Here is a 459,535-nt window from a genome sequence, read left to right on the forward strand (position 1 = left end):
GCCGTGCCGTCCTGGCACGACGCCTACCCGTCGCTGCCGTTCGTCTTCGCCGGCAGCGCGCTCGCCGCCGCGTCCGGGGTGGGCCTGATCGCGGCACCGGCCGCGGAGACCGCCCCACTGCGACGACTCGCCCTGGCCGCCGCGGCCATCGAGTTGAGCGGAGGGCACCGGCTGGAGCGGCAGGGCCTCACCAGCGAGCCCTACACGCACGGACGTAGCGGCCGGCTGGTGAAGGCCGGACGCGCGCTGCTCGCCGTGGGCACCGCCACCGCGCTGGTCAGCCGACGCAGCCGGGTCCTGTCGGCGATTTCCGGCGCCGCCCTCGTGGCCTCGTCGGTCGCCACCCGGTTCGGCGTCTTCGAGGCGGGACGGGTGTCGGCCCGCGATCCGAAGTACACGGTCGTGCCACAACGGGAGCGGCTCAACGCGAAGCGGTCGGCGACCGCGCTCTGAGCGGATTGGCGAAACGGAAGGCGCCCCTCCAAGAGGGCGCCTTCCGTTGCGATGCAAGAGGTCTGGCCGCGACGGGCCGCCGCGCGTCAGCCGGTGAACAGCTTCGCGGCGGTGATGGCGGTCTGGACGATTCCGTACCCGAGGAGCACCGCTACCAGCAACCAGGACAACCAGAGCCGCCCGGTCTGGCTACCGACGCGCGGCGGGGCGGGCGGCCGGCTGTCCCGCCCGAGAGCGACCGGGTCGGTGACGGTGGCCTTCGCCACGGGCGAGGTCGGTCCTCGCTTCGGCTCGTGGAACCGCTCGGGCACGGAACGGACCAGCAGGTTCGCGATGAACCCGATGGCGAGGATGCCGACCATGGTGAACAGCGCGGGCCGGTACGCCGCCGCGGTGAGGGTGCCGGGCTTGCCCTGCGTGTCGAGGATCCCGTTGACGATCAGCGGGCCGGCGACACCCGCAGCGGACCAGGCGGTGAGGATCCGGCCGTGGATGGCCCCGACCTGGAAGGTGCCGAAAAGGTCCCGCAGGTAGGCGGGCATGGTGGCGAAGCCACCGCCGTAGAAGGAGATGATCGCGGCGGCGATCAGCACGAAGACCGCGGTCGCGGAGTGGCCGGCCACGGCGAGCAGCAGGTACAGCACCATGCCGACGCCGAGGTAGACCATGTAGATGGGCTTGCGGCCGATGAGGTCGGACGTTGTCGACCAGACGAACCGCCCAGCCATGTTGAACAGCGACAGCACTCCCACGAAACCGGCCGCCGCCGTCACCGAGATCGTGGTGGCGGTCCCGTTGTCCCGGAAGAAGTCCTGGATCATCGGGCTTGCCTGCTCCAGGATGCCGATGCCCGCCGTGACGTTGCAGAACAGCACGATCCACAGCAACCAGAACGACCGGGTACGCACCGCGTTCGACGCGGACACGCTCGCCGTTGTCACCAGAGGTCGGGCGGCGACGCTCGCGGGGTCGAACCCGGCGGGCCGCCAGTCCGGCGCCGGCACCCGGACGTTGAACGGACCGAACATCATGATCACGAAATAGCCGATGCCGAAGGTGACGAAGAGCGCCACGAGGGCATGTCCCGACGCGACGGCGGCGGGGTTGTTGGGGTTGTAGCCGGAGTCGTAGAGGGAGAGCAGTTGGCGCGCGAGCGGGCCGGCGACCAGGGCGCCGCCGCCGAACCCCATGATGGCCAGCCCGGTGGCGAGGCCGGGGCGGTCCGGGAACCACTTGATCAGTGTGGAGACGGGCGAGATGTAGCCGATGCCGAGCCCGATGCCGCCGATGACGCCGTATCCGAGGTAGAGCAGCCAGAGTTGCTGGGTCGCGATGCCGAGCGCGCCGACCAGGAACCCGACGGCCCAGAAGCACGCCGAGACGAACATCGCCCGGCGCGGCCCGTTCCGCTCCACCCAACGGCCACCCACCGCCGCCGACGAGCCCAGCATGACGATGGCGATACTGAAGATCGCCCCGATTGCCGTCTGGCTGACGTCGAAGTGCGCGATGAGGGAGTTCTTGTAGACACTTGTCGCGTAGACCTGGCCGATGCAGACGTGCACGGCCAGTGCCGCGGTCGGGATGAGCCAGCGGCTGTATCCCGGGGGAGCGACAGTGTGCCGGGGATCGAAGACCGACAGCATGGGCATCGTCCACACCTCCTGCGGCTGAGTAGGCCGCGACGTTGCCGAGCTGTCCGTCCCGGCAGTTGGCCGAGCGGCGCCGCCGCGATGGCGGCCCGGCGCACGTCTGGCGTCAGCCGTTGACCGGCTCAATCTCACGTTACGTGGCAGTGGGTTCACACCATGTCGTTACCGAGAAACGCGGAGCGGGGTACGTCGGCTCGTCAGCGGCGGCGGGGTCGGTGGGTCAGCTCGCACGCTTTGCTCTGCTTCAACCCACGCAATATTCATAGCCCGAAACCGTTGCGCGGGTTGAAGCAGAGCAAAGGTGGCGGCAGAGAGTGCCCTCGCCGATTCGCCGATTCGCCAGTTCGCTGGTCTGGGCGCAGAGCGGGGCGGGCCAACCGGCCCGCCCCCGCTCTGCTGTCGTACAGCTCAGTGAATCGCGACCTTTGCGGCCGCCTCCTCCTGGGCGCGCCGTTCGTCCCCGCTGAGGGTGTGCAGCGGCTTCTCCTTGATGAACAGCACGACGATCAGCGCGAGCAGCGCGATCGGCGCGCCGACCAGGAAGAGGTCCGCGGTGGCGATGCCGTACACGTCCTGCACGATGCGCAGCACCGGCTCGGGCAGGGTGGACAGGTCGGCCACCTCGGCAGAGCCACCGCCGGCGGTCGCCGCCGGGCCGAGCCGGTCGGTCGTCAGCGAGGTCACCCGACTTGCCAGGACCGCGCCGAGGGCGCTGACTCCGATCGCGTTCGGGGCACGGCGCCGGTGGTCTCCAGGATGAGCGCGGCGACCAGGTCCGGGTCGTCGCTCATCGGCACGTGCCCGCACCGGGGCAGCGTCACCACCCGTGCCGCAGGCAGACCCGCCCGGGCGCGCTCGGCCTGGTGGACGCCGAAGATCCGGTCGCAGTCCCCCCAGCCGATGGTCACCGGCACCGTCGCGTCGGACAGCCGAAGGCAGTCGAGGCGATAGTCGCGGGCGGCTCGGGCCACGGCGTTGAAGCCGAGCCCGCGTCGCAGGGCGAGCGCGTCGCCCAGCGCGCGCTCGACATCCAGCAGCGTCGGACGGGCCATCAGCGGTGCGAAGCACAAGGCCCGTAGGTACGCCGAGCGCAGCGCGACCCGCATGATCGTGGTGGGCAGGTACGAGTTGGCCCGCAGCATCCGGAGGATGGCCAGCGCCCGGCGGCGCTCCGCCGGGGTGAAGAATCCGGCGGGGGAGAAGGCGGTGGCCGAGGCGACCGTCCCGGCGGCGGCAAGCTCCAGGGCGATCGCCCCACCGAGGCTGTAGCCGGCGACGTGCGGACGCTCCAGCCCCCACTCGGTCAGCGCCGGAAGGACCCCGGCCACTGTGGCGGCCATGTCGGCGGGCATGCCGGTGCCGGGCACCGGCGAGTTCCCGAAGCCGGGCAGGTCGAGCGCGATCACCTCGTGGTGGGCGGTGAGCCGGTCGAACACCGGCTCCCACGCCTGATGACGGTGGCCGATGCCGTGAATGAGCACGAGCGGCTCTCCGCTGCCCGCACGTCGGAAATGAATGCTCACGACCGCTCTCCCACCGACGTCCTGCCGAAGGAACGCCCGAGCTGGCGTACCTCGTCCTCCATCTGGCCGACCATGGTCTGGCCGCCGAAGCGGGTGATCAACGCGTCCGAGAGGCCGCTGAGCACCACCGGCCGCAGCGCCTGCACCAGGGCGAGCGACCGTGGCACGTACACCTTGCGTTTGCGGCGCTCGATGCCGCGCAGCAGGGCCTCGACGCACTGCTCGACGGGTACGACTGTGGACAGCGGCCACGGCAACCGGCGCAGCGCGGTGCGGAACGACGCCAGGTCGTCACGGATGTCGCGGACCAGGTCGGTGTCGATCCAGATCGGGTGTGCCGTGCCGACGGTGACGCCGCGTGGGCGGGTCTCCAGGCGCAGCACGTTGGCGAACTGCTCCACACCCGCCTTGGACGCGCAGTAGGCGGCCATGCCGGGCATCGCCGTGAAGGCGGCGGCTGACGAAACGATCAGGACGTGACCACGGGCGGCGGTGACGTGAGGCAGCGCCGCGCTGACCGTGCGGATCGCGCCGCAGAGGTTCACCTCGACGGTACGGACCAGCGCGTCGACCGGTCCCACGGCGACGGTGCCGAGGTTCGCGATGCCAGCGTTGGCCACGACGACGTCGATGCCACCGAAGCGGTCCACTGTGGAGGACACTGCGGCATCCAACGACGCCTGGTCGGTGACGTCGCACTCGTACCAGTGCGCGTCGAGGCCGGCGCTGAGCTGCTTGAGCAACTCGCCTTCCAGGCCGACGAGGGCGACCCGGGCCCCACGGGCGACGGCCTCGCGGGCCAGCTGCGCCCCGATGCCGCGCGCCGCGCCGGTGATGAGCAGGACCCTGCCCGCCAGGTCATACCGCATCGGCGTGCTCCCGTTCCGCTTCGTTGGGGGTGCCGCCGGTCGAGGCGATCTGGTAGTCGGCCGGGCGGAACCGGCGCAGCCGCATGCGGAAGCTGGTGGCGAAGCCCGGCCAGATGGTGGTGTTCCGGCCGGTGGCGTCGAGGTACCAGCTCGAACAGCCGGTCTGCCAAACGGTGCCGGCCATCTTTCGGTCGACCCGCTCGGTCCAGCGTCGTTGCGCCTGCGCCGTGGGCTCGATGGCCTGGATGCCCCTGGCCCGCATGTGACGCAGGGCCGCGAGCACCAGATGCAGCTGCGCCTCGATCATCAGTACCACCGAGGTGTGCCCGAGCCCGGTGTTCGGGCCGAGCAGGAAGAACAGGTTGGGGAAGCCGGCGATGGTCGTGCCCTGGTACGCGCGCATGCTCGGGGTCCACGCGTCGCCCAGGCTGCGCCCGCCCCGGCCGTGGATGCGTCGTACGACGGGGGAGTCGGTGACGTGGAAGCCGGTCCCGAGGATGATCGTGTCCGCCCGATGGTGGACGTCGTCGTCGGTGACGAGGCCGTCCGGCACGATCCGGGCGATGCCGGCGGTGACCACGTCGACGTTCGGTCGGGTGAGCGACGGCCAGTAGTCGTTGGATATCAGCACCCGCTTGCAGCCCATCGCGTACCGGGGAGTGAGCTTGTCCCGCAGGTGCGGGTCGGGAACCTGACGCCGCAGCGTACGCACTGACAGGCGCGAGGCGAGGCGGTTGACCGCCGGGTGCAGGAAGCCCAGGCCCATGCCTTCGCGTACCAGATAGAGCCCTGCCCGGGCGGCCCGCTGCGCACCGGGCACGGTGCGGAACGCGGCCTGCTCGACAGCGCTGATCCGGCGCGACAACCTCGGCATGATCCAGGCGGGGGTGCGCTGAAAGAGCGTCAGCTTCGCGACCGTCGGCTGGATCTGGGGCACGAACTGGACGGCCGAGGCGCCGGTGCCGATCACCGCGACGCGCCGGCCGGTCAGGTCGTGGTCGTGCTGCCAACGGGCGGAGTGGAACACCGGGCCGGTGAACTCGTCGATCCCGGGCAGGTCGGGGATGGCCGGGTCACTGAGCGGGCCGGTGGCGCAGATCAGGACCCGGGCACTGTGGTCGCCGCCGGAGGTGCGCAGCAGCCAGCGTTGGCGCTGCTCGTCCCACCTCGCCTCCCGTACCTCGCGGCGCAACCGTAACCGCGGGCGTATCCCGAAGCGGTCGACGCAGCCGCGCAGGTAGTCCCAGATCTCCGGCTGGCTGGAGAACGTGTTCGACCAGCGGGGGTTGGGGGCGAAGGAGAACGAGTAGAGGTGCGACGGGACATCGCAGGCGCAGCCCGGGTAGCTGTTGTCACGCCAGGTGCCGCCGACGTCCTCACCCCTGTCGAAGACGAGAAAGTCGGTGAAGCCGGCCTGCTGTAGGCGGATGGCTGCGCCCAGACCACCGAAGCCGGCGCCGATGATGGCAATGTCTGTCTCCATTCACTCCTCCGTGGGCTCGGGGGCGGAAGTCGGGTCGGTCGGGGGCGGCCAGGGCGCGTCGCCCACGCCGGTGATCCGTACGCCGCCCCACGGATCTACCTCGGCCAGTCGGGCCGCCCGGACGCGGTCGGCGATGCGCAACTCGACGTCGCGTCGGCCGGAGCGCAGCAGGTGGGCCACCCGGGGCTCGGGCTCGATCCGTCCGCCCCAGTGGAAACGGCCGTCGACCGGCTCCCACCGCCCGCTGAGGTGCACCCGGACCGGGGTGCCCCCGACACCCGCCGGGCCGTGGTAGCTCACGGCACGATCCGCTCGTGGGCGCGGGTGAGCTCGTGCGGCAGGTCGGCGCTGGCCCGTACCCCCTCGATGCCGCTCCACAGTAGAGCCGTCAGGTAGTCGGTGAGGGCGGCCCGGCTGATCGGCTGGCCGTGCGTGGTCCACCAGTCGCCGACCGCCTGCACGAAGCCCACCAGGCCGTACGCCCAGGGCTCGGCGGGTCCGGCGTCCAGGCCCAGTGTGCGTAGCCGGTCGCCGATCACCCGGGCGAGCCCGGCGGCCACCTGCCGGCTGGTGCCGGCGATCACCTGGTGGATGCCGGGGTCGCCGGACTGGTGCATCAGGAACCGGTAGAGCCTCGGCTCCGACTCGATCACGCCCAGGTAGGCGTCGATCGTCGCTTCGACCAGGCCGCGTTCCTCGCGGACCTGTTCGATGGCGGGCGCGATGGTGTCGACCATCCGGGCCGCCACCACCTCGCTGACCGCGACCCAGAGCTGCGACTTGTCGGCGAAGTAGCGGTACAGAACCGGTTTGCTGACGCCCGCGGCGGCGGCCACCTGTTCCATGTCGACCTCCGGCCCGTGCCGCAGCAGCGCCTGTACGGCGGCACCGACCAACTCCTGCCGTCGTTGCTCACGATGGTCCGCCCAGCGGTCTCGGCGGCCGTTGCCCTTCGCCTTCGGGCTGCTGTCGGGGGGCGTGGCCGGCGGTTCGGACGCATTGACATCGGTGAGCGGCGATTGCATGCTACTACTCGTAACAGTTACTGGTCGTCACGTCAATATGGAGGAGCCATGGAGGCGGCGGAAACCGGGCGCGCGGCACTCGCCGAGCGACTGCTCACGTCCTCACTGCGGACCAGCTACGACCCCACCGTCGAGATCGACTGGGACGCCCCGCACACTCCCGGCGCCTACTGGCTCCCGCCACAGCGCAGCAGCCTCTACGGCACGCCCCTGTGGGAACAGCTCAGCGAGGAGCAGCGCGTCGAGCTGACCAAGCACGAGGTGGCCAGCGCGGCCAGCGCCGGGCTGTGGTTCGAGACGATCCTCATGCAGATGCTGATCCGGGAGTACTACCGCGCCGACCCGACCAGCCGGCAGGCCCAGTACGCGTTGACCGAGGTCGCCGACGAGTGCCGGCACTCCATCATGTTCGGCCGGCTGATCGAGGCGATGGGTTGTCCGGTCTACCGCGCGAGCACCGTCGACCACCACCTCGGGCGCTTTCTCAAGGCCACCGCCAGCGGCCCTCGGATGTATGCCGCGATCCTCATCGCGGAGGAGATCCTCGACGCGTTCCAGCGCGAGATCATGGCGGACGAGTCGCTCCAGCCGCTCATCCGGATGGTCTCCCGCATCCACGTGGTGGAGGAGGCGCGGCACGTCCGGTTCGCCCGCGAGGAACTGGCCGCCGCTGTCGCGGCCACCGGTCCGGTGGGCATGGCGTACGCCCGACTGCTGGTCGGTCGCGCCGCCTACACGATCGCCAACCGCCTGGTCCATCCCGACGTGTACGCGGCGGTGGGCATACCGCCGGCGGTCGGTAGTGCCGCTGCCCGCGCCAACCCACACTGGCGTGCCACCCTCCGCTGGTCGGCGGCGCGAGTGCGCGCCAACCTGGCGGACGTTGGCCTGGTGGCTGGGCCGGGGCGTCTGCTGTGGGCCCGGGCCGGGCTGCTCTGACCCGTTGCCCCTCAGCGGAGCGGCATGGGGCGAGCCGTCTCCGGCCGGGCCCCACGCCGCCCATCTGGGCTCACTCGCTGCGGGCGAAGCCACCCTTCGGCGCGATGATCTCCAGGTTCGTCCCGTCCGGGTCGTTGAAGTACGCGACCTCGGTGCCGACCGCCGCCGGCGGCTCCACCTCGCCGGACGCGAACGTGTACGGCTGCCCGAGGAACTCGAACCCGGCCTCGCTCATCCGGTCGTAGACGGCGCGCACGTCGTCCACGTGGAAGCACAGGTGCATCGAGCCCGGCCGGTTGGCCGCCACCTGGGCGGCGTCGCCGACCGGTTCCTGGAACTGGATCAGGTCGATCCCGAGGTTGTCGAGGTTGAACGTGGCGTACCGCAGCTTCGTCGTCGGCAAGCCCTGTGACTGCGCGAACCCGGCGCCGTGCATGCTTTCGTCCCGAACGACCGGTTCGCTGCCGAGCAGGGCCTGGTAGAACGCGACCGAGCGGTCGAGGTCACTCACCGCGATCCCGACGTGGGCGGCCTTCTTCAGCCCGATGGACACCGTCGAGGGATTGGGGAATGCCATCCTGACTCTCCTTACCAGCGCTCTTCGTCGCCTGTGTTGATGCTGATCTTCCTGGCGTACCCCGGGCGAGATCAGTTCATGCGACGTTGCTGTCAGGCCCGTTCGACCCGCGCCTGCTGGTGATCGGTCAGCCGCAGCCCCACACCGCGGACGACATCGATGGTGGCCCCGGTGCCCAGGTCGTGCAGCTTGCGGCGCAGCCGTTTGACCAGCGACTGCACGTCCGCCTTGCGTTCGCGCCCCTCGTCACCCCAGACCGACCGGTGCAGCTCGGCGTAGCTCCAGACTCGGGCCGGCTCGGTGATCAGGCAGGTCAGCAGGTCGTGTTCCAGGCGGGTCAGGTCGATCTCACGTTCGCCGCAGCGGGCGCTGGAGCGCGCCGAGTCGATCACGAGGGCGGCGGCCGGCGCCGGTTCGGTCGGGGCGGCCACCTGCTGCGGAGCGGCGATCAGTCGGCGCAGTTCGTCGAGGTCGGCGACCAGCAGCAGCGGTGCGATGCCGTCGAGAAGCTCCGCGAGCCGGATGCGCTCGGCCGGCGACGGGGTCACCGCGATCAGCAGTGGGAACGGCTCGTCGGCCGGATCACCCCTGTCCACCGTTGCCTCGTCCTCGGCCACCGCACCACCCGGGATCGATGGGCATCCCTGCCCAGCTCTCGTCACGGTACTGACAATGATTGGCAAGCGTGCCGCCAGCCAGGGCAACTCTTAGCGACAAGTTGCTCACGGCAAGTTCTTGATCGTCCGTTCTTCTCGATCATAGTGTCCACTCGGGCAACCGGCGTGACCCGCGCGGTGCATGGGGGAGGTCCACCATGGCCCACTACACCCCTGGGTCGTTCTGAGGGAGGCAGCACCGATGTTCAGACGTCCACAATGGCGGCGCGCGGCCAGATCACTGGTGAGCGCCGGCGCGGCGACGATCCTCGCCGCGACATGCTTGGCCACCATCAGCTCAGGCGCGCAGGCCGCGCCGGGCGGTGCGATGGGGGCGGGCGCCCCGAGCGGGGACAAGATCCGACCGGAGCTCGCCAAGCAGCTCCAGGCCAAGAGTGAAGGGGACTTCTGGATCCGGTTCAAGGACCGGGCGGACCTGAGCAAGGCCAGCGCCATCAAGGACTGGTCGAAGCGTGGCACGGCGGTGGCGGATGCGCTGCGCAAGACCGCCGCCGCGAGCCAGGGCAAGATCCGAGCCGACCTCGACAGCTCGGGCACCAAGTACCAGACCTTCTGGGCCACCAACGCCATCAAGGTGAACAGCGGTTCGCTGGCGATGGCCCAGAAGTTCGCCGGGCACTCGGAGGTCGAGGGCCTCTACGCGCCTGTTGCGTACAAGGTGCCGGAGACGACCAAGGGCACCGACGAGAAGACCGTGAACGCCCTGGAGTGGGGCATCGCCAACATCAACGCCGACGACGTCTGGTCCCAGTACGGCGTCAAGGGCGAGGGCATCACCATCGCGAACATCGACACCGGGGTGCAGTTCAACCACCCGGCGCTGGTGAACTCCTACCGGGGCAACAACGGCGACGGGACGTTCGACCACAACTACAACTGGTTCAACGCCGCCAACGCCACCGGGGCCTGCGCCACCGCCCCGTGCGACGGCGACGGCCACGGTACGCACACGATGGGCACCATGGCCGGCTCCGACGGCGCGAACCAGATCGGTGTCGCCCCCGGGGTCAAGTGGATCGCGGCGAACGGTTGCTGTCCCAGTGACGCCGCTCTGGTCGAATCCGGTCAGTGGATGCTCGAGCCGCTGGACCTCAACGGTCAGAACGCGGACGCGAGCAAGCGACCCAACATCATCAACAACTCGTGGGGCACCGAGAACCCGTCCAACGAGCCGTTCATGGAGGACGTGACGAACGCCTGGACCGCATCCGGGATCTTCGGCACCTGGTCCAACGGCAACAACGGGCCGGCCTGCCAGACCAGTGGCTCGCCGGGCAGCCTCGCCAGCAACTACTCGACCGGCGCGTACGACGTCAACAACAGCATCGCCGGTTTCTCCTCCCGCGGCGCCGGCCAGAACGGCGAGATCAAGCCCAACATCTCCGCGCCGGGCGTGAACGTCCGGTCCAGCCTTCCGGGCAGCGGGTACGGCAGTGCCAGCGGCACCTCGATGGCCGCACCGCACCTCGCGGGCGCGATCGCGCTGCTGTACTCGGCGGCGCCGTCGCTGGTCGGTGACGTCAACGCGACCCGCGCGCTGCTCAACGGCGCCGCGATCGACAAGGCAGACGACCAGTGCGGCGGCACCGCCGCCGACAACAACGTCTACGGCGAAGGCCGACTGGACGCCCTCGCGTTGCTCAACGCCGCCCCGACCGGCGACATCGGCACGCTGGCCGGCACTGTCACCGACGCGACCTCCGGCGCCCCCATCGCCGGCGCGACACTGACGCTCACCGGCGCGTCCGAGCGTGAGCTGACCACCGGTGCCAACGGCACGTTCTCCACCCAGCTCCCCGCCGGCGACTACCAGGTCGCCGTCGCGGCATTCGGCTACGCCAGCACCACCAGGACGGCAACGGTCGCCAAGGGCGCGACCACGACGCTCAACGTCGCCCTCACGGCGGTGCCGAGCGTCAACGTCACCGGAGCGGTCACCGACGGCTCCGGCCACGGCTGGCCGTTGTACGCGAAGGTGACAGTGACGGGCGTGTCCGGCGTCTACGACTACACCACCCCGTCGAACGGCCGCTACAGCATCAAGCTGCCGGCCGGGCAGACCTACACCCTGAAGTACGAGCCGCAGTACCCGGGCTACCAGACCGTCACCAAGGAGGTCGTGGTCGGCTCGGGCAACACCACCGCCAACGTCGCAGTGCCGGTGGACACCAGCGCCTGCACCACCGCGCCCGGATACACGACCGGCTCCGACGGCGAGTACGAGACCTTCGACGCCACCACCACGCCGGCCGGCTGGACCGTCGTGGACAACGCGGGCAGCGGTCAGGTCTGGAAGTTCACCGACGACGGTGACCGGGGCAACCTGACCGGCGGCACCGGCAACTTCGCGATGATCGACAGCGACGCCTACGGAGCGGGCACCAGCCAGGACACCTCCCTGGTCAGCCCGGTGGTCAACCTGACCAGCGTCACGGCCCCGGTCATCCGGTTCAACCAGGACTTCAACCAGCTCAACGACGACACCGCCGACGTGGACCTGAGCATCGACGGCGGTGCCACCTGGACCAACGTGCTCCGGCAGGAGACCGACGTCCGGGGACCGAAGCTGACCGAGATTCCGATCCCGCAGGCGGCCGGCCAGGCGCAGGTGCAGGTTCGGTTCCACTACTACGACGCCTCGTACGAGTGGTGGTGGGAGGTCGACAACGTCCTGATCGGCAGCCAGGTCACCTGCGTGCCTGTCGACGGCGGTCTGGTCGTCGGCAACGTCCGCGACAAGAACGACGACAGCTACGTCAACGGCGCGACAGTCACCAGCAAGGACCGGCCCGCCGAGAAGGCCGTCACCGTGGCGACCCCGGACGACCCGGGGCTGGCCGACGGCTTCTACTGGATCTACTCGTCGCTCACCGGCGAGCACCCGTTCACGGCGACCGCCGGCAACTACGTCAGCCAGACCAAGCCTGTCGACGTCGAAGCCGACTGGGCGACCACCGCGAACTTCCAGCTCGCGGCCGGTCGACTGGCGGTGACGCCGACGCAGCTGAGCGCGACGCTCCAGATGCCCAACGGCAAGACCAGCAAGTCGTTCACTGTGACCAACACCGGCGGCGCGCCGGTCGAGGTCAAGTTCGGTGAGCGGGACAACGGGTTCGAACTCCTGCGGGCGGACGGCTCCAAGGTCACCCGGCAGCAGGTGCTCGGGTCCGGCGGCGCGCCGGAGCAGCGGATCACCGCACCGACGTCGTTCGCCGCCAAGGCGTCCGGCAAGGAGGCCAAGGCGGCTGCCGCGGCGGCCGGCCCGCAGGCGGCGCCGTGGACCGACATCGCCAACTACCCGGCTGCGATCATGGACAACCGGGTGGTGAGCCTGGACGGCAAGGTGTATTCGCTCGGTGGCGGCAACGGTGAGGCCTCCACCACCAAGAACTACGCCTACGACCCGGCCGCGCAGACCTGGACGGCGATCGCCGACCTCCCCGGCGCGCGTAACGCGGTGACCGCGGGCGTGGTGAACGGCAAGATCATCGTCACCGGTGGCTGGGGCGACGCGGGCCCGGACTCCGCCACCTGGTCGTACGACCCGGGGGCCAACACCTGGACGGAGCTGGCCGACAACCCGGCGCCGCGGGCCGCGGCCGGTCAGGCCGTCGTCGACGGCAAGCTGTACGCGGTCGGTGGCTGCACGACGGCGGCCTGTCTGCCGATGTCGAACAGCGTCGTCCGGTACGACCCGACCGGTGACACGTGGGAGACGATGACCAACTACCCGAAGTCGGTGGCCTTCGCCTCCTGCGGCGGGATCGACGGCGTCCTCTACTGCACCGGCGGCAACGACGGAACCGCTGCGCAGAAGTCCAGCTACGCCTTCGACCCGGGTGCCAACACGTGGACCGCCATCGCCGACGCGCCGGCCGACAACTGGGCCAGCTCGTACGCCGTCGCCAGCGGCAAGCTCCTCGTCGTCGGTGGTTCGCAGGGTGGGGCCATCAGCAACGCCGGCTTCGCCTTCGACCCGGCCGCCGGTTCGTGGTCCAACCTGCCCAACGCCAACACCGCGCGGTACCGCGGCGGCGCGGCGTGCGGCTTCTACAAGATTGGCGGCTCGTCCGGCAGCTTCAACGCGGCTCCGGAGAGCGAGGTGCTCCCGGGCTTCGAGGGATGCTCCGAGTCGGCTGCCGACGTCAGCTGGATGACCATCGACAAGTCGGCGGTCACCCTCGCGCCGGGTGCGAAGGTCACGGTCACCGTCGGTCTGACGGCGAACGTGGACCAGCCGGGCACCTACTCCGGCGCGGTCGCGATCTCCGAGAACACCCCGTACTCGGTGCCGCCGGTCGCGGTGACCATGACCGCGAACCCCCCGAAGACCTGGGGCAAGCTCATGGGTACGGTCACCGGCACCAGCTGCCAGGGTGCTACCTCGCCGCTCACCGGCGCGGTCGTGCAGGTCGACTCGTGGGCGGCGTCGTACACCTTCGCCACTGACGCCGAGGGCAAGTACGCCTACTGGGTGGACCGCCGCAACAACCCGCTCACGATGATCGTGGCCAAGGACGGCTGGAAGCCGCAGACCCGTCAGACCAGGATCGACACCGCCACTCCGACGGTGGAGAACTTCGGGTTGGCGCCCATCAAGTGCTGACGCCTGAGCACTAGCCGAAGAAATCCGGCCCGCCTGGTCGCAGACCAGGCGGGCCGGACCACGTCCGGGGTGATCAGACGGGGGCGAGCCGGAAGCCGACGCCGCGTACCGAGTGGATCGTCGCCGCGGCGTTGAGCCTGGCGAGCTTGCCGCGCACCCGGCGGACCACCGAGTGCATGTCGGAGCCCCGGCCGAGGTGCCGGTTGCCCCACACCTCAAGGTGCAGGCGCTCGTAGGTCCAGACCTGCCCGGGCGCGTGCACCAGGCAGAGCAGGACGTCGTGCTCCAACCGGGTCAGGTCGATCTCCTGGTCGCGCCAGCGCAGCACCCGGCGGTCGGAGTCGACGGTGAGATCCGGTGGCGGCGGCTGAGGGTTCGGCGCCACCTCGGCGAGCGCCGCCCTGGTCGGGGGAGTCGGAACGGGAGGCGCCTCGACCACCCCGAGGAACTCTCGTGCCTGGTCGACGGTCGAGACGATCAGGAAGGCGTCACTGCCGCCGAGCAGCCGGGCCAGATGTCGCCGCTCGGCCGGCGAGGATGCGATGCCGATGACCAGGCTGGCGACTGGAATTCCCTGCATTTTCCAACACCTTCCGGTTCCCCAACTCACTCCGGATGGATTTTTCGCACCGCCGACCGAAACATCGATCGGCGTCCTGACCCTAGTGGTGGCTGATCTCGGCTGGGTAAAACATAGTTGCATGTAAGCATGTGAATCCCGCCGCGCCGTCCAGGTCCACCCGGCCCACCGCCGACGATCCGCTTTTCCGGAAGCGGTGGGGGTGGTTGTGACAGAACCAAGACAATTCGAGTACGGGGTACGGACCTGCCGGGGCGAGCATGGTCGCCATGTCCATCGGATCGTTGTACTCCGTCGGGCGGTCGACGCCCGGTCCGGCGCGACCGCTGCCCCACGCTCGCGCGGCGGTGCCGCTGGGGCTTCGACTGCTCGCGGCGGCGTTGTGCGGTCTGGTCGCCCTGGCCCTCACCGCCGCCGTCTTCGTGCGGACGTACCCGGGGCAGTGGCTGGACGGGGTGCTCCTGCCGCGCGCCGAGCGGGGCGGAGGGTACGAGCAGCAGACCGTGCTGGTGGGCCCGGCCAAGACCGTGCTGGCCACCTTCGGCAGCCCGAGCCTCATCGCGGCACTGCTCGGTGTGGTGCTGCTGGTGGGTGTGCTCCGCCGGCGGCTGGTGGCGGGGGTCGTCGGTGTGGGCGTGGTCGTCAGCGCGGTGCTGCTGGCCGGCGCCGTGAAATCGGAGCTGCCCCGCCCGGATCTGCAGATCGAGAGTTCCACCACCCACAACAGCTTCCCCAGCGGTCATGTCGCGGCGGCGACCGCCCTGCTGCTGGCGTTCATGCTGGTCCTGCCGGGGTGGGCCCGGCGCTGGCTGGCGGCGCCGGGCGCTGCGGGTGTCTCGGTGATCGCCTCCGCCACGATGATCGCGGGCTGGCACCGGTTCAGTGACGTGCTCGGCGGCGTACTGCTGGGGGTGACAGTGTTCTGCCTGGCCGCGGCCGCGTTGGCGGCCCGGCCCGACGAGCGCGACACGGCCGGCGGTTCGGACGGCGGAAGCCTCTGGCGCAGGCTGGCCGAGGCGGCAGTCGGGCTGGTCGTGCTGGTCTGGGCGCTGCTGGTGGTCGTGCCCGGCCTGGCCGCATCGGTGCAGCGCGGCCTGCTGATCGCCATCGTGGCCGCGGCTGCCTCGACGATGTTCCTGGTGGGAGCCGTGGTGTTCCTGGTGCGGTCGACGGATTTCGCGGTGTCGCTCTCTCCGCGAAGCCCCGCGCGGTCGCCGTCGACGAGCGAAACCCGAAAGATCTCATGATGGGATACTTGACGACATGTCCCAGGTCCTGTTGATCGAAGACCACCAGACGGTGCGCGACGGACTCCAGCTGGCGCTCACCCGACAGGGCCACACAGTGCATGCCGTGGGCACCGGCGAGCAGGGGTTGGAGCAGCTGCGCACAACCCCGTCCGATGTCGTGGTCCTCGATCTCATGCTGCCCGGGATGGACGGGTTCGAGGTCTGCCGCCGGATCCGGCAGCTCGGTGACCTGCCGATCATCATGCTCACCGCCCGCAACGACGACATGGACGTGGTGGCGGGCCTGGAGGCCGGCGCCGACGACTACGTGGTCAAGCCCGTGCAGGCCCGGGTGCTCGAGGCGCGCATCCGCGCGGTGCTGCGACGGACCGGTGGCGACTCGCGGCGCGGTGGCGACCGGGGAGGCCTGGAGCAGCACGGCGCCCTGACCATCGACCGGGCCGCGCTCGTGGTCAGCAAGGACGGGACGCCGGTCAGCCTCGCCCCGACGGAACTGCGGCTGCTGCTCGAACTCTCGCACACGCCGGGCCAGGTGCTCAGCCGCCAGCAGTTGCTGGAGGCCGTGTGGGAGCACGGCTATCTCGGCGACTCGCGACTCGTGGACGCGTGCGTCCAGCGGGTACGGGCCAAGATCGAGGTCGATTCGTCGGCGCCGGTCTTCATCCAGACGGTGCGTGGTTTCGGATACCGGTTCGGCCCGCTGTGACGTTCTGGCGCTCGGTCGCCGCCCAGGTCTCCGGCCTGCGGGTCCGGCTGCTGCTGGCGTTCGCGCTGCTGGGGATCACCACCACGGCCGTCGTGGCCAGCGGCAGCTACGTGCAGGCCCGGACCGTCATCCTCCAGCAGGCGCAGGACGCCGCGGTGATGTCGCTGACCGACCAGCTCACCAAGGTCTATCCGATCGCCCAGCTCCCGCCGACCCAGGACGAGCTCGAACTGTTGGCTCAGCGCCTCAGCGACCGGGAGAGCTTCGCGGTGGTCGTCTACCGGGACATGCGGGCACAGGGTGGCCCCGAACTCGCCGACCCGCTCACCCCCGAGCTTCGGCAGAAGGTCCGTGACGGTGACATCGCCTGGCAACGGGTCTCACTCGCCGGAGAGCCCGCGCTGCTCATCGGTACCCAGTTGGCGCTTGACCGCCCGGACGGCACGTCCCGCCCGTCCGGGGTGGAGGTCTACTCGGTGCGCAACCTCGTGCCCGAGCAGCAAAGCATCGACCAGCTCGCCACCAGGGCGTGGCTGACCGGCGGGTTGTCCCTGCTCCTCGCCGTCCTGCTGGCCCTGCTGTCCGCCCGCGGAGTCCTGCGACCGGTCCGCGACCTGGGCCGGGCGGCGCGCCGCCTCGGTGAGGGCGACCTGTCCACCCGGCTGACGGTCCGGGGCGTCGATGAGCTGGCCGACGTGGCACGGACCTTCAACGACACCGCGGGCACGCTGGAGCGGCAGGTCGGTGAGCTGCGGCGGATGGAATCCGACGCCCGCCGCTTCGTGGCCGACGTCTCGCACGAACTCCGTACGCCGCTGGCCGCGATGACGGCCGTCACCGACGTGCTCGACGAGGAGGCCGAGCACCTGCCCGGGGACGCCGGCCGGGCCGCGCGGCTGGTCAGCCAGGAGACTCAGAACCTCACTCAACTGGTCAACGACCTCATCGAGGTCAGCAGGTTCGACTCCGGCACGGCACGGCTCGCCCTCGACGACGTGGACGTGGCCGCGGCGGTGACCGCGACCCTGCGGATCCGCGGCTGGGCCGACCGGGTACGCGCCGATCTGCCGTCCGGGGTGGTGGCCCGGCTCGATCCCCGCCGGCTGGATGTCATCGTCGCCAACCTGGTCGCCAACGCCTTCCGGCACGGTGCCGAGCCGGTGTCGGTGCGCCTGAGCGCCGACCCGGACTGGGTCACCATCGAGGTGGCCGACCAGGGGCCAGGGCTGGACCCGGAGGTGTTGCCACACGTCTTCGACCGCCTCTACAAGGCCGACACCGCGCGTACCCGCTCCGAGGGCAGCGGCCTCGGCCTCGCCATCTCCTGGGAGAACGCGCGGTTGCACCGCCACGGCGAGCGACGCGGCGCCCTCGTCGCCGGCAACGGCCCCGGGGGCGGCGCGGTCTTCACACTTCGGCTGCCCAGGGAGACGACGGACCCCGGAGGTGCCCGGTGACCGGCCGGCGGACCGGCCGCGCGCTGCTCGCCGGCGGACTGCTGCTCGGCACGCTGCTGGCAGCGGGTTGCGGGGTACGGCCCAGCGCCGTCATCACTGGTCGCCCCGCGGTCAGCGGCCCGGCGCAGGGCGTCGGGCTCTACCTGCTCGCGCAGGGCGAACTCGTGCTGGTCCTCCGTCCGGCGACGGGGGACTCCGCACCCGCCAACAACCTCGCCCTGCTCGCGGCCGGTCCGGAGGTGAACGAACGCCGACAGGGCCTCACCAGTGAGGTGCCGGCCGGGCTCGACCCGGTCACTGTGACGTCCGCGGCCGATCAGTCCGGTGGCCTCACAGTGCGGACGGAGACCGCGGCGCGGACGTTGTCGGGCCACGCGGTCGACCAGATCGTCTGCACGGTCGCCGACGCCGCGGCGCAGACCGGATTCGCCAACAGCTCCGCCCCGGTCACCATCGTCGGGCCGGACGGCGCCCGGCCTCCACAGCGGTGCCCGATCAGCTGACTGGGCACCGCCCACCGCCTCAGACCAGGTCGACCGCTCGGGCCTGCCGGGGCAACCCGCTGTGGTGGCCGTGGTCCTGGTCGGCCAGCGCGCCGGCGATCAGGATGTCGATCAGGGCGGCGAACCCGATGCCGGCCTGCTGCCAGATCTGCGGGAACTGGGACGCGGCGGTGAAGCCGGGGAACGTGTTGACCTCGTTCACGATGGGCTCGGGCGACCCCTCGGTCGGCAGGAAGAAGTCGACCCGCAGCAGCCCACGGCAGTCGAGGGCCTGGAAGGCGCGGATCGCACGATCCTGGAGCACCTCGGTGGTCGCCGCGTCGAGCGGGGCGGGAATCTGGAAGATCGCCCCGCCGTCGTACTTCGCGTCGTAGTCGAAGAAGCCGGCGCCGGTCACCCGGATCTCCAGCGGCGGGCCGGCCTGCACCCGGCCGTCCGGGTGTTGGAGGACGGCCACGTCGATCTCGCGTCCCCGCGCCCCCTGCTCGACGAGCACCTTCGGGTCGACCTGCCGGGCCTGCTCCAGCGCGGCGGGGACCCCCGGCCAGTCGTCCACCCTGACGACGCCGAGGCTCGACCCGGCCCGGGCCGGCTTGACGAAGACCGGCAGCTCCAGCCGACGCCGGTCCTCGGGCGACAGGTCCTCACCGGGACGCAGGGTCACCCCCGGGCTGACCCGCAGGCCCTCCGCAGCGAGGAGCCGCTTGGTGACCCCCTTGTCCATGCCGGCGGCGCTGGCGAAGACGCCGTTGCCGACGTACGGCACGCCGAGCCATTCCAGCAGCGACGACACGGTGCCGTCCTCGCCGTACGGGCCGTGCAGGGCCGGGAACACCACGTCCTGGGCACGCAGGACGCGCAACGCCGCAGGCAGGGGCGTCGGTCGGCCACCGACGTGCCACCCGCCGTCGCGGTCGATGAGCACCTCGGTTACCTGGTACGAATCACGGTCCAGGTGGGCGAGGATGCTCGCCGCCGAGCGGCAGGACACGTCGTGCTCGCCGCTCTGCCCGCCGTACAGCACTGCCAGTCGGGTTGTCATGATTTCCGTGCCCTTCCGTGGAGGTGCTCGCGGGCCACCCGGGCCCCGATGCCGGTCAAGATCTCGTGTGGGTTGGTGTCGGCCCAACGGGCCCACTCGACGACCGTCGGAGGGCGCTGGTCGCCCTCGGCCGGGCCGAACACCACGACCGGGTCGCCGATCGTCACGGGAAGATCCCCGGCGTCGACCACGCACTGGTCCATGGCGATGCGCCCGACGATCGGGCACCGCCGACCGGCGAGCCACACCGAGGCGCGGCCACCCGCGGCCCGGGGCAGCCCGTCGGCGTAACCGAGCGGCAGCAGCGCCAGCGTGGTCGGTGTGCCGGTCACGTGCTCGGCCCCGTAGGAGACGCCAGTGCCGGCCGGCACCCGCTTGACGTTGACCACGCTCGTCCGCAGGGTCATCGCGGGGCGTAGCCCGAACTCGCCCGGACCGCTCACGCCGAACGGGTCCACGCCGTAGAGGGCGATCCCGATCCGGCAGAGGTCGAAACGGGTCCGCGGTGCGGAGAGCGCGGCCGCCGAGTTGGCCAGGTGGACGAGATCGGGGTCCAGGCCGGCCGACCGTGCGGTCCGCAGCGCCTCCTCGAAGATCGCCACCTGACTGGTGAGCGCGGGGGCACCAGGCAGGTCGGCGTCGGCGAGGTGGGACCACACCCCGCGCACCCGGATCCCGCCCTCCCGTTCGTACTTGCGGGCCCAACCGACCAACTCGGGCCAGTCGTCCCCGGCGGCCCCGTTGCGGGACAACCCGGTATCCGCCTTGAGCTGCACCATCGCCGGAACGCCGAGCAGCCGTGCCGCGTCGGCGACGGCGTGCAGGTGGGTCGTCGTGGACACGCCGACGTCGACACCACCCTTGATCAACATACCGAAGTCGTCATCCGCGCCGTGCAGCCAGCTCAACGTGGGCGCTGTCACACCCGCCTCGCGCAGGGTCAGCGCCTCGGCCGTCGAGGTCACCCCCAGCCAGGCGGCACCGGCGCGCAGCGCGGCCCGGGCCACCTGCACCGCGCCGTGGCCGAACCCGTCGGCCTTCACCACTGCCATCAGTCCGGTGCCGGTGACCGACGCGATCGCCCGTACGTTGCCGGCGATCGCGTCCAGGTCGACCAGGGCTTCGGCCAGGGCGCTCATCCGGCCGCCTCCACCCGTCGCGTGCCGGGCAGCGCGAACAGCCAGCCCGCGCGAACCGCCAGCAGCCCACTGTGAATCGCCAGGCTCAGACCGATCACCAGCCCGCTCAGCAGAATCGGATAACCGAGCACGATCAGGCCCTGAGCGGACCCACCCAACCCGGAGACCGGTACGAGCAACAGCCGGTGCAGCAGGGCCAGGACCGGCATGTGAATGACGTAGATCGGCAGGGTGATGCGGCCGAGCCTAGCCAGCGGTTTGCTGAGTGCCGACCAACGGGACAGCCGGGCAGCTGCGGTTATGCCGAAGATCACTGCCACCGCGGAGACCGCCGGCCACACCCCGAACCACTGCTGGGCGCCGGTCACCGCCATCGCGGCGAGCGCCAGGGCGTAGCCGCCCGAGGTGAGCAACAGCCGGTGGCGGCTGGCGGTGGCGGCCCACTGCTGGATCTGCGGCCGCAGGTACAGGCCGGCGAGGAAGAAGACCAGGTTCTGGTAGAGGCCGGCGCGGTTTCCCGGGGTGTCGAGCAGGCCGGCGGCGGCGACGGCGGACAGCGCGGCGGCGGGGACCAGGACCAGCGTCCGGGGCGCCCGACGGGTCGCCTTGGCGATGGTGAAGTACACCGCCAGGGCGTACAGGTACCAGAGGTTGGACGGTGTGATGGTGAGCTGCTCCAGCAGGCCGAGCGCCGAGGTGGCGCGGTCGGTCGGCAGTTCCGGCGCGGCGGCGAGGACCACCGTGTGGATCAGCAGCCAGACGGCGTACAGGTAGAGGAACCCGGCGATCCGGCTGCGGGCGACGACCCGCCACGGCCGCTGGGCGGCGTTCGCCGCGAAGACGCCCGAGATGGTGAAGAACAGCGGCATCCGCAGCGGAAGGAACTGCTCACCCAGCGTTCCCCAGAAGCCCGGCACCGGTACGCCGACGTGCCAGTCGATCTGGAGGTAGTCCTTTACGACGACGTGCCACAGGACGACGAGGATGATGCAGCAGCCCTTCGCGGCGTCGGCCCACTCGGCCCGCTGAGGGCGTCCCACAGCGGGGGTGGCCCTGGGTCGGTGACGGAACCTGACGCGCGTCGCGCCGGGCTCCAGCTCGGCGGACCGGGATTCGGTGGGCTGTTGGATCACTCACCGAAAGCTGCCAGCCGGATATCCGCACGTGATCCACGAATTGTCATGAACCGGTAATGGTCGCCGCCGGACCCGATTCGTAGGCAGTTCCGAGCCGCCCCCGGCGGACGCCGGACGGCACTAGGCTCGTTGCGGAGGTGCCGAACATGAAGCTCGGGCTGCACTACTGGAACTACTCGACCCCGGCCGACCCGGCCGCCATCGCACCGACCCTGGCGCAGACGGCGACCATCGCCGAGCAGGCCGGCGTCGCGTCGTTCACTGTGATGGACCACTTCTTCCAGATGGACGCGGTGTTCGCGGCCGAGGAGCCGATGCTGGAGGCGTACACCACGCTGGGCTACGTCGCGGCGACGACTCAGCGGATGACGCTGGGCGTGCTGGTCACCGGCGTGATGTACAGGTATCCGGGTCTGCTCGCCAAGACCGTGACGACCCTCGACGTGCTCTCCGGCGGCCGGGCCCGCCTCGGCATTGGCGCCTCCTGGTACGAGCGGGAGCAGCTCGGGCTGGGTGTTCCGGTCGTCCCGGTGGCCGAGCGGTTCGAGCGGTTGGAGGAGACGCTGCGCATCTGCCGGCAGATGTGGAGTGCCGACGACGGCCCGTTCAACGGCAAGCACTACCAGCTCGCCGAGACCATCAACTCGCCGCAGCCGTTGAGCCGGCCGCACCCGCCCATCATGATCGGTGGTGGCGGTGAGAAGAAGACACTGCTGCTGGTGGCCCGGTACGCGGACGCCTGCAACCTCTTCGGCCGCGGCGGCATCGACGACATCGCGCGCAAGCTGGATGTGCTGCGCGGGCACTGCGCCGCCGAGGGCCGCGACTACGACACCATCGAGAAGACGGTGGTCGCCTCCCAGGCGCCGCTGGACGACACCGACGCGTTCCTCGCCGAGGTGTCCGAGTACGCCGCGCTCGGGGTAGGCGAGGTGCAGGTGACGCCGGATCGACACCCGGTCGAGTTCGCCCAGCGGCTCGGTGACGAGGTGCTGCCCCGGTTGGCAGACGTTGGCTGATTCCGCCGCGACTGGTGCGGGCGCCATTGTGAACAAAAAGCCAATTCCTGGTGGCTCAACGGTGCGCCAGCACCGTCCTCGGCTCCACAAACGACGTTCTCGGCGGGGATGATCCGGATCACATACTGTGGTGCACTTCGACTGCCGGAAATTGTTCGGCGACGTGCCAGGTAGCCTCTCCGGGTGTCGCAGATGTTACCGCTTCTTGTTACCGATCGGTATGACGTCGTCGAGCTCATCGGCCAGGGCGGAATGGGTCGAGTGTGGAAAGCCCGCGACCGAATGCTGCAACGGGACGTCGCCATCAAGGAAATCGTTCCGCCCCCCGGCCTGACCATTGAGGCGCGACAGGAATTGCGGGTCCGGTCGCTTCGAGAGGCCCGGGCAATCGCGCAACTCGACCACGTCAACGTCGTTCGTGTCTTCGATGTGCTGTTGAGCGCGGACGGCGACCCACAGATCGTGATGGAGTACGTACCGTCCCGTTCGCTGCACGACACCATCACCACCGACGGCCCCGTTCCGCCGGTGCGGGCGGCCGAGATCGGGCTGGCCGTGCTCGGCGCGCTGCGCGCCGCCCACCGCGCCGGGATCATGCACCGCGACGTCAAGCCGGCCAACATCCTCGTCGGCGCGGACGGCCGGATCGTGCTCACCGACTTCGGCCTGGCCACCGCCGTCGAGGACGTGAACCTGACCCTCAGCGGTGTGGTGCTCGGCTCGCCCGCGTACGTCTCTCCCGAGCGGGCCATGCGGGGCATTGTGGGTCCGGAGGGGGATTTCTGGTCTCTCGGCGCGACCCTGTACGCCGCCGTCGAGGGCCAGTCGCCGTACGCCCGGCCGTCGAGTCTGATGAGTCTCACTGCGCTGGTCACCGAGCCACCGCCCGCGGCGCGGCGGGCGGGACCGCTCGCGGCGATGCTGGCCGGTCTGCTGCTCAAGGACCCGGCCGAGCGAATGGACGCCGACGCGGCCGAGCAGTTGCTCCGGGCGGTGCTGGACGGCGCACCGCGGCCGCCCATTGCGGTGACGTGGCGTACGGCGCCTGCAGCGCCCGCACCAGCGGCGATCACGTCCCATCCGGTCGGCGCATCCGACGTACCCCTGTCGTCGGCCGCGGCGACGGCGGACGGCGACCGTCCGGGATCGGCACGCCGACGGCGGACCTGGCTTCTCGGTGGCCTCGCGGCTCTGGTCGCGCTCGGCCTGGCGGTCGGGGTTCCGCTGGCCACGCGCCGTGCGTCGCGGCCGGCCGGGGGAGGAGCCGAGCTGGTGGACGCCGCCGTGCCGGGCGCGCCGTCGACGCCCGATGCCGCACCGACGACCGCTGCGCTCCGGCCGATCTCGTGGTCGGTCTACCGGGACAGCAGCGGCTTCTCCGTGCCGGCGCCGCGCGACTGGCAGATCGTCCGGCGCGGCCAGCAGGTCGAACTCCACGAGCCGGGCGGCGAACGGATGCTGGTCGTCAGCCAGACCGACTCGCCGCGCAGCGACCCGTTGGCCGAACTGGGCGGCCCGACCGTGAGCGAGCAGTACCGCGACTACCGCCGGGTCGAGCTGCTCGCCGTCAACTACCAGCTCAAGGCGGCCGACCTGGAGTGGGTCTACACCAGCGAGGCGGGTACCGCGATGCACGGGCGCCAGCGCGCCTTCACGACGGGTAAGCGTCAGGGTTACCGCATCGCCTGGTTGACACCCGAGTCCGCCTGGGCGGTGGCCGGGGCGGACGCGTTCCGGGAGATCACCACGGGCTTTCGGCCGGCGTCGACGGCGGGCGGGGTCACCCCGTCCACCACGCCGGACCGTCGAGTCTCGCCGACGCCGAGCGTGCCCCCGGCGCGCTCGGGCAGCCGGCTCGTCGGGGTGGCGAGCAACCGGTGCCTGGACGTCAACGCGCCGAACTCGCCCGACCCGGTCCGGCTCGGAATCTGGGACTGCCGGAACGACCGCGCCTCCCACCAGCTCTGGGCGATGCGATCGGACGGGAGCGTGCAGTTGGGTGGGCGTTGCCTGGACGTGCTCGGCGCGTCCAGCGACGCCGGGGCGGCGATCCAGCTCACCACCTGCAACACGACCCCGGCGCAACAGTTCACCCTGAACGAGGCCCGGCAGCTCGTCAACGCCCACAGCGGACTGTGTCTGGGCACTGTCGGCCAGAGCACCGCGAACGGCGCGGTGATCGAGCAGCGCAGCTGTAGCGCCGGCACGAGCCATCTCCAGTGGACCCGGCGATAGCGCCAGGACACCGACGAGGGCCGCCCTCCCGTGGTGCGGAGGACGGCCCTCGTCAATGGTTGGGTCAGGCGACCGCGGCGGGGAACCGTTCCCACACCCGGTGCGCGGCCATCAACTGCTGCACCGCCGTCAGCGCCTCGGCGCCCGAGCCCGCCGCCACGACGCCCGGGGTGCCGGCGACGCCGGCCTGCTCCAGCACTGTGACGCCGGCGCCCCAGGCGCCGATCGCCTTGGCGTGCCGCCAGGACTCCTCGACGAGCAGCAGCACGCGGGGGTCCACGGGTGCCGGGCCCGGCCGGCCCGCCTTCTCGTCGCGGGCGGGCAGGGCATCCGGTGCGGGTGCCGGCGCTCCCGCCAGCAGGACCGCGTCGAACTCGACCGACCGGCCGGTGGCGAAGGTGCGCTGCACCGGCAGGTCGCCCACCATGCCGCCGTGCGGGGCGATCAGCAGCGGCACCATGCCGGCGTCGAACACGGCCCCGCGGACCTCGTCGACGCCGTCCAGGTCGCCGTCGGGGTCGACGACGATCCCGACGATGCGGCCGTCACTCGGCCACTCCCGACCGACCTGCGACAGCGCCGGGCTGGGCGTGACGTCGGGGAGCGGCACTGTCGGCTGCGGCGCGGGCAGGCCCAGGCCGGTGGCGACCTGCTCACACAGCACCGGGTCGATGTTGGCGAGGCTCTGCAGCTGACGCTCCTTGATCGCCTGGTGGTAGCACTTGCCCAGCTCGAAGGTGTACGCCCGGATGATGTGCTCCTTCTCGACCGGCGACATGCTCAGCCAGAACAGGCGGACCTGGCTGTAGTGGTCGTCGAACGAGGCCGGGTTCGCGCGAACCTTCGGTGCCTGCGCGACGGTGACCGGCACGTCGACGAAGGCGTGCTCGGCGTCGCCTGCGGGGAACGGGTTGCCGCCGTCGAGCGAGTTCGGTCGGTACGGCGCGACGCCCGCGTGCACGGCGTGCTGGTGGAAGCCGTCGCGCAGCATGTCGTTCACGGCCGCGTGCGGGCGGTTGATCGGGATCTGCGTGAAGTTCGGCCCGCCCAGCCGGGTGAGCTGCGTGTCGAGGTACGAGAAGAGCCGGCCCTGCAACAGAGGGTCATTCGTGACGTCGATGCCCGGGGGCAGGTGACCGAGGTGGAAGGCGACCTGTTCGGTCTCGGCGAAGAAGTTCGTGGGCGTCCGGTTGAGCACCAGCTTCCCGATCGGCTGCACCTCGGCCAGCTCCTCCGGCACGATCTTCGTCGGGTCGAGCAGGTCGATCCCGTCGAAGGTCTCCTCCGGAGTGTCCGGAAAGACCTGGATGCCCAGCTCCCACTCGGGGTACGCGCCGGCCTCGATGGCGTCGTAGAGGTCGCGGCGGTGGAAGTCCGGGTCCATGCCGCCGAGCAACTGCGCCTCCTCCCAGGTCAGCGAGTGCACGCCCAGCTTCGGCTTCCAGTGGAACTTGGCCAGCACCGTCTCCCCGGCCTCGTTGACGAGGCGGAAGGTGTGCACGCCGAAGCCCTCCATCGTCCGGTAGGAACGCGGGATGCCCCGGTCGGACATGTTCCAGATGGTGTGGTGCTGCGCCTCGGTGTGCAGCGACACGAAGTCCCAGAAGGTGTCGTGGGCGCTCTGCGCCTGCGGGATCTCCCGGTCGGGGTGCGGCTTGCCGGCGTGGATGATGTCCGGGAACTTGATCGCGTCCTGGATGAAGAAGACCGGCATGTTGTTGCCGACCAGGTCGAAGGTGCCCTCATCGGTGTAGAACTTCGTGGCGAAGCCACGGGTGTCGCGGACCGTGTCGGCCGAACCCCGCGAACCGAGCACCGTGGAGAACCTGACGAAGACGTCGGTCTCGCGCCCCTTCTTGAGGAAGCCGGCCCTGGTGACCGCCTCCGCGGTGCCGTACGCGGTGAACACACCGTGCGCGCCGGCGCCCCGGGCGTGCACCACGCGCTCCGGAATGCGCTCGTGGTCGAAGTGCATGATCTTCTCGCGTAGGTGGTGGTCCTGCAGGAGGACCGGGCCGCGCGGGCCGGCCTTGAGCGAGTGGTCGGTGTCGCGCAGCCGTGCCCCGTTAGCGGTCGTCAGGTAGGCCCCCTGCTGACCGTTCGCGATCGTCGGCGCGCCGGTCTCCGCGCCGGTCGGCGTGCGCGTCTGCGGCGCACCCTGTTCCGGCTTCGGCGGCAGCGGGTCGTGCGGCGTCGTCGGCTCCTCGAGGGGCGGTGGCGCGCTCCCCGGCGCACCGGGGACATCCGGGGTGAGGGCGTCGGCGATCTTTCCTGAAGCGGTCTTCACGGCGTTCTTGACCGCCTCGGCGGGCTTGCTGGAATCCACTGAATGAACCTCTCCATGGCGCGTGTGCGTGCCGGCGCCTGCCCTGCTACCCCAGGTCAGAGGGTCGAAACACGACTCATCTCGGCATCTTGCGGCGGGACTGGTGATTTCGCCGATGCCGGGATCGGCGGAGCGGCCAAAACTGACACACGTCGATATCCCTCGACTTTAGGGAGTGCCCGACGTGTCCTCACCCACCACCACCCGTCCCCGTTCCGTCGCAGCCCGTGCCACCCGCCTCGCGCTGGCCGCCGTCCTGGCCGCCGGTGGCGTCCTGACCGGATCGTCCGGTGCCGCCCAGGCCGCCGGCCCGTACGAGCGGGGCCCCGCCCCGACCACCTCGATCCTGGAGGCCAGCCGCGGCCCGTTCGCGACGTCCTCGCAGAGCGTGTCCTCGCTGAGCGTCACCGGTTTCGGCGGCGGCGTCATCTACTACCCGACCAGCACCAGCGAGGGCACCTTCGGCGCCATCGCCATCTCGCCGGGCTTCACCGCCGCCTGGTCCAGCATCAGCTGGCTCGGACCACGCATCGCCTCGCACGGCTTCGTGGTGATCGGCATCGAGACCAACAGTCGGCTGGACCAGCCGGACAGCCGGGGCCGGCAGCTGCTCGCCGCGCTGGACTACCTCACCGAGCGCAGCTCGGTGCGTACCCGGATCGACAGCAGTCGACTCGCGGTGGCCGGGCACTCCATGGGTGGCGGGGGCAGCCTGGAGGCGGCCTCGTCGCGGCCGTCGTTGCAGGCCGCCGTGCCACTCGCACCCTGGAACTCGGACAAGAGTTGGTCCGAGCTGCGGGTGCCCACGCTGATCATCGGCGGGGAGAGCGACACCGTCGCGCCGGTCTCGTCGCACTCGGTGCCGTTCTACAACAGCATCCCGGCCTCCGCCGAGAAGGCGTACCTGGAGCTGAACGGGGCGAGCCACTTCTTCCCGCAGACCACCAACACGCCGACCGCGCGGCAGATGGTGGCCTGGTTGAAGCGGTTCGTCGACGACGACACCCGCTACGAGCAGTTCCTCTGCCCCGGCCCGAGCGGCTCGCAGATCGAGGAGTACCGCAACACCTGTCCCAGCGCCTGACGGCGGTCACGGGGCGGTCGCCGCTGGCGGCCGCCCCGTCCCCGTGTGTGCAGGGGGATTGAAGGTCTTGACGCCAAACCCGAGAAACGTACACTGCGAGTGTAAATAAACACCCGCCACGACAGAGGGATGGGTGATGGAGCGCGGCCTTGAACTGCACCACATCGGCGTCCGTTTCGGCGGCCTCACGGCCCTCGACGACGTGTCCCTGCGGGTGCCACCCAACCGGGTGGTGGGCGTCATCGGGCCCAACGGCGCCGGCAAGACCACGCTGTTCAACGTGATCTGCGGCTTCGTCGCACCGGAGACGGGTTCACTCACTCTCGACGGCCGGCCGCTGCGGCCACGGCCGCACCGGCTGACCCGGCTCGGCATCGCCCGGACCTTGCAGGGCACGGGGCTCTTCGCCGGGCTGAGCGTGCTGGAAAACGTGATGACCGGCGCTTCGCACACCGCCCGTGCCGGCTTCGTCCCGGCGCTGCTCGGCCTGCCGGCCAGCGACCGCGACGAGCGCCGGCTCCGGGCGGACGCCCTGGCCATCCTCGACGAGCTGGGCATCGCCGAGCACGCCGAGGCCGCACCGACCACCCTGCCCTTCGCCGTACGTCAGCGGGTCGCCCTGGCCCGCGCGCTCGCCGCCCGGCCCCGGCTGCTCCTGCTCGACGAGCCGGCCGGTGGCCTCGGCGCGGACGACATCGCCGAGCTGGCGGAGCTGGTCCGGCAACTGCCCCGGCGGGACACCGACCCCTGCGCCGTGCTCCTGGTCGAGCACCACATGGACCTGGTGATGGCCGTCTGCGACGAACTCGTGGTGCTTGACTTCGGCCGGGTCATCGCCGCCGGCACCCCGGACGAGATCCGCGACGACCCCGCTGTCACCGACGCGTACCTCGGTGCCACCGTCGAGGAAGAGGTGTCCTCATGAGCGGCACCGACCTGCTCGTCGTGCGGGGGCTGGTCGCCGGTTACGGCGCCGCGCCCGTGTTGCGGGCGATCGACCTCACCGTCCCGGCCGGCACCATCGCCGCCGTCGTCGGCGCCAACGGCGCCGGCAAGACCACTCTCCTGCGCGCGCTCTCCGGCATGATCCGCCCGGCCTCCGGCCAGGTCCTGCTGGCCGGGGAGGACCTTCGCGGTACGCCGGTGGAGCAACTCGTCCGACGCGGCATGGCGCACGTCCCGGAGGGCCGGGGCGTGATCAGCGAGCTGACCGTCGACGAGAACCTGCGGCTGGGCGGGTTGTGGCGGCGCGACCGGGCCGACGCGGGGCGGGCCCTCGACGAGGTCTACGAGCTCTTCGAGCCGCTGGCCCGACGGCGCCGGCACCTCGGTCACCAGCTCTCCGGCGGTGAGCGGCAGATGCTCGCGCTCGGTCGGGCCCTGGTCGGCCGACCCCGTTTGCTGCTGCTGGACGAGCCGTCGCTCGGCCTGGCGCCACGGGTGGTCGCCCGGACCATGGCCCTGCTCCGCCAACTGCGTGACCGCACCGGCCTGACCGTCCTGCTGGTCGAGCAGAACGTGCGTAGCGCGCTCGCCGTCGCCGACCAGGGCGTCGTGATGTCCCTCGGTCGGGTGGTGATCGCCGCCCCGGCGGTGCAGCTACGCGACGACGTCGACCTGCGCCACGCGTACCTCGGTTTCTGACCACCACCACCTCGTCCCCCGGAGGGAGGACTGTTGGACCGCTTCGTCTTCCTCACCGTCGACGGCCTGTCCCGGGGCGCTGTGTACGCCGCGTTCGCGCTGGCCCTGGTGCTCATCTGGCGGGCGGCGCGGGTCGTCAACTTCGCCCAGGGGGCGATGGCCGTCGCCGCCGCGTACGTCGCCTACACCGTCAGCACCGCGACCGGTTCCTACTGGCTGGGTTTCGTTGTCGCGATCGTCGCCGGCCTGCTGCTCGGTGCGCTGGTCGACCGGGTGGTGATGCGGCACGTCGATCACGCCTCACCGCTCAACCCGGTGATCGTCGCGCTCGGGCTGGTGCTGCTGATCCAGGCCGTGCTCGGCATGGTGTACGGCAGTGAGTTCCGCCCCGCCGAGGCGCCGTTCAGCCGGTCCGCCCTCACAGTGGGCGGGGTCGCCGTGCTGTCCCCGTACGACCTGTTCGTCTTCGCCACGATCGGCGTGGTGGTCAGCGGCCTGGCCTGGATGTTCGCCCGTACCCCGGTGGGGTTGCGGATGCGCGCGGCGGCCTTCGCTCCGGAGGTCTCCCGGCTGCTCGGGGTCAACGTCGGTGGAATGCTGACCCTCGGCTGGGCGCTCGCCTCCGGGGTGGGCGCGCTGGCCGCCATGCTGGTCCTGCCGACCGAGCTGGGCCTGCACCCGCACGCGATGGACCTGGTGTTCGTCTCGGCGTTCACCGCGGCGGTGGTCGGCGGGTTGGACAGTCCACCGGGGGCTGTGGTCGGTGGTCTGGTGGTGGGGCTGCTGCTCTCCTACGTGAGCGGCTACGCCGGCAGTGACCTCACCCCGCTCGCGGTGCTGGTCCTGCTGCTGGCGGTGCTGCTGGTCCGGCCCGGTGGGCTGTTCGCCCCGGTCGCGGCGAGGCGGGTGTGAGCGCCACGAGGGCGGCAGTGCCGCCGAAACAGCAGCTCGACCACCCGGGCAGCCGACCTGTCGACCGGCGACGCGGCTCCACCCTGCTGCGCCACCTCGCCGTGGTGCTGGCCGCCGGGTTGCTGCTGGTGGCGGTCAGCTACTCCGTCGAGCCGTTCCGCAACTTCCAGCTCGCCACAGTGGCCGCCTACCTCTGCGCGACCGCCGGGCTGACCGTCCTCACCGGGCTCAACGGTCAACTGTCGCTCGGTCACGGCGCGCTGATGGCCACCGGGGCGTACACCGCGGCGCTGTGCCAGACCGCGTTCGCCGACCGGGGGATGACCGGCGGCTGGCTGTTGCCGCTGTCGCTGGGCGCGGCGATCGTCAGCACTGTCGCGGTGGGCGCTGTGGTCGGTGTGGCCGCGGCCCGGCTGCGCGGCCCCTATCTGGCCGGGGTCACCCTCGCGGTGGCAGTGGTGGTGCCGGCGCTGGCGGTCACCTTCGACGGTGTGTTCAACGGCGAGCAGGGGCTGTCGGTGCCGGTGGAGCCGCCACCGTTGTCGCTCGGCCCGTACTTCCCGTACGAGCGTTGGCAGCTCTGGGTCACCGGCGCTGCCACCCTGCTCGCGTTGCTGCTGTTGGCGAACCTGATCCGCAGCCGGTACGGGCGTACCTTCCGGGCGGTCCGCGACGACGAGGTGGCGGCCCGCCTCGCCGGCATCCACGTGGCCCGCACCCAGGTCCTCGCGTTCGTGGTCAGCGCGGCCACCGCCGGGCTCGGCGGCGCGCTGCTGGCGGTGCTCGCGCAGAGCGTCTCACCCGGGGCGTTCTCGCTGACCCTGTCGCTGTTCCTGCTGATGGCCGTGGTGATCGGTGGCCTGGGTCGACTGACCGGCGCGTTGTGGGGGGCCGTCCTGCTGGTCGCCCTGCCCGATCTGACCCACTCGGTGACCGAGATGCTCACGCTCTCGCCCGCTGTGGCGCAGCGGCTGGAGGGCAACCTCCCCTTGGCGATCTTCGGACTCACCCTGATCGTCGTCATGATCGCCGCCCCCGGCGGTGTGCAGGGTCTGCTGTCGCGTCTCGGCCGGGCGTTGCTGGCCAGGCGGCCGACCCGGCGTTCCTGAGCTGTCCTCGGTCCGGCCTCGGCCGGGCGCCCCACCACCACACCGTTCCCACAGACAACCGGACCGAGAAAGGTCGGTGTTTCCCATGCACCGTAAAGCGCATCGCGGCCTCGCGATCGCCAGCACCCTTGCCCTGCTCATCACCGCAGCCGGCTGTAGCGGCGACGACGGCCCCGGCTCCGGCGGGGCGTCGGTGCCGGGGGTCACCGACACCGAGATCGTCGTCGGCACCCACATGCCGCTGACCGGTCCGGCCTCGGCCGGCTACTCGAAGATCGCTCCGGCGACGAAGGCGTACTTCGACTACGTCAACGCCAACGGCGGAGTGCACGGCCGCAAGATCACCTACAAGATCATGGACGACGGCTACAACCCGGCGAACACCCAGCAGGTGGTCCGTCAGCTCGTCCTGCAGGACAAGGTCTTCGCGATCCTCAATGGTCTGGGCACGCCGACGCACACCGGTGTGCTCGACTTCCTCAAGAGCAACCGGGTACCCGACCTCTTCGTCGCCTCCGGCAGCCGCAGCTGGGACCAACCGGACAAGTATCCGGGCACGTTCGGGTTCAACCCGGACTACACGGTCGAGGGCAAGATCCTCGCCAACTACGCGAAGCGGGACCTGGCCGGGCAGAAGGTCTGCTTCCTCGGTCAGGACGACGACTTCGGCCGGGACAGCCTGGCCGGCGTGGAGAAGGTGCTCGGCCCCGCGGCCGTCGCGGTCAAGCAGACCTACGTCACCAGCAACACCAACGTGGCGCCGCAGATCGGCGCGTTCAAGGCGGCCGGTTGCCAGGTCGTCGTGCTCGCCACAGTGCCCGGCTTCACAGCGCTCTCCGTCGGCACGGCGGCACGGCTGGGCTTCAAGCCGCAGTGGCTGGTCTCCAACGTCGGCGCCGACCACCCGACCCTGGCCAAGCAGCTCGGCGCCGCCGCGCCGCTGCTGGAGGGCATGGTCGGCACCAACTACCTGCCGATGCAGAACGACACCGCGAACCCGTGGATCCAGCTCTTCACGAAGGTCAACAAGGAGCACAACGGGGACGCGCCGTTCGACGGCAACACCGTCTACGGCATGTCGGTCGGCTACCTCTTCGTGCAGACGCTGCTCGCCGCCGGTAAGGACCTCACCCGGGAGAAGGTGCTGGAGGCCGTGCAGAAGGGCGGATTCCAGGGCCCCGGGCTGGTGCCGTTGCGCTTCTCCGCCAAGGACCACTCCGGGTACGGCGGCCAGCGGTTGAGCCGGGTGAGCGGGGGAGTGCAGACCTACTTCGGGCCGGCGTACGAGACGGATGAGGCGGACGGGTCGGTGGACGAGTACACCGCGACCCCGGCCGCGCCGCCGGCGAACGGGGTGCCGACCGTCTCCTAGGCCCTGTCCCCGACGTCCGACCGGGCGTGGTCCCCCTGACCACGCCCGGTCGGACTGCTGCGCGCGTGCTGCCCGAGCGGCCCGCCGACCGATTGTCGGAGGCGTTGACCGATACCGATCGACGCTCCTACTATCTGCACCGTGAATGCATATTCGGGCCGACTCGCGGGCCAAGTCGCCATCGTCACCGGCGCCAGTCGCGGGATCGGTCTGGCCATCGCCCAACGCCTCGTCGCCGAAGGCGCGCGGGTGGGCCTGACCGCCCGCCGCCCCGAAGGGCTGGCCGAGGCGGTCGCCACCCTCGGCGGTCCGGCACACGCCCTGGCGGTGCCAGGCCGGGCCGACGATCCCGAGCACCGGGCCGCCGCGGTGAGTCAGGTAAGCGCGGCGTTCGGGCCGGTGAACCTGCTGGTGAACAACACCGGCATCAACCCGGTGCACGGCCCGCTGGTCGAGCTGGACCTGGCCGCGGCCCGCAAGATCCTCGACGTGAACGTGGTCGCCGCGCTGGGCTGGGTGCAGGAGGTCTGCGCCGCCGGCATGAGCGAGCGCGGCGGCTGCGTCGTCAACGTATCGTCGATCGCCGGGCTCGGCCCGTCACCCGGCATCGCCTGCTACGGGGTCAGCAAGGCCGCGCTCAACCACCTCACCGCCAGCCTCGCCGTGGAGCTGGGGCCGACGGTCCGGGTCAACGCTGTCGCTCCCGGCGTGGTGAAGACCCGTTTCGCCGCCGCCCTCTACGACGGGCGGGAGGCCGAGGTCGCCGCGCGGTACCCGCTCGGACGCCTCGGTCTGCCGTCGGACGTGGCGGGTGCGGTCGCCTTCCTGGCCTCCGACGACGCCAGTTGGATCACCGGGCAGACCATCGTCTGTGACGGCGGCGTCTCGCTGACCGGCCAGGCCGGATGACGACGTCGGCGGCGCGTCCCGAGCCGCTGATCAACGGCTGTCTAGACTCGGCGGTGCGTCGGGGGACGCCATGGCGGTGAGGGGGCGAGGGCGGATGGACGGGGTCGATGTGGCGGGCCGGGTCGACGGGCGCACCGCTCGCGCCGAGCGGACCCGCGCGGCCATCGTCGAGGCGCACCTCGCGCTCATCTCCGAGGGCGACCTGCGCCCGACCGGGGAACGCATCGCCGAACGGGCCGGCATCTCGCTGCGCACCCTCTGGACCAACTTCAAGGACATGGAGACGCTCTTCGAGGCCAGCGGCGCGGAGGTGCTCCGCCAGCAGGACGCCGCCTACCGGCCGATCTCACCCGGGCTGCCGTTGGCGAAGCGGGTCGACGCGTACTGCCGGCAGCGGGCTCGGCTGCTCCAGCTCATCGCGCCGTCGGCGCGGGCCGCCCAGATGCGTGAGCCGGTCTCCGAACAGCTGCACCGCAACCGTCTCAAGCACATCGAACGGGTCCGCGACGAGGTCGAGGCGCTCTTCGCCGGCGAGCTGGCCGAGGCCGGGCCGGGGCGGGAGCAGTTGCTCAACGCCCTGGTGGCGGCGAGCACGTGGCAAGCCTGGTCGATGCTGCGCTACGGGCTCGGCCTGGGCGTGGACCAGGCCCGTGCGGTGATGGCCCGGACCGTGGGCGCCCTGCTGGCCGAGGTCGCGCCCGACTGATTCCGGCCCGGCCCGATATCGCCCCCTCTTTCCATTCGGTTTCCGATGGGTAACACTGGCAGGCATGGTTACTGCATCAAGAGTGCAACTAACCGTGCTGCGTGGCCGGGACGACGAGTGCCGGGCTGTCCGGAGCCTGCTCGACGGCATGACCAACGCCGGCGGTGCCCTGTTGTTGCGCGGAGAGCCCGGATCGGGCCGGACGGCGCTTCTCGGCTACGCCCATCGGCACGCCGAGGGTGGCTGCACAGTGCTCGCCGGCGGCGGGCTCGCCGAGGAGGCCGCCCTGCCGTACGCCGGCCTGCAACGTCTGGTCGACCCGGTGCTCGACCGGGCCGCCGCGCTCCCCGGTGAGCAGCGCCAACTGCTGCGGCGCGCACTGGCCGGGGAGAGCTGCCCGGCCGACCGGCAGTTGACCCTGTCGATGGCGGTGCTCGGGCTGCTCGCCGCCGCCGCCCGGGACCGGCCGTTGCTGGCCACCATGGACGACATCGACCGAGGTGACCCGCAGACCGCGCAGGTGCTGGCGTTCGTGGCCCGCCGACTGCGGCATCTGCCGCTCGCCGTCCTGCTCACCGCTGACGTCACCGCCAACCTCGACGGGATACCGGCACACCGACTGCGCGCGCTGACCGAGCACGAGAGCAGCGCCGTCCTCACCGATCGACTCGACCGGCTGAGCGGGCGCGAGGGCGTCGACCGGCTCCCCGACCGGCCAGCCGCGTCGGCCCTGACCGCGTTGGCCACGATCGGCGGCGGCAACCCGCAGGCCCTGGTGGACCTCGCCGAGGTGCTCACCGCAGGGCAGTGGCGGGGCGAGGAGTCGCTGCCCGCCGCGCCACCGGCGGACGGAGCGCTGGGTCGCGCGTACCGCGCCCGGCTGGACCGGCTGCCCCCGGAGACCCGACGGGTGCTGTTGCTCGCCGCGCTCGACGAGGACGGCGAGCCGGGCACGCTGATCCGGGCCGCGTCGGCCGCCGGCGCCGAGGTCGAGGCGCTCGCCCCGGCGGAGGTCGCCGGCCTGGTCCGCGTCGAGCAACGAGGCGTCACCTTTCCGCAGCCGCAGGTGCGCACGATGATCGCGGCCAGCGCGCCGCTCGCGGAGCGCCGCGCGGCGCACCGACTGCTCGCCGAGGTGCTGGTCGCGGACGGGCAGCGCCTGCGCCGGGCGATGCACCTCGCCGCCGCGACGGCGGGTGCCGATCCGGCCCTCGCCGCCGAGCTGGAGCAGGCGGCGGTGGGCGGATCCGACGGCTGGGCCGCCGCCTCGGCCGCTCTACGGTGGGCCGCCGAGCTGAGCGACCAGCCGAGGCTGACCGCCACCCGTCTGCTGACGGCCGCCCGGTACGCCTGGGCCGGGGGGCAGCCCGACGAGGCCCGGCTGCTGCTCGACCGCCTCCGCGCGGTCTGCGTGGACCCGGTCGTCCGGGGCCGCGCCGACCTGCTCCGCGGTGAGTTGGAGCTGCGCTGCGGCACCGCGTCGAATGCGTCGGCCACGCTGCTGGCCTCCGCCGCGGCGGTGGACGGCACCGACCGCGCCCTGGCGTTGACCGGGCTGGTGCGGGCCGGCGAGGCGGTCTGCTTCACCGGCGAGCAGTACCGGTATGCCGAGGTCGGCCGCCGGGCGCTGGCGTTGCGGCGGCCGAACGATCCGCCGGCACTGGAGGTGATGGACTGTCTGATCGCCGGGGTGGCGGCGACCCTGCGAGGCGACCACGAGCGCGCCGGGCCTGCGCTGCGCCGCGCCGTGGTGCTCGGCGGCCGGCTGACCGGTTGGGCGTTGACCCCCACAGCGCTCAGTTGCGCCGCGGCGGCCGGATTGCTGGTGGCCGTGGACGGCGCGGCCCACCGGCTCGCCGAACGCGCCGTCGAGCTGGCCCGGGAACGGGGCGAGCTGTCGATGCTGTCGCGGGCGTTGGAACTGCGGGCGGTCGCCGAGTACTGGCTGGGTCGACACGAGGCGGCGGCGGAGACCTCCCGCGACGGGCTGCGCGTCGCCCGGGCCACCGGGCAGGTCAACTGCGCCAACGTCCATCTGGGCATGCTCGCCGTCCTCGCCGCGATCCGGGCCGACCGGGACACCAGCCTGCGGCGGATCCGCGAGATCGGCGAGTCGCCGACGCCGGGCAGCCGCCCGCACGCGCTCGCCGCGTGGGCTCTGGCGGTGCTCGACCTGGTCGATGGCCGGCACGCCGAGGCCGCGGAGCGGCTGGCCTCGTTGGCCCGGATCGGCACGCGTCGAGGTCAGGTCCTCGTGCAGGTGATGGCCACCCCGTACCTGGTGGAGGCGGCGGCGCACCTGGCACACCGGCCGGCGGCGACGGCCGCGCTCGCCGCGTTCGACAGGTGGGCCAGCAGCACCGCGAGCCCACTGCGCCGGGCCCTGTCCGCGCGGTGCCACGCACTGCTCGCCCCTCGCGGCGGCGCCGAGGCGGAACGGGACTTCCAGACGGCGCTGCGCCTGCACCCGACGGAGGCCGGCACGTTCGAGCGGGCCCGCACCGAACTGCTCTTCGGCCAGGATTTGCGCCGCAGTCGACGCCCTCGCGACGCGCGGACGCACCTGCACCAGGCCCGCGAGATGTTCAGCCTGCTCGGAGTCGAGTGCTGGGCCGAGCAGGCCACCACGGAGCTGCGGGCGGCCGGGGAGTCGATCGGTCCGCCGGACCTGCCCGCGGCGCGGTTGTTGACCGGCCAGCAACTGCGGATCGCCGAGCTGGTCGCCGAGGGCGCCACCAACCGGGAGATCGCCGCCCGGATGTTCCTCTCCACCCGCACTGTCGATCACCACCTGCGCAACGTGTTCCATCGGCTGGGCATCCGTTCGCGGACGGAGCTGGCCCGCGCGTTCACCGCCGAACGGCACGTCGGTCTGGCCTCCGACCGCTGAGCCTCCGGTCTGGACGCGTTTAACTATCACCGCTAGTTTGAGCGTCATGGACCTCACCCTCTCCGCCGAGCAGGCGGCGGTCCGCCAGCTGGCCGCCGAGTTCGCCGACCGCGAGCTGCTACCGCACGCCGCCGCCTGGGATCGCCGCGAATCGGTCGACCCCGCCATCGTCGGCATGCTCGGTGACCTGGGATTCCTGGGGCTGACCATCGCCGAGGCCGACGGCGGCTCCGGCGGCGACCACCTCGCGTACTGCCTGGTCCTGGAGGAGTTGGGCCGGGGCGACTCGGCGGTGCGCGGCATCGTCTCGGTCTCCCTCGGCCTGGTGGCGAAGTCGATCGCCGCACACGGGAGCGCGGAACAGCGGGCCGAGTGGCTACCGAGGCTCTGCGCCGGCAGCGCACTCGGCTGCTTCGCGCTGACCGAGCCGGACAGCGGCTCGGACGCCGCGGCACTACGCACCCGTGCGGTCCGCGACGGCACCGACTGGCTGCTCACCGGCACGAAGACGTTCATCACCAACGGCACCACCGCCGACGTCGCGCTGGTCTTCGCTCGCACCGGCGGCCCCGGGCACCGAGGAATCAGCGCGTTCCTGGTGCCCACCGACAGCCCGGGGCTGACCCGGCGGGAAATCCACGGCAAGCTCGGTCTGCGCGGTCAGGCCACCGGCGAGCTGGGCTTCGACGAGGTGCGCGTGCCGGACACGGCCCGCCTCGGCGCCGAGGGCGCCGGATTCCGGCTGGCCCTGGCCACCCTCGCCAAGGGCCGGATGTCGGTGGCCGCCGGGTGTGTCGGCATCGCCCAGGGCTGCCTCGACGCGTCGGTCGGTTACGCCGGGCAGCGCACCCAGTTCGGCAAGCCGATCGCCGGGCACCAGCTCGTCCAACAACTGCTCGCCGCCATCGCGGTGGACACCGCCGCCGCCCGGCTGCTGGTGTGGCAGGTGGCCGACCTGATCGACCGCGACCAGCCGTTCGCCACCGAGGCGTCGACGGCCAAGCTCTTCGCCAGTGAGGCCGCCGTCCGCGCGGCCAACAACGCGGTCCAGGTGTTCGGCGGGTACGGCTACATCGACGAGTATCCGGTCGGCAAGTATCTACGCGATGCCCGGGTGGCCACGCTCTACGAGGGCACCAGTCAGATTCAGCAACTGCTCATCGGCCGCGCGCTCACCGGCGTCAACGCCTTCTAGTTGTAGGGAGATCCGGGATGAGAGTCTTCACCTCGTTCGAGGAGTTGGCCGCCGCGACCGGTGAGAGCCTCGGGCCCGGTCCGTGGCAGCGCATCGAGCAGAGCCGCGTCGACAGCTTCGCCGACGCCACCGACGACCATCAGTGGATCCATCTCGACCCGGTCCGCGCCGCGGCGGGCCCGTTCGGCGGGACGATCGCCCACGGGTACCTCACCCTGTCGCTGTTGCCGGCGTTGGCGGGCGGGCTGTACCGGGTCGAGGGGGTGGCGATGGGCGTCAACTACGGGCTGAACCGGGTGCGTTTCCCCGCGCCGCTGCGGGTCGGCGCAGCCGTACGCGCCACCGCCACCATCGCCGACGTCTCGCCGGTCAGCGGCGGTGTGCAGCTGGTCGTGACGGTCACAGTGGAGAGCGACAGCGGCGGCAAGCCCGTCTGCGTGGCCGAGACCGTGAGCCGGCTCTACCGCGCCGTGGAGCAGTGATCATCTAGCGGGAACGCGTAGCCGTCGCCGCCCCACCATCCGCTTGGACTCGCTGCTGCCTCGAAGCGTGCGGAACGAAGCCGAACAACCTCGAACAGGGCAACCACGGCGACGGAGTCAATCGACGTGCTTCTCTTCGAAGGGTCGAACCCGATCTCGAAGAGGGAGATTCCATGCATCTGCTCCTCCGACCCGCGGTGACCCTGATGGTGATCCTGGCGGGTGCCTTCGTGGTGGCCGAACCGGCCGCCGCCGCCCTACCGGCCACGGTTCGGACCATGACCTGGAACATCTGCGGCGCCTCGGCCGGCGCCTGCGCGGACACGGGCTCCGCCAGCGCGAAGATCAACTCGATCGTGCAGCAGGTCCGGTCGGATCCTGGAATCAGCGTGATCATGATCCAGGAGGTATGCGCTCACCTGCACAGCAACCCGCTGGCCAGCGCACTGAGCAACGCGACCGGTGCCACCTGGCACGTCTCGCACCGCACCGGACGGAGCATCACCAACGGCCAGGCGATCGAGTGCACCTTCGACGGCGCGGGCCAGAGGGACGCCGGCGTCGCGGTGCTGATGCGTGGCCGGTCCGATGAACAAATCGAAACCTTCACTCAGACCTTTTCGAGCTCCCCCAACCCGAGCGCGAGTCAGGGCTGGGCCTGCATCAAGGATCGTGGAAACAAGATCGTCGCCTGCTCGGTGCACCTGCTGCGCCCCGAGGACGACTCGGACTCCGCGATCAAGCGTGCCTCACTGCGCGACATGCTGACCGAGCTCCGGCAGTGGCAGGATTTCTACGGCTACCGCACCATCGTCGGCGGTGACTTCAACATCGACGACAGTGGGTCGGCGCTGGACCCGCTCCAGGCCTTCGCCCACGAGGTGGACGAGGACGACAACTGCAACACCACTGGCCTGACCTGCGACTATCTCGGCAACAAGTACGACCACATCTTCTATGGGCGGCGGGCCTGGTTGCAGTCGACGGGCGACGTCGGCTCCGACGGCGGCGGGCTCAGCGACCACCTGCGGTTAATCGGGCAAGCCGCCCCGCGCAACCAGAACGAGGTGAACACGGCCGTCGCCGGCACGCCGCCGGGCGGCCTGCCGTGTGTCTCCAACACCTATGTCACCGTCTGTTGGGAGAACTCCGGTGACCGCATCTGGGTCCGCGACGACGAGGCCGACGGGAAGCGAGCGGTGGCGGAGTGGTTCGCAGGCGCGAACAGAACCGACTACTGGCGCAACGGCATCTGCAACAACTCGCTGGGCTCCGGCGTCTGGGGGCAGTGCAACAAGGACATGGTGGAAGGCTCCGAGATAGGGCTGCGTGGCACCCGACTCGACGGCGGTGTCTTCGCCGACTCGACAAGCGTGCTCTACACCGTCGTCTGACCGTCACACGACCGGAACCGGCCGCCCCGACGTCCTCGGGGCGGCCGGGCCTGGCGCCGGATGGGCCCTCAGAGCACGCCGTCGCGCGGGTGGCTCGCGCCGCGACGGGTGGTGTCAGGCGACAGTGCAGGCGGTGCCGTTGAGGGTGAACGCGGACGGTCGGCCGGTGCCACCCGTGTGGGTTGCCTGGAAGCCGATGTCGACCGAGGTGTTCCGCGCGATCGTCGCGCCGTAGGAGACGTTGCGGGCGGTCACCGCTCCGCTGGACGGCGAGTAGGTGGCGTTCCACCCGCTGGTGATGCTCTGCCCCCCGGGGAGCGTGAATGCCAGGGCCCACCCGTTGACCGGCGTGCTGCTCGTGTTGGTCACCGAGACCGACGCGGTGAGACCGCTGTTCCAGGCGTTGACCGTGTACGCGACGCGGCAGTCACCGGCCGGCGGGGGCGTGGTCGGAGGTGTGTCGCCACCATAAGGCGTTATCGCTAACACCGGCTACGCATCAGCGTCCGACGATGCCGCAGGAGTGGCCCGGTCAGGCCTTCGCTGGATGGAGCACCGAGCCCAGCCAGCGCAGCTGACGCTTGACGTGGACGGCCTCGCCGCCCTCGTGGCCGTTGAACGGGTAGACGTGCATCTCCCGCTCGGGTGGGACCGGCCGCCCGTTCGCGGCGCCGTAGTGGTTGTAGGCGGCGAAGGCGGTGCGCGGTGGGCAGACAATGTCACGCCGGCCGACCCCGAAGTGTGCCGGTGCCGTCGCCCGACGCGCGAAGCTCACTCCGTCGACATAGGACAGCGTGCGCCACACCGCCTCCTCGGCCTCGCGGTGCACCGCCAGGTACCGGGCGATCTCGCCGTACGGCGCGAGGTCGGTGAGCGCGACGGCCCGGCGCATGTCGCACAGGAACGGTGCGGTGGTCAGCACCGCGCTGAGGTCGTCGACGAGACCGGCAACCGCCAGGGCGATGCCGCCGCCCTGGCTGTTACCGACCACTGTGACCCGGTCACCCTCGACCCCCGGCAGCGCGCGGACCGCCTCGACCGCCCGCACCGCGTCGGTGATCAGGCGGCGGTAGTGGTAGTTCCGCGGATCGAGGATCCCCCAGGTGACCGGCCAGGGCCCTCCGGCCGCACCGTGCGGGTCGGGGGTGTCCCCGGCGCCGTGCTGCCCCGCCTGGCCCCGGTTGTCCATCAGCAGGTGCGCGTACCCGGCCACCGCCCAGGTCGGCCGTTCGTGGGGCAGGCCTCGCCCGCGACCGTAGCCGGCGTACTCGACAACGACCGGCAGCGGTTCTCGAACCCCAGCCGGGCGGGTGTACCAGGCGCGGACCGGGTCACCGCCGAAGCCGGCGAACGTGACGTCCCACGAGTCGAGCAGCCGCAGGTCGGTGGGTTCGGGCCGGACGTCGACCAGTACCGGCACGGCGGCCGCCTCGGCGAGCGTGTCCCGCCAGAACTCGTCGAAGTCGTCGGGCTCGGCGACCTCGGGCGCGTACCGCTGAAGGTCGTCGAAGGTGAAGGCGGAGTGGGGCACGGGTCCTCGCAGGGGCCGGGGTCAGTGCGGATGGGCGGGGGGCGAGGTGCTCTCCCGGACGACCAGCTCGGTCACCAGGTCTATCCGGCTGGTCGCCGGCTCGTTTCCCCTGGTCAGGTCGAGCAACATCTGGGTGGCGATGCCGGCCATGTCGCGCAGCGGCTGGTTGATCGTGGTGAGGGCCGGGTCGGTCCAGGCGGAGACCGGCAGGTTGTCGTACCCGATCACCGAGAGGTCCTCGGGCACGCGCAGGCCGCACTGACGGGCGGCCCGGAGCACCCCCATGGCCTGAATGTCCGACCCGGCGAAGATCGCCGTGGGTCGGTCCGGCCGCTGGAGCAGTTGCAGCCCGTGGGCGTGCCCCGCCCCGGCGGAGAAACTGCCGTAGCGGATCAGCTCGCGGTCGACCACTATCCCGGCTTCGTCGTGGGCCGACTGGAAGCCGGCAGCCCGGGCGCGGCTGCACAGCACGTCGGGTGGCCCGGAGATGATGGCGATCCGTCGGTGCCCCAGCTCCAGCAGGTGCCGAGCGGCGAGCAGACCGCCGTTCCAGTTGTTCGACCCGACGGTGGGCACGGAGGCCGAGGTGGCGCTGTCGGTGTCGACGACGACGAACGGTATGCCCTGCCGACGCAGGTGCTGCTGTTGGGCCTCGGCCAGGTGGGAGAGGACGAACACCACGCCCAGGGGGCGGTCGGCGAGCAACGCCTCCAGCCATCGTGCCGGCGGGCGGTGCGCTCCGTCGAGCTGGGCGATCGACAGCCCGATGCCGGCCGCAGAGGTCACCGCCTCGACGCCGCGCAGGATCTCCATCGCCCAACCCGTGTCGAACTCGTGGAACACGAGGTCCACCCGGCCGCCGCTGGTCGCGTGTCGCCGGGCGCGGCGCTGGTACTGGTGGCGGTCGAGGCTCGCCTCCACCCGGGCTCGGGTGCCGGGGGCGACATCGCCGCGTCCGTTGAGGACCTTGGACACGGTCGCGACCGAGACGCCGACATCGTTGGCGATGGTGGCGATGGTGGTGGAGGCGGGTGGGTCGAGCGGGCGGTGCTCTGTCATCGCGGCCTCATACAACATCCGAAAGTTTCGGGCGACCTTAACATGATGAGACATTCACGCCAGTCGGTGCCGCAGTCGGGCCACGCATTCCAGGGTCATAGCGCGGCTCATCGGCGACGGAGCGCCGATCGTGGGGTCACCGTGTGCAGGAAACACCTCCTGGTAGTCCGATTGAGACTCTTGACAGGCATCGATGGGCCACTTAGGTTGCCGAAAAGGTTGCGCAGGTTTCCGGAAAGTTTCGGATCGTGAGAAACGTCCGCCACGGAGCTGGTTCCACCAGGGCACGGGATGTGGCCGGAGCTAAGGGGTCATGGCATGAGAAGTCAGTCGCTCGAGGATGGCGGCGCCGCGCCGTGGCGTGATCAGCGGCTGTCGCCGACCGAGCGGGCCGATGCGCTCCTGCCGAGGATGTCCCTCGAAGAGAAGATCGCCCAGCTGGTCGGGGTCTGGGTCGGCGCCGACGCCAGCGGTGAGGGCGTCGCACCGCACCAGTCGGACATGATCAGCGAGTTGCCGCAGTGGAGCACCGTCATCCAGTACGGGCTGGGCCAGCTGACCCGCCCGTTCGGCACCGCCCCGGTCGACCCGGTGTCCGGCGCCCGGTCGCTGGCGGCCTCGCAGGCGCAGATCGTGGCCGCCAGCCGGTTCGGTATTCCCGCGCAGGTGCACGAGGAGTGCCTCACCGGCTTCGCGGCGTGGCGGGCCACCGTCTACCCGACCCCACTCAGCTGGGGCGCGTCCTTCGACCCCGAACTGGTCGAGGCGATGGCCGACCGGATCGGGCGTTCGATGCGCGCGGCAGGTGTGCACCAGGGCCTCGCCCCGGTGCTGGACGTCACCCGGGACTACCGCTGGGGCCGCACCGAGGAGACGATCGGCGAGGACCCCTACCTGGTCGGGACGACAGGTGCCGCGTACGTGCGGGGTCTGGAGCGGGCCGGCGTGGTGGCCACGCTGAAGCACTTCGCCGGCTACTCCGCCTCCCGGGGCGGACGTAACCTCGCGCCGGTGCCGATGGGCCGCCGCGAGCTGGCCGACGTCATCCTGCCGCCGTTCGAGATGGCGCTGCGCCTCGGCGGCGCCCGCTCGGTGATGAACTCCTACGCCGAGATCGACGGCCTGCCCGTCGCGGCCGACAGTGGGCTGCTGACCGGGCTGTTGCGCGACGAGTGGGGCTTCACCGGCACAGTGGTGGCCGACTACTTCGCCGTACGGTTCCTCCAGACCCTGCACGGAGTCGCCGGGAATGCCGCCGATGCCGCCCGGCTCGCACTGCGGGCCGGGATCGACGTCGAGCTGCCCACTGTGGACGCCTTTGGCGAACCGCTGGTGGAGGCGGCTCGCCGCGGCGAGGTCGACGAGGCGCTGATTGACTGCGCGCTGCGTCGGGTGTTGATCCAGAAGATCGAGCTCGGTCTGCTCGACGAGGGCTGGCAGGAGCTGCCCGACGATGTGGCGTCCCTGCGCTTCGACGACGAGGCCAGCCAGGACGTCGCCGTACGCCTGGCCCGGGAGTCCGTCGTCCTGCTGCGCAACACCGGCGTCCTCCCGCTGCCCGTGGCCACCCGGGTCGCCCTGGTCGGTCCGGTCGCCGACGACCCGATGGCCATGCTCGGCTGCTATTCGTTTCCCAACCACGTGGGCGTCAATCACAGCGACTTCGGGCTCGGCCTGGACATCCCCACACTGCGCGGGGAGTTGGCCCGACGCGTCCCGATGCTCACCCACGAGCCGGGGTGCGCCATAACCGGCGAGGACACCTCGGGCATCCCGGCCGCGGTCGCCGCGGCAGCCGCCGCCGACGTGTGCGTGCTGGCCGTCGGTGACCGGGCGGGAATGTTCGGCCGGGGCACCTCCGGTGAGGGCTGCGACGCCGTCGACCTGCGACTGCCCGGCGTGCAGGCCGATCTCGTCCGCGCCGTCCTCGCCACCGGCACCCCGGTCGTCCTGGTATTGATGAGCGGCCGCCCCTACGCGCTCGGCCCGGAGTTCGACGGCGCGGCGGCAGTGGTACAGGGGTTCTTCCTCGGTCAGCTCGGCGGGCAGGCCCTCGCCGAGGTGCTCACCGGCGCGGTCAACCCCTCCGGGCGGTTGCCCGTGAGCGTTCCCCGCGACGCCGGCGGGCTGCCGAGCACCTACCTGGCGCCACCGCTGGGCCGGCGCAACAAGGTCTCCTCGATCGACCCGACCCCGGCGTACCCGTTCGGCCACGGGCTGAGCTACACCACCTTCGAGTGGTCCGAGGCGACGGTCGTCGAGCCGCGCGAAGATCCGGCTGCCTGGCCGGTCGACGGCGAGGTGCGGGTGCGGATCACCGTCGCCAACACCGGTGGGCGGGCCGGCACCGAGGTCGTGCAGCTCTACCTGCACGATCCGGTCGCGCAGACCACCCGCCCGGTGGTCCGGCTGATCGGCTACACCCGGCTGCCGTTGGCGCCGGGCGAGGTGGCGCACGTGACCTTCGGCGTACCGGCCGACGTGGCGTCGTTCACCGGGCTGGCCGGCCAACGGATCGTCGAGCCCGGCGACGTCGAGCTGCGGTTCGGCCGATCGAGCGGCGACGTGGCGGCGGCCCTGCCGCTGCGACTGGTCGGCACCGAGCGCCAGGTCGGTTTCGAGCGGGAACTGCTCACCTCGGTGCGGATCGAGCCCCTCGTGGCCGTTCCACAGTCGGCATAGGAGGCCAAGGATGACGTCCACCCTGCGGCCACCGCCGCCGGCGCCGCCGAGTTCTCCGCAGCAGGCGCAGAGCCCTGCCCCGCGCTCGCCCCGACGCCGTCGCAGTTGGCGGCAGGCACTGCGCCGGGACTGGCAGCTCTACTCCCTCGCCATCCTGCCGCTGCTGTTCTTCCTGGTCTTCCGGTACCTGCCGATGATCGGCAACATCATTGCCTTCCGTCGGTTCAAGCCGGGCGGCAGCATCTTCGGTGAGTACTGGGTCGGGCTGCGCTACTTCCGGATGTTCCTCACCGACCCGACGTTCTGGGAGGTGTTCACCAACACCCTGGTGCTCGGGACGCTGACCCTGCTGTTCTGTTTCCCGCTGCCGATCGTGCTGGCGCTGATGCTCAACGAGGTGCGCGCCCGCCGATTCAAGCGGTTCGTCCAGTCCGTGTCCTACCTGCCGCACTTCCTGTCGATCGTGATCGTGGCGGCGATGGTCATGCAGCTGACCTCGATCGAGGGCTCGGCCAACCAACTCGTCGGCCTGTTCGGTGGCGACCCGGTGGCGTTCCTGCAGAAACCGGAGTGGTTCCGCACCATCTACGTCTCGTCCGAGGTCTGGCAGACCGTCGGCTGGGGCACGATCCTCTACCTCGCCGCCCTCACCACCATCGACGAGGACCTGTACGAGGCCGCCCGGATCGACGGCGCCGGCCGGCTGCGGCAGACCTGGCACGTCACGTTGCCCGGCATCCGCCCGACGATGGTGACCTTGCTGATCCTCAACATCGGCAGCTTCCTGGCGGTCGGGTTCGAGAAGATCCTGCTGCTCTACAACCCGTTGACGTATCCGACCGCCGACGTGGTCTCCACCTATCTGTTCCGGATGGGCTTCCAGTCGAGCAACTTCAGCTACGCGGCCGCCATCGGCCTCTTCGAGGCGGTGATCGGGCTGATCCTCGTCCTGTCGGCGAACGTCATCTCCCGTCGCACGGTGGGGACGAGCCTGTGGTGACCCTCGGTACGAAGATCGACGCCCCGAAGACGCGGGGTCCGGTGGACAGCCGGGGTTACCGGATATTCCGGGTCGTCAACACTGTCGTCCTGCTCGGCGTCGTGATCGTCACGCTGTTCCCGTTCCTCAACATCGTGGCCCGCTCGCTCAGCGACGAGGCGTACATCCTCGCCGGCAAGGTGACCATCGTTCCGCGCGGGTTCGACCTGACCGCGTACAAGCTGCTGATGTCCGACGCGATGTTCTGGACGAACTACCGCAACACCGTGGTGTACACGGTGGTCGCCACGCTCATCTCGATCGTGCTGACCACGTGTTACGCGTACGTGCTGTCGAAGCCGCAGCTCAAGGGGCGCCCCTTCCTCATCGGTGTCGCGCTGTTCACCATGTTCTTCTCCGGTGGCCTGATCCCCAACTACGTGCTGGTCACCAGCCTGGGCATGAAGAACACCATCTGGGCCGTGGTGATCCCCAATGCCATCAGCGTGTTCAACCTGCTGGTCATGAAGGCGTTCTTCGAGAGTCTTCCGAGCGAGTTGGAGGAGGCCGCGGCCGTCGACGGGCTGAACACGTACGGCACCCTGCTGCGGATCGTGCTGCCGCTCTCGAAGGCGATCATCGCGACGATGGTGCTCTTCTACGCGGTCTCCTTCTGGAACTCGTGGTTCACCGCGTTCCTCTACATGGACCGGCAGGATCTGCTGCCGGTCACCGTGTACCTCCGCAACCTCATCGCGGGCGCCACCAGCGCCGAGTCCGCCGCCGCCGACGCCGACAAGGTCCAGGCCGCGGCCACCCTCCAGGCCGTGACGATCGTGCTCACCACACTGCCGATCCTGGCGATCTACCCCTTCGTTCAGCGGTACTTCGTCCGCGGCGTGATGCTCGGCGCGGTCAAGGGATGACGCCGGCGCCACACCGCTTCCCCACCGAAACCCCCACCACCGAAAGGACGAGCCATGCTCCACAAGACGTGGCGCCGCGTGGCATTGGCCACCGCGGGTCTGCTTGCGCTCTCCCTTGCCACCGCCTGTTCCGAGGATCCCGGCGAGTCGACTGACCTCTCCGAGAACAAGGTCGGCGCGATGGCCAACTACGGCGTCGGTGACCAGTTCAAGGCCACCGAGGCGCTCTCCTTCTCCACCCTCTACAACAACCACACGTTCTACCCGCTCAAGGAAGACTGGCTGTTCTGGTCGGAGCTCACCAAGCGGACCAACGTCAAGATCGACCCGGTCGCCGTGCCACTGAGCGACTATGAGCAGAAGCGCAGCCTGTTGATCGGCGCCGGGGACGCCCCGCTGATCATCCCGAAGACGTACCACCCGCAGGAGGACGCGTTCGTGTCCTCCGGGGCGATCCTCCCGGTGAGCGACTACCTGGATCTGATGCCCAACCTCAAGGAAAAGATCACCAAGTGGAACCTCAAGCCGGAGATCGACAACCTGCGGCAGTCCGACGGTAAGTTCTACCTGCTGCCCGGCGCCCACGAGAAGCCCACGCAGGACTACACGGTGCTGGTGCGCACCGACATCATGCAGGAGCTCAACCTCCCCATCCCGAAGACCTGGGACGACCTGTACACCGTCATGAAGGCGATGAAGGCGAAGTACCCGAACGTCTACCCGTACTCCGACCTCTTCAGCAAGCCCAACCCGACCGGCGCGCTGCTGAACATCCTCGGCTCGGCCCACGGCACCTACGCGGGCTGGGACTTCCAGCACGCCACCTGGGACCCGGCGGCGAAGAAGTTCGTCTACACCGGCTCGTCCGAGCAGTACAAGCAGATGGTCACGTTCCTGCACAAGCTCGTCGCCGAGGGTCTGCTCGACCCGGAGAGCTTCACCCAGACGGACGACCAGGCACGCCAGAAACTCGCCAACGGCAAGTCCTTCATGGTCACCGGCAACGCGCAGACGCTGGTCAACAACCACCGGCCCGACCTGGCCAAGACCCTGCCGAACGCGAAGATGGCGAAGATCCCGCTGCCGATCGGCCCGGCCGGCGAGATCAACCCGTTCCCCCGGCTGGAGAACGGCATCATGATCTCCTCGAAGGCCCGGGAGAGCAAGAACTTCGTGGCCATGATGCAGTTCATCGACTGGCTCTGGTATTCCGACGCCGGCATGGAGTTCGCCAAGTGGGGTGTCGAGGGCACCACCTTCACCAAGGACGCCTCGGGCAAGCGCTCGGTCACGCCCGACGTCGACTTCCTCGGGGTCAACCCGAAGGGCACCAAGCACCTGCAGAAGGAGTTCGGCTTCCAGAACGGCGTCTTCTCCTACGGTGGCACCCCGGACCTGGTCCGTGGATTCTTCTCGCCGGAGGAGTTGGAGTTCCAGAAGGTGATGGACGCCCGCAAGCCGAGGGAGGTCCCCCCGCCGCGCCCGTTGACCGACGAGGAACGCGAGCAGGTGTCGCTCTGGGAGACTCCGCTGAAGGACTTCGTCACCCAGAACACGCTGAAGTTCGCCCTGGGGCAGCGTCCGCTCAGCGAGTGGGACGCGTACGTGGCCGAGCTGAAGGCCAAGAACTCCGACCAGTACATCGACCTGGTCAACAAGGCGTACGAGCGGTTCCAGAAAAACAACGGCTGATCAGCGGAGTCCGGTCGGGCGGCCTGTCGCTGCCCGACCGGACCCCGGCGACCACGGATCAACCACGTCGACCGGAGGGAGCGAGCGTGACTGGCGCGACTCAGACCCGGCGACAGTTCGGCGACGGACCACTGTCGCGGATCACCTCGCGCGTCTACATCCTGCTCGTGGTCGAGCTGCTCCTGCTGCTCACCACAGTGCCCGCCCTGCTCCCGCTGCTGCTGCTGGGCCGCGACCCCAGCAACCTGCCACTGGCCGCGCTCCTCCTGGTGCCGGTCGGCCCGGCGATCTCCGCCGCCCTGTACGCCCTGCGCCACCAGCGAACCGACCTGACCGACCTGCACCCGGCCGCCCTGTTCTGGCGTGGTTACCGGGCCAACGTGTTCGGCGTGCTGCGTGTCTGGGTGCCGACGCTGCTGTGGTTGACAGTGCTCGCCGTGAACCTCGCCTACTCCGGCGCGGTCGGCCTGTCGAGCTGGTGGGCGGTGCCGCTGGTGCTGATCGGAGTGGGCGTGACGCTCTGCGCGGCCAACGCCCTGGTGATCACCTCGCTGTTCGACTTCCGCACCCGCGACGTGCTCCGGTTGGCCGTGCACTTCCTCCTGCGTACCCCCGGTGTCGCCGTCGGCAACGCCCTGCTGCTGGCCGCGGCGGCCGGGATCACCGCGGTCTTCTCCGAAGCGGTGCTGGTGCTGCTCGCGTCGATCGCGGTGCTGGCGTACCTGCGCGTCAGCGACCCGATGATCCACCTGATCCGGAAGGAGTTCACCGCATGAGCCTGCCCCTCAGCGCCAAGGTGCCCTTCGGGGGCGACTACAACCCGGAACAGTGGCCCGAGGACGTGTGGAAGCAGGACTACCGTCTCTTCGACACCGCACGGATCGACCTGGTCACCCTCGGGGTGTTCGACTGGGCACTCACCCAACCCGCCGAGGACACCTACGACTTCGCGCTGCTGGACAGGATCGTCGAGCGGGCCAGTGCCGAGGGTCGCGGGATCTGCCTGGCCACCGGCACCGGAGCCCACCCGCCGTGGTTGGCGAAGGCGTACCCCGAGGTGACCCGGACCGACTTCGAGGGCCGCAAGCACCGGTTCGGGCAGCGACACAACTCCTGCCCCAGCTCGCCGGTCTTCCGCCGGCTCTCGACCGAGCTGGCCCGCCAGGTCGCCCGCCGCTACGCCGACACCCCGGCGGTGCTGGCCTGGCACGTCGGCAACGAGTACGGCGGCGCCTGCTACTGCGCGCTGTGCGCGGCCGGCTTCCGCAACTGGCTGCGCCACCGCTACGGCACCCTCGACGAGCTGAACGAGGCCTGGTACACCACCTTCTGGTCGCACACCTTCACCGACTGGGACGAGATCGAGCCGCCGTCGGCGCTGACCGAGCACTGGCGCGGCCCGGACCACACAGCGTTCCCGGGCATCACAGTGGACTACCTGCGGTTCACCTCCGACGCGATGCTGACCAACTTCCGCGACGAGAAGGCCGCCATCCGGGAGTCCAGTCCGACGCTGCCGGTGACCACGAACTTCATGGGCATGTACCGGCCGATCGACTACCACCGCTGGGCCCCTCATCTGGACTTCGTGTCCTGGGACAACTACCCGCCCGACGACGAGTCGGCGGCCCGGATGGCACTGACCCACGACCTGATGCGCGGGCTCAAGGACGGCCAGCCGTTCTGGCTGATGGAACAGACCCCGAGCTTCACCGCGTGCCGCGACGTCAACCCGTTGAAGCGCCCCGGTCTCATGCGGCTGTGGAGTTGGCAGGCCGTGGCGCACGGCGCCGACGCGGTGCTCTTCTTCCAGCTGCGTGCCTCCCGCGGGGCCAGCGAGAAGTACCACGGTGCGGTCATCGGGCACGCCGGTCGCTCCGACACCCGGGTGTTCCGGGAGGTCGCCGAGCTGGGCGCCGAGCTGGAGCGGCTTGGCCCGGCGTCGCTGGGCGCGCGGACGCCGGCCCGGGTGGCGCTGCTGTTCGACTGGGACAGCTGGTGGGCGTTGGAGCTGTCCGACGGCCCGTCCCGGCTGGTCCGCTACCAGCAGGTCGTGCTCGCGTACCACCGGGCGCTCTGGGACGCCGGTGTCGACCTGGACGTCGTCGCGGTGACCGCTGACCTGTCCCGCTACGACGTGGTCGTGGCCCCGGCTCTGCACCTGCTCAAGGGTGACCTGCCGCAGCGGCTGGAGGCGGTGGCGACGCGCGGCGGGTCGGTGCTGACCACCTACCTGTCCGGCCGGGTGGACGAGAACGACCAGGCGTTCCTGATGGACGTGCCGGGGCCGCTCGGGCAGCTCATGGGCGTCCGGGTCGACGAGTGGGACGCCCGCGGCCCGGAGGTGGTCAACAGGGTCCGCCTCGGCGACGGCGCGGATCAGGTCGACGTCGACGCGCGGCTGCTGTTCGAGCTGGTGATTCCGCAGGGCGCTCAGGTCATCGGCACCTACCAGGCCGACTTCTACGCGGGCACCCCGGCGGTGACCCGCAACTCCTTCGGCGCGGGCGACGGCTGGTACGTGGCCGCCGGGCTGGACCAGGTTGGGGTGTCCTGGGTGGTGCGGCAGGTGCTCGCCAGGCACGACCTGCTCGGCCCCTACCCGGACGTGCCGGACCTGGAGTCCGCCGTGCGGGTCGCGGCGGACGGGTCGCGGCTGCTGTTTCTGCTCAACCACCGAGCCGAGCCGGTCGAGGTGACCGCCCGGACCGGCGGCGTCGACCTGCTCACCGGCGACCGTACGACGGCCGGCGCGGCCCTGCGGTTGCCGGCGTACGGGGTTGTCGTGCTGAAGGAGGACCGGTGAACGCCGAAGAGTCGGTGGAGTTGGAGCAGCTGATGTTCGTCGAGGAGCCGATGGATGGTGACGAGCCACGCGTCCACCCGGCCTGGCTGCCCCCGGAGGCGTTCCGGTCGCTCGGCGCGCGCCGCGTCCTCCTGCACGGCGAGGGATTGCTCGTCGACACCGTCCTCAACGAGGTCTCGCGTGCCTGCGCGCGTTACGGCGGACGGGTGTGGCACTCCCCGTCCTGGGACGTCGACGTCGACCTGGTGCTCGCCCTGCGCGGCGCCGGTGAGCTGCCCAACCCGGCGGTGGAGGCGGCGCGTGCCGCCGGCGAGGCGGCGCTGGTCGAGCTGGGCGACGGCGGGACGCTCGGCGACGAGGGTTTCGTGTTGGCGCGGGCCGGCGACGTGACAGCGGTGTTGGCCGACGCGCCCGCCGGCCTGCTGTACGGGCTCTTCCACGTGGTCCGGCTCTGCGCGGCGGCCTTCGACCCGGCCCGACCGCCGGAGCGGCACCGGCCGGCGCTGCGCCGACGCATGCTGAACCACTGGGACAACGTGGCCGTGCACCCGGTGATGGGCCAGGTCGAACGGGGGTACGCGGGCGGCTCGATCTTCTGGCACGACGGCCGTCCGCGCGGCGACCTGGCCCGGGTGCGGGAGTACGGGCGGCTGTTGGCCTCCTGCGGGGTCAACGCGATTTCGGTGAACAACGTCAACGTGTCCCGCACCGAGGCGCTGCTGCTCACCGAACGACTCGGCGACGTGGCCGAGATCGCCGACGTGCTGCGCCCGTACGGCATCCGGGTGCACCTGTCGGTCAGCTTCGCCGCGCCGGTGGTCCTCGGTGGCCTGCCGACCGCTGACCCTCTGGACGAGGCAGTGCGGGTCTGGTGGGCCGCTACCACCCGACGGGTGTACGACCGCATCCCGGACTTCGGCGGTTACCTGGTCAAGGCCGACTCGGAGGGGCAACCCGGCCCGTTCACGTACGGCCGTGACCACGCCGACGGGGCGAACCTGCTGGCCGAGGCGCTCGCCCCGCACGGGGGAGTGGCGCACTGGCGGGCGTTCGTCTACAACCACCAGCAGGACTGGCGGGACCGGTCCACCGACCGGGCTCGGGCGGCGTACGACCACTTCGCCCCGCTCGACGGGCGGTTCCGCACCAACGTGGTCGTCCAGGTGAAGTTCGGCCCGGTGGACTTCCAGACCCGCGAGCCGGTCTCACCGGTGCTCGCCGCGATGCCGGCGACCCGGCTGGCGGTGGAGTTGCAGGTCACTCAGGAGTACACGGGCCAACAGCGGCACGTCTGCCACCTCGGCCCGTGGTGGGGTGAGGTGCTTGGCTTCGCCCCCTGGGGGCCGGGCGGACGGACGATCGCCGACGTGGTCACGGGGGAGTCGGCGGCCGGCGGCGGGATGGTCGCCGTCGCCAACGTCGGCGACGACCTCTTCTGGACCGGGCATCCGTTGGCGCAGGCCAACCTGTACACGTTCGGCCGGCTGGCCTGGGACCCTCGGCGGGACCCGACGGCCATCCTCGACGAGTGGATCACGTTGACCTTTCCGCCGTCGGCGACCGCCGACGCGGAGCTGGTGCGGCGGACCCTGCACGAGATCATGGACGACTCGTGGCGCACGTACGAGCGCTACACCGCCCCGCTGGGCGTCGGCTTCATGGTCAACCCCGGCGGCCACTACGGCCCCGGCGTCGACGGGTACGAGTACACACGGTGGGGCACCTACCACTTCGCCGACCGCGACGGCGTCGGCGTGGACCGCAGCCGCGCGTCGGGCACCGGCTTCACCGGCCAGTACCCGCCGCACTGGGCCCAGGTGTACGAGTCACCCGAGACCTGCCCCGACGAGCTGCTGCTCTTCTTCCACCACGTGCCGTACGGGCATGTGCTGCACAGCGGCTCGACAGTCATCCAGCACATCTACGACACCCACTTCGCGGGGGTCGAGGAGGTGACGGCGATGCGACGGAAGTGGCAGACGTTGACCGGCATGATTGACCTGAGCGTGTACGAGCGGGTCGCCGAACGCCTCGACGAGCAGGTGCGCTGCGCCACCGAGTGGCGCGACCAGATCAACACGTATTTCTTCCGCAAGTCCGGGGTGCCGGACGAACGAGGGCGGGACATCTACTGAGCGGCGGTGAGGCGCGGCCCGGCCATCCGGTCGGGCCGCGCCTCGTGCCGTGCCCCCAGCGGCCTGGCAGGTTCCGAAAACGTCCCGATAATTTATCGCGACCCATCGCCGCTGATCATGCTCGTCGATGCCCCTTGCTGCGCTGGTGACCGCCGGAACCGTTGCGGCGAAAGGTTTCCGGAAGTCTTGACAATCGAGTGTCCTCGATCGAAGCTGACATGGTCACGCGAGCCGCGGTCAAGGTCGGGCGAAGGGCAGTCCTCGACTTAAGTCCCCTTCCACGCGCCTTTTTCGCAAGGGATCGCGACGATGACACTGAAGACGAGAATGCTTGGCGTCGTCATGGCGGCCGTGACACTGGCCGCCGCCGCGTTGACGTTCGCCACTCCCGCGTCGGCGGCGACGCTCACGCAGGTGACCAACTTCGGCACCAACCCCACCAATCTGCAAATGCACCTGTACGTCCCGGACCGGGTGGCGACCCGACCGGCGATCCTCCTGGCCATGCACTACTGCACCGGGACGGGCCCCGCGTTCCACTCGGGCACCCAGTACGCATCCCTTGCCGACCGGTACGGGTTCATCGTGATCTACCCGTCGGCCACCCGCAGCAGCAAGTGCTGGGACGTCTACTCGCCGCAGGCGTTACGCCGTGGCGGCGGCAGCGACCCGGTCGGGCTGATGTCGATGGTCGACCACGTGCGGCAGCGCTACTCCGCCGACCCCGCGCGGATCTTCGCTACCGGCACCTCCTCCGGGGCGATGATGACCAACGTCATGCTGGGCGTCTACCCGGACGTGTTCGCGGCGGGCGCCTCGTTCGCCGGGGTGCCGTTCGCCTGCTTCGCCACCGGCGGCACCTCGGAGTGGAACAGCCAGTGCGCCAACGGGCAACTCATCCGGACCGCGCAGCAGTGGGGTGACCTGGTCCGGGAGGCGTACCCCGGCTACACCGGCCAGCGGCCCCGGATGCAGATCTGGCACGGCACCAACGACGAGACGCTGCGCTACCCGAACTTCGGCGAGCAGGTCAAGCAGTGGACCAACGTGCACGGGCTGAGCCAGACCCCGACGTACACCGACTCCCCGCAGTCCGGCTACACCCGCACCCGGTACGGCAGCAGCGGCCCGATGGCGCCGGTCGAGGCGATCAGCATGCAGGGTGTCACGCACAACCTGCCTGTCGACGCCGCGCAGGTGATCCGCTTCTTCGGGCTGGACGGCACCCCACCGCCGACGACCCCACCGCCGACGACCCCACCGCCGACGACTCCGCCCCCGACGACGCCGCCCCCGACCACGCCGCCGCCGACCGAGGGCGCCTGCCGGGTCGGCTACACGATCAACGCCTGGAACAGCGGCCTCACCGCGAGCGTGGCCATCACCAACACCGGTGCCACCGCAGTGAACGGCTGGGCGCTGACCTTCACGCTGCCCACCGGGCAGCGCATCACCAGCGGCTGGAACGCCCAGTACGCCCCGGTGAGCGGTGCGGTGACCGCCCGCAACGTCTCCTACAACAACACCATCGCCCCGAACGCGTCGGTCGAGATCGGCTTCCAGGCCACGCACGAGGGCGGCACCGGCAAGCCCACCTCGTTCGCCCTCAACGGTGCCGCTTGTTCGGCGTCCTGATGTCCCTTCCCACCCCACCACCACCCGCAGAAGGAGTCACACGATGAGAAGTACGAGATGGAAGGCGGCATCGAGAGCCGCGCTCGCGCTGGCCGGCGCGGGTGCCCTCGCCGCCGGCATGGCGCTGTTCGCGACGGCGCCGGCGGCCGCCGGGACGACGCTCGGCGCGTCCGCAGCGGAGAAGGGCCGGTACTTCGGTACGGCGGTGGCCGGATTCAAGCTCTCCGACAGTGCCTACACCACGATCTTGAACCGTGAGTTCAACATGGTGACGGCCGAGAACGAAATGAAGATGAACGCCACCGAGCCGCAGCAGAATCAGTTCAGCTACGGGGCGGCGGACCAGATCGTCAACCACGCCCGCAGCCGCGGAATGAGCGTGCGGGGTCACACGCTGGCGTGGCACTCGCAGCAGCCCGGCTGGATGGAGAGCATGAGCGGCAGCGCGCTGCGGCAGGCCATGCTCAACCACGTGACGCAGGTGGCCACCCACTTCCGCGGTCAGGTGGTCGCGTGGGACGTGGTGAACGAGGCGTTCGCCGACGGCAGCTCCGGAGGCCGTCGCGACTCCAACCTCCAGCGCACCGGCAACGACTGGATCGAGGCGGCTTTCCGGGCGGCCCGTGCCGCGGACCCGGGCGCGAAGCTCTGCTACAACGACTACAACACCGACAACTGGACGCACGCCAAGACCCAGGGCGTCTACAACATGGTGCGCGACTTCAAGGCCCGTGGCGTGCCGATCGACTGCGTGGGCTTCCAGTCGCACTTCAACAACGAATCCCCGTACGTGAGCAACTACCGCACCACGCTGTCGAGCTTCGCCGCGCTCGGTGTGGACGTGCAGATCACCGAGTTGGACATCCAGGGCGCGTCGGCGAACACCTACCGCAGCGTCGTCGAGGACTGCCTGGCCGTGGCTCGCTGCAACGGCATCACGGTGTGGGGCATCCGCGACAGTGATTCGTGGCGGGCTTCGCAGACCCCGCTGCTGTTCAACAGCAACGGCTCGAAGAAGCCGGCGTACGACGCGGTGCTCGCCGCGTTGAACAACGGCACCACCCCCACGGATCCGCCGACCGATCCGCCGACCGATCCGCCGACCGATCCGCCCACGACTCCGCCTCCGGGCTCGGGTGGCTGCACGGCGACGGTGTCGGTGAACCAGTGGACGGGTGGTTTCGTGGCCACTGTGAAGGTGACGGCCGGTTCGTCGGCCATCAGCGGTTGGACGGTCGGCATCGGTCTGCCGTCCGGCGCGACGGTCACCAACGCGTGGAACGCCAACCGCAGCGGTAACAGCGGCACGACGAACTGGACGAACGTGGCGTACAACGGCCAGGTCGGCGCCGGACAGTCCACCGAGTACGGCTTCCAGGCCAACGGCACAGCCGGCAGCCTCAGCCCCACCTGCTCAGCCCGCTAACGCCCCACCGGCCGGTGCGGAGGCCCCGCCCCCGCACCGGCCCCACCCCAGCCCTCAGTGACCAAGAGGTTTGCGTCATCCCGCCTGGCCTGTCATGACGCAAACCTCTTGATCACCGGGGACGTGGGGGTGGGGGAGTGGGAGGGTCAGTCGCCGGAGTAGCCCCAGAAGTAGATGTCCTCCGGCTTGCCTTCGGCGTCGTGCAGGACCGCGCAGCGGCCGAACCATCTCTGCTCCGCCAGCCCTTCGATCGCGGCAAGGTGCTCGCGGGTGAGCCGCTCGGTGCCGGCATGGCGCAGTGCCTCGGCAGCGCTCACCGGCTCGACCGTGCCGAATTCGGGCCGTTCACCCTCGTCGAGGACTCGGTAGACGTCGAGGATGGAGTGGGTGCCCGACTCCTGCACCCATTCGTCGTTGAACAACTCTTTCATCGTTGCGGGACGGTTCGGATAGTCGCTCGCCGAGTTGGGGGTCTCACCGCGGGCCCACCAGTAGTCGCCCTCGGCGAAGACCCTGTCCCGCAGCGCGTCCAACGCCGCGTCCAGGTCTGGTTGGTACGCGACGAAGTAGCTCCACCCGGATGCGCCCACCACTGCCTCTTTTCTTAACGTGTCAACAGTGCCGGCACGGTAGCGGGCAGCACCGACATCGGTGGGGGAGCAGTTTCACCGAGTTCGACCCACGTTCCCGCTCAAGCCTGGGCGGCGACGAGGAACATCGGCACGACGACGAGGATCCGGTTCGTGCGGGCGCGCTCGGCCTGCTCGGCGAGCCAGGGCTCCTCATCGGTGATCCGCTTCAACAGGTCGAGCGCGGTGTCGTCGGTGAAGACACCGGTGTGCACCTCGACGATCGGGTCGGTGAACCCGGCGTCGAGCAGCAGGTTGCGATACCTACGGGCAACGCGCGGCGACGGAAGCGAGTCCGCCTTCGCGTGGACCAGCCGACGGGCGGTGTCCGGCTCGTCCGAGTCAACGGCGATCATGTCCCAGTCCTGGCCGAGCAGCACGGCCCGGCCGCCCGGTGCGAGCACCCGCCGAGCCTCGGCCACGGCTCGCGCCGGGTCGTCGAGCACGTGCAACACCTTCTCAGCCCGGTAGTAGGTGGCCGACCCGGTCTCCAGCGGCAGCTCGGTGGCGTCGCCGACATGGAACTCGCCGGCAGGCCAGCGCTTGCGGGCCACGGCGATCATCTCGGGATCGAGGTCGACACCGACCGCGTGAGCTCCGCGCTCGGCCAGCTCGGCGACGGCGCGGCCACTGCCACAGCCCGCGTCGACGACGGTCCGGCCAGTGAGGTCGCCGAGCAACTCGTAGGAGCGGGCGCGCAGTTCGACGGCCGCGGGTTGGCTCTCGATGGCATCGAGGACAGCTAGAAGACTGGACATGCCCGCCATGGTCGGCCTTAATGTCGACATGAAGTCAAGCCCGATGACGATCGGCGAGGTGGCCGACCACTTCGGCCTACCAGCGCACGTACTACGGCACTGGGAATCGGTGGGCCTGCTCCGCCCCGCCCGGGTCACCGGCGGCCGTCGCCGCTATACCCGCGACGACCTGTTCCGGGTGGCCTCGATCCTGCGCGCGAAGCAGGCCGGCCTGTCGCTGCCGGACATCCGGGCGTTCCTCGCCGCAGGCGACCCCGCCGTTCGCAAGGACGTGCTGCGCCGCAGCCACGGCGCGCTGCGAGCCAGGATGGCAGCGCTGCGGTCGGCGCTCGATCTGCTTGAGGCCGGGCTGAACTGCTCACACGAGGACGTCTCGACCTGCCCGAACTACCGCTCGCAGTTGGCGGAGGTGGTGGAGGTCGGGGGCAGTGGTTAGCCGTCGATGCGGGTGATGTTGCGGATCTTGTTGGACGCGTCCAGGGCGGCGACCTTGTACGCCTCGGCCAGCGTCGGGTAGTTGAACACCGTGTCGACCAGGTAGTCGATAGTGCCGCCGCAGCCCATCACCGCCTGACCGATGTGAACGATCTCGGTGGCGGCGGTGCCGAACACGTGCACCCCGAGCAGCCGGCCGTCGTCGGGGGAGACGAGCAGCTTCAGCATGCCGTACGAGTCGCCCACGATCTGGCCCCGGGCCAACTCGCGGTAGCGGGCGATGCCCACCTCGAACGGTGTGGAGCTCTCGGTGAGCTGCGCCTCGGTCTGCCCGACGAAGCTGATCTCCGGGATCGTGTAGATGCCGATCGGTTGCAGGCCGTGCATCTCCCGAATCGGTTCGCCGCAGGCGTGTTGTGCGGCCAGCCGGCCCTGCTCCATCGAGGTGGACGCGAGCGCGGGGAAGCCGATCACGTCGCCGACGGCATAGATGTTCTCCACCGAGGTGCGGTAGTTGGCGTCGACAGTGATCCGGCCGCGTCGATCCGCCTCCAGCCCGGCCGCCTCCAGTGCCAGGTCGTCGGTCTGGCCCTGCCGCCCGGCCGAGTACATCACCGTGTCCGCGACGATCTTCTTGCCGCTCTTGAGGATGCACAGCGCCGCCGTCTGGTGCTTTTCCACGGCGGCGACCTCCTCGCCGAAGCGGAACGCCACGGAGAGGTCGCGCAGGTGGTACTTGAGTGACTCGACGACCTCGTCGTCGCAGAAATCCAGCATCCGCTCGCGGCGTTCCACCACAGTCACCTTCGTGCCGAGCGCGGCGAACATCGAGGCGTACTCCATGCCGATCACGCCGGCGCCGACCACGACCATGCTGCGGGGTACGGCCTGCAGGTTGATGACGCCGTCGGAGTCCACGATCGTCCGGTCGTCGAAGTCGACGCTGTCCGGGCGGGCCGGGCGGGTACCCGCGGCGATGACGATCTTGTCGAAGGTCACCTTGGACTCGCGACCGGTGCCACCGTCGACCCAGATCGAGTGCGCGTCGGCGAAACGCCCGGTGCCGGTGATCATCGCGACCCGGTTGCGGGCCAGTTGATTGCGGATGACGTCGGTCTGTCGGGTGATGACGTGCTGGGTTCGGGCGGCCAGATCGCTGACCGTGATCTCCTCCTTGACCCGGTAGCTGCTGCCGTAGAGGTCCCGCTGGCTCAGGCCGGTCAGGTAGAGCACGGCCTCGCGCAGTGTCTTGGAGGGGATGGTGCCGGTGTTGATGCACACCCCACCGATCATGTCGCGGCGGTCCACGATGCCGACCCGCCTGCCGAGCTTGGCGGCAGCGATCGCGGCCTTCTGACCGCTGGGCCCGGAGCCCAGCACCAACAGGTCGTAGTCATACACAGGCGCTAGCGTCGCAAGTTGTCGCGGCGCGCGCCAGACCCCGGAGCCGAGCGTTATTCGTCTGCCACAGTGCAGAGGCCGCCGTTCAGCGTGACCTCCTCCGGCAGTTGCGTGCCAGTGGCGACGAGCCCCAGCGACACGGTGCCGCCGGGTGGGATCACCGCGTTGCGGCCGGTGTTGGCCACCCGGAGGTAGCTGTTGTTGAGGCGGTCGACGACCTTCGCGCCCCAGATGCCCCGCACCTGCTGGCTGGCCCAGAATCGCCACGTCATCGTCCACCCGTCGACAGTCGTCGAGCCGGTGTTCGTGACGACGAGGTGCGCCACGAAGCCGTCCGGCCACTGCCGCACGACGGATCGGACCGCGCAGCTCGGCGGTGGCGGCAGTGTGGTCACGGTGACCGGCGCGGACAGGGGGGACAGGTGCCCGGCCTCGTCGCGGGCCTGCACCACGAAGGTGTACGCGGTGTTCGGCGCCAACCCGCTGATCTGGGCACTGTTCATGGGCGGGTACTGGTACACCTCACGGACCCGGGTGAGAATGCCGCCGGCGTCGACCCGGAACACCTCGTACCGGTCGAGGGCGACGTTCTCCACCGAGTGCGCCCACCGCAGCCAGACCGCAGTGGCGGCGACGTCGTACGCCACCGGTTGACCCGGCGCGCTCGGCGGCTGGTCGTCCCCCGGTGGCATGGTCAGCCGCACTGTCGGGTTGGACACCGAGCTGTTGCCGGCCGCGTCCTCCGCCCGCACCGAGAAGGTGTAGGTGCGCGACGGCCGCAGGTTGGTGATCCGGATGCTGGTGGTGTCGGTCGAATACTGGGCGCCGGAATCCTCGAACTGCGCGCCGACCGGGTAGCGGATCACGCCCACGTTGTCGGTCGAGGCCGCCCAGGCCAGCTCGACCCAGGTGGTGTCGATGGCGACGACAGTGATCGGGCCGGGCGCGGTGGGGCGTTCGGTGTCGGCGGCGGCCTGCGCCGGGGTCGCGCCGGCGGCGACCAGAGTTGCCGTCAGTGCGCACGCGACCAGCGCGGCGGCCCTGGACCGGATTCCTCGGAACGGATGATGACGCACGACGAAGTCCTCGCTTCCGGGTGACCGCAGCGGACCAGGCATAGACTTTCCTGAATCTTAGGTCAGCTGTGGCCAGGTCGGTGTCCCGTCAGCCGACGAGGCGGCGTTCCCAGGCCCAGGCGGCGATCTCGACCCGGTTGCGGGCCTGGAGTTTCATCTGCACGCTCGCCAGGTGGGTCTTGACAGTGCCCACGGCGATGAAGAGCTGGGTGGCGATCTCGGCGTTGGTCAGGCCCCGGGCGACGAGCTTCACCACGTCGAGTTCCCGTGGTGACAGGCCGCCGTCGTCGCGCGCCGGGGCCGGTGAGCTGAGGTGCTCCAACAGCCGTACCGTGATCGAAGGGCTGATCAGCGCGTCGCCGGACACGGCCGCACGGACCGCCTCCACCAGCAGGGCCGGGCCGGAGTCCTTGAGCAGGAAGCCGCACGCGCCGTTGGAGAGCGCCGTGTGCACGTACTCGTCGAGGTCGAAGGTCGTCACGACGACCACCCGGATCGGGTCGGCGACGCCCGGCCCCGCGAGCAGCCGTAGTGCCTCGAGACCGTCGAGGCGGGGCATCCGGATGTCCAGCAGCACCACGTCCGGGCGCAGTCGTCGGGCCAGTTCGACGGCCTGGACGCCGTCGGCGGCCTCGCCGACCACCTCCATGTCCGGCTGGGCGCCAATGATCATGCCGAAGCCGGTCCGGACCATGGCCTGGTCATCGGCGATCAGCACCCGGATCACCGCGCCACCGCCACCTGGAGCGGGAACGCCGCGTCGAGCACCCAGCCACCGGCGACGCCGGGCCCGGCGGTGATCGTGCCGCCGAGGGCGCGTACCCGCTCGGTGAGGCCGATCAGGCCGAAGCCGTGCCCCCGGGCCGGCGCGGTGCGCGGCGACGCGCCGTCGTCGGCGACCCGGACCAGCAACCAGTCCGGGGTACGCCGAACGGCCACGTCCACCAACCGCGCGTCCGGCGCGTGCTGGCGGGTGTTGGTCAGCCCCTCCATCACCACCCGGTACGCCGACGTCGAGACCTCCACCGGCAGCCCGTTGAGGTCGCCGTCGACGTGCAGTCGTGCCGGCGCGTTCGCCGCGCCGTTGAACCCGCTGAGCAGCGGTTCCAGCTCGGTCACCCCGGCCAACGGAGCCAGCGGCGCGTCCGGCGGGGCGTCCGGGTTGCGCAGGATCCCGACCATCCGCCGCATCGAGGCCATCGTCTCCGCGCCGGCCCGCTCGATCTGTTCCAGGGCGACGATCACCCGTTGCGGGTCCTGCTCGGCGACGAACCGGGCGCCCTGCGCCTGCACCACGATGCCGGTGACGTGGTGGGCGATGAAGTCGTGCAGATCCCGAGCGAACTCGGCACGCTGCTCGGCCCGGACCAGCGCGATGGCCCGCTCCCGGCCGGCGGCCACGATGCGCAGGTAGAGCCCCACCCCGGCGGCGCCGGCCGCGGCGAGCACCTGGAGCAGGCCGAAGATCACCAACAAGCTCTCGGTGCCGACGCGCAGCGGCAACGCGGCCACGGCGAGCCCGGCGGCCACCGCCGCCCACGGGGCGAGCCGCGGCGCGCCCCAGCGGGCCACCACGAAGACCACGCCGATCAGCCCGGCCGACTCGGCGAGCCCCCAGCTGCTGCTGATCAGATAGCTGCCGTCGAAGACGACCAGGACAGCTGCCGTCACGGCCAGTGAGGCGCAGGCGAGCACCAGCGCGGCCAGCGGCAGCAGCCGCGAACCCAGCCGGTGCACCGGCAGCCAGAGCGGCACCGTTGCCACCGCCAGCCCCATCCGCACCAGCAGGAGAAGGAGAGCGGCCAGGCTCTCCGGTGCGCCGAACCGCAGGTCGAAGAGGGCGAGCAACCCCATGGCCACCAGCCCGGCGGCCTGGGCCAGGCGTACCCACCATCGTCGAAGATCCGGCGTGCTCATGGTGACCCAGCGTAGCCAGCCGGGTGGAGGTGGCGGATCGGCCAAAAGGCAGACCCGACGCCGGCGATACCCGGCCGAGGGCCGATGCGCCCACCCGCCGGTGGCGGCGACGCTTTCCGGGTCACCACGCAGCCACTGGAGGAACGATGACAACCCACGCCCCGCCGGAGACCAGCCACGCCGCGGTCGCCGCGGTCGACCTGGTGAAGGTGTACGGCAGCGGCGACACCGCCGTCCGTGCCCTGGACGGGGTCTCGGTCGGCTTCGGCCGGGCCGAGTTCACCGCGATCATGGGCTCGTCCGGGTCCGGCAAGTCGACACTGATGCACTGCCTCGCCGGCCTCGACACGGCCACCTCCGGTCGCGTCCTGCTCGGCGGCACGGAGCTGACCGGCCAGTCGGACCGGACGCTGACCCGGGTACGCCGGGAGCGGATCGGGTTCGTCTTCCAGTCCTTCAACCTGCTGCCGCAGCTCACCGCCGCGCAGAACATCACGCTGCCGCTGGACCTCGCCGGTCGGCAGCCCGACGCCGAACTCCTCGCGCACCTGGTGCGGGTGCTGGGCCTCGGCGACCGCCTGAACCACCGGCCCAGCGAGCTGTCCGGCGGCCAGCAGCAGCGAGTGGCGCTGGCCCGGGCGCTGGTGGCACGGCCCGAGGTGGTCTTCGCCGACGAGCCGACGGGCAACCTCGACTCCCGCTCCGGCGCGGAGGTGCTCACCATCCTGCGCGACTCGGTACGCGACCTCGGCCAGACCGTCGTCATGGTCACCCACGACCCGATCGCCGCCGCGTACGCCGACCGGGTGGTGCTGCTCGCCGACGGTCGGCTGGCCGGCGAGATCGACAAGCCGGACCAGGTGTCGGTCACCGACGCCCTGCGTGATCTGGCGGCCCGCCGATGAGGGCGACAGTGCTGCGTACCCAGACGATCGCCGCGGCCCGGCGGCCCGGCCGGCTGATTCTGACCGGCCTGGCGATCCTTGTCGCGTCGTTCGTCGTCTTCGGCACCGTGCTGGTGCAACAGATCACCGAAGGCACCGTGCGGGACAACCTCAGCGGCACCCCGGCCGTCACCGACCTGGTGATCGGCAGCGTCGACGTGCCGCCACCCACAGTGACGGACGTGCGGCAGGTCCGGGCCGTGCCCGGTGTGGCCGAGGCGGTCGCCCGGGTGGCGACCGGTGTCTCCATCGGCGAGGGGTACCTCAACCTCCAGTCCGACCCGGGCACCGGCCCGCTGAGCACGGTCCGGGTGATCGAGGGCAGCTACCCGGACCAGCCCGGCGAGATCGCGATCACGCCGCGCACCGCCGAACGGCTCGGGCTCTCGGTGGGCACCACCACCAGCGGTACCGGCGGTGAACTCACCACGCCCGCCCCACTCACAGTGACCGGCATGGTGGACGCCGGCGCCGACGCCGGCTACGACGCGTACGCCCCGGACAGTGCCGTGATCGCCTGGGCGCGCCTGACGACGGTGGAGCGCGTCGACGTGCGGGTCACTCCCGGCGCCTCGACCGACGCGGTCCGTCAAAGGGTGACCGCTGCGGTCGCCGGCCAGCCGATCCGCTCCGGCGCCGAGGTGCGCGAGGCCGAGGCCCAGGCGGCGGCGCAAGAGGTCGGGAGACTCTTCATCCTGGTCGGCATGTTCGTCTCCATCGCGGTCGTCGCGGCCGCGCTGGTGGTCACCTCGACCTTCCGCATCGTCTTCGCCCAGCGGATGCGGCAGCTTGCGCTGCTGCGGGCGGTCGGTGCGAGTCGGGCCACCCTGGTGGGGGCCCTGACCGCCGAGGGAGCCCTGACCGGGCTGGTCGCCGGCGTTGTCGGGGTCGTCGGCGCACTCACCCTCGGCTACGCGCTGCCGGCGATCCTGCGCGCCACCGGCCACGCGGTCTCCTCGCCGGGCCTGCCACTGACGGAGGCGGTCACCGTGGTGCTCGGCGCCGTCGTGATCACCGTGCTGGCCGTGCTGGCACCGGCGCTATCCGCCGCCCGGGTCTCCCCGCTGGAGGCACTGCGGGCGGCAAGCGTCACCGCCGGCCGCCGCGGCATCGGCGTGGCGCGTCTGGTCTTCGGGCTGCTCCTGGCCGTCGGCGCGATCCTGGCAGCGGTCGGGACGATCAGCCAGTTGCCGACGCCGGACCAGTCGGACTACGACCCGTCGATGCCGCTGCTCCTGCTGGTCGGGTCCGGCGCGCTGGCGTTCTTCGCGCTGGTGGCCCTCGGCCCGCTGCTGGTGCGCCCGGTGCTGGCCGTGGTGGGTTGGCCGCTGCGCCAGCTCGGGCCGCTTGGGCGGATGTCGGTCGGCGGGATCGGCGGGGCGCCGCGCCGGGCCGCCGCGGTCTCCGTCGTGGTCGCGCTCGGCGTGACCCTGATCTCCGGGGTGGTCATCGGCGGCGCGTCGCTGCAGATCCTCGCCGACCGCGAGATGGCGCTCTCAGCCCCGACCGACTTCGAGGTCACCAGCAACGGTGGGACGCTGCCGGCGGCTGTCGTGAGCCGGGCCGAGGCGGCGCGCGGTGCGCTGGCCAGGGTCGTGCCGTACCGGATGGTCGGCGACGCCACGCTGCTGCGCGGCGCCGACAAGCTCGGCGACGTCGAGGCCCGTTACCCGACCAGCGACCTGGACCTGGCGGCGTTGCCGAGCACCGCTGACCTGGACGTGGCCCAGGGCACCCTGACCGAACGTGGCCCCGGCCGGATCGTGCTCAACAGTTGGGTCGCGCGGGACGCGGGTCTGCGGGCCGGCGACACCGCCACGCTCGCCGTCGCCACCGGCACTGTCGACGTGCGGGTGGCAGCGGTCCTGCCCGGTGACGGGCCACTGCACGCGGGCATCCTCGCCGATCCGGCCGACCTGGACCGGATCGGCGTGCCGGCCGCGTACACCGGTCTGCTGGCCGACGCTTCGGGCGCCGGCGAGGACGGTCGCACCGCCGGCGTGCGGGCGCTGCGGCAGGCGATCGGGGGCAGCGACGGGGTGGGCCTCGCGGTGCTCGCCGACGAACGGGACCGCAACGACGCGTTGGTGCGCACCCTGGTCTGGATCGCTGTGGGTCTGGTCAGCCTGACCGTGCTGATCGCGGTCGTCGGCGTGGGCTCCACGACCGCCCTCTCGGTGGTGGAGCGGGTACGCGAGTCCGGGTTGCTCCGGGCGATCGGGCTGTCCCGGACCGGCCTGCGCACCATGCTGACCGTCGAGTCCGGCCTGTACGGGGTGATCGGCGCGACCATCGGCCTGGTGCTCGGCATCCCGTACGCCTGGTTGGCGGTCCAGACCCTCGGGATCGCGGCACCGCTGACCGCGCCGCTGCTGCCGCTGGCCGGGCTCTTCGTGGTGCTGGTCGGGCTGACCGCGCTGGCCGGGGTGCTGCCGGCCCGTCGGGCGTCGCGGGTCAGCCCGGTGGAGGCGCTGGGGGCCGACAACTGAGCACCGCCGTGGGGTGGCGCCGCGCGTCCGGCGCCGCCCCACGGCGGCCTGGTCAGTTGGGGTTGTTGGCGTGGGTCAGCGTCTCCCAGGCGACGAAGAGGTTGTTGGTCCCGGCCGGACGCTGTTGCACCGTGAGGGTCTGGGTGTTGGTCATGACGTTGCCCAACCGGGTGCTCATCGCGTTGAAGCCGACCTCGGTGATCGGCCCGAGGCCCCGGGTGAGGCTGCCGCCGCAGAGCCAGGAGGGCGGCGCCTCGCCGAGCTGGTAGCGCGAGTGGAAGCCGAGCGCCTGACGCAGCCGCTCACCGACCTGTGGGTACAGGTCGCGTCCCTGGATCCGGGAGGTCTCCGCGACGTGCGAGATGGCGGAGATCCCGTACCCGGTGTGGACGAAGTCGCGGCAGGTCTCCTGGGCGAGGCCGGCGACGAAGGTGGACTGGCCCTGCCAGTAGCCGATGATCTCCGCGCTGGTGTCCAGGCCGCTGCCGGGCATCGTGTACGGCAGTGCGCCATCGCTGGGCAGGTAGACGAAGGCCCGGGCGCGGTTGAGGAAGCGGGTGGTCGCCGCGTCGTACACGGCCCGGTCGTCCAGGAACACCGCGATGCCGACGGTGGCCTCCATCATGGTCAGTTCCCAGTTGCCGTTGCTGTTCGAGCCGTTGCGCACCATCGGCAGGTAGACGTTGCGCAGCATGGTGGCGAAGCGGTTGGCGTTGGGCCAACTCGTGTAGGTGTACTTGATGATCTCGGCTGCCCGGGGCCAGACCGAGGCGGCCCAGCCGGTCTGCAGTGGAGCGTTGCTGCCGGTGTGCGCGGTGATGGTGGCCGACCACGCGTCCATGATCTGGATCGACTTCTGCGCGTACCGGGCGTCCCCGGTGACGTACCAGGCGAGCGCGTCGGTGTACGCCGCGATCGCATCCTCCCGCTCGTCGGTGCAGCCGTTGTTCGGGTTGGAGTAGGAACCGCACTCGACCACCGAACGGGGAGCCGGGGTACGCGACAGGGAGGCGTACCGGCTGCTCATCATCTGGTTGTAGGCCGCCGCCCACGGCTGCGCGCCGGCCTGTACGCGGCCGCGGACGAAGTCGAGCTGGCCTCGGCTGACCAGCACGCCGGGGTGGGTGAAACCACCCGAGGGTGGCGGCGTGGTGCCGCCGGTGGGCAGCGCCCAGGTCTGGTTGGCGGTGCCGGTGCAGCTCCAGATCTGTAGCGGGGTACCGTCGGCCGAGCTGGGGCCGGTCGCGTCGAGGCACTTGCCCGAGGTGGGGTTGACCAGTTGCCCGGCGCTGGGCGACCACTGCTGGGCTCCGGTGCCGTTGCAGTCGTAGATCTGCACCCGGGCGCCGTTGGCGGTGCTGGCGGCGGCGATGTCCAGGCACTTGCCCAGCGCCCGGATCGTGCCGTCGTCGGCCACCGTCCACTGTTGCGCGGTGGAGCCGTTGCAGGTGAAGAGCTGCACCGGCGTGTTGTTGGCCGGGTTCGCGGCGGCCACGTCGACGCACTTGCCGCCGTACCCGGTGATGGCGCCCGTCGCGGCCGCCGTCGCGGGTGATGCGCCGACGACCAGGCCGGTCGGTACGGCGAGCAGGGCCGCGGCGAGCGCGGAGGTCAGTCTGATGCGGGGGCGGCGGGGCACGAGCCCGGCCAATCGTCGCGCCATGTGGGGGTCCTTCCGGGGCGGCGAAACAACTGTAAAGTGTGTTAATTATTACAGTCATACACATCGATATCAATGTCTCGTCGCCACGGATGCCGTTACGGGTGCATGGACGCACCCTTGAGCACCTTGTCCACCACATTGCGCGGCGCGTGCAGCGCCAGGCCCACCAGGTCGAGCTTCTCCCGTCCGACCGCCTGGACTGCGGCGCGGTTGTCCCGGTCGTTGCCGGTCGCGAACAGCTCGGAGGTGAAGATCGCCATCCGCAGGCCACGGGCGAGAGCGCGGGAGTGCGCGCCGACCAACGTCGCCCGATCCCCGGCGAAGACCAGCACCGGCTGGCCGAACATCGGCAGGTAGCTGGTGCCGTCCGCGTCGCGGTACTCCTCGCCGACCAGCTCCGGCAGCGTGCTCGCGATGCCGCTGACCAGGAAGGCGGTGACGTTCAGCCGTTGCCAGCTCGCCAGGTCGTTGCGGAGCAGTACGGCGATCTTGGTGGGAAAGCGGATCGGTTCGGTCATGGCGTCGAGCCTGCCCGCCCCGACGCCTACCGGTCTTGTACGTTCTTAGCGTGGCCACCCGCCCGGCGGGCTCGCACGTCAGCGCGTGGCGACCCGCGGTAGCCGGGGTCGCCGAGGTCTTCCACGCCCATTTCGTGGACCACGCCTACCCCCGGCACATCCACGAGGTGTGGACCCTGTTGATCGTCGACGACGGCGCCGTCCGCTTCGACCTGGACCGGCACCGGCACGGCGCGCTGCGCACGTCGGTCACCCTGCTGCCGCCGTACGTGCCGCACAACGGCAGCTCCGCCACACCGGACGGCTTCCGCAAGCGGGTCCTGTACCTCGACACCTCGGCGCTCGACGCCGAGCTGGTCGGCCGGGCCGTCGACGAGCCGGACCTGGCCGATCCGCAGCTGCGCGACCGGATCCACCACCTGCACCAGGCGCTCGCCGAACCCGGCGACGAGTTCGAGGCCGAGAGTCGACTCGCGTTCATCCTGGACCGGCTGCGCCGCCAGCTCCGCCAGCGCCCCCCGGCCGCTGGCCAGCCGGCCGGCCGCGGCCTCGCGGTGCGACTACGGGAGCTGCTGGACGCCCGGACCGTCGAGGGCGTCACGCTGGGGGAGGCCGCCCAGTTGCTGCACGCCCACCCGACCCACCTGGTCCGGACGTTCACCCAGGTGCACGGCGTGCCACCGCACTCGTACCTCACCGGCCGTCGGGTCGAGCTGGCGCGTCGCCTGCTCCTCGCCGGGCAGCGGCCCGTCGAGACCGCCGTCGCGGCCGGGTTCTTCGACCAGGCGCACCTGACCCGCCATTTCCGGCGCTACCTGGGCGTCAGCCCAGCCCGCTACCCCGCTCGGAGCTGATCGCGGTCAGACGACCTGGCCGCCGATGACGGCGAGCAGCCGCAGCTTCTCGTCGCTCGTCGACCCGGGCACGGCGGTGAAGACCAACAGTGTCTGTGACTGGTCGGGATCGACCAGCGTCTGGCAGTGCAGCTCCAATGCCCCGACCTCCGGGTGCACGAAATGCTTGGGCGGGCAGTAGCCGGCGGGCACCGGGTGCTCCCGCCACAGCTGCGCGAACTCCGGGCTCCTGGCCAGCAGGTCGTCGACGAGGGCAGCGGCCCGCGAGCCGCGCCCATCCCGGGTGTACGAGGCATGCAGGTGTGCCACGAGGAGTCGACTCTGCGTCTCGTGGTCCTTCACCGGGTGCAGCTGTCGCGCCTCCGGGTCGGTGAACCAGCGGTGGTGCGCGCTGCGCGCCAACCCGGTGTGCCGGGTCTCGTCACCGAGCAGGGCGATGGCCGGCGCGGTCTGCGCCAGGGTCTCGCCGAGGTGGTTCACCACCTGGGCGGGAGTGTCGTGCATCCGGTCGAGAATGCGCATCATCCCGGGGTTGACGTGGTCGGCCCGCATCGCGCGGCGCGGAACGGCGTGACCGGCGAGCTGGAACAGGTGGTCGCGTTCGGCGAAGGTGAGCCGCAGGCCCCGGGCCAGGGCGGCGAGCATCTGCTCCGAGGGGTGCGGCCCGCGCTGCTGCTCCAACCGGCTGTAGTAGTCGGTGGACATACCACTCAACGTGGCGACTTCCTCGCGCCGCAGCCCTCCGGTGCGCCGGCGCGGCCCCCGGGGCAACCCGACGTCCTCGGGCTGGAGCGCCTCGCGGCGGGTGCGCAGGAAGCTGGCGAGTTGGGCGCGGTCCACGGTGTCTCCGATCACGAGGTGCCGGCGGCGGCGCGGCACGTTCGGTGCAACAGACCAGCCCGGGAGCGGTGTTCCGCCCGCCCCCAAGATCGCACCGGATCCTGGTTGTAGTGGTGTGCCGGGCCTTCGAGGCCGCTACTTCCAGGATCCAGCACGATCTTGGGGCTGGTGGGGCTGGTGGGGCTGGCGCGGCTGGTGGGGCTGGTGGGGCTGGTGGGGCTGGCGCGGTCAGCGCTGGATGGACTTGGTTTCCAGGAACTCCTCAAGGCCAAAGCGGCCGAACTCGCGGCCGTTGCCGGAGTGCTTGTAGCCGCCGAACGGGGCGAGCGGGTTCCAGTGGCCGGCGTTCACGTCGACCTGGCCCACGCGCAGCCGCCGGGCGATCGCCAGCGCGTGCTCCGGCTCACCGAAGACGCCGCTGGTCAGGCCGTACAGCGTGCCGTTGGCGATGGCCACGGCCTCCTCCTCGTCGGCGTAGGGGATGATCGTCAGCACCGGGCCGAAGATCTCCTCCTGGGCGATCGCGGAGGCCGGGTCGACGTCGGCGAAGATCGTCGGCTGGACGTAGGCCCCGACGGTCAGCCCCTCGGGCCGCTGCGGGCCGCCGAACACGAGCCGGGCGCCGTCGGCGATGCCCCGCTCGATGTAGCCGACGACCTTCTGCCGGTGGGTCTCGGACGCCATCGGGCCGATCCGGGTGGCCTCGTCGACCGGGTCGCCGACTGTGTACTGCTTCGCGGCCTCGACGGCCAACGCCACGACCTCGTCCTGACGGGCGGCGGGCACCAGCATCCGCGGCCACGCGCCGCAGACCTGACCGCCGTTGCTGAATGCCATCATGAGACCCCGCTCGACCGCGGCGGGCAGGTCGGCGTCGTCGAGGATGATGTTCGCGCCCTTGCCGCCCAGCTCCAGCGCGACCCGCTTGACGGTCGCCGCGGCCACCGAGGAGATCCGCTGCCCCGCCCGGGTGGAGCCGGTGAAGGAGACCATGTCGATGTCCGGGTGGGCGGAGATCGCCTCGCCGACGGTCGCGCCGGTGCCGTAGACGACGTTGAAGACACCAGCCGGTACGCCGGCCTCGGCGGCGACCTCGGCGAGGATGCGCGCGGTCAGCGGGGCGTTCTCGGACGGCTTGAAGACCATCGTGTTGCCGGCGAGCAGGGCCGGCGCCAGCTTGGAGACGATCTGCTGGAGCGGGAAGTTCCACGGCGTGATCGCGCCAACCACGCCGATCGGCTCGCGGACGATCAGCGAGTTGCCGACCTCCTCGGACCAGGCGAAGCCGTCGGCCAGGCCGGCGATGGACTCGACCACAGCGGCCGGGAACGCGACCTGGGCGGTCCGGGACATACCGATCGGAGAGCCCATCTCAGCGGTGATCGCCTGGGCGATCTCCTCCGTGCGGGCGGCGAGGCCGGCACCGAGGCGGCGCAGCACGTCCGCCCGGTGCTGCGGGGTGGTCGCCGACCAGGCCGGGAAAGCCGCTCGGGCGGCGGCAACGGCGCTGTCGACGTCGGCGGCGGTGCCGGCCGGGGTCTCGGCGACGACCTCGCCGGTGGCCGGGTTCACGACGGGAAGGGCGCCGGCGGAGCCGGTGACGGTCTCGCCGCCGATCCAGTGGCCGGCGACGGTGTAGGTGGAAGGTGTCATGGACCGACCGTCGCACCGCTGCCGAACCCCAACCAGGTGCGGTTTATCCACGGTTCCGCGCTCCCTGGCTGGGGCCCGGCCCCCTCAGAGCGCGAGGACGATCCGGCCGGCTGCGGTGCCGGCGTCCTGCCGGGCCCAGGCGTCCGCGATGGCGTCGAACGGCACTATCTCGTGGTCGACGGTGAGCCGGCCGGCCGCCGCGTGCCCGGCCACCACTGTCAGCGCCGCGGCCCGCTCTGCGGCCGACAACCCGTTGTTGGTGTAGCCGATCATCCGCAGTGCGCCGCTGCGCAGCACGGCGGACTCGATGGGTGCTGTCGCGCCGGCCGCGCTGCCCAGGTTGACCAGCCGCCCACCCGGGCGCAGCACCCGCAGCGCCGCCGCGGCCGGGACACCGAAGACCGGGTCGAGGACGAGGTCGACCGGCCCTTCGGCGGCGTGACGCAGCCGGTCGGCCATCGCCGCGACGTCGTCGTCGGGGAGCAGCGGGACGGCGACGGCGGCACCGAGCTCCTCGGCGCGGGCCCGTGCCGCCGCCGACCGCGCCACGGCGATGACCCGGCGGGCGCCGCCGAGCAGGGCGAGCTGTACGGCGGCCTGACCGACCACACCCCCGGCGCCGAGCACGATGACCTGGTCGCCAGCCGCCAGGCCGCCGGCGTGGGTCAGCGCCTCGTGCGCGGCGACCGCGGACAGGCCGAGGGCCGCGAGCAGGGTCAGCGGTACGCCGGCCGGCAGCGCCACCACGTCGACGGTCGGCACGGTGACGGTGGTCGCCATGCTGCCGTCGACACCGGAGCGCATCCCGGCCGACGTGCCGAACCAGACAGCGGTGCCGTCGGCGAGCCGACCGACCCCCTGCACACCCGGAACGTACGGGGTGCTCGGTCGTCCGAAGTAGCTGGTGCCGCTGGCACAGAGCACGTCCAGCGGGGTGATCGGCACGGCCTCGACGGTGACAGCCACCGCACCGTCAGCCGGCGCGGGCGCCGGCCGCTCGGCGATCGTCGGTGCGGCGCCGCAGGTGGTGAGCACTGCCGCGCGGATCACGTCGCGATGTCCGGGTAGGGCATCGAGAAGTGGGCCAGCCGCGCGCCGTAGGACTTCTGGTATTCCAGCGGCTCGGTGTTGTCCCGCTCGAAGAGGGCGATGAAGAGGGTCAGCGTGAGGAACGGGTGCGCGCCCAGCTCGAAGAGCTTCACGTGGTCGTGGGCGGCCAACGCCTCGCGCTCCACGTCGTCGAAGCGCAGCCAGGTGCTCGCCTCGCCGGTGTGGCAGTTCAGCACCGTGTTGGCGCACTCGGCCTCCCACCAGGCGACCAGCTCGCGCGGCTCGCTGCGGTAGCGCTCGACCAGCTCCGGGTCCCGGTCGACCATGAAGAGGAACTTGTTCAGCAGATACTTGCTCATGCCGTCGGCGCTCCGTTCGGGTACCAGGTGAAGTACGCCTCCATGGTGTGGAACAGATCGAGGGTGTCGACGTAGTCAGCCTTCACGCCGGCACCGGCCACGCCCATCATCAGCATGAAGTCCATGAAGCCGTGGGTGGCGTTGCCCGGTGAGTGCAGGCTGTCCAGGGTGACCTCGCGCAGGCACTCGTCGAGGTCGCCGTTGGCGATCCACTCGACGGCCCGCTGGTCGAACTCCGGGTCGGGGCCGTGCGGGCCGAACTGCCGGGGGCCGCCCAACTCCAGCGAGAGGTGGCCGGTGCCGATGACGGCCACCCGCAGGTGCGACGGCCACGACTCGACGATGTCGCGGATGCTCTGGCCGAGCTGGACGAAGCGCTTCGGCTGCGGCAGTGGCGGCGCGAAGATGTTCGTGTAGATCGGCACGATCGGCAGGTCGGCCTCGGGCCGCAGCGTGATGATCGGGCAGGTGATGCTGTGGTCGATGCGCAGCTCGTTGCTGAACGCGAGGTCGAAGCCGGCGTCGAGCCCGGCCCGCAGGATGTGCCCGGACAGGTCCTCCTGGCCCTTGAGCAGCATCCGGGGCAGCCCGAACTCGCGCTCCTCGTTGTACCAGTTGGCGTCGTAGAAGGGCGCCTTGCCGACCAGGAACTGCGGCATGTTGTCCAGCCAGAGCTGGTGGAAGTGGTCGGAGCCGACCATCACCAGGACGTCGGGCCGGGCCCGGGTCAACGTCTCCCGGAACGCCAGGATCTTGCGGGTCCACTCGTCGGCGAACGGTGGCCGATCCTCGCCCGTGGCGGTGCTGGCCCGGTAGTAGAAGGGGTGGTGGGTGGAGGCGATGACAGCGACGATGAAGGCCATTCCCGCTCCTTTCGGGGGTGGTGGAGGAGGAGATCAGGGTTCGTAAACGGCGTTGCGGTCGACGGTGCGGTAGATCTCCATGCCGAGCGGTCGTCGTCGCTCCTCGGCGAGATGCCCGAGCAGCCCCGCCGCGCGGGCCAGCAGGGCGAAACCGCGCAGCATCTCGACCGGGAGCCCGAGGTCGGCGAGGGCCGCCCCGCAGACTCCGGCACCGTTGAGCGGCAGGGTACGGCCGAGCACCTGTGGGTGTACGCGTCCGATCGCCTCGAAAAGTCGCAGGTGCGGGCCGTGCAGACCCTCCTCGGTGGCGATCCGGATCAGCACGGGGGTGCGCGGGTCCTGCTCCTTGTGCACGGGGTGCCCGAGCCCGGGGACCAGTCGACGCTCCTGCTTGGCCCGGGTGACCGCGTCGAGCGCCACCGCGTCGTAGTCGGTCACCTCACCGGCCTGGGCGAGCGTGTCGGCGAGGAAGCGTCCACAGTCCTCGGTGACACCGAGGAAGCGGGAGCCGCCACCGAGCAGGCCGGCGGCGAGCGCGCCCTGCAACGACTCGGGCGCGGACAGGTACGTCAGCCGGGCGGCGATCGCCGTCGGGGTGAAGCCGTGGTCGGCGAGGGCCACCAGCACCGCCTCGAAGACCCGTACCTCACCCGGGGTGGGACGGCGGCCGGCGACCAGCCAGTACGCCAGCTCGCCGAAGCCCACAGTGCCCATCAGGTCGGCGGCCAGGTCCTGCCCGAGCAGGGAGATGGTGGTCGGGTCGGACGTGCCGATCCCGGTGGGGAAGCTCAGCTCTTCAGCCACGCGCGGATCTCCTCGCCGTGTTCGTCGAGCCCCGGCGGCGGCAGCTCGTACCGGGCCGGGGTGTCGGAGAAGGTGATGGGGTTGCGGACGCCGGGCACGTCGCCGACGGTGACGACCGGGTCGAGCCCCAGCTCCTCGGCGAGCGCCACACCGCCGTCGATGGTGTTGATCGGCGCGCACGGGACGCCGGCGGCGAGCAGGTCCCGGAACCACTCGTCCTTGGTCCGCTTGGCGAGGCGTTCGACAAGCAGGGGCCGCAGTTGCTCGCGGTTGGCCGTGCGGTCCTGGTTGCGGCCGAAACGGCTGTCGTCCGGCAGGCCGGGCAGGTCGAGCACCTGGCAGAGCTTGCGGAACTGCCCGTCGTTGCCGGCGATGACGATCAGCTCGCCGTCGGCGGTGGGCAATGGTTCGTACGGGAAGAGGCTGGGGTGCGCGTTGCCCATCCGGAACGGGACGGTCCCGCCGGCGACGTAGCCGCTGGAGTGGTTGACCAACCCGGACAGCGCCGAGCTGAGCAGGTTGACCTCGACGTGCTGCCCACGTCCGGTCTCGCCACGGTGGTGCAGCGCGGCGAGGATGCCGATGCTGGCGTGCAGCCCGGCCATCACGTCGAAGACGGAGATCCCGGCGCGGTACGGCGAGCCGTCCGGGTCGCCGGTGAGGCTCATCAGGCCCGAGATGGCCTGCACCATGAGGTCGTAGCCGGGGAAGTCCTTACCCGCGCCGGTGCCGAAGCCACTGATGCTCGCGTACACGATCTTGTCGTTGTTCGCGGTGACGGTGTCGTAGTCGAGGCCGAACCTGGCGAGGCCGCCGGGCCGGAAGTTCTCGATCAGCACGTCGGCGCGGCGGGCCAACTCCTGGGCGGCGGCCAGGTCGTCGGGTTTCTTGAGATCCAGGGCGACCGACCGCTTGTTGCGGTTGATGCCGAGGTAGTACGTCGAGACCCTGTCGCGGGTGGGCGGCATCCAGGTGCGGGTGTCGTCTCCACCAGGGCTCTCCACTTTGATCACCTGGGCGCCCAGGTCGGCCAGGAGCATCGTCGCGTACGGCCCGGCGAGGATCCGGGAGAAGTCCGCGACGAGCAGGCCGGCCAGTGGGCCTGTCGAATGCTGCACCATGTTTCCGCCCGTTCTGCGGACACCTGTCCGCCGGGACAGCTTGCGACACCGCGCGGGGCGTGTCAACGGTGCGGTTATCGCGCGGGACCACACTCTTGACACGAATCGTGACCGGGGCCACACTTGCGCCACTCGGGCTGGCCGCACAGCGGACAAGAGTCCGGATTCCCCTCGTACTCCGAAAGGAATGGGTGGCGAATGAGCGCAACCGACCGGCCGGTGGTCTTCCGAAACGGCCTGGTTCTCACCATGGACGACGCGCACACGGTGCTGCCCGGCGCCGACGTGCTGGTCATCGGCGGCCGGATCGCGCAGGTCGGCGTCGGCCTCACCGCACCCGACGACGCCCTGGAGATCGACGCCACCGACGGCATCCTCATGCCCGGCATGGTCGACACCCACCGGCACCTGTGGCAGACAGCGATGCGCGGGTACGGCGCCGACTGGACCCTGACCCAGTACTTCGTCTGGTACTACCTCGAGTCGGGCAAGCTGTTCCGGCCCGAGGACGTCTACGCCGGCAACCTGCTCGGCGCTATCGAGGCGATCGACGCTGGCGTCACCACCACTGTCGACTGGTCGCACGGGTTGCAGACACCCGAGCACGCCGACGCCGCCGTGGACGCCCTGGAGGCGATCGACGGACGGTTCGTGCTCGCCTACGGCAACATCCAGCAGGGGCCGTGGGAGTGGGCCACCTCGCCGGAGTTCCGCGACTTCCACCGCCGCCGCGTCGACGGTGGCAAGCTGGCCGGCTTCCAGCTGGCGTTCGACGTCACCGGCGACCCCGCCTTCCCGGAACGGGCCGCGTTCGAGGTGGCCCGGGAGCTGGGCGTCGCGGTGACCACCCACGCGGGCGTGTGGGGCGCCACCAACGACGACGGCATCCGGCTGATGCACGAGAACGGGTTCATGAACCCGTCGACCGTGTACGTGCACGCGGCGACGCTCACCCAGGACTCGTACAACCGGATCGCCGCGACCGGCGGCTCGGTCTCGGTCTCCACCGAGAGTGAGCAGAGCGCAGGCCAGGGTTACCCACCCACCTGGCAACTGCGCCACCACGACATCCCGGTGTCACTCTCGATGGACACCAGCGTCTGGTGGAGCGGCGACCTCTTCTCCGCGATGCGCAGCACGCTCGGCGCCGACCGCTCCCGAGAGCACTTGGAGGCGCACGCCAAGCAGGAGACCATCACCCACTGCCACCTGCGTGCCGAGCAGGTCGTCGAGTGGGCCACCCGAGGCGGCGCCCGCGCGCTCGGCATGGACGCCACGATCGGCGCGCTCACCCCCGGGCGTCAGGCCGACGTCGTCCTGATCAAGAACGACGCCTCGCCGGCGATGTTCCCGATCCTGAACCCGCACGGTCACGTCGTCTTCCAGGCCCAGCGTGCCGACGTGCACACAGTGCTGGTGGGTGGCCGGGTCGTGAAGCGGGACGGCCGCCTCGTCGGCGTCGACCTCGCCGCCGCGCGGGCCGCTGTGGCGTCGACAATCGATCACCTGCGCGAGACCATGGGGGAGGAGGCGTGGCAGCGGGGAATGAACCCGGACGTCCCCGAGACCGCGATCCTGGAGAACCCGTACCAGTACACCGAGTGGGACGCCGGGTCGGCGCAATGGAAGCATTAAGGACATGAGTGACAACGGAAGGGGCGCCGGGCCCGACTTCATCGAGGCTCTCGCCCGTGGCCTCGACGTCCTGCGCTCCTTCCGTCCCGCCTGCCCCTCGATGACGCTCAGCGAGCTCGCCGCCGCCACCGGCCTGGCCCGCCCCACCGTCCGGCGCATCCTCATCACGCTCGAATCGCTGGGCTACGTCCGCGCGGTCGGGCGCGGCCACACCCTCACCCCGCGCGTCCTGGAGCTGGGGATGGCGTACGTCAACGCGCTGAACATGTGGGACGTGGCCCGGCCGCACATGGAGAAGCTCGTCGCCCAGACCAACGAGTCGACCTCGATGGCCCAGCTCGACGGCAGCGACATCGTCTACGTCGCCCGGGTGGCCGTCCCCAAGATCGTCACTCTGGGCGTCACCATCGGCACCCGCTTCCCAGCGCCCGCGACGTCGATGGGCAAGGTGCTGCTCGCGGCCCTCCCGCCGGACACGCTGGAGACCGTCCTCGCCGAGCCCAGCCGCTCCGGCATCACGCCGCGCTGGCAGCCCGCTCCGGGCGACCTCGACGCCGTGCTGCGCGAGGTCCGGGCGAAGGGCTGGGCGCTCGCCGACCAGGATCTGGCACCGGGAATCCGGTCCGTCGCCACCGGCGTACGCGACGGCGACGGGCGGGTCGTCGCCGCCATCAACGTGACAGTGCACGCCGCCGAGACCTCGCTGGAGACCCTGCGCGAGGAGCACCTTCCGAGGTTGCTGCGCGCGGCCGCCGACATCGGGCACGACTGGGCGCTCACCGCCGCCGTGCCGGTCGTCACGGCCTAGCCGAGCTGGACCTCACGTCGGATCGTCCGGGGCAACGCCGACACCCGACCGGATGCCATAGTGGCGCGATGAAAGAAGACCTGCACAGCTACTTGAAGGGCGGCCGCGAGTCGCTGCTGTGGAAGCTTGATGGGCTCGGCGAATACGACATTCGGCGTCCGATGACCCCGACCGCTACCAACTTGCTCGGTCTGGTGAAGCACTCGGCAGCCATGGAGATCCTCTACTTCGGCATCGTGTTCGGCCGACCGTTCGAGCAGGACCTGCCGTATGTCGGCGAGGCCGCGGAGACCAATGCCGACATGTGGGCGAGCGCGGATGAGACCCGCGAGGGGATTGTCGCACTGTACCGTCGCGCGATCGCCCACGCCGACACCACCATCGAAGCCCTTGCACTGCATGAGGTGGGCCACGTGCCGTGGTGGGGCGATGCGCCGGTCACGTTGCACCACGTCCTGGTCCATGTCATCGCGGAAACCCAGCGGCACGCCGGCCACGCTGACATCGTGCGCGAACTCATCGACGGCACGGCCGGGCTGCTGCCCAGGAACGACAACCTGCCCCCCGTGAACCAGTCATGGTGGCTGGACCACCGCCAGCGAGTGGAGCAGGCTGCCCTCGACGCCAGCAAGCGCAGCAACTAGGTCTCCGCCGGTCTTGGCAGTCGGATCGATCATGATGGCTGAAAGTGTCGTACACCTGTTCTAGGTTCGGGTCGTGGTCGAAGAGTTGACGCAGGCAGAGGGCGCCGTTGCGGCCTGTGCCGATGCGGCCACCTGGGCGCAGTCCGAGGGCGATCTGATCGCCGCGCTCGACACCGCGTACCGCATCGAGCAGCGTCTCGCCGCGGTGAAGCTGGCCCTGATCCGTGAGCTTGACGGCCGAGGCACCGCTACCACGCACGGCGCCTCCTCCACCGCGGTCTGGCTCCGCGGACGGTTACGCCTCACCATCCCGGCCGCCCGCCGTCTCGTCGACCTCGCCGCCGTCCTGGACACCGGCAACCCTGGGGTACGTCACGCACTGGCCGATGGTCACATCACCGTGGACCAGGCCCGGGTCATCGCCGACACTGTCGACAGCGTGCAGACCGCCGCCGGTCCCGAGGCCGCCGACAAGGCCCTCGGAGTGCTCGTCGAGTGGGCCGGGCAGTTCGATCCCACCCTCTTACGCAAACTCAGCACCCGCATCCTCGACCACGTCGCACCCGACATCGCCGACGCCGCCGCCAAAGCCGCCTTGGAGGCCGAGGCCCGCCGCGCCACCCGCGACCGGCACCTCACCCTCTCCACCCTCACTGACGGCCGCCTGCGACTCACCGGCATCCTCGACAGCGAGACCGCCGGGCTGCTCCGCGCCGCCATCGATCCACTCAGCGCACCTACCGGCCCTGACGACCAACGCTGCGCCGGGCACCGCCGGCACGACGCTCTCAGGGACGTGTGCCGCCTCGCCCTGCGCACCGGCGAGTTGCCCGAGCACGGCGGTGATTCCGCCCAGATCGTCGTCACCACCAGCTACGACGGGTTGACCCGGCAACTGGGCAGCGGCACCCTCGACACCGGCCTGCACCTCACACCCGAGGCCGTGCGCCGTCTCGCCTGCGACGCCGCAATCCTTCCCGCCGTCCTCAGCGGAGCCGGCCAACCACTCGACCTCGGCCGACAACGCCGTCTCATCACCGGCCCCATCCGGCGAGCTCTGGTGCTCCGGGACGGGGGCTGCGCCTTCCCGGGCTGCGACCGACCACCGCGCTCGTGCGACGCCCATGGCTCGCGGCTCTGCCGGCTGATTGCCGCCCCGACGTCCGGCCACAGTCGCACGGCCGATCGGATACGCGGCCGGGCCGTCACAAAATCCGGCGGCGAATCGTCACAGCTGGCGGTTAGTCTTCCTGCGCGCGTCGTCGTCCTGGCACCTCGCGCCCCGCGCCCGGTTGGCGCGGCATCGCCGCCACCGCCCACCATCGGCCGGCTCAATCGACTTCAGGAGAGTTAGTGACACAGCAATCCCTCGCGACCTCGGACAAACTCGACGGCGCGGTGCTCAAGGTGGCCGGCGTCGTGGTCCTTGGCGCGATCATGTCGATCCTCGACGTGACGGTGGTCAGCGTGGCGCTGCCCAAATTCCAGAGCGAGTTCGACGCGTCCTACGCCCGCGTCGCCTGGACCATGACCGCCTACACCCTGGCTCTCGCCACAGTGATCCCGCTCAGCGGGTGGGCGGCGGACCGGTTCGGCACCAAACGGCTCTACATGGTGGCGCTGGCTCTGTTCACGATCGGGTCGGGGCTCTGCGCCATGGCCGACACGATCGGCGAACTGATCGGTTACCGGGTCCTTCAGGGCCTCGGTGGCGGCATGCTCATGCCGCTGGGCATGACCATCATGACGCGGGCGGCCGGGCCGCACCGGATCGGCCGGTTGATGGCCGTCCTCGGCATCCCGATGCTGCTGGGGCCGATCGGCGGCCCGATCCTCGGCGGCTGGCTGATCGACACGGCGAGCTGGCACTGGATCTTCCTGATCAACCTGCCGATCGGTGTTATCGCCCTGATCTACGCGCAGGTCGCGCTGCCGAAGGACGCGCCCGAGCCGTCCGAGTCGTTCGACTTCGTCGGCATGCTCATGCTCTCGCCGGGCCTCGCCCTCTTCCTCTACGGCGTCTCGTCCCTGCCGGAGACGGGCTCCTTCGCCGAGACCAAGGTCTGGGCCCCGATGCTGGTCGGCGGCGCGCTGGTGGTGGCGTTCGTGCTCTACTCGTTCAAGCCCCGGCACCCGCTGCTCGACCTGCGGCTGTTCCGCAACCGCAGCCTGACCATCGCGTCGGTGACGATGTTCGTGTTCATCATCGCGTTCATGGGCGCCGGGCTGCTGTTCCCGAGCTACTTCCTCCAGGTGCGCGGTGAGTCGACGCTGGCCGCCGGTCTGCTGATGGCCCCGCAGGGCATCGGCGCGATGATCACCATGCCGATCGCCGGCACGCTCGCCGACCGGGTGCCGATCGGGCGGACCGTCCCGTTCGCGCTGGGGCTCATCGTCATCGGGTTCTTCGGCTTCACCCAGGTCGACCCGCAGACCTCGTACTGGCTGCTCGGTGGGTCGCTGTTCGTCATGGGCCTGGGCATGGGCGGCACGATGATGCCGATCATGACGTCGGCACTGCGGACATTGTCGGCCAACGACGTGGCGCGCGGCTCGACGCTGGTCAACATCCTCCAGCAGATCGGCGGGTCGGTCGGTGCCGCCGTGATGTCGGTGATCCTCACCAACGAGCTGAACGGCTCCCGGCCGATCCCCGGCCTGGTGGACGAGAGCGGCAAGCCGATCACCGAGGCCGGGCTGGCCATCGCCTCCCAGCAGCGCCCAGAGTTGCTTCAGCAGATGCCGGTGGACCCGTCGCTCATCGAGCGCGGGCTCGACTTCGCCGCCAAGTCGTTCGCCAGCACGTTCTGGGTCGCCTTCGCGCTGGTAGTGCTCACGATCATCCCGGCGGCGTTCCTGCCGCGCCGACGTCAGCCGGCGCAGCTCGACGACCCGCAGGGCGAGCAGGTCAGGACGCCCGTCGTCATCCACTGACCGACACCACCGCGCTCGGCACCCGGTGAGGTGCCGAGCGCGGCGGGCACGGCGTCAGCGCAACGGACCGTCGCCGGGCCCGTCCGGGTCCTCGACCAGGTGGATCGCCGCTTCCTCCGCGCTGGCGGCACCCGCGTCGATGCCGGCGTCCCACGCCACCGACTCGGCCTCGTCGTCCTCTCGGACGCCCTCGTCGTAGGCGACGAGGCGGCCGGCGCGCGCCTCCGCCTCGTACCCCCGGCGGGTCAGCTCGTCCTCGTCGTCGCCACCCTCGGCGTACGGGTCGACATCCGGCACCTCCTGGGCGAGGTGTTGCTCCAGGGACTCGCCAGCCCGCTCCTCGGCCGGCGTGGTGCCAAACCGGTTTGCCGCCGTCCAGTGGTCCTCGGCGATGATGCCGGTGTCGAGGGGGTCGCCGACCCGGTCGTCGTCGAGGGTGTCGGAGGCGTCCAGGACGCCGTCGTCCTCGGCCACGTTCCACTCGTCGACGGAATCCATCCGTTCGGTCTGGCTCACGGCGGTCTCCTCTTCGTCACGGTGCAGCAAAGCGCTCAGCCTATGACCGTGCAACGCGTCTGCACCCCGAGGCCTGCCCGCTGTGACGAACGGACCTCGGGGCGGGCGGCGCCGCGGTGAATCAACGCTTCAGCAACTCCGCCACGGCGTCGGTGAACTCCACCGGCTGCTCGATGTGCGCGAAGTGTCCGCTTCGCTTCAACGTCACCAGCCGCGAGTTCGGAAGCCCCGCGTGCAACTGCTCGGCCCAGCGGGGGCCACAGATGAAGTCGTACGCCCCGACGATCACCACGACGGGCACGGTGATCTCAGCGAGGTTTCCCCGCACGTCGAAGGGCGTGGGGTCCTGCGCGCCGGCCGGCGTCGCCCAGATCCGGACGGCCGCCTGGAACGGGGCGAACTCGTCCTGTCGGCCCCAGAAGTCCGCGAAGTACACCGGCAGTGCGGCGCGCAGAGCGGCCCCCAACGACTCGTCGTCCGTCGCGCCGCCGATTTGCGCGAAGGCAGCCGGGACCGCCGCCGCCTCCGGCCGGTCCGGGTGCCGCTGCGGGTAGGCGGCGAGGCCGGCCATGGCCTCGCCCCAGAACTCGGCGCCGGTGACGGGCGAGGTGTCGTACAGGGCGAGGCCGGCGATTCGGTCCGGGTGGGCGAGCGCGTACCGCTGGACGACGAAACCGCCGTGCGAGTGCCCGAGGAGGTACACCCGGGGTTCGTCGAGGTGCTCGACGACGGCGTGCAGGAACCGGACATACGTGTCGAGACGGTAATCGTCGGCGTTGTCGAGCTGCCCCGACGCTCCAGTGCCCACGGGCTCGACGTAGACCATTGTGAAGTGCGTCTCAAGGCTGGGCGTCCGCAGGTACGCCCACTCGATGCCCGGGCCGCCGGAGTGCGCCACGCAGACCGGGCCGGTGCCGGCGACGTGGTAGACCTGCCGAACGCCATCCACTGTGAACGTGTGGGCACCGGGTGCGAGGGCGCTGACGTCGTGGCTGGTGGAACCCATGAACTATCTCCCGATCCGAGACCCGCGCGGCGTCCGCCGACACGGCAACTGGTGCATGACAGGGACCAGATGCGCGGGTCGAGGTAAAAGTTCGCTCGGTCGGGGGAGTTCTTTCAGGCCAGCGCCGGGACGGGGTGGAAAAGGGTGAGCTGGCGTACCCGGCCCTCGCGCAGCACCTGCAACCACAGCGCCGCGGGTGGGCAGTGCTCCGGGTCGTCGGGTGGGCTGATCAGGTCGGTCTCCCAGATCAGCACGTCGCCGCTGGCCGCCACGTTGCGCAACCGTTGACGTACCCCGGCGGCCAGGTCGCGGTTCATGCCACTGATCGCCAGGTCACGGCCACCGCGCGGGCCGCCGGGCACGATCATCTCGGCGTCCGGCCACCAGCTGTCGCGGACTACCCGCTCGAAGTCGCCGCCCATCGCCGTGGTGATCATGTCGCGGCCCTCCCGCCACCGCGAGTCGTTCGAGGCGGCGACGTCCGCGTGCGCCGCGTCCGCCGCCGTCCGCAGGCCACCGGCGAGCGTCCGGCGGGCGTGGCTGAGGCGGCTGCGGACGGTGCCGACCGGCACGCCGCACACGGCCGCGATCTGCTCGTACGAGGACGCGTCGCTGAAGTACCGCAGCAGGGTGACGAGCCGGTCAGGTTCGGACAGTTGCCCGATGGAGTGCCACACCCAGTCGCGCATCGCGGCCCGGTCCAGTGCCTCCTCCGGGGTGGGTGTGTCGGCGGGACGGGTGAACCATTCGGGTTCGGCGACCGGGACAGCTCTGGGCCCGCGCAACGCCATCCGGCTGTTGTTGCGGACGATGGCCCGCAACCAGGGGCCGACGGCGTTCGGGTCGCGGACCTCGCCGATGCGACGCAGGGCGACGACCATCGTGTCCTGCACCGCGTCCTCGGCGTCCGGCCCGTAACCGAGGACGCTCAGCGCGACGGCCCGCATCCCGGCTTCGTGCCGGGCCAGCAGCGCCCCCAGCGCGGCCGCGTCTCCCGCCTGCGCGAGCACGACCAGCTCCCCGTCGCTCTGCGTCACGCCCAGTTCCTCCCCGAAACGCCTGTTCTGAACGCTTGTGCTCCATCAAGCGTACGGCGATCCGGCGTGCCGATGCCCCGGGCCGGTTGGCCGTCCTACGCTGCGGACGAGCTGGCGGCGCGGGTCGCGCGGGTGCCGATCTGCCGCAGGTGCGCGATCAACTCCGGCGGCTCGTGCACCTCCATGTCGCAACCGAGGGTCAGCAGGCGCCATGCCAGCCACTCCAGAGTGTCGGCGTTGCTGCGTAGCCGGCACGAGGTCGCGTCGATCGGCTCCAGCTCGACGCCGGCGCCACCGAGCGGGCCCGCCATCCGCTCGATCGGCGCGTGCAGCGTCACCACCGCCCGGTAGACGGGCGTCAGCTCCAGCAGCTTCTCCGTCATGAACGAGGCGGCGTCGGACGCCGGCAGTTGCCGGGCCGCGACCCGGGTCCGGGTGGGCCGCAGGTCGGTGATCCGGTCGAGCCGGAAGATCCGCCAGTCGTCGCGGTCGTTGTCGTAGCTCACCAGATACCAGCGCCGGCCCGCCGACACCAGCTTGTACGGCTCGACGAGCCGTTCGGTGTCCACGCCGTCGCGACGGCGGTAGGTGAACCGCAGTTGCTCCCGGTTGTTGACGGCGGCGGCCAGCGCGCTCAGGTGTTCCGGGTCGACAGTCGGTCGGTCCCAGGTGAGCAGCGGCTCGGTGGCCGCGCCCAGCGTGCTGACGCGGTGGCGCAGCCGGGACGGCAGCACCTGTTCGAGCTTTGCCAGCGCCCGTACCGAGGCCTCCTCGATGCCGGCCACCGCGTGACGGGCGGCGGTGCGCAGACCGACAGCGATCGCCACCGCCTCGTCGTCGTCGAGCAGCAGCGGCGGCATCGCCTTGCCGGCGACCAGGCGGTATCCGCCGATCGCGCCCATCGTCGCCTGCACCGGGTAGCCGAGGTCGCGCAATCGCTCCACGTCGCGGCGGATGGTGCGCAGGCTGACGCCGAGCCGGGTGGCCAGCTCGCTGCCGGGCCACTCGCGGGGCGTCTGCAACAGCGACAGCAGGCCCAGCAGTCGGGCGGGGGTGTCGGACATGACTCCAGAATGCCAGCGATGTGTGCCAGAACCTGTCCTATATGGCCCGTAGCGTTCCCGGCATGACGCCATTTCGCATCGACATTCCGCAGGCGGACCTCGATGACCTGCGTGACCGGCTCTCCCGCACCCGGTGGCCACGCTCGTTGCCCGGCACCGGCTGGAGCCGCGGCGTGCCGGCGGAGTACCTGCGCGAGCTGACCGAGTACTGGGCGAATGGTTACGACTGGCGGGCCCACGAGGCGCGTCTGAACGACTTCCCCCAGCTCGTCACCGAGATCGACGGCTTGGACGTGCACGTGCTGCACGTCCGCTCGCCGGAGCCGGACGCGCTGCCGTTGTTGCTGACACACGGCTGGCCGAACTCCGTGGTCGAGTTCACTGAGCTGATCGGCCCGCTGTCCGATCCGCGCGCTCATGGCGGGGATCCCGCGCAGGCGTTTCACGTGGTGGTGCCGTCGGTGCCCGGCTACGGTCTCTCGCAGGCGCCGCCGGCCGGGTTCACGATCGACCGGCTCGCCCGGATGTGGGTCGAGCTGATGGCCCGCCTCGGCTACCACCGCTACGGCACCCAGGGCGGCGACCTCGGTGCGTACGTCGCGCCACGGGTGGCGGCGGTGGCGCCGGAGCAGGTGGTGGGCGTGCACATCGACGGCGGGTTCGGGTTTCCGACCGCCGCCGACGTGCCGAACATGAGCGCGGCGGAACGCGCCGAGTGGGAGCAGATGCAGCAGTGGATGAGCGGTGGCGTCGACCATCACGCGCTGCTGCGGGCAGCGCCGCAGACCTTCTCGTACGCCTGGAGCGACTCGCCGGTCGGGCTGCTGGCCTGGATGATGCAGAAGTTCAAGGAGTTCACCATGACGGTGCCGACGCCGGAGCAGGCCATCGACCGGGACCACCTGCTCACCAATGTGAGCCTCTACTGGTTCACCGGCACGTCGGGAACGTCATCGTGGCCCATGTACGAGCGACTCACCGTCGCCGACGACGGCGGCTTCGCCTGGCCCACCGGCCAGCGGCGGGTGCCGTCCGGCGTGTACGGCGGCGGCTCCGCGCTGATGCGCCGCCTCGCCGAGCGAGACAACACCATCGTCCACTGGCCGCAGGGCAACCCGGGCAGCCACTTCGTGGCGATGGATGAGCCGCTGGCGCACGCCGCGGACATTCGCGCGTTCTTCGAGGGCTTGCGATGACCGAGCTGAGCTGGGCGCCGGTGTCCGCCCGACGGCTTGCGCGACACCGGCTCCGCGCACCGGCACCGGACGCCGGTAGCGTCGCCGACGTGGTGTCGGCGATCTGCGGCGCGCATGCCCAGATCGCGTCGGCCGCCGAGCTGTCCATCGGGCTGCGGGTGCCGGGCACGACCCGCGCGTTGGTACGCCGGGCACTGTGGACGGATCGCACCCTGGTCAAGACCCGTGGGCCACGCGGGACGGTGCACCTGCTCGCCGCGGCGGACCTGCCGATGTGGGTCGGCGCCCTGACCGCGTTGCCGGCGCCGTCCTGGGAGCGGAGCGTGGTCCTGCTGACGCCCCGGCAGACCGAGCAGGTCCTCGCGGCCATCGCCGACGCGGTCGCCGAGGCCGACCTGACCACCGTCGAGCTGACCGAGGAGATCGTCGCCCGTACCGGCCCGTGGGCGGGCGACCTGGTGATGGAGGCGTTCCAGGACAAGTGGCCCCGGTGGATCGCCGCGATGACCGCCGCCACCCGGGGCGGAGTGGTCTGCTTCGGCCCAAATCGCGGTCGGGCCAGCACATACACCAGCCCGACCCGGTGGCTGCCCGACTTCGCGCCGATGCCCGGTCCCGACGCCCTGGCCGCCCTCGTCCGCAGCTATCTGTACGCGTACGGGCCGGCCACCCCGGCACAGTTCGCCCGGTGGCTGGCGGTGCCGCCGGGGTGGGCGACGTCGCTGTTCGACTCGCTCGACCTGACCGAGGTGACGGTGGAGGGCACCCGGGCCTGGGTGACCGCCGGCGACGCCGAATTCCCCGACGACCGGCCGTCCGGGTTGCGGCTCCTGCCGTACTTCGACGCGTACGCGGTCGGCTGCCACCCCCGCGAACGGCTCTTCCCCGGTGCCGCCGCCGAGCGGGCGCTCGCCGGTGGCCAGGCCGGCAACTATCCGGTGCTGCTGGTCGACGGGGTGGTCGCCGGCGTGTGGCATCAACGCCGCTCCGGCCGCTCGATCCGTGTCACAGTCGAGCCGCTGCGGACGCTCGGTGCCGCCCAGCAGCGGGCCTTGCAGGAGGAGGTCGAGCGGGTCGGCGAGATCCTGGAGGGCAGGGCGTCGCTGACCATCGGCACCGTCAGTGTCGGTCCGCACGCCTGAGGTTACGCCGGCCCACCGCTTGGGCCACGATGGGAGCGTGCACCCCGAACCGGTCGACCACGCGCCCCGGCAGGCGTTCCCCTGGGCGCTCCTGCGCCAGCGCTGGGAGGACCTCACCTTCCTGCACTGGGAGGTCGCTCCGGAAGTCGTCGCGCCGTTGCTGCCCGCCGGCACCCGCCCGGACACCGTGGACGGGGTCAGCTACGTGGGCCTGATCGGCTTCCGGATGGTCGGGCTGGGCTTCGGCCGTGGCCCGGGGGTGCCGTACTTCGGCACCTTCTGGGAAACGAACGTCCGGCTCTACTCGGTCGACGACGCCGGCCGCCGAGCGGTCGTGTTCCGGTCGCTCGACGCGTCCCGCCTTCTGCCGGTGCTGGTGGCGCGGGCGACGCTGCGCCTGCCGTACCTCTGGTCGTCGATGCGGTTGGATCGCGACGGCGACCGTCGCTCCTACCGCTGCCGGCGGCGCTGGCCGGGGCCGGCGGGCGCGACGAGCCGGATGGTGGTGCGGGTGGGGGAGCGGATCGTCGAGCCGACCCCGCTCGAACACTTCCTCACCGCCCGCTGGGGGCTGCACACCCGGGCGTACGGGCGCACGCTGCACCTGCCGAACTGGCATCCGAGCTGGCCGCTGCACCGGGCCGAGGTGCTGCACCTGGATGACGAGTTGGTCGCCGCCGCCGGGCTGCCGGCACCGGTCGGACCGCCGGTCAGCGTGCTCTACTCGCCAGGTGTCGGGGTCAGGTTCGGCCCGCCGGTGGCGGCCCGGCCGCCTGGTGCCGGGCCGCCGGAGTCTCAGTAGCGGCCACCCTCGGGTGCGGGCAGCGCGTCCAGGTCGGCCAGGTCCTCGGCGCTGAGCCGCACGTCAGCGGCCGCGCAGTTGTCCACCAGGTACTTCGGGGTCTTGGTGCCAGGGATCGGGATGACCTGGTCACCCTGGGCGACCACCCACGCGAGGGCGACCTGCGCGGGGCTGAAGCCGGCCCGGTCGGCGATCTCCCGGACCCGGGCCACGATGGCGAGGTTGGCGCGCAGCGCGTCCTGCTGGAAGCGCGGCAGGCCGCGCCGGAAGTCGTCGGCGGGCAGGTCGTCGAACGAGGTGAACCGCCCGGCGAGGAAGCCGCGACCGAGTGGGGAGAACGGCAGGAAGGCGACCCTCTGCTCGGCGCAGTACGGCAACACCTCGGTCAACGGGTCGCGCGTCCACAGCGACAGCTCGGACTGCACCGAGGCCACCGGGTGCACCGCCTGAGCCCGCACGATCTGCGCGACAGTCACCTCGGACAGCCCGATCTGCCGGGCCTTGCCCGCCGCAATGACCTCGGCCATCGCACCCCAGGACTCCTCGATGGGCACCTCCGGGTCGACCCGGTGCAGCTGGTAGAGGTCGACGTGGTCGGTGCCGAGCCGGCGCAGGCTCTCGTCGATCGCCGCGCGGATGTGCTCCGGGCGGCCGTTGTTGCCGATCTTCGGTGAGTTGCCGGGGCCGCCGGTGGGTGAGGTGGCCACCAGGCCGACCTTCGTGGCCAGCACGGCCCGTTCCCGGTGACCGCCGGCCAGCGCCCGCCCGACCAGCTCCTCGTTGGTGTACGGCCCGTACACGTCCGACGTGTCGATCAGCGTCGCGCCCAGGTCCAGTGCCTGTCGGATGACGGAGATCGACGTGTCGTCGTCGCGAGGGCCGGTGATGTCATAGCCGTGGCTCATGCCCATGCAGCCGAGGCCGATGACGCCGACCTCGGGTCCGGTGCTGCCCAGCGTGGTGGTTCGCATGCGCCCCACGCTACGACCGGCGCGGACGGACCGCACTCGCGGTGGCGGTTCAGTAGGGTCGGGTCGGTTGTGTTGACTGCTGTCTCTGTCCTGCGACTGGGAAGGAGCCGCGAGGTGGCAAGCAAGCTGGTGGTGGGGACGTTCCTGTCCCTGGACGGTGTGATGCAGGGCCCCGGCGGCCCCGGCGAGGACGACTCGAACGGATTCCCGCACGGCGGGTGGCTGCCGCCGCACGTGGACGAGGGGTTCGGCGAGATCATGGGCGACGTGTTCGAGCGGGCGGACGCGATGCTGCTGGGTCGCAAGTCCTATGACACCCTCTCCGCGCACTGGCCCAACGTCGCCGACGAGGACGGCGGCGCGAAGATCAACAGCATGCCGAAGTACGTGGCGACGCGCAGCCCGATGACCGCCGACTGGCGCAACACCGAGGTCCTGGTCGGTGAGGCCGCCGAGACCGTCGCCGCGCTCAAGCGGCGCACCGACGGCGAGCTGCTCGTGCAGGGCAGCAGCGACCTGCTGCGTACGCTGCAGACGGCGGGGCTGGTCGACGAGTACCGCCTGCTGATCTTCCCGGTCGTCCTCGGCCAGGGGAAGCGACTCTTCGCCGAGGGGGCCGCCCCGGCGGGGCTGCGGTTGACCGGCTCGCGCACCACTGAGGCCGGCGTCGTCTACGCCACGTACGCCGTGGCGGGCGAGCCCCCGTACGGCAGCGTCCTGCAAGCGCCATCGTGAACCATGTTCGTGACTTTGGGTGGCACGACCACGACCACGACTACGACGGCGTCGCAGCGCTGTGGATCGGGACGGACGGGATGTGCTGCCCTGCGCCGAGCTGACGGCGAAGCTGACGCGGGATCCGCAGCTGTTCCTGGTCGCCGAGGTCGACCAGGCTTCGCGTCGACCCCTCAGGACTTCAACTGGGTGAAGCGGACGCTGTTGCCGAAGGGGTCGCGCAGGGCGCAGTCGATCCCGTAGAAGCGATCCGTGGGTTCCTCGGTGAACTCGACGCCCCGACCCAGCAGCGTTTCATAGGTCTTGCGGCAGTCGTCGGTGGCGAAGATGAGCGAGCCGCCCATCGCGCCCTTGGTGACCAGGGCTCGGACCTGTTGGGCGGTCTCCTCGGACATCGCCGGTGGGCCGGGCTTCTCCAGCAGGATCTGGCGGCCCGGTTCCCCGGGGACGTTGACGGTCAGCCAGCGCATGAAGCCCATGTCGACGTCGGCGTTGACCTCCAGGCCGAGCTTGCCGACGTAGAAGTCGAGGGCCTCGTCCTGGTCGAGGACGTAGATCTGTGAGTGCGTGATCGCGGTGAACATGCAGTTCACGCTATGGGGGGCTCAGGCGGACCGCTTCTCCAAAACTGCTCACTGACCCGGGCGGTCCAGGTTTGACTTCGGTCGTGCGGCGGTGCAATAGTTAGGTATATGCCTAAGCATTTGGACGGGTCGGGCGGCGGTCTGGATGGTGTGTTCCACGCGCTCTCCGACCCCACGCGCCGCCAGGTCGTGGAGCGCCTCGCTCAGGGGCCGGCCACGACCAGCGACCTGGCTCGTCCGTTTGACATGGCACTCCCGTCGTTCACCCAGCACCTGCACGTCCTCGAGCGCGCCGGTCTGGTGACTTCGGAAAAAACGGGCCGGGTGCGCACCTACCGGCTCGTACCCCAGCCGTTGGACCACCTCGACACCTGGCTCGCCGCGCAGCGCACGCGATGGACCCGACGCCTGGACCAACTCGACGCACTTCTCTACGACCTCAAGGAGCAACAGCCATGACCGTCTACACGGTGAACCCCGAGCTCGACCTCGTCCTGGAGCGCACCGTCGACGTGGCGCCCGAGCTGGTCTGGCGGGCCTGGACCACGCCCGAGCTGCTCATGCAGTGGTTCACTCCGAAGCCGTGGTCGACCGTCGCCTGCGAAATCGACCTGCGGCCTGGCGGCAGGTTCGACAACACGATGCGCTCGCCCGAGGGCCAGGAGTTTCCGCACAGCGGGTGCATCCTGGTGGCTGAGGAGGGCAAGACGCTGGTCTTCACCTCCGCGCTCGGCCCTGGCTTCCGCCCGCAGATCGTCCAGGAGGGTTTCGCGTTCACCGCGGTGATTCGGATCGAGCCCGACGGCACTGGCACGAAGTACACCGCCATCGCCATCCACCCCGACGCGGCGGCGAAGAAGTCGCACGAGGAGATGGGCTTCCACGAGGGCTGGGGCGCGGCCCTGGACCAGCTGGTCGACCTGATGAAGTCCCACTGAGCTGTCGTCAAAAATTGGGCGGACGTGTCGAGGACGGGCCGCCGGCTTCGACCATGTGGTGAAGGGCCGGCCGCACCGGACGGCGCCACGCAGACCAGGGAGCAATTCGATGACGAAGGTGACGACCGGGGCGACGATGTCGTTGGACGGCTACATCGCGGACGCGTCCCACGGGGGCTTCGAGTATCTCTTCGAGTGGTACACCAATGGCGACGTCGAGACGCCGACGGCCAACCCCAAGATGACCTTTCGGACGTCCGCCGCGAGCGCCCGGCACCTGCGGGCGCTCACCGAGCGGACCGGCGCGCTCGTCGTCGGCCGGCGACTGTTCGACATGACCAAAGGGTGGGGTGGCCGGCATCCGATGGACCTGCCCGTCGTGGTGGTCACGCACAGCGTGCCGGAGGGTTGGGAGCCGGAGAGCGACTCCTTCGTCTTCGTCACCGACGGCATCGAGAGCGCCATCGCCCGAGCGAAGGCGATCGCCGGCGACAAGGAGGTCGGTGTCAACGGCGGCACCATCGCCGCCCAGGTCGTCGAGGCCGGCCTGCTCGACGAGGTGCACGTCGATCTCGTTCCGGTCCTGCTCGGCGCCGGCATCCCGCTCTTCGCCGACCTGAAGATCGCGCCGCTTCAGCTGGACGGCCCGTTCAGCGTCGTCGAGGGCGACGGCGTCACCCACCTGGCCTACCGGGTACGTCCAGCGGCCTGAACGCAGCGGGGACCGGCCCGAGCGGGGCCGGTCCCCGTTGCGGGGCGCTGGTGTCGACCCCCCCCGGGGCCAGTGCCGCCGCCTTGCCCCCATAGGCATCGATCGATATTGTGCGCTCAGGCGCCGCCCCGCCTCAGACCACCACCGTCGATCCGAAGCGGGTTCCGCATGCGCACACTGAGACTTGTCACGACCCTGGCCGTCGCCGGCCTGCTCGCCGGTGGGGTGGCAGTGGTCGCCGCCACACCGGCCAGCGCGGCCACCGCCGTGTTCTCCGTGACGAACAACTGGGGCAACGGCTACCAGGGGCAGGTCACCGTCACCAACGACACCTCCGCACCGATCACCAGCTGGCGGGTCGAGTTCGACCTGCCGTCCTCCTCGACCGTCAGCCAGTCGTGGAACACGCAGCAGACGACCTCGGGCAGCCACTACACCTTCGCCAACGTGTCCTGGAACGGCACCCTCGCCGCCGGCGCCTCCACCTCGTTCGGCTTCCTCGTCAACGGCACCGGCACCCCGCTCAACTGCACAGTGAACGGCGCGTCCTGCGCCGGCGGCCCGCCCCCGACCACGCCGCCCCCGACCACCCCGCCGCCCACCACCCCTCCGCCGACCACCGGCACGCCGGTCGAGCGGCACGGGCAACTGCGGGTCTGCGGCACCACGATGTGCGACAGGTCCGGCGCTCGGGTGCAGCTGCGGGGCATCAGCAGCATGTGGCTCAACTGGGAGACCGCCCCGTACGCCGAGAACCTCTCCGCGTTGACCTGGATGCGCGACAACTGGAACCTCCAGGTGATCCGCGCGGCCATGGGCGTGGAGCCGGCGGGGGCGTACCTCAGTGACCCGACCAGGGCGCGCGCCCAGGTGGAGACCATCATCAACAACGCGGTCACCGCCGGGGTCTACGTGATCGTCGACTGGCATGCGCACGAGGCGCAGAACAACCAGTCCCAGGCGGTGGCGTTCTTCGGTGACCTGGCCCGCCGGTACGGCCACCTGCCCAACGTCATCTGGGAGCCCTACAACGAGCCGCTCCAGGTCAGCTGGACCAACGTCATCAAGCCGTACCACCAGGCGGTGGTGTCCGCGATCCGCGCCGCCGACCCGGACAACATCGTCGTGCTCGGCACCCCGACCTGGTCACAGGACGTGGACATCGCGGCGGCCAGCCCGGTCACCGGCACCAACCTGATGTACACCCTGCACTTCTACTCCTGCACGCACGGGGCGTCGCTGCGCGCCAAGGGTGACGCGGCGATCCGCGCGGGTCTGGCGCTGTTCGTCACGGAGTGGGGCGCCAGTAACGCCGATGGCGGCCTCGACGGCCGGGCCTGCCTGCCCGAGGCGCAGTCCTGGATCGACTGGATGAAGGCGAACGGCATCTCCTGGACGGCCTGGAAGCTCGACGTCGGCACCGACACCACCAACCTGCTCAGCCCGGGAGCGCCGGTGACCGGCGGGTGGACCAACTACCTGCACGGCCACGCGCCGTTCGTGGTGGCGAACATGAGGTGATCCCGGCCGCTCCTTGACCGTGATTGATCGAATCGAGACTGCTGATGTCGGGGTGTCCAGGCCGGCGGGGCACCCCGACATCGCCGACCACCATCACGACCGCGCCACGGCCGCCGCCGAGGGGTCACTGTGTGAAAGCCCGCCGGTAGGCGGTAGGAGTGGTGGCGAAGGCCCGCTGGAAATGCGCACGGAGGTTCGTTGCCGTGCCCAGGCCGGTGCGCCGTGCGACCTCGTCGATGGTGATCCCGCCGTTCTCCAGCAGGGTGCAGGCGGCGCGCAGCCGTTGCTGGATCAGCCATGCTCGTGGGCTCATCCGGAACCGACTCTGAAAGGCGCGGTGCAGCGTACGGCTGGACATCACACCCTGCCGGGCAAGGTCCGCGACGGTGATCGGGCGGTGCAGGTTGCTGCTCGCCCAGGTGACGACGCCGGCCAACTCGTCGCCCTCACCCGGATCGGCGACCGGGATGAACTGGGCCTGGCCGCCGGCTCGGTGCAGCGGTGTGACCATGTGGCGGGCCCGTTGGATGGCGGCAGCCTGCCCGTGGTCGCGGCCGACGAGGTAGAGGCACATGTCCAGACCGGCGGCGAGTCCGGCGCTGGTGATCACCTCGCCTTCGTCGACGTACAGCGCACTCGCGTCCACCGATACCTGTGGGTGCTCATGGGCGAGCGCGTCGGCGTGCGCCCAGTGGGTCGTCGCGCGGCGGTCGTCGAGCAGACCGGCCTGGGCCAGCGCGAAGGCGCCGGTGCAGATCGACGCGATGCGGGCGCCACGACCGTGTGCCTGCCGCAGCGCATCGAGAGCACGCGGCGGTGCCGGACCACGGCGGAATCCGGGCACGATCACCGTGTCGGCGTCGTCGAGCGCGTCGAGCGTTGCGGCGACGGTCAGCTCCAGGCCCGCTGTGGTGGTGGAGACCGAACCACCGTCCAGTGCGCACACCGTCATCGCGTACCGGCCGTGGCCCTCGTGGCCGAAGACCTGCGTCGCGATTGTCAGATCGAAGGCGACGACCGTCGGCAGGGCGAGGACGGCGACCCGATGCGTGGCGGGTTTCTTACGCATGGTGGCAAGGATGCCACTCGCCGCAGCCCGGTCGGCCGGAGATCCTGGGCCGTATGCGAATCGAGATCGTGGTGTTCGACGGCTTCGACGAACTGGACGTCTTCGGGCCGTTCGAGGTGTTGTCGATGGCCGGCTTCGACGTGGCGCTGGTCGCCGTCGAACGATCGGGGCTGGTCACCAGCATGCGTGGTGTGCAACTCCAGGTGCCCGAGGTGCTGAGTCAGGCCGACGGCGTGATCGTCCCGGGTGGCGGATGGCTGAACCGGGCCCCCGAGGGTTCCTGGGCGCAGGCGCAGCGCGCTGTCCTCCCGGCGAAGCTGGCCGCACTGGCGCCATCGGCGCGGTGGATGGCGTCGGTGTGCACCGGAGCGCTGCTACTCGCCGCCGCCGGCCTGCTGACCGGTCGGCGGGCGACCACCAACCGCAACGCATACGACGAGTTGCGCGCCCACGACGTCACAGTCCTCGACGAGCGGGTCGTCGACGACGGTGACCGGGTAACCGCTGGCGCGCTCTCGGCCGGCCTCGATCTGGGGCTGTGGCTCACGGAACGGGAACTCGGCGCCGCCACCGCCGATCGGGTCGCCGCAACCATCGAATACCGGCCACACACCCGCACTCGCTGAGCAGCGCGGACAGAACGGGCGCGTCACCTTAACGCGTCGGAAACACCCCCGGTACCAACCCTGGGAACGCTCGTCGGACAGTCGAGACCACCGACACGCGAACCGGGGTGACCATGGCCGACAACACCACGAACGCGCCGACGTACGACGAGCCGGTGGGCCGGTCCGGCAACGGCCGGACGCTGCCCACCCCCCGTACGAACCCGGTCCTGTCGCTGGACGACGGCGACCCGGCGGACCTGGCCACGATCGGGGTGGAGGAGGAGTTCCACGTCGTCGACCTGCACACCCGGGAGTTGGTGCCCCGCGCCGGGGAGTTGCTCGACCGGCTGCCGGCGGCCTCGTTCACCGCCGAGCTGCACCGCAGCGTGGTGGAGACCAACACCGCGGTCTGCCGCACCCTGGACGAGATCCGCGCCGAGCTGACCCGGCTGCGTCAGGCGGCCGTCCAGGTCGCCGACCGGGCCGGTCTGGGCATCGTGGCGGCCGGTACGGTGCCGCTGCGCGCCGACGGCGACGCCAGCGTCACCCCCACCTCCCGCTACCGGCGGATGCTCGACGAGTACCAGTTGCTCGCCCGGGAGCAGTTGATCTGCGGCGCGCAGGTGCACGTCGGCGTCTCCGACCGGGACCTGGCGGTGGCGGTCACCCGTCGGGTCCAGCCGTGGCTGCCGGTGCTGCTCGCCCTCTCCACCAGCTCGCCGTACTGGATGGGCCAGGACAGCGGCTACGCCAGCGTCCGCTCGCTGGTCTGGCAGCGCTGGCCCACCGCCGGCGACCCGGGCGAGGTGACCAGCGCCGCGGACCACGAGGCGCTGGTCGCCGAGCTGATCTCTTCCGAGACCATCACCGACCCCGCCATGATCTATTTCGATGTCCGGCCGTCGGCGCACGTGCCCACAGTGGAGCTGCGGATCACCGACGCCAACGCCGACGTGGAGACCATCGTCCTGCTCACCGGCCTGTTCCGGGCGCTCGTCCGGCGGGAGGTCGCAGCCCTGCGCGCCGGGGTGGAACGCACGGCCGTACGACCACCGGTGCTGCGCGCCGCCGTGTGGCGGGCCGCCCGCTCCGGGTTGGAAGGTGACCTGCTGGACCTGCCCCGCTCGGCCCGACCGGTGCCGGCCGCCCAGGCGGTCCGCCGCCTGGTGACCGACCTGCGCCCACAGTTGGAGGCGACCGGGGACTGGGAGCAGGTCAGCGAGCTGACCCGGTACGCGCTGGAACGCGGCAGCTCCGCCGCCCGGCAGCGGCGGGCGTACGAGCGACGGGGCCGGTTGGCCGACGTGGTCGACCTGCTGCTCGACGAGACCCGGGGCCGGGTCCGGGGTCCGCTGCCGGGCGCGCCGACACCGCCGGCGTTGCCCACGTACGCCGACGCCGGCGACGAGGTCTTCGGCCCGGCCGGACCGCAACCGGCGTACGCCCCGATGCTCGCGGCCCTACGCCAGCTCGGCGCCGGCGCCCTACGTCAACGCGAACACGACCGGGACGAGGAGCAGCGGGCCCGGGGCGTGACGTTCAGCGTGGCCGGCGAGGCGAGCACCCGGCTCTTCCCGGTCGACCTGGTGCCCCGGGTCGTGCCCGCCGCCGACTGGCGGACCCTGCGTACCGGCCTGGTGCAACGCGCCCGCGCCCTCGACGCGTTCCTGCGCGACGTCTACTCCGACCGGGCCGTGGTGGCCGACGGCGTGGTGCCGGCGTGGGTGGTGGAGTCCTCACCCGGGCTGCGCCCGACCGGGGCGCTGATGGGCCGGCGGGGCACCCGCGCCCAGGTGTCCGGCACCGACCTCGTCCGGGACCCGGACGGCGGCTGGTACGTGCTGGAGGACAACCTGCGGGTGCCCTCCGGGATCGGCTATGCGGTGCAGAACCGTCGGCTGACCCAGGCGGTGCTGCCGGAGCTGCCGGTGCCGGAGGATCTGCTGCCCGCCGACGAGACGCCGGCAATGCTGTACCGGGCGCTGGTCGCCGCCGCGCCCGCCGCGGCCGACGACCCCGCCGTGGTGGTGCTCAGCAGCGGCCCCGGTGATCCGGCGTGGTTCGAGCATCGGTTGCTCGCCGACGAGATGGGTGTGCCGCTGACCGAGACCAGCGACCTGCTGGTGGAAGAGGGCCGGGTCCGGCTGGTCCGCGAGGGCTGCCGCCGCGAGGTCGACGTGATCTACCTGCGGATGGACGAGGAGGCGCTGCTGCACGCGCCGGGCGCGGACGGGGTGCCGCTGGGGTGGCCGCTGCTCGCCGCGGTACACGCCGGTCGGCTCACGCTGGCCAACGCGCTGGGCAACGGTGTCGGTGACGACAAGGCGCTGTACGCGTACGTGCCCCGGCTGATCGAGTACTACCTGGGCGAGAAACCGCTGCTCGGGGACGTGCCGACGTACCTGTGTGGGCTGCCCGAGCAGCGGGCCGAGGTGCTGGGCCGGCTCGACGAGTTGGTGCTCAAGCCGGTCGACGGGTACGGGGGTGACCGGGTGGTGATCGGCCCCCGCGCCGAGGCGGAGGAGCTGGACGCCGTCCGGGAGCAGATCCTCGCGGCCCCGCACCGGTGGATCGCCCAGGAGATGATCGCGCTGACCACCCACCCGGTCTTCGACGGCACGGCGCTGGCTCCCCGCCACGTCGACCTGCGGGCGTTCGTGTTCCTCGGTGACACCGCCGAGGTCGCGCCGGTGGCGCTGACCCGGGTGGCGCCGGCCGGCAGCATGATCGTCAACTCGTCGCGCGGCGGGGGGTCGAAGGACACCTGGCTGCTCGGTGGGGCCGACGAACCGTCGGCGTAACCGACGCTTGACCCACCCGTCATCGGGACGCAACCCGGTCCGCCAAGCCTGGACCGGTCAGCGGCCCCCAGCGGATCCAGCCGATGAGAGGTGTGTGCCATGTGCGGTATCGGAGGCGAGTTCCGCCTCGACGGGGCGCCACCGGACCTGGCCGCCGTCGAGCGGATGCTCCCCGCCCTGGCCTCCCGGGGCCCGGACGGGGAGGGTCGGTGGCAGCAGGGGCCGGTGGCCCTGGTGCACCGCCGGCTGCGCATCATCGACCTGTCCGACGCGGGCGCCCAGCCGATGGTCGACCCCGAGCTGGGTCTGGCCATGGTCTTCAACGGCTGCATCTACAACTACCGGGAGCTGCGCGACGAACTGACCGCCGCCGGTTACTCCTTCCGGTCCACCTCGGACACCGAGGTGATCCTCAAGGCGTACCACAGGTGGGGGACGGCGTGCGTCGAGCGGTTGTACGGGATGTTCGCGTTCGCCCTGATCGAGCTGGCCACGCACACCCTGATGCTGGCCCGGGACCGGCTCGGCATCAAACCGCTCTACCTGGCCGAGGGGCCGGGCCGGGTGCGTTTCGCCTCGACCCTGCCGGCGTTGCTCGCCGCCGGTGACGTGGACACCGACCTCGACCCGGTGGCGCTGCACCACTACATGAGCTTCCACTCGGTGGTGCCGCCGCCGCGCACGATCCTCGCCGGGGTCCGCAAGCTGCCACCGGCCACCGTGCGGGTGATCACCGCGGACGGCCGGAGCACCGACACCACCTACTGGCGGCCGGAGTTCAACAGGGCCGCCGCCCCCGCCATGTCCGCCGACGAGTGGCAGGAACGGCTCATGGCGGCGTTGCGCACCGCCGTACGACGACGGATGGTCGCCGACGTGCCGGTCGGCGTACTGCTCTCCGGCGGCCTTGACTCCAGCCTGATCGTCGCCCTGCTGGCCGAGCAGGGCCAGACCGGGCTGGCCACCTTCAGCATCGGCTTCGAGGCGGCGGCGGGGGAGAGCGGCGACGAGTTCCACTACTCCGACCTGATGGCCCGCCATTTCGACACCGACCACCAGCAGATCCGCATCGGCGCGAAGCGGTTCGTCCCCGCCGTGCACCAGGCCATCGCGGCCATGAGCGAGCCGATGGTCAGCCACGACTGCGTCGCGTTCCACCTGCTCTCCGAGGAGGTCTCGCAGCGGATCACAGTGGTGCAGTCCGGGCAGGGCGCCGACGAGATCCTGGCCGGCTACGACTGGTACCCGCCGCTGGCCAACGTTGCCCGCGCGGACGCCGTCGAGGCGTATGCCCGGGTGTTCTTCGATCGTCGCCACGACGCGCTCGGCGGGCACCTGGCGCCCGAGTGGATGCTCGACCACGACGCCAGTCTGGAGTTCGTCACCGCGCACTTCGGCGCGGTCGGCGCGGACACCGCGCTGGACGCGGCGCTGCGCCTCGACAGCCTGGTGATGCTCGTCGACGACCCGGTCAAGCGGGTCGACAACATGACGATGGCCTGGGGGCTGGAGGCCCGCGTGCCGTTCCTCGACCACGAGGTGGTCGAGCTGGCCGCCGCCTGCCCACCGTCAATGAAGCTGGCGCAGGGCGGCAAGGGGGTGCTGAAGGCGGCGAGCCGGGGCATCGTCCCGGACGAGGTGATCGACCGGCCGAAGGGCTACTTCCCGGTGCCCGCCATCCGGCACCTCTCCGGTCCACTGCTCGACGACGTGCGGGACGCGCTGACCGCCCGCCCGGCGCGCGAGCGGGGTCTGTTCCGCAAGGACTACCTGGAGGAGTTGCTGGACGCGCCGAACGCCCGGCGGACCACGCTGGGCTCCAACGCGCTCTGGCAGCTCGGGCTGCTGGAGCTCTGGTTGCAGCGGATCGGGGTTTAGATGAGCGTACGGATTGAGCCGCCGCGCACCACCCGGCGGCCCCGACCCGTGAGCCACCGGCCAGCGTCGCCGCCGGTGCCCACCAGCGAGGACTTCGCCCCCGCGCCGTCCCCCGACGGCCGCCGAGTGGCGTTCCTCTCCGACCGGGCCGGCACGCCCGGCGTCTGGGTTTGGGAGGTCGACGCGGGTGCACCCGTCGCGCTGCCCGTCGGTGACGAGCCGGTCCTCGCGCTGAGCTGGTCCCCGGACGGCCAGTGGCTGGCCTGTGTCGTCGCCCCCGGTGGCGCGCCCCGCACCGAGCTGTGGGTGCTGCGCCCGGACGGCACGCGACGCCACCAGATCGCCGGGTTCGGCCGCCGCAGCGCGGCGCTGGCCGGCTGGTTGCCCGACGGCGCGGTCCTGGCGGTCACCGAGACCGACGAGCACGGGCAGGCGCTCCTGGTCGACGCGGACACCGGGCACCGGCGGGTGCTCGCCCAGGGCGAGCTGCTCACTCTCCTGGACGTGACCCCGGACGCCGGTGTGGCGCTGCTGCGTCGAGGCCCGCGCAACGCCCGCTGGCTGGAGGTGCTCGACGTGGCCACAGGTGTTCGACGGCGGCTGTTCCCGGACACCGGGCGGGGCAGCACCGACCAGGGTTGGTTCGGCCCGGACGGCACGAGCGTGCTGGCCCGCACCGACGCGTACTCCGAACTCGCCGCGCTGGTGCGGGTCGACCTGACCCGCCCGGAGCAGCCGCCGACCCGGCTCGCCGGGCGACCGGACGCCGAGCTGGAACACGTCACGCCCAGCGCGGACGGGCAGCGCGGCGCGTTGCTGTGGAACACCTACGGCGGGCGCAGCGAGCTGAGCCTGCTCGACTTCGCCAGCGGTGTGCAGCGGGCCGTCACCGCCCCCGGCGAGGTGCTCGGCGACGCCGTCTTCGCCGCCGACGGCGGCTTGCTCTGCCTCACCGCGCAGGGGCCGGTGCAGCCCCGGGAGGTGTGGCTGGTCGACCCGTCGACCGGGGCGCCGCGCTCGCTGCGGCCGGACACCGGCGTCCCGCGCACTGACGATGCCGGTGTCGCGCCGCAGCTGGTCGACCTGCGGGCCCGCGACGGGCTGCCGCTCTCCGGCTGGCTGTACCGCCCGGCCGGGCCGGGGCCCTGGCCGACGGCGATCAGCCTGCACGGCGGCCCGGAGGCGCAGGAGCGTCCCGGCTACAACCCGCTGTTCCAGGCCCTCGTGGCGCAGGGCATCGCCGTCTTCGCGCCCAACGTCCGCGGGTCGTCCGGGTTCGGCCGCTCGTTCGTCGCCGCCGACAACCTCGCCGGCCGCTACGGTGCGATCGCCGACGTGGCGGCCTGCGCCGACCACCTCGTCGACGCTGGCGTCGCCCGGCCCGGCCAGCTCGGCGTTCTGGGCCGCTCCTACGGCGGTTACCTGGTCCTCGCCGTGTTGGTGAACTTCCCCGGTCTGTTCGCCGCCGGGGTCGCCGAGTGCGGCATCTCCGACTTCCGGACCTTCTTCGCCGGCACCGAGCCGTGGATCGCCGCCGCCGCCGTCAGCAAGTACGGCGACCCGCAGCGGGACGCCGACCTGCTGCGCGACCTCTCCCCGCTGACCCACATCGGCCGGCTGGACGTGCCGGTGCTGCTGATCCACGGCGCCAACGACACCAACGTCCCGGCGGGCGAGTCGGCGCAGGTCGCCCAGGCCCTCGCCGACCGGGGCGTGCCGCACGGGCACCTGGTGCTCGCCGGGGAGGGGCACGAATTCCTGGCGCGGACCAACGCCGAGGCGGCCCGTACGGCCACCACCGGTTGGCTGACCCGGCACCTCGCCGCGACCGCGACCGTCGTCGGCTGAGGCGTTATCCTGCGCCGGTGGAGGTCGCGACGCAGGGCGAGCGGTTGGCCGCGGACCTGGGTCGCTGGCTGGCCGATGTGACCTTCGTCGACCTGGACACCGACGAGGTCACCGCGCGGGTGATCGACTCGGTGGTGCGGTGGGCCGAGGCCCAGGGCTGGCGGGTCTACCGGCGCGCGCCCAGCGTGTTGCCGTTGCCACCGCCGCTGGAGCAGCGGCACTCGGTGCTCGACGTGGCGTGTGCCCGCCCGGACGGCCCGCCGGTGGTGGTGGAGGTCGACCACACCGACCGGGCCCGGACGGTGCAGAAGTTGCGGGCCGAGGCGGACGCCGGCCGGATCCCCATCTGGGTCCGCTGGGGCGTGGGCCGGTTCACCGCACCGCCACCGCCGGTGCGGATGGTGACCGTCGAGGTGACGCGCCGGGCAGGGCCGGCCGGACGCGGACGGCTGCACAGCCGGGTCGGTGACCGGCCCGCGCCGGCCCACTCGACCGGCGGCGGCACGGTGGCCCCGCAGGCGCTGCCGATCCCGTTGACCGACCCGCTTCCGGGCGCGCTCGACGGCCCGGGTAAGGGCACCTGAAGAGAATCGTAAGCGGCGACCGGCAGAGTTCTGGGTGTCACCGGAGAACACGACCGACACCCAGGAGATCCCGATGCGCAAGCTCATCAACTCGACCTACATCACCCTCGACGGCGTCATCGAGAACCCGATGTGGACCATGTCGTACTTCGACGAGGAGGCCATGAGCCTCGCCGGGGCGCAGACCACCGAGGCCGACGCGATGCTGATGGGCCGGGCCACCTACGACGGCATGTCGGTCGCCTGGTCGAGCAGGGACGAGAGCGACCCGACCACCGGCGCCGCGTACTTCAACAACGTCAAGAAGTACGTCGCCTCGACCACCCTGACCGACCCCACCTGGAACAACACGGAGGTGCTCCAGGGCGATCTGGTCGAGGCGGTCACCGCGCTCAAGGCCCAGCCGGGCAAGAACATCATTCAGTACGGCTTCGGCTCGGTCACCGCGCAGCTGATCCGGGCGGGCCTGGTGGACGAGGTCCGGTTCTGGATCCACCCGGTGCTGGAGGGCGGCCCCAGCCTCACCGCGCCGCTGGCCGACGTCAAGGCGTCGTTCGACCTGGTCGACACCCGGGTGCACAAGAGCGGCGTGATCGTCGCCTCGTACCAGCCGAAGGTGACCCCCTGAGCACCGGTCAGAGCTGGGCCCGGGCCTCGCCCGGGCTCAGCTGCGCGCCCTCGGCGAGCAGCGCGTCGAAGCGTTCCGGCCCGAGTTCGGCCCGCAGTCGTGCGGTCACCCGGTCGGTGTCGTCGCGTTCGGCCGGCGCGGCGGGGGACTGCGTGGCGAGCCGGGCGGCGGCCGCGGCGCCCAGCAGCCGGGCGGCGACCTCGGGGGAGCGCACCGCCGCCGCCATCCCCTCCAGTGGGTTGATGGCGTCCCGCATCGTCGCCATCGCCGTGGCGACCTCGAACGCCTCGATGTGCAGGGCCAAGGCGGCGTCCGGGTCGCCGCCCTGCTCGACCGCGTAGCCCAGCTCCACCAGCACCATCGGCAGGTAGAGCGCGGGTTGGCTCTCTCCTCGACCCAGGTCGGCGAGGTGGCTGAGGTGGGTGACGGCCAGGTCGAGCTTGCCGTCGCGGCGGGCGGCCAGCCCGAGGCTCATCTCCGCGAAGATCAGCGCACCGGGCGAGCCCTGCTCCACCGCCAGGTCATAGGCGCGTTCGGCCAGCTCCCGACCCTGGGCGTAGTCGCGGGTCTGCACGGCGAGCCAGGCCAGCCAGGACAGCTCCGCGCAGACCTGCGGCCACAGCGCCAACTCCTCGGCCCAGCGCAACCCCTCCCGGTGCAGCGCGGCGGCGCGCTCGTGCTCGCCGCGCATGTCGGCAAGCCCGCCCACCCACTCGGTCGCCCGGAGCCGACCCCACCGGTCGCCGAGGTCGGCGAAGAGCGCGGCGCTGCGGGTCGCGGTGCGCTCCAGGGTGCTCTGGTCACCGTTGGCGTGTGCGATGTGGGCCAGGGAGGTGAGCACCGCGGCCTCGGTCCACGGGTCGGCGGCGGCGGTGGGCAGCAGCTCCGACACCAGGGCCAAATCGCCGTGTTCGATCGTCGCGTTGGCCGCGAACCACGCGGCGTGGCTGTCCGGATCGACGGCCACTGCTGCGCGTACGTCGTCCGGTGCGATGACCTCGCCCTGCGACAGGGCGAAGCCGACCCGCCAGGGTGCTGCGCGGGCCTCCTGCTCCGGGTCGCCGGGCACGGCCAGCGCCCGCCGTGCCTCGGTGAGCCGGCCGCGCAGGAACCAGTACCAGCTCAGCGCGACCGCCAGGCGCAGCCCGCCACCGTGCGCCAGCGCCGACCGCAGGTTCGCCAGCTCGGTGTCGAGCAGCGTCAGCCAGCGTTGCTGTTCGGCCCCGCGCAGCCCGGGGTCGGCGCGCTCGGCCAGCTCGGTGTAGTAGGTGGCGTGCCGCCCGCGTACCTCGTCGGCGTCGGTGAGGCGTTCCAGGCAGAACGCGGCCACCGATTCGAGTAGCCGGTAGCGGGGGACCGCGCCGGTCTCGTCGAGTACCACCAGCGACCGGTCCACCAGCCGGGCGAGAGCGTCCAGGTCGGTTCGGCAGACCTGTTCGGCGGCCTCCGGCGTACAGCCGTCCGGGAACACCGCCAGTTGGGCGAGCACCACCCGGTCGGACTCGTCCAGGAGGTCCCAGCTCCAGCCGATCACCGCGGTGAGCGTCCGCTGCCGGGGTGGCACGTCCCGCTGCGCGGTGGTGAGCAGCCGGAAGCGGTCGTCGAGCCGGTCCACCACCCCGCGTACGCCCAGCGCGCGGACCCGGGTCGCGGCCAGCTCCAACGCCAGCGGCAGACCGTCGAGGCGGCGGCAGAGCTGGGCCACCGCGGTCGCGGTCTGCCCGTCGAGGCGGAAACCGCGCTGCTGCGCGGCGGCGCGGGCGACGAACAAGCGGGCCGCCGCCGAGCGCAGCACCGCGTCCAGGTCACCGTCGTCCGGCACCGGCAGCGGGGGTACCTCCCAGAGCAGCTCACCGGTCAGCCCGAGTGGCTCTCTGCTGGTGGCCAGCACGCTCACCCCGGGCACGTCACGCAGCAGCCGGGCGACCAGCTCGGCGACCGGTTCGATGACGTGTTCGCAGTTGTCCAGCACGAGCAGCAGCTGCCGGTGTCGCAGGGCCGTGACCACCCGGTCGGCGGGGGACACTGTCGTTCCGGCGGCTTCGTGGGCACCCAGAGCGCCGAGCACCTGTTCGGCGACCCGCGCGTCACCGGCCGGTAGTGGGGCCAGCTCGACCAGTCGAACACCGTCCAGATAGGACGCCGCGCGGGCCGTCTCGGTGGCCAGCCGTGTCTTGCCGACGCCACCGGGCCCGACCAGCGTGACCAGCCGCTGCCGGGGCAGCAGTGCCCCCAGCTCGGCCAGCGCCTCGGCCCGCCCGATCAACTCGTCGAGCGGGGCCGGCAAATTGTTCCGGCTGACCGCCGCCCTCGGCGGGGCATTCAGGCCGGTGTCCTGTTCGAGGATCCTGCGGTGCAGGGCGACCAGCTCCGGGCCGGGGTCGAGACCCAGCTCCTCGGCGAGCCGGGCCCGCAGCTCCGCGTAGCTCTCCAACGCCTCGGACTGGCGGCCGGCCGCGTACAACGCGCGCAACTGCACCGCCCGCAGGCCCTCGCGCAGCGGATGCTTGGCGACCAGCTCGGCCAGGTCCGCGGCCACCAGGTCATGCTCACCCCGGGCCAGCCGGGCCTGCGCCAGCCGCTCCTGAACGACGAGGCGCTGCTCGGCGAGGCGGGCCGCCTCGGCACGCACGAACTCGGCGTCGGCCACGTCGGCGTACGCCTCGCCGCGCCACAACGCGAGGGCCTCGGTCAGCCGCTCGACGTCGGCGCAGCGGGCCAACTCGTCGAAGCGGCCGACGTCGGCCACGTCGACCCGCAGCAGGTAGCCGGGTGGCCGAGACTCGACCAGCTCGCGGGCGCCGGGCTCGGCATCGTTGAGCGCCTTGCGTAGCTGCGACACCCGCACCTGGAGGGCGCCGGCCGGGTTGGCGGGGGCGTCGTCGCCCCACAGGTCGTCGATGAGGCGGTCCGCCGAGACCACCTGGTTGCGGTTGGCCAACAGGTCGGCCAGCAACGCCCGCACCTTCGTGCCGGGCACCACCACCGGCTCGCCGGCGTCCGTGGTCACGGCGAGCGGCCCGAGCACCCCGAACTGCACGGCGATCATCCTAGTGCCGCGGCGCCGAAGCGAGGTCGACAGCGAGCGCGTCCGCCGGACGCGGCGTTCAGCAGGCCGGCCGCAGCAGCGGCTCGGGCTCGGCCTCGCCGAGCAGCGCCCTGGCCTGCCGGGCCAGCAGGTGGTGCTGGGCCGCGCGAGCGAGCTGTTCGCCCATCCGGGCGTGGCTCGCCGCCTCCTGGTGCCGGCTGGCCGCCCGGTACGCGCCCGCTAGGCCGAGGTGCGCGTTGATCTCGGCCCGGCGGTAGCCGATCTCCCGGCTCAGCCGCAATGCCTGACGAAGGAGGTCGAGGGCCGGTGCCGGACCGTGCAGGCCGAGCGTGGCGGTGCCGAGGGTGGCCAGCGCCTCCGCCTCGACCCGGCGTCGACCGACCGCGCGGGCGATGCTCAGACACTCCTGGGCGAGGCCCTGCCCCTTGGCGTGGTAGCCGAGATCGACGTACGCGGCGGCCAACTGGTCGAGGTCTGTCGCGACGCCGTAGCGGTTGCCCACCTGTCGACGGAGCACCACGGCCCGGGTGAGGTGCAGCACCGCCAGGCTGGGCCGGCCGAGCGCGCGTACGCCGACGGCGAGGTTGTGCAGGACGTTGGCGATGTCGTTGAGCGGCTGCTCGGCGACGTCGAGGGACGTGTAGCCCTCCAGTGCCGCCTGCTGGGCCCGGACCGCGTCGTGCACCTGGCCCAGCTCCAACTGCACGACGCCGAGGTTGCCCAGGCAGCTCCACTCGGCGTACCTGTTGCCGACCTCGCGGTAGAGCCGCAGCGCCTGCGCATAGCACTCGCCCGCCTCGGTCAACTGGCCCTCCTCCCGGTGCACGATGCCGAGGTTGTTGAGGACGGACGCCTGCCCGGTGCGGTTGCCCAGGCGCAGGTGGATGGTCAGTGCCGTGTGGAACTGCCGCCGGGCCTCGGCGTAGTCGGCCCGGCTGGCGCTCAGTGTCGCCAGACTGGACTGCATCGCGGCCACCCCCGGGTCGTCGCCCTCGAGTTGGGCCTGAGCCAGGCCCAGCTCGACGACCTCGCGCCATTCACCGTGCGCCCCGGTCTCCTGGAGGTAGCCGCGCATCCGGTCGGCGAGGTGCCAGGCGATCTCACGTGGGCCGTGCTGCGCCACGTGCCGGATCGCGCTGAGCAGATTGGCGTACTCGGCGTGGAACCAGCTCGGCTGCTCGGGTTGCGCGGCCACCGCCGTGCGCCGGACCGAGCCGGCGGGTCGGGGGAGGAACGCCATCCGGGGGTAGTTGCGCCGTGCCAGCGCGTCGGCGATGGCCAGGTACCCGTGGAACAGCCGGCTTAGGGCTTCGGCGCGCTGGTCGACGGTGTCCTCGTGCTGGGACTGCTCCGCCGCGTACAGGCGAATGAGGTCGTGGGTCACGAAACGACCGCCCCGGGCGGCGGGGCGGACCAGGTGGCTGCTGGTCAGGGTGCGCAGCATGGCGTCCGCCGTGGACCAGTCGACGTCCGCCAGCGCCGCGAGGTCCTCGGTGGTGAAGCAGTCGGTGGGTGTCGACCCGAGCAGTCGCAGCGCCCGCCGCTCGGCGCCGCCGAGCCGTTGATAGGACGGTGTGATCGCGGCGCGCAGCGCCACTCGGGGGTCGCCGGGCACGGAGAGGCCGCCGAGCCGGTCCCCCTCCCGCAGTCGCCGCACGTACGCGCGGGCGTCGTCCGGGCCGGTCGTGGCCAGGTTGGCCGCCGCGATCCGCAACGCCAGCGGGAGGTTTCCGCAGAGCGCGGCGAGGTCGTGGACGACATCCGGCGCCACCGTGAACCCGTGATCCTGGAAAACCGCGATGAGCAGGTCGGCCGCGGCGTCCGGGCTGAGCGGGTCCAGACCGATGGCCCGCCCACCGTGAAGCGCCACCAGCGCGCCGAGCGTGCTGCGGCTGGTCACGATCACCGCGCATCCGCCGGCGCCCGGCAGCAGCGGCTCGACCTGCTCCGCCGAGGCGGCGTCGTCCAGGACGATGAGGACGCGGCGACCGGCGAGCGCCGCCCGTAACGCGGCGGCACGGGCGTCGGCGGTGGCGGGCTGGGCCGCTGGGGGCACGCCCGAGTGGGTGAGCAGCTCGGACAGGAGGTCGAAGGGGCGGGCCTGATTCCTGTGCTGGCCGCGCAGCCGCGCGTACCACTGGCCGTCGGGGAACTCGTCCGCGAGTTGGTGACCCAGGTGGACGGCGAGGGCGGTCTTGCCGATGCCCGGAGCGCCCGACACGGACACCAGGGGCAGGCGTCCCTCGCTGGTGGCGGCGACGATGGAGCGCCGGATGGCCTCGACTGTCGCGACACGACCGTGCAGCACGCCGATATCGGCCGGGAGCAACGACATCGGTGGCACCGCGGGCGTGGCCGTGGCCGCCGCCGGAGGTGGTCGCCAGCTCAGCGCGGGGTCGGCCCGGAGCACGCCGTCGCGCAGCTCCCGCAGCGCCGGCCCGGGATCGACGCCCAGCTCCTCGGCGAGGATCGTGGCGAGCCGGTGGAACGCGTCGAGGGCTTCGGCCTGCCGTCCGTCGCGATACAGCGCGAGCATCAGCTGCGCCCACAGCCCTTCGCGCAGCGGGCTGCGCCGGGTCGCCCGCCGTAACTCCGCGACGATTTCGGCGTGCCGGCCGAGGGTCAGCTCAGTGTCGAAGTAGACCTCGGCGGCGCGCGCCCATCGCTCGCTCAGCGCCGGCACGTCCTCGCGGTGCAGCATCTCGGAGTCGACGTCCGTCAACGGCTCGCCGCGCCACAGCGCCAGGGCCTCCCGGAGCAGGTCGGCTCGGCGTTGTGGGTCGGCGGTGAGGCCGGCCGCCACGAGCGCGTCGAAGCGGGAGAGGTCGAGGGCGGCCGGGGGCAGCTCCAGGAGGTAACCGCTGGCGCGCGTCGCGATCAGCTCGCCCGGGGGGCCCTCGATGGTCAGGGTGCTGCGTAGCCGCCGAACCAGCGAGTGCAGCGCGGCTCGCGCGTGGGCGGGCGCCCCGGTGCCCCAGACCCGATCGACGAGTGCGGGGACGCTCACCGTCTCGCCCCGGTTGAGCAGCAGCGTGGCCAGCAACGCCCGCTGCCGGTTGGCCGGGACGGGGATGGTTCGGCCGTGCCGGGAGACGCGCAGCGCGCCGAGCACGGCGAAATCCCACTCCACGACAGCCCCCAGCATCGGGCCGACCACACACCTCACGACGCCGACCGAGAGCGACGGTAACACGACCGTCCGACATGGCCGGCCGACCGCAACCCACGGTGACTGCCTCGGTACGAACCTCGTGACAGCGCGATGACAGCGCTTCGACGACGCCCGCTGCGACCGTTCCCTCGGCGACGAGGAGAAGCAGGTGACGCAGATGGAGTTCCGAATTCTGGGGCCGATCGAGGCCGTCCGTGCCGGTCAGTCGGTGCGCCTGGCCGGCCCGCAGCAGCGCTCGGTGCTGGCCGCGCTGCTGCTGGCACGCGGCCGGATGGTGCCGGTGGATCGGCTGGTACGCCTGCTCTGGGCCGAGCGGCCGCCGGCGACCGCGCGTACCCAACTGCGCAAGCGGGTCTCCGAGCTGCGCGCGGCGCTCGGTGCCGACCGCATCCGATCCTGGCGCGACGGTTACGCGGTCCGGTTGGAGGCGGGTGAGCTGGACCTCGACCGGTTCCTCGACGAGGTGCGGCGAGCCGGGGTGCTGCGCGACGCGGGCCGGCCGGCGGAGGCGTCAGCCGCGTTGAGCGCGGGTCTCGGCTGGTGGCGTGGGCCGGCGTTGGCCGACGGCACCGACGAGCTGACCGACGGGGAAGCGCCGCAACTGGAGGAGGCGCGGCTCGCCGCGATCGAGCTGCGAGTGGCCGTGCGGTTGGACCTGGGCCACCACCCGCAGGTGATCGGCGAGCTGATTACGTTGGTACGACGACACCCGTTCCGGGAGCGGCTGCGCGGGCAGCTGATGCTGGCCCTGCACCACAGTGGGCGTACCGCCGACGGCCTGGGTGTCTACCGGGACTGGCGGGCGGAGCTGTCGGCGCAGCTCGCCATCGAGCCGGGACGGGAGCTGCGCGACCTGCACCGCGCGCTCCTCGGCGGGGATGTTTCCTGCTGAGCGCGGTGGTGCCGGGCGGGGGCGCTGTGGCCCCCGCCCGGCTGGCCGTCATACGCAGGTGACCCACCAGTGGTGCGAGCTGATCTGGTTGTCGGCGGGAGTGCCGTCGCTGAATGCCTGGTAGCCGAGGGTGAAGTCGGCCCAGTAGTCGCCGCGCGACAGGCACATGCTGCCACCGGTGAGGAACGTCCCGGTGCGCATCCGTACCGAGTCGTACTCGTGCGGGATCCCGTTGTTCCAGACCGACGTGGCGATGTTGTCGAAGCTGTAGTCGCCGCCGCAGTCCCACCGGCCGGTCGTGGCGGCGCCGCCCGGGTTGACCCAGTTGTTCGCGTTGCCCGCCCAGGCGCACCAGCGACCACCCCAGTAGGCGTGCTCGTAGGCGTAGAAGTAGCCGTCGCCCGCTGCCGCGGTCCGCGCGCCGTCGAGCGGGGTTCTCCGGGGCAGGTCGACCCGCTCGGCCCGGCCGTCGCGGTCGGTCGGAGCGGCCTGGCTGGCCGATCCGACAGCGCCCGGTTGCGCGGGGGATGCGGCCGCCGGTGCGCCGGCCAGCAGCGTGGCGAGCATCGCGCCCCCCGCCAGGACCAGGTGGATACGTCTCATCTCATCCTCCCTCTCGCCGGGCGACCATCGCCTCGGCGTTCGTCATTGCTCGGCGGCGACCACGGCCCGGGCTCGGGGGACCGCCCCGTGCTCCAGCCGGTTCTTCGCCGCCACGTCCTGGTGGTACGCCGCCGTCAGTTCGTCGCCGTGGCGGGCGTCCAGCGCCCGTGTCGTCGCGGCGAGGCCGTCCTGGGCGCACCGCGCCTCGGCGACCGCCGCGGCGATCTCGCCCGCCCGCCCACGGGTGCCGACGATCTCCCGCAGCCGCTCGGGGGTTTCCGCGGTGTAGCCCTGCTGCCGCAGGCACCGCGCCCATGGCCGGAGCGCGGCCGTCCAGGCGGGATCGGCGAGGACCCGCCGCTGCCGCAGGTAGGTCAGATCGGCGACCACCTTGCTCGACCGGTACCACTCGGTCAGGTCGCCGTAGAGCCGGCGCTGCGCCTCGGACGTGCATCCCTCGGCGCTGCGCCGCATCACGCCGCCCGAGGGGAGCCGCGCCTCCAGCCCTGCCGGGCGGGCGCCATTGAGCGCGGCCAGGAACGCCTTCCGGCGCTCGGGTGACAGGTCGCTGACATAGCGCTGGTTGGGGTCGGAGCGCCGGCGGGTGTCGACCGCCTCCACCAGGTCCGAGCCGAAACCGTGTCTCCGCGCCCACGCGATGTCGTCGACGACGTACGGGAAGGAGAGCAGTTCGTCTGCCGGAGGCGACGTGCCCAGCCACATCTGGAATCCGGCGCGGGTCATGCAGTCCCGGGTGAGAAGTGACTCGGCGCGCACCAGGATCCGTCGATCCTCGGCCGTGACTGGCCCGGTCGACACCGGATCGGACGACGGCGTGACGGTCGGCGCCGCTGCGGCCGAGGTGGAGCCGGGACGGGCTCCGGCGATCGACGACGCGGCCAGCGGCAGTGCCACGGCGAGGGCGACGATGACGGCGATCGCCCGCCGTCCGGGCCGGGGTGTTCCGCGTACTCGCATGGGCCGAGCAGACCAGCACGATGTTCCCTTTTCGTACCGTCGCCGTACCGCGAGGGCCCGGCCCGCCAACATTCGCGGTGCGGCGCTCGTGGCGTGCGGGCGGATTAACGGGTAGAAACATGTCAACCCCTTCCGGCCCGGCCCAACCTCCGGCGGCAAGGGTCAGAGAGCGCTCTCACCGCCCCCAGCTGCGCCGGAAGTACGCCCGGCCAGCGGAGAGGACGAACACCATGACATCCCCGTCCCGAGGTGTACGCCGGAGATCCGGTAGTACCCTCCTGCTCGCTCTGGTGTTGATCACCGCCACCACGATGACCAGCACGGCGGCCAGCGCCGGCCGCCCGACGCACGGCGCACCCGACTTCGGCCCGAACGTGACGATCTTCGACCCGTCCATGTCGGTCGGTGAGATCCAGCAGACCCTCGACGCGGCGCACGCCCGGCAGGTCGACAACGAGATGGGCACCGAGCGGCACGCCTACCTGTTCAAGCCGGGCACGTACGGCACGGCCGCGCAGCCGTTGCAGGCCAAGGTCGGCTACTACACCGAGGTGTCCGGCCTGGGCGCCTCGCCCACCGACGTCACAGTCAACGGCAAGCTGGAGGTCTACAACCGCTGCCTCGCCGACGGCGGCACCGGCAACTGCCTCGCGCTGGTCAACTTCTGGCGCACCCTGTCCAACCTCTCGCTCACCATCAACGCGGCCGGCCAGGACGACTGCCGGTCGTCGGCGAACTTCTGGGCGGTCTCCCAGGCGGTGTCGATGCGCCGACTGAACATCGGCGGCGGCGGTCTGTCTCTGATGGACTACTGCACCGCCGGCCCGCAGTACGCCAGCGGCGGGTTCATCGCCGACTCACGGCTGCCGGCCACGACGAACGGTTCGCAGCAACAGTGGCTGACCCGCAACAGCGAGGTCGGCGGCTGGTCCAACGCGGTGTGGAACCAGGTGTTCGCCGGGGTCGAGGGCGCACCGGACGACGCCACGTTCCCCGACCCGCCCTACACCACACTGGAGACCACCCCGCTCAGCCGGGAGAAGCCCTACCTCTTCGTCGACGGCAAGGGTCGCTACCAGGTGCGGGTGCCCGCCGCGCAGCGCGACAGCCGGGGCGTCTCCTGGGCTGACGGCATCACTCCGGGGCGGACCATCGGCATCGGCGACTTCTTCATCGCCAAGCCGTCCGACTCGGTGCGCGTCATCAACAGCCAGTTGGCGCGCGGCAAGCACCTGCTGCTCACCCCCGGCACATACGACATCGCGCGCAGCATCGAGGTCCGGCGTGCGAACACAGTGGTGCTGGGGATCGGGCACGCCACGCTGACCGCCGTGAACGGCGCGATCCCGCTGGACGTGGCCGGTGTTCCAGGGGTGATCGTCGCCGGTGTCACGATCGACGCCGGCCTCGTCGAGTCGCCGGTCCTGCTGCGGGTCGGACGTGAGCACGGCCGCAACGCGAGCAGCCCGCACAACCCGACCACGCTCTCCGACGTGTACTTCCGGGTCGGCGGCCCACACATCGGGCGGACGAACACCGCGCTGGAGGTCAACAGCGACAACGTGCTCATCGATCACACCTGGGTGTGGCGCGGCGATCACGGCGTCGAGGGCTTCACCGAGGGCGTCAACGGTGACACCGACCGCTGGCGTACCAACACCGGTCGCTACGGGGCCGTCGTCAACGGCGACCACGTGACCGCGACAGGCCTCTTCGTCGAGCACTTCCAGCGCTACAACACGGTCTGGAACGGCGAGCACGGCACCACGATCCTCTACCAGAACGAGCTGCCGTACGACCCGCCGGCGCAGGCCGACTGGATGAACGGCGCGGTCGAGGGCTGGGCCGGGTACAAGGTCGGTGACCGGGTGCGTCACCACACCCTCTACGGGGGTGGGGTGTACGTGTTCAACCAGAACAACCCGTCGATCCACACCGAGAACGGCTTCGAGGTCCCGAACCGGCCCGGGGTGCGGCTGCACCACATCATGACCGTCAACCTCAGCGCCGGCACGATCGACCACGTGGTCAACGGCGTCGGGGACGCGGCCGACATGACCAAGGTCGGCGCTCCGGTCTACCTGACCCAGTACCCGACCCCGTAGCGGGGATCGGGCGTACCGACGGGGCCGGAGCCGGCGATGGCTCCGGCCCCGCCTTCCGTGGCGGGTGCGGCGCGGCAGAGCGAGAATCCGCGTCGACAGTCTTGAATTCCTATCGAGTCGGTAGGAAAATACGTGAATGCCGGTTGGTCCGCTCCTCACCTCGCGTCGGGTCGTCGACCTGATGCGGACCGCCAGCGAGCTCTGTCCGGGCGCACCGGGCACCGACTGAGCACCGCAGCACCGCACTCCTCTTCCGGCCGCACCGCCGGCTCGCGCGTCGAGGCGTGACCCGGCGCGGCTCCGCACCCTCGTCACCGCGCTTCTGACCGATCCGGCACGGCCGGATCGGTTCTCAACCATGGAGGTACGCCATGACATCTGACCAGCCACCGCCCACCCCACCGACGAGCGGCGAGTCCCGGCTCGCGTTCAACGAGGACTGGTTGGCCACCATCCTCGGCCTGGCCCTGCTCGCCCTGGTTCTGCTCGGTGCCATCCCCGCCGGGCTGGTGCCCTGATGACCGCCGACGCGACCCGCACGGGCAACGAGCCCGCCACCTCCGCCGACGCCACCCGCGTTGACGACGCCACCCGCGTTGACGCCCCGCCCGCCGACGACGTGGTCGAGCGCGACACCTCGTCGACCACCGCCGATCCCGTCGAGCCGACGAGCGTGGCGCGTGACGGGGCGTTCTGGGCCTGGACGGCGCTCGGCCTGCTGATCGTGGTCGGTCTCGCCGCGCTCACCCGCTACCTGGAGCAGAACGTCCCAGCCTGGGCCGAGGGCACGGCCGTCGAGGACATCGGAGCGGCGGTCGAGTACCCGGTCTACGCGATCCTGCTCGGCCTGCTCGGCAACGTCGCCGTCACACTGCTCGGCTGGCGGGACCGGATCGCCGCCGCGTTCCGGACCGAGTTCTTCATCAAGACCGGTCTGGTGCTGCTCGGGGCGTCGATCAACCTGGCCGTCATCGCCAGCGCCGCCGGTCCGGCGATCGCCCAGGCGATCCTGCTGATCAGCGGGGTGTTCTTCTTCACCTGGTGGTTGGCCGGCAGGTTCGGCCTCGACGACAAGCTGCGGGCGCTGCTCGCGTCGGCCGTATCGATCTGCGGGGTCAGCGCGGCGATCGCCGCCGCCGGGGCGGTGCGGGCGCGCCGCGAGCAGTTGGCCTACACGGCGAGTCTGGTCATCGTCTTCGCGCTGCCGTCAATCTTCATCCTGCCGTGGTTGGCCGACGTGTTCGGGCTCTCCGACGCGGTGGCCGGCGCCTGGATCGGTGGCAACATCGACACCACCGCAGCGGTCACCGCGGCGGGAGCGCTCGCTGGCGAGGAGGCGCTCCAGATCGCCAGCATCGTCAAGGTCACCCAGAATGCCCTGATGGGTGTGGTGGCGGTCGCGCTCACCGCGTACTTCACCCTGCGGGTGGAACGACGGCCCGGCGCGGCCCGACCGGGCCTGGGTGAGCTGTGGACGCGGTTCCCGAAGTTCGTCCTCGGCTTCATCGCGGCCTCGGTCATCGCCACCTGGTACCTCGACGCGGCTGGCGCGGACGGGAAGGCGAGCATCGCCATCGTCAATGACCTGCGCGTGTGGTTCCTGATCCTGGCCTTCGTCAGCATCGGCCTGGAGGTCCGGGTCGCGTCGCTGCGGGAGGCGGGTTGGCGACCGGTGGCGGTGTTCGCCAGTGCCACTGTGTTCAACCTGGCGTTGGCGCTCGCCCTGGCGTCCCTGCTGTTCCGCAACTTCTCGGCCTGAGGCGGGCGGTCGTTCGCACCCGCGCGGACGTGATGGGCCGGAGCCATGCTGGCTCCGGCCCATCGCCGTCAGCCGCCGATGATGCCGACCGGCAGGCACGGCCCCGGGCCAGAGCAGGAACGTACCGGCACACACCACGCCGATGGCGGCGGCCAGGCCGACCGGCCCGGGTAGCAGGGTGACCACTGTCAGCACTCCGCCCAGCCCGGTGCCGGCGAGCAGCACACCGGGCGCGACGACCGGCACTCTCATCGCGGCAACCCCACCAACAGGGAGCGCAGCTGGGCGCCTCGTGCCGACCAGCTGTTTCGGGTGGCTACCTCCCGGCGTAGGGCGGATTCGTCTGGTGCGCCGGCCCGGTCCAGCGCGTCGGCCAGCGCCTCGCCGAAGCTCGACGGGTCGGTGGCGAGGGCGATGGTGTCGGCCAGCGCCCGCAGCGCCGGCAGCGGCGTCGCGACGACGGGCTTGCCGAGGGCCAGGTACTCGTAGCACTTCTGCGGGTGCACGTAGTCGGCCAACCCGCCCACCCGGTAGGGGATGATGGTGACGTCGCAGGCCCGCAGGATGCCCGGGACGTCCGCGAAGCCGACGGCGTTGACCAGCTGCACATTGGACAGACCTTCCAGTGGGGCGCGGCCGCCCCGGGTGGACGGGCCGACCAGGACGAACGTCCACTCGGGGTGGGCCCGCGCCACGGCGGCGACCAGGTCCGCGTCGAAGTCCCGGGTGTCGACCGCGCCGCTGTAGCCGATGAGTGGCCGCCGCAGGCTGAGCAACCAGGGCGCGACCGGGCCGTCCGGTGAGAAGCGGTCCGGGTCGCATCCGTTGGCCAGCACCACCGGTGCCGGGTCGGAGGCGGGCATCCGGTCCGGTAGCGCGGTGGACGAGGCGAGGACGAGGTCGGCGGCGCCGACGGCGGAGCGCAGCGCGCGGCGCAGGTGCCGACGGTTCCAGGGTTGGGCGAGCGTCCAGTCCAGGTCGGTGGCGTCGTACACGACGGCGGACGCGTCCAGCTGGGAGGCGACCGGCGCGGCCAGATCCTCGTCCAGCCACAGCAGTCGGACTGATGCCGCTTGCCGCCGGAACCACCGGCGCAGCACGCGCGCGGCGAGCCAACGGTTGACCCGGTTGACCGGGGGCAGGTGCCGACCGAACGGCAGCAACGCCGGCCCGGCGCACTGCCACAGACCGTCGGCCACCTGCCGGATCTGAACCCGCCAGCGTGGGAGGTGCCCGGCCGGGTCGACGAAGAGCACCCGGTGGTCGACGGTCAGTTCGCGGGCCAGCGCGTGCTGCCGGTGGGCGCCGTTCGCCCACGGCGTGCCGCTGAAAATGACGACCCAGTCGCGGTCCTCGACGGGCGGCGTGACCGCCACGGCCGTCGGCTGCAGGGTGGTGATGTGCTCAGTCACGGCCCGACCGTTCCATCGGCCGTGGCGCGCCGGCTGGCAGCAACTCGTCCTCGCCGAGGCGGCCGAGCACCGGGCGGGCGCGCTCGTCGTCTAGTCGCAGCAGGCGGGCGCCGGCGTGCCGGTCCAGCCAGCCCCGCAGCGCGCCGGCCGCGATCCGCCGGTTGATCCAGTTGACCAGCGGCACCGAGTCGCCCAGCGGCAGGGCGGTCGGTGCGACGGCATGCCAGGCCGCCGAACCGATCGGGGTCACCTCGCACCGCCAGCGCGGCCGGCGTCCCGGCGGGTCGACGAAGAGCAACCGTTGCCCGGGCGCCAACTGCCCCTGCACCGTCGAATGCCCGTCGACGGACCATCGGGTCCGGCTGAACAGCACCACCCAGTCGCGGGTGTCACCGTCGGGCAGCGGGCCGACGTCGCCGCGCAGCGCGGCGAGCAGGTCGCCCAGGCCCAGTTGTACGGATCGACCGAAGAGCCGCTTGGCCAGGTGGTCAGCGAGCAGCGCGGCCCGGAACACCGGCAACCGGTACCGGGGCTGGGTCATCCGCAGATACGCGACCAGGCTGCCCAGCAGGTGTCGGAAGCGGATGGTCGGCCCGAGCGACCGACAGGACGCGCCCCGGCTGTGCGTCACCACCGCGTCCGGAAGCATCCACAGCTGGTGCCCGGCCTGGTCGAGCTGCCGCGCGAGGACCGTGTCGTTCCAATAGACGGGGAACGTCTCGTCGAAGATGGTCTGCTGCCCGAGCACCGCGCGGCGCAGCAGCACGCAGCTGCCCGAGGCGAGTTGCCGGGGACGGCTGAAGTCCTCGCCGCGCATCTGGAACCGATGCAGCGCCTGGCGGAACCCGGGCAGTCGGCGCAGTGCGGTCACCAGCGCGATGGTGGCGGCGAAGCTGGGCTGTTGGACGTAGTGCTGCTGGAAGGTGCCGTCCGGGTTGAGGTACAGCGGGCTGACCCCTGCGACGTCCGGCCGCTCCAGCAGGTGGTCGACCATCCGGGACAGCGCGCCCGGGTGGAACCGGATGTCGCTGTTGAGCAGCAGGATCAGCTGCCCGTTCGCTCGGCGGTACGCCTGGTTCGCGGCGGCGGCGAAACCGTTGTTGTGCTTGTTGCGGATCAGTCGGACCCGGGGTTGGTCGGCGAGCAGGTCGGCTGAGCCGTCGGACGAGTCGTTGTCGACGGCCACCACCTCGTAGTCCAGATCGGGATCGGCGGTCGACGCCAGCGACTCCAGGCACTGTCGGGTCTGCTCGCGGGTGTTCCAGCTGACCAGCAGTACCGACAGCAGCGGAGCGCTCATCACGCCACCGCCCGGTTGTCGCGGTGGCGGACCCGGAGTCTCTCTCAGCACGCCGTCCTCCCTCTCCGTCAGGTGCTCCCAGGCATGTCGGCGAACACGCCCGGGGAGGAAATTACTGGCGATAAAAGGTTGAATCGGGCCGAACGCCAAAAAAAGCGCTTTCCCTATTAAATTTCGCATATCCACACAAGGCATTAGGGCTAAGCATCCGTTTGGTGGCTCTTGGGTGGGTTACGGTCGTGTCTGGCCGTCCGGTTGCCGCAGCGGGCCGACCGTTCCGTCGTTCCGAGGAGTCCGAGATAGACCTGCCCGTTACCGCCGTCGGTGTCGACCCGCCGACGGACCTGGTGCCCCGGCGCGTTCTGGTGACCGGCGGCGCCGGCTTCATCGGCAGCCAGGTGGTCGCCCGGCTGATGCTGATGGGCAGCCAGGTCCGGGTGCTCGACAACTTCTCCAGCGGCCGGATCGAGAACCTGGCCGACGCCGCCTACGGCGGACTGACCGAGGCGGACGTCATCGCGGGTGACATCCGTACGTCGGAGGGTGTCGAGGTCATCCACCAGTGGCAGCCGGACGTGGTGGTGCACCTCGCCGCACAGTCGAGTGTTCCCGCCGCCCGTCGCTCGCACCTGTACGACGCCGACGTGAACGTGTTCGGCGCCGTCAACCTGCTGGACGCCTGTGCCCGCGGCGGCGTACGGCTGGTGGTCAGCGCGGCCAGCAGCGCCATCTTCGGCAGCGTCGCCGCCCACGAGTTGCCGGTCCGGGAGGACCATCCGATCGCACCGGTGAGCCCGTACGGCATCAGCAAGGCTGCCGGCGTGCACTACCTCGACTGGTACGGGCGTCAGCACGGCCTGCCGTACACCTCGATGGTGTTCGGCAATGTCTACGGGCCCCGGCAGGAGGGCAGCGACAGCGGCGTGGTGTCCCTGATGGTCGACGCGCTGCTCGGTGGTCGGCAGGTGGTGATTCACGGCGACGGCACGCAGACGCGGGATTTCATCTACGTCAGCGATGTCGCCGAGGCGATCGCCGTCGCCTGTCACCACAACGGTGTGGGTACGGTCAACATCGCCTCGGGTCGGCAGACGAGCGTCAACGAGGTGTACGACACGGTCCGGGAGGCGTCCGGCGTCGACAACGCGGCCCGTTACGAGCCGCTGCCCTGGCCGGGCGAGGTGCGCAACATGGCGCTGGACACCAGGAAGGCGCGCGAGTTGCTCGGGTGGTGCCCCAAGGTCGGCTTCACCGAGGGCGTGCGGATGACGGTGCGCGACGCCCGTCGCCGCCAAGCCCCAAGTCAGATCCTGTCCCCGGTGTGGGCGCTGGGGCGGGCCGTCAGCCACTGACGACCCAGCGGGTAATTCCCGTCATCTGATCGGGATTTTCATCGATCAGTCTAACTCTTGCGGGTCGGCATCCACTGCTGCCACGATGGCCGTCAATGCCTTCCGTCCCGAAGGAGTGGTCGTCATGGCGGTCTCCCGCCGCAGGTTCGTCACATCGGTGCTGGCCGGGTCCGCCCTCGCCACCGCCTCCACCACCGAGCTGCTCACCACCCTGGCCAGCCCCGCGCAGGCCGCCAGTCCCCCCGGGGACGTGGTCGGCAAGGTGACGGTCGGCTACCAGGGCTGGTTCAGCGCACCCGGAGACGGGGCGCCGATCGGCGGATGGTGGCACTGGGGCCGCGACCGGTTCCAGCCGCCCTCACCCGCCAACACCACAATCGTGTCCTGGCCGGACATGCGCGAGTACACCCGCACCTACCCCACCGCGTACCCCAACCTGGGCAACGGCCAACCGGCCACCCTCTTCTCCTCCTACGACCAGCAGACGGTGGACACCCACTTCCGCTGGATGCAGGAGAACGGCTGCGACACCGCCGCGCTGCAACGGTTCAACCCGATGGGCGACGAGGGCCCCACCCGCGACGCGATGACGCAGAAGGTCCGCTCCGCGGCCGAGCGCTACAGCCGCAAGTTCTACATCATGTACGACGTCACCGACTGGCTGACCTTCCAGTCGGAGATCAAGACCGACTGGACGACGAAGATGGCCGCGCACACAGCGTCCTCCGCGTACGCCCGACAGAACGGCAAACCGGTCGTCTGCATCTGGGGTTTCGGCTTCAGCGAGTCCAGCCGACCCTTCACCCCCGGGCCCTGCCTGGAGGTCATCAACTGGTTCAAGGCCCAGGGCTGCTACGTCATCGGTGGCGTGCCGACCTGGTGGCGGCAGGGCATCGAGGACTCCCGCCCCGGCTTCCTCGACGTCTACCACGCGTTCCACGCGATCTCGCCGTGGATGGTCTACCGGGCCAGGACCGTGGAGGAACTGGACTCGTACTACAACAACGTCAACGTCGGCGACATGGCCGACTGTGCGGCGCGCGGCATCGACTACCTGCCCTGCGTGATGCCCGGCGACCTCGCCGGGGGTCACCGCAAGCACGGCGACTTCTACTGGCGGCACATCTACAACATGGTCCGGCTCGGCTCCCAGGGCCTGTACGTGTCCATGTTCGACGAATACAACGAGGGCAACCAGATCGCCAAGACGTCCGAGACCCAGGCCACCACCCCGGCCGGCGCGAACATCCGGGCCCTGGACGAGGACGGCGTCGCCTGCTCCGCCGACTACTACCTGCGGATCACCGCCGACGGCGGCCGGATGCTCAAGGGGCAACTCGCGCTCACCGCCGTACGCCCCACGCCGCCGATGGTCGGCACCCCACCGCCGGTCAGCGGCAACCTGGCCGCCGGGCGGTCCACCTCGGCCAGCAGCCAGGGGGGCGGGTTCCCGGCGTCGAACGCTGTGGACTCCGACGCCGGTAGCTACTGGGAGAGCGGCGGCGGCTCCTTCCCGCACTGGTGGCAGGTCGACCTCGGCGCCAGCCACCAGGTCAACAAGCTCGTGGTGCGGCTGCCCGCCGGCTGGGGAGCGCGCACCCAGACCATCACCGTGCAGGGCAGCGTCAACGGCTCGTCCTTCACCACCATCGCCGGGGCCTCCGCGTTCGCCTTCGACCCGGCAACCGGCAACACCGTCACCCGCACGCTGACGGCCACCACGGCCCGCTACGTCCGCCTCAGCATCAGCGGCAACACCGGCTGGCCGGCCGCCCAACTCGCCCAGGTCGAGGTGTACGCCGGGAGCACCGTCCCGGACAACCCGCCGACCACTCCGAGCGGCCTCACCGTGACCGGCAAGACGTCGACGAGCGTGTCCCTGGCGTGGACGGCCTCCACCGACGACACCGGGGTGACCGGCTACCAGGTACGCCAGGGCGGCAATGTCGTCGCCACCGTCACGGGCACCACGGCGACCGTGAGTGGGCTCAGCCCGTCCACCGCGTACACCTTCACCGTCACCGCCCGCGACGCCGCCGGCAACACCTCGGCCGCGTCCAACGCGGTCACCGCCACCACGGACGCTGCGGCCAACGCGGACCTCGCTCGAGGTCGGTCCACCAGCGAGAGCAGCCACGTCCAGAGTTACGGGTCGGGCAACGTGGTCGACGGTGACGCGAACAGCTACTGGGAGAGCGCCAACAGCGCGTTCCCGCAGTGGGTGCAGGTCGACCTGGGCGCGACGCGCACTGTCGGCCGGGTGGTGCTGAAGCTGCCCCCGGCCACCGCCTGGGCCAGCCGGACGCAGACTCTCGCCGTGCAGGGCAGCACTGATGGGGGGAGCTTCGGCACGCTGGTCGGATCGGCGGGGCGGACCTTCAACCCGGCCACCGGAAACCAGGTGACGCTGACCTTCACCGCCGCCCAGACCCGGTACGTGCGCATCACCGTCACCGGCAACACCGGCTGGCCGGCCGGCCAACTGTCGACGCTGGAGGTTTACGCCAGCTGACCGAGGCGTGGGCGGCCGCCGGGGGAGCGGCGGCCGCCCACCTCATCGAACGGGCGCAAGCCGCACCTCGCCAACGGGACGCATCCACTCTGGGACGGCCGGGCCTGCGTCACCGGTATCCTTCGGCAGTGCAGGGAGAGTTTCGCCTTCGGCAGATCGTTGGCGGCATTGGGCATGCGGCGGACGTGGCTGTCGCGGTTGAGGCGGCAGACCGTGACGAGGTAGTCGTCTCCCCGGATGCCTTCGCCTGGTTACGAGATGTCTATGGGCCACGAGCGGTGATCGATCGACCGGTCAATGACCAGTTGGTGGCTGAGGCGGTTGAGGGCGTGCGGTACGCGCTCGCCCGCTTGGGGCGACCCGGTGGCTACAAGGTCACGGTAATGAAGATAGTAGATTTACCGGTGGACACCGGTGACGGTGACGTGAAGGTCGCGGCCGCCCATGCGGTGTGCATCGCATTGGGTATCAGGCTGGAACCACCGCCGCGCCTGACGGTGCCCTGACATGCCTCGATGAGGCTAGAGCGCGGCGGGCAGCTGAGGCCGTCGGATGAACTGGCGGTCTCGGGCGGTGACCGAAGCCGTTGGGCTGGCCGCTCGGAGGACGACGTCGAGGACCAGGTCTGGATCCGCTACATATGCGCCGCTGGCCCACGCGGCGTTTGCTTCGATCACGGCCCAGTAGCCGTCGACCAGTCCTACGTCCACGACGATGGCGGAGGGCAAGGTGTGCCCGTATCCGGCGATGAGATCGGTGCCGAAGGCTAGTGCGTCGGTCGACGGAGGGCCAAGGTGCAACCGGCCGTGCGCGGCGTACTGGCTGCCGGTCTGGACAACACCGTCGAGCAGGTGTAGCCGGTACTCGGCGGTGAAGTCGACGATGTCACTGACGAGCACTGGCGTCTGCCGGTCGACAGCGTCCGGGCCGGGCAGGCGGGAACCATCGGTGTAGATCATCGCCGGGATGTTCTTGTCGTTGGGCGACTTGATGAACGCCGGCCGACGGAGTTCGTACGCTTCACCGATGGTGACCAGGGTGATCTCGCGGCGGGTAAGGTCCCGCGGAAGACCAGTCAGCCAGCCAGGTTGCGCCTCCAGGGGCGCGATCCCGAGCAGTGGTGCGACGACGTCGGCGAAGCTCGGTCCTGCGTGAAGGTGATCAGCACACAACCCGACGGGTACTTCGAAGGTGTGCAACTGGACGGTGCGTAGACCACGCCGATGAGCGGCGTCGCGCAAGCTCTGAGCCGACGCTGTCAGGCGCGGCGGCAGGACAAGTGTCACGGCCGGTGATTCTGCCCCATACGTGCGGCACGATGCCGCGCCCCCGATATGATGTGCTACACCCGGCCAAATAGGGGCAAACGACCTCGTGCCGCTGGCGGCGGCACGCCGGCTGGAGCAAGCTCGAGGGCAGGCGAGAACAATTCTCGCCGTGGAGGCCTACAACCTTGGGCATTTCCCGATCGTCGCCGGCGTCGTCCTCACCGCCCTCGGCATCGAGGGCATCGCAGCCCACGCCAGCGACGCCGAACCCCTGGGTGTCTTCTACGCGGCGGCCCTGTTCGGTGGCCTCGCGACCTACCTGGCCGGGCAGTTGCTGTTCGTCCAGCGCATGCACATGGCGCTCAGCGTCGTGCGGCTGGTCGCCGTCGGCGTGCTGCTGGCCGGCATTCCGCTCGCGGCCCTGGTGCCGCCGTTGGCCGCACTCGCGCTGCTGGTGCTGATACTCACGGCACTGATCGTCGTGGACACGGTCCGACACACCGACCTGCGCCGGCAGCTACGGGGAAGAAGTTGAAGGGTCACGAGCCCTCACTCCGCCGGGCGGCGGGAGGAGCGCTCGTGCGGGGACCTGCCGTCCAGCTGGCCTACGGACGGTAGCCGTTCATGCGGCTGACCGAACCTGGCGCTAGATGACGGGGATTTCACCGCCGTCGACTGTCAGGGTTATTCCGGTGATCCACTGAGCCCGGTCCGAGGCGAGGTAGGCGACGGCCTCGGCGATGTCGCGCGGGTCTCCGGGGCGACCCATAGGGATGCTCGCTGTGGTGGCGGCGAGCTCGACGTTCATGGCGTCGGCGAAGTTCTGGCGGATCGCGTCGGCGCCCGGGGTGAGCACGTTGCCGGGGATGATCGTGTTGACGCGGATTCCGGCAGGCGCGAGCTCGGTAGCTAGCGCTTTGCCGTAGGTGTTGAGGGCGGCCTTGGCGGCGCCGTAGTGAGCCAGTGGCGGTGCCGGCGTGAGGGCCGCTCCCGATGAGATGTTGACGATCGCGGCGCCCGCCCCGGCCTCGCGCAGCGCCGGCAGCAGCGCGTTGTTGACCCGAACGGCGGACAGGTAGTTGAGGTAGAGGGCGTCGAGCCATTCCTCGTCGGGGATGGATGAGACACCCCCGAGGTGGGCGCGTGCCGCCGCCGCGTTGTTGACCACGATGTCGACGCCGCCGAGTTCGTTGAGCGCTGCCGCAGCGAATGCCTGCACGCCCGCGAGCGTGCCGATGTCGCCCTGAATGAAGGTGGCGGCCTTCGGTGTCTCGTCGGAGGCGTTACGTGCCGTGGTGACGACTGTCGCGCCGCCGTCGAGCAACCGCTGCACGATGGCCGCGCCGATCCCGCGAGAACCTCCCGTGACGACCGCCTGTTTGCCGGCGAACTCGGTGGGATCTGGTGGAGCAAGAGTTCTGAACATGAGGTTCAGAGTAGCGAGCGCCGAGGTCCTCGGCGGGCGGATCGTCAGCACGCATCACGGGCTCGACGCGCTGGTCAGGGCGGGGGTCGACACGAAGACGGCGCTGCGTCAGTGCTCCCAGAGGTCCTCGGTGCGGAAGTACCTGTCGGTGAACGTCTCTTCCAGAGCGCCGGTGTCTGTCTCATCTGTCCACCAGCCTGGCCAGACGTCAACACCGGAAGGCGCGCTGATGGCAGTCAGGACGGTGGAGCATCGGTGGCAGCGCCGAGGCGCCGCGTCCTGGAACCGCCCGCCGCAGTCGCATCGCCGTAGCCGCGCCTCGAGTGCCGCCATCAGCGTGGGGTAGGTCCTGTCCCCGGAAGGGAGCGCGTCCGCGATGCTCTTGAACGTCTTGTCGTAGTAACCGACATCTACCCGCATCGGGCAGCTGTCGCAGTAGAGGAAATAGCAGTCCAGCAGCGGCGAGTGGTCGAGGCGGTAGAGGCGTTCGTGGCACTCCGGACAGGCAACTTCCTCGCCATTCAGCCAGTTGTCGTCGATTTCGTCCGGTTGGCTCACCGGTTGATCATCTCACGGGTGTGACGCGGGAGGCGCGTCGGCGATTCGCGTTTCGGCCCGGATGGCGCCGGCCCGCTGTGAGACTGGTCGAGTGCCGGCGCTGTCGTTGCATCGGCACTGGCCGACTCGACTTGGCGAGGTGGGGAAGATGTCCAACGACAGCGAAATTCGTCCCTTCCGGCTCGACACGCCGGAGGACACGCTCGCCGACCTGCGTCGCCGGATCGCGGCTACCCGCTGGCCCACTCGCGAGTTGGTCGCCGATCGCACGCAGGGGGTGCAGCTGGCGACGATCCAGGAGTTGGCCCGCTACTGGATGACCGATTACGACTGGCGTGCGTGCGAGACGAGGCTGAATTCACTGCCGCAGTACACGACGAACATCGACGGCGTCGAGATTCACTTCATCCACGTACGGTCGCAGCACGAGACCGCCCTGCCGCTGATCATGACGCACGGCTGGCCGGGCTCGGTCGTCGAGCTGCTCGGGGCCGTCGGCCCGCTGACCGACCCGACGGCGCACGGCGGCACGCCCGAGGACGCGTTCCACCTGGTGCTGCCGTCCTTGCCCGGCTACGGCTTCTCCGGCGAGCCGACCGAGCCTGGCTGGAATTCGGCGCGGATGGCACAGGCGTGGGCGAAACTCATGGACCGCCTCGGATACCAGCGCTACGTCGCGCAGGGTGGCGACGTCGGCGCCGCCGTCACGGACGCCATGGGACGGCAAGCACCCAAGGGGTTGCTCGGCATCCACGTCAACCTGCTCGCCGGGGCGGTCGGCATCAAGGACACGTTGCCGGCGAAATCCGAGCAGGAGCGCGCCGCGCTCGACGCGCTCAAGCTGTTCTCGATGGATGGCTTCGGCTACTTCCTGGAGCAGTCCACCCGGCCGCAGACGATCGGCTATTCGCTGCTGGACTCGCCTGTCGGGATGGCGGCCTGGATGCTCGACCACGACACGGACAGCTACTACAAGATCTCCCGCGCGTTCCTCGACGGTGAGCCGACCGGCGGTCTCACCCGGGACAGCATCCTCGACAACATCACGCTGTACTGGTTGACGGGTACCGGCGCGTCGTCCGCCCGGTGGTACTGGGAGCAGGGGCGGTTTCAAGCGGCGGCCCAGGCTTCCGGTCAGGCTCCGCCGCCGGTCACGGTTCCGGTTGGCTTCACCACGTTCCCCGGCGAGATCTGGGCCGCTCCGCGTAGCTGGGCCGAGGCGGTCTACCCCGGCATCGCGTACTTCAACGAGGCCGACCGCGGCGGGCACTTCGCGGCGTGGGAGGAGCCGGAACTTTTCTCCGCCGAGGTGCGGGCCGCGTTCCGGCCGCTGCGGAAATCCTGACGGCTCATTCGCTGACGGACGAGCGCCCACGCCTGTCGTCGGCCGGGTTGATGGTGCGTACTGGGTCGGGTACCGGCCCTCGGGGCTGCCACTCGCGGGGATAGCCGAGGGAGACCTCCTCGAAGCGCACCCCGTCGTGGAACGTGGTGCGGGGGATGTGCAGGTGCCCGTAGACCACTGTGGCCGCGTCGAAGCGCAGGTGCCAGTCGCTGGTACGGACCGTGCCGCACCACTGGGCGAAGACCGGGTACCGCAGGACGTCGGTGGGTTCCCGCACCAGCGGGTAGTGGTTGACCAGCACCGTCGGCAGCGCCGGGTCGCGTTCGGCCAGCCGGCGTTCGGTCTCGGTGACCCGGGCCGCGCACCACGCCTCCCGGCTCGGGTACGGGTCGGGGTGCAGCAGCGCCTCGTCGGTGCACACCACACCGGCCGCGTACGCCAGGGCCAGCGACTCCTCCTGGGTGCGTGCCTCGGGCACCCGGAACGTGTAGTCGTAGAGCACGAAGAGCGGCGCGATGGTCGCTGGGCCGCCGTCGCCGTCCCACACCGGGTACGGGTCCTCCGGGGTGAGCACCCCCAACCGTCGGCACATCCGGACCAACTCGCGGTAGCGCTCCTCACCGCGCAACGTGACCGGGTCCCGCGGCGGCGTCCACAGTTCGTGGTTGCCCGGCGCCCAGATCACCCGCGCGAACCGGCTGCTCAGTAGCCCGAGCGCCCACTCGATGTCGGCGAACCGGTCGGCGACGTCCCCGGCGACGAGCAGCCAGTCGCCGTCGTCGTCCGGGTGCAGCTCCTGCACGAACGCGCGGTTCTGCGGGTGCCCGACGTGCAGGTCGCTGACGGCCCGCAGCCGGGGCGGAAGGCTCACACCCCGAGGCTAGGCCGTCACGGCCCGATCAGGACACCCCTGTCCCGCCAGTGGGCACGGTCAGCAGAACCAGCCGTCCTGCACCCAGCCGCGCCGGTTGATGTGCCCGTAGGCGAACCCGTAGACGTAGCCGCCGCTGCGGGGGCCCTCGACCAGGAACGTCTGACCCTGGTAGAGGGTGCCCATCCAGGCGCCGACGGGCTGGGTACGGACGAACAGGTCACTCGCGCACACCGTCTCCCGTTGACCGATCGTGCCGTTGGCGGCCTGCGCCGGGGTCGGCATGGCGAGTGTCGCGGCGACGACTCCGGCCAGCAGGCCGGCGGTCACCCGGGTGCCACGCCGGCTCACCATGAGTCGTACCCGCCGATGCACTCGGCGCGGAGGTAACCCCAGTCGTTCGGGCCGAAGTCGAAGGAAGCCGCCCACCCGTTGTAGACCGGGTGCGCCCCCGGGGTGTGGCCGATCTTGTTGCCGTACGCCAGGGTGCGCTTCAGGCCGGTCGGACCGCCGGCGGAGTCGTAGTTGGCGTAGAAGCTGGCGCTCTGGCAGACCACTATGGCGTGCCGTGGCACCACCGGGTCGGCGTGGGCCGGCGTGGCGCCCAGCGCGATCGTGGTCGCTCCGATGGCCAACGCGGCGGCCCTCGCGCGCTTTCGTAGGGGCATGCCCACCTCCCGTAGGCCGAAACTTTCTACCGGCGAGCGTACCGATGGCGTTGATAAATGTCGATGGGGAGGTGGGTGGCCGAGCGGGCTCCCCGGGTGCCTTCGGTGGCCCGCATATCCGGCGACCCGACGGGAAAGCGCGGGGGGTCCGACAGCCCGAGACCGGAGCAGGAGACAGACATGCCTTTCATTACCGTGGGTACGGAAAACTCCGCACCCATCGACCTGTACTACGAGGATCACGGTTCCGGTAAGCCGGTCGTGCTGATCGCAGGTTTCCCGTTCAACGGGGCGACCTTCGAGAAGGCGACCAACGCGCTACTCAACGCCGGATACCGGACGATCACCTACGATCGACGCGGATACGGCAACTCGGCCCAGCCGGCGTTCGGTTACGACTACAACACCTTCGCCGCGGACCTGGACGTGCTGATGACCGAGCTGGACCTGAAGGAAGCGACCCTGGTCGGTCACTCGATGGGCACCGGCGAGGTCGTTCGCTACCTGGCCAACTACGGCTCCCAGCGAGTGAGTCGCGGTGTTCTGCTCAGCCCGCTGCAACCCATGCTGGCCAAGGCGAAGGACAACCCGGAGGGCGTCGACACGAGCCTCTTCAAGGGCTTCCAGGACGCCATCATCAAGGACCGCTACGCGTACCTGACCCAGTTCTGCGACGCATTCTTCAACTACAGCGAGAACAAGGGCAAGCTGGTCAGTGAGGACGCGTATCGGGGGCACTGGCAGATCGGCGCGATGGCCTCGGCCAGGGCGACCCACGACAGCGTGACCGCCTGGCAGGAGGACTTCCGTCAGGACCTGCCGAAGATCGACGTACCGATCTTGATCATGCAGGGCGACAAGGACAACGTGCTGCCCTACCCGGTGACCGGTCAGCGGCTCGGGCCGATGATGCCGACCGCGCAGCTGATCACGATGAAGGGCGCGCCGCACGGCATTCCGTGGACCCACGCCGACGAGGTCAACAAGGCGATCATGGACTTCATGAAGCAGCCAGCCAAGGCTCGCGCCTGACCCGTACCGGTAGCCGATCGGACGCCCGCGCCCTGAGGCGCCGCGACACCCGGCCCACGGTTCGCACCGGGGCCGGGTGTCGTCGTCGGTCAGGGCCGGCGGGCCACCACAGCGCCGTTGGCGCCCGGCGCGTCGAACGGCACGGTACGCACGTCGACGAAGCCGGCGTCGGTGAGCCACGCTGCGTACTCGGCGCCCGAGTAGTTCCGGCCACCCTCGGTCTCGACCAGCATGTTCATCCCCATCAGGGCCGCCTCCGGCGGACCGGTGCGCTCGTCGTTGAGCAGCAGTTCGCAGACGACGATCGCCCCGCCGGGCGGCAACGCCGCGTGGCACCGGGCCAGCAATGCCCGGTTCGTCGGCTCGTCCCAGTCGTGAAGGATCATGCTGAGCAGGATGACGTCGTGCCCGTCCGGCAGCGCCGGGTCGGCGAGGAAGTCACCGCCCACCGCGTCGATCCGTCCGGTCAGGCCGGTCTCCGCGATCCGCTGCCGGGCCCGGACGCAGACGTGCGGCAGATCCAGCACGGTGGCCCGCAGCTCGGGCAGTCGTCGGCAGAACTCGATCGGGAACGCACCGGCACCGCCGCCCACGTCGAGCAGCCGACGATGCGCGGAGAAGTCGTAGGCGTCGGCCAACGCGCTGGCAGTGAAGCTGGACGTGGAGAACATCGCGTCCCAGAACTGGGCCAGCATCTCCGGATCCTCGGTGTCGAACATCGACTGCTGGGCCTCCGGGTCCCAGGTCAACGGTCGATCCGTGCGCAGGGCCTCGCCGATGCGGTGCCAGGGCAGGTAGGTGCGCAGGTCCGAGTAGCGGACCTGCGCCCCGAAGTAGTACGGGCGACCCTCAACCAGGAACTGCTCGGCCAACTCGGAGTTGCGGTAACCGTCGCCGGCCTTCTCCAACAGGCCGAGTGACGCACTGGCGGCCAGCAGCAGGTCCGCCGGCCGGTCGGGCAGCCCGAACTCGGCGGCGGCCTGCTCGACGGTCATCGTCCGCCCGCCGGCGAGCCGGGTGAACAAACCAAGTTCGACGCCGACAGCGAGGGTCTTGAACCCCCACACACCGGCCACCAGACGCATGAGGGGAGTCGGAGTGATCACCACGACATGAGATCACACATCACACGTTTCCACGATGGATGGTCACGCCCGGATCAGCGTCACCAACCCCGCGGCCACCAGCACCCCGGCCCAAAGCCGGTCCACGTTGAACCACGCCCGACGCAGCACACCGACCCCGAAGACCTGGTAGACCAGCAGCGCCACCGCCAGGGCGACGCCGAGCATGGCCACTGTGTGCACCCCGGCCGCCGCGAGGCCGGACAGCGCACCCACCGGTGCGGCGGCCAGGTGCCCGGAGTGACCCCCGGGCACCGGCTGGGCCACCAGCACCGGCAACAGCATCAGCCCCGCCCCGTGCGCCGACGACATCAGGAACGACCAGGCGGTGAGCTGCGCCGCCGACAGCCGCATTCCCGCCCAGCGGAAGTGCCGCTCGGAGAGCAGCCGCCACAGCCCGAAGGCCACGAGCACCACACCACCGACCACAGCGAGGGCACTGCTCGCCGTCACCGACCGGGTGGCGGCGACCAACGCGGCGACGATGGCCACCGAGGCGAGATGCCCCGCCGCGATCGGCGGCAGGGCGCCCAGCAACGCCAGCCGGCGGCGCTCCTGAAGGCCCCGGGCCACCGCGAACAACCAACCCATCGCCGGGTTCAGACCATGGAAGGCGCCGAGCGCGGCGAGCGTCGCCAGTGTGGTGACGGTCACGGATAGCAGTACGAGTCGGAGGAGGCGTCCCCGCCCTGCAACCGGGTCTGGTGCACCCGCAGGCCCCGGAACTCGTCCCCGTGCGGAAAGAACCGCTCATCCGGGGTGAGCCCGCCGGCGTCCACGTCGACGTCGAGCTTGGCCAGCCAGGCACCCACCCCGTCGGGGTAGAACTGGTCGTCCCACGCCCCGTAGAGCGAATTGCTGACGTAGACCCGCCGGCCGTCCCGGCTGACCTCCACCATCTGCGGGCCACCGGCCAACGCCTCGTCCGGCGCCGACGGGTGCGCCGTCCGGCGGACGATCCCGCCGAGGTGCACCGAGCCCGTCTGCACCGGGTGCAGCGGATCGCTGACGTCGTACTGACGCAGCTCGCCGGTGCCCCAGCAGGAGACGTAGAGGAACCTGTCGTCGACCGACAGGTCGATGTCGGTCACCAGCGGCGGCACCGCCCCGAACGGCTTGAGCAGGTCGGGCAGGGCCCCCGGATCGGCCGGCTCGGCCGGGATGTCGATCACCTTGGTGACCGCCCAGGCGTCCCCGTCACGGTGCCAGAGCCAGATCGAGGCGGACAGGTCCTCGACGCTGATCACCACCCCGACGAACCCGTACGACTTCGTCGGATCGTGCGCCGGCCGCAGCTCCAGCGGCATCTGATACTGGTCGCCGAGATCGACTCGTTGGACGTGCCGACGTTTCGCCAGGTCCCAGAAGTGGATGGCGTGCCCGTAGCGTCGACCCAGCAGCAACTCGCCGATGATGCCGTCCTCGATCATCGACGGCGTGCCCCACTCGCTGGTGACCAGCACGTCCTGGGTCAGGTGCCACCACACGTCGTACGCCAGGAACTGCGGCCCCCGGTCGGCCTCCCACGCCCCGCGTACCTCGAACGTGGTGTGGTCGAGGATGGCGATACCACCCGGGCCCTCCGCGCCGTCCGCGCCGCCGAGGGCGGAGAGGTAGATGCCGTCCGGGCCGCAGTGCACCGTGTGTGGCCGCGAGTAGCCGGCCCGCTTCGCCAGCTCCTCCGCCCCGATCACCTTGACGATCTGCGGCTGGCGCGGATCGGGCTGGGTGTCGAGCACGTGGATGCGCGACGACCGCAGGCCGGGCACGATCAGGTAGCGCCGCTCGACGTGCGGGTGCGGGGCGGTCGGGCAGAGCGCGCTGCTGCACGCGTTCCAGCCGAAGTGGTGCAGCTCGTCACCGACGTACGGCAGGTCGGTCCAGCCGACGACCCGGCCGTAGTCGGGGGAGTCGGGGTCGGTGTCCAGCACCACGATGGCGTCCGGACGGGTGGCCGTCCGGTCGAAGGCCGCCACGTAGGCGAGCTTCTCCGCCGGTGCGGTCACCGCCTCGCGGGGCGAGGGGTAGAACGTGGGGTCGGGGGTCCAGCGGGTCATCGCAGCTCCGCTCGTCAGGTGGTGGGAACGCCGAGTCGGTCGAGCAGGTGGCGGCGCAGCGCGCCGAAGGCCGGGTCGTCCGGCGTACGGGTGGGGCCGAGGTCGACGGGCAGTTCCGCGGCGATGCGGCCCTCGTCGAGGAGCAGGATCCGGTCGGCGAGCAGCAGCGCCTCCTCCACGTCATGGGTGACCAGCAGTGCGGCGAAGCCGTGCTCGGTGCGCAGCCGGCGCAGCAGGATCTGCATCCGCAGTCGGGTCAGCGCGTCCAGGGCGCCGAACGGCTCGTCGAGCAGCAGCAGGTCCGGTTCGCGGACCAGGGCCCGCGCCACTGCCACCCGCTGCGCCTGCCCACCGGACAACTCGGCCGGCCAGGCGCGATCCCGCTCGGCCAGACCGACCTCGGCCAGCGCCCGTCGGATCCGCCCCGGGCTGTCGGCGCCGGACAGCCCGAGCCCCACGTTCTCCGCCACGCGTTTCCACGGCAGCAACCGGTGCTCCTGAAAGACCACGGCGGCGGTGCCGTGCACGACGCTCGTCCCGCCTGCCTCGCCGTCCAACCCGGCGAGAATCCGCAGCAGCGTGCTCTTGCCGGAACCGCTGCCGCCCAGTAGGGCCACCACCTCACCGCGAGCGATGGTCAGGTCGACCCCGGCCAGCACGACCGTCGGCCCGAACGCTCGGCGCACCGCGTGGGCGGTGAGCACCGGCTCGGCGCCGTTCAGGTCGCCCGCAGTCCGCGACGCCATGTCAACATCCTCCTCTCCAGGACGCGCAGCGCAAGGTCGGATATCAGCCCGAGCAGGGCGTAGACGAGCAGGCCGAGCACCACCACGTCGGTCTGGCTGAACTCTCGCGCCTCCATCATCAGAAAGCCGATCCCGGTCTGGGCGTTGACCTGTTCGCCGACGACCAGGCTGAGCCAGGCCGCCCCGATCGCCAGCCGTAGGCCGAGAAAGAGGGACGGCAGCGCGCCGGGCAGCACCACGTGTCGCAGTCGGGCGGCCTGGCCCAGACCACACGTACGGGCGGCCTCCACCAGCCGCTCGTCGATGTCCCGGATGCCGGCGTAGGTGTTGAAGTAGATGGGGAAGAACGCGCCCAGAGCCACCAGGCTGATCTTGAGCGATTCGCCGATGCCGACCCAGATGATCAGCAACGGGACCAGCCCTAGGTGCGGCAGCATCCGGGCCATCTGCACCGGCGGGTCGACCAGGTCGTCACCGAGCCGCAGCAGCCCGGCAACGGTGCCCAGGACCAGGGCCAGGAGACCGCCGATCAGCAGGCCCGCCCCGGCCCGGGTGAGGGAGTCCAACAGGTGGATGCCGAGCGTCCCGTCCCGGCTCAGCCGCCAGCCGGTGGCCAGGACGTCGCTGGGCGCGGGCAGCTTCTCGGCCGCCAGCAGCCCGGTCCGTGCGGCCAACTCCCACCCGAGGACCAGCACCACCGGGCTCACCACCCGCCGCCAGCGCCGGGCCGGCCGCTGACGACGGGGTACGACCGGCACCGCCGCCGCTACCTCGTCGGGCGCCTCGACGAGGCTCGTACGACTCACTGGAACACCGCGCTGAACCGGTCGTCGACCCGGGATCGGAGGTCGACCGGCCCCGGGATGAGTTCCAGGGCGATGAAGCTGTCGGTGATCGCCTGAAGCTCGTCGCCGATGGCCGGGGTGACCGGGGCAAGGGGCCTGGCGCTGCGGGCCAGGGCGCGGCTGGTGACGTCCTGCGGGATCTTCAGCTCCGGCGCGAGGGTGCTGGCTCGCTCCTCGGGGTGGGCGATGCCCCAGTCGGTCACCTCGCGGTAGCGCTGCAGGAACGCCCGGATGTCGTCCGTCCGCTTGTCGAGCGCCCGGGGCGTGGCCAGGACGTACTCGCGGTTGCTGGCCAGGCCGGTCGCGTCGGCGAGCACCTGGACCCCCGGTTGCTCGGCCAGGGCGAAGTACGGGTCCCAGATCACCCAGGCGTCGATCTGCCCACCGTCGAACGCGGGCCGCCCCTCGGCGGGCTTGAGGTACTTGACCTGGATGTCCTTCAGCGTCATGTTGTTCGCCTCCAACAGCCGCACCAGCAGCCAGTGCACGTTGGACCCCTTGTTGAGGGCGACCGTCTTGCCCTTGAGGTCGGCGAAGCTGCGGTAGCCCCGGTCGGCCTTGACCAGCACGGCCTCACCCTGCGGGATCGGCGCCGAGGTGCCGATGACGGAGAACGGGATCCTCCCGGCGGCGGCGAAGACGGGCGGCGCCTCGCCGACCTGTCCGATGTCGATGGAGCCGGCCTTGAGCGCCTCGGTGAGCGCCGGGCCGCTCTCGAACAGCGACCACTCGACATCCGGTGCGGCGCCGCGCGCCTTGACCAGGCTCAGCCCGCCGAAGCGCTGGTAGCCGATCCGGAGCTTGTCCGCGCTGCCGCCCGCATCGGCGGACCCGCCGCACGCGCTCACCGCGACCGTGGCGAACAACGCCACGGTGGTGAGCACGGCCGTCAGGAGGCGGCGATGCGGGGGACGGCTCGTCGACGGGCTGGGCATGGCGGCTCCTCGGGTCGGGGCAGGCGGACAGTGACGCATCGACAGGTGTCGGCGCCGGCAGTAGCCTACTAACCCGGTAGGTTTTATGGGTAGGCTGTCGGCGGGATCGTCCCACCCCTCAGGAGGTGCCCGCCTAGCCGCGTGCGCCGACCGCCCCCGCTGGAGGAAAGAGCCCCGATGACCCTCACCTTCCACTGGTTCCTGCCCACCAACGGCGACAGCCGGGACATCGTCGGCGGCGGCCACGGCGTACCGACCGGCGCCGCCGGAGGCGCCCGCCCGGCCAGCGTGGCGTACCTCGGGCAGATCGCCCGCAGCGCCGAGCAACTCGGCTTCGTCGGCGCGCTCACCCCGACCGGCGCCTGGTGCGAGGACGCCTGGCTCAGCACCGCGATGCTCACCGAGGTGACCGAGCGTCTCAAGTTCCTGGTCGCCTTCCGGCCCGGGCTGCTGGCCCCCACGCTCGCCGCCCAGATGGCCTCGACCTTCCAGCGCCTGTCCCGAGGCCGGCTGCTGCTCAACGTGGTCACCGGTGGCGAGTCGCAGGAGCAGCGGGCCTACGGCGACTTCCTGGACAAGGACGCCCGGTACGCGCGGGCCGACGAATTCCTGCACGTGGTGCGTGCGCTGTGGCGCGGCGAGACCGTCGACCACGACGGCACCCACGTCCGCGTCGAACAGGCACGGCTGCACCGGCTGCCCGACCCGGTGCCGCCGGTCTACTTCGGTGGGTCCTCCGCCGCCGCCCTCCCGGTGGCGGTGCGGCACAGCGACGTCTACCTCACCTGGGGCGAGCCGCCGGCCCTGGTCGCCGACAAACTGGAGCGGGTCCGGGCGCTGGCCGCCGACGCCGGGCGGGAGCTGCGCTTCGGCATCCGGTTGCACGTCATCGCGCGCGACACCACCGAGCAGGCCTGGGCGCAGGCCCAGCGTCTCCTCGACGGGGTCTCCGAGGCCGACGTCCGGGCCGTGCAGGAGGGGCTGCGCCGCAGCGAGTCCGAGGGGCAGCGCCGCATGCTCGACCTGCACGGCGGCTCCCGCGACGGCCTGGAGATCGCCCCCAACCTGTGGGCGGGCGTCGGGCTGGTCCGCGGCGGGGCCGGCACCGCTCTGGTGGGCAGCCACGCCGAGGTCGCCGACCGGATCGCGGAATACCACGCGCTCGGCATCGACGAGTTCATCCTCTCCGGCTATCCGCACCTGGAGGAGGCGTACTGGTTCGGTGAGGGCGTGCTGCCGATCCTGCGCGACCGAGGGCTGTGGCGGCACCCCGACGGCCCGCAGGGCACGGCGGATCACGTCGATGTCCCGTTCGCCGGTACGCCCGCGCCGGAGCCCGCCGGGGCCCGCTGACCGGTCGACCCGCGGCAGCCGGCGCCACGGCCGCTTACAGGTCCATCGCGTAGACCCGGACCTGGCGGCCGGTGTCCGGCTGCACGGTCTCGCGCTCCAGCGACATGCCCAGCTTGACCATCACCCGAGCGGACGCCTCGTTGCCGACGACGTGGATGCTGACCAGCCGCCGAAGGGACAGCTCGGCACGAGTGTGGGTGACGACGGCCTGGGCCGCCTCGGTGGCCAGCCCCCGACCCCAGTACGCGCGGCCGAGCCGCCAGCCGATCTCCACGGCCGGCATGATTTCGGGCAGGAAGGTCGGCACCGCCAGTCCGGTGAAACCGGCCAGCTCACCGGTCTCTCTGATTTCCACCGCGTACAGGCCGAAGCCGTGCTCGTCCCACTGCCGCTGATAGGTGGCCAGGCGCTCCGCGGTCGCGGCCCGGTCCAAGGTGCGGCCGTCATGGATGTAGCGCATCACCTCGGGCTGCGCGTTGACCGCGGCGAACCCGTCCAGATCATCGCTTCGCATGGGGCGCAGCAGCAGCCGCGGAGTCTCGAGGGACGTGGCATCAAGGGAGCTTGTCGGGTCAGGCACGTCCCCTTCGTAGCATTTCGGTGCCACGGGGCGATGGGTTATCTCTGGGCGGGTCGGCCGGCCATCCGTCGGCCGATCCGCCGCCCGGCGAGGCTCACCACAGTGCTGCCGGCCGCCATCCCGATCAGCACCAGAATCCCCCCGACCACCCACAGCCCGCTGTCGTCGGTCCCGGCGGCCCGCCACGACCAGACCGCCGTGAACGCCACAGTCATCACCGGCGCCACCAGCCACGGGCTGAGCCGCGTCCCGGCGAGCGCGGCCAGCAATACGAGCGTCAACACGCAGCCGATCACCTGCCACGCCTGGTACGGGCCGCTGCTCGCGCCGGTCTGCGCATCGACCGTGTACCGGGTGTCCCAGCCCAGCCAGAGGATCCACGCCCCGACCGTGGCCACCGCCAGGAACAGAACACCGAGCAGTGCGCGGGTACCCCTCGTCGCTGTCATCCGGCGATCATCCCCTGCCTGCCGCCGTACCGGTAGCCAGCGGCAGCCGACACGATCCCCAATGGACTGTTGCCTCCGTCGGTGGCGATCCTCTACGGTCTGCTCAGCGGTGGGCGGTGCGGTCCGCATCCGACCCGACACCGCCGGTTGCCCGTCGTGCGGGCCGGGATGGTGGAGTCCCGGGTCGCCCCGTCGGCGGTGACCCGGCGGTCGTGTGACTCCCAGCTCGTCCCCAGGTCCTGTGGCCCAGGGTGGCTCCGCATGGAGCCGACAGCGAGCCGGGGCACGCCGACCCACCGGGAGAGCCCCGTGTTCCTCAGCCCGCACGAGCAGGACCGCCTGCTCGTCCACGTCGCGGCCGATGTCGCCCGCGCCCGCCGCGAACGCGGCCTGCGTCTCAACTACCCCGAAGCCGTCGCGGTGATCACCGCGTTCCTCCTCGAAGGGGCCCGCGACGGGCGGTCGGTGGTCGACCTGATGTCGGCCGGCCGGGCGGTGCTCGGCCGTGACGACGTCCAGGACGGCATCCCCGAGCTGCTGAGGGAGGTGCAGGTGGAGGCGACGTTCCCGGACGGCACCAAGCTGGTGACTGTTCACCACCCGATCCCGTGATCCCCGGGGAGATCCTCCCGGCGGCCGACCCGGTCGAGATCAACGTGGGTCGTCCGGTGACCACACTGCTCGTGGTCAACACCGCCGACCGCCCGGTACAGGTCGGCTCGCACTACCACTTCGCCGAAGCCAACCCGGCGCTGTCGTTCGACCGGGGCGCGGCCTGGGGGCAGCGGCTCGCCGTACCGGCCGGCACCTCCGTCCGGTTCGAGCCGGGCATCAACCGCAGCGTCGACCTCGTTCCGCTCGGCGGCGCACGCGTCGTGCCGGGCCTGCGCGCAGAGTGCGCGGGACCGTTGGACCCGTCGCCGCACGCGGTCACGGCCGACAGGTCGCCGCGGTGAGCGCCGTGCGGCGGGACCGCTACATCGACCTGTACGGGCCGACGACCGGTGACCGGATCCGACTGGCCGACACCAACCTGCTGATCGAGGTGGAGACCGACCACTGCGTGGGCGGTGACGAGGCGGTCTTCGGCGGCGGGAAGGTGATCCGTGAGTCGATGGGGCAGTCCCGTGCCACCCGCGCCGAGGGGGCACTCGACACCGTCATCACCGGTGCGGTGGTGCTCGACCACTGGGGCGTGGTCAAGGCCGACGTGGGGCTGCGCGACGGGCGCATCGTGGCGCTCGGCCGGGCCGGCAACCCGGACACCATGCCCGGTGTCCATCCCGACCTGGTCATCGGCCCGGCGACCGAGGTGATCGCTGGCAACGGGCGGATCCTCACCGCTGGCGCTGTCGACACCCACGTGCACTTCATCTGCCCGCAGATCGTCACCGAGGCACTGGCCAGTGGCATCACCACGATGGTCGGCGGCGGCACCGGGCCGGCCGAGGGGACCCGCGCCACAACCGTCACCCCGAACGCCTGGCACCTGGCCCGGATGCACGAGGCGCTGGACACCATGCCGGTCAACGTGCTGTTGCTCGGCAAGGGCAACACCGTCTCCAGCGAGGCGCTGTGGGAACAGTTGCGGGCCGGTGCGGGCGGTTTCAAGCTGCACGAGGACTGGGGCACCACACCGGCGGCGATCGACGCCTGCCTGCGGGTGGCTGACGCGTCCGGGGTCCAGGTGTCGATCCACACCGACACACTCAACGAGGCCGGGTTCGTCGCCGACACACTGCGGGCGATCGGCGGGCGCGCGATCCACTCGTACCACACCGAGGGAGCCGGTGGCGGGCACGCGCCGGACATCATCACAGTGGCCAGCGAACCGAACGTGCTGCCGTCGTCGACGAACCCGACCCGGCCGTACACCGCCAACACCCTGGCCGAGCACCTGGACATGCTGATGGTCTGTCACCATCTCAACCCGTCAGTGCCGGAGGACCTGGCCTTCGCCGAGAGCCGGATCCGACCGTCCACCATGGCCGCCGAGGACCTGCTGCACGACCTCGGCGCGATCTCGATCATCGGCTCCGACGCGCAGGCGATGGGCCGGGTCGGCGAGGTGATCATGCGGACCTGGCAGAGCGCCCACGTGATGAAGGACCGGGTCGGCGCGCTGCCGGGTGACGGGCCCGCCGACAACCACCGGGCCCGACGGTACGTGGCGAAGTACACCATCTGCGCGGCGATGGCCAACGGGCTGGAGCGGGAGGTCGGCTCGGTCGAACCGGGCAAGCTCGCCGACCTGGTGCTCTGGGACCCGGCGTTCTTCGGCGTCCGGCCGCACCTGGTCCTCAAGGGCGGCATGATCGCGTACGCCCAGATGGGCGACGCCAACGCCTCGATCCCGACACCGCAGCCGATGCTGCCGAGGCCGATGTTCGGGGCGTACGGCGCAGCGGCGGCCGCCACCAGCCTGGCCTTCGTGGCCCCGGCGGCCCTGGACGCCGGGCTCCGCCTGGACGTGCGTCGCCAGGTGGTGCCGGTGAGTGACGTGCGGTCGCGGGGCAAGGCCGACCTGCCGGAGAACAACGCGATGCCGCGTATCGAGGTGGACCCGGACACCTTCACAGTGCGGATCGACGGGCAGGTGGTGGAGCCGGACCCGGTGACCCGGCTACCGATGGCCCAGCGGTACTTCCTGTTCTGATGGCGACGCCGAGCCTGCTGTTGCTGTTGGCCGACGGGCGCTTCCCGGCCGGGGCGCACGCGCACTCCGGTGGTCTGGAGGCGGCCGTCGCCGCCGGTCGGGTCACCGACCTGGCCTCGTTAGAGGCGTTCCTGGCCGGCCGGTTGGCCACCGCCGGGCTGGTCGGCGCGGCGTTCGCGGCGGCCGCCCACCGAGCGGCGGTGCCGGTTGAGCCTGCCGCCCGGTCGGGCGCGCTGTCTCGGCTCGATGCGGAGCTGGACGCCCGTACCGCCGCCCCGGCGTTGCGGGCGGTCTCGCGCCGGCAGGGCCGGGCGCTGCTGCGTGCCGGCCGGTCCATCTGGCCGGACGCCCCGTTCGCCGACCTGCCCGCGACGCCCGGTGGCCCACACCAACCGCTGGTGCTCGGGCTGCTCTGCGCCGCGGCCGGGCTGTCCCGCGTCGAGACCGCCATGATCGCGGCGTACGGGACGCTGACCGGGGCGGCCAGCGCCGGCGTACGTCTGCTCGGTCTCGACCCGTACCAGGTGCAGGCCCTGCTGGTCGGCCTGGCCGACGCCTGCGACGGCACGGCCGCCGACGCGGCGCGGGCCGCCGATGATCCACCGGAGCGGCTGCCGGCGGCCGCCGCTCCACTCGCCGACATCCATGCCGAAATCCATGCCACCTGGGAGGTGCGTCTCTTTGCGTCCTGACACCGTTGTGCCGAGCGCTGTGCCCGCCATCGAACCGACCACGCCGCCGCCGGCCACCCCACCCCATGACGAGACCGTTCCGCACACCCACCCGGAGCCGGGGGTGGACCCTCATCCGCCGTTGGCGCGTGCCGGCCGTGCCCTGCGGGTCGGCATCGGCGGCCCGGTCGGTTCCGGCAAGACGGCCCTGGTGGCCGCGCTCTGCCGTGCCTTCGCCGACGAGCTGCGGCTCGGGGTGGTGACAAACGACATCTACACGACCGAGGACGCCGACTTCCTCCGGCGGGCCGGCGTGCTGGACCCGGCCCGGATCCGCGCGGTCGAGACCGGTTGCTGCCCGCACACCGCGATCCGCGACGACATCGGCGCCAACCTGGACGCCGTCGACGAACTGGCCGAGGCGGTCGGCCCTTTGGACCTGGTCCTGGTGGAGAGCGGTGGGGACAACCTGACGGCGACCTTCAGTCGAGGGCTGGTCGACCGGCAGATCTTCGTGGTCGACGTGGCGGGCGGGGACAAGGTGCCCCGCAAGGGCGGGCCGGGGGTCACCGCCGCCGACCTTCTCGTAATCAACAAGACCGACCTGGCGCCGATGGTGGGCGCCGACCTCGCCGTCATGGATCGTGACGCACGGGCCCGACGCGGCGACCTCCCGACCCTCTTCCTGTCCATCGTGGGAGACCCCACGGCAACGTTGGTAGCCGACTGGATCCGGCACGAGCTGGCCCACCACGCCGCCCTGCACCCACTGGCCGTGCCGGTCGGCCCGGCCTGATGCGAGCGCTCGCTCGGCTGGTCGCCAGGGCCGACGGTCGGGGCGGCACGGCCCTGGTCGAGTTGCACGGCGAAACGCCGTTGCTGCTGCGCCAGACCCCGACCGACGGCGGTGTCGCCACTGTGCACCTCATCGGCGGGGCGGCCGGACCGCTCGCCGGGGACGATCTGCGCCTGGAGATCGAGGTCGGGCCGGGCGCGGCCGTCCGGGTGCACAGCGTCGCCGCGTCGATCGCCCTACCGGGTCGCGCGGGTGCCGTCTCCCGGATGGCGGTGCGTGCGGTGGTGCACGCCGGTGCGACGCTGCACTGGCTTCCGGAGCAGTTGGTCGCTGCGGCCGGCTGCGCGCACCTCGCCGAGTCCCGGATCGCACTGGCCGCCGGTGCGAGCCTGCGGTGGCGCGACGAGCTGATCTGCGGCAGGTACGGCGAGGTGCCCGGCGGTGCCGTCGTACACACCCAGGTCGACTACGCGGGTCGGCCCCTGCTGCGCCAGTCCCTTGCGGTGGGCCCGAACGCGCCGGGCTGGGCCGGCCCGGCGGTGCTCGGCGGCGCCCCGGCAACCGGATCGCTGCTGGTGATCGACCCGTCGCGACCCGCCGAACCTCCAACGGCCGAGGGCAGCGTCGCCCGGCTACCGCTGGCCGGCGGTCCCGCGACACTGTGGACGGCCACCGCGCCCGACGCGCACACCCTGCGCGCCCACCTAACGGTCTAAGGAGCCGCCACCGGGCAGCGATGCCGTCTTGGCCCTGCGCGACGCCGTCTTGGCCCGTGTCACCCGCGGCGGCCAAGCGGGGATTGGCCTCGGAAGCCGATACCGTTCCCGAGGCCAGGTTGGTGCAGAGCACGACGGTGCCGGCCGGCGGAGGCTCTCTGCCGTGGGGGGTGGGAGGTCGGGCCGCGCTCAAGGCCGTGCCGAACGCCCCGCAAGCCCGAACGCCCGACCGCCCGGAAGCCCGGAGCCCGGAGCCCGGAGCAAGGAGCGGGAGAAGGTCAGCGGTGTGGGCCGGCCGCGTCGGCGTGCACTCGTTGCCGGGCCGGGTCGAGGCGGCCGATCAGGTCGTCGAGCTGGCGTACGAGGTTGGCGGCCGGGGGCGTGCCCGGCTCGCTGGTCTCCGCTACGCCCATCCCCGTGATGCCCAGTTCGGCGATGCTGGCTCGGACCCGCTCGTCCAGGCGCGCGTGCTCGCGGCGGCCCCGGGCGGTCAGGTACGCCCGGATCCGCCGGCGGTCGATCGGATCGATCCGGCGGAAGACGAGGTTGCGGTCGACGAGCTGGTCGATCAGCTTGGTGAGGGTGCCCGGCGGCAGCGACGCCTCGGCGGACACCTCGCTCATCGGGTGGCCCTGGCCGTCGGCGAGCAGGCAGAGCACCCGCCACGCCTCGATGCTGATCGCGTCGTCGGCCAGAACGGCGCCCAGCCGGCGAGAGAGCAGCCGTTCGGCGCGGGTGAGCGAGCGCAGCAGGTCGGCTGGCGCCCCGGGCACATTTGACATGAAACTCCCTGGTCCGGTGGCCCTGTCATGGTAGCGAGTCGTCCCGGTCAGTGGGGAGCGCTGGTCTTCCGTGGTGGGCCGGGCAATCATGTGCTCATGTCCGCGCCGGCACCGCCGTGGCTGACCGTCGACCGTGCCGTGGTCAGCATCGCGCTGGTCTACCCGATGCGCGGGCCGGCCGGCATGTTCGGCCCTACCTGTGAGCTCTGCGCGCAGCTCGCGGCGGAGGAGATCAATCGGTGTGGTGGCGTGCTGGGCCGGGAGGTGCGGCTGGTGCCGGTCGACGGTGGCGCACCGCCGGCCGAGGTGGCCGCCGAGGTCGAGGCGTTGGTGTCGGTGGGGGCCGTGCAGGGGGTGACGGGGTGGCACATCTCCTCGGTGCGCCAGGCGTTGGCGCCCCGCGTCGCGCACCGGGTGCCGTACGTCTACACCGCACTCTACGAGGGCGGCGAACGCACCGAAGGGGTCTTCCTGACCAGCGAGACACCTGATGCCCAGCTGTGGCCCGCGATGCGGCTGCTCGCCGCCGAGCAGGGCGTGCGCCGCTGGTTCGTGGTCGGCAACGACTACGTGTGGCCGCGCCGTACGTCGCGGGCCGCCCAGCGGTACGCGCTGCGCGGCGGTGGGCAGGTGGTGGGCCGGCACTTCCTGCCGTTGGACGCGCACGACTTCACCGAGGTGTTGCGCCGCATCGAGCACAGTGACGCGGACGCGGTGTTGATGCTGCTGGTCGGTGCGGACGCGGTGCGGTTCAACCGCGCGTTCGCCCGGTCGGGCCTGGATCAGCGCTGCCTTCGGCTGAGCACCCTGATGGACGAGAACATGCTGTTGGCCAGCGGCGCCGGCGCGACCCGGAGGCTGTACAGCACGGCGGGTTTCTTCGCCGGGCTGGTGACACAGGAGAATCTCGACTTCCACGGCGAGTTCGCGCGACGCTTCGGGGTGGAGGCCCCGCCGCTGGGCAGCCTGGGGGAGTCCTGCTACGAGGGTGTCATGCTGCTCGCCGCGCTGATCGGCCAGGCCCGCACCCTCGATGTGCGAGCCATCGAGACGGCCGCCGACACGGTCGCCTACCACGGGCCGCGTGGACGGTTGCGGCTGCGTCAGCGGCACGTCCGCCAGCGCATCTACCTGGCCGAGGCCGACGGGCTCGACTTCACAGTGCTCGCCCAACTCTGAACCGGGCAGTGCAGTCGGCCCACTCGACCCTTGACAGCGCCACCCGACCCCGTCCTAAGATGCTTCCTGCGTGAAGTATCTGGCCACGGGGTCAGATCTCGCCAATGTGTGCCCACCGTCGACGGATTCGTCCGTCGACCATTGTGCTGGCACTTATCCTGCGTCTTTCCGAACGGCCGACACCGTTTCCTCCCCAACGGTGTCGGCCGTTTTCCGTGCGCACCTCGACGGTCCCGCGGAAACAGTCAATTAAGGACTGGGAAACACCCGCGCAATCATGCCGGTCGACGCTTTCCCTGCCCATATCCGATCCGGTGCCCTGCGCGGCGTCCACCCGTCGACCTTGGCATCGCCCACGTCAGCTCCATCGGACCGCACCGACCGTCCTTTCGCCACTTGAGTGCACCGCAGGGAGAGTAGATGTCATTATTCCGGGGCCGCCGCATCCTGGCGGGTGCCATGACCCTGGTCGCCGCGGCCGCGATGACCGCGTGCGGCAGCAAGACCACCGACGAGGGCGGCGCGACCGGCGTCACCGCCGACGTCTCCGGCGACACCGTCAAGGTGGGCCTGCTCAACTCGCTCTCCGGGACCATGGCGATCAGCGAGGTCACCGTCCGCGACTCGATCATGCTCGCCGTCGAGGAAATCAACGCGGCCGGCGGTGTCCTCGGCAAGAAGATCCAGCCGGTCGGTGAGGACGGCGCCTCGGACTGGCCCACCTTCGCGGAGAAGGCCGAGAAGCTCATCTCCGAGGACCGGGTGGCCGCCGTCTTCGGCTGTTGGACGTCGGCCAGCCGCAAGGCGGTCAAGCCGGTGTTCGAGAAGAACAAGGCGTTGCTGTTCTACCCGGTGCAGTACGAGGGCCTGGAACAGTCGCCCTACATCTTCTACACCGGAGCGACGACCAACCAGCAGATCGTTCCCGGGCTCGACTACCTCAAGTCGCAGGGCGCGAAGTCGGTCTATCTGGTCGGTAGCGACTACGTCTTTCCGCGGACCGCCAACAAAATCATCAAGGCGTACGCGACCGCGAACGGGATGACAGTGTTGGGTGAGGATTACGCGCCCCTCGGCTCCACCGAGTTCGGCACCATCGTCAACAAGGTCAAATCGTCCGGCGCGGACGCGGTGTTCAACACGCTCAACGGTGACAGCAACGTGGCCTTCTTCAAGGAGTACAAGTCCGCGGGCCTGACCGCCGCCGCGATGCCGGTGGTGTCGGTGTCGATCGCCGAGGAAGAGGTCAAGGGCATCGGCACCCAGTACCTGGAGGGTCAGCTGACGGCCTGGAACTACTACCAGACCACTCCGGGTGCGGCGAACTCGAAGTTCGTGGCCGCGTACAAGGCGAAGTACGGCGCGGACAAGCCGACCAGCGACCCGATGGAGGCCGCGTACGTCGGCGTGCACCTGTGGAAGGCGATGGTCGAGAAGGCCGGCGCCTTTGACGTGGAGAAGGTCCGCTCCGCCTCGGACGGGATCACCTTCGACGCGCCGGAGGGTCTGGTCACCGTCGACGGCAAGACCCAGCACATCGCCAAGACGGCCCGGATCGGCAAGATCGGCGCGGACGGCCTGATCACCGAGGTGTGGAACTCCGGCAAGCCCGTACCGCCGGACCCGTACCTCAAGACCTACCCGTGGGCGAGCGGCCTGAGCTGACGACGCCGGCCCGGGCGGAGCGCGTTGCCGCGCACTCCGCCCGGGCCACCCGACCAGCAGTTCGGAGTACCCACCGTGACAGTCCTCTTCGGTCAACTCTTCACCGGCATCAGCATCGGCGCGGTGCTGCTGCTCATCGCGCTCGGTCTCGCGCTGACCTTCGGCCAGATGAACGTGATCAACATGGCGCACGGTGAGTTCATCATGGCCGGTGCGTACACCACCTACGTTCTGCAGCAGAGCATCACCGGGGCGGGCCTGTCGCTGGTGGTCGCGCTGCCGGTGGCGTTCGTGGTCGCCGGCACCATGGGTGTCCTGCTGGAGGTGCTGCTCATCCGCCGGCTCTACGCCCGGCCACTGGACACCCTGCTGGTCACCTGGGGTGTGTCACTGATGTTGCAGCAACTGGCCCGGGACGTCTTCGGCAGCCCGAACGTGCAGACCCGCGCGCCCGAGCTGCTCACCGGCAACGTGGCGCTGCCCGGCGGGCTGACCATCGCCAACAACCGGCTGTTCATCCTGGCCCTGGCGCTGGCCGCCGTCGCGGCGCTCACCCTGGCGCTGCGACTCACCCCGCTCGGGCGTCGTATCCGCGCTGTGGTGCAGAACCGCGACCTCGCCGCCGTGTCCGGCATCGCCACCTCCCGGGTCGACCGGACGACCTTCTTCCTCGGCTCCGGCCTGGCCGGGCTCGCCGGGGTGGCCCTCACCCTGCTCGGCCCGATCGGCCCGACCATGGGCACCAACCTGATCATCGACGCCTTCCTGGTCGTCGTGGTCGGCGGGATCGGCCAGCTCAAGGGCAGCGTGATCGTCGCCTTCGCCCTCGGCGTGCTCCAGGCCACCGGGGAGTACCTCACCACCCTCAGCGTCGCCAAGGTGATCGTGTTCGTGGCGATCGTCGCGTTCCTCCAGTGGCGGCCACAGGGCCTGTTCACCCTGCGGACCAGGAGCCTCGCATGACCGCCATCACCCCCGCGCCACCCAGCACCGCCGTCCGCCCGGCGCCCGCTGGCGCCGTACCACCGGGTCGGCCCGCCGGCCGATCGGGGCTGCGGACCCTGGCCGGCTTCGCCTTCGGCGCGGCGGTGCTGTTCGCTGTCGCCCCGCTGGTGCTGTCGGACTTCCGGCTGGCGTTGCTCGCCAAGTACCTCTGCGTCGCCATGGTCGCTGTCGGCATCGGGATCGCCTGGGGCCGGGGCGGCATGCTCACCCTGGGCCAGGGCGTCTTCTTCGGCCTCGGCGGCTACGCGATGGCCATGCACCTCAAGCTCGCCGACGCGGGCCCAGGTGGGATGCCCGACTTCATGCAGCTGTACGGGCAACTCGACGAACTGCCCGTGTGGTGGCGGCCGTTCGCCAGCCCGTGGTTCGCGCTGCCCGCCACGGTGCTGCTGCCGATGGCGGTCGCCTTCGGGCTCGGCTCGCTGGTCTTCCGTCGCCGGGTCCGCGGCGCGTACTTCGCCATCCTCAGTCAGGCGCTCGCCGCCGCGATGGTGATCCTGCTGATCGGCCAGCAGGGCACCACGGGCGGCACCAACGGGCTCACCGACATCAAGGGCTTCTTCGGCTACGACCTGGACGACCCGGTCAACCAGCGGATGGTGTACTTCATCATCGCCGGGACGCTGCTGGCGTTGCTCGCGCTGACCCGTCAGCTCATCCACAGCCGCTACGGCGAGTTGCTGGTGGCGGTCCGCGACGGTGAGGAACGGGTCCGCTTCCTGGGCTACGACCCGGCCTCGGTCAAGCTGGTGGCGTACGTGGTCGCGGCGGGCATGGCCGGGCTTGCCGGGGCGCTGTTCGTGCCGGCGGTGGGCATCATCTCGCCCGCGCTGATCGGCATCGTCCCGTCGATCGAGTTCGTCATCGGCGTCGCGGTGGGCGGCCGGGCGAGCCTGCTCGGGCCGGTGCTCGGCGCGGTGGCGGTGGCCTGGGCGCGTACCGCCCTCTCCGAGCGCTTCCCGGGCACCTGGACGTACCTGCAGGGGTTGCTCTTCGTGGTCGTGGTGGCGTTCCTTCCCGGCGGCCTGGGGTCGTTGTGGGCGTTGGCCCGCCGCCGCGACGTCGCCGCGCCGCCGTTCTGGCGCGGGCGGTTGTCCCTGGGCCGACGACGCGCTGAGCGGACGGAGGTGCCGGCGGCATGAGCGGCGAGCGGTTGGACGGGTTGTCCGTCCGTGACGTGCGGGTCAGTTTCGACGGTTTCACCGCCGTCGACGGCGTCTCGTTGGAGGTGCCCGCCGGCGACATCCGGTTCCTGATCGGGCCGAACGGCGCCGGCAAGACCACACTGGTCGACGCGATCACCGGCCTGGTCCGGGCCACCGGCTCCGTCCGGTTCGGCGACGAGGAACTGCTCGGCCGCCCGGTGCACCGGATCAGCCGGCTCGGCATCGGGCGGACCTTCCAGACCTCGACGGTCTTCGAGGAGCTGTCGGTGTTGCAGAACCTCGACATCGCGGCGGGCGCACGGCGCAGCTTGGCGACACTGGCCCGCCGCCGCCGCGGTGTCCCCGACGAGGTCGCCGCCGCGCTGGAGACCATCGGTCTGGCCGAGCGGGCCGCGCACCTCGCCGGGACGCTCGCGCACGGTCAGAAGCAGTGGCTGGAGATCGGCATGCTGCTGGTGCAGGACGCGCGGCTGCTGCTGCTGGACGAGCCGGTCGCCGGGATGAGCCACGAGGAACGCGACGCCACCGGCGTCCTGTTGGAGACGGTGAGCCGGGATCGCACTGTCGTCGTGATCGAGCACGACATGGACTTCCTGCGTCGGTTCGCGCGCAGCGTCACAGTGCTGCACGCCGGCCGGGTGCTCAGCGAGGGCACAGTGGCGCAGGTCCAGGCGGACCCGCGCGTGCAGGAGGTCTACCTTGGCCACCCGGTCGACGCCGGGTCGGCCCGCACCGGCCTGGAGGCATGATGCTGACGCTGCGCGGGGTGCACGCCGGGTACGGGCGTTCTCGGGTGCTGCACGGGGTCGATCTGGCGGTCCCGCCCGACGGGGTGGCCACCGTGCTCGGGCACAACGGCGCCGGCAAGAGCACAGTGCTGCGGGTCGCGGCCGGGCTGCTGCGCCCGAGCGCCGGCACCGTCGAGCTGGACGGCGAGGACGTCACCCGCGCCGGGCCGCACGAGCGGGTGGCGCGGGGGATGGCGTACGTCCCGCAGGGTCAGCAGTGCTTCCCGCACCTGACCGCGGCGGAGAATCTGCGGCTGGTCGCCGACGGCCGGCGCGACGGGGCGGTGGCCACGGCGGAGGTGCTGGATCTGTTTCCGGCGTTGCGCCCGCTGCTGCGGCGTCGGGCCGGGCTGCTCTCGGGCGGTCAGCGCCAACAGTTGGCCATCGCCCGCGCCCTGATCACCCGGCCGCGGCTGCTGATGCTCGACGAGCCGACCGAGGGCATCCAGCCGTCGGTGGTCGCGGAGATCCAGGAGCGGATCGTCGAGCTGACCCGGCAGTCCGGGTTCAGTGTGCTCCTCGTCGAGCAGCACCTGGGCTTCGCGCTGCGGGTGGCGGACCGCTACCACGTGCTGGAGTCCGGTCGGGTCACCTCGCACGGCGACGGGGGTGTCACGGCGGAGCGGGAGGTCCGGGCGGCTCTGGCGGTGTGACCGGCGCGGCGTCGGTCAGGTGCTGGGCGCGGGCCCTGTCGAGTCGCGGACGACCAGCAGGTGCCCGGTGGGGCGGCGGCGGGGGCGTGTCGTTCGCGGCTTGAGGGCGAGGGTGAGTGCCGTACGGCCCATCTCGGTCATTGGCAGGCGGACGGTGGTGAGGCTGGGTGCGAGGTCGGCCGCCACGGAGACGTCGTCGAAGCCGACCACGGACATCCGCGCGGGCACCGGCACGCGGCGGGACCGCAGCGTCGACAGCACGCCCATGGCCATCACGTCGTTGAGCGCGACGATCGCCGTCGTCTCCGGATGCTCGTTGAGGATCTGCTCGGCGGCGGCGCGCCCACCGCCGCGGGTGAAGTCGCTGTGCACGACGACGAGGTCGGCGGGGGACCGCCCGCGCTGCAGCAGGGCCGACGACACCCCGGCCAGCCGGTCGGCGACGGTGGTGAGGCCGGCGCTGCCCGCGGCGACCGCGATCCGCCGGTGGCCGAGATCCATCAGGTGCTGGGCGAGGGCGTGGCCGCCGGCCTCGTTGTCCGGCAGGACGGCGTCGACGCCGAGCGCGTGCCGTCCGATGGCGGCGGCCCGTCCGCCGTGGTCCTGGAACGCGGCCAGTTCGGCGCGGGCCGCGCTCTCCATCCGTGGGTCGTCGTAGCCGGAGCCGCTGATCAGGACGATGCCGACCCGCTGGGCGATCAGGTGCCGCAGCTGTTGCAGCTCGTAGCCGGGGTCTCGGCCGGACTGGCAGATCTGCACCAGCAGCCCCTGCTCGGCGGCGAGTTGGATGACACCGGCGGCGATCTCGGAGAAATACGGGTCGTCGACCTGATGGACGATCAAACCCACTGTGGAGGTGGCCCCGCTGGCCAGGGTGCGGGCGTACGGGTTGGCCACGTAGCCCAGCTCACGGGCGACCTGCCGGATCCGGTCGGCGACCTCGGTGCTGACCCCCTCGCGGCCGGCGAGGGCGCGGGAGGCGGTCGCCAGCGAGACGGCGGCGTGTTCGGCGACGTCCACGAGGCGCGGCCGGTGGCTGGCCCTGGGCATCGGCAACCCCCCGGAAACATTCATGTCACCCGATCTGTTGCGAGCGACATCGATCGAAGCCTAGGGTACGTAAGCGCTTTCGTAAGCGCATACGTGACCGGCATCCGGCATGCCGTGAAACGAGGTGACAGCCATGTCCAGGGCCCGACGAGCGGCCGTCTCCCTCCTGGCGATCGGCGCACTGACCGGCGCCAGCGCGCCACCGGCGCAGGCGGATCGCCGCCTCTCGCACGACGTCCACCCGGCGCTGCGCGCGCACCTGGTCGCCGCGTACGACTTCGACCACCCGGTGCCCGGTGACCCCGCCCTCGAACGCGACCAGGGGCGTTCCGGCACCGAGATCGAGCTGATCAACGGTGGCGCCGCCATGCGGGTGCCGGACCGCGCCTACCGGGGCAGCCGTAACGCGGTGCAGACCCGGCAGGTCGACCCCGCCGTCGCCGGCAACGACGACTGGAAGGCCGGCACCTGGTCGGCCAGCGGGGTGCGGACGTTGCGGCCCTTCAGCGCCACCGCGGGCACCACAGTCATGGGCTGGTTCAAGCTGAACATGGACAGCCCGTTGCCCAACTCCACCACCACCGACCCGGACGACAGGTACAACGCGATCGGGCTGGCCGGAGTGCTGACCGGCGACTCCGACGGCCACGGCGTCCGCGCCCTGCTGGAGCTGATCGACGTCGACGGGGAGTTGCGTCTCGTCGCGCTCGGTCGGCGCCTCGACGGCGGCAACTCGCAGACCTTCGCCGCCACCCGGGACTGGCGCGAGCTGCTGCCGGTGGGGGAGTGGGTGCACCTGGCCGCCACCTTCGACTTCGACACCGGCGCGCTCGCCCTCTACCGCAACGGCGAACCGGTGGACGGCTTCTACACCCGCGCCGACGACCCGTGGCTGGTGTCCGGGCCGGGCCCACACGTGACCACCACGTCCGACCCCCGGGGCATCAAGATCGGCGGCAGCTTCCCCCAGGACACCCTTGAGCGCAACCCGTGCGACTGCCGGATGGACGGCCTGATGTTCCTCGACAGTGTGGTCTCCGCGAACGACGTGCGGAGGCAGTACCGCCACCTTGCCCGCTGACCACCCTCGGCACCGTCCCACCGAGAAGGAGACACGCGTGCGCACCCTGCACCGCCGCGCCGGCACCGCCCACCGGCCCACAGTGAGGGCCGGCCTCACCGCCCTCGTGCTGATCCTGTCCACACTGGTCGCCACGCCCGCGCGGGCCGCTGACGCTGTCGACGACCCGATCCCCGAGATGCCGGTCCAGTCCCGAATCGGGCTGGTCCTCAGCGAGTACGCCAGCTTCCCGCAGTCGTACCCGACGCCGGCGCCGACCGACGCGCGGCTCATGCGTACCGCGCGGATCAACACCATCATGGAGGTGCCCGACGGCTCCGGCCGGCGGGCGGTGCCCGACCTCAACGGCAGCCTCTACCTGGTCGAGGACGGCGTGCCGCACGTCTACCTGGACGTGGCGGCGACGTTCGCGCCGCGGTTCTTCTCCGGTCGTGGGCTCGGCCAGGGCTTCGGGTACGTCGCGTTCCACCCGGAGTTCGGGGTGAATGGCCGGTTCTACACCATCCACACCGAGTTGGCGTCGACGACGACCGCCCTTCCGGACTACGCCCAGCCCAACACGCTCTTCCACGGCGTCATCACCGAATGGACGGCGACCGATCCGGCCGCCGCCACCTTCGCCGGTACGCACCGCGAGGTGCTGCGCATCGGCTTCGGCGGCCAGGTGCACGGCATCCAGGAGATCAACTTCAACCCCACGGCCAAGCGCCACGACCGCGACTACGGCCTGCTGTACCTCGCCGTCGGCGACGGTGGCCAGGGTGCGCGCAACACGGACCCGCAGAACCTGGCCCTGCCCCACGGCAAGCTGCTACGGATCGACCCCCGGGGCACCAACTCCGCGAACGGGCGCTACGGCATCCCGGCCGGGAACCCGTTCGTCGGCCGGGCCGGCGCGCTCGGCGAGCTCTACGCAGTGGGTTTCCGGGACCCGCACCGGTTCAGCTGGGATCGGGCCACCGGCCGGATGTACCTCGGGCACATCGGTGAACACGCCGTCGAGGCCATCTACGAGGTCCGCGCCGGGGACAACTTCGGCTGGAGCGAGCGCGAGGGCTCCTTCGTCTTCGACAAGGCGGCCACGAACCCCTGCGACCGGCTGCTCCCGCTGCCCGCCGACGACGACAGGTACGGCTACACCTACCCGGTCGCCGCGTACGACCACGACCCCGCCGCCGGCTGGAACTGCACCGACGACGTCGGTGTCGCGGTGGCCGGCGGCTTCGTCTACCGGGGGCGGGCGCTGCCCGCGCTGCGCGGCAAGTACGTCTTCGGCGACCTCGTCGACGGCCGGGTGCTCTACACCGAGGCCAACGAGATGCGCCGGGGCCGAGGGCTGGCCACGATCCACCAGCTCGCGCTCTTCGACGCGGCGGGCACCCCGGTCCGGATGCGCGACCTGTCCGCCCCGGGCGCGCCCGGTGACCCCAACCGGGTGGACCTGCGCTTCGGCACAGACGCCGCCGGCGAGCTCTACGTCGTCGCGAAGGCCAACGGAAAGGTGTGGAAGGTGACCGGCACCAGGGAGTTCGCCAGCGGTGACGTCGGGGACGTCACACTGCGCCGCACCGCCGGGGCCGCGAACTGGGCGCCGGTGACGCCGGCGAAGTGGCAGTTCACAGGCGACCAGGTCATCCTGGCCGAGGCCGGGGAGAGCCGGCCGGGGCCGCGCCGGCCCTTCGAGTACGCCGTGCTGACCAACGGCCCGGCCTGGTCGTCGGTGCAGGTCGACGCACAGGTACGACTCGACACGCCGGTGGAGGTCACCAACCGGGACGTGATCATCGTCTTCGGCTGGCGCTCGGACACCGAGTTCTACTACGCCCACCTCTCGACCGACAACACGATCTATCCGCACAACGGCATCTTCAAGGTGGACAACGCCGACCGGGAGCGCATCGACCACCAGTGGAACGGCCGGTCCCGGGGCGCCAACCCGGCGATCACCGATGCCAGGTGGCACCGCGTCCGGGTGGTGCACCTGCCGGCCACCGGCGAGATCGCCGTCTACGTCGACGGGCACCGCGACCCGCTGCTGACCGCGAAGGACTCCACCTTCGGCTCGGGACGGGTCGGCTTCGGCTCGTTCGACAACGTGGGCCGACTGCGCAACCTGACCGTCACCGGCACGCCGGCCTGAACCGGGGGCGCGGTGGGGACGGCGACGCTCGCGCCGCTGTCCCCACCGGCTCATCAGTCGACCTGCCCCGGCAAGCCCGGTCCGGTTCGTAGAATTCCTGCCATGCCGGAGATCGTCGAGTTGCTGGCCTCACCCGTGCACCGCTTCCTGGGCCGGCCCTCCGACGGCCCGGCCCCGGCCCCGCCCGGTGAGCTGGTCGACGCCGTCCGGATCCGGGCCGGCCTCGGCATCGTCGGCGACCGGTACTTCGGCCAGCAGGCACACCGCGACGCCAGCGTCACCGTCATCGCCCAGGAGTCGCTACCGGCCGGCATCGGCCTGGCCGAGGTACGACGCAACATCCTCACCACCGGAATCGCCGTGGACGAGCTGATCGGCAGAGTGCTGGTACTGGACTCCGGCGACGGCCCGGTCAGCCTGCGGGTCAACCGCGCGGCCCGGCCGTGCGCCTGGATGGACGTCACCGTCGGCCCGGGGACGTGGAAAGCGCTGCGCACCACCGGCGGCATCCGCTGTACGCCCCTCAACGACGGCACCCTGCGCGTCGGCGCCATCGACGCCGTCGTGAGCTGAGGAAAGGGCTCGACGTCAGCGCCGAGCAGCCGCCGTTGGTGTGAGCGCCGCGTTACCACCCGGTTGGCGGATTCGGCGAGGTGACGCCCCGGCGGGCCGGTGCGTGGTAGAACCAAACCGCGCATCGGCTCGCAGGTCTCCGGGCAGCCGGGGGCATTGCCGGACGGGACCTCATCCGAACAGAGGTGATGCAGTGAACCTCGAGCTGCGGCAGCTCATCGAGGAGCTGCGGGCTGAGCTGGCCGATCTGCCGGACAGCCTGGCCTACGCCGAGTTCGGCGAGGGGGCTGCCATCGACGCCGTACCGGCGGGGCTCCCTGCCGACCTGCGGGACCTTCTGCTGGTGGCCGACGGGCTGCGGGCGGGTCGGGTCGAGCTGGCGTCCTCGTCGACCCTCGCGGGAATCCAATACCACCTGGACTACGCCCCGGACTTCTCGTCCATCCCGCAGGACCGGCCGGGCTGGCTGGTGGTCGGCGTCCGCAGCGACGAGCCGATCTTCATGGATCGTGGCACGGGAGCGATCTGGTACTTCCCACCCACCGGCACCGAGTGGTTCATGTCCGACGCGTTCGAGGAGCTCGCCCCCGACGTGGAATCCTTCGTGGACTACTACCTGCTCGGGCCGGGCTACGCCGACCTGACCCCCGCCGACGACAGGTGGTTCGCGTTCCTCGACGAGCAGGGCCTGCTCGACGAGGACGACGAGGACGGGAGTTGAGTCAGACCGGGCTGATGTGTGCGGCCAGCACCCGCCAGCCGTGCCGGTCGTCGTGGACCCACGTCCGGGTGTAGCGCAGCCGCGCCGCGAACGGCGCCCCCTCGAAGACGCCGGACACCCGGCCCAGGAAGAACGTCACCCCCGTCGCCCCGACGACGAGCAGATCCAGCTCCTCCTCCACCAACTCCTCGATGACCGAGCGGCGGTCCCGGTGGGCGGCCAGGTCATCCTGCTTGGTCTGCGTACGCCCGTCCGGGCCGATCGCGATCAGCTGGTCGACCAGCAGCTGATCGAGGGCGGCGACGTCGCCGGCCCGCTGGGCGGCCTGGAGGGTGCGCTCGGCGTCGAGCAGCTCAGCCTCGCGTGCGCTGTCCGGCATTGTGGCGTCCTCCCGTTCGGGTCCGACCCGGTGCCTCCGTCGGCCCGGGCTGTCCGCATTGTGGCAGCGAACCTGGCCCGGGCGGGTAGGGATCGCCGCCGACGTTCACAGACTCAGGCGAATCCGTACGACGGTCTGCCCGGGGCCGGTGAGCACAGCTACCTCGTCACAGATCTGCTCCACGATAGCCAACCCGCGACCCCGTACCGAGTCGGCGGCCGGCATGCTCCGGCCGAACGACCGCGTCGGCCCCCGGTCGACCACGTCGCAGAGCAGTTGACCCGGCTCGGCCCAGAGCCGTACCCAGCCGCCGCCGGTGGTGTGCTGCAACGTGTTGGTGGCCAGCTCGCTGACCGCCAGCGTCAACAGCTCCACCCGATCGGCCGACAGACCGCGGGCCAGCGCCCCGGCGCTGACGAACGCGCGCAGCGCCCGTATGTCGGTAGCGACCTGATACGACATGGTGTCCGCGGCGTGGGTGGGGACACTCTGCTCGGCCACGGTTTCCCGTCGCTCGCCCGGCATCAGCCCGCCCGATGCGGCTGCCCGGCCAGCGGCACCGCGTTCCGCGCGGGTGTCGTGGGCGTGCGAGCCTCGAAATGCGCCATCGGGCAGCGGGAACCCTTCTCGTAGCGACAGCTGTTGTCGCCACATCATGTCACCCACTGGCCTCTTGCCTATCTCGTCCGTTCGGCGGTTGATCACCTGCGAGCCGACCCGACCAGCCTCGCCGCCCCGACGGCGGAGTCGGGTCAGGGAGTCGCGTCGAAGGCGATCGACTCGCTCAAGTCCCGCCACCGCGCGTCCGACGCGGCGAGGGCCTCGGCGGCCGCCTGTGCGGCCGCCACGGCGTCGGCGCCGAGCAGCAACCGGAGCGGCGGGTCGTCGACCCGGGTGATCCGGATGATCGCCTGGGCGGCGCGGACCGGATCGCCCGGCTGGGCGCCGCTGCCCTGCCGCAGCCGCTGCACCGCCGGGTCGATGACCGGCCGGTACGGCTCGCTGATCGGCAGGGCGCTCATCGACGAGCCGGCCCAGTCGGTGCGCAGCCCACCCGGCTCGACAGTGGTGATCCGGATCCCGAACGCCTCGACCTCCTTGGCGAGCACCCCGGAGAAGCCGCTGACCGCCCACTTGGCGGACTGGTACGCGCCCAGACCCGTGCTCGCGACCCGGCTGCCGACACTGGAGATCTGCACGATGTGCCCGCGCCCCTGCTCGCGCATCACCGGCAGGGCGGCCCGGGACAGGTTGACCACGCCGAAGAAGTTGGCCTCGATCTGCGCCCGGAAGTCGTCCTCCGACATGTCCTCGATGGCGGCGACGTCGGCGTACCCGGCGTTGTTGACCAGGATGTCCAGCCGTCCGAACGTGTCCACGGCGGTGCGGACGGCGGCACGGGCGGCGGCGGCGTCGTTGACGTCGAGGGCCACCGCGCGGACCTGGTCACCGTGCCGGTCGACCAGGTCGTCGAGCTGTGCCGGGTTGCGGGCGGTGGCCACCAGGTGGTCGCCGTCGGCCAGGACGGCCTCGGCGAGGGCGCGGCCGAGACCACGCGAACAGCCGGTGATGAGCCAGACTCGCGGCACGGCTTTCCCTTCGTGTCGGTGGACCAACGTGCCGTCAGGGGCGGATGTCCAGGGCGCCGATCAGCCCGTCGCGCAGCGTGAACCGGTACCGCAGCTCGATCGGGCTGCCGGGGAAGTCGCCGGACACCCGGGTGAGGGCCAAATACGAGTCGCCCGCCTGCGACGTGACCCGGACCGGCTCGGCCGTGTACGAGTAGGCGTCCATCGTCTTCTGCCGCCAGGCGCGGATCGAGGCCCGCCCGTCGTACAGCCGGTCCTCGTCGGCGACGCTCGCGGTGTCCGCGAAGCAGGCGACGAAGGCGTCCAGGTCCCGGTCGTTGACGGCCCGGAAGTACCTGTCGATCACGTCGGGCAGGTCGAGGGCCATCTGCTCCTCCTGCGGCACGGGCCGCCGTCGGGCAGCCGTCGTTTCCCGGTCCGACCTCACGGTACGAGAAGCGGAGGCCACCGCGCGGAGCAACCAGCAGAACCATCCCGCTGCGGCTGCCGGGTTTGCTACCGGTGGACCCGGGTAGCCACGCGTTTCCGAAAGCGAAGGGCGGGGGCATGGCCGAGCTGGCGTTCGTCGACAAGGTTGCGGCACGGGCGGGTCTCCCGCCGGAGCAGGCGCGCCCGCTCACCGAGGCGGTCCTGCGGACCCTCACCGAGCGGCTCAGCGGCGGTGAGGCGGGCGCGTTGGCCCCGCACCTGGCCGACGAGCTGAGCCCGCTACTGGTCAAGGCCGCCGAGCCGCCGGAGACGTTCGGCTACGACGAGTTCCTGCGCCGGGTGGCCGACCGTGCCGGGATCGACCGTCCGGCCGCCGAGCGGGGCACCCGCGCGGTGCTCCAGACGATGCACCGGGTGGTCGGGCACCGGGAGTTCGAGGACGCCCTGGCCCAACTCCCGGCGGACCTGCGGGCACTGGCGCAGCCGCTGCCGCACGGCCCCTGACCGACGCCTCCACCGCTGGACGCCGCAGGCGTCGGTGACCGTTCGGTCCCTGGCGCGCCGCCACGGCACCGGATCTACTGTGCGTTACCGATCGAACGCGCAGTGGTGGTGGTCCCGTGCCCGTCCGCCGGGTCGTCGCCGCTCCGATCCGAGGAGCGTCCCCCTTGGCGTCCATGGTGTCCCCGCGTCCCCTGCTGACCGCAGCGACGACAGTCGTCGCGCTGATCACCCTCGTTCCCGCTCCCGCCGCCGCGTCCCCGCACAGCTATCGGGTCGTCGACCTCGGCACCCTGGGCGGAGGCGACGGCGCTGCGACGGCGATGAACGACCGCGGCGACATCGTCGGTTGGAGCACCGTCGCCAGCGGCGCCCGGCACGCCGTGCTCTGGCGCCACGGCATCATCACCGACCTGGGCGTGCTGCCGGGCGACACGGATTCCAGCGCGGTGGACGTCAACGAGTTCGGTGACGTGGCGATCACCTCCTTCGGCTCGGACTACCTGACCCGCGCGGTGCTCTGGCGCGACGGTCAGCTCCACGACCTGGGCACCCTGGGCGGGGAGAACAGCGTGGCGATCGGCGTCAACGACCGGCGGCAGGTGCTCGGCACCAGTGAACCGGCCGGCGACATGCCGCACCGCTTCCTGTGGCGCAACGGCGTCTTCACCGACCTGGGTCGGGAGTACTTCTACGAGTTCACCACCGACTTCAACAACGCGGGCGACGTGGTGGGCGGGTTCAACGTGCCGCCGCAGGACTACCCGTGCACCTGCGTCGGCGGCAGGTTGCGCGACGGGGTGCTCACCCAGATCGGCAGCGAGGCCCTCGGGGTCAACAACCGGGGCCAGGTGGTGGGCGCGGCGAACGGGCGGGCGTTCCGTTGGCAGAACGGGACACTGACCGACCTCGGCACGCTCGGTGGCGACTGGAGCCGCGCCAGCGCGATCAACGACCGGGGCGAGGTGGTGGGCCAGAGCACCACCACCGCTGCGTGGCACCCGTTCCTCTGGCGTAACGGAGTGATGACCGACCTGACCACCCGGGGCGTGTGGGAGACCGACTCGATCGAGGACATCAACATCCGGGGCCAGCTCGTCGGCGCCCGGGGGAACCGGCCGGTGCTGTTCCGCTGAGCGTCGGTTCCCGCACGACGGACGGCTGGGGCGTGGCCTGACCCGCCGGTCAGACCACGCCCCTTCGTCCGAGGTCAGCCGGTTACCCCGCTACTGACCACCCACTTCTGGTGTGCGCCGCCCGCGTACGTACCGAGCTGGATCTGGGTGCGGTCGGCGCTGCTACCGCCGGCAGCCTCCAGTACCTTGCCCGACTGCGGGTTGCGGATCGACCCGTCGGCCTGCGGCTGCCAGACCTGCGCGCCGCTGCCGTTGCAGGTCCAGAGCTGAACCTTCGTCCCGTTGGCGGTGCCACCGTTGTCGACGTCCAGGCACTTGCCCAGCACCCGGTACGTGTCGCCGACCTTCGTCCACGACTGTGCTGTGGTGCCGTTGCAGGTCCAGAGCTGGATCTTCGTGCCGTCGGCGGTGCCCGCGTTGTCGACGTCCAGGCACTTGCCACCGACGCCGGTGATGGTGCCGCCGGTCGGCGGTGGGGGACTGCCCGGGATCGAGTTGAGCGTGTACCACGCCTCGGTGCTCCACAGCGACTGCCCGCTGGTGGAGGTGAACGGACGCGGTGACCGCAGGTGCACCACCCTGCCGGCCTTGCGGCCGGGCACCGTGAGGCTGACCTTCTTGCCGTCCGCCGAGAGGGTGGCCGAGGTGACGGTCAGGGTCTCCTCGTCGATCTTCGGTCCGCCGTAGTTCGACGTCGCCACGTACCGCCACTGCTTGAGCTTGTAGCGCGCGGCCAGCTCGGCGGCGGTCGCCGTCGACACCGGCTGGGTGTACTCCACCTCGAAGCCGGTCGTGGTGGCGCGCATCGCGAGCATCTCGAACGTGGTGGCGGTGTTCGGGGTGAGCTTCTGCAGGCCGTACGACAGCTTGCCGGTCTGGCCCCAGTTGCCGCCCGCGCCGAGCCCGCCGACGTAGATCGCGCCGTCCGGGCCGACGTTGACCTCGGAGACGCCCGCCTCGAGGCCCTGGGTGAGCCGGAACAGGGCGCCCTGGTACTCGCCGTTGACCTTCTCCACATTCGCCCGTTGCAGGCCGCCGTACGTCACATCGCCGATGACGAACTGGCCGGCGTAGCGACCGCTGGTCAGGTAGAGCGGCGTGCTGGGCGAGTTGGCGATCTCGTTCTGCGGCATCCAGAGCACCGGCTGCGTGACCTGTGCGGTGTCGAACGGGCCGGCCGGGTTCGTGAAGTGGTTGAAGAACCGGCCCTGCTTGACGTGCACCAGCTTCGACGAGGGCAGCCAGCCGCCCTGGTTGTCGGTGACGAAGATGCCGCCCTCCGGGCCCCAGCCGATGCCGTGTGGCGTACGCAGGCCGCCGGCGACGTAGCTGACCGCACCGGTGTCCTTGTTGACCTTGAGGGTGGTGCCCCGGTTGGTGGCGGGCTGCGGGTTGGTGGTGGCGCCGCCGGAGTTGATCGACACCGACAGGTTCAGATAGAAGAACCCGTCCTGGTAGAGCAGGCCAAACGCGAACTCGTGGAAGTTGCCGCCGTACGGCCAGGTGGCGACGGTTTCCAGGCGCTCGGCCGCCTCGTCACCGCCGGTGTTCACCAACCGGGTCAACCGCTGCTTCTCGGTCACGTAGACGACCCCGTCGACGACCTTGAGCCCCATCGGTTCCTTGAGGCCGCCGGCGATCTTCTTGGTGGTCACGTTGCCCGGGCTCGTCGATCCGCCGGTGTTGCCGAGGATCCAGACCTCGCCGTCCTGGGAGGTGCCGGACTGGTCGCTGCCGCCCCAGGTGCTGATGACCAGCCGGCCGTCGGCCAGCCAGTCCATGCCGGTGACCTTCGGCTGGAAGCCGCTGGGCCGCAGGTTGGTCACTGTGTAGCCGGGGTGCACGCCGGTGAGCGGCAGGCCGTCACCGGGGGTGTCGGAGACACCCTCGCACTCCTTGCGTCCGGGTGCGGTCACCCGGACCACGCCGGCGTCGGTGCTCAGCGCCGAGTTCGGTACGACCACGAAGGTCGACGAACCGGGCGTCTTCCACTCCAGGGTGATCTGCTGGCCACCCCCACGCTCGAAGTGGTCGATGCGCAGCGGGTGAAGGCCGGCGGTGAGGGTGACAGTGCCCTCCTTCGGCGGGGTCGCGCCGTGCAGGCCGTCATGGTTGATCACCACGGCATCGTCGATCGACAGCTTGGAGCCGTCGTCGCTGCTGAGCCGGAAGGTGTAGCTGCCGGCCTGGGTGGTGGTGATGTTGCCGAGCACCTGCGAGACGAAGTTGTCCTCGAAGCCGAAGTCGGCCGCCGAGGTCCAGTTGATGGTGGACATCAGCTTGTCCACGTTCGGGGTCTGGGCGGGCTTGAGGGTGCACAACTCGGACAGCGGCACCTGCACGTCGAAGACGCGCAGCGTGACGCCCGGTTCCTGCGCGGGGGCGGCGTTGGCGGGGACGGCCCAGAGACCGGCGGCGAGGACGAGTGTCAGCGCACCCAGGACGGGATGGCGGAGTCGGCGTAGCAGGCGTGTGCCCATCGTTCCTCCAGGAGGCAGTGGAGTGTCCGACGGCCGGCGTGGAGCAGCGGTGAGGATGACCGTCGGCCCGGGTCCGTAACGTCCTCGACGCCGACGAGTGACGTTGCGGAAACACCGGGTGGATGGCTCGGAACATTAAGGCGTTTCGATTGGACTGTCCATGGCTTCGCCTCGATACATCAAAAGTTTCCAATGTCCGTGCGAAAGTTCGCGGCGGTACGCGAAGAATGCCCGGGTGTCGCGACGGTCTACCGCCGTCCGCGCCGCGCCGGGCCACCCGTCCGATCGCCGCTCTTCCGAGTCGGGTTGGCGGACTTGCGGGTCGCGGCACCGCCCCGGCCCGCGCCGCCAGTGGGCCGGCGGTCCGCAGTGGACGCACCGTCCGCGGCGGGCCGTCGGCGGGCCGCCACCAGCACGAGCACCGCGACCACGACGACGATCAGGGCCGGGACCAACCAGGCCGGGAACCCACCGTCGCGTTGCTCCTTCGTGGCGCCGGCCGGCTCGCTGGCCGGAGCGCCGGTCGGGGCGACCGGGCTGCCGGTGGCCCCGGGGTTGGTCGAGCCCTCGCCCTCGGCCTGGGCGAGCAGCGCCGGATCCGGCCCCGCAGTAGGCGCCGACCAGCCAGCCGGAGCCGGCGTGCCCGGGCCCTGGTAGTCGAAGGTCACCTCGCCCCGCACCGCCTCACCGTCCGAGGCGACCGAGAGGTAACTCGCTGTGTAGCGACCCTTCGCCGGCCAGTGCGCGACGGTCACCATGGCCGGAAAGCCGGTGTGGTAGAGCCGTGGCTCGAACACGCCGTTGACCATGAAGTACTCGGTGACCGGCTTGTCCAGCCGCTTCGGCTCACCGTAGGACCAACCATTGTCCACTCGCGACCCGTCCGGACCACTGATGGCGAAGTGCGCGTTGGACGCGGGCTTCTCGGTGAAGTACAACGCCAACTGAGTCAGCGGCTCGCGTACGACAGTGCCCTTCAGCGGGGTGGAGGTCGCCAACTGGCCGTGCGCGGACGCCGGGGCGACCGGCAGCAGCAGCGACACCACCAGGGTCGCCGCCAGCGCCGCCACGACACGGCTCAGGACCTTACGCACAGTGACCAGCTTCGATCGCATTCGTTCATCATGGTCATTTCCCCGGCACCGAACAAGACGTAGAGTTCTCCTCCCCGACGATCAACCCGACACCCGCCCCCCTCGCGTCGTTCGGAGTCCGCCCGTGTTCGTCAGTACCCCCGCCGCCCGAGCCGCCGCCACCCTCGCCGCCGCCACCCTCGGCGCCCTGCTCCTCGCCGGTTGCGGGCAGGACGACGACCCCTCCGTGGCCACCCCCTCGACGGCGCCCACGTCCGTCGCCCCGTCGAGCGCCGCCCCCACCGCGCCGACCCCGACGGCCACCGGCACGCCCAGCGCCTCCGCCAGCACCGCCGCGGTCGACCAACAGATCACCGTCACGATCGCGAAGAAGCGGGTCGATCCGCCGACCGGACGGATCACCGTCAGTAAGGGCCAGCTGGTCCGGATCACCGTCACCTCCGACGTGGCCGACGAATTGCACGTGCACGGCTACGACCTCGGCGCCCGGCTGCCGGCCGGCACGCCCGGCTCGGTGGAGTTCCGCGCCGACAAGACCGGGCTGTTCGAGGTGGAGACGCACGAGTCCGAGCTGGTGCTCTTCCAGCTCGTCGTCCGCTGAACGACATGGCGGCCGCTCCCACGCTGCTGGCACACGGCGTCGGTGGCCGCCAGGACCTGCCGATCACGCTGCCGCAGCTCGTCGTCGCCGCCGCGCTGACCCTCGTCGTCACGTTCGTGGCGCTGGGCCTGCTCTGGCGCGAACCCCGGCTCGACCGGGACGCCACCGGCGGTCGACCGGTGCCGCGCCGGCTCGCCCAACTCGTCGACGCGCCCGCGTTCCGGTGGGCGCTGCGCGGGCTCGGCCTGGTAGCCGCCGCCTGGTTCTGCCTCGGTCTGCTGGGCGGGCCGGACACCGCGGACAACCCGACCGCCGGCGCGCTCTACGTGCTGCTCTGGGTCGGGCTGGCCCCTCTGTCGCTGCTGCTCGGCCCGATCTGGCGGGCGGTCAACCCGCTGCGCACGGTGCACCTCCTCGCGGCGCTGGCGGCGCGGCGCGACCCGAACCGTGGCCTCCGTGAGTTGCCCGACAACGTCGGCTGGTGGCCGGCAGCCGCCACACTGTTCGGGTTCGTCTGGCTGGAACTGGTCGCCCCCGACCGGGCCACCCTGCCGGTCATCACCGCCTGGCTGGCCGGGTACGCGGTGGTCCTGCTGGCCGGCGCGGTGCTGTTCGGCGCCGGCTGGTTCGACAACGCCGACCCGTTCGAGGCGTACAGCACCCTGATCGGTCAACTCGCCCCGCTCGGCCGGGCCGCCGACGGCGTCCTGGTCTGGCGCAACCCGCTCGACGGGATCGCCGGCCTGCGACCCCGCCCCGGGCTGGTCGCCGTGGTGATCGTGCTGCTCGGCTCGACCATGTACGACAGCCTCTCCAACGCGCCGGGCTGGTTGCGCTTCAGCCAGGAGAACGGCCTGCACCCGGCGGTCACCGGCAGCGCCGGTCTGAGCCTCGTCATCGCCGCCGTCGCTGTGGCGTACCTCGCCGCCACCGGCGCCGCGGCGCGCATCGGCCGCGCCGACGCGGCCGAGGCCCGTGGGGTGCCGGGCGAGATCGCCCACTCCATCGTGCCGATCGCTGTGGGGTACGTGGTGGCGCACTACTACTCGCTGCTGATCCTGGAGGGCCAGCGCACCGTCGCGTTGCTCTCCGACCCCCTGGGCACCGGCGCCAACTGGCTCGGCACCGCCGACTGGGAGCCGCAGACAGCGCTGATCACGCCCTCCGGGGTGGCGACCCTCCAGATCACCGTCATCATCCTCGGGCACCTGCTCGGCACGCTGCTCGCCCACGACCGCGCCCTGTACCTGTTCCCCCGGGCCCGGGCGGTGGCCGGCCAACTACCCCTGCTGGCGCTGATGGTCGCCTACACCGTCGCCGGTCTGCTGCTGCTCTACGCGGGGTAGCCCCGCCCGGTGCCGACCCGTGCGCCATGATGGCCCGTGGACTCCGATCTTCAGCGCTACCTCGACGACCTCGTCAGCACCGCCCGGTACGTGCTCGGCGCCGACCTGGTCGGCGCGTACGCGGCCGGCTCGGTGGGGCTCGGGGCGTACCAGCCCGGCCGCAGCGACGTGGACGTGGCGCTGCTCAGCGCCGGGCCGCTCACCGACGCCGCCAAGCAGACGTTGGTGGCCCGGCTGCGCCACGAGACGCTGCCCTGCCCCGCGCGCGGACTGGAGTTGGTCGTCTACGACCGGGCGGTGGCCGCCTCCGGCACCCCGGAGCCCGGCTTCGAGGTCGAACTGAACACCGGGGCCGGCATGCCGTTCCGGCGCACCCTCGACCCCGCCGACCGCCCGGTCGCCGATGGCCGATTCTGGTACGGCCTCGATCGCAGCATCCTGCACCAGAGTGGACTCCCACTGCTCGGCCCGCCGGCCGGGGAGGCCTTCGCCGACCTCCCCCCGGCCGACCTGCGCCGGCTGCTCATCGAGGCGCTGTCCTGGTGGCTCGCCCTGCCCACACCGCCGGCCGACCAACCAGCGCCCGGCACCGAAGACGCCGTACTCGGCGCCTGCCGGTCGCTGGTGCGCCACCGCGACGGCGTCTGGTTGGCGAAGGTGGCCGCCGGCCAGCGGCTGATCGACGCCGGCGAGCGGGCCGAGGTGATCGGTCAGGCGGTCGCCGCGCGGCACGGCGGGCCGCCACCCACCGGGGCGCACGCCCGCGCCTTCCAACATCGAGTACGCGACGAGATCGCCGGCTAGCCGTCGCGCTGTTCGCGGGGCCGGGCGGCGCTCAGCGGACCGGGCGGGACTCCAGCGAGGCGAAGAGCAGGTTGAGACCCTCCGTCATGGTCGGGTGGGTGATGACGGCGTCCCGCAGGGCGGTCCACGGCATTCCGGCGAGCATCGCCAGTTGCACCGCGGTGATCACCTCACCGGCCTCGGCGCCGAGCAACGCCGCGCCGAGGATCCGGTCGGTGCCGGTGTCGATGACCGCCTTCCACATGCCCTGGGTCTGGCGCAGGGTGCGTGCCCGGGGGATGGCGGCGACCGGCAGGTGGGCGACCTGGACGTCGTACCCGGCGCGGCGCGCCTCTGTCTCGGTCAGCCCGATCCGCGCCAGCTCCGGGGTGGTGAAGACGGTGTACGGGATCAGCCGGTCGGCGGTGCTGCGCTGGCCTCCAGCGAGGTTCGCCCGAATGATCCGGTAGTCGTCCAACGAGACGTGGGTGAACTGCGGGCTGCCGGCGACGTCCCCGGCCGCCCAGGTGCGTTCGGCGCTGGTGCGCAGGTGCTCGTCGACCTGCACGAAGCCCCGCTCGCTGAGCCGTACGCCGGCCACGTCCAGGCCGATTCCGTCGGTGACCGGTTCCCGGCCGGCCGCCACCAGCACGTCGTCCCCGACAACCACGCTGCCGTCGTCCAGCGTCACCCGGAGCGAGCCATCGGCCTCCCGGTCGACCCGCGCGACCGCCACACCCACCCGTACGTCGATGCCATCATCGAGGAAGACGCGCATCACCGCGTCGCTGATGTCGGGGTCCTCGCGGGTGAGCAGCCGTGGACCGCCCTCGACCAGCGTCACCGCGCTGCCGAACAACGCGAACATCTGCGCGAACTCCACCCCGACGGTGCCGCCGCCGAGCACCACCAGCCGGGCCGGCAGCCGGTCCAGGCGCAGCAACTCGTCGCTGGTGAGCACCCCGGCGTCGGCCATCCCCGGCACCGACGGCAGGTGAGGGCGGGTGCCCGTGTTGATCACCACGTCGCTGCCGCGCAGCAGCCGCTCGCCGCCGTCGGCGAGTGCCACCCGGACGGTCCGTGGGCCGACGAACTGGGCATCGCCGATCACCAGGTGCAGGCCGGAGTCGAGGAACTGCTGCCGGTTGGCGGCGACCATCCCCCCGACCACGTCCTGCTTGTGCGCGCGCAACAGGTCGATGTCGACCCGGCCGCCCTCCACCGCCAGGCCGAGCGCCGACGCGTCCCGCAGTTGGCGGGCGGCCCGCGCGCTGGTCACCAGCGCCTTCGTTGGGATGCACGCGACGTTGATGCAGCTGCCGCCGATCATGCCGCGCTCGACCATGGCGACCCGCTGACCGGATCGGGCGACGTCCATGCTCAGCGTCTTGCCGGCCTTGCCACCACCGACGACGAGCAGGTCGAACTCCTCCGGTTGGTCGCTCACCGGGCGCTCCTCTCGGTCACCGGCCGGGCCGGTGGCCACCGCTGGTGCGCGGCGGCCAGCCCAGCCTGCCAGCTCAGGCGGGCACGGCGACCCGGTTCCGCGCAGAATCCGCCCGGCCCGCCCTCATTCCGAGATCTTGCACTTACTGTCCCGACGTAGGGGGCATTCCGCGCATCTCGGCGACCGGAACTGCAAGATCGGCGCGAGCGGGGCGTTCCTTGAGCTGTCGTCAGTGTCGGGCGGCGCCGTTCTCGCTGACCGGCTGTCCGAAGGCCAGGAACGGCACGGGCGTCGGCGCGTCCGTGCCGATGTGCCGAGGGAAGGTCGGCTCGGTGTCGTCGGCGCTCACCTCCCGGGCTGCCGTACGCTCGGGCGCCGTCGACTCGTCCGCCGCCGCCGGTGCGTCGCCGTGCTCGCCGTTCGCCTGCTCGACCGGGACGCGGTCGGCAGGCGCGGGGCTGAGCGGGGTGCGGTCGGCGTCCGCATCGTCCACGGTGGGTCGCTCCGGTGAGTACCGGTCGACGCCGACGCGGTCGACGGTGAGCCGCTCGACGCCTACCCGCTCGGGGGCGGGTCGGTCGGCGCTGGAGCGGGAACCCACCATCGGGTACTCGGCGGTCTCCGTACCGCCGGCTGCCGCGGCCATGACGGCGGCGGCGGCGAGATCGGCCACCCGCTTCGCCTCCCGCTGTACGCGGGCGCGGACCTCCTTGGCGTGCCGCTCGGCGGAGTCCCCGGCCCGCCGGGCCTCGTCCAGCCGGGCGCTCTCGGCGGTCAGGTCCCGGCGGACCTCACCGAGTCGCTGCTGCATCCGGGACAGCTCGTTCTCCAGCGTCTCGCCCTCCTGGCGGATCTCGGCGAGTTGCTGGCGGCCGGTGTCCAGCTCGGCGTTCAGCTCGGCGGCCTCCTGCCGGCGCTCCTCAAGCTCCCTCTGCAGGGCGGCGAGCTGCTGCTGATGGCTGGCGGCCTGCTCGTCGGCGCGGTTGCGCAGCTCGGTCACGTGCTGCTGCGCCTCGGCCAGCAGCGCGGCGATCTGCTGCTCGGTCGCGCTGCGCTGCTCGGCCAGCTCCTGCTCGGCGGCGGCCTGCTGTTCGGCGATGTCCTGCTCGGCGGCGGTGCGCCGCTCGTTGACCTCTCGCTCCACGTTGGCCTGCCACTGGGCCATCTCCTGCTGGTTCTTGGAGCGGGCCGACTGGAGTTCCTGCTGGATCTGGGTACGGGCCGACTTCATCAGCGCGTCGGCGGCGACCCGGGTCTGGTTGAGCTGCTGCGCGCTCTGCTCGGTGATCCGCTTGGCCTCGTGCTGGGCGCGCTCGTGCGCGGCCTCACCGTCGGCCCGCAACTGCTCGGCGTGCTCGCGGATCGCTGTCAGCTCAGCTTCGGCGTGGGTGCGCCGTTCCTCGTGCGCCTGCTCCTGCTCGGTCCGCCGGGCGGCCAACTCCTCGGCCAGATCCTGACGTGCCTGCGCGGCCCGCTCACGGGTGTCGGCGAGGATCCGCTCGGACTCGCTGCGCAGCTCGTTCGCCCGGTCGGCAGCCGACTCGGTGATGATGCCAGCCTGTTTCTCGGCGAGCGCCATGATCTCGCCGACCATCGGGCCCAGATCGTGGAACGAGGCGCGGTCCACCTGCACGGGTTGCTCCTGAAGCTCGGCCAGTTCGGCGCGCAGTCGCTGCACCTCGGCGGTCAGTTCACGGACGCGGACGGCGGAACGCCCATGCTCCCCGCTCAGCATCGCGATCTGACCGTCGAGCTGCTCCAGGTGCCGATCCACCTGGCGTTTGTCGTATCCGCGCAGGGCGAGCTCGAAGCTCGGCCGGGAGGCCGCATCGTCGCGTGCTGCGTGCGGCTCAGCGCCGATGGACATGCACCATCCTCCGTACGATCGGGGCGTCAGGGTCGGCGGTCGCCTGCCCCACGGGCCGTCAGTGTGGCGCAACGCTACCGCCGAGCGGACCTCATGCGAAGTCCTGCCCCACCTCCGCTCACGTTGCCGCCCCGCGTTCCCCCGATCCCGCGCCGATCATGGACTCGTGGTGCCGGAAGTGTGGTGCTCCACCATTTTTGTCACCCACCACAACTCCATGATCGACGCAGGTCACCGTGGCGACCGCAGGTCACCGGCGACCGCAGGTCGACGTGGTCTCGCGAGGTCAGCGTCGGCGGGCGACCAGGACCGCATCGTGGAGGGTGATGTTCTCACCGTCCGGGGTGGTGGCGAGGCGGGAGCGTTCCTCCGCGGCCAGCACCTCCCACTGGGCCGGTTCCAGATCGGCGGCCACGTCCTGCGCGGTGTACATCATGTCCGGCATGTGCATCCGGTGCGCCGACCCCCACAGGTCCGACGGGTGGTGCCCGACGATCAGCAGGACACCGCCCGGTGCCACCGCCGCGGCCAGCCGGCCGAACAACTCCCGCCGATGCGCCGGGGGAAGGTGCATGAACTGCGCGGACACCAGGTCGTACGCCTCCTCGGTGGGCGGCTTGTCCCGCAGGTCGGCGTGGGTGAACTCGATCCGGTCACCCACGCCGGCGGCCTCGGCGTGCGCGGCGGCCCGGCTCAGCGCCGTGCTGGAGATGTCCACCGCCGTCACCTGCCAGCCGTGCTCGGCCAACCACACCGCGTCGGCGCCCTCGCCGCTGCCCACGTCCAGGGCCCGCCCCGGGGCCAGGTCGGTGACCTCGGCGACCAGCTGCGGATTCGGCCGGCCACTCCACACAGTGGGCCGGGACTGGTAGCGCTCCTCCCACGCCGGCTCCTCGAACGTCGTGGCCACCAGCTGTCGGTACGCGGCCACCGCGTCCCGGGTGTCCTCGGCGATGAGATCGGCGTTGATCGCCGCCGCCGCGGTCAGGCCGGCCCCGGCGGACGTGATCACCTGACCGCGGATGTCAGCCACGTTGCCGGCCACCCAGACACCCGGGACGGTCGTGGCGCCGGTGGCGTCGGCGGGGATCTGGGCACCGATGACGTGCTCACCCATCATCACCTCCTCCGGGGCCAGACCCAACCCCACCAGCACATCGGCGCGGGGAGTCAGCCGCGTCGCCACCACTATCGCGTCGAGCGCCACCACCCGGCCGTCGGCGAGCCGTACGCCGGTCAGCGCGTCGTCGGTCACCTCCACCGCGGCGACCGGGCCGGGCACCACAGCGATGCTGCGGGCGGCGAGCCGCTCGGCGGTCTCCGCGTCCGGTGCCGGGGCGTCGTGCAGCAGGAGCAGCACGCTGGGGCTCCACTGGCGCCACATCTCGGCCTGGTGCACGCTCAGCGGGCTGGTCGCCAGGACGCCGATCCGCCGATCCCGAACCTCCCACCCGTGGCAATACGGGCAGTGCAGCACGTCGCGACCCCACCGCTGGGCGAGGCCGGGCACGTCGGGCAGTTCGTCGGTCAGACCGGTGGTCACCAGCAGCCGCCGGGCCCGCACCGACTCCCCGCCGCCGTCGAGGCTGAGCCGGAACCCGTCGTCGTCCCGGGTCGCGGCCTGCACCCGCCCGGTGCGGAACTGCCCGCCGTACCCGGCCACCTCGGCCCGTCCGATCGCGAGCAGCTCGCCCGGCGGCGTGCCCTCCCGGCCGAGGTAGTTGTGTATCCGGTCGGCCGGCGCGTTGCGCGGCTCACCGGAGTCGATCACCAGCACCGACCGGCGGGCCCGGCTCAGCGCCAGGGCTCCGCTGAGCCCCGCCGCGCCGCCACCCACCACCACCACGTCGTATGTCTCGTCCACAGCTATCTCCCTCTTGCTCTGTCGGCTGCGCCCACCATCCGTCGGCACCGACAAGGTGGCAACTATCCTTGCCGTTATGGCAAACGAGGACAGTGCTGCGCTGGCGGCCGTCGGCCCCCGGCTGCGTGCCCTACGTCACCAACGCGGAACCACGCTGACCCAGCTCGCCGACCTGACCGGCATCTCGGTGAGCACCCTGTCCCGGCTGGAGTCCGGTAGCCGTCGCCCCACCCTGGAGCTGCTGCTCCCGCTGGCGAGGGCCTACCAGGTGGCGCTGGACGAACTGGTCGACGCCCCCGCCACCGGCGACCCCCGGGTACGCCCCAAGCCGATAGTCATCCACGGCGTGACGTACCTGCCGCTGACCCGCCGACCGGGCGGTGTCCAGGCGTTCAAGCAGATCTTCCCGCCGGACCCGTCCGCCGGGGGCCGAATCCCGCAGGCCCACGAGGGGTACGAGTGGCTCTACGTGCTCTCCGGCCGGCTACGGCTGCTGCTCGGCGACCGTGATCTGACGCTGACCTCGGGGGAGGTTGCCGAGTTCGACACCCGCACTCCGCACCTCTTCTTCAACCCCGGCCCCGGCACCGCCGAAGCCCTCAGTCTCTTCGGGCCGCAGGGGGAGCGGCTGCACGTCCGCGCCCGCCCCGCCGCGCCCGACAAGCAGCAGTGATCGCGCCCGACTGTGCCCGGTCCGCTGGTCGGCATGCCGGGCCCGTCGGTGCGAAGATGGCGCGATGATCGATGCGGCATCACGGCGCTGGGACGACCGGATCGAGCACCGCGACATCGTCGTCAACGAGGTGCCGGGTTACCGTCCACTCACATTGGATCTGGTGGTGCCGGTGGACGCTGCCCACCCGGTTCCGGTCCTGGTGTGGATTCACGGCGGCGCGTGGCTGTTCGGCTCGCCCAAGCACCCGGCGGACTGGCTCATGGAAGCGGACCCGTTCACCGCCGCCATCCGTGCCGGATTCGCTGTCGCCTCCGCGCAGTACCGGCTCAGCGGTGAGGCGCACTTCCCCGCCCAACTCGACGACGTCAAGGCGGCGGTGCGCTGGCTGCGCCGACAGGGCGACACTGTGGGCGTGGACCGCGAGCGGATCGTGGTGTGGGGCGAGTCGGCCGGTGGGCACCTGGCCTCGATGGTCGCGCTGACCGGAAACGACCAGGACGACACCCGTGTTCAGGCGGCGGCCTGCTGGTACGCGCCGTCGAACCTGTTGACCATGCAGTCGCAGGCGCATCCGTCCGGAACAATCGACCACGACGCGGCGGACTCGCCCGAGTCGCTGCTGATCGGCGGCGCAGTGGCCGAGAACCCGGGGTTGGGTCGGGCGGCCAGTCCGATCAGCTATGTCACCGAGCAGGCCCCACCCATGCTGCTGATCCACGGTGACCAGGACCTGCTCGTACCGGTGGGGCAGAGCGAAGAACTTGCCGCAGCATTGACCGCTGTGGGAGCCGAGGTCGAGTTGTCGGTGGTGCAGGGGGCCGAGCACTGCTTCGTCGGAGTGCCGCTGGACCCGTTGATCCGCGACACCCTGGCGTTCTTCACCCGAGTCCTCGCTCCATAGGCGCAGGAGCGCCGCGAGGGCCGGACCGGTTCCCCTCCGGTCCGACCCCCGCGATCAGGTCCGCGCTAGGCGCGGATCCTGCGCTGCCGGACGACCAGCAGCAGCGCCGCTCCGAGGAGCACCGCCAGGACGCCGGCACCCATCCAGAGCCCGGCCGGGAACGAGGTACCGGTCACCGGGAGCTTGCCCTTCACGGGGATGGTGATGGTGGACTCGGGTGAGACCGGCGCCGGGCCGTCCGGCGGAGTGCCGGTCGCCGTCGCGGTGTTGCGCAGCGATCCGTGGTGGTAGTCGGCCTTGCTGACCGTGTACGTCGCCGCGCAGGTCACGGCGGCGCCGGCCGCGAGGTTGACGCCGCCGTTCGGGGTCCCTTCCGGACCGCAGGTGATCGGGCCCAGGTTGGCCGCCGAGGCCGGCGCGGTCAGGGCGTCGGTGATCGTCACGCCGGTCAGCGGCACCTGACCGGTGTTGGTGACCACGAACTGGAACGGCACATGCTGCCCCGGTCGAACGATCTTGTCGGTGCTGCTCGACTTCACCACAGTGATCGCCGCGCCCCGGGTGGCTGTGACCTCGGCCGAGGCCGGCGCGGAGCGTACCGGTGCGGGCGGGTCCTGGCCGGGAATGGTCGGCGGCGTTCCGGCCGCGACGGCAGTGTTGGTGATCCGACCGGCCTCGATGTCCGCCGCGGTGACCGCGTAGGTCGACGTGCAGGTGGTGCTCTCCCCGACGGCCAGGGTGACCGCGCCGTTGGCGACCGGCGGGGTGCCGCAGGTGATCGCCCCGGGCGTCCCGGTGCCGGAGAAGTCGGTCTCGTCGACAGTCACCGCGCTGAGCGCTGTGGTGCCGGTGTTGCTCACCACGAACCGGTACGTGACCACGTCACCGGCCGCGGACACCACTGTAGGCGTCACCGACTTGGTGATGGCGATCGCCGGGTGTGGGATCGGGATGTCCACAGGCGACGGTGGTGAGACCGGCGGCGGACCGAACGGCGGTGTACCGGTGGCCGTGGCGACGTTGCGCAGCGAGGAGCCGGTGAAGTCCTCCGCGGTCACCGTGTAGGTCGTCCGGCACTGGATGGAGGCGCCCGGCGACAACGTCACCGCGCCGTTCGGGATGTTCTGCGGACCGCAGGTGATCGGCCCGAGCACACCGCGCTCGGACGGCGGCAGCACTGTGTCGTTGACTGTCACGTCGGTGAGGGTGAAGCCGCCGCTGTTGACGACCAGGAAGGTGTAGGGCACCTGCTGGCCCGGCGCGGCGATCGCCACTGTGGTCGTCGACTTGATCACCTCGATGTTGGCGACGAGGCCGGACTCCGGGATGGTCAGCGTCGACGGCGGCGAGTCGACCGGCGCACCCCCGCCCGGTGGTGTGCCGTGCGCGGTGGCGACGTCGGTGACCCCGTTGTTGTCGAGGTCGGCCTGCGTGACTGTGTAGGTCGCGGTGCAGGTGGTGTTCGCACCGGGCGCGAGGGTGGTGACCGCGCAGGTGATCGGGCCCAGGTTGGCGTTGGACGACGGCGGGGTCTGCACGTCGGTCACGTTGACGTTGGTCAGCGTGAGCCCACCGGTGTTGACCACGTGGAACCGGTACGTGACCTGCTGTCCGACCGTGTTGATCGCCACCGTCGTGGAAGTCTTCACGACCTGGATCGCGGCGACGATCCCCGCGTCCGGAATGGTGAGCGTCGCCGGTGTCGAATCGATCGGGTCGTCACTGCCGGCGGGTGTGCCGTGTGCGGTGGCGACGTCGGTGACGCCGTTGTTGTCGAGGTCGGCCTGGGTGACGGTGTAGGTGGCGGTGCAGGTGGTGTTCGCGCCGGGGGCGAGGGTGGTGGCGGCGCAGGTGATCGGGCCGAGGTTGGCGTTGGACGACGGCGGGGTCTGCACGTCGGTCACGTTCACGTCGTTGAGCGTCACGGTGCCGGTGTTGGCCACCAGGAACCGGTAGGGCACCTGCTGCCCGACCGTGTTGATCGAGACGGTGGTGGACGACTTCAGCAGCGAGATCGACTGGATCAGGTCGGCCGCCGGAATGGTCAGCGTCGAGGGTGCCGAGTCGATCGGGTCGTCACTGCCGGCGGGTGTGCCGTGTGCGGTGGCGACGTCGGTGACCTCGTCGTTGTCGAGGTCGCCCTGGGTGACGGTGTAGGTGGCGGTGCAGATGGTGCTCGCGCCCGGGGCGAGGGTGGTGGCGGCGCAGGTGATCGGGCCCAGGTTGGCGTTTGACGACGGCGGAGTCTGCACGTCGGTCACGTTCACGTCGTTCAGCGTCACGCCGCCGGTGTTGACCACCAGGAACCGGTACGGCACCTGCTGACCGACCGCCGTGATCGACGTGGTGGTCGACGACTTCACCAGGGAGATGCCGGGGACGACCACGTCGCTCGGAATCGTCAGGGTGGCTGGCGGCGACTGCACAGGCGGGCGACCGCCGGGTGGTGTGCCCTGCGCGGTCCCGCTGTCCCGGACCGAGCCGAAGTCCAGGTCGGCCTGGGTGACGGTGTAGGTGGCGGTGCAGGTGGTCTGCGCGCCGGGGGCGAGGGTGGTGGCGGCGCAGGTGATCGGGCCGAGGTTGGTGTTCGACGACGGTGGACTCTGCACGTCGGTGACGGTCACACCGGTGAGGGTGAACCCGCCGGTGTTGACGACGTGGAACTGGTACGGCACCTGCTGGCCAACAGTGGTGATGGACGTGGTGGTGGAGGTCTTCAGGATCGCGATGGAGGCGACCAGGCCGGTTTCCGGAATGGTCAGCGTCGCGGGCGTCGAGTCGACCGGGGTGCCGCCGGGCGGGGTGCCGTGCGCGGTGGCGACGTTGGTGACGCCGTCGTTGTCCAGGTCGGCCTGGGTGACCGTGTAGGTGGCTGTGCACAGAGTCTGCGCGCCGGGGGCGAGGGTGGTGGCGGCGCAGGTGATCGGCCCCAGGTTGGCGTTTGACGACGGCGGGGTCTGCACGTCTGTCACGTTCACGCCGGTGAGGGTGAACCCGCCGGTGTTCAGCACGTGGAACTGGTACGGCACCTGCTGGCCGACAGTGGTGATCGACGTGGTGGTCGAGGTCTTCATGACGGCGATCGACGCGATCAGGCCGGCTTCGGGGATGGTCAGCGTCGAGGGCGGCGAGGTGACCGGCGTACCGCCGCCGGGCGGGGTGCCCCGCGCGGTGGCGACGTTGGTGACGCCGTTGTTGTCCAGGTCGGCCTGGGTGACGGTGTAGGTGGCGGTGCAGGTGGTGCTCGCGCCGGGCGCCAGGGTGGTGGCGGCGCAGGTGATCGGGCCGAGGTTGGCGTTGGACGACGGCGGGGTCTGCACGTCGGTGACGGCCACGTTGCTGAGGGTCAGTCCGCCGGTGTTGGCGACCAGGAACCGGTACGGCACCTGCTGCCCGACCGACGTGATCGACGTGGTGGTGGACGACTTCACCACGGTGACGGCGGCGGTGAGCCCCTGCGCCGGGATGGTCAGGGTGTTCGGATCGGAGACGACCGGTGGACCGGTGGGTGGGCTGCCCTGTGCGGTGGCGACGTTGGTGACGCCGTTGTTGTCCAGGTCGGCCTGGGTGACGGTGTAGGTGGCCGTGCAGGCGGTCTGCGCCCCTGGCGCCAGTGTGGTGGCGGCGCAGGTGATCGGGCCGAGGTTGGCGTTTGACGACGGCGGGGTCTGCACGTCGGTGACGGAGATGTTGGTCAGTGGGACGCCGCCGGTGTTGACCACGTGGAACGAGTACGGCACCTGCTGACCGACGCTGTTGATCAACGTGGTGGTCGACGACTTGATCAGTGCGATGTCGGCCGGAGTGGCGCCCGCGCAGGACAGGGTGGTGCTGAACGGGAAGTAGTGGATCTCGCCGCCGCGGTGGTCCAGCGTACGGGTGATGACGCTGCCCTCGGTGTCACTGGAGGAGAGGTCGGTGAGGCTGGCGTTGGGGGCGTAGATGGTGCCCTCGACGGTGGCGGCGTTCGGGGTGAGGGTGAGCGCGGTGGCGGTCGGGAAGTTGAACAGGATGTAGCGCGCCTGCGGGCCACCGATCCCGGCGAAGTTCGGGGCGGTCCAGGCGAACGTGTTGCCCACGCCGCTGGTGTCCACGTTGACCAGCAGTGGCGTTGCGGCGCTCGGCTGGCTCGCGAAGGTCAGGATCTGAATGTTGGCCAGGTCGGCGGCGGTCAGGTTGAGCACGTTCGTCACGCCCGGGGTCAAGGTGACGACGGCGTTGCTGCCCGGTGGGATGGGTCGGGGCAGCACGTCACCGTTCGGCGTTCGCAGCACCACAGTGTTGTCGCAGGTGGCCAGGCCGGCGGTGGTGTCCCGGAAGGCGGCGAACGCGCCAGCGAAGTTGATCGGCGAGGTCGGCCCGACGCTGGCAACCGGCTGCCGGGTGACCAGTTCCACCCGGGGTGAGGCGTCGTAGTCGTTCACCGGCAGGATCCGGGTGTTGACCTGGGCGCCGTTGTTGTCGGTGTTGCGGACGAAGGTGCCGGTCAGGTTGCCGACCTTGGCGTAGCCGTTCGAGAGCACCTGGAGGCGGCTGCCGCCGACGCTGCCGGCGAAGTTGACCCGTCCACCGACGACCAGGGCGCTGGGGTTGGCGTCGCCGGGCACCACGAACGAACCGGCGCTCGCTCCGGCGAGCTGGTAGTTGCCGAAGGTGAGGTCGCCGCCGACGGCCAGGGTTCCCTCGTTCTCGTCGTTGTTCACAGTGGCGTTGCCCTCGGTCATCACGCCGAAGCTCAGCGCCTCGGCGACCGGGTCGACCGGGCCGATGGCCTGATCGGCGGCGGCCAGTACCGGGTTGATCGGGGTGGGCGCGGCGGGTGCCGGCACCAGCAGACCGTTGACCGCCAGCACGCCCGCGACGGCGGCCAGCGCCGTCGCCCGTGACCTGCGGCTACCCCACCACGAAATCCTCATCACGCCCCCGTTGGTTCGAATGTGCCAGGGGAGCTTATAGGGGTAAAAGCACCTGATGCCGGATTTGTCCGAATGGCAGTCCTGCCGGGCGGGCTTCGAACTGTGCGCCCCGTACTTCCGTGTTTATGATCGACAACCCCGAACGGGGGACCGACACGGCCGATCGGTTCGGCCCGCAGCAGAGGTGAGGTGCGCGACGGTGATCCGCGAGGCGTCCGCCTGCTGGGTGGTTGAACCCGGTGTGGCCGAGATCCAGCCGGTGTCGCTGACCGCCCCGGGCCCCGACGAGGTTCTGGTCCGGGCCCGCTACTCAGGCGTCAGCCGGGGCACCGAGACGCTGGTCTTCGCCGGCCGGGTTCCCGCCGACCAGTACGCCACGATGCGCGCGCCGTTTCAGGAGGGCGATTTCCCCGGGCCGGTGAAGTACGGCTACCTCAGCGTCGGCGTGGTCGAGCAGGGCCCGCCGGAGCTGCTCGGGCGGACGGTGTTCTGCCTGCACCCGCACCAGAGCGCGTACGTCGTGCCGGTGAGCGCTGTGGTGCCGGTGCCGGAGGGGGTGCCGGCTGCCCGAGCGGTGCTCGCCGGCACTGTGGAGACCGCCGTCAACGCGTTGTGGGACGCGGCGCCGCTGGTCGGCGACCGGGTCACAGTGATCGGCGCGGGCATGGTGGGCTGCTGCGTCGCGGCGCTGCTGGCCCGGTTCCCCGGCGTGCACGTCGAGTTGGTCGACACCGACGCGCGCCGGGCCGGCGTGGCCGGGGCCCTCGGTGTCAACTTCGCCAACCCGGCCGACGCCCGCGGTGACCGGGACCTCGTCGTACACGCCAGCGCCACCGCCGCCGGCCTGCAACAGTCGTTGGACCTGCTCGCCCCGGAGGGCACAGTCATCGAGCTGAGCTGGTACGGCGACCGCCCGGTGCAGGTGTCGCTGGGCGGCGCGTTCCACTCCGGTCGACTCAGCGTGCGCAGCAGCCAGGTCGGCATGGTGGCACCCGCCCGACGGGGACGGCGCAGTTACGCCGACCGACTGGCGCTCGCCCTGGACCTGCTCGACGACCCGGCCTTCGACGCGTTGATCACCGGCGCGTCGCGCTTCGCGGAGCTGCCCGACGTGCTCGCCAGACTGACCTCGGGCGATTTGCCCGCGCTCTGCCACCTCATCACCTACGAAGACGGAGAGTGACAGTGTTCAGCGTGACAGTTCGGGACCACATGATGATCGCCCACAGTTTCCGAGGCGAGGTGTTCGGGCCCGCCCAACGGCTGCACGGCGCGACGTTCGTGGTGGACGCGACGTTCCGCCGGCCCGACCTGGACGCCGACGGGATCGTGGTGGACATCGGCCTGGCCACCGAGCAGTTGCGCGCCGTACTGAGCGAGCTGACCTACCGCAACCTCGACGACGAGGCGGCCTTCGCCGGGGTGAACACCACCACTGAGGTGTTGGCCCGTACGGTCGCGGACCGGCTGGTCGAGCGGGTGCACGGCGGTGAGCTGGGCGCGGGCGCGCGCGACCTGACCGGCATCACTGTCACCCTGCACGAGTCGCACATCGCCTGGGCGAGCTACGAGCGGTCGTTGTGACCGATGCGGGCCGGGCGGTGCACGTCGTCCTGCCCGGTGACATCGACGATCCGGCCACGCCCAGCGGCGGCAACTCCTACGACCGGCGGATCTGCGCCGGGCTGGGCGAGCGCGGCTGGTCGGTGCACGAGCATCCGGTGCCCGGCACGTGGCCGCAGCCCGACCCGGCCGACCGGGCGACGCTGGGCGCTGTGCTCGCCGCCGCGCCCGACGACGCCGTGGTGCTCATCGACGGCCTGATCGCCTCGGCCGTGCCGGACCTGCTCGCCCCGCACGCCCGTCGGCTGCGCCTGGTGCTCCTGGTGCACCTGCCGTTGGACGACGAGCCGGAGGCCCGCGCGCTGGCCACCGCCCGGGCCGTCGTCACCACCAGCGAGTGGACCCGCAGCGCCCTGCTGGCCCGCCACCCGGCCCTCGCCGGCCGGGTCCGGGCCGCGCCGCCCGGGGTGCGGCCCGCGCCGCCGGCAGCCGGCTCGGCGGCCGGCGACCGGTTGCTCTGCGTCGCGGCGGTCACCCACCACAAGGGGTACGACGTGCTGGTCGACGCGTTGGCCACGCTGGTCGGTCGGCCCTGGACGATGGTCTGTGCGGGCACGCTGGCCCGGGAACCGGATCTCGTGCACCGGCTGCGCGACCGGTTGACCGGAGCGGGCCTCACCGAGCGGGTGCGGCTGGTCGGCCCGCTGACCGGCGCGGCGTTGGATGACGCGTACGCCGACGCCGACCTGCTGGTGCTGCCGTCGAGAGGCGAGACGTACGGCATGGTCGTCACCGAGGCTCTGGCCCGCGGCCTGCCGGTGTTGACCACCGAGGTGGGCGGGCTGCCGGAGTCGCTCGGTCACGCGCCCGGCGGTGAGCGCCCAGGACTGCTGGTCCCACCCGGTGACCCGGCGGCGCTGGCCGCCGCGCTGATCCGCTGGCTGGACGATGACGCGCTACGCGCCCGGCTGCGGCGTGCCGCTCTCGCCCGGCGCGACACCCTGACCGACTGGCCAGTGACCAGCGCGCTGCTGGCCGGCGTGCTGAAGGAGGTGGCGGAATGACCGCCGAGGAGACCCTGCCGTTCGCCGAATGGCTGCGGTTGCGTGAGCCGGCCGACGCGGCGGCACGCGCCGAGGACCTGCTGGATGCCGTCCGGGCCCGGTTGACCGGGGACGCCCCGACGGTGATCCACGACCTGGGCAGTGGCACCGGGTCGATGAGTCGTTGGCTGGCCGCCCGGCTACCCGGACCACAGCACTGGGTGCTGCACGACCGGGACGCCGACCTGCTTGCCCGTGCCGCCGAGGGCATGACCGGGGTGACCGCCGCCGACGGCGCCCCGGTGACCGTCCACACCCGCTGCGGTGACCTCACCCGGCTGACCGCCGCCGACCTGGCCGACGGTTCCCTGGTCACCGCATCCGCGCTGCTGGACATGCTCACCGCGGAGGAGATTGAACAGGTGGTGGCCGCCTGCGTCGGCCGGCCCGCACTGTTCGCCATCTCGGTGACCGGGCGGGTCCGGTTCACCCCGACCGACCCGTTCGACGAGGCGGTCGAAGCAGCGTTCAACGACCACCAGCGGCGTACCGTCGAGGGCCGGCGGTTGCTCGGCCCGGATGCCGTCGCCGCCACCGTCGCCGCGTTCACCCGGCGGGGCGTCGACGTGCGGGAACGGCCCAGCCCGTGGCGTCTCGGCCCGGAGCAGGCCGACCTGGCCGCCGAGTGGTTCCGAGGGTGGCTCGGGGCGGCCTGCGAGCAGCGCCCCGACCTGGCCGGCCCCGCCCAGGCGTACGCCCGCCGTCGGTTGGCCGACGCGGCGGCCGGCCGACTCACAGTGCTGGTCGAACATACTGACCTCCTCGCCGGTGGATGAACCGTTCACGCCCTGGGTACGTGCACTAGGGCAAGTGGACGATCTTCAAAGGGGAGGGCCGGCGCCGATGTTCTGGGCCTGGGCACGAGTGGTCGGCGGGGTGGGTCTGCTCGCCGTCCTGCTGTGGCAGGTGGGCAGCGGCCCGTTCCTCGCCGGAGTACGACTGATCGACGCGCCGGCGTTGGCAGCGGCGCTGGTCATCGGGGTGCTCACCACCGTCTGCGCGGCGTGGCGGTGGAGCCTGGTCGCCGGCGGCCTCGGCGTACGCCTGCCACTGGCGACCGCTGTGGCGCACTGCTACCGGGCCGTGTTCCTCAACGCCACCCTGCCCGGCGGGGTGCTCGGCGACGTGCACCGGGCGGTACGCCACGGCCGCGACGCCGGTGACGTCAGCCGGGGCATCCGCGCGGTGGTCTGGGAGCGGGCCGCCGGGCAGGTGGTTATGATCGGGGTCGCGCTGGTGGTGCTCGCCGCCTTCCCGTCCCCGGTACGGCCGTACCTGCCGGTCGCCGCCGCGCTGCTCGTCGCCGGCGGCCTGGTCGTCGTGCTGCTGGCCCGGCTCCTTCCGAACGGTGGCGGGTCGCGCTGGGCGACGGCACTGCGTACCGCAATGGCGGACGTGCGGTCGGGGCTGCTGGCGCGGCGCACCTGGTTCGGTGTGCTGGTCGCCTCGGCAGTGATGGTCGCCGGTCACCTGGCCACCTTCCTGGTGGCGGCGCGTACCGCCGGATCGGACGCCCCGCTGTCCCGACTGCTGCCGCTGACGTTGCTCGCCCTGCTCGCCATGGGCCTGCCGTTGAACGTGGCCGGGTTCGGGCCGCGCGAGGGGGTGGCGGCGTGGGTGTTCGGCGCGGCCGGCCTCAGCGCGGCCGAGGGCGTCGCCACCGCCACCGTCTACGGCGCACTGGTGTTGGTGGCCAGCCTGCCCGGGGCCGCCGTGCTGCTTGCCCGTCGGCGTCGAATTCCGGTCGCCGCCCGGGAAGCCGCCTCCGGCGGCGGATGTTGAGTCGGTTGTGAGACGGTACGCGTCGCCGGACGACGGTGGCGCCGGACAGAGGAGTCCCATGCCCGAAGCATTGCCGGTTGCCACGATCCGCACGCAGGTCACGGTGCCGCTGGCGTTTCCGGATGGCTACACCACGACCGCCCGGGTGTTCACCTTCAAGGGCCTGGTGGACGGTCGGGAGCACCTGGCCCTCGGCCTCGGCGACTGGGTGGGCGCCCTGGACCGGCTCGCCGCCGGGGGAACAGCCCCGCTGGTCCGGCCACACAGCGAGTGCCTGACCGGCGACGTGTTCGGCAGCCAGCGCTGCGACTGCGGGCCGCAACTGCGCGAGGCGGTGCAGCGGATCGCCGAGACCGGCGGGTTCCTGCTCTACCTGCGACAGGAGGGCCGTGGCATCGGCCTGTACGCCAAACTCGACGCGTACGCCTTGCAGGACGCCGGGTTGGACACCTACCAGGCCAACGTCGCGCTGGGCCGGGGCGAGGACGAGCGGGACTACACCGCCGCCGCGCAGATGCTGGCCACGTTGGGCGTGCCGCGGGTGCGACTGCTGAGCAGCAACCCGGACAAGGCCGAGCAGTTGACCCGGCTGGGCGTGGACGTGGCCGAACGGGTGCTCACCAGCGTCTTCCTCTCGCCGGCCAACGCCGAGTACCTGGCGGCCAAGGCGGCCAAGGCGGCGGAGGTCGAGGCGGCGGATGCGCTGGCGGGTCGTGCTCCCCATCGGCCCGTCTCCCGATGAGCTGGCGGCCGGGGCCGACGCGCCCGTACGTGCTGCTGAGTTGCGCCGCCTCCATCGACGGGTACATCGACGACGCCTCCGAGCAGCGGTTACTGCTGTCCAACGAGGAGGACCTGGACCGCGTCGACGCGGTCCGGGCCAGTTGCGATGCGATCCTGGTCGGCGCTGGCACCGTCCGACGAGACGACCCTCGGCTGCTGGTGCGCTCCCCGAGTCGCCGGGCCGAGCGGGTGGCGTCCGGTCGGCCGGCCTCGCCCACCAAGGTCACCCTGACCGCCCAGGGTGACCTCGACCCGACCGCCCGCTTCTTCACCGCCGGTGATTCGGCCCGGCTCGTCTACTGCGCCACTGGCGCGCTGGAGAAGACCGAGGAGCGCGTCGGCCGACTGGCCACCGTGGTCGACGCGGGTGAGCCGGTTGACCCGGGGTGGCTGCTGACCGACCTGGCCGCTCGGGGCGTAGAGCGGTTGATGGTGGAGGGCGGCGGAACGGTGCACGCCCAGTTCCTCGCCGCCGGTCTCGCCGACGAACTGCACCTGGTGGTGGCCCCGTTCTTCGTCGGTGACGGCCGGGCGCCCCGGTTCGTCGGCGAGGGTCGCTTCCCCTGGCACCCGGGTCGCCGCGCCCGCCTGGCCGAGGCCCGCCAGATCGGCGACGTGGTCCTGCTCCGCTACGCCCTCTCCGACCGGTGCCCCACCGACCCGCCCGCCGCCGACCCGCCCGCCCTAACGGTTGATCATGGGGTTGGCGGGTGATTCGATCTCCGCAGAGCCCGCCAACCTCATGATCACCCCGTGTGGGCGCGGGTTATTTTGTGGACGGCAGTGTTGGTGGCCCGACATCATCTGCGGATGTCCGTAGCGCCCCTGGCCCTCCTGCGCTGGCAGTTCGACCTGACGTGGTCGCTGTTCGAGTACCACCTTGAGCGACTCGAACCCGCGGACTTCCTCTGGGAGCCGGCCGACCACTGCTGGTCGGTGCGGCAGAGCACCGACGGCACCTGGACCCCGGACTGGGCCGACACCGAACCCGACCCGGTCCCGGTGCCGACGATCGGCTGGCTCACCTGGCACGTCGGCTGGTGGTGGACAGTGGCGATGGACCATCTCCGGGGTGGATCAGCGCGGCAGCGCACGGCAGTGGTCTGGCCGGGCGCGGGCGAGCCGAGTGTCGCCTGGCTACGGGGCCTGCGCACCGAGTGGCTGGGTCTGCTCGACCAGCTCGACGACAGTGACCTCGACCGGATCGCGACGTTTCCCTGGCCGGACGGGACCGACCACACCGTCACGCACACGATCGGTTGGGTCAACTCCGAGCTGATGAAGAACGTCGCGGAGATCGGTCAGCTCCGGCTGCTCCGCGCCGCACGGGCCGATCGGGACGGCCCAGCCGCCCGACCGTAGGCGACGGTGCCGGGTGCGGTCAGTGGCCGGGTGGTCGTACCGACAGGTCGTGGTGGAAGACATCACGGGGGTCCCAACGGGCCTTGACCTGTTGCAACCGCCGGTAGCTGGACCCGAAGTAGACCTCCGGCCACTGTCGGGTAGCGGTGGTGAGGTCGACGTCCGGATAGTTGATGTAGGCGCCGTCCGGTGGCACACCGCCGGTGTCGGCGTACATGTCCCGGTAGAACTCGCGGATCCAGGCCAGGTGCCGGGGGTCCGCGGCCGGGTCGGCCCAGCCGGCGAGGTAGAACAGCAGCATGGACGCGTCCCGCTGGACGGCGGCGGTGGCGGTCGATGCCACGGCGTTGATCGCCCCGCCGTAGGTGTTGAGGCTCAACGAGCCGGCCGGCAGGTCACTGTCGCGGGTGAGGTGGCGGTAGGCCACGTGCAACTGCCGCTCGGCCAGGGGCGCGCGGTGGAAGGCGGACTTGACCTTCAACCGCCAGCCCTTGCCGTCGTCGCTGTGGCCGCCGAGGGTAGCGGTCAGCCAGGGCAGCGTCTGCGCCGACACGGTCGGCGCGACACCGACGCCGTCGCCGAGCGCCCGGACGACTTCGTCGAGCAGGTGTCGGCTGCCGTGCGGGACCTGACCGGCGAGGGTGTGACCGCCGGCCTGCGGGCGGGACAGGACCAACTCGCCGTACAGGTGCCGGCCCCGGGAGTCGGGCGCGCTGTTGCGGGCGCACCAGCGGCCGAAGTTGCCGGCGAGTCGGTGGAAGCCCGCCTCGTCCATGCCGGTCCACGGCCAGGTGACGGTGAAGTCCAGCACCCGCGCGGGTGGGGTGGGAAGCGAGCGGAACCAGTAGCGGGTGACGACGCCGAAGGTGCCCCCGCCGCCACCGGTGTGCGCCCACCACAGGTCGCGGTGCGGGTCCGTCGGCTCCCGGGTGGCGACCACAGAGCGGGCGGTGCCGCCGCGGTCGACAACGACCACCTCCACCGCGTACAGGTGGTCCACCACGAGTCCGTGCAGGCGGGAGAGGCGACCGTAACCGCCACCGGTGATGTGACCGCCGACGCCGACTCCCGGGCACGAGCCGCCGGGAAGGGTCACCCCCCAGCCCAGAAAGAGCCTGCGGTACGCCTCGCCGAGCGTGGCGCCCGCCTCGACAGCGAAACCGAACAGTCGGGGGTCGTGGTAGACCTCGGTCAGTCCGGACAGGTCGATCACCATGCGGACCGCGGGGTCGTCCACGAACCCCTCGAAGCAGTGCCCGCCGCCGCGTACCGCCACCCGTCGGCCGGTGCGGACGGCATCCTGCACGGCCGCGACGACCTGCTCGGTCGAGCCGACCACGCGCACCTCGTCCGGCGTGCCCACGAACCGTCGGTTGCCGCGGCGGACCAGGTCCGCGTACCGGGGGTCGTCCGGCCGCACCCGGACCGGGCCGAGTGGGGGCACGCCGCCCGCCGGTGGTGCGGCGGCGGAGACCGGGGAGGGATAGAGGACGGCGGCGGAGGCGACTGCGCCGACGCGGAGCAGATCTCTGCGGCTGGGCGGATTCATGCCTCCGATCCTGTCGCCGCCCACTGGACGACGTGCAGTACTTTCGTCACACGGAGTGCCGTGACGAAACTGGAGGCGGCATGCTCGGTGTCCGGTGTGTCGAGTGCGAGGCGGACCTGCCCGTCGGTGCCGGCCGGGGGCGCCCGCGCCGCTACTGCTCCCGGCGCTGCCAGGCCCGCGCGTACCGCAGGCGTCGTGAGCACGGCCCCACCAGCGCCCCGCGTCGAGTGCGGGACCTGCCCGCGCCGACCGGCGGCGACCCGCGCCACCGGTTGGTCGCCCTCGCTGTCGAACTGGCGGACGCCGGCGGCCTGGACGCCGTCTCCATGCGGGTCCTCGCCCAACGCGCCGGCCTGCCCGCCCACGCCGTATACCGGCACGTCCGGAACCGGGCCGACCTTCTCGCCGCGATGGCCGAGCAGATCACCGCCACCCGCCGGCCCGGCGCCGCGCCACTACCGCCTGATCCGCGCCAACGGCTCGAACTGCTGGCCGGGGACGAGTGGGCGATGTACCGCCGCCATCCCTGGCTGCTGGCCGTCCTCGCCACCGACCGGCCGCCGACCGGGCCGGCGGTACTCGCCATGGTCGACCGGGTGGTGGCGGCGTTCAGCGGCGCCGGATACGACCCGGCCGAGGCGTTCCGCGCCTACCTGGCGCTCAGCGGCTACATCCAGGGCATGGCCCTGCTCATCCGGCGTGATCCCGTCGACACCACCGACCACGCCTGGTGGTCGGCGACCCTCACCCGGCTGGAGCGGACCGGTCGTACCCGGGACAGGCCCTGGCTGGCCGCAGCCGGGCAGACCAGACCCGACACCGACCTGGACACCTGGTTCCAGTTCGGCCTGCGCGGGCTGCTCGACGGCCTGTTGCACAGACCCGCTGGGTAGGGTGGCCGGCGTGCCGCGACTGGTTGAAGTAACCAAAGACAATGTGGAGGCCGCCTGCCGGGTGAGCGTGCGGCCCGACCAGGAGAAGTTCTCGTCCCCGGTCGCCTGGTCCCTCGCCGAGGCGTACGCGCAGCCCGAGATCGCGTGGCCGCGTCTGATCGTCGAGGATGACGAGATCGTCGGCTTCCTGATGGGCTTCTTCGACATCGTGTGGGATCCGGCCCAACCGGCCGACCTGCGTTCGGGGCTGTGGCGGCTGAACATCGCCGCCGAGCACCAGGGCCGGGGGTACGGCCGCTTCGCGGTACAGGCCGTCCGCGACGAGGCCCGCCGACGTGGCCACGACCGCGTCTACACGACGTGGGAGCCGGGGCCGGACGGCCCGGAGCAGTTCTACCTGAAACTCGGGTTCCAGCTGACCGGCGAGACCAGCGAGGACGAGGTGGTGGGCGTCCACTCCACCCACTGACCGGATGCCACCGACCACCCCGGACCGAGTGATCAGCGGTGCGGCGGGGCCTGCGTACGATGCGGGGTCGAGTTCCCCTCGTCGCGGCGGAGGTATCGGGCAATGGCAGGCCAGCACGAGGGTTTCGCTCTCGGCATCGACCTCGGTACGTCCAACACCGTCGCGGTGCTGCGCTGGCCCGACGGGCGTACCCGTCCGTTGCTGATGGACGGTCAACCGCTCAGTCCGTCCGCCGTCTACGCCGACCCGGACGGCACCCTGCACACCGGCTGGGACGCCCGCCGGTTGGCGCAGGCCGACCCGGCCCGGTTCGAGGCGAACCCGAAGCGTCGGGTGGACGAGCCGACAGTGCAGCTCGGCGACCGCGCGTACCCGCCGGCCGACCTGCTCGCCGCGGTGCTGGCGGCGGTTGCCCGGGCCGCTGTGGGCGCTGTGGGTTTCCTGCCGCCGGCCGTGGTGACCTGCCCGGCCGCCTGGGACGCGACGCGGCGGCAGGTCCTCGCTGACGCGCTGCTGCGGGCGGGCTGGCCGCAGGCGGCCGAGCACACCCTCGCCGGGCCGACACCGCCGGGAACCCGGCTGCTGCGGGAGCCGGTGGCCGCCGCCCGCTACTACACCCAGGTGCTGCACCGTCCGGTGCCGGTCGGCGGGGCGATCGCGGTGTTCGACTTCGGTGGCGGGACGCTCGACGTCGCGGTGCTGCGCAACGAGGGCGCGGACCCCTGGGGTGACTCCGGCTTCAGCGTGGTCGCCGACGGTGGCCTGCCCGACCTGGGCGGTCTGGACCTCGACGCCGCGCTGGTGCGGCGGGTCGGCGAGCTGGTCGGTGAGCGGCACGCCGCGAAGTGGGCCCGGCTCACCCGACCGGCGGATCCGGAGCAGCGCCGCGACCAGGTCCGGCTCACAGACGAGGTACGTGGTGCGAAGGAGACCCTGTCCCGCTCCGTAGTCGCCCCGGTAGCGGTGCCGGGAGTGGCCGAGACGATCCAGCTGACCCGGGCGGACGTCGAGCGGGTGGCCACGCCGCTGCTGCGTCGGGCGGTGCAGCGGGCCCGGGAGGTCATCGCCGCCGCCGGGCTGCGCCCCGATCAGCTCGACGGGCTGTTCCTCGTGGGCGGGTCGTCACGGATCCCGCTGGTGGCCCGCATGCTCCACGCCGAGCTAGGGATCGCGCCGACGGTGCTGGATCAGCCCGAGTTGCCGGTGGCCGAGGGCGCCCTGACCGACCTGCCGCTGCGCAAGCCGCTGCCCGCCCCGGCGTACGCGGGACCGCCGCTCGCACCACCCGCGCCGGCTCCGGTGAGCCCACCCGCCCCGGCCGGAGCCCCCGCGCCGGTCGTACCGTCGCAGCCCTGGCCGGGATCCACCTCGCCGGCGGGCCCGCCCCCCGGGCCGGGCCTGGCGGGCGCCACCCCGACCCCGCCAAGCGGCGCGACCCGCTGGCGGCGGGCGCGCTGGGTGGTGCTCGGCGCGGTGCTGGCCCTGGCCGGGGTGGCCACCGCGGCGACGCTCTACCTGACCCGCGACCGCTACCCGGATCTGGAGTTCACCTCGCTGAGCGAGCTGTCCCGGCTGTCGGCCGGCGCCGAACGGCCGGTCGACATGTGGACAGCGGTGCTCGACGACCGGGCCTACCTGGCGTTTCCGTTGCCGGACGACCGGCTGGAGGTGGTGGCCGTCGACGCGGGCAACGGCCGCGAGTTGTGGCGGAAGCAGACCGACGTGCGGGCCGACGACTGGGAGGCGATCATCGCCGTCCCCGGGGCGGTCGCGGTCCTCGCCGACGCACCGGGCGACAGCACCCCCCGACCGCTGGCCGTCCTCGACGGTCGTACCGGCGAGCAGCGCTGGCAGCGCGTTCTGCGTGGTGACGACGACGTCTACTTCGCCGACGACACGGCGGTGCTGGTGGACCGGGCCGCTGACGAACTTGTCGGCCTGCGTCTGACCAACGGCTCGGCGAAGTGGACCCAGCCCAACCCCCGCGGCCAGTACGCCGGTGGCCGTACCGTGGTCCGACCGGTCGGCACCGACGCGGCGGCGGGCGGGCCGGCCTTCCGCGACGGCACGCCCCGCAACCCGTGGACGAGCAAGGGACGGCGACTCGTCCAGGTGGGTGCGGACCGGTCGGTGCGGCTGCTCGACATGGCATCCGGCGCGGTGCTGCGCCAGTGGGGCAGCGTCGCCGACTTCGACGACCTGGTGGTCGCCCACGAGGACCGCCTGTACGTGGCCGCCAACGAGGGTGGTTACCAGTTGCTCGCGTACGACCTGGGTTCCGACGCCGAGCCGGTGGTGCTGCACCGCTCCGGCAACGACGAGTACCGCCCGAAGGAACTGGTGGCCTGCGGTGAGCGGCGGGCCTGCCTGTTGCAGGTGCCGAACAACGACGCCGCGCGCACCGAGGTGGTGGCGGCCACCGAGGGTGAGGGCATGATCAGTTGGTCGGCGCCGGGCGTGACCGGTCTGGTTCCGTTGGGTGAGCAGGTGCTCGCCCAGCGGGAGTTGCCGGAGCCGACAGTCACCGTCTTCGACGCCGCCGGCAAGCTGGTGCTGCGGGACCGGGGCGGGGTGGCGGTCCGCCTGGACGCGGGCAACCTGCTGGTCTTCGCCAAGGCGCCCAGCGGGGTCGCGGACAACCGGGTGCTGGCCGGGGTGTGGGCCGAGTCCGGGGAGGTCGACGAGTTGGGTGAGCTGAAGGACGTGCGCAGCTCGTCCTGCTCGTGGAACACCCGCGTGATCGCCTGTGGCGCGGAGGAGGACTTCGTGCTGTACCGCTTCACCGACGACTGACGTCAGCGGCCCACCGGTCGGCTCGTACGATGCTCCGGTGAATCTTCGAGGTACGGTCCGCGCCGATCGTCCGTTGGTGGTTCTTGCCGTGGGGGAGGAGGCCCGCTACCTGCCGCCCGAGCTGCCGGTCCTGCTCACCGGCATGGGCAAGGTGAACGCCGCCAGCGCGGTGGCCGCGGTGCTGGCCGCCGGGCCGCGCCCCGCCCTGCTGCTCAACCTGGGTACGGCGGGGGCGTTGCGCCCCGGCTGGGCCGGCATCCACGAGGTCGCGACGGTGCTCCAGCACGACCTGGACACCGACCTGCTGCGCACGCTCACCGGGGAGACCTACGGGGCGCCACTGTCGCTGGCCGCCGAGGGCGCGGTGCTCGCCACCGGTGACACCTTCGTGGCCGACGACGCGGAGCGGGACCGGTTGGCGCAGCGCGCCGATCTGGTCGACATGGAGGGGTACGCGGTGGCCTGGGCCGCCGCGCAGGCCGGCGTGCCGTGCCGGCTTGTCAAGCAGGTCAGCGACGAGGCGGGGGAGGGCGCGGCCCGGACCTGGCAGGAGTCGGTGGACGCGTGCGCCCGGGACCTGGCCGAGTGGGCGGCTCGACACGTCGCCTGAACAGGCTGGGTCAGTCGTCGGGTTGCCGCATCCGCAGGCCCGGTGTGGTCTCCCGGGCCGCTCCCGGAACCAGGATGTGCGCCGCCAGCGTGAGCGCCACGACCGCGGTGACCAGCAGCGGCGGCCAGCGGCCGGCCCACGGCAGGATCAGCAGCGGCAGGGGAAGGCAGAGCATTCGCCGCCACGGCACGAGCATGGACACCAGCAGGGTGAACAGGACACGGCCGATCACGAACAGCGCGGGGCCGCCCAGGATCAGTAACAGCCACCCCACCGGCGTGGTGCCGGTCGGCCGGGTGACGACCAGGTCGAACGAGGCCGCCGTGGCGACCACCCCGGCCAGCATCACCAGATGGGTGTACGGAGCCACCCGCGCTGGCCGGCCCGACTTCGGCCCGGCCCCAGCCTCCAGCAACTCGCCGGCCCGGAAGACGTAGACCTGCCAGAGCAGCAGCATGATGGCGAACGCGCAGAGCAGTGCGGCGACCCGGAGCCCGGCCAGCGGGCCCCGGCTGACCTGCAACGTGGGAACCAGGATGATGTCGCCGAGGGCCAGGATGATGAACTGCTGGTACCGCTCGCCCAGATGCGCGGTGGTCCGCTCGTACTGCTCAGAGGGCACCCGGCCCAGCCAGGGCGTGGGGTAGCGGGCCGCCGCGGAGAGCAGGTCGATCGTGATGGCGACGGTCCAGAGGGTCCAGTTCACGGTGCCGGACGCCCCGCCGGTGATCCAGAAGACGCCGGACACCACGAACCAGAAGAAGAACCGGGTGGCCCGGACCATGGCCGCCCAGTGTCGCTTCCGGTACAACGTCGTGACCAGGATGATGCCGCGGATCACGTGCGTGCCGACGTAGGAGATCGCGAAGACCATCGCATGCCCGTCGGAGACCATCGGCAACGACGCCGCCATCCCCACCGAACCGACCATGGCGACCATCAGGATGGCCTGGATGGGGCGCTGCTGAGGGTCGTAGAACTCGGTGGTGGTCGAGGTGACCGACCAGGTCCACCAGATCGCTGTCAGCATCAGCAGGACCATCGTGGCGCCGGACCAGTTGTGGCTTCCCGCGAGCAGGGTAGAGGTCAGCGCGAGCGAGGCCACGAAGACCACGTCGAAGAGCAACTCCAGCAGCGTGGCCCGGGTCGAACCGTCCGGCCGGCGTACCAGCGCCGCGGTGCCTCCGGTGGTCATGCCCGGCCTCCCGCCGTGTCTCCGAGGATTATCGGCGGTGCCGGCGCGGCCCGTCCCCGGATCGGCGATTCCCACCGGCCGGGGAGGGGCAGGGGTCAGTCGGCGGGTTGCCGCAGCCGCAGGCCCGGCGTGGTCTCCCGGGCTGCTCCGGGAAACAGGATGTGACCGGCCAACCCGAGCGCCACGATCGTGGCTACCAGCACCGGCGGCCAACCGCCGGCCCACGGCAGCACCAGCAGCGGTAGGAGCTGCCAGGCAACTCGCCGCCAGGGCACGACCCACGACACCGCCATGGTGAACAGGACGCGGCCGACCACGAACAGGGTCGGGCCGGTGATGATCAGCACGAGCCACGGCACCGGCGTCGTTCCGGTCGGCCTGGTGACGACCAGGTCGAAGGTGGCGGCGGTGGCGGCCACGCCGGCCAGCATGACCAGATGGGTGAACGGAGCCAGCCGCGTTGCCCGGCTCCCCTTGGACCCGGCCGCCACCAACAACTCGCCGGCGCGGAAGACGTAGATCTGCCAGAGCAGCAGCATGGTGGCAAAGGCGCAGAGCAGGGAGGTGAGCCGGAGGTGGTCGAGGTGGCCCCGGCTGACCTGCAACGTCGGCAGCAGGATGATGTCGCCGAGGGCCAGGATGATGAACTGTTGGTACCGCTCGCCCAGGTGCTCGGTGGTCCGCCCGTACTGGGCGAGCGGCACCCGGCCCAGGCGGGGTGTGGGGTAGCGGGCCGCCCCGGCGACCAGGTCGATCGCTATGGCGATCGTCCAGAGCCCCCAGTTCGGAGTCTCCGACAGCGCGCCGAGGACCCAGAAGACGCCGGACACCGTGAACCAGAAGAGAAACCGGGTGGCCCGCTCCCTGGCCGTCCGGTGCCCCTGCCGGTGCAAGGCGGTGACCAGGATGATGCAGCGAATCACGTGCGTGCCGACGTACGAGATCACGAAGAGCATCAGGTGCCCGATGCTGACCATCGGCAGCGATGCCGCCATGCCCACCGATCCGACCATGGCGATCATCAGGATGGCCTGGATGGGGCGTTGCTGCGGGTCGTAGAACTCGGTAGTGGTCGTGGTGACCGACCACGTCCACCAGACGGCGGTCAGCATCAGCAGGAGCTTGGCGCCGCCGGACCAGGAGAGCTCTTCGGACAACAGTTTCGATGTCAGTGCGAGCGCGGCCACGAAGACCACGTCGAAGAGCAGCTCCAGCAGCGTGGCCCGGGTCGACTGGTCCCGCCGGCGTACCAGCGCCGCATTCCCTTTGGTGGTCATGCCTGGCCTCCCGCCGCGTCTTCCGGGGAATTATCGGCGGCCCCGACACGGGCCGTCCCCGGATCGGCGATTCCCGCCGGTCGGGGAAGAGGGCGGCTTGAGGTTGCCACGGCGTCGGACGTCGGGCGATGCTTTACTGCATCCATCAATCTCGATCTCTTCGGAGGTTCGGATGCGCCGCTCCCCGCTGGCCGCCCTCGTCCTGACCATCCTGCTGCTCGTCGCGCCCGGCGCGGCGCAGGCCGCCGTCCCCGACCGGGCCGCCGCGCCCGCCGCCGACCCGGCGGCCCTGCTGACCGGGGTACGCACCCCGGGCGCCGCCTGGGGTCTCGACCCCGCCACCGGCCGGATGACACTCACCGTCGACGACACCGTGGACACCAGCGAACTGGCCGCGCTGCGGGCGGTGACCGACCGGGCCGGCGTGCTGCTGCGCCGCGAACCCGGAACGCTGCGCCCCCTGATCGCCGGCGGGCAGGGCATCTACGGCGGCGGTGGCGCGCGCTGCTCGCTCGGCGCGAACGCGCGCAGCGGCAGCACCTACTACGTGATCACCGCCGGGCACTGCACCACCACCGCCGCCACCTGGTACGCCGACAGCGCCCAGACCACAGTGCTCGGCACCCGCACCGCCACCAGTTACCCCACCAACGACTACGGGCTGATCCGCTACACCGGCCGGATCGCCCACCCGAGCGCTGTCTACACCTACCCCGGCCTGCTGACCATCAACGGCCCCGGCAACGCGTACATCGGTCAGGCGGTGTGCCGCAGCGGCAGCACCACAGGCGTGCGCTGCGGCACCGTCACCGGTCTCAACCAGACCGTCAACTACTCCACCGGCGTGATCTACGGCCTGATCCGTACCAACATCTGCGCCGAGCCGGGGGACAGCGGCGGGCCGCTCTACGTGGCCTCCACCGGCAGGATCCTCGGCATCCTCTCCGGCGGCACCGGCAACTGCACCGCCGGCGGCACCACCTACTACCAGCCGATCGCGGAGGTGCTGGCCGCGTACGGGCTGACGTTGCCCTGAGCGTCGAGGTGTGACGCGCGACAGGTTGCCCGTCCCGCGCGGTCCACCTAGGCTCGGCGACGCCCAGCACCCCCGCCGCGAGGACGTGTGCCCGATGCCGACCGCCCCACGACCTGACCAGGCGAGTGTCCCGGCCGGCCTCCCGTTGATCGAGGTGGCCGCGGTGGGGGAGACGATGGTGGTGCTCTGCCCCGCGCCGGGTGAGCCGCTGGAGCGCGCCGAGCGGGTCGCCGTCTCGGTCGGTGGGGCCGAGTCCAACGTGGCTGGTTACCTGGCCCGCCTGGGACATGTGACGACCTGGGTGAGCCGGGTCGGCGACGACCCCTTCGGTCGGGCCGTCGTCCGGCATGTCGCCGCGGCCGGCGTCCGCGTCGACCAGGTGTGCGTGGACCCGACCGCCCCCACCGGCCTGTACGTCAAGGACCCCGGCCCGGAGGGGACCGCGGTGCACTACTACCGGGCCGGTTCGGCGGCCGCCCGGATGGACCCCGCCACGGTGGCCGACCCGGCGCTGGCCGGTGCCCGGGTGCTGCACCTGTCCGGGATCACCCCGGCGCTCTCCGCGTCCTGCCGGGCGCTGGTCGAGCACGCGGTGACCGACCGGCCGCTGGCGGAGGCGCTGGTCAGTTTCGACGTCAACCACCGGGCCCGGCTGTGGCCCGCCGAGCAGGCCGCGCCGGTGCTGCGCGACCTCGCCAACCGCTGCGACCTCGTCTTCGTCGGACAGGACGAGGCGGAGACCCTCTGGGGCACCACCGACCCGACGGCCGTACGCGAGCTGTTGCCCGACCCGGAGACGGTGGTGGTCAAGGACGGGGCGGTGGGCGCCACCGCGCTGGTCCGCGACGCCGAACCGGTCTTCGTGCCCGCGCCCCGGGTGACGGTGGTCGAGCCGGTGGGCGCCGGAGACGCCTTCGCCGCCGGCTACCTGGCCGGGCTGCTACGCGGCCTCGACCCGGTACGGCGGTTGCGCCTCGGTCACCTCGTCGCGGCGCAGGCGTTGACCAGCAGCGGCGACAACGCCCCGGTCCCGCCGTGGGCCTGGTTCGAGAAACTCATCGACGCCCCCGCCGACGCCTGGTCGCCGCTCGACCTGACCGACCCGGGATCGACGACCTGAGTCGGGTCGGCGGGTTGCGACCCGACCAGCAGCAACAGTCCCACCGCGACCTCGGATGGAGTGCACCATGACCACACCGGACTTCGACCACATCTTCGGCGGCGCCCGGGTGATGGCGATCCTGCGCGGCCTGCCGGTCGCCGAGACCGTTCGGCTCGCCGAGCGTGCCTGGGACCTCGGTATCGACGTGGTGGAGGTTCCGGTGGCCACCGCCGACGCGGTGCCGGCGCTGCGGGCCGCCGTCGAGGCGGGAGCCGAGCGCGACCGGATCGTCGGTGCCGGCACCGTGCTCGACGTCGACCAGGTCACCGCGGCGGCCGACGCGGGCGCCCGGTTCACCGTCGCGCCCGGCCTGGACCTCGCGGTCGCCGCCGCCGCCGCCGCGCGTGGCCTGCCGCACCTGCCCGGCGTGGCCACCCCCACCGAGGCCCAGCAGGCACTGCGGCACGGCCTCACCTGGCTCAAGGCGTTCCCCGCGATCTCCCTCGGGCCGGCCTGGTTCAAGGCCGTCGCCGGCCCGCTGCCGCAGTTGCGCTTCGTCGCCACCGGTGGCCTGGACGCGGGCAACGCGGAGGCGTTTCTCCAGGCCGGAGTGAAGGTCGTGGCCGTCGGCTCCGCCCTCTCCGACCCCACCCAGCTAGACCGCCTAGCCACCCTAACCCGCCCCACCGCCTGACCCCCGCCCCCGCCCCCGCCCCCGCCCCCGCCCCCGCCCCCTCGCCCGTCCCCCATACCGTCGATCATGGAGTTGTGGTGGGGTGCGAAAGGTGTATTTCGCCTGTTGCCGGGCACCACGACTCCATGATCGACGGGGACAGGGCGGGACCGGTGACCCTCCCAGCGTCGATCTTGCACTTGCTGTCCCGACGAAAGTCGCGAATCGGGGTACATCGGCGACCTTAAGTGCAAGATCGACGCGGAGGGCGGGGACGGGTGGCGGGGGTGGGTGGCGGGGTTGCGCCATGGCGTAAGTGCGTCGGGGTGCGGTGCGCGGTTGGGGTGGGCTCTGCGTCGATGCTGTGGTGCGTACCACTTCTCGACACAAAGAGGTCATCGTGGCTCTGTCTCACCGGTGCCGCCGAACCGGGCTGATCGCCCTCGGCGCCGCCCTCACCCTGGCGGCCGGGTTCACCCCACCCGGCGCGGGAGCGGCCGCCGCCCCGCCGAAGAACCCCGACCGCCCGGCGGGTCAACCCCCGGCCGCCGCCGGACGCGCGTCCACCGTCACCCTGATCACCGGTGACACGGTCACCGTCACCACCGCGGCGGACGGCAGCACTGTGTCGACGGTGCGCCGGCCGGACGGCAGCACCCCGAGTTTCCACCGCACAGTGCGCGACGGCGACACCTACGTCTATCCGGACGCCGCGTTGTCCTATGTGACCGATGGTGTGCTGGACCGGCAACTGTTCAACGTCACCGACCTCATCGCCGACGGCTACGACGACGCGCACACCGACGCGCTTCCACTGATCGTCACGATGACCGACGCGGCGGCCCGCAGCCGCACCCGCCCCGCCGTGGACGGCGCCGAGCTGATCCGACAGTTGGACAGCGTGCAGGGCGCGGCGTTGACCCGCCAGCGTGCCACCGCCGAGCGGTTCTGGACCGCGCTGACCGCCGGTTCGACCCGGCGTACGGGTGGCGCCGCCCCGACCCTGGCCAACGGCATCGCCAAGGTCTGGTTGGACGGCCGGGTGCACGCCGACCTGGCCGAGTCCACCGCGCAGATCGGCGCGCCGAAGCTGTGGGCCGAGGGCAACACCGCCGCCGGTGTCGACGTCGCGGTGCTCGACTCGGGGGCGGACGCCGAACACCCCGACCTCGTCGGCCAGATCGCCGAGTCCAGCAGCTTCGTGCCCGAAGAGCCCGACATCCTCGACTACAAGGGCCACGGCACGCACGTCGCCTCGACGATCGCCGGCACCGGCGCCGCGTCCGGTGGCGCCGAGCGGGGCGTCGCCCCCGGCGCCCGGCTGCACATCGGCAAGGTGCTCAACAGCGAGGGCAGCGGGCAGAACTCGTGGATCATCGCCGGCATGGAGTGGGCGGCCCGGGAGCAGAAGGCCCGGGTGGTGAGCATGAGCCTGGGCGGTGAGGCCACCGACGGCAGCGACCCGATGAGCCAGGCGGTCGAGCGACTCAGCGCCGAGACCGGCGCCCTCTTCGTGATCGCCGCCGGCAACAGCGGCCCGGCCACCATCGGCAGCCCGGGTGCCGCCGACTCCGCGCTCACGGTGGGTGCTGTCGACAACACCGACCACCTCGCCGACTTCTCCAGCCAGGGCCCGCGCGCCGGCGACGGCGGGCTCAAGCCCGAGATCACCGCCCCCGGCGTGGACATCCTGGCGGCCCGCTCGCACCTGGTGCGGGGCGGCTCCGGCGACTACACGCTGATGAGCGGCACGTCGATGGCCACCCCGCACGTGGCCGGTACCGCCGCGCTGGTCGCCGCCGCGCACCCGGACTGGACCGGTCAGCGGATCAAGGAAGCGCTGGTCAGCACGGTCAAGGCCACCCCCGAGTACACCCCGTACGAGGCGGGTGCCGGTCGGGTCGACGCGGTCGCCGCCGCGCACGCCACAGTCTTCGCCACCCCGAGCGCCTACTCCGGCTTCCAGGCGTGGCCGCAGCAGCCGGGCATGTCCGTCGACCGTACTGTCACCTACACCAACGTCGGCAGCGCGCCGGTCGACCTGAAGCTGGCCCTCGACGCGGCCACCGCGCCGGCCGGCCTGTTCGCGCTCTCCGCCGACCGGGTCACAGTGCCCGCAGGCGGCACCGCCACCGTGACGGTGACCGCCGCATACGACAAGCTGCCGGTGGAGAAACAGGTCAGCGGCATGATCGTCGCCACCGACGACGCCGGTGCGGTGCGCGGCCGGACCCTGATCGGCGCCGGCAAGGAGGGTCAGCGGCAGAACCTGACGCTGGTCGCCAAGGACCGGGACGGCAAACCGCTCGTCGGCAAGGTCATCCTCACCACCGACACACTGTTCACCGCCGTGGACCTGCCCGAGAGCGGCACCGCCACGCTGCGGCTGCCGGTGGCGAGCTGGAACGGTTGGATCTCCGCGGACGTGCGCGGCGCGCACGGGCCGCACTCCAAGGGCATGGCGATGCTCAGCTTCACCGACGTGAACCTCGACCGGGACCGCACCGTCACACTGGACGCGCGCGCCGCCCGACAGGTGCAGGCCCGGGTGCCGCAGGAGGCCACCGCCAGCGCCCTGCGGATGGACATCCACCGGTCCACGAAGAACGGGCTCACCGAGAGTCAGGTGCTGCCCGACGACTCGTACGACAGCATGTGGGCGTTGCCGACGAGCCGTCCGGTGACCGACGGCGAGTTCGAGTTCGGCGCCCGGTGGCGGCTGGAGCAGCCGGCCCTGACCGTCTCGGCGGGCGGGCGCTCGTACGACGATCTGTTGGTGAAGCGGGCGACCCCGGCGCTGCCGGCCGGTCGTCGCCAGCTGGACGCGGTCTACGTCGCGGACGCGTCGGCGGCGGGGTTGGCCAAGCGCCCGGTCCGGGACCGGGCCGTGGTGGTGCGCCGCAGTGACAGCGTGGACATCGCCACCCAGGCGCAGGCCGCCGCGGCGGCCGGAGCGAAGCTGCTGCTCGTGGTCAACGACGGCGTCGGTCGACTCCAGCCCTGGGACGAGGCGGCGTGGAGCCCGGAGAGCCCGGCCCCGGTGACAGTGGCCACGCTCGGCGCCGACGAGGGCGGGCAGCTCATCGCCGCGCTGGAGCGCGGCGCGGTGCGGCTCACCGTCGAGTCGCACCCGGAGACCACCTACCTGTACGACGTGGCGCACCACTGGACCGGCACGGTGCCGGCCGACCCCACCTACCGGCCCACGAAGCGACAGCTGGCCCGGGTCGACGTGGAGTTCCGCAACTACCGGCAGGGCAAGGCGCTGGAGTTTCGCACCGACGTCTGGCGTGGTTGGGCGTCGAGCAACCAGGAACCGGCCCCCGCACAGGGTCGACGCACCGACTGGGTGAGCGCCGACCAGCGGTGGATCGACGACGCGTTCATCGCCGGCGAGACCGGTCAGCACCTGATGGCGGTGACCACGTACCCGGCCGGTAAGCCGAGCGCAGTCACCTGGTTCGGGCCGATCCAGCGACCCCGGATGGGCGGCAACTACGTGCCGGTCCGGTACCTGGACACCGTCTACCTGCCCGCGCCCGGGTGGGGCGACGGGGGCGGTCACATCGGTGAGGCGTACGCGAACTACGACATGGTCAACCGGACCACCCTCTACCAGGGTGACAAGGAGCTGAACTGGGGTAACGCCGAGTACCTCCAGGTCTCCGGGCTGGCACAGCAGCGACTGCCGTACCGGCTGGTGGTGGAGAACGACCGGGCCGCGTGGACCAACCCGTACTCCCGGCAGACCCGCACCGAGTGGGGCTTCCACTCGGCGGTCACCGGGGAGGAGTCGGCCGAGGTGCTGCCGATGATCCAGCTGGACTACCAGGTGGCCATCGACTCCGCCGGCAAGGCGTCGCGGCGGGCACCGCTGACAGTCGTCGCCTCTCATTTGCCCGACGTCACCGGCACGATCGGCGCGGTGACCGTCGAGGTGTCCTACGACGACGGGGCGACCTGGCAGAAGCAGCGGCTGACCCGGCACGGCGACGGCTGGCGTACCTCGTTGGCCGCACCGGCGAAGGCCGGCTTCGTGAGCCTGCGCACCACGGCGCGGGACACCGCCGGCAACACCGTGAGTCAGAGCATCAGCCGGGCGTTCGGCCTGCGCTGACTGTGCGGCCGGCCGCCGTCCGGGGTGCCTCGCGCACCCCGGCGGCGGCCGGTGCCGTCAGTCCCGTTCCTCGGCGAGCTGGTCCCAGTCCGTGATGACCGGTAGCAGCTCGCCGGCCAGCCAGGCGGGGCTCTGGTCGTCGTGGTGCGGGTCGCCGGGCACCCCGCAGGCGCCCAGCGGGACCACCCAGCGGCTGTCCGCGCGGCGGGCCAGGTCCCAGACGAAGCGCGCCGCCGGCCCCCGGAAGCACCAGTGGGTGACCCCGGGCACGCTCGAGGTGGCCAACACGCAGTCGTGGTCACCGCCGAGCCGGGGGCCGGGCCCGACGTCCGGGCCGGGCAGGGCCCGCCACGGCGCCAGCCGGTGCAGGTCCCCCCAGGGCACCTGCCCGGCCGCCGCTTCGGCGACCTCCTCGGCCGCCTCGCCTACCAGCGCGGTGATGTCCACACCGGGCAGCGGGGTCGCGCCGAGCAGGTGCTCCAGCGCGTGACCGACGCGCGGCGTCAGCGCCAGCCAGGGCGCGAACACCTCGGGGTACGCCGGCAGTTCGGCCAGCGCGGCCAGCGCCGGGTGGGCGGCGATCCGGCGTACGACAGCCGCCCGCAGGATGGCATAGGCCGCCGCGTCGGTGCTGTCGGCGGCCATCCGGCGGTCCCAGCGCAGCAGTCGTTCCCGCAGCGCGGCGGCGGAAGGACCGAGCCCCGTCGACTCGGCGAGGACCGCCAGCAGCGACCCGGCGGCACCCAGGTACGTGTCGGTGTGCACCGTGGCCATCTCGTCGGCCGTCCACGCGGAACGGGCGTCGAGCAACTCGGCGATGCGATGCGCCCGGTGCGGTGGGGCGAACTCCACCCCGAGCGGCGCGGCCAGCCCGCGTTCGTTGGCCATCACCGACCGACCGACCACCTCGGCGCGGGGCATCGGCGCGTGCCAGCCCCGCCAGGCGTACGCGGCGTCCCATCCGGGGACCACCCGTCGGCCGTTCTCCGGGTGCCGCACCGGCACCGCCCCGGCGACCCGGTACAACAGCCCTCCGGCGGTGTCCGCCGCCTGCACCACGTTGACCGGCTCCACCCAGTGCCGCAGCGCGTGGTCCACATCGGCCACGGTGCGGGCACGCAGCAGCTCCGGCAGTGTCGCGAAACCGAGGTCACCCCGGACCCGGGGCGGGTAGCGCAGGCTGACGGCGATGTCGTCGTCCGGCCCACCGGCGATCACCGGGCCACGGTCGGTCTCCACGACCTCGACCTCGACCGGTTCGGCGCCGGCCACCTCGATCGTCTCGACGTGGCGGTGCACCGGTCGCCAGCCGTCCGGGCCGAGCGCCTGCACCAGAGGGCCGTCGCGGCGCAGCCGCTCCGCGTACACGTCCTGGTAGTCGGCCATCGCGTTGGTGATCGCCCAGGCCACTGGACCGGCGTGCCCGAAGTGCGCGATGCCCGGCACACCCGGCACCGCCAACCCGACCACGTCGTACTCCGGGCAGGCCAGCCGGATCTGCTGGTAGACGCCGGGATCCTCGATGAACCGGTGCGGATCGCCGGCGAGCAGCGCGGCCCCGGTGCCGGTGCGCTCGGCGGCGAGCAGCCACCCGTTGCTGCCGGCCACAGCCGGCCCGTCGGTGGCGAACAGGTCGACAGCGTCCGGCCCGAGCCGCTGCGCCACGTGCTCGCGCCAGAGCTTGCCGGGGAACCCGGCGAACAGGATGTGGTGGCCCAGCCAGACCGCGAGCGGCGTCCACGGCTCCCACCGACCCGGGCGCAGCCCGGTGGCGGCGAACTCCGGTGACCGGGCCGCCCCGGCGGCGAGACCGGCGTTGACGCCGTCCACGTATGCGCCCACCCACTCGGCGGTCGCCGGGTCCAGTGCGGCGTGGCAGCGGCGTGCCGTGTCGTCGAGCCGGACCTGCCGGACGAACCGGTCCCAGCCGAGCGCGTCGGGGCCGAGGAACGCCGCGCTGGTGCCTTGGGCGCGGTGCCGTTCCACCTCGATCTGCCAGGCCCGGTCGTACGCGGTCACCCGGCCCTGCGCCGTCGCCAGCGCGATCGGGTCGTCGGCCCGCAGGTGCGGCACCCCCCACGGGTCGCGGAAACGCTCCGCGTTCGCGCCACCGCTTCGCGGCGGCGCGAACGCTTTGTTGTTGTGCTTGCTGGTTCGCTCGCTCCGCTCGCTCACGCCGGCTCCGGGGCCAGGGTGGTGGCGCGGCGTCGGGCCGCGGGGACGACCAGCGGGGTGCCCGTCTCCGGGTCGTCGATCACCCGGCAGGGCAGCCCGAACACCGCCGCCACCAGTTCGGCGGTGACCACCGACGCAGGCTCCCCGGCGGCCACCACGCGTCCGTCGCGCATGGCGATCAGGTGGGTGGCGTAGCGGGCCGCGTGGTTCAGGTCGTGCAGCACCGCGACAAGGGTGCGGCCCTGCTCCTCGTGCAGCCGGGCGCAGAGGTCCAGGATCTCGATCTGGTGGGCGATGTCGAGGTACGTGGTCGGCTCGTCGAGCAGCAGCAGGGGCGTCTGCTGGGCCAACGCCATGGCGATCCAGACCCGCTGCCGCTGCCCGCCGGACAGCTCGTCCACAGCCCGGTCGGCGAGGTCGTCGACCCCGGTCGCGGCCATCGACTCCTCGACCACCCGCTCGTCCTCGCGGGACCACTGCCGCAGCAGCCCCTGGTGGGGGTAGCGACCCCGGGCGACAAGCTCGGCGACGCTGATGCCGTCCGGTGCGATCGACGACTGCGGCAGCAGGCCGAGCGTACGGGCCACAGTGCGGGCCGGCAGGTCGTGAATGTCCCGCCCGTCCAGCAGCACCGCACCGGCGCTGGGGCGCAGCATCCGGGACAGTGCGCGCAGCAGCGTCGACTTGCCGCACGCGTTCGGGCCGATGATCACCGTGAAGGACCTGTCGGGCACCGCCACTGTCAGGTTCTCGGCGATGGTGCGCTGGTCGTAGGCGAGGGTCAGCGCGGTGCCGCCGAGCCGGGAATCGCCGGGTCGCATGGGTGCTCCTTCGAGGGCGTCACGGGTGTTCACAGCCGGCCCGCCCGACGTTCCATCGCCAGCAGCCAGACCAGGTAACCGCCGCCGATCACGCCGGTCACCACGCCGACCGGGAGTTGGTGCCCGGCGAACGCGCGCTGCGCCAGCAGGTCGGCCCCGACCAGCAGCGCCGCGCCGACGGCCATCGACGGCAGCAGGTTCGGGCCCGGGGCCCGGGTCAGTCGTTTCGCCACGTGCGGGGCGACGAGCGCCACGAAGGACACCGGCCCGGCGGCGGCCGCCGCGAACGAGACCAGCAGCACGGCGGCGGCGAGCAGCACCAGGCGCAGCCGGCGTACCGGCACGCCCAGGGCGCTGGCCGCGTCGTCGCCCAACTCCATCATCCGCAGCGCCGGGGCGCAGACGACGAGCACCAGCGGCGCCAACACGACCAGGACGACGAGCAACGGCCCGGCGTTGGCCCAGCCGCGTCCGTCCAGGCTGCCGGTGAGCCAGAGGACCGCGCGGGCGGCTTCCATCAGGGGCGCCCGGGTCAGCAGGTAGCCGTTGACGCCGGTCAGGATCGCGGCCACCCCGATGCCGACCAGGATGAGCCGGTAGCCGTGCACTCCGCGCCGCCAGGCGAGCGCGTAGATCACCACACCGGTGCCGAGGCCACCGACGACCGCAGCGGCGGCCAACGCCAGGCTGCTGCCACCGAGGACGACCACCACCAGCGCCCCGGTCGACGCGCCCTGGGTGAAGCCCAGGATGTCCGGGCTGCCCAACGGGTTCCGCACCAACGACTGGAAGACCGTGCCGGCGAGAGCCAACGCCGCACCGACCAACAGTGCGGTGACCAGCCGGGGCAGGCGCAGGTCGAACACGATGAACTGCTCCGCCACACTGCCGCCGCCGGTCAGCGTGCGTAGCACGTCCGCCGGCCCCATCGGGTAGTCACCACTGCCCAGGGCCACCAGGCCGAACCCGGCCGCCAGCACCGCCGCGCCGGCCCCGACGCCCAACGCGCGGGGCCGAAACCGCAGCGACAACCCACCAGGAGTACGAATGACAGTCACGGCTGCGCCACCGGTCGGCGGGTGACCAGCCACAGGAAGAGCGGGCCGCCCAGCACGGCGGTCACCATGCCGACCTGGAGTTCTCCGGGGCGGCCCAGCACCCGGCCGAGCACGTCGGCGCCGAGCAGCAACGCCGGCGAGAGCACCGCGCAGTACGGCAGCAGCCAGCGCAGGTCCGGGCCGGTCAGGGCGCGGACCAGGTGCGGCACCAGCAGCCCGACGAAGACGATCGGGCCGCACGCGGCGGTCGCCGCGCCGCAGAGCAGGGTGACAGCGACGATCACGGCGGCGCGGATCAGCGCCGGTCGGGCGCCGAGGGCTCGCGCGGCGTCATCGCCGAGCGCCAGCGCGTTCAGCGGACGGGCGGCACCGAGCGCGACCAGCAGCCCGATGAGGATGAACGGCAGCACCCGGGTCACCGTCGCGGAGTCCGCGCTGGCCAGTGAGCCGACCGTCCAGAAACGCAGCCGCTCCAGCGACGCGGCGTCCAGCAGCATCACCGCGCTCACGTAGGAGTAGAGGGTGGCGTTGAGTGCCGCCCCGGCCAGCGCGAGTCGGGCTGGGGTGGCACCGCGTCCGCCGCCGACGGCGTAGACGAGCGCGGTCACCGCCGCCGCGCCGAGCAGCGCGAACCAGACGTACCCGCCGACGGCGGTGACGCCTAGGAACGCGGCGGCGGTGGCGACGGCCGCGGACGCGCCGGCGTTGATGCCGAGCAGCCCGGGGTCGGCGAGTGGGTTGCGGGTGAGGGCCTGCATGACCGCGCCCGCCACACCGAGGGCGGTGCCGGCGAGCAGCCCGAGCAGGGTGCGGGGTAGACGCATCCGGTGCACCACTGCGTACTCGGTGGCGTCGCGGTGCAGCAACCCGGACCAGACGTCGGCGAGCGGCATGGCCTTCGCGCCGACCGCGATGCTGAGCACCACGATCACCGCGAGCAGTGCCACGGCGGTGACCAGGCCGGCGGCGCGGGCCGCCCGACGGCCACGCCGGCTCGGGGGTGCTGCCGTTTCCCTGGCCGGCACGGGTGGTGCCGCTCGGGTGACGGTGGGTGTGGCGTCCAGTGTGGGCTCCGGGGTGGTGGCGACACGGCGTACCGCTGTTGACAATGACCGAGGTTAGGCTAACCTAACCCCGCTGCCCTGGTCGACCCCGGCCAACCCTTGATCGAAAGACAACACCATGCCCGATGCCCTGTCCGCCCGCCGCCTCTCCCGCCGTGGCCTGCTGGCCGCCGGTGGCGCTGCCACGCTGGCCACCCTGCTCGCCGCCTGTGGCAAGGACGACGCCGCGAAACCCGCCGCCGGCAACGGAAGTGGCCCCTGGTCGTTCACCGACGATCGCGGCACGAGGGTCGAGGCGGCAGCCCGTCCGGCCCGCGTGGTGGCCTTCACCGGTGTGGCGGCGGCCCTGATCGATTTCGGTCTCGACAAGCAGCTCGTGGGTGTGTTCGGTGAGACCAAGCGTGCCGACGGCGCGGCCGACCCGCAGGCCGGCGACCTGAACGTCGAGGGCGTCGAGATTCTCGGCAACGTGTGGGGCGAGTTCAGCCTGGAGAAGTACGCGGCGCTGCGCCCCGAACTGCTGGTCACCCACATGTACGACCCGGACGCGCTCTGGTACGTGCCGGACGAGAGCAAGGCCAAGATCCTTCCGCTGGCGCCCAGTGTGGCGATCACCACCGCCCGGGTGCCGATGACCAAGCCCATCGAGCGGTACGCGGCACTGGCCGAGTCGCTCGGCGCGGACCTGTCCGCGAAGAAGGTCACCGACGGAAAGGCCCGCTTCGACGCCGCCGCCGAGGCGGTCCGGCAGGCGGTCAAGGCCAACCCCGGGATCAAGGTTATGGCCTGCTCCGGCAGCCCCGACCTCTTCTACGTCTCCAACCCGAAGGTCAGCACCGACCTGATGTACTTCGCCGAGTTGGGCGTCGACATCGTGGTCCCCACCAAGCTCGAAGCCGGCGACTACTTCGAGGCGCTGAGCTGGGAGAGCGCCGGCAAGTTCCCCGCCGACCTGATCCTGCTGGACAACCGCAGCACCGCCTTGCAGGCCAAGGACCTCACGGCCAAGCCGACCTGGCAGCAACTGCCGGCGGTCACTGCCAACCAGGTGAGCCCGTGGGACGCGGTTCCCCGCTTCTCGTACGCCGGCTCCGCGCCGCTGCTGGAGAACCTCGCCACCGCCATCCGGAACGCGAAGAAGGTCAGCTGACGAACACCACATCCCGAGGCGCGCCGCCGCGCCTGGGGTGGGTTTCGGCTGCCCTCGTCGAGAACGTGGAAGGACTACCAGTGACCGTGCCGACGTACCCCGTCGAGACCACCACGCCGCCACCGGCGTCAACCGCCGCGCGGGCCCAACTGCTGCATGGCGGCTCGGTCGAGCAGTACCGCCGGACGATCGCCGACGGCGTCGACCGGGTCGCCCGCCGAGTTGCCACAGTGGACCGTCCCGGCACCGGAATCACGCCGGCCGAGCTGGCCCCCCTGGTCGACCGGGTGGACCTGGACCGTCCGCTGGGCGACGCCGGCGCGGCCCTCGACGAGCTGGAGAACGTCTACCTGCGCGACGCCGTCTGGTTCCACCACCCCCGCTACCTGGCGCACCTCAACTGCCCGGTGGCCATCCCGGCGCTGCTCGGTGAGGCGGTGCTCACCGCAGTGAACTCCTCACTGGACACCTGGGACCAGAGCGCCGGGGCCACCCTCATCGAGCGCCGGCTGATCGACTGGACGGCCGAACGGATCGGCCTCGGCCCGCACGCGGATGGCATCTTCACCAGCGGCGGCAGCCAGTCCAACCTCCAGGCGCTGCTGCTGGCCCGGGAGGAGGCGTGTGCCGACGCCATCGACCCGGCGGCGCGCGCCGAGCTGCTGCCCCGGCTGCGGGTCATCACCTCTGCCGCCGGTCACTTCAGCGTGCAGAAGTCGGCCAAGCTGCTCGGTCTCGCCCCGGACGCGGTGATCGCGGTGGCCACCGACACCCGCCGGCGGATCAGCGCGGCGGCCGTCCGCGAGGAGATCGTGCGGTGCCGCCAGGCCGGGCTGGTGGTGATGGCCGTCGTCGGCACCGCCGGCACCACCGACTTCGGCTCGATCGACCCGCTCACCGAACTGGCCGGGATCTGCGCGGCAGCCGGTGTCTGGCTGCACGTGGACGCCGCGTACGGCTGCGGTCTGCTCGTCTCGCCGACCCGCCGGCACCTGCTCGACGGCATCGAGCGGGCCGACTCGGTCACCGTCGACTTCCACAAGTCGTTCTTCCAGCCGGTCAGCTCCAGCGCGCTGCTGGTCCGCGACCGGCGGACGCTGCGGCACGTCACCTACCACGCCGACTACCTCAACCCGGCCCGGATGGTGGAGCAGCGCATCCCCAACCAGGTCGACAAGAGCCTGCAGACCACCCGCCGTTTCGACGCGCTGAAGCTCTGGCTCACCCTGCGGGTGATGGGCCCGGACGCGCTCGGCGGGCTCTTCGACGAGGTCGTCGACCGGGCCGCCGACGCCTGGCAACTGGTCAGCGAGGACCCGCGCTTCGAGGTGGTGACGCGCTCGGAGCTGAGCACAGTGGTGTTCCGCTACCTGCCCACCGGCCCCGGCCGGGAGTTGGCCGACGCCGCCAACCTGCACGCCCGGGAGGCTCTCGCGGCGTCCGGTCTCGCCGTGGTCGCCGGGACCCGGGTGGACGGCCGGCACTTCCTGAAGTTCACACTGCTCAACCCGGAGACCACAGTCGATGACGTCGGGTACGTGCTCGACCTGATCGCCACCCACGCCGGCCAGTACGTGCACGACCACGTCGCCGTCGACCTGACCTGCCCCGTCGGCTGACGCCGATGAACCTGCCCCGTCGGCTGACGCCGTGACCACGAACCCGCGCCTGGAGACCCCGATGTCCACCCACGACTTCATCGCCATCGGGTTGGGCCCGTACAACCTGGGCCTGGCCTGCCTCACCGCGCCGATCGACGAACTCGACGGTGTGTTCCTGGAGGCCCGGCCGAGCCTCGCCTGGCACCCCGGCATGCTGCTGGAGTCGGCCCGGTTGCAGACCCCGTTCATCGCCGATCTGGTCAGCCTCGCCGACCCGACGTCGCCGTATTCTTTCCTGAACTACCTCAAGGAGATCGGCCGGCTCTACCCGTTCTACATCCGGGAGAGCTTCTACCCCCTGCGCAGTGAGTACGACGCGTACTGCCGGTGGGCGGCGGCGAAACTGCCGAACCTGCGCTTCGGTCAGACAGTGACCACTGTGGAGTACGACACCGCCGACGAGCGGTACGTGGTGCGGGCCAGCACCGGCACGGGGGAGAGCGTGGAGTACCGGGCCCGGCACCTGGTGCTCGGCACCGGCACCCCGCCGCACCTGCCCCCGGCAGTGGCCAACCTGCCCGGCGACGCCGTGCACAACTCCCACTACCTGGAGCACCGCACGGCGCTGCGTAAAAAGCGCAGCATCACAGTGGTGGGCAGCGGGCAGAGCGCCGCCGAGATCTACCACGACCTGCTCGGCGACATCGACCGGTACGGCTACCAGCTCAACTGGGTGACCCGGTCGCCGCGGTTCTTCCCGCTCGAATACACCAAGCTGACGCTGGAGATGACCTCACCGGACTACGTGGACTACTTCCACGCGCTGCCCGAGGCGACCCGCTACCGGCTGGAGTCCGAGCAGAAGGGCCTGTTCAAGGGAATCAACGCCGACCTGATCAACGACATCTTCGACCTGCTCTACGCGCACAGCGTGGACGGGCCGGTGAACACCCGACTGCTCACCAACACCGAGCTGGTCAGCGCCGACCACCAGGACGGGCAGTACACGCTGGGGTTGCGTCAGGTCGAGCAGGAGCGCGACTTCGCCCTGCGTACCGAGGGGTTGGTGCTGGCCACCGGCTACCACTACCGGGTGCCGGAGTTCCTCACGCCGGTGCGGGACCGGATTCGCTGGGACGCGCACGGCCGCTTCGACGTGGCCCGCAACTACAGCATCGACCACAGCGGCCGGGGCATCTTCCTGCAGAACGCGGGCACCCACACGCACAGCATCACCTCACCGGACCTGGGCATGGGCGCCTACCGCAACTCCTGGATCATCAGCGAGCTGCTCGGCCGGGAGCACTACCCGATCGAGAAGAGCATCACCTTTCAGGAGTTCGGGGCGTTGTCGTGACCGCCGTCTTCACCCGCGTCGACGAGGGGCTCGGTGAGTTCGCCCTGCGGCCGCTCGACCTGGACGCCGACGCGGCGCTGCTGCACACCTGGGTGACCCACCCGAAGGCGGCGTTCTGGATGATGCAGGACGCCGACCTGGCCCAGGTCACCGAGGAGTACCGGCGGATCGTCGAGCACCCGCACCACGACGCGTACCTCGGCCTGTGGCGGGGGAGTCCCGCGTTCCTGGCGGAGCGCTACGACCCGGCCCACGTCGAGCTGGTCGGCCTGTACGACCACCAGCCCGGTGACGTGGGCATGCACTTCCTCTGCGCGCCGGTCGGCGCGCCCGTGCACGGCTTCACCCGGGCGGTGATCGGCACCGTCATGGCGTGGCTCTTCGACGACCCGACGACCCGGCGGGTCGTTGTCGAACCGGACGTGCGCAACACCGCAGTGCACGCGCTGAACGCCGCCGTCGGCTTCACTGTCGTCGGCCCGATCGCCAAGCCCGAGAAGGACGCGCTGCTCAGCGTCTGCACCCGAGCCCAGTTCCAGGCCGCCGCCGACCGCGCCACCGCCGCTGCCACCCGAACCGAAGGAGCCCCGGCGTGACCACCACCGCCGTCCCCACCCACCCGCCCGTCGCCACCGCGCACAACGCCTCCGGCGACCCGGTCGGGCACCTCACCCCGCAGCGCTGGGCCCGGGCCAACCGGCTGCTGGTCCGCAAGGCGCTCGCCGAGTTCACCCACGAGCGGCTGCTCAGCCCGGAATCCGTGTCCGGCCCCGACGACCGGCAGTGGTACGAGATCCGCAGCGACGACGGCACCGTCACCTACCGGTTCGCGGCGCGGGTGCTCGCCCTGGCGCACTGGCAGATCGACGCGGACAGCATCACCCGACACCGCGACGGCACCTCCCTGGCCCCGGACGCGGTGGACCTCATCGTCGAACTGCGCGACACCCTCGGACTCTCCGCGCGGGTGCTCCCGGTCTACCTGGAGGAGATCACCTCAACGCTGGCGGGTACTGCGTACAAGCTGGCCCAGACCGCGCCGAGCGCCGCCGAGCTGGCCGAGGCGGACTTCCAGACCATCGAGACCTCGATGACCGAGGGCCACCCCTGCTTCGTGGCGAACAACGGCCGGCTCGGTTTCGGCGTCGACGAGTACCACCGGTACGCCCCGGAGGCCGCCGCGCCGGTGCGGCTGGAGTGGCTGGCCGCGCACCGGGACCACTCGACGTTCAGCAGCGCCGCCGACCTCGACTACGACACGCTCATCGAGAGCGAGTTGGACGCCGAGACCCGGGCCCGGTTCGCCGCCACGATGGCCGATCTCGGGCTGGACCTCGCCGACTACCACTTGATCCCGGCGCACCCGTGGCAGTGGTGGAACAAGCTGGCGGTCACCTTCGCCGGGGAGCTGGCCGAGCGGCGGCTGGTGCACCTTGGCCCCGGGCCCGACGTGTACCTCGCCCAGCAGTCCATCCGCACCTTCTTCAACGTCAGCGAGCCGGGACGCCACTACGTCAAGACGGCGCTGTCGGTGCTGAACATGGGCTTCATGCGGGGGTTGTCGGCCGCGTACATGGCGGCCACCCCGGCGATCAACGACTGGCTGGCCGACCTGATCGCCTCCGACGAGGTGCTGACCGGCACCGGCCTGACCGTCATCCGCGAGCGGGCCGCTGTGGGTTACCGGCACCGCCAGTACGAGGCGGCGACCGAGCGCACTTCCCCGTACCGCAAGATGTTGGCCGCCCTGTGGCGGGAGAGCCCGGTGCCCGATCTGGCGCCGGGGCAGCGACTGTCCACCATGGCCGCGCTGGTGCACGTCGACGACGAGGGCGGCTCACTGGCGGCGGCGCTGATCGCCCGGTCCGGCCTGGCGCCCGAGGTGTGGCTGCGCCGCTACCTGGACGCCTACCTGACCCCGCTGCTGCACAGCTTCTACGCCCACGACCTGGCCTTCATGCCGCACGGCGAGAACGTCATCCTGGTCCTCGACGAGCAGGACACCGTCCAGCGGGTGATCTTCAAGGACATCGCCGAGGAGATCGCGGTGATGAGCGACAGGGTCGAGCTGCCGGCGGCGGTGGAGCGGATCCGCGTCGAGGTGCCCGACGACACCAAGCTGCTGAGCATCTTCACCGACGTGGTGGACTGCTTCCTGCGGCACCTCAACGCGGTCCTGGTCGAGGCCGGTGTGCTCGCCGAGGACGACTTCTGGCGCACTGTCGCGGCCTGTGCCACCGACTACTTCGACCGGGTGCCGCACCTGGCCGAGCGGGTCCGCCACTACGACCTGTTCGCCCCGGAATTCACGTTGTCCTGCCTCAACCGGCTGCAACTGCGCAACAACCAGCAGATGATCGACCTGGCCGACCCGTCGGCGGCGCTCCAGTTCGTCGGCACCCTCACCAACCCGCTCGCCGCCCACGCTCCGGCCAGGTGACAGCTGTCGCGTTTGGTCAGCGCGCACACCAACGGGTGCAATAGGCGGATGGGAGTTCTGAGTACCGCTAGCCTGTTCGCCGCCACAGTGACCACCGGCCTGACCGCCGGGCTGTTCGCCGCCTTCGCGTACGCGGTCATGCCGGGTCTGGCCCGCACCGACGACCGGACGTTGGTGCTCGCCATGCGGCGGATCAACGAGTCGATCCTCAACGGTTGGTTCGCTGTGTGCTTCGGCGGCGCGCTGCTGTTCACGCTGCTGGCGGCGGCGCTGCACTTGGGGGACGGGCGTCGGGCGGTGCTGCCGTGGATCGTCGCCGGGCTTCTGCTGTACCTGGTGGTGCTCGGCGTCACCGCCGTGGTCAACGTGCCGCTCAACAACGTGCTGGCCCGAGCCGGCGACGTCGACGACGCCAGCGACCTCGCGGCGCTGCGGGCGCGCTTCGAGGTCACCTGGGTACGCGGCAACGTGGTCCGCGCCGTCGCGTCGACCGGCGCCTTCGGGTTGCTGGCGTGGGCGCTGGTGGCCGAGGGCCGGCTTCCCGGCTGAGGCCGGCGGATGACCGACTGGGCCTGCGTTGGCTCAGTCGGTCGGCTCTGCCGTGCCGGCCCGCTGGAACGCGCGGGCCAGCTGGGCGAGGTCGAAGCCCTCGAAGTGCTGGAGGAACCGGCGGCGTACGGCGGCCAGGTGACTGGGCCAGGACTCCTCCAGGCGGGCGAAGCCCGCGTCGGTGAGGACAGCGTTCCAGCCGCGCGCGTCCTCCTCGCACCGTTCCCGCCGGACCAGGCCCTGCGTCTCCAGCCGGATGATCGTGCGGGTCATGCCGCTGAGCGAGAGGTGGCAGAGCGCGGCGAGCTCGTTCATGCGCATCCGCCGGTCCGGTGTCTCGGAGAGGTTCATCAACGCGGTGTACTCGGTGAGCGGTAGCTGACGGTCACCGACCATGTCCGCGTCGATCGCCCGGGGCAGGACGTGCATCACCTGGCCCAGGGCGCGGACCAGTGCTTCCTCGTCCGGGGTGAGGGGTTGCGGAGTCGCTGCGGAGGGGTTGGGCATCCTCTTATCATACTTGTTTGACTGAGCAAATGCTTACCCTCCGTGTGACCACGCCCATAGGCCATATGCTTGCTTGACCAATCAAGCACCGGATAGCTTTCCCGTCGTCAGGCAAGGACCTCTGAAAGGCGCCACACATGACCAGGATCGGGATCATCCTCGGAAGCACCCGCCCGGGGCGTAACGGCGAGGCCGTCGCCCGCTGGGTGCTCGACATCGCCAAGCAGCGCACCGACGCGGAGTACGAGCTGATCGACCTGCTCGACTACCAGCTGCCGCACCTCGACGAGGCGTACCCGCCCTCGATGGGCCAGTACACCCAGCCGCACACCAAGCGGTGGGCCGAGACGATCGCGTCGTTCGACGGGTTCATCATGGTCACCCCCGAGTACAACCACTCGACCTCGGGTGCCCTGAAGAACGCGATCGACTTCCTCTACGCCGAGTGGAACAACAAGGCCGTCGGCTTCGTCAGCTACGGCTCGGTCGGCGGAACGCGCGCCGTGGAGCACCTGCGTCTGATCTCGGGTGAGCTCCAGATGGCCGACGTGCGTTCGCAGGTCGCGCTGTCGCTCTTCACCGACTTCGAGAACTTCAGCGTCTTCAAGCCCAACCAGTTCCACCAGGACTCGCTGACCGCCACGCTCGACCAGGTCGTCGCCTGGAGCACGGCGCTCGCTCCGCTGCGCAAGGGCTGAGCTCAGCGACTTCGGAAACGGCCGCGGGGGATCCCGCGGCCGTTTCCGGACGCTCAGGCACGCTCCGCGTCGGCGAACAGGTCCAGCGAGAGCTGCCACAGTCGCGCCGCCGCCGCCGGGTCGATCGCGTGGTCGGCGACGCCGCGCAGCGGGTCCGCCGGGTCGTGGCGCACCGCCTGCTCGCAGTCCTCGAAGTACCGGCCGCCGATGCCCTCCAGCTGCGGCCCGGCGGCGAGCAGCACGGAGGTCGCGGCCCCCTGCTGCGGGGTCTTGAAGTCGAACGCCGGAAGCTGCGCGTAGTCCTCCTCGGTGAGGTGCCGTCCCAGGTTGGTGGCGACCGCACCCGGGTTGGCCACGTTGACGGTGATGCCGTCGCCGGCCCAGCGCCGGTTCGCCTCCACCGCGAACAGCGCGGTGGCGGTCTTCGACTCGCCGTAGGCGAGGAGACGGTCATAGGGGCGTTCCCGGAAGTTCACGTCCTCGAAGACCATCGGGGCCTGAACGTGGGCGATGGAACTCAGCGACACCACGCGGGCCCGACCGGCCTCGGCGAGTGCCCGGTGCAGCCCGTTGGCGAGTGCGAAGTGGCCGAGGTGGTTGGTGGCCAACTGCAACTCCCAACCCTCCGCGGTGCGCATCTCCGGGGTCGCCGACACTCCGGCGTTGTTGACCAGGATGTGCAGGGGCCCGTCCCAGGCGGCCACGAACGCGGCGACCGACAGCTGGTCGGACAGGTCCAACGGCATGACCCGGAGCAGCCGGTTCGCGGCCCCGCCGCCGATCTCCCGTGCGGTCCGTTCTCCGGCCCGCGCGTCCCGTACCGCCAGTGTCACCTCGGCGCCCGCCATGGCGAGCGCCCGGGCGGTCTCCACCCCGATGCCCGACGAGGCGCCGGTGACGATGGCGCGCCGCCCGGTCAGGTCGACACCGGCCACGACGTCGGCGGCGGTGGACCGGGCGTCGAACGGCGTGCTGACGCGTGATTCCGACATGATCGACTTCCTTTGGTGGGTGTCCTAGCGTGGCCGTGCCGGCTCGCCGTACGGGCGTACTGTGTGCCGGCACCGCCCTTCGCACCGATCGTGCGCGGAGGTCTGCGCAGACGGCCAACACGCTCTTCCTGGCGTGGCTACAGTCTGTTCCTGTGGCCACGCCTGAGCTGCGACAACTGCGGTACTTCCTGGTCCTCGCAGAGGAGCTGAGCTTCACCCGGGCCGCCGCCCGCCTGATGATCGCCCAGCAGTCGCTGTCGCAGCAGATCACCGCCCTGGAACGCGCCCTCGGGGCGACACTGTTCGACCGCGACAGCCGCGGCACCACCCTCACCGCCGTCGGCGCCCTGTTCGTGCCCGAGGCGCGCGCCGTGACCGACCGCGCCGAGCAGGCCGTCGCCGTCGTGGGACGGGCCCTGCGGGGTGAGGTCGGCACCCTCCGGCTCGCCTTCCTGACCACCGTCGCCAACCACCTGCTTCCCCCGGTGGTCCGGGCAGTCCGCCACCACCTCCCCGACCTGCGCCTGACCACCGAGACCACCAGCATCGCGCCCCTGGTGCAGGGCGTCCTCGACGGGCGGTTCGACGTCGCCTTCACCCGGACCCCGCTCGTGCCCGGCCTGGAGTCCAGGAGGCTGACGACCGAACCGGTCTGCGCGGTGCTGCCCGAGGGCCACCCGCTCGCCGGGCGCGCCCAGCTGACGCTCGCCGACCTGGCGAACGAACCGTGGGTCATGACGCCGCGCAGCTCCTGGGAGCCCTGGCACCGCGCCTTCGACGACCAGTTCCGGGAAGCGGGCTTCGTACCGACAGTCGTTCAGGAGGAGGCCGGCGTGCAGAGCCTCCTCGGCCTGGTCGCCGCCGGACTCGGCGTCACCCGACTCGCCTGCTCGGCGGCGAGTCTTCGCCGCACCGGCGTGGTGTTCGTCCCGCTGGCCGGCGCCTCCGCGTACACCGAGATGGTGTGGTTGGCGGGCAACGCCGCGCCCGGGCTGCACCGGTTCCTGGAGGTGGTCACGGAGCTTGCGGCGACGACCGACCTCACCAGCACCGGCTGACGGTGAGCCGGCCGGCCTCAGCGCGTCGCGAGGTGGTGGGTGGTGCCGTCGGCGACGGCGCGGAGCTTGTCGGGGTTGGCGACGTTGTGGATGGTGGTGATGCGACTGTCGGCGTCGATGTCGAAGGAGACTGTGGCGATCACCCGGCCCGCACCGCTGAACACCAGCCCCGGCCCCCCGTTGATCTCGACCTGGGCGGCGTGCATGTCGTGCGGCGCAACGCCCTGGTAGGTGACGGTGCCGATGGCCGCGAACCACGCGGCGACAGTTTCCGCACCCCTGATGGGACGCAGCGCCTGGCGGACCTTACCGCCACCGTCGGTCCACAACGTGACGTCCGGGGACAGCAACTCCAGCAGAGTGTTGATGTCGCCGCCGGTCGACGCGGCGAGGAATCGCTCGGTGACTCCGCGCTGCTGCGACCGGTCCGCTGTGAAACGTGGCCGCTGGCCCCGCACGTGCTCGCGAGCACGGTGGGCGGTCTGACGGACCGCGGCCTCGGAGCGCTCCACCGCCGCCGCGATCTCCGCGTGGCTGAAGTCGAAGACCTCCCGCAGGACGAACACGGCACGCTCGAGCGGGCTGAGCGTCTCCAGCACCACCAGCATCGCCATCGACACCGACTCGGCGTCGGTGACGGCGTCGGCGGCGTCCCCATCGGTCAGGACGGGTTCGGGCAACCACGGCCCCGGATAGGTCTCGCGGTGGTGGCGGGCCGAGCGCAGGCGCTGCAACGCGAGGTTCGACACGATGCGGGCGAGGTACGCCTTGGGATCGACGACCTGGGAGCGGTCCGCCGAGGACCAACTGATCCAGGCGTCCTGCACCGCGTCCTCGGCATCTGCCGCGCTGCCGAGGATCCGGTAGGCCACCGAGAACAGCAGGTTGCGATAACTGTGGAACATCTGCTCGTCGGCGTCCGGCGGGTGCGTCACCGGGCGTCCCGCAGGCGGGTGAAGCGGCCGCCGCGCGGCCAGAACGCGCCGGAGGAGGGCAACCAGGACATGCGACGGTAAGTCGGCCAGGGCGAAGCGCTCACGGTCTCCTTGTACCAGACCGCCATCCGCCCGGTCAGACACCCGCGGCGAGGGCTGTCGTCGGGTCTGGTGAACTGCACTACCGCGTCGTTTCGGCCCAGGCTCACCGGCGTGTGGTAGTAACCGAACCGGAACGGCCGGGGCTGCCTGCCCCGCAGCGCGCGGGCGATCGACACCGCCGCGTGCACGCCGGTCGGCATGCCGCTCTGGCAGGTGCCGTGCAGCACCCCGTAACCCTGCCGGATCGCCGCCGCATCGCCGATCGCGTACACCTCGGGGTGCGACACCGACCGCAACGCGGCGTCGGTGACGACGCGACCGCGTTCGTCGACGGTCAGCCCGGCGGCGGCCGCCAGCGGCGCCACCCGGGTGCCACAGGTCCAGAGGACGACGTCAGCCGCCACGGTCCGCGCACCGGCCAGCTCGACCCCGTCGGGCCGGACCCTGGTGACCGCCGCCCCGGTGATCACCTGGACGCCGAGGCGGGTCAGCGCGGCCCGCAGATACGCCCGGGCCTTCGGGTTCATGCTCGCCCCCGGGTCCCGCTGGCCCACCAGCGTGACACCGACATGCGGGTGTCGTTCCGCGATCTCCGCGGCCGCCTCGACCCCGGTCAACCCGCTGCCGACCACGACGACAGTGCCGGCGCCGAGCCGTGCCAACCGGTCCGCCAGCGTGGTCGCGCCGCTCGGACCGTCCAGCGTGTACGCGTGCTCCTCGACGCCCGGGACCGCCGCTGTATCCGTCACACTGCCCAACGCGTAGACCAGGGTGTCGTAGCGCAGCACCCGGCTGTCGTCGACGCGGACGGTCTTCGCGTGGGCGTCCACCGCCGTCACCCAGCCGCGCACGAACTGCGCACCCGTCCCCGCCAGCAGGTGGGGGATGTTCAGCTCGGCGAGCCGCTGACCGGTCGCCGTCATGTGCAGCCGGAGGCGCTCGGTGAACCGCTCCTGCACGTTGACCACTGTCACCTGCACGCCGGCCCGCCTGGTCCGTGCCGCGACCTGGGTCGCCGTGGCCATGCCCGCGTAGCCCGCGCCGAGGATCAGCACGCGGTGCGTGCCCGACGGGACCTGTCGATGCGCTGTGCTCATTGTTTCGCCTCTCTGATCGGACTGACGACCACGAGATGCGTGTCGCTCATTGCTTCGTGACATCGCAGCGGTGTGACGCCCGCCACGGCCAGCGTCGCAGGGGCGCGTTCACTACCCTTGGCGCGATGAGCCGATCCGCCGCCGCTGGTCGGGCTCCGCTCTGGCGGGACCGCACCTTCGGCACGTACTGGGTCGCCCAGTCGCTCTCGGCGGCCGGCGACTCGTTCGCCTACCTGGCGGTGCCGCTGCTGGTGCTCCAGGCGACCGGGTCGGTGGCGCAGATGGGCCTGCTCACCGCCGTCGCGGGCGCGGCGTCCGTCGTCGCCGGGATCTTCGGTGGGGTGCTGGTCGACAGGTACGACCGCCGCACCCTGATGATCGTGGCGGATCTGACCCGACTGGTGCTCTACGCCCTCGTGCCACTGGCGTGGCTGGCCGGCCCGCAGGTCTGGCTGCTCTTCGTCGTGCTGCCCATCTGCGAGGCGGCCGGCATGCTGTTCCAGGTCGCCGCGGTGACAGCGGTCCGCAACCTCGTCGACTCCGACCGGATCACCGAGGCCAACGGCCGGTTGCAGGCGACGTACGCGGCGGCGGCCGTCCTCGGGCCGCTGCTCGCCGGTGTGGTGGCGGCCCGCTTCGGCCCGGCCACCGCCATCGCCGTCAACGCGGCGAGCTTCGCGCTCTCGGCGGCCGGCCTGTGGCTGATCCGACTACGCCCCGTCCAGGTGGACGAGGGGGTGGCCCGGCAGCGCCCGCTGACCGAGTTCCTGGCCGGGGCGCGGTTCCTCTGGCGACAGCCCGTGCTGCGCGCGCTGACCGTCCTGTTGTCGGTCTTCATTTTTCTCACCTACGGCTTCGTCGACGTGCTGATCTACCACGTCACGCACGACCTCGGCGGCTCCGAGGGCACCGTCGGCACGGTGCTCGGCCTGGCGGCGTTGGGCACGGTCGCCGGCGCGCTGCTGGTGGCGCCGCTGCGCCGCCGTCGCGGCTTCGGTGCCACCTGGATCGGCGCGCACGCGATCTGCGGTTTTGCCGTGGCCGGGGTCGGCATCGCCACCACAGTGCCCGCGGTCACCACGCTGACCGCTGTGTACCTGTGCTGTCTGAGCATCGGCGGGATCTGCTCGATGTCCCTGCGCCAGGAGATCACCCCCGATCACCTGCTGGGCCGGGTCACGTCGGCGTTCTGGAGCACGCACTACGCCCTCGGTCCGGCCGGCGCTGTTGTGCTGACCTGGGCCGCCGGCCGCTACGGTGCTGCGGCGGTCACGCTCGTGGCGGGCGCGGGGTGCCTGCTGGTCGCGGTCGGCGGCCTCTTCACCCCGATCCGCCGGGCCGGCGCGGAGCCGGCCGCCGGGCAGCCCGGACTGCGCCCGGCCCCCGCCGGCGGCTGACCCCTTCCTGGTCGATCATGGAGTTATGGTGGGCGCGTTGTGCAGTCATGCCCCTTTTGCGCGCCACCATAAGTCCATGATCGACGCGAGCGGGGGCGGGGAGTCCTAGAACTCCTGGTACATCACGTGCAGGCCGACCCGGCCCGCGGTGGGGTGACGGAACGCGCCCGGCACGGTGCCGACGACCTCGAAGCCCTCCCGCCGGTACAGCCGCACCGCCGAGTTGTTGCTCTCCACCACGGCGTTGAACTGCATGCCGGCGTACCCCTGCCGGCGGGCCCAGGCCAGGGCGTCACGACACAGCGCGGTGCCCACGCCCCGGCCCCGCGCCTCGGTGGCGACCATGAAGCTGGCGGTGGACACGTGCGCGCCCGGCCCGGGCCGGTTGGTGCCCATCTTCGCGGTGCCGAGCACCCGCTCGCCGTCGACCGCCACGACGGTCCGCCCCGGCGCCGCCTCGACCCACATGCCGTACGACTGCTCGGCGGTCATCGCCGGGTCGTAGGGGAACGTCTCCTGTGCCCGGATCACCTCCTCGATGATCGGCCACACCTGCGACCAGTCCCGGTCGACGAACTCCCGAATCAGCACCCGGGGAGGTTAGGCCCCGGCCGGAGCCCCGGACAATCGGTTATCCGCTGGTGCATCTGCGCGGCCTACCCGGTGCGAAGCATGGATCGTGACGAGACGTCACGGATCCGGTCGCTTCGACGAAAGGCCCGCTGATGAAGATCGCACGAATCGCCGCCCGGATGGCGGTGGGCGCCGTGGCCACCGCGCTGGCCACCACCGCAGTCGCCGTACCGGCAGCTCAGGCCACCAGCAAGCCCAAGCCGCTCGGCACGACGTCACTCGCCCAGGTGCTGACCCGCGACAGCAGCGGCTTCGACCGCAACTCGCGTGACTTCGACGTGCTGACGGCGGCCGTGCTGGCAGTGCTGGAGGCCAAGCCGAACTCTCCGGTCAAGGTGCTCACCGACGGCACCGTGGCGCTGACCGCGTTCATCCCCACCGACGCCGCCTTCCAGCAGTTGGTCCGCGAGATCACGCAGGCCCGGAAGCTGCCGAGTGAGAGCGCCGCCTTCACCGCCGTGGCCGGGCTGGGCATCGACACCGTCGAGTCGGTGCTGCTCTACCACGTGGTCCCGGGCGCCACCATCGATCGCAAGACGGCGGTCCGGGCCGACGGCACGGACCTGACCACCGCGCTCGGCTCGTCCGTCGAGGTCGACGTGCGCACCTACCTGTACTTCTTCCGCCAGGTGCGGCTGGTCGACGCCGACACCGACGACCGTGACGCGCGGGTCGTCTCCTACGACGTCAACAAGGGCAACCGGCAGATCGCGCACGCCGTGGACCGGGTGCTGCGCCCGATCGACCTGCCCTGACCGCGGGCGGGTGGCGTCCGACCACACGGCGGACGCCACCCGCGCCGGGCCGTCAACCCGAGGCGAGCGCGGCGAGTTCCTCGTCGAGCAGGGCCGCCAGCCGGGCGTACCGGCCGGGATGGCTGCGCGCGGTCATCCCACGGCTGGGCATCTCCACAGTCATCAGCAGGTACAGGTGCAACCGGTAGAGGCCGAGCCGGCGGCGTGCTGGAGCGTTCAGCACCAACGGTTCGGGTGCGCCGGCCTGGTAGCCGCGCAGCAGGGGGTGCTCCGGCTCGTCCTCGACGCGTCGGAAGAGCAGCGGCGAGACCAGGTCCAGCAGTGGGTCGCCGTAAAGGAACCGCTCGCCGTCCACCAGGCCACGCAGCCGCAACCGGCCGTCCCCGTCGGGTGCCGCCAGCACGTTGCCGTCCCAGCAGTCGAAGTGCAGCAGCGCCGGCCGGCGCACCTCGTCGAGCACGTCGGCGTGCCGCCCCACCAGCGCGCGCAGGCGCTCCGGGGTCACCGGCAGTCTGACGTCCCAGTCGATCGCGTCGGCCAGGAGCGCGTCGAGCATCGCCGTGAACGCCGCCCGCCAGGTCGGCCCGCCGGCCCGGTCGTCGTCGTACCCGAACCGCTCACCGGTCACCCGGTGCAACGCGGCGAGAGCCACCCCGAGGTCGTAGCGCGCCGGGCCGTCGTCGACCACGACACCGGCCTCCGCCAGGCCGGACAGTGACCGGCCGGGCAGCATCGCGGTGACCAACCACTCGCCGTACGCCGGGTCGGCGCCGCGCCAGAGCACCGGGGGGACGGGCACCTGCGGCGCCCGCTGCGCGACGAGCCGAAAGTATCGTTCCTCGGCAGCGCAGAGCCCGCGCTCGTAGCGCAGCAGCGGCGTTCCGGCCGGCGGAGCCAGCTTCAGCACCACCCGACGGTCGTCGTCGAGCAGCGCCCACCAGACCGTCGCGTACCCGCCGCCGGCCAGTGGACCGGCGTCCCGGACCCGGGTGTGTGGACCGAACGACGCACCGACCAGGAACGCCACATCGGCGCGCGTGAGGGGCCGCTGGGTCGGGCTGGCGCCGGTCACGACGTGGCGTCACCTCGCCGCGCGCGTGGCGCGGAACCCGCAGTAGCGCGGGTGGACAGTGGGACGGGACCGGCGGTGTCACGGCGGACCAGCTCGGCGGGGAGCACCTCGACCCGGGGCGTCGGGGCGCCGACGCCGAGCACCAGGGACATCGCCCGCACACCCATGTCGACCAGGGGCAGTCGCACGGTGGTCAGTGCCGGGGTCACGTCCCGGGCGATCGGCATGTCGTCGAAACCCAGCACCGAGATCTGCTGCGGCACGGCCAACCCACGCGCGCGCAGGGTGGCGAGCGCGCCGATGGCCATCGAGTCGTTGAGCGCCACGATCGCTGTCAGCTCCGGGTCGGCGTCGAGGAGTCGGGCGGTGGCCTCGGCGCCACCGTCGCGGTCGAACTCCGCGTACCGGATGCGCTGTTCGGGTAGCTCGCGGCCCTGCTCGGTGAGGGCCTGCCGGAGGCCGGCGAGCCGGTCGGTGGTGGTGGTCAGGATGCGCGGGCCGGCGACCACGCCGATCGCCCGGTGCCCCAGGCCGCACAGCTCCTGCCCGGCGAGATAGCCGCCGGTCCGGTTGTCCGGCATCACCGCGTCGCCGGAATGCTCGTGCCGGCCGATCACCGCCACCCGCCCGCCGGTGGCCTCGTACGCGGCGAGCTTCTCGTTGAGTTGCCGGGTGAACGCCTCGTCGTGGTAGCCCGAGCCGGCCAGGATCAGCGCCGCCACCTGGTGGCCGCGCAGCAGCTCCACGTACTCCAACTCGCGGTCCGGGTCCCGGTAGCTGTTGCAGATCATCAGCAGCCGGCCCTGGTCGGTGGCGACCCGCTGCAGCCCTCGGGTGATCTCGGCGAAGTACGGGTCGGAGACGTCGTGCACGATGACGCCGACCGCGCTGCGGTGCGAGCGGGCCAGCAGTTGGGCGTGCGCGTTCGGCACGTACTGCAACTCGGCGACGGCGGCGAGCACCCGTTCGCGCAGCTCGTCGGTGACCGGCTTGCTGCTGCCGTTGATGACGCGGGAGGCGGTGGCGGGCGAGACGCCCGCTCGGCGGGCCACATCGGACAGGGTCGCCATTGCCCGCCCCCTCGATCTGTTGACGGCGTTTCGTCGTGCCGGCTAGCGTCACCGTACCGCAGAGAAAGCCCTTTCCCGCAGGGAGGCCCGGCCGTGTCCGATCGCTTCGCGGTACTTCAACTTGACGACCTTCCCGCCCGCCGCTGCTCGTGTGGGACCACCCGCCGGGGTTTCATCGCCGAGAGCGAGGGCCAGGCCAGCGTGCACCTGCTCCAGGTGCAGGACGCGGTGACCCACCACCACCGGATCGCCACCGAGTACTACGTCGTACTCGCCGGCGAGGGCGAGATCGAGTTGGACGGCGTCCGTCACCCCGCCCGGCCGATGTCCGCGTTCCTGATCAAGCCGGGGTGCCGGCACCGGGCCATCGGCGACCTCACAGTGCTGCTGGTGTCCCTGCCGGCCGCGGACGACACCGACGAGTACTTCGATGCGTGATCGCCCGGCGCCGCTGCCCGGCGGGGTCGGGGTGTCCCGGCTGCGCGTCTACGACACAGTGGCCCCGGACGGCCTGGTCGGCGGCACCCCGCACGTGCACCTGTGCTGCACCGAGGGGTACGTGGTGACCGACGGCGAGGGCGTGGTGCAGACCCTGACCACGGCCGGCTACCGGGAGACGCCGCTGCGGCCGGGGGTGGTGGTCTGGTTCGAGCCGGGCACCGTGCACCGCCTGGTCAACGGGGGCGGGCTGAACATCGTGGTGCTCATGCAGAACAGCGGCCTGCCCGAGGCCGGCGACGCGGTGCTGACCTTCCCGCCCGAGGTGCTGGCCGACCCGGCCGCGTACGCCACGGCGGCGGCGTTGCCCGACGGGGGAGCGCCGGGCGCGGACGTGCTCGCCGCGTACCGCCGTCGGGATCTGGCGGTGACCGGCTTTTTGGCGCTGCGGTCCGGCGGTCCGGCGGCGCTGGCCGCCTTCCACGCCGCCGCGATCGTCCTGCGCCAACCGTTGCTGGCGCGGTGGCGGCAGCGGTGGGAGGCCGGCGCCGGCCGCGCCGCCGCCGACACCGCCGCCCAGCTCGACGCCCTGGAGCGGGGGGATCCCGGCCACCTGGGGGACGCCGGGGTGTACGCGGTGAACGAGCCGGTCGAGCGGGGCCGGCTGGGTATGTGCGGCCTCCTCGACACCTATCCGGCGGCCGGCTGACAGTCCCTTCGGGACAGCTGTCGGGCTGCCGGGGCATCGGCGGAAACAGATCGAGGAAAGGCCTTGCCCGGCGTGAGGGGGCCGCCTACGCTCCAGGAAAGCGTTTGCCTGATCCGCCGACCGGCCCGGTCCATGGGTGCCGTGCCGGGCCCCCGAGGAGGTTCCGCGTGACCGAGAACTCTTTGGACACGGCGGGCCGGCAGGCCGCTGCCGGGCCCGGCAGCGGTGGTGCGGCGGACGGCGTCGACGGCACGATTCCGTCCACTGTGGCAAAGCCGCCGCCCAGCGGCGGCCGTCCACCACGTCCCACGCTCGGTCGCCGGGCGGTGGTCTTCGCCGACTCGCTCTGGCGCCCGGCGCTGGTGCTCGCTGTCTTCTTCGCCGCCTGGTGGTTCGTGGCGGCCCGGGAGTACGTCCCGAACTACCTGGTGCCCACTCCCGGCCAGGTCTGGGAGACGATGACCACCCAGTGGTCCGAGCTGGCCCGGCACACACTGGTCACCCTCTACGAGACGGTGCTCGGCTTCGTGCTGGCCGCCGCGTTGGGTCTGGTCACCGCTGTCGCCATCGCCTACTCCCGCACCCTGGACAAGGCGCTCTACCCGATCGTCCTGTTCGCGCAGGTCATCCCGAAGATCGCCATCGCGCCGCTGCTGGTGGTCTGGTTCGGCCTCGGTCTCACCCCGAAGATCATCCTGGCGGTGCTCATCGCGTTCTTCCCGGTGGTCATCTCCGGCGTGGCCGGGCTGCGCTCCACCGACCCGGAACTGCTCGACCTCGCCGCCACGATGGGCGCCGGGCCGTGGCGCACCTTCCGCAAGATCCGCTTCCCGAACGCGTTGCCGCACCTGATGGCCGGCCTGAAGGTGGCCGTCACCCTCGCCGTGGTCGGTGCCGTGGTCGGCGAGTTCGTCGGCGCCAGCGAAGGGCTCGGCTACGTCCTGTTGCTGGCCAACGGCAACCTCGACGCCCCGCTGCTGTTCGCCGACCTGATCCTGATGTCCGCCATCGGCATCGTCCTGTTCGTCCTGGTCGAGATCGCCGAGGCACTGCTCATTCCGTGGCACGCCAGCCGCCGGGCCGGCGTGTCCCTCACCACCTCCTGACCGACCCCATCACGGAGGCACCGATGAAACGCACCGCCACCACCATCCTGGCCACCGCCGCCCTGCTCCTCGCCGCTACCGGCTGCGGTGGCGACGACAACGCCGGCAGCACCAACGCCGACGGCAGCAAGCAGGTCACCCTCACCCTCAACTGGGTGCCCTACGGCGAGCACGCGCCCTTCTACTACGGCCTGCAGAAGGGCTACTACTCCGCCGAGGGCATCGACCTGAAGATCCTGCCCGGCAACGGCTCGGGCAACACCGTCAAGCAGGTCGCCCAGAAGCAGACCGACTTCGGCTGGGCGGACAGCCCGGTGCTGCTGAAGTCGGTGGCCAGCGGCATGCCGGTGCGCAGCCTCGGCGCGTACCTGGAGAAGGGACCCTCCTCGGTGGAGTTCTTCACCGAGGAGAACATCAAGACCCCGGCCGACCTCAAGGGCAAGACCGTCGGCGGCACCCCCGGCGACGCCCTCTACGCCACCTTCCCGGCCTGGCTGGAGAAGAACGGCCTCAAGAAGGACGACGTCAAGGTGGTCAACGTCGACGCCGCCGGCAAGATCGCCGCCCTGGCCGAGGGCAAGGTCGACGCCATCATGGGCTTCTTCCACGACCAGGCGCCCACCATCGAGAGCAAGACCGGCAAGAAGGTCGACGTGCTGCTCTTCGCCGACTTCGGGATGAACCTGCTCGGCACCGGCCTGATCGCCAACACCCAGACCCTGCAGAAGGACCCGGAGCTGGTCCGCAAGTTCGTCCGGGCCACCCAGAAGTCCTGGGCCGACGCCGCCCGGGACCCGGCTGGCGCGGTGAGCGCGATGACCGCTCTGGCCGAGAACGAGCCGGCGCCCGAGGTGCTCACCAAGCAGCTCACACTCAACATGCCGCTGATCGGCGCGGACGGCCCGCCCGGGGTGAACACCGAGGCCCAGTGGACCGAGACCATCGACCTGATGTCCCGCTACGCCGAGCTGAAGGATCCGGGAGCGCCCAGCGCGTACTGGGACTCCTCGTACGCGGCGCAGGGGTGACCCGGTGACCGCCGCGCCGGCAGCCACCGGCACCGCCATCGGGATGTCCGGGCTGACCGTCCGGTTCACCACCCGGCGGTCGCAGACCACAGCGTTGGACGACGTGTCGCTGGACATCGAACCGGGCGAGTTCGTCTCGATCGTCGGCCCGTCCGGCTGCGGCAAGTCCACCCTCCTGAAGATCGTCGCGGGGTTGGTCAAGCCGACCAGCGGCGAGGTGTCGTTGCTGGAGCGCCCGGTGCGCGGCCCGCAAAAGGAGATCGGCTTCGTCTTCCAGAAGGCCGCGCTGCTGGAGTGGCGCGGTGCCCGAGCCAACATCCTGCTCCAAGCCGAGATGCGCGGCATGGACCGGGCGCAGGCCGCCCGCCGCGCCGACGAGCTGATCGAGATGACCGGCCTGACCGGCTTCGAGAAGGCGTTGCCACACGAGCTGTCCGGCGGCATGCAGCAGCGGGTGGCGCTCTGCCGCGCGCTGCTGCACTCTCCGCCGGTGCTGCTGATGGACGAACCGTTCGGCGCCCTGGACGCGTTGACCCGCGAGCAGATGAACGCCGAACTGCACCGGATCTGGCGGGAGACCGGGACCACTGTGGTGCTGGTCACCCACTCCATCGCCGAGGCGGTCTTCCTCGGCACCCGGGTCGTGGTGATGAGTCCCCGGCCCGGTCGCATCATCCGCACCTTCCCGGTCGAGTTGCCGGCGCACCGCGACTACGCGCAGGTGATGTCGGATCCCCGCTTCGACCGGCTCGCCACCGACCTGCGTGGGTTGCTCGGCAGCGCGGCCGCCAACCACTGAGCGCGGATCGGCACGACCAGCACGACGGAAGGAACACCATGACCCGCAGGTCGATCGGCATCATCGTCAACGGCGTGACCGGACGGATGGGCTACCGGCAGCATCTCGTCCGGTCGCTGCTGGCCATCCGCGAATCCGGTGGTGTGGCGTTGGCCGACGGCACCACCATCTGGCCGGAACCGGTCCTGGTCGGGCGTAACGAGACGAAGCTCCGGGAGCTCGCCGAGCGGCACGGGCTGACCGACTGGACCACCGACCTGACCTCGGCGCTGGCCCGCGACGACGTCGAGATCTACTTCGACGCGCAGGTCACCCAGCAGCGGGAGAAGGCGATCCGGCAGGCCATCGAGGCCGGCAAGCACATCTACACGGAGAAGCCCCTGGCCGAGGACACCGCGGCCGCGCTCGACCTGGCCCGGGCGGCGGACGCGGCCGGTGTCCGCACCGGTGTCGTGCAGGACAAGCTATTCCTGCCCGGTCTGCGCAAGCTCAAGCGCCTCATCGACGGTGGCTTCTTCGGCCGGATCCTCTCGGTGCGCGGCGAGTTCGGGTACTGGGTCTTCGAGGGCGACTGGCAGCCCGCTCAGCGGCCGTCGTGGAACTACCGGACCGAGGACGGCGGCGGCATCGTGGTCGACATGTTCCCGCACTGGCACTACGTGCTGGAGGAGCTGTTCGGCCGGGTCACGGCCGTCTCCTGCGTGACCGCCACCCACGTGCCCGATCGGGTCGACGAGGCCGGTCACGCGTATGCGGCCACTGCCGACGACGCCGCGTACGCCACCTTCGAACTCGATGGCGGCGTGATCGCGCAGATCAACTCGTCCTGGGCCGTGCGGGTGTACCGCGACGAACTGGTGGAGTTCCAGGTCGACGGCACGGAGGGCAGCGCGATCGCCGGCCTGCGCAACTGCCGGGTGCAGCACCGGGCGGTCACCCCGAAGCCGGTGTGGAACCCGGACCTGCCGGCCACCGAGGACTTCCGCGCCCAGTGGGCCGAGGTGCCCGACAACGAGGAGTTCGACAACGGCTTCAAGGTGCAGTGGGAGGCGTACCTGCGGCACGTGGTGGCCGGCGAGCCGTTCCGGTGGGACTTCCTGGCCGGCGCGCGCGGCGTGCAGCTCGCCGAGCTGGGGCTGCGCTCTGCCCGCGAGGGTGGCCGCATCGAGGTGCCGGAGCTTCACTCATGAGTGCCGAGGTGGTGTTGCCGGGTGGACGGCGGCACCGGCTCGCCGGGGGAGGCGGCTTCGCCCGACCGGACGCGCCGGCGACCAGCCGCATCGCGTACGCCGCCGCGCACGTGGTCGCCGACCCGGGCGCGGAGAACGTGCCGGGTGCCCCGGCGGCGGTGGACTGGGACACCACCCTCGCCTTCCGGCGGCACCTCTGGTCGTACGGGCTGGGGGTCGCCGAGGCGATGGACACCGCCCAGCGGGGGATGGGGCTGGACTACCCGGCCACCCGGGAGCTGATCCGGCGCAGCGCTGCCGAGGCCCGCGCGGTGGGCGGGCGGATCGTCGCCGGGATCGGCACCGACCAACTGCCGGTCGGCCCGGCCACACTGGCGGCGGTCACCGCCGCGTACGCCGAGCAGCTCGACGACGTCCGCGCCGCCGGGGCCCGACCGGTGCTGATGTGCAGCCGGCACCTGGCCGCCGCCGCGCGCGGCCCGGAGGACTACCTGCGGGTGTACGACGAGCTGCTGGGCGCCGCCGACGAACCGGTGGTGCTGCACTGGCTGGGCCCGATGTTCGACCCGGCGTTGACCGGTTACTGGGGTGCTGTCGACCTGGACCTGGCCGCCGACACTGTGATTGAGCTGATCAAGGCGCGTCAGTCCAAGGTGGACGGCATCAAGGTGTCGTTGCTGGACGCCGACCGGGAGGTCGCGTTGCGCCGCCGCCTGCCGGCCGGGGTGCGCCTCTACACCGGTGACGACTTCCACTACCCGGAGCTGATCCGGGGTGACGAGGTGGGTCATTCCGACGCGCTGCTCGGGGTGTTCGCGGCCATCGCGCCGGCCGCCGCCGCCGCGCTGGCCGCCCTGGACCGGGGGGACCTGACGGCGTACGACGAGATCTTCGGGCCCACAGTGCCGCTGGCCCGGCACCTGTTCGCGGCGCCGACCTGGCACTACAAGACGGGGATCGTGTTCCTGGCCTGGTTGGCTGGGCACCAGGACCATTTCACGATGGTCGGCGGCGCCCAGTCCGGCCGGTCCCCGGCGCACCTGGCCAGCCTGCTCACCCTGGCCGACGCGGCCGGGCTGCTGCCCGACGCCGACCTGGCCGCCGCCCGCGCCCGGGCCTTCTTCACTGTGGCGGGGGTGCAGCAATGAGCCTCGCGCGCTTCTCGTTCAACCAGGCAACCGCCCAGCGCTGGCCGCTGCCCGAGGTGGTGGCCGGGTGCGTGGCGGCCGGCGTGCCGGGCATCGGCCTGTGGCGCGAGCCGGTGGCCGCGTACGGGTTGGCCCGCTCGGCGAAACTGGTCCGCGACGCCGGCCTCACCGTCACGTCGCTGTGCCGGGGCGGGTTCTTCTCCGCCGACGACTGGCGCGCGGAGAACCTGCGGGCCATCGAGGAGGCCGCTGCCCTCGGGGCCCCGGAACTGGTGCTGGTCTCCGGTGGGTTGCCGGCCGGCAGCCGGGACGTCGACGGCGCGCGGCGTCAGGTCGCCGACGCGATCGGCGAGCTGGCCCCGCACGCCGAGGCCGCCGGCGTACGGCTGGCCATCGAGCCGCTGCACCCGATGTTCGCCGCCGACCGGTGCGTGATCGCCACCCTCGGCCAGGCGCTGGACATCGCCGAGCGGTTCGACCCGGCGGTGGTCGGTGTTGTCGTCGACGCGTACCACATCTGGTGGGACGACACCGTGTACGCGCAGATCGCGCGGGCTGCCACCCGGATCGCCGCGTTCCAGGTCTGCGACTGGGTGACCCCGCTGCCGGAGGGGGTGCTGCTCGGCCGGGCGCTGCCCGGCGACGGCTGCATCGAGCTGCGTCGGCTGCGCGAGGCGGTGGACGCGGCCGGCTACGTCGGCCCGATCGAGGTGGAGGTCTTCTCCGCCGAGGTGTGGGCGCGCCCGGGCGCGGAGGTGCTCGACGCGGCGATCGCCGGCTACCTGCGCCACGTTGTCTGACATCCCCGATCGGCGGTGGCCGGCGGCGGTCGGCGCCTGGCTGGGCATCGGCACCGCACCCGCCACGCTGGTGCTCGGCGCGGCGATGGCCGCCCGCCACGGCGGCGCGGTGCCGGTGGCCGGGCTGCTGGTCGGCGGGGCGCTGATGGCGGCCCTGCTCTGGGGGCAGGGTCGGATCGGGCTGCGCCGACCGCTCGGCGACGGCGGGACGCTGACAGCGGTGCTGCCCGCGTACCTGGGGGACACCTCGCGGCTACTGCTGGCGGCGGTGCTGGCCGTGTCGATGGTCGGCTGGAACGGGTTCAACGTCGGGCTCGGAGGGGCCTCGCTGGCCGCGCTGACCCACCTGCCGGGCTGGGCCGGGCCGGTGCTGCTGGAGATGGCGGTCCTCGCCGTCTCCTGGGCGCCGGCCCGGCTCGGCAACCGGGTCGCGGTGGTCACCACGCTCAGCGCGGTGGTGCTGGTCGGCTGGTGCCTGACGGTGCTGCCACCGCCCGGCGCGCCGGTCCGCCTCGCCGGCGGTGGGCTCGCCGATGCCGCCGCGCTGATCGGGTACGCGGCAGTGTTCGCGCTGCGGGCACCGGACTTCAGCGTGGGCCTTTCCCGAAGGCGTGACCTGGCCTGGTGCGTGGGGCTGCTGATCGGGCCGGCGCTGCTCGGGGTGCTCGCCGGGGCCGGCCTGTGGCTGCGCACCGGCTCGGCCGACGTGGTCGCGTTGCTCGCCGCCGGCTCGGGGCTGGCCGCGTACGCGAATCTGTTCGTCGCGGTGGCGGTCTTCGCGGCCGCGCTGACCACCACGTACTCCGGTTCGCTGGCGTTGCGCGGCCTGGCGCCGCGTCTGCCGGCGCGGGCGGCGATGCTGCTCGTCGCGGTGCTCGGCGGGATCCTGGCGGTGGCGCGGTTCGACCGTCTGGTGCTGCCCTGGCTGACCCTGCTGGCCGCCGCGTTGCCGGTGCTGGTGGTGCCGATGGCAGTGGAAGCCGCGGCCCGTCGGCGCGGTCGGGCCCCGCGTACCGTGCCCGCCTGGTGCTGGGTGCCGCCGGCGCTGCTCGCGGTGGCCTGCACGCTCGCCGGGGTGGGCGTCGCCCCGCTGCTCGGGTTGGCCGTCGCCGGAGTGCTCACCCTGCTGTGGCGGCGCCTGAATTCCACATGCCAATAACCCCGAATCAGTCGTGCGGTCTACCTCCACTCGCCTTCCCACGCGTACAAGTCTGCCGTCGTGGCGTACTCGCGCAGCGCCGCAATCTTCCCATCCCGTACGGTGGCGATCGTCAATCCCTCGAAGGACCGATCCTCGTTCTCCTCGCGGTGCTCGAAGCGCCACTCAGCCACGGTCGTGTCGCCAGCGGTGAACTCGTTCGTGATGACCCAGTTCAGAACACGGCTGCCCTGGCCGAACCACTTGTCCGCCCACTCTCGGATGCGCTCCTGCCCGTGGTACACGGGTCCGTAGCTTTCGGTCACGACGGCATCAGGTGTGACCGTTGCGACGATGCTCTCCGTATCGTTGCTGTTCCAGGCGTTGATGTAGTCGGTGAGGGCGCTCATGCCCTCGACCCTACTGGCGTTGGACATAAGAAAAACGCCATGGCGTTCAAAGACCGGTGTCCGGTATTGGTGCGCCCAAGCGGTCGGTTTCTACCCAACCGTTGTCGGCTACGTTCTTATCTTCCATCCGGTCCAGAGCAGTGGCCATCCTCGATGACGCGCGGGAAATTCTTCGATCAGACTACAGAGGTTGAAAGGCCGAGGTTCGACTTCGGCCGCTCGGTCGGATCAACGCTCCGGATGCCCTGATCCAGCCAAGAGGCGGTCGCCCAGCTCGGAGCGGCGGTAGAGCACCGAACGGCCGTGGCGGCCACTGACCAGGAGCCCGCCTGCGCGGAGAGCGCGTAGGTGCTGGTTCACCGCGGTGGTAGTGACGCCCAGACGGGTCGCGAGTTCGGTGGAAGACGCGGGGGTGTCCAGGCGGGCGAGCAGGCCGGCTCGGTGGGCGCCGAGCAGGGCTCCCAGGGCTCCCGGGGCGGGCAGGGGCTCGGGCTGCCACAGGGTGCCGGAACCCCGGGCCAGATAGATGATCATCGGAGGCTGGTCGGGGGAGATGGGGGCCGCCACTGCCGGGGTCCACATGGTGGGGACCAGGGTGAGGCCGCCCAGGGTCGGGCGGGTGTAGTGGACATTGGAGTGCAGGTGTACCTCCACGGTGTCACCGGTCATGGTGACCCGTTCGGACAGGCCGGCGAACATCGTGGCCAGGCCATGCTGGGCGATCTCGCGGCCGCGGTGCGTGACGTCGCCCTCCAGCAGGGCGCGCATCCGGGGCCAGTGGGCGGCGAAGCACCGGTCCCAGTAGCCGGCCAGGGCGGTGACCACGCGGGAGAGCGCGCCCGGCTCGCGTAGTGGTGGGGGGATGCGCTCGTCGGCGCGGTAGAGCAGGCGCAGGTCTCGGCGGACCACGTCGGGTGGGGTGGCCGCGATGGTGGCGAGTTCGTCCTCGATGCGGGTCAGCGGTGAGCGTGGTTGCGGGGTCAGGAAGTCGGGGGTCCACAGTCGCTCGTCGATGAGGGCCAGCAGCATTTCGGTGTCGAGGGCGTCGCGGGCTTGCTGCATGCGGCGGATCCACGGTAGGTGGATCGGGAAGCGGCCCGGATCGCGCCAGCTTCGCAGCGACAGAATCAGTTCGTTGAGGGGCGAGACAGCGAACCGGACGCTCGCCAAGTCAGGGCCGACGAGTCTGTATCGCACTGGCATGAAGTAGAACGCTACATCAATCGTGTCCTCCGGCCGGGGCGGGTGAACTCTGCCCGTGCCTTTGAAACGAGTTTTGATCTGGGCCACTGCGGCTACCTCGACAGCCAAGGGGGTGATGTTCAGCGTCAGCGTGCTGTTTTTCACCACGGTGGCCGGAATCAGCCCGGCAACCGTCGGGGTGGGCCTCACCATCGCCGGGGCCGTGGGAGTGGTGACGGCGTTCGCGTCGGGGCGGCTCTGCGACCGGTTCGGGCCGCGGCGGGTGCTGATCGTCGCGGCCACGGCACAAGGTGGTGCGCTCGCGGCGTACTGCCTGACCCGCGACGCCGGCACGTTCGTGCTGGTCGCCTGCGTGGCGGTCGGCGCCGAGAGCGTGGAGCGGACCGCCCACGTCGCGCTGCTGGCTCGAGCGTTCACTGGCCCGGCCCGGGTGGGGGTGCGGGCCTGGCTGCGGGTCGTGGACAACGTGTCCATCGCGGCTGGGTCCGGATTGGCCGCCGTGGCGCTGGTGGTGGGTAGCCGATCCGCCTATCTGGCGGCGGTGCTGGCGGCGGCCGTACTCACGTTGGTCGCTCTTGTGCCTCTGCGGGCTCTGCCCGTTCTCGTAGGGGGCGGTGGTGACCGGCTGGCGGAAGGCGGCCGGTCACCGCTGGGCGATCGCCGGTATCTGACCGCGACCGCGCTGCACGCCGTGGTAAGTGTGCAGGCCTTGCTGCTCACCGTCGGGATGCCGCTGTGGGTTACCGGCCATACCGCTGCGCCGGACGTGACTGTCGCGGTGCTGTTGTTGCTGAACACCGGCTTGGTCTCGGTCCTCCAGGTCTGGTCGACCCGGTTGGTCGGCGACGTGCCATCGGCCGGGCGGGCGGTCTTTCACGGTACGGCCCTGCTGCTGGCGGCTTGCCTCTGCTACGCGGCCGCCGGATACCCGAGCGGAGCCGGGTTCGCCGTCGCGTTGCTGGTGGCGGCGGTCGTGGCGCACAGTCTCGGCGAGATCTTCTCCGAGGCCGGCGGCTGGGAACTGGCCTTCGAGTGGGCCGATCCGGCCAACTCCGGCGCCTACCAGGGCGTCAGCCAGGCAGGAGTGGGCATCGGCCTGGCTGTGGCGCCGGTCGTCGTCACGTCGGCAGCGGTCGGACTCGGGCCACCGGGGTGGCTGCTGCTCGGCAGCATGTTCCTGGCTGCAGGCGCTGGAACCCGGGCGCTGAGCACTCGTCGGCGGGTGCCGCAACTCGCGCTGAGCGCGGAGGAAAGGTCAGCTCGCCCCGATGGTGAGGACAATCTTGCCGGTCACCCGGCCGGTCTCGCTTACGGAGCGGACCACTAACTACAGAGGTCGAAAGGCCGAGGTTCGAGCTATCTCGGTGGTTCGGGTTCGAGGGTCATGCCGGTGCTGGCGAGGAAGCCGGCGAGGAGATCGGTCTGTTGCTGACAAGCGCGTAGCCGGCGTTTGACCAGTTGCGCGAGGTGGTTGACGCCGCGGGCGGCGGTGTTGGTCAGGCCACGTTTCATCCAGCGCCAGACGCCTTCGGTGGGGTTGAGGCCTGGTGCGTAGGCGGGTAACCGGATCACGGTCAGCCACGGCCGGGCGGCGATCAGGGCGTGCATGCGGTGGCTGACGTGGGTGTTCAGCTTCCAAAGCCTGACCACACCTCCGCCGTCATCGGTGAAGCCCCTGTAGATGACCGTGGCGTCTGCCGCCCGGCGAAACGCCTCGGCCAAGATCGCGAACGGCGGCTGCCGTACTAGGCCGCAGCGGGGATGGTGGCGTCGATGAGGTGCGGGCCCGGCTGGTTCAATGCCGCGGAGAACTGCTCCGCGAGTTGCTCGGCGGTGGTGGCGCGGGTGGCGGGCATCCCGAACGCGTTCGCCAGCCCGACGAAGTCGATCTGAGGGTTGGTCAGGTCGAACAGGGGATTGCTGTCGGGGTTGGCCGAGCCCGGCTCCTTGCTGAAGTATCCCCACTCCTGGCGCAGGATCGCGTACCCGTGGTTGTTGAGGATCACGTTGGTGATGTTCAACCGCTCGCGTACCTGGGTCCAGAGCGCGGTGGCGGTGTACATGACGCAGCCGTCGGCCACCAGCGCCACCACCGGCCGGTCGGGTGCGGCGACCGCGGCGCCGACGGCCAGAGGCAGGCCGTCGCCCATGGCGCCACCGGTCTGCATCAGCACGTCGTGTCGGGGAGCCCCGGCGGCGGCGGCGGCGAGGGCGAGGCCGGAGCTCACGGACTCGTCGATGATGATGGCCCGTTCGGGTAGCAGCGCCGCGATGACGTCGGCCCAGTTCTGCACTGTGAGTGCGCCAGTGGGAAGTGCCGGTCGGTGCGGGTCGCTGACCTGGGCCGCCGCGTCCGGTGCCACCAGGTCGGCGAGTCGGACCAGCGCGGCGACCGCGTCCTGACCGACCTCGGCCAGGACGTGCGTCTGCGCGCCCTCAGGCACGAGGAGGCTCGGCTGGTCGGGGTAGGCGAAGAACGAGACCGGTGCCTTGGTGCCCGCGACGATGACGTGCCGCGCTCCGTGCAGTTGGTCGAGCACCTGGTCGGGATAGAAGCCGAGCCGGGGGAACGCGGGTAGGCCCGCCCCTCGTTCGACCCTGTTGGAGTAGAGCTCCTGGAAGACCCGTGCACCGGTCGCCGCGGCGATGCGGCCCGCTGCCAGCAGGCCCGCCTCCCGCAGGGCCGGTCCGCCGATCACCAGTGCTGTCGTCTCGCCGCTCCGAAGAGCCTCCGCGACCTGCGTGATCGTCTCCTGCTCGACGGTCGGCGCCGGCCGGGACCGCACGGGAGCGCCGGCCGCACCTCCGTCGGACCAGGACACGTCCGCCGGCATGATCACGGTGGCGATCTGTCCGGGTGGCTCCAGGACGGCGGCGAGTGCGGCTGCGGCGTCCGGGCCGGCGCCGGCTGCGTCCTCAGGGCGGCGGACGGGGCCGCGCAGCCATCCCGCCAGCGCGGCGATGTCGGAGTTCAACGGTGGGTCGAAGGCGGTGTGGAACGTCGCGTGGTCTCCGACGATGTTCACCACCGGCGAGTTGGCGCGGCGGCTGTTGTGCAGGTTCGTCAGGCCGTACGCGAGACCGGGCCCGAGATGCAGCAGCGTCGCGGCGGGCTTGCCAGCGATCCGGGCGTAACCGTCGGCCGCACCGCTGACCACGCCCTCGAAGAGAGCGAGTACGCCGTGCAGCTCGGGAACCGACTCCAGCGCTCCGACCAGGTGCAGCTCGGTGGTGCCGGGGTTCGTGAAGAGCACCTCGACCCCGCCGTCGACAAGCGTCCGCAGCAGTGCCTCAGCGCCGTTCACACACGTCACCCCATCACCGGTCAGATCAGCAGCGATTCGATACTAAACTCGCATTCCGGACTCGTGCTGCTAGGTTCAGCGAAGTAGCCCGGTAGGTGAAGAGGAGGGCCGATGGGACGGGGATGGGCCGAACGTCGCTACCAGGCCCGGTGCCTGGAGATCAGTATCGATCGCTCCTTCGAGGAATTTCGGCAGCAGTATGAGCAGGCCGTCCCGGCCTACGACGCGACGGCGTTCAATGCGCTGGTAGCCCGCAACGCCCCCTGGGACGACGTCCTCGCCCTCATGCGCCAGCGCGCGCCGCACGCCTTCCTCATCTACTGGAGCAGCGGCGACCTGCGACCGATGATGAACCTCGCGGGCGACCCCAGGCACTGCGTCGAATACCTGATGGGCAACCACACCACGGCTGAGCGGATGTTCCGCCACGACCCGGCGGTCATGCTGTACGCGCCGCTGCGCACGTTGATCAGCGACGGTCCCGAGGGTGGAGCACGGTTCATCATCGAGCAACCCAGCCACGCGTTCGGCTCGTTGGGAGTGGACGCCATCCACGAGGTGGGCCTGGAACTCGACAGTGAGGTCGCCGCCCTCCTGGCGTACCTCGAGGTGCCCGTGCCGGCGGGCCTGTCCGACTAGGGCATCGATTCGGTTCGAGGTCACCCTGACCACGCCTGAGCGGCCGTCAGGTGCTCGGGCTGGCCCTGGCCGGGGTTCTGGCATGGTCTGGAAAAAGTGATCTAGGCGCGGCCGGCAGAACGTGATCTTATACGCACCGGCGATCCGTAACACCGTGCAAACCATCGATTAACCATCGGCGGCTTAGGTGGGGGAGCGCTCCCATGAGCGGGTCGCGATCGATGCAAAGCTCCACAAGGGAGCAACCGAAAGGAGCCTCGTGGCTACAGGCACGAGCGGAAACAGGCTGCGAAGACTGGCGCTACCTACGCTGGTCATCGCCCTGATCACCGGTACCACCGGTGTCGCGGGAACGGCGTCGGCGGCACCTGCGGGGTCGTCGGGTAACGGCAGCGGCGCCGGCTACTTCACCGCGGGGTCCGACCGGAAGGTCACCCTGACCGACGGGGCCGACCGTCGACCCGGCGGCAACCGTGCGGCCACGCCGAAGGCAGCCGTCGACGAGACCGGCTCCGGCATGTACGTCGTCGAGTTGGCCGAGGACCCGTTGACCACGTACACCGGTGGGGTGTCCGGTCTGGCGCGGACCCGCCCGGCGGCGGGCGGCCGGCTGGACGTGACGTCGACGCCGGCGCAGGCGTACCGCCGGCACCTCGACGCGCAGCGCGGCGCCGTCACCGCCGCGGCCGGGGTCACTGTCAACGCCGTCTACACCGCAGCCTTCAACGGGTTCTCGGCGAAGCTGACCACCCAGCAGGCGAGCACGTTGCGGGCGGACAAGCGCGTCCGCGCCGTCACCGCCTCGCGGGCCCTCGGCACCCCCTCGGCGCCGCCCACCGCGACCACGGCGACCGCCGCCAACCCGACGCCCGCCACCCCGAGTGGCGCGGAGCAGTCGGCGCCGACGGACCGCACCGGCCGGCCGGCCAAGCCCGGCCCCGGCACGGGCGCGGGCATGGTGATCGGCGTCCTGGACACCGGCATCTGGCCGGAGAGCGCGTCGTTCGCCAAGAAGATGCCCGCTCCCGCGAGCTGGCACGGCACCTGCCAGACCGGCGTGGCCTTCGTGGCCGAGCACTGCAACGGCAAGATCGTCGGTGCCCGCTACTTCGCCGACTCGTGGCTCGCCGGCGGTGGTTCGGTGCCCGAGGGTGAGTTCCTGTCCCCCCGCGACGCGTCCGGGCACGGCACCCACACCGCCTCCACGGCGGCCGGCCTACCGATCTCGAACGTCACGATCGACGGTCGCGGCTTCGGTCCCGTCTCCGGGGTGGCGCCGGATGCTCAGATCGCCGTCTACAAGGTGCTCTGGGGTGGCATGGGCTACGACGCCGACATCATCGCCGGCATCGACGCGGCCGTCGCCGACGGCGTGCAGGTGCTGAACTTCTCGATCGGCTCGCAGCTCGGCGACTGGGAGGCCAACACCCCCATCGGCGTGGCGTTCCTCAACGCCTCGCTGGCCGGGGTCTTCGTGGCGGCGTCGGCCGGCAACACCGGCATCGTGAGTGGAGCGATCAGCAACGCCGCACCCTGGGTGACAACTGTCGGCGCGGCGGTGACCAAGCTCGACGAGGCCACCGCCAAGCTGGGCGACGGCACGAAGCTGGTCGGCGGCTCGCTGGACGCGCTGCCCGGCGGAGGCGCACGGCCGCTGGTGTTCGGTGAACAGGCCGGCTCGCCGGATCTGGGCGCTGTCTACTGCGAGCCCGGCAGCCTGGACCCTGCCAAGATCAAGGGCAAGGTGGTCGCCTGCGCGCTGTCCGACATGTTCGGCTCCGCCGCCGAGATCAAGGCCAAGGGCGGGGCGGCGATGGTGGTCTTCGACCCGGTCGGCAACTACCGGATCAACTCCATCTTCAACTTCCCGGTGGTCTACCTGCCGACCGAGAAGCAGGCCGGCACGCTGTTCAACTACCTGATGCGCCACCCCACCGACGCGACAGTGTCGTTGCGCACCGGCGGTGACGGCTCCAGTGTCCCGGGCATACCGAGCGTGGCGGACTTCTCCTCCACCGGCCCGGACAAGGTGACCCTCGGCGTCTTCAAGCCGGACCTGGTCGCGCCCGGTTCGAACATCATCGCCGCGGTCTCACCGGCGGGCAACTTCGGGCGACAGTACGACGCGTACTCCGGCACCTCGATGGCCTCGCCGTACGTGGCCGGAGCGGCGGCGATCCTGCGCGCCACGCACCCGGACTGGTCACCCGGCGCGGTCGCCTCGGCCCTGCGCACCACCGCCACCGACACCGTCGGCACCAGCAGTCCGCTCGACCAGGGCAGCGGATTCATCAATCTGCCCCGAGCCACCGACCCGGGACTGGTCATCGAACCCACGGCGGCGGAACTGATCGAGTTCAGCGAGACGGCCGAACCCGACGGCAAGGCACTCAACCTGCCGGCCATCTCCTTGCGTGAGTACGACGGCACCCGCCCGGTGACCCTCACCCGCACCCTGACCAATGTGGGCAAGGCGCGGGAGACCTACCGTTCGTCGGTGTCCGGTCTGCCCGGCATGAAGGTCACCGTGTCACCGACATCGGTGACCCTGGCGCCCGGCAAGTCCGCGACGGTCACCATCACGCTGCGTCGGGGCAGCGCGCCCTGGGACCGGTACGTGACCGGGTCGATCACCTGGCAGGGTAAGGCGCACAGCGCCCGGATCCCGGTCGCCGCCCGTCCGTGGGGCATCTCGGCCCGGCCGTACGCGGACGACGGCGAGGAGTTCGCCCGTATGACAAACGGCGCTTTCGGCATGGTCCAGCCGGGCTTCACCGGATCACTCGTCGGTCGCAGCACCGGTTACACCCCGATGCGGCGCACGTCGTACTCGATGCCGGCCGGCGTCTACGGCGGCGTGTTCGACCCGAGCGCCACTGGCGTGAAGAAGGTCGACTTCACGGTGCCGGCGAACACCGCCGGCATTGTCGTCGAGGCCAACACCGCCGATCCGAACACGAACCTCGATCTCTACCTGTACAAGGGCGACACCCTCATCTACAGCAGTGACAGGTTCTGGACCAGCGCCGAGCAGGCGTACAAGTTCCTGCCCGAGCCGGGGCGCTACACCGCGTACGTGTTCGCACAGTACCCCGGTGGTCCCGTCGTCGACTTCGAGCTGGGCCACGCCATCATCGGCCGCAACGCCACGTATTCGGGTGCCACCCTCACGCTGCCCTCCACCTCGGAGCGCGGTCAGGGCTTCAACTTCACGCTGAAGCCGAACAAACCGCTGGCCGAGGGCGACTTCTGGGCGTACACCGAGTACCGCACCAACGGCACTGTGGTCCCCGGCAACCTCGTCTACACCCAACAGAGTTCCTGGCAGTAACCGTTCAGCCGGGTGTGGGGCGGTGCCGACGTGCACCGCCCCACGCCGAGCACCACCGGTCAGGTTGTGACGCCGGCCGGCCGCGGAGGCGGTAGGGCAGGCGTCCACTGATGGGCCACGGTCGCAGGTCAATGAAACAAGTAGCCGATGTGAGTGCGTGGAGCCCTTGTCATGGCGCCGTTGCGCCGAGCCAATTGTCGATGAGTGGCATCGCATCGCCGAGGGTTTTGGTGATGTGATGTGCTCCGCTGAGCTGGGCTGCGGAATGGGTGGTGGTCAGTGCGACCACGGTCATCCGCGCCGCGCGAGCTGCTTCAATTCCGGCCGGGGCGTCTTCGATGACCAGGCAACGCTCTGGCGGGGTTCCCAGCAGGTCGGCTGCACGGAGGTAGCCTTCCGGGTCTGGTTTTCCGAAAGCGACCTGCGTGCTGTCCACAAGGACCAGGGGATCAGGTAGGCCGCCTGCTCGCAGTCGTTGCCGCACGGTAGGGGCTCGGCCGGAGGTCACCACGCCCCATCGCTGGTTCCGGATGACCTTCAGCACGCTCGGGGCGTCTGGGTACACCGGGAAGGCGTCGCCTTCGTCTGCCATGAAGTCGCGTACCAGTCGGTATTCGGCTTCAGCATCGAGTTGTGGAGCGACGACTGTGATTGTGTCGATAGGACGGCGGCCGTGGGTGTGAGCCCAGACGATCGCTGGCTCCAAGCTGTGGTGCAGCGCCCAGCGGCCCCAGATACGGCGATATGCGGCGTAGGAGTCGACCAGAACGCCGTCGACGTCGAACAGCACGGCAGTGCCGCTTTCGGCGTCTCCGCTGATGCGAGCGAGGGAAGGCACGGTTACGGAGCCCCGTCTGCCGTTTGGGTCGTGCGGTGCATCTGCTCGATGACGTTCACGGTCTGCGCCGTGAGTTCGTGGATGAGCTGGCCTGCTGGCCGGACGTCCCGGACGAGGTCGACCGATTGGCCGGCGTAGAGGGCCATCTCCTCCAGGTCGCCGGTCATGCCGGGTAAAGGCATCAGATCCTCGTACCGGTAATGGGCCTGGCCTGCGCTGTCGATGGCTACGACGTCGCCTTCGTCTGGGCGTCCTGGCGCTGGGGGCGAACCGGCTAGTTCCCAACGCTGCATGGTCGGATTCCGCAATGCGCGGTGCGCGGCGTCGGGCCATCCGCCATCGAAGCAGTGGGTGTGGACGGCGTCCTCGGCAGTGGCAGTGACGAGGCGTCGCCGATACAGCTGGTGGGTGAAAGCTTCAGTGGTCGCAAGGAAACGCGTGCCCAGCCACGCGCCCTGTGCGCCCAAGGTCAGAACGGCGGCGAGGCCGCGGCCGTCGCTGATGCCGCCGGCGGCCATGACCGGAATTGGGCCCACCGCGTCGACAACGGCCGGCACCAGAACCATGGTGGCGGTCGTGCCGCGAACATGGCCGCCGGCCTCCCAGCCCTGCGCCACGATGACGTCGACGCCGCAGCCGGCGGCGTGCACAGCCTCCCTCACGCTACCGACGGTGTGCATATGCAGCGCACCGGCATCACGGATCCGATGGCTGACGGGTTTTGGATCACCCCAGAAAGTGGATATGACCGGTACGGCCTCGTCCAGGCATACCGCCAGCGTGTCAATGACGGGAAAATCCAGCACCAGATTCACCCCGAACGGCCGTGAAGTCCGCCGCCGAACGTGGCGGATGCTGAGGCGCGCGCGTTCGGGACTCTGCCAGGTCGACGCCAGCATGCCGAGCCCACCGGCTCCGGCCACCGCCGCAGCCAGTTCGGGCGCCGCCGCGGAGCCTATCGGCGCCTGCACCACCGGCACGTCGATACCCAGTCGCTCGCAGAGTGCGTTCCGCAACTTGAACGTCATGTATGCCCGACCCTCCGCGCTTCGGAAACCGAATCGATGACGAGAGGTACTGTATCGAAAAAAGAAGCACCAGGAGAAGTGGGGCGAGCCGATGGCAGCGCCGAGGCCGGGAAGCCCGGTTCGCGGGTCGAGCACCGGGCGGCCCTTGATGGCGGCACTCGATCTTTTCGGACGTCGATGGAGCCTGCGCATCGTCTGGGAGTTGCAGGGCGGCGCCCTTGGCTTCCGCGCACTGCAGCAACACTGCGACAACATGTCGTCCAGCGTCTTGCGGCAGAGGTTGACCGAGCTGATGGAGGCACGCATCGTCATGCAGGAACCGGACGCCGCCTATGCCCTCACCCAGTTCGGACAGGGTGCCTACCGAGCCCTGCGCCCCCTCGTCAGGTGGTCGGATGACTGGGCTCGCGCCCTCACCGACGACGACCCGGCCACCGAGGCGGAAGCCCCGACATGACCGGGAGCAACGGGAACGACGTGACGATCGTCGACGCCTGCACTCGCCGCCGGGAAGGTGGCAGCCCTACCGCCGTGCTGATCGATGACATCACGCTCAGCGACAGCACTCGGCGCGCGATCGTCCGGCACGCCGGCACCTCGCACGCGGCGTTCGTCGACGCCGACGCGGGAACCACGCCCACAGTGCGGTTCTTCACCGCACACGGTGAGCTCACCAACTGCGGACACGGCACAATCGCCGCCCAGGCGGTCCTGTTGCACCGTCGCGGGATCAGGGAATATCGCTCACGTCAGCGGACCGGTGGCCGCACCTTCGACACCACCGCGATCCAGCGCGACGACGGCATCGAGGTCTGGTTCCACCAGGGCCCGGTGGAGCTTCAGGGCTGCACTGCCGCAGAACGAGACAACCTCCTCGCCGCCCTGGGCATCAGATCGAACGACATTGCCACCGGCGACGCCCCTTGTATCGCCTCACCGGGAACACCACGCCTGCTCGTACCGGTCAAAACGCTGTCGGCCCTGCTCTCGATACGGCCTGACCCACATCGACTCGCAGCCGAATGCCGTCGTCTCGGCTATCTCGGCTGCTTCGTCTACACGCTCTCCCCGACCCGCGACGCAGCCGCCGCGCGCATGTTCGCACCGGCGATCGGAGTCAGCGAGGACGTCGTCAACGCCAACAGCACAGGCTGCCTCGCCGCACACCTGTTCGCGACCCACGGACACAGCAACATCGAAGTCGAGCAGGGGCACACTGCAGGCCGCCCCTCGTCGGTCTTCGCCACCGCCACCGCCACCACCGAAGGAATTTCCACCAGGGTCGGCGGAATGGCCACAATCCGATCCAGTCCCACCGGCACGGCAAACGGAGAAGCACCGTAGGTCGCCGGTCGAGCGGCACCTGAGCTGTCACGCCATCAGGGGCGCTTCCAGGTCGCGGCGGGTGAGGGCGGCGCGGAGTTGTAGCGCCTCGGCCGCCAGATTCTCACGACCGCCCTGCTCCCGGTCGATGGCACAGACCACTGTCTCCACCTGAGCGCCGATGGATCGTAGCTGCGCACACGATGCCAGCAGTGCTCCTCCCGTGGTGACGACGTCCTCGACCAGTACGACACGCCGCCCGTCTACCGGACCGCCCTCGGCGGCCTTGTTGGTGCCGTACTCCTTGGCGTGCTTCCGCACGAAGACCGTGGGCAGCCCCGTGAGCTGTGACATCACCGTGGCGAGAGGGATGCCGCCCATCTCCATTCCCGCCAGCACATCGCACTCCGGCAGCATGGCCACCATCGCTTCGGCGACCTCGCGCAACAGATCCGGCTGCCCCTCGAACAGGTACTTGTCGAAGTACTCCTCGCTGACCTGCCCGGACCGCAGACGGAAACGTCCGGTGAGATGGCAGGTGTCGTAGACGCGGCGCGCGAGCGGGTGAGTCACCTGCTCAGCCTCGCATCTCGCCTGGATAAAGCAATCGATGTTCTCGACGGCAAACCCACCGTCCCTTGAGCGCGCGGCTGCGACGCGGCACGCCCTGACGAGCGGCGGCGGGCGGGGTGGACCCCCGCCCGCCGTCGCCCGACGGTCAGGTGACCGTGATGGTCAGGTTGAGCGAGCGGGTCTCCCCGCTGGTGTAGGTGACCGTCACCCGGGCGGTGAAGGTCCCCTTGCGGGGGTAGCTGTGGGTCGTCGACCGTAGTGTCGCTCCGTGCGTGATGGCGCTGTTGTCGCCGAAGTCCCACGCGTAGTCGGTGATGCTCTGCCCGGACGGCGCCGTCGCCGTGGCGGTGAGCGTGGTGGTCAGCGGTGCGGCGCCGCCGGTCGGGTTGGCGGCCAGGGACAACGTTCCGCCCGGCTCCTGTTTGACCCCGGCGCCGTTGAACCGTAGCCAGTCCAGGGCGAGCAGATCCGGCGTGCCGTTGACCTGGGCGGCGTTGACGAACTTCGCGTACAGGGTGGTCGTGCCGGTGGGCTTGTTGGTCAGCGTGACGGTGGGGGAGACCAGGTTGTCCCAGCCGCCGGTGGAGCCGATGGTGGCCGAGCCGATCAGCGTGCCGGTGGGCGAGCCGGTCCGCAATTCGATGGTGCCGCCGAGCCCGCCGTTGGTCACCCCGAGCGTCACCGAGCCGACGTTGCGCAGGTCGGCCGGCCCGAACGCCACCCAGTCGTTGTGGTCGACCTCGCCGAGCCGTTTGCCGGCGCGGGCGGTGGCCCGGTCGTTGACAGTGACGCCGGACTGGGCGCTGAAGTGCTCGGCCTCCTTGCTCTTGGGCTGCAACTGGACGCGGGTCGAGCCGGTCAGCGCCGGTACGCCACCGGCCGCGCCGCCGTCGGTGTACTGCGCGGTGATCAGGGTGTAGAGGTTCTGCCCCGGCCCGTGGCCGTCACCGGCGTCCGCCTCGGTGGCGAGCAGACCGGAGCAGCCGGTGTAGACGTCCAGCGGGTGGGCGTGCGAGTCGTGGCCGAGTTGCGTCTGCACTGTCACCTTGGCGCAGTCGATGGTGCTCTCCTCCGGGTCGGTGACAGTCACCGTGTAGGGGATCTTGTCCCCGAAGTCGAAGAACCCGCCGTCGGGCACGGTGATGGTCACCGTCGGTCGGGTGTTGCCGACCACCACGTCGGTGACCGCGGTGGCCGTCAACCCGTTGCCGCTGTTGCGCACTGTCAACCGGGCGGTGTGCTTCCCGGCCGTCGAGTAGGTGTGGCTCGGGTTGGCCGCTGTGGAGTCGGTGCTGCCGTCGTTGGTGAAGTCCCAGGCGTAGCTGAGCGCCGACCCGTCACCGGCGGACGACCCGGCCGAGGAGAACGTCACAGCGAGCGGCGTACGTCCGCTGTCCGGGGTGGCGGCGATCTTCGCTGTCGGTGGCCGCCCGTTGGCGACGTAGTCGATCCGGTAGATGCCCGCGCCGGCGTTGCTGCCGCCGCGACCGCTGCCGGTGCCCTCGCCGAAGTCGATGACGTAGAGCGAACCGTCCGGGCCGAACTCCGCCTCGAAGGGCTGGATCCAGCTCATGTTGCCGAAGATTCCGTTGATCGACTGGAGGTCACCGACGGCGGTCGGGCCGAAGCGCGCGTTGCTGAAGGTCTGCGCCGTCTTGTGGATCGACAGCGTCTTGAACCACCTGCGGGTCAGCTCGTAGGTGATCCACTTGCCCTCGAAGTACTCGGGGAACTTCGTGGTGCGGGTGTTGGCCGGGTCGTAGTCGTAGACCGGGCCGCTCATCGGCCCGCCACCGCCGGTGCCCAGCTCGGGGAACTGGGTGGAAGCGGAGTACGCGTACCAAACCAGCGCGGACTTCGCCGCCGGCAGGGTGGTCAGGCCGGTGTTGTTGGGTGAGTTGTTCACCGGTGCGGCGCAGTTGAACTTTGCCCCCGAGGTGCTGGTGGCGAAGTTGTAGTCGTTGAACGGGATGTTGTTGCCCACGCAGTACGGCCATCCGAAGTTGCCGGCGCTGGTGATCCGGTTGAACTCGACAGTCCCCTCCGGACCACGGTTGGGGTCGGCGGCGCGGGCGTCCGGGCCGTAGTCGGCCACCAGCACCGCGTTGGTTTGCGGCTCGACGGTGATCCGGAACGGGTTGCGCATGCCCATCGCGTAGATCTCCGGCCGGGTCCTCGCGGTGCCGGCCGGGAAGAGGTTCCCGCTGGGCACTGTGTACGTACCGTCGGATTGTGGGGTGATCCGCAGGATCTTGCCACGCAGGTCGTTGGTGTTGCCGGCGGTGCCCTGGGCGTCCCAGGCGGCGCGGCCGGCGCGTTCGTCGACGGGCGTGTAACCGCTGGAGGCGAAGGGGTCGGTGTTGTCACCGATCGCCGCGTAGAGCCGTCCGGTGGCGTCCATGGCCAGCGACCCGCCCATGTGCGAGTTGGCCCGGCCCTCACCCCGGTAGGTGGGAATGGTCAGCAGGCGTTTCTCCGAGGAGAGCGCGACGCTGTTGTTGGCGACAGTGAACCGGGACAGGTTCAGCTGTTTGAGGGTCTTGTCCGACCAGAGCAGGTAGATCCAGCCGTTGCTGGCGAAGTTGCGGTCCAGGGTCATCCCGAGCAGCCCGTCGGACTGGTCGGTCATCGCCGAGGTGTACGCGAAGTCCAGCAGCGTGGTGACCTGGAGGGTGTCGGAGTTGACCACCTTCAGCGCGCCGGTGCGCTGGATGTAGTAGACCTTCCGGTCCGGGCCGACGGCCAGCTCGAAGGGGTCAGCCAGGTTCTCGGTGACCAGCCCCATCCGTTCGAAGTTGCTGGTCTTGGTGGCCGAGCAGTCGCCGGCGACCGCGCCGGCCGCCCACTCGATGCCGTAGCGCAGGTGTTCCAGAAATGTCGGGGTGCTGAACTGGGAGCTGGCGTGCCCACCGGCGGTGAACCAGGACCGGCCGCCGTCGTAGCGCTGGCACCAGGAGTACGCGTGGTCGACGCCCTCGTCCAGGCCGTTGATCCCGTCGCGCACCTTGATCTGGGCGAGGGTGTGCACGTTCCCGGTCGGGTTGGTCCGCCAGTTGTACCACTCCTCGCTCTGCTCCCAGAGCTCCGGCAGGTTGCGCGTCGAGGGGTGCGCCCGGTCGAGCACCTTGACTCGGCCGGGGAAGGTGCCGCCGGTGGACGAGAAGTCGGGGTGGTAATCGAAGATCGTGCCGACCAGGCCCTCGTACCACTGCCAGTCGCGTTCGCTGGCCGAGGCGGCGTGCAGGCCGGCCCAACCACCGCCGTTGCGAATGAACGTCTGCAACGCCGCCCGCTGGCTGGCGTTGAGCAGGTCACCCGAGGTCGGGAGCGAGTTGGTGTTGTTGAAGACCAGTGCGTCGAAGGTGGCGAGGTTGGCGTCGGTGAAGGCCGCCGCGTTGGTGGTGGCGACGACCTCGAAGTTGTGGGCGGCACCGAGCTGCTGGATCGCGGCGATGCCCGCCGGGATCGAGTCGTGGTAGAAATTCGTGATCTTGGAGAAGACCAACACCCGGAAGCGCGGGGCGGCCTCGGCGGGCAGGGCGGTGGTGGTGCTCACCACGGTGGCGATGGCGAGCAGGATCAGGCAGAACGCACGGAGGTGTCGGGGCATGGGGGCGCTCCCTGTCGGACGGTGAGGGGTCGGAAAGCGCTTTCTCGCTGCCCGCATCACGGTACTGACAGCCAGTGACGACCGTCAATAGCGTCCTGGTAAGCGGTTTCCCGCCCCCGCGGCGTCCGCGCGTCGGTGGGTCCCACGGGCCCATGGGTACGGCTTAAGATGTCCTCTGGATACGGCCGGTGACGCTACGGATGCGGCGTGTCCCGTCGACCTGGGAGGTCTCGTGACCGTGCCGTCCACGTCGGAATTGCCCGAGGGTCGTGGTGCCGACCGGATCGACACCAGCGTGGTCCACCCGGCCCGCCGCTACAACTACTGGTTGGGCGGCAAGGACAACTTCGCCGTCGACCGGCAGTCCGGCGACCAGATCGCTGCCGTCTACCCAGGGGTACGCACGCTTGCCCGGGAAAACCGGGCCTTCCTCGGCCGAGCGGTCCGGTTCCTCGCCGAGGAGGTCGGCATCCGGCAGTTCCTCGACATCGGCACCGGCATCCCGAGCGCCGACAACACCCACGAGGTGGCCCAGTCGGTCGCCCCCGACTCCCGGGTGGTCTACGTCGACAACGACCCGATGGTGCTGGTCCACGCCCGGGCGCTGCTGACCAGCGACCCGGCCGGCGCCACCGCCTATCTGGATGCCGACCTACGCGACCCCGAGAAGATCCTCGCCGACCCGCAGCTGCACGCCACGCTGGACCTGTCCCAACCGGTGGCCCTGGTGCTGATCGCCGTGACGCACTTCCTCACCGACGACGACCGCCCACACGAGCAGGTCGCCCGCCTCCTCGACGCGCTGCCGTCGGGCAGCTGGCTGGCGCTGACCCACTTCACCACCGACCACATCCCCGCCGAGATCGTCAGGCGGATGGAGGCCGAGTTCACTGCCGGCCGGATGAAGCAGGACGCCGTTCCCCGTGACCGCGCCGAGTTCGCCCGCTTCTTCACCGGCCTGGAGCTGGCCGAACCGGGCATCGCCCCGGTCACCGAGTGGCGGCCGCAGGTGCCACCGGAGCAGCGTCCGCCCCTGGCCGACGCCTCCATCTACGGCGCGGTGGCCCGCAAGCTCTGACCGCCTGGGCCGATCGAGGACGTCGCCGATGTGCGGATGGCCTGCCGAATGGCCTGCGCCGCGCGCAACCGCTCAGGTCGGTGAACGAATGTTTGCTTGGCGGGTGACCGAATACTTGTCGCGCATGTTCGACGGTTTCGAGGACGAGCGGGTCGATGTCGGGGAGGTGGAGCTCCGGGTCCGGCATGCGGGGCGCGGGCCTGCGGTCCTGCTCATTCACGGACATCCGCGGACGGGGTCGACGTGGCATTGGGTCGCGCCGCAGCTGGTTGATCGCGGGTTCACCGTCGTCTGCCCCGACATGCGCGGCTACGGGCAGTCCGGCAAGGCGCAAATTCTCGCTGATCACTCCCAGCAGTCCAAGCGGGTGGTCGCCGCGGACATGGTCCAGCTGATGGATGAACTGGGCCATCCGAGGTTCGCGACGGTCGGGCACGACCGTGGGTCGTACGTGGCGTTGCGCCTGGCGCTGGACCATCCGGATTCGGTCAGTCATCTGGTGGTCATCGACGGCGTGCCCATCAGTGAGGCTCTTGCCCGGTGCGATGCGAAGTTCGCCAGTGACTGGTACCACTGGTTCTTCTTCGCCCAGCCGGACAAGCCGGAGCGGGCCATCGCGGCCGACCCCGATGCCTGGTACGCCAGTAAGGCCCGGCCCGAGAGCATGGGAGCCGAGAACTACCAGGAGTTCCGGCAGGCCATCCACGATGCGGCCACCGTGCGGGCCATGCTGGAGGACTACCGAGCCGGCCTCGGCGTCGACCGGGCGCACGAAGAAGCCGACCGGCGTGACGGCCGCACTGTCCGCTGCCCAACTCTGTTGCTGTGGTCGACCCGGGACGACCTGGAAGACCTGTACGGCGATCCGCTAGCCATCTGGCGCCCGTGGGCTGCCGATCTACGCGGCCAATCGATCGAGTCCGGTCACCATGTCGCCGAGGAGAACCCGGACGCCCTGACCGCGGCGCTGCACCACTTTCTGTCCTGAAACCTCGGACTTTCGCGGTCGGGCAAACGGCTTCGGGTCGAAGCTGATGCCGCCCCGTTCGGCCATCCAAAGCACTCGATTGCCGTAACGCGGTGGTTGGCGCAGGTAGTCAAGGTGGCCTTTCGGAGACCGGACTCACTGTGCACATCCGTCGTCATGGAACGATTATCGCCACGCGCGTCGACAGCGCCAGATGTCATTCTGCGCGTGCGGGTTCCATCGGCCGGGTGAAGAAGCGGACGATGTCCTCCGCCGCGGTAGGGGACAGCATCATCGCCTGGACTCGTGCGGACATCTCGGCGATCGGGTGGATCCTGCTGAACATCGACTCTTCGTACGTCCGAATCGCCGAATTCGGGTCGGCGGGGTTGGCGGCGAGCCGGCTGGCGAGTTCTGCGGCGTCGAGCATGGCCTGGTTCGCGCCCTCGCCGACCGGTGGCATGAGGTGCGCGGCGTCGCCGACGAGGGTGACGCCCGGGCGGCTGGCCCATCGCGTACCGATGGGCATCGTCTCGATCAGGCGTGGCGTCGGCCCGCCGTCGGCGGCCTCGATGAGGGCGGTGAGGCGGGGGTTCCAACTAGCGAACAGATCCAGCAGGGCCTGCTTACTACGGTAGGTGTCGAGGGGCTGGTCCTCCGCGCGCAGCGAGATGCCGACCCGGAGGCTGCCGTCGCCGAGACGTTGCGCTGCCAGGATCTGGTTCACCCCGACACACCACAGGTTCCCCGGGCCGACCAACTCAGCGAGATCGGGATGCCGCTGGTCGACGTCCTCGACGTTCAGCTCCACGAGCGTTGCCACGTAGGACAGTTGAACGTCGACCAGCAGCGACCGGACGACTGAGCGCGCGCCGTCCGCGCCGATGAGGATGTCGCAGCTCGTCCGGTGGCCGTCCTGGAACGTCAGTTCCCAGCCCTCGTCAGGTCGTGGGGTCGCCGCGACAAGCCGGTGCCGCCAGGCAACCGTGTCGTCGGGGAGGGAGTCGAGCAGGAGATCACGCAGTGCGCTCCGGTCGATCTCGGGACGTCCGGAGAACGAGCCGGGTTGCGGCTCGTGGTGCACCAGGGTCCGTCCGGTCGGGTCGAGGATGCGATGTTCCTCGCCGTCCGGCCGCGCCTCAGACCGGAACCGGCCGGCGAGACCCGCCTCGGCCAGGGCCAGCTGCCCGGACTCCGGGTGCAGATCGAGGGCACCGCCCTGGGGCCGCGCGGATCGGCTTGCTTCCCGGTCGTACACCACCGCAGCGATCCCGTGCCGGTGCAGGATCCGTGCCAGCGTCAACCCGCCGAGTCCGCCACCGGCGATCGCAATTCGCGTTCTCACGCCGCTACCGTACACTGTATTGGTGGATACACCGTACGGTAGCGAGCCGCTGCCTGTTTGGGAGCGCCCCGAACCTCAACCGCGGGCGGTGCCGGTGCCGTTGAGCCGCGAGAAGATCGCCGCTACGGCGATCCGGCTTGCCGACGCGCACGGCCTCGACGGGCTGTCACTGCGCAAGATCGCCAAAGAGCTCGGTGTCGGTCCGATGCGGCTCTACGACTATGTCGTCAACAAGTCGGAGCTACTCGATCTGATGGTCGACGTCGTCTATGCCCGGATCGCTGAGGTAGGCCAGCGCTCCGGGTGGCGCGACACTGTGCTGGCCGTCGCCCACGCGACCCGCGCTGCCGCCCTTGACCACGAATGGTTCTCCGACGTGCTCGGCGGGCGGCCACACCTGGGACCACACGCACTCGCCGTGGGCGAAGCGACCGCCTCGGCGCTCAGTGCGGCCCCCGGCGTGCGTGACCTCGACGATCTCCAGCGAGCCGTCGGTGCCCTCAACGCCTTCATCATCGGATCGGTCCGCAGAGAGGTCACCGAACGACGCACCGCGCGTTCCACCGGCACCGATGAAGCCGCCTTCCAGGCCAGCCTCGGCCCCTACCTCACGCGCATGTTGAAAACCGGCAGGTACCCCACAGTTGCCCGGCTCGTCATCGACGGCGCCCACCTCAACGCCGAGGAGACCTTCGACCACAACCTGACCACCATCCTGGACGGCATCACCCGGCGACGCGCAACGTGATTCCGTAGCGCCGGCCGCCAGGAATTCTGGCCGTATCCAGACAACGGCGACGCGATTCCAGACAGGAGACCACGAGTGCACGTGAGCCTGGCGACGAGCGCCGGCAGGGCCGATCGGCCGAACGAGGACTTCGTCGGTGCGGTTCCCGACGCTGTCGTCCTCCTCGACGGTGCCGGCATTCCCGGCGCCGAATCCCTCTGCTTCCACGGAGTCGCCTGGTACACGCACCGCCTCGGCGGCGCGCTGCTCGGTCACCTGTCGCGCGGCGACGGGCGAGATCTCGCCACGATCCTCGCCACCGCCATCGGTGAGATCGCCGCCGAGCACGGCGACACCTGCGACATCGCGGACCCCAGCAGCCCCCAGGCCACCGTCGCGATGGTCCGCGCCCGCCAGGACCGCTTGGACTGGCTCCTGCTCGCGGACTCCTTCCTCCTCCTCGACCAGGCTGACGCCGGCCCGCTGGTGATCACCGATGAACGCGAGACGACTGCCCGGCGCGAATGCTCCGCGCCGCTGGCCGGCATCGCTCAGGGAACACCGGAGTACGACCGGGTGCGAGCCTCCTGCGTCACCGCGCTGCGTGCCCGCCGGAACCAGCCGGGTGGGTACTGGATCGCCAAGGATGACCCGCGCGCGGCGCGGGAAGCGATCAACGGCAGCCGGTCCCTCGCCGACCTGTTCGGTGTCGCGTTGCTCAGCAACGGTGCCAGCCGCATCGTCAACCAGTACGGCCGGACCGACTGGTCGGGCGCGCTGGACCTGCTTCGCGCCAGTGGGCCGGCCGGCGTCATCGCCCACGTCCGGCAGGCCGAGGCAGGGGCCACCGGTGGCGCGGATGCGCACAGCCCGGACGACGCCACAGTGGCGCACTGGACGCACCTGCCGGATTGAGTATCTGCCCGCAGAGTGTCGATGATCCGATAGACGCCTCGATCGACGGGAATTTCCCTGGCAGAGGGGCGCTACTGTTCGGGACGCCCAGGAGGGTGAGGCCGAAACGGCTGTCCGGCCCACCGTGTCCACACTGTACCGATGCAACAATCGCTGCGAAATGGACTGATCAGCGCCTCACCGAAGAGAGCGGGCCAATGCACGGCGACCTGATAGCGCTTGAGTTGAAAGACGAGACGACGTTTGCCGCGCTGGCGATGGAAATCGACTCTGAGGAAGAGGTCTCTCTTCAATCGCTCAAAATCAAGCTCAGCGACGTGGCGGAACAGGTGGCGAAGGTCGCCGAGGAGTTGGTGGAACACGCCCGCAAGGCCGCCCCGACGGAGATCGAGGTCACCATGCGCGTCGGCTTCTCGATCACCAACGGCAAGGCGGTGGCGCTCCTCGTCGATGGAAAGGCCGAAGGAGCTGTGGAGCTGAAGTTGGCCTGGAAGGACCTCGCCGGTTGAGATGGCTGACGTCGAGGCCGGTCGGCATCTGTGGGCGGGGCTTGTCGGCGTTCACCAGGGAGCCGTGAAGCAGACCGGCTTCATGATCGGACCGCGGGCGGTCGCCACGGCCACCCACGGGCTGGACCGCTCCGGGCCGGTGAAGATCCGTCGCATTGGTCGGTCTGCCGACGCCGTCGACGAGCCGGCGACCATCCTGCTGTGGGACAAGCAGCGCGACCTCTGCCTGCTGACCATCGAGGACGCGGACGAGTTCTGGTTCATCCCGGACACCCGTCCCCCTGCTCTTGCCGCCGAGTACGTGGTCGTCAGCTGCGTCGACCGGCGCGCCGAGACGACGCTGGTCGTCAACGAGGGGCTCGTCGAGGACGACGGGATCGCCTGGCTCAAGCTCCGCTCCGGGCAGATCCAGCGGGGCTACAGCGGCGCACCGGTGCTCGACCGCGAGGACGGCCGGCTCGTCGGCATGGTCCGCGTGACACGGGGGCGGCAGACGGATCTGGGCGGACACGCCCTGCTGGGTACCGAGATCGTCCAGATCCGCACCTTGCTGGGCCTGGACACCGACGATCGCCGGATGCAGATCAGGCACGCCGCCAGCGGACTCACCTGGCCTCCGCGCAGCCTGATCCGCGGAGACGCGCCCTCGGAGCTGGTGCAACTCATCGGCAGGGAAGAGGAAATCGCCGCGCTGGACTCGCGCAACGGACCCCGCCACAGGCTCGTCGTCGGTGACGCACTCGCCGGTAAGTCGGCGCTGGCCGGCGTCTGGGTGCGCCTCGCGCACATCCCCGCCGGCGACACGGCGTACGTCGACGCGGCGTTGGCCCCTCCGGTCCCCGCGCAGCATCCCGTGGTGGGGATCGTTCTGCCGGTGCTCGGTGTGCACATCCCGCAGGACCCGTTCGGGAGCCGCTCCGACGAGGAAACGCTGGCGCTGGCCTGCTGGACGATCATGCGCGACCTGCGCGGAGGCCGGCTCGTCATCGACCTCCAGCACCAGGTCGTCGACGCCGCTGCCGACGCGGATCTCGCGGCGCTCATGAAGGCCGCCGAACGGATGAGCGCCACTGTCGTCCTCGTCGGACGGGACCTTGGCGACGATTTGTCCTGCGTCGGCCTCTCCACCGCCGTCAAAGTGGGGCCGATCGGTCGGACGGACGCGGCGACGCTCATTGCACACGCCACCCTCGGCCGAGTGTCCCGGGAGGAGGCCGAGAACGCGCTGGAGCTGATCGACCCGCGGTGCCTTCTCCCCGGAGAGATCCTGGCGGCCTGCCGACAGGACGAGGGCGGCGACGCGATCGACCTCGCCGTCGCCCTGTCGGAGCGATTCGACCTGCCCATCTTCGACCCCACCACAGCGCTCCCGGACGACCCGATCGTGGCCCTCGGCGACCCCGGGCTGACGGCCGCCGGTGTCGGACCCGGCCCAGACGGAGAGGCCTCCCACGACGTGCCGCCGCTCACCGGGGAGGATCTCGAACAGCAGGTGCTGACCTCCGCCCACGACCCGCTCGGCATCCGCGCACCCGCGGCGCCCCGCCGGGAACTGGCGCCCGGCGTGTTCAGCGCCGACGCCATCTGGCTCGACGAATGGCCGGGCACCGCCCCGTTCGTCTTCGAGGTGGACGCGCTGACCTCCGAACAGGGGCTCGCGATGCAGGACATCGCGCATCGCGTGTCCAGCCGATCGATGAGACCCGAATGGGTGGAGTCGCTCTACCGGCAGATTGTCGAGCTCGAGGGCCGGGGGAACGAACGCGGCCCGTCGACGCGGGTTCGCCTGCGGCTCTGGCGCAGCCAGATCCACGCGGGCGATGTGGCCGCCGCCAGCCGCACGTTCACCGAGATCGGCGGGGTGCGCACTGTCAACCGCATCGTCGAAACGGGGAGCCACTTCGAGCAGGTCCAGGACGCCCAGGTGCTCGTGCTGGCGTGGTGGCTGGGGGTAGGCACTGACGATGTCGTCGGCGCCGCGGTCGGGGCATGGATGAGCGCCGTCGTCGACGAGCACCTGTCCGGCCGTGCCGACGTGCGGATCGTGCTGCACGACGTGCTCCGCGCGATCACCGTGCGGCCGCTGCCCTCCCCGGACGGCCTGCGCGCCGTCGGGGAGTGGTGCCTGTCCCAGGTGGAGGACGACAGCTCCTTCCTGGCTGACCCGGGCACCTGGACGATGTACGTCTCGCTGATCGGTCGCGCCGGCGACTTCAGTGGCGACCCGACGCTCACGGAGGTCTTCCTCACCCGGGCGCTACGAGCGCTGACCCTGCACGTGGAGTTGCTCAGAACGCTCGCTCTGGCCGGGGACAGCCGTCCCCTCCTGGCCATCGCGAGGCAGCAGAGGCGGCTCCATCGGCTGGAGCGCAGCCGGCGCACCGGAGAACCCGGGCGTCTACAGCTCGCGCGGGACCTGCTGACGTGGACCGTGGAGAACGCCCCGACCGCCGACGCGTTCCTGAGTCTGCTCGTCGCCGATCCCACACTCAAGGTGACCCGGGAGGGGGACAACGCTGTCGACTCCGACCTGCCCGCGCACCGCTCCGCCGAGAGTCAACTCGCGCCGATCAAGCGCGCCTACCGTAGGTGGCGCAGGAGCCACCCGCAGGTCACTCCGCTCATCGTGGAGATCGAGTACCAGTTGGTGCGTACGGAGTGGGCGATCGCCGGCTCCCTGCTGAGGCAGGCGCGGGTGTCCGACGAGCGCTGGTTGAGCCGACCTATCCCGCACAAGCTGGCCGTGCTCGAACAGCTCGGCGAGGTACGCCGGAAGAGACTCGCCTCCCTGGCGAAACGATGCGGCGACTCCGTCGAAGCGATCGAGCGGGAGGCGCACAACGAGCTGCAGCTCCAGACGGCCCTCGCCATCGTGGCGCACACTCCCATCGACCTCCGCCCGGTCGACGAGATCCTGGCTCGCGGGCGGCGGGCCTTCCCGTCCAGCCCTCGGATGGCACACCTGCTCGCCGCACACCACCGGCACCGGCGGCAGTTCACCACTGCGGCGGCCGCCTACGTCGACGCCTACCGCCTCGCGCTCGGGGATCCGCTGTTGCGCATGCGTGCCGCAGTGGGCGCGTGCGAATCGCTGTCGCAGGCCTACGCGGCGGGGGAGTGCGCCCGAGATGAGCTGGTGGTGGCGGCGGCACGAGCCGAACTCCACGAGTCCACCGACTTCTCCGCGTCGATCGTCTGCGCCCTGGCGCGGCTCGAACTGCACGGCACCCTGTCGGAGGGTTACGGCAAGCTTGCCCACACGATCGCGCGGGTGGGGAGCTTCTCCAGTCTCGCCACCGACATGCGCTCCATCCGGGCCGAGATCGCGACCGCCGTCGGGCCGGAGAGCGCACCGTTGGTCGACAGGTTCCTGCACGACTTCACGGATGTGGGCCTGCTCGTCGCCCTCGGGGCGATGTTCGTCCGCTCCCACACGTTGTCGCCGAGCGCGGGGCTTGAGCGGCTCACGGCCGCGCTCGTCCTGCTGGACGGGGTGCGGATCATGGCGGGAACCGTCTGGAACGTGCCGTCGGTGAACTTCCAGCAGGGCCGCGCGCTGTTGGCCGCCTGCAAGCAGTTGCAGACGCCGAATCCGATCGGTTGGGACAAGGACCGCGAGCGATCCGACCTCGACCTGGCCTACGCGAAGTTCCAGTCCGCCGTCGATCTGTCGGTCGACTCGTTCCGCGAGATCGTGCTCGGCTTCATGCGTGAGACGGGGGAGCTGCGACAGAGGCTCGGTCGCCCGACCCCTCCGGCACCGTGATCGGCGCCGCGATGATCCGGCTGGGCACCACCGGCGCGTCCCGGCCGGTGCCCCGCCGGCTGTCACCGCCGGAGGATTCCTCGTGGTAGTCCTGCTCCACGTTGACCGACCAGACGTCGTGCGTACTCCCGGTGGCGATGTTCTCGGCGGTGAGCATCGCGGTCAGCATCGAGTGGTCCTGGTTGTTGTAGCGGTGCATGCCGTTGCGACCCACCGGGTGCACGTTCGGCACCGCCTCGCTCAGCCAGGCCCGGATCACGTCCACGTTGTGCTGGTAGCGCTCGTCGTACACCGGGTAGGCCTTGGGCATGCGCACGACGTAGCCGGCTTCCACCACGCCCTGTCGAACCAACCCCAACCGCTCCAGCTCCGCGGTGGCGAGGGCCACCAGGTCGGCATCCGGGGTACGCCACATCTCGTCGTCCTCGAACACGAAGTACTCCAGGCCGAGGCAGGTGCGGCCGTCCTTGACGAGGTACGGCGACCAGGAGCCGAAGTTCTGGATCCGGCCCACCAGTACCCCCGGGTCGTGCACGTAGATCCAGTTGTCCGGGAACGAGAACTCCGCCGGCACGACCAGGGCGACCGTCAGGAAGTCGCGGTAGCGCAGGTCGGCGGCGCAGGCCAGCACCTCCGGCGGCGCCGGCGGGTGGAGCGCGGTCACCAGCTCCGAGATCGGCATGGACGAGATCACGTGGTCGGCCGCTTCGGTACGCTGCCCGCCCGCGCCGTTGACAGTCACGCTGATCGCCCGCCGACGGGCCGGGTCGCGGTGCACGGCGGTGACCCAACTGCCGGTGGAGAGCTGCCCGCCCCGCTCGCGGACCTGCTCGGCGCAGCGCTCCCACATCATTCCGGGCCCGTACTTCGGGTACTGGAACTCCTCGATCAGGCTGGTCACGTCGGTACGCCGACGCCGGGGCAGCAGCGCATTGCGGATCGCCGTGCCCAGCGACAGGTTCTTGATCCGCTGCGCCGCCCAGTCGGCCTGCAACCGGTCCGCCGGCATACCCCAGACCTTCTCGGTGTACGTCTTGAAAAAGATCGAGTACAGCCGCCAGCCGAACCGGGCCGACACCCAGCCCTCGAAGTGTGACTGGTCCCGTGGCGGCCGCAGCCGGGCGCGGGCGTATGAGCCGAGGCAGCGGACGGCCTCCGGCAGACCCAGGTTGCGCAGCGCGTTCACGGCGCTGAGCGGGTAGTTGAACAGGGCGCCCCGGTAGAAGATGCGGCTCATCCGGGGTCGGGTCAGGAAGTCCTCGTCCGGCAGGATCTCGTGCCAGAACGCCTCCACCCGGGGCACCTTGGTGAAGAACCGGTGCCCGCCGATGTCGAACCGCCACCCGTCGCGCTCCACTGTCCGGCTGATCCCGCCGACGACCTCGTCGGCCTCGAACACCTGCACCGACCGGCCGTGCCGCAGCAGCTCGTACGCCGCGGTGAGCCCGGCCGGCCCCGCACCGATGACCACCGTGCCGTTCTGCTCGCTCATGCTGACGCGCTCCCTGCTCACCGCCATGGTTGAGGCACGGCGTCTACCCGCTCTGCGCAGAATGTCACACTTAGTGGTAGTCGGTCCCTGCTTCGGCGGGGCGCGCTGCGGCGTACCACGAGAAGAGCGACTCCCTCGCGCGGCCGGCCGACCGGGGGAGCGGGGAGGCGGGGCGGATGGACGGGTGGCGCAGCGGCGCGGCGACGCTGGCCGCCCGGGCGGTCGCGGCCGGCCGCGGCGGAGCGCGCCTGGCCCGCCGGGTGCCGGCGCCCTGGCCGTACGTCATCGGCCTGTTCCTCGGCGCGAAGCTGCTGCTCACAGTGCTCGGGCTCCTGGTCCTGCACGCCTGGGACGGCGTCCCCGGGGCCCCGCCGTCGGATGAGGCGTTGATGTGGGCGCAACAGCGGGAGATCTCCGGGCACCGGTGGATCTCCTTCTGGTTCGCCTGGGACTCGCTGCTGTACCTGCGGCTGAGCGAGCTGCCCCTGAGCGGGCCGTGGCGAGACTTCGGCTTTCCCCTGCTGTACCCCTTCCTGGCCCGGCCCCTCGGCGCGGTGCTCGGCGGCGACAACGCGCTGGCCCTGTTGCTGATCAGCAACGTCGCGTTCCTGCTGGCGCTCTGGTACGGCTACCGGCTGGCGGAACTGCTGCTCGGCGACGCGTACGCGGCCCGCCGGTTCACCCGGTACCTGGTGCTGCTGCCGACAGCGTTCCTGTTCCAGGCCGCGCTAACCGAGTCGCTCTTCGTCTGCCTCGCGTTGGCCACCTTTTACTACGCCGAGCGACACCGGTGGCTGCTGGTCGGCGTGATCGGCTACTTCCTGGCGATGAGTCGTTCCGTCGGCCTGCTCGTGGCGCTGCCGCTGGCCCTGGTGCTGCTCCGCCAGCACGACTGGCGGCTCGGGCCACGCGCCCTGCTCGGCTACCTCCGGATCGGCTGGCCGTTGCTGCTGCTCCCCGCCGGGTGGTTCACCTTCATGGCGTACTGCCGGTGGCGGGGCGGGGACTGGTTCGCCTACCAGCACGCCCAGCAGACCGGATGGGGCATCGAGGTGCAGAACCCCGTACCGGTGCTGCTCAACGGGTTGACCGGGGAGCCGCGTGACGCCGGTCGGGCGTGGTTCGCGGTGGCCGTTTTGGCCGTGCTGGTCGCAGGGTTCCGCCGCCGGGAGCTGGCCTATCTGGTGTACGGGGTCCTCATGGTGCTGGTGCCGCTGTCGATGGGCCCGCCGGTGTACAAGAGTCTGCTGCGCTATCTGCTCGCTGCCTTCCCTGTGGCGCTGGTGCTGGCCCGCTGGGCCCGCCACGCCAGCGTCGACGTGTGGCTGACCGCGACGCTCGCCGTGGTGCAGGGCGTGCTGTTCGTACTCTGGCTCACCTACTGGACCCACATGATCATCTGATTGGCGCTGCCGTCGGCCGGGCAACAGGTACCCGATGACCGAGCCACGGGTACGCCTCGACGACCTGGGCGCCTGGCTGATCAAGGGCAACGCGGACCTGGTCGACCTTGCCGCCCGTTTCGCCAGTTGGCCACTGGTGACGAGCTGGTGCGTGCGTCCCGGCTACCGGGCGCGGTTGATGTGCGCAGGGCAGCCGGTGGTCTTCTGGGCCAGCGGCAGCCGGGGCCGACTGCCGTACGGGGTGTGGGGCGTCGGGCGGGTCACCGGGGCGGCCGAGTCAGGCGCACCGGGGCAGCCGTGGTCGGTGCCGCTGGATCTGCCCATCCTCGCCGAACGGGACCGGGTGTCCCGGCTGCTGTTGCGCGCCGATGACCGGCTCGCCGCCCTGGAGGTGTTCCGTCAGCCGCAGGCCGCCAACCCCTCCTATCTGACAGTGGCCCAGTTCGCCGCCCTGCGGACCCACCTGCCGGCGTGAGCGCGAGGGCTGCCGTGCCCCGACCGAGGTGCCTGTGCGAGCCTGCTACCGACGTTGCAAGCGATGAGTGGAGGCCCGGTGTTCGCCCTGCCGCTGACCGAGGACGTCGAGCTGCGCCCGCTGAACCCGTGGCGCGCCGAGGAGTTCCTCGCCCACCTCGATCGGGCCCGCGAGCACATCCAGCCCTGGGTGTCGCCGTCCTTCGTCGCCACCGACCTGCCGTCGGCCCGTGCGGTGTTGCAGCGGTACGCCGACCTCTGGGCCAGTGACAGCGGTGGCATCTGGGGGCTGTGGTGGCAGGGCACCCTCGTCGGTGGGGTCATGTTCGTGTCGTTCGACCTGACCCGGGGCGTCTGCGAGGTCGGTTGCTGGGTGGAGCCGGCGGCGCAGGGCATAAGTCTGGTCGCCCCGGCGGTGCGTCGCATCGTCGACTGGGCGGTGCGCGAGCGCGGCATCCAGCGGGTGGAGTGGCGTACCAACGCCGACAACACCCGCAGCAAGGCCCTCGCCGACCGGCTCGGCCTGCGCCTCGACGGCACGCTGCGCCAGGTCAGCCCGGGTCCGCACGGTCGGATCGACCTTGAGGTCTGGTCGGTGCTGGCCGACGAGTGGTCTGCCGCGCCACGCACCGTCCACTGACGACAGCGAATAGTTGTCATACCCGCGCGGCACCATGCATCCATGGCCGTCCCCGCGCTCACCCCTCATTCCGACCCGCCGCGTACCGTGCCGCTGCGTGAGGCGCGCACCCGGTTCAGCCAGCTCGTCGCGCTGGCCGAGCTGACCGACGCGGTCACCGTCGTCACCCGCGACGGCGATCCCCGCCCGGTCGCCGCGATCGTCCCCGCCGCAGCCGCCCGCAGCGGCGCCCAGGCCCGCGCCGACGCCGACCGGCTCGCCACGGTCACCGCCGGCTGGGCCCGCCGCCTCGAGGAGCAGCACCGACGCAGCACACAGCGGCACGCCGCCGAGTTGGGCGCGGTCCGCGCGGCGCTGGCCGAGGTGTGGGCCGAGCTGGACAGCCGGGTCGTCCCGGGCAGCGACCCGACGCTGGCCCGGCTGCGCGCCGCACACGCCGACCTGCTCGCCGGCTGACCCGCGTCCGCGCTGGGTTGGCCGCACCAGCCGAGGCGTGCGCCGCGCCGCGTGTGCGGCGGTGTCGTGCCGCGCGGCGTGTCCGGCGGTGCCGGGTCCAGCCGGCGACGGTGTGGCTGACGTCGGGTCAGCCGGTGGCCGGGTACGCGTGGGTCTCGGTCGCCTTGACCGCCACCCAGACCCGCTGGCCAGGGATCAGCCGCAGCTGGGCAGCGGCGGCCGGCGTGACGTCGGCGGCCACCCCGATTGGCCCGTCCAGTTGCACCCGCACGTTGTCACCGTGGCGCTGGACGCCGGCCACGGTGCCCGCCCAGGTGTTCCGTGGGCTGCCCTCCGGCCGGGCCGGGTGCAGAGCCACCGAGGCCGGGCGGAACGCCACGAACGCTTCGCCGTCCAACCGGTCCGCGACAGTGAGGGTCAGCTCCGGCGACACCCGGACTGCGTGCCCGTCGGCGCGACCCCGGTACAAATTCAGCCCGACCAGCCGGGCGACGTAGTCGGTGCGGGGGCGGGCGGTGACGCTCGGTCCGTCGCCCTCCTGCACCACAGTGCCACCCTCGACGATGACCAGTCGGTCGGCCAACGCCAGCGCGTCCAGCGGGTCGTGGGTGACCAGCACCGTCGCGCCCGCATGCGCGGACAGGTGGCGGTGCAGCTCCGCGCGGGTGTCCAGCCGGGTCCGGGCGTCCAGCGCGGCGAGCGGCTCGTCCAGCAGCAGCAGCGACGGCGCCACGGCCAACGCGCGGGCCAGCGCCACCCGCTGCGCCTGACCGCCGGAGAGCTGCCGCGGCCGGCGCTGCGCCTGCGCGTCAAGCCCCACCCGGCCCAGCCAATCCCGGGCCGTGGCGCGGGCGGCCCGCCGGTCGATGCCGTGCCGGCGCGGCCCGAAGGCCACATTGTCCAGCGCGCTGAGGTGCGGAAAGAGCAGGTAGTCCTGGAAGACCACGCCGATCGACCGGCGTTCGGTGGGCACCCAGCCCCCGGTCGCCGGGCGGTCCAGGTCGACCTCGTCGAGGGTGACGTGCCCGTCGGTGAGGGGTTGCAGCCCAGCCAGCGCCCGCAGCGCGGTGGTCTTGCCGGCGCCGTTCGGGCCGAGCAGCGCCACCACCTCGCCCGATGCGACCCGCAGCGGCACGTCGAGCCGGAAGGCGCCCCGGTCGACGACGAGCCGCGCGTCGAGAAGCCGGTCGCTCATGCGGTGGTCATCCAACGGTCCCGCAGCGCCACCAGGATGCCCACCGACACGACGAGCAGCACCAGGCTGAGCACGATCGCGGACTCCAGGTCCGTCTCCAACGCCAGGTAGACGGCGAGCGGCATGGTCTGCGTCCGACCGGGGTAGTTGCCGGCGAAGGTGATGGTGGCACCGAACTCGCCGAGCGCCCGCGCCCAGCAGAGCACCGCCCCGGCGGCCAGACCGGGCGCCACCAGCGGCAGCGTGACGTGGGTGAAGGTGGTCCACCGGCTGGCACCCAACGTCGCCGCGGCCTCCTCGTAGCGGTGGTCGGCGGCACGTAGCGCACCCTCCACGGCGATCACCAGGAACGGCATGGCGACGAACGCCTCGGCCAGCACGACACCCGTGGTCGTGAATGGCAGGGTGATGCCGAACGTGGCGTCGAGCCAGCCGCCGAGCAGGCCACGCCGACCGAAGACCAGCAACAGCGCCACCCCACCGACCACCGGCGGCAGCACCAGCGGCACGGTGACCAGCGCGCGTACCAGCCGACGGCCGGGAAACTCGACCCGGGCCAGCGCCCAGGCCAGCGGCACCCCGAGCAGCAGACAGAGCGCGGTGGCCAGGGTGGCGGTCTGCACCGACAGCCGCAGGGCGGTCAACGCGCCCGGCTCGGTGAGCCGCTCCGGCAGGGTCGTCCACGGCGCCCGGACCAGCATCCCCGCCAACGGCAGGACGAGGAACAGCAACCCCAACCCGGCGGGGATCAGCAGCGCCAGAGGCACCCGCCCCCGCCGTCGAGGCGTGGCCGGACGCCCGAGGGGTGCGCGGTGGTCGTGGACCTGCCTCACGGAGCCTGGAACCCCGCCTCGGCGAGGACCGCCTGCGCCGGCGCCGAACGGACGTACGCGACGAAGGCCCGAGCGCCGTTCGGATTCGGCGCGTCCTTCAACGCGACGATCGGGTAGTCGTTGACCGCCCGTGCCGACTCGGGAAACTCCACGCCGGTCACGTCGGCGCTCGCTGCCCGCGTGTCAGTGCGGTAGACCAGCGCCGCGTCGACCTCGCCGAGCTTCACCTTGGCGAGCGCACCCTTGACGTCCCGCTCCAGGGTGACCGGCGTCAGCGCGACGCCGGCCGCGTCGAGGGCGGTGCGGGCCGCCGCGCCGCAGGGCACCTGACTGGCGCAGAGCGCCACCTTCACACCCGGTCTGGTCAGGTCGGCCAGGCCGACCACTGCCTTCGGGTTGCCCCGGGGCACCGCGATCACCAGCTGGTTGCGGGCGAAGACGCTCGGCGTGCCGTCGGCGTCGCCGGCCTCGATGACAGTGGTCATGTTCGCGGGGGCGGCTGAGGCGAACACATCCGCGGGCGCGCCCTGGGTGATCTGGTTGGCCAGGGCGGAACTGCCGGCGACGTTGAGGGTCACGCGACTGCCCGGGTTGGCTGCCTCGAAGTCCTTCCCGACGCGGGTGAACGACTCGGTCAGCGAGGCGGCCGCGAACACGGTCACCAGGCCCGTCACCCGCCCGTCCCCACCGCTGCCGGTTGCCTGGTCGTCGCCCGCGCCGCAGCCGGCCACCGCCAAGCCGGCCGCCACCAGTACGGCCACCGCCGCACGCCTGCTCCGCGCGTTCATCCGGCCGACCGTCCCCGCGTTCATCCGGCCGACCGCCCCCGCGTTCGTCCGCCCGACTGTCCCCGCGTTCATCCGGCCGACCGCCCTCGCGCCGGGGTGGGTGCGGCCCGTTCCACCACGACGGTGGTCGACTTGATCACCGCAACAGCCACCGAACCGACCCGCAGGTCGAGCTCGTCGACGGCCTCCCGGCTCATCAGCGACACGACCCGGAACGGGCCCGCCTGGATGTCCACCTGCGCCATCACCGTGTCCTTACGGACGTCGACGACGATGCCGCGCAACCGGTTGCGGGCCGAGGAGAACTCGGCACCCGCGTCCGGGTCGGCGGCCTGAGCGCGAGCGAACGCCGCCAGGTCGACGCCGTCGACGACCCGGTGGCCGTGCTCGTCGCGCCCGGCCGTCAGGCGCCCGGCGTCCACCCAGCGGCGAATGGTGTCGGCGCTGACGCCGAGCAGGTCGGCGGCCTCCCCGATCCGATATGTCGTCACCCGCTCACCTTAACTCCCGCATTTGCGAGCGCGAAAGCCCTACATGGGCAGCAACCGCGTGGAAAAGAGGGTGCCAAGGCCGGCAGCTGCGCCTTCCCGCGCTGCTTCCGGGTGTCTGCGGCCCGCTCCGACGCGCCCGCAAGATCGTGCTCGAACCGGGAAGTAGTGGTGTCGGTGTATCGATGAGGCCACTACATCCAGGTTCGAGCAGATCTTGGCGCGGGGCGCGGGGCGCGGGGCGCGGGGTGCCCCACACACCGCTCCCGGTTGGTCGGGCACGGTGTCCGTCGTCAAGATCCGCGCAATATCAGGGATGTTGCTGCCTCTCCCACGTCGGCGGCAGCAACATCCGGGAAGTTGCGCGGATGTTGGGGCGGCGGGCGAGCTCGCGCGAGTCCGCCCGCCGCGACGGTCAGCAGTTGCGGAGTTCGGGGGACTGGTTGAGCAGTTGGCCACGGGTCGACACGAAGCGGCGGTAGCGCTCGCTGTCCACGGCCGAAGGGCGGAACGCGGCGACGCGGTGGCAGTTCTGGAAGGCCAGGCGTACGCCGAAGTGCCGCTCCAGGCCGGCGCGGATCGCGTCGCTCGCCAGCGCGCGGAGCAGTTGACCCCGGTCGGCGTCGGTGGGCGGCGGGATGACGTTGTCGGCCAGGTCGGCGTCGCCGGCCTCCAGTTCGGCGACCACTCGGCTGACGGTGGCCCAGGCGTACGGCAGCGAGTCACGGACGCAGGCGATGAACGCCTCGTCGTCGATGGGGCCGCGTTCGGCGGCGTCGAGCAGGGCGGGCGGGACGGTGAGTGACATGGTTCTCCTCCGCTTCAGCTAATGATTACCGTTTTCAACAACGGCGTCGACTGAGCAGACCATGTCCCTTGGACGACGTCAACGATGTCCCGGCGCGCCACGCCGCGACCCACATGCACGGCACACCCGACAGAGAGCCCGCGAAGAAAGAGAGCCCGCGAAGAAAGAGAGCCCGCTGAGAGCGCGTGCGGACGAAGGCGCGGCGGCGTCAGGGTCGGCGGGGGTGGCCCTTGAGGTGCCGGCCCAACTCGCGGGCGATCTCCCGGTTGGCGTCGCGCTCGGCCAGCGTCTGCCGCTTGTCGTAGGAGCGCTTGCCCTTGGCCAGGGCCAATTCGACCTTGGCGAAGCCGTTCTCGAAGTACATCGACAGCGGGACGAGGGTCACCCCGCCCTCGCGGACCTTGTCCAGGATCCGGTCGATCTCGGCGCGGTGCAGCAGCAGCTTGCGGTTGCGGCGCGGGGCGTGGTTGGTCCACGTGCCGTAGGTGTACTCGGCGATGTGCAGGCCGTACAGCACGATCTCGCCGTCGCGCTCGTGCGCGAACGCGTCCACCAGCGAGGCCCGCCCCTCGCGTAGTGACTTCACCTCGGTGCCGACCAGCACGATGCCCGCCTCGTACGTGCGCAGCACCGTGTACTCGTGCTGTGCCTTCTTGTTCGAGGCGATCAACCGGCGGGCGGGTGGCTTGGACGGGGTCACCAGGCGACGATATCCGGCCGCCGGAGCAGTCGTACCGACCGGCTCAGTCGCGTGCCGGGTGCGCGGGGCGCAGTCGCGCGGTCAGGTCCCGTACCGCGTCCCCGAACGCCTCCTGCGACTCACACGGCCAGTGTCCGAGGATCGGTGGGGGAACGCTGTCGCTGGGCGCCGGCACCACGTCCTGCGGGTCGGTCAACCGCCGGTCCACGGTCGCCGACGGACCGGTCAGCGTCTCGGCATCCCCGGGGCGGTGGGAGGCGAAGATCCAGCCGCCGATCGGGTCGGTGTCGCGCCACAGGTTGATCCAGCGCCAGCCGATCCTTTCGCCGATCTCCCGCAGCGCCGGCTCGTCGGCGTACGCCGGGAACAGCCGCGAGTACAGCCGGCCCAGCGGTGACCCGTAGGTCAGCAGGGCGACCCGTTCGGTGATCCGGGTGGGCAGTTGCAGAACCGTCGCGGCAAGCAGCACCGAGCCGTGGCTGTGCCCGGCCAGCAGCACACCCTGCCCCTGTTCCACCAGGTAGGTGATCCGCTTGGCCAACTCCGGCACGGCCCGCTCGGCGTAGCAGGGCGGCGCGAACGGGTGCGCCGCCCGGGGCCAGAAGGTGCCCAGATCCCAGAGCACCCCCACGTACCGACGGAACTGCGCCGTCCGGTACGCGAAGATACCGCCCACCACCAGACCGAGCAGGATCGCGGCGATCACGTAGCTACCCGACCCGATCAGAAAGTTGACCATGCCTTCCGGCACTCCGAGGTAGCGCTGCGCCACGTCGCCGGGTAGGAGCTGGAGCAGGCCGAGCACGCTGGTGGCCAGTCCGAGCGCCGCCAGGCCGGCGTACACCACGGAGAGTGGTTCCAACCGTTCGGTGAAGCGGGCCCGGGCCACCGCCTGCTCGACCCGCCGTAGCCGGGCCGCCGCCCGCGGCGGCGCGTCCGGGAAGTCGGCGGCCACGATCGCCCGCGCGGCCCGCCGCCGCCCGCGCCGGGTCAGCCTGGTGACGAGGCCGGCCACCAGCAGCGCGGTCACCACGGCCAGGAAAAACCCGAAGATCGCCCATTTGTACGCGAGGGGAGGGCTGGTCTCCAGGCCGTCCGCTGTTGTCCCCTCGCGATCGAGCAGGTCCGCCACCCGGTAGACCAACTCGGCCGAGAACGCCACGGCGAGCCCGGCCGAGATCGTCATGAAGACCGGCGCTCCCAACGCGCGTAGGGGTGACCTGCTCCGCCCGTCGCCCCGCCGCCAGATCACCAGCACGGCGAGCACGGCCACCAGCACGGTCTGGCTGACGAACAACCAGGCCACTATCGCGCCGTAACCGGGCAGCGCACCACCTTGCGGCCACGGCGCCGGGCTGATGACGACGTGCACGATCACCAGCATCGTCAGACCGCAGGCGATGGTGCGCAGCCCGCGGAAGACGCCGTCCACCCGGGGCAACGGGTCGGTGCGGTCGATGCTCGGCACCAGGCTGACCAGGACCAGGCAGCTCAGCAGCACCGCCCCGGTGGCCGTCAGCAGGATCGCCATCACCCACGATCGGTGCTGGCTGGCTCGCGCGGCCAGCAGGCTGCCGCTCAGCGTGGCGAACGCCGCTGCGACGTGGACCGAGCGCAGCCGACCCACCAGCGGCTCGCCGTCCCACTGCCCGACGGCGCTCAACTGGTGTTTCGACGTCGGGGTCGACGGCGTCCGGAACGCGTCGAACGAATGGCCCGGGCGAGCGCCCAACCACCAGACGAGCCCGATGGCGGCGACCGGCACGAGCGCCAGCACACCCAGGCGCAGCCCGGTCGGGCGCCCGCCGAGCCAGGACAACCAGCTCCGGCCGGCCAGACACGACGGTGTGTCCATGCAGCGCCACGCGATCAGGTCCAGCGCCACCCCGACGATGGAGAGCACGTACAGCACTGTGAGAGTGAGGGCGAGCGCCCGGCACAGCGCCATGAAGCCGCGCTTCGAGACGGTGTTCGCCGGGCGCATCCAGAGCGCCACGTTGCAGAGCATGAACGGCAGCAGGAAGACCAGCGACAGCGTCCGCACGGCCGTACCTGACGGCAGGTCACTCCAGCGGTACGCCTCCAGCGTCACCCCGTCCGTTCCGGTGGAGTCCGGGTAGCCGGGGCGCGGTCGGTAGAAACCCCCGCTGCGGTCCCCGGCGACCTGGTGCACGTGCGGCCGGTCCAACACCTGGTCCGCGCCCGCGCCGGAGACACCGTGCACCCGCAGCTCCACGATCCCGCCCGACGTCGTCGGTCCGGTCGGTGTCGCGTCCGCCATGGGCCCCCCGAGGTGTGCGCGGCAACCGGGCGGGTCGTCGATGTCCGGCCACCCACGCGGCTCCCCGGCTTACCCGTTCCCGAGGCGGTCAACCGTGGGCCGGCCCCCGGCGATGGTGCGGTCGACCCTCGACAGGTGATTTCATGGCGCCATGGCGAACCCGGTGATCCTGACCGTCGACGACGACCCCGTGGTGTCCCGGGCGGTGGCCCGGGACATCCGGCGCCGCTACGGCGACCGCTACCGGGTGTTGCGGGCGTCCTCCGGGCCGGAGGCGCTGGACGCGTTGCGCGAGGTCAAACTGCGCGGCGAGCAGGTGGCGCTGTTGCTGGCCGACCACCGGATGCCGGAGATGACCGGGGTCGAGTTCCTGGAAGCGGCCATGGACATCTTCCCGGCCGCCCGCCGGGTGCTGCTCACCGCGTACGCGGACACCGACGCCGCGATCGAGGCCATCAACGTGGTCGACCTGGACCATTACCTGCTCAAGCCCTGGCACCCGCCGGAGGAGAAGCTGTACCCGGTGGTCGACGGGCTGCTGGAGGCGTGGGCGCTCACCCCGGACGCGGCCAGCGCGGAGATCCGGGTCGTCGGGCACCGCTGGTCGGCCCCGTCGTTCAAGGTCCGCGACTTCCTGGCCCGCAACCTGGTGCCGTACCGGTGGCTGTTGTCCGACGATCCGGAGGGCGTCCGGTTGCTCGACGCGGCCGGGGCCACCGAGGCGGACGTACCCCTGGTGGTGACGCCCGAGGGCAAGGCGTTGGTCGCCCCGAGCGAGGCCGAGCTGGCCGCGCTGGCCGGGTTGACGGTGGTGCCGGCGTGTGACTTCTACGACCTGGTGGTGATCGGCGGCGGGCCCGCCGGTCTCGGCTCGGCGGTGTACGGCGCGTCGGAGGGGCTGCGCACCGTGCTCGTGGAGCGGCGGGCGACCGGTGGTCAGGCCGGGCAGAGCAGCCGCATCGAGAACTACCTGGGTTTCCCGGACGGTGTCTCCGGCGCGCAGTTGACCGATCGGGCCCGGCGGCAGGCGGTCAAGTTCGGCGCCGAGCTGCTCAGCGCCCGGGAGGTGGTCGGTCTCAGCGAGGCCGGCGGCGCCCGGCTGCTGCGCTTCGGCGACGGCAGCGAGATCGCCGCGCACACAGTGGTGCTGGCTACCGGCGTGTCGTACCGGGTGCTCGACGCCCCGGGGCTGGCCGACTTCACCGGACGCGGGGTGTTCTACGGCGCCGCCGCCACCGAGGCGCCGAGCTGCGTCGAGCAGGACGTCTACATCGTCGGCGGGGCCAACTCCGCCGGCCAGGCGGCGGTCCACTTCTCCCGGTACGCGTCGAGGGTGCACCTGCTCATCCGTGGTGCGGACCTGACCGCCTCGATGTCGCGTTACCTGATCGACCAGCTGGAACGGATCGACCGGATCACAGTGCACCCGTACACCGCAGTGGTCGGCGGGGCGGGGGAGGGCCACCTGGAACGGCTCACCCTCTGCGACACGCGCACCGGGGAGGCGCGCTCGGTCGACACCTCCTGGCTGTTCATCTTCATCGGCGCGGAGCCCCGCACCGACTGGCTGGACGGGGTGCTGGTCCGCGACCAGCGTGGTTTCATCGTGACCGGTCCGGATCTGCTCGCCGGGGGGCGGCGGCCGGCCGGCTGGTCGCTGTCGCGCGACCCGTACCACTTGGAGACCAGCGTGCCGGGCGTGTTCGCCGCCGGGGACGTGCGGGCCGAGTCGGTCAAGCGGGTCGCCTCGGCCGTCGGCGAGGGTGCGATGGCAGTGTCGCTGGTGCACCGATACCTGGAGGCCCAATGAGCACGGATAGTGACCGGCTGACACCGGCGCAGTTGCGCACCCTGTTCCTGTTCGAGTCCCTCGACGAGGGGCAACTCGAGTGGCTGGCCGAGCGCGGCCGGGTCGAGCAGCGTGCCGGGGGCACCCTCGTGTACGCCGAGGGGGAGCCGGGGACCTGCTTCTTCGTGCTGGTGCGCGGGGCGGTGGCGCTGAGCCGCCAGGTGCGCGGCGACGACGTCGAGGTCAGCCGCACCGACCAGCGCGGCGTGTACGGCGGGGCGGTCCAGGCGTACCTGGGTGACCAGGTCGACCAGATCTACCGCAACAGCATGCGGGCGGTGGTCGACTCGGACTTCTTCGTGCTGCCGGCGGAGGACTTCGCGTACGCCCTGCGGTCCTGGTTCCCGATGCCCATCCATCTGTTGGAGGGGCTGTTCCTCGGCCTGCGGAACAGCCAGGTCATCGTCGGCGAACGGGAGCGGCTGTTGGCGCTCGGTTCGCTGTCGGCGGGGCTGACCCACGAGCTGAACAACCCGGCCGCGGCGGCGGTGCGGGCCACCTCGGTGCTGCGGGACCGTGTCGCCGGGATGCGGCACAAGCTCGCGATGGTCGCCGACGGCCGGCTCGACGGCAGGGCCCTCCATGGCCTCGTCGCGTTGCAGGAGGAGGCGGTCGCCCGGGTGGCCACCGCGCCGAAGTTGACCCCGATGGCCACCGCCGACGCCGAGGACACCCTCACCGACTGGCTGGAGGACCATGGCGTCGGCGGGGCCTGGGACCTGGCGCCGATCCTGGTCGGCGGTGGGCTCGACGCGGCCTGGTTGGCGCAGGTCAAGGCCGCGGTCGGTGCCGCGGACCTGGAGGCGGCGGTGCGTTGGCTCACCTACACCGTCGACACCGAGCTGCTGATGCGTGAGATCGGCGACGCGGTCACCCGGATCTCCGGGCTCGTGGACGCCGCCAAGCAGTACTCGCAGCTGGACCGCGCGCCGCACCGGGTGGTGGACGTGCACGACCTGCTCGACGCCACGCTGGTGATGTTCAAGGGCAAGATCCCCGCCGAGGTCAAGCTGGTCCGCGAGTACGACCGGGACCTCCCACCGGTCCCGGCGTACGCGGCCGAGCTGAACCAGGTGTGGACCAACCTGATCGACAACGCGTTGGGCGCGATGGGGGAGAAGGGCGTGCTGACGGTCCGCACCGGGCGGATCGGCGACCAGTTGGCGGTGGAGATCACCGATACCGGGCCGGGCATCCCGCCGGAGGTGCGTCCGCGCATCTTCGAGCCGTTCTTCACCACCAAGCCGGTCGGCGCGGGCACCGGCCTGGGGCTGGACATCTCCTACCGGATCGTGGTGCACAAACACCACGGCGACATCCGGGTGGAGACCGAGCCCGGCCGCACCACCTTCCGGGTCCTACTGCCCATCACCGAGGGCGCACCGGACTGAAGCCCCCGCGCACCCCGCGCCCCGGTGCCCTCCCCGCGCCGATCTTGCAGTTTCGGTCGTCGATATGCGCGGGGACGCCATTGATGCCGGGACAGTAATTGCAAGATCGCGGGGAGGGGTGGGGTGGGGCTGGTTAGGCGGGGTGGGTGGGGGTTAGGAAGTCGGCTAGTACTCGGGTGTGGGTGGAGAACGCCAGCTCGACCGGGTCGGTGAGCACCAGCCACTCCGTCGCCTCCTCGGTCGGCGCCGACGGTGGCAGGTCCTCGGCCGCCCGCTCGGGCAGCACTCCGAAGACCATCATCGTGCCGCCCGCCGGCGCCCCGTGCACCGCGAACAGGCGGGCGTCCTCGGCCGCCGCGATCAGGCCGGTCTCCTCCCGCAGCTCACGCACGAGTGCGTCGGACCACTCCTCGCCGTACTCGATGAAGCCGCCGGGCAGCGCGAGCAGGCCGCGGGCCGGCTCGATGTCCCGGCGGACCACCACCACTCCCAGGCCCTCGGCGGTGCGGACCGGCAGCACCGCGACCGCCACCGGCAGCGGGTTGCGCCAGACGGTCTCACCGCAGACCTCGCAGACTCGCGGCCATCCGGCGGCCGGCGGGTAGGCGGCGCCGCAGTAGGAGCAGTGCGAGTACGGCGTGCCGGTCATGCCGCAGCACGTTACTCCGATCCCCGCCCAGCCCGCCGCACCGCCGCCTCGTCGCGCGCTCAGGCTGCCGGGTCGCCCGTGTAGAAGGCGGTGGTGCGTTCGGCGGCGGCCTTCGCCTCGTCGGCGTCGGTGCCGGCGGCGATGCTCGCTTCGCACCACAGCTGGCTGCTCAGCTCCATGGCCCGTCGTCCCTCGGCGGAGGCGGTCCACTCGGCGCCCTGTTCCGGGGTGATCCCGCTGCCGTCGCCGGCCAGGTGCGAGGCGAGGCCGAGCAGCCCGAGGTCCCAGCCGACGCCGACCGCGCCCGGCCCGAACTGGGCCCACCGGTCCTGGTCGACGTGCGCGATGTGGTCCAGGTCGAGGCGGGCCCGCTCGTCGCCGACCGGGGTGACCCGCACCTCGATCCAGCTCACCTCGCCGCCCATTTCCCAGGTGGCGGCGAAGCGGTGCGGCGGCTCGCAGCTCTCGACGGTGCCGTGGGCGTTGCCCTGGAGCTGGTACGTGCCGCCCAGCCGCAGGTCGCCGGAGATCGGCAGGAACCAGCGCGGGATGCGCTCGGCGCTCGTGCACGCGTCCCACAGATCCTCGGCCGTCGCCTGGTAGGTCTGGCTGATCGTGGTGACCCGCGCCTCACCGGCCTCCAGGGTGCGGCTGCCGACCTTCCGCTGGACGGCGTTGATCTGCTCGGTGGCGTCGAACATCAGGTGTTCCTCTCGTCGGGTGGATCGGCGGGTCCGCGCAGCCGACGCTCACGTCGGCCGCGGGCCAGCTCGGTGGCGAGTGCCGCCAGGGGTGGGGCCCAGAACCGGCGGAAGTGCTCCAGCCAGCCGTCGACCTCTCGCAGTGGGCGTGGGTCGACCGCGTAGAGCCGCCGGGTGCCCTCCGGCCGCACTGTGGCGAAGCCGTTGTCGCGCAACACCTTGAGGTGCTGGGACACGGCGGGCTGGGAGATGCCGAACTCCTCGCGGATGGCCGCGCTGACCGCACCGGCGGTCTGCTCGCCGTCGGCGAGCAGCTCCAGGATGCGGCGCCGGACCGGATCGCCCAGCACGTCGAAGGCGTGCACGACGACAGTTGTATCACTGACGGCTTATTTAAGCCAGGTCTGATACTCCGATGAGCTTGTCCAGCCGGATCGGCAGCTCCCGGATCCGTACGCCGGTCGCGTGGTGCACGGCGTTGGCGACCGCCGCTGCGGCGCCGACGATGCCGATCTCGCCGATGCCCTTCACTCCGGCCGGGTTCAGCTCGTCGTCGCGTTCGTCCAGCCAGTACGCCTCAATGGACTCCACGTCCGCGCAGCCGGTGATGTGGTAGGTGGCCAGGTCGTGGTTGACCCAGTCGCCGTACCGCTCGTCGAGCAGGCCCTCCTCGTGCAGCGCCATCGACAGCCCCATCGTCATGCCGCCGATGAGCTGGCTGCGCGCCGTCTTGGGGTTCACCACCCGCCCCGCCGCGAAGACCCCGAGCATCCGGTTCAGCCGTACCTCGCCGGTGTCCGCGTCGACCCGCACCTCGACGAACTGCGCCCCGTACGCGTACCGGGGCAGCGCGGGCTGCCCGCCCACCTCCTCGGTGGTGTCCGCCTCGGCGGTCACCTCGCCGGTCGGCGGCCCGCCGTCGCGCAGCTTCTCGCGCAGCGCCTGTGCGGCGCGTATCACCGCCCAGCTCCAACTGGCGGTCCCCATCGAGCCGCCGGCCAGCGCCGCCGTCGGCAGCGCGCTGTCCCCGATGTGGATCTCCACTCGCTCCGGCGGCACCCCGAGCGCGTCGGCGGCCACCTGCCAGATCGCCGTCCGGGCGCCGGTGCCGATGTCGGTGGCGTTGATCTGGACCAGGAAGCTCCCGTCGGGTCGGGCGGTGGCCGTCGCCGTGGACGGCCGGGCCCGGGCCGGGTAGCTCGACCCGGCCACGCCCGTCCCGATCAGCCAGCGCCCGTCGCGCCGGGACCGGGGCGACGGATCACGGCCGGCCCAGCCGAACCGCTGTGCGCCCTCGCGCAGGCAGGCCACCAGGTTGCGGCTGGTGAACGGGCGCCCCTGGTCGGGGTCGACATCGGTGTCGTTGCGGATGCGCAGCTCCACCGGGTCCATGCCGAGGGCGATGGCCAGCTCGTCCACCGCGGACTCCAGGGCGTACGCGCCGGGGCACTCGCCCGGGGCGCGCATCCAGAACGGCGTGGGCACGTCGAGGCGGACCACCCGGTGCGTGGTGCGGCGGTGCGGTGCGGCGTACATGCTGCGGGTGTAGACGGCGGTCTGCTCGGCGAACTCCCGGACGGTGGAGGTCTGGCTGATCGCGTCATGGCAGATGGCGGTGAGCCGGCCGTCGGTGTCGGCGGCGAGGCGGACCCGCTGGATGGTGGGAGTGCGGTACCCGACCGGCCCGAACAGTTGCTGGCGGGTCAGCGCCAGTTTGACCGGGCGGTCCACGTGCCGGGCGGCGAGGGCGGCCAGCACCACCGAGGCCTTGGCGAACCCCTTGCTGCCGAAGCCGCCGCCGACGTGTTCGGCGACGACACGGATCGACTCCGGTGGCAGCTCGAACAGCTCGGCGAGGGTGGCGCGTACCGGCGTCGCGCCCTGGGTGGAGTCGTGCACCAGGAGCTGACCGTCGTGCCACTGCGCGGTGGTGGCGTGCGGTTCCATCGGGTTGTTGTGGTACGCCGGCGTCCGGTAGGTGACGTCCACCCGCACCGGGGCGGCCGCGTACCCGGCGTCGAAGTCGCCCTCGGCGGTGTCCGTCGGATAGCTGGGGTTGACCTGGTCCGGCTTGTACAGGCCGGGATGGTCGTCGGTGAGCACCGTGCTGTGCGGGCCGGTGTCGTAGTCGATCCGGACCAGCCGGGCGCCCTCGCGGGCCGCCTCCAGACTGGTGGCCACCACCACGGCGACGCACTGCCCCCGGTAGTGCACAGTCGGCTCCTGCAACAGCCGCAGCTCCGGCTGCGGGCCGGGGGCCATCCGGGGCGCGTTGCCGTGGTGCATCACGGCCAGCACGCCGGGCGAGGCCAGCGCCTCCGTCGTGTCGATCCGGGTGATCCGGCCCCGCACCACCGTCGACGGCACCGCCCAGCCGTAGCTGACCCCGTCCATCGGGTACTCCACCGCGTACCGGGCCGTGCCGGTGACCTTCGCCGGGCCCTCCAGCCGGGGGTACGCCCGCCCGACCGCCCCGGTGCTCACGACGACGCCAGTTCGGTGAGCGCCCGCACGGTGATGGCCCGGGTCAGTGGCAGCTTGAAGCCGTTGTGCCGTAACGGACGCGCCTCGGCCAGCTCGGCGTCGGCGGCCCGTGCCGCCAGCTCCGGGCTGAACGGACGACCACGCAGCTCCTCCTCGGCCCGGTACGCCCGCCACGGCCGGTGCGCCACCGCCCCGTACGCCAGCCGCACGTCGCGGACCACGTCCCCGTCGAGGTCCAGCATCGCGGCCACCGAGCCGGCGGCGAAGGCGAACGAGGCACGGTCGCGCACCTTGAGGTACGTCGAGCGGCGCGCGGCCGGTAGTGGCGGCAGCCGGACGGCGGTGATCAGCGCGCCCCGGGCCAGTGTGGTCTCCCGTTCCGGGTGGGTGCCGGGGGAGCGGTAGAACTCGGCGATCGGGATGTCGCGGGGGCCGTCGGCGTCGTGCACCTCCACCACAGTGTCGAGGGCGGCCAGCGCGACGGCCAGATCGGACGGGTGGGTGGCCACGCACTGCTCGGACCAGTCCAGCACCGCCAGGTCGCGGTTCTGGCCGTGCAGGGCGGCGCAACCGCTGCCCGGCTCCCGTTTGTTGCACGCCTTGCTCGTGTCCTGGTAGTAGACGCAGCGGGTGCGCTGCAACAGGTTGCCGCCGGTGGTGGCCATGTTGCGCAGCTGCCCGGAGGCGGCGGCGAGCAGGGCGCGGGCCAGCACCGGGTAGTCGCGGCGTACCACCGGGTGGGCCGCGAGGTCGCTGTTGCGGACCGTCGCGCCGATCCGCAGCCCACCGTCGGGCAGCTCCTCGACGGTGTCCAGCGGCAGCCGGGTCACGTCCACCAGCACGTCGGGGCGCTGCACCCCGAGCTTCATGAGGTCCACCAGGTTGGTTCCGCCGCCCAGGTAGGCGGCCTGCGGTTCGGCCGCCAGCACGGCGACCGCCTCGGCCACGTCGGCGGGCCGGTGGTAGCGGAACGCCCTCACGAGGACGCCGCCGTCTCGCGCACGGCCGCGACGATGTGCGGGTACGCGGCGCAGCGGCACAGGTTGCCGGCCATCCGCTCGCGGATCTCCGCGTCGGTCAGCTCGACGGGCGTGTTCAGGTCGCCGGTGACGGCGCTGGGCCAGCCCCGGGAGACCTCGTCGAGCATGCCACGGGCGGAGCAGAGCTGCCCGGGGGTGCAGTAGCCGCACTGGAACGCGTCGTGCGCGATGAAGGCGGCCTGCAACGGGGACAGCTCGTCCGGACCGGCCAGCCCCTCGACGGTCACCACCGACTGGCCGTCCACGGTGACCGCGAAGACCAGGCAGCTCTTCACCCGACGGCCGTCGAGCAGCACCGTGCAGGAGCCGCACTGGCCGTGGTCGCAGCCCTTCTTCGCCCCGGTCAGGTCGAGGTGCTCGCGCAGCGCGTCGAGCAGGGTGGTGCGGTTGTCCAGGGTCACCTCGCGGGACGCGCCGTTGACCTCGACCGTCACCCGGGACGAGTGGCGCTCGTCGATCGTCGTCGCGTTCTCCAGTCCGCCCTGCACCGGCCCAGACTAGCTTTGTCGGTATATCTCAGGGCGAATAACGCAAAGCCCTTCGTACGGGGGGTGACGACGGTGACCGCCGGACTGCTGCTCGCCGCCGGCGCCGGGCGGCGCTTCGGCCGGCCGAAGGCGCTGGTCGAGCTGGACGGCGAGCCGCTGGTGCGGCGCGCGATCCGGCTGCTCGGCGACGGCGGCTGCGCACCGGTGCACGTGGTGCTCGGCGCGGGCGCCGACGAGATGCCCGACCTGCCCGGCGCGGTGCCGGTCCGACACGATCGCTGGTCCGACGGGCTGGGCTCGTCGCTGCTGCGGGGCCTGGCCTCGCTGCCGGCCGCCGTGCCGGCCGCCGTCGTGGTCCTCGTCGACCAGCCGCTGCTCAGCCCGGACGCGGTGCGCCGGGTGCGCGCGGCGTACGCCGACGGCGCTGTCGTCGCTGTCGCCACCTACGCCGGCCGACCCGGGCACCCGATCCTGCTGACTCGACGAGCCTGGCCGCTGCTGAGCGGGTACGCCGTCGGCGACCGGGGCGCCCGCGACCTGCTGCGCGACCGTCCGGATCTGGTGGTCGAGGTGCCCTGTGACGACGTCGGCTCCCCGGTCGACGTGGACACCCCGGCCGACCTGCTCCGACTCCGCCCGGTCAGCGACGGGTCAGCCAGCGGGGCAGCCCCTCGCTGGTGACAGCGTGATAGGTGATCATGACGATGACGCCGATCAGGCCCAGCAGCGGGCTGACGAACCAGCCGAGCAGCCCGCTGAGCCCGTAGAGGATCAGGCCGGTGACCGGTCGCAGCCGCTGCGTTCGCACGTACTCGGGGCTGACCCGGCGCTCCAGCAGCGCCGGGTGGCGGTGCAGGTAGCCGAAGAACACCAGCCAGGGTGCCGACATCAGGGCCGCTGCCAGCGCGTACAGGGCGACGGCCGCGCGCTGGTCGTCGGTGTCGCCGTGGGTGAACGCGGACGCCAGCACCGCGGTGGGGAAGGGGATGATCACCGCGCCGAAGAGCACTCCGAGGTTGATCCAGCTCAGCGTGAGCGTGGTGCTGCGGATCAGCCGCAGCAGCGCGTGGTGGTTGAGCCAGAGCACCCCGATGTAGACGAAGGACACCACGAAGGCCAGGTAGGAAGCGCCCTCGCCGAGCAGGCCGGTGAGCAGCTCGCCCTCGTGGTATTCGGGCACCCGCAACTCGATCACCAGCAGCGTGATGACGATGGCGAAGACGCCGTCGCTGAAGGCCGTCATCCGGTCGGTGGCGGAGACTCGCCCCTGGGGATCGGGCTGCTCGACCTCGTCGGGTGCTGCGGACATTGCCGCAGGCTAGCCACCCGGCAACACGGTAGGTGGCGGTTTCGCCCGATCGGAACGGGAACGGCCGCCCGGGGTGTCGACACCCCGGGCGGCCGCTCGCACCGCCCCCGTTCAGGCCACCGGCGTCGCGGTGCCGGTGGCGCGGGCGAGCCGCTGGTGGGCACGGATCAACTCGGCGTAGCGCAGACCGCTGGCCTTCATCGTCCGGCGCTGGGTGGCGTAGTCGACGTGCACCAGCCCGAAGCGCTTGTCGTAGCCGTACGCCCACTCGAAGTTGTCCAGCAACGACCAGACGAAGTAGCCGTCCAGGGGGACCCCTCGGGCCACCGCCGACGCGCACGCCGCCAGGTGCTGCTCCAGGTGGTCGGTGCGTTCCTTGTCCTCCACAGTGCCGTCCGGGGTGACCTCGTCCGGCCACGCCGAGCCACTCTCGGTGACGATGATCCGGGCCGGCCGGTACTCCTCGTGCACGTCGACGAGCAGCCGCTCCAGGCCCGCCGGGTACATCTCCCAGCCCATCGCGGTCTCCACCGAGCCCGGCACCGGCACCTGCCGGACGTACGGGGCCGCGCCGGTCGGGTCGTCGACCACCAGCTGACGGAAGTAGTAGTTCACCCCGAGGAAGTCCGTCGGCGTGGCGATCACCGCCAGGTCGTCGCCGCGTACCGGCGGCTCGACCCCGTAGGTGGCGATCATGTCGGCGGGGTAGCCGCGCCCGTGGATGGGGTCCAGCCACCACCGGTTGACGTGCCCGTCGGCCCGGCGGGCCGCAGCGACGTCCTCGGGTCGGTCGGTCGCCGCCTCGATGGGGCTGAGGTTGAGCACCAGGCCCACCGAGGCCGGCCGGGCGGCGTTGGCGCGGATCGCCTGGGTGGCCAGACCGTGGCCGAGCAGCACGTGGTGCGAGGCGTGCACCGCGCGGGTGAGGTCGCGCTCGCCGGGGGCCATCCGCCCCTCCAGGTGCCCGATCCAGCACACGCAGAGCGGCTCGTTGACAGTGTTCCAGTCGGCGACCCGGTCACCGAGGCGGCCGGCGACCACCGCCGCGTAGTCGGCGAACGCCTCGGCGGTGGCGCGCTCCGGCCACCCGCCCCGGTCCTGAAGAACCTGCGGCAGATCCCAGTGGTAGAGCGTGACGAACGGCCGGATCCCGTCGGTGAGCAACGTGTCGACGAGCCGGTCGTAGAAATCCAGCCCGGCGGCGTTGACCCGCCCGACGCCGTCGGGCATCACCCGGGGCCAGGCCACCGAGAAACGGTACGCGTCCACGCCGAGTCGACGCGCCAGCGCCAGGTCCTCCGGCCACCGGTGGTAGTGGTCGCACGCCACCGCGCCGGTGTCGCCGTTGTCGACGTTGCCGGGGGTCGCCGAGAAGGTGTCCCAGATGGACGGCGCCCGGCCGTCGACGTCGACGGCCCCCTCGATCTGGTACGCCGCCGTGGCGACACCCCAGAGGAAGTCGGGTGGCAGCTTGGACAGGTCGGGCACGGGACGGTTCTCCTCTGGGGTTGGATGACTCACTTGACCGCGCCGGCGGTGAGGCCGGCGACGAAGTAGCGCTGTAGGGCCAGGAACCCGACGACGACCGGGATGCTGACCACCAGCGAGGCGGCCATGATCTGGTTCCAGTAGACGTTGAACTGGGTGGAGTAGCCCTGGAGGCCGACGGCCAGGGTGCGGCTACCCTCGTCGGTCATCACCGAGGCGAAGAGCACCTCACCCCACGCGGTCATGAACGCGTACACGGTGACCGCGACAACGCCGGGCACGGCGGCCGGCAGGATGACCTGGAACAGGGTGCGCAGCGGACCTGCGCCGTCGACCTGCGCCGCCTCGTCCAGACCCCGGGGGATCGAGTCGAAGTAGCCGACCAGCATCCAGATCGAGAACGGCAGCGAGAAGGTCAGGTACGTGATGATCAGGCCGGTACGGCTGGCGTACAGCTCGATGCCGGTGGCGTTGCCCAGGTTGACGTAGATGAGGAACAGCGGCAGCAGGAACAGGATGCCGGGGAACATCTGCGTGGACAGCACCGTCACCGAGAAGACACCCCGACCGCGGAACCGGTACCGGCTCACCGCGAACGCGGCGAAGATGGCCACCGCCACCGAGCAGATCGCCGCGATGCTGGACACCACCAGGCTGTTCACCAGGTACCGGGCCAGCGGCACTGTGCTCCACATGTCGATGAACGGTTGCAGGGTGGGCCGGCTGGGCCACCAGGTGAAGCCGTTCTGCACGTCCTGCAACGGCTTAGCCGCCGAGGTGACCATCACGTAGAGCGGGATGACGACGAAGAGGGTGAGCAGGGTCAGCACGATGCGCCGGCCCCAGCGCTCACCGGCGGTCTCACGCATGGTCGTCCCTCCGACGGTTGGTGATCAGCAGGTACGCGGCCGAGACGATCAGCAGGAACAGCAGCAGCGCCACCGACATCGCCGATCCGGAGCCGAAGTCCCAGGTCTTGAAGGAGCTGCGGTAGATGTGGATGGAGATCAGGTCGGCCTGCTCCGGCGCGGAGCCGCCGAACAGCACGAACGGGGTGTTGAAGTCGTTGAACGTCCACAGGAACAGCACCAGCAGCAGCACCAGGTTGACCGGCCGCAGCATCGGCAGGGTGACCGAGCGCAGCCGACGCCAGAACCCGGCGCCGTCGATCGCGGCGGCCTCGTACAGCTCGCCGGGCACGTTCTGCAACCCGGCCATCAGACACAGGAACGCGAACGGCCAGTTGCGCCAGACCGACACCACCAGCAGCGACCAGAAGCTGTTGTCGCCGATCAACCAGAACGGCCGTTCGTTCATCAGCCCGAGCTGGTCCACGAGCACGTGGTTGACCAGGCCGGTGTCGCGTTGCAGCAGGAAGCTCCAGGTGATCACGGCGGCGTAGACCGGCAGCGCGTACGGGGTGAGGAACAGCGCCCGCAGGATCGCGCGTCCACGGAACGGCCGTTGCAGGACGACCGCCGCCGAGATGCCGAGCAGCCAGGCGAACCCGACCGAGAGCAGGCTGTAGGCCAGGGTGACCCAGAACGAGTGCAGGAGTTCCTTGCCGGCGGCGCTGTTCAGGTCGAGCGTCGCCCGGTAGTTCTCCAGCCCGATGAAGGGCGCGGTGGACCAGTCGCGGATGTGGAACTGGGTCAGCTCCAGCAGGCTCATCCAGACCCCGACGACCATCGGGATCACGTGGATGGCGAGTTCCAGCACGACGGCCGGTGCGAGCAGCAGGTACGGCAGGAGCGAGCGGCGGGGGCCGCGGGGCCGGCGGGCCGGCCCCCGGGCCGGCGACCCGGCCCGGGGTTCGCGCCGGTCGGCGTCCGGCGCGGTGGTGCTGGTTGCCATCGGGGTCCTCTCGGAGGTGGTGGCCGTGGCCGGGCTCAGCGCCCGACCACGGCCACCGGTGACGCCTGGGTCAGCGCATCTTCTGCTGCGCGTCGGTCAGCTTGGCCTTCACCGACGCCTCGGTGACCGGCTTGCCGCTGGCCGCGTCGGCGAACAGCTCCTTCATCGCCGTGCCGACCAGGGTCTCGAAGGTGCTCTCGTCGGGCACCTGCGGCAGCGGGGCCGCGGTCGTGACCAGGGTCTCCTGGATGGTCTTCTGCTCGGTGGCGCTGAACGCCGGGTCGGAGGCCGCGGTCTTCACCGCCGGCAGCGAGCCGTACGTCTTGTTGAGGATCGTCTGCTCTTCGTCGCTGGTCATGAACTTGACGAAGCTCAGCGCGCCGTCCTTGTTCTTGGTGTGCTTGAAGACCGCCATGTTGATCCCGGCGACCATGCTGTTGACCTTCTTGCCGCCGGCCGGTGGGCTGGCCAGGAACGGCACCGGGGCCACCCCGTACGCGTCGGCCGGCATGTTCTGCGTCTTCAGGTTCGACCCGGCGGACTGCCACAGCAGCATGGCGGCCTTGCCGTTGGCGAAGTCGGAGACCGACTGGTTCTGCGCGTACTCGGCGTTGCTCGGGTTGGTGATCTTGTCGGCGGCCATGAAGTCGATGTACCGCTTGATCGCCGAGACGTTCTGCGGGGTGTCGAAGGTCGGCTTCCCGGCCGAGTCGAACCACTCGCCGCCGTACTGCTGGCTGAACGTGAAGGCGTGGTGGGCGTTCTCCGACGGGTTGGCACCCTCGATCGCCAGGCCCCACTTGCCGCCGGTGCTCAGCTTCTTGCCGTACTCGGCGAGTTGCTCCCAGGTGGTCGGCGGTGCGGTGATGCCAGCGTCGGCGAACGACTTCTTGTTGTAGTACAGGCTGTACGCCATGCTGTAGAGCGGCACGGCGGCCGGCGGCTTGCCGGGGGCGCCGGCGGCGGCGAGCGCGGCGGGCACGATCCGGTCCTTGCCGCCGACGGCCTGCAGGGTGGCGTCGTCGAACTCGACCAGCGCGCCGGTGGCCTGCAACGACGCCGACCAGGTGTTGCCGATGTTGACCACGTCCGGGCCCTTGCCGGAGGCGGCGGCGGCCAGCAGGCGGTTGAGCAGATCCGACCAGGGGACCACCTCGACGGTGACCTTGATTCCGGTCTGCTTCTCGAACTTGTCCAACTCCGGCTGGAGGGTGGTCTTGTCGGCCTCCAGGCTGGCGCCCTGGTTGCTGGCCCAGTAGGTGAGCGTCTTCGGCGACGCGGCGGAGTCGTCGCCGGAGCCTCCGCAGGCGGTCAGCGAGGCGGCCGCCAGTACGGCGGCGGTGAATATCCCGAGGTGTCGTCTCGACACGGGTCAGCCCTTCCGGTGCGTGGTGGGGGTCCGCCGGCCTTCGTCACCGATAGGGGTCGGGCGACGGGGGCCGGCTGCGGACAGGGTTCGGGGGTGCGCCGTCGGGGTCCGTCGGCGTTTCCCGGGAGTTACATCACGGCTTAATTTATGTCGTCATTAAAGTTGCTGGCCGGTGGGTCGTCAAGCACGAGGCGGTTACAGTCGCCTCGAACGGCCGACGGGAACGAGGTGACGAGTGGAGCTGGCGCGTGCCACCAACCGCAGCGTGCGGTTGCGCAACCGGTCCGCCCTGCTGACCAAGCTCTTCCTGGACGGCCCGCTCACCCGGCAGGACCTGGTGCGCAGCACCGGGCTGAGCCAACCCGCGGTCAGCAACGTGGTGGCCGACATGATCGACGAGGGGCTGGTCGCCGAGGCCGGCGCCGCCGAGTCCGACGGCGGCCGGCCCAGCATGCTGCTGCGGATCGCGCCCCGCTTCGCCTTCGTGATCGGCGTGGACGTCGGCGAGACCCGGGTCCGGGTGGAGTTGTTCGACTTCGCGATGACCCTGCTGGCCAGCGTCGAGTACCCGCTCGACCCGGCCCGCACCGAGCCCGACCTGGTGGCCGGGCACGTGCTGGCCGGCATCGACGCGGTCACCGGCCAGGCCGGGGTGACTCCCGGCGACGTGCTCGGCGTCGGCATCGGCGTCTCCGGCGTGGTCGAGCAGGGCACCGAGGCCGTCGTGCACGCCCAGGCCCTCGGCTGGGACCGGGTGCCGCTGGAGCGTCTGATCGGCGCCGGCACGGACCTGCCGCTGCACATCGACAACGGCGCGAAGACCCTGGGCCAGGCCGAGATGTGGTTCGGCGCCGGCCGGGGCGCCCGGCACGCCGTCTTCGCGCTTGTCGGGTCCGGGGTGGGCGCGTCGGTGGTGACCAACGGCGCCACCTACCGGGGCGCGTCCAGCAGCGCGGGGGAGTGGGGGCACACCACTCTGGTGTACGGCGGCCGGGTCTGCCGGTGCGGCGCGCGCGGTTGCCTGGAGGCGTACGTCGGGGCCGAGGCGATCATCGACCGCTACCGGGAGGCGCGGCGGGGTCGACCGGTGCCGGGCGAGGACGAGGAGTCCCAGATCGCCGCGCTGGTCGCCGCCGCCGAGACCTCGGCCACCGCCCGGCGGGTGCTGGAGGACACCGCCGGCTACCTCGGCGCCGGGGTGGCCAACCTGATCAACCTGTTCAACCCGGAGCGCGTGGTGCTCGGCGGCTGGGCGGCGATGGCCCTCGGCGACCTGCTGCCGGCCGTGCGCGAGGCCGCCGGTCGGCAGGCGCTGCGCCAGCCGTACGAGCAGGCGTCGATCGAGCTCTGCCGGCTCGGGGTGGACGCTGTGGCGTTGGGCGCGGCAACCCTCCCGATCGCCCGCTTCCTCACCGAGGGTGGCGTCCGCCGCTGAGCGGGGTCGACGTCAACGCCGCCGGCAAATTACGCAAAAAAGATCCTCGGGATAAATAACGAAGTTATAGATCGATGTCTTGACGCCGTCGCAATCTCGCCGCAACACTCCTACGAGAGCGCTCTCCCTCCCGCGACGCCGCATCGGCGGCACCACCCACGGCGCCACGGGGCGAGCCGATCCCATCCACGCGGCACCCCCCCGTACCCCCTATCGACAGGCGATGTCATGACATCTCGTGCAACATCCGTACGCCCGCGTCCTCGACGCGTCGTCCGGCACCTGCTGGTCGGGCTCACAGTGGCCCTGGTCGCGGCGCTCACCCCGACCGGTGCCACCACACCCGCACAGGCCGCCCCCACCCTGCTGTCCCAGGGTCGCCCGGCCACCGCCTCGTCCACCGAGAACGCCGGCACCCCGGCCTCCGCGGCCGTGGACGGCAACACCGGCACCCGCTGGGCCAGCACGTTCAGCGACCCCCAGTGGCTCCAGGTCGACCTGGGCGCCCGGGCCACCATCAGCCAGGTGAACCTGCTCTGGGAGGGCGCCTACGGCCGGGCCTTCCAGCTCCAGACCTCCGACGACGGCGCCACCTGGACGACGATCTACTCGACCACGACCGGCACCGGCGGCACCCAGAACCTCACCGTCACCGGCGCCGGCCGCTACGTTCGGATGAACGGCACCGCGCGGGGCACCGGCTATGGCTACTCGCTCTGGGAGTTCCAGGTGTACGGCGAGACCGGCGGCAGCACGCCGACCTGCGGCAGCACGAACGTCGCGCAGGGCAGCCCGGCGACCGCCTCGTCCAGCCAGGACGCCGGCCTCGCGGCATCCGCGGCGGTCGACGGCAACCCGGGCACCCGCTGGGCCAGCGCCGCCAGCGACCCGCAGTGGCTGCGCGTCGACCTCGGCAGCACCCGCACCATCTGCCGGGTGGTGCTCACCTGGGAGGCCGCGTACGCCCGGGCCTTCCAGCTCCAGACCTCGGCCGACGGGGCCACCTGGACGACGATCTATTCCACCACCACCGCCACCGGCGGCACGCAGTCCCTCACCGTCACCGGCAGCGGGCGCTACCTGCGGGTGTACGGCACCGCCCGGGGCACCGCCTACGGCTACTCGCTCTGGGAGCTGGCGGTGAACACCACCGGCGGCACCAGCGAGCCACCGGTCGGCACCACCGACCCGTACAACCCCAACCTCGGGCCGAACACCTTCGTCTTCGACCCGAGCACCCCGACGTCGACCATCCAGAGTCGACTGAACACCCTCTTCACCCAGCAGGAGACCAACCAGTTCGGCCCGCAGCGCTACGCGGTGCTGTTCAAGCCCGGCAACTACACCGCCGACGTCAACCTTGGCTTCTTCACCCAGGTTGCCGGCCTCGGCATGAGCCCGGACGACGTCAACCTCAACGGCCACGTCCGCACCGAGGCGTTCTGGTTCGGCGGCAACGCCACCCAGAACTTCTGGCGGGCCGCCGAGAACCTGTCGGTCACCCTGCCCGCCGGGCAGACCGTGGAGCGCTGGGCGGTGTCCCAGGCTGCGCCGTACCGGCGGATGCACCTGCGCGGCGCGCAGAACCAGATCCAGCTGTGGAACGGTGGTGACGGCTGGTCCAGCGGTGGCCTGATGGCCGACACCCGCATCGACGGCCTTGTCGTCTCCGGCTCGCAGCAGCAGTGGTACTCCCGCAACAGCGAGTTCGGCAACGGCTGGACCGGCTCGGTCTGGAACATGGTCTTCCAGGGTGTCAACGGCGCTCCCGCGCCGAGCTTCCCCAACCCGTCGCACACAGTCATCCCGCAGACCCCGCAGGTACGGGAGAAGCCGTTCCTCTACGTCGACGGCACCGGCGAGTACCGGGTCTTCGTGCCGGCACTGCGCACCAACTCGACCGGCACCAGCTGGTACAACAAGACCCCGGCCGGGTCGTCCATCTCGCTGTCGCAGTTCTTCGTGGTCCAGCCCGGCACCAGCGCCGCCACCATCAACGCGGCCCTCGCCCAAGGGCGGCACCTGCTCTTCACCCCGGGCGTGCACCACGTCACCGAGCCGATCCAGGTCAACCGGGCCGACACTGTCGTCCTCGGTCTCGGCCTGGCCACCATCCAGGCCGACAACGGCGCGGTGGGCATGCGGGTGGCCGATGTGGACGGCGTGAAGGTGGCCGGCATCATGTTCGAGGCCGGTACGACGAACTCGCCGGTGCTGATGGAGGTCGGGCCGTCCGGCTCGTCAGCGAGCCACGCCACGAACCCGACCTCGCTGCACGACGTGTTCTTCCGCATCGGCGGGCCGCACGTCGGCAGGGCCACCAACACGCTGACGGTCAACAGCGACAACGTGATCGGTGACCACATGTGGCTGTGGCGGGCCGATCACGCCGCCAGCGGCGTACCGACCGGGTGGACGCTGAACACCGCCGACACCGGGCTCACCGTCAACGGCGACAACGTCACCATGTACGGCCTCTTCGTCGAGCACTACCAGAAGTACCAGACCATCTGGAACGGCAACGGCGGGCGGACGTACTTCTACCAGAACGAGCTGCCCTACGACGTGCCGAACCAGGCGGCCTGGATGAACGGGTCGACCCGGGGCTACGCCGCGTACAAGGTCGCCGATTCGGTGACCAGTCACCAGGCGTTCGGGTTGGGTAGCTACAGCTACTTCAACGTCAACCCCGCGGTGGTCGAGGAACGGTCCTTCGAGGTGCCCACCAACCCGAACGTGCGCTTCACGAACATGGTCACCGTCTCGCTCGGTGGCGTCGGCACCATCAACCGGGTGATCAACAACGCCGGTGGCACAGCGAACGCGGCCAACCAGACGGTGTACTTGACCACCTACCCCTGACCGGGGCGCCCGCGGCGGCCCGGTCCTGCGTGACCGGGTCGGCCGGGTAGCACCCTGGGCCGTGGCCGGCCCGGTCCCGCCGAGACCGGGCCGGCCGCGGTCGTGCCGCTCAACCGGTGAGCACCTCGGCCGCCGCCCGTTCACCGGCGCGCACCGCGCCCTCCAGGTAGCCACTCCAGCGAGTGGCCGTCTCGGTTCCCGCCCAGTACACGCGCCCCACCGGCGCCCGTAGGTGCGGGCCGTACGTGCGCCACGTGCCCGGGGTGAGCGCACCGGAGAAGCAGCCCCGGGTCCACTCGTCGGCCGACCAGTCGTGCTCGACGAGATCCACCGGGTCCTCGGCGCGTGGCCCGACCACGCTGGCGAACGCCTCCAGCAGGCATTGCCGACGCCGCGCGGGGGACATGCGACGCAGCATGGCGGCGTCCGTGGAGTAGCTGAAGCCGGTCAGCACCCCGAGCGGCGCGGTCGGGGTGGAGTTGTCGACGGTCTCGGTGAGCGGACCGGCGCTGCTGGTGGCCACCCCGGAACGCCCGTCGGCACGCCAGAACGGCTCCGGGTAGACGGCGTGCACCTTCAGCGCCGAACCCATCGGCATGCGCTGCGTGAGCCCGTCCCGCAGCGCGGGCAGCGGCGGGTCGTACCGGATCCGGCCGGCCAGCGCCGGGGCCAGCGCGACCACCACGGCGTCGCCGTCGACGCGCCCGGTGTCGGTCCACGCCGTCGCGCCGTCGACTGTCTGTTCGATGGCCCGCACCGGCGCGGCCAGCGTCAGCGCGCCCGCCGGCAGGGCGGTGGCCATCCGTTCGGCCAGCGCCGGCGGACCGCCGACGATCCGGTCCTGCTGCGCGCCGCCGGCCATCCCCAGCAACGGCCCGATCCCGCCGGCGCTGCGCAGGTAGAACAGCAGGTGCAACAGGGACAACTCGTCCGCGCCGGTGGCCAGCAGCCCGCCGGCGAGCAGCCGCCCCAGGTAGTCGGCGGTGTCGTCGTCACCGGCCGTGGTGGCGAGCCACCCGCCGAGGGTCGTCCGGTCCCACAGTGCGGCCTCCGGCGTGGCCCAGGGTGCGGCCGGGTCCAGTCGTGCGGCGTACTCGTCGAGCAGGCCGAGCACCCGGCCCACCTGCTCCGGCGGCTCGGCCCGGCGCTCACCGGCCCAGAGCACTGTGGGCGCGCCGACCGATGCCGAGGCGAAGGTGGCCAGCCCGTGCTCGGCGACCAGCGCGTACATCCGGTCCTGGGTCGGACCGATCCACTGCGCCCCGAGGTCGAGTTGGGTGAGCTCGGGCAGCCACCGGGTCAGCACGCGACCGCCCACCCGGTCGCGGGCCTCCAGCACCCGCACCTGGGCGCCGGCGCGGCTCAGCGCCAGCGCGGCCGCGAGACCGGAGAAGCCGGCGCCGACCACTACCACCCGCAAGCCGTCGACCACACCGGGGTCTACCCACAACCGTCGCGGGCATGACTACCGGCTCCGGTCGCGCCACACACCGGGGCCGGGCCGGCCGCCGAGAAATTTCTGCCGGCCTGTCGATTCGGGCGGCGGCCGATCGTGTGGAGGATGAGAGGTCGGCGACGGGCCGGCCGCCCGTGAGGAGGAACGATGACGCGCTACCTGCTGAGCATCCACCAGCCGCAGGGTGAGCTGCCGCCGGAGCCGGAGTTCCTGGCCGGGGTGATGCGTCAGCTCGGCGAGCTGCGCGACGAGTTGGCGTCCACCGGGTCGTGGGTCTTCGGGCAGGGCCTGCACGGCCCGGAGACCGCCACCGTGCTGCGTCCCCGCGACGGCGAGGTGCTCATCACCGACGGACCGTTCGTGGAGGGCAAGGAGTACCTGGGCGGCATCACCATCATCGACGTGCCGGATCTGGACGCCGCCCTGCACTGGGGTCACCGCTACGCGCTGGCCACCACCCTGCCGATCGAGGTGCGCCCCTTCCAGGGTGGGGCTGGGAACTGACAGTGCCCGACGTGGAGGCGGTGTTCCGCGCGGAGTACGGCCGCGCGGTCGCCGTCCTGGTCCGCCTCCTCGGCGACATCGACCTCGCCGAGGAGGCCGTCCAGGAGGCCTTCGTCATCGCGGTGCGACGCTGGCCGCGCAGCGGCCTGCCGCCCAGCCCGGCCGGTTGGATCATCACCACCGCGCGCCACCGGGCCATCGACCGGCTGCGGCGGGAGGCCTCCCGGGCCGACCGGCACGCCCAGGCGGCCCTGCTGTACGCCGCCGACCCACCCGTGGAGGAGGGACCCGTGCGCGACGACCGGTTACGTCTGATCTTCACCTGCTGCCATCCGGCGCTCGCACCGAGCACCCGCGTCGCCCTCACCCTGCGGCTGCTCGGCGGCCTGAGCACCGCCGAGATAGCCCGCGCCTTCCTGGTGCCGGAGCTGACGATGGCGCAGCGGCTGGTCCGCGCCAAGTCGAAGATCCGCAACGCGGGGATCCCGTACCGGGTGCCCCGCGACGCCGACCTGCCCGACCGGCTGCACGGCGTCCTCGCGGTGCTCTACCTGATCTTCAACGAGGGCTACACGGCCAGCGCCGGCCCGCACCTGGTCCGCGCCGAGCTGTGCGTCGAGGCGATCCGGTTGACCAGGCTGCTGGTGGAGCTGATGCCGGACGAACCGGAGGCGCTCGGTCTGCTCGGCCTGATGCTGCTGACCGAAGCCCGCCGGGCGGCGCGGACCACCGCCGACGGCGACCTGGTGCCGCTGGCCGAGCAGGACCGGCGCCGGTGGGACACCACAGTGATCGCCGAAGGGCAGGCGCTGGTCCGCCGCTGCCTGCGCCGCGCCCGGCCCGGCCCGTACCAGATCCAGGCCGCGATCGCCGCTGTGCACAGCGTCGCGCGGCGCGCCGCCGACACCGACTGGGCCCAGATCCTTCAGCTGTACGACCAGCTCACCGTGGTCGCCCCCGGCCCGGTGGTGGCGCTGAACCGTGCCGTCGCGCTTGCCGAGGTGTCCGGTGCGGCGGCGGCGCTGACCGAGGTGGACAGCCTCGACCTGGTTGGCTTCCACGTCTACCACGTGGTCCGCGCCGACCTGCTGGCCCGGCTCGGCCGGGGCGGGGAGGCCGTCGAGGCGTACCGGACAGCCGTCGCACTGACGGACAACGCGGCCGAACGGGCCTTCCTCACCGCACGCGCGACGGCCCTGGCGACGCCCTGAGGGCGCGTTTGCCGCAGGGGCGGCCGGGAACCCGAGGCACCGCCGCAGCAGGGGATGGGGAGGGGCCATGGCGTACCGTCCGACCGTCGTCGACACCGCGCCCGACCTGTCCACCCTCACGCTCGGCGTGGAGGAGGAGTACCTGCTGCTCGACCCGGACAGCGGCCGGAATCTGCCGGTCGCCGACCAGGTGCTCGCCGCGCTGCGCGGCCCCGCTCGGGACCAGAGCCGCCAGGAGTTCCGGCACAGCATGGTGGAGATGGTCACCCCGGTCTGCGCCGACCTCACCGAACTGCGCGGGCACCTGGTGTCGCTGCGCCGCTCCGCCGCCGAGGCCGCCACGGCGGCCGGGGCCCGGCTGGTGGCGGTCGGCGCCACCCCGGTGGCCGAGCCGCACCGGACGGTCCCCGACGAACCGCGCTACCACGCGATGTCGCGCCGGTACGGGCCGGTGGCGCACGACCCGGCGGTGTGCGGCTGCCACGTGCACGTCGGGCTGCCCGACCGGGAAATGGCCGTGCAGGTCTGCAACCACCTGCGGGTGTGGCTGCCGGTGGTGCAGGCGATCACCACCAACTCGCCGCTGCACGACGGGTACGACACCGGGCACGCCAGCTGGCGCTCGATGCAGTTGGAACGCTGGCCCAGCATCGGACCGACGCCGTACTTCGACTCGGCCGCCGACTACGACCGCACCGTCGACGAGTTGATCGCCGCCGGCATCATGCTCGACGCGGCGATGGTCTACTGGTATGCCCGGCCGTCGTCGACGTACCCGACGGTGGAGGTGCGGGTCGGTGACGTCGGCACCGAGGTGGACGACGCGGTGCTGGTCGCCGCGCTGGTCCGATCCCTCGTGGCCACCCTCGCCGACGACGTACGCGCCGGGGTGACCGCCCCGAACGTCCGCGACTGCCTGGTCGCCGCGGCGCACTGGCGGGCCGCCCACGACGGTCTCGACGGCGAACTGATCGACCTGCGCGCCGGTGGCACCCGACCCGCCTGGGCGCTCGTCGACGAGCTGATGGCGGTGATCGCCCCGGCCCTGCTGCGCCACGGCGACCTCGGGTACGTGTTGGCGCAGCTCGCCCGGTTGCGCCGCGACGGCACCGGTGCCACCCGGCAGCGGCGGGTGCTGGAGCGTGCCGGGGATCTGCACGCGGTCCTCGGCGACCTGGTCGCCCGCACCGCCGCCGCCTGACACCCGTTACAACGCCGCCGGGGATCAGCGGATGTCGTGGGTCTGGAGCCACAGCTCCAGCAGACCGAGTTGCCACAGCTTGTTGCTGCCGGCCGCGGCCTCCGCCCGGTCCGGCTCGGCGAGCAGATGTGCCACGTACTCCGGGCGGAACAGCCCCCGCTCGCGCGCGGCCGGCGCCTGCAACGCCTCGGCGACCAGCTCGCGCACCGGACCGTCCACATTGCGCAGCGCCGGCACCGGGAAGTAGCCCTTCGGCCGGTCGACCACCTCGGCGGACAACACCTCCCGGGCGACCTCCTTGAGCACGCCCTTGCCACCCTGGGCGACCTTGTGCTCCGGCGGGCAGTGCGCGGCCAGGGTGACCAGGTCCTGGTCGAGGAAGGGCGTGCGCACCTCCAGACCCCACGCCATGCTCATGCTGTCCACCCGCTTGACCGGGTCGTCGGGCAGCATCAGGTGGGTGTCCAGGCGCAGCACGGCGTCCAACGCGGTCTGCGCCCCGGGCGCGGCGAGATGCCCGGTGAGCAGGTCCCGGCTGGCGTCGTGCTCCAGCGCGTACGCCGGGCCGACGATGCGGCGCAGCTCGTCATGGCCTCGGTCGAAGAACGCGGCGGCGAACGTCTCGGCGGCGCCGTGCCGGGGCGCCTCGATCAGTGGCTGGTGGTAGCCGTAGCCGGCGAACACCTCGTCGGCGCCCTGCCCCGACTGGGCCACCTTCACGTGCTGCGCCACCTGCTCGGAGAGCAGGTGGAAGGCGACCACGTCGTGGCTGCCCATCGGCTCGGTCATCGCCAGCACGGCCCGTCGGACGGCGGGCACCAGGTCGTCGTCGGCCAGTCGGATCCGATGGTGGTCGGTGTCGTACGCGCGGGCCACCAGATCGGAGTAGTGGAACTCGTCGCCGGACTCGCCGTCGCGGCTGTCGAAGCCGATGCTGAACGTCCGCAGGTGCTGCTGGCCGGCCTCGGCGAGCAGCGCCACGATCAGGCTGGAGTCCAGTCCGCCGGAGAGCAGCACCCCCACCGGCACGTCAGCGACCAGCCGCCGGCGTACCGCCGCGCGCAGCGCGTCGCCGATCGCGGCCCGCCAGTCGGCGGCGTCCATTCCCGCGTCGGCGGGCTCCCGCACGTAGTCGGGTCGCCAGTAGACCTCCTCGCGGCTGCTCCCGTCCGCCTCGATCACCCGCAGGGTGGCCGGCGGCAGCTTGCGCACGCCACGCAGCACGGTCCGCGGCGCGGGCACGATAGAGTGCCAGGACAGGTAGTGGTGCAGCGCCACCGGGTCGATGCCGGTGTCGACGTCACCGGCCCGCAGCAGCGCGGGCAGGGTGGAGGCGAACCGCAGCCGACCCGGTGTCTCGGCGAGGTAGAGCGGTTTGATGCCGAGCCGGTCGCGGGCCAGGATCAGCCGCCGCCGGACCCGGTCGACCAGCCCGATCGCGAACATGCCGACCAGGTGGTCGACGAAACGCTCACCCCAGTGGGCGTACGCCACCAGGATCACCTCGGTGTCGCTGGTGGAGTGGAAGGCGTACCCGGCTCGGCGTAGCTCCTCGCGCAGCTCCGGGTAGTTGTAGATGCAGCCGTTGAAGACCAACGCCAGGCCCAGGTCGTCGCGGACCATCGGCTGCCCGCCCGCGTCGGACAGGTCGATGATGGTGAGCCGGCGGTGCCCCAGGGTCACCCAACCGTCGGCGAACAGGCCCTCGTCGTCCGGGCCGCGTGAGCGCATCGCCTCGGTCATCCGGGTGACCGCTGCCGCGTCGGGCGTGCGGCCGTCGAATCGCGCCTCCCCGCTGATCCCGCACATCAGCCGGGCCTCCCGTCACCTCGCCCCCGACCGGTGCCGGCCGGTCCCGCCGACCGGACGGGGCCGCTGGCTACCCGTGCCGGCGGCGGGCAAACCCGTCAGCCGCGCAGGGTGCGCAGGATGCGTGCCAGCTCGGCGCGGTCGGTGTCATTGAGGTGACCGAAGAAGCGGTCGGCCTCGGCCCGGCGGGCGGCCCGGATGGCGGTGCTGACGCGGTCGCCCTCCTCGGTGAGCGCGACCAGTGTCGCCCGGCGGTCGGCCGGGTCGGGTCGGCGTTCGACCAGCCCCCGGGTCTGGAGGTCGTCGACGACCTCGGTCGCCGAGCGGGGCGCGATGCGCAGGTGCTCGGCGAGGGTGCCGGGGCGTACCTCGCCGTGCCGGGCCAGGACGCCGAGGGCCCGGGACTGGCTGGGGGTGACGTCCCAGGGCGCCAGTGAGTCCCGGGTCTGCCGGCGCAGACGGGACGCCACCGCCCAGAACGTCTCCGCCAGGCTCTCGTCGTCGGCGCTGTCGACGGTGTGCTCGGTCACCGGAATACGGTAGCAGGAGAAGTGGTTGTTCCCTCATGATGAGGTAACCTCAGCAATATTGTCGACGAAAGGTAGTGCCCCCTTGGAACCCACCCCGAAGGGCCGCGACCGCGGCCACCGCACCGTCAGCGCCGAAGAGAAGGCGCAGGCCCGTCAGGTGTCGCTGCGCCGCATCGGCCGTCTGTTCACCCCCCACCGGCCCGCGCTGGCCGCCGTCACCGCGATCATCGTGGTCTCCTCGATCGTCGCGATGGCCACACCGTTCCTGCTGCGTGCCGTGATCGACCGGGCCCTGCCACAGGGCGACGTGACGCTGCTGGTCTGGCTGGTCCTCGGCATGGTCGCCGTCGCGGCGGTGACCTCCGCCCTGGGCGTCGTACAGACCTGGATCTCCACCCAGGTCGGCCAGCGGGTCATGCACCGGCTGCGCACCGACGTCTTCAGCCACCTCCAGCGCCAGTCGCTCGGCTTCTTCACCCGCACCCGCACCGGCGAGGTGCAGTCCCGGATCACCAACGACATCGGCGGCATGCAGTCGGTGGTCACCTCCACCGCCACCGCCGTCGCCGCCAACCTCACCACGGTGGTCGCCACCACTGTCGCCATGGTCGCGCTCTCCTGGCAGCTCTCCCTGGTCTCGCTCGTGGTGCTGCCGCCGGCAATCTGGCTGACCCGGCGGGTCGCCCGGATGCGCCGCGAGATCACCGCCCAGCGGCAACGCGAACTCGCCGACCTCAACGTCACAGTCGAGGAAGGGCTCTCGATCAGTGGCATTCAGCTGGCCAAGACCCTCGGCACCGGCCCCGCGCTGATCGACCGCTTCACCGCCTCCTCGGCCCGCCTGGTCGACCTGGAGCTGCGCAGTGAGCTGGCCGGCCGCTGGCGGATGGCCTCGATGAGCATCATCTTCGCCGCCGTGCCGGCGGTCATCTACCTCGCCGCCGGGCTGCCCGGCACCGCCGGCACGCTGAGCATCGGCACGCTCGTCGCCTTCACGGCCCTGCAGGGCGGCCTGTTCCGGCCGCTGATGGGGCTGCTCAACGTGGGTGTCTCGCTCACCGCGTCACTGGCGCTCTTCGCCCGGATCTTCGAATACCTGGACCTGCCGGTCGACGTCGACGACCCCGCCGAGCCGGTCCGCGTCGAGCCCGCCCGGGTACGCGGCCACCTGCGCCTGGAGGATGTCACCTTCGGCTACCCGGGCAGCGACACCGCAGCCCTCGCCGGGATCACGCTCGACGTGCCCGCCGGCACCAGCCTCGCCCTGGTCGGCGAGACCGGCTCCGGCAAGAGCACCCTCGCCGGCCTGGTCAGCCGGCTGCACGACCCGACGGTCGGCCGGATCACCGTCGATGGCGTCGACCTGCGCGACCTGCGCCTGGCCGACCTGGCCGCGATCGTCGGCGTGGTCAGCCAGGAGACGTACCTGCTGCACACCACAGTCCGGGAGAACCTGCGCTACGCCCGGCCGGAGGCCACCGACTCCGAGATCGAGGACGCCACCCGCGCCGCCCAGATCCACGACCTGATCGCCGGGCTGCCCGACGGGTACGACACCATGGTCGGCTCCCGCGGCCACCGGTTCTCCGGGGGTGAGAAGCAGCGCCTGGCCATCGCCCGGACGCTGCTGCGCGACCCGCGCATCCTGGTCCTCGACGAGGCCACCAGCGCGCTGGACACCGAGACCGAACGCGCCGTACAGCGGGCCTTCGACGTGCTCGCCCAGGGGCGCACCACGATCACCATCGCGCACCGGCTCTCCACGGTCCGCGCCGCGGACCAGATCGCGGTGCTCGACCACGGTCGGATCGTCGAGGCCGGCACCCACGACAGCCTGCTGGACCGCAACGGCCGGTACGCCACGCTGGCGGCCTGAACCCCGGATCACAACCGTCTCGAAACAGTCCGGGAACTGTCTCGTTATGGCGCGGTCAGGTGGCGGTAGACGGTGGCCCGCGAGACACCCAGCGCGGCCGCGATGGCGTCCACCGAGTGGGTGCCCGCCGCGTGCATCCGCCGGGCCGCCTCGACCTGCTCCCGGCCCAGCGCGGGCGGCCGTCCCGGCCGCCGACGCCGGTCCGCCGCTCCCGCCGGAGTCGCGCTCCCCAGGGTCGCGTCCGCGTGCGTCCCGGCTGCGGCGTCCGTGTGCGTCCCGACTGCGCCGTCCGTGAGCGGGCCGGCCGCGGCGGCGGGCAGCGGGGCCAGCAGTCGGCGTACGCCGTCGAGCATGTCGGCGCGCAGCACCTCGTCGGGCACGTCGATGAAGAAGACGATGGGATCGCTGCACGCGCCCACCGCCTGCATCGCGAGGACCCGCTCGCGACGCCCCGCGTTCGGCCCGGCGATGAGGTCGTTGGCCCGCATCGCGATCTCCATCAGGCGGTGGTACGTGTCGCCCCGACCGATCAGCGCGATGTCGTGGAAGAGCATGCCGAGTGGCCGGCGATGGGCGAGCATGATGTCCACCCAGCCCTCCAGCACCGTCCACCGGGCCCGATCGCCGGGCTGTGTCTGGGCCGAGTCGAGCAGCGCCTCCAGGTCCGCCACCAACGGCTCGACCAGGGCGGCGAGTAGATGCTCCTTGGCCGGAAAGTGATACAGGATCGCGGTCTTGGTCAGCCGCAGCCGCTCGCCGATCTGGCGCAGCGAGGTGCGCTGGTAGCCGTGTTCGGCGAACAGGTCGAGCGCGGCGCGCAGGATCCGGGTGCGGGTGTCGTCCGCGGGATCGGCGGTCATGCCGGCCAGCCTAGCGACGTCCTGACCAGTGGGCACGATCACCGTTGATTCGACTGACCAGCGGTCAGTACAGTGGTGACGGTCGACGCAGCCAACGGCAGGAGGGGCGCCATGCCCGTCATCTCGATCGGCAATCTGGTCAAGACGTTCGGTGCCATCCGGGCACTCGACGGGCTGGACCTGCACGTCGAGCAGGGGGAGGTGCACGGCTTCCTCGGGCCCAACGGCTCCGGAAAGTCCACCACCATCCGGATCCTGCTCGGGTTGCTCCGCCGCGACTCCGGTGACGCCCAGGTGCTCGGCGCCGACCCGTGGCGCGACGCGGTCCGCCTGCACCGCCGACTGGCGTACGTGCCGGGCGACGTCAGCCTCTGGCCCAACCTCACCGGCGGGGAAGCCATCGACCTGCTCGGTCAACTGCGCGGCGGCCTCGACCGGCGCCGCCGCGACGAGCTGCTGCACCGCTTCGACCTGGACCCGACCCGCCGCTGCCGCACCTACTCCAAGGGCAACCGGCAGAAGGTGGCCATCGTCGCCGCCTTCTCCTCCCCGGTGGAGCTGTACGTGCTCGACGAGCCGACCTCCGGCCTCGACCCCCTCATGGAGGCGGTGTTCCAGGACGAGGTCCGGCGGGTCAAGCAGGCCGGCGCCACAGTGCTGCTCTCCAGCCACGTGCTCGCCGAGGTCGAGGCGCTCTGCGATCGGGTCAGCATCATCCGCGAGGGCCGCACCGTCGAATCCGGCACCCTCACCGAGCTGCGCCACCTCACCCGCACGGCGGTGACCGTCGAGACCGCCCGCCCGGTCACCGGCCTGGACGCGCTGCCCGGCGTGCACGACGTGCACGAGGTCGACGGCCGAATCCACCTGGAGGTCGACCCCGCCCACCTCGACGAGCTGCTCGGCCAGCTCATCCGTTTCGGCGTGCGCGCGCTGACCAGCACGCCACCCACCCTGGAGCAGCTCTTCCTACGCCACTACGGCGACGACCCCGCCGCCACTGCCACGGGCGCTCCCGCCGTCGCTGCTGCTCCGGTGGCTCCCGTCGCTGCTGCATCGGGCGCTCCCGCCGCTGCTGCCACGGGCGCTCCCGCTGCTGGCGCCTCGGACGTCGACGCGCAGGCTGACGCGCCGCAGGGCGGTGCCCGGTGAGCGCCCTCACCGGTACGACCCTTCTGGCCCGGCTCGTGCTGCGCCGCGACCGGATCCGCCTCGCCATCTGGATCCTCGGCACACCCCTGCTCGGCTACGCCCTCGCCGGCAGCGTCGCCGGCATCTATCCGGACCAGGAGACCCGGCAGGGCTACGCCACCACCTCGGCGTCCAGCCTGGTCGCCCGCGCCTTCAACGGCCCCATCCACGGCACCGACCTCGGTGCCGTGGTGGTCGCCGAGACGTACGTGACGCTGGCCCTGATCGTCGCGCTGCTGAGCACCTTCGCGGTGACCCGGCACACCCGCCAGAACGAGGAAACCGGGCGGGCCGAACTGCTCGGCGCCAACGTGGTCGGCCGGTACGCGCCACTCACCGCCGCGCTGCTCGTCATCGTCGCGGCGAACACAGTGGCCGCCGTGCTGCTCGCGGTCGCGCTGGTCGGCGCCGGTCTGCCGCTCGCCGGCTCCGTCGCGGCAGCGGCCGCGATCGGCGGCGTCGGTGTCGCCTTCACCGCGATCGCCGCGGTCACCGCCCAGCTCTCCGTCACGGCGCGCGGCGCCAACGCGCTCGCCGCCGCCACCGTCGGGCTCTCCTTCGTGCTGCGCGCCGCCGGAGACGTACTCGGCGAACAGAGCGCCGACGGCACCCGCGTGCGGAGCGCCTGGCCATCGTGGATCTCCCCCCTCGGCTGGGGCAACCAGGTGCGAGCCTTCGACGGTGAACGCTGGTGGGTGATCGCCCTGCCCGTCGCGCTGCTGCTCGCCGGCGTGGCGCTGGCGTACACCCTCGCTGAGCGACGCGACCAGGGCGCCGGGCTGATCGCCCCCCGACGCGGCCCGGCCACCGGCGCGCCACGGCTGCTCAGCCCCACCGGCTTGGCCTGGCGGATGCAGCGCGGCACGCTGCTCGGCTGGGCGGTCGGCGTGGCCGTGCTCGGCCTCTCCATGGGCGTCGCCGCCGACGAGTTCGACGACATGATCGACGCGAATCCAGCCGCTGCCGAAGCGATCAACGCGATGGGCGGCGGAGCCGACCTGATCAACGCGTACCTGGCCGCGATGCTCGGCCTCTTCGCCCTGACCATCGGCGCGTACGTCGTGCAGGCCCTGCTGCGCGTACGCGGCGACGAAGCCGACGGGGTGCTGGAGGCAACCCTCGCCACGGCGGTCAGCCGCACCCGTTGGCTCGGCACCCAGGTGCTCGCCGCGACACTCGGCGCGGTCGCGCTGCTGCTCCTCGCCGGCGTGACCACCGGCCTCGGCTACGGCATCGTCACCGGAGACCCGCTCGGCCAAGCCGTCGAGCTGGGCGGCGCCGCACTGCTGCGCCTGCCCGCACTGCTCGTGATCGCCGGGGTGGTGACCGCGATCTTCGGGCTGCTGCCCCGCTGGTCGGTGGTGCTGTCCTGGACGGCGCTGCTGGTCTTCCTGCTCCTCGGGCAGCTCGGCGCGGTGCTGGAGCTGCCGCAAGCCGCGCTCAACGTCTCGCCGTACACCCATGTGCCGGCCGTACCCGCTGTCGACCCGGCGGCGCTTCCCCTGGTGGTGCTGGCGGCGGTGGCAGCGGCCCTGCTCGCCGTCGGCGTGGCCGCCTTCCGCCACCGCGACGTCCCATCGTGAGCCGCAGTTCGGCGTCCCGATGATCGCTGGCAGTTGAGCAACTCGACACGCCGACGCCAGCCCTGCTGAGCTGCCACCGATCACCTGAACTAGCTGTACTGCCCAGGGAGGTTGGTTAGGCGGCTGATGGGTGGGCGTTTGCCGATCGCGGTGTGGGGCCTGTGATGGTTGTACTCGTGTATCCAGGCGGGTAGTGCGTTTCGGCGGGCTGACTCGCTGGAGTACATCCGTTTGAAGGCCCAGCCCTGGGCCATCGTGCGGTGGAAGCGTTCGATCTTGCCGTTGGTTTGTGGGCGGTAGGGGCGGGTGCGTTTGGCGGTGATGCCGAGTTCGGTGCAGGCGTCACGCCAGGCGTGGCTGCGGTAGCAGCTGCCGTTGTCGGAGAGCACCCGTTGGGTGACGACGCCGCGGTCGTGCAACCAGGCCACGGCTCTGCGCAGGACGCCGATGGCGGTGGTGGCGGTCTCGTCGTCGTGGATTTCGGCGTAGGCGACGCGGCTGTGGTCGTCGATGACGGTGTGGACGAAGGCGGTACCGATCTTCGGATTGTGGTGGCTGTTGCGCGGTTTGCCGGGGGTGGCCGCACGGTTCTTTTTGCCTTGAACGCGGCCGACGTAGCGCCAGCCACCGCCGTCGGGGATGTTCCCGAGCTTCTTGACGTCGACGTGCAACATCGCCCCCGGGGTCGGGTGCTCATAGCGACGCACGGACTCTCCGGTAATCCGATCGATGTGAGAGAGCCGATTGAGCCGGCACCGCGTCAGCACGGCATGCACCGTCGATGAGGCCATGCCGAGGCGGTCGGCGATCGCGACTGGCCCCAGGCGGTGTTTCCACCGCAGGTGCACGATCTTGCGGACAAGGGGTTGCGGTGTCTTCCTTGGCTGCGACGCGGGCCGCGACGAACGGTCCTGCATGCCGGCCTCGCCGGCCAATCGGTAACGCTCGGCCCATCGCTTCGCGGTCGGCCATGACACGTCGTAGCGCTCGGCCGCTCGCGCGATGGGCCAGCCCTGATCCACGACGAGTTTGGCCAGACGCAGCCGAGCACGGGGAGTCAACGCTGCGTTAGCGTGAGACACGAGGACCTCCTGGTCTGTGGTGTGGTCGCCTTCAGCAGCTCCACTCCACGACAGGAGGTCCTCCCCAATCAAGATCCATCAGGTCGTGTCGTCACACGACCTCAACCAACGTCCCTGGGCAGTACAACTAGCACACGCGGCTTCCGGCCGGGCGTTGTACACAGGTCGGCGGCTGTCCACAGAGGCCCGGCAGGTGCGGTTGCGGAGGGCTGGGCAAAGGCTTCACGGTTCCGTGCGTGAACTCGGTGCTTCGGGAACTCGTGGAGCTTGGCAGTGGGCTGGTGACGCTCGGGACGGCCGGGCAGGTGGTGCCGTCGTGGACGCTTCGGCAGGCTTGCCGTAACGGCGAGTTGGTACGGGTGCTGCCCGAGGTGATCGTGGCGGCGCACCTCGTCGGTGGGCGACCCGGCGCTCCAGTCCTGAGTCGACTCGACCCCGCCATGAGTCAGCGGGCGGCTCTCGCCTGGGCCGGCGGCTACGGCGCGCTCAGTCATCTCAGCGCGCTCGCCGTATGGGGATTGCGCCCCGGGGTGCTCGGTGAGCTCGTGCACCTGAGCGCGCCGGCGAATGCGAGCCTGCGCACCCGTCCCGGGGTGATCGTGCATCGGCGCCGCGACCTGACCATCGAAGCGCCGCAGGTGGTGGTCCGGCGGGGCCTGACGGTCACCCGCCTCGAGCAGGCCCTCGTCGACTCGTGGCCGACAACGCCGCCCGACGACCGGCAGGCGTTGGTGATCCGAGCGGTCAACGACTGGCTGACCACACCCGAACGGCTGTCGGCAGCACTGGAACGGGTGCCGAAGCTGGTCGACCGGGCGGCGTTCCGGCGCCTGCTGACGAAGCTTGCCGACGGCTGCCGCAGCCCGCTGGAAATCTGGGGGCACGAGCACGTCTTCACCGGTCCCGGGATGCCGGCGTTCCGCCGGCAGGTGCCGGTCCGTGTCGGGCGTCGCCTGATGTACCTCGACATGTTCGCCGAGCGGGAACGGGTCAACATCGAACTCGACGGAGCCACCACCCACGGCAGCCCGGGCCAGCGGGAAATCGACCTGCGCCGTGATGCCCTACTGGCGGCCGTCGGGATCCTGGTCGTCCGCTTCGCCCAGCGCCGCCTCGTGCACGACGTCGACGAGGTACGCCGGGAAACCCTTGCCATTTTGGCGACCCGCCGAACCTGACGCGGTGGGCACGTGCCGGCGAGGGTTGCCCGGGGCTGGCAGCCTCGAGCGGGTGAGCGACCTTCTGACGCAGCTTCCGGCGCTCCTCGGCGTCCTGGTTGGCACCGTGGGCACGATCCTCGCCACCTCCCTCGCCGACCGCGCCCGATGGCGTCGCAGCCAGAGCGTCCGCTGGGACGAGCGGCGGCTCGACGCGTACGTCGACTACGCGCACGCCCTGAAGGAGAGTCACGCTGTGGCGCTGCGACTCACGACCGAGCATCGGCCGGGATCGCGGAGCCACCCCATCGACCGCGAGGAAGGGCTGGTCCGGCTGGCCGAGGCGGACGCTCGGCGCACCATCGTCTGGGAGAACCTCCTGCTGCTCGGCGACGAGCCGACGGTCGCCGCCGCCGCCAGCTGGCGGGACGCGATCTGGCAGGTGGAACGGCTCGCACGGGGGATGGTCGAGCCGCCGTCGGACGTGGTGGAGATGCTGGCCCGCGTCGACGAGGCCCGCGACGGGTACTACCGGGCGGCCCGGCGCAGTCTGGGAGTGCGCGGGGGGTCGGTGGAGCAGTCCGCGACGCTGCGGAAGGCGTTGGTCGATCGGTTCGCCGGGACGCCGGAGGCGCCCGCCACCTGAGTGCTGCGGTGCCGGGCGCCGCCGCGAACGTTCCCATGGGACGGCGGCTGACGGGTACCGGACACTATCGACGGCCGTGCGAGCGGTTTGTCGCACGCTACCGCGACACTGAGGCTTCCTCGAACGAGGAGGTGCCTTGTGCCGTATGTCAGGTCACACACCAGGAAGGGTGGCGCGCGGGTTCGGGCGCACTACCGAAGGCGACGCAGTGGCAGCGTTCGGCGCAGATCGACGGTCCGCCGCGTGGCTAGTGGCCGCAGATCCGCCAACGGTTGGGCTCTGGTGTTGTGTGCCGTCGTCGGCTTCGTGCTCCTCCGCATGGTCATCGATTTCGTGCAACGGCATCCATACTGGTCCGCTCTCCTGGTGAGCCTCATCATCGCGGGGGCGACCGCGATGGGTTTCGTCGTGTCGAAGCAGCGTGCCCGCGAGCGGGCCGACCAAGTCCAGCGGGACAGGCTGATCGCGGTGACCGACACGATGAGCGGGCCCGAGTTCGAGCAGTGGTTCGCCCGGATCCTGGTCGCGTCCGGGTTTCGGAACGTGACGGTGTGCGGTGGCTCAGGCGACCGGGGAGCGGACGTCCTGGCGCTCGCCCCCGACGGCCGACGCGTCGTGGTGCAGTGCAAACGGCAGAGCCAAAACAACCGGGTCGGCAGTGCCGCGATCCAGCGGTTCGCCGGCACCTGCCGAGACATCCACGGTGGCGAGATCTGCATGCTCGTGACGAACAGCTTCTTCACCGCGGGCGACGGTATTCAGATAGCCCGGCAGCTCAACATCACGCTCGTCGACCGCGATGCGCTGGAAGTGTGGGCCTGGACGGGGAGACCAGCGCTAGGGTCCATCGCGGGAGGCGGATCGGATTGATGCGCCCGAAATGGTCAAGTCACCGCACGTCTCCGAGATGCTGATCCGGGTCACCACCGAGGCGCGCGACGGCTGGTAGGCGGCGCTCCTGTACAAGCTGAACGGTGCGGAGGTGCGGGTGAGCGACAACGAGTAGATCAAGTGTGAGGAGGCGTTCCGTCACCTGACGATCGTCGAGTGTCAGGGCCCTCGTGCATGGCCGATTTCCCGACAGCGTCCGCTGTCCCAACGGCGTACCGTCCGGGTCAAGCATGGGAGGAGTCGGATGAGTTTCCTGCAGCGGGCAGAACAGTCACCGGACACCGAGCGGATGTTCGATACGGACACAAAGGCGATGGGCTACCTGCCCAACTACACCAGGCTGTTCGCCCACAACCCGGCGGTGTATCTGGCATGGCAGCAGCTCAACGGTGCGGTGAAGGCCGGGATGGAACTGCGCCGCTACGAGTTGGCGACTCTCGCCGCAGCACGGGCTCTGAAATCCTCCTACTGCGGCCTGGCACATGGAAAGGTCCTACGCGATAAGTTCTTCGACGCGCCGACCGTCGCCGCCATCGCGTCAGACCACGGCAGCGCCGGTCTCTCCGCGCAGGAGGTCGCAGTCGTCAACTTCGCCGGAAAGGTCGCGGCCGATGCGAACTCCGTCACCGAGGCCGACGTCGCGGGCCTGCGCGGCCACGGTCTCGATGACACGGATATCTTCCGCGTGATTCTCGCCGTTGGTGCCAGATGCTTTTTCAGCACCGTCCTCAGCGCTGCCGGGGCTGAGCCCGATCCGCAGTACAACGAGAGCCTGGACGTGGATCTGCGGCGGGCGCTGAGCTTCGGCGGTTAGAGCCAGAGAGAACCCACCGGCCGGGCTGTCCCAGCACCAGCGGGCGAGCGCTGACTTGTCGTTCCCCAGCATCGGCGAGGAAAGCGGCGCATCCCGTGCACACGTGGAGCTTGCGCGACTGGCCACTGCTCTCAAACGCCGAGTGCTCGTTCTCGACAGCCCTCAACAACTACTCACCATCGAGTGATCTTGAAGGGGGAGATGGGACGGGGCGGGGACTTACTCGGGTTGGCGGGGCCGGGGCAGGGGTGCGAGGGGCAGGGGACCTGTTCGGGGGAACTCGGGGCGGAGGTGCCGACTCTGGTGAGGGGTTGGCGTGACGGTGGAGGAGTTCGGCGATCCATCTCGCTGCTTCTCGCTGCGCGGTGAGCATGTGGTCGCGGGCGTCGGCAAGGTCGTGGTCGTCCGCGTGACTATCCAGGATCGTCGCCCACTGGCGGCTGAGTTCCTCGGCGTACCGGGCCTTTCGGATCTGCTCGTCGAACTGGTATTCCAGCTTGACCAGGCGGTCGACGTGCGGCTGGAGCGCCGGCATGATCCGCTCGTCGAGTCGTACGGCGGCGTCGGGGCGGCAGGTGAGCGTGATGTCGCCCCGTTGGTAGTGCCACAGGGGATCATCGACGAGCGCCTGCTGCAACGCCACCTCCAGGTCACCGGCCCGGTGTGGGGGCAGGTCCCGGGCGGCGTCGGCGGCGAGCCGGGTCAGCCGCTGGATCGCGTTCGGTTGGAAGTACTGCACGTACCAGCTCAGCACCTCGGACCGCAGGGTGGCCGGTGACGACCAGGCGAACGTGGCGCGGATGTAGAACGAGTACACGTACCCGCGTGCCGGGACCGCGATCAGTCGGGGTGCGTCGCGTTGTTCGACGAGGGGACCGGACGGTGACGGCGCAGCAGCGGAGCCGACGGGCGCCTCGTCCTGGAGCGCGGCGACCAGCCGATCCCAGCTTCGCGCCCACCACCGCCAGCCGCGCACACTGGCGTCGCGAGCGATGGTCAACCCTCGTACGCCCCGGTGCCGCCACTGGTCCGCGGGCCTCGGCCTCCCGTCGGGGGCGTCAGTCATGGCACCCCTCCACTGTCACGGATCCGCGTTTCACGCTAACAACCGGTGACCGATATGCCTGCCGCCACGCCGGCACCGAGCAGACCGCATACCGACACGAACCAGACCATGCGCCGTCGACGGCGGGACGGCCGAGCCGGCACGACATCGCGACGTCGCCTGGTGATCGTCCGGGCGTCGCGTGGCGGACAGCCACGGACGACATCCTGCCCGGGTGCGCACACTGCCGACCGTCGTCGCGTACCGGCTGCTCGGGGGAGTCGGTGCCACGCTGTTGTCCTGCGCCGGCCTGGCCGCCGGTGCGCTCCCGGTCGGCGCGCACGCCGCCTGGTGGAGCGCGCTGCGGCAGCTCGCGGGGCCGGGTCTGCTCTGCGGGTACGCCGGCCTGACCCTGCTCGTCGCCGCCTGGTGGTGGGCGGGCCGGCACCCGCACGGAGCCGACGAGGTCGTCGACCGGCGCTCCGCCGCGCTCACCCTGCTCTGCTGGGCGGGGCCGTTGCTGGTGGCGCCGCCGCTGTTCAGCCGGGACGCGTACAGCTACCTGGCGCAGGGCGCGATGGTCCTCGCCGACATCGACGTCTACCGGCACGGGGTGGCCCAGTTGGGCGGCGCGTTGGCCGGTGAGGTGCCGCAGATGTGGCAGCAGACGCCCGCACCGTACGGGCCGGTGTTCCTCGCGGTGGCGGCCATGGTCACCGGGCTGACCGGCGGCAAGGTGGTGCTGGGCGTGCTCGGCCTGCGTCTGGTGGCGCTGGCCGGGGTGGCGCTGCTGGTGGCGTACCTGCCCCGGTTGGCTCGGCACTGCGGTGTCGACCCGGCGGCCGCGCTGTGGCTGGGCGTGCTCAACCCGCTCGTACCCCTGCACCTCGTCGCGGGTGCCCACAACGAGGCGGTGATGCTGGGGCTGCTGGTGGCCGGGCTGAGTCTCGCCTTCGAGCACCGCTACGGCGCGGCCACCGTGCTGGTCACCCTCGCCGCGCTGGTCAAGGTGCCGGCGGTGGTCGGGCTGCTGGTTGTCGTGTCGCTCGCCGCGCGCCACCGCGGGCTGCCGACCTCGGTGGCCCGCACCGCCGGGTTCGCGCTGGGCACCGCTGCCGTGGTCACCTGGGCCACCGGCATCGGGTACGGGTGGGTCGGCGCGCTCGGCACCCCGATGTACCGGCACAGTTGGTCGATCTCCAGTGCGCTGGGGCGGGTGGCGTTGCGCGCGGCCGGGCGCTTCGGCCTGCACCTGGGCGACGCCCCGATGCGGCTCTGCCTGGCGTTGGGCGTGGCCGCCGTACTGGCCGTGGCGGTCGGCGCGTGGTGGCATCGGCGGCGGCTCGGCCCGGCGTACGCGCTGGGCTTGGTGCTGGTGGCGGTGGCGTTGCTCGGCCCGGCGACCCGGCCCTGGTATGCGCTGTGGGGTCTGGTGCTGATCGCGGCGGCGGCGCACGGGCGGGCCCGGCCGGCGGCGGCGCTGGGCGCTGTGGTGCTCGCGTTCGTGGCGCTGCCCAGTGGCTTCGGACCGGACGCGGCGCAGGCGGTGCTGGCCGCCGCCGGGGTGCTGGTGGGATTGGTCGCTGTCGGATCGCTGCGCCTGCTGGTGCCGTCCGCCCCGGTGGAGGTGGCCCAATGAACGCGGGTCGGCGGCAGGTGCTGACGGTGCTCGTCCTGGTCGCCGTGCTCGCGGTGGCGATAGCGGTGCTGCCCGGGCATCGGGGCTGGTTCGACGTCGGTGTCTACCACGGAGCGGTCGGGCACTGGGTAAGCGGCGGCGACCTGTACGAGTGGACCACCGCCAACGGGTACGGCTTCACCTATCCGCCGTTCGCCGCGGTGAGCATGCTGCCGATGGCGGCGCTGGCCTGGTACCCGACGATCGCGGCGAACCTGCTGCTCACCGCGTTGGCCGTCGCGTTTCTGCTGCACCTGCTGGTGGACCCGTTGGCCCGGCGGCACGGGTGGACCCGCTGGTACGCGCTCACATTGGCCTGCTGTCTGCTGGCCGGGCTCAACCCGGTGCGCGACACCGTCAGTTTCGGGCAGGTCAACCTGTTGCTGGTGGCGCTGGTCTATCTGGACCTGTGGTTGCTGGAGCGAGGCAGTCGACTGGCGGGCGTGGGGATGGGGCTGGCCGCCGCCGTCAAGCTCACCCCGGCGATCTTCATCGGGTATCTGCTGGTGACCGGGCGTTGGCGGGCCGCGGCCACGGCCATCGGCACCGCTGTCAGCGCGACAGCGGTCGCGGCGGTGATCGCGCCGCAGGCCAGCCGCACGTTCTTCGCCGAGGCGCTGTGGGACACCGACCGGGTAGGTGAGTTGGCGTACGTGTCGAACCAGTCGCTGCTGGGCCTGGTCGCCCGACTCGATCCGGCGCACCCGGACCGGCGACTGTGGCTGGTGCTGGTCGTCGCCGTGCTGGCGGTGTGGGCGCTACGGGTAGGCCGGGCCGCGCGCGACGGTGACGAACGGGCCGGCTTCGCGCTGACCGGCGTCGCCGCGTGCCTGGTCAGCCCGGTCACCTGGGTGCACCACCTGGTGTGGCTGGTACCGGGGCTGGTGGTGCTCGCCGCGTCCACGCTGCCGTGGCCTCCGGTCGACGCGACGGCCCGTCGTCGGGCGTGGGTCGGTGCGGGCGGCTACGTCGTGCTGTGCAGCGGGCTGGTCTGGGTCTTCGCCAACGGGTCGGACGGGCCGTGGGGGTTCGTGGGCGCCAACGCGTACGTCTGGGTCAGCATCGGAATGCTCGCGTTACTCCCGGTGGGTGACGGCGGTCGGGAAGCACGAGCTGCGATGAGCGTGATGACTGTGCGGCATCACGATGACTGTGCGGCATCGCGCTCAGGAGCAACACGGCCTCGGCCCGCGCTGTGTGGGTGCTCAGTTCCCGACAGTGGCGGCCGCATCGGGCGACGGTGACGGTGACGGTGACGCTCGGGTGACGGGACCTTCGCGATCCTCGTGCCGGGCCGGGCACTGTGCACCGGCGCGGGCAGCGGGGAGGCCGTGCGGTGGACTTCGTCGACGGGGTGCTGGTGCGGTTGGCCGATCCGGGCACCCGCGCCGCGCTCTTCGATGACGCGTCGCTCGCGCACCTGGTCGAGGCCGCGTACGACACCGAGGCGATGCCGGTCGGGCCGCCGTACGCCGCGGTCTTCGACGAACTGACCCTCGGCTTCGCCGCCGCGCCGGTCACTGTGGCCGAGGGGGAGTGGCTGGGCTCCGGCGGCACCACCCGCACCGAACTACGCGTACGCCTGCACGGCCTCGGCGGCTCGGCGCTGCGCATCGACGCCCTGTGGCGGGGCAGCCTGGTGGTGCGGACCAGCGCCGCCCGGGACCGGGTCGAGGACCTCGACGTGGCGGTGCCCGCCTTCGACGTGGACCCGCAGATCGTCGCCGACCTGGGTGCGTTGCCGACCGATCCGGCCCAGCTGGAAGCCGAACGGCGCACCCGGCTGGTGACCCGGCTCCGGGCGGGGCTGCACCAGCCGGCCGCCTTCACCGACGCCCACCTGGACCGGCTGCTCGCCGGTGTCGGCGCCGCGAACGCCGGCGACCTGGTGACCCGGATGCGCGGGCAGGCCGCCGGGGCAACCGTGAAGCTGCGCTACGCCGCCCCGCCGGCCGCCCCGCCGACCCCACGCCCGCTGCCGTTCGCCGCCGCCGTGCTGATCCGCGACCGGGGCTTCTCCCTGGCCGACCTGCTGGTCGAGACCCGCCTGGTGCGGGCCCGCGCGGAGGAGCTCGGGCTGGACGTGCCCGCACCGGACGACGTGCGACGGCGGCACCGGGTGGTCGCCGTCTGGGTGGTCCCCATCGAGACGTTCGACGACGACGGCTGGCCCGGCGGTGACACCGGCACCGACGCGCAGAAGCGGGCCGCCCGGTTCGCCCGGGCCGGCCAGTGGCTCGCCCGCAGCGGTATAGGGCTGGCCGCCCTGAATTCCTGAGCCACACAACGACCGCGGCGGCGGGGAGCCGCCTGATGACCCCAGCAGCAACTTCGTCCGGGAGGACCCGTGGCACCGACAGCAGCATTCCCGTACATCGAGGTCCGGATCGTGCCGCCACCGGCGCCGCTGGCTCAGCGCTCACCGGGCGTCATCGCGGTCGTGGGCAAGGCACCGGCCACGGCCGACGGCGGTTCCGCGCCGGCGAACACCCCGGTGCGGATCGAGACCCTCGACGACGCGGTCACCAACTTCGCCCGCCGACAGGCCGGCAACGTGGTCCGCAACGCCCTCTACAACTCCCTTGAGCTGGCGTTCCTTCAGGATCCGCGCCCGGCGAAGGTGTACGGGGTCAAGGTCGCCGGCGACGACTACGCGGCCGCCCTGAGCGGCCTGGAGGCCGCCGACGACGTGACGATGGTGTCGCTGGCCAACGAGTCGGGTGTCGGCAACCCGGCCGGTGCCGGCGCGCCCACCGGGCTGCACGCGCTCAAGGCGCACGTGGAGACGATGTCCGCGGCCGGGCAGCGGCGGATCGGCTTCGCCATGGTCAATCCGGCCACCGAGAAGGGCCCCACCTACGTCGCGGACATCACCACGGCCGCGAACCCGCTCAAGAGCAGCACCAGCCGGATGGTGATGATCGCCGCCCGGGGCGCGGACGGCGACACGGCCACCGCCGCGATGGCCGCCGTGGCCGGTCTGCCGGTGCACCACAGCATCGTGCTGAAGAAGATCCGCGGGGTCGCCATCCCGGTGGCCAAGCAGTACAGCCCGGCGGAGATCAAGGGGCTCTCCGAGGCCAACTTGACGCCGATCATCGACCCGACACTGATCACCGGGGAGAGCCTGCACTTCGCCGACGGGCGGCTGTTCACCTCCGACGCGAGCCTGCTGCACGTCGACCTGGTGCGCACCCTCGACCAGATCGAGTTCATGCTGCGCGCCGGCCTGATCGGCCTGGTCGGTGACGCACGGATCACCAAGCCGGGCATGACGCTGCTGAAGACCCAGGTCGACGGCATCCTCGGCCCGCTCAAGCGGCAGGCGGTGATCGACGACTACCGCATCGAGATCCCGGTGCTGGACATCCTCGCCATCCCCGAGGTCGCGCGTACCGCCACTGACACCTCGATCGTCACCGCCGCCCGGGCCGACCGCACCGTCGACCTGGTCGTCACCGTCACCTACGGCCCGGCCGTGAGCCGCCTGCTGGTCACGCTCGTGGCCAAGTTCTGACCCGGAGGAACCAGACCATGGAGTGGAAGACCCGCCTCGCGGTGCAGTACACAAAGGGCACCGAGACGGTGCTGATCAGCCCGATCGACTCGTTCAGCCCGTCCTTCTCGCTCAACATCGAGGCGCTGCACTCGTGCGAGGTGACCCACCTGGGCGCCATCCACGCCCCCGTCTCGATGAACTTCACGATGACAGTCAAGGCGATCGGAGACGTCGCCGGCCGGCTCACCAAGCTGGCCCTGGACGGCGAGCTGTTCGACATCGCGCTGCTCGAGCACACCGGCGACGACTGGTCGTTCTCGTCGTTCGTGCTGCGGGACTGCCTGATCACCAGCGCCACACCGACCACCGCCACCATCTCCGGCGCACCGGCGGCGACCTTCAGCGGCTTCAGCCTGGCCGCCTCGGTCGACCCGAAGACCGGCGACCCGTCCGTCCTGCCCTGACCCGACGACGACTGACCGGAGGTAGCAGATGGCGACCGGTGCTGGCCGTGCCGCCCGGGTCACCCGTACCGGGCTGGCCCTGGTGCACGCGGGTGAGGTGGTGCTGCCGGCGGCCGGTAGCGAGGCGGAGGCCGAGCAGGTGGCCGAGGACGACCGCGCAGTCATCGCGTACCACTTCCCGGTGGAGATCGAGGTGGTCGCGGTCGGCGGCGCGGTCGACGCCGACGCGCTCGCCGACCTCGCGCTGGCCCGCCTCGCCGAGCACCTGGACGGGCGGTACTGACGGTGGCCATCTCGGTGCACGTTCCGGTGCGGATCCGGGTGGACGCCCGGTCGCTGGCCGAACGCCCGGAGGCGGTGACCGACGCGCTCGGCGCGGCGCTGGCCCGCGCCCTGGAACGCTCCCGCTGCGAGGTGGTCGCACCCCACGGCGGCTACCTGGAGGTACGCCCCAACGCGCCGACCTTCCTCTGGACCGGCGCGGACGGAGCGCGGGTGTCCCCGGACGACCGGCGGGCCGTCGAGGCCCGGCTGCGCCGACGAATCGACGAGGTGGTGACCGCCGCGCGGCTGGATCCAGGGCTGCCGCCCGGGGTCGCCGTGCCGCTGAGCGAGCCGGCCGAGGAGCTGTTCGACAGGCAGCGGATGCGCCACCTGCTGGCCGTCTACCGGGTGCCGTCCTACGACGACGGTGGGGACGCCGCCGAGGTGCCGGTGGACGGCGACGAGCCGCCCCGGGTAACTCACCAGTGGCTGCTGCGGCCGGTCACCTACCTCGTCGGCCACTTCGCCGAACTGGCCCGGGAGGCGGTACGCCAGCACGGTGGCCTGCCGTCGGGCACTCCGCAGGGAGTCATCGCCCGGGTGATCGACCCCACCGGCCGGCAGGTGTGGCTGGTCATGGTGACCACCACGCCGCTGTCGTACCTGACCTTCGACACGTTCGGCGAGACGGTGTTCCGGGCCACCCCGCAGCCGCACTTCGAGGTGGAGGCGCGGGTGCCCAGCCCGCAGCCCGGAACTGTGGAGCGCCGGCCGGTCACCGACCGGGCCGGGCTGGTAGCCATGGTGGACGGTGAGCTCGGCGACGACATCCGACAGCGGCTGCGCATCGCCCAGCCGCGCGGCGAGACGACGAGCGTCGAGGAGTACCGCACGCAGATCGAGCGGGCCGTCGACGTGGAGGTGACCCGGCGGGTCGACGGGATCCTCGCCTCGGTGGGCGGGGCGCTGCCGACCAGCCTGGTGGTGGTCCGCGTCGGCGGGGTGTCGCTGCTGCTGGTGGGCACCGAGGAGACCGACGCCACGCTGCACTGGACCGGTACGGCCAACCTGTTGCCGATCAGCGTCGAGCAGCGTCCGGCGACGGCACCGGACCCGAACGCGCCACCCGGCGGTGGCATCGGTACCGGCACAGGCAGCGGCACTGGCAGCGGTTCCGGCGCGGGCAGTGGGTCGGGCGGTGGCACCGGCAGCGGCCCGGGAGGCACCGGCGTCGGCGGCCCGGGCACCGGCGGTGCCGCCAATGGCAGCGGCGGGGACGGCACCGGGAGCGCCCGGCGGGGCGGGTTCGTCTTCGACCCGAGCAGCCCCAGCGCCCCGCCCGGCGTCGAGGGTCGACGGTTTCCCGCCGTCGCCGGCGAACACTCCGAGCTGCGGGCCTGCGCACCGTTCGACGGCGAGCCGGAGCTGGCCGCGCTCGGCCCGGACGGCGACGAGCTGCGCCGACTAATGGACGACATCACGTTCCGGTTGCAGATGGGCGATCCGTGCCGCTACCCGGCGAACTTCTGCCTCCAGGCCGCCGCCATGCTGCGCGGCCGGGCCGCCGCGATCAGCCTGCTGGTCGGCTCGACCGAGCGGGAGGCGTTCACCCGACCAGTGCCGGAGGGCAGCGGCCGGCTCGGTCCGCTGGACTTCCGGCCGGTCGCCTCACCCGCCGTGCAGTTCCTGCGGCACCTGGCCGGGGTGGTGCCCCGACTGGACCGCCTCGCCCAGTTGGTGATGGGCCGCTACAGCCAGCCCGAGCACTTCGCCCGGATCCAGGGCGGGTGGATCGACACGTCCGCGTCCTGGAACCTGCACTTCGTCCAGGCGTTCAGCCCCGCCGTCAAGGGCGCCGTCGGGCAGCTGTTCATGGTCGGCAACCAGGCCATGCTGGTGCAGCTGCTGCTCAGCTCGCGGGCCGGCATCGACGCGCGGATCGCCCACTTCGACAGGTACGCGCCGATCTTCGAGCGGCTGATCGTCTCCCAGCTCAGCGACTACGCCGAGCTTCAGGGGCTGCGCGAGCGGTTGCGCCGCCACGAGGCCGCCCGCTGGGTGTCCGCGCACACCGACATCGGCGGCGGCACCCTCGCCACGGTGAGCATGGCCAACCCGTCCACCGCCTGGTACGGGGCGGCCCGGGCCATCTCCAGCGCCTTCCTCGCCAGCGAGGCCGCCCTGAGCAGCCCCGGCGCCGCCGGCGAGATCGTCGAACGGGACGGCACCACGCGGATCCGCGACTCACACGCCGTGCTCTGGACCCTCGCCGAGATCGAACAGGCGCTGGTCATCCAACGCGGCGAGGCCGAGGGCATCGACCCGCTGGTCAAACAGATCACCGACCTGCCCGACGTGCTGGCCCGCTTCGCCGGCAACCGGTCCGCGATCCGCGACGAGTTGTGGCGGGTGTTGCAGGACATGCGGCGCAACAACACCGAGATGCTCGGCCGCGCCCGCACCGACGCCCGGTTCGCCTTCCGGTCCAGCCGGATCAGCGAACACATCCCGTCGGCCACCATCCCCCGTGGACGCTTCGCGCTCCAGGGCATCCACCTGGTCACCCACCAGCAGATCGGCGAGTTCTTCGGCGGCAACCTCTACTACGCCACAGGTATCGACGACCTGTTCGGCACCGAACTGGGCCGCGAGGCGCTCAGCGCGTTCGCCGTCATGGTGGGGATCATCGCGCTGTCGCTGCTCTGCCCGCCGCTGGGCTTCGTGGTCGGGGTCGCCGTCGCCGCCGTGGACGTGGCACACGCCCACCAGCGCGAGCGCCTCTACGCCTCGATGCTCGACCCGGAACTGGTGCTCACCCGCACCGAGGTCGAGGTCGAGCTGTTCGCCGCGTACCTCGGGTTGGCGTTGTCGCTGATCCCGGAGGCCGGCACCATCGGTGGCGCGGCCGTGCGCGGCGGCCGGGTCGCGCTGCGCTTCGGCGTCCGCGCCGGGCTGCGCGCCGCCCGGGGGTACGTGGTGCGCCGCGTCACCCGGCAGATCATCGAGGCCGCGTCCCGTGACCTGCTCCAGGGGTTCCTCACCGAGATCCTGCTCAACGAGGTGCTGGAACGGGTCGTGCAGAAGCTGATGGAGCCGGTGCTCGCGTACGTGGAGCGCGAGGCGATGCTCAGCGGCGCGGTCGGTGGCCCGGAGGGCGCCCGGTTCATCCTCATGGTGCTCGACTCCCCGGCCGGTGGCGCCGCCGCCGGCCCGCGCGTCCCGGTGGTGCGGCCGTGACCGGGCCGCGCCGGTTCCGCGCCGGTCGATTCCTCGACGCCGCCGCCGTGCACGCCGCCGCCGACGCCAACCCTCGGCTGCGACAGTTCATCCGGACCGTGGCCGCGCACAGCGAGGCCGGCGAGGTGCGCTCCCGGCGACTGCTGGAACACCTCATCCGCCGCGTCGTCGACGACGTCGGCGACCTGCACCTGGGCAACGCGCTGAACCGGCTGGAACGCATCGCCGTGCTGCGGGACAACATCGCCGCGATCCTCGACCACGTGCTGGAGGGCGGCACCCTGCCCGAGGGGGTGCGGGTGGCCACTCTCGGCGAGTACTTCGACCAGCTCAACACCGAGATGCGCGAGCTGAGCCGACCCCGCGACGGCATCGTGGGAGACGCGCCGCTGCGGCTGGCCGACGACTCCGCCGCGTACGCCGACTCGCTGCTGCGCGAGTTCGACGCCGGCGGCGGCGCGGCCGGCCGGCACGTCGAGCCCGCCGCGATCGTCGGCGACGCGTTCCGGGCCATGCCGGCAGACCGGCAGGCCGCGTTGCGTCGCGCCGCCGAGCTGGAACCGGCAGCGCTCTGGCGCGCGGTGGCCGCCGAGGGCGAGGGCGGCAAGCGGGCCGCCGTCGCCGACCTGGAGACCCGCCTCGGTGGCCGGCTCAGCCCCGACGAGGTGACCCGGCTGCGCGCCGCCGTCGACGACCTGGGTCGGGCTCGGTCCCGCGGTCTGCAGATGAGCGAGGCCCGGCTCGCCGACGCCCTCGCCCGGATCGGCGACCCGGACCTGCGGGCGGTCGTCGCCGGCGGCGACGTCTGGCTCACCCAACAGCTCGCCGTGCACAACCCGGAGGCCCTGACCACCCTGTGGCGGCGCTTCCGCGACCGGGGCGGACGCGCCGACGACGGGCCCGGCTTCCGTGCCTACCTGCGCCACGACATGGTCACCTACGGGCGGGGCGTGCTCGGCGAGTACAGCGCGGCGTTCTCGCTGAGCAGCATCGAGCTGTTCCTGAAGGGACCGGACGCCAACGTCAAGGTCGCCGGCACCGACCTGGTCGGCATCGGCCACGACGGCTGGGTGTGGCTCATCGACGACAAGTCGCACCGGGCCGCCAGCGTCGGCGGGGTCAGCGCGCTCACCGACAACCTGGTGACCAACCTGCGCCGCGACGCGGCCGACTTCCGTGACGCCATCGCGCGGCTGCACCGCGACGATCCCGGCTTCACCCCCGACCCGCGCATCCTCGACGCCATCTCCCGGATGGAGGACGCCGCCGCCGAGATCGAGCGGATCAACCGGCGTGGCTCCGCGTCCACCCGGCCCGCGCGGATCAGCGCCGCACTGGAGGCTCGCCGCCTGCGGCTGCGGGTCACCAGCGCCGCCGGCGAGGTCCGCGAGATCACCCAGGCGCTGCGCGACCTGGGCCTGGCCGTCGAACCCACCGGTACGCCGGTGCCGCTGCCACCCACCGGAGGGCGCTGAGCATGGCCATCACCAGCAGCTTCATGCGGTACGGCACGGTGCCGTCCGCGATCATCAGCGACGGGATCCTGCCCATCCCGCTCTGGGCGGTCACCGCCATCTCGCTGTCCGAGACGTACCACCTGCCGCCGATCGGCTCCACCGCGCACAAGGCCATCGTGGCCACCCACGACGACACCATCACCCTGACCGGGGTGCTGGTCGGCGCGGAACGCTACGCGTGGAAGTTCGCCCTGGAGACGATGGCCGAGGCGAGCAAACGCGGCACCGCCCTCGCGGCGTACTCCGGGGGGAAGTTCGGCGGGCTGATCCTGGTCACCTCGATGACCATCCGCACCGACATGCAGGTGCAGTCGCTGACCTTCAACGCCTCGGCCGCCCGTCGCGACGTCCTGGACACCACCATCACCCTCGTCCACGTGCCCCGTCCCAGCCTGCTCGGCAAGCTGCTCGACGTGGCCAGCATCGGAGTCGGCGCCCTCGCCGACGGGTTGGGAAATTGATGCCACAGTTCCCGATCGATCGTTACCTGCTGCCGGAGACACCCGTCGAGGTGCCCGAAGGGTTCACCGAGGTGCGGCAGAGCCTCACCGCCGGCCTCCCGCACCGCGTCGAGCTGGGCGCCGGTGTGCACGCGGTGCTGATCCTGCCCACCGGCCTGGCCCGGCAGTGGCTGCACACCGACCCGCTCGCCGTGGTCAGCAGCTCCGCCGACGACCTGGCACCCCGGCCCGCGCCGCCGGAGGCTCCCCGGCCGCCCGCCCTGGTCGGCCGGGTGCCACTGCGCCTCGTGGTCCGCCAGGGCACCCGGATCCTCGGCTCGGTGCCGCTCGCCGCCGGTCTGCGCCGGGTCTGCCCGGACGCCGGTCTGTCGGCCGACGCCGGTGCCGGAGCCCCGGTCACCGTGGAGCTGCTGGTGCTGACCTGGCTGCTGCACGCCGGGACGGTCCGCGGCTCCGGCGACTACGGCTCGTCCATCGCGCTGGCCTGGCGTCGGGCCGACCGCGCCGTGGACCAGTTCGGGCCACCGCCGATCAACGAGTTCGTCTGGCGTCGCCGCCCACCCGCGCAGCGCGTCGAATCCGAGCTGGGCCCCGCCCGGCTGCGCTACCGCTACCTGCTCGACAAGAAGCTGCGGAGGGTGCTGCGATGACGCTCACGCCGTTCCAGACCGGCCAGGTGCGCCAGGGCGCGGTCGGCAACGACGCCGGCTGGACCCTGACGTTTCACCGGGAGACCCCGACCGGGCTCAGCCAGGACGCCACGCTCACCCTGTCCAGCGCCGACTACTACGCGGCCATCGACGCCGCGCTGCCCGACGGGCTGGGCCCCGGCGCGTACACGATCACCGTGCAGGGGCTGATCGACGAGCACTTCGCCGCGCTGCGCACCGCTGAGGGGCAACCGCCGCTGGTGGCGAAGCTGCACCTGTACTGGCGCGATGCGAACACGTCCGTCGGCGCGTTCTTCACCAACCTGGTCGGCGTCAACGCCGGCCCGACCCCGGCCGAGCTGACCCAGGCGCTTGTCGCCGTGCTGCGGGTGACCAAGGTGCGCCGGCTCACCGGCGAGCGGACCTACGACACCGAGTTGACCCTCGTCGAGCAGGCGTACGCCCGGCTCGGGCAACGGGTCGCGGAGCGGTTCGAGGCGGCCACCTTCACCGCCGCGATCCGGGCCGTCGCCGAGCGGACCACTGTCGACATCGCGACCTGGGGTGCCAACCCGGACGGCACGATGACCCGGGGTGCCACCGAGGCGGCCGGCGACGAGCGGGTGGCCTTCGGCGCGGGCCTGCTCTACCGCGCCGCGGTGGAGCGGATCGGCGGCGCGTTGCAGCAGTCGCTCAACGCGTACGGGCGGGGGATGCTGCTGATCCGCGACGGCACCGTGCACGTCGGCAAGCGGCCGATCCCGTACCCGGAGGGGGAGCCGAAGCCACTCACCCTCGCCACCGGCCTGCTGGCCTGCACCGAGAACGGCAGCCAGGACACCGACCCGTACGCGGCCACCGAGTCCGGCGGCACCGCGGCCCCGCGCCGTCGGGCGTGGACGCTGACCCTCAAGGGCCGCCCCGACCTGAAGCCCGGCGACCTGGTGTGCTTCGACCCGCCGGCGGTGGACGAGGCCACCACGCTGGGCAGTGTCGGCGCGGCGCTGCTCGGCTCGTTCGCGGCGCCGTTCGCCCCGTCGACCGGGGAGTTGGGCGCGGGGGCGAAGCTGCTCTACCTCAGCGCAGCCCGGCACACAGTGTCGCGTACCGCCGGTTTCGTCACTGTGGTGCAGGGCGTCGAGGTCACCTCGGGCGCCCAGGCGTGGGACAGCTGGAGCGACGCCTCCGGGGTGGGCACCGCCGAGCCGGCCGGCCCGGCATCGTCGCCCGGGGTGGCCGCCGCCGAGGCGGTGCGTCGCGCGGCCCGCGCCGCTCGGGGTGAGACGCGCGGCCTGGAGATCGGCGAGGTACGCGCGGCGGCCACCAACGCCAGTGGCGCTGTCGAGCCACCGGCGCAGACCGAGACGGTGTGGGAGGGGCTGGCCCGCCCGGACGGTCGCCCCAACGGCGCCCGCCGCCTGCCGGTACGCCGGGAGCAGCCCGCGCCGCTGCCCGGGGTGACCTACCTGACCCCGTTCGCCTGGGGTGGTTGCGGGCTCATCCTGCCCCGTTACCCGGGCACCCGTGTGGCGATGGCCTACCGCAACGGCGCGCCCGACGACCCGGTGGAGGTGGGCGCGCTCTGGCCGACCGGGCACGCCCCGGTGTCGCAGCCGGGGGACTGGTGGCTGTCCCTGCCGGTCGGGGTTGCCAGCAACAGCCGCTCGTCGATCGGCGACTCGGTGGTGCCTGCCGACCACGACGGCAAGGTGGCGCACGACCTGACCGACGGCGACGGCAACCGGGTCATCGAGCTGGGGGAGTTGACAGTGCGGGTGGGCCGGGCCCAGTTGCAGGGTCGCGGTCAGCGCCCGGCCCGCGCCGGGGAGGCCGACAGCATCACCATCGAGCACGCCGCCGGTGGGTCGTCGATCGTGATGAAGCAGGACGGCTCGATCACCATCACCGCCACCCAGATCGACCTGGACGCTGGCAACGGCGCGGTGAACATCAGCGGCGGCACCGTCAACATCGCCGCCGACGACGTCGACGTCCAGGTCAGCAACGCGATGAACGTCCACTGAGGAGAGAGCGACATGGCTTTCGTGCTCACCACGTCGAGCGACGTGCACTGCCCCAACCAGGGGAAGGTCACCCCGGCCGGGCAGAGCAAGCTGACCGTCGACCACGTCGCGGTGACCCGGCTGGACGGGATCAGCGGCAAGTCGGTGGCCGGGTGCACCATCACCACCAGCAACTCCACCAAGCAGTGCAGCACGGTGACCACGGCGACCGGCGCTGCCAGCAAGCTCACCGTCGGCGGGTCCGGGGTGGCCCTGGACTCGCTCAGCGGCGCCACCGACGGCTCCAGCCCCGGCCTGTCGGCCAGCGCCGGGCAGAGCAAGCTGAAGGCGGTCTGAGGTGGACCGGACCGAGCGCGAACGACAGGCTGCCCAGCGCCGCTACCTCGGCTGGGGCCTCGCCTTCGAAACCACAATGCCCGGCGTGGACCTGGCCCGCGACGTTGTCTTCGACGACGGCCCGAACGGTCGGGTGCTGGCCCTCGTCGCCGGCACCGAGAACGTGGCACAGAGCCTCGCCGTGGCGCTGACCACGCTGCGCGGCTCGAACGTCTTCGACGCCACATTCGGCTTCGACGGCCTCAACGCCCTCGCCGAGCAGATCGAGCCGAACCTGATCCGCGAACAGGTGCGCATCGGCATCATCACCCTGCTCGACCGTGACCCCCGGGTCCGCAAGATCGTCGACGTCAACCTCGACGACGGGCGGCTGGGCGTCGGTGCGACCGGCGCCGACGACGCCGCCGGGGCGGCGCTGCGCTCGTCTCGCACCCTCCAGGTGCAGGTCCAGTTCGAAACCATCACCGACGACCGGCTCTCGGTGCATCTCGGGGAGCTGCCCAGTGTCTGATCCCACCCTCCCGGCCGAGCTGGCCGACGTCCTGGCCGTCGACGCCGCCGCGCTGCGGGCCACCGGTTCGACCGGCTTCGGCATCGTCGAGACCGGCTTCGTGCCGAAGTCCTTCGCCCGGCTGCTCGCCGAGAAGCTGGCCACCGCCCGGCTGCTCTTCGGCGACGACGTCGATCTCACCAGTGGCGCCGTGCTGCGCAAGGTCCTCGAACTGGCCGCACTGGAGGACGCCCGGCTGTGGGCGGCGCTCGGCGCGGTCTACGACAACTCGTACGTCGTGTCGGCGACCGCCGACGCGCTGACCCGCCTCGGCGAGGAACTCGGCATCCCCCGGCCCTGTCTGTCGGCCCGGGGGACCGTGAAGCTGAAGCTGAAGGCGGCGCTGCCCACCGGCCGCACCCAGCTCACGCTGCCTCGGGGCGCCCGACTGTCCACACCGGGGGGGCACCACGTGGCCCTGGACGAGACTGTGGTGCTCTCCGCCGCCGTCGGCGAACGGGTGCCGGCCGTCGCCGCGTTCTACCCCGGCGCGGCGCACAACCTCGACCCGACTCAGGCCAGCCAGAAGATCGACAGGTGGAACCGGGCCGACACCCTGCTGGCCGACCTGGACGACGCCGAGCAGGCCGCCGGCGCCGAGTTGGTGGAGATCACCCACACCGTCGCGCTGACCGGGGGCGAACAGCAGGTCTCCGACGCCCGCTACCGGCAGTTGCTGCTGGCCGCCCCGCGCTCGATCTGGACCGCCGAGGCGATCGGCCTGGCCGTGGCGACAGTGCCCGGCGTACGCCAGGTGCAGGTCTTCGACGGTCGGGGCGGGTTGGACCTCAACCAGTCCATCTTCGGCAACTTCAACTTCATCGAACGGGTCTTCAGCACCGAACGTGACCTGGGCAGCCCGTACTACGTGACGGTGCTGGTGGCGCCCACCGCCGCGGCTATCTGGGACGGCCCGGACGGGTTGCACGCCGCCGTCGAGTCGGTCATCGAGGACCTGCGCCCGGTGGGCATCTTCGCCTCGGTGGACCGGGCCGACGAGGTGGGCATCGGCGTCGAGGCCGACCTGGTGATCCGGGGCCTGCCGCTGCCCACCGGATCCCGGGAGACGGTGAACGCCTCCACCGCCGCCACCGAGCTGCGGGCCCGGCTGCACGCCCGACTGCGCCGCTACGTCGACGAGCTGCCCTTCGGTGAGCCGGTCCGCGCCGCCGAGGTGATCTGGACGCTGATGAACGAGCCGGGCGTCGCGGACGTCCGCGACCTGCGGCTGGTCCGCTTCCCGGCCGACTCGGCGGTGGTGGTGACCGGCAGCGCGCCCACCGGCGACGGGGTGCAGCGGCTGCCGGTCGGCGACAACGCGGTGCTCGCCGCGAACCAGGTGCCCGTCTACGTCGACCGGGACGAACCCCGGCCGTTCCGGATCGTCTGAGCGGGGGCATGGTGACCGACATCCGGGTGCCGGTGGACGGGGCCGACCCGTCCGTCGAACGTAACCTCGTCGACCAGTTGGAGGGCCCGTACTCGGGCACCGTCCGGCGGGTGGTGGTGCCGATCTCCGCCGGCGGCGCGGCCGCGGTGGACTGGACCAGCCGACACCCGCTGCTCACCGTGGTGCTGCGCCGGGACCTGGCCGAGGAGACCGTCCGGGTGACGGTCACCGTCGACCCGGGCGGGACCGGCGAGCGGGTGCTGGCGCCGGTGGTCTTCGCGCCCTGGTCGGCCGCCGGGGCGTCGGTGCCCGGGTACGTGCCGGACACCGCCGACGAGCCGCTGGTCGCGTCGTTCCCGGTCGCCGTGGCGGCTGAACGGTCCGTCGACGGTGGCGCCGCCACGGCGGTCACCGGTGCGGCGCTTCCCGGGCTGGTCGAGCTGGCAGTGCTGGAGGGCAACCTGGGCCGGTTGCTCTACCTGATGTCGTACGAGAAGCACCGGCTCCGCCGCGCGGCCCGGGAGGTGCACGCGTACCGGACCCTCGCGCACGCCCGGCGCGACGCGCTGGACCGGATCGGCGCGGACGTGGGGGTGGCCCGCTTCGTCGACGAGCTGGTGCACGAGCCGGCCAACGGCGAGGTGTACGCGCGCCGGCTGGCTCCGCCGGCCCGTGAGCCGGACGTCGCGTACGCCCACCGGCTCGGGCTCTACCGGCGGTTCCTGCTGCCCACCCCGGGCGCGGTACGCCACCTGCTCAACGGCCCGGGCGCGGACACCGACCCGAACGCCGGGCTCTTCGCCGACCTGCCCGGCGGCGCCCGGTTCACGGTGCGCGAGGACGACGACCGGTTCGCTGTGGCGATCCGACTGGTCGCCGTCGGCGATCCGCAGCACCGCACGAACTTCCTCGCCCAACTGCGCCGCGACCGCCTGGTGCTGCCCGCCAACACCCCGCCGAACAACACCACGCACGCGGGCCGGGCGTTGCCGGCCAGCCGGTTGACCGAGGTGACGGCGCTGCGGGCCAGTCTGCGTCAGTCGTACACCTTCGACAGCGCCCACGGCGTCGCGCCGCCGCTGGCCGCCGCCCTGGACCGCGCCGGGCGGGTCTGCCGGGCGCTCGGCTCGGCGATCGTGTGGCAGGTGACCCGGGCCCAGGACGACGCCGGTGGAAGCCGGTACGAGCTGGGTCTCGGCGTCGACGTCAGCTGGCCGACCCCCGCGCAGGCCACCGATCTGCGCAACCGGGTGCTGGACGCCGGCCGGGTGCCCACCGGCGACCGGACCGCCGAGGCGCTGATCGCGGCGGCCCGCGCCGCCGGTGTGCCGACGGTTGCCGCCGACGGCGAGCTGGCCTGGCTGTGGCGGGTGTGCGGCCTGCCGACCGTGCACCGGATCAGCACCACCCGGATGTACCTGTCCCACCTGCCCACCCGAGGGTTGGCGGTGACCGCGCCGCCGAGCGCGGCCCTCGGCGCGGACACGGCGGTGGAGGCGCAGTTCTACGCACCGGGTGACCCGGCCGGCAACGCGCTGCTGCTGGCCGGTCTGTCCGCCGCCGCGCGGGCCTGGACCGACGCCGGGGAGCCGGCCTGGGCGCCGCTGACCGACGCGGTGGCCCGGACCCGGTGGGCGGCGGTGCCGACCCGGCCGGCCGGACAGCCGGTGGACCAGGTGCTGGCCGCCGCCGGTCTGCCGGCGGTGCGGGACCCGGCACTGGTGGTGGCCGCCCTGAACCGGCTCCCCGACGAGCTGGTGGAGACCATCGAGCTGCCGGCGGCGTTGGCCGGCGCGCTGATCGCCGGTCAGCCGGCCGCCGGCGACCGACTGGCCCGGCTGGTCCGGTTGCTGCGCGACCAGCACCTCGCCGCCGCGCTGCCGCTGGTCGAGACCGGCAACCGGGTGCTGCTGGTGTGCAGTGTGATCGGCCTGCCCCAGGCCGGACTGAACCTCAGCGAGCGCCGGGCCACCGGGTTCCGCTGGTACACGGTCGGGCTCGGCGGCGGCACGGCGGAGATCAAGGCGGTCGGCGCGCGGACCACGCTGCGGCCCACCCACGCCGGGTTGGTCGCCATGGTGGCGCTCTCCTACGTGCGCACCGGCCTGACCGACCCGTACGAGTTCCGGGTGGAGCTGCCCGACGGGGTGACGTTGACGCTGGCGCAGTACGAGCGGCTGATGAACGCGTTGACGAGGGTCTGCCCGCTCGGAGTGGAGATCAACACGTTCGGCATCCGGCGCGACCACGTCGACCTCGACGACGACGGCACTGCCGAGCCGCTGCCCTCGGCGGTGGCCCGCACCTTCCGCACCTTCCAGCAGCGCCGGCACCGCGGCGTGTACGACCAGCTCTGAGAGGGACATCATCATGGCGAGCGAGATCAACTACGACGGGCTGACCGTCACCGAGCTCTACCGGATGTTCACCGAACACGGCATCCCGCAGTCGGACGCCAGCGTGCTGGTTTCGTCCTGGATCTACGAGAACGTGGGCAGCGCGAAGCGGGTGTTCAGCTACGCCGAGTCGTTCCCGGCGGTGGAGCCGGGCTGTGCGCCGCCGCCGTTCGCCCGCACCTTCGCCCACACCGACTGGGTCGACGGGGAGGACGTGGTGCAGGCCGGGCAGACCCCCGGCGAGCAGGGCTTCAACGAGCGGTTCCACCGGATCGAGCACGACCTGGACCACCTCGGCACCGACCTGGCCAAGGCGTTCTCCTGCATGGCGGCGATGCGGGTGAGCCTGCGCCGGCTGCTCGACGAGATTCGCGCGGAGATCAACCGATTGCACTCCACGGTGCACGAGAACAAGGTGACCCTCGGCCCGCACGCCATCGAGCAGATCCCCAACTACATCAGCACGCTGGACTTCGGGAAGTACATGGGAACCACGATGTTCCTGGACAAGAAGGTCAGCATCTGGCAGACCAAGGCCGGCACCATCGTGCTGCCCGCCGTGGAGACCCTCGGCGTGGACGTGGTCGCCGGCCCGAAGGTCAGGGGTGCCGCCTATCTGGAGCGGTATGCGGCTGAGAACGGGGATGTCCGGCAGCGCTTCCCACGCGAGGTGAAGTTGACGGAGTTCATCCGCAGCTTCGGCGATGACGAGCTGGCCGACGGCCGGACGGTCCGCGACGTGCTCAAGGTGCTGCCGGCCGAGACCGCCTATCCGACTGTGGACGCGATGTTCGGCGAGGTGAGCGAGCGGGAGGCGGTGATCGTCCGGACCACCGTCGGCGCGCAGTCGGCGGTCGCCGCCGCGCTCGGCATCGAGGCCGAGCTGGAGAACGTCGCCGACGCCGACATCGCCATGCTCGCCGGGGTGCCGACCAAGGCCCGTGCGGCGCTGACCCGCGCCGGGATCAGCACCCTCGGCAAGCTCGCCGACGCCCAGCCCGAGCAGGTGCTGGGCATCATGAAGGAGGCCGGGGTGCGCGCCGAGGTCGGCGACGCCGCCGAGTGGACGGCGTACGCCCGGACGCTGAGCAAGCTGCGCTGAACGGCCGGGACCGAGTCCGGCGAACGGTTGATCTACACCGTTCCCCGGGTCGGTGAGACGACACTGCGCTGGCGCGTCGACCGTCCACACCCGAGCGTGGAACTGCCACGGGGCGATCGGGTGCGAAAGGCGCGAGCATGGCTGTGCACGAGGTAACGCAGGACCTTCGCACCCGGGCAACCGAGACCGACGCGGGGCAGCCCGGCCGGTACGCGTTGCGGCTGCTCGGTGGGTTCGGGTTGGAACGCGACGGGCGGGCGGTGGCGGTGCCGCAGGGCGCCCGCCGACTGCTGGCCTACCTCGGCGTACGCCAGCGCTGTGCGCGGTCCGAGGCGGCCGGCACGCTCTGGCCCGGCTCGCACGAGGAGCGGGCCCGGGCCAACCTGCGCACCATGCTCTGGCGGCTGCACCGGGTCACCCCCGAACCGCTGGTGGAGGAGGACGACCGGCTGTCCCTGGCCGCCGGTGTGACCAGCGACGTGGCCACCCTGGGCGCCGCGGCCACCGCACTGCTGGCCGGGGGTGCGCCGGTCGCCCTCGCCCCCGGCGTGCCGGCCTTGGCGACCGGTGAGTTGTTGCCCGGCTGGTACGACGACTGGGTGCTGACCGAGCGGGAGCGGTTGCGCCAGACCCAGCTGTACGCGCTGGAGACGCTCGCCGAGTGGTTCACCACGCGGCGTCGGTTCGGCGAGGCGGTGCAGGTGGCGTTGACCGCCGTGCAGTTGGAGCCGCTGCGGGAGAGCGCCACCCGCGCGTTGATCGCCGTGCACCTGGCAGAGCGCAACATCAACGAGGCGGTACGACGCTTCGAGCTGTTCCGCGCCGACCTGGACCGGGAGCTGGGTGTCGCCCCGACACCCTGGCTGGAGCACCTCGTGCAGGCCGGCAAGTCCGGGTCCGCGCTCCCGTACCCCTGAGCGGCCGCGCCACCATCCCGACGTCCCACCCCGCGCGCCGGGCCTGACCGACCCCCAACGTCTCCCGCGCGTCCTTTGCTCTGCTTCAACCGGCGCAACAGATAAGCGCCGTAACTGTTGCGCGCGTTGAAGCAGAGCAAAGGTTGCGCACGAGGCGGGTTGGCCGCGACCGGCGGTACGGGTGGCACCACCCGCACCGCCGGTCGTCCAGATCAGTGCGTCGCGGGCGGGATGCTCTGCTCGTACTGGAAGACGTTGTGCGGGTCGTACTTCGCCTTGATCTTGCGCAGCCGGGGGAAGTTGCGCCCCCAGTAGGCCTTCTCCCACTCGGCCATGCCGATGTTCGGCACGTTCACGTAGGCGCCGTCCACGTAGGACCGCAGCGCCTGACTGAACTCGGCGATCCAGGTCTGGGCGATCGGGGTGACGGCATCGTCGCTGTCGGGCTCGCCGCGGGTGCCCCAGCCCACGCCGGGCTCGGAGTAGAAGAGCGCGTCGCGGTGCGGGAACGCCGCGCCGCCGAAGGGCTCCTGTCGTTGCGCGCCGCGGCCGAAGGCCTGGGTGAAGAAGTTGCTGTCGGGCGAGGGCGCCTTCTCCATGAACTCACGGACGATGCTGACCGCCTTCTCCGGGAACGGCTCGCGGGTGAACTGGGAGAAGAACTTCCATTTCGCCGGCTCGTCCTCGTTCGGGATCTGGAAGCCGGCGTAGACGTCGCCCCAGCCACCGATCTGCACTGTGACAGTGGGGTTGCCGATCGACAGGATCGGCGCCAGCAGCTTCCTGGCCTCTGCCTCGGACCCCTCGGCGAGCACCGCGAACAGCAGGATCTCGTCAGGGTGGACCTCGACCTGGCTGCCGAGGCGCGGGTCGGTGAAGGGCGCGACGCGCTGCCAGGCGCCGAAGACCTCGTGCAGGTCGCCGAGACCGGGCCAGGTCACCTGAAGGTAGGCGACGCTGGTGAGCGGAGCGACCTGATAGGTCAGGGAGGTGACGATCCCGAAGTTGCCGTTGCCCGCTCCGCGCAGCGCCCAGAGCAGGTCCGGGTAGTTCCACGGGTCCACCTCGAGCACCTTCGCCCCGTCGGCGCCCGCCGCGACGACGATCTCCACGCCGATCAGGTTGTCGCAGGCCATGCCGAGGTAGCGGGTGAGGAACCCGAAGCCGCCGCCGAGGGTGGCGCCGGAGAGGCCCACGGTCCCCTCCGTGCCGGTCGTCGCCGCGAGGTCGTGCTCCCCGAGGGCGGTCACCGCCTCCGACTGGGTGAGCCCCGCGCCGAGCTTCGCCACGCGAGCGGCGGTGTCGATGTGGACGTCCTTCAGCTCGCTGACGTCGATCACGATGCCGTTGTCGACGTTCGACCAACCTTCCAGGTTGTGCCGGCCACTGCGTACCCGCAGCGCGACGTTGTGCTGCCGCGCCCAGGTGAGCGCGTTGACCACGTCCTGGGTCTCCTGGGCGAAGACGATGACCAGCGGATAGTGCACGAACAGCTCGTCCCAGCCGAGGCTGGCCTCCGCGTAGTTGGGGCTCTGCGGGCGGACGATCCGGCCGGTCAGCTGTGCCGGCGGGAACGTCGTGTCGGAGGGCCACCCGGGACCGTCGGCCGCGATGGCCGAGCTGCCGGCGATCACGCTCGGGATGGCGACCGCTCCGGCGCCGACGGCCGTCGCCCTGAGCAGATCACGACGGGAAAGGTCGCGCATGGTCCGAATCCTCTCGATTGGTGACACGCCCGAAAGATGAACCGAGAGGGAACTTTCCTCTCATCTGACGCAAACCAACCGTAATGCCCGAAGCTTCCGGACAGATCTGAGAACTTGTCACGGAACCCGGTCGGGTGATCCGGACGGATCAGCTCGGGGCGGGCTGATCCAGGATGGCGCTGAACCGCTCCTCGGCAAGGTCCAGCTGGCCGAAGATGTGCCGCTTCACAGCGGGCGACAACGGGGTGTCCGGCCGGCCGATCAGGTCCCGGAACAGCGGCACCAGCGGGCGGTACTTCCGGGCCGACGAGATCACCTTCGGCCCGACCGTGTGGATCACGCCCACCCCGTTGTCGGTGAAGTCCGACACCTTGATCACCCGGGCCCAGGGCTCCCGGTCCAGACTGACCGCCAGATGCTCCCGGTACTGCGCGTTGCGGTCCCGCTCGGGGTCGTACACCGGATTGGTGACCGCGGCGACCAGGGTGGCCACCCGCGACCCGAACCGCGCGGCGAGCGCGGCCAGCGCGGCCCCGGTCGGGTCGGTGCCCGGGTCGCCGTCGGCCAGTTCGACCGGGTGGTCCTCCACGGCGTCGTGCAGCAGGCCGGCGACGATCACGTCCACGTCCCGCACCTGGTAGTGGTGCATCAACCGGATCGCCACCCGCAGGAGGTGGTTCAGGTACGGCTCGCGGACGCGTCGATCGTCACGGTGCAGTTCGGCGGCGAGGTCGAGCGCGGCGGTCAACCGCGCCCGGGCGGCGTCGTCGAACTGCTGGACCTCCAACCGGAAACGTTCCAGCAGGCCCGGTTCGCCGTGGATCTCGGTGATCGCGTGCATCGGCATGCTGCCCAGGTGCGGCGGGAAGTCCATGCGTCACTTATAGCCGATCTTCACCACATCGATGAGCCCGTACGTCGCCGACCCGACCGCGAGTTGCGGGCGCGCCGAGCCGTCAGACCGGCAGGCGGTCGGCGCCGGCTAGCGGGTCCACCAGGAGGGGGACCAGCGGCGCCGGCAGGACGGGGTTGCGGCGCAGGGTGGGCGTCCAGCCCGCGTCCGCGCCCAGGTCGGGGTCATGGGTCGCGTTGTACGCCGCCAGCAGATCGACCGGTCTTGCCGCGCCGCCGCCCTGGCGGACCCAGGAGCCTCGCTCGGTCAACGCGGTGCCACCCCAGTCGTAGAGCAGGTCCGCCGGGTCGACAGCCGCGTCCACTGTGAAGAAGTTGTTCTGCGCGTAGATCGCCGACTGGACACCGACGCCGAGCGCGTACTGGAAGTCGTCGCCACCGAGTCGGTAGTGGTTGTTGTAGACGTCGACCTGACCGAAACGCACCCGGGGCAGCCGTTGCAGGACGCCGTCGAAGAGGTTGTGGTGCACTGTGACCCTCAGCCGGCCCACATCCGGGCCGACGGTGTTGGACGAGCCAATCAACATCAGCTTGTCCCGATTCGTGAAGCGGTTCCAGGAGGCGGTGACCAGGCTGGCGGTGTGCGTCGCGTCCAGCGACCCGTCGTGCACCTGGTACGGCCGACCGAAGTACACCGGCTGGGCGCTGTCCGGGTTGTCGCCGTCGGTGAAGGTGTTGTGGTCGACCCAGACGTTCTCGCTGCGGCGTACGGAGATCTGGTCGTACTGGCTGTTCCAGTTGCCGGCCTCGCCGTCGGTCGGCGACCAGGCGGGGAAGCAGTCGCGGGCGTCGACGAGGGTCAGATTGCGGACGATGACGTTCGACGCGCGGTCGATCATGAGGGTGAGCCCGGTCAGTCGAGCGCCGCGCAGCCCGACGATGGTGGTGTTCGGCCCGACGTTGATCTGGGTCTGCCGGGTCTGGTTGATCACCGAGCGCGCCCGAGCCTCCTCCAGCGGCCCACTCGGTGGCACCCGTCCCCACACCGCCGGGTCGTACGCGGCCAGGTAGGCGTCCCACCGGTAGCCCGGGTCGGCCAGGTCGGCGCAGCTCAGCGGCGTGCCGTCGGGCCCTTCGAAGCCGTCGATGGCGCCGTCGACGTAGATGAGCTTCGGGGTGGCGTCGGTGGCGTTGCCGGCGTTGTCGCCGCCCAGCGCGGCGACCAGCTCGGTCCGGTCGTGGACCACCCGGGTCCGCTCGGGGGTGGCCGCCGAGCCGCCGGTGGTGCCGGGGCCGTCGGCCGCCCAACCGTCGCGCTCGGGCAGCGTCTGCCGGCCGAGGCGGTCGGCCAACCAGGAGAGCCGGTCGGCGGACGGAACGTCCGGACGGGCAGCGGCGGCGGCCGGGGTGGCGCCCAGGAGAAGGGCGACCACTGTGGCGCCGCCGAGGATTCTGCGCATCGACTCGCTCCATTCGTTTGTGGTGTGGGTGTCCGTCCCAGGTGGTGTCTGTCCGCCGTTAACCGGCCAGCTCGGCGCGGTACGCGCCGGACGCCCACGGCACTCCCAGCTCGCTCGGCAGCGCCCCCCGCTGGGCCGCCCGGCGCAACACGTCGACGACGCCTCGCAGGTGGCGGACCCGCTCCCCGCCCTCGCCGAGGGTGGTCACCAGCTCGCCGTCGAGCAGCCGGGGTTCCGGCGCGGGTTGCAACGCGTCCAGCAGTGCGGTGAACGGCGCGGTACGGGCCAGCGGCGCGATCAGTGGCACGCCCGACGGGTTCGCCCGGTGGGCGAGCAGGTTCTCCAGCAGCCCCAGCCGCCCCGGCACCCGGCGGGTCACCACGTCCCCGGGCAGCCGCAGCCGGTCGGTCGGGTACTCCAGCACCGCCTGGCCCGCCGTACCGGTCACCACCACCTCGCCCGCCACGAACTCCTCGGCGGCCAGGGTCACCGCCACCAGCACCGGCGGCCCGGCGCGGAACCGGACCCGCAGCACGGCGGTGTCCTCCACCTCGATCGGCCGGACCCGGTAGCGCTCCACCTCGATCGCGACCGGCCAGGGCGTCGCCCCGGCGAGCGCCTCGGCGATCGCCAGGCACTGCATCACCGCGTGCGCGAGCGGGTTGGCGAGCGCGCCGTCCAGCACCGGCCGACCGTCCAGACTCCGCCGACCGGCCCAGGGGGAGCGGGTGTAGTAGGCGTCCGGCCGAAGCCACGCGGCGATGGTGGAGATGCCGGTGACAGTGCCCAGCCGGCCGGCGGCAAGCGCGTCGGTCAGCGCGGTGAGGGCCGCCGAGCCGAGCGCCTGGAAGCCGACCTGGGCCACCCGGCCGGCGGCGGTGAGGGCCCAGGTCAACTCCTCGTGCTCGGCCAGCGACAGCACCGGCGGCTTCTCCAGGAGCAGATCGGCGCCGGTGGCCAGGGCGTCGCGGGCGATCGCCAGGTGGGTGTGTGGCGGCGTGCAGATCACCACCACCTCCGGTCGGGTGGCGGCGAGCATCGCCCGGTGGTCGGTGAAGACCGCCACCCCGGGCGGCACCGGGGCGGCCGGGTCGTCCTCCACCGGTCGGACGTCGACCAGGGCGGCCAACCGCAGCCGACCGGCGGCGTGCAGGGGCGCGATCACCCGCCGGTGCCAGCGACCGTGCCCGTTCGCCCCGATCACCGCCACCCGGGGCGGCGGGGTTGCCCCGCTCACCACCCACCGGTCCGGGTCGGCCCGGTCACCGGGCACCGGCCAGGGTGGCCTCGACGCCGTGCCGCTCCAACGCGGTCAGCCAGGCGATCACGTCGGCGCGGACCTCGTCGTCCTCGGCCACCTCCATCGGGATGACGTCGCGCAGCGCGAAGACCGCGTCGACAGCGCCCGCCGGGCTCTGCGCCCCGGCGTCCAGCGCGGCCCGGATCGGCCCGGCCAGTGGGTCCTGGAACGGCAACGGCCGGCCGTCGTCGGCGTACCCCAGCGCGAAGCGCAACCAGGACGCCACGACCAGCGCGCCCCAGCGTGCGGACCGCCCGGCCGCGCGCAGGTCGGCGATGGTGTGCAGGACGCGCTGCGGCAGCTTCTGGGAGCCGTCGATCGCCACCTGGAGGGTGCGGTGGTGGATCGCCGGGTTGCCGAACCGGGCGAGGGCCTGCTCGCCGTAGTCGACCACCCGCACCCCGTCCGGCGGGGTGAAGCTGGCCGCCACGTCCTCGGCGATCAGCCGGCGCAGCACGTCGCGCAGGTGCGGGATCTCCAGCGCGTCGGCGATCGTCTCCCGACCGGCCAACGCCCCGAGGTACGCGATGGCGGAGTGCACCCCGTTGAGGGCGCGCAGCTTCAACCGCTCCCACGGGCCGGCGTCGTCGGTGAGCACCGCCCCGGCGAACTCCCAACCGGGCCGGCCGCCGGGGAAATCGTCCTCGATCACCCACTGCGCGTACGGCTCGGCGGCCACCGCGGCCAGATCGGTCACGCCGAGCGCCCGCCGGGCCGCCTCGATCGTCTCCGGGGTGCTGGCCGGCACGATCCGGTCCACCATGGTGCCCGGGCAGGTGACGTTGCCGGCCACCCACTCGACCAGCCCGGCGGGCACCCCTCCGGCCCGGCCGACCGCCTGGTCGAGCATGCCGCGCAGTCGCCGACCGTTGGCCGGCAGGTTGTCGCAGCTCACCAGGGCCACCGGCCCGGCGTCCGCGGCGGCCCGGGCGGCCAGCCCGCGCAGCAGCAGCCCCGGCACCGTGCTCGGCGGTCCGCCGCCGGCCAGGTCCGCGGCGAGCGCCGAGTCCGGGGACAGCCGGCCTGTCACCGGGTCGAGTTGGTACGCCTTCTCGGTGACGGTCAGGGTCACCACGCGGACCGCCGGGTCGGCGAGCAGCGCCACCACGGCGTCCGGGTCGCTGGGCGCGTGCCGGACGCCGCTCAGGGCGCCGACCACCCGGGTGGAACTGCCGGCGGCGGAGAGGGCGCTGACGCTGAACAGGTTGTCCTGCGCGGCGATCGCCTCGACCACGGCGCTGCTGCGCGGGGCGACGGCCACGATGCCCCAGTCACCGCCGGCCGCGCCGACCGCCGCCTCGGTGAAGACGGCCTGGTGGGCCCGGTGGAACGCGCCCAACCCCAGGTGTACGACGCCGGTCGGCACCGTGCCCGGCCGGATCAGCGGGCGGGCCTCGGCGGGCAGCCGGCGCAGCATGCCCAGGCCGAGCCGGGAGGCCCCGACGGTCACCGCCATGCCGGGCCGTCCGGGAAGCGGAACTCCGCGATCGACGCGGGCTTCATGGTGGCGCTGTAACCGGCTCGTTCGGGCAGCAGGTAGCGGCCTCCGCGCGTCCGCACCGGATCGACGAAGTGTTCGTGCAGATGGTCGACGTACTCGATCATCCGGCCGTCCAGCCCGGTGCCCACCCGCAGGTAGTCGAAGATCGCCAGGTGTTGGACGTACTCGCAGAGGCCCACGCCGCCGGCGTGCGGGCAGACCGGCACGCCGAACTTGGCCGCCAGCAGCAGCTCGGCCAGGACCTCGTTGACGCCGCCGACCCGGCAGGCGTCGATCTGCATCACCCCGATCGCCTCGGCCTGGAGCAGCTGCTTGAAGATGACCCGGTTGGCAGCCACCTCACCGGTGGCCACCCGGCAGCGGCCGGCGGTCAACTCGGCCACCGCGCGGGCGATCCGGGCGTGCCCGAGGATGTCGTCGGCATGGGTGGGCTCCTCGATCCAGTACGGGTCCACCTCGGCCAGCGCCGCCATCGCGGTGATCGCCTCGTCGACGTCCCAGACCTGGTTGGCGTCCATCATCAGCAGCGCGTCCGGGCCGATCTCCTCCCGGATGATCCGGGCCCGCCGCAGATCGTCGGCGAGCGGGCCCCCGACCTTCATCTTCATCGCCCGCCAGCCGTCGGCGTACGCCTGCCGGGTCAGCGCCCGCACCTTGTCGTCGGGGTAGCCGAGCCACCCGACCGAGGTGGTGTACGACGGGAAACCGTCACGTTCGAGGGTGGCCAACCGGTCGGCCAGCCCGTCGCGCCCCTTGTCGAGGATGGCGGCGGCCTCGTCCGGGGTGATCGCGTCGGTGATGTGCCGGAAGTCAACGCTGGCCACCAGGTCGTCGGTGGGCAGGTCGGCGAGGAAGCGCCACATCGGCTTGCCGGCCAGTGTGGCCCGCAGGTCCCAGACCGCGTTGACCAGCGCGCCGGTCGCCATGTGGATGACGCCCTTCTCCGGGCCCAGCCAGCGCAGCTGCACGTCGGCGCTGAGCGAGCGCCAGAACGCGACCGGCTCGGCAGTGATCTCCTCGATGGTGCGTCCCCGCACGTGGTGGGCCAGGGCGCGCACCGCCGCGCAGGTGATCTCGTTGCCCCGGCCGTTGGTGAAGGTGAACCCGGCGCCGGTCGGGCCGGCGTCGGTGCCCAGCTCCACGTACGTCGCCGAGTAGTCACCCCGGTTGATCGCGTCGGAGCCGTCGCCCCGGGCTGCGGTGGGGAACCGCACGTCGTGCACCTCGACGGAGGTGATGGTGACGGTCATTGAGCCTGTCCTCCGAAGTTGAAGACCCGCTTGGGCAGCCGGTACGCCAGGTCGACGATGGTCTCGGCGGCCTCGTCCATCGGCAGCCGGTGCTCGGCGACGAGCCGGGCCAGGAAGCCGGCGTCCACCCGGCGGGCCACGTCGTGGCGTACCGGGATGGAGCAGAACGCCCGGGTGTCGTCGACGAACCCGGTGGTGTTGTAGAAGCCGGCGCTCTCGGTGACCGTCTCCCGGAAGCGGCGCAGCACCTCCGGGGAGTCCAGGAACCACCAGGGCGCGCCGAGCAGCAGCGCGGCGTAGCCGCCCGCGAGGGGCGCCAGCTCGCGGGTGAAGGTGTCCTCGTCGAGGGTGTAGAGCACCAGCCGCAGCCGGGGGTCGTTGCCGTAGCGCTCCAGCAGCGGAGCGAGCGCGTGCACGTACTCGGTGGCCTGCGGGATGTCGCCGCCGACGTCGCGGCCGTGCCGGGCGTGCAACCACCGGTTGTGGTTGCGCACCGAGCCGGGGTGCAGCTGCATGACCAGGCCGTCGTCGAGCGACATCCGGGCGAACTCCACGAGCATGTGCGCCCGGAACGCCTCCGCGTCGGCGGCGTCGGCCTCGCCGCGCCGGCCCCGGTCGTAGAGCCGCTCGGCCTCGGCCGGGGTCAGGTCCAGGGTGCGGGCGGTGGGGTGGCCGTGGTCGGAGGAGGTCGCGCCGGCGGCGATGAACGCGGCGCGTCGGGCCCGCAGCGCGGCCAGGTAGCCGGCGTACGTGCCGGTGTCCTCACCGGCCCGATCCCCGAGACGGTCCACATTGGTCGACCAGCCCTCGAACTCCATGTCCACCACGTCGTCCGGGCGGAACGTGGTGACCACCCGGCCGCCCGGCCCGCCCCACCCGTCGGCGGCGAGCTTGGCGTGCTGCGCGAGGTCGTCCAGCGGCGATTCGGTGGTGGCGAGGACCTCGATGTTGAACCGCTCGAACAGCGCCCGGGGCCGGAAGTCCGGCTCGGCGAGCCGAGCCGCGATCTCGTCGTAGAGGGCGTCGGCGGTGTTCGGGCGAAGCGGGGTCTGCACACCGAACACGGTGCGGAAGGTCTGCTCCAGCCAGAGACGCGACGGGGTGCCCCGGAACAGGTGCCAGTGCGCGGCGAAGCGTCGCCAGATCACCCGGCCGTCGGTCTCCACCGGGCTGCCGTCGCGGGTGGGCACTCCCAGATCCGCCGGAGGTACGCCCTGACTGAGCAGCATCCGGGTCAGGTAGTGGTCGGGCACTATGAGCAGCTGCGCCGGGTCCGGGAAAGGGCGGTCCTCGGCGAGCAGGGCCGGGTCGACGTGCCCGTGCGGCGAGATGATGGGTTGCTCCGCCGCCAGGGCGTACAGCTCCCGGGCCAGCGCGCGCTGGCCCGGTTCGGGCGGCAGGAGCAGGTCGGTGTGGTCGAACGTGGGCACGGGGTGGGGCTCCTCGTCTCCTGTATCAGCGGGGGGTGAGCAGGTCGGCGACGCGGACGGGTTGGCCGGTCTCGAAGGACCGGTTGGCGGCCAACCCGGTGAGCAGGGCCAACGCGCCGTCGTCGGCGGTCGCGGCACGGCCCAGCGGGTCGGGTTGACCGCCGAGGAGCACCCCGGTCATCCGGGCGTCCGCGCCGCCGTGCCCGTGCCGACTGCGGCCCTCCACCGGGATCTGCCGGGGCGGGGCCCAGAACGGGCGCACTGTCAGCGTCGCACCACCGCCCTCGGCCGGAGCCTCGGCGCCGTGCAGGGCGGCGCCCTTGACCGCGCCGGCGGTGCCCCGGTCGACGTGGTCGTTCTCGGCCACGTCCAGCTCCAGTCGGCCCCGGCTGCCGTTGATCATCACCCGGTAGCCCTCCCAGGGCGCGTACGCGGTGAGGTGGTAGGTCATGGTGGCGCCGGTGGAGTAGCGGGCGAGCACCGCCATGTCGTCCTCGATGCTCACCCCGGGCGCGAAGACGTTGCGGTCGCGCTGGTAGCCGTCCTCGGCCTCGGCGTCGAGGTACAGCTCTCGCAGCCGGGGGTGGGCGTCCAGCCGCAGCGCGAACGGGTCGTCGGCGGCGGTGGGGGAGCCGTGCGCCCGGTCGTAGTCGCGGGCGTAGCCGTGCCGGCGACCGTCCTCGCCGTAGAAGAAGAGGCGGCCGGCCGCGTACACCTCGACGGGCGTGGCGTCCAGCCACCAGTTGACCAGGTCGAAGTGGTGGCTGGCCTTGTGCACCATCAGCCCACCGGAGGTGGCCTTGTCGCGGTGCCAGCGGCGGAAGTAGTCGGCGCCGTGGCGGACGTCGAGCAGCCACTCGAAGTGCACCGAGCCGATCTCGCCGACCGCGCCCTCGGCGAGCAGCCGCCGAACCTGTTCGTGCAGCGGGTTGTAGCGGTAGTTGAACGCGACAGTCACCCGACCACCGGTCTCGGTCACCGTGTCCAGGATGCGCCGGCAACGTGCCACGTCCACTGTCATCGGTTTCTCGGTGACGACCTCCCGACCGGCGCGCAGCGCGGCCACCACGTACTCGTCGTGGGTGACGTCCACGCTGGTGACCAGGACGACGTCGACACGCTCGGAGTCCAGCATGGCCGTGAAGTCACCGGCCGGGTACGTGGGCACCGGGCGGTGACCCAGCTCGCCCAGCCAGCGGTTGTGCGCGTCCATCCGGGCCTGGTTGACGTCGGCGAAGGCGACCAGCTCGGTGGTGTCGGCGTGGTCGAGCACCAGCGCCCGGACGAACATCTCGGCCCTCGCGCCGGTGCCCACGACGGCGTACCGGACCCGTCCGGCGGCTCTCGGTGACATGCGGTCGCCTCCCGTGGTGCTGCAAAGGTTTGCAATGAAGTAATCACGATCGATCCGTTCGCGTCAACGACGACGGCGGGATCGGCGTCATTTGTCAGTGTTTGTGGGGCAGCAGGTCACCTAGGGGAGTGCGGGTGCAACGAAGCCGTAACCATTGACCGTTGACAGTGGCGCAACCGTTTGCATTAATGGGCCACACCTGCGTGACCGCCACCACATCGGACGAAGGGGCCGCCGTGCCAGTCACCATCCGGGACGTCGCCCGCGCGTCCGGTGTGCACATCTCCACCGTGTCCCGCACCTTCTCCGCTCCACACCTGGTCAACCCGGAGACCCGGGTCCGGGTGCTGGCCTGCGCGGAGGATCTGGGCTACCGGCCGAACCGTGCCGCCCGAGCCCTCATCACCGGGCGGACGCACAACATCGGGCTGATCATCGCGGACATCGCGAACCCGTTCTTCCCGCCGCTGATCAAGGCGGCGGAGAGTCAGGCCCGCCACCGCGACTACCACGTCTTCGTGGCCGACACCAACGAGGACCCGACCGCCGAGGAAGAGCTGGTCCACGCGCTGGCCAAGCAGGTGGACGGGGTGCTGCTGTGCAGCCCTCGGATGAGCAACAGCCTGATCGAGCAGCTCAGCCGCGAGGTGCCACTGGTCGTGGTGAACCGCCAGGTGACCGGCCTGCCCTGCGTACTGATGGACGTCGGGCAGGGCGCCCGCTCGGCGATCGAGCACCTGGTCGGCCTGGGGCACCGCAGCATCGCGCTGCTCGGTGGGCCGCGCAGCTCGTGGACCAACCGGGAGATGCGCCGTGCCGCCGGCGCGGCCGCCCGAGCCGGCGGCGCGGAGCTGACAGTGCTCGGCCCCAACGCGCCCACCGAGGTCGGCGGCTCCGCCGTCGCCGAGCAGGTGCGACGCAGCGGCGTGTCGGCAGTGCTCGCCTACAACGACCTGATGGCGATCGGCCTGATCGAGGGGCTGGACGCGCTCGGGGTCCGGGTGCCGCAGGAGGTGAGCGTCGTCGGGGTCGACGACATCACCCTGAGCCGGCTGACCCGCCCCAAACTGACGACGGTGGCCACACCCACCGGGGCCGCCGGCCGGACGGCCGTCGACATGCTGCTGCAACAGGACATCGAGTCACCGCGCGGTGCGCGGGGGTCCGGTGCCGGCACGGCGATCGGCGTCCGTCGTACCACCGCACAGGTAATGCTCCAGACCGACCTGGTCATCCGCGACTCGACCGGCCCGGGCCCGTACGCCCGACCGGCACGTCCCCTGGCCGCGCCGCGTGGCCCGGACCCGCATTGCCCTGCGGGCCCGGGCATCCCGACCGCGGCCACCGGTGACGCCGTCGCCTCCTAATGCCGAGGAGTGAGCGCACATGCACCCCGCAACGCCCCCCACCACTAACGCGCCTGCCGGGCGCAATCACCGTACCGCGCTGCCTCGGCGGCGCCTGCTGCGCGGCCTGCTCGCCGTGACGGTCGCCGCGCCGCTGATGTTCGGGGCCGCTGCCTGCGGAGACGACGGCGGCGGCGCCGCCGACCCGAACGCCCCGGTCAAGCTCTCCATCTTCTGGTGGGGCGGCGACGCCCGGGCCAAGCTGACCGAGGACGCCCTCGCGCTCTACACCAAGAAGCACCCGAACGTGACGTTCGAGAAGACCTGGCAGGCCAACCAGGGCTACTTCGACAAGCTGGCCACCCTCACCGCCGGCGGCAACCCGCCGGACCTGTTCCAGATCGACGACAACTACCTGGCCGAGTACGCGGCCCGCAACACCACGCTCGACCTGACCTCGTACCAGAAGTCCGGAAAGCTGGACACGTCCAAGTTCCCCGAGAGCCTCTGGCAGTACGGCGTGGTCGACGGCAAGCTCGCCGGTCTGGCCGCCGGGGAGAACACCCAGGGCCTGGTCTACAACAAGACGCTGCTGACCAAGCACAACCTGCCCGAGCCGACCACCGGGATGTCGTGGGAGGAGCACATCGCCTGGGCCGAGCAGGTCACCGCCAAGACCAAGGTGCCCGGCACCCAGGACCCGAGCGCCGACTACAAGGCGTTCTGGGTCTGGCTGCGCCAGCAGGGCAAGGACCTCTACAAGGGCAAGGAGCTGGGCTTCACCGCCGAGGACGTGACCAAGTGGTTCGACCTGTGGAAGGGCGCCCGGGACCGCAAGGCCACCCCGACCGCCGACGTCATCCACGAGGGCAACGCCACCGACATCACCAAGCAGTTGGTGGTCACCGGCAAGGCGGGCACCAGTTGGGTCTGGGCCAACCAGATGCCGGACCTGAAGAAGAACACCAAGGACGAGCTGGGCGTGATCGCCTACCCCGGTGACCCCAGCGCGCAGTGGGCCCGGGCCTCGATGTACTGGTCGGTGTTCAAGGGCAGCAAGAACAAGGACGTCGCGATCGATGTGATCAACTTCCTGAACAACGACGTGGAGGCGGTCAAGCTGCTCGGCACCGACCGCGGCCTGCCGTCCAACCTGGACCTGCGCCGGGTCGTCAGCGACGACACCACCGACCCGGCCATGAAGCAGTCGATCGCCGTCGAGGCGGAGCTGACCCAGAAGTTCGGCAAGTCGCCGCAGGTACCGATCAAGGGGCACAGCAAGGTGAAGTCCGAGCTGATCAAGGCCGCCGAGAACGCGCAGTACGGCCGGGCCACCTCCGCCGAGGCCGCCGCCCAGTTCATCGAGGCGAGCAAGTCCGCCATCGCCTGACCGCCCGCGAGGCGAGGAGAGGAGCTGTTCGTGGCGTTGACCACGGCGCCCGACCCGACCCGACGCGGCCCCGGATCCGACCGGGCCCACGCTGAGAGGCGTGGGCCCGGACGCTTCCGGAACAGCGAAGGTCTGGCGGGGTACGTCTTCCTGTCGCCGTGGCTCATCGGCCTGATGGGTATCACGGCAGTCCCCATGCTGCTGTCGCTCTACCTGAGCTTCACCAACTACGACATCCTCACCCCCTTCTCCGAGGTGCAGTGGGTGGGGCTGGCCAACTACGAACGGATGTTCACCGCCGACCCGTCGTACTGGCACGCGGTGCGGGTCACCCTGACCTTCGCGCTGATCGCCGTACCGCTGAAACTGGCCGCGGCGCTCGGCGTGGCGCTGCTGCTCAACCGCGCCTGGCGCGGCGTCGGGGTGTTCCGCGGGCTGTTCTACCTGCCGTCCCTGCTCGGCGGCAGCGTCGCGCTGGCCATCGTCTGGGTCAACATGTTCAACCGCGACGGCGCGTTCAACTCGCTGCTGAGCCTCATCGGCATCACCGGCAAACCGTGGGTCAACGACCCGGACTGGGCCCTCGAAACACTGATGGTGCTGGCCATCTGGCAGTTCGGCGCACCGATGGTGATCTTCCTGGCCGGGCTCAAGCAGGTGCCCACCGAGCTGTACGAGGCCGCGTCGGTCGACGGCGCCGGTCGGTTCCGCCAGTTCCGCAACGTCACACTGCCGATGCTCTCCCCGGTCATCTTCTTCAACCTGGTGCTGGAGACCATCAACGGCTTCCAGGGCTTCACCGCCGCGTTCGTGCTCAGCAACGGCACCGGTGGCCCTGTCGACTCCACCCTGATGTACACGCTGAACCTGTACATCACCGGCTTCACCGACCTCAACATGGGCTACGCCTCGGCGATGGCCTGGGTGTTCCTGCTCGCCATCGCGGTCATCACCGCGATCTTCTTCAGCACCGGACGGTTCTGGGTGCACTACTCCGACGGGGAGGACCGGTGATGGTGACGGTGACCCCGACGACAGCAGCGCCGACCACAGCGCCGCCGAACGCGCGCCGACGACCCGGCGGACGGCCCGTGCTGCGACTGCTGATCCTGGTGGCGATCGTCGCCGTGGTGCTCTACCCGCTGATCTGGATGGTGGGCACCTCGCTGAAGTCCCAGGAGGAGATCGTCAACAACGTCGGGCTGCTGCCGGAGCGGTTCACCCCGGGCAACTACACCGCCGGGTGGTCCAACTTCGACGTCAGCTTCGGCCGGTTCTTCCTCAACAGCGCCATGGTCAGCCTGCTCACCGTCATCGGCAACGGGCTCTCCTGCCTGCTGGCCGCCTACGCCTTCGCCCGGCTGCGGTTCCGGCTGCGCGGCATGTGGTTCGCCGTCATGATCGGCACGCTGCTGCTGCCCCAGCACGTGCTGATCGTGCCGCAGTACATCCTGTTCCGCACGCTCGGCCTGGTCGGCGGCGACTGGCCGTACCTGCCGCTGCTGATCCCGCAGTTCCTGGCCACCGAGGCGTTCTTCGTCTTCCTCATGGTGCAGTTCATGCGCGGTGTTCCCCGGGAGCTGGACGAGGCGGCCCGCATCGACGGCGCCGGCCCGTTCGGCATCTTCCGGCACATCATCCTGCCGCTGAGCCGCCCGGCGCTGGTCACCACGGCGATCTTCTCGTTCATCTGGACCTGGAACGATTTCTTCCGCCAACTGGTCTTCCTGTCCCAACTGGAGGACTACACAGTCCCGGTCGCGCTGACCCTGTTCATCGACTCGACCAGCCAGAGCGCGGTCGGCCCGATGTTCGCCATGTCGGTGCTGTCGCTGCTGCCGGTCTTCCTGTTCTTCGTCGCGTTCCAGCGGATGCTCGTCGAGGGGATCAACACCAGTGGCATCAAGGGCTGAACCGATTGACACCGGCGGGCGGCGGGACTGGCGCGACGTCGCCCGCGACGCCGCCGACCTCGCACTGCTGGGCATCCTGCTGACCCTCGCGGCGGTGCCCCTGCTCACCGCCGCTGCGGCGGCGGGCACGGCCAGCGCGGCGGTGCACGACTGGACGCGTACCGGCAGCTGGCCGTCGGCGCGCACGACGGTGCGCCGGTTCGGCCGCGCGGTGCTGCCCGGTGTGCCGGTCAGCCTGTTCGCGCTCGCCGGCGCGGCGCTGCTCGCCGCCGATCTGGCGGCGCTGGCCACCGGTCGGGTGCCGGGCGGCCCGGCGGCGCTGCTGGTGACGGCGCTGATCGCGGCCGGCCTGGCCGGGTACGCCGGACTGGTCGTCGTCGAGGTGGGCGGCAACGGGGGCGGGCGGTGGCGGGCCTCGGCCCGGTCCGCCGCCCGCGCCTGCCTCGACGCGCCCACCCGCTGGGCGGCGCTCACCGGGGTCGTCGCGCTGGCCGGGCTGCTCACGGTCCTGGTCACCCCTGTCGCGGTGCCGATCCTCGCCGGCTACACAGTGGCCGCCCTGCACGCCGTCACCGTCCGCCGGCCGGTGTCGGCCGCCGATCTCGGCCGCCGGGAGCTGCGGTGAGCGGGGAGCCGGTGCGGCTGACGGTCGGGGCCACGGCGGTGGCCGAGTACGTGCTCGACCCGGCGCTGGACGCGCGGCACGGGCCCCGACCGTACCTGCACCCGGTACGCACGCTCGGCGGGACTGTGGTCACCGACGCGCTCCCCGCCGACCACGTGTGGCACCTCGGCGCGTCCCTCGCGGTGCAGGACGTCGACGGCAGCAACCTTTGGGGCGGGCGCACCTATGTCCGCGACGTCGGCTACACCTGGCGGGACGACCACGGCGTCATCGCGCACACCGGCGAGGTCGAACGCTCCCCGGGCCGGTACGCGCACGACCTCCAGTGGCGCGACCGGGCCGGCGGGGTGCTGCTGACCGAGCGGAGGTGGCTCGCCGCGTCGGTGGTCGCGCCGGGCGCCTGGCGGCTCGAGCTGGAGTCCGTCCTCGTCGCCCCGGACGACCGGGAGATCCGGCTGGGCAGCCCGGCCACCAACGGCCGCCCGGGCGGGGCCGGCTACGGCGGGTTCTTCTGGCGGGCCGCCGCCGACGGCGAACCGGCGGTGTTCACCGCCGACGCGGCCGGGGAGGAGACGGTCAACGGCAGTGCGGCGCCGTGGCTCGCGCTGACCGGCGCCGGGTCGCGCGGCGGGGCGTACACACTGGTCTTCGCGGGGCTCGGCCGCGACGACAGGTGGTTCGTGCGGACCGGGATGTATCCGGGGGTCTGCGTGGCGTTCGCGTTCGACCGCCCGGCGGTGGTGCCGGCCGGTGGGAGCCGGCACGGCCGGTACCGGGTGTGGGTGGCCGACGGGACCCTCGACCGGGACGATGTCGCCGCCCTGGTCACGACGGTGCCGTGAACCCCGCGCGGTCCCGGGGTCAGCCGGACCGGTCGGTCAGCTCACGGATCGCCGCCTGGTACGCGGCCTGGGTGTGGTACGGCCAGTGCCCTTCGATCGGCGGCGGCACGGTGTCCGCCGGGTCGATGGTCAGGCTGCGGGGATCACGCAGCCGAGTGTCCACATCGACGCCGGGCGGTGCTCCGTGCGGGCCCGCAGGAAAGATCGGCCCGCCGATCGGGTCGGTGTCGCGCCACAGGTTGCGCCACCGCCACCCGATCCGCCCGCCCAGGTCGCGCAGGGTCCGCGGCCCGAGGTACGCCGGGTAGAGCCGCGAGTAGGTGCGTTGCAGCGGCGAGCCGTAGGTCAACAGGGAGACCCGGGCCAGCACGGACGGCGGTAGTTGCAGGATGGTGGCCGCGGCGAGCACCGACCCGTGGCTGTGTCCGGAGATGACCACCGGCCCCCGCGCGGTGAGCCCGGTGACCCGTTTCGCCAGCTCCGGAACGGCGCGGGCGGCGTAGCAGGGCGGCGCGAACGGGTGGACCGTCCGGGGCCAGAACGTGCCGAGGTCCCACAGCACCGCCACCACCCGCCGGGTCTGGGCCGATCGGTACGCGCGGAAGCCGAGGATCATGAGGCAGATCACCAGCAGGCTGATCACCCAGACCCCGGCGTCGGTGACGTACGCGGCGAGCACGGCGGCGGCGCCACCGTGCCCGCCCAGGCGGTCCGCGAGCTGGGTGGGACCGACCCCGATCACGTCGAAGGCGACGGTGGCCAGCCCGAGCGACGCGATCAGCAGGAACGCGACAAGCACCGGGCCCAACTCCTCGGTGATCCGAGATCGGGCGATGATCTCCCGGACCAGGCGCAGCCGGTGCGCGTCCTCGGCCGGCACGTCGGGGTAGTCCCGCTCGATGATCCGCGCCGCCAGCCTCCGTCGCCGTCGCCGGCTCAGCAGGAGGGTCGCCGAGGTCACCGCCGCGCCGATCAGCAGCGCGGCGAGCCCGGCGAGCGCGGCCCACCAGTAGGCCACCGGCGGTTCCAGCGGGCCGACGATCGGCGGGTTGGGTCGGATCGGATCGGGGATGTCGCCGTGGTCGAGGGCGTCCGCGACGCGGTAGACCAGGGTCGCGGTGAAGGCGGCACCGACGCTCACCGCCGCGGCCGCCACGATCGGGGTGCCGAGCCCGCGCAGGAAGGGGCGTTCGTCGTCGCGGGCGGCACGCTGGCGGGTGTGCGTGACGAGCATGAGCACGACCAGTAGGACGCCCTGCGTGGCGACCACAGCGGCGGCGGCGCCCTCGTACCCGGGCAGCTTGCCCGATCCGGACGGTGTCGCGTCCGCGAGCGCGGCCGAGCCGAGGCAGCACACTGTCACCACCACGGTGGCCACCCAGAGGGGGCGCAGGAACCGTCGGGCCCCCGCCGGGCTGGCCGGCACGGGCAGGGCGAGCAGGGCCGCCCCGACCACGAGCAGCCCGACGGCGACGCCGAACAGCGCGGCGTGACCGGGCGCGCCCACCCCACCCGGTGAGATGCCGGCGAGCAGGGCGACGTTCAGCGTTCCGATGCCGAGCACCACGTGGAGCTGCCGCAGCCAACCCGTGGTCTGCTCGTCCTGCCAGAAGCCGGGGTCGGTGAGGCTCCCGGCCGGTTCACCGGGCAGGCGTTGCGCCGACGACGGGCCGAACCCCTCGAAGGTCCGCGCCGACCGGGTGCCGATGGCCCAGACGACCCGCAGCGCCAGCAGGGGAACGATCGACAGCAGGGCCAGCCGGGGCCCGGCCGGGAGGTTGTGCAGCCAGGCCAGGTAGGGGCGGCTGGCCCGGCACCCGGGGTACGGCACGCACTGCCAGCCGACCAGGTCCAGGGTGACGCCCACCGCCGCCAGCATGAACGTGACAGTGAGGGTACCGGCGAGCAACCGGCACAGCACGCCGAGCAGCCCCCACCGGTCGTGGCCCGGCGGCCGGAGCCAGATCGCCAGGTTGCTCAACATGAAGGGCAGCAGCAGCAACATCGAGGCCGTCCGTACCGCCGCGCCGGCGGTCAGCGAACCCCAGCGGTACGCCTCGACGGCGACCCCGTCGGTGGCCCCGCCGGCGGTGCCGCTGCCCGGCCAGGGCCGGAAGAAGCCCGCATGCGTGTTCCCGGCGACCCGGGTCACGATCGGGTGGTCGAGGATCCGTTCGGCGGTGACGCCGGAGATGCCGTGCACCCGCAACTCCACGGCGTCGCGCCCCGGCGTCTCGTCCACGCCGTCAGGGTCACAGACAATCCACCCGGGCGCTGCCGATACCGCAAACGTCAACGGGTCGGTAGGGCGGCGGTGACGCGGATGGCCTTGACGATCGCCGGGATGGAGCCGATCAACAGCACCAGCCCCCAGATGATCGCGATGATCGCGAAGACCAGCGCCGCCACGTCGTCGACGATGCTGACCAGGATCACCGGCACCAGGTTGTGCAGGAACTCCAGCACGACAGTGCACAGCAGGGTGGTGAGGATCAGCAGGACGAGGCCCTTGTTCTGCAGGAAGCGCGGCTGGGCCAGCACCAGCATCCCGGCCCACACCAGCTTGAGCAGCAGCACCAGCCCGAGCAGTACCGCCGCCTCGCCGACCGGGAAGAACCCCCACAGCGCCAGGTACGCCAGGGTGCCGAACGGGACGGCCAGGAACAGCGACACCATGATGGACAGCTCCACGAACGCGACGACCAGCGCGATCAGTCCGACGATGATCAGGATGATCGAGAAGATCAGGCTGGCGACGCCCTGCACCCGACCCTGGACGCGCTCGGGCAGCAGCAGGCCCAGGCAGAACAGTCCGGTGCTCCAGACCGCCACCGCGTCGATCAACGCCAGGTAGCCGGTGCCCCGGCCGGACGGTTCGCTGACCCCGGACACGTCGTCGATCTCCACGTCCAGCGCGCCGGCGCTGTCCGCGAGGGCCGCACCGGCGTCGGCGCCGCCGAGCAGCAGCCCGGCGCCGAGCTCCACCCCGATCGCCAGGACGATGGCGAGCATGGCCATCAGCAGGAACGGCTTGCGCAGGTCACCCACGGCGGCACCTTCCTCTCGGTCCAGGTCGGGTCAGGACGTGGCCACGACGACAGTGCAGCCGCCCAGGCCGGGGCAGACCAGGCCCACCTCGGTGGCCTGGTCGACGGCGATCTTCGCCACGGCGCCGGTGCCGTCCGCCGCCGGCTCGACCTCGTCGCGGATGGTGAGGTCGGCGTCGCCGGGCGCCGGGGCGACGACAATGAACCGCGCCGCACTGCGCAGCACCAGGGTGCGCAACCCGCCGGGGTCCGCGACCCGCACCACGCAGCTGCCGGAGAACTCCAGCCGGCCCGCCTCGTCGGCGCAGTCGGCGCTGACAGCCGCCGGATCCACCGAGGAACGCTCGCCGCCCAGCGCGCCCAACCGGTCGACGAACCCGTGCCGGGCCCCCGGATCACCCCGGTCGTCGCGGCCCGCGCCGACCGCGACCACGAAGAGCGCCACCAGCAGGACGGCGAGCAGCCCCAGCAGCGCCTTCTGCCGACCACTCATCGCGCCACGGCCTGCGCCACGATCTCGGTGAACCGGAACGTGTCCACCCCGGCGAAGTAGGAGTTGGTGCCCTGCGTCTTGCCGACCACCAGCAGCGTGACCTGGTGCGGGCCCTTAGTAAGGCGGACCGTGCCGACGTCCAGGAACTCCGTCTTCCGCACGGTCGGCGTGAAGCCGAGGAACGTGCCGCCGACCTGGTTGCCGTCGATGGCGAAGACGGTGTTGGCGTAGTCGGGGGCCGTGGTGCGTACCGCGGCGAACCGCCAGACGCCGTCGGCCGGGATCTGCACCGTCACAGTGACCTGATCGCCGATCGCCAGCCCGGTGAAGAACAGCTGCTTGTTCTCGGACCAGGTCACCTCGCAGCAGTTGGGCTGCGCGCCCACGGCCGCCTTGCTGTTCTGCGGCGATCTGATCACCGCGCCCTCCACCAGGCTCTCCGCCTCGACGGTGACCACCCGCGGCTCGCCGGGAGCCGGCTCGCCGTCGCGGGTCAGCAACACCACCCCCACGGCGACCACCACCAGCACCAACGCCGCGGCGGCGGCGATCCACAACCACGGGGTACGCCGTGGCGGCGCGACCGCCCGCACCTCGTACGTGACCCGGCCGCTGGATCGGGAACTCTCCTCCGGCGCGGTGTTCGCCGAGTACGCGAACCCGGTCATGTCGTAGCGCCGGGGCGGGGTGCCGGCCGGCACCGCGAGCTTGACCAGGAACGACACCGAGCCCTGCCCGGGCACCACCCGTTGGGGTTCGGCGACGGTGAACCACGCCCGTTGGGAGCCGTCACCGGGCGCCACGTCGAACACCACAGTGTCCGGCGCGTTGCCCGGGTTGGAGACGGTGAAGGTCAGCTCGCCGCTGTTGCGCGGGTCGACTGTGAACTGCTCGGCGGCGGCGACGACCGCCCACTCGGTGGTCATGACGACTCCTCCTCCAGGACGATCTCGACAGTGGCCGAGGCGGGTTTCTCCGCCTCGACGATGCGGGTGATCACGGCGAGCTGACCGGCGGCGGCGACCGGCACCCGCACCACGACGTGGAACGGCTGGTCGGCCGGTTCGTCCAAAGCGAAACCACTCAACCCGGTAGCCACCTCGAGAGCTCTTCGCATCCCGTACGGGGTGCCGCGCCAACGGGCCAGCAGGGCGGCGTTGGCCACCAGGTCGCGCAGCCGACCCACCGGCAACGGCAGCGGGGTGTCCGGCCGGGGCGAGGCCACCACGTGGTCCATCGCCACCCAGCGGGTCAACCGCACGACCAGCCCGTCCGGCGCCCGGTACGGGTCGAACAGCGCGTCCACCTCGGCGAGGATCGCCTCGTCCGGGGCGTGCAGCCCCTCCATCACGTCCAGCAGCGCCCAGAGCACGCTGCCCGGCACGCAGGCCCGCTGGTAGGCGGCGGGCAGCAGCCGTTCAATCGCCGAGCGTCGCATCCTGGCGCACCACCTCGATGTCGTGCTCGCCGGAGCAGAGCAGCCAGGTATCGGGAACTGTCACCACGTCGGCGGTGGCCTGGTTGGCGCTGGGCGTCCAGGTGACGGCGTCGGCACTGCGGTGCACGCCGCGTTCACCGCTGGCCAGGATCAACCGCTCCGCCGCGCCGGTGCCGACGGCCGCAGCGCCCCCGGCCGTCGGGCCGCTCACCGCGATGGCGTCGACCGGCACGAACCGGGTCCGGTCCCGCAACGGCAAGCCGCAGTTGACCGACACGGACTGCCACTGCGGCTGGGCGGCGAGGGTGTCCAGCCGCAGCACCCCGCCGCTCTGCGTGGCCGCCACCGCCTGCTGGCCGGCGAACGCGAGGTCCCGGCAGGTGCCGCCGACCCACCCGGCCTGCATCGACTGCCACTTCACGTCGGACTCGAACAGCCGGGTGCGGTGGCAGCCCTGGCCGGGCTTCCTCGGATCCGGTTCACCCGCGCCGCTCCACAGCAGGGTGGCCGGGCCGTCGTACTGCACGGCGAGGACCCGGTTGTCCACGTTGGCCAGACCGACGTGGCTGAAGCTTCCGGGTCGGCCGCCGCTGGTCGACAGGTACACCCCGAAGCTGGCCTGCGCCGCCACCGCCACGCCCGGCGCGCCCCGCTCGGAGACGAACGTGCGGACCGCGTAGAAGCCCCGGTCGGCGTCGGTCGGGTCGACCAGGATCTGCAACGGCACCGCCCCGGGCAGCAGCGACACCTCGTACAGGCCGGTGTCGGTGGCCACCAGCAGCGCGCCAGCGCCGTCACGGTCCAGCCAGGCCAGGTCGGAGATCCGCGAGTCCAGGTCGGTGAGCAGCGACCAGGTCTCGCCCAGGTCGGTGCTCAGGTGCACCCGGGAGCCGCCCGAGGCGCGCAGCGTCACCACGGCCACCGAGCCGGGACGCGCGACGATTCCCGGGCGCACCGGCGCGGGCGCCGGCGCCACCCGCTGCACCGTCTCGTCGTCGTCGAAGCGACCTGCCGGTTCCCAACCCGCGCCGCCGTTGCTGGAGCGGAACAACACCGAGCCGCGCCCCGCGTACCAGGTGCGTGGCTGGTACTGGTCCACGGCGAGGGCGCGGACGTTCGCGTCGGGCGCCTCGTCGACCACGAACCGCACCGACTCGACGTAGCGCACCCCCGGCTCGGCGTGCTCCAGCAGCCGGTACACGTTGGACGCCCGCAGCGGCTCGCCGAACGGCCAGCCGGTCGGGTTGAGCGCTGTGGGCAGCGGGCTCAACGTCTGGTGCAGCCGGTCGTGGATGCGGCGACGAACCGCGTCCACGTCCTCCTCGCGGCGGACCACCACCCGGGCCCGCACGGACACCGCCTTGAACCGCGCCCAGGTGGCCCGGGAGCGGATGCCGAGCATCCGGCGTTCCTCCAGGTCCGCCTCGACCCGGTGCCGCGCCTCGGGTACCTCGTGCTCCCGCAGCACCGCCACCGGCAGCCGACCGCCCGGCCGGGCCGCCTCCGGCACGTACGGCACCAGCACCACCTCGACCTCGCCCGGCCGGGCGAAGCTGTACACCGCCGCGCGGGTGAACGCCCGCGCCCGCGCCACCGCGCCGGAGCTTGTCGCGAGGACCTCGAAGTCGCGGGCGGTGACCGCCCTCTGCTGGGCGAAGAACTCGTACGGGCCGCGCAGCAGCACCGACTCCAGCGCCTCCATCTCCCGGCCGCCGGCCGCCGGGGCGGAGTTGTCCACGCGTATCCCCGGTAGTGGGTCGCGCAGGCTGGTCAGCGTGCCCGCCGCCACGTTGCCGGTGGGCCCGCCACCGGCGCGGTACCAGAGCCGGACCTGCCGTCCGGCCGGCGGGACCGCCGCGACGGTCACCGGCGGCACGGTGCTCGTCGGCGCTGTCGCGTCGGCCGTGACCTCGCCGCCCGGGCTCGCCCCGGAGGGGGGTCGCAGGTCGAGGGCCGGGGCGAAGATGACAGTGCCGGAGCAGCGGTCGACCAGGTACGCCTTGGCCTGCGGGCCGAGCCCGGCGAAGCTGTCCACCGGCCGCCAGATCTCGAACGTGCGACCGTCGTGCTCGCGGGCCGCCGCGCCCAGCTCGACGGTGCCGGCCGGCACCTCCACCCCGAGCAGCAGGTCCAGCGCCTCGGCGGTGTGCGTCAGTGGCGCGTGCGCCGCGCGCAGCACCTGCCCCGGCTGGCCGGTTCCCACCCCGAGCAGTTCCGCCTCGACCGGTTCGCAGTGGTGCATCCGCACGGTCACCGACGTCTCGTCGGCGGGCAGCAGCGTCGGCTCGGTGGTGACGAACAGGACCGGTCGGGGGTCCGCTCCCCGGGCCGCGGCGACCCGCAGCCCGGCCGGGATCCGGACCGCGCCGCGGTCGGTGCCGGTACGGGTGAAACGGACGTCCGCCCAGGCTGCTGTCGGCGCGTGCCGGGTGACCCCGAGCAGGTTCAGGAACGAGACGTACGCCTTCTCCGGCAACTGGTTCAACCGGTAGATCATCACCTCGGTGAGGTGCGCGAACGTCTCCACCAGCGCCATGCCGGGGTCGTGCGCTGACAGGTCGGTCCAGGCCGGGCAGGATTGCTGGATCCGTTCCCGGGCCTCGGTGACAAGGTCGAGGAAGCCGCGATCGTCCAGGTGCGGCACAGGCAGCGTCATGACGCTCCTCCCTGGGCGGGTTCGTCGACCGGGAGCAGGTCCACGGAGAAGACCAGTTGCCCGGGTGTCAGGCTGGCCCGCACCCGGTAGTCCAACCGGATCACCAACCGCCACGCGTCGTCCGGGTCCGGCCCGGCGTCCACGTCGATCACCTCGACCCGGGGCTCCCAACGGGCGATGGCCTGCCGGACGTAGTGGATGGCCAGACCGGCCGTGGTGTCGTCGTTGGGCGCGAAGACCAACCGGTGCAGCCGGGAGCCGTACCCGGGTCGCATCAGCCGTTCGCCCGGCGTCGTCGACAGGAGCAGGAACAAAGCCTGCCGTACGCTCTCGTCGCCCTCGGTCATCGCCAGGCCGCCGGCCGCGGTGAGCGCCAACCCGCCGGTACGGCCGGCATCGAAGCCGGCGCCGACGAAGCGGAAGGCCCTCATCGGTCCGCCCCCAGGAACCCCTGAGCGGGGTCGCGCACCGTGTGCTTGACCAGCCCCGGCGGTGTGCCGTTGGTGAACCCCTCCAGGTGCGACAGCACCACCCGGTGCCCGTCGACGCGGACCCACTCGCTGTAGCCGACCCGGACGGTCAGCGTCGTCGTGCACGGCTTGATGGTCGGTCCGTAGTTCGGGCAGGCGATGATTGTGCGTCCCTCCGGGTCGTCGTCGACGAGCACGGGCACACCGGTGACGGTCACCCACTGCCGCGAGGGTCGGTTCTCGACCCGGCCGTCGTGATCGCAGGTGATCACGGAGTCACTGTGGATCCAGCGCATCAGCCGCCTCCTTGGTGGTGGGCGCGGGCAAGCGAACGGGCCTGCTCCGCCGCGGTGGTCGGGTCCTCGGTCGAGTCGGCATGCAGGAAGTCCACGCTGCGGGCGCGCACCACAATGGCCCGGCCGGGTGCGGAGATCACCAGGTCGGACGCCGCGTGCAGGGTGGCCAGGTCGGGGGTCAATTCCAGGAAGCTGCCGCCCTCGGTGCCCAGCCGCAGGCTGCGCCGCACGTCGTCGACGACGATCGACTGCCCGCCGGCGGTGCGCATCGTCCAGCGGCGGGCCTTTCCGTCGTCGATGCCCGCGTCGTACGGCTCGACAGCGCCGAAGAGCGAACCGAGCACGATGCCCGAGGCCGGCTCGCCGGCCGGCAGCACCACCAGCACGGTGTCGCCCGGATCGGGCAGCGCCACCAGACCCTTTCCCGGCCCGGCGCCGGGGCAGAGCACGGCGAGCCAGCCGGCGTCCAGGTCCCCGTACGCCGGCAGGGTCAACCGCACCCGGCCCAGCCCGTCCGGGTCGGCGACGTCGGTGACGCTGCCGAGGGTGACCGCCGCGCCGCCGGTCGGGGTCGCCGGGGTGGCCGGCGGCACAGTGGAGAAACGGGTCAGGTGACCGTTGCCGTCGACTGTGTGCACCACCTCGGTCAGCACGTACGTCCCGGCGACCGGGTCGGGCACCCCGCCGAGGTCGACGCGGCGGCCCGGCCGTAGCGCCGGGTCGCCCTCGGCCACCCCCTCGGCCGTGGCCAGCGTCGCCGCCCGGGTGTCCAGGCGGGCCTGGGCCAGCGCCGCCAGCTCGTCGTCGCTGCGGCCGGGCTGGTCCACGGCGGTGCGAACGCCGTCGGCGCCCACGTCGGCCGGGTCCGGGCGGTCGTCGGCGGGTCGGCCGCAGCGCGCCTCGTCGACCTGCTGGCTGATCACCTCGGCCCGCTGCGGGTGCCAGCCCAGTGCCGCGCTGGCACCGCTGGCCTGGTCGGTGTTCGTGGACAACCGCACCGTGTGCACCCCCGCGCCGAGCGTCAACGCGACCGGCTCCCCGTAGCCGGCGAGGGTGACCAGCCGGACGCCGTCACCGTCGGCGGCCAGGTGCAGCCCGGCCCGGCCGGTCACCTCGCGCAGCAGCTCCAGATCGCTGTGCCGGTGCTGGAGCAGCCGCTCCAACCGAGGGCCGTCGACCTCGGCGGTCACCGCCAGCCCCACCGCGCCGCACAGCTCCCGAGCCAGCTCGGCGGCGGTCACCGAGGTGAAGACCCGTAACCCCTGCCGCTTGCGCAACCGGTGCAGCGGGTCGTACGCCCGCAGCCGCAGCACCGCCGCCCCGTCGGCGGCGTACTCCACCTCCACGCAGGTGACCTCACCGGTGAACAGGGCGTCTGCGTGGTCGGCGAGCCGAACGTCGAGCGCCGTGCCGGGGCGTACCGCCGGGTCGAACGCGCCGGTCCCGGCGGTGGTGGCGAGCACCAACTCGGCCTGCGTGGGCTGGTCGAGTCGGGCCGCCACCCGTAGCGAGCGGACCCGCTGACGAGCCGCGCCGACCAGCTCGACGCCGTCGAGTAGGACGATCAACGCCCGGGGCGCGACGCTGGTCACGGCGTACCCCCGGGGTTGCCGGACGCGCTCGGAGCCGCGCCGGTCGGGCCGGTCGCCGCGTTCCACGGCGCGCCGGCGACCGCAGTACCCAGGTACGACGCTCCCGCGCCCACCGCGCCGACCACCGCCTGCGCCAACCCGGTCACCGCACCGGTGCCGGCGGTCGGTGGGACGGCGAGGGTGGTGCCGGCCGGCACGGCGAGAGGATCGGTGATCCGGTTGTGTTCGGCCAGCAGCCGCCAGCGCAGCGGCGAGCCCAGCGCGTCGTTGGCCAGCAGGTCGAAACGCACGCCGGAGCGACCCGGCTCGGCCGCGCCGTCACCGGCGGCGATCACCGCGCTGCCCGGCGCGGCGGTCGGGGTGCTCGCGGCGGCCAACTCCTCGGCGAAGCCGGCCTCGGCCTGATCGGCCGTCTCCGCGGCGCGGACCAGCTTCAGCCGCAACCAGGACCGTCGCGGCGACCCGGTGCCGGTGAACGCGTCGAACCGTTCCGCCACCGCGATGATCACACCGGGCACGTTCCAGGTCTTGCCCCAGACCAACCGGACCAACGGCGGTCGCAGCCAACCATGCTCGGCGGTGGAGTTCTCCGCCAGCATCCACAGCGGACGGGTGAGCACCCGGACGTCGGCCGGACGCAGTTGCGCCTCCACGAAGTCGACGTCGAAGAGCAGGTCCAGCACCAGCTCGGTACGACCCCCGCCGGTGAAGACCAGCGGATCGTCGGCCAGACCGGACCCGGTGAGCTGCCCGCCGCCGGCGCCCCGCTGGCGTACGCCGGCGAGCCGGGTCACCTGCACGGTCTCCGGGTTGAGCAGGCAGTCCACCCGAACGCCTGAGGAGTCGATGAGGAAGGCGACACGTTCCATCAGTCACCCGCCTGTTCCCGGTCCAGCCGGGTCAGCTGGGCGGTGTCCACCGCCGCGCCGGCGACCGACCACAGCGCGGTGTCGTCGGGCAGCGCCGGCCACGGGTCGACGTTGCGCGCCGCGCTGGGCGGCGGCCTCTCGATTCCGGTCGTTTGTCCGCCGCCGGCCGTTCCTGTCCGGCCGTCGCGCAGCGCGACCGGTCGCCCGGGTTGTGCCGGTTCGCCGGGCAGGGCCAGCCAGGGTCCACCGTCCACGAGGCGGTCAACCTCGCCGCGTGCAGAGGTCGACGGGTCTCCGGCGCCCGTCGCCGTTGAGCCGGTCCAGGACGCGCCGACCCCGCCCCGGTTCGGCCCGTCCAGAGGGCGGTGCACTGCAACTGTGTCCCCTCGCGACGTCCGGGCCGCGCTCGGTGCAGCACCACGCGACTGCCCGCTCTGGTTCTCTCCGGGCCGGGCCTGGCCATCCGCCGAGTCACCCCGGAAACCGTCGCGACCATCCGAGAGCCGGTCGGCGGTGGGTCGTACGGGGGACGACTCCGGGGGTCGCCGGTGGTCGACCTCGCCGGACCACAGTTCGTCCAGGGGCGGCCGCGAGGTGGTTCGGGTGGCTTCGGCCTCCGACCGGTGCGGGCGGCCGCTCGGCGAACTGTGCGGCCCGAAGACCATGGAGCGGACCGGCTGCCGGGGCCCATCCGCTCGGCTCAGCCCGCCCGCGTCAATGGCCGTGGTGTCGAGGGCTGTCGTGTCGAGGCCTGTGGTGTCGAGGGCCGTGGCGTCGCCCCGGGCCGCCCGCCGTACCGGCGGCACCGCAGCGCCCGGCCCCGCCGGCCGGGTCGAACCGGTTGGCGGGGTCGACGTGTCCGGCCAGGTGGATCCGGCCGGGGGGGTGATCAGGTCCGAGCGGGACGAAGGCGTGCTGTCGCCGGATGGGTCGGCAGCACGGGTCCCCGTACCGTCGGGCTGGTTACCGGCCCGCGACGGGCGACCCGGCCCGCCGGTCCGGCTCTCGGGCCGCGACCTCGTCGGCTCCTCGTCCCCGCTCGCACCGGGACCGCCCACGTCGGCCTTGCTGCCGAACCTGCCGGACCTGCCGGACCTGGCGTCCGCGCCGTCGGCGTCGGCCCGACCGGTCGACTCGCCCTGCCCGTCGCTGCGGGCTGCGGCCTCGGCGTTGCCGGCCGGGGACGGGGCGAGGTCCAGGTCGTGCAGCAGACCGGGGGCGTGGGCGGCGACCAGGTCCAGCCAGTGCTGCGGAGGCTCCCCGAACCGGCGTGGTGTCGCCGCGGGCGTCTGCGGCGGTGGCGGAAGGTGGTCGGCGGGCTCGAACCGCCCGGCGAGGCGCTGCACCGCCCCGGCCGCCGAGCGCAGCCGGCCGGCCAGCCAGCTACGCGGGCGTCGGCGCGGTGGCACCGCCGGTCTCCAGCTCCAGGCCCTCGTAGCGCAGGGTCAGCGAGGCGATGGCGATCTCGTGGCTGAGCGTGTTGAGGTGCATCCCGCGCCACCGGGTGGGCCAGCAGTCGATCAGGTTCCAGCGCAGCACCTCGGCCGTCCCGACCGAGTCGAGCAGCACCACTGAGACGTTGCGCCGGTTGAGGGTGCCCTGGGCGGTGGCGTTCACCCAGTCCCACAGCTCCCGGGAGGCGGTGATGCCGAAGTGCAACGTCACCGGCTCGTACTCGGCCTGGCCGGGCACCATCCGCATCCGACCCAGGCCGTGCTCCCGGTACGGCTGCCCGGGGATGTTCACCTCCAACCCGGTCATCTCGGTGAAGTGGCCGTTGGTGACGCCGTTGATGAGCAATCGGAAGTTGTACGCCCGGTACGGGTCGACCGGGGCCCCGGGTTGCGGGGTGGCGGTGGTGGGCATGTCAGCCTCCGATCGTCTCGGTCTCGGTGCCGCCGGCCCACTGGCTCAGCTTGAACACCACGAATTCGGCGGGCTTGACGACCGCGATGCCGATGTGGGCGATCACCATGCCCGCGTCGCGGACGTCGGGCGGGTTGGTCTCCTCGTCGCACTTGACGAAGAACGCCTCCTCGGGGCTGCGCCCCAGCAGCGCGCCGTCGCGCCACACCCGGGTGAGGAACGCCCCGATGTCGCGCCGGATCGAACGCCAGAGGGTGAAGTCGTTGGGCTCGAACACCATCCACCGGGTGCCGTTGGCGATGGCCTGCTCGATGGCGATGCTGAGGCGTCGGACGTTGAGGTAGCGCCACTCGCTGGCCTCGGCGGCGAGCGTACGGGCGCCCCAGACGCGGATGCCCTCGCCAGCGAAGTAGCGGATCACGTTGACGCCCTTGGGGTTGAGCACGTCGTGTTCCGGCCGGGTGACCAGGTAGCCCAGGTCGACGGCGCCGCGCACCGGCTCGTTCGCCGGGGCCTTGTGCACCCCGCGCAGTGCGTCGGTGCGGGCCCAGATGCCGGCCAGGTGCCCGCTCGGCGGGGTGAGTTCCAACTCGCCGCTGATCGGGTCGCGGACCCGCAGCCAGGGGTAGTAGAAGGCGCCGAACTCGGACTGTCGCGGCCGGTAGGCGGCCCCCTCGTGGCCGCCGGAGCCGCCCGGTTGGGCCGGACCGCCGCCGGGACCGCCGCCCGTACCCTCGGCGGGCTTGGGGGGTTTGCCGGAGGACGGCGTGGCGACCCGGGTCAACGCGGCGATGTCGTCGATGTCCGGTGCCGGGTCGCAGATCGCGACCATGGTGCGGGTGCGCTCGGCCATGCTGAGCAGCGCCTCGTGGGACACCACGTCGTGGAAGCCGGGCGCGGCGATGATGGAGATCTCGTCGACGGCCTCCAGCAGTTGCAGACCGCCGCGCCGCTGTCCGGAGCCGGTGATCGCGCCGCCCTCACCGACGTTGACCACCCAACAGCGGGCGCCCCCGTTGTCCAGGAAGCCGAAGACCGCGCGGGCCAGCGGGGTGCTCTCCACCCGCTCCCCACCGGCGAAGAGCCGCAGGAACTCCGTCCAGTTGTTGACCGGCACCGCCTTGCCCAGGTGGGCGGAGCGGTCCGGGGCGACGCCGACGAAGGCGGCGATGCTGGTGCTCGCCGGCCCGATCGGTCGGGCGCCGCTGGGGACCTCCTCGACATAGATGCCGGGGGAGAAGTAACTGGGCATCGGTCCTCCTGTGCCTGTGGGTGTCAGTGGGTCGGTGGCGCGCAGACGATGACGATGTCGTCCCCGGCCGGGTCGACGTCGGCGGTGAGGACGAGCCCGCGTCCGGTCAGCCGCAGCCGGACCGGGCTCGGGTGCTCGGGGTCGTGCGGGACGCCGACGATCAGGAACCGGCCCTCGGTGTCGGTGCGGGTGGCGGACCCGGTGCCGGGCAGCTCGACCCGCATCGCGGCCAGTGGCTGCTCCTGGGGGCCGACCACCCGCCCACTGAGACTGCGCACGTCGAGTTGCCGCAACCGCAGCGGTTGCAGCACCGGCGGCGCGGCCGGAGTCGGGTGGTCCACCTGCGCCGCCACGTCGATCAGCAGCGCCGGCCGGGGTGCCGTACCGAATGCCGTCCACAGAGGTGGGTCGCCGGCCTCCAGCACGACGGGGTAGGTGCCGTCGCTGGTCGCGGCGGTGAGCACCCGGTCCAGCCGGGACAACCCGGCCGGTCCGGTGACGCAGAGCAGGTGGCGGACCGTGAACCGGTACGGTTCGCGGACCGCGCCGCTGGAGCGGGTCTGCCGGGCCGGGCGCAGCTCCATCGGCCAGAGGGTGAGCCCGTCGGCGTCGTCGCAGACGCGGGGCGGGCCGACCGGGACGGGTTCCCCCGCCGCGCTGGTCACCCAGGCGACCAGCTCGGCGGTGGCGGTCTCGATCGGTCCGCGCCCGTGGGTGGTCATCGCGGCGGCGTCCCCTGGATCCGGTACGCGATGGCCTCGTTCCACACGTGCGGGTAGACGCCGATCTCGAAGTACCGGGTGAAGCGGTTGATCGGCGCGTTGGTGTGGTCGTGGTAGAGCAGCCACACCGGCGCGATGGTGAACAGGACGTAGTTGGCCAGGACGAGGGGGATGTAGAGCGGCCCGAGCAGGCGACCCTGGAAGATGTGCACGTCCTCGTGCCGCTGGATGCCCGAGTTGGAGCCGGCGCAGACGGTGCCGATGGTGGTGGCGTAGCGGGGTGAGACCCCCTCCACCACGCTGACCCGACCGCTGTTCAGCGACGTGGGCCGGTCCAGCGAGTGCCCGAAGATCAGGTGCACGGTCAGGTAGATGGCGCCGACGACAGTGTTGAGCAGACTCCAGGTGTGGTCGACGACGAAGAGGAAGATGCCGCGGGCGTCCGAGGCGTACACCCCGGCGGAGGCCACCGACCAGCCGAAGACCGCGCCGATCACCAGGCCCACGACGGCGCCGATCAGCAGCCCGATCGGGCCACCGGCGAGGAAGCCGAGCAGGGCGCCGAAGCCGACCTGAACGGCTGCGCTGAGAATTCCGAAGACCATGACGGCACCCCTCAGACCCAGGAACGGAAGACTCGGGGCTCACGACCGCTCGCGACCTGGGTCGGCGTCGCCTGTCGGTTGCCGGGCGGGAACTGGTTGACGCCGAGCGCGGCGGAGAAGATGACCAGCGCGTTGAAGAACGCGATGACCCACTTCTCGCCGCCGGCTTCGTCGGCGAACGCCGCTGTCACGTAGGACAGCAGCAGCGCGATGGCGATGGCGATCCACTTGCGGAGCTTGTCGCCGCTCGGGCCGATCAGCCCGCCGATGACGTTGGTGGCCAGCAGGGTGGCGGCGCTCGCGCCGGCGATGCTCCCCAGGGCTGCCCAGGTGAAGAGATCGTTCATGACGATCCCCCTTCTGCGATGGTGCGACCGGGATGTGGTGGTGGTGAGGTCCGGCGCCCCCGCGGGGGACACCGGGGCCGGTCGCCGTCGTTTCGGGGGCGGCCGGGGCCGGGCGTGGCCGGCTGAGCCGGCCACCAGATGAATCAGCCGGGCCCCGGGGCGCCGGCGGGCGGGCCCGGCGGCGGGGTCGGACCGGGCGCAGCCGGCGCCGCGGGGTGACGGCGGCGAACCAGGAGTACGCCCACCGCGGCGAGCAGCAGCAGGAGGAGGACACCGCCGACGACCAGCAGCCAGGGGAACCCGCCGTCGTCCTCCTCGCCGGCGGCAACCGGCGAGGTGGACGGTCGAGGTGGCGCCTCGGCCACGGCCCGCAACTCGGCCGGCTTCTCCTGGTTGGGATCGACCTTCCAACTGACCGAGCGGCCATTGACGGTGCCATTGCTGTCGATCACCCGGCCGGGAAATGTCACCGAGATCTCGAACGACATGAGCTTGAGGAACGCCTGTTGGTTTTGCGGATTCTGCTCCGCAACCTTTCCGCCATATTTCTTGGGATCGAGCGGCAGCGTGAAGCGGTAGAGATCGCCGTCCCGAACCAGTTTCACGCTCTCGGTGTCGAAACCGGCCAGCGGCGCCTTGCGGTAACTGATCTGGGAGCCGTAGAAAGTGTCGTCCTGGTAAAGGGTTTCCTCGCCCGCCGGTAGGGCGGGGATGTTCTGCCGCAACTCCGCGAAGGCGACCGGGAGGTTCTTGTTACGGCCGCTCAGCACGGACTTCTGGGCCGTCAGCAGGAGCTGCCCGTCGACCGTGTCGTCGGCGTTGACGGTCAACCCCATGTTGAGTTGCATGCAGCCGCTCAGCGCGGCGAGAAGAAGGAGGCACACCGCGACGCGGAGTGCCCTACCGCGGTTGACTCTCCTGTTCATGGGCTCAGTGTGTGTGATCGATTTCACTATCAGCAGTCAGCGATCGGTCACAACGAAGTCGCCGATTGTACCGGCGAGCTGTCGCCTTTGATTAGCTCCGACGACGACCCGAATGACTATTCTGGAGGTTTGGGGCCACGACGGTTTCCCCGTCGGCCGTAGTCTGGTCCGATGAGAATTGTCGCGTGCGTCCTGCTGGTAGATCCCGACGGGCAGCTGCTGTTGCAACTGCGCGACGGCGACGCGCCGCACCATCCGAACGTGTGGGGGCTGCCCGGCGGCCACGGCGAGCCGGGGGAGACGCCGGAGCAGAGCGCCGAGCGGGAGCTGTTGGAGGAGACCGGCCTGCGGCCCGACGGGCCACTGCACCCGGTCGCCGTGCAGTCGCTGCCCGAGCTGGATCTGGTGAAGCACTACTTCCTCGGCAGCACCAGGGCCCAGCAGGAGGACGTGGTGCTCGGCGAGGGCGCGGCGATGCTCTTCGTTCCCGGCGCCGAGGTGCTCGACGGTCGTCCGTGGACGCCGGGCACCGTGGAGGTGTTGACCGAGTTCCTCGCCTCGGCGGAGTACGCCGCCCTGGCCACCGGCCGGATCGCCGGGCCGGCTCAGGCCGCCGGCGGTCGCCAGTCCGCGTAGCGGGCCATGCTGCGCAGGGCGACCCGGCCCGGGGTGACCCGCAACGCGACGGTCCGCATCGCGAAGGCAATCGGGTTGTGCAGCTGCTGTCCGAACCGCCCAGCGACGTAGGAGGCACGGGCAACGGACTGACTGCGTGGTCGACGCTGCTCGTCGTACGCGGCCAGGGCGGCCGGGACTCCCTCGGCGCCGCCGGCGCAGACCGCGCCGAGCACCACCGCGTCCTCGATCGCCTGCCCGGCGCCCTGCCCGAGGTTGGGTGTCATCGGATGGGCGGCGTCGCCGAGCAGCGCCACCCGCCCCCGCACGTACGAGGGCAGCGGCTCGGCCAGGTAGTGGATGTCGTTGCGCAGCACGACATCGGGTGGGGTTGCCGCGAGAAGCGCCGGGATGGGGTCGTGCCAGTCGCCGAAGCGCTCCCGCACGGCCGCCAGCTCGTCCGGGGCGTGGCCGCCGGGCGGGGCGTTCAGCGCGCCGTACCAGTAGAGCTGGCCGTCGCCGATCGGCACCATGCCGAACTCGGCTCCCGGCCCCCACGTGATGGCGGCCGGGATCGGATCGGGAAACGCGATGGCCGCCCGCCACGTCGTCGATCCGGCGTACACCGGGCCGGGGTGGTGCGGCCAGAGCTGGGCGCGGACCCGGCTGCGCAGGCCGTCGGCGCCGACCACCAGATCGGCGCTGAGGGTGTGCGCGCCGTCCGGCCCCTGATAGCGCACCTCGGCACGGTCCGGGCCCGACTCGACGTGCTGGACTGTGGCGTTTGTGTGCAGGGACGAGGCCGGCAGGGCCTCGCGCAGGGTGCGGTGCAGCGTGGCCCGGTGCACGCCGAGCGCAGTGGTGCCCAGCTGCCTGATCATCTCCGAGGCGTCCACCCGGGACAGCCACCGCCCGTGCCGGTTGCGGATCCCGCCGGGCGCCTCACCGTGTCCACCCCGGCGCAGGGCCGGGCCGAGGCCGAGAGCATCCACAGCACGCACGGCGTTGGCCATCAGGCTCAGGCCGGCGCCGACCTCGCGCATCTCGGGGGCGCGCTCCAGCACGGTGACCCGCCAGCCGTGCCGGTGCAGGGCGAGCGCCGCGCTCAACCCGCCGATGCCGGCGCCCACCACCACCGCGTGTGAGTCGTCCATGTCGATCCTCCTTCTACAGCTGTAGAAGAGCGATACTACCTCCGGACCCCGGAAAGGAGGAGTGCCATGACGGCGCGGGCGAACCGGATCGCGTCGCTGACCGACGCGGCCATCGAACTGATCGCCGACGGCGGCATGCGAGCCCTGACCCACCGGGCGGTCGACGGCCGCGCCGGAATGCCGCCGGGCACCACCTCCGCGTACCTGCGGACCCGACAGGCGCTGATCGAGGCGGTCGTCGGACGGCTCGCCGAACGGGACCGGGTCGACCTGGCCGCGTACGACCTGCCGACCGGCCCGCCACCCCCGACCCCTGCGCCCCGGCTCGACAGCGGCGACCTCGACGCGCTCGCCGCCGGCGTCGCCGAGGTGCTCGACCGCTGGTTGAGCACCGGGCGCAGCCGGAGCCTCGCCCGCTACGCCTGCCTGCTGGAGGCGGTGCACCGGCCCGAGCTGCGCGGCATCCTGCAACACGGCACCGGCCTGCGGGTGCAGGCCCGGGACCTGCTGACCCGGGCCGGAGCCACCGACCCCGACCGGCAGGGCGACCAGTTCGTCGCGTACGTGGACGGGCTGCTCTTCGACCGACTGGCCGGCGCGGGCGCGCTCAGCGCCCCACCGCCCGGCACCGCGGCCAGCCGCGACGACCTGAGCGCCGCCGTCCGTACGCTGCTGCGCGCCCTCACCGGAAGCTGACCCGACCGACGCCGTTCGACGAGCGCGCCGCAAGGGCCTGGTCGGGTGCGGGCCCGGCAGCGTGCGGGCCTGGTGGTGTGCGGGCACCCGGGCCGGGGGCGCAAAGCAGCCCGGTGATCAGGTCCGACGGGTGATGGGAGACGATCGCCTCGGGGATGCCGTGGCCCGCCGGCCTGGTGCCGTGGGCCGGTCCTTTGGAGCTGAATCGTTTACGACATCGAGCCTGATTCGTTTGGGGCATCAGCTCCAGAGGGGGAGCGGACAGCATGCTGCGGTGAGCCGGCGGCATGGTGTCGCGCTTTGGCGGTGCGCTGCCGTGAGCTGATGGAGGGTGTCGTGTAGTGCCTCGGTGCGGCGTGGCGCCGGTAGCTGGAGCGGGGCTGGCGGGCCGGCTCGCGTGGGTGGGAGAGGTTGGGTGATGGTGCGGTTCAGCGGTCTGCGGACGGCCGGCGGGCGGTTGCGGCACGGCTGGCGGCCGGTGCTGGAGGCGACAGTCGCGGCGACCGTGGCCTGGCTGCTGGCCACCCGGTTGCTCGGGCACCCGCAGCCCTTCTTCGCGCCGGCCGCCGCGCTGATCGTCCTCGGGCAGGCCCGGGGGCAGCGCATCCGCCGGGCCGTCGAGGTCATCCTCGGGGTCGCCGCCGGGGTGCTCGTCGCGGACCTGGTGGTGCAGGCGCTCGGCTCGGGCAGCACCTGGACGGTGTTCACCGTCATCCTGCTCACCGTCCTCCTCGCGGTGGCCTTCGGCGCCACCGGCGTGACGCTGGTGCAGGCGGCGGTCTCCGCGCTCTACCTGGTGGTGGTCGCACCGCCGGACGGCTCGTTGGTGCCGTTCCGCTTCGTCGACGCGCTGGTCGGCGGCGCGGTCGCCCTCGCGGCCAGCCTGCTGGTCGACGCCCGGCATCCCCTCGCGCCGCTGGTCGCCGAGGTGCGGCGGACCTTCGACGAGTTGGCCGGGCTGCTGGGCGGGATCGCCGACGCGCTGGACGACCGCGACGAGCCGGCGGCGGTCGCCGCGCTGAGGCAGGCGCGGGGGATGGACGCCCGGGTGGACGGGCTGCGCGACGGAGTGCTGGCCGCCGGTGAGGCGCTGCGGCTCAACGTCCGTCGACGCCGGCACATCGGTCGGCTGCGTTCGGTGGACGAGTCGATCCGGCAGATCGACTACGCGGTTCGTAACGTCCGGGTGCTGGCCCGTGCGGGCGTGACCCTCAGCCGGCTGCACACTCCGGCCCCGCCCGAGCTGGGCGCGGCCCTGCGGTCACTGGCCGAGGCGGTCCGTCAGGCCGGTGCCGCCCTCGCCGCCGACCTGAACGGGCAGGAGGAGGCCGCCGACCAGCACGCCACACTTGCCGACGAGTCGGCATTGGCCGCGGTGCACGCCGCCGGGCAGCTCTTCGGCCCCACGCAGACCCTCCCCCTAGCGATGATCATCGGTCAGGTCCGGGCCACCGCCATCGACCTGCTGCGCGGCGTCAACCCGGAGGACGACGCCGCCGTCCTCGCCCGCGTCGACGACGCCCTCGGCCTCCCGCCGGTCTGACCTGCGCACTGCTCAACTGTGGTTTGCTGCCCCTGAAGGGTGGGCCGTGAGCCAGTCGATGGCGGAATCTCGGATCGGGGCGGGGAGGTCGTGGCCGCCGGGGAACTCCTGGTAGGTCACGTCGTAGCCGAGGTCGTGCAGGTGGGGGACGAGGCGGCGGCTGCACACGTCGATGGGCAGCACCCGGTCGTCGACGCCGTGCGAGATGAAGATCCGTGGTCGGCCGTGGGTGACCGGTGGCGCGGCGAAACCGGGGGAGAAGGCCAGCACCGCGTCGACCAGATCGCCGTTCGCCAGGCCCAGCGACAGCGCGTACGAGGCGCCGTCGGAGAACCCACCGACCGTCACGTCGGACACCGGGTAGGTGTCGAAGACCGTCGCCAACAGCCCGTCGATGCGCCCCACGTCCGCCCCGAAGCCGCCGGCGATCAGGTCCCAACTGGCCGCCGACGAGTCCGGGGCGACCAGCAGCAGGTGCTGCGCGTCCGCGACCGGCAACAGCAGGTCCAGCCCTCGTCGCGCCGAACCGCCAGCACCGTGCAGGAGCAGCACCAACCGGTACGCCGAACCGTCGGCCGCCGGCTCCGGGGCGTACCCCAGGGCCAGCCGGTCACCGTCAGGGCCGGTCATCGGCACCAGCCCGGTGCGGCCCGGCCCCACCGGCGGGTGGCGGCGGGCGCTCAACCTGCCGTCCCGGGGGCTCGGCGCCGGGTCCCAGTGCGACGGCGCGGAGTCGGACACGGGTCGGCGCTCCTCGCGGTGGACGAAAGGTGCGACGCGGTTACCCGGCCCGTACGGGGTTAACCGTCAGCGTTCTCGACCGGGCGCCGACTCAGGCGCTGGCCCGCGCCACCAGGGCGGACGGGAAGAGGGTCACCGGAGCCGCCGGGCGCCCGTCCAGCAGGGCGGTGGCCGCGGCGACGGCGATCCGCCCCACCGGATGACTCGCCGTGGTCAAGGCCGGGGCGGTCATCCCGGCCAACGGAATGTCGTCGAAGCCGGCCACCGCGACGTCACCGGGCACCCGCGCGCCGGCGTCCCGCAGGCCCGCGATCACCCCGAGCGCGGTGTCGTCGCTGATCGCGTAGATCGCGTCGATGTCTGGCCAGCGGCGCAGCGCCTCGCCGGCCGCCGTCCGGCCGCGCGCCGCCCTGAAGTCCCCGGGGAGTATCCGCTCCGGTAGGCCGGCCTCGGCCATGAGTCGGCGGTACGTCTGCACCGGGCGTTGCGCGCAGGGCAGCCACCGGGGGCCGGTCACCATGGCGATCCGGCGGCGACCCGACGCGTACAGATGGCGCAGCACCTCCTCGGAGCCGGCGGCGTTGTCGACGTCGAACGACGGCACGGTCGCCGAGCCGACGCCGATCGAGACCACCCGACCGCGTAGCGACCGGGGCACCGCCGCCAGCAGCTCCTCGGTGGTGTTGACCAGGATCACCCCGCACACGCTGCGATCCCCGTCGAGTTGGTCGAGGCTGCGGGGGTCGCCGAACGGCAGCCAGTACAGCGCCACCCCGACACCGGCGGGCGTGCACACTCGGGCGGCAGCGCCGACCACCTGGTGCACGTACGGGTCGTCCAGCACCGCGGCGCTGGTGCCCAGAACGGCCACGACCAGGCGTACGCCGCCGCCCCGCACCAGCGCTCGGGCGGCCGGGTTGGGCACGTAGCCGAGCTGATCGACGGCTGCCGTGACCTGTTTCCGGGCGGCCGGTGAGGCGAACCCGGTGCCGGCGATCACCCGCGACGCAGTGGACCGGGACACCCCGGCGACCCGGGCCACGTCCTCGAGAGTGGCCGGTCGGTGTGCCGCTGTCGTCATCGTCGCCTCCTGCGGCGGCCCGTCCGGTCGGACCAACGCCTGCTCACATCATGCCCCGGCCGGACCAGCAGCGGTAAGGGGCGGTTGCCGGTTGTGGTGGTAGCGCTCTCAGGTGTGCGATCGTGCCAGGAGATCACCCCGAGAAAGAGGACCCACCCTCGTGAGCGCCCCCACCAGTCGACCGGTAGCCCCGGACATCGCATCGCCGACCCTGCGGACGGTGCGGCTCGCCCGCAACGGTGTCGCTGTCACCTTCACCCTCAACGGGCTGGCCGTCGGCAGCTGGTTCTCCCGCGTCCCGGCGGTCCGGGAGGCGTTGGACCTCTCCGCCGGCCGACTCGGGTTGCTGCTGCTGGCGATGAGCGTCGGCGCGTTGCTGGCCATGCCCACCTCCGGCCTGCTCGCCCAGCGATTCGGCGCGGCCCGCACCGTCACGATGGCCACCGTGCTGGTCGCTGTCGGCCTGACCGTGGCGGGGCTGGGTGCCACGATGACCGGTTCGTTCGCCATCGTCGCCCTGGGACTGGTCGCCCTCGGCTACGGCTCAGGCGCCTGCGACGTGGCGATGAACGTCGAGGGCGCGGCGGTCGAACGGCGGCTGGGCCGTACGATCATGCCCCGTTTCCACGCCGGGTGGAGCCTCGGTTCGGTGGCCGGAGCGGCGCTCGGCGCCGGGGCCGCCCGGTTCGACGTGTCGGTCGGCGCGCATCTCGTCGCGGTGGCGGTGGTCGTGTTGACCGGCACCGCGCTCGCTGCCCGGACGTTCCTGCCCGTGGGCAGCGATCACACCGGCGACCCGGCGGACGCCACCCCGGCCGCCCGTCGCCGGGCGCAACTTGCCGCCTGGCGGGAGCCGCGCACCCTGCTGATCGGGCTGTTCGTGCTGGTGGCGGCGTTCACCGAGGGCGCCGCCAACGACTGGTTGGCCGTGGCGTTCATCGATGGGCGGGATTTGAGCGAGGCCGCCGGCGCGGCGGTCTTCGCGGTCTTCGTGGTGGGCATGACCGTCGGCCGCACCGTCGGCACCATCGCACTGGACCGGTGGGGTCGGGTGCCGGTGCTCAGCGGCACCATCGGCCTCGCCGTGGTCGGCGCCGGCCTGGCCGTGCTGGCGGGCTCCGGGCCGGTGGCCGTCGTCGGCGTCGCGCTGTGGGGCCTGGGCGCGTCACTGGGTTTCCCGGTCGGGATGAGCGCGGCGGCCGACGACGAGGCACACGCGGCGGTGCGGGTGAGCGTGGTCGCGGTGATCGGCTACACCGCGTTCCTCGGTGGCCCGCCGTTGCTGGGGCTGGTCGGCGACGAGGTCGGCACCCTCCGCGCGCTGCTGGCGGTGCCGCTGCTGCTGCTGCCGACCCTGCTGCTGGTGCCGGTGCTGCGCCCGCCGCACTCCGCTGAGACTGCTCCGTCGGTAGGTAAAAACTAACCCACCTGGCCGTCGGGCGGCGGGCGCGGGCGCCGCGCAGGGCGAGGCCGTGGAAGCGGTCGCCCGCGCCCACGGACCACCTGGCGCAGAACATCGCCGCCGGAGCCCTACGTCTGACCCCGGAAGACCTGACCCGTCTCCATTGATCGCCACGCCGTCGCCGCTCAGGCCCGTACGACGTGCACGACGATCTCCTGACCGTCGCCCACGGTGCCGGAGAACCCCTCCGACAACGCGTCCACGACCGTCAGCTGGAGCGCGAGGGTCTCGTGCGCGATGAGCTTCTGATGCGCGGAGATCGCCGCCGCGACATCAGCGGGCGCGGCGATCGACACCGTGATCCGGTCGGCGACCTCGAAGTCAGCGTCGCGGCGGGCCTGTTGGATGATGCGGACGACGTCGCGTGCGACGCCCTCGGCTGCCAGTTCGGGGGTGATCTCGGTGTCCAACGCGATCGTCGCGCCGCGTTGGGACTCCACTACCCAACCGGTGCGCGGCACCTCCGTGATCAGAATGTCGTCCAGGCCCACCTCGACCTGCGCACCGTCGACCGACAGCGGGTACGTCCCGTTCGCCCGGACGCCGTCGACCAACTCCCGAGGGGCGACACCGGCGATGGCCTTCGCGACGTGCTGGGTGCGGTTGCCGAACCGGCGGCCCAGGGCCCGGAAGTTCGCTTTGACCTGGACGTCGATCACCCCGCTCTGCGGATCGAGCGGCTGGAGGACCTTGACGTTCAACTCGTCGCCGATGTCGTCCAGCAACGCCTGCGGGAGGACGGTCCCGGCCGGCAGCCCCACGAGCGCGCGGCTCAACGGCTGACGGATCCGCAGACTGCTCGCCTTCCGCGCGGACCGCCCCGCCTCGGCGAGCGCCCGCGCCGTGGCCACGTGGGCCGACAACGCGGTGCTGATCACTGTGGTGTCGGGTGTGGGCCAGGTCGCCAGGTGCACCGACTCCGGGGCCGACGCGGCACCCCGCCGGACGACCTGCTGCCACACCTCCTCCGTGACGAAGGGGACGAACGGCGCGAGCAGCCGCGTGAGGATGTCGAGGCATTCGTACAGGGTGGTGAGCGCGTCGGAGTCTCCCTCCCAGAAACGCTGCCGCGACCGCCGTACGTACCAGTTCGACAGGTCGTCGATGAAGTCGGCGAGCAGTCGACCGGCGCGCGCCGTGTCGTAGTTCTGGAGTCGCTCGTCGACGGCGGCGGCGAGGGCGTGGACCTCGCCGACGATCCACCGGTCCAGCACCGGTCGCTGGGCGACCGGCTGGGCCAGGTGCGGGGCCCACGTCGAGTTCGCCGCGTAGAGGGAGAAGAACGCCGCGGTGTTCCAGTAGGTCATCAACACCTTGCGGACGATCTCGTCGAGTGGGCCCGGCCCGATCCGGCGCGGCGACCACGGTGAGCCGGAGCAGGCCATGAACCAGCGCACCGCGTCGGCGCCGTGCGTGTCCATCAACGGGATCGGCAGCAGGATGTTGCCCAGGTGTTTGCTCATCTTGCGGCCGTCCTCGGCCAGGATGTGCCCGAGGCAGACGACGTTCGCGTACGGGGACCGGTCGAAGACCAGCGTGCCCACCGCCATCAGCGTGTAGAACCACCCCCGCGTCTGATCGATCGCCTCGCAGATGTACTGGGCCGGGTAGGTGCGCTCGAAGATCTCCCTGCTACCCGGCACGTGGGGGTAGCCCAACGACGCGAACGGCATCGCGCCGGAGTCGTACCAGGCGTCGATCACCTCGGGGACCCGGGTGGCGATCCGGCCGCAGTCCGGGCAGGCGAAGGTGATCTCGTCGACGTACGGGCGGTGCGGATCCAGCTCGGTCAGGTCGGCGCCGGCCAGCTCTCCCAACTCCGTACGGGAACCGACAGCTGTCACGTGGTTGTCCGGGCATCGCCACAGCGGCAGCGGGGTACCCCAGTACCGGGAGCGGGACACCGCCCAGTCGATGTTGTTCTTCAGCCAGTCGCCGTAGCGGCCGTGTTTGATGTGCTCCGGGAACCAGTTGGTGTTCTCGTTCTCCCGCGTCAGTTCGTCGCGGACCTCGGTCGTCCGGATGTACCAGGATGGCTGCGCGTAGTACATCAGCGGGGTGTGGCACCGCCAACAGTGCGGGTAGGGGTGCTCGAACGGTTCGTGCCGGAACAACCGGCCGGACGTCCTGAGACGGTCGATGAGCAACGCGTCCGCGTCCTTGAAGAACACCCCACCGACCAGGTCGATGCCGTCGTTGAACCGCCCGTTCGGGGCGACCGGGTTGACCAGCGGCAACCCGTAGGCGCGGCAGACGGCGAGGTCGTCCGCGCCGAAGGCCGGCGCCTGGTGCACCAGGCCGGTGCCGTCCTCGGTCGTGACGTACTCGGCGAGGACCACCCGGTGCGCGTCCGGGATGTCCACCAGGTCGAACGGCCGCTCGTACCGCAAACCCTCCAGGGCCGACCCCGGTACGGTCGCCAGGACTTCCGCGTCGTCGCCGAGGACCCGCCGGGTCAGCGGTTCGGCGACGACGAACGTGCCCTGCTCGGTGCGGGCGAGGGCGTACGTCACAGTGGGGTGTACGGCGACTGCGGTGTTGGACACCAGGGTCCACGGGGTGGTGGTCCAGATCAGCAGGTCGACGCCGCTGTGGCCGGCCACCTCCCCGCGCACCGGAAACCGCACGTACACGGAGGGGTCGGTGACGGTCTCGTACCCCTGCGCCACCTCGTGGTCGGAGAGGGTCGTGCCGTCGCGGGTGCAGTACGGCGCGACCCGGAAGTCCTCCACCAGGCGCCCACCGTCGTGGATCTGCTTCAGTGACCACCAGACGCTGTCCACGTACTCCGGGGACATGGTCTGGTACGGATGCTCGAGGTCGATCCAGTAACCCATACGTTCGCTGAGCTGGACGAACTCGTCCACGTGCCGCAGCACCGAGGTGCGGCACAGGGCGTTGAACTCCGCGACGCCCATCTTCTCGATGTCGGGCTTGCCGCTGAGCCCCAGTTCCTTCTCCACCGCGAGCTCGACCGGCAGGCCGTGGCAGTCCCACCCGGCACGGCGTGGCACCGAGAAGCCCCGCATCGTGCGGTATCGGGGAAAGAGGTCCTTGAAGACCCGCGCCTCGATGTGGTGGGTGCCCGGCGTGCCGTTGGCGGTCGGCGGCCCCTCGTAGAACACCCACGGAGGACCGTCGGCCGTCTGCTGCAGACTCCGGTTGAACACGTTGTTGGCCTGCCACCACTCGATGACCGCACGGTCCATCCCACCGAGGTCGATCTTGGTCGGTAGTGGCACGAATGGCGATTTCGTTGGACCGTCCGGCACCGACGTTCTCCCTACACTCCACATCCGCTCGCGCGGGCATCAGCTCACTGCCCACACGGGGACGAAGTGCCGGGCGTATGGCCAGGACTCCGCGGTACCACCCCGCTTGCGCCTCGATGGTGCGGGCGCCGCTCCATTTCACGACGTGACGTGCCGCGACGTCCGGTTCTACTGGGGCGGTCGAGCTGCCCGTTCTTCCGGAGGCTCCCCGGTGATGGCCGGATCGGTGCCGATGCCGCCCAGCATAGCTGTCCTGCGCGGAGCCAGTGGCCGGAGCGCTAGGCGTGCAGCCAGACGCGCAGGGGGCCGGTGGTGGTGAAGCCAGTGGAGAGCGTCGGCGTGAGGTCCGCTGTGGTTTCGTAGCCGACCAGCGGCGCGTCGGGCACGGTGGCGCACACCGCCCGCCAGATGTCCCGGGGGTTGTCGGTGCTGGTGAACAGGTTGGAGACGCCGTACGGGCCGTCGCCGCTGAGCACCGCCCCGCCGATGATCACACCCCGGTCGTCGTGGCGGGCGAGCACGCGTACCCGGGGGTCGGCCAGGAGCGCGGGCCGGAACAACTCCCCACCGCCGTGGGCCGCCGCCCAGGACGCCAGTTCGTCGGGTGTGGTGACCGGGGCCAGCGGTGTACCGACAGGAGGTGCCGACGGTGGCCGATGGATCCACTGCGCGTCGAAGAGCACCCGGAACCCGTACCCGGACAGGTCGAGGTCGGCGAAGCTGTCCTTCACCGACGCGCCGGGCCCCGCGTCGATCCGGGCCAGCAGGGCCTCGGCGTCGACGCCCGGCCGCACTGTGACCGCGTCCGGGTACCACTGTGGCGAACGGTGGGGGACCGACCAGGCGTCGGCGTCGGTACGGCCGGCCAGCCCGTGGCTGCCGCCGACGATGTCGCACCACTCGGCGTTGTTGCGGGCCGCCGCCACCCGCGTGTCCTCCAGCACGTCAGGCAGCCTAGGCGGCCCGAGGGTGCTGTCAGGGGGCGTAGACCAGGTCCATCGTGTCGGTGTGCCCGGACCAGCGCAGGTCGAGTCGCCAGCAACCGGCCTGCGGCAGGTCGATGATCGACGGACCGGGGCCGCCGGCGACCTCCCGGATCACCCGGGTGTCCGTGCCGTCCAGCCGCGCGGTGATCACCAGGGTTGCCGGTGCCGTCGGGTCGGGCGAGGTCGTGGCGGCGCGGGCCACCCAGAGGATCTTGTTGTTCGACCCGTCCGTCCGGACCTGCCGCAGGGGATGAGCGAACAGCACCGCCACGATGTCACCCTTCGCACCGAAGACGTGCGGAACCCGCGCGTCCCCGCTGAAGCCGGCGTCAGCCCAGTCGGGCAGCGGTCCCGTCTCGACCCGCGCCGCGCAGGCGGTCGCGGTGCTCGCCGTGGTGGCCGCACCCGCCGTCGGCGCCGCGCCGCTGGTGGTGGGCGTGCACCCCGCCAGCAGGACCACGGAGGATGCCAGCATCAACCTGCCCCAGGAACCCATCTCGCCCCTTCCGGTAAACGCCGAGGACTCGTCGCACCTTTCCGACACCGCCCAGGCTCCCCGGGTTCCTGGTGCTCTGACCGGGAACCCCTACCGGGTTGGCGGCGGCGAGGCCAGAGGGGAATTACGGGCGCATGTGAGGATGCCTACGTGGAACAGACACTGGGTCGGCGGGCGGCCTCGGACGCGGTCAGCGACCAGGGATGGCGGTATCTGCTGGGCGCGTTGCGCACGTCGGTCCCCGTCGGCTCATTGGTCCAGGCAACCGAGGTGGCGGCGCGTGTGGTGGCGGTGTGCGGTAGCGACGCCGATGGCCACCTGCGTGCTGATATCCGGCCAGACCGGGTCGTCCTAACCCTGCAGTCGGTGGATCAGGCGGCGCTCACCGCTTGCGATATCGACCTTGCGCATCGGCTTTCCGCCGCCATGCGGGACGTCGGGCTACGGACGGAGCCTGAGATTGGTACGGGAGCGCCGCGGTCGGTCCAGCTCGTGGAGATCGCCATCGACGCGCTCGACATCGCGGCGGTCCGGCCGTTCTGGAAGGCAGTGCTGGGCTACACGGACGAGGCGGGAGCCGACGGGCCCAAGGATCCGATCGTCGACCCGGTCGGGCAGGGTCCGGCGATGTGGTTTCAGCAGATGGATCAGCCACGCCCGGACCGGAATCGCATCCACTTCGACATCTGTGTCCCGCACGACGAGGCACCGCGGCGGATCGAAGCCGCGCTGACGGCCGGTGGCCGACTTGTATCGGCGTCCCATGCTCCCGCCTTCTGGGTTCTCGCCGATATCGAGGGCAACGAGGCATGTGTAACGACCTGGCAGGGCCGAGACGACTCGTAGACCGGGCTGACCGGCCAGGAACCACTGCTGCCCCTCGGGCGTACGTCAGAACATGGTCGCCGTTGGCGAAAATTCGCTGTCCGGTGGCCGGAGCGCAGTGATACACAACCGAGGTGCAGAGCATTTTGGAATTCCCCGAGGTCCTACGGCTGATCGACGACCGCTCGGCCGCGTTCCGCGCCGCGATCGCGTCCGCCCCCGACCTTGACGTCCAGGTCCCGACCTGCCCGGGCTGGACGCTGCGCGAACTGGCGCAGCACCTCGGCGACGGCCGCCGCCGCCAGGCCGGCATCATCGCGGCGGGCCCGGACGCTGAGCCCCCGGCGAGGACGGACCCGAAGGGCGCCCCGACCGCGCCCCGCGACCGCGAAGCCCTGGACGCCTGGCTCGCCGAGTCGACCGAGCTCATGCTCGACGCGATGCGCAAGGCCGGCCCGGACCGCGGCTGCTGGACCTGGTGGGGGCGCTCGCAGGCCCCGCAGACCAGCGGAGCCGTGGCCCGACACCAGATCCAGGAGTTGGCCGTCCACACCTACGACGTCCAGCTCACCCAGGGGGCCGCACAGCCGCTGCCGACGGACGTCGCGGTCGAGGGCGTCGACGAGTTCCTGACGACCGTCGCGGCGACGAGCGTCCCCTGGCCGTTCAAGCCGGCGACCATCGACCTGCACACGACCGAGGGCCGCTCCTGGCGCCTGACCCTCAACGCCGACGGCGTCCGCTGCGACGACCTCGCCGCCGACGCGGAGCCAGGCGACATGGCGATGCGAGGCGCAGCGAGCCAAATGGTCCTCTACTTCTACAAGCGAGTCCCGCTCGACGGCCTGGAAACCACCGGCGACGTCCAGCCGATGGAGCAGCTCGCAGATTGGGACCCGAACGCGTACTAGCCCAGTGAGCGCGCGATCTCGATCGCCTCGGTCCTGGTGAGGGTCCCCTCAAGCCGGTAGCTCACGTCGTTGTCCTGCCAGATCAGGGTCGAGCCGGCCAGCCGGGCGGTCTCCCTGCGGATCTCGCCCGCCCGGTCCACGTAGGACAGCGCGTGTGGGCCGTCGACCCAGACGGCGAAGTCGCCGTTGACCTGGACCCAGTTCGCGCCCGGCGGGGTGACCTCCTTGTGGAAGGCCAGGTCGAGGTGACCGTCGAACGCGTCGACGCGCAGCGCGCCCCCGTCGTAGAGCAGCGTCGCCACCCGGTACCGGCCCGTGGCGTCCGGGTCGGCGACCAGTACCTGCTCGGGCGGGCCCAGCATCGCCGGCAGTCGGATCGGAAACCGCACCGCCCGTTGCGCCTCGTCCAGGGCGACGGCCCGCTGCCCGGGCAACGGCGACGTGGTGCCGCCGGGCGGCGTCGGCATCGGGGCGGGTGAGGTGGCGATGCTGACCCCGGCGAAGCGCAGCAGCCCCGTGACGACGTCGGCGATGGCGGTCCGCGTCGGCGGCAACAGCGCCACCAGCAGGGCGACGAGCGCCGCTGCGGCGAGCGACCGCCACCGGCGCCGCCGGGGCGCGGGCGTGCCGAGTCGTACGCGGACGCGGGCGGTCACGTCGGGCGGATCGGGGGTGTCCAGCCAGGCGGACAGGTCGCGCAGTTCCCGTTCGAGGTCATCCATGCCCGACCTCCGCACCGTCGAGCAGGCCGCGAAGCTTCGCCAGAGCCCGGGACGTGCGCGATTTCACAGTGCCCCGGGGCCAGCCCAGAGCCGCGACTGTCTCCTCCTCGGTGAGATCGAGGAAGAACCGGCAGACGATCACCTCGCGGTCCCGTACCGGCAGTTGCCGCAGCGCCTGCACCAGCGACGCCCGGCGCTCCCCGGCGAGGACCGCGCCGACCGCGTCGTCCTCGGCGATCTCGGACGTCGGGTCCGCTGCCGCGGCCCGTAGGACGAGCCCGTCGCGCCGGCCCCGGGAGCGGTGCAGGTTGCGGGTCTCGTTCGCGACGATCGCGAGCAGCCACGACCGGAAGGACGCGTCACCCCGGTAACGGGACAGCTTCCGGTACGCCTTCACAAACGCCTCCTGGATGACGTCCTCGGAGTCCGAGCCGGCGCCGAGCAGCACCGCGGTCCGGTACGCGGACGCGGTGTGCCGGGCGACCAGGAGGTTGTACGCCTCCAGGTCACCTGCCCGAGCACGGGTGACGAGTGCCTCGTCGTCCAGGGGAGCCTCCGTTGGATCACACTCATGACACCGCCCGCCCGCCGCGGGTTCCATCCGGATCCCGACGCGGGTCAGCTCTCTCCCATCCGGCGTGCAGCGTATTGCCAGGAATCGGTGCTGCACTGGAGGGGCGTCGAGGAGAGGGGCGGGGCATGAGCTGGTTCAATCGGCGGTCACGGGGTGCCGAGGCGACCCCGACGAAGCTGGACCGGGAGGCGACCCGCGACGACCTCGCGGCGCTGGAGGCGTTCGTGGCCACCCGGCGCGGGGTGGAGTTCTACCTGGAACCGGAAACGACCGCGACGGACACCACAGTGATGGCGATCGCCCACGACGGCGAGTGGATCCGTCGTCGTACCGGAACGCCCCGCGCGGCCGGGGCCATCGCCCGCAAGCACGCGGTGCCGCTGTACGAGGCGGCGCGTACCGGCTACCCGGAACGGATGCGGACCTGGAGCCGGGCCCACCCGGAACGCCACGCCCGCTGAGACTCGACCGACAGCAGATCATGACGGGGGATGACTCCCTGTGGTGCGGGTCTGACTACGGTGTTGGCTGCTGGGGTGTCGGGTTGAGGCCAGCCGGTGCGGGCGCAGGCGTGCCCGCGTTGGTGACGACAGGCAGGGGGCCGCGGTGGAGATGGTCGAGCGGCTTGTTTCCCGGACTGATGCCGCCTACCAGCGGTGGTTGGCGTCGGTCACTGACGACGTCGTCGCCGATGGGGTGGTGATGTACTGCCGGGAATCCCTGCTGGAGCGCAACACGACCTACGGGATCGGTGAGTGGCTCACGGGCTACCTCATGATCGGCCAAGAAGGCGATCGGGGATTCTTTCTCAGGTGCGACGGTAGCGGGGGCCCGGTGTTCTGGACCGACCTGGGCGGTCTCGGCGAAGTCGACCTCGCTGTTGTTGCCCCCGTGTTCGAGGTGTGGCTGCGTTCCGGTATCGCCCTGCCCGCCGACCCGCAGCCGGACCTGCCGCCAACCGCCGACGTCTACCTGGACAAGGTTCCGGTCGACGCAGTTCAGCTGCTGGTACGGGCGAGGAAGCTGCTGGGTGTGGATTGGCGGTTCGGGGATCTCAGGGGCCTGCTCGCCGTCCAGCCGTTCCTGGCGGCGAGGTCAGCTCGTCTGTACGCGCTGCGCCGCGGCCTGGAACACGCCCCCGAGTTGCGGCCGTACCTGTTGTACGCCACCGACCACGGCCTGGAAGCGGTATGGCCGGCCGACAGCCCAGAAAGCCAGTGACTTGGCACAATCGAACCAAGGCCGAACCTGATCACGGCGGATCATATGGCGAGGTTCAGAACCGACACGTCGAGGCAGGGCGCGTGGCCGACGCCGAGGACAAGATCGAAGAGGCCATTCACACGGTTGGGCTCTCCACTCGTTCCAATCCACAGCCGCGGCGAACGTTGTGTGGGATCGTCGACCTGGATACCGTCCAGATCGCGGCGGTGTTGCGCGCCGCGCAGTAGGTCAGGCCGACAGACACTGCCCGCCAGGGGGCCACTCCACCGACCACCGAGCTCAACAGCCCGTCGTAGCGGCCAGAGGCAACCCCGCACGCCGATATCTCCGCAGGTCAATGTGGTGAGCGTGGCCGCTAGGCGGTGGGGTCCGCGTTGACCGGCGGCGCGGCGGTGTGGCAGCATTCGCGGCCTGACGGCAGTGAAGGAAGTCGGTGCGATTCCGACGCGGTCCCGCCACTGTCACCGGGGAGCGATCCCCCCTCGTGAGTCACGGCCGTGTGTCTGCGGTTGGAAGGCCGGGGGAGAGCGTCGATCCGGAAGCCAGGATACTTCGGCCGTCGGGACGTACCCCAGGGCGTGGACACCCGAGGAGGACCCGATGACGCACGGCGTCTCATTCATCGACGATCATCGTCGTATTGCGCTCCAGGCGCTGCGCTCCCAGGACACCGGCCACCGGCACCGCTGAGCTGATCGCCCGGCGCTGACCGGCCCCGACGCCCGCGTCGGTGCGCCGTTCGCGTGGGCCGTCGTACCGGCTGACGCCGTACCCATCCGCATCGCCCCGGTGTGCCCCCGTGAGGGCCCAGGGCGTCACTCTCCGGAGCCTGCCGTGCGCATCCTGCTGCTGTCCACCGCCGACACCGACCTGCTGGCCGCCCGCGCCAGCGGCGTCGACTACCGGTTGGCCAACCCCGCCCGGGTCACCGCCGAGGAGGTGCCCGCCCTGCTCGACGGGGTCGCCCTCGTCGTCGTACGCCTGCTCGGCGGTCGGCAGGCGTGGCCGGACGGCCTCGCCGCGGTGCTCGCCACCGGCGTGCCGACGGTGGTGCTCGGCGGCGAGGCGCTGCCCGACGCGGAGCTGATGGCCATCTCCACAGTGCCGTCCGGGGTCGTCACCCAGGCGCTGGCGTACCTGGTGGAGGGCGGCCCGGACAACCTGGGGCAGTTGGCCCGGTTCCTCTCCGACACGGTGCTGCTCACCGGCGAGGGGTTCGCCGCACCCACGCCCACCCCGGCGTACGGCGTGCACGGCGAACACCCCGCCGACCCGGACCGGCCCACAGTGGGAATCGTCTTCTACCGGGCGCACGCCCTCGCCGGCAACACCGACTTCGTCGACGTCCTCGCGGACGCGGTCCACAAAGCCGGCGGCAACCCGCTGCCGATCTTCTGCGGCTCGCTGCGCGGACTGACCACGGGCGCCGGCCCACTCGGGCTCTTCGCCCGCTGTGACGCGCTGCTGGTCACCGTGCTCGCGGCCGGCGGAGCGGTCGCCGCGGACGCCTCCGGTGGCGGCGACGAGGACGCCTGGGACGTCGGCGCCCTGGCCGCCCTGGACGTGCCGGTCATCCAGGCGCTCTGCCTCACCAGTACCCGCGCGCAGTGGGCCGACAGCGACGCCGGGATGTCCCCGCTGGACGCCGCCATGCAGGTGGCCATCCCCGAGTTCGACGGCCGGATCGTCACAGTGCCGTTCTCGTTCAAGCAGATCGACGCCGACGGGCTATCGGTCTACGCCGCCGACCCCGAGCGGGCTGCCCGGGTCGCCGGGATCGCGGTGCGCCATGCCCGGCTGCGGTACGTGCCGCACGCCGACAAGCGGGTCGCAGTGGTGCTCAGCTCGTACCCCACCAAGCACTCCCGGGTCGGTAACGCCGTCGGGTTGGACACCCCGGCCTCGGCGGTCCGGCTGTTCGCCGCGCTGGCCGAGGCCGGCTACGACCTGGGTGACGCGCCACCGCCCGACGACGGCGACGCGCTGATCCACGCGCTGATCGCCGCCGGTGGTCACGACGTGGAGTGGCTCACCCCGGAGCAGTTGGCCGCCGCCGAGGCCCGGATACCGGGGCCGACGTACCGGCGCTGGTTCGACCAGGTCCCGGCCGAGCTGCGCGAGCGGATGCGGGAGCACTGGGGTGAGCCGCCGGGCGAGCTCTACACCGAAGGTGGCGACATCGTGCTCGCCGGGCTGCGCTTCGGCAACGTGGTGCTGCTGATCCAGCCGCCCCGTGGCTTCGGGGAGAACCCGATCGCCATCTACCACGACCCGGACCTGCCGCCCAGCCACCACTACCTGGCCGCGTACCGCTGGTTGACAGCGCCCGGCGCGGACGGTGGCTTCGGCGCGGACGCCGTGGTGCACCTGGGCAAGCACGGCACCCTGGAGTGGCTGCCCGGCAAGGGCCTCGGCCTGGCCGCCGACTGCGCGCCCGACGCGGTCCTCGGCGACCTGCCGCTGGTGTACCCGTTCATCGTCAACGACCCCGGCGAGGGCACCCAGGCCAAGCGGCGGGCACACGCCGTGGTCGTCGACCACCTGGTCCCGCCGATGGCCCGCGCCGAGACCTACGGCGACCTGGCCAAACTGGAGCAACTGCTCGACGAGTACGCCACGGTGCAGGCCCTCGACCCGGCCAAGGTGCCCACCGTGCGGGCCCAGATCTGGGACCTCGTGCGCGCCGCCGAGCTGCACCACGACCTGCACGCCGAGGCGATGCCCGACGCGGACGACTTCGACGAGTTCGTGCTGCACCTCGACGGGTACCTGTGTGAGGTCAAGGACGTGCAGATCCGCGACGGGCTGCACATCCTCGCCGACGCGCCCACCGGCGAACCACGGGTCAACCTCGTCCTCGCGGTGCTGCGCGCCCCGCAGATCTGGGGCGGCGCCCGCGCCCTGCCCGGCCTGCGACAGGCCCTCGCTGTCGCGTACTCCCTCGACGAGCAGGAGTTGCTCGCGTCGCCGGGACAGCGACTGGCGCTGCCTGCGGCGCTGACCGACGTGGTGGACGGGCCGGCCGGCACCGCCGCCGACGCGATCGACCTCATCGAGGCCCTCGCGCGGCGGCTGGTCATCGGCATGGAGACCCTGGACTGGGTCGTGGACGCGGTCGACGCCGTGGTGGCGGAGGTGACCGGCCAGTCGATCCCGGACGTCGCCGCGGTGCTGCACTTCGCCGCCACCGAGCTGGTGCCCCGACTGGACCGGACCACCGACGAGCTGACAAACACCCTCGGGGCGCTGGACGGCAGGTTCGTGCCGCCCGGCCCGTCCGGCTCACCCACCCGGGGCCTGGTCAACGTGCTGCCCACCGGCCGCAACTTCTACTCCGTCGACCCGAAGGCCATCCCCAGCCGCAATGCCTGGGATGTCGGGGTGGCCCTCGCCGACTCGCTGCTGGCCCGGCACCTCGCCGACACCGGCGGGTACCCCCGTTCGGTGGGGCTGACCGTCTGGGGCACCAGCGCGATGCGGACCCAGGGTGACGACATCGCCGAGGTGCTCGCGCTGCTGGGCTGCCGGCCGGTCTGGGACGACAGGTCCCGACGGGTCACCGGCATCGAGGTGGTGCCGACCGCCGAGCTGGGCCGCCCGCGCGTCGACGTCACAGTGCGCATCTCCGGCTTCTTCCGCGACGCGTTCCCGCACGTGGTGGCGCTGCTCGACGACGCCGTCCGGCGGGTCGCCGCGCTGGACGAGCCGGACGAGGAGAACTACCTGCGGGCGCACGTCACCGCCGACCTCGCCGAGCACGGCGACGAGCGGCGGGCAACCGCCCGGATCTTCGGCTCCAAGCCCGGCGCGTACGGCGCGGGCCTGCTGCCCCTGATCGACGCCCGGACCTGGCGCAGCGACGCCGACCTGGCCGAGGTGTACGCGGTGTGGGGCGGCTACGCGTACGGCCGGGGCCTGGACGGGCGGGAGGCGCGCGCCGACATGGAGCGCTCGTTCGCCCGGATCGCGGTGGCGGTGAAGAACCAGGACACCCGTGAGCACGACATCGTCGACTCCGACGACTATTTCCAGTACCACGGCGGAATGGTGGCGATGGTCCGCCACCTCACCGGCACGTCACCGCAGGCGTACGTGGGTGACTCGGCGATGCCGCACGACGTGCGCACCCGCACCCTGGGTGAGGAGACCCGCCGGGTGTTCCGGGCCCGGGTGGTCAACCCGAAGTGGATCGCCGCGATGCGCCGGCACGGCTACAAGGGCGCGTTCGAGCTGGCGGCCACAGTGGACTACCTGTTCGGCTACGACGCCACCGCCGGTGTGGTCGACGACTGGATGTACGAGCACCTGGCCGCCGCGTACCTCTTCGACGAGACCACTCGGGGGTTCCTGGAGCAGTCCAATCCGTGGGCGCTGCGCGGCATCACCGAGCGGCTGTTGGAGGCCGCCGACCGGGGTCTGTGGGCCAAGCCGGAGCCGGCCACCCTCGACCGGCTGCGGGACACGTACCTGGCCAGTGAGGGCGATCTGGAGGACCGGGTGTGAGCATTTATCCGTTCAGTGCGGTGCTCGGCATGGCCGACATGCGGTTGGCCCTGCTGCTCAACGCGGTTTCCCCGGCGATCGGCGGGGTGCTGGTCCGGGGTGAGAAGGGGACCGCCAAGTCCACCGCCGTGCGGGCTCTCGCCGCGCTGCTGCCTCCGGTGCGCCGGGCGACGGGCTGTCGTTTCGGCTGTGACCCGGCCGAGCCCGACCCGGCCTGCCCGGACGGCCCGCACCCGGCCGACGTCGCCGCCGAGACCCGTCCGGCCCGTCTCGTCGAGCTGCCGGTGGGCGCCGCCGAGGACCGGGTGGTCGGCGCACTGGATCTGGAGAAGGCCATCGGTGAGGGGGTACGCGCCTTCGAGCCGGGCCTGCTCGCCGCCGCGCACCGAGGCGTGCTCTACGTCGACGAGGTCAACCTGCTGCACGACCACCTCGTCGACCTGCTGCTCGACGCGGCGGCGATGGGTCGCAGCCACGTCGAGCGGGAGGGCGTCTCGGTCAGCCACGCGGCCCGGTTCCTGCTGGTCGGCACGATGAACCCGGAGGAGGGGGAGCTGCGCCCGCAGCTGCTCGACCGGTTCGGGCTCACAGTGGAGGTGGGTGCCAGCCGGGACCCGGAGATCCGGGTCGAGGTGGTCCGCCGTCGGCTGGCCGCCGACGCGGACCCGGTGGGCTTCGCCGCCCGCTGGGCCGACGCCGACGCGGAGATCGCCGGCCAGGTGGCCGCCGCCCGCCGCCGACTTCCCGGGGTACGACTGCCGGACGCCGCGTTGCGGCAGATCGCCGAGGTGTGTGCGGCGTTCGACGTGGACGGGATGCGCGCCGACATCGTCACCGCCCGGACCGCCCTCGCGCACGCCGCCTGGCACGGCCGGGACCGGGTCACCATCGACGATGTCCGGGTGGCCGCCCGGCTGGCCCTGCCGCACCGTCGCCGCCGCGATCCGTTCGACACCCCGGGGTTGGACGAGAAGCGCCTCGACGAGGCGTTGCAGCGCGCCCAGGACGCCCACCCCGACGACCCGGACGACGCCGGCCCCGACGACAGTGGCCCGGACGACCGCGACCCGGACGACCGCGACCCGGACGGCGGCGGCCCGCAGGGCGGTGGCCCGGCCGGTGGCGGCGGCCCGAGTGGCGGCGGCCCGAGTGGCGGCGGCCCGAGTGGCGGCGGCCCGCAGGGCGGCGACGGCGACGGCGTCGACCACTGTGAACCCGGGTCGCCCGAACACTCGTCGGTGCGGAACGACGCTGGCCCGAACGGGCGCACCGACGGCCCGGACGGGACCGACGGCTGGCCGCAGCACCAGCCGGGCGACCGGGGCGGCGACGGCCAGAGCTCGCGCCCGCACGGTGGCCGGAAATCGGCGACCGGTGACGACGACCCGACCCGCGGTGGAGAGTCCGAGCCGGTGGCCGTACCCCGGGGTGGGCTGAAGGCGCGGGTGCTCACCGCGCCCGGCCTGGGTGACGGGGTGCCGGGCCGACGGTCGCGGGCCCGCACCGGGCGGGGCCGCACCACCGGCGCCCGGGTGCCGGCGGGTCGGGTGAGCGCGCTGCACCTGCCGGCCACGATCCGCGCCGCCGCGCCGCACCAGGCGGCCCGGGGCCGGCTCACCGGTCCGCTGCGGCTGCGCCGGGACGACCTGCGCGAGGCGGTTCGCGAGGGGCGCGAGGGCAACCTGGTGCTGTTCGTGGTGGACGCGAGCGGCTCGATGGGCGCCCGACAGCGGATGACCACAGTGAAGGGCGCGGTGCTCGCCCTGCTCACCGACGCGTACCAGCGGCGGGACAAGGTCGCGGTGATCGCGTTCCGGGGTGCCGGCGCCCGGACCCTGCTGCCGGCGACGTCGTCGGTGCTGGCCGCCTCGACCCGGCTGGCCGAGCTGCCCACCGGTGGGCGTACGCCGCTGGCCGAGGGGCTGCTCGCCGCGGCGGACCTGTTGCGGGTGGAGCGCCTGCGCGACCCGAAGCGCCGCCCACTGGTCCTCATTGTCACCGACGGGAGAGCCACCGCAGGCACTCGTCCCCTCGATCGAGCGGCAGCAGCGGCGAAGGTCCTAGCGGCGACCGGCGCCCCCTGCGTAGTCGTGGACTGCGAATCCGGCCCCGTCCGCCTCAACCTGGCCGCCCGCCTGGCCACCCAGCTAAAGGCCCCCCGAACCCCCCTGGAAGCCCTCACCCACCCCCGCGATTTTGCACCTCCTGTCGCGGCATAAGGGACCAAAAGCACGTATGACCAACAGAATCCGCAAGATCGCGGGAGAGGCGGGCGCGGGAGTGCTCGCGGGACGGGGGACGGGCTGATGCCGCAGGGACAGCCGAGTTCGGTGCCTCTTGACGGGTTGACGACCCGGCAGCGGCGACACCGACCATTGCTGATCGTCCACACCGGACAAATGAAGGGGAAGTCGACGGCGGCCTTCGGGCTGGCATTGCGGGCCTGGACGGCCGGTCTGCCGGTCGGGGTGTTCCAGTTCGTCAAGAGCGCCAAGTGGCGGGTGGGGGAGGAGAACGCCTTCCGGGCGCTCGGCGAGGTGCACGAGCGCACCGGCCAGGGCGCGCCGGTGGCCTGGCACAAGATGGGCGAGGGCTGGTCCTGGATCCAGCGCGGCGGCGACGCCGACCACGCCGCCGACGCCCTGGAGGGCTGGCGGCAGATCCAGCGTGACCTGGCCGCCGAGCGCTACGGGCTGTACGTGCTGGACGAGTTCACGTACCCGATGAAGTGGGGCTGGGTGGACGTCGACGAGGTGGTCGCCACACTGGCCGACCGCCCCGGCTTCCAACACGTCGTGATCACCGGTCGGGACGCCGACCCGCGCCTGGTCGCCGCCGCCGACCTGGTCGCCGAGCTGACCAAGGTCAAGCACCCGATGGACGCCGGCCAGAAGGGCCAGAAGGGCATCGAGTGGTGAGCGCGCACTGGGCGCTGCCCCGGGTGGTGGTCGCCGCCCCGGCCAGCGGCCACGGCAAGACGACTGTGGCCACCGGGCTGCTCGCCGCGCTGCGCCGTCGGGGCCTGACGGTCAGCCCGCACAAGGTCGGCCCCGACTACATCGACCCCGGTTACCACGCTCTCGCCGCCGGGCGAGGAGGGCGCAACCTCGACCCGTTCCTGGTCGGGGCCGACCGGATCGCCCCCCTGCTGCGACATGGCGCGAGCGTTCCCACGCCCGCCGACATCGCCGTGGTCGAGGGCGTCATGGGCCTGCACGACGGCGCTGTGGGCCGTCGCGACTACGCCTCCACAGCGCACGTCGCCCGGCTGATCGAGGCACCCGTGCTGCTGGTGTTGGACACCACCGCGCAGGGCCGGTCGGCCGCCGCGCTCACCCTCGGCATGGCCGCGTTCGATCCGGCGGTACGGATCGGCGGGGTGATCCTCAACCGGGTCGGCTCGCCCCGACACGAGACGCTGCTGCGCGACGCCCTCGCCGAGGTGGGCGTACCGGTGCTCGGGGCCGTCACCCGCGCCGCCGAGGTGGCCGCGCCGGCCCGGCACCTCGGGTTGGTGCCGGTTGCCGAGCGGGCCTCCGAGTCCGTCGCTATCGTCACCGCGCTCGCCGAGCTGGTCGAAGCCACAGTGGACCTCGACGCCGTGCTCGACCTGGCCCGGAGCGCCCCGCCGCTGACCGCCCCGGCGTGGGACCCGGTCGCCGCCGTCGGCGGGCCGGCCGGCGTCGAGCGGCCACGGGTCGCCCTCGCCGGTGGTCCGGCCTTCACCTTCTCGTACGCGGAGACCGCCGAACTGCTCGCCGCGGCCGGCGCGGACGTCGTCACCGTCGACCCGCTACGCGACCCGGCGCTGCCCACCGGCACCCGGGCGGTGGTGATCGGCGGCGGCTTCCCCGAGGCGTACGCCCAGACACTGGCCGACAACACAGCGCTCCGCGCCGAGCTGGCCGACTTCGACGGGCCGATCGTGGCCGAGTGCGCCGGGCTGCTCTACCTCGGGCGGTCCCTGGACGGGGTGCCGATGTGCGGCCGACTGGACCTGACGGCCCGGATGACCGACCGGCTCACCCTCGGCTACCGGGAGGCCCTGGCCGTCAGCGACTCCCCGGTGGCGCGCGCCGGCGAGCCGGTACGCGGCCACGAGTTCCACCGCACCACCACCGACCCGGGGCACGGCGACGCGCCGGCGTGGCGCTGGAGCGACACCGAGCACGGCTTCGTCGCCGGCCGGGTGCACGCGTCCTACCTGCACACCCACTGGGCCGGTCACCCGGACGCGGCCCGTCGACTGGTCGAGGCGTGCCGATGAGCGCCGACGCCACGCTCACCGGGGTGGGCGTGGGCCCGGGCGACCCGGAACTGCTCACCGTCAAGGCGGTGCGGCTGCTGCGCGAGGCCGACCTGGTCTTCGTACCCGTGATGGCGGACCGCGTCGCGCCCACCGCGACCGCCGGTCCGACGCCGCCGGGTGGGGACGCCGGGCGGGCCGAGGCGACAGTGCGCTCCCACGTCGCGGCGGACCGGCTGCGCCGACTGCCGTTCGCGCTCGACGACCGGGGTGGGGTCACCGCGCGCCGGGTGGCGGCCTGGGACGACGCCGCCCGGGTGGTGGTCGAGGCGATCGACGCGGGCGCGCGGTCCCTCGCGTTCGCCACCATCGGCGACCCCAACGTCTACTCCACCTTCGGCTACCTGGCCCAGAGCGTCCGCGCGCTGCGCCCGGCAGTGCGGGTCGCGACAGTGCCCGGCGTCACCGCCATGCAGGAGCTGGCGGCCCGCAGTGGCACCCCGCTCTGTGAGGGACGCGAACCGCTCACCCTGCTGCCGGCCACCGCGGGCCTGGCGCTCTTCGCCGACGCCCTCGCCGGGCCGGGCACCGTCGTCGCCTACAAGGGCTGGCGGCGGCACCCGGAGTTTCTCGCCGAACTGCGCCGGCAGGGCCGCCTCGCCGACGCCGTGCTCGGACGCAGTCTGGGGCTGCCCGGCGAACGCATCGGGCCGGTCGACGACACCGAGCACGACCTGCCCTACCTGTCGACGCTGCTGGTTCCGGCCCGCCGCGAGCACCGAGGAGGAAAGCTGTGACCAGCGACGGCAAGGTGTGGTTCGTCGGAGCCGGCCCGGGTGCGGCGGACCTGTTGACAGTGCGGGCCGCCCGGGTGATCGCGGAGGCGGACATCGTGATCTGGGCGGCCAGCCTGGTACACGCCGACGTGCTCGACCACGCCCGCCCCGGCGCGGAGATCGTCGACTCGTCGCAACTGCCCATCGAGGGTGTGCTGCCGCTCTACCAGCGCGCCGCCGAGCACGGGCTGACAGTGGCACGGATCCATTCCGGAGACCCGGCGCTCTGGGGCGCGGTGCAGGAGCAACTGGACGTGTGCCGAGGGCTCGACCTGGCCGTCGAGATCGTGCCCGGGGTGTCCTCGTTCACCGCCGTCGCGGCGATCGTCGGACGGGAGCTGACAGTGCCCGAGGTGGCCCAGTCGGTCATCCTCACCCGCCTCGAAGGCGGCAAGACCCCGATGCCGCCCGGCGAGCGGGTCCGCGACTTCGCCCGGCACGGCACCACAATGGCGCTGTTCCTCTCCGCCGCCCGCTCCGGGCAGGTGCAGGCCGAGCTGCTGGCCGGCGGCTACCCGCAGGACACCCCGGCCGTGGTGGCGTACCAGGCGACCTGGCCTGACGAACTGGTGGTGCGCTGCACGGTCGGCACCCTGGAGGAGACGGTCAAGCAGCACAAGCTGTGGAAGCACACACTCTTCCTGGTCGGCCCTGCCCTGGCCGCCGAGGGCACCCGCTCGCACCTCTACCACCCCGGGCACTTCCACACCTTCCGGCGGGCCGAGCCGGCCGCCCGTGCCGAGCTGCGCCGCCAGGCCAATGCCCGCACCGGGGGGACAGCCACACCGGGGCACACACCATGACGTACGCCGAGCCGCCGCTGCGCGAACCGGACCTGCCGCGTACCGCGAAGGTCCGGCCCACAGCGCTGCGCACCGGCTGGACCACCGGCGCGTGCGCGACGGCGGCGGCCAAGGCCGCCGTCACCGCGCTGGTCACCGGCACCACCCAGCAGGAGGTGGAGATCGGCCTGCCCGCCGGACGCCGGGTGCGCTTCCCGGTCGAACGCTGCGAGGTGACCGGCACCCCACCGGTCCGGGCCGAAGCGGTGGTGGTCAAGGACGCCGGGGACGACCCGGACGTCACCCACGGCGCCGAGCTGACCGCCACCGTGGACTGGACCGACGTCCCCGGTCTGCGGCTCGCCGGTGGCGCTGGCGTCGGCACTGTCACCAAACCCGGCCTCGGGCTCGCGGTCGGCGGCCCGGCGATCAACGACACCCCCCGTCGGATGATCGGCGAGGCGGTGGCCGAGGTGGTCGACCTCGGCGAGGTCGGAGTCCGAGTGGTGATCAGCGTGCCCCGGGGCGAGATCATGGCCCGCAAGACCACCAACCGTCGGCTCGGCATCCTCGGCGGCATCTCGATCCTCGGCACCACCGGGATCGTCCGCCCCTTTTCCACCGCGTCGTGGCGGGCCAGTGTCGTGCAGGCCGTGCACGTGATGGCCGCCCAGGGCGAGCCGACAGTGGTGCTCTGCACCGGCGGGCGTACCGAACGGGCCGCCCGCGCGCTCCTGCCCGAGCTGCCCGAGGTCTGCTTCGTCGAGGTCGGCGACTTCACCGGGGCCGCGGTGACCGCCGCCGTGGGTGACGCCATGACGGGAGTGGTCTTCGTCGGCATGGCCGGCAAGCTCGCCAAACTCGCGGCCGGCATCCTGATGACCCACTACACCCGCTCCAAAGTGAACCTTTCCCTGCTCGGCGCGGTGACCGCCGAGGCGGGCGGCGACCCGTCGCTCGTCGCCGCCGTGACCGAGGCGAACACCGGGCGGCACGCGTACGAGCTGTGGGAGGCCGCCGGGCTGCTCGCCCCGGCCGGCGACCTGCTCTGCCAGCGGGTCCGCCAGGTGCTGCGGCGCTTCGCCGGGCCGACGGTCACAGTGGACGTCGCGATGGTCGACTTCGCCGGAGCACACGTCGTCGCCTCGTCCGGCCGGTGGCCCCGATGACGCGGATGGCGTCAGGTGCCTCGGTGACGCGGCTGGCCCCGGCGACTGCCGTGACAGTGGTCGGCCTGGACGCGGCGGGCGCGCCGCCGCACCCCGCGCTCGCACCGGTGCTGGCCACCGCCGGGCTGGTGGTCGGCGCCGCCCGGCACCTGGCCGCGGTGCCCGTACCGGCCGACACGGACACCATCACCCTCGGGCCGCTCGCCCCCGCCCTGCGCCGCCTCGCCGAGGCCGTCGACGCCGGAGTGCCGGCCGTGGTGCTGGCCAGCGGCGACCCCGGCCTGTTCGGCATCGTCCGGCGGCTGCGCGCGGCCGGGCTGCCGCTGCGGGTGATGCCGGCGGTGTCCAGTGTGGCTGCCGCGTTCGCCCGCGCCGGGCTGCCCTGGGACGGCGCCGTTGTGGTCACCGCGCACGGGCGCGACCCCCGAGCCGCAGTGAACGCCTGCCGGGCGCTGCCACTGGTCGCGGTGCTCACCGCGCCCGGCGCCGGCGCGGCCGAGCTGGGCGCCGGCCTGGTCGGCTGGTCCCGCCGCCTGCTGGTCGCCGAGCACCTGGGCACCGCCGCCGAACGGGTCCGCGCGGTGACCCCCGAGCAGGCCGCCGCCGAGACCTGGGCCGACCCGCACGTCCTGCTCACCCTCGCCGGCCCCGTACCCGCCGACGCCCCGTCCCATTGGGGCACGGCCGGCGGCATGCGCGCCGACAACCAGCCCGCCGCCGCGCCGGCCGGCGGCTGGGCGCTGCCGGAGAACCGGTACGCCCACCGCGACTCCATGATCACGAAGTCGGAGGTGCGCGCCCTCGTCGTCGCCCGGCTGCGCCCCCGACTGGGCCGGCTGATCTGGGACATCGGGGCGGGCAGCGGCTCGGTCGGCATCGAGTGCGCGCTGCTCGGCGCGGCGGTGCTCGCCGTCGAACAGGACCCCGAGGCCGGTGCCACGATCCGGGCCAACGCAGCCGTGCACGCCGTGCACATCCGGCTGGTCACCGGACGTGCCCCGGCGGCGCTGGCCGACCTCCCCGAGCCCGACGCGGTCTTCCTCGGCGGTGGCGGTGTCGACGTCCTCACCGCCGTGGTGGCCCGCCAACCCGAGCGGGTGGTGCTCACCCTGGCCGCACTGGACCGGGTCGCACCGGCCGTGGGTCTGCTGCGCGCCGCCGGCTACACGGTCGAGGGCAGCCAGCTCTCCGCCGCCCGCCTCGCCGACCTGCCCGGCGGGTCGATCCGTCTCGCGGCCACCAACCCGGTGGTCGTCCTCACCGGGGAGCGCCAGTGACCGACCAGAACCCGCCCGCCCGGATCGGCCTGGTGGCGGCCACCGCCGCCGGCCGCCGGCACGCCGACACCCTGGCCGCCGCCTGGCCGCACGCCCGCCTGGTCGAGGGGGAGACCGTCGCCGACGCGCTGCGGGCCGCCTGGGCCGGGTGTGACGCGGTGATCGCCTTCCTGGCCACCGGGGCGGTGGTGCGGATCGTCGCGCCGCTGCTCGACGACAAGCGCACCGACCCGGCGGTGGTGGTCGTCGACGAGGCGGCCCGGCACGCCGTGGCACTGCTCGGTGGGCACGCGGGCGGTGCCAACGCCCTCGCCGAGCAGGTCGCCGCCCTGCTGGATGCCCGACCGGTGATCACCACCGCCACCGACGCTGTCGACCTGCCGGGGCTGGACACCCTCGGCTGGCCCGTCCAGGGCGCGGTCGCCGCGGTGTCCCGGGCCATCCTGGACGGCGAGCCGGTCCGGCTGATCGCCGATGCCGACTGGCCGCTGCCCGCCCTGCCCCCGAACGTGCGCGCCGCCGACGAGGACCCGACGGACGACGGTTACCGGCTGTTGGTCACCGACCGGGTGGTGTCACCCGACGAGCGGACCGTCGTGCTGCGGCCGCCGTCGCTGGTCGCCGGCGTGGGCGCGAGCCGGGGCGTACCCGCCGCCGAGGTGGCGGAGCTGCTGCACCGGGTGCTGGCCGAGGCCGGCCTCGACCCGGCGAGCCTGCGCTGCCTGGCCACCGCCGACATCAAGGCCGACGAGGCGGGCATCCGCAGCACCGCCGACGTGCTCGGCGTACCCCTGGTGACCTGGCCGGCGACGCGGCTGGCGGCGGTCGACGTGCCGCACCCCAGCGAGGTGGTCCGCGCCGCGGTCGGCACGCCGAGCGTGGCGGAGGCCGCGGCCCTGCTCGGCCCGGACGGTCGGGCCGACGACGCGACGCTGCTGGTGGGGAAGACCGCGACGGCGATGGCCACAGTGGCGGTGGCCCGGCACGCGCCACGCGGCCGGCTGGCCGTCGTCGGCCTCGGGCCGGGCGCCGCCGACCTGCGCACCCCCCGCGCGCTGGCCGAGCTACGCCGCGCCGCCGTGGTGGTCGGCCTCGACCAGTACCTGGAGCAGGTCCGCGACGTGCTCCGCCCCGGCACCCGGGTGCTCTCCAGCGGGCTGGGCGCGGAGGAGGCGCGGGCACGCGCCGCCGTCGCCGAGGCCGCCGCCGGCCGGGCGGTCGCGCTGATCGGCTCCGGCGACGCCGGGGTGTACGCGATGGCCAGCCCCGCCCTGGAGTACGCAGACCAGCGCATCGACGTGGTGGGCGTGCCCGGCGTCACCGCCGCCCTCGCCGCCGGGGCGCTGCTCGGCGCGCCGCTCGGCCACGACCACGCCTACCTGAGCCTGTCTGATCTGCACACACCGTGGGAGGTCATCGAGCGGCGGGTGACAGCCGCCGCCGAGGGTGACTTCGTGACGCTCTTCTACAACCCGCGCAGCCGGGCCCGCGACTGGCAGCTCGGCAAGGCGCTCGGCATCCTCGCCGCGCACCGGTCACCGGACACCCCGGTGGGCGTGGTGCGCAACGCCAGCCGCCCCGGCGAACGGGTGCACCTCGCCACACTGGCCACACTCGACCCGGCCATCGTCGACATGTACAGCCTCGTGGTCGTCGGCAGCAGCGACACGCGGCTGGTCGCCGGCCGGATGGTCACACCTCGGGGGTACCGGTGGCGTTCGTGACGATTGACGCCTGCCAGGGCTGCGGCGCCTGCCTGCTCACCTGCCCCACGCACGCGATCCGTCCGGTCGCCGGTGGCCTCACGGTCCGGGCCGACCGGTGCACCGGCTGCCTGGAGTGCCTGGAGATCTGCCCGGTCGACGCGATCCGCGTCGTCGCTGACCCTGACGCGATCCGCGTCGTCGAGCCCGACCCCCGTGAAGGAGCCCGATGAGCCGGGTGGTGCACCCCATCGAGGCCGAGTCGTACCGCATCCTGCGCGAGCGCGTCGACCTGTCGCACCTGCCGCCGCTGAGCCGCGCGGTGACCGAGCGGGTGGTGCACGCCAGCGCCGACCTCGCGTACGTCGACGAGTTGGTCTGCGACGAGGCCGCCCTGGAGTCGGGGCTGGCGGCGCTGCGCGCCGGGGCGCCCGTGGTCACCGACGTGGCGATGGTCGCGGCCGGTATCACCCGGGCCGGCCTGGAGCTGGTCTGCCCGGTCGCCGAGCCGGCCGCCGCCGCCCTGGGCCGTTCGGCCGGGATCACCCGCTCGGCGGCGGCCGTCCGGATCGCCCTGGAACGGGTCGGACCCGCAGCGGTCTGGGTGGTCGGCTGCGCGCCCACCGCGCTCGTCGAACTACTCACAGTGGACGCCGCTCCGGCGCTGGTCGTCGGCCTGCCGGTCGGCTTCGTCGGTGCCGCCGAGTCGAAGGCGGCGCTGCGGGCCAGCGGCCTGCCCGCCGTGTCCAACGTGGGGGAGAAGGGTGGCTCGGCGGTCGCCGCCGCCGCCCTCAACGCCCTGCTCTACGTCGAGGAGAAGTCATGACCGGGTTGGTCATCGTCGGGCACGGCACGCGCAGCGCGGCCGGGGTCGACCAGTTCGCCGCTCTCGTCGAGCGGGTCCGTCGTCGCGGTGACGTCGGTGACGTCGAGGGCGGCTTCATCGAGCTGTCCCGCCCACCGCTGACCGACGCGGTCGGCGCGCTCGTCGCCAACGGGCACCGGGCGTTGGTGGCGCTGCCGCTGGTGCTCACCGGCGCCGGTCACGGCAAGGGCGACATCCCCGCCGCGATGGCCCGGGAACAGCAGCGCCACCCCGGGCTGAGTTACCGCTACGGCCGGCCGCTCGGCCCCCACCCGCTGCTGCACGAAGCCCTCGAACAGCGCATCGACGCCGCACTGTCCGGCACCGACCGGGCCGACACTGAGCTGGCCGGCGCCGACCGGGCCGACACGTGGGTGGCGTTGATCGGGCGCGGGTCGACCGACCCGGACGCCAACGCCGAGGTCGCCAAGGTCGCCCGGCTGCTCTGGGAGGGACGCGGCTACGCGGGTGTGGAGCCGGGGTTCATCTCCCTGGCACAGCCGTCGGTGCCGGCCGTGCTGGAGCGGCTGCGCCGCCTCGGCGCGCGGCGGATCGTGGTGGCGCCGTACTTCCTGTTCGCCGGGGTGCTGCCGGACCGGATCGTCGCCCAGTCGGCGGAGTTCGCCGCCGCCCACCCCGACCTGGACGTCCGGGTCGCCGAGGTGATCGGCGACTGTGACGCCCTCGCCGACCTCGTCCTGGAGCGGTACGCCGAGGCGCTGGGCGGGGACATCCGGATGAACTGCGACACCTGCGCGTACCGGGTGTTGATGCCGGGCTTCGCGGACAAGGTGGGTCGTCCGCAACGCCCGCACGACCACCCCGACGACCCGGTCGGCCACCACCATCACCATGACGGGCACGACCACCACGGGCACGCACACCACGGGCACGACGACGACCATGGCTCGGTCGCCATCGTCGGCGGCGGGCCGGGGCCCGACGACCTGATCACGGTACGCGCAAAGGCGTTGCTCGACGCGGCGGACGTCGTGGTGGTCGACCGACTCGCCCCGCAGGGGCTGCTCGCTGGGCTGCGCCCCGACGTGCTGGTGGTCGACGCCGCGAAGGTGCCCCGTGGCCCGTCGATGGCCCAGGAGGCGATCAACGAGGCGCTGGTGTCGCACGCCCGCGCCGGTCGCCGGGTGGTCCGGCTCAAGGGTGGTGACCCGTACGTCTTCGGGCGCGGCCACGAGGAGGTGCAGGCCTGCGTGGCGGCCGGTGTGCCGGTGACTGTGGTCCCCGGAGTGAGCAGCGCGCTCGCCGCACCGGCCCTCGCCGGTGTTCCGGTGACGCACCGGGGAGTGGCGCACGACGTCACTGTCGTGTCGGGGCATCTGCCGCCCGGGCACCCCGACTCGCTTGTCGACTGGGCGGCGCTGGCCCGGGCCCGGGGCACCGTCGTGCTGCTGATGGCCGTCGACACCATCGCCAAGATCGCGACCGTGCTGATCGAGCACGGTCGCGCCCCGGAGACCCCGGTGCTGGCCGTGCAGGACGCCGGGCTGCCCGACCAGCGATCGGTGCCCGCCCGGCTGGACGAGATCGGCGCCGTCGCCGCCCGGGAGGGCGTCGGCCCACCCGCCGTCTTCGTCCTCGGCCCGGTGGTGGCCCTCACCACCACCGGGCCGACGGGATGACGACTACTCGCTGCGGGCGGTCTCCGGCCCGGTGATGCGTTCCAGCAGTGGCAGGGTGGAGGCGATGACGCCGAGGCAGGCTGCCAACCCGACTACGACGATCACGTAGAAGCCCGGCTGCGGTGCGACGAGGGTGTAGTCCATCTGCGCCCGGAGGAACAGGTGGGCGGCGAGGAGGCCCATGCCGATGGCGACGGCGGCGACGGCGAGCATCGGCACGGCGCTCTCCAACGCCACCACCCGACGCAGGACCCGCACCGGAGCGCCGCTGAGGCGCAGCAGGCTGAACGGGCGTCGGCGTTCGGTGAGACCGCCGATGACGCTCACCGCGAGGCTGCACCCGCCGAGCGCGAGGCTGGCGATGATGATGACGTTGGCCAGCTGCTCCCAGCCGCGCAGCGTGTTCGCGAAGTCCGACTCGAAGTCGCCGGGCACGTTCGGCCCCACCCAGAAGGTCGGGAAGGCGACCTCCAGCACGGTGCGGGTGCGCTCGACGGCGGCGGCGGAGCCGTCCGTGCCGACGACCATCGCGCCGACCGGTAGCCGCTGGAGTTCGTCGAGGGTGAGCGAGGCGGCGGGCCAGACCGTCGCGGACGACGCCGATTCCCGCCAGCGGCTGAGGCCGTACGGCACCTCGATGACGCTCGCGTCGTCGGCGCACCGGCCGTACGCGCTCGGGAGGTCGGTGCACGCGATCACCCCGACCTCGCCGGAGTCGGTCACCACCGGGTTCTCGCGGATGGCGGTCGCGGAGCGCACCCCGGTGATCGCCCGCAACTCGGCGAGGACCGGCTCGGGCACCGACGCCGTCTCCTCGTCGAAGACGGTGGTCACCGTGCCCGCGTCGGTCGAGCCGGCGGGCGCCGGGCCGCGGTTGGCGACGATCGTGGTGATCACGCCGACGGACACGCTCGTGACGAAGAGCGCCAGCATGATGCCGCTGATCGCCCGGAAGCCGGCCTTCGGGTTGTCGGCGAGGCGGCGCGCGGCGATGAGCGTGGCCGGGCGGTTGGCGTACCGGGCCATCACCCGGGCGCCGACCATCGTCAACCACGGGCCGGCGAAGACCAGGCCGGCCATGATGAGCAGCAGGCCGGGCAGGAACACCGCGGCCTGGCCGTCGGACGTCTCGGGCCGGAAGCCGATGGCGAAGAACAGCACGGCGACGCCGAGCGCCATCGGGATCAGCCGGTACGCGCGCGGCGCCCGGGGAGTGACCCGTCGGGTGACGCCCAGCGGTGAGATCCGGACCCGGCGCAGCGAGACCTGCGCCGCCAGCGCCGCGCCGGCCGGGACGCCGAGCGCCACCAGCAGGACGTCCAGCACCCCCAGGGACATGTCGCTGGGGAAGAACGGCATGCCGGTGAACGGGATGCTCGCGAGCGGGTCGCGGAAGGCGTAGAACAGGCCGAAGCCGACGGCGGTGCCGGCGACGGCGGCGGCTGCCGCCTCCACGGCGGCGACCATCGAGATCTGCCGAGGCGTCGCGCCGACCAGGCGCATCGCGGCGAAACGCTGCTCCCGACGGGCGGCGCTGAGCCGGGTGGCAGTGCCGATGAAGATCAGCACCGGGAACAGCAACCCACCGGCGATCACGCCCAGGATGAGGTTCACAGTGGCCTCGGGGAGGGCTGGGGTCTCGCCGACGCTGGTGACCTTCTGCGCGTTGGGCAGTTTGGCGACCTGGTCGGGAGTGCCGCCGGCGATGACGAGCAGGGCGTCCGGCGAGGTCAGCGCGGCCGGGCCAACGGTGCCCAGGTCACGCCCCGGGTAGCGGTCCGCCAGTTGGTCGGCCGGGTGGGCGGCCAGCAGTTCGCGGAACGCGGGCGAGGCGTAGTACTCGCCGGGACCCGGGGTGGTGGGGATACCGACAGGGGTGGGCGCTGTCGAGCCGGTCGCCGCGACGTCGAGCCGGATGATCTGCTCACCGTGGAAGAAGTCCTGCCGGTTCGACCACCACAGCGGGTCGGCGTCGCCGGCCGAGGCGCTGGGATACATCGACGCGTACCGGGTGAGCTGGGAGTTGACAGCGTTGACCCCGGCGAGGGTGGTCAGCAGCAGCCCGCTGCCGATCGCGACGGCGGCGGCGATGACGATCAGGCGGGTGAGCGCCTCACGGCCGCCGGCCACGGCGAGGCGGAGCCCGAAGCGAATCACGAGGCGATCCGGTCCGGCGCGTTCACGCGCCCGTCGCGGACCATGACCTCGCGGTCGGCGTACGCCGCGATCCTCGGCTCGTGGGTCACCAGGATGACCGTGGTGCCCTGCTCGCGGGCGGCGCCGACCAGCAGGTCCATCACCTGCTCGCCGGTGAGCGAGTCGAGCGCGCCGGTCGGCTCGTCGGCGAAGAGCACCTGGGGCTCGGCGACCAGGCCGCGAGCCAGGGCCACCCGTTGCGCCTGCCCGCCGGAGAGCTCACCGGAGCGCCGCTGCTCCAGGCCGTCCAGCCCGAGGCGCGTGAACCAGGCTTCGGCCTTGGGAAGCGCCTGCTTGCGGTGTACGCCGCTGAGCAGCAGCGGCAGCGCGACGTTCTCCACAGCGGTCAGCTCGGGGACGAGTTGACCGAACTGGAACACGAAACCGAACCGGTCCCGGCGCAGGCTGCTGCGCTCGGTCTCGGCCATGGCGTGCACGCGGGCCCCGTCGAAGAGGATCTCGCCGGAGTCGGGCACCAGGATGCCGGCCAGGCAGTGCAACAGGGTGGACTTGCCCGAGCCGCTGGGGCCCATGACGGCGAGGATCTCGCCCGCCTCGACGGCGACGCTCGCGCCGCGAAGGGCGGGGGTCTGACCGAAGGAGAACTCCACGTCACGCGCTTCGATCACGGCGCTCACGGCCGTACCTCTTTCCGCAGGGCGTCCAGTCGGGCGCCGGTCATCTCGATCCACCGCAGGTCTGCCTCCAGGTGGTAGAGGCCGTGGTCGGCGAGCAGCGCGTCGACCAGGCTGCCGGCGCGCTTGATCTCGGTCAGCTCACGCATCCGGTGCAGGTGCGCGCTGCGCTGGGTGTCGAGGTACTCGGCGGCCGGCCGGTCCAGCATCAGCGCGAGCACGACCTTGGCGAAGAGCACCGTCTGCAGGTGTGGCTCCGGGTCGACCGGCTGGGTCAGCCACTGCTCGACCTCGGTCGCGCCGACGTCGGTGATGATGTAGCGCTTGCGGTCGGGGCCGGAGCCGGGGGCGACGTCGCTGATCACCACCTTGCCGTCGCGGGCCAGTCGGCTGAGGGTGGAGTAGACCTGGCCGAACGGCAGTGGCTTGCCCCGGCCGAAGAAGGCGTCGTAGTCGCGCTTCAGGTCGTAACCGTGGCTGGGTTCGCGTTCGAGGAGGCCGAGAAGGGTCAGTGGCACGCTCATGCCAGGAGACTACACCCAGGGTATACCTCGCGTATATACCCTCGGTGTGTTGTGGGTTGGCCCTGGTCCAGGCGTTGGTGGGGATGGAATCGGGCGCGGCGCGGCTGGTGTGCGGTCAGCCGGTCAGGGCGCGGGCCACTGCGTAGCCGGCGGTGGCAGCGGCGAGCCCGGCGGCCACGCTGCCGAGCACGTTGGCCAGCGCGAGGAGCCGATGGCCGCCCCTGGTCAGCCGCAGCGTCTCGTAGCTGAAGGTGGAGTAGGTGGTCAGCGCACCGCAGAAACCGGTGCCGAGCAACGCGCTGACCGCCGGGCCGGCCGGCCACCCGACCAGGACGCCGAGCAACAGCGACCCGACCACGTTGACGAGCAACGTGCCCCAGGGGAACGCCGAGCCGTGCCGGGACTGCACGGCCCGGTCGGTGAGATAGCGCAACGGCGCGCCGACGGCCGCGCCCAGGGCGATGAGCAGGACGGTCATCGGGCCGCCCGACGCAGCAGCCCGGCGGTGACGGCGTCGCCCAGGGCGACCGCGACGAGCGCCCCGAGCAGCGTCGCGGCGAGGTACGCCAGCGCGGTGCCCGGTGCGCCCGCGACGATCGCCTGCTGGACGTCGACCGCGTAGGTGGAGAAGGTGGTGAACCCGCCGAGCACCCCGACCCCGAGGAACGGGCGAGCCAGCGGAGGGCCACCGTCGAGGTGCCCGAGCACTGCCATCAGCACGCCGATCAGCAGGCAGCCGAACGTGTTGATGGTGAACGTGGCCCAACCGAAGCCGGTCGGAGGGTGCGGAACGGCGTGTTGCAGGCCGGCCCGGGCCAGCGCGCCGAGCACCCCGCCGGCCGCAATCGCGGCGAGGACCGTCGCGGGGCGCGCGGTCAGCTCGCTGCGGTCGGCGGGGACGCGCAGGTCGACGTCGGGGTCGGTACGCGGCTCGAACGGCTCTGGCACGACTCCTCAGCGTAGTGCCGGCGAGAGCCGCGTCAGCAAACTGCCGGCGACAGCGGCGTCAGCGCACCGCAGCGACGGCGGCGTCCGAGCCGCCTCGCCAGACCGTGCCGACCTCGCTGAAGCCGGCCGCGGTGAGCGCGGCAAGGTGCCAGGAGACCGGGGGGTTCCACTCGGGGCTGTGTCCGGTCGGGTAGATGGCGTGTCGCTGGGCGACCAGCGGGGCGAGCGCTGGGTCGGCGCCGGCCCGCTCCCACCAGTCCGACCAGGACAGCATCGAGCCGGCGGCGTACCGGGCGTTGCGCCGGTCCCGGGCCCGGTCCATCAGCCGCTTGGTCAGCTCCGGCAGTGTGTCGTCGGGCATGTGATCGGCGTTGACGAAGACGCCGCCCGGCCGCAGCACGTCGCGCAGCTCGGCGTAGAGCTGCCCGAGCCGCTCGGCCGGCAGCCAGTGCAGGGCGGTGGCGGTGAGCACTGCGTCGTACTCCTCGTGCGGCAGCGTGGAGCGCCACTCGGGGGTGCCGAGGTCGGCCGTGATGATGGTGGCCCGATCGGCCAGCGAGGCGTCGGCGATGGCGAGCAGCGCCGGGTCGAGGTCGACCAGTGTGGTCTCGGCGGCGGGAAAGCGCGCCAGCGTCCGCAGCGAGATGGTGCCGGTGCCGCCGGCCAGGTCGAGCACGCGCGGCGGCCGGCCGTCGAGGACCGCGTCGACGGTGTCGAGCATGGCGGTGAAGCGGTGTTCCCGGTCCGGGAGGTAGGCCTCCTGCTGACGGTCCCAGCTCTCCTGCCAGGCCCAGGGATCCACAATGTAAGGACTCATGGCGATCAGGCTAGTTACGGCACGAGCGGGTTGTCCAGACCTTGTTGCACATCTTTTGCAATTGCGAGAAGATGGCAGGGCGATGATCAGAGTGACGCCGGGTCGGGCATCCGCCCGGCCCGGCGTCCTCCTGCCGGCGAGGTCAGACCGGGGCGTCCACCAGGCTCGCGTCGGCCGGGGCCGGCTCGTCGCGGCGCGCGAGCCGCAGCGCGCCGAGGAGTACGACCAGGCCGATGACTGTGAGTGCGGCGCCGGCCCAGATCGGCGAGGTGTAGCCGAGTCCGGCGGCGATGGTCACCCCGCCGATCCACGCGCCCAACGCGTTGCCGAGGTTGAACGCGGCGATGTTCGCCCCGGACGCCAGGGTCGGCGCCTGGTGGGCGTACCGCATGATCCGCATTTGCAGCGGCGGCACTGTGGCGAAGCCGAACCCGCCCATCAGCACCAGCGCGACGATGGTCAGCAGCGGGTTCGTGGCGGTCAGCGCAAAGCCGACGAGCACCACGGTGAGCACCGCCAGGACGGTGACCAGCGTGCGCGACAGTGACCTGTCCGCCGCCCGGCCGCCGAGCAGGTTGCCCGCGAAGAGCCCCACGCCGAAGAGGACGAGCAGCCACGGCACCGTGCTGGTGGCGAAGCCGCTGACCTCGGTCAACGTGTAGGCGATGTAGGTGAACGCGCCGAACATCCCGCCGAAGCCCAGGACGGTGATCACCAGGGAGAGCCAGACCTGCGGGTGGGTGAAGGCGCGCAGCTCGCCGCGCAGCCCCCCGGCCGGGCGGTCGGCGTTGGCGGTGTCGCCCGCCGGGATCAGCAGGGCCAGCCCGATCAGAGCAACCACCCCGATGGCGGTGATCGCCCAGAACGTCGACCGCCAGCCGAAGTGCTGCCCGAGGAAGGTGCCGAAGGGCACGCCGAGCACGTTGGCGATGGTCAGGCCGGCGAACATCATGGCGATGGCGCCCGCCCGGCGGGCCGGTGCGACCAGGCCGGCGGCGACCACGGCACCGATCCCGAAGAACGCGCCGTGGCAGAGCGCGGCGACGATCCGGCCGGCCATCATCACGGCGTAGTCGCCGGCGACGGCGGAGAGCAGGTTGCCGATGATGAAGAGCACCATCAGGCCGAGCAGCACGGGTTTGCGCGGGAGGCGGGTGACCGCCGCGGTGAGGGCGACGCCGCCGACGGCCACGCTGAGCGCGTAGCCGGAGATCAGCCAGCCGGCCACCGGCTCGGTGACCGCGAAGTCGGCGGCCACCTCGGGCAACAGCCCCATGATCACGAATTCGGTGAGTCCGATGCCGAAGGCGCCGATGGCCAGAGCGATCAGGCCGGGCGGCAGGGACTTGTGGCGTACGGACATGGTCTTCCCATCGGGAGGGGTCAGATATACGGCGCGTGCAACTACACGCGCCAGCAACGAAATACTTGCACGCGCTTTATATCGGCGCAAGCGTGATAGCCTGGGGTCCGTTCAGATCACACCCAGGAGGCCGGCATGGGCATCGCCGACGACGCGGTCGAGATCCGCGCGCAGGGCTGGCGCACCCTCGCCGCCCTGCACGGGCTGATCGAGACATCCCTGGAGCGGGCCCTCCAGGCCGGCCACGACCTCTCCGTCGTCGAATACACGGTGCTCGACGCGCTCTCCCGGCAGGACGGCTGGCACATGCGGATGAGCCAGCTCGCCCGCGCCGCCGCGCTCTCCGGCAGCGCCACCACCCGGCTGGTCACCCGCCTCGAACAGCGGGGGCTGCTCACCCGCATCCTCTGCGCCGACGACCGGCGCGGCATCTACACCGAGCTGACCCCGGCCGGCTCCGAACTGCTCGCCCAGACCCGACCGACCCACGACCGGGTGCTCACCGACGCGCTCGCCCAGGCGGAGGCCACCCCGGAGCTGGCGCCGCTGGTCGACGCCCTGCACCGGCTGCCGGCCACGCGCTGACCGCCCCGCCGGCCCCGGCGACAGCGGGCGTACGGTACCCGCAGCCCCACCGGGACCGCCGCGCCAAGGAGGCAGCCGATGCAGGACCGCACCCCTCGTCCGGAGGAGCTGGAGCCGATCGAGCGCGCCGGCATCGACGAGCTGCGCGCCCTGCAACGTGACCGACTGCGCTGGTCGCTGCGGCACGCGTACGACAACGTGCCGCACTACCGCCGGGCGTTCGACGAGGCCGGCGTGCACCCCGACGACTGCCGGGATCTCGACGACCTGGCGCGCTTCCCGTTCACCGGGAAGGCGGAGCTGCGGGAGAACTACCCGTTCGGCATGTTCGCCGTACCCCGGGAGCGGGTCGCCCGCCTGCACGCCTCCTCCGGCACCACCGGCCGGCCGACAGTGGTCGGCTACACCCGCAACGACCTGCGCACCTGGGCGCGGCTGATGGCCCGGTCGATCCGCGCCTCCGGCGGCCGTCCCGGCGACCGGGTGCACGTCGCGTACGGCTACGGGCTCTTCACCGGCGGCCTGGGCGCGCACTACGGGGCCGAGGAGCTGGGCTGCACTGTCATCCCGGTCTCCGGTGGCATGACCGAGCGTCAGGTCATGCTGATCCGCGACTTCGAGCCCGAGGTCATCATGGTCACGCCCAGCTACCTGCTGGCCATCGTCGACGAGATGCGCCGCCAGGGCATCGACCCGCGCGCCACCTCACTGCAAGTGGGCATCTTCGGCGCCGAGCCGTGGACCGAGGACATGCGCCGCGAGATCGAGCAGCAGCTGGACATCCACGCCGTCGACATCTACGGGCTCTCCGAGGTGATGGGCCCCGGCGTGGCGACCGAGTGCGTCGAGACCAAGGACGGGCTGCACCTCTGGGAGGACCACTTCTACCCGGAGATCATCGACCCGGTCACCGGGGCGGTGCTGCCCGACGGTGAGCGGGGTGAGCTGGTGTTGACCTCCCTGACCAAGGAGGCGATGCCGGTCGTGCGCTACCGCACCCGCGACCTGACCCGGCTGCTGCCCGGCACCGCCCGGCCGATGCGCCGGATCGAGAAGATCACCGGCCGGACCGACGACATGATGATCCTGCGTGGGGTGAACATCTTCCCCACCCAGATCGAGGAGCTGATCCTGCGCACCCCGCAGCTCTCGCCGCACTTCCAGTGCGTCCTCGATCGGCACGGCCGGCTGGACACCCTGACGGTGCGGGTGGAGCGGCGGGCCGACGTCCACGTGGACGCCGCCGAGCGGGCCGGCGGCAGGCTGGTTCAACTGGTGAAGAACACCATCGGCGTGAGCGTGGCGGTCGACGTCCTCGCCCCCGACAGCGTGGAACGGTCGATGGGCAAGATGCGCCGCATCGTCGACCAGCGGCCTGCCTCGACCTCGCCGTCGACATAGGATCCTGCCCATGCGCGTGCTGGTCGTCTCCGCCCCGCTCGTCGGGCACGTCTTCCCGCTGGTGCCGCTCGCGGTCGCGCTCCGCGACGCCGGCCACGACGTGCTGGTGGCCACCGGCGGTGGTGCTCTGGCCGCCGCCGATGCCGGTCTGCCGGTGCACGATGTCGCGCCGGGCTTCGAATTCGGCCGGATCGCGCTGCGGGTCTTTCCCCGCCATCCGCTGATCGCGCGGGCGGAGATGGCCGGCACCGCCGGCACCCGGGGCGCCGGCCTGCTGTTCGGCGCGCTCAACGAAAAGCTCACCGACCCGGTGGTCGCGCTGGCCACCCAGTGGCGGCCGGATCTGGTGCTGTACGAGCCGTTCGCGGTCGCCGGTGCGGTGGCCGCCGCGCGGCTCGACGTGCCGGCCGTACGCCAGGAGAACGCCCTCTTCGACGGCCGGGACCTGGTCCGCGCCACCGTCGCCCGACTCGGCGCCGCGCTGCGCCGGCACGGCCTCACCGAGCTACCCGCGCCGGCCGCCGCCCTCGCCGTGGCCCCACCCAGCGTTGCCACCCAGGGCGGTTGGCCGATGCGCTACACGTCCTATGTCGGCGGCGGTGAGCTGCCGGCCTGGCTGCGCGAGCCGGGTGAGCGCCCCCGGATCCTGGTCACCCGCAGCACCCTGACCGGCCCCGGCGACCGGGGGCTGATGCCCGCCGTGGTGGCCGCCGCCGCCGAGGTGGACGCCGAGATCGTGCTGGTCCGCCCCGACGAGCGGTCGGCCCGCTCGTTGCCCGGCAACGTGCGGGTGGTCGACTGGATACCGCTCGACGAGGCGTTGCCGGCGAGCGCGGCGCTGGTGCACCACGGTGGTGCGGGCAGCGCCTTCGGCGCCCTCGCCGCCGGTCTGCCCCAGCTGGCCACCACTGGTCCGGGGGACCGGCGGCACAACGCCGAGCTGGTGGCCCGCCGGGGCGCCGGCCTGGCGCTGCGCCCCCGGGACATCACCGCGCGGGCGCTGACCCAACTGCTCACCGACGAGCGCCTGCGTACCGCCGCCGCGCAGGTCAGCCGCGAGATCGCCGCGATGCCGCCACCGACCGACCTGGTCGCGCGGCTGGCGGCACTGGTCTGACTCTTGATCCGCGAGTTCGGAGTTCAAGTCTCTGGGGGTGCACAGCCATCTAGGCCCTGACCAGCAAGAAGCTGGTCAGGGCCTAGATGGCTGCCTAGGTAATTTTGAACCCGCCTCGTCATAGGACCGAGCACGCTGTGCCATAGGCGGTCATCTGTCGGGTACTTGCTGCGGCGAGTTGGCCCAGCAGGTCCACGCCAGGTCCTATTCTTCCCTGATCACAAACGTTGTCCGGGCGGGGCGAAACGCCGGTCCAGGTCCGCTATTAAGTCCGTCGGCGGTCGAGGCTGCGGGGGTGGCAGAACCTGTTCGAGTACACCGATTAAGCGATCCGGAAGGTCAGCAGCTGCAACGTCTCGTCCGTCGGGGGACGGGTTTACCGGTGGACTTCGCCGGGCGATGGTGATGCTTGCCTCGGCTGTCGGTAATAGAGTGCCGGTCACCGCCCGTCGGGCCGTCACCTGCACCGATACCAACGCCAGCGCAACGCCAACGCCCGCCATCCCGACGTCTTTGCCGCCCCACGCCGCGAACACGCACATGCGGCGCAGCGAACGAAAACACCGCTGGGGCCCACCCAACAACGAAGGCGGCGTAACCAACCCCGCCCCGGATAATGGTCAGTCCTAGTTGAGCAGACGCTTTGGCCCACGGCCAACGTCACCTAGCCACCTCTCGGGTCGGTGGCCGGGTCGGCCATAGGTGTGCAGCTATCCATAGGGGGCGGGCGGCATCCAGGAGTGGTCAATATCATGTTCGTTCATGACAAGGTAGACCCGGGTGCGCTCAAGCCCAGTCAGTCGCTGAACGTACTCAATGCCGTTGAGATGATCAACTTCGTGCTGCAGGACACGAGCGAACAGTTCATCGGCGTTCGCAATGAACGCCCTGCCGTCGAGGGTCAGTGCACGGATCAGCAGGGTCTTCGGCCGGACCACTGGTGCGGCTGCACCGTCGACGCTCAGCGACAGACATCCTTCGGTGTATTCCCAGACTCCGGCGGATTTCAGTATCTCCGGGTTGATCAGCGTCGTCGGCGCGACCGCGCCCAGTTTATGGGTACACATCCGGACCGGCGCACCAACCTGGTTCGCGGCCAGACCGATGCCCTGGGCCTGATGCATCACCGAAGTCATGTGCAATCCGAGCTTGACTAATCCTCTGGTGATCAGCCGAACCGGCTCGACCGGCCGGTGAAGCACTGGCGTTCCGACAGGCACCACCCCTGGCATGGCGAGTTTACTGATTCGGTCGGCTGGCCACAGATCTCGTAGAAGCTGCTGGTCGAAGGCGGCGGCTTCGATTGTGCTCAAGGCCCGTGCCAAATTCTCATCGTTCGATAGATGAGCGAGCAACTTAGTCCGGGCCGCTAGCGAAAGTGGGTATCGGCGGCCACAAGAGCAGGCAGCATACGCCTCGACCGAGCCGCCATCTGGGCTCTTCATCACAATCTCGTTGATTGCTGCGCAGCGAAGATCGCCACTGCGGACCGAGCACGGTGCCGCTCCTTTTCGGGCCGATGACCTCGCCTTCCTCGCCGATCTATCATTCATTGCGGGCCTACCTGCTGCTCATCGTTGCCGTCCATAGGCGGACGCAGCGTGTCTAGTAGTCTCGCGGTGTCTACCGTAGTCCAGCCCAGCCGCTCGGCCTCGCGCCGGATCGTTGTACGGCCCTGCGCCCGCTGCAGGTCGTCGGCATACTGGTCGCTCTCGCGCATCAGGCGAACGCTCAATTCTTTCAGCCCGGATATCATCGCACCCAGCGAAGCATAAAAGTAGGTCGACGCTGATTCAGGGGAGAGCACCAGGCCAGCCAAGCCCGCGTGCAGCAGTTCTCGGCCATTGCTGTCGGCGAGAATCTCGCAGTAAATGTCGTGCCTGTGGTCACTGTTGACGAGGAACTGCGAGGCCGCCGGAATACCAAGGTCCAGCGCCGTGCGAACGATGAAGTGCAATCCTTCGTGTAGACCGTACCTGCTGTCCATTCGACATGAGAGTTCAAGGACTGCCAGGGCCTCCGGCGAAACAACGAAGCTCCTGTTAGCAATGAGAAATTCCGCTGCCGCAACCTGCCCATTGGTCGTAATCATTTCACCCCACTCCGCGAGGAGTGTAGCTGTGTGAGCTAGTCGTATCAGCGGCGGCAGTTGCTCCTCACGGTCGTCGACAATTGTCGTATCGGCACGAATTTCCTGTTGAAGGATCGCGGCCTGACGGTCAATCATCTCCTCGTATCCCGAGGCGCGGGACGCGAGAAATTCCAGCCGCTCCTCGTCACTGCTCAGCTCGTTGAACTCAGCAACCTGTCCTGAGGTTAGGAAGGTAAACAGCTTCGCACCGACCTGAGTTTCGAGCATGCCCCGGATGCGTGAACGCAATCTCTTCTTCTGCGCGACGGATGACCAGGACAAGCCGCATGCTTCGAGGTAGGCGTCATCCAACTGAACGCCGGTCTCCGGCCGCGGCAAGGGTTGCGGCGTCTCCTCACCGAACGGCAGGAGTTGCTCGATGAGCGCCCGATTCGACCACGCACTCTCGAGCAGCTTGAACAGCGCGGTGTACGCCTCCAGATCGGTGGCGAGAAGTGCTGTCAGTTCTGCGGCGATCCCGACCGATCCCCTTTCGGCAAGGAGGATTACCAGACGGGACCGCACGAACGCGGTGAAGCCGCCCAACATTGGAACGGCCAACTTGCCGGCAAGAGCCGGTTCAACCTCAGCAAGTGCGATGATCGCCTGTGCTCTGTCTTCCTCGGCGAGATCAGTGTCGCCAGCAATCCGGGACAGCAGATTAAGGCCGCCCCGCCCAGCGGTCCCCAATGCCTCCGTCAGTGCTTGACTTCCGGCATAGGAACTGCCCGCCTTGCGCGCCTCCCGCTCGAGGAGCTCAACTGCCGCCGCCTCCGCCTGCGGCAGGTCGCGTGCGGCCATCGCCGCAATCAGCTCTGCTTGGAAAGCGTGGTCCAGGTCTGGATCGTGTGCCAACTCCGTCAGCGTGGCCGAGTTCATCGACTGATCGCCGGCCTTGAGAAGGGCGCAGGCCACCCGGGTACGGATCCACGCCGGGGCGCCGGTGTCACCCACGACGCGGTTGGCCACATCCATGGCAACGCCAGCCTGGACAAGAGCGACAATCGGCCGGAGCTTCAGATCGACGGCAATTGCAGAGTCGACCAGATCTCGAAGCATCTCGACGCCGTCCACACCGAGTTCGATCACGGCCTCTGCCAACCGTCTGCGGTGCAACCAATCGATGTTACGGGCACTCAACATGTCCCGTGCGCGCTGTAGGACTACTGTCTCCCCGCTTCGAATGAGGCTCTCCAGGAGGGCGACCGCCGGCGCGCCGGTAACGCTGGGGTCCTCAAGGACGGTGACTCCGTCCAAGACGAGGTCGACCTCACCGATCGCCAACAACTCCGCCAGGAGCGCCGCTCGTAGATTCCACACGGTCAGAGGATCGGCGGCGAGGCTCCTGACCATGCTGATCGTTTGCGCACTTGCAATCCGTATGAGGGCTCGACCGGCCGCTGCCCGGATCGCAACGGACGCCGAGTGGTCCCGAAGCACGCTCTCAACCAGGTCCGCACCTGCCCGGATTTCGACCGGGATCGCCGCGAGGATCTGCCGGAGTTCACCAGACTGCCGTGCGTGCCGGACCGCGTGCGCGACTCTCTCCAACCCCTCCGGGTCCTCGGCCAACACAACCGCGTGGACCAGCCACGCACGGTATGTAGCCGGAACGCCGCGGTCTGCGATCGACTCACGTGCGACCCGAAGTCCCTGCATGTCGGATACCTCAGCGAGGCCTGCGGCAGCAAACAACCGAGTCCGACGCGGCAGGGTGGTGTCTGCTGCTATCGCCCGCGCCGCCGTCGCTGCCCCTGGAACGTTCGCGTTGACCAGTTCGCTGAGGTGCAATAGAGCCCGGTCCCGATCAAACGGGCGCCATGCGCGCGCTGCTCGAGAAACGCCCGCAACAACCCGCTCAGACAAGTCCGGCTCGATCCTGCCCAACGCTGCGACCACACACCTGCTAGCCAGAAACAATTGCTCGTGCCAACCATCGCCTTCGGTGTCAATAAAGAGTCGAACCAGGCGATTCGGGTCAGCCATCGCCGCCGCCGAGATCGGCCATATCTGGTCCCAGGATGGATCGAACCATCGATGCTCCTGGACCGCATCCCGGAGCCCGTCGTCGTCCAGCCTGGCCACATGAGCCGCCACGCAGTACTCACCGAGCACCGGGTGCGCAAACCTCAGCATAGCGCTTCCGCTGTCGGCGTCATGGACCATCAGTCCGTCGAACAGGTACTCCCAGCGCACTGGGGACGGATGCACTAATCCTCCCCGCTCGCGTGGCTGCAGCGCATTCCAGGCGGCCATTCGCGCCTCAGCGGCAAGTACGACACGTCGGTAGTCAGGGTGACTGGCCAGGCGATCGTCGAAGTCGGGTACCGGGAACCGGTCAACCCGCGATCGCCAGGTCCGGGTGAGAGTGCCGATGGCTTCTGTGAGTAGGCGTAAACGCAGCACCTTGTCCGGCGGATTGTCGGGATCCACCGCACGTCGGAAGGAATCCCTCCAGTGGCCTTGCAGAGCCGCGTCAACAACGGCTTCATAAAGTGTTGCGGCTGAGGTAGGTAGCGCGCTGACGTCGTCCCCTTCGGACACAAGCCGGCAGAGGAACGCAGCCAGAAGTGGGACGCGAGCCAAGCCACGCAACTCTGGGCGGTCCCTCAAGCCGCCCTCGAATCGCTCGGCGAGCCCAGGTCGCCGACCGAACCATGCCCGCGCGAAGGCGAATGTTTGACCCGGTGAAAACCCCACGACCTCGCCGCGGAAACAACCGGGGAGCTTCCCAGTGTCGTCGCGCAGTCGCGGCTGTGGCCTAGAGGTCACCACGACGCGATTGCCGCGTTCGGCAAGGTAGGTCAGCACTTTTATCACCCGCTCGCGTTCCCGGACACCGGCCTCGTCGAGTGCGTCGAGACATGTGACCAGGCGTCCATCGCCGTAGGCAAGCCGTACTACCGCCTCTACTCCTGCCCAGTCCCGATCGCTGTCGGGATCGGGATCCGCCGCAGCACGGAAGGTGTCTAGCAGTGCCTCGACTACGGCGTCTCGGGTGCAGCGGTCCGGCAAGGCGGCACCCAGCGCGGCGCAGTCCACAAGGATCGGAACCGATAGTGACAGTGCAACGCCCTCCGACTCTTCAAGCCGTTCAAGGCCGTGGCGAGCAAGGGCGTCAGCATGCGTATTGAGTAGATATGACTTCCCGACCCCCGGCATCCCGGACAGAACCACAGCAGACCAGCGAACACGCAACGGAGCCCACCGGAAGACTCCCTCGGTCTCCGATGACCCACTCTCGTCGGCGATGCTGGAACCGGACAATGTTTCTGAATCCCGGCCGACTCTGCGCTCGGCTCGCACCGACGGGATTTGGTGAACGTCGTTCGAGGCCCCGTCCAGCGGCACAATGACAGGTCGACGACGCACGGTGTCCCGGACGAGTTCGAGCATGGCCCGCATTGCCGCGCCGGGGTTCTGGATGCTGGTAGCGGATAGGCAGGCAAATTGCCATCGGCGGTCACTGCGATGAAATCGCGAGTTCGCAGCCCAGAGGTCAGGAAACCTGTCTCGAATTGTCCGCGCGCTGACAGCTACGCCACCCATAGGCAAACGCCCGGCACGTTGCGCTTTTGTGACACCGACCACATGTCCGGAAGTCAGGTCAAGCAGCGGGCCACCACTTAAGCCATCGTCGATTATTGAGTCCTTGACTTTAATCAACTCGAAGCCGGACTCGACAGTAGTGCTCTCGTAAAGCAGCCGCGCACTGTCGGCCGCTAATCCGCCGACGACACCGCGGCTATAGCCATCAGCAATCAACTCCTTGCCCTGGTGCCGTTCACCGAGAAGGACGCACGGGTGCCCGGCGGCCGAGTCGTCGAGTAGTCGCAACAGCGCCAGGTCGGGAAGGTGGCACGTGCCGTCGGCGCTGGAGCGCTCTGGATGGCACCACACCACCTCGATCGGCCCGAGCGGCTGACCTCCCCATCGTCCACGAACTTCTCCAGAGGCCTTAATAACAACATGGGCCGCAGTCAAAATTAAACGCTCGGCGACAAAGAAGCCCGTGCCGACTCCGATTTCGCGTGTGTTTAGTAGAAAAATAGTGCATTTACGCAGCAGATTCTCGACCGCTGTTGTCATGCCACCTCCGATGCCAGTCCGCCCCACTCGAGTGTGAGTTTCAGAGCGCCATTCGCTCCACCCTCGACAAAGAAGGCGGTGAGCTGTCCGCTCTTAGCGTCTACTCCAATGCTAAGTTCTACGGTGGCCTTCTGGGGGCGAATTTTCTCCATACTCGCACGCAGCATCAGTGCAATCTCTGTGGCGGTATCTACCAGATCCTTAAACTCGAGCCGAAAGGCCACGTCCGTAAAGCCGTCCGACTGTCCGAAGTGCCCCTCTTCTCCTGCATGTTCTGTACGCGGCGCCGGAATGAGGACCTCTCGACCACTCGGCAGAACAGTTGAAACCATTACAGTCATGCCATCTGATGGAAATGGGCTCATGCCAAGAGGCTAGCGGGGAGGCTCGCCCTCGAAACTCCTCCGTCCGGAGGAATTCTCTAGCCCAGCATGAGGGAGTGTGGCTCGCAATTAAAGCGGAGCTTGGTGCAATCAAATTTCCGATAGAAGTCCGTCATGTTCTTGACAAAGGATGCCATGAGGCGTTACGGGCAGGCAGCACGGCAGGGCGCGGCTTCGCATTGCGCAGGCGCGCCGGAAGCGTTTCGATGCCCTCCAGTCGCAACGCTGCACTGTTGGCGATGTCGGCCGGTCGGATCATCCTTGAGCGAATCGACCCCTACAAGGGAAATCTCAGCGCAGTGCTCGACGGCCCGACGACCGAACCCCTCGACCTGGACGCCAGTATCAACATCTGCGAGGTCGCCGGGCCGGTCGCAGCAGCCATGGACAGAGTCGCCCGGGTTCAACTCTGCAGCGCAGGCGCGCTCATGGCGTAGCCGAAGAGCCGACGGGAGTACAGGTCGATCACGGCAGCTTATAGGTAGAGCTTGCCCTAGTTGTGGCGACCTCGGTGATGATTCTTGGTGCGTCTCAACCTTGGCGTGTACCGAGACCCAGATAGACGGATCCGGTGGTGAGCGCATTGGTGTGTGTTCGACGGGTGCGCGGGCGCTTGGACGGACCCGTGGGCCGGTGGACTGACTGGGAAGCTGACTCGACTGACTCGACCATGATCATGCTCCCACCCCGCGTGGCCCCACCGGACGGGCGCTCGGCTGCGGCAGGATGACCGGATGCGACACGTCGTGCTGTTCCACTCCGTGTACGGGCTGCGGCCCGCCGTGCGCGCCGCCGCCGACCGGTTGCGCGCCGCCGGGCACCAGGTCAGCACCCCCGACCTGTACGGCGTCCCGGCCTCCGGCACCGTCGAGGAGGGCTTCGCGCTGCTCGACAAGATCGGCCAGGAGGTGGTTCTGGACCGGGCCCGCGACGCGCTGCGTGACCTGCCACCGGAGACGGTCCTCGGCGGCTTCTCGATGGGGGCCGGTGTGGCCGGGGCGCTGCTGGCCGAACGCCCCGACGCCGCCGGTCTGCTGTTGCTGCACGGCACCGGTGGCGCCCCGGACGCGGTCCGACCCGGGCTGCCGGTGCAGCTGCACCTCGCCGACCCGGACCCGTACGACGCGCCGGAAGAGGTCGACGAATGGCAGCAGGCCATCACCGAGGCCGGTGCCGACCTGACGGTCTTCCGCTATCCCGGCGTGGGTCATCTGTTCACCGACCCGGACCTGACCGAGCACTCCCCGGACGCCACCGCATCGTCCTGGCCGCGCATTCTGGCCTTCCTGGCCGCCCGCTGAGCGCCAAGCCCAGCCGCGGTCACTGGTTGCGATGCCTCCGTAGCGTGAGGACAGACTCTCGCTATCGAAGGGCGTGCCGGCGTGAACGAAACGGTCCTCAGCGTGATCGGTCTGATCCTGGTCGCGGTCTCGCTCTGCTTCTCGGCGATCCAGACGCGGTAGGTGGCGAGACAGAGCCGCATCAACAACCGCATCGGCTCGGCGAACGCGATCCTCGGGATCAACAACGTGGGTCAGGCGTGGCACGATCGAGTGCTCGAGGATCCGGCACTTCGGCCGTACTTCTTCGACGGGAAGCCCTGCACGCCCGACGACCCGGCGCGCCTGAAGGTGGTGACCCTGGCGGAACGTCTCGCGGACCTTCTCGAGTGCAACCTCCAGATGGCCCCGCTGCTGCCCGCCTTCACGTTCGCCCACACCTGGTATCTCTGGCCGGCCCACATGTTGCGGCAGAGCCCCGTGCTCGTCGAGGTGGTGGAGGACCACCCCGGCTGGTGGGAGGCGCTCGACGACCTTCAACAGCAGATTCGCTCCGGTGGACCGCTGACCCATCCACTCCTGCGCGCATCCCGGGCCCGGTGGCACCAGTCCCGTTCCCGCGTCGGAGGTGGCCTACGTCCTACGCGCGACGACGACGCTGCGACGGGGGCCCCGGCGGGCGGCGCAGCCGCGATTCCTCCGCAACGATGACCACTGGCCGTTGTCTGCGGTGCGCGACTGCGCCGCCCCCACGACGGCGCAAACGAACCCGGCACGCCCGGCGCCCCACCGCCTGACTCAGCGCGACCCGCCCGGTCAGGCGAGTCGCCGACCCGATCAGCCGGCGCTGGCGCCGATGCGTGGGGGCGTGGCGGTGCCGTGCACCCGCTTGGCGTGGCTGGCGTACAGCCGGGGCGCGATGATCGGCATGAGCAGTCGCGCCGGCAGCGGGGCGTGCGCCAGCACCGCCTTGACCACCTCCGGGTCGCCCTCGTACATGGCCAGGCCGAAGGCCAGCGGTAGCTGCTTCTTCGGGGACTTGCTCATGCCGTGCTCGCCGAGCTGCATCCACTCCCGGGCGGTGACGTGCCGTTGCGCCAGCGGCAGGATCTCGCTCTCCTCCAGGGCCATGTGCTCGATCAGCGCGGCGCGTAGCTGTTCCAGGGCGTCCGCGAGCTGCTCACCGCCGCGTGCGGTGCGGCGCCACTGGGGGAGGAGGGCGACCACCGTCGCGTGGGCGTCCTCGATGGCGTGGTGCTGCGCCTCCATGGTAGGGACGATCGCCGCGGCCTCCGCGCCTCCGCGCTCCAGCAGCCGGGGCCAGAGCAGCAGGTCCTCGCCCTCGTGGTGCAGGTGCAGGATGTGGCAGAGCATCTCGGCGTGGGCGCCGACGACCTCCGCGCGCGTGGCGTCGCCCGGGGTGACGTCGCGGACGAGCTGCGGCAGCAGGCTGAACTCGCGACGGAGCGCCGAGTGCGCCAGGTACATGTCGCGTACGTCGGCCATGGCTTCGCGGTGGTTCTGGTTCACGGTGACCTTTCCGAGGGGATCAACTGGCACAGATCTGTTGATCATGCTCGGTGCCACTTGGAATCGGCTTGGAATCCACCAACCGTGACGGTCAGCGGGCCATCGCCGCCGTGGCCTCGGCCAGCCAGTGCGGCGACTCCCACCGGCGGGCCACCCGCGCCGCGAGGGCGAAGTGCCGGGTCGCCTCCTCGGTGTGGCCCATCAGCCGGAACAGCTCACCGAGGGTCAGCGCGACCGGCCGCACCACCGCCGCGGTGGTGGAGAAACCGGCCAGTTGGTCGCGTACCGGGAGCAGCGCGTCGATCACGGGTCGGGCCAGGTCCCGTCGACCCAGCGCCACGACGACCATCCCACGTACGCTGAGCAGCGCCGATTCGAAGTAGTCCGGGCGGTAGGTGTGCCGCCCGACCGGCATGGCCCGCGCCTCGTCCAGGCGTCCGCTTCCGATCAGCGCCAGCGCCAGCAGGTCGTCCACGATCGGGCCCAACGACCCCCGTATCCGCCGGGTCGCCTCCAGGTGCTCACCGAACCGCCCCTGGCTGATCAGCAGGGTGCCGGTGGAGAAGTAGTGGAACGCCTCGGCGTGCAGCGAACCCTGCCGCCGCATCTGCACCTCGACCTGGTCGTAGTGCCGCCGTGCGGCGGCGAAGTCGCCGGCGATGTGCGCGAGGGCGCCCAGCGAGCACAGGTTGATCGTCTGCGCCTCGTTCAGCTGGTACGTCTCGGCCAGCCACCCCTGCCGGGCGACACTGAGGCGCAGTTCGTCCGTCTCGTTGAGCGCGGCAGCGCAGTGGCCCAGCGCCTGCTCGGCGACCGAACGGTAGGTCACCAGCCCGTGCTCGTCGGCGAGGTCGCGCAGCTCGAGGGCGAAGGTCCGGCGGTCCGGCGCCTCTCGCTCGTAGCTCATGGTGCGCAGCCGCGCGGCCAGCCCGAGGGCGCGCAGCTCGGGGTCGCCCAGCCGCTGCGAGAGGGACAGCGCCTCCCGTCCGGCCGCCACGCCTCGCGGGTCGGACTCGCCGTCCAACTCCGTGGCCAGCGCCTCCAGTAGCCGGCAGCGGGCGACCGGGTCCAGGCCGTCGGCGCGCAGCAGCCGGGTGAGCAGCTCGACGACCCGGTGGTCCACCACGCCGTACTCGTGGGTCAGCCACGGGGTGGGGACTGTCCACGCGGTGAACGCAGCGACCAGGAGGTCGTCGCGGCCGGACGCCGCGGCGACGTCGACCGCCCGAGCGCGGGTCTGGCGGGCGGCGGCCACCGCTCCGGCCCGCGCCTGGGCGCGCAGCAGCCGCCCGAGCAGGTCGACCCGGAGCGCGTCGCGGTCCCCGGCAACCGTGGCGGCGGCCTCGACAGCGTTCCTGAGCAGTTCGATCGCGGCGTCGTACGCGTACCGCCGCTCGGCCAGCTCGGCGGCCCGGATGGCGTAGTCGACGGCGAGCGGCGCGGTGTCGGCCGACGCGGCGCGGGCGTACTGGTGGGCCAGGGCGGGGTAGTCCTCGGGCCGCAACCGGCGGGTGGCGGCGGCGATCCGCGCGTGCAGGCGGGTGCGGCGCAGCTGCGGCAGGTCGGTGTAGATGGTGTCGCAGACCAGGCCGTGCACGAACCGCACCCGCCCGGGCGCCGGTTCGGTGAGCAGCCCGGCGGTCAGCCCGGCCTCCAGCGCCCGCAGGACGGTGCCCTCGTCGGCGCCGGCGGCGTCGACGAGCGTTCGCACCTCGGCCTCCCGCCCCACGGCCGAGGCGAGACGCAGCACCGAGACGGTCGTCGACGGGAGGCGGGAGAGTCGTCGGCGCAGCACGTCGCGTACGCCCTCGGGCACGTCGGAGGTGGCCACGAGCGTGCCCTCGGCGGCGAGCAGTCGCGCCGACTCCCGAACGTAGAACGGGTTGCCGCCGGTCCGCTCGGCCAACGCGGCGACCGTGTCCGGGTCGACGGTGGTCCGGGCCAACGCGCCGAGCAGTCGTTCGACCTCGGACGTGCTCAGACCGCCCAACGGGATCCGCTGCGGTGACCGGCGGGCCAGGACGGCCATCGTGTCGGCGAGCCGCTCGGTGTTGTCGGCGGGCCGCAGCGCCGCGACGAACAGGACGGTGCCGGTGGTCATCTCGGTGACGCTCTGCAACAGCAGCAACGTCTCGGCGTCGGCGGCGTGCAGGTCGTCGAGGATCACGGTGACCGGTCTGCGGGCTGCGGCGGCGTCCAACCAGGCGCCGACGGCCCGGTGCAGCCGGAACCGGCCGGCGGTGACGTCGCCGCCGGGCTCGCCGTCGCCCCCGCTGAGCAGCGGGGCGAGCGCCGGCGCGAGGTCACCCGGGGGTGCCTGCTCGGCGAGTTGCCGCAGCGCCTCGACCCAGGCCCAGGCCGGCGGGGCGCCCTCGACCTCGGGGCAGCGGCCGACGGCGACCAGCCAGCCGTGCTCGGTGAGCTCGTCCCGGAAACGGGTGAGCAGGCTCGTCTTGCCGGCCCCGGCCTCACCGCTGAGCAGCGCGACGCGCGGCCCGCTCGCCACCGCCTCGGCGGCTGCCTGCCGGAGCGCCGCCAGCTCTGCCTCCCGGCCGACGAAGACCTCCTCCGACACCTGCCGCCGGGCGCGTACCGCTGTCGCCGGCGCCGGTGGCAGCAGGTCGAGTCGCTGTCCCAGGATGGCGGACTCCACCTCGACCAGCGCCGGGCCGGGGTCCAGTCCGAGCTGGTCCGCCAGGGTCTCCCGCGCCCGGCGCAGCGCGGCGAGCGCGTCACCCTGCCGACCGGTACGCCACAACGCCAGCGCCAGCAGCCGCCAGCTCTCCTCCCGCAGCGGCGCCTGCCGGGTCAACAGTTCTGCCTCCGGCACCGCCTCGGCCGCGTCGCCGCAGCGCACCGTCACGTCCAGCAGCAGTTCCCGGGCGCCGAGCCGCAGCTCCTCCAGCCGCAGCACCTCCGGCTGCGCCCACGGCTCACCGGCGAATTCGGCGTACGCCCGACCGCGCCACAGCTCGAGCCCGCCGCTGAGCAACTGACGTGCCCGGCCCGGGTCGGCGGGACCCACCGCACGCGCCTCGGCGAGCAGCGTCTCGAACCGACCGGCGTCGACGGCGTCGGCGGGCAGCCGCAGCGCGTAGCCCGGTGGCGCGGTGACCAGGACCCGGGCCGGCGCCCGGCGCTCGCGGGTCGGCTCCAGGAGGCGGCGCAGATGCGAGACATACGCCTGGAGGGAGGCGATCGCCCGTGGCGGCGCGTCCCCCCGCCACAGATCCTCGATCATCTGCCCGACGGAGACGACCTCACCGCGCGCCGCGAGCAGCCGCGCGAGCACGGCGCGTTGGCGGGGGCCGCCGAGGTCGACCGGCCCGCCTGTGTCGACCTCGACCTCAAGCGGCCCGAGCACCCGTAGCAGCATGACGGACCAATCCTAGTCACCGCTGGTGAGCGGCTCAGCCGCTCCCACTGGACACGGGCAGCCAGCTCACGGCAGGCGTGGACGGCGGCTCACCACCGCGGGGGGCACCGCCGGGTGTACCTCGTTCGATATCGTGGCGCCACCATCAAGATCGTCGAAGGGGGCGCCTGGCGATGACGACGACGGCCTTCGACGAATACGAGCGGTCGCGCTGGGCCGGGCGCGCGGGAGCGTACGACAGCAGCCTCGCCGCGCTCTGCGCGTACCCCGCACCAGCGTTGCTGGACGCCGCCAACGTCGGGGCGGGCACTCGGGTGCTCGACGCGGGCACCGGCTCCGGGACCGTGGCCACTGTGGCGTGCGGTCGCGGCGCCACAGTCGTCGCCGTCGACGCCGAGCCGAGCATGGTCGAGTTGGCGCGTGACCGCGTGCCGTCCGCCGACGAGGTCCGCCTCGCGGCGCTGCCGTACCTCCCGTTCGCCTCCCGGTCGTTCGACGCGGCCGTGGCGAACTTCGTGATCAATCACGTGGGCGATCCGCTGGCCGCGATCACCGAGCTGCGACGGGTCGTCCGGTCCGCTGGTCGGGTCGCGGTCACCGTCTGGCCGCACCCCGCGCCCGAGGCGCAGAGCCTCTGGGGCGAGGTCTTCGACGCGGCTGGGGTCGAACGTCGCGCCGCCGCCCCGACTGTGGACGCCGACCGGGACTTCCCGCGTACCCCCGACGGGTTGGCGGGCCTGCTCGACCGGGCCGGGCTCACCGACGTGCGCTGCGACACGATCACCTGGGCGCACCGCACCGACCCGGAGGCCTGGTGGAGCGGCCCCGCCAACGGCGTCAGCAAGCCAGGTCTGGTGCTGGAGACCCAGTCGGCTGCCATGATCACCCGCATTCGTGCCGCGTACGACGAGCTGACCGCCCGCTACCGTGGCCCCGACGGCCTGCTCGCGCTGCCCACCGCGGCGCTGCTGGCCTCGGCGTCCGTGCCGTAGCGGCCGGGGCGGCACCCGGCCCGCCTTCGATGAGGGGCACCAGGCGAGAATGCGGCGTGGAGTTTCTCTGTTACCACAGTGACCGGCCCGGCTCGGCGGCCTTGCGCGACGAGCTGTTGCCCGAGCACTGGTCCTACATGGATCGATACGCGGCGGAAATGATCGCCCGTGGCCCGACAGTCGTCGGCGACACGCCCACCGGCAGCGTGCACATCGTCGACCTGCCCGACCCGGCCGCCGCGCGGGCATTCGCCTTCGAGGAGCCGAACTACCAGGCCGGCGTGTACCGGGACGTGCTGCTGCGCCGGTGGCGCAACACGCTGGGCCGCACCATGTGGGACTTCCCTGGCGGCCGGACCGGCGGCAACCGTTATCTGGTGCTCGGCCTCGGCGCCGGGCAGGCCGCCGACCTGGCCGTGCCACCCGATCCGGACGAGTTGATCGCGTACGGGCCCCTGCTGGCCGACGACGGCGTCACCTGGCTCGGCACCGCCGCGCTGCTCCGGGCCCCGAACCCGGACGCGGCCCGCGCCGTCCTGACCGTGGACCGGTACGCCACCATCGAGGTGCACAACTGGCAGTTCGGCGGGCGAGAGTCCTGACCTGTCCTGAACCGCCCTGATGTCGACAGTCAGGCCGAGGCGGGCAGGCCGTCCAAGGGGCGGATCAACGGCGGGCGGGGTATCGCCCGCACCACGCCCGGTGGACTGCCGGCGTCGGCGAGTGTCCAGTGCCCGGCTGAACTCGCCGAGGTAGGGCGGACCGGGGCGGCGGGCCGTCCGACGTCCCGGGGCGAGCTACCGCCCGTAGCGCGCGGAGACACGGACGCCGCCGGAGCCGGCGTCGGCGGTACGTCGCCCGCCGAGGCGACGGCGCGGAGCCGGCGGGAGCCGGCAGTACGGTCGGCGGCGGGACGGGTGGCCATCGTCGGTGTGGGACTACTTCGCCTCAGCCCGGTCGGGCCGGTGGCATCGCCCGGCCCCGCCGAGGCCAGCGCCGCGAAGACGGCGTCGAGGCGGCCGGTCCGAGCGCCAACGGTGTCGAGGCGCACGATCTCGGCGTTCCTCGCCGCCGAGCCGATGACCGCACCAGCGCGGCCGGGCGGGTTGGCATCCCGGTGCGCGGTGTCGAGGTGCGGGACGCTGGCGGCCCGGCGTTGGAAGACGGCCCGCAGGGCGCGGGGCAACCGCTCGGCGGCTACCTGGCGCAGCGCGGGCGCGGTGAACGCGTACCCGGCGGCGTGGTGGGGGAGCAGCAGCCCGGCGGCGACCAGCTTGCGGAGCGCGGATGCGGACCGGCCGGGCGTCCAGCCGAGTGCCCGGTCCACGGCCGCGCCGGAGATCAGACCACCGAGGGTGCCGGCGGCCATCAGTACCGCCCGCCGCTCACCGTCGAGGTGGTCCAGCTCCGCGCCGACGGCCCGGCGCACCGCCTCGGGCAGCGCGAGCGCCGCCGGATCGGCGCCGTCCACCAGCGACGTGACGTACGCCGCCGCGTGCCCGGGCCGGCCTCCCACCAGCGGCAGCAGCCGGTCGACCAGGGCCACTGGCTGTCCGGCCCGGGTGAGCAGGTGTCGCAGCAGCCGTCCGGACTGCACCGTGGCCAGTGGTCCGATCGTCATCTGTCGGGCCGGACCGGGCCGGGTGTCGGCCCACTGCGGCTGGTGAACGGTGAGCAGGGCCAGCGGCAGGCCGCGTTCCGTCGCCGCGCCGAACAGCGCGTGCAGGAACCGGCTCACCGCGGGCGCGGCCCGGTCCAGGTCGTCGACGGCAACGATCAGCGGCCAGTGGGCGGCCAGCCGCAGCAGCACCTCCCGGAAGATCGCCGCGCCGGCGAGGGCGGCGGCCGAGCCGTCCGGGGTGGTCAGCATCCGCTGGAGCGCCGGGACCGCGGTGGCCACCCTGGTAGGCGGGAACAGCGGCGTCAGGGCCGCGACGAGCCGATCGTGGACCGCCGCCGGGCCGTCGCTGTGCCGGATCCCGGCGAGGCCGCGGAGCAGGTGCGCGACCGGCGCCAACACCTGATCGGGGTACGGCTGGCAGGTCGCCACACACCAGCGGACCGACAGGCCGTCCACCGTGGTCAGCCCGCGGGTCAGCTCGTGCAGCAGCCGGCTGCGGCCACTGCCGGTGGGGCCGACCAGGGAGATCCAGCGTGGCGTCCGGTCCCGGATGGCCGCGCCCAACTGGTCGCGGATGGTGGCCAGTTCGCGGCGTCGACCGATCAACGGGCCGTCGTGCCGGTCGGCGCCGGGGCGTACCGGACCGACGGCGTGCCAGACCGGCACCGGCGGCACCCGGCCGGCGACCGGCACCGGCGTCAGCTGACGTTGGGTGATGAGGCCGGCGGTGGCGCGTGCGGTGGCCGCGCAGAGTGCGACGGCACCGGGTGCGGCGTACTCCTGCAGGCGAGCCGCGGCGGTGATCACCGCGCCGCTGGCGACGCCGTGCCCGCCGGTGACGACGTCGCCCAGGTCGACCACGACCTCGCCGGTGGCGACACCGACCCGGACGCGCAGCTGGATGCCGTCGACCATGGGCCGTCGGTCCAGCGCGGCCTGGATCTCGAGCCCGGCGCGCACCGCCCGGTACGCGTCGAAGCCGTCCGAGTGCCGAGCGCCGAAGAGCGCCATCACGGCGTCGCCGATGTACTTCTCCACCACCCCCTGCCAGCGGTGCAGCACACCGGCGACGGTGTCGAAGTAGGCCCGCTGCAGCGCTCGGACGTCCTCCGGGTCGAGCCGGTCCACCAGGGCCGTGGAGCCGACGATGTCCGCGAAGAGGACGGTGACGATGCGCCGCTCCTGGGGTACCGGCCAGAGCGGGGTGACGGTCCGTTGCGCGTCGACGATGATGCTGGTGGTCATGGGTATCGCACCGGCCTTTCTCCCCGCTGTTGCCTGATCACCTCCGGAGATTGGCATTCCTGGGCCGACAGGGGATCTGCCGAACGACGTATGTCGGCCACCTGCAACCTTTAGTCGCAAAGTCGACGCGAGGAGTACCAGAAGCGGTAGGCGGCCGTAGAACGGTGTGGGGCCCTGTGATTAGGCTGCGTGCCATGGCCAGCGATGTGGACACCGCACCGCTCGTGGGCCGGGCCGAGCTGGTGCAGACGGTTCGGTCCGCGTTGCTCGGTGACGCCGCGCACGGGCAGACCGCAGCGGTCTTCCTGACCGGCGAGAGCGGTGTGGGAAAGACCCGGCTGTTGGGCGAGATCGGCAACCGCCTGCGGGAGCGAGGCGCCGTGGTGCTCACCGGCAGCTGCCTGGACATCGGCGACGCCTCCCCGCTGCACCCGCTGTTGCAGGCGCTGCGCCGGTTCGACGCCGAGGTGTCCACCTCGCCCGCCCGCACCTCCTCGGCGGTGCGGGGGCTGTTGCAGATGTTCGCCGACGAGACCGCCGGCCCGGACGGCGCCGGCGCGTTGCTGGAGCGGGTCTCCCGTGGCCTGCACCTGATCGCCGAGGGTCGCCCGCTGGTGCTGATCCTCGACGACCTCCAGTGGGTCGACCGCAGCACCCGGCAGCTCTTGCTCTACCTGCTCGCCGGCCTGGGTGATCTTCAGCTGTCGGTGCTGGCGGCGGTGCGTGCCGAGTCGTTGCAGGGCGCGCACCCGCTGCGCCGGGTGCTCACCGAGCTGCGTCGGCTCCGCACGGTGCGGGTGCTCGACCTGGCGCCGCTGGGTCGGGCCGACACCGAGACGCTCGCCGCCGCGGTGGTCGGCCGGCCGCTGACCGCCGACGCGGCCGAGCAGGTGTGGCAGCGCAGCGGTGGCAACCCGTTCGTCATCGAGGAGCTGGCCCGGGATCTGCGCGACGGCCGCGACGGCCTGTCCGAGACGCTGCGGGAGATCTTCCTCGACCGGGTCGACGCGCTGCCCCAGCACGCGCACGCCGTGGTGCACGCGGTCGCCGCCGGTGTCGAGCCGGTGCAGCACTGGCTGCTGGCCGAGGTGCTGCGGATGCCGGAGGACGAGCTGATCGCCGCAGCCCGGGCCGCGGTGGCGCACCGGCTGCTGGTCGGCGCCGACGAGGGCTACCGGCTGCGGCACCGCCTCGTGGCCGAGGTGCTGGCGCACGAGCTGCTGCCGGCCGAGCGCTCCGGGCTGCACCGCCGCTACGCCGAGGCGCTGACCACGGCGCCGGGTGAGCTGCACCAGGCCCGGCTGGCGCACCACTGGCGGCTGGCCGGCGAGCCGGCGCGCGCCCTGCCGGCGGCGGTGGCCGCCGCTCAGGAGGCCGAGCGGCTGCACGGTTACGCCGAGGCGCACCGGCACTGGTCGGCGGCGTTGCAGTTGGCCGCCGAGCCGGGCCCGCTGACGGTGGACCGGGTCGAGTTGCTCGAGAACGCCGCCGAGGCGGCCCACCACTGTGGGGAACACGCCCGCGCGTTGGCCCTGCTGGAGGAGTTGGCCACGCTGCGGGGTGGCGAGCCGAGCTGCGCGCTGCACATCCGCCGGGCCCGTTACCTGGCCGCCGCCGGTCGCTCCGCGCTGGCCGAGGAGGAATACCAGCGGGCGCTGAAGGCGGGGGACTGCTCCCCTCGGGACCGGGCGAGCGCCGCCGCCCGCCTGGCCGAGCTGCTGCTGCACCTGGGCCGCTACGCCGACGCCGGCGAGCGGGCCCGCGAGGCGCTGGCGTTGGCCGAGAACGTGGAGGGCTCCGCCACCGAGGTGGTGCTGGCCAGTTCGGCGTTGGGCTTCAGCGACGCCTGTCTGGAGGACCCGGACGCCGGTCTGGCGGTCATGCGCGACGCCCTCGACACCGCCGAGCGTGCCGGTCAGCCCGAGGACGTGGCCTGCGCGTACCTGCACCTGGCGGAGCTGCTGACCGGGCCGCTGAACGTTCTCGAAGAGGGCGTGGTGGTGGCCCGGCGGGGCGCCGAGCGGGTGGCCGAGCTGGGGCTGGGCCGCACCTGGGGCACCCGGCTGCTGGCCATCGCCATCAACGGGCTGTTCCGGGTGGGCCAGTGGGCCGAGGCGGAGAAGGTGGTGGCCGCGGCCCTGCGGCACCGACCGTCCGGTGCGGACGCCGTGGAGCTGCTGTTGGCCCGGTGCCGGCTGTCGGTGGGCTACGGCGACATCGAGGCCGCCGGTCGGGACCTCGACGCGGTGGCGACCCTCCTCGCCGGCGGCGGGGCGCGACACGTCATACCGCTGCTCACCCTGCGTTCCGGGCTGGCCATGTGGGAGGGTCGGCACGACGTGGCCCGCCAAGCGGTGCAGCGCGGCCTCACCGAGAGCCGTTCCGACGACGTGATGATCCTCTCCGCGCTGGTCTGGCACGGCCTGCGCGCCGAGGCGGAGGCGCACGCCAGCCGCACCGTGGAGGTCGACCCGACGGCGGTGCGCCGGCTGCGCGACGTGGCCGAGCGGGTGGCGCGCAAGAGCGCCGGTGCCGCCCGGCCGGTGCGCTCGGTGGTGGAGGGCTTCCTGGCGCTGTGCGCCGCCGAGGTGAGCCGCCTCGACGGCAGCGACCCGGAGCTGTGGGCCGCGTCGGCCGCCGAGTGGGATCGACGCAATCACCCCTACCCGGCGGCCTACTCGCGACTGCGGCAGGCCGAGGCGCTGCTGGCTCGGCGCAGCCGGGTGGCCACCGCCGGCAAGCTCCTGCGGGAGGCGTACCGGGTGGCGCAGGGGTTGGGCGCGGTACCGCTGACCTCGGAGATCCGCGAGCTGGCCGGGCGGGCCCGGGTGTCGCTGGACGAGCGCGACAGCACCACCGGCACCCGCAGCGTCCCGGTCGAGGCGTCCGACGACGAGTTGGCGGCGCTCACCGCCCGGGAGCGGGAAGTGCTCGCCCTGGTCGCCGAGGGGTTGACCAACAGGGAGATCGGGCAGCGGCTGTTCATCAGCGAGCGGACCATCGGGGTGCACGTGTCGCACATCTTCGACAAGCTCCAGGTCCGTACCCGCGTGCAGGCCAGCGCGATCCAGCTGCGCAACCAACGGGGCTGACCGACCCGATCACTGAAGTACGTATCCCGGCGCGTGTGCGCGCCGGGATACGTCGTTCTACTGATCCGGCGGGCCGGTGTCGGCTGAGAGGCTGGGCCGCGTCGACGACGGCACGGGGGATGCCGCCGACCACGATGGAGGAAAAATGATCGAACCGGTCTGGGGGCCCGTGCACCGGGACATCGTCGACCTGCTCGCCGATCATCCCGCGGACGTGCCGGCCGTGGTCGATCACCTGACCAAGCTCCAGGACATGCTGGTCCGGCTGCCACCGTTGGAAGCCAGTTGCCCGCTCGCCGACTTCAACAAGCTCTACCTGACCATCACCAGCAGCGTGCTGGACGGGCTGTACGACGACCGCTTCGTCGACCCGGTCTTCCTCTCCCGGCTCGACGTCGAGTTCGCCGCCCGGTACTTCGACGCGATGCGGCTGTGGACCGACTCCAGCCCCGGCACCCCGAAGGCGTGGTCGTGCCTCTTCGAGCGGATGCAGGGGCCGGATGCCCGCCCGCTGCCGTCGGCGGCGGCCGGGGTGAACGCGCACATCAACTTCGACCTGCCGTTCGCCCTGGTGACCACGTTCGACCACCTGGAGTCGGAGCCGGTCGACGGCAGCGACCAGCACCACGACTACCTCGAGATCAACAACATCTTCGCGGACAAGATCCCCGGCCTGCGCCGGGGCTACCTGGAGCGGTGGCAGCTGCTCATCGACATGCTCAACGGCGACATCGACGACTGGTACCAGGGGGAACTGGTCGAGTACACCCGCGATGTCGCCTGGCGTAACGCGCAGAAGATCTGGCGGTGCCGGCACGATCCGGACGCCCGCGAGTGTGAGCGCACGCGGTTGGACGACAACGCCGCGGCGCTCGGCCGGTTGCTGCTCTCGCCCCTCGGGGCGTTCCTGCAGTAGCCGGGACGGGGGGCCCCGCGCTCCGCCCCGTGGGGGGCGGCGGAGCGCGGGGGCGCGTCCCACCAGTTCCACCCCGCGTGGCAGCCCGAGGTCGGGTCGGTCACGCAGGGGACAGCCGGTCGGCTCGGGGGGTGTCGACCGTCTGCCACCGTCGGCCGGCCCGGGGGGTGTCGGCCGACGGTGGGGGAGCACCGAACGGGGGGTCACGTCGACGGCGTGCGGATCCGGGGGTGTCGGCGGGCTCGGATCGGGTACGCCCGCGCCATGACCGTCCTGGCCCGGCGTCGGCCCGCCGCCCGCCCCCGGCCCGCGCGGCCCGGCCCTCTTCGGCCGGGTGGCCCGGTGTCGCGACCCACCGCTCGGCCCGGCGCCCGATGACCGGCGTCGCGGCGCGGTTTCCGTTCCGATTCGATCCGGTGTTCCGCCCGGTGCTGGCCCTGCTGGGGGTCCGCCCGGCGACGGCCTGGGTCGCCGTCAGCGAACGGGACCTGACCATCCGGTACGGGCCGTGGCAGCTGCGGACCGACCGGGACAACGTCACCGCCGTCGAGGTGAGCGGACCGTACCGCTGGTGGCGGGCGATCGGCCCGCACCTGTCGCTGGCCGACGGCGGTGCGACCTTCGGCAGCAGCGCGGCCGGCGGGATCTGTCTGCGCTTCGGCGTACCGGTGCCGGCGCTGGTGCCCGGAGGGCGGCCCCGGCACCCGGCGGCCACGGTGACCGTCGCCGACCCACCCGCACTGGCCCGGCTGCTCGCCGTCCCGGACCTGTCCTGAGCAGGCCGAACAGGTGCCCGGTTCCGCCGATCGGGCGCCGGGGCACCGCCTACCGTCGGATCAGGACCTGTGAGGGTGGGACTGGCGATGGGTGACGAGCACAGGGCGAAACCACGACGCTGGAGCGGGCGCCGCCACGCGCCGAGCGGGCCGGATCCGGCGCTGCGGGCGGCCCGCGATCCGGCCCGCCCACACCGGGGCGGCCGGGAGGGCGTCGTGGTGCCCGAACGCGTGGCAACCCCGGCCCGCTCGGCGCCGCCGGCCAGCCCGCTGCGCCGGTGGCTCTTCCAGCACCAGGTGCAGCCGCCCGGCCCCGAGGCGACCGAGGGGCAGAACCGTCGGCACGCCTGGTGGCAGGTGATGTGCCTGACCGGCGTGGACTACTTCTCCACGCTGTCGTACCTGCCGGGCATCGCGGCGGTGGCGGCCGGGGCGCTCTCCCCGCTGGCGACCCTGTTGATCGTCGTGCTCACCCTGTTCGGCATGCTGCCGATGTACCGACGGGTGGCCCACGAGAGCCCGCACGGTCAAGGTTCGGTGGCGATGTTGGAGCGGTTGTTGCCGTTCTGGCGGGGCAAGATCTTCGTCCTCGTGCTGCTCGGCTTCGTGGCCACCTCCTGGATCATCACGATCACCCTCTCCTCGGCCGACGCCACAGTGCACCTGTTGGAGAACCCGTACCTGCCCGACGCCCTGCACGGGTCCCTCGTGCCGGTCGTGGTGACGGTGGTGCTGCTGCTCATCCTCGGCGGGGTGTTCCTGCTCGGATTCCGGGAGGCGGTGGTGGTGGCCATCCCGTTGGTCGCGGTCTTCCTGGTGCTCAACGCGGTGATCGTCGTGGTCGGGGTGGCCCGGATCGTCGAGGACCCTGGCATCGTGTCGAACTGGACGGCCGCGGTGACCTCGACCGGTGGCGGGCCGGGCCACGTGCTGCTCACCGCCGTGCTGGCGTTCCCGCTGCTGGTGCTGGGGCTGTCCGGTTTCGAGACCGGGGTCAGCATGATGCCCCTGGTGACGGCCGACGGCCCGGACAAGCAGGCCCGGCTCGCCGCCCGGATCCGCAACACGCGTCGGCTGCTCACCACCGCCGCGCTGATCATGTCGGTCTACCTGATCTCGACGACCTTCGTGACCACGGCGCTCATTCCGGCGGAGGAGTTCCGGCCGGGCGGCGGCGCGAACGGGCGGGCGCTGGCGTTCCTGGCGCACACCTACCTGGGGGAGGTGTTCGGCAGCGTCTACGACGTGAGCAGCGTGCTCATCCTCTGGTTCGCCGGCGCCTCGGCGATGGCTGGGCTGATCAACATCGTGCCCCGCTACCTGCCGTCGTACGGCATGGCACCGGAGTGGGCGCGGGCGGTACGCCCCGTGGTGATCGTCTACACCGTCGTCAGCGTCGCCATCACCATCGCCTTCCGCGCCGACGTCAACGCCCAGGCCGGGGCGTACGCCACCGGGATCCTGGCGATGATGGTCTCCGGGGCGGTGGCGGTGACGATCTCCGCGGCCCGTCACCACCGGCGCGGCTCGGCGATCGGCTTCACAGTGCTGACCCTGGTGCTGCTGTACGCGCTGCTGGAGAACGTCATCGAACAGCCGGACGGGATCACGATCTCCGCCCTGTTCATCCTCGGCATCATCGTGGTTTCGTTGGTCTCCCGGGTCACCCGGACCACCGAGCTGCGCGCCGAGCGGATCGAGTTCGACGAGGCGGCCCGTCGGTTCATCACCGAGTCGCTGGCGCACGATGGGCAGCTGCACCTGATCGCGAACAAGCGACAGAAGGGGTCGGTGAAGGAGTACACGCTCAAGGAGCGGGCGCAGCGCGGGATGAATCCGGTGCCCGGGGCCGCGGACGTACTGTTTCTGGAGATCGATGTGGTCGATCCGTCGGAGTTCAGTCAGGTGCTGCGCGTGCACGGGATCGAGGTGGGCGGCTTCCGGGTGCTGCGGGCCAACAGCCCGGCCGCGCCCAACGCGATCGCCGCGATCCTGCTGGCCCTGCGGGACGCCACCGGCGTCCGGCCGCACGCGCACTTCGAGTGGTCGGAGGGCAGCCCGATCGCGCACCTGGCGCGCTACCTCATCCTGGGTCGGGGGGACACCCCGCCGGTGGTGCGGGAGATCATCCGCCGGACCGAACGGGACCCGCTGCGTCGGCCCGGCATCCACGTCGGCGGGTGACATCGATGCCGGTCTGGCAGCTTTAAAGATGAAAGAGGGCACTATTCACGTTCACGCCTTCCTGTCCGTATTGCGGACCTATCGTGGCGTTTGGTAGCCGGCGAACACGTCGAGCCCCCCGCGCCCGAATCGGCGCGTGGTCACGTCACGTACGCAGGAAGGTAGGCACCGTTGATGTCCACGTACCGAGAGGGAGACGGCGCGACCCGACCCAGACGGCGGTCCCGATGGTTCTTAGCCAGCGGCTTGCTGGCGGGGAGCCTGGTCGTGGGAGCGGCCGGAGCGGCCGCCGCCGCCGACCGCGCCCTCGCCCTCCCCGGTCTGGCCCGGCTGACCCCGGCGGCCGACGACGACCGCCGCGACGGCGACCGACGGGCTCCACAACCCGGCCAGGACGACGCGGAGCGGGCCCGCCCGGCCACCCCGGGCACCGACAAGCGGGGCGTGGTGTCGGTGCCCTGCGACGCCGCGAAGCTGGTGGCGGCGCTGGTCACTGCCAACGCCGAGGGCGGCGGCGAACTCCGTCTCGCGCCCAAGTGCCGTTACACCCTCACCGAGGCGTTCCACGAGACCGACCAGTACGACGGCGGGATCCGTGACGCCCGGGAGGCCGCCGACGCGGCGGAGACCCCCGGTGACGCCGAGGCGCCGCCGCACAACCCGGCCGACGACACCGCCGGCCTGCCGGTGATCTACCAGCCGATCACGATCGACGGCGCGGGCGCCACCATCGCCCGGGCCGCCCAGGCCGCCTCGTTCCGCTTCTTCACAGTCCGCGACGGCGGCGAGCTGACCCTGCGCGACGTGGAACTGCACAACGGCCGCTCGGCCATCGAGGGCGGCAGCGTGCACGTGGTGCACGGCGCCACCGCCGTGGTGGAACGGGTCACCGTCACGCAGAGCACCTCACTGTCTCCCGAGGGGGGTGGCGGCGGCATCTTCAACGACGGCAACATGGTGGTCACCGACTGCACGTTCGTCGGCAACAGCGCCTCCGGCGCCGCGGGCAAGGGCGGGGGCCTGCTCAACGGTGGCGTGCTGACGCTGAAGCGCTCGGAGTTCCACCGCAACAGCGCCAACGCCTACGGCGGCGGGCTGGGCAACTACCGTGGTGCCGCCGACGTGGAAAGTGTCTCCTTCACCCAGAACAGCGCCGGCCAGGGTGGCGGGCTGGCCAGCTTCTCGGCCCGGACGAAGGTCTCCGACACCGAGCTGCTGAACAATACCGCGCAGGTCGGTGGCGGTGCCGCCAACTCCGACGCGGTGCTGGTGATGCGCACGATGACCATCCGCGGCAACACGTCCACGCTCAACGGCGGCGGCGTCTCGACCGTCAAGGGCCTGACGCCGATCGACGACAGCGTGATCGACGGCAACACCACGCACGGCCTCGGGGCCGGCATCTACGCCGAGAAGGCGAACCTGCTGGTCCGTGGCAGCGACGTGACAGGTAACGAGGCAGTCGGCGCCGCGTCCCAGGGCGGCGGCATCTACGCCAGCGCGGGCTCGGTGGCGATCTACACCAGCACGATCACCCACAACGCGTCGACGGTGAAGCCCGGCGGCATCTTCGGCATGCACGCCCAGGTCAAGATCGACGATGAGAGCGTGGTGGTCGAGAACGAGCCGACCAACTGCGAGGGCAGCCAGGTGCCGATCGCGCACTGCTTCCGCTGAGCGTCGACCCGCGCGCCTCATTCCGAGCGCATCCATCCTGAGTGCACCGCCCGCCCGGACGATCGTCCGGGCGGGCGGTGCACTGTCGTCACGTGACGCCCTGCCCCCGCCTGCGCCGATCTTGCAGCTTCCGTTGTCGATATGGGCTTATATGACCCTTGGATCGGGGCAGTAAGTGCAAGATCGCGGAGCAGTGCCGGATCGGGCTCGGCGATCATGGAACTATGGTGCCTGGTTCGGCGACTTACAGGCGCTTTGTCGCCCACCACGACTCCATGATCGGCGAGGCAATGCCGGCTGACGAACGGCCGTTCCGGCTAAGGCAACGGCATTGACCTGCTCTTCATCACCTCATCAAAGGGCCGGCGTCAACCCGTCGCGCGCAGCCGGCCGGAGAGGTCGCCGGCGAAGAAGTCGAGGAAGCCGTCCGGGTCGGGGCCGGCGTTCTGCAGGACGATGTGGTCGAAGCCGGCCTCGACGTACGACCGGACCTTGGTGACGTGCGGTTCCGGGTCCGGGCCGATGGCGAAGAGTTGCCGGATGTGCTTCTCCTCGACGTACGCGCTGGCCGCGTCGAAGTTGACCGGGTTCGGCAGTTCGCTCATCACCTTCCAGCCGGTGACCATCCATCGGCTCGTCCGCAACACCGCCTGCACCGCCTGTTGCTCGTCGGTGGCCCAGGCCAGTGGCACCTCGGCGTAGCGCGGGCCCGAACCCTGGGCGCGGCGGTAGTGCTCGACGATCGACGCGTCCGGCTCGGTGGCGAACAGGCCGTCGCCCAACTCGGCGGCGAGCCGCGCGGACGCCTCACCGCTGGCCGCCACAGCGATCACGGGCAGGGTTTCCGGCAGATCGAAGATCCGGGCGTCCTCCAGTTGCAGGTGCCGGCCCTCGTACGACTGGTAGCCGCCCTGCCAGAGCAGCCGGATGATCTCCAGCGCCTCGCGTAGTCGCTCGTGTCGGCCCCGCACGCTGGGGAAGCCCTGCCCGACCACGTGCTCGTTGAGCCGCTCGCCGGCGCCCACCCCGAGGGTGAACCGGCCGTCGGAGATCAGCGCCATGGTCGCCGCGGCCTGCGCGATGATCGCCGGGTGGTAGCGGACGGTCGGGCAGGTGACCCCGGTGGCCAGGCGCAGGGTGCTGGTCTTGGCCGCGATGGCGCCGAGCACGCTCCAGGTGAAGGACGAGTGCCCCTGTGCGTCCAGCCACGGGTGGAAGTGGTCGCTCATCTCGACGAAGTCGAAGCCTGCCCGCTCGGCCAGGACGGCCTGTCGGATGATCTCCTGCGGGCCGTACCCCTCCGCGGCCAACTTGTAGCCGATCTGCATGCCCACACTCCCGATCCCGTTCGCTGACTGGAGGCATCGGCCGTTCCCGGCCTTGGCGCTGACAAACGCCGTCAACCCGCAAACCAGCCTCCTAGGATGCCTTAGGTGGTGTGGGGTGCGCGACGTCAGACACGAAGAACTGCATCCAGCCACGGAACAGCGTCACCGCAGCAGCAGATCGATCACGCCCGTCAGGTCCTCTTCGCCACCGCCCTCCGCCAGACGGCGGCGCATCAGGTCGAAGTAGGGGCCGAGCAGTTCGGGGCTCACGCCCTGCTGCTCGGCGGTGCGCAGAAAGGTCGGTGTGCCGGCCACCTGCATGGCGAGAGGGGAGACGACCCCCGTGGTGTAGTCCCCGCTGCGCAGTTGGTCGGCGGTCTGGTGAACCGCCGGGATCATCGCGACGAGCCAGTCGGCGAGCAATGGGGCGAGCGCCGCCGGGTCGATGTCCTCCCGACGGATCAGGGCGAAGGCGTGCGCGGTCCCGGCGAACATCCCGTACATGGCGCTGAGGAGAGCCACGTCGTGCAGGGCTGCGAAGCCCGCGTCCTCGCCGACGTAGGTGGTGCCGGCCGGGACGCCCAGCGTCTCCTGGTGCCGGTCGAACAGCTCTCGCGAGCCGCTGTAGAAGACGTAGCCGCCGGCCTCCTTGGCGCCGATCATCGGCGGGACGGCCATGATTCCACCGTCCAGGTAGCGCGCGCCGCGTCGGCGGGCCCCTGCCGCGCGGGCGCGGGCCTGGGCAGGGGTGCTGGTGGTCAGGTTGACCAGATCCCGGCCCACCACGTCCACACCGGCCAGCACCTCGTCGACCGAGGTGTCGTCCAACAGGCAGATCACGACGAGGGTGCTCGCCGCGACCGCCTGGGCGGCGCTGTCCGCGACCCTTGCACCTTCGGGCGCGAGTGCTGCGGCGCGGGCCGGGGTGCGGTTCCAGACGGTGAGCGGATAGCCGGCGGCAAGCCAGGCGCGGGCCAGCGCGGTACCCATCGCGCCGAGTCCCAGCATCGTGACGGAGGGCTTCTCCACAGTGTTCGGTTCCATGCCGATTAGGCTGGTCATCGGCCCCCAGGCGATCAAGTACGCACTTCGGAGTGCGTGGTTACCCGGGGGTGAGCGAGCACGTCAAAGGGGTGGGCATGGCGACGTTGAACCGGCCGGGCACCGCGGACGGACACGCCTGCGGTATCGACACCGCGATGGAGGTCATCGGCGGCAAGTGGAAGGTGCTGATCCTCTGGGCGCTCCACGAGCACCCATTGCGTCGCTTCGGCGAGCTGCGTCGACTGCTTCCGGGGATCACCGAGAAGGTGCTGGCCTCCCACCTACGGGAGATGGAGGCGGACGGCGTCGTGCACCGCGTTTCCTACGACGAGGTGCCGCCCCGCGTCGAGTACTCGTTGACCGGGGACGGCACGCGCCTCAACGACGCCCTCGAGCCGCTGGCCGCCTGGGGACGCGACCGGTCGACAGTTCGACGGTTGGGGGAGGAGACGGGTTAGTGCTCCTGAGCGACCTCGTCGAAACCGCGCCGGCCCGCGCCCCACTGCGGGGCACGGGCCGGGGTACGTCTGTCGTCTACTTGGAAGGCTCCGGCAGCTTGCAGTCGACCTTCGGGTTGGCGCCGATGTAGTTCAACGGCCCGGCCACGATGGTGACCAGGATGGTGCCGGCCTCGGCGCAGTTGGTGTCGTCGCCGCTGTAGTAACCGCGCTGGCCACCGGCGATGGCGCCGATCACCAGCCAGATCACGACGATGACTCCGAGAATCGAGGTGCCGCGCATCGCTGCCTCCTGAGGTATGTGGTGGATCTGAGGTGCAGCCGTTGTACCCAATCGGGTCGCGCGGCTAACGGTCGCGTGCTACGACCCACCGCCGGATCCCCCATCCGGCCGATGCCGTCCGCCGTTGTGTACCGCCCGGGCATCCGCCGCCCGCACCGGGTAGTGCCTGTCGGCTATCGGATCGACGACCGACCTCGCCGTCATCAGGGTGAGTGGACGTAGAACTGCCTCACGGCCCCGCCGAGGAGGACTCATGGACGCCCCGACACCGCCCCTGTACATCGACCGCCCCGAGGACGTCGCGGTCGCGGCCCGCGCGCTTGCTGGCGGCGCGATCGTCGCGGCGGCGTTCGCCAACTTCTACGTCATCGTGACGCGTCCCGACGCGGCCACCGTACGTCGGGTCAACCTGGCCAAGGGCCGACCGGTCCACCAGGTCGGCAGCATCACCACAGCGATCGGCCGGATTCCCGGGATGTTCGACTGGACGCGGATCTCGCCGCGGCTGCCGGTCGGTCGGGTGCGGGCGCTGATGGACGCCCTCTACGGGGCCGGGCCGTTCGGCTTCCGCGGGCCGGCGGCGGATCGGCTCCCCGAGCACCTCACCCAGATCGACCAGGGGATGCGGACCACCCAGGTGATCGCACCGGGGCTGACCTGCCCGTCCAACGCCTTCTTCGAGCGGGCGCTCGCCGAGACCGGAACGGATCACCTCTACATCACCTCGGCGAACCGGTCCCGGCATCTCACCGGCGCGGCGGAGGAACCGGCGCACTGGAAGGCGGGCGCCCTCGCCGCCGACTTCGCCCACCTCGACGATCTGGTCGTGCTGGTCCACCGGGACGAGGCCGCGGCCCGCGCCGCGTACCCGGGCTACCTCACCACCTCGGTCACCCTGCTCTCGTTCCACGCGCCGGAGGGTGACCTCGAAGAACCGCCGGTGCTCACCGTGGACCGGCACGGATCGCTGCACCTGGACGACGTCCGCCGCGCCGCCGCGCCGCTCGGCCTGCAGGTGCGCCTGGCCGGAGGGGCCCGGGATCGATTGCAGGTCCGGGGGTACGCCGGGGCACTGGTGTGAGCGCCTACCGCATCGGCCTGGTGGTGCCCAGTTCCAACACCACAATGGAAACCGAGATACCGGCGATGCTGCGCCGCCGCGAGACCGTCGATCCGACGGTCCGTTTCACCACCCACGCCAGTCGGGTACGGCTGCGTCAGGTGACCGCCGACGAGTTGGCCCGGATGAACCGCTCCGCCCTGCGGTGTGCCGCCGAGCTGGCCGACGCCCGCTGCGACGTGCTCGCGTACGCCTGTCTGGTGGCGGTGATGTGCGAGGGCGCCGGCGCGCACGAGCGGGCCGAGCGGCGGTTGGGCCGCGCGGCCGGTCGCGCCGGGCACGACATGCCGGTGGTGACCAGTGCCGGTGCGTTGGTCGCCGGGCTGCGGGCGTTGGGTGCCCGCCGGGTGGCCCTGATCGCGCCGTACCTGCCGCCGTTGACCGCGACGGTTGCCGCCTACCTCGCGGCGTACGGCGTGCAGGTGTCCGATGCGGTGAGCCTCTGCGAGCCGGACAACGTGGCGGTCGGGCGCATCCCCGCGGCGCGGCTGGTCGAGCTGGCCGGTCGTCTGGACGTGACCGGGGTGGACGCTGTGGTCCTCTCCGCCTGCGTGCAGCTGCCGTCGTTGGCGGCGGTGCCGCAGGTGGAGGCCCGTCTCGGCCGCCCGGTGCTCACCGCGGCGACGGCGACAGTGCATCAACTGCTCACCGGTCTGGGTGTCGAGCCGTATGTGCCCGACGCCGGCCGGTTGCTGGCCGGCCCGATTCCGCGGTGAGTGGCGGGGTGGTTCAGTGCGGCGGTGAGGGCTTCTCCGGCGGCTTGCCGTGGCTACGCCGGAAGTCCGCGTAGGCCACGCCGACCAGGACCAGCAGCCCGCCGAGGGAGGCGAAGACCGGCGGCAGGTACAGCAGGCCGGGGGCGATGGTCAGCAGCGCCAGCACCCCGCCGGGCCGGGACCACGACACCCTGCTGAAAACCTCGTACTCGAACGCGGCCCGGCCGGCCAGGAACAGCGCCGGGCCGCCGAGGATCACCGCCAGCCAGGCCGGCGCCGTCCGCCCGGTCGGCTCGTGCAGCACCAGGTGGAAGCCGGCCGCCGTGGTGACCACACCGGCGATCATCACCAGATGGGTGTACGGGGCGCTGAACAGGAACTTGCTGGGCGACCGGGCCGCCTGGATGGCGGTGGGCAGCAGCTCGCCGGACTTGTGCACGTAGATCCGCCAGAGCAGCAGCGTGGTCAGGAACGCCACAGCGAAGGCCCCGATGTTCTCGGCCTCGTTGTGCTCCATGCTGAACATGGTGCCGATCGTCAGGATGGCGTCGCCGAGCGCGATGATGAAGAACTGCTGGTAGCGCTCGGAGAGATGCTCCGCGGTGACGTTGCGCTGCTTCTCGGGCACCACCCCGAGCCCGGGCACCGGGTACGCGAGGCGGAAGCCGATGTAGTCGATGGCGAGCGCGATGGCCCAACACGCGATCCGGGCGTCCCCGCTGACGAATGCGCCGATGAGCCACGGGATCGCCGACACCGCGAACCAGACGAAGATGCGGGCCGCCCGACGCTGGGTCTGCGGTTCGCGGCGTACCGCCGGCATCAGGAACAGTCCACGGCCCAGGTGGATCGCCACGTAGGTGCCGGCGAAGACGAGCCCCCGGTCGTTGAACGCCTCCGGGATCGCCGTGGTCATCAGCAGCGCTCCGAACATCACGGCGCTGATCAGCAGCTTGATCTCGGTGCGTTCGGGGTTGTACAGGTCGGTGACCAGCGTGGTGATCGTCCAGGTCCACCAGACGGCGGCCAGCATGATCAGTGCCTCGGCGGCTCGGTGCCAGTCGAGCTGCTCGACCATCCCCAGTGAGATGAGCGCCAGCGCGACCACGTACACCAGGTCGAAGAAGAGTTCGAGGAGGGTGACCCGGCGTGGCGCCTCCGGGTCGCGCACCGGCGGACCGCTGGCCCGTGGCGATCCGGGCTCCGGCGCGGCGAGGTGCACGGGATCTCCTGCGGAACCGCTCGACTCGACGGACCTGTCCGGTCCACCTGCACGGACGGTATCGAGCGGGCAAGCGCGGGACGCCGCGTTCGCCCGCTCTTCCCCCGACCGGGGTGTGCCGGGTGGTTACCCCGTCTGCGGGGACGTCGACGGAATTTCGCCGCCACGGGGGGCGGCAAGGGCGTCGACCAGGCGGCGGGCCGAGCCGGCCAGGTTCCATCGTTGGGCGAGCTCGAGCAGCCGGTCCGGGTCGACCGGCGCGCTCGGCAGCGCGGTGGGCAGCTCCGGCAGGGGCACGTCCAGGGCGACCCGGACCACTGTCGGCGCGACGCCCAGGTAGTCGCGTGCCGCGACCAGCTTGGCACGCAGGCCCGGTGCGAAGGACGAGTCGGAGTCGTCGAGCGCGGCCAGGATGCCGGCGATGCTGCCGTACCGCTCGATCAGCCGGGCGGCGGTCTTGTCGCCGACGCCGGCCACCCCGGGCAACCCGTCACTCGGGTCGCCGCGCAGCGCGGCGAAGTCGGCGTACCTGTCGGCCGGCACGCCGTAGCGGGCCCGCACGGCGGCGTCGTCGCAGTCGTCGAGCTTGGCGACGCCACGCCCGACGTAGAGCAGCCGGACCGGTCGGGCGTCGTCGACGAGTTGGAACAGGTCCCGGTCTCCGGAGACCACCTCGACCGGGCCCGGCTGGGTCACCGAGAGGGTGCCGAGCACGTCGTCCGCCTCGTAGCCGGTCGCGCCGACCGCGGTGATGCCCACCGCCGCGAGGACTTCCAGGATCATCGGCACCTGTGGGGAGAGGGTGTCCGGAACGATCTCGCCGCCCAGCGGGGCGACCCGGTGCGCCTTGTACGACGGCAGCAGGTCGACGCGCCACGCCGGGCGCCAGTCGTAGTCGAGCGCGCAGATCATCCGGTCGGCGCCCCGCACCCGGATCAGGGTGGCGAGCATGTCGAGGAAGCCGCGCACCGCGTTGACCGGGGTGCCGTCCTCGGCCTTGGCGACGGACTCCGGGATGCCGAAGTAGGCGCGGAAGTAGAGGCTGGCTGCGTCGATCAGCAGGATCGGGGGTCGGTGTGCCACGCCGGACAGCCTGGCACAACCGTCCGACGATCTGGCGTACGCCCGGCCGCCGGTGGTGTCAGCGTCGCTCGTCGGGCCGGTAGACGGTGTCCCGTCGGGCCAGGTGCTGCACGACGTAGCTGGTTACCAGCAGCAGGATGGCGACCACCACCTCGACCCAGGCCGCGACGCCGTCGGCGACGGTGAGGCCGATGATCAGCAGGACCAGGCCGACGAGTGCGAGGACCCCGGCCCACAGTTGGCGGCGACGGCGGGTCGCCGCCCGGCTCGCCTGGTTCCCTGCCACGTCGGCCCTCCCGGTCGGGGATGCCCGCGTGGGCGCCCCGATCCCAGGCTAGGGCCGTTGGGACGCGCCGGGTCGGAAAACGACGGTGCGGGCTGGTTGCCGCGCGCGCAGACTGCGTGGCCGTGCGGTCACCGACCTCCGACACCGACAGTTGACGCAGCGGGGTGGCCTGGCTGGTCGCCCTGGTCGTGGTCGGTGAGGTCGCGCAGGTGCCGGACGGGGGAGAGCAGCAGCACCACCGGCGCGCAGACCAGTGTCGCCGCGAAGACGAACAGGGTGGCGCGGGCACCCAGCGGCCCGGCCAGCGCGCCGGCGACCAGCCCGCCCACCGGGATCGCACCCCAGGACACGAACCGCACGGTCGCCATCACCCGGGAGAGCAGGTCGGGTGGGCTGGCGATCTGCCGGTAGGTTCGGGTGGTCACGCTGAGCACCACCGTCCCGAGGGAGAAGACGGTGCTGCCGGCGGCGAAGGCGGCGTACGCCAGCCACCCGGTGCCCCAGGGGATCAGGAACGCGCCGACGACAGTGGTGAATCCGGCGGCGACCAGGGCGCGGGCGGTGCCGATCCGTGTGGTGATTCGGGTGGTGAGCGCCGCCCCGACCAGCGCGCCGACCCCCTCGACGGCGAGCAGGACCCCGACCAGGCCGACCGGGGCGTGCAGCTCGCGGACCAGGTAGAGCGGGAACAGCGCGAACTGCGCGCCGCAGACGAAGTTCATCGCCGTCGCGGCCCACATGCTCGGTCCCATCACCGGGTGGTACGCGACGTAGCGCCAGCCCGCACGGATCAGCTCACCGATCGGCGGCCAACGGTCTGGCGCGTCGACGCGGGTGGCGGGCAGGGTGCGCAGCAGGGCAGCCGAGACGAGGTAGCTGGCCGAGTCGACGAGCAGGGTGGGCACCGCGCCGAGTGCCTGCACGGCGAGCCCACCGAGGGACGGGCCGCTGAGCAGGGTGGCGGCATGGGTGGCCGAGGTGAGGCTGTTGCGGGACTGCAGCTGCTCCCGTTCGACGATGCTGGGCAGGAAGGTCGAGTTGGCCACGTCGAAGAGCACGTTGGCGAAGCTGACCACGAGCGCGGTGAGCACCAGGTGGGCGACGGTGAGGTGGCCCCACCACCAGGTGAGTGGGATGGAGGCGACGGCGACGGCGCGGGCCAGGTCGGCGCCCACCTGGGCGCCGCGCAGCGGCAGGCGCTGCACGATGACACCGGCGGGCAGCCCGATCACGATCCAGGCGACGTAGCTGGCCGCGGCGATCACGCCGAGCTGGAAAGCGGAGGCGTCCAGGACGGTGAGCGCGGTCAGCGGCAGGGCCACCGCGCCGACCGCCGACCCGACCATGCTGGTCGTGCCGGCGGTCCACCAGCGCCAGAACACCCCGGCCCGTTCGTCGACGTGCATGTCGCCGTCCCCCGTTCGCCAAGCCAGTGCGTTCCAATCTGAAACGGACTATAGTCGGACGGGACCAATGGAGGTAGCCGGTGCGGCGAGAGGATCTTGCCGATGCGGACTGCGGCATCGCGCAGGCGCTCGGCGTACTGGGGGACTGGTGGACGTTCCTCATCGTCCGTGACGTCGCCGGCGGGACGACCCGCTTCGACGCGCTGCAACGTGAGCTGGGCGTCAGCCGTCGGGCGCTGACCGAGCGCCTCGGCGCGCTGGTAGAGCACGGCGTCCTGGAGCGCCGGGCGTACTCACGGCACCCGCCGCGCTACGACTACCTGCTCACCGGCAAGGGCGAAGGGCTGCTGCCGGTGCTGATCGCCCTACAGGACTGGGGGACGAGGCATCTGATGGGTGACGGTGAGCTGACCGCGACGGCCGACGCCGGGTCTGCCGAGGCGCGCCGGGCGCACGACCTGATCGGGCGGCGGTTGCCCGAGGTCGTCCTGCCGGCCGCCGACGGGCAACCGGTGTCGGTGGCCGCGACGGACGCGTGGACGGTCCTCTACCTGTTCCCCGGGGCGTACGCGCCGGGGACGCACGGCTATCCACCCGGCTGGGCGGAGATTCCCGGCGCCCGGGGATGCACCCTGGAGTCGACCACCTACGCCAAGCGTCATCCGGACTTCGTCACCGCCGGTGTCCGGGTGTACGGCATCAGCACCCAACGGCCCGACCAGCTCGCCGACTTCGCCGCGTACGCCGAACTACCGTTTCCGCTGCTGTCCGATGAGGACGGTCGGCTGGGGGCGGGGCTGCTGCTGCCGGTGTTCCGCGCCGGCGGGCTGACCCGGTTCAAGCGGCTGACCTTGCTGGTCGACCCGAAGGCGGTCGTGCGGGCCGTGCAGTTCCCGGTCACCGACCCGGCCGGCTCGGTGCAGGAGATGCTCACAGTGGTCGGTGAGCACGCAGGGACCCCCGGCTGACGCCTTCGCGTCGACCGGGGGCCCCTGCGAGCCGGCTGGTCCGGGGATCCCGCTGGCGTGGCGTCAGGCCGGGAGCGTCCAGCGCTGGTTGGCGCCGGCGAAGCAGTCCCAGATCTGCAACCGGGTGCCGTCGGCGGAGCTGTTGTCGCTGGCGTCGAGGCACTTGTTCGACTGCGGGTTGCGCAGCGTGCCGTTGGACTGCGCCTGCCAGACCTGGGCGCCGCTGCCATTGCAGTCCCAGAGTTGGACCTTCGCGCCGTTGGCGGTGGAGCCGCTGGTGATGTCGGCGCACTTGCCGAGGGCGCGCAGCGTGCTGTCGCTGGCCACAGTCCAGGTCTGCGCGTTGGTGCCGTTGCAGCCCCAGAGCTGGACGGCGGCGCCGTTGGCGGTGCTCGCCGAGGCCACGTCGACGCACTTGCCGGCGATCCCGGTGATCTGGCCGGTGCGACCGGTCGGCGGCGGGGTGGTGCCGCCCATGATGGTGTCGTACATGGCGCTGAGCAGTGAGGTCGAGCCGCTGGTGTCCTGCGACAGCTCCCAGTTCATCACGCCGCCGGCGTTGGCGAGGGCCCACTGCGTCTTGCGCTTGACCGTCGGGATGCCGTTCCAGCACTGCTGGCTGCCGCCGATGGTGGCGCAGTCCCGGTTGGCGTTCGCCGGGTCGAGTCCGACCAGATACGAGTAGTTGTAGTAGACGGGGCGGCTGTAGAACGGGATGCCGAGGACGGCCTTGCTGGCCGGCAGACCGCGGGCCTTCCACAGGTTGATGCTGTTGATCGACCAGTCGTAGTTGGCGTGCGGGCTGCCGCCGTCGTACGCCATGATGTTGAGCCAGTCGACCTGGTTGAAAACTGCCGTCTGGACGCCCTGGACGCTGCCGCCCTCGGAAACCACGGCGGCGGTGAGCAGCTTGCCGCGACTGTGCAGGGCGCTGCTGAGCTGCGTCATGAGCGCCGTGTAGTTGTTGGCCGAGGCGCCCGGGTCGGGGTACTCCCAGTCCATGTCGACGCCGTCGAGGTTGTACTGGTTGACGAAGTTGATCAGGTTGTTGACGAAATTGGTGCGGCTGGTGGCGTTGGCGGCGAGCGTCTCGAAGGCGGAGTCGTTGCCGTCGTTCCAGCCGCCGACGGCGATGGAGACCTTGACGTTGTTGGCGTGCCCCTGTGAGACCAGCGAGGAGAGCCGGGCCCCGTCCACCCCTTGCAGCGTGCCGTTGCTGTTGGGCAGGACGAAGGCGTAGTTGATGTGGGTGAGCTTGTTGTACTGGATGGTGTTGATGTTGCCGGCCCAGGAGGGCATGTAGCCGACGCTCTTGAAGTTGTTCGGCAGCACCACGGCCTGCGCGGCGGTGGGAATGACGGTGAGGGTGGCGCCGGCTGTGGCCAGCGCGAGCAGGCCGGCGGCGAGGGCGCGGCGCAGTGGTGAGGACATCGGGGGCCTTCCCGTGGGCGGGGGACGACACCCGCCCACGCAGGGTTGTCGCGGGCGGGGGGTGCGGGGACGCAGGGACGGGTGGGCCTCGAGGCAGCCAAATCTTAAAGAGTGTTAACTGTCCGAGTCAATCAACATCGATGGATTCCCGGCGAGTCGGCGTGAATATGGGGTTTGCCCAAACGACCGTTAAGCTGACGGGGTGGGACTCGACGAGCTGTATCCGCCGGATCGGCTGATCGCCGCGCAGCGCGCGACGGCCGCCGCCGGCCTGGACGCCCTGCTGCTCACGCCCGGCTCCGACCTGCGGTATCTGACCGGGTACGACGCCCACGCGGGGGAGCGGTTGACCTGCCTGGTGCTGCCCGCCGAGGGCGAGCCGACCCTCGTCGTGCCCCGACTCGAGCGCCCGGCCGCCGAGGCGTCCCCCGCCCCCGCGACCGGCGTGCGCATCGTCGACCACGTCGACGGCAGCGACCCGTACCCCCTGGTCGTCGCCGCCCTCGACGGCCCGGTCGCGGCGGTCGGGCTCGCCGACCGGATGTGGGCCGAGCAGGTCCTCGGCCTGCGCGCGGCGCTGCCCGACGCCGCGCAACGGCTCGCCGGGGAGGTGCTGCGCGAGTTGCGGATCCGCAAGTCCCCGGCGGAGGTCGCGGCGCTCGCCGAGGCCGGCGCGGCGATCGACGAGGTGCACCTGCGGATGGGCGAGTGGCTGCGCCCCGGTCGCACCGAGGCCGAGGTCGCCGCCGACATCGCCGCGGCGATCCGCGTCGCCGGGCACGTCACCGTCGACTTCGTCATCGTGGCCGCCGGGCCCAACGGCGCCAGCCCGCACCACGGCACCTCCGACCGGCCGATCGGCGTCGGCGAGCCGGTGGTGGTCGACATCGGCGGCACCATGGCGTCGGGCTACCGCTCGGACTGCACCCGCACCTACCTGGCGGGCGGGTCGGCGCCGGCCGACTTCCTGGACTACTACGCGGTGCTGCGCGACGCCCAGCGCGCCGCCGTCGAGGCGGTGCGGCCCGGGATCACCGCCGCGGCGGCCGACGCCGCGGCGGCCGACGCCGCGGCCCGCGCGCCGATCGCCGCCGCCGGCTACGGTCCCGCGTTCCTGCACCGCACCGGCCACGGCATTGGCCTGGACGGGCACGAGGAGCCGTACCTGGTGGCCGGCAACGACCGACCCCTCGACGCCGGCATGGCGTTCTCCATCGAACCGGGCATCTACCTGGCGGGCCGGCACGGCGCCCGCATCGAGGACATCGTCGTCTGCACAACGGACGGCGTGCAACAGCTCAACACCACCCCCACGGAGCTCATCGCGCTATGACTGTCGACCGGATCCTCCCCACCGACGAGGCCCACGACCTGCTGGGTCTCGCCACCGAGCTCGCCGACGGCGAGCTCGCGCCGAAGGCCGCGGCCTTCGAGGAACGCGCCGAGTTCCCCCGCGAGGTGCTGCGCACGCTGGGCCGCGCCGGCCTGCTCGGCCTGCCCTACCCCGAGGAGTACGGCGGTGCGGCGCAGCCGTACGAGGTGTACCTGCAGGTGCTGGAGATCCTGGCCAGCCGCTGGCTCGCGGTCGCCGAGGCGGTCAGCGTGCACACCCTGTCGTGCTACCCGGTGGCGGCGTTCGGCAGCGACGAGCAGCGCAAGCTGCTGCCGGACATGCTCGGTGGCGAGTTGTTGGGCGCGTACTGCCTTTCCGAGCCGCAGGGTGGCTCGGACGCTGCGGCGCTGACCACCCGGGCGGATCGCGACGGCGACGCGTACCTGGTCTCCGGCACCAAGGCGTGGATCACCCACGCCCGCACGGCCGACTTCTACAACGTCTTCTGTCGCACCGGCGGGCCCGGTCCGAAGGGGATCTCCTGCCTGCTCGCCGACGCGGGCACGGCCGGCATCACCCCGCAGGCGACCGAGCGGACGATGGGGCTGCGCGCCTCCCCGGTGGCGCAGATCGCCTTCGACGACGCGCGGGTGCCGGCCGACCGGTTGATCGGCGGCGAGGGGATGGGCTTCACCATCGCCATGTCCGCGCTGGACTCCGGCCGGCTGGGCATCGCGGCGTGCGCGGTCGGGCTGGCCCAGGCCGCCCTGGACTACGCGGTCTCCTATGCCCGGGAGCGCCAGCAGTTCGGGCGCTCCATCATCGACTTCCAGGGGCTGGGGTTCCTCCTCGCCGACGCGGCCACCCAGATCTCCGCCGCCCGCGCGCTGACCCTGGCGGCGGCCCGGCTGCGCGACGCCGGCCGCCCATACGCGATCGAGGCGGCCAAGGCGAAGCTCTTCGCCACCGACATGGCGATGCGGGTGACCACCGACGCGGTGCAGGTGCTCGGCGGCGCGGGTTACGTGGCCGACCACCCGGTCGAGCGGTACATGCGTGAGGCGAAGGTGTTGCAGATCGTGGAGGGCACCAACCAGATCCAGCGGATGGTGATCTCCCGGGCGCTGGCCAAGGACTGACAACGGTACGTGGTGGTGGGGCTGCGGTGGGCGCGTCACGACCCATCGCGGCCCGCTACTCGGGTACCTCGTCGCCGCGCGACGGTTTTACCGGTAGGTTGCACGCCGTGGAGGAGATCGACCGCGCTATCGTCGCCGCGCTGACCGCCGACGGCCGTCTGTCGTACACCGACCTGGCCGAGCGGGTGGGGCTGTCGGTGTCCGCCGTGCACCAGCGGGTCCGCCGGCTGGAGCAGCGCGGGGTGATCAAGGGGTACGCCGCCCGAGTGTCGTTCGAGGCGCTGGAGCTGCCGCTGACCGCGTTCGTGGCGATCCGGCCGTTCGATCCGTCGCAGCCGGACGACGCCCCGGAGCGGCTGGCCCACCTGCCCGAGATCGACTCCTGCTACTCGGTGGCGGGGGAGGACTTCTACCTCCTGCTGGTGCGGGTGGCCAGCCCCACCGACCTGGAGCGGGTGCTCCAGGAGATCCGCACCTCGGCAAACGTCACGACCCGGACGACAGTGGTGTTGTCCACGCCGTACGAGAACCGGCCACCGAAGATCAGCGCTACGGCACCGAGTCGGTCGCGGTCCCGGGTGCCGGAGGAGCCGGCTGGTTCCACCGCAGGATGACCTGCCGGCCGTGTTCGTGACCGAGCGCGCTGACCGTGGCGGTCTCCAGGCGTAGCCGCCCACCGGCGGACGGGGGCAGGCCGATCCAGCGGGCACCGAGCACCCGCAGGCTGTGTGCGTGCCCGACCAGCGCTACGGTGCCACGGTCGAGCAGCGGTGTGACGCGGGCCAGCACCCGGTCGAGCCGTTCGCCCACCTGCGCGGGGGACTCCCCGCCGGGGCAGCCGTCGGTCCAGATGTTCCAGTGCGGATCGTCGTCGTGGATGTCGACGGTGGTGCGGCCCTCGTACTCGCCGTAGTTCCACTCGCTGAGGTCCTCGTCGACGGCGTCGACGGTGAGCCCGGCCAGCTGCGCGGTGCGCAGCGCCCGGGAGCGGGGGCTGGTCAGCACTGTGACGAAGCGCCGGCCGGCCAGGAACGCGGCCAGGGTGCGGGCCTGTCGCTCGCCGTCGGGGGTCAGCTCCAGGTCGGTGTACGAGGTGTGCCGCAGGCTGGCGCTCCAGGTGGTCTCGCCGTGCCGGATCAGCAGGAGCTCTCCCATGCGGTCAGTTAACCATCGCGGGGCGGGGCCGACAGGCGACCCTCCACTACCTATCTTCCTAGGATGCCTTACCGGGTGTGCCACCCGGCACCGCCGGTTTCGGCACCCGGAGACCGGGCAAGCGAGCGAGGACAACCGCCAGACCGAGGAGGCGCGATGAGCTTCACCGAGAAGGCAAAGAACAAGGTTGAGCAGATGGCCGGCGCCGCGAGGGAGCGCGTCGGCGACATGACCGACAACGAGCGGATGCGTGGCGAGGGCGCCAGCCAGCAGAGCGACGCGCGCGCCAAGCAGGCCGGTCAGAACGTCAAGGATGCTGGTCGCAACGTGAAGGACTCCTTCACGAAGTGACGTGAGCGGTCCACGGGTCCCCGGGCGCACCGTCGCCCGGGGACCCGCCGTGCCCCCTGCGCCGCGATCTCGCACTTACTGTTCCGACATAAGGGCTATTCAACCGATGTCGACAACGGGAAGTGCAAGATCGACGGGTTGGGGCTGAGCGCGCGGGGCAGTGAGGCACTTTCGCGTCTGCGATGATCTGCGACGTGATCCGACCCCGGCTCCGCCCATTGTGGTGTGGCGTACTGGTTGCGGCGGCCGTTGCCGGCAGTGTCGCGTGCACGGCGTCCCGGGTGCCGCCGCCGGAGCAGCCGGTCTTCGTCGGCTCGTCTGCATCTACGTCCGCGTCTGCGCCGTCGGCCACCGCATCGCCGGCGGTCCCGACGCCGACGGTTCCGGCTGTCCCGGGTGCGACGGGGGTGGTGAGCAGGGCGCCGGTGGTGGATCACGGCCCGCGCATCGGTGCCAAGGTCGCGCTGACCTTCGACGCGGACATGACCGACGGGATGCTGGCCAGCCTGCGGGCCGGCCGGGTGAAGTCGTACGCGAACCTGCGCATCCTCGACCTGCTGGAGCGTGAGCAGGTGCCGGCGACGTTCTTCCTGACCGGCAAGTGGGTGCAGCGGTATCCGGACGTGACCCGGCGGATCGCCGGCAATCCGCGCTTCGAGTTGGCCAATCACACCTACGGGCACGCGGCGTTCACCGCCGACTGTTACGACCTGCCGCGGTTGCCGGTCGACGAGCTGGCCGGTGATGTGGCGAAGACGTTCGAGGTGATTGCGCCGTACGGGGGTCGGCAGACCCGGTACTTCCGGTTCCCCGGGTTGTGCCACGACGCGGCGGCGTTGGACGCGTTGGCGCCGCTGGGTGTGACGGTGGTCGACGGGGACGTGGTCAGCGGCGATCCGTTCGCGACGGCGTGGAAGCCGTTGGTGCGGGCGGTGGTGGACCACGTTCGCCCCGGGTCGGTGGTGATCATGCATGTCACCGAGGCGAACGCGGCGATGACGGATGAGGCGTTGCCGCACATCCTGGCGGGGTTGCGGGAGCGAGGGCTGGTGCCGGCACCGTTGTCCGAGGTGTTGGCCGAGGGCTGAGGCTCAGCTCTCCCGCACGTCGTCGACGGTCAGGACGATCTTTCCGCGGCGGGATCCGTGCTCGGCCGTCTGGTGTGCGTCGGCCGCCTTCTCCAGCGGGAAGGTCGCTTCGATCGGCACCCTGAATCGACCCTCGGTGAACAGTTCGGCGGCGGCGGGCAGGCCGTGGCGGCCGTCGGGTTCGCCGGCCAGTTGCCCCATGGACAGGCGGACGCCGTGGGTGGGGGCGGTGAAGTCGGCCAGGGTGAGCACCGCTGTCGGGTCGCCGGTGAGGCGGAGCAGTTCGGGCAGGGACCCGGCGCCGGCGACGTCGAGGGCGCGGTCGATCCGGGTCACGCCCAGGGCGTCGAGGTGGTTGCTGAGGTCGGGGCCGTAGGTGACCGGTGTCGCCCCGAGTTGGCGGAGGAAATCGTGGTTGTCGGCGCGGGCGGTGCCGATGACGTGGACGCCGCGGGCGGCGGCGAGTTGGACGGCGGTGCTGCCGACGCCGCCGGCGGCGCCGTCGACGAGGAGCGTCATGCCGGGCCGTAGGTCCAGCAAATCGAGGGCCCGGGTGGCGGTTTCGATGCTGGTGCCCGCCGCGCCCGCCTGGGCCCACGGCATGGTGGTGGGTTTGTGCGCCCAGAGCTGCAGTACCGCGAACTGTGCGCTCGCGCCGCCGAGTCTGGCCAGCTCGACGATGCCGAAGACGTGGTCGCCGAGGGTCACGCCGTCGACGTCGTCGCCGATCTCGTCGACGACGCCGGCCGCGTCGACGCCGGGGACGTGTGGCAACGGTAGTTGGGCGCTCATCGGGGTGCGGCCGGCGCGGAGGCCGACGTCGACGGGCGAGACGCCGGCGGCCCGGACGCGGATGCGGATCTGGCCGGCCCGGGGCCGTGGTGCGTCGGCGGTGCCGAGGTGGAGTACCTCGGGGCCACCGAACCTGTCGTACTGCACGGCGAACATCAGGGGCTCCTCTGCCTGGGAAGACGGGGTGGTAGTCGTACCGTAGGTCGGAAACGGAGCAGCTGTTCCGCTGTGGGGTCAAGTGAGAGGGAGGCCGGTCGGAGATGTCTCAGATGCAGCGTGCCGATGCCCGGTTCAACCGTGATCGGGTGGTGGCGGCGGCACGGGAGGCGTTCGCGTCGGCGGGGCTCGAGGTGCCCATGCGGGAGGTGGCGCGACGGGCGGGGGTGGGTGTGGCGACCCTGTACCGGCACTTCCCGACACGTACGGAGTTGGTGGCGACGGTCCTGGCCGAGCGGGTGGACGACTGCGGTGTGCGGATGCGCCGCGCGCTCGACGATCCGGACCCGTGGCGGGCGCTGTCGGGGGTGGTGCGGGAGTTCGCTGAGCGGCAGATCCATGACCGGGCGCTCAACGAGGCGTTGTTGGGGCCGGGTGAGGTGAGTGTCGCGTTCCAGCAGGAGCGGCGGGAGCACGCGCAGGCGTTGAACGTGCTGGTCGGGCGGGCCCGGGCCGCGGGTGTGCTGCGCGACGGCGTTGGCGCGGACGACGTCCGGGCCGGTCTGCTGGCCATCGCGTCGCTTCGGCGGTTGCCGGCGACGACGAGTGCCCAGGTGATCGGTAGGGTCGCGGACCTCGTCCTCGCCGGTATCAGTGCCTGACTGGTGTGGGCTGTCGGCGGGGCGTACTGGTTCAGTTCGCGGACGGGCGGCAGGAGACGTTCGATCTCGTGGTGGGCGAGGTCGAGTTGGCCGGGCGATCAGGGCGCTACGCTCGTTCCGCTTCGAGGGATGTTCTCTCGTCGTCACCGCGGCGGGTGGACCGCCGGGTGTCGGTCACCAGCATCAGCACCAGGATGGCGATGGTGGTGACGAGCTGGACGGTCACCGGAAGAGTTACGCCGATGGCGACGGTGGCCAGCGCCGCCACCGCGGCGACGAGTCGGGCCAGGGGGATAGGCACGCGTAGGGCGCGGCGCACGGCGGCGATGCCGACCAGGTAGAGCGCGACGCCGCCGCCGAGGGCCAGGGCGGCGCCAGTGGTGGCCGGCTCGTCAGGTCGGGCGACGGCGGCATGCAGACCGGCGACCGTCGAGATGACGCCGAGCAGCAGCAGGAAGTGGGGGAACACGTAGGTACGGGCGGCCATCTGGCTGCGAGCGGCGGGTGCTGCGGCGGCCAGGGCGGCCGTGGCGGGTCGGGTGTCGGTGAAGTAGGTCCACCAGAGGGCGACGGGGACGGCGAGGGCGAGCACGATCGCGGCGGCCGTTGCTGCGGTGGGCTCGTCGGCGGGTACGCCCATGCCGATGGTGACGACGGATTCGCCGAGGGCGACGATGACGAGCAGTCCGTGTCGTTCGACGAAGTGCGCGGGGCGCAGGTGGAAGGCGTCGGGAACGCCGGTCCAGGACAGGCGGGGGAGCAGGTAGGGCAGGACGGACTGGGTGAACACGGCGGCGGCCCAGAGGGCGGGTACGGCGGGGCCGGTGAACGCGGCGGCAACGAGGACGAGGAGCGCGGCTGTGAGGTTGTAGGGGGCGAGTCGCAGTGCGCCGCTGCGGGCGTTGGTGTGCAGGAACAGGATGAGGTGGACGGCGACGACGGCGAGGTAGCCGACGGCGAAGAGCGCGCCGCCGCCGGTGAGAGCGTCGGGTAGGGCGACGGCGCTGAGCAGGAAGCCGGCCATGCCGGCGAAGAGCAGCAGTCTGGTGGCGTTCTGTCGGGGTGGCAGGTGGTTGTTGAGCCAGGCGTAGCCGGTGTAGAGGTACCAGAGCAGGCCGAGGATCAGGGCGCTGCGGCCGAATCCGGCCCAGTTGAGGTGGGTTTCGAGGGCGTGGGCCAGTTGGGTGACGGTGAGGACGAACACGACGTCGAAGAAGACTTCGTCGAGTGTGACCCGGTCGCCGGTGCCCGTGCCCGTGCTTGGGGCGGGCCGCGGCTGTCTCATGGTGGTGGACGCTAGCCGTCGGCGGTGTGTGGCGTTCCGGGGTTGGTGATTCTCCTGAAGGTGCGGTGGGTGGCAGCCGGTCGCGAGTCTGCCGGTGACGGGTTACGACGAAGCCCCCGGAGGGGAGGACTCCGGGGGCTTCGTCGTGGGTGGGTCAGTCGTCGCGGTGGTCGGCCCACCACTGCTGGCCGTCGGCGGGGAGGGTGTCGATCGGGTCGTAGTAGGCGTAGCGCTTGTTGAGCGCCTCCAGGTCGGCGGATTCGATGGAGGTGCGGTAGTTCTTCGTCCAGTAGGAGATGCCGCGCTCACGGTCGTAGTCGGTGAGCATGTGCACCCAGCGCTTACCGACGAAGGGGACGTCGCAGACGATGCGGGGGGTGGCGTAGCCGGGGAGGTAGCCCATGATGTCGTGCTGGAGTTGCTGGGCGTGCCAGACCGGGACCCGCCAGTGTTCGGCGTTGGGGATCATGTCGCACATGTAGAAGTAGTACGGCAGGATCCCGGCTTCGCCTTGGAGGGCGAAGCAGAGGTCGAGCAGTTCCGGGGTGGTGGCGTTGACGCCGCGCATGAGGACGCCCTGGTTGCGGACGTCGCGGACGCCGACGTCGAGGGCGGTCTGGGCGGCCTTGGCGACCAGTGGGGTGAGCGACTGGGCGTGGTTGACGTGGGTGTGGATGGCGAGGTTGACGCCGCGGCGGGCGGCGGTGCGGGCCACTCGCTCCAGGCCCTCGACGACGTCGGGTTGCAGCCAGTGTTGGGGTAGGCCCATGAGGGCCTTGGTGGCGAGCCGGATGTCGCGGACCGTCTGCAGTTCCAGCAGGCGCATGAGGTACGACTCGAGGTTGCGCCAGGGGACGTTGGCCACGTCGCCGCCGGAGACGACCACGTCGCGGACGCCGGGGTGGGCCTTGAGGTAGGCGATGTGGGCGTCGTAGCGGTCGACGGGCTTGAGGGTGAGTTTGAGTTTGTCGACGGCGGGGGTGGAGTTGCCGACGAGGTCCATCCGGGTGCAGTGCCCGCAGTACTGGGGGCAGGTGGAGAGCAGCTCGGCGAGGACCTTGGTGGGGTAGCGGTGGGTGAGCCCTTCGGCGACCCACATGTCGTGCTCGTGGAGGCTGTCGCGGCTGGCGTAGGGGTGTGAGGGCCAGTCGGTGCGTCGGTCGGAGGCGACCGGGATCATGTAGCGGCGGATGGGGTCGGCGAGCAGCGCCTCGGTGGTGAGGGTCGCGAACGGCACCATCGTGTTGATCATTTGTGGTGGCACCAGCATGGACATGGTGGCCAGGGCCAACTGGTCGGCCTCGAGGTCGGCGTAGAAGGTCTCGTCGATCAGGTCACCGAAGACGGCGCGGAGCTGCTTGATGTTCTTGACGCAGTTGACGCGCTGCCACTGGGCGGATTCCCACTGGTCGCGGGTGACGTGGCGCCAGCCGGGGAAGCGGGTCCAGTCGGGTTCGACCAGGGGGCGGCGGTGGTACTCGTAGGGCTGCCCGGCGGTCGGTACGGCGACCGGGGCGTGACGGGGTTGAGGGATGGTCTCAACCGGTTGGGTCTGGGTCACGGCCCCTCCTCGGTGTTACGGCTGATCATCGAAGCCCGAAGGCTACTGGAAAATATTCGGTACAGAAACTAGTCTGCCGTAAGTTTTCCCGTTACGCGAGCCTTGACCGGGGCTTCGGACGGCTGGCAGGGGGAGGTTGGCGTGACGTCACCGGTGGGACTGCACCGCGTCGTGCAACCGGCGGGGGTGCTGCCGCAGGCGGCCTGGCGCCTGGATACGTCGGCGGCGATCGCGCCGAACGAGGTGCGGATCCGGGTGCAGCGGCTCAACCTGGACGCGGCGAGCTTCCGGCAGTTGTCGGAGAAGCACGGCGGCAACGGTGACGCGGTCCGCGCCGAGGTGCTGGAGATCATCGCGACCCGGGGGAAGATGCAGAACCCGGTGACCGGGTCGGGCGGGATGTTGATCGGCACTGTCGAGGAGGCCGGTCGGCGGTCCCCGCTGGGGCTCCGGGCGGGGGAGCGGGTCGCCACCCTGGTGTCGTTGACGTTGACGCCCCTGGTGATCACCGACGGGTTGGCCCGTTGGGACGGGCGCAGCGAGCAGGTGCCCTGCGACGGGTGGGCGATCCTGTTCGCGCGCTCCATCGCCGCCGTGCTGCCCGACGACGAGGACCCGCAGTTGTCCCTCGCCGTGCTCGACGTGTGCGGGGCGCCCGCGTTGACCGCCCGGGTGGTGTCGCGCTACGTCGAGGAGCGTCGGCGTACCGGTGATCCGACGCCGGTGCGGGTCGCGGTGATCGGTGGGGCCGGTAAGAGCGGGTCGCTGTCCCTCGCGGCGGCGCGCCGGGCGGGCGCCGCGCGTACCGTCGGGGTGGTGCCGGTGGCGGCGGAGCGCGACGCGCTGACGGCCGCCGGTCTGGCGTCGGTGGTGGCGTTGGCCGACGCGCGCGACCCGGTGGGGTTGTCCACGGCGGTGACCACCGCCCTGGGCGCGCCGGCGGACGTGACGGTGGTCTGCGTGGACGTGCCGGGGTGTGAGCACGGGGCGGTACTGGCCACCGCTGACGGCGGCACGGTGATCTTCTTCTCGATGGCGACGAGCTTCTCCGCGGCCGCGTTGGGCGCGGAGGGGTTGGCGGCGGACGTGACGATGCTGGTGGGCAACGGGTACGTGCCGGGGCACGCGGAGTTGGCGCTGGGGCTGCTGCGGGCCGAGCCTGGGGTGCGTCAGCTGTTCGCGGCGCGGGTCGCGGCAGACTGAGGCCATGACGAACCCCTCGACGTTGTACCGCGGCGGCGTGTTGCACTGCCCCGCCGACCCGAGCGCCACCGCGCTGCTGGTGTCCGGTGGGCGGATTGTCTGGTTGGGGACCGACGGTGACGCGCCGCCGGCCGACCGGGTGGTGGACCTGGGCGGGGCGTTGGTGACGCCGGCGTTCGTCGACGCGCACGTGCACGCCACCGACACCGGGTTGGCGTTGTCGGGGCTGGAGCTGTCCGGGGTGCGTTCGGCGGGGCAGCTGCTCGACGCGGTGGCGGGGTTCGCGGCGGGTCTGCCGGCGGACGCGGTGGTGCTGGGGCACGGCTGGGACGAGTCCGGTTGGTCGGATCCGACGTTGCCGGACGCGGTGGCGCTGGACCGGGCGGCCGGTGGGCGGCGGGTGTACCTGTCGCAGGCGTCGATCCACTCGGCGTTGGTGTCGTCGGCGTTGCTGGCGGCCTGCCCGCAGGCGGTGCAGGCGCCCGGGTACGACGCGTCGGGCTGGTTGCGGCGCGACGCGCACCACGTGGTGCGGGCGGCCGCGCAGGCGTCGGTGAGTCGGGCGCAGCGGGTCGCGGCGCAGCGGGTGGCCCTCGCCCACGCGGCGTCGTTGGGGATCGCGGCGGTGCACGAGTGCGGTGGGCCGCAGATCTCCGACGAGGAGGACTTCACCGGTCTGCTGGGCATCTCCGGCGCGGGGTTGCCGGAGGTGTACGGGTACTGGGGTGAGTTGGGTGGCGCGGCGCGGGCCCGGGAGTTGGGCGCTGTCGGCGCCGGTGGGGACCTGTTCGCCGACGGGGCGTTGGGGTCGCGCACGGCGCACGTGTCGCAGCCGTACGGCGACGGTGACGGCTGCGGGCACGGGTACCTGTCGGTCGAGCAGGTGCGTGATCACCTGCTGGACTGCGCGGCGCACGGCATGCAGGGCGGGTTCCACGCCATCGGTGACGCGGCGATCGGCACCGTCCTCGACGGGTTCGCGGCGGCGGCGCGGACGGTGGGGCTGGAGCGGTTGCGGGCGGCCCGGCACCGCATCGAACACGCGGAGATCATGAGCAAGGCGTTGATCGCGCGGTTCGTGGAGTACGGGGTGGTGGCGAGCATGCAGCCGGCGTTCGACCGGTTGTGGGGTGGCGCGGGCCGGATGTACGAGACGCGGTTGGGGTTGGACCGGTCGTTGGAGTCGAACCCGATGGGTGCGATGCACTCGGTGGGGGTGGCGTTGGCGTTCGGGTCGGATTCGCCGGTGACGCCGCTGGACCCGTGGGGGTCGGTGCGGGCGGCGGTGGCGCACCACAACCCGGCGCAGCGGATGGGTGTGCGCTCGGCGTTCGCGGCGCACACCCGGGGCGGGTGGCGGGCGGTGCACCTGGACGTCGAGGGGGTCCTGGCGTTGGGTGCGCCGGCGACGTTCGCGGTGTGGTCGACGCCTGCGGGCGTGGAGCGGGGCCTGCCGGTGTTGCAGGCCGAGGACCCGGAGGCGCGGGGTCCGGACGACCCGACACCGCTGCCGGTGTGCGGGCGGCTGGTGCTGCGCGGTGAGGTCATCTACGAGGAAGGGTCGTCATGACCGGGAAGCTTGATCTTGATCCGGTGCTGGTGGCGCGGGCGCGGGAGTTGGCGCGTCGGGCCGGGCAGCCGGTGGTGGACCTGGCGCGCAGCCACACCACTGTGTCGGTGGAGCGGGCGGTCCTGCGGTTGGCCGGGGTGACCGGCGCCGACCCGGACGGCATTCCGTGGGTGAACCGGCTCGTCGACGCGGTCGCCGCGGACGTGGGGTTGGGTCACGGGGTGGCGGTGCCGGTGTTCGACGCCCTGGTCCGTGAGGGCAGCACCGACGTGACGTTGCTGGCGCAGAAGGCCGCGGCCGGGTCGGTGCGGTTCACCCAGCCCACCGGGCGGGCGGCCACGGCCGCCCGGTCGGCGGCGCGCAAGGCCGTCGGCGCGGGCATCCGCCGCATCGACCGGCGGCGCGCCGAGCGGGACCGGCTGGTGAAGCGCCACGGCGACCCGGCGCAGCGGCCGTGGATCTACCTGATCGTCGCCACCGGTGACATCTACGAGGACATTCCGCAGGCGCAGGCGGCGGCGCGCGCCGGCGCGGACGTGATCGCCGTGATCCGTTCCACCGGGCAGTCGTTGCTGGACTACGTGCCCGAGGGCGCGACCCGGGAAGGCTTCGCCGGCACGTACGCCACGCAGGAGAACTTCCGGCTGATGCGCGCGGCGTTGGACGAGTCGTCGAAGGAGGTGGGCCGCTACGTGCGGTTGACCAACTACGCGTCCGGGCTGTGCATGCCGGAGATGGCGGCCCTGGCCGGGTTGGAACGCCTCGACATGATGTTGAACGACTCGATGTACGGGATCCTGTTCCGCGACATCAACCCGGTGCGCACGTTCGTCGACCAGCGGTTCTCCCGGCAGGTGCACGCCCGCGCCGGGATCATCATCAACACCGGTGAGGACAACTACCTGACCACCGCCGACGCTGTCGACGAGGCGCACACGGTGACGGTGTCGCAGCTGCTCAACGAGTTCTTCGCGCACGAGGCGGGGTTGGCGGACTGGCAGTTGGGGTTGGGGCACGCGTTCGAGATCAACCCGGAGGTGCCGGAGTCGTTCCGGTTGGAGTTGGCGCACGCGTTGCTGGCCCGGGAGCTGTTCCCCGACGCGCCGTTGAAGTGGATGCCGCCGACGAAGCACATGACCGGTGACGTGTTCCGGGGCAACCTGCTCGACGGGTTCTTCAACCTGGCGGGCGCGCTGACCGGTCAGGGCGTCCTGCTGGTGGGGATGATGACCGAGGCGGTGGTGACGCCGTGGTTGTCCGACCGGGACATCGCCCTGCAGAACGTGCGCTACGTCCTCGGCGCGGCCGGTGCGCTGCACGAGGACTTCGTGCCCGCGCCGGGCGGGTTCATCCGCCGCCGCGCCAACCAGGTCCTCGGTGAGGCACTAGACCTGCTGGAACGCATCGGGGAGCAGACGCTGCTCACGGCGATCGCCGAGGGCACCTTCGGGATCATGAAGCGGCCCGCGGACCGCGGCAAGGGCCTGTCCGGGGTCGCCGCGCACGAGGCCGACTACTGCAACCCGGCCACCGACATCCTGGAGGCCGCCGCATGAGCGCGGTGCAGACCGGCAAGCAGATCGTGCGCCCGTATGGGGACACCACCGGTGACGGGATGGTGCAGGTGTCGTTCACCCTGCCGGTGACCCACGACAAGCGCGCCGAGGGCGCCGCGGTGCAGTTGGCCAACAAGATGGGCATCGACCCGGCGATGGTGGTGCACGCCAAGCCGATGGGCGACGGGTTCACGTTCTTCGTCGTCTACGGGCGGGTCAACCACCTGGTCGACCTCAACGCCGTGCAGGTGGTGGAACGTGACTTCGCGTTGCTGTCGGCGAAGGACGTCAACACGGTGATCAAGCAGCGGTTGCGGCGCAAGCTGTCAGTGGTCGGGGCGTGCATCGGCACCGACGCGCACACGGTGGGCATCGACGCGATCCTCAACGTCAAGGGCATCGCGGGGGAGAAGGGCCTGGAGTACTACCGGGAGTTGAAGGTCACCAACATGGGCGCGCAGGTCAGCGTGCCGGAGCTGGTGGAGACCGCCCGGGCGGAGAAGGCCGACGCGGTGCTCGTGTCGCAGGTGGTCACCCAACGCGACGCGCACCTGCACAACACCCGGGAGATGTCCGCCGCGTTCCGGGAGGCGATGCCGGCGGGGCGGCGTCCGCTGCTGATCGTCGGTGGTCCCCGCTTCGACGAGACGATGACCGACGAGTTGGGCGTGGACCGGATCTTCGGCCGGGGCACCACCCCCGGCGAGGTGGCCAGCTACCTCGTGCACGCCCTGATCACGCAACGGAAGGCGATGGCATGACCGACGCACGGCTCGGGTTGACGGTGACGCACCGGCGGTATGTGCCGTACTCGCACGCCCACTACGCCGGCAACCTCGTCGACGGGGCGTACGCGCTCGGGTTGTTCGGCGACGTCGCCACGGAGGTGTGCATCCGCACCGACGGCGACGAGGGCCTGTTCGCCGGGTACGCCGACGTGCGGTTCCACGCGCCCATCCATGCCGGGGACGTCATCGAGGTCACCGCGCAGGTGTCACGGGTGGGCACCCGCAGCCGCACCCTGGAACTGAGCTGCGCGGTGGTGTGCCGGGGCCGCCCGGACCGCTCCGCGTCCGCCGCGGAGGTCCTCGACCCGCCGATCGTGGCGGTCACCGCGACCGGCACCGTGGTCGTCCCCGCCGCCACAGTGAGTCGCGAGGAGTGAGCCGGGGTTGCGAGCCCCGCAGTCGCGAACAGGGAAACCACAGTGAGTCGCGAGGAGTGAGCCGGGGTTGCGAGCCCCGCAGTCGCGAACAGGGAAACTCGTGACCCTGGCGGTCTGCGCCGACGTCGGTTCCACGTACACGAAGGTGGCGGTGGTGGACCTGGCCGCCGGTGTGCTCGTCGGCGCGGCGGCCGCGCCCACCACTGTGGGCACCGACGTGCTGCACGGCCTGGACGCCGCCGTCGCGGCGGCCACCGCCGGGCTCGGGGTCGGCGACGTGCCCTGGTACGTGTGCTCGTCGGCCGGTGGTGGGCTGCGCCTGGCCGTGATCGGCTACGAGCCGCTGGTCACCGCGCAGGCCGGCCGGCGGGTCGGGTTGTCCGCCGGCGCGCACGTGGTGCACGTCGCGGCCGGTCGGCTCGGCGCCGCCGACCTGACGGCGTTGCGGGCGGCCCGCCCGGACGTGGTGCTGCTCGTGGGCGGCACCGACGGCGGCGACGCCGACACGATCACCCACAACGCCACCCGCCTGGCCCGGGCCCGGTGGCGCCGACCCGTGGTGTACGCGGGCAACGCCGACGTGCGCGAGCAACTGACCGGGCTGCTGCGCGACGCCGGAGTGCCGGTCACCGACGCCGACAACGTCCTGCCGCGCATCGGGGTGCTCGCCCCGGCGTCGGCGCGGGCGGCGATCCGCGCGGTGTTCCTGCGCCACGTCATCGGTGGTAAACGACTGTCGAGGGGCGCCCGGTTCGCGCGGCTGGTGCGGGCGGCCACCCCCGACGCGGTGCTCACCGGTGTGGAGGTGCTCGCCGACACCCTCGGTGGTGACCTCGCCGTGGTCGACGTGGGTGGGGCCACCACCGACGTGTACTCGGTGCTCACCCCCGACGAGCGGGCCACCGGGCCGGGCCGGGAGGTCGCCGGCAGCCTGTGGCGGGCCCGCACCGTGGAGGGCGATCTGGGCATGCGGTGGAGCGCCCCGGGGGTGGTGCGGGCCGCCGCCGAGGAGCGGCTGCTCGACGCCGGCGAGGCCGACGACCTGACCGCCGCCGCGGCCCGCCGGGCGGCCGACCCGGCTTTCCTGGCCGTCGACGACGTCGAGCGGGCCGTGGACCGGCGCATCGCCACCCTCGCCGCGACGGTGGCGCTGCGCCGGCACGCCCGGGGATCCGCCACCGGTGAGCGCTCCGGGCGGGACCTGCGCGACGTGCGGCTGCTGGTGGGCTCCGGTGGGGTGCTGCGGCACGCGCCGACCGGCACGGCCGGGCAGGTGCTGACGGCGGTCCTGGCCGACCACGCCGGCGGGTGGGCGCTGCCGCGTGCCGCCGCCGCGGTGGTCGACGTCGACTACGTGTTGGCCGCCGGAGGGCTGCTCGCCGAGGAGCACCGAGGCACCGCGCAGGCGCTGCTGCGTCACCATTTGCGTACGCATTGAGACTCGCCGACCCGACACGCCGTGTCGCAACACACGACAGGCCGGCCGTGGGTTGACAACCGACGGGGGTCGGCACGTACCGTCTTTGAGTCCTACCACGGGAAGCGGCTGTTGTTCGCTTCGTCCCTTCGTCCGCTGGCCGAGCGACATGTTTGAGCGTCATCGTCGCGGCGGCCAGGTCCAGCGGGCGGGGGTCGGCGGGGCGGCGCGAACCGGCCGCGGTTACCGGTGTACGGGCAGGGTGAGGTGCACGGCCAGTAGACAACGGCCCGGCGGGGGCAGCCAGTCCACGTCCGGTCGGTCCGAAGGTCGTCGTGCCCCATCCTCGCCACACCGGCCGGGAAGGGCCTGGGAGCATCGGGGCGCGGCGCGAGCCGCGCCCCGATTTCATGTCCACCGGGTGGTTCCTGCCCCGACGGCCCGACGCGGCCGGTACACACGCCAGCCAGGTAACCTTCGCCCCGTGATCGAGGTGAAGCGGTGACGACCCTGGACCGGGATGAGACGCAGACCCCGGCGGCGCTGCCCCGGCCGGTCGTTCCCGGTCGGCCGCTGCCGCTGCGGGTCGCCGTACCCCTGGCCGTGGCCGCCGGGTTGGCCCTGCTGGTGGCGTTCCCCCCGTACGGGGTGTGGCCGCTCGCACCGGTCGGGGTGGCGTTGTTGGCCGCCGCCGCGCACCGGCGGCGGTTGCGCGCCGGCGCCGGCCTGGGCTTCCTGACCGGGGTGGCGTTCTTCGCCCCGCTGCTGGCCTGGACGAACCTGCATACCGGCTACCTGCCGTGGGTGCTGCTGTCGCTGCTGCAGGCCGGCTACCTGGCGCTGCTGGGCGCGGCCACCGCCTGGGTGTCACCGCTGGTCGACCGCGCCCGCTGGACGTGGCCGGCGCTGACCGGGCTGCTCTGGGTCGGGCAGGAAGCGCTGCGCGACCGCACCCCGTTCGGCGGGTTCCCGTGGGGGCGGCTGGCGTTCAGCCAGGACACCTCGCCGCTGCTGCGCCTGGCCGTGCTGGGCGGCGCCCCGCTGGTCACCTTCGCCGTGGCCCTCATCGGCGGGTTGCTGGTCACCGCCGTCTGGCGGGGCTGGGTCACCGCCCAGCGCCACGCACCCCCGCCCACCACCACGGCGCCCAGTGGCGCCGTGCCGGGCGCTGACGGCCCTCTGGACGGCCCGTCACACGCCGGGGCGACCGGGGCACGACGGTGGACGCCGGTGCTCGTACCGGCCGTCGTGGCCGTCGCGCTGACCGCCGGGGGTCTGCTGGTGCCGGTCGCCGCCGCAGGGTCCGGCGCAGGCGTCACCGTGGCGATCGTGCAGGGCAACGTGCCGCGGCTGGGCCTGGACTTCAACGCCCAACGGCAGGCGGTGCTCAACAACCACGTCGACGCCACCCTCGAGCTGGCCGGGCGGGTCGCCGCCGGGCAGCAGCGGCGACCCGACCTGGTGGTGTGGCCGGAGAACTCCAGCGACATCGACCCCTTGCGCAACCCCACCGCCGGTGCGCGGATCTCCCAGGCCGCCGACACCATCGGCGCGCCGATCCTGGTCGGCGCGGTGCTGCTGGGCCCCGGCGCCGGGCAGGTCCGCAACGCGGGCATCCTGTGGCGCCCCGGCACCGGCGCGGACCTCGACCAGCTGTACACGAAACGCCATCCGGTGCCGTTCGCCGAGTACGTGCCGCTGCGCGACGTGGCCCGGATGGTCAGCAAGCAGGTCGACCTGATCCGCAACGACTTCGTGCCCGGAAGCACCCCGGGCGTGGTACGCGCCGGCCCCGCCGTGCTCGGTGACGTGATCTGCTTCGAGGTCGCCTACGACGAGGTGGTCCGCGACACCGTCACCGGCGGCGCGCAACTGCTGGTGGTGCAGACCAACAACGCCACCTTCAACGTGGCGGAGGCCCGCCAGCAGATGGCCATGGTGCGGCTGCGGGCGGTGGAGCACGGGCGACCGGCGTTGATGGCCTCCACGGTCGGGGTGTCCGGGTTCGTCGCACCCGACGGGCGGGTAAGCGATGCCACCGGGTTCAACACCCGGGAGGTCGTGGTGCGGCAGTTGCGGCTCGACGACGGACGCACCCTCGCCACCCGCCTCGGCTGGTGGCCCGAGGTGGCGCTCGCCGCGCTGGCCGTGGCGGCCCTGGTCGGCGCGGCGGTGCTGCGCCGGCGGCAGCGGGTCAGGCCCGGATAGCAACAGCCGGTACGCCGGCGGGAGCGGAGGAACCGTGATCCAGGCGACCGATACGATCCGACGCGCGGACGAGGTGCCCGGGGTGGGCCGGGTGCTGGTGGTGATCCCCACCTACAACGAGGCCGACAACATCGCCGTGATCGTGGGCCGGGTTCGGCGCGCCGCCCCGGCGGTGCAGATCCTCATCGCCGACGACAACAGCCCCGACGGCACCGGCGCGATCGCCGACGCCCTCGCCGACGGTGACGCGCACGTGCAGGTGCTGCACCGCCAGGGCAAGCAGGGCCTCGGTGCGGCGTACCTGGCCGGTTTCGGGTGGGCACGCGAGCGGGGCTACCAGGCGGTCGTGGAGATGGACGCGGACGGCTCGCACGCCCCGGAGGACCTGCCGGCGCTGCTGGACGCCGCCCGTGACGCCGACGTGGTGATCGGGTCGCGGTGGACCAGCGGCGCGCGGGTGCTCAACTGGCCGCTGCGGCGGCTGTTGCTGTCGCGGGGCGGCAACCTGTACGCGCGCCTGGCGCTGGGCATGCCCGTCTCGGACGCCACCGGCGGGTACCGGGTGTACCGGATCAGCGCGTTGGACGCCATCGACCTGGATTCGGTGACCTCGCAGGGCTACTCGTTCCAGGTGGAGCTGTCGCGGCTGGCGCACCGGGCGGGTGTGCGGATCGTGGAGGTGCCGATCACCTTCGCCGAGCGGGAGCGCGGCGACAGCAAGATGAGCCCGAAGATCGTGGCCGAGGCGCTGTGGCGGATCACCGCCTGGGGGGTGCGTGACCGGCGCCAGGCGGTACGCCGGGGACTGCACGGCACCGCCACCGGTCAGGCACGGTGGCCGTGAGCGCGGCCGTGTCATGCTGGATGAGCGGAACACGTCCGTGGTGTCCGCAGGAATGGCGATGAGGTGAGATGCGCCGAGGACTGAGGTTCGTACCGTTGGCCCTGTTGCTGGCGGTGGTGCTGGAGCTGGCGGTGTTCGTCGGCGTGGGACGGGCGCTGGGGTTCGGCGCGGCGGTGTTGCTGGTGTTCGCCGCGTCCCTGCTGGGGTTGGTGCTGCTGCGCCGCGAGGGGATGCGCGCCTGGCGTGGTTTCCGCGCCGCCGCGGCTGCCGGGCAGCCCCCGGGTGGGCAGGTGACCGACGGGCTCGTCGGGTTGGCCGGCGCGCTGTTGCTGGCGGTGCCCGGCCTGGTCAGCGGGCTGGTCGGGTTGCTGCTGCTGGTGCCGCCGGCGCGTCGACTGGCCCGCGCCGGGGTGCGCCGCGCCACCGAGAGGCGGGTGTCGTCGATGGTCGCCGGTGACCTGTTCGGGCCCCGCACGGTGCGGGTGCGCCAAGGTGCGCCGCAACCGACCCCGCAACCGACTCCACAGCCGCAACA

General features: G+C 71.7%; 403 protein-coding genes, 3 pseudogenes and 1 riboswitch (2 of these 407 running past the window's edge). Of the genes and pseudogenes, 228 read left to right on the forward strand and 178 right to left on the reverse strand.

All coding sequences use genetic code 11. The annotated features are described in order from the left end of the window. On the forward strand, positions 1 to 453 hold the end of the coding sequence (gene nrfD / locus ACLJOK_RS07995; protein ID WP_410817255.1) for an NrfD/PsrC family molybdoenzyme membrane anchor subunit. Its footprint begins 543 nt before the window's first position; the window shows 453 of its 996 coding nt (coding positions 544–996); its start codon lies off the left edge, out of view; the stop codon is at positions 451 to 453. Between the two features lie 86 nt (positions 454 to 539). On the opposite strand, the gene ACLJOK_RS08000 is transcribed toward nrfD, so the two are convergent. From ACLJOK_RS08000 to ACLJOK_RS08030, 7 genes are all read right to left on the reverse strand, one after another. Continuing rightward, positions 540 to 2,099, reverse strand: a complete 1,560-nt coding sequence (locus tag ACLJOK_RS08000) for an OFA family MFS transporter (RefSeq protein WP_410819285.1) — start codon at positions 2,097 to 2,099, stop codon at positions 540 to 542. A 414-nt stretch (positions 2,100 to 2,513) separates the two neighbouring features. Then, positions 2,514 to 2,789 carry a hypothetical protein gene (locus ACLJOK_RS08005; protein ID WP_410817257.1) on the reverse strand — a complete coding sequence of 92 codons (276 nt, stop codon included), beginning with the start codon at positions 2,787 to 2,789 and terminating at the stop codon, positions 2,514 to 2,516. Next, complete coding sequence (locus ACLJOK_RS08010; RefSeq protein WP_410817258.1) at positions 2,786 to 3,628, reverse strand: alpha/beta fold hydrolase; 843 nt, start codon at positions 3,626 to 3,628, stop codon at positions 2,786 to 2,788. Before ACLJOK_RS08010 ends, ACLJOK_RS08005 begins: the two co-directional genes overlap by 4 nt. Then, a complete protein-coding gene (locus tag ACLJOK_RS08015; protein ID WP_410817259.1) occupies positions 3,625 to 4,497 on the reverse strand; it encodes an SDR family oxidoreductase in 873 nt (290 codons plus the stop codon). Before ACLJOK_RS08015 ends, ACLJOK_RS08010 begins: the two co-directional genes overlap by 4 nt. After that, on the reverse strand, positions 4,487 to 5,980 hold the full coding sequence (locus tag ACLJOK_RS08020; RefSeq protein ID WP_410817261.1) for a flavin-containing monooxygenase: 1,494 nt from the start codon (positions 5,978 to 5,980) through the stop codon (positions 4,487 to 4,489). Before ACLJOK_RS08020 ends, ACLJOK_RS08015 begins: the two co-directional genes overlap by 11 nt. Then, positions 5,981 to 6,280, reverse strand: coding sequence for a DUF4873 domain-containing protein (locus ACLJOK_RS08025; RefSeq protein ID WP_410817262.1), 300 nt, complete (start codon positions 6,278 to 6,280; stop codon positions 5,981 to 5,983). After that, positions 6,277 to 7,005 (reverse strand): TetR family transcriptional regulator, encoded by a 729-nt coding sequence (locus tag ACLJOK_RS08030; protein ID WP_410817264.1) that lies wholly within the window; start codon positions 7,003 to 7,005, stop codon positions 6,277 to 6,279. Before ACLJOK_RS08030 ends, ACLJOK_RS08025 begins: the two co-directional genes overlap by 4 nt. Positions 7,006 to 7,053: 48 nt before the next feature. Here ACLJOK_RS08030 and ACLJOK_RS08035 point away from each other — a divergent pair, with 48 nt between their 5' ends. Continuing rightward, positions 7,054 to 7,944 carry an AurF N-oxygenase family protein gene (locus ACLJOK_RS08035; RefSeq protein WP_410817265.1) on the forward strand — a complete coding sequence of 297 codons (891 nt, stop codon included), beginning with the start codon at positions 7,054 to 7,056 and terminating at the stop codon, positions 7,942 to 7,944. Positions 7,945 to 8,014: 70 nt separating this feature from the next. Here ACLJOK_RS08035 and ACLJOK_RS08040 read toward each other — a convergent pair whose 3' ends face one another. Further along, entirely contained in the window at positions 8,015 to 8,521 is a 507-nt protein-coding gene (locus ACLJOK_RS08040; RefSeq protein ID WP_410817267.1) for a VOC family protein, read from the reverse strand. Between the two features lie 92 nt (positions 8,522 to 8,613). Continuing rightward, complete coding sequence (locus ACLJOK_RS08045; RefSeq protein ID WP_410817268.1) at positions 8,614 to 9,138, reverse strand: winged helix-turn-helix domain-containing protein; 525 nt, start codon at positions 9,136 to 9,138, stop codon at positions 8,614 to 8,616. Between the two features lie 241 nt (positions 9,139 to 9,379). Between ACLJOK_RS08045 and ACLJOK_RS08050 the strand changes: the two genes are divergently transcribed. Then, positions 9,380 to 13,804, forward strand: a complete 4,425-nt coding sequence (locus tag ACLJOK_RS08050) for a S8 family serine peptidase (protein WP_410817269.1) — start codon at positions 9,380 to 9,382, stop codon at positions 13,802 to 13,804. Positions 13,805 to 13,877: 73 nt separating this feature from the next. On the opposite strand, the gene ACLJOK_RS08055 is transcribed toward ACLJOK_RS08050, so the two are convergent. Next, positions 13,878 to 14,384: a winged helix-turn-helix domain-containing protein gene (locus tag ACLJOK_RS08055; protein WP_410817271.1), complete on the reverse strand. Its 507-nt coding sequence runs from the start codon at positions 14,382 to 14,384 to the stop codon at positions 13,878 to 13,880. A 269-nt stretch (positions 14,385 to 14,653) separates the two neighbouring features. On the opposite strand from ACLJOK_RS08055, the gene ACLJOK_RS08060 reads away from it, so the two are divergent. The 4 genes from ACLJOK_RS08060 to ACLJOK_RS08075 are packed head-to-tail and all read left to right on the forward strand — an operon-like array spanning position 14,654 to position 18,300. Next, positions 14,654 to 15,631, forward strand: coding sequence for a phosphatase PAP2 family protein (locus ACLJOK_RS08060; RefSeq protein ID WP_410817273.1), 978 nt, complete (start codon positions 14,654 to 14,656; stop codon positions 15,629 to 15,631). 16 nt (positions 15,632 to 15,647) lie between these two features. Then, positions 15,648 to 16,340, forward strand: coding sequence for a response regulator (locus tag ACLJOK_RS08065; RefSeq protein WP_410817275.1), 693 nt, complete (start codon positions 15,648 to 15,650; stop codon positions 16,338 to 16,340). Beyond that, complete coding sequence (locus ACLJOK_RS08070) at positions 16,337 to 17,797, forward strand: ATP-binding protein (RefSeq protein WP_410817276.1); 1,461 nt, start codon at positions 16,337 to 16,339, stop codon at positions 17,795 to 17,797. Before ACLJOK_RS08065 ends, ACLJOK_RS08070 begins: the two co-directional genes overlap by 4 nt. Then, positions 17,794 to 18,300, forward strand: coding sequence for a hypothetical protein (locus ACLJOK_RS08075; RefSeq protein ID WP_410817278.1), 507 nt, complete (start codon positions 17,794 to 17,796; stop codon positions 18,298 to 18,300). The genes ACLJOK_RS08070 and ACLJOK_RS08075 overlap by 4 nt, the downstream gene beginning before the upstream one ends. Before the next feature lie 19 nt (positions 18,301 to 18,319). On the opposite strand, the gene ACLJOK_RS08080 is transcribed toward ACLJOK_RS08075, so the two are convergent. Genes ACLJOK_RS08080 through ACLJOK_RS08090 form a run of 3 tightly spaced genes read right to left on the reverse strand, consistent with a single transcriptional unit; the run spans position 18,320 to position 21,521 of the window. Next, positions 18,320 to 19,342 (reverse strand): D-alanine--D-alanine ligase family protein, encoded by a 1,023-nt coding sequence (locus ACLJOK_RS08080; RefSeq protein ID WP_410817279.1) that lies wholly within the window; start codon positions 19,340 to 19,342, stop codon positions 18,320 to 18,322. Beyond that, complete coding sequence (alr, locus tag ACLJOK_RS08085) at positions 19,339 to 20,481, reverse strand: alanine racemase (RefSeq protein ID WP_410817281.1); 1,143 nt, start codon at positions 20,479 to 20,481, stop codon at positions 19,339 to 19,341. The genes ACLJOK_RS08080 and alr overlap by 4 nt, the downstream gene beginning before the upstream one ends. Further along, entirely contained in the window at positions 20,478 to 21,521 is a 1,044-nt protein-coding gene (locus ACLJOK_RS08090; RefSeq protein WP_410817282.1) for an acyltransferase family protein, read from the reverse strand. Before ACLJOK_RS08090 ends, alr begins: the two co-directional genes overlap by 4 nt. A 242-nt stretch (positions 21,522 to 21,763) precedes the next feature. Here ACLJOK_RS08090 and ACLJOK_RS08095 point away from each other — a divergent pair, with 242 nt between their 5' ends. Together ACLJOK_RS08095 and ACLJOK_RS08100 are read left to right on the forward strand one after the other, a co-directional pair. After that, positions 21,764 to 22,636 carry an LLM class F420-dependent oxidoreductase gene (locus tag ACLJOK_RS08095; protein WP_410817283.1) on the forward strand — a complete coding sequence of 291 codons (873 nt, stop codon included), beginning with the start codon at positions 21,764 to 21,766 and terminating at the stop codon, positions 22,634 to 22,636. A 183-nt stretch (positions 22,637 to 22,819) separates the two neighbouring features. Then, positions 22,820 to 24,871: a protein kinase domain-containing protein gene (locus tag ACLJOK_RS08100; protein ID WP_410817285.1), complete on the forward strand. Its 2,052-nt coding sequence runs from the start codon at positions 22,820 to 22,822 to the stop codon at positions 24,869 to 24,871. A 64-nt stretch (positions 24,872 to 24,935) separates the two neighbouring features. Here the strand turns inward: ACLJOK_RS08100 and ACLJOK_RS08105 are convergent, their stop codons facing one another. Beyond that, positions 24,936 to 27,197, reverse strand: a complete 2,262-nt coding sequence (locus ACLJOK_RS08105; RefSeq protein WP_410817287.1) for a catalase — start codon at positions 27,195 to 27,197, stop codon at positions 24,936 to 24,938. A gap of 184 nt (positions 27,198 to 27,381) precedes the next feature. Here ACLJOK_RS08105 and ACLJOK_RS08110 point away from each other — a divergent pair, with 184 nt between their 5' ends. The 12 genes from ACLJOK_RS08110 to ACLJOK_RS08165 all read left to right on the forward strand — a co-directional run bounded on the left by ACLJOK_RS08110 (position 27,382) and on the right by ACLJOK_RS08165 (position 40,894). Beyond that, positions 27,382 to 28,281 carry an alpha/beta hydrolase family protein gene (locus ACLJOK_RS08110; protein ID WP_410817288.1) on the forward strand — a complete coding sequence of 300 codons (900 nt, stop codon included), beginning with the start codon at positions 27,382 to 27,384 and terminating at the stop codon, positions 28,279 to 28,281. Between the two features lie 136 nt (positions 28,282 to 28,417). Next, positions 28,418 to 29,206, forward strand: coding sequence for an ABC transporter ATP-binding protein (locus ACLJOK_RS08115; RefSeq protein WP_410817289.1), 789 nt, complete (start codon positions 28,418 to 28,420; stop codon positions 29,204 to 29,206). Continuing rightward, complete coding sequence (locus ACLJOK_RS08120) at positions 29,203 to 29,925, forward strand: ABC transporter ATP-binding protein (RefSeq protein ID WP_410817291.1); 723 nt, start codon at positions 29,203 to 29,205, stop codon at positions 29,923 to 29,925. The genes ACLJOK_RS08115 and ACLJOK_RS08120 overlap by 4 nt, the downstream gene beginning before the upstream one ends. A gap of 33 nt (positions 29,926 to 29,958) precedes the next feature. After that, a complete protein-coding gene (locus tag ACLJOK_RS08125; protein WP_091399163.1) occupies positions 29,959 to 30,837 on the forward strand; it encodes a branched-chain amino acid ABC transporter permease in 879 nt (292 codons plus the stop codon). Then, positions 30,834 to 31,946, forward strand: a complete 1,113-nt coding sequence (locus ACLJOK_RS08130) for a branched-chain amino acid ABC transporter permease (protein ID WP_410817293.1) — start codon at positions 30,834 to 30,836, stop codon at positions 31,944 to 31,946. The genes ACLJOK_RS08125 and ACLJOK_RS08130 overlap by 4 nt, the downstream gene beginning before the upstream one ends. An 85-nt stretch (positions 31,947 to 32,031) precedes the next feature. Beyond that, entirely contained in the window at positions 32,032 to 33,318 is a 1,287-nt protein-coding gene (locus tag ACLJOK_RS08135) for an ABC transporter substrate-binding protein (RefSeq protein ID WP_410817295.1), read from the forward strand. A 141-nt stretch (positions 33,319 to 33,459) separates the two neighbouring features. Then, the gene (locus ACLJOK_RS08140; protein ID WP_410817297.1) at positions 33,460 to 34,227 is read left to right on the forward strand and encodes an SDR family oxidoreductase; all 768 of its coding nucleotides are present in this window, start codon (positions 33,460 to 33,462) and stop codon (positions 34,225 to 34,227) included. A 94-nt stretch (positions 34,228 to 34,321) separates the two neighbouring features. Beyond that, positions 34,322 to 34,933 (forward strand): TetR/AcrR family transcriptional regulator, encoded by a 612-nt coding sequence (locus ACLJOK_RS08145; RefSeq protein WP_410817298.1) that lies wholly within the window; start codon positions 34,322 to 34,324, stop codon positions 34,931 to 34,933. Positions 34,934 to 34,997: 64 nt separating this feature from the next. Then, on the forward strand, positions 34,998 to 37,823 hold the full coding sequence (locus ACLJOK_RS08150; RefSeq protein ID WP_410817300.1) for an AAA family ATPase: 2,826 nt from the start codon (positions 34,998 to 35,000) through the stop codon (positions 37,821 to 37,823). A gap of 46 nt (positions 37,824 to 37,869) precedes the next feature. Then, positions 37,870 to 39,018: an acyl-CoA dehydrogenase family protein gene (locus tag ACLJOK_RS08155; RefSeq protein WP_410817301.1), complete on the forward strand. Its 1,149-nt coding sequence runs from the start codon at positions 37,870 to 37,872 to the stop codon at positions 39,016 to 39,018. Between the two features lie 17 nt (positions 39,019 to 39,035). Continuing rightward, complete coding sequence (locus ACLJOK_RS08160) at positions 39,036 to 39,500, forward strand: MaoC family dehydratase (RefSeq protein WP_410817302.1); 465 nt, start codon at positions 39,036 to 39,038, stop codon at positions 39,498 to 39,500. A gap of 173 nt (positions 39,501 to 39,673) precedes the next feature. Continuing rightward, the gene (locus ACLJOK_RS08165) at positions 39,674 to 40,894 is read left to right on the forward strand and encodes an endonuclease/exonuclease/phosphatase family protein (protein WP_410817303.1); all 1,221 of its coding nucleotides are present in this window, start codon (positions 39,674 to 39,676) and stop codon (positions 40,892 to 40,894) included. A 114-nt stretch (positions 40,895 to 41,008) separates the two neighbouring features. On the opposite strand, the pseudogene ACLJOK_RS08170 reads toward ACLJOK_RS08165, so the two are convergent. The 3 genes and pseudogenes from ACLJOK_RS08170 to ACLJOK_RS08180 form a co-directional block, all read right to left on the reverse strand. Next, a pseudogene (locus tag ACLJOK_RS08170) lies at positions 41,009 to 41,353 on the reverse strand (cellulose binding domain-containing protein); the annotation flags it as partial. A 73-nt stretch (positions 41,354 to 41,426) separates the two neighbouring features. After that, a complete protein-coding gene (locus ACLJOK_RS08175) occupies positions 41,427 to 42,425 on the reverse strand; it encodes an acetylxylan esterase (RefSeq protein ID WP_410817304.1) in 999 nt (332 codons plus the stop codon). Positions 42,426 to 42,446: 21 nt separating this feature from the next. Then, the gene (locus tag ACLJOK_RS08180; protein WP_410817305.1) at positions 42,447 to 43,484 is read right to left on the reverse strand and encodes a LacI family DNA-binding transcriptional regulator; all 1,038 of its coding nucleotides are present in this window, start codon (positions 43,482 to 43,484) and stop codon (positions 42,447 to 42,449) included. Positions 43,485 to 43,802: 318 nt separating this feature from the next. Between ACLJOK_RS08180 and ACLJOK_RS08185 the strand changes: the two genes are divergently transcribed. The 9 genes from ACLJOK_RS08185 (at position 43,803) to ACLJOK_RS08225 (ending at position 57,765) form a co-directional block, all read left to right on the forward strand. Then, a complete protein-coding gene (locus ACLJOK_RS08185; protein WP_410817307.1) occupies positions 43,803 to 46,166 on the forward strand; it encodes a glycoside hydrolase family 3 N-terminal domain-containing protein in 2,364 nt (787 codons plus the stop codon). A gap of 10 nt (positions 46,167 to 46,176) precedes the next feature. Continuing rightward, positions 46,177 to 47,166 (forward strand): ABC transporter permease, encoded by a 990-nt coding sequence (locus ACLJOK_RS08190; protein ID WP_410817308.1) that lies wholly within the window; start codon positions 46,177 to 46,179, stop codon positions 47,164 to 47,166. After that, on the forward strand, positions 47,163 to 48,071 hold the full coding sequence (locus ACLJOK_RS08195) for a carbohydrate ABC transporter permease (protein WP_410817309.1): 909 nt from the start codon (positions 47,163 to 47,165) through the stop codon (positions 48,069 to 48,071). The genes ACLJOK_RS08190 and ACLJOK_RS08195 overlap by 4 nt, the downstream gene beginning before the upstream one ends. Before the next feature lie 54 nt (positions 48,072 to 48,125). Then, positions 48,126 to 49,763 carry an extracellular solute-binding protein gene (locus ACLJOK_RS08200; RefSeq protein ID WP_410817310.1) on the forward strand — a complete coding sequence of 546 codons (1,638 nt, stop codon included), beginning with the start codon at positions 48,126 to 48,128 and terminating at the stop codon, positions 49,761 to 49,763. Positions 49,764 to 49,849: 86 nt separating this feature from the next. After that, complete coding sequence (locus ACLJOK_RS08205) at positions 49,850 to 50,539, forward strand: DUF624 domain-containing protein (RefSeq protein WP_410817312.1); 690 nt, start codon at positions 49,850 to 49,852, stop codon at positions 50,537 to 50,539. Beyond that, positions 50,536 to 52,569 (forward strand): beta-galactosidase, encoded by a 2,034-nt coding sequence (locus tag ACLJOK_RS08210; RefSeq protein ID WP_410817314.1) that lies wholly within the window; start codon positions 50,536 to 50,538, stop codon positions 52,567 to 52,569. The genes ACLJOK_RS08205 and ACLJOK_RS08210 overlap by 4 nt, the downstream gene beginning before the upstream one ends. After that, positions 52,566 to 54,704: an alpha-glucuronidase gene (locus tag ACLJOK_RS08215; protein ID WP_410817316.1), complete on the forward strand. Its 2,139-nt coding sequence runs from the start codon at positions 52,566 to 52,568 to the stop codon at positions 54,702 to 54,704. The genes ACLJOK_RS08210 and ACLJOK_RS08215 overlap by 4 nt, the downstream gene beginning before the upstream one ends. Positions 54,705 to 55,013: 309 nt before the next feature. Then, entirely contained in the window at positions 55,014 to 56,339 is a 1,326-nt protein-coding gene (locus tag ACLJOK_RS08220) for a PHB depolymerase family esterase (RefSeq protein WP_410817318.1), read from the forward strand. A 43-nt stretch (positions 56,340 to 56,382) separates the two neighbouring features. Beyond that, a complete protein-coding gene (locus tag ACLJOK_RS08225) occupies positions 56,383 to 57,765 on the forward strand; it encodes an endo-1,4-beta-xylanase (RefSeq protein WP_410817320.1) in 1,383 nt (460 codons plus the stop codon). 146 nt (positions 57,766 to 57,911) lie between these two features. Here ACLJOK_RS08225 and ACLJOK_RS08230 read toward each other — a convergent pair whose 3' ends face one another. Both ACLJOK_RS08230 and ACLJOK_RS08235 read right to left on the reverse strand, forming a co-directional pair. After that, entirely contained in the window at positions 57,912 to 58,355 is a 444-nt protein-coding gene (locus ACLJOK_RS08230; RefSeq protein ID WP_410817322.1) for a hypothetical protein, read from the reverse strand. A 101-nt stretch (positions 58,356 to 58,456) separates the two neighbouring features. Then, the gene (locus ACLJOK_RS08235; RefSeq protein ID WP_410817324.1) at positions 58,457 to 59,152 is read right to left on the reverse strand and encodes a methyltransferase domain-containing protein; all 696 of its coding nucleotides are present in this window, start codon (positions 59,150 to 59,152) and stop codon (positions 58,457 to 58,459) included. Here ACLJOK_RS08235 and ACLJOK_RS08240 point away from each other — a divergent pair. After that, a complete protein-coding gene (locus ACLJOK_RS08240; RefSeq protein ID WP_410817325.1) occupies positions 59,151 to 59,588 on the forward strand; it encodes a MerR family transcriptional regulator in 438 nt (145 codons plus the stop codon). The genes ACLJOK_RS08235 and ACLJOK_RS08240 overlap by 2 nt on opposite strands. On the opposite strand, the gene sthA is transcribed toward ACLJOK_RS08240, so the two are convergent. The 4 genes from sthA to ACLJOK_RS08260 form a co-directional block, all read right to left on the reverse strand. Continuing rightward, positions 59,585 to 60,988, reverse strand: a complete 1,404-nt coding sequence (sthA, locus tag ACLJOK_RS08245) for a Si-specific NAD(P)(+) transhydrogenase (RefSeq protein ID WP_410817327.1) — start codon at positions 60,986 to 60,988, stop codon at positions 59,585 to 59,587. The two genes, ACLJOK_RS08240 and sthA, sit on opposite strands and share 4 nt — an antisense overlap. Before the next feature lie 53 nt (positions 60,989 to 61,041). Further along, positions 61,042 to 62,064 (reverse strand): fibronectin type III domain-containing protein, encoded by a 1,023-nt coding sequence (locus ACLJOK_RS08250; protein WP_410817329.1) that lies wholly within the window; start codon positions 62,062 to 62,064, stop codon positions 61,042 to 61,044. Positions 62,065 to 62,152: 88 nt separating this feature from the next. Further along, positions 62,153 to 62,791, reverse strand: a complete 639-nt coding sequence (locus tag ACLJOK_RS08255; protein WP_410817330.1) for a response regulator — start codon at positions 62,789 to 62,791, stop codon at positions 62,153 to 62,155. After that, complete coding sequence (locus ACLJOK_RS08260) at positions 62,788 to 63,981, reverse strand: sensor histidine kinase (protein WP_410817331.1); 1,194 nt, start codon at positions 63,979 to 63,981, stop codon at positions 62,788 to 62,790. Before ACLJOK_RS08260 ends, ACLJOK_RS08255 begins: the two co-directional genes overlap by 4 nt. Before the next feature lie 146 nt (positions 63,982 to 64,127). Here ACLJOK_RS08260 and ACLJOK_RS08265 point away from each other — a divergent pair, with 146 nt between their 5' ends. Further along, on the forward strand, positions 64,128 to 64,886 hold the full coding sequence (locus tag ACLJOK_RS08265) for an ABC transporter ATP-binding protein (RefSeq protein ID WP_196923481.1): 759 nt from the start codon (positions 64,128 to 64,130) through the stop codon (positions 64,884 to 64,886). A gap of 8 nt (positions 64,887 to 64,894) precedes the next feature. After that, positions 64,895 to 67,414 carry an FtsX-like permease family protein gene (locus tag ACLJOK_RS08270; protein ID WP_410817334.1) on the forward strand — a complete coding sequence of 840 codons (2,520 nt, stop codon included), beginning with the start codon at positions 64,895 to 64,897 and terminating at the stop codon, positions 67,412 to 67,414. A gap of 52 nt (positions 67,415 to 67,466) precedes the next feature. On the opposite strand, the gene ACLJOK_RS08275 is transcribed toward ACLJOK_RS08270, so the two are convergent. Then, positions 67,467 to 69,077, reverse strand: coding sequence for a ricin-type beta-trefoil lectin domain protein (locus ACLJOK_RS08275; protein ID WP_410817336.1), 1,611 nt, complete (start codon positions 69,075 to 69,077; stop codon positions 67,467 to 67,469). 95 nt (positions 69,078 to 69,172) lie between these two features. Then, complete coding sequence (locus tag ACLJOK_RS08280) at positions 69,173 to 69,595, reverse strand: DUF2000 family protein (RefSeq protein WP_410817338.1); 423 nt, start codon at positions 69,593 to 69,595, stop codon at positions 69,173 to 69,175. Between the two features lie 50 nt (positions 69,596 to 69,645). On the opposite strand from ACLJOK_RS08280, the gene ACLJOK_RS08285 reads away from it, so the two are divergent. Then, positions 69,646 to 70,449, forward strand: coding sequence for an AraC family transcriptional regulator (locus ACLJOK_RS08285; RefSeq protein ID WP_410817340.1), 804 nt, complete (start codon positions 69,646 to 69,648; stop codon positions 70,447 to 70,449). A 6-nt stretch (positions 70,450 to 70,455) separates the two neighbouring features. Here the strand turns inward: ACLJOK_RS08285 and ACLJOK_RS08290 are convergent, their stop codons facing one another. The 7 genes from ACLJOK_RS08290 to ACLJOK_RS08320 all read right to left on the reverse strand — a co-directional run bounded on the left by ACLJOK_RS08290 (position 70,456) and on the right by ACLJOK_RS08320 (position 77,139). Beyond that, positions 70,456 to 71,289 (reverse strand): helix-turn-helix transcriptional regulator, encoded by an 834-nt coding sequence (locus tag ACLJOK_RS08290; RefSeq protein WP_410817342.1) that lies wholly within the window; start codon positions 71,287 to 71,289, stop codon positions 70,456 to 70,458. A 228-nt stretch (positions 71,290 to 71,517) separates the two neighbouring features. Further along, complete coding sequence (locus ACLJOK_RS08295) at positions 71,518 to 72,942, reverse strand: aldehyde dehydrogenase family protein (protein WP_410817344.1); 1,425 nt, start codon at positions 72,940 to 72,942, stop codon at positions 71,518 to 71,520. 84 nt (positions 72,943 to 73,026) lie between these two features. Next, a complete protein-coding gene (locus ACLJOK_RS08300) occupies positions 73,027 to 73,992 on the reverse strand; it encodes a quinone oxidoreductase family protein (RefSeq protein ID WP_410817346.1) in 966 nt (321 codons plus the stop codon). Next, positions 73,989 to 74,351: a hypothetical protein gene (locus ACLJOK_RS08305; RefSeq protein ID WP_328653834.1), complete on the reverse strand. Its 363-nt coding sequence runs from the start codon at positions 74,349 to 74,351 to the stop codon at positions 73,989 to 73,991. Before ACLJOK_RS08305 ends, ACLJOK_RS08300 begins: the two co-directional genes overlap by 4 nt. Further along, the gene (locus ACLJOK_RS08310) at positions 74,348 to 75,214 is read right to left on the reverse strand and encodes an extradiol ring-cleavage dioxygenase (protein WP_410817347.1); all 867 of its coding nucleotides are present in this window, start codon (positions 75,212 to 75,214) and stop codon (positions 74,348 to 74,350) included. The genes ACLJOK_RS08305 and ACLJOK_RS08310 overlap by 4 nt, the downstream gene beginning before the upstream one ends. A gap of 33 nt (positions 75,215 to 75,247) precedes the next feature. Then, a complete protein-coding gene (locus ACLJOK_RS08315; RefSeq protein WP_410817349.1) occupies positions 75,248 to 76,018 on the reverse strand; it encodes a citryl-CoA lyase in 771 nt (256 codons plus the stop codon). Continuing rightward, complete coding sequence (locus tag ACLJOK_RS08320; protein ID WP_410817351.1) at positions 76,003 to 77,139, reverse strand: CaiB/BaiF CoA transferase family protein; 1,137 nt, start codon at positions 77,137 to 77,139, stop codon at positions 76,003 to 76,005. The genes ACLJOK_RS08315 and ACLJOK_RS08320 overlap by 16 nt, the downstream gene beginning before the upstream one ends. Positions 77,140 to 77,337: 198 nt before the next feature. Here ACLJOK_RS08320 and ACLJOK_RS08325 point away from each other — a divergent pair, with 198 nt between their 5' ends. The 5 genes from ACLJOK_RS08325 (at position 77,338) to ACLJOK_RS08345 (ending at position 83,160) form a co-directional block, all read left to right on the forward strand. Continuing rightward, positions 77,338 to 78,774 (forward strand): amidohydrolase family protein, encoded by a 1,437-nt coding sequence (locus tag ACLJOK_RS08325; RefSeq protein ID WP_410817353.1) that lies wholly within the window; start codon positions 77,338 to 77,340, stop codon positions 78,772 to 78,774. Between the two features lie 4 nt (positions 78,775 to 78,778). After that, entirely contained in the window at positions 78,779 to 79,582 is an 804-nt protein-coding gene (locus ACLJOK_RS08330; protein ID WP_366341034.1) for an IclR family transcriptional regulator C-terminal domain-containing protein, read from the forward strand. Positions 79,583 to 79,650: 68 nt separating this feature from the next. After that, complete coding sequence (locus tag ACLJOK_RS08335; protein WP_410817354.1) at positions 79,651 to 80,226, forward strand: DinB family protein; 576 nt, start codon at positions 79,651 to 79,653, stop codon at positions 80,224 to 80,226. Between the two features lie 73 nt (positions 80,227 to 80,299). After that, positions 80,300 to 81,580, forward strand: coding sequence for a DUF222 domain-containing protein (locus tag ACLJOK_RS08340; protein ID WP_410817356.1), 1,281 nt, complete (start codon positions 80,300 to 80,302; stop codon positions 81,578 to 81,580). Then, positions 81,580 to 83,160, forward strand: coding sequence for a DHA2 family efflux MFS transporter permease subunit (locus ACLJOK_RS08345; protein ID WP_410817357.1), 1,581 nt, complete (start codon positions 81,580 to 81,582; stop codon positions 83,158 to 83,160). Before ACLJOK_RS08340 ends, ACLJOK_RS08345 begins: the two co-directional genes overlap by 1 nt. 54 nt (positions 83,161 to 83,214) lie before the next feature. Here ACLJOK_RS08345 and ACLJOK_RS08350 read toward each other — a convergent pair whose 3' ends face one another. The 4 genes from ACLJOK_RS08350 to ACLJOK_RS08365 all read right to left on the reverse strand — a co-directional run bounded on the left by ACLJOK_RS08350 (position 83,215) and on the right by ACLJOK_RS08365 (position 86,783). Beyond that, positions 83,215 to 83,676: a DUF5709 domain-containing protein gene (locus ACLJOK_RS08350; protein ID WP_355423851.1), complete on the reverse strand. Its 462-nt coding sequence runs from the start codon at positions 83,674 to 83,676 to the stop codon at positions 83,215 to 83,217. 121 nt (positions 83,677 to 83,797) lie between these two features. Further along, positions 83,798 to 84,682: an alpha/beta fold hydrolase gene (locus ACLJOK_RS08355; protein ID WP_410817359.1), complete on the reverse strand. Its 885-nt coding sequence runs from the start codon at positions 84,680 to 84,682 to the stop codon at positions 83,798 to 83,800. Positions 84,683 to 84,795: 113 nt separating this feature from the next. Continuing rightward, entirely contained in the window at positions 84,796 to 85,719 is a 924-nt protein-coding gene (locus tag ACLJOK_RS08360; protein ID WP_410817360.1) for an RNA polymerase sigma factor, read from the reverse strand. Between the two features lie 95 nt (positions 85,720 to 85,814). Then, positions 85,815 to 86,783, reverse strand: coding sequence for a helix-turn-helix transcriptional regulator (locus tag ACLJOK_RS08365; RefSeq protein WP_410817362.1), 969 nt, complete (start codon positions 86,781 to 86,783; stop codon positions 85,815 to 85,817). 62 nt (positions 86,784 to 86,845) lie between these two features. On the opposite strand from ACLJOK_RS08365, the gene ACLJOK_RS08370 reads away from it, so the two are divergent. From ACLJOK_RS08370 to ACLJOK_RS08380, 3 genes are read left to right on the forward strand one after another with little or no spacing between them, the layout of a single operon-like run. After that, on the forward strand, positions 86,846 to 87,979 hold the full coding sequence (locus tag ACLJOK_RS08370) for an epoxide hydrolase family protein (protein WP_410817364.1): 1,134 nt from the start codon (positions 86,846 to 86,848) through the stop codon (positions 87,977 to 87,979). Then, positions 87,976 to 89,121 (forward strand): winged helix DNA-binding domain-containing protein, encoded by a 1,146-nt coding sequence (locus ACLJOK_RS08375; protein WP_410817366.1) that lies wholly within the window; start codon positions 87,976 to 87,978, stop codon positions 89,119 to 89,121. The genes ACLJOK_RS08370 and ACLJOK_RS08375 overlap by 4 nt, the downstream gene beginning before the upstream one ends. A gap of 37 nt (positions 89,122 to 89,158) precedes the next feature. Then, a complete protein-coding gene (locus ACLJOK_RS08380) occupies positions 89,159 to 89,923 on the forward strand; it encodes a YqjF family protein (RefSeq protein ID WP_410817367.1) in 765 nt (254 codons plus the stop codon). Here the strand turns inward: ACLJOK_RS08380 and ACLJOK_RS08385 are convergent. Continuing rightward, positions 89,917 to 90,894 carry an aldo/keto reductase gene (locus ACLJOK_RS08385; RefSeq protein ID WP_410817369.1) on the reverse strand — a complete coding sequence of 326 codons (978 nt, stop codon included), beginning with the start codon at positions 90,892 to 90,894 and terminating at the stop codon, positions 89,917 to 89,919. The genes ACLJOK_RS08380 and ACLJOK_RS08385 overlap by 7 nt on opposite strands. A gap of 114 nt (positions 90,895 to 91,008) precedes the next feature. On the opposite strand from ACLJOK_RS08385, the gene ACLJOK_RS08390 reads away from it, so the two are divergent. Next, positions 91,009 to 91,629, forward strand: coding sequence for a dihydrofolate reductase family protein (locus ACLJOK_RS08390; RefSeq protein ID WP_410817370.1), 621 nt, complete (start codon positions 91,009 to 91,011; stop codon positions 91,627 to 91,629). Between the two features lie 173 nt (positions 91,630 to 91,802). Here ACLJOK_RS08390 and ACLJOK_RS08395 read toward each other — a convergent pair whose 3' ends face one another. Further along, the gene (locus ACLJOK_RS08395; protein ID WP_410817371.1) at positions 91,803 to 92,213 is read right to left on the reverse strand and encodes a VOC family protein; all 411 of its coding nucleotides are present in this window, start codon (positions 92,211 to 92,213) and stop codon (positions 91,803 to 91,805) included. Between the two features lie 108 nt (positions 92,214 to 92,321). Here ACLJOK_RS08395 and ACLJOK_RS08400 point away from each other — a divergent pair, with 108 nt between their 5' ends. The 4 genes from ACLJOK_RS08400 to ACLJOK_RS08415 all read left to right on the forward strand — a co-directional run bounded on the left by ACLJOK_RS08400 (position 92,322) and on the right by ACLJOK_RS08415 (position 95,384). After that, positions 92,322 to 92,672, forward strand: coding sequence for an ArsR/SmtB family transcription factor (locus ACLJOK_RS08400; RefSeq protein WP_410817372.1), 351 nt, complete (start codon positions 92,322 to 92,324; stop codon positions 92,670 to 92,672). After that, the gene (locus ACLJOK_RS08405; protein ID WP_410817374.1) at positions 92,669 to 93,151 is read left to right on the forward strand and encodes an SRPBCC family protein; all 483 of its coding nucleotides are present in this window, start codon (positions 92,669 to 92,671) and stop codon (positions 93,149 to 93,151) included. The genes ACLJOK_RS08400 and ACLJOK_RS08405 overlap by 4 nt, the downstream gene beginning before the upstream one ends. A gap of 109 nt (positions 93,152 to 93,260) precedes the next feature. Further along, positions 93,261 to 93,863 (forward strand): dihydrofolate reductase family protein, encoded by a 603-nt coding sequence (locus tag ACLJOK_RS08410; RefSeq protein WP_410817376.1) that lies wholly within the window; start codon positions 93,261 to 93,263, stop codon positions 93,861 to 93,863. A gap of 168 nt (positions 93,864 to 94,031) precedes the next feature. After that, positions 94,032 to 95,384, forward strand: coding sequence for a cellulase family glycosylhydrolase (locus ACLJOK_RS08415; RefSeq protein ID WP_410817377.1), 1,353 nt, complete (start codon positions 94,032 to 94,034; stop codon positions 95,382 to 95,384). 124 nt (positions 95,385 to 95,508) lie between these two features. Here the strand turns inward: ACLJOK_RS08415 and ACLJOK_RS08420 are convergent, their stop codons facing one another. Beyond that, positions 95,509 to 96,453: a GlxA family transcriptional regulator gene (locus ACLJOK_RS08420; RefSeq protein ID WP_410817378.1), complete on the reverse strand. Its 945-nt coding sequence runs from the start codon at positions 96,451 to 96,453 to the stop codon at positions 95,509 to 95,511. A 53-nt stretch (positions 96,454 to 96,506) separates the two neighbouring features. On the opposite strand from ACLJOK_RS08420, the gene ACLJOK_RS08425 reads away from it, so the two are divergent. The 6 genes from ACLJOK_RS08425 (at position 96,507) to ACLJOK_RS08450 (ending at position 104,800) form a co-directional block, all read left to right on the forward strand. Then, the gene (locus ACLJOK_RS08425) at positions 96,507 to 97,079 is read left to right on the forward strand and encodes a DJ-1/PfpI family protein (RefSeq protein ID WP_410817380.1); all 573 of its coding nucleotides are present in this window, start codon (positions 96,507 to 96,509) and stop codon (positions 97,077 to 97,079) included. Between the two features lie 113 nt (positions 97,080 to 97,192). After that, positions 97,193 to 99,862 carry a glutamate--cysteine ligase gene (locus ACLJOK_RS08430; protein WP_410817382.1) on the forward strand — a complete coding sequence of 890 codons (2,670 nt, stop codon included), beginning with the start codon at positions 97,193 to 97,195 and terminating at the stop codon, positions 99,860 to 99,862. A gap of 99 nt (positions 99,863 to 99,961) precedes the next feature. Then, positions 99,962 to 101,740, forward strand: a complete 1,779-nt coding sequence (locus tag ACLJOK_RS08435) for an N-acetylglutaminylglutamine amidotransferase (RefSeq protein WP_410817383.1) — start codon at positions 99,962 to 99,964, stop codon at positions 101,738 to 101,740. Positions 101,741 to 101,815: 75 nt separating this feature from the next. Beyond that, complete coding sequence (locus tag ACLJOK_RS08440; RefSeq protein WP_410817384.1) at positions 101,816 to 103,588, forward strand: prolyl oligopeptidase family serine peptidase; 1,773 nt, start codon at positions 101,816 to 101,818, stop codon at positions 103,586 to 103,588. Positions 103,589 to 103,605: 17 nt separating this feature from the next. Then, entirely contained in the window at positions 103,606 to 104,172 is a 567-nt protein-coding gene (locus tag ACLJOK_RS08445) for a hypothetical protein (protein ID WP_410817386.1), read from the forward strand. Positions 104,173 to 104,245: 73 nt separating this feature from the next. Next, the gene (locus ACLJOK_RS08450) at positions 104,246 to 104,800 is read left to right on the forward strand and encodes a dihydrofolate reductase family protein (RefSeq protein ID WP_410817388.1); all 555 of its coding nucleotides are present in this window, start codon (positions 104,246 to 104,248) and stop codon (positions 104,798 to 104,800) included. Positions 104,801 to 104,807: 7 nt separating this feature from the next. On the opposite strand, the gene ACLJOK_RS08455 is transcribed toward ACLJOK_RS08450, so the two are convergent. Together ACLJOK_RS08455 and ACLJOK_RS08460 are read right to left on the reverse strand one after the other, a co-directional pair. Further along, positions 104,808 to 107,840: a BTAD domain-containing putative transcriptional regulator gene (locus ACLJOK_RS08455; RefSeq protein WP_410817389.1), complete on the reverse strand. Its 3,033-nt coding sequence runs from the start codon at positions 107,838 to 107,840 to the stop codon at positions 104,808 to 104,810. Between the two features lie 67 nt (positions 107,841 to 107,907). Next, complete coding sequence (locus ACLJOK_RS08460) at positions 107,908 to 110,994, reverse strand: BTAD domain-containing putative transcriptional regulator (RefSeq protein ID WP_410817391.1); 3,087 nt, start codon at positions 110,992 to 110,994, stop codon at positions 107,908 to 107,910. Positions 110,995 to 111,178: 184 nt separating this feature from the next. On the opposite strand from ACLJOK_RS08460, the gene ACLJOK_RS08465 reads away from it, so the two are divergent. Beyond that, on the forward strand, positions 111,179 to 111,913 hold the full coding sequence (locus ACLJOK_RS08465) for an AfsR/SARP family transcriptional regulator (protein WP_410817393.1): 735 nt from the start codon (positions 111,179 to 111,181) through the stop codon (positions 111,911 to 111,913). A gap of 48 nt (positions 111,914 to 111,961) precedes the next feature. Here the strand turns inward: ACLJOK_RS08465 and ACLJOK_RS08470 are convergent, their stop codons facing one another. Both ACLJOK_RS08470 and ACLJOK_RS08475 read right to left on the reverse strand, forming a co-directional pair. After that, entirely contained in the window at positions 111,962 to 112,516 is a 555-nt protein-coding gene (locus ACLJOK_RS08470; protein WP_410817394.1) for a hypothetical protein, read from the reverse strand. Between the two features lie 42 nt (positions 112,517 to 112,558). After that, positions 112,559 to 113,494: a hypothetical protein gene (locus ACLJOK_RS08475; protein ID WP_410817395.1), complete on the reverse strand. Its 936-nt coding sequence runs from the start codon at positions 113,492 to 113,494 to the stop codon at positions 112,559 to 112,561. A gap of 230 nt (positions 113,495 to 113,724) precedes the next feature. On the opposite strand from ACLJOK_RS08475, the gene ACLJOK_RS08480 reads away from it, so the two are divergent. From ACLJOK_RS08480 to ACLJOK_RS08490, 3 genes are all read left to right on the forward strand, one after another. Beyond that, the gene (locus ACLJOK_RS08480) at positions 113,725 to 115,599 is read left to right on the forward strand and encodes an adenylyl cyclase (protein WP_410817397.1); all 1,875 of its coding nucleotides are present in this window, start codon (positions 113,725 to 113,727) and stop codon (positions 115,597 to 115,599) included. 371 nt (positions 115,600 to 115,970) lie between these two features. Further along, complete coding sequence (locus tag ACLJOK_RS08485; RefSeq protein WP_410817399.1) at positions 115,971 to 116,117, forward strand: hypothetical protein; 147 nt, start codon at positions 115,971 to 115,973, stop codon at positions 116,115 to 116,117. Beyond that, complete coding sequence (locus tag ACLJOK_RS08490) at positions 116,117 to 117,358, forward strand: YeiH family protein (protein ID WP_410817400.1); 1,242 nt, start codon at positions 116,117 to 116,119, stop codon at positions 117,356 to 117,358. The genes ACLJOK_RS08485 and ACLJOK_RS08490 overlap by 1 nt, the downstream gene beginning before the upstream one ends. 248 nt (positions 117,359 to 117,606) lie before the next feature. Here the strand turns inward: ACLJOK_RS08490 and ACLJOK_RS08495 are convergent, their stop codons facing one another. Together ACLJOK_RS08495 and ACLJOK_RS08500 are read right to left on the reverse strand one after the other, a co-directional pair. After that, positions 117,607 to 118,770 (reverse strand): glycosyltransferase, encoded by a 1,164-nt coding sequence (locus tag ACLJOK_RS08495; protein WP_410817401.1) that lies wholly within the window; start codon positions 118,768 to 118,770, stop codon positions 117,607 to 117,609. Then, positions 118,763 to 120,070, reverse strand: a complete 1,308-nt coding sequence (locus tag ACLJOK_RS08500; RefSeq protein WP_410817403.1) for a glycosyltransferase family 2 protein — start codon at positions 120,068 to 120,070, stop codon at positions 118,763 to 118,765. Before ACLJOK_RS08500 ends, ACLJOK_RS08495 begins: the two co-directional genes overlap by 8 nt. A 239-nt stretch (positions 120,071 to 120,309) precedes the next feature. On the opposite strand from ACLJOK_RS08500, the gene ACLJOK_RS08505 reads away from it, so the two are divergent. From ACLJOK_RS08505 to ACLJOK_RS08515, 3 genes are all read left to right on the forward strand, one after another. Beyond that, positions 120,310 to 121,422: a GDP-mannose 4,6-dehydratase gene (locus ACLJOK_RS08505; RefSeq protein ID WP_410817405.1), complete on the forward strand. Its 1,113-nt coding sequence runs from the start codon at positions 120,310 to 120,312 to the stop codon at positions 121,420 to 121,422. Between the two features lie 124 nt (positions 121,423 to 121,546). Further along, the gene (locus ACLJOK_RS08510; protein ID WP_410817406.1) at positions 121,547 to 123,934 is read left to right on the forward strand and encodes a discoidin domain-containing protein; all 2,388 of its coding nucleotides are present in this window, start codon (positions 121,547 to 121,549) and stop codon (positions 123,932 to 123,934) included. A 128-nt stretch (positions 123,935 to 124,062) separates the two neighbouring features. Further along, a complete protein-coding gene (locus ACLJOK_RS08515) occupies positions 124,063 to 124,440 on the forward strand; it encodes a hypothetical protein (RefSeq protein ID WP_410817407.1) in 378 nt (125 codons plus the stop codon). Between the two features lie 15 nt (positions 124,441 to 124,455). Here ACLJOK_RS08515 and ACLJOK_RS08520 read toward each other — a convergent pair whose 3' ends face one another. After that, on the reverse strand, positions 124,456 to 125,220 hold the full coding sequence (locus tag ACLJOK_RS08520) for an ATP-grasp domain-containing protein (RefSeq protein ID WP_410817408.1): 765 nt from the start codon (positions 125,218 to 125,220) through the stop codon (positions 124,456 to 124,458). An 88-nt stretch (positions 125,221 to 125,308) separates the two neighbouring features. Between ACLJOK_RS08520 and ACLJOK_RS08525 the strand changes: the two genes are divergently transcribed. Continuing rightward, positions 125,309 to 125,737 carry a low temperature requirement protein A gene (locus ACLJOK_RS08525; protein ID WP_410817410.1) on the forward strand — a complete coding sequence of 143 codons (429 nt, stop codon included), beginning with the start codon at positions 125,309 to 125,311 and terminating at the stop codon, positions 125,735 to 125,737. Positions 125,738 to 125,848: 111 nt separating this feature from the next. On the opposite strand, the gene ACLJOK_RS08530 is transcribed toward ACLJOK_RS08525, so the two are convergent. Continuing rightward, positions 125,849 to 126,628 (reverse strand): SDR family oxidoreductase, encoded by a 780-nt coding sequence (locus tag ACLJOK_RS08530; RefSeq protein WP_410817411.1) that lies wholly within the window; start codon positions 126,626 to 126,628, stop codon positions 125,849 to 125,851. A 108-nt stretch (positions 126,629 to 126,736) separates the two neighbouring features. Continuing rightward, the gene (locus ACLJOK_RS08535) at positions 126,737 to 127,186 is read right to left on the reverse strand and encodes a hypothetical protein (protein ID WP_410817413.1); all 450 of its coding nucleotides are present in this window, start codon (positions 127,184 to 127,186) and stop codon (positions 126,737 to 126,739) included. Between the two features lie 148 nt (positions 127,187 to 127,334). Between ACLJOK_RS08535 and ACLJOK_RS08540 the strand changes: the two genes are divergently transcribed. Beyond that, positions 127,335 to 128,531: an epoxide hydrolase family protein gene (locus tag ACLJOK_RS08540; protein WP_410817414.1), complete on the forward strand. Its 1,197-nt coding sequence runs from the start codon at positions 127,335 to 127,337 to the stop codon at positions 128,529 to 128,531. Between the two features lie 4 nt (positions 128,532 to 128,535). On the opposite strand, the gene ACLJOK_RS08545 is transcribed toward ACLJOK_RS08540, so the two are convergent. Genes ACLJOK_RS08545 through ACLJOK_RS08555 form a run of 3 tightly spaced genes read right to left on the reverse strand, consistent with a single transcriptional unit; the run spans position 128,536 to position 130,070 of the window. Further along, positions 128,536 to 129,402: a metallophosphoesterase family protein gene (locus ACLJOK_RS08545; RefSeq protein WP_410817415.1), complete on the reverse strand. Its 867-nt coding sequence runs from the start codon at positions 129,400 to 129,402 to the stop codon at positions 128,536 to 128,538. 60 nt (positions 129,403 to 129,462) lie between these two features. Continuing rightward, a complete protein-coding gene (locus ACLJOK_RS08550) occupies positions 129,463 to 129,756 on the reverse strand; it encodes a hypothetical protein (RefSeq protein ID WP_410817417.1) in 294 nt (97 codons plus the stop codon). Then, positions 129,750 to 130,070 (reverse strand): hypothetical protein, encoded by a 321-nt coding sequence (locus tag ACLJOK_RS08555; protein ID WP_410817418.1) that lies wholly within the window; start codon positions 130,068 to 130,070, stop codon positions 129,750 to 129,752. The genes ACLJOK_RS08550 and ACLJOK_RS08555 overlap by 7 nt, the downstream gene beginning before the upstream one ends. A gap of 180 nt (positions 130,071 to 130,250) precedes the next feature. On the opposite strand from ACLJOK_RS08555, the gene ACLJOK_RS08560 reads away from it, so the two are divergent. Continuing rightward, positions 130,251 to 131,102 (forward strand): alpha/beta fold hydrolase, encoded by an 852-nt coding sequence (locus ACLJOK_RS08560; RefSeq protein ID WP_410817419.1) that lies wholly within the window; start codon positions 130,251 to 130,253, stop codon positions 131,100 to 131,102. 89 nt (positions 131,103 to 131,191) lie between these two features. Here the strand turns inward: ACLJOK_RS08560 and ACLJOK_RS08565 are convergent, their stop codons facing one another. Genes ACLJOK_RS08565 through ACLJOK_RS08590 form a run of 6 tightly spaced genes read right to left on the reverse strand, consistent with a single transcriptional unit; the run spans position 131,192 to position 136,809 of the window. Beyond that, entirely contained in the window at positions 131,192 to 132,208 is a 1,017-nt protein-coding gene (locus ACLJOK_RS08565) for a methyltransferase (protein WP_410817421.1), read from the reverse strand. Between the two features lie 42 nt (positions 132,209 to 132,250). Then, positions 132,251 to 132,880 (reverse strand): hypothetical protein, encoded by a 630-nt coding sequence (locus ACLJOK_RS08570; RefSeq protein WP_410817422.1) that lies wholly within the window; start codon positions 132,878 to 132,880, stop codon positions 132,251 to 132,253. Beyond that, positions 132,877 to 134,283, reverse strand: coding sequence for a selenium-binding family protein (locus ACLJOK_RS08575; protein ID WP_410817423.1), 1,407 nt, complete (start codon positions 134,281 to 134,283; stop codon positions 132,877 to 132,879). Before ACLJOK_RS08575 ends, ACLJOK_RS08570 begins: the two co-directional genes overlap by 4 nt. 14 nt (positions 134,284 to 134,297) lie before the next feature. After that, positions 134,298 to 135,029, reverse strand: a complete 732-nt coding sequence (locus ACLJOK_RS08580) for an ABC transporter ATP-binding protein (RefSeq protein ID WP_410817424.1) — start codon at positions 135,027 to 135,029, stop codon at positions 134,298 to 134,300. Then, positions 135,002 to 135,835, reverse strand: a complete 834-nt coding sequence (locus ACLJOK_RS08585) for an ABC transporter permease subunit (RefSeq protein ID WP_410817425.1) — start codon at positions 135,833 to 135,835, stop codon at positions 135,002 to 135,004. The genes ACLJOK_RS08580 and ACLJOK_RS08585 overlap by 28 nt, the downstream gene beginning before the upstream one ends. Next, positions 135,832 to 136,809: an aliphatic sulfonate ABC transporter substrate-binding protein gene (locus tag ACLJOK_RS08590; protein ID WP_410817427.1), complete on the reverse strand. Its 978-nt coding sequence runs from the start codon at positions 136,807 to 136,809 to the stop codon at positions 135,832 to 135,834. The genes ACLJOK_RS08585 and ACLJOK_RS08590 overlap by 4 nt, the downstream gene beginning before the upstream one ends. A 177-nt stretch (positions 136,810 to 136,986) precedes the next feature. On the opposite strand from ACLJOK_RS08590, the gene ACLJOK_RS08595 reads away from it, so the two are divergent. After that, entirely contained in the window at positions 136,987 to 138,162 is a 1,176-nt protein-coding gene (locus ACLJOK_RS08595; protein WP_410817428.1) for an LLM class flavin-dependent oxidoreductase, read from the forward strand. Positions 138,163 to 138,196: 34 nt separating this feature from the next. On the opposite strand, the gene ACLJOK_RS08600 is transcribed toward ACLJOK_RS08595, so the two are convergent. Then, complete coding sequence (locus tag ACLJOK_RS08600; protein WP_410817429.1) at positions 138,197 to 138,769, reverse strand: GNAT family N-acetyltransferase; 573 nt, start codon at positions 138,767 to 138,769, stop codon at positions 138,197 to 138,199. An 11-nt stretch (positions 138,770 to 138,780) separates the two neighbouring features. Beyond that, a complete protein-coding gene (locus tag ACLJOK_RS08605) occupies positions 138,781 to 139,191 on the reverse strand; it encodes a hypothetical protein (protein WP_410817430.1) in 411 nt (136 codons plus the stop codon). 261 nt (positions 139,192 to 139,452) lie between these two features. Between ACLJOK_RS08605 and ACLJOK_RS08610 the strand changes: the two genes are divergently transcribed. From ACLJOK_RS08610 to ACLJOK_RS08635, 6 genes are read left to right on the forward strand one after another with little or no spacing between them, the layout of a single operon-like run. Beyond that, positions 139,453 to 139,803 carry an urease subunit gamma gene (locus tag ACLJOK_RS08610; RefSeq protein WP_410817431.1) on the forward strand — a complete coding sequence of 117 codons (351 nt, stop codon included), beginning with the start codon at positions 139,453 to 139,455 and terminating at the stop codon, positions 139,801 to 139,803. Beyond that, positions 139,800 to 140,147 (forward strand): urease subunit beta, encoded by a 348-nt coding sequence (locus ACLJOK_RS08615; RefSeq protein WP_410817433.1) that lies wholly within the window; start codon positions 139,800 to 139,802, stop codon positions 140,145 to 140,147. The genes ACLJOK_RS08610 and ACLJOK_RS08615 overlap by 4 nt, the downstream gene beginning before the upstream one ends. Next, positions 140,144 to 141,847 carry an urease subunit alpha gene (locus ACLJOK_RS08620; protein ID WP_410817435.1) on the forward strand — a complete coding sequence of 568 codons (1,704 nt, stop codon included), beginning with the start codon at positions 140,144 to 140,146 and terminating at the stop codon, positions 141,845 to 141,847. The genes ACLJOK_RS08615 and ACLJOK_RS08620 overlap by 4 nt, the downstream gene beginning before the upstream one ends. Beyond that, positions 141,847 to 142,539 carry an urease accessory protein UreF gene (locus tag ACLJOK_RS08625; RefSeq protein ID WP_410817436.1) on the forward strand — a complete coding sequence of 231 codons (693 nt, stop codon included), beginning with the start codon at positions 141,847 to 141,849 and terminating at the stop codon, positions 142,537 to 142,539. Before ACLJOK_RS08620 ends, ACLJOK_RS08625 begins: the two co-directional genes overlap by 1 nt. Next, a complete protein-coding gene (ureG, locus tag ACLJOK_RS08630) occupies positions 142,529 to 143,314 on the forward strand; it encodes an urease accessory protein UreG (RefSeq protein WP_410817437.1) in 786 nt (261 codons plus the stop codon). The genes ACLJOK_RS08625 and ureG overlap by 11 nt, the downstream gene beginning before the upstream one ends. Beyond that, a complete protein-coding gene (locus ACLJOK_RS08635) occupies positions 143,314 to 144,030 on the forward strand; it encodes an urease accessory protein UreD (RefSeq protein WP_410817438.1) in 717 nt (238 codons plus the stop codon). The genes ureG and ACLJOK_RS08635 overlap by 1 nt, the downstream gene beginning before the upstream one ends. A 278-nt stretch (positions 144,031 to 144,308) precedes the next feature. On the opposite strand, the gene ACLJOK_RS08640 is transcribed toward ACLJOK_RS08635, so the two are convergent. Further along, positions 144,309 to 144,812: a MarR family winged helix-turn-helix transcriptional regulator gene (locus tag ACLJOK_RS08640; RefSeq protein ID WP_410817439.1), complete on the reverse strand. Its 504-nt coding sequence runs from the start codon at positions 144,810 to 144,812 to the stop codon at positions 144,309 to 144,311. A 96-nt stretch (positions 144,813 to 144,908) separates the two neighbouring features. Between ACLJOK_RS08640 and ACLJOK_RS08645 the strand changes: the two genes are divergently transcribed. The 6 genes from ACLJOK_RS08645 to urtE all read left to right on the forward strand — a co-directional run bounded on the left by ACLJOK_RS08645 (position 144,909) and on the right by urtE (position 151,268). Continuing rightward, entirely contained in the window at positions 144,909 to 145,991 is a 1,083-nt protein-coding gene (locus tag ACLJOK_RS08645) for a substrate-binding domain-containing protein (protein WP_410817440.1), read from the forward strand. Positions 145,992 to 146,411: 420 nt separating this feature from the next. Next, complete coding sequence (gene urtA, locus ACLJOK_RS08650; RefSeq protein WP_410817442.1) at positions 146,412 to 147,656, forward strand: urea ABC transporter substrate-binding protein; 1,245 nt, start codon at positions 146,412 to 146,414, stop codon at positions 147,654 to 147,656. Positions 147,657 to 147,731: 75 nt separating this feature from the next. Further along, complete coding sequence (gene urtB / locus ACLJOK_RS08655; protein ID WP_238661160.1) at positions 147,732 to 148,619, forward strand: urea ABC transporter permease subunit UrtB; 888 nt, start codon at positions 147,732 to 147,734, stop codon at positions 148,617 to 148,619. Then, complete coding sequence (gene urtC / locus ACLJOK_RS08660) at positions 148,616 to 149,803, forward strand: urea ABC transporter permease subunit UrtC (RefSeq protein WP_410817444.1); 1,188 nt, start codon at positions 148,616 to 148,618, stop codon at positions 149,801 to 149,803. Before urtB ends, urtC begins: the two co-directional genes overlap by 4 nt. Further along, positions 149,800 to 150,576 (forward strand): urea ABC transporter ATP-binding protein UrtD, encoded by a 777-nt coding sequence (gene urtD / locus ACLJOK_RS08665; protein ID WP_410817446.1) that lies wholly within the window; start codon positions 149,800 to 149,802, stop codon positions 150,574 to 150,576. Before urtC ends, urtD begins: the two co-directional genes overlap by 4 nt. After that, on the forward strand, positions 150,576 to 151,268 hold the full coding sequence (gene urtE, locus ACLJOK_RS08670; protein WP_410817447.1) for an urea ABC transporter ATP-binding subunit UrtE: 693 nt from the start codon (positions 150,576 to 150,578) through the stop codon (positions 151,266 to 151,268). The genes urtD and urtE overlap by 1 nt, the downstream gene beginning before the upstream one ends. Positions 151,269 to 151,283: 15 nt before the next feature. Here urtE and ACLJOK_RS08675 read toward each other — a convergent pair whose 3' ends face one another. Continuing rightward, positions 151,284 to 152,318 (reverse strand): LacI family DNA-binding transcriptional regulator, encoded by a 1,035-nt coding sequence (locus tag ACLJOK_RS08675; protein ID WP_410817448.1) that lies wholly within the window; start codon positions 152,316 to 152,318, stop codon positions 151,284 to 151,286. 133 nt (positions 152,319 to 152,451) lie between these two features. Between ACLJOK_RS08675 and ACLJOK_RS08680 the strand changes: the two genes are divergently transcribed. The 4 genes from ACLJOK_RS08680 to ACLJOK_RS08695 all read left to right on the forward strand — a co-directional run bounded on the left by ACLJOK_RS08680 (position 152,452) and on the right by ACLJOK_RS08695 (position 156,833). After that, positions 152,452 to 153,399 (forward strand): LamG-like jellyroll fold domain-containing protein, encoded by a 948-nt coding sequence (locus tag ACLJOK_RS08680; RefSeq protein ID WP_410817450.1) that lies wholly within the window; start codon positions 152,452 to 152,454, stop codon positions 153,397 to 153,399. 37 nt (positions 153,400 to 153,436) lie between these two features. Further along, the gene (locus ACLJOK_RS08685) at positions 153,437 to 155,539 is read left to right on the forward strand and encodes a PQQ-dependent sugar dehydrogenase (RefSeq protein WP_410817452.1); all 2,103 of its coding nucleotides are present in this window, start codon (positions 153,437 to 153,439) and stop codon (positions 155,537 to 155,539) included. Positions 155,540 to 155,641: 102 nt separating this feature from the next. After that, positions 155,642 to 156,112, forward strand: a complete 471-nt coding sequence (locus ACLJOK_RS08690; RefSeq protein ID WP_238681503.1) for a molybdenum cofactor biosysynthesis protein — start codon at positions 155,642 to 155,644, stop codon at positions 156,110 to 156,112. A gap of 193 nt (positions 156,113 to 156,305) precedes the next feature. Continuing rightward, a complete protein-coding gene (locus tag ACLJOK_RS08695; protein ID WP_238681504.1) occupies positions 156,306 to 156,833 on the forward strand; it encodes a hypothetical protein in 528 nt (175 codons plus the stop codon). A gap of 1 nt (position 156,834) precedes the next feature. Here the strand turns inward: ACLJOK_RS08695 and ACLJOK_RS08700 are convergent, their stop codons facing one another. The 4 genes from ACLJOK_RS08700 to ACLJOK_RS08715 form a co-directional block, all read right to left on the reverse strand. Next, entirely contained in the window at positions 156,835 to 157,212 is a 378-nt protein-coding gene (locus ACLJOK_RS08700) for a nuclear transport factor 2 family protein (RefSeq protein WP_410817454.1), read from the reverse strand. A gap of 105 nt (positions 157,213 to 157,317) precedes the next feature. Then, on the reverse strand, positions 157,318 to 157,737 hold the full coding sequence (locus ACLJOK_RS08705; protein ID WP_410817456.1) for an ATP-binding protein: 420 nt from the start codon (positions 157,735 to 157,737) through the stop codon (positions 157,318 to 157,320). 227 nt (positions 157,738 to 157,964) lie between these two features. Further along, complete coding sequence (locus tag ACLJOK_RS08710; RefSeq protein WP_410817458.1) at positions 157,965 to 158,801, reverse strand: oxidoreductase; 837 nt, start codon at positions 158,799 to 158,801, stop codon at positions 157,965 to 157,967. Between the two features lie 34 nt (positions 158,802 to 158,835). Then, positions 158,836 to 159,168: a nuclear transport factor 2 family protein gene (locus ACLJOK_RS08715; protein WP_238669123.1), complete on the reverse strand. Its 333-nt coding sequence runs from the start codon at positions 159,166 to 159,168 to the stop codon at positions 158,836 to 158,838. Between the two features lie 179 nt (positions 159,169 to 159,347). Here ACLJOK_RS08715 and ACLJOK_RS08720 point away from each other — a divergent pair, with 179 nt between their 5' ends. Beyond that, on the forward strand, positions 159,348 to 159,734 hold the full coding sequence (locus ACLJOK_RS08720) for a DUF2267 domain-containing protein (RefSeq protein ID WP_196923406.1): 387 nt from the start codon (positions 159,348 to 159,350) through the stop codon (positions 159,732 to 159,734). Positions 159,735 to 159,907: 173 nt separating this feature from the next. After that, positions 159,908 to 160,867: a hypothetical protein gene (locus ACLJOK_RS08725; RefSeq protein ID WP_410819286.1), complete on the forward strand. Its 960-nt coding sequence runs from the start codon at positions 159,908 to 159,910 to the stop codon at positions 160,865 to 160,867. A 74-nt stretch (positions 160,868 to 160,941) separates the two neighbouring features. Here ACLJOK_RS08725 and ACLJOK_RS08730 read toward each other — a convergent pair whose 3' ends face one another. Beyond that, entirely contained in the window at positions 160,942 to 163,347 is a 2,406-nt protein-coding gene (locus ACLJOK_RS08730; protein WP_410817461.1) for a ricin-type beta-trefoil lectin domain protein, read from the reverse strand. A 248-nt stretch (positions 163,348 to 163,595) separates the two neighbouring features. Further along, positions 163,596 to 164,462 carry a copper resistance protein CopC gene (locus tag ACLJOK_RS08735; RefSeq protein WP_410817463.1) on the reverse strand — a complete coding sequence of 289 codons (867 nt, stop codon included), beginning with the start codon at positions 164,460 to 164,462 and terminating at the stop codon, positions 163,596 to 163,598. 103 nt (positions 164,463 to 164,565) lie between these two features. Between ACLJOK_RS08735 and ACLJOK_RS08740 the strand changes: the two genes are divergently transcribed. From ACLJOK_RS08740 to ACLJOK_RS08750, 3 genes are read left to right on the forward strand one after another with little or no spacing between them, the layout of a single operon-like run. Next, positions 164,566 to 165,042: a hypothetical protein gene (locus tag ACLJOK_RS08740; protein ID WP_410817465.1), complete on the forward strand. Its 477-nt coding sequence runs from the start codon at positions 164,566 to 164,568 to the stop codon at positions 165,040 to 165,042. A 5-nt stretch (positions 165,043 to 165,047) separates the two neighbouring features. Continuing rightward, the gene (locus ACLJOK_RS08745) at positions 165,048 to 166,388 is read left to right on the forward strand and encodes a hypothetical protein (RefSeq protein WP_410817466.1); all 1,341 of its coding nucleotides are present in this window, start codon (positions 165,048 to 165,050) and stop codon (positions 166,386 to 166,388) included. Positions 166,389 to 166,424: 36 nt separating this feature from the next. Next, a complete protein-coding gene (locus tag ACLJOK_RS08750; RefSeq protein WP_410817468.1) occupies positions 166,425 to 167,192 on the forward strand; it encodes a nucleotidyltransferase domain-containing protein in 768 nt (255 codons plus the stop codon). Between the two features lie 31 nt (positions 167,193 to 167,223). Here the strand turns inward: ACLJOK_RS08750 and ACLJOK_RS08755 are convergent, their stop codons facing one another. The 3 genes from ACLJOK_RS08755 to ACLJOK_RS08765 form a co-directional block, all read right to left on the reverse strand. Beyond that, a complete protein-coding gene (locus tag ACLJOK_RS08755) occupies positions 167,224 to 168,618 on the reverse strand; it encodes a dihydrolipoyl dehydrogenase family protein (protein ID WP_410817469.1) in 1,395 nt (464 codons plus the stop codon). A gap of 229 nt (positions 168,619 to 168,847) precedes the next feature. After that, positions 168,848 to 170,485 carry a hypothetical protein gene (locus ACLJOK_RS08760; RefSeq protein ID WP_410817471.1) on the reverse strand — a complete coding sequence of 546 codons (1,638 nt, stop codon included), beginning with the start codon at positions 170,483 to 170,485 and terminating at the stop codon, positions 168,848 to 168,850. Positions 170,486 to 170,771: 286 nt separating this feature from the next. Beyond that, positions 170,772 to 172,349, reverse strand: a complete 1,578-nt coding sequence (locus ACLJOK_RS08765; protein ID WP_410817473.1) for an FAD-dependent oxidoreductase — start codon at positions 172,347 to 172,349, stop codon at positions 170,772 to 170,774. A gap of 76 nt (positions 172,350 to 172,425) precedes the next feature. Between ACLJOK_RS08765 and ACLJOK_RS08770 the strand changes: the two genes are divergently transcribed. Both ACLJOK_RS08770 and ACLJOK_RS08775 read left to right on the forward strand, forming a co-directional pair. Next, positions 172,426 to 173,022, forward strand: a complete 597-nt coding sequence (locus ACLJOK_RS08770) for a helix-turn-helix domain-containing protein (protein ID WP_410817475.1) — start codon at positions 172,426 to 172,428, stop codon at positions 173,020 to 173,022. Between the two features lie 64 nt (positions 173,023 to 173,086). Further along, on the forward strand, positions 173,087 to 173,926 hold the full coding sequence (locus tag ACLJOK_RS08775) for an alpha/beta hydrolase fold domain-containing protein (RefSeq protein WP_410817476.1): 840 nt from the start codon (positions 173,087 to 173,089) through the stop codon (positions 173,924 to 173,926). Between the two features lie 65 nt (positions 173,927 to 173,991). Here ACLJOK_RS08775 and ACLJOK_RS08780 read toward each other — a convergent pair whose 3' ends face one another. Both ACLJOK_RS08780 and ACLJOK_RS08785 read right to left on the reverse strand, forming a co-directional pair. After that, the gene (locus tag ACLJOK_RS08780) at positions 173,992 to 177,000 is read right to left on the reverse strand and encodes a beta strand repeat-containing protein (RefSeq protein ID WP_410819288.1); all 3,009 of its coding nucleotides are present in this window, start codon (positions 176,998 to 177,000) and stop codon (positions 173,992 to 173,994) included. Between the two features lie 504 nt (positions 177,001 to 177,504). Beyond that, positions 177,505 to 178,842 (reverse strand): annotated as a pseudogene (locus ACLJOK_RS08785) (choice-of-anchor A family protein); the annotation flags it as partial. A 199-nt stretch (positions 178,843 to 179,041) separates the two neighbouring features. On the opposite strand from ACLJOK_RS08785, the gene ACLJOK_RS08790 reads away from it, so the two are divergent. From ACLJOK_RS08790 to ACLJOK_RS08825, 8 genes are all read left to right on the forward strand, one after another. Beyond that, positions 179,042 to 180,025: a zinc-dependent alcohol dehydrogenase gene (locus ACLJOK_RS08790; protein ID WP_410817478.1), complete on the forward strand. Its 984-nt coding sequence runs from the start codon at positions 179,042 to 179,044 to the stop codon at positions 180,023 to 180,025. Positions 180,026 to 180,027: 2 nt separating this feature from the next. Continuing rightward, positions 180,028 to 180,426: a 6-pyruvoyl trahydropterin synthase family protein gene (locus tag ACLJOK_RS08795; protein WP_410819290.1), complete on the forward strand. Its 399-nt coding sequence runs from the start codon at positions 180,028 to 180,030 to the stop codon at positions 180,424 to 180,426. Then, on the forward strand, positions 180,423 to 181,469 hold the full coding sequence (locus tag ACLJOK_RS08800; protein ID WP_410817480.1) for a glycosyltransferase family 4 protein: 1,047 nt from the start codon (positions 180,423 to 180,425) through the stop codon (positions 181,467 to 181,469). Before ACLJOK_RS08795 ends, ACLJOK_RS08800 begins: the two co-directional genes overlap by 4 nt. Beyond that, entirely contained in the window at positions 181,466 to 182,284 is an 819-nt protein-coding gene (locus tag ACLJOK_RS08805) for a class I SAM-dependent methyltransferase (protein ID WP_410817482.1), read from the forward strand. The genes ACLJOK_RS08800 and ACLJOK_RS08805 overlap by 4 nt, the downstream gene beginning before the upstream one ends. A 67-nt stretch (positions 182,285 to 182,351) precedes the next feature. Continuing rightward, positions 182,352 to 183,290 (forward strand): lysylphosphatidylglycerol synthase transmembrane domain-containing protein, encoded by a 939-nt coding sequence (locus ACLJOK_RS08810; RefSeq protein WP_410817483.1) that lies wholly within the window; start codon positions 182,352 to 182,354, stop codon positions 183,288 to 183,290. Between the two features lie 58 nt (positions 183,291 to 183,348). Then, complete coding sequence (locus ACLJOK_RS08815; protein ID WP_410817485.1) at positions 183,349 to 184,032, forward strand: GTP cyclohydrolase II; 684 nt, start codon at positions 183,349 to 183,351, stop codon at positions 184,030 to 184,032. After that, the gene (locus ACLJOK_RS08820; protein ID WP_410817486.1) at positions 184,029 to 184,787 is read left to right on the forward strand and encodes a RibD family protein; all 759 of its coding nucleotides are present in this window, start codon (positions 184,029 to 184,031) and stop codon (positions 184,785 to 184,787) included. The genes ACLJOK_RS08815 and ACLJOK_RS08820 overlap by 4 nt, the downstream gene beginning before the upstream one ends. Before the next feature lie 96 nt (positions 184,788 to 184,883). Further along, a complete protein-coding gene (locus ACLJOK_RS08825) occupies positions 184,884 to 185,435 on the forward strand; it encodes a DinB family protein (RefSeq protein WP_410817487.1) in 552 nt (183 codons plus the stop codon). A gap of 19 nt (positions 185,436 to 185,454) precedes the next feature. Here ACLJOK_RS08825 and ACLJOK_RS08830 read toward each other — a convergent pair whose 3' ends face one another. Then, a complete protein-coding gene (locus ACLJOK_RS08830; protein ID WP_410817488.1) occupies positions 185,455 to 186,984 on the reverse strand; it encodes an FAD-binding oxidoreductase in 1,530 nt (509 codons plus the stop codon). An 80-nt stretch (positions 186,985 to 187,064) separates the two neighbouring features. On the opposite strand from ACLJOK_RS08830, the gene ACLJOK_RS08835 reads away from it, so the two are divergent. The 4 genes from ACLJOK_RS08835 (at position 187,065) to ACLJOK_RS08850 (ending at position 191,749) form a co-directional block, all read left to right on the forward strand. Beyond that, the gene (locus ACLJOK_RS08835; protein WP_410817489.1) at positions 187,065 to 187,877 is read left to right on the forward strand and encodes a TetR/AcrR family transcriptional regulator; all 813 of its coding nucleotides are present in this window, start codon (positions 187,065 to 187,067) and stop codon (positions 187,875 to 187,877) included. A 10-nt stretch (positions 187,878 to 187,887) separates the two neighbouring features. Beyond that, complete coding sequence (locus tag ACLJOK_RS08840; RefSeq protein WP_410817491.1) at positions 187,888 to 188,346, forward strand: GNAT family N-acetyltransferase; 459 nt, start codon at positions 187,888 to 187,890, stop codon at positions 188,344 to 188,346. A 102-nt stretch (positions 188,347 to 188,448) separates the two neighbouring features. Further along, on the forward strand, positions 188,449 to 191,139 hold the full coding sequence (locus tag ACLJOK_RS08845; RefSeq protein WP_410817493.1) for an Hsp70 family protein: 2,691 nt from the start codon (positions 188,449 to 188,451) through the stop codon (positions 191,137 to 191,139). Between the two features lie 37 nt (positions 191,140 to 191,176). Then, a complete protein-coding gene (locus ACLJOK_RS08850) occupies positions 191,177 to 191,749 on the forward strand; it encodes a nucleosidase (protein ID WP_124818559.1) in 573 nt (190 codons plus the stop codon). Between the two features lie 10 nt (positions 191,750 to 191,759). Here ACLJOK_RS08850 and ACLJOK_RS08855 read toward each other — a convergent pair whose 3' ends face one another. Both ACLJOK_RS08855 and ACLJOK_RS08860 read right to left on the reverse strand, forming a co-directional pair. Continuing rightward, positions 191,760 to 192,944 carry a low temperature requirement protein A gene (locus ACLJOK_RS08855; protein ID WP_410817495.1) on the reverse strand — a complete coding sequence of 395 codons (1,185 nt, stop codon included), beginning with the start codon at positions 192,942 to 192,944 and terminating at the stop codon, positions 191,760 to 191,762. 95 nt (positions 192,945 to 193,039) lie between these two features. Then, positions 193,040 to 194,221, reverse strand: coding sequence for a low temperature requirement protein A (locus ACLJOK_RS08860; RefSeq protein WP_410817496.1), 1,182 nt, complete (start codon positions 194,219 to 194,221; stop codon positions 193,040 to 193,042). Positions 194,222 to 194,393: 172 nt separating this feature from the next. Between ACLJOK_RS08860 and ACLJOK_RS08865 the strand changes: the two genes are divergently transcribed. The 4 genes from ACLJOK_RS08865 (at position 194,394) to ACLJOK_RS08880 (ending at position 201,149) form a co-directional block, all read left to right on the forward strand. Then, the gene (locus tag ACLJOK_RS08865) at positions 194,394 to 195,257 is read left to right on the forward strand and encodes a S1 family peptidase (RefSeq protein WP_410817497.1); all 864 of its coding nucleotides are present in this window, start codon (positions 194,394 to 194,396) and stop codon (positions 195,255 to 195,257) included. 94 nt (positions 195,258 to 195,351) lie between these two features. Continuing rightward, on the forward strand, positions 195,352 to 196,377 hold the full coding sequence (locus ACLJOK_RS08870; RefSeq protein WP_410817499.1) for a sugar kinase: 1,026 nt from the start codon (positions 195,352 to 195,354) through the stop codon (positions 196,375 to 196,377). A 67-nt stretch (positions 196,378 to 196,444) separates the two neighbouring features. Continuing rightward, the gene (locus ACLJOK_RS08875) at positions 196,445 to 197,053 is read left to right on the forward strand and encodes a bifunctional 4-hydroxy-2-oxoglutarate aldolase/2-dehydro-3-deoxy-phosphogluconate aldolase (RefSeq protein ID WP_410817501.1); all 609 of its coding nucleotides are present in this window, start codon (positions 196,445 to 196,447) and stop codon (positions 197,051 to 197,053) included. A gap of 379 nt (positions 197,054 to 197,432) precedes the next feature. Then, positions 197,433 to 201,149, forward strand: coding sequence for a S8 family serine peptidase (locus ACLJOK_RS08880; protein WP_410817502.1), 3,717 nt, complete (start codon positions 197,433 to 197,435; stop codon positions 201,147 to 201,149). Between the two features lie 57 nt (positions 201,150 to 201,206). Here ACLJOK_RS08880 and ACLJOK_RS08885 read toward each other — a convergent pair whose 3' ends face one another. The 4 genes from ACLJOK_RS08885 to ACLJOK_RS08900 are packed head-to-tail and all read right to left on the reverse strand — an operon-like array spanning position 201,207 to position 206,312. After that, a complete protein-coding gene (locus tag ACLJOK_RS08885; protein WP_410817503.1) occupies positions 201,207 to 203,324 on the reverse strand; it encodes a penicillin acylase family protein in 2,118 nt (705 codons plus the stop codon). After that, positions 203,321 to 204,145: an ABC transporter ATP-binding protein gene (locus ACLJOK_RS08890; RefSeq protein ID WP_410817504.1), complete on the reverse strand. Its 825-nt coding sequence runs from the start codon at positions 204,143 to 204,145 to the stop codon at positions 203,321 to 203,323. The genes ACLJOK_RS08885 and ACLJOK_RS08890 overlap by 4 nt, the downstream gene beginning before the upstream one ends. A gap of 29 nt (positions 204,146 to 204,174) precedes the next feature. Continuing rightward, positions 204,175 to 205,203 carry a FecCD family ABC transporter permease gene (locus tag ACLJOK_RS08895; protein WP_410817506.1) on the reverse strand — a complete coding sequence of 343 codons (1,029 nt, stop codon included), beginning with the start codon at positions 205,201 to 205,203 and terminating at the stop codon, positions 204,175 to 204,177. Further along, a complete protein-coding gene (locus ACLJOK_RS08900; protein ID WP_410817507.1) occupies positions 205,200 to 206,312 on the reverse strand; it encodes a FecCD family ABC transporter permease in 1,113 nt (370 codons plus the stop codon). The genes ACLJOK_RS08895 and ACLJOK_RS08900 overlap by 4 nt, the downstream gene beginning before the upstream one ends. Positions 206,313 to 206,385: 73 nt before the next feature. On the opposite strand from ACLJOK_RS08900, the gene ACLJOK_RS08905 reads away from it, so the two are divergent. From ACLJOK_RS08905 to ACLJOK_RS08930, 6 genes are all read left to right on the forward strand, one after another. Next, positions 206,386 to 207,417, forward strand: coding sequence for an ABC transporter substrate-binding protein (locus ACLJOK_RS08905; protein ID WP_410817508.1), 1,032 nt, complete (start codon positions 206,386 to 206,388; stop codon positions 207,415 to 207,417). A gap of 80 nt (positions 207,418 to 207,497) precedes the next feature. Continuing rightward, positions 207,498 to 209,036 carry a pyridoxal phosphate-dependent decarboxylase family protein gene (locus ACLJOK_RS08910; protein WP_410817510.1) on the forward strand — a complete coding sequence of 513 codons (1,539 nt, stop codon included), beginning with the start codon at positions 207,498 to 207,500 and terminating at the stop codon, positions 209,034 to 209,036. A gap of 61 nt (positions 209,037 to 209,097) precedes the next feature. Further along, positions 209,098 to 210,375: a lysine N(6)-hydroxylase/L-ornithine N(5)-oxygenase family protein gene (locus ACLJOK_RS08915; protein ID WP_410819292.1), complete on the forward strand. Its 1,278-nt coding sequence runs from the start codon at positions 209,098 to 209,100 to the stop codon at positions 210,373 to 210,375. Then, the gene (locus ACLJOK_RS08920) at positions 210,372 to 210,971 is read left to right on the forward strand and encodes a GNAT family N-acetyltransferase (protein WP_410817511.1); all 600 of its coding nucleotides are present in this window, start codon (positions 210,372 to 210,374) and stop codon (positions 210,969 to 210,971) included. The genes ACLJOK_RS08915 and ACLJOK_RS08920 overlap by 4 nt, the downstream gene beginning before the upstream one ends. Further along, a complete protein-coding gene (locus ACLJOK_RS08925; protein WP_410817513.1) occupies positions 210,968 to 212,815 on the forward strand; it encodes an IucA/IucC family protein in 1,848 nt (615 codons plus the stop codon). Before ACLJOK_RS08920 ends, ACLJOK_RS08925 begins: the two co-directional genes overlap by 4 nt. Before the next feature lie 48 nt (positions 212,816 to 212,863). Continuing rightward, on the forward strand, positions 212,864 to 213,364 hold the full coding sequence (locus tag ACLJOK_RS08930) for a DUF1772 domain-containing protein (RefSeq protein ID WP_410817515.1): 501 nt from the start codon (positions 212,864 to 212,866) through the stop codon (positions 213,362 to 213,364). 33 nt (positions 213,365 to 213,397) lie between these two features. Here the strand turns inward: ACLJOK_RS08930 and ACLJOK_RS08935 are convergent, their stop codons facing one another. Beyond that, positions 213,398 to 213,871 carry a MarR family winged helix-turn-helix transcriptional regulator gene (locus ACLJOK_RS08935; RefSeq protein WP_410817516.1) on the reverse strand — a complete coding sequence of 158 codons (474 nt, stop codon included), beginning with the start codon at positions 213,869 to 213,871 and terminating at the stop codon, positions 213,398 to 213,400. Between the two features lie 137 nt (positions 213,872 to 214,008). Between ACLJOK_RS08935 and ACLJOK_RS08940 the strand changes: the two genes are divergently transcribed. Then, on the forward strand, positions 214,009 to 214,569 hold the full coding sequence (locus ACLJOK_RS08940) for an NADPH-dependent FMN reductase (RefSeq protein WP_410817517.1): 561 nt from the start codon (positions 214,009 to 214,011) through the stop codon (positions 214,567 to 214,569). A gap of 53 nt (positions 214,570 to 214,622) precedes the next feature. Here the strand turns inward: ACLJOK_RS08940 and ACLJOK_RS08945 are convergent, their stop codons facing one another. Next, a complete protein-coding gene (locus ACLJOK_RS08945; protein WP_410817519.1) occupies positions 214,623 to 215,561 on the reverse strand; it encodes an SDR family NAD(P)-dependent oxidoreductase in 939 nt (312 codons plus the stop codon). Between the two features lie 152 nt (positions 215,562 to 215,713). Between ACLJOK_RS08945 and ACLJOK_RS08950 the strand changes: the two genes are divergently transcribed. Then, entirely contained in the window at positions 215,714 to 216,619 is a 906-nt protein-coding gene (locus ACLJOK_RS08950; RefSeq protein WP_410817520.1) for a LysR family transcriptional regulator, read from the forward strand. A 17-nt stretch (positions 216,620 to 216,636) separates the two neighbouring features. Here the strand turns inward: ACLJOK_RS08950 and ACLJOK_RS08955 are convergent, their stop codons facing one another. Both ACLJOK_RS08955 and ACLJOK_RS08960 read right to left on the reverse strand, forming a co-directional pair. After that, positions 216,637 to 217,554 (reverse strand): RNA polymerase sigma-70 factor, encoded by a 918-nt coding sequence (locus tag ACLJOK_RS08955; RefSeq protein ID WP_410817521.1) that lies wholly within the window; start codon positions 217,552 to 217,554, stop codon positions 216,637 to 216,639. Next, entirely contained in the window at positions 217,551 to 218,753 is a 1,203-nt protein-coding gene (locus ACLJOK_RS08960) for an NAD(P)/FAD-dependent oxidoreductase (protein ID WP_410817523.1), read from the reverse strand. The genes ACLJOK_RS08955 and ACLJOK_RS08960 overlap by 4 nt, the downstream gene beginning before the upstream one ends. Before the next feature lie 125 nt (positions 218,754 to 218,878). Between ACLJOK_RS08960 and ACLJOK_RS08965 the strand changes: the two genes are divergently transcribed. After that, a complete protein-coding gene (locus ACLJOK_RS08965; protein ID WP_410817525.1) occupies positions 218,879 to 220,150 on the forward strand; it encodes an MFS transporter in 1,272 nt (423 codons plus the stop codon). Positions 220,151 to 220,255: 105 nt separating this feature from the next. Here ACLJOK_RS08965 and ACLJOK_RS08970 read toward each other — a convergent pair whose 3' ends face one another. Further along, entirely contained in the window at positions 220,256 to 220,741 is a 486-nt protein-coding gene (locus ACLJOK_RS08970) for a GNAT family N-acetyltransferase (protein ID WP_410817526.1), read from the reverse strand. Between the two features lie 134 nt (positions 220,742 to 220,875). Here ACLJOK_RS08970 and ACLJOK_RS08975 point away from each other — a divergent pair, with 134 nt between their 5' ends. Then, a complete protein-coding gene (locus tag ACLJOK_RS08975; protein WP_410817527.1) occupies positions 220,876 to 221,538 on the forward strand; it encodes a fasciclin domain-containing protein in 663 nt (220 codons plus the stop codon). Positions 221,539 to 221,590: 52 nt separating this feature from the next. Here the strand turns inward: ACLJOK_RS08975 and ACLJOK_RS08980 are convergent, their stop codons facing one another. Together ACLJOK_RS08980 and ACLJOK_RS08985 are read right to left on the reverse strand one after the other, a co-directional pair. Then, on the reverse strand, positions 221,591 to 222,610 hold the full coding sequence (locus tag ACLJOK_RS08980; protein WP_410817528.1) for a phosphotransferase family protein: 1,020 nt from the start codon (positions 222,608 to 222,610) through the stop codon (positions 221,591 to 221,593). After that, positions 222,607 to 223,680: a LacI family DNA-binding transcriptional regulator gene (locus tag ACLJOK_RS08985; protein ID WP_410817529.1), complete on the reverse strand. Its 1,074-nt coding sequence runs from the start codon at positions 223,678 to 223,680 to the stop codon at positions 222,607 to 222,609. Before ACLJOK_RS08985 ends, ACLJOK_RS08980 begins: the two co-directional genes overlap by 4 nt. Before the next feature lie 93 nt (positions 223,681 to 223,773). Here ACLJOK_RS08985 and ACLJOK_RS08990 point away from each other — a divergent pair, with 93 nt between their 5' ends. From ACLJOK_RS08990 to ACLJOK_RS09030, 9 genes are all read left to right on the forward strand, one after another. Next, complete coding sequence (locus tag ACLJOK_RS08990) at positions 223,774 to 224,118, forward strand: cupin domain-containing protein (RefSeq protein ID WP_091398731.1); 345 nt, start codon at positions 223,774 to 223,776, stop codon at positions 224,116 to 224,118. Then, positions 224,111 to 224,827, forward strand: coding sequence for a cupin domain-containing protein (locus tag ACLJOK_RS08995; RefSeq protein WP_410817531.1), 717 nt, complete (start codon positions 224,111 to 224,113; stop codon positions 224,825 to 224,827). The genes ACLJOK_RS08990 and ACLJOK_RS08995 overlap by 8 nt, the downstream gene beginning before the upstream one ends. Before the next feature lie 167 nt (positions 224,828 to 224,994). Next, positions 224,995 to 225,933, forward strand: a complete 939-nt coding sequence (locus tag ACLJOK_RS09000; RefSeq protein ID WP_410817532.1) for an ABC transporter permease — start codon at positions 224,995 to 224,997, stop codon at positions 225,931 to 225,933. Positions 225,934 to 225,956: 23 nt separating this feature from the next. Continuing rightward, the gene (locus ACLJOK_RS09005) at positions 225,957 to 226,961 is read left to right on the forward strand and encodes an ABC transporter substrate-binding protein (RefSeq protein WP_410817534.1); all 1,005 of its coding nucleotides are present in this window, start codon (positions 225,957 to 225,959) and stop codon (positions 226,959 to 226,961) included. A gap of 43 nt (positions 226,962 to 227,004) precedes the next feature. Further along, positions 227,005 to 227,760, forward strand: coding sequence for an ABC transporter ATP-binding protein (locus tag ACLJOK_RS09010; protein WP_410819294.1), 756 nt, complete (start codon positions 227,005 to 227,007; stop codon positions 227,758 to 227,760). Positions 227,761 to 227,798: 38 nt separating this feature from the next. Further along, on the forward strand, positions 227,799 to 228,950 hold the full coding sequence (locus tag ACLJOK_RS09015) for a Gfo/Idh/MocA family protein (RefSeq protein ID WP_410817536.1): 1,152 nt from the start codon (positions 227,799 to 227,801) through the stop codon (positions 228,948 to 228,950). Further along, positions 228,947 to 230,098: a dihydrodipicolinate synthase family protein gene (locus ACLJOK_RS09020; RefSeq protein ID WP_410817538.1), complete on the forward strand. Its 1,152-nt coding sequence runs from the start codon at positions 228,947 to 228,949 to the stop codon at positions 230,096 to 230,098. The genes ACLJOK_RS09015 and ACLJOK_RS09020 overlap by 4 nt, the downstream gene beginning before the upstream one ends. Next, on the forward strand, positions 230,095 to 230,898 hold the full coding sequence (locus ACLJOK_RS09025; protein WP_410817539.1) for a sugar phosphate isomerase/epimerase family protein: 804 nt from the start codon (positions 230,095 to 230,097) through the stop codon (positions 230,896 to 230,898). Before ACLJOK_RS09020 ends, ACLJOK_RS09025 begins: the two co-directional genes overlap by 4 nt. Next, on the forward strand, positions 230,891 to 232,057 hold the full coding sequence (locus tag ACLJOK_RS09030; protein ID WP_410817541.1) for a hypothetical protein: 1,167 nt from the start codon (positions 230,891 to 230,893) through the stop codon (positions 232,055 to 232,057). Before ACLJOK_RS09025 ends, ACLJOK_RS09030 begins: the two co-directional genes overlap by 8 nt. A gap of 20 nt (positions 232,058 to 232,077) precedes the next feature. Here the strand turns inward: ACLJOK_RS09030 and ACLJOK_RS09035 are convergent, their stop codons facing one another. Together ACLJOK_RS09035 and ACLJOK_RS09040 are read right to left on the reverse strand one after the other, a co-directional pair. Then, positions 232,078 to 232,446 (reverse strand): nuclear transport factor 2 family protein, encoded by a 369-nt coding sequence (locus ACLJOK_RS09035; RefSeq protein WP_410817542.1) that lies wholly within the window; start codon positions 232,444 to 232,446, stop codon positions 232,078 to 232,080. Positions 232,447 to 232,674: 228 nt separating this feature from the next. Continuing rightward, entirely contained in the window at positions 232,675 to 233,508 is an 834-nt protein-coding gene (locus ACLJOK_RS09040; RefSeq protein WP_410817544.1) for an ArsR/SmtB family transcription factor, read from the reverse strand. Between the two features lie 196 nt (positions 233,509 to 233,704). Between ACLJOK_RS09040 and ACLJOK_RS09045 the strand changes: the two genes are divergently transcribed. Further along, positions 233,705 to 234,976: an MFS transporter gene (locus ACLJOK_RS09045; RefSeq protein WP_410817546.1), complete on the forward strand. Its 1,272-nt coding sequence runs from the start codon at positions 233,705 to 233,707 to the stop codon at positions 234,974 to 234,976. A 29-nt stretch (positions 234,977 to 235,005) separates the two neighbouring features. Here the strand turns inward: ACLJOK_RS09045 and ACLJOK_RS09050 are convergent, their stop codons facing one another. Further along, entirely contained in the window at positions 235,006 to 235,371 is a 366-nt protein-coding gene (locus ACLJOK_RS09050; RefSeq protein ID WP_410817547.1) for a transposase, read from the reverse strand. Positions 235,372 to 235,394: 23 nt separating this feature from the next. Further along, positions 235,395 to 236,954 carry an acetolactate synthase large subunit gene (locus tag ACLJOK_RS09055; RefSeq protein WP_410817548.1) on the reverse strand — a complete coding sequence of 520 codons (1,560 nt, stop codon included), beginning with the start codon at positions 236,952 to 236,954 and terminating at the stop codon, positions 235,395 to 235,397. A 111-nt stretch (positions 236,955 to 237,065) separates the two neighbouring features. On the opposite strand from ACLJOK_RS09055, the gene ACLJOK_RS09060 reads away from it, so the two are divergent. After that, on the forward strand, positions 237,066 to 237,593 hold the full coding sequence (locus ACLJOK_RS09060) for a hypothetical protein (protein WP_410817550.1): 528 nt from the start codon (positions 237,066 to 237,068) through the stop codon (positions 237,591 to 237,593). A 259-nt stretch (positions 237,594 to 237,852) separates the two neighbouring features. Further along, entirely contained in the window at positions 237,853 to 240,924 is a 3,072-nt protein-coding gene (locus ACLJOK_RS09065; RefSeq protein ID WP_410817552.1) for a S8 family serine peptidase, read from the forward strand. A 169-nt stretch (positions 240,925 to 241,093) separates the two neighbouring features. On the opposite strand, the gene ACLJOK_RS09070 is transcribed toward ACLJOK_RS09065, so the two are convergent. Continuing rightward, positions 241,094 to 241,714 carry an HAD-IA family hydrolase gene (locus tag ACLJOK_RS09070; RefSeq protein ID WP_410817553.1) on the reverse strand — a complete coding sequence of 207 codons (621 nt, stop codon included), beginning with the start codon at positions 241,712 to 241,714 and terminating at the stop codon, positions 241,094 to 241,096. Between the two features lie 50 nt (positions 241,715 to 241,764). Then, on the reverse strand, positions 241,765 to 242,790 hold the full coding sequence (locus tag ACLJOK_RS09075; RefSeq protein ID WP_410817555.1) for an NAD(P)H-dependent flavin oxidoreductase: 1,026 nt from the start codon (positions 242,788 to 242,790) through the stop codon (positions 241,765 to 241,767). Positions 242,791 to 242,938: 148 nt separating this feature from the next. Between ACLJOK_RS09075 and ACLJOK_RS09080 the strand changes: the two genes are divergently transcribed. Beyond that, entirely contained in the window at positions 242,939 to 243,247 is a 309-nt protein-coding gene (locus ACLJOK_RS09080) for a winged helix-turn-helix transcriptional regulator (protein ID WP_410817557.1), read from the forward strand. Positions 243,248 to 243,267: 20 nt separating this feature from the next. Next, the gene (locus ACLJOK_RS09085; protein ID WP_410817559.1) at positions 243,268 to 244,134 is read left to right on the forward strand and encodes a PhzF family phenazine biosynthesis protein; all 867 of its coding nucleotides are present in this window, start codon (positions 243,268 to 243,270) and stop codon (positions 244,132 to 244,134) included. A 27-nt stretch (positions 244,135 to 244,161) separates the two neighbouring features. Here ACLJOK_RS09085 and pyrE read toward each other — a convergent pair whose 3' ends face one another. Together pyrE and ACLJOK_RS09095 are read right to left on the reverse strand one after the other, a co-directional pair. Further along, a complete protein-coding gene (gene pyrE / locus ACLJOK_RS09090) occupies positions 244,162 to 244,686 on the reverse strand; it encodes an orotate phosphoribosyltransferase (RefSeq protein ID WP_410817560.1) in 525 nt (174 codons plus the stop codon). 145 nt (positions 244,687 to 244,831) lie between these two features. Further along, positions 244,832 to 248,296: a ThuA domain-containing protein gene (locus tag ACLJOK_RS09095; protein WP_410817561.1), complete on the reverse strand. Its 3,465-nt coding sequence runs from the start codon at positions 248,294 to 248,296 to the stop codon at positions 244,832 to 244,834. Positions 248,297 to 248,528: 232 nt separating this feature from the next. Here ACLJOK_RS09095 and ACLJOK_RS09100 point away from each other — a divergent pair, with 232 nt between their 5' ends. Together ACLJOK_RS09100 and ACLJOK_RS09105 are read left to right on the forward strand one after the other, a co-directional pair. Then, positions 248,529 to 249,374: an SAM-dependent methyltransferase gene (locus ACLJOK_RS09100; protein WP_410817563.1), complete on the forward strand. Its 846-nt coding sequence runs from the start codon at positions 248,529 to 248,531 to the stop codon at positions 249,372 to 249,374. Between the two features lie 103 nt (positions 249,375 to 249,477). Continuing rightward, on the forward strand, positions 249,478 to 250,362 hold the full coding sequence (locus ACLJOK_RS09105) for an alpha/beta fold hydrolase (RefSeq protein WP_410817565.1): 885 nt from the start codon (positions 249,478 to 249,480) through the stop codon (positions 250,360 to 250,362). Between the two features lie 196 nt (positions 250,363 to 250,558). Here the strand turns inward: ACLJOK_RS09105 and ACLJOK_RS09110 are convergent, their stop codons facing one another. After that, a complete protein-coding gene (locus ACLJOK_RS09110; RefSeq protein WP_410817567.1) occupies positions 250,559 to 251,686 on the reverse strand; it encodes an FAD-dependent oxidoreductase in 1,128 nt (375 codons plus the stop codon). 22 nt (positions 251,687 to 251,708) lie between these two features. On the opposite strand from ACLJOK_RS09110, the gene ACLJOK_RS09115 reads away from it, so the two are divergent. From ACLJOK_RS09115 to ACLJOK_RS09130, 4 genes are all read left to right on the forward strand, one after another. Beyond that, positions 251,709 to 252,434, forward strand: coding sequence for a TetR/AcrR family transcriptional regulator (locus tag ACLJOK_RS09115; RefSeq protein WP_410817568.1), 726 nt, complete (start codon positions 251,709 to 251,711; stop codon positions 252,432 to 252,434). A 75-nt stretch (positions 252,435 to 252,509) separates the two neighbouring features. Then, a complete protein-coding gene (locus ACLJOK_RS09120; RefSeq protein WP_410817570.1) occupies positions 252,510 to 253,328 on the forward strand; it encodes a hypothetical protein in 819 nt (272 codons plus the stop codon). A 197-nt stretch (positions 253,329 to 253,525) separates the two neighbouring features. After that, positions 253,526 to 253,837, forward strand: a complete 312-nt coding sequence (locus ACLJOK_RS09125) for a CU044_2847 family protein (RefSeq protein WP_410817571.1) — start codon at positions 253,526 to 253,528, stop codon at positions 253,835 to 253,837. A gap of 1 nt (position 253,838) precedes the next feature. Beyond that, positions 253,839 to 257,603: a serine protease gene (locus tag ACLJOK_RS09130; protein WP_410817572.1), complete on the forward strand. Its 3,765-nt coding sequence runs from the start codon at positions 253,839 to 253,841 to the stop codon at positions 257,601 to 257,603. Here the strand turns inward: ACLJOK_RS09130 and ACLJOK_RS09135 are convergent. Then, the gene (locus ACLJOK_RS09135; protein ID WP_410817574.1) at positions 257,542 to 259,095 is read right to left on the reverse strand and encodes an NAD(P)/FAD-dependent oxidoreductase; all 1,554 of its coding nucleotides are present in this window, start codon (positions 259,093 to 259,095) and stop codon (positions 257,542 to 257,544) included. The genes ACLJOK_RS09130 and ACLJOK_RS09135 overlap by 62 nt on opposite strands. A gap of 176 nt (positions 259,096 to 259,271) precedes the next feature. Between ACLJOK_RS09135 and ACLJOK_RS09140 the strand changes: the two genes are divergently transcribed. The 4 genes from ACLJOK_RS09140 to ACLJOK_RS09155 all read left to right on the forward strand — a co-directional run bounded on the left by ACLJOK_RS09140 (position 259,272) and on the right by ACLJOK_RS09155 (position 262,068). Next, positions 259,272 to 260,498: a hypothetical protein gene (locus ACLJOK_RS09140; RefSeq protein ID WP_410817576.1), complete on the forward strand. Its 1,227-nt coding sequence runs from the start codon at positions 259,272 to 259,274 to the stop codon at positions 260,496 to 260,498. A 34-nt stretch (positions 260,499 to 260,532) separates the two neighbouring features. Next, complete coding sequence (locus tag ACLJOK_RS09145; protein ID WP_410817578.1) at positions 260,533 to 260,973, forward strand: hypothetical protein; 441 nt, start codon at positions 260,533 to 260,535, stop codon at positions 260,971 to 260,973. 78 nt (positions 260,974 to 261,051) lie between these two features. Then, positions 261,052 to 261,612, forward strand: coding sequence for a GNAT family N-acetyltransferase (locus tag ACLJOK_RS09150; protein ID WP_410819295.1), 561 nt, complete (start codon positions 261,052 to 261,054; stop codon positions 261,610 to 261,612). 42 nt (positions 261,613 to 261,654) lie between these two features. After that, positions 261,655 to 262,068, forward strand: coding sequence for a type II toxin-antitoxin system Phd/YefM family antitoxin (locus ACLJOK_RS09155; RefSeq protein WP_354942842.1), 414 nt, complete (start codon positions 261,655 to 261,657; stop codon positions 262,066 to 262,068). Between the two features lie 127 nt (positions 262,069 to 262,195). Here ACLJOK_RS09155 and ACLJOK_RS09160 read toward each other — a convergent pair whose 3' ends face one another. The 7 genes from ACLJOK_RS09160 to ACLJOK_RS09190 all read right to left on the reverse strand — a co-directional run bounded on the left by ACLJOK_RS09160 (position 262,196) and on the right by ACLJOK_RS09190 (position 269,161). Then, entirely contained in the window at positions 262,196 to 263,263 is a 1,068-nt protein-coding gene (locus tag ACLJOK_RS09160) for an ABC transporter ATP-binding protein (RefSeq protein WP_410817579.1), read from the reverse strand. After that, positions 263,260 to 264,096: an ABC transporter permease gene (locus ACLJOK_RS09165; RefSeq protein WP_410817581.1), complete on the reverse strand. Its 837-nt coding sequence runs from the start codon at positions 264,094 to 264,096 to the stop codon at positions 263,260 to 263,262. The genes ACLJOK_RS09160 and ACLJOK_RS09165 overlap by 4 nt, the downstream gene beginning before the upstream one ends. Continuing rightward, positions 264,093 to 264,884 carry a molybdate ABC transporter substrate-binding protein gene (modA, locus tag ACLJOK_RS09170; protein WP_410817583.1) on the reverse strand — a complete coding sequence of 264 codons (792 nt, stop codon included), beginning with the start codon at positions 264,882 to 264,884 and terminating at the stop codon, positions 264,093 to 264,095. The genes ACLJOK_RS09165 and modA overlap by 4 nt, the downstream gene beginning before the upstream one ends. A gap of 68 nt (positions 264,885 to 264,952) precedes the next feature. Then, positions 264,953 to 265,375, reverse strand: a complete 423-nt coding sequence (locus ACLJOK_RS09175) for a TOBE domain-containing protein (RefSeq protein WP_410817584.1) — start codon at positions 265,373 to 265,375, stop codon at positions 264,953 to 264,955. A gap of 412 nt (positions 265,376 to 265,787) precedes the next feature. Continuing rightward, complete coding sequence (locus ACLJOK_RS09180) at positions 265,788 to 266,180, reverse strand: SCO5389 family protein (protein WP_410817586.1); 393 nt, start codon at positions 266,178 to 266,180, stop codon at positions 265,788 to 265,790. Positions 266,181 to 266,388: 208 nt separating this feature from the next. Next, a complete protein-coding gene (gene smpB, locus ACLJOK_RS09185) occupies positions 266,389 to 266,880 on the reverse strand; it encodes an SsrA-binding protein SmpB (RefSeq protein WP_410817588.1) in 492 nt (163 codons plus the stop codon). A gap of 43 nt (positions 266,881 to 266,923) precedes the next feature. Further along, positions 266,924 to 269,161 carry a hypothetical protein gene (locus ACLJOK_RS09190; protein WP_410817589.1) on the reverse strand — a complete coding sequence of 746 codons (2,238 nt, stop codon included), beginning with the start codon at positions 269,159 to 269,161 and terminating at the stop codon, positions 266,924 to 266,926. 151 nt (positions 269,162 to 269,312) lie between these two features. Here ACLJOK_RS09190 and ACLJOK_RS09195 point away from each other — a divergent pair, with 151 nt between their 5' ends. Both ACLJOK_RS09195 and ACLJOK_RS09200 read left to right on the forward strand, forming a co-directional pair. Then, positions 269,313 to 270,971 carry an FAD-dependent oxidoreductase gene (locus ACLJOK_RS09195; protein ID WP_410817590.1) on the forward strand — a complete coding sequence of 553 codons (1,659 nt, stop codon included), beginning with the start codon at positions 269,313 to 269,315 and terminating at the stop codon, positions 270,969 to 270,971. Continuing rightward, positions 270,968 to 272,401: an ATP-binding protein gene (locus tag ACLJOK_RS09200; RefSeq protein WP_410817591.1), complete on the forward strand. Its 1,434-nt coding sequence runs from the start codon at positions 270,968 to 270,970 to the stop codon at positions 272,399 to 272,401. The genes ACLJOK_RS09195 and ACLJOK_RS09200 overlap by 4 nt, the downstream gene beginning before the upstream one ends. A 133-nt stretch (positions 272,402 to 272,534) precedes the next feature. Here ACLJOK_RS09200 and ACLJOK_RS09205 read toward each other — a convergent pair whose 3' ends face one another. From ACLJOK_RS09205 to ACLJOK_RS09230, 6 genes are read right to left on the reverse strand one after another with little or no spacing between them, the layout of a single operon-like run. After that, entirely contained in the window at positions 272,535 to 273,050 is a 516-nt protein-coding gene (locus ACLJOK_RS09205) for an NUDIX domain-containing protein (protein WP_410817593.1), read from the reverse strand. Positions 273,051 to 273,109: 59 nt separating this feature from the next. Then, positions 273,110 to 273,751, reverse strand: a complete 642-nt coding sequence (locus tag ACLJOK_RS09210) for an SRPBCC family protein (protein WP_410817594.1) — start codon at positions 273,749 to 273,751, stop codon at positions 273,110 to 273,112. After that, the gene (locus ACLJOK_RS09215) at positions 273,751 to 274,116 is read right to left on the reverse strand and encodes an ArsR/SmtB family transcription factor (RefSeq protein WP_410817595.1); all 366 of its coding nucleotides are present in this window, start codon (positions 274,114 to 274,116) and stop codon (positions 273,751 to 273,753) included. The genes ACLJOK_RS09210 and ACLJOK_RS09215 overlap by 1 nt, the downstream gene beginning before the upstream one ends. Positions 274,117 to 274,144: 28 nt before the next feature. Continuing rightward, positions 274,145 to 276,235: a xanthine dehydrogenase family protein molybdopterin-binding subunit gene (locus ACLJOK_RS09220; protein WP_410817596.1), complete on the reverse strand. Its 2,091-nt coding sequence runs from the start codon at positions 276,233 to 276,235 to the stop codon at positions 274,145 to 274,147. Further along, the gene (locus ACLJOK_RS09225) at positions 276,232 to 277,215 is read right to left on the reverse strand and encodes an FAD binding domain-containing protein (protein ID WP_410817597.1); all 984 of its coding nucleotides are present in this window, start codon (positions 277,213 to 277,215) and stop codon (positions 276,232 to 276,234) included. The genes ACLJOK_RS09220 and ACLJOK_RS09225 overlap by 4 nt, the downstream gene beginning before the upstream one ends. Beyond that, a complete protein-coding gene (locus ACLJOK_RS09230) occupies positions 277,212 to 277,709 on the reverse strand; it encodes a 2Fe-2S iron-sulfur cluster-binding protein (RefSeq protein ID WP_410819297.1) in 498 nt (165 codons plus the stop codon). Before ACLJOK_RS09230 ends, ACLJOK_RS09225 begins: the two co-directional genes overlap by 4 nt. Before the next feature lie 126 nt (positions 277,710 to 277,835). Between ACLJOK_RS09230 and ACLJOK_RS09235 the strand changes: the two genes are divergently transcribed. Beyond that, the gene (locus ACLJOK_RS09235) at positions 277,836 to 278,444 is read left to right on the forward strand and encodes an NTP transferase domain-containing protein (protein ID WP_410817599.1); all 609 of its coding nucleotides are present in this window, start codon (positions 277,836 to 277,838) and stop codon (positions 278,442 to 278,444) included. Here ACLJOK_RS09235 and ACLJOK_RS09240 read toward each other — a convergent pair. The 5 genes from ACLJOK_RS09240 to ACLJOK_RS09260 all read right to left on the reverse strand — a co-directional run bounded on the left by ACLJOK_RS09240 (position 278,404) and on the right by ACLJOK_RS09260 (position 283,783). Beyond that, positions 278,404 to 279,072, reverse strand: coding sequence for a TMEM175 family protein (locus ACLJOK_RS09240; protein ID WP_410817601.1), 669 nt, complete (start codon positions 279,070 to 279,072; stop codon positions 278,404 to 278,406). The genes ACLJOK_RS09235 and ACLJOK_RS09240 overlap by 41 nt on opposite strands. A gap of 111 nt (positions 279,073 to 279,183) precedes the next feature. Further along, entirely contained in the window at positions 279,184 to 280,560 is a 1,377-nt protein-coding gene (locus ACLJOK_RS09245) for a GH1 family beta-glucosidase (protein WP_410817603.1), read from the reverse strand. A gap of 29 nt (positions 280,561 to 280,589) precedes the next feature. Next, entirely contained in the window at positions 280,590 to 281,429 is an 840-nt protein-coding gene (locus ACLJOK_RS09250; protein WP_410817605.1) for a carbohydrate ABC transporter permease, read from the reverse strand. Next, positions 281,422 to 282,414: a carbohydrate ABC transporter permease gene (locus ACLJOK_RS09255; RefSeq protein WP_410817608.1), complete on the reverse strand. Its 993-nt coding sequence runs from the start codon at positions 282,412 to 282,414 to the stop codon at positions 281,422 to 281,424. The genes ACLJOK_RS09250 and ACLJOK_RS09255 overlap by 8 nt, the downstream gene beginning before the upstream one ends. A 70-nt stretch (positions 282,415 to 282,484) precedes the next feature. Beyond that, positions 282,485 to 283,783: an ABC transporter substrate-binding protein gene (locus ACLJOK_RS09260; RefSeq protein WP_410817611.1), complete on the reverse strand. Its 1,299-nt coding sequence runs from the start codon at positions 283,781 to 283,783 to the stop codon at positions 282,485 to 282,487. A 235-nt stretch (positions 283,784 to 284,018) separates the two neighbouring features. On the opposite strand from ACLJOK_RS09260, the gene ACLJOK_RS09265 reads away from it, so the two are divergent. Next, a complete protein-coding gene (locus tag ACLJOK_RS09265) occupies positions 284,019 to 285,218 on the forward strand; it encodes an ROK family transcriptional regulator (protein ID WP_354942821.1) in 1,200 nt (399 codons plus the stop codon). 228 nt (positions 285,219 to 285,446) lie between these two features. Continuing rightward, positions 285,447 to 288,080, forward strand: coding sequence for a discoidin domain-containing protein (locus ACLJOK_RS09270; RefSeq protein WP_410817613.1), 2,634 nt, complete (start codon positions 285,447 to 285,449; stop codon positions 288,078 to 288,080). 109 nt (positions 288,081 to 288,189) lie between these two features. Here the strand turns inward: ACLJOK_RS09270 and ACLJOK_RS09275 are convergent, their stop codons facing one another. After that, positions 288,190 to 289,512, reverse strand: coding sequence for a flavin monoamine oxidase family protein (locus ACLJOK_RS09275; protein WP_410817615.1), 1,323 nt, complete (start codon positions 289,510 to 289,512; stop codon positions 288,190 to 288,192). Positions 289,513 to 289,683: 171 nt separating this feature from the next. Here ACLJOK_RS09275 and ACLJOK_RS09280 point away from each other — a divergent pair, with 171 nt between their 5' ends. The 3 genes from ACLJOK_RS09280 (at position 289,684) to ACLJOK_RS09290 (ending at position 292,452) form a co-directional block, all read left to right on the forward strand. Next, positions 289,684 to 290,040, forward strand: coding sequence for a YciI family protein (locus tag ACLJOK_RS09280; RefSeq protein ID WP_410817617.1), 357 nt, complete (start codon positions 289,684 to 289,686; stop codon positions 290,038 to 290,040). Positions 290,041 to 290,042: 2 nt separating this feature from the next. Beyond that, positions 290,043 to 291,251 carry an RNA polymerase sigma factor gene (locus ACLJOK_RS09285; protein ID WP_410817619.1) on the forward strand — a complete coding sequence of 403 codons (1,209 nt, stop codon included), beginning with the start codon at positions 290,043 to 290,045 and terminating at the stop codon, positions 291,249 to 291,251. Between the two features lie 67 nt (positions 291,252 to 291,318). After that, positions 291,319 to 292,452, forward strand: coding sequence for a glutamate--cysteine ligase (locus tag ACLJOK_RS09290; protein ID WP_410817621.1), 1,134 nt, complete (start codon positions 291,319 to 291,321; stop codon positions 292,450 to 292,452). Positions 292,453 to 292,476: 24 nt separating this feature from the next. On the opposite strand, the gene ACLJOK_RS09295 is transcribed toward ACLJOK_RS09290, so the two are convergent. Both ACLJOK_RS09295 and ACLJOK_RS09300 read right to left on the reverse strand, forming a co-directional pair. Further along, positions 292,477 to 294,261 carry an N-acetylglutaminylglutamine amidotransferase gene (locus ACLJOK_RS09295; protein ID WP_410817623.1) on the reverse strand — a complete coding sequence of 595 codons (1,785 nt, stop codon included), beginning with the start codon at positions 294,259 to 294,261 and terminating at the stop codon, positions 292,477 to 292,479. Positions 294,262 to 294,359: 98 nt separating this feature from the next. Then, complete coding sequence (locus ACLJOK_RS09300) at positions 294,360 to 294,791, reverse strand: MarR family winged helix-turn-helix transcriptional regulator (RefSeq protein WP_091398582.1); 432 nt, start codon at positions 294,789 to 294,791, stop codon at positions 294,360 to 294,362. A gap of 82 nt (positions 294,792 to 294,873) precedes the next feature. On the opposite strand from ACLJOK_RS09300, the gene ACLJOK_RS09305 reads away from it, so the two are divergent. Next, entirely contained in the window at positions 294,874 to 296,667 is a 1,794-nt protein-coding gene (locus ACLJOK_RS09305; protein ID WP_410817626.1) for an ABC transporter ATP-binding protein, read from the forward strand. 44 nt (positions 296,668 to 296,711) lie between these two features. On the opposite strand, the gene ACLJOK_RS09310 is transcribed toward ACLJOK_RS09305, so the two are convergent. Continuing rightward, on the reverse strand, positions 296,712 to 297,527 hold the full coding sequence (locus tag ACLJOK_RS09310; RefSeq protein WP_410817628.1) for a TetR family transcriptional regulator: 816 nt from the start codon (positions 297,525 to 297,527) through the stop codon (positions 296,712 to 296,714). Positions 297,528 to 297,638: 111 nt separating this feature from the next. Here ACLJOK_RS09310 and ACLJOK_RS09315 point away from each other — a divergent pair. Together ACLJOK_RS09315 and ACLJOK_RS09320 are read left to right on the forward strand one after the other, a co-directional pair. Beyond that, positions 297,639 to 298,541, forward strand: a pseudogene (locus tag ACLJOK_RS09315) (ATP-binding cassette domain-containing protein); the annotation flags it as partial. A 134-nt stretch (positions 298,542 to 298,675) separates the two neighbouring features. Next, positions 298,676 to 300,301 carry an ABC transporter permease gene (locus ACLJOK_RS09320; protein ID WP_410817629.1) on the forward strand — a complete coding sequence of 542 codons (1,626 nt, stop codon included), beginning with the start codon at positions 298,676 to 298,678 and terminating at the stop codon, positions 300,299 to 300,301. Between the two features lie 89 nt (positions 300,302 to 300,390). Here ACLJOK_RS09320 and ACLJOK_RS09325 read toward each other — a convergent pair whose 3' ends face one another. Then, positions 300,391 to 301,383 (reverse strand): IS481 family transposase, encoded by a 993-nt coding sequence (locus ACLJOK_RS09325; RefSeq protein WP_410817630.1) that lies wholly within the window; start codon positions 301,381 to 301,383, stop codon positions 300,391 to 300,393. A 236-nt stretch (positions 301,384 to 301,619) separates the two neighbouring features. Here ACLJOK_RS09325 and ACLJOK_RS09330 point away from each other — a divergent pair, with 236 nt between their 5' ends. The 4 genes from ACLJOK_RS09330 (at position 301,620) to ACLJOK_RS09345 (ending at position 304,891) form a co-directional block, all read left to right on the forward strand. Next, positions 301,620 to 302,561 (forward strand): endonuclease domain-containing protein, encoded by a 942-nt coding sequence (locus tag ACLJOK_RS09330; RefSeq protein WP_410817632.1) that lies wholly within the window; start codon positions 301,620 to 301,622, stop codon positions 302,559 to 302,561. A 52-nt stretch (positions 302,562 to 302,613) separates the two neighbouring features. Further along, positions 302,614 to 303,186 (forward strand): hypothetical protein, encoded by a 573-nt coding sequence (locus tag ACLJOK_RS09335; protein WP_410817633.1) that lies wholly within the window; start codon positions 302,614 to 302,616, stop codon positions 303,184 to 303,186. A gap of 366 nt (positions 303,187 to 303,552) precedes the next feature. Then, the gene (locus ACLJOK_RS09340) at positions 303,553 to 304,056 is read left to right on the forward strand and encodes a restriction endonuclease (RefSeq protein ID WP_410817634.1); all 504 of its coding nucleotides are present in this window, start codon (positions 303,553 to 303,555) and stop codon (positions 304,054 to 304,056) included. A 265-nt stretch (positions 304,057 to 304,321) separates the two neighbouring features. Then, the gene (locus ACLJOK_RS09345) at positions 304,322 to 304,891 is read left to right on the forward strand and encodes a peroxidase (RefSeq protein ID WP_410817636.1); all 570 of its coding nucleotides are present in this window, start codon (positions 304,322 to 304,324) and stop codon (positions 304,889 to 304,891) included. Between the two features lie 169 nt (positions 304,892 to 305,060). Here ACLJOK_RS09345 and ACLJOK_RS09350 read toward each other — a convergent pair whose 3' ends face one another. Beyond that, complete coding sequence (locus tag ACLJOK_RS09350; protein ID WP_410817638.1) at positions 305,061 to 305,957, reverse strand: hypothetical protein; 897 nt, start codon at positions 305,955 to 305,957, stop codon at positions 305,061 to 305,063. Positions 305,958 to 306,171: 214 nt separating this feature from the next. On the opposite strand from ACLJOK_RS09350, the gene mptB reads away from it, so the two are divergent. From mptB to ACLJOK_RS09435, 17 genes are all read left to right on the forward strand, one after another. Continuing rightward, on the forward strand, positions 306,172 to 307,575 hold the full coding sequence (mptB, locus tag ACLJOK_RS09355) for a polyprenol phosphomannose-dependent alpha 1,6 mannosyltransferase MptB (protein WP_410817639.1): 1,404 nt from the start codon (positions 306,172 to 306,174) through the stop codon (positions 307,573 to 307,575). After that, entirely contained in the window at positions 307,572 to 308,858 is a 1,287-nt protein-coding gene (locus tag ACLJOK_RS09360) for a glycosyltransferase 87 family protein (protein WP_410817641.1), read from the forward strand. Before mptB ends, ACLJOK_RS09360 begins: the two co-directional genes overlap by 4 nt. A 92-nt stretch (positions 308,859 to 308,950) precedes the next feature. Then, positions 308,951 to 309,892, forward strand: coding sequence for a hypothetical protein (locus tag ACLJOK_RS09365; protein WP_410817643.1), 942 nt, complete (start codon positions 308,951 to 308,953; stop codon positions 309,890 to 309,892). Positions 309,893 to 309,961: 69 nt separating this feature from the next. Further along, positions 309,962 to 311,131 carry a hypothetical protein gene (locus ACLJOK_RS09370; protein WP_238679319.1) on the forward strand — a complete coding sequence of 390 codons (1,170 nt, stop codon included), beginning with the start codon at positions 309,962 to 309,964 and terminating at the stop codon, positions 311,129 to 311,131. Between the two features lie 17 nt (positions 311,132 to 311,148). Then, positions 311,149 to 311,577, forward strand: a complete 429-nt coding sequence (locus tag ACLJOK_RS09375) for a hypothetical protein (RefSeq protein WP_238679320.1) — start codon at positions 311,149 to 311,151, stop codon at positions 311,575 to 311,577. A gap of 28 nt (positions 311,578 to 311,605) precedes the next feature. Further along, positions 311,606 to 311,860 carry a hypothetical protein gene (locus tag ACLJOK_RS09380; RefSeq protein ID WP_410817645.1) on the forward strand — a complete coding sequence of 85 codons (255 nt, stop codon included), beginning with the start codon at positions 311,606 to 311,608 and terminating at the stop codon, positions 311,858 to 311,860. A 2-nt stretch (positions 311,861 to 311,862) separates the two neighbouring features. Continuing rightward, positions 311,863 to 315,078 (forward strand): hypothetical protein, encoded by a 3,216-nt coding sequence (locus ACLJOK_RS09385; protein WP_410817646.1) that lies wholly within the window; start codon positions 311,863 to 311,865, stop codon positions 315,076 to 315,078. Further along, positions 315,075 to 316,553 carry a hypothetical protein gene (locus ACLJOK_RS09390; RefSeq protein ID WP_410817647.1) on the forward strand — a complete coding sequence of 493 codons (1,479 nt, stop codon included), beginning with the start codon at positions 315,075 to 315,077 and terminating at the stop codon, positions 316,551 to 316,553. The genes ACLJOK_RS09385 and ACLJOK_RS09390 overlap by 4 nt, the downstream gene beginning before the upstream one ends. Before the next feature lie 2 nt (positions 316,554 to 316,555). Continuing rightward, positions 316,556 to 317,056, forward strand: coding sequence for a hypothetical protein (locus tag ACLJOK_RS09395; RefSeq protein ID WP_410817648.1), 501 nt, complete (start codon positions 316,556 to 316,558; stop codon positions 317,054 to 317,056). After that, positions 317,056 to 317,706 carry a hypothetical protein gene (locus tag ACLJOK_RS09400; protein ID WP_410817650.1) on the forward strand — a complete coding sequence of 217 codons (651 nt, stop codon included), beginning with the start codon at positions 317,056 to 317,058 and terminating at the stop codon, positions 317,704 to 317,706. The genes ACLJOK_RS09395 and ACLJOK_RS09400 overlap by 1 nt, the downstream gene beginning before the upstream one ends. After that, a complete protein-coding gene (locus ACLJOK_RS09405; RefSeq protein WP_410817651.1) occupies positions 317,703 to 319,730 on the forward strand; it encodes a hypothetical protein in 2,028 nt (675 codons plus the stop codon). The genes ACLJOK_RS09400 and ACLJOK_RS09405 overlap by 4 nt, the downstream gene beginning before the upstream one ends. 12 nt (positions 319,731 to 319,742) lie before the next feature. Beyond that, a complete protein-coding gene (locus ACLJOK_RS09410; RefSeq protein WP_410817652.1) occupies positions 319,743 to 320,066 on the forward strand; it encodes a hypothetical protein in 324 nt (107 codons plus the stop codon). Position 320,067: 1 nt separating this feature from the next. Next, positions 320,068 to 320,577 carry a hypothetical protein gene (locus tag ACLJOK_RS09415; RefSeq protein WP_410817654.1) on the forward strand — a complete coding sequence of 170 codons (510 nt, stop codon included), beginning with the start codon at positions 320,068 to 320,070 and terminating at the stop codon, positions 320,575 to 320,577. After that, the gene (locus ACLJOK_RS09420; RefSeq protein ID WP_410817655.1) at positions 320,570 to 322,006 is read left to right on the forward strand and encodes a baseplate J/gp47 family protein; all 1,437 of its coding nucleotides are present in this window, start codon (positions 320,570 to 320,572) and stop codon (positions 322,004 to 322,006) included. The genes ACLJOK_RS09415 and ACLJOK_RS09420 overlap by 8 nt, the downstream gene beginning before the upstream one ends. Positions 322,007 to 322,014: 8 nt before the next feature. Continuing rightward, complete coding sequence (locus tag ACLJOK_RS09425) at positions 322,015 to 324,363, forward strand: hypothetical protein (protein WP_410817656.1); 2,349 nt, start codon at positions 322,015 to 322,017, stop codon at positions 324,361 to 324,363. Between the two features lie 13 nt (positions 324,364 to 324,376). Then, a complete protein-coding gene (locus tag ACLJOK_RS09430; protein ID WP_410817658.1) occupies positions 324,377 to 325,504 on the forward strand; it encodes a hypothetical protein in 1,128 nt (375 codons plus the stop codon). A gap of 137 nt (positions 325,505 to 325,641) precedes the next feature. Beyond that, on the forward strand, positions 325,642 to 326,421 hold the full coding sequence (locus ACLJOK_RS09435) for an AfsR/SARP family transcriptional regulator (RefSeq protein WP_410817659.1): 780 nt from the start codon (positions 325,642 to 325,644) through the stop codon (positions 326,419 to 326,421). 212 nt (positions 326,422 to 326,633) lie between these two features. Here the strand turns inward: ACLJOK_RS09435 and ACLJOK_RS09440 are convergent, their stop codons facing one another. From ACLJOK_RS09440 to ACLJOK_RS09475, 8 genes are all read right to left on the reverse strand, one after another. Further along, the gene (locus ACLJOK_RS09440) at positions 326,634 to 328,127 is read right to left on the reverse strand and encodes an FAD-binding oxidoreductase (protein ID WP_410817661.1); all 1,494 of its coding nucleotides are present in this window, start codon (positions 328,125 to 328,127) and stop codon (positions 326,634 to 326,636) included. A gap of 148 nt (positions 328,128 to 328,275) precedes the next feature. Continuing rightward, positions 328,276 to 329,001 carry an HD domain-containing protein gene (locus ACLJOK_RS09445; RefSeq protein ID WP_410817662.1) on the reverse strand — a complete coding sequence of 242 codons (726 nt, stop codon included), beginning with the start codon at positions 328,999 to 329,001 and terminating at the stop codon, positions 328,276 to 328,278. A gap of 82 nt (positions 329,002 to 329,083) precedes the next feature. Beyond that, entirely contained in the window at positions 329,084 to 330,439 is a 1,356-nt protein-coding gene (locus ACLJOK_RS09450) for a polysaccharide lyase family 1 protein (protein ID WP_410817663.1), read from the reverse strand. A gap of 58 nt (positions 330,440 to 330,497) precedes the next feature. Beyond that, on the reverse strand, positions 330,498 to 331,712 hold the full coding sequence (locus ACLJOK_RS09455) for a Gfo/Idh/MocA family protein (RefSeq protein ID WP_410817665.1): 1,215 nt from the start codon (positions 331,710 to 331,712) through the stop codon (positions 330,498 to 330,500). Next, the gene (locus tag ACLJOK_RS09460) at positions 331,702 to 333,195 is read right to left on the reverse strand and encodes a mannitol dehydrogenase family protein (protein WP_410817667.1); all 1,494 of its coding nucleotides are present in this window, start codon (positions 333,193 to 333,195) and stop codon (positions 331,702 to 331,704) included. The genes ACLJOK_RS09455 and ACLJOK_RS09460 overlap by 11 nt, the downstream gene beginning before the upstream one ends. After that, positions 333,186 to 334,490, reverse strand: coding sequence for an enolase C-terminal domain-like protein (locus ACLJOK_RS09465; protein WP_410817668.1), 1,305 nt, complete (start codon positions 334,488 to 334,490; stop codon positions 333,186 to 333,188). Before ACLJOK_RS09465 ends, ACLJOK_RS09460 begins: the two co-directional genes overlap by 10 nt. Further along, the gene (uxaC, locus tag ACLJOK_RS09470) at positions 334,487 to 335,920 is read right to left on the reverse strand and encodes a glucuronate isomerase (protein ID WP_410817669.1); all 1,434 of its coding nucleotides are present in this window, start codon (positions 335,918 to 335,920) and stop codon (positions 334,487 to 334,489) included. The genes ACLJOK_RS09465 and uxaC overlap by 4 nt, the downstream gene beginning before the upstream one ends. A 25-nt stretch (positions 335,921 to 335,945) precedes the next feature. Next, on the reverse strand, positions 335,946 to 337,274 hold the full coding sequence (locus tag ACLJOK_RS09475) for a Gfo/Idh/MocA family protein (protein WP_410817671.1): 1,329 nt from the start codon (positions 337,272 to 337,274) through the stop codon (positions 335,946 to 335,948). A 236-nt stretch (positions 337,275 to 337,510) separates the two neighbouring features. Between ACLJOK_RS09475 and ACLJOK_RS09480 the strand changes: the two genes are divergently transcribed. From ACLJOK_RS09480 to ACLJOK_RS09505, 6 genes are read left to right on the forward strand one after another with little or no spacing between them, the layout of a single operon-like run. Next, entirely contained in the window at positions 337,511 to 338,641 is a 1,131-nt protein-coding gene (locus ACLJOK_RS09480; protein WP_238679341.1) for a LacI family DNA-binding transcriptional regulator, read from the forward strand. 19 nt (positions 338,642 to 338,660) lie between these two features. Continuing rightward, on the forward strand, positions 338,661 to 340,010 hold the full coding sequence (locus ACLJOK_RS09485; RefSeq protein WP_410817673.1) for an ABC transporter substrate-binding protein: 1,350 nt from the start codon (positions 338,661 to 338,663) through the stop codon (positions 340,008 to 340,010). A 30-nt stretch (positions 340,011 to 340,040) separates the two neighbouring features. Beyond that, complete coding sequence (locus tag ACLJOK_RS09490) at positions 340,041 to 341,024, forward strand: carbohydrate ABC transporter permease (protein ID WP_410817674.1); 984 nt, start codon at positions 340,041 to 340,043, stop codon at positions 341,022 to 341,024. Then, positions 341,024 to 341,923 (forward strand): carbohydrate ABC transporter permease, encoded by a 900-nt coding sequence (locus ACLJOK_RS09495; RefSeq protein ID WP_410817676.1) that lies wholly within the window; start codon positions 341,024 to 341,026, stop codon positions 341,921 to 341,923. Before ACLJOK_RS09490 ends, ACLJOK_RS09495 begins: the two co-directional genes overlap by 1 nt. Then, positions 341,907 to 342,548 (forward strand): hypothetical protein, encoded by a 642-nt coding sequence (locus tag ACLJOK_RS09500; protein WP_410817678.1) that lies wholly within the window; start codon positions 341,907 to 341,909, stop codon positions 342,546 to 342,548. The genes ACLJOK_RS09495 and ACLJOK_RS09500 overlap by 17 nt, the downstream gene beginning before the upstream one ends. Continuing rightward, positions 342,545 to 343,390, forward strand: a complete 846-nt coding sequence (locus ACLJOK_RS09505; RefSeq protein ID WP_410817679.1) for a PmoA family protein — start codon at positions 342,545 to 342,547, stop codon at positions 343,388 to 343,390. The genes ACLJOK_RS09500 and ACLJOK_RS09505 overlap by 4 nt, the downstream gene beginning before the upstream one ends. Before the next feature lie 19 nt (positions 343,391 to 343,409). Here ACLJOK_RS09505 and ACLJOK_RS09510 read toward each other — a convergent pair whose 3' ends face one another. From ACLJOK_RS09510 to ACLJOK_RS09590, 17 genes are all read right to left on the reverse strand, one after another. Next, on the reverse strand, positions 343,410 to 345,632 hold the full coding sequence (locus ACLJOK_RS09510) for a hypothetical protein (protein ID WP_410817680.1): 2,223 nt from the start codon (positions 345,630 to 345,632) through the stop codon (positions 343,410 to 343,412). Positions 345,633 to 345,682: 50 nt separating this feature from the next. Further along, entirely contained in the window at positions 345,683 to 346,438 is a 756-nt protein-coding gene (locus ACLJOK_RS09515) for a hypothetical protein (RefSeq protein WP_410817682.1), read from the reverse strand. A gap of 30 nt (positions 346,439 to 346,468) precedes the next feature. After that, positions 346,469 to 346,930 (reverse strand): hypothetical protein, encoded by a 462-nt coding sequence (locus ACLJOK_RS09520; protein ID WP_410817683.1) that lies wholly within the window; start codon positions 346,928 to 346,930, stop codon positions 346,469 to 346,471. Beyond that, on the reverse strand, positions 346,927 to 347,856 hold the full coding sequence (locus tag ACLJOK_RS09525; RefSeq protein ID WP_410817684.1) for a hypothetical protein: 930 nt from the start codon (positions 347,854 to 347,856) through the stop codon (positions 346,927 to 346,929). Before ACLJOK_RS09525 ends, ACLJOK_RS09520 begins: the two co-directional genes overlap by 4 nt. Further along, positions 347,853 to 348,368: a phage tail protein gene (locus ACLJOK_RS09530; protein ID WP_238679351.1), complete on the reverse strand. Its 516-nt coding sequence runs from the start codon at positions 348,366 to 348,368 to the stop codon at positions 347,853 to 347,855. The genes ACLJOK_RS09525 and ACLJOK_RS09530 overlap by 4 nt, the downstream gene beginning before the upstream one ends. Next, the gene (locus tag ACLJOK_RS09535; protein ID WP_410817685.1) at positions 348,349 to 351,024 is read right to left on the reverse strand and encodes a putative baseplate assembly protein; all 2,676 of its coding nucleotides are present in this window, start codon (positions 351,022 to 351,024) and stop codon (positions 348,349 to 348,351) included. Before ACLJOK_RS09535 ends, ACLJOK_RS09530 begins: the two co-directional genes overlap by 20 nt. Beyond that, positions 351,021 to 351,455 (reverse strand): GPW/gp25 family protein, encoded by a 435-nt coding sequence (locus ACLJOK_RS09540; RefSeq protein WP_030489705.1) that lies wholly within the window; start codon positions 351,453 to 351,455, stop codon positions 351,021 to 351,023. The genes ACLJOK_RS09535 and ACLJOK_RS09540 overlap by 4 nt, the downstream gene beginning before the upstream one ends. Further along, complete coding sequence (locus ACLJOK_RS09545) at positions 351,452 to 351,790, reverse strand: hypothetical protein (RefSeq protein ID WP_410817686.1); 339 nt, start codon at positions 351,788 to 351,790, stop codon at positions 351,452 to 351,454. The genes ACLJOK_RS09540 and ACLJOK_RS09545 overlap by 4 nt, the downstream gene beginning before the upstream one ends. After that, complete coding sequence (locus ACLJOK_RS09550; RefSeq protein ID WP_410817687.1) at positions 351,790 to 353,382, reverse strand: contractile injection system protein, VgrG/Pvc8 family; 1,593 nt, start codon at positions 353,380 to 353,382, stop codon at positions 351,790 to 351,792. Before ACLJOK_RS09550 ends, ACLJOK_RS09545 begins: the two co-directional genes overlap by 1 nt. Continuing rightward, on the reverse strand, positions 353,379 to 354,251 hold the full coding sequence (locus tag ACLJOK_RS09555; protein ID WP_410817689.1) for a hypothetical protein: 873 nt from the start codon (positions 354,249 to 354,251) through the stop codon (positions 353,379 to 353,381). Before ACLJOK_RS09555 ends, ACLJOK_RS09550 begins: the two co-directional genes overlap by 4 nt. Further along, positions 354,251 to 355,660 carry a hypothetical protein gene (locus ACLJOK_RS09560; RefSeq protein ID WP_410817690.1) on the reverse strand — a complete coding sequence of 470 codons (1,410 nt, stop codon included), beginning with the start codon at positions 355,658 to 355,660 and terminating at the stop codon, positions 354,251 to 354,253. Before ACLJOK_RS09560 ends, ACLJOK_RS09555 begins: the two co-directional genes overlap by 1 nt. After that, positions 355,635 to 356,117 carry a phage tail protein gene (locus ACLJOK_RS09565; RefSeq protein WP_124815287.1) on the reverse strand — a complete coding sequence of 161 codons (483 nt, stop codon included), beginning with the start codon at positions 356,115 to 356,117 and terminating at the stop codon, positions 355,635 to 355,637. The genes ACLJOK_RS09560 and ACLJOK_RS09565 overlap by 26 nt, the downstream gene beginning before the upstream one ends. A 1-nt stretch (position 356,118) precedes the next feature. Beyond that, positions 356,119 to 357,369, reverse strand: a complete 1,251-nt coding sequence (locus ACLJOK_RS09570; protein ID WP_410817691.1) for a phage tail sheath family protein — start codon at positions 357,367 to 357,369, stop codon at positions 356,119 to 356,121. Positions 357,370 to 357,392: 23 nt separating this feature from the next. After that, positions 357,393 to 358,091, reverse strand: coding sequence for a carboxypeptidase-like regulatory domain-containing protein (locus ACLJOK_RS09575; protein ID WP_410817692.1), 699 nt, complete (start codon positions 358,089 to 358,091; stop codon positions 357,393 to 357,395). Next, positions 358,088 to 358,696 (reverse strand): glycine zipper family protein, encoded by a 609-nt coding sequence (locus ACLJOK_RS09580; protein WP_410817694.1) that lies wholly within the window; start codon positions 358,694 to 358,696, stop codon positions 358,088 to 358,090. Before ACLJOK_RS09580 ends, ACLJOK_RS09575 begins: the two co-directional genes overlap by 4 nt. Positions 358,697 to 358,707: 11 nt before the next feature. After that, the gene (locus tag ACLJOK_RS09585; protein WP_410817696.1) at positions 358,708 to 359,043 is read right to left on the reverse strand and encodes a hypothetical protein; all 336 of its coding nucleotides are present in this window, start codon (positions 359,041 to 359,043) and stop codon (positions 358,708 to 358,710) included. 143 nt (positions 359,044 to 359,186) lie between these two features. Then, on the reverse strand, positions 359,187 to 359,969 hold the full coding sequence (locus tag ACLJOK_RS09590) for an LppM family (lipo)protein (protein WP_357188164.1): 783 nt from the start codon (positions 359,967 to 359,969) through the stop codon (positions 359,187 to 359,189). Between the two features lie 171 nt (positions 359,970 to 360,140). Between ACLJOK_RS09590 and ACLJOK_RS09595 the strand changes: the two genes are divergently transcribed. Further along, positions 360,141 to 360,605, forward strand: coding sequence for an NUDIX hydrolase (locus ACLJOK_RS09595; RefSeq protein WP_410817698.1), 465 nt, complete (start codon positions 360,141 to 360,143; stop codon positions 360,603 to 360,605). Here the strand turns inward: ACLJOK_RS09595 and ACLJOK_RS09600 are convergent. Continuing rightward, positions 360,575 to 361,738 (reverse strand): FAD-dependent oxidoreductase, encoded by a 1,164-nt coding sequence (locus ACLJOK_RS09600; RefSeq protein ID WP_410817700.1) that lies wholly within the window; start codon positions 361,736 to 361,738, stop codon positions 360,575 to 360,577. The two genes, ACLJOK_RS09595 and ACLJOK_RS09600, sit on opposite strands and share 31 nt — an antisense overlap. 66 nt (positions 361,739 to 361,804) lie before the next feature. Here ACLJOK_RS09600 and ACLJOK_RS09605 point away from each other — a divergent pair, with 66 nt between their 5' ends. Both ACLJOK_RS09605 and ACLJOK_RS09610 read left to right on the forward strand, forming a co-directional pair. Then, complete coding sequence (locus tag ACLJOK_RS09605; protein WP_410817702.1) at positions 361,805 to 362,434, forward strand: TetR/AcrR family transcriptional regulator; 630 nt, start codon at positions 361,805 to 361,807, stop codon at positions 362,432 to 362,434. A 418-nt stretch (positions 362,435 to 362,852) separates the two neighbouring features. Beyond that, complete coding sequence (locus ACLJOK_RS09610) at positions 362,853 to 363,977, forward strand: FUSC family protein (RefSeq protein ID WP_410817703.1); 1,125 nt, start codon at positions 362,853 to 362,855, stop codon at positions 363,975 to 363,977. A 12-nt stretch (positions 363,978 to 363,989) separates the two neighbouring features. Here the strand turns inward: ACLJOK_RS09610 and ACLJOK_RS09615 are convergent, their stop codons facing one another. Beyond that, the gene (locus tag ACLJOK_RS09615; RefSeq protein ID WP_410817704.1) at positions 363,990 to 364,718 is read right to left on the reverse strand and encodes an alpha/beta hydrolase; all 729 of its coding nucleotides are present in this window, start codon (positions 364,716 to 364,718) and stop codon (positions 363,990 to 363,992) included. A gap of 91 nt (positions 364,719 to 364,809) precedes the next feature. Then, positions 364,810 to 365,799 carry a LacI family DNA-binding transcriptional regulator gene (locus ACLJOK_RS09620; protein ID WP_410817706.1) on the reverse strand — a complete coding sequence of 330 codons (990 nt, stop codon included), beginning with the start codon at positions 365,797 to 365,799 and terminating at the stop codon, positions 364,810 to 364,812. A 160-nt stretch (positions 365,800 to 365,959) separates the two neighbouring features. Here ACLJOK_RS09620 and ACLJOK_RS09625 point away from each other — a divergent pair, with 160 nt between their 5' ends. After that, positions 365,960 to 367,222, forward strand: coding sequence for an MFS transporter (locus ACLJOK_RS09625; RefSeq protein ID WP_410817708.1), 1,263 nt, complete (start codon positions 365,960 to 365,962; stop codon positions 367,220 to 367,222). A 164-nt stretch (positions 367,223 to 367,386) separates the two neighbouring features. Here the strand turns inward: ACLJOK_RS09625 and ileS are convergent, their stop codons facing one another. From ileS to ACLJOK_RS09640, 3 genes are all read right to left on the reverse strand, one after another. After that, positions 367,387 to 370,557 carry an isoleucine--tRNA ligase gene (ileS, locus tag ACLJOK_RS09630; protein WP_410817709.1) on the reverse strand — a complete coding sequence of 1,057 codons (3,171 nt, stop codon included), beginning with the start codon at positions 370,555 to 370,557 and terminating at the stop codon, positions 367,387 to 367,389. A gap of 254 nt (positions 370,558 to 370,811) precedes the next feature. Then, positions 370,812 to 371,477: a hypothetical protein gene (locus ACLJOK_RS09635; protein ID WP_410817711.1), complete on the reverse strand. Its 666-nt coding sequence runs from the start codon at positions 371,475 to 371,477 to the stop codon at positions 370,812 to 370,814. A 31-nt stretch (positions 371,478 to 371,508) separates the two neighbouring features. After that, entirely contained in the window at positions 371,509 to 371,994 is a 486-nt protein-coding gene (locus ACLJOK_RS09640; RefSeq protein WP_410817713.1) for a hypothetical protein, read from the reverse strand. Positions 371,995 to 372,165: 171 nt separating this feature from the next. Here ACLJOK_RS09640 and ACLJOK_RS09645 point away from each other — a divergent pair, with 171 nt between their 5' ends. Together ACLJOK_RS09645 and ACLJOK_RS09650 are read left to right on the forward strand one after the other, a co-directional pair. Beyond that, entirely contained in the window at positions 372,166 to 372,861 is a 696-nt protein-coding gene (locus ACLJOK_RS09645) for a VOC family protein (protein ID WP_410817714.1), read from the forward strand. 113 nt (positions 372,862 to 372,974) lie between these two features. Next, positions 372,975 to 373,751: a maleylpyruvate isomerase family mycothiol-dependent enzyme gene (locus tag ACLJOK_RS09650; protein WP_410817716.1), complete on the forward strand. Its 777-nt coding sequence runs from the start codon at positions 372,975 to 372,977 to the stop codon at positions 373,749 to 373,751. On the opposite strand, the gene ACLJOK_RS09655 is transcribed toward ACLJOK_RS09650, so the two are convergent. Next, on the reverse strand, positions 373,748 to 374,473 hold the full coding sequence (locus ACLJOK_RS09655) for a hypothetical protein (protein WP_410817718.1): 726 nt from the start codon (positions 374,471 to 374,473) through the stop codon (positions 373,748 to 373,750). The two genes, ACLJOK_RS09650 and ACLJOK_RS09655, sit on opposite strands and share 4 nt — an antisense overlap. Beyond that, positions 374,466 to 375,074, reverse strand: coding sequence for an RNA polymerase sigma factor (locus ACLJOK_RS09660; RefSeq protein ID WP_410817719.1), 609 nt, complete (start codon positions 375,072 to 375,074; stop codon positions 374,466 to 374,468). Before ACLJOK_RS09660 ends, ACLJOK_RS09655 begins: the two co-directional genes overlap by 8 nt. A gap of 98 nt (positions 375,075 to 375,172) precedes the next feature. Between ACLJOK_RS09660 and ACLJOK_RS09665 the strand changes: the two genes are divergently transcribed. From ACLJOK_RS09665 to cobA, 15 genes are all read left to right on the forward strand, one after another. Next, positions 375,173 to 375,508 carry a hypothetical protein gene (locus ACLJOK_RS09665; protein ID WP_124771482.1) on the forward strand — a complete coding sequence of 112 codons (336 nt, stop codon included), beginning with the start codon at positions 375,173 to 375,175 and terminating at the stop codon, positions 375,506 to 375,508. Between the two features lie 145 nt (positions 375,509 to 375,653). Beyond that, complete coding sequence (locus ACLJOK_RS09670; RefSeq protein ID WP_410817720.1) at positions 375,654 to 376,268, forward strand: hypothetical protein; 615 nt, start codon at positions 375,654 to 375,656, stop codon at positions 376,266 to 376,268. Positions 376,269 to 376,351: 83 nt separating this feature from the next. Further along, complete coding sequence (locus tag ACLJOK_RS09675) at positions 376,352 to 376,498, forward strand: hypothetical protein (RefSeq protein WP_410817722.1); 147 nt, start codon at positions 376,352 to 376,354, stop codon at positions 376,496 to 376,498. Between the two features lie 196 nt (positions 376,499 to 376,694). Next, positions 376,695 to 376,824, forward strand: a riboswitch (cobalamin riboswitch). 281 nt (positions 376,825 to 377,105) lie between these two features. After that, positions 377,106 to 380,774, forward strand: coding sequence for a cobaltochelatase subunit CobN (gene cobN / locus ACLJOK_RS09680; protein ID WP_410817724.1), 3,669 nt, complete (start codon positions 377,106 to 377,108; stop codon positions 380,772 to 380,774). 29 nt (positions 380,775 to 380,803) lie between these two features. Continuing rightward, positions 380,804 to 382,993, forward strand: a complete 2,190-nt coding sequence (locus tag ACLJOK_RS09685; protein ID WP_410819299.1) for a magnesium chelatase subunit D family protein — start codon at positions 380,804 to 380,806, stop codon at positions 382,991 to 382,993. Positions 382,994 to 383,080: 87 nt separating this feature from the next. Then, positions 383,081 to 383,692: a cob(I)yrinic acid a,c-diamide adenosyltransferase gene (gene cobO, locus ACLJOK_RS09690; RefSeq protein WP_357518557.1), complete on the forward strand. Its 612-nt coding sequence runs from the start codon at positions 383,081 to 383,083 to the stop codon at positions 383,690 to 383,692. Further along, positions 383,686 to 385,041: a cobyrinate a,c-diamide synthase gene (locus ACLJOK_RS09695; protein ID WP_410817725.1), complete on the forward strand. Its 1,356-nt coding sequence runs from the start codon at positions 383,686 to 383,688 to the stop codon at positions 385,039 to 385,041. The genes cobO and ACLJOK_RS09695 overlap by 7 nt, the downstream gene beginning before the upstream one ends. Further along, positions 385,038 to 385,817 carry a precorrin-2 C(20)-methyltransferase gene (gene cobI, locus ACLJOK_RS09700; RefSeq protein WP_410817727.1) on the forward strand — a complete coding sequence of 260 codons (780 nt, stop codon included), beginning with the start codon at positions 385,038 to 385,040 and terminating at the stop codon, positions 385,815 to 385,817. Before ACLJOK_RS09695 ends, cobI begins: the two co-directional genes overlap by 4 nt. Further along, positions 385,814 to 386,659: a precorrin-4 C(11)-methyltransferase gene (gene cobM, locus ACLJOK_RS09705; RefSeq protein ID WP_410817729.1), complete on the forward strand. Its 846-nt coding sequence runs from the start codon at positions 385,814 to 385,816 to the stop codon at positions 386,657 to 386,659. Before cobI ends, cobM begins: the two co-directional genes overlap by 4 nt. Then, the gene (locus ACLJOK_RS09710) at positions 386,656 to 387,807 is read left to right on the forward strand and encodes a cobalt-precorrin-5B (C(1))-methyltransferase (protein WP_410817730.1); all 1,152 of its coding nucleotides are present in this window, start codon (positions 386,656 to 386,658) and stop codon (positions 387,805 to 387,807) included. The genes cobM and ACLJOK_RS09710 overlap by 4 nt, the downstream gene beginning before the upstream one ends. A 23-nt stretch (positions 387,808 to 387,830) precedes the next feature. Next, the gene (cbiE, locus tag ACLJOK_RS09715; protein WP_410817732.1) at positions 387,831 to 389,084 is read left to right on the forward strand and encodes a precorrin-6y C5,15-methyltransferase (decarboxylating) subunit CbiE; all 1,254 of its coding nucleotides are present in this window, start codon (positions 387,831 to 387,833) and stop codon (positions 389,082 to 389,084) included. Next, complete coding sequence (gene cobJ, locus ACLJOK_RS09720) at positions 389,081 to 390,808, forward strand: precorrin-3B C(17)-methyltransferase (RefSeq protein ID WP_410817733.1); 1,728 nt, start codon at positions 389,081 to 389,083, stop codon at positions 390,806 to 390,808. The genes cbiE and cobJ overlap by 4 nt, the downstream gene beginning before the upstream one ends. Continuing rightward, a complete protein-coding gene (locus tag ACLJOK_RS09725) occupies positions 390,796 to 391,020 on the forward strand; it encodes a DUF362 domain-containing protein (RefSeq protein ID WP_410817734.1) in 225 nt (74 codons plus the stop codon). The genes cobJ and ACLJOK_RS09725 overlap by 13 nt, the downstream gene beginning before the upstream one ends. Continuing rightward, positions 391,017 to 391,613: a precorrin-8X methylmutase gene (locus tag ACLJOK_RS09730; RefSeq protein ID WP_354942744.1), complete on the forward strand. Its 597-nt coding sequence runs from the start codon at positions 391,017 to 391,019 to the stop codon at positions 391,611 to 391,613. The genes ACLJOK_RS09725 and ACLJOK_RS09730 overlap by 4 nt, the downstream gene beginning before the upstream one ends. Continuing rightward, a complete protein-coding gene (cobA, locus tag ACLJOK_RS09735) occupies positions 391,610 to 393,292 on the forward strand; it encodes a uroporphyrinogen-III C-methyltransferase (protein WP_410817736.1) in 1,683 nt (560 codons plus the stop codon). Before ACLJOK_RS09730 ends, cobA begins: the two co-directional genes overlap by 4 nt. A 3-nt stretch (positions 393,293 to 393,295) precedes the next feature. Here the strand turns inward: cobA and ACLJOK_RS09740 are convergent, their stop codons facing one another. From ACLJOK_RS09740 to ACLJOK_RS09770, 7 genes are all read right to left on the reverse strand, one after another. Then, positions 393,296 to 395,449, reverse strand: a complete 2,154-nt coding sequence (locus ACLJOK_RS09740) for an FtsX-like permease family protein (RefSeq protein WP_410817738.1) — start codon at positions 395,447 to 395,449, stop codon at positions 393,296 to 393,298. Beyond that, on the reverse strand, positions 395,446 to 396,126 hold the full coding sequence (locus ACLJOK_RS09745) for an ABC transporter ATP-binding protein (protein ID WP_410817740.1): 681 nt from the start codon (positions 396,124 to 396,126) through the stop codon (positions 395,446 to 395,448). The genes ACLJOK_RS09740 and ACLJOK_RS09745 overlap by 4 nt, the downstream gene beginning before the upstream one ends. Further along, on the reverse strand, positions 396,123 to 396,647 hold the full coding sequence (locus tag ACLJOK_RS09750; RefSeq protein ID WP_091398392.1) for a PadR family transcriptional regulator: 525 nt from the start codon (positions 396,645 to 396,647) through the stop codon (positions 396,123 to 396,125). The genes ACLJOK_RS09745 and ACLJOK_RS09750 overlap by 4 nt, the downstream gene beginning before the upstream one ends. A 115-nt stretch (positions 396,648 to 396,762) precedes the next feature. Continuing rightward, the gene (gene crcB / locus ACLJOK_RS09755) at positions 396,763 to 397,125 is read right to left on the reverse strand and encodes a fluoride efflux transporter CrcB (protein WP_410817741.1); all 363 of its coding nucleotides are present in this window, start codon (positions 397,123 to 397,125) and stop codon (positions 396,763 to 396,765) included. Continuing rightward, entirely contained in the window at positions 397,122 to 397,595 is a 474-nt protein-coding gene (locus ACLJOK_RS09760; protein ID WP_410817743.1) for a fluoride efflux transporter FluC, read from the reverse strand. Before ACLJOK_RS09760 ends, crcB begins: the two co-directional genes overlap by 4 nt. 58 nt (positions 397,596 to 397,653) lie before the next feature. Beyond that, positions 397,654 to 398,412 carry a class I SAM-dependent methyltransferase gene (locus ACLJOK_RS09765; RefSeq protein WP_410817745.1) on the reverse strand — a complete coding sequence of 253 codons (759 nt, stop codon included), beginning with the start codon at positions 398,410 to 398,412 and terminating at the stop codon, positions 397,654 to 397,656. A gap of 142 nt (positions 398,413 to 398,554) precedes the next feature. Next, entirely contained in the window at positions 398,555 to 399,775 is a 1,221-nt protein-coding gene (locus ACLJOK_RS09770) for an MFS transporter (RefSeq protein ID WP_410817746.1), read from the reverse strand. A 135-nt stretch (positions 399,776 to 399,910) separates the two neighbouring features. Between ACLJOK_RS09770 and ACLJOK_RS09775 the strand changes: the two genes are divergently transcribed. The 3 genes from ACLJOK_RS09775 (at position 399,911) to ACLJOK_RS09785 (ending at position 402,878) form a co-directional block, all read left to right on the forward strand. Beyond that, entirely contained in the window at positions 399,911 to 400,360 is a 450-nt protein-coding gene (locus tag ACLJOK_RS09775) for a MarR family winged helix-turn-helix transcriptional regulator (RefSeq protein WP_091398381.1), read from the forward strand. 78 nt (positions 400,361 to 400,438) lie between these two features. Continuing rightward, positions 400,439 to 401,761 (forward strand): phenylacetate--CoA ligase PaaK, encoded by a 1,323-nt coding sequence (paaK, locus tag ACLJOK_RS09780; protein ID WP_410817748.1) that lies wholly within the window; start codon positions 400,439 to 400,441, stop codon positions 401,759 to 401,761. A 10-nt stretch (positions 401,762 to 401,771) separates the two neighbouring features. Continuing rightward, positions 401,772 to 402,878, forward strand: a complete 1,107-nt coding sequence (locus ACLJOK_RS09785) for a nucleotide disphospho-sugar-binding domain-containing protein (RefSeq protein ID WP_410817749.1) — start codon at positions 401,772 to 401,774, stop codon at positions 402,876 to 402,878. Between the two features lie 710 nt (positions 402,879 to 403,588). On the opposite strand, the gene def is transcribed toward ACLJOK_RS09785, so the two are convergent. The 3 genes from def to ACLJOK_RS09800 all read right to left on the reverse strand — a co-directional run bounded on the left by def (position 403,589) and on the right by ACLJOK_RS09800 (position 409,463). Then, a complete protein-coding gene (gene def, locus ACLJOK_RS09790; protein WP_410817750.1) occupies positions 403,589 to 404,323 on the reverse strand; it encodes a peptide deformylase in 735 nt (244 codons plus the stop codon). 104 nt (positions 404,324 to 404,427) lie between these two features. Beyond that, positions 404,428 to 409,098, reverse strand: coding sequence for an NACHT domain-containing protein (locus ACLJOK_RS09795; protein ID WP_410817752.1), 4,671 nt, complete (start codon positions 409,096 to 409,098; stop codon positions 404,428 to 404,430). Next, positions 409,095 to 409,463 (reverse strand): CU044_2847 family protein, encoded by a 369-nt coding sequence (locus tag ACLJOK_RS09800; RefSeq protein WP_410817754.1) that lies wholly within the window; start codon positions 409,461 to 409,463, stop codon positions 409,095 to 409,097. Before ACLJOK_RS09800 ends, ACLJOK_RS09795 begins: the two co-directional genes overlap by 4 nt. A gap of 74 nt (positions 409,464 to 409,537) precedes the next feature. On the opposite strand from ACLJOK_RS09800, the gene ACLJOK_RS09805 reads away from it, so the two are divergent. From ACLJOK_RS09805 to ACLJOK_RS09815, 3 genes are all read left to right on the forward strand, one after another. Continuing rightward, positions 409,538 to 409,918, forward strand: a complete 381-nt coding sequence (locus tag ACLJOK_RS09805; RefSeq protein WP_410817756.1) for a hypothetical protein — start codon at positions 409,538 to 409,540, stop codon at positions 409,916 to 409,918. 297 nt (positions 409,919 to 410,215) lie between these two features. Next, positions 410,216 to 410,782 (forward strand): dienelactone hydrolase family protein, encoded by a 567-nt coding sequence (locus ACLJOK_RS09810; RefSeq protein ID WP_410817758.1) that lies wholly within the window; start codon positions 410,216 to 410,218, stop codon positions 410,780 to 410,782. 162 nt (positions 410,783 to 410,944) lie between these two features. After that, the gene (locus ACLJOK_RS09815) at positions 410,945 to 411,472 is read left to right on the forward strand and encodes a hypothetical protein (RefSeq protein ID WP_410817760.1); all 528 of its coding nucleotides are present in this window, start codon (positions 410,945 to 410,947) and stop codon (positions 411,470 to 411,472) included. Between the two features lie 126 nt (positions 411,473 to 411,598). Here the strand turns inward: ACLJOK_RS09815 and ACLJOK_RS09820 are convergent, their stop codons facing one another. After that, positions 411,599 to 412,321 (reverse strand): hemerythrin domain-containing protein, encoded by a 723-nt coding sequence (locus ACLJOK_RS09820; protein WP_410817761.1) that lies wholly within the window; start codon positions 412,319 to 412,321, stop codon positions 411,599 to 411,601. A gap of 61 nt (positions 412,322 to 412,382) precedes the next feature. Then, positions 412,383 to 415,667: a BTAD domain-containing putative transcriptional regulator gene (locus ACLJOK_RS09825; RefSeq protein WP_410817763.1), complete on the reverse strand. Its 3,285-nt coding sequence runs from the start codon at positions 415,665 to 415,667 to the stop codon at positions 412,383 to 412,385. 173 nt (positions 415,668 to 415,840) lie between these two features. On the opposite strand from ACLJOK_RS09825, the gene ACLJOK_RS09830 reads away from it, so the two are divergent. Together ACLJOK_RS09830 and ACLJOK_RS09835 are read left to right on the forward strand one after the other, a co-directional pair. Next, the gene (locus ACLJOK_RS09830) at positions 415,841 to 416,659 is read left to right on the forward strand and encodes a class I SAM-dependent methyltransferase (protein ID WP_410817764.1); all 819 of its coding nucleotides are present in this window, start codon (positions 415,841 to 415,843) and stop codon (positions 416,657 to 416,659) included. A 56-nt stretch (positions 416,660 to 416,715) separates the two neighbouring features. Continuing rightward, entirely contained in the window at positions 416,716 to 417,261 is a 546-nt protein-coding gene (locus ACLJOK_RS09835; RefSeq protein ID WP_410817766.1) for a YciI family protein, read from the forward strand. A gap of 29 nt (positions 417,262 to 417,290) precedes the next feature. On the opposite strand, the gene ACLJOK_RS09840 is transcribed toward ACLJOK_RS09835, so the two are convergent. After that, the gene (locus tag ACLJOK_RS09840) at positions 417,291 to 419,525 is read right to left on the reverse strand and encodes an AAA family ATPase (protein WP_410817768.1); all 2,235 of its coding nucleotides are present in this window, start codon (positions 419,523 to 419,525) and stop codon (positions 417,291 to 417,293) included. Positions 419,526 to 419,719: 194 nt separating this feature from the next. On the opposite strand from ACLJOK_RS09840, the gene ACLJOK_RS09845 reads away from it, so the two are divergent. The 5 genes from ACLJOK_RS09845 (at position 419,720) to ACLJOK_RS09865 (ending at position 428,170) form a co-directional block, all read left to right on the forward strand. Continuing rightward, positions 419,720 to 422,617: a helix-turn-helix transcriptional regulator gene (locus tag ACLJOK_RS09845; protein WP_410817770.1), complete on the forward strand. Its 2,898-nt coding sequence runs from the start codon at positions 419,720 to 419,722 to the stop codon at positions 422,615 to 422,617. 145 nt (positions 422,618 to 422,762) lie between these two features. After that, positions 422,763 to 423,533, forward strand: a complete 771-nt coding sequence (locus tag ACLJOK_RS09850) for a DUF5995 family protein (RefSeq protein WP_354942729.1) — start codon at positions 422,763 to 422,765, stop codon at positions 423,531 to 423,533. A gap of 416 nt (positions 423,534 to 423,949) precedes the next feature. Then, positions 423,950 to 424,309 carry a hypothetical protein gene (locus tag ACLJOK_RS09855; RefSeq protein WP_410817771.1) on the forward strand — a complete coding sequence of 120 codons (360 nt, stop codon included), beginning with the start codon at positions 423,950 to 423,952 and terminating at the stop codon, positions 424,307 to 424,309. Positions 424,310 to 424,396: 87 nt separating this feature from the next. Further along, positions 424,397 to 426,493, forward strand: coding sequence for an amino acid transporter (locus ACLJOK_RS09860; protein ID WP_410817773.1), 2,097 nt, complete (start codon positions 424,397 to 424,399; stop codon positions 426,491 to 426,493). A gap of 174 nt (positions 426,494 to 426,667) precedes the next feature. Then, positions 426,668 to 428,170 carry a hypothetical protein gene (locus ACLJOK_RS09865; RefSeq protein WP_410817775.1) on the forward strand — a complete coding sequence of 501 codons (1,503 nt, stop codon included), beginning with the start codon at positions 426,668 to 426,670 and terminating at the stop codon, positions 428,168 to 428,170. A gap of 368 nt (positions 428,171 to 428,538) precedes the next feature. Here ACLJOK_RS09865 and ACLJOK_RS09870 read toward each other — a convergent pair whose 3' ends face one another. Both ACLJOK_RS09870 and ACLJOK_RS09875 read right to left on the reverse strand, forming a co-directional pair. Beyond that, the gene (locus ACLJOK_RS09870; protein WP_410817777.1) at positions 428,539 to 429,498 is read right to left on the reverse strand and encodes a TIGR03557 family F420-dependent LLM class oxidoreductase; all 960 of its coding nucleotides are present in this window, start codon (positions 429,496 to 429,498) and stop codon (positions 428,539 to 428,541) included. A gap of 162 nt (positions 429,499 to 429,660) precedes the next feature. After that, entirely contained in the window at positions 429,661 to 430,560 is a 900-nt protein-coding gene (locus ACLJOK_RS09875; RefSeq protein ID WP_410817779.1) for an NAD(P)-dependent oxidoreductase, read from the reverse strand. A gap of 77 nt (positions 430,561 to 430,637) precedes the next feature. Here ACLJOK_RS09875 and ACLJOK_RS09880 point away from each other — a divergent pair, with 77 nt between their 5' ends. Beyond that, positions 430,638 to 431,000 carry a winged helix-turn-helix transcriptional regulator gene (locus ACLJOK_RS09880; RefSeq protein WP_410817780.1) on the forward strand — a complete coding sequence of 121 codons (363 nt, stop codon included), beginning with the start codon at positions 430,638 to 430,640 and terminating at the stop codon, positions 430,998 to 431,000. A gap of 76 nt (positions 431,001 to 431,076) precedes the next feature. Here the strand turns inward: ACLJOK_RS09880 and ACLJOK_RS09885 are convergent, their stop codons facing one another. Beyond that, positions 431,077 to 431,283, reverse strand: coding sequence for a hypothetical protein (locus tag ACLJOK_RS09885; RefSeq protein ID WP_007460667.1), 207 nt, complete (start codon positions 431,281 to 431,283; stop codon positions 431,077 to 431,079). Between the two features lie 253 nt (positions 431,284 to 431,536). On the opposite strand from ACLJOK_RS09885, the gene ACLJOK_RS09890 reads away from it, so the two are divergent. Next, positions 431,537 to 432,364, forward strand: a complete 828-nt coding sequence (locus tag ACLJOK_RS09890; protein WP_410817782.1) for a hypothetical protein — start codon at positions 431,537 to 431,539, stop codon at positions 432,362 to 432,364. After that, positions 432,361 to 433,119 (forward strand): Asp/Glu racemase, encoded by a 759-nt coding sequence (locus ACLJOK_RS09895; protein ID WP_410817784.1) that lies wholly within the window; start codon positions 432,361 to 432,363, stop codon positions 433,117 to 433,119. The genes ACLJOK_RS09890 and ACLJOK_RS09895 overlap by 4 nt, the downstream gene beginning before the upstream one ends. Positions 433,120 to 433,132: 13 nt before the next feature. Here ACLJOK_RS09895 and ACLJOK_RS09900 read toward each other — a convergent pair whose 3' ends face one another. From ACLJOK_RS09900 to ACLJOK_RS09915, 4 genes are all read right to left on the reverse strand, one after another. Beyond that, positions 433,133 to 434,341, reverse strand: a complete 1,209-nt coding sequence (locus ACLJOK_RS09900; protein ID WP_410817785.1) for a low temperature requirement protein A — start codon at positions 434,339 to 434,341, stop codon at positions 433,133 to 433,135. 126 nt (positions 434,342 to 434,467) lie between these two features. Beyond that, the gene (locus tag ACLJOK_RS09905) at positions 434,468 to 435,424 is read right to left on the reverse strand and encodes a 5'-3' exonuclease H3TH domain-containing protein (protein ID WP_410817786.1); all 957 of its coding nucleotides are present in this window, start codon (positions 435,422 to 435,424) and stop codon (positions 434,468 to 434,470) included. A gap of 58 nt (positions 435,425 to 435,482) precedes the next feature. Then, on the reverse strand, positions 435,483 to 435,710 hold the full coding sequence (locus ACLJOK_RS09910) for a hypothetical protein (protein ID WP_410817788.1): 228 nt from the start codon (positions 435,708 to 435,710) through the stop codon (positions 435,483 to 435,485). Between the two features lie 128 nt (positions 435,711 to 435,838). Then, on the reverse strand, positions 435,839 to 437,116 hold the full coding sequence (locus tag ACLJOK_RS09915; RefSeq protein WP_410817789.1) for an MFS transporter: 1,278 nt from the start codon (positions 437,114 to 437,116) through the stop codon (positions 435,839 to 435,841). An 80-nt stretch (positions 437,117 to 437,196) separates the two neighbouring features. Between ACLJOK_RS09915 and ACLJOK_RS09920 the strand changes: the two genes are divergently transcribed. Then, positions 437,197 to 438,084 carry a winged helix-turn-helix transcriptional regulator gene (locus tag ACLJOK_RS09920; protein WP_410817790.1) on the forward strand — a complete coding sequence of 296 codons (888 nt, stop codon included), beginning with the start codon at positions 437,197 to 437,199 and terminating at the stop codon, positions 438,082 to 438,084. 63 nt (positions 438,085 to 438,147) lie between these two features. Here ACLJOK_RS09920 and ACLJOK_RS09925 read toward each other — a convergent pair whose 3' ends face one another. Then, positions 438,148 to 439,515: a glycosyl hydrolase family 18 protein gene (locus tag ACLJOK_RS09925; protein WP_210785775.1), complete on the reverse strand. Its 1,368-nt coding sequence runs from the start codon at positions 439,513 to 439,515 to the stop codon at positions 438,148 to 438,150. A gap of 202 nt (positions 439,516 to 439,717) precedes the next feature. Between ACLJOK_RS09925 and ACLJOK_RS09930 the strand changes: the two genes are divergently transcribed. From ACLJOK_RS09930 to ACLJOK_RS09940, 3 genes are all read left to right on the forward strand, one after another. After that, positions 439,718 to 440,848 carry a M24 family metallopeptidase gene (locus ACLJOK_RS09930; protein ID WP_410817793.1) on the forward strand — a complete coding sequence of 377 codons (1,131 nt, stop codon included), beginning with the start codon at positions 439,718 to 439,720 and terminating at the stop codon, positions 440,846 to 440,848. Then, entirely contained in the window at positions 440,845 to 441,987 is a 1,143-nt protein-coding gene (locus tag ACLJOK_RS09935; protein WP_410817794.1) for an acyl-CoA dehydrogenase family protein, read from the forward strand. Before ACLJOK_RS09930 ends, ACLJOK_RS09935 begins: the two co-directional genes overlap by 4 nt. Before the next feature lie 107 nt (positions 441,988 to 442,094). Continuing rightward, positions 442,095 to 442,601: an Lrp/AsnC family transcriptional regulator gene (locus ACLJOK_RS09940; protein ID WP_410817796.1), complete on the forward strand. Its 507-nt coding sequence runs from the start codon at positions 442,095 to 442,097 to the stop codon at positions 442,599 to 442,601. On the opposite strand, the gene ACLJOK_RS09945 is transcribed toward ACLJOK_RS09940, so the two are convergent. After that, entirely contained in the window at positions 442,537 to 443,142 is a 606-nt protein-coding gene (locus ACLJOK_RS09945) for a histidine phosphatase family protein (RefSeq protein WP_410817798.1), read from the reverse strand. The genes ACLJOK_RS09940 and ACLJOK_RS09945 overlap by 65 nt on opposite strands. A gap of 156 nt (positions 443,143 to 443,298) precedes the next feature. Between ACLJOK_RS09945 and ACLJOK_RS09950 the strand changes: the two genes are divergently transcribed. Next, complete coding sequence (locus ACLJOK_RS09950) at positions 443,299 to 443,493, forward strand: CsbD family protein (protein WP_088989634.1); 195 nt, start codon at positions 443,299 to 443,301, stop codon at positions 443,491 to 443,493. 410 nt (positions 443,494 to 443,903) lie between these two features. Further along, positions 443,904 to 444,581 carry a polysaccharide deacetylase family protein gene (locus ACLJOK_RS09955; RefSeq protein WP_410817800.1) on the forward strand — a complete coding sequence of 226 codons (678 nt, stop codon included), beginning with the start codon at positions 443,904 to 443,906 and terminating at the stop codon, positions 444,579 to 444,581. A gap of 3 nt (positions 444,582 to 444,584) precedes the next feature. Here the strand turns inward: ACLJOK_RS09955 and ACLJOK_RS09960 are convergent, their stop codons facing one another. Then, positions 444,585 to 445,529, reverse strand: coding sequence for an NADP-dependent oxidoreductase (locus ACLJOK_RS09960; RefSeq protein WP_410817802.1), 945 nt, complete (start codon positions 445,527 to 445,529; stop codon positions 444,585 to 444,587). A gap of 113 nt (positions 445,530 to 445,642) precedes the next feature. Here ACLJOK_RS09960 and ACLJOK_RS09965 point away from each other — a divergent pair, with 113 nt between their 5' ends. Further along, the gene (locus tag ACLJOK_RS09965; RefSeq protein WP_410817804.1) at positions 445,643 to 446,191 is read left to right on the forward strand and encodes a TetR/AcrR family transcriptional regulator; all 549 of its coding nucleotides are present in this window, start codon (positions 445,643 to 445,645) and stop codon (positions 446,189 to 446,191) included. A gap of 106 nt (positions 446,192 to 446,297) precedes the next feature. Here the strand turns inward: ACLJOK_RS09965 and ACLJOK_RS09970 are convergent, their stop codons facing one another. Together ACLJOK_RS09970 and ACLJOK_RS09975 are read right to left on the reverse strand one after the other, a co-directional pair. Beyond that, positions 446,298 to 447,476, reverse strand: a complete 1,179-nt coding sequence (locus ACLJOK_RS09970) for a low temperature requirement protein A (protein ID WP_410817806.1) — start codon at positions 447,474 to 447,476, stop codon at positions 446,298 to 446,300. Between the two features lie 154 nt (positions 447,477 to 447,630). Beyond that, positions 447,631 to 449,037 (reverse strand): KamA family radical SAM protein, encoded by a 1,407-nt coding sequence (locus ACLJOK_RS09975; RefSeq protein WP_410817808.1) that lies wholly within the window; start codon positions 449,035 to 449,037, stop codon positions 447,631 to 447,633. 153 nt (positions 449,038 to 449,190) lie between these two features. On the opposite strand from ACLJOK_RS09975, the gene ACLJOK_RS09980 reads away from it, so the two are divergent. The 9 genes from ACLJOK_RS09980 to ACLJOK_RS10020 form a co-directional block, all read left to right on the forward strand. Beyond that, the gene (locus tag ACLJOK_RS09980) at positions 449,191 to 450,240 is read left to right on the forward strand and encodes a zinc-binding alcohol dehydrogenase (protein WP_410819300.1); all 1,050 of its coding nucleotides are present in this window, start codon (positions 449,191 to 449,193) and stop codon (positions 450,238 to 450,240) included. 4 nt (positions 450,241 to 450,244) lie between these two features. Then, positions 450,245 to 451,810, forward strand: coding sequence for an amidohydrolase (locus ACLJOK_RS09985; protein WP_410817809.1), 1,566 nt, complete (start codon positions 450,245 to 450,247; stop codon positions 451,808 to 451,810). Continuing rightward, positions 451,807 to 453,366, forward strand: a complete 1,560-nt coding sequence (locus ACLJOK_RS09990; protein WP_410817811.1) for a lysine 5,6-aminomutase subunit alpha — start codon at positions 451,807 to 451,809, stop codon at positions 453,364 to 453,366. Before ACLJOK_RS09985 ends, ACLJOK_RS09990 begins: the two co-directional genes overlap by 4 nt. Next, positions 453,363 to 454,127 carry an OAM dimerization domain-containing protein gene (locus tag ACLJOK_RS09995; protein WP_410817813.1) on the forward strand — a complete coding sequence of 255 codons (765 nt, stop codon included), beginning with the start codon at positions 453,363 to 453,365 and terminating at the stop codon, positions 454,125 to 454,127. Before ACLJOK_RS09990 ends, ACLJOK_RS09995 begins: the two co-directional genes overlap by 4 nt. Further along, positions 454,124 to 454,531 (forward strand): hotdog domain-containing protein, encoded by a 408-nt coding sequence (locus ACLJOK_RS10000; protein WP_410817814.1) that lies wholly within the window; start codon positions 454,124 to 454,126, stop codon positions 454,529 to 454,531. The genes ACLJOK_RS09995 and ACLJOK_RS10000 overlap by 4 nt, the downstream gene beginning before the upstream one ends. A gap of 100 nt (positions 454,532 to 454,631) precedes the next feature. Then, entirely contained in the window at positions 454,632 to 455,969 is a 1,338-nt protein-coding gene (locus tag ACLJOK_RS10005; RefSeq protein WP_410817816.1) for a glutamate mutase L, read from the forward strand. A 480-nt stretch (positions 455,970 to 456,449) separates the two neighbouring features. Beyond that, positions 456,450 to 458,156: an apolipoprotein N-acyltransferase gene (gene lnt / locus ACLJOK_RS10010; RefSeq protein ID WP_410817817.1), complete on the forward strand. Its 1,707-nt coding sequence runs from the start codon at positions 456,450 to 456,452 to the stop codon at positions 458,154 to 458,156. Positions 458,157 to 458,190: 34 nt separating this feature from the next. Next, on the forward strand, positions 458,191 to 459,000 hold the full coding sequence (locus tag ACLJOK_RS10015) for a polyprenol monophosphomannose synthase (RefSeq protein WP_354942705.1): 810 nt from the start codon (positions 458,191 to 458,193) through the stop codon (positions 458,998 to 459,000). Positions 459,001 to 459,068: 68 nt separating this feature from the next. Beyond that, positions 459,069 to 459,535, forward strand: the 5' portion of a protein-coding gene (locus ACLJOK_RS10020; protein ID WP_410817819.1) for an FxsA family protein. Its footprint extends 64 nt past the window's final position; the window shows 467 of its 531 coding nt (coding positions 1–467); its start codon is at positions 459,069 to 459,071; its stop codon lies off the right edge, out of view.

Origin of the sequence: Micromonospora sp. 050-3 (genome assembly GCF_046549335.1) — a bacterium.
In the GTDB taxonomy this organism is placed as follows: Bacteria; Actinomycetota; Actinomycetes; order Mycobacteriales; family Micromonosporaceae; genus Micromonospora; species Micromonospora trifolii.

Coding starts and splice junctions, on each gene's coding strand:
- ACLJOK_RS09025 (WP_410817539.1), top strand. CDS start 230,095: ATGAGCCTCGCGCGCTTCTCGTTCAACCAGGCAACCGCCCAGCGCTGG.
- ACLJOK_RS08760 (WP_410817471.1), bottom strand. CDS start 170,485: ATGTCCATCGGCGCTGAGCCGCACGCAGCACGCGACGATGCGGCCTCC.
- ACLJOK_RS08540 (WP_410817414.1), top strand. CDS start 127,335: ATGTCCAACGACAGCGAAATTCGTCCCTTCCGGCTCGACACGCCGGAG.
- ACLJOK_RS09015 (WP_410817536.1), top strand. CDS start 227,799: ATGACCCGCAGGTCGATCGGCATCATCGTCAACGGCGTGACCGGACGG.
- ACLJOK_RS08095 (WP_410817283.1), top strand. CDS start 21,764: ATGAAGCTCGGGCTGCACTACTGGAACTACTCGACCCCGGCCGACCCG.
- ACLJOK_RS09540 (WP_030489705.1), bottom strand. CDS start 351,455: ATGAGGGCCTTCCGCTTCGTCGGCGCCGGCTTCGATGCCGGCCGTACC.
- ACLJOK_RS08385 (WP_410817369.1), bottom strand. CDS start 90,894: ATGCGAACCACCACGCTGGGCAGCACCGGACCCGAGGTCGGCGTCATC.
- ACLJOK_RS08430 (WP_410817382.1), top strand. CDS start 97,193: ATGGCCGACAACACCACGAACGCGCCGACGTACGACGAGCCGGTGGGC.
- ACLJOK_RS09545 (WP_410817686.1), bottom strand. CDS start 351,790: ATGCGCTGGATCCACAGTGACTCCGTGATCACCTGCGATCACGACGGC.
- ACLJOK_RS08180 (WP_410817305.1), bottom strand. CDS start 43,484: ATGACAGAGCACCGCCCGCTCGACCCACCCGCCTCCACCACCATCGCC.
- ACLJOK_RS08375 (WP_410817366.1), top strand. CDS start 87,976: ATGACCGAGCTGAGCTGGGCGCCGGTGTCCGCCCGACGGCTTGCGCGA.
- ACLJOK_RS08165 (WP_410817303.1), top strand. CDS start 39,674: ATGCATCTGCTCCTCCGACCCGCGGTGACCCTGATGGTGATCCTGGCG.
- ACLJOK_RS09565 (WP_124815287.1), bottom strand. CDS start 356,117: ATGCCCACCACCGCCACCCCGCAACCCGGGGCCCCGGTCGACCCGTAC.
- ACLJOK_RS08995 (WP_410817531.1), top strand. CDS start 224,111: ATGCGTGATCGCCCGGCGCCGCTGCCCGGCGGGGTCGGGGTGTCCCGG.
- ACLJOK_RS08830 (WP_410817488.1), bottom strand. CDS start 186,984: ATGAATCCGCCCAGCCGCAGAGATCTGCTCCGCGTCGGCGCAGTCGCC.
- ACLJOK_RS08640 (WP_410817439.1), bottom strand. CDS start 144,812: ATGTCAAATGTGCCCGGGGCGCCAGCCGACCTGCTGCGCTCGCTCACC.
- ACLJOK_RS08200 (WP_410817310.1), top strand. CDS start 48,126: ATGCTCCACAAGACGTGGCGCCGCGTGGCATTGGCCACCGCGGGTCTG.
- ACLJOK_RS09140 (WP_410817576.1), top strand. CDS start 259,272: ATGGACGGGTGGCGCAGCGGCGCGGCGACGCTGGCCGCCCGGGCGGTC.
- ACLJOK_RS09400 (WP_410817650.1), top strand. CDS start 317,056: ATGCCACAGTTCCCGATCGATCGTTACCTGCTGCCGGAGACACCCGTC.
- ACLJOK_RS09180 (WP_410817586.1), bottom strand. CDS start 266,180: ATGTCACTCACCGTCCCGCCCGCCCTGCTCGACGCCGCCGAACGCGGC.
- ACLJOK_RS09535 (WP_410817685.1), bottom strand. CDS start 351,024: ATGACGCTGCCTGTGCCGCACCTGGACGATCGCGGCTTCCTCGACCTT.
- ACLJOK_RS09710 (WP_410817730.1), top strand. CDS start 386,656: ATGACGTACGCCGAGCCGCCGCTGCGCGAACCGGACCTGCCGCGTACC.
- ACLJOK_RS09810 (WP_410817758.1), top strand. CDS start 410,216: ATGCGACACGTCGTGCTGTTCCACTCCGTGTACGGGCTGCGGCCCGCC.
- ACLJOK_RS08480 (WP_410817397.1), top strand. CDS start 113,725: ATGACATCCCCGTCCCGAGGTGTACGCCGGAGATCCGGTAGTACCCTC.
- ACLJOK_RS08490 (WP_410817400.1), top strand. CDS start 116,117: ATGACCGCCGACGCGACCCGCACGGGCAACGAGCCCGCCACCTCCGCC.
- ACLJOK_RS09860 (WP_410817773.1), top strand. CDS start 424,397: ATGGGTGACGAGCACAGGGCGAAACCACGACGCTGGAGCGGGCGCCGC.
- ACLJOK_RS08985 (WP_410817529.1), bottom strand. CDS start 223,680: ATGGCGACCCTGTCCGATGTGGCCCGCCGAGCGGGCGTCTCGCCCGCC.
- ACLJOK_RS09595 (WP_410817698.1), top strand. CDS start 360,141: ATGAGAATTGTCGCGTGCGTCCTGCTGGTAGATCCCGACGGGCAGCTG.
- ACLJOK_RS09660 (WP_410817719.1), bottom strand. CDS start 375,074: ATGGAACCCGCGGCGGGCGGGCGGTGTCATGAGTGTGATCCAACGGAG.
- ACLJOK_RS08240 (WP_410817325.1), top strand. CDS start 59,151: ATGCCCGCCATGGTCGGCCTTAATGTCGACATGAAGTCAAGCCCGATG.
- ACLJOK_RS09845 (WP_410817770.1), top strand. CDS start 419,720: ATGGCCAGCGATGTGGACACCGCACCGCTCGTGGGCCGGGCCGAGCTG.
- ACLJOK_RS08890 (WP_410817504.1), bottom strand. CDS start 204,145: ATGCGACCCGGCGATTCCCGGCTCGGCGGCACCGCGCTGACCCTCGCC.
- ACLJOK_RS09825 (WP_410817763.1), bottom strand. CDS start 415,667: ATGCTGCTACGGGTGCTCGGGCCGCTTGAGGTCGAGGTCGACACAGGC.
- ACLJOK_RS09125 (WP_410817571.1), top strand. CDS start 253,526: ATGCACGGCGACCTGATAGCGCTTGAGTTGAAAGACGAGACGACGTTT.
- ACLJOK_RS08690 (WP_238681503.1), top strand. CDS start 155,642: ATGCCGGAGATCGTCGAGTTGCTGGCCTCACCCGTGCACCGCTTCCTG.
- ACLJOK_RS09890 (WP_410817782.1), top strand. CDS start 431,537: ATGGACGCCCCGACACCGCCCCTGTACATCGACCGCCCCGAGGACGTC.
- ACLJOK_RS08335 (WP_410817354.1), top strand. CDS start 79,651: ATGAAAGAAGACCTGCACAGCTACTTGAAGGGCGGCCGCGAGTCGCTG.
- ACLJOK_RS08945 (WP_410817519.1), bottom strand. CDS start 215,561: ATGTCGGAATCACGCGTCAGCACGCCGTTCGACGCCCGGTCCACCGCC.
- ACLJOK_RS08675 (WP_410817448.1), bottom strand. CDS start 152,318: ATGCCCAGGGCCAGCCACCGGCCGCGCCTCGTGGACGTCGCCGAACAC.
- crcB (WP_410817741.1), bottom strand. CDS start 397,125: ATGACCGTCCTGCTCATCGCCCTGGGCGCGGCCGTCGGCGCGCCGTTG.
- ACLJOK_RS08185 (WP_410817307.1), top strand. CDS start 43,803: ATGAGAAGTCAGTCGCTCGAGGATGGCGGCGCCGCGCCGTGGCGTGAT.
- ACLJOK_RS08700 (WP_410817454.1), bottom strand. CDS start 157,212: ATGCCGGACAGCGCACGCGAGGCTGAGCTGCTCGACGCCGAGCGCACC.
- ACLJOK_RS09040 (WP_410817544.1), bottom strand. CDS start 233,508: ATGCAGCAAGCCCGCGACGCCCTCGACACCGAAATGCTGCTGGCCCTC.
- ACLJOK_RS09250 (WP_410817605.1), bottom strand. CDS start 281,429: ATGCGTGAGACCGCCGGTGAGCGCTGGGGCCGGCGCATCGTGCTGACC.
- ACLJOK_RS08680 (WP_410817450.1), top strand. CDS start 152,452: ATGTCCAGGGCCCGACGAGCGGCCGTCTCCCTCCTGGCGATCGGCGCA.
- ACLJOK_RS08725 (WP_410819286.1), top strand. CDS start 159,908: ATGGTGTCCCCGCGTCCCCTGCTGACCGCAGCGACGACAGTCGTCGCG.
- ACLJOK_RS09135 (WP_410817574.1), bottom strand. CDS start 259,095: ATGAGCGAGCAGAACGGCACGGTGGTCATCGGTGCGGGGCCGGCCGGG.
- ACLJOK_RS08610 (WP_410817431.1), top strand. CDS start 139,453: ATGGAGCCGACAGCGAGCCGGGGCACGCCGACCCACCGGGAGAGCCCC.
- ACLJOK_RS08210 (WP_410817314.1), top strand. CDS start 50,536: ATGAGCCTGCCCCTCAGCGCCAAGGTGCCCTTCGGGGGCGACTACAAC.
- ACLJOK_RS08080 (WP_410817279.1), bottom strand. CDS start 19,342: ATGACAACCCGACTGGCAGTGCTGTACGGCGGGCAGAGCGGCGAGCAC.
- alr (WP_410817281.1), bottom strand. CDS start 20,481: ATGAGCGCCCTGGCCGAAGCCCTGGTCGACCTGGACGCGATCGCCGGC.
- ACLJOK_RS08770 (WP_410817475.1), top strand. CDS start 172,426: ATGGCAAACGAGGACAGTGCTGCGCTGGCGGCCGTCGGCCCCCGGCTG.
- ACLJOK_RS08865 (WP_410817497.1), top strand. CDS start 194,394: ATGCGCCGCTCCCCGCTGGCCGCCCTCGTCCTGACCATCCTGCTGCTC.
- ACLJOK_RS08815 (WP_410817485.1), top strand. CDS start 183,349: ATGCCCGAAGCATTGCCGGTTGCCACGATCCGCACGCAGGTCACGGTG.
- ACLJOK_RS08935 (WP_410817516.1), bottom strand. CDS start 213,871: ATGCCCAACCCCTCCGCAGCGACTCCGCAACCCCTCACCCCGGACGAG.
- ACLJOK_RS09395 (WP_410817648.1), top strand. CDS start 316,556: ATGGCCATCACCAGCAGCTTCATGCGGTACGGCACGGTGCCGTCCGCG.
- ACLJOK_RS08395 (WP_410817371.1), bottom strand. CDS start 92,213: ATGTTCACCGCGATCACGCACTCACAGATCTACGTCCTCGACCAGGAC.
- ACLJOK_RS09450 (WP_410817663.1), bottom strand. CDS start 330,439: ATGCGCAGAATCCTCGGCGGCGCCACAGTGGTCGCCCTTCTCCTGGGC.
- ACLJOK_RS08155 (WP_410817301.1), top strand. CDS start 37,870: ATGGACCTCACCCTCTCCGCCGAGCAGGCGGCGGTCCGCCAGCTGGCC.
- ACLJOK_RS09665 (WP_124771482.1), top strand. CDS start 375,173: ATGAGCTGGTTCAATCGGCGGTCACGGGGTGCCGAGGCGACCCCGACG.
- ACLJOK_RS09280 (WP_410817617.1), top strand. CDS start 289,684: ATGACGCGCTACCTGCTGAGCATCCACCAGCCGCAGGGTGAGCTGCCG.
- ACLJOK_RS09485 (WP_410817673.1), top strand. CDS start 338,661: ATGCACCCCGCAACGCCCCCCACCACTAACGCGCCTGCCGGGCGCAAT.
- ACLJOK_RS09205 (WP_410817593.1), bottom strand. CDS start 273,050: ATGACCGGCACGCCGTACTCGCACTGCTCCTACTGCGGCGCCGCCTAC.
- ACLJOK_RS09800 (WP_410817754.1), bottom strand. CDS start 409,463: ATGAGCCCATTTCCATCAGATGGCATGACTGTAATGGTTTCAACTGTT.
- ACLJOK_RS08035 (WP_410817265.1), top strand. CDS start 7,054: ATGGAGGCGGCGGAAACCGGGCGCGCGGCACTCGCCGAGCGACTGCTC.
- ACLJOK_RS09995 (WP_410817813.1), top strand. CDS start 453,363: ATGAGCGCGGTGCAGACCGGCAAGCAGATCGTGCGCCCGTATGGGGAC.
- ACLJOK_RS09950 (WP_088989634.1), top strand. CDS start 443,299: ATGAGCTTCACCGAGAAGGCAAAGAACAAGGTTGAGCAGATGGCCGGC.
- ACLJOK_RS08805 (WP_410817482.1), top strand. CDS start 181,466: ATGACCGCCGAGGAGACCCTGCCGTTCGCCGAATGGCTGCGGTTGCGT.
- ACLJOK_RS08405 (WP_410817374.1), top strand. CDS start 92,669: ATGACCGTCTACACGGTGAACCCCGAGCTCGACCTCGTCCTGGAGCGC.
- ACLJOK_RS08055 (WP_410817271.1), bottom strand. CDS start 14,384: ATGCAGGGAATTCCAGTCGCCAGCCTGGTCATCGGCATCGCATCCTCG.
- ACLJOK_RS09525 (WP_410817684.1), bottom strand. CDS start 347,856: ATGACCACCGAGTGGGCGGTCGTCGCCGCCGCCGAGCAGTTCACAGTC.
- ACLJOK_RS08715 (WP_238669123.1), bottom strand. CDS start 159,168: ATGGCCCTCGACCTGCCCGACGTGATCGACAGGTACTTCCGGGCCGTC.
- urtA (WP_410817442.1), top strand. CDS start 146,412: ATGTCATTATTCCGGGGCCGCCGCATCCTGGCGGGTGCCATGACCCTG.
- ACLJOK_RS09020 (WP_410817538.1), top strand. CDS start 228,947: ATGAGTGCCGAGGTGGTGTTGCCGGGTGGACGGCGGCACCGGCTCGCC.
- ACLJOK_RS08605 (WP_410817430.1), bottom strand. CDS start 139,191: ATGACAGCGACGAGGGGTACCCGCGCACTGCTCGGTGTTCTGTTCCTG.
- ACLJOK_RS09990 (WP_410817811.1), top strand. CDS start 451,807: ATGACCGGGAAGCTTGATCTTGATCCGGTGCTGGTGGCGCGGGCGCGG.
- ACLJOK_RS08965 (WP_410817525.1), top strand. CDS start 218,879: ATGAGCCGATCCGCCGCCGCTGGTCGGGCTCCGCTCTGGCGGGACCGC.
- ACLJOK_RS08235 (WP_410817324.1), bottom strand. CDS start 59,152: ATGTCCAGTCTTCTAGCTGTCCTCGATGCCATCGAGAGCCAACCCGCG.
- ACLJOK_RS08810 (WP_410817483.1), top strand. CDS start 182,352: ATGTTCTGGGCCTGGGCACGAGTGGTCGGCGGGGTGGGTCTGCTCGCC.
- ACLJOK_RS09870 (WP_410817777.1), bottom strand. CDS start 429,498: ATGCAGATCGGCTACAAGTTGGCCGCGGAGGGGTACGGCCCGCAGGAG.
- ACLJOK_RS08595 (WP_410817428.1), top strand. CDS start 136,987: ATGACCCTCACCTTCCACTGGTTCCTGCCCACCAACGGCGACAGCCGG.
- ACLJOK_RS09360 (WP_410817641.1), top strand. CDS start 307,572: ATGAACGCGGGTCGGCGGCAGGTGCTGACGGTGCTCGTCCTGGTCGCC.
- ACLJOK_RS08150 (WP_410817300.1), top strand. CDS start 34,998: ATGGTTACTGCATCAAGAGTGCAACTAACCGTGCTGCGTGGCCGGGAC.
- ACLJOK_RS08160 (WP_410817302.1), top strand. CDS start 39,036: ATGAGAGTCTTCACCTCGTTCGAGGAGTTGGCCGCCGCGACCGGTGAG.
- ACLJOK_RS09005 (WP_410817534.1), top strand. CDS start 225,957: ATGAAACGCACCGCCACCACCATCCTGGCCACCGCCGCCCTGCTCCTC.
- cobA (WP_410817736.1), top strand. CDS start 391,610: ATGACCGGGTTGGTCATCGTCGGGCACGGCACGCGCAGCGCGGCCGGG.
- ACLJOK_RS08450 (WP_410817388.1), top strand. CDS start 104,246: ATGCGCAAGCTCATCAACTCGACCTACATCACCCTCGACGGCGTCATC.
- ACLJOK_RS09210 (WP_410817594.1), bottom strand. CDS start 273,751: ATGTTCGACGCCACCGAGCAGATCAACGCCGTCCAGCGGAAGGTCGGC.
- ACLJOK_RS08275 (WP_410817336.1), bottom strand. CDS start 69,077: ATGGCGCGACGATTGGCCGGGCTCGTGCCCCGCCGCCCCCGCATCAGA.
- ACLJOK_RS09620 (WP_410817706.1), bottom strand. CDS start 365,799: ATGACGACAGCGGCACACCGACCGGCCACTCTCGAGGACGTGGCCCGG.
- ACLJOK_RS09850 (WP_354942729.1), top strand. CDS start 422,763: ATGATCGAACCGGTCTGGGGGCCCGTGCACCGGGACATCGTCGACCTG.
- ACLJOK_RS09985 (WP_410817809.1), top strand. CDS start 450,245: ATGACGAACCCCTCGACGTTGTACCGCGGCGGCGTGTTGCACTGCCCC.
- ACLJOK_RS09765 (WP_410817745.1), bottom strand. CDS start 398,412: ATGAGTCCTTACATTGTGGATCCCTGGGCCTGGCAGGAGAGCTGGGAC.
- ACLJOK_RS09775 (WP_091398381.1), top strand. CDS start 399,911: ATGGGCATCGCCGACGACGCGGTCGAGATCCGCGCGCAGGGCTGGCGC.
- ACLJOK_RS08745 (WP_410817466.1), top strand. CDS start 165,048: ATGGCGGCCGCTCCCACGCTGCTGGCACACGGCGTCGGTGGCCGCCAG.
- urtE (WP_410817447.1), top strand. CDS start 150,576: ATGCTGACGCTGCGCGGGGTGCACGCCGGGTACGGGCGTTCTCGGGTG.
- ACLJOK_RS08060 (WP_410817273.1), top strand. CDS start 14,654: ATGTCCATCGGATCGTTGTACTCCGTCGGGCGGTCGACGCCCGGTCCG.
- ACLJOK_RS08040 (WP_410817267.1), bottom strand. CDS start 8,521: ATGGCATTCCCCAATCCCTCGACGGTGTCCATCGGGCTGAAGAAGGCC.
- ACLJOK_RS09095 (WP_410817561.1), bottom strand. CDS start 248,296: ATGCCCCGACACCTCCGTGCGTTCTGCCTGATCCTGCTCGCCATCGCC.
- ACLJOK_RS08305 (WP_328653834.1), bottom strand. CDS start 74,351: ATGAGCAAGTATCTGCTGAACAAGTTCCTCTTCATGGTCGACCGGGAC.
- ACLJOK_RS08875 (WP_410817501.1), top strand. CDS start 196,445: ATGACCACACCGGACTTCGACCACATCTTCGGCGGCGCCCGGGTGATG.
- ACLJOK_RS09240 (WP_410817601.1), bottom strand. CDS start 279,072: ATGTCCGCAGCACCCGACGAGGTCGAGCAGCCCGATCCCCAGGGGCGA.
- ACLJOK_RS09575 (WP_410817692.1), bottom strand. CDS start 358,091: ATGACCACCCACGGGCGCGGACCGATCGAGACCGCCACCGCCGAGCTG.
- ACLJOK_RS09430 (WP_410817658.1), top strand. CDS start 324,377: ATGGCGAGCGAGATCAACTACGACGGGCTGACCGTCACCGAGCTCTAC.
- ACLJOK_RS08265 (WP_196923481.1), top strand. CDS start 64,128: ATGACAACCCACGCCCCGCCGGAGACCAGCCACGCCGCGGTCGCCGCG.
- ACLJOK_RS09010 (WP_410819294.1), top strand. CDS start 227,005: ATGTCCGGGCTGACCGTCCGGTTCACCACCCGGCGGTCGCAGACCACA.
- ACLJOK_RS08580 (WP_410817424.1), bottom strand. CDS start 135,029: ATGGCGTCGCGGACTGCGGGCGACCTGAACGGCGCCGAGCCGGTGCTC.
- ACLJOK_RS08720 (WP_196923406.1), top strand. CDS start 159,348: ATGGCCGAGCTGGCGTTCGTCGACAAGGTTGCGGCACGGGCGGGTCTC.
- ACLJOK_RS09495 (WP_410817676.1), top strand. CDS start 341,024: ATGGTGACGGTGACCCCGACGACAGCAGCGCCGACCACAGCGCCGCCG.
- ACLJOK_RS08845 (WP_410817493.1), top strand. CDS start 188,449: ATGGCAGGCCAGCACGAGGGTTTCGCTCTCGGCATCGACCTCGGTACG.
- cobI (WP_410817727.1), top strand. CDS start 385,038: ATGAGCGCCGACGCCACGCTCACCGGGGTGGGCGTGGGCCCGGGCGAC.
- ACLJOK_RS09440 (WP_410817661.1), bottom strand. CDS start 328,127: ATGCGCGACCTTTCCCGTCGTGATCTGCTCAGGGCGACGGCCGTCGGC.
- ACLJOK_RS08825 (WP_410817487.1), top strand. CDS start 184,884: ATGTCCGTAGCGCCCCTGGCCCTCCTGCGCTGGCAGTTCGACCTGACG.
- ACLJOK_RS08400 (WP_410817372.1), top strand. CDS start 92,322: ATGCCTAAGCATTTGGACGGGTCGGGCGGCGGTCTGGATGGTGTGTTC.
- ileS (WP_410817709.1), bottom strand. CDS start 370,557: ATGTGGAGTGTAGGGAGAACGTCGGTGCCGGACGGTCCAACGAAATCG.
- ACLJOK_RS08030 (WP_410817264.1), bottom strand. CDS start 7,005: ATGCAATCGCCGCTCACCGATGTCAATGCGTCCGAACCGCCGGCCACG.
- ACLJOK_RS09915 (WP_410817789.1), bottom strand. CDS start 437,116: ATGCACGTCGACGAACGGGCCGGGGTGTTCTGGCGCTGGTGGACCGCC.
- ACLJOK_RS08550 (WP_410817417.1), bottom strand. CDS start 129,756: ATGGTGAGCCGGCGTGGCACCCGGGTGACCGCCGGCCTGCTGGCCGGA.
- ACLJOK_RS09410 (WP_410817652.1), top strand. CDS start 319,743: ATGGCTTTCGTGCTCACCACGTCGAGCGACGTGCACTGCCCCAACCAG.
- ACLJOK_RS08465 (WP_410817393.1), top strand. CDS start 111,179: ATGGAGTTCCGAATTCTGGGGCCGATCGAGGCCGTCCGTGCCGGTCAG.
- ACLJOK_RS09610 (WP_410817703.1), top strand. CDS start 362,853: ATGGTGCGGTTCAGCGGTCTGCGGACGGCCGGCGGGCGGTTGCGGCAC.
- ACLJOK_RS09350 (WP_410817638.1), bottom strand. CDS start 305,957: ATGACTGACGCCCCCGACGGGAGGCCGAGGCCCGCGGACCAGTGGCGG.
- ACLJOK_RS09880 (WP_410817780.1), top strand. CDS start 430,638: ATGGCGACGTTGAACCGGCCGGGCACCGCGGACGGACACGCCTGCGGT.
- ACLJOK_RS08635 (WP_410817438.1), top strand. CDS start 143,314: ATGCGAGCGCTCGCTCGGCTGGTCGCCAGGGCCGACGGTCGGGGCGGC.
- ACLJOK_RS09640 (WP_410817713.1), bottom strand. CDS start 371,994: ATGCTGGCATCCTCCGTGGTCCTGCTGGCGGGGTGCACGCCCACCACC.
- ACLJOK_RS08460 (WP_410817391.1), bottom strand. CDS start 110,994: ATGCTGGGGGCTGTCGTGGAGTGGGATTTCGCCGTGCTCGGCGCGCTG.
- ACLJOK_RS09875 (WP_410817779.1), bottom strand. CDS start 430,560: ATGACCAGCCTAATCGGCATGGAACCGAACACTGTGGAGAAGCCCTCC.
- ACLJOK_RS08420 (WP_410817378.1), bottom strand. CDS start 96,453: ATGCGTAAGAAACCCGCCACGCATCGGGTCGCCGTCCTCGCCCTGCCG.
- ACLJOK_RS09310 (WP_410817628.1), bottom strand. CDS start 297,527: ATGACCGCCGATCCCGCGGACGACACCCGCACCCGGATCCTGCGCGCC.
- ACLJOK_RS09655 (WP_410817718.1), bottom strand. CDS start 374,473: ATGGATGACCTCGAACGGGAACTGCGCGACCTGTCCGCCTGGCTGGAC.
- ACLJOK_RS08735 (WP_410817463.1), bottom strand. CDS start 164,462: ATGCGATCGAAGCTGGTCACTGTGCGTAAGGTCCTGAGCCGTGTCGTG.
- ACLJOK_RS08120 (WP_410817291.1), top strand. CDS start 29,203: ATGAGCGGCACCGACCTGCTCGTCGTGCGGGGGCTGGTCGCCGGTTAC.
- ACLJOK_RS09435 (WP_410817659.1), top strand. CDS start 325,642: ATGGCTGTGCACGAGGTAACGCAGGACCTTCGCACCCGGGCAACCGAG.
- ACLJOK_RS09965 (WP_410817804.1), top strand. CDS start 445,643: ATGCAGCGTGCCGATGCCCGGTTCAACCGTGATCGGGTGGTGGCGGCG.
- ACLJOK_RS08780 (WP_410819288.1), bottom strand. CDS start 177,000: ATGAAGACCTCGACCACCACGTCGATCACCACTGTCGGCCAGCAGGTG.
- ACLJOK_RS09130 (WP_410817572.1), top strand. CDS start 253,839: ATGGCTGACGTCGAGGCCGGTCGGCATCTGTGGGCGGGGCTTGTCGGC.
- ACLJOK_RS08415 (WP_410817377.1), top strand. CDS start 94,032: ATGCGCACACTGAGACTTGTCACGACCCTGGCCGTCGCCGGCCTGCTC.
- ACLJOK_RS08730 (WP_410817461.1), bottom strand. CDS start 163,347: ATGGGCACACGCCTGCTACGCCGACTCCGCCATCCCGTCCTGGGTGCG.
- modA (WP_410817583.1), bottom strand. CDS start 264,884: ATGAACGCGCGGAGCAGGCGTGCGGCGGTGGCCGTACTGGTGGCGGCC.
- ACLJOK_RS09080 (WP_410817557.1), top strand. CDS start 242,939: ATGGCGGCACTCGATCTTTTCGGACGTCGATGGAGCCTGCGCATCGTC.
- ACLJOK_RS08835 (WP_410817489.1), top strand. CDS start 187,065: ATGCTCGGTGTCCGGTGTGTCGAGTGCGAGGCGGACCTGCCCGTCGGT.
- ACLJOK_RS09200 (WP_410817591.1), top strand. CDS start 270,968: ATGAGCACGGATAGTGACCGGCTGACACCGGCGCAGTTGCGCACCCTG.
- ACLJOK_RS09255 (WP_410817608.1), bottom strand. CDS start 282,414: ATGGCAACCAGCACCACCGCGCCGGACGCCGACCGGCGCGAACCCCGG.
- ACLJOK_RS08050 (WP_410817269.1), top strand. CDS start 9,380: ATGTTCAGACGTCCACAATGGCGGCGCGCGGCCAGATCACTGGTGAGC.
- ACLJOK_RS08410 (WP_410817376.1), top strand. CDS start 93,261: ATGACGAAGGTGACGACCGGGGCGACGATGTCGTTGGACGGCTACATC.
- paaK (WP_410817748.1), top strand. CDS start 400,439: ATGCAGGACCGCACCCCTCGTCCGGAGGAGCTGGAGCCGATCGAGCGC.
- def (WP_410817750.1), bottom strand. CDS start 404,323: ATGAAGAGCCCAGATGGCGGCTCGGTCGAGGCGTATGCTGCCTGCTCT.
- ACLJOK_RS08500 (WP_410817403.1), bottom strand. CDS start 120,070: ATGAGCGCTCCGCTGCTGTCGGTACTGCTGGTCAGCTGGAACACCCGC.
- ACLJOK_RS08325 (WP_410817353.1), top strand. CDS start 77,338: ATGAGCGCAACCGACCGGCCGGTGGTCTTCCGAAACGGCCTGGTTCTC.
- ACLJOK_RS09590 (WP_357188164.1), bottom strand. CDS start 359,969: ATGAACAGGAGAGTCAACCGCGGTAGGGCACTCCGCGTCGCGGTGTGC.
- ACLJOK_RS09425 (WP_410817656.1), top strand. CDS start 322,015: ATGGTGACCGACATCCGGGTGCCGGTGGACGGGGCCGACCCGTCCGTC.
- ACLJOK_RS09945 (WP_410817798.1), bottom strand. CDS start 443,142: ATGGGAGAGCTCCTGCTGATCCGGCACGGCGAGACCACCTGGAGCGCC.
- ACLJOK_RS08960 (WP_410817523.1), bottom strand. CDS start 218,753: ATGAGCACAGCGCATCGACAGGTCCCGTCGGGCACGCACCGCGTGCTG.
- ACLJOK_RS08860 (WP_410817496.1), bottom strand. CDS start 194,221: ATGACCACCAAAGGGAATGCGGCGCTGGTACGCCGGCGGGACCAGTCG.
- ACLJOK_RS09465 (WP_410817668.1), bottom strand. CDS start 334,490: ATGACCGTCACCATCACCTCCGTCGAGGTGCACGACGTGCGGTTCCCC.
- ACLJOK_RS09580 (WP_410817694.1), bottom strand. CDS start 358,696: ATGGTCTTCGGAATTCTCAGCGCAGCCGTTCAGGTCGGCTTCGGCGCC.
- ACLJOK_RS08645 (WP_410817440.1), top strand. CDS start 144,909: ATGTCCGCGCCGGCACCGCCGTGGCTGACCGTCGACCGTGCCGTGGTC.
- ACLJOK_RS09865 (WP_410817775.1), top strand. CDS start 426,668: ATGTCCACGTACCGAGAGGGAGACGGCGCGACCCGACCCAGACGGCGG.
- ACLJOK_RS09795 (WP_410817752.1), bottom strand. CDS start 409,098: ATGACAACAGCGGTCGAGAATCTGCTGCGTAAATGCACTATTTTTCTA.
- ACLJOK_RS08015 (WP_410817259.1), bottom strand. CDS start 4,497: ATGCGGTATGACCTGGCGGGCAGGGTCCTGCTCATCACCGGCGCGGCG.
- ACLJOK_RS09160 (WP_410817579.1), bottom strand. CDS start 263,263: ATGAGCGACCGGCTTCTCGACGCGCGGCTCGTCGTCGACCGGGGCGCC.
- ACLJOK_RS09405 (WP_410817651.1), top strand. CDS start 317,703: ATGACGCTCACGCCGTTCCAGACCGGCCAGGTGCGCCAGGGCGCGGTC.
- ACLJOK_RS08940 (WP_410817517.1), top strand. CDS start 214,009: ATGACCAGGATCGGGATCATCCTCGGAAGCACCCGCCCGGGGCGTAAC.
- ACLJOK_RS09195 (WP_410817590.1), top strand. CDS start 269,313: ATGGCGAACCCGGTGATCCTGACCGTCGACGACGACCCCGTGGTGTCC.
- ACLJOK_RS08000 (WP_410819285.1), bottom strand. CDS start 2,099: ATGCTGTCGGTCTTCGATCCCCGGCACACTGTCGCTCCCCCGGGATAC.
- ACLJOK_RS08435 (WP_410817383.1), top strand. CDS start 99,962: ATGTGCGGTATCGGAGGCGAGTTCCGCCTCGACGGGGCGCCACCGGAC.
- ACLJOK_RS09375 (WP_238679320.1), top strand. CDS start 311,149: ATGGAGTGGAAGACCCGCCTCGCGGTGCAGTACACAAAGGGCACCGAG.
- ACLJOK_RS09730 (WP_354942744.1), top strand. CDS start 391,017: ATGAGCCGGGTGGTGCACCCCATCGAGGCCGAGTCGTACCGCATCCTG.
- ACLJOK_RS09475 (WP_410817671.1), bottom strand. CDS start 337,274: ATGTCACCGAGAGCCGCCGGACGGGTCCGGTACGCCGTCGTGGGCACC.
- ACLJOK_RS08560 (WP_410817419.1), top strand. CDS start 130,251: ATGCCTTTCATTACCGTGGGTACGGAAAACTCCGCACCCATCGACCTG.
- ACLJOK_RS09960 (WP_410817802.1), bottom strand. CDS start 445,529: ATGTTCGCCGTGCAGTACGACAGGTTCGGTGGCCCCGAGGTACTCCAC.
- ACLJOK_RS09770 (WP_410817746.1), bottom strand. CDS start 399,775: ATGTCCGTACGCCACAAGTCCCTGCCGCCCGGCCTGATCGCTCTGGCC.
- ACLJOK_RS09585 (WP_410817696.1), bottom strand. CDS start 359,043: ATGAACGATCTCTTCACCTGGGCAGCCCTGGGGAGCATCGCCGGCGCG.
- ACLJOK_RS09830 (WP_410817764.1), top strand. CDS start 415,841: ATGACGACGACGGCCTTCGACGAATACGAGCGGTCGCGCTGGGCCGGG.
- ACLJOK_RS08475 (WP_410817395.1), bottom strand. CDS start 113,494: ATGCGAGTACGCGGAACACCCCGGCCCGGACGGCGGGCGATCGCCGTC.
- cobO (WP_357518557.1), top strand. CDS start 383,081: ATGCCGCAGGGACAGCCGAGTTCGGTGCCTCTTGACGGGTTGACGACC.
- urtC (WP_410817444.1), top strand. CDS start 148,616: ATGACCGCCATCACCCCCGCGCCACCCAGCACCGCCGTCCGCCCGGCG.
- ACLJOK_RS08775 (WP_410817476.1), top strand. CDS start 173,087: ATGATCGATGCGGCATCACGGCGCTGGGACGACCGGATCGAGCACCGC.
- ACLJOK_RS08220 (WP_410817318.1), top strand. CDS start 55,014: ATGACACTGAAGACGAGAATGCTTGGCGTCGTCATGGCGGCCGTGACA.
- ACLJOK_RS09060 (WP_410817550.1), top strand. CDS start 237,066: ATGGGACGGGGATGGGCCGAACGTCGCTACCAGGCCCGGTGCCTGGAG.
- ACLJOK_RS08020 (WP_410817261.1), bottom strand. CDS start 5,980: ATGGAGACAGACATTGCCATCATCGGCGCCGGCTTCGGTGGTCTGGGC.
- ACLJOK_RS08330 (WP_366341034.1), top strand. CDS start 78,779: ATGAGTGACAACGGAAGGGGCGCCGGGCCCGACTTCATCGAGGCTCTC.
- ACLJOK_RS09555 (WP_410817689.1), bottom strand. CDS start 354,251: ATGGAACGTGTCGCCTTCCTCATCGACTCCTCAGGCGTTCGGGTGGAC.
- ACLJOK_RS08295 (WP_410817344.1), bottom strand. CDS start 72,942: ATGACACCTTCCACCTACACCGTCGCCGGCCACTGGATCGGCGGCGAG.
- ACLJOK_RS09520 (WP_410817683.1), bottom strand. CDS start 346,930: ATGAGTGGTCGGCAGAAGGCGCTGCTGGGGCTGCTCGCCGTCCTGCTG.
- ACLJOK_RS09685 (WP_410819299.1), top strand. CDS start 380,804: ATGGCCGACATGCGGTTGGCCCTGCTGCTCAACGCGGTTTCCCCGGCG.
- ACLJOK_RS09290 (WP_410817621.1), top strand. CDS start 291,319: ATGGCGTACCGTCCGACCGTCGTCGACACCGCGCCCGACCTGTCCACC.
- ACLJOK_RS08575 (WP_410817423.1), bottom strand. CDS start 134,283: ATGACCCGCTGGACCCCCGACCCCACGTTCTACCCCTCGCCCCGCGAG.
- ACLJOK_RS09295 (WP_410817623.1), bottom strand. CDS start 294,261: ATGTGCGGGATCAGCGGGGAGGCGCGATTCGACGGCCGCACGCCCGAC.
- ACLJOK_RS08915 (WP_410819292.1), top strand. CDS start 209,098: ATGTCCACCCACGACTTCATCGCCATCGGGTTGGGCCCGTACAACCTG.
- ACLJOK_RS08485 (WP_410817399.1), top strand. CDS start 115,971: ATGACATCTGACCAGCCACCGCCCACCCCACCGACGAGCGGCGAGTCC.
- ACLJOK_RS08115 (WP_410817289.1), top strand. CDS start 28,418: ATGGAGCGCGGCCTTGAACTGCACCACATCGGCGTCCGTTTCGGCGGC.
- ACLJOK_RS08280 (WP_410817338.1), bottom strand. CDS start 69,595: ATGACCGAACCGATCCGCTTTCCCACCAAGATCGCCGTACTGCTCCGC.
- urtD (WP_410817446.1), top strand. CDS start 149,800: ATGAGCGGCGAGCGGTTGGACGGGTTGTCCGTCCGTGACGTGCGGGTC.
- ACLJOK_RS08370 (WP_410817364.1), top strand. CDS start 86,846: ATGACGCCATTTCGCATCGACATTCCGCAGGCGGACCTCGATGACCTG.
- ACLJOK_RS09155 (WP_354942842.1), top strand. CDS start 261,655: ATGGCCGTCCCCGCGCTCACCCCTCATTCCGACCCGCCGCGTACCGTG.
- ACLJOK_RS08555 (WP_410817418.1), bottom strand. CDS start 130,070: ATGCCCCTACGAAAGCGCGCGAGGGCCGCCGCGTTGGCCATCGGAGCG.
- ACLJOK_RS08225 (WP_410817320.1), top strand. CDS start 56,383: ATGAGAAGTACGAGATGGAAGGCGGCATCGAGAGCCGCGCTCGCGCTG.
- ACLJOK_RS09925 (WP_210785775.1), bottom strand. CDS start 439,515: ATGTCCTCACCACTGCGCCGCGCCCTCGCCGCCGGCCTGCTCGCGCTG.
- ACLJOK_RS08190 (WP_410817308.1), top strand. CDS start 46,177: ATGACGTCCACCCTGCGGCCACCGCCGCCGGCGCCGCCGAGTTCTCCG.
- ACLJOK_RS08320 (WP_410817351.1), bottom strand. CDS start 77,139: ATGGTGCAGCATTCGACAGGCCCACTGGCCGGCCTGCTCGTCGCGGAC.
- ACLJOK_RS08425 (WP_410817380.1), top strand. CDS start 96,507: ATGCGAATCGAGATCGTGGTGTTCGACGGCTTCGACGAACTGGACGTC.
- ACLJOK_RS08930 (WP_410817515.1), top strand. CDS start 212,864: ATGGGAGTTCTGAGTACCGCTAGCCTGTTCGCCGCCACAGTGACCACC.
- ACLJOK_RS08510 (WP_410817406.1), top strand. CDS start 121,547: ATGGCGGTCTCCCGCCGCAGGTTCGTCACATCGGTGCTGGCCGGGTCC.
- ACLJOK_RS08355 (WP_410817359.1), bottom strand. CDS start 84,682: ATGGGTTCCACCAGCCACGACGTCAGCGCCCTCGCACCCGGTGCCCAC.
- ACLJOK_RS09605 (WP_410817702.1), top strand. CDS start 361,805: ATGACGGCGCGGGCGAACCGGATCGCGTCGCTGACCGACGCGGCCATC.
- ACLJOK_RS08625 (WP_410817436.1), top strand. CDS start 141,847: ATGGCGACGCCGAGCCTGCTGTTGCTGTTGGCCGACGGGCGCTTCCCG.
- ACLJOK_RS09840 (WP_410817768.1), bottom strand. CDS start 419,525: ATGACCACCAGCATCATCGTCGACGCGCAACGGACCGTCACCCCGCTC.
- ACLJOK_RS08135 (WP_410817295.1), top strand. CDS start 32,032: ATGCACCGTAAAGCGCATCGCGGCCTCGCGATCGCCAGCACCCTTGCC.
- ACLJOK_RS09445 (WP_410817662.1), bottom strand. CDS start 329,001: ATGGACTTCCCGCCGCACCTGGGCAGCATGCCGATGCACGCGATCACC.
- ACLJOK_RS08530 (WP_410817411.1), bottom strand. CDS start 126,628: ATGTTCAGAACTCTTGCTCCACCAGATCCCACCGAGTTCGCCGGCAAA.
- ACLJOK_RS08855 (WP_410817495.1), bottom strand. CDS start 192,944: ATGACCACCGGAGGCACCGCGGCGCTGGTACGCCGGCCGGACGGTTCG.
- ACLJOK_RS09145 (WP_410817578.1), top strand. CDS start 260,533: ATGACCGAGCCACGGGTACGCCTCGACGACCTGGGCGCCTGGCTGATC.
- ACLJOK_RS08705 (WP_410817456.1), bottom strand. CDS start 157,737: ATGCCGGGCGAGCGACGGGAAACCGTGGCCGAGCAGAGTGTCCCCACC.
- ACLJOK_RS09570 (WP_410817691.1), bottom strand. CDS start 357,369: ATGCCCAGTTACTTCTCCCCCGGCATCTATGTCGAGGAGGTCCCCAGC.
- ACLJOK_RS09380 (WP_410817645.1), top strand. CDS start 311,606: ATGGCGACCGGTGCTGGCCGTGCCGCCCGGGTCACCCGTACCGGGCTG.
- ACLJOK_RS09075 (WP_410817555.1), bottom strand. CDS start 242,790: ATGACGTTCAAGTTGCGGAACGCACTCTGCGAGCGACTGGGTATCGAC.
- ACLJOK_RS10000 (WP_410817814.1), top strand. CDS start 454,124: ATGACCGACGCACGGCTCGGGTTGACGGTGACGCACCGGCGGTATGTG.
- ACLJOK_RS09460 (WP_410817667.1), bottom strand. CDS start 333,195: ATGGCGGTGACCGTCGGGGCCTCCCGGCTCGGCCTGGGCATGCTGCGC.
- ACLJOK_RS08820 (WP_410817486.1), top strand. CDS start 184,029: ATGAGCTGGCGGCCGGGGCCGACGCGCCCGTACGTGCTGCTGAGTTGC.
- ACLJOK_RS09530 (WP_238679351.1), bottom strand. CDS start 348,368: ATGCGACGCTCGGCGATTGAACGGCTGCTGCCCGCCGCCTACCAGCGG.
- ACLJOK_RS08870 (WP_410817499.1), top strand. CDS start 195,352: ATGCCGACCGCCCCACGACCTGACCAGGCGAGTGTCCCGGCCGGCCTC.
- ACLJOK_RS08260 (WP_410817331.1), bottom strand. CDS start 63,981: ATGAGCACGCCGGATCTTCGACGATGGTGGGTACGCCTGGCCCAGGCC.
- ACLJOK_RS09270 (WP_410817613.1), top strand. CDS start 285,447: ATGACATCTCGTGCAACATCCGTACGCCCGCGTCCTCGACGCGTCGTC.
- ACLJOK_RS09785 (WP_410817749.1), top strand. CDS start 401,772: ATGCGCGTGCTGGTCGTCTCCGCCCCGCTCGTCGGGCACGTCTTCCCG.
- ACLJOK_RS08065 (WP_410817275.1), top strand. CDS start 15,648: ATGTCCCAGGTCCTGTTGATCGAAGACCACCAGACGGTGCGCGACGGA.
- ACLJOK_RS09970 (WP_410817806.1), bottom strand. CDS start 447,476: ATGAGACAGCCGCGGCCCGCCCCAAGCACGGGCACGGGCACCGGCGAC.
- ACLJOK_RS09190 (WP_410817589.1), bottom strand. CDS start 269,161: ATGGCGGACGCGACACCGACCGGACCGACGACGTCGGGCGGGATCGTG.
- ACLJOK_RS09035 (WP_410817542.1), bottom strand. CDS start 232,446: ATGAGCGCCCTCACCGACTACATCAACGCCTGGAACAGCAACGATACG.
- ACLJOK_RS09600 (WP_410817700.1), bottom strand. CDS start 361,738: ATGGACGACTCACACGCGGTGGTGGTGGGCGCCGGCATCGGCGGGTTG.
- ACLJOK_RS09935 (WP_410817794.1), top strand. CDS start 440,845: ATGACTGTCGACCGGATCCTCCCCACCGACGAGGCCCACGACCTGCTG.
- ACLJOK_RS08365 (WP_410817362.1), bottom strand. CDS start 86,783: ATGTCCGACACCCCCGCCCGACTGCTGGGCCTGCTGTCGCTGTTGCAG.
- ACLJOK_RS09750 (WP_091398392.1), bottom strand. CDS start 396,647: ATGAGCGTGCCACTGACCCTTCTCGGCCTCCTCGAACGCGAACCCAGC.
- ACLJOK_RS08590 (WP_410817427.1), bottom strand. CDS start 136,809: ATGCCCAGCCCGTCGACGAGCCGTCCCCCGCATCGCCGCCTCCTGACG.
- ACLJOK_RS08470 (WP_410817394.1), bottom strand. CDS start 112,516: ATGAGACGTATCCACCTGGTCCTGGCGGGGGGCGCGATGCTCGCCACG.
- ACLJOK_RS08975 (WP_410817527.1), top strand. CDS start 220,876: ATGAAGATCGCACGAATCGCCGCCCGGATGGCGGTGGGCGCCGTGGCC.
- ACLJOK_RS08310 (WP_410817347.1), bottom strand. CDS start 75,214: ATGGCCTTCATCGTCGCTGTCATCGCCTCCACCCACCACCCCTTCTAC.
- ACLJOK_RS08905 (WP_410817508.1), top strand. CDS start 206,386: ATGCCCGATGCCCTGTCCGCCCGCCGCCTCTCCCGCCGTGGCCTGCTG.
- ACLJOK_RS09345 (WP_410817636.1), top strand. CDS start 304,322: ATGAGTTTCCTGCAGCGGGCAGAACAGTCACCGGACACCGAGCGGATG.
- ACLJOK_RS09885 (WP_007460667.1), bottom strand. CDS start 431,283: ATGCGCGGCACCTCGATTCTCGGAGTCATCGTCGTGATCTGGCTGGTG.
- ACLJOK_RS08145 (WP_410817298.1), top strand. CDS start 34,322: ATGGACGGGGTCGATGTGGCGGGCCGGGTCGACGGGCGCACCGCTCGC.